Origin of the sequence: Nocardia terrae (assembly GCF_009760405.1) — a bacterium.
GTDB classification, from domain to species: domain Bacteria; phylum Actinomycetota; class Actinomycetes; order Mycobacteriales; family Mycobacteriaceae; genus Nocardia; species Nocardia terrae.
Genome location: NZ_WRPP01000005.1, coordinates 226,651 through 688,023 on the forward strand (window position 1 = coordinate 226,651; position 461,373 = coordinate 688,023).

431 protein-coding genes and 9 pseudogenes (2 of these 440 cut by a window edge) are annotated in these 461,373 nt (G+C 65.8%); 197 read left to right on the top strand and 243 right to left on the bottom strand.

Annotation, left to right across the window (positions count from 1 at the left end):
* The 4 genes from GPX89_RS25090 to GPX89_RS25105 all read left to right on the top strand — a co-directional run.
* Window positions 1–437, top strand: the 3' portion of a protein-coding gene (locus tag GPX89_RS25090) for a threonine/serine exporter family protein (protein WP_157390611.1). It extends 961 nt beyond the left edge of the window; only the last 437 of its 1,398 coding nucleotides appear in the window; its start codon lies beyond the left edge, outside the window; it ends in the stop codon at window positions 435–437.
* A 61-nt stretch (window positions 438–498) separates the two neighbouring features.
* Window positions 499–2,727 carry an MMPL family transporter gene (locus GPX89_RS25095; RefSeq protein WP_157390131.1) on the top strand — a complete coding sequence of 743 codons (2,229 nt, stop codon included), beginning with the start codon at window positions 499–501 and terminating at the stop codon, window positions 2,725–2,727.
* 67 nt (window positions 2,728–2,794) lie between these two features.
* Window positions 2,795–4,180 carry a serine/threonine-protein kinase gene (locus GPX89_RS25100; protein WP_328602295.1) on the top strand — a complete coding sequence of 462 codons (1,386 nt, stop codon included), beginning with the start codon at window positions 2,795–2,797 and terminating at the stop codon, window positions 4,178–4,180.
* A gap of 188 nt (window positions 4,181–4,368) precedes the next feature.
* Window positions 4,369–4,653 carry a protein kinase family protein gene (locus GPX89_RS25105; protein WP_157390133.1) on the top strand — a complete coding sequence of 95 codons (285 nt, stop codon included), beginning with the start codon at window positions 4,369–4,371 and terminating at the stop codon, window positions 4,651–4,653.
* 52 nt (window positions 4,654–4,705) lie between these two features.
* On the opposite strand, the gene GPX89_RS25110 is transcribed toward GPX89_RS25105, so the two are convergent.
* The 4 genes from GPX89_RS25110 to GPX89_RS43930 form a co-directional block, all read right to left on the bottom strand.
* A complete protein-coding gene (locus GPX89_RS25110; protein WP_157390134.1) occupies window positions 4,706–5,434 on the bottom strand; it encodes a TetR/AcrR family transcriptional regulator in 729 nt (242 codons plus the stop codon).
* Window positions 5,431–6,666 carry a cytochrome P450 gene (locus tag GPX89_RS25115; RefSeq protein WP_328602296.1) on the bottom strand — a complete coding sequence of 412 codons (1,236 nt, stop codon included), beginning with the start codon at window positions 6,664–6,666 and terminating at the stop codon, window positions 5,431–5,433. The genes GPX89_RS25110 and GPX89_RS25115 overlap by 4 nt, the downstream gene beginning before the upstream one ends.
* 92 nt (window positions 6,667–6,758) lie before the next feature.
* On the bottom strand, window positions 6,759–11,072 hold the full coding sequence (locus tag GPX89_RS25120) for a caspase, EACC1-associated type (protein WP_198347582.1): 4,314 nt from the start codon (window positions 11,070–11,072) through the stop codon (window positions 6,759–6,761).
* Window positions 11,059–11,430 carry an effector-associated constant component EACC1 gene (locus GPX89_RS43930; RefSeq protein WP_198347583.1) on the bottom strand — a complete coding sequence of 124 codons (372 nt, stop codon included), beginning with the start codon at window positions 11,428–11,430 and terminating at the stop codon, window positions 11,059–11,061. Before GPX89_RS43930 ends, GPX89_RS25120 begins: the two co-directional genes overlap by 14 nt.
* Before the next feature lie 228 nt (window positions 11,431–11,658).
* On the opposite strand from GPX89_RS43930, the gene GPX89_RS25130 reads away from it, so the two are divergent.
* Entirely contained in the window at window positions 11,659–13,137 is a 1,479-nt protein-coding gene (locus GPX89_RS25130) for an HNH endonuclease signature motif containing protein (RefSeq protein WP_157390137.1), read from the top strand.
* Between the two features lie 282 nt (window positions 13,138–13,419).
* On the opposite strand, the gene GPX89_RS25135 is transcribed toward GPX89_RS25130, so the two are convergent.
* Window positions 13,420–14,787, bottom strand: coding sequence for a sugar transferase (locus GPX89_RS25135; protein ID WP_328602297.1), 1,368 nt, complete (start codon window positions 14,785–14,787; stop codon window positions 13,420–13,422).
* 647 nt (window positions 14,788–15,434) lie between these two features.
* On the opposite strand from GPX89_RS25135, the gene GPX89_RS25140 reads away from it, so the two are divergent.
* The 4 genes from GPX89_RS25140 to GPX89_RS25155 are packed head-to-tail and all read left to right on the top strand — an operon-like array spanning window position 15,435 to window position 19,157.
* Window positions 15,435–16,700, top strand: a complete 1,266-nt coding sequence (locus GPX89_RS25140; RefSeq protein ID WP_328602376.1) for a class I SAM-dependent methyltransferase — start codon at window positions 15,435–15,437, stop codon at window positions 16,698–16,700.
* Window positions 16,697–17,479, top strand: coding sequence for a sugar phosphate nucleotidyltransferase (locus GPX89_RS25145; protein ID WP_328602298.1), 783 nt, complete (start codon window positions 16,697–16,699; stop codon window positions 17,477–17,479). Before GPX89_RS25140 ends, GPX89_RS25145 begins: the two co-directional genes overlap by 4 nt.
* Window positions 17,476–18,126, top strand: a complete 651-nt coding sequence (locus GPX89_RS25150) for a PIG-L deacetylase family protein (RefSeq protein ID WP_157390139.1) — start codon at window positions 17,476–17,478, stop codon at window positions 18,124–18,126. Before GPX89_RS25145 ends, GPX89_RS25150 begins: the two co-directional genes overlap by 4 nt.
* A gap of 2 nt (window positions 18,127–18,128) precedes the next feature.
* Entirely contained in the window at window positions 18,129–19,157 is a 1,029-nt protein-coding gene (locus GPX89_RS25155) for an NAD-dependent epimerase/dehydratase family protein (protein ID WP_157390140.1), read from the top strand.
* Here GPX89_RS25155 and rfbC read toward each other — a convergent pair.
* Window positions 19,141–19,704, bottom strand: coding sequence for a dTDP-4-dehydrorhamnose 3,5-epimerase (gene rfbC / locus GPX89_RS25160; RefSeq protein ID WP_328602299.1), 564 nt, complete (start codon window positions 19,702–19,704; stop codon window positions 19,141–19,143). The two genes, GPX89_RS25155 and rfbC, sit on opposite strands and share 17 nt — an antisense overlap.
* A gap of 29 nt (window positions 19,705–19,733) precedes the next feature.
* On the opposite strand from rfbC, the gene GPX89_RS25165 reads away from it, so the two are divergent.
* On the top strand, window positions 19,734–20,816 hold the full coding sequence (locus tag GPX89_RS25165) for a methyltransferase domain-containing protein (RefSeq protein WP_235948158.1): 1,083 nt from the start codon (window positions 19,734–19,736) through the stop codon (window positions 20,814–20,816).
* 133 nt (window positions 20,817–20,949) lie between these two features.
* Window positions 20,950–21,573: an MspA family porin gene (locus GPX89_RS25170; protein ID WP_235947989.1), complete on the top strand. Its 624-nt coding sequence runs from the start codon at window positions 20,950–20,952 to the stop codon at window positions 21,571–21,573.
* Window positions 21,574–21,603: 30 nt separating this feature from the next.
* On the opposite strand, the pseudogene GPX89_RS25175 reads toward GPX89_RS25170, so the two are convergent.
* The 5 genes and pseudogenes from GPX89_RS25175 to GPX89_RS25195 all read right to left on the bottom strand — a co-directional run.
* A pseudogene (locus GPX89_RS25175) lies at window positions 21,604–21,771 on the bottom strand (adenylate/guanylate cyclase domain-containing protein); the annotation flags it as partial.
* Window positions 21,772–21,894: 123 nt separating this feature from the next.
* Window positions 21,895–22,731 carry a glycosyltransferase family 2 protein gene (locus tag GPX89_RS25180; RefSeq protein ID WP_157390143.1) on the bottom strand — a complete coding sequence of 279 codons (837 nt, stop codon included), beginning with the start codon at window positions 22,729–22,731 and terminating at the stop codon, window positions 21,895–21,897.
* Window positions 22,728–24,086: a polysaccharide pyruvyl transferase family protein gene (locus tag GPX89_RS25185; protein WP_328602300.1), complete on the bottom strand. Its 1,359-nt coding sequence runs from the start codon at window positions 24,084–24,086 to the stop codon at window positions 22,728–22,730. Before GPX89_RS25185 ends, GPX89_RS25180 begins: the two co-directional genes overlap by 4 nt.
* Before the next feature lie 134 nt (window positions 24,087–24,220).
* Complete coding sequence (locus GPX89_RS25190; RefSeq protein WP_328602301.1) at window positions 24,221–25,831, bottom strand: serine/threonine-protein kinase; 1,611 nt, start codon at window positions 25,829–25,831, stop codon at window positions 24,221–24,223.
* A 71-nt stretch (window positions 25,832–25,902) separates the two neighbouring features.
* Window positions 25,903–26,442, bottom strand: coding sequence for a dihydrofolate reductase family protein (locus GPX89_RS25195; RefSeq protein WP_157390144.1), 540 nt, complete (start codon window positions 26,440–26,442; stop codon window positions 25,903–25,905).
* Window positions 26,443–26,566: 124 nt separating this feature from the next.
* On the opposite strand from GPX89_RS25195, the gene GPX89_RS25200 reads away from it, so the two are divergent.
* Entirely contained in the window at window positions 26,567–27,313 is a 747-nt protein-coding gene (locus tag GPX89_RS25200) for an SDR family NAD(P)-dependent oxidoreductase (protein ID WP_198347584.1), read from the top strand.
* 13 nt (window positions 27,314–27,326) lie between these two features.
* Window positions 27,327–28,187 carry an amidohydrolase family protein gene (locus GPX89_RS25205; protein ID WP_157390145.1) on the top strand — a complete coding sequence of 287 codons (861 nt, stop codon included), beginning with the start codon at window positions 27,327–27,329 and terminating at the stop codon, window positions 28,185–28,187.
* A 42-nt stretch (window positions 28,188–28,229) separates the two neighbouring features.
* Here GPX89_RS25205 and infA read toward each other — a convergent pair whose 3' ends face one another.
* Both infA and GPX89_RS25215 read right to left on the bottom strand, forming a co-directional pair.
* Complete coding sequence (infA, locus tag GPX89_RS25210) at window positions 28,230–28,463, bottom strand: translation initiation factor IF-1 (protein WP_157390146.1); 234 nt, start codon at window positions 28,461–28,463, stop codon at window positions 28,230–28,232.
* Window positions 28,460–29,257 (bottom strand): GNAT family N-acetyltransferase, encoded by a 798-nt coding sequence (locus tag GPX89_RS25215; protein ID WP_157390147.1) that lies wholly within the window; start codon window positions 29,255–29,257, stop codon window positions 28,460–28,462. The genes infA and GPX89_RS25215 overlap by 4 nt, the downstream gene beginning before the upstream one ends.
* Window positions 29,258–29,456: 199 nt before the next feature.
* On the opposite strand from GPX89_RS25215, the pseudogene GPX89_RS43935 reads away from it, so the two are divergent.
* Window positions 29,457–29,588 (top strand): annotated as a pseudogene (locus GPX89_RS43935) (carboxylesterase family protein); the annotation flags it as partial.
* A gap of 481 nt (window positions 29,589–30,069) precedes the next feature.
* Here the strand turns inward: GPX89_RS43935 and GPX89_RS25225 are convergent.
* Window positions 30,070–30,543, bottom strand: coding sequence for an HAD domain-containing protein (locus GPX89_RS25225; RefSeq protein ID WP_328602302.1), 474 nt, complete (start codon window positions 30,541–30,543; stop codon window positions 30,070–30,072).
* A gap of 182 nt (window positions 30,544–30,725) precedes the next feature.
* Between GPX89_RS25225 and GPX89_RS25230 the strand changes: the two genes are divergently transcribed.
* Window positions 30,726–30,983: a hypothetical protein gene (locus GPX89_RS25230; RefSeq protein ID WP_157390149.1), complete on the top strand. Its 258-nt coding sequence runs from the start codon at window positions 30,726–30,728 to the stop codon at window positions 30,981–30,983.
* 36 nt (window positions 30,984–31,019) lie between these two features.
* On the opposite strand, the gene GPX89_RS25235 is transcribed toward GPX89_RS25230, so the two are convergent.
* Window positions 31,020–31,589 carry a Uma2 family endonuclease gene (locus GPX89_RS25235; RefSeq protein ID WP_157390150.1) on the bottom strand — a complete coding sequence of 190 codons (570 nt, stop codon included), beginning with the start codon at window positions 31,587–31,589 and terminating at the stop codon, window positions 31,020–31,022.
* Window positions 31,590–32,037: 448 nt separating this feature from the next.
* On the opposite strand from GPX89_RS25235, the gene GPX89_RS25240 reads away from it, so the two are divergent.
* Both GPX89_RS25240 and GPX89_RS25245 read left to right on the top strand, forming a co-directional pair.
* Window positions 32,038–34,047: an SDR family oxidoreductase gene (locus GPX89_RS25240; RefSeq protein ID WP_157390151.1), complete on the top strand. Its 2,010-nt coding sequence runs from the start codon at window positions 32,038–32,040 to the stop codon at window positions 34,045–34,047.
* A gap of 78 nt (window positions 34,048–34,125) precedes the next feature.
* Window positions 34,126–34,629, top strand: coding sequence for a GNAT family N-acetyltransferase (locus GPX89_RS25245; protein WP_328602303.1), 504 nt, complete (start codon window positions 34,126–34,128; stop codon window positions 34,627–34,629).
* Window positions 34,630–34,654: 25 nt separating this feature from the next.
* Here the strand turns inward: GPX89_RS25245 and GPX89_RS25250 are convergent, their stop codons facing one another.
* Entirely contained in the window at window positions 34,655–35,110 is a 456-nt protein-coding gene (locus GPX89_RS25250) for a DUF1707 and DUF4190 domain-containing protein (protein ID WP_198347585.1), read from the bottom strand.
* A 398-nt stretch (window positions 35,111–35,508) separates the two neighbouring features.
* Window positions 35,509–35,871, bottom strand: a complete 363-nt coding sequence (locus tag GPX89_RS25255) for a winged helix-turn-helix transcriptional regulator (RefSeq protein WP_328602304.1) — start codon at window positions 35,869–35,871, stop codon at window positions 35,509–35,511.
* Between the two features lie 49 nt (window positions 35,872–35,920).
* Here GPX89_RS25255 and GPX89_RS25260 point away from each other — a divergent pair, with 49 nt between their 5' ends.
* Entirely contained in the window at window positions 35,921–36,277 is a 357-nt protein-coding gene (locus GPX89_RS25260; RefSeq protein WP_157390153.1) for a DoxX family protein, read from the top strand.
* Here GPX89_RS25260 and GPX89_RS25265 read toward each other — a convergent pair.
* Window positions 36,242–36,436: a hypothetical protein gene (locus GPX89_RS25265; RefSeq protein WP_157390154.1), complete on the bottom strand. Its 195-nt coding sequence runs from the start codon at window positions 36,434–36,436 to the stop codon at window positions 36,242–36,244. The genes GPX89_RS25260 and GPX89_RS25265 overlap by 36 nt on opposite strands.
* Window positions 36,437–36,519: 83 nt before the next feature.
* Between GPX89_RS25265 and GPX89_RS25270 the strand changes: the two genes are divergently transcribed.
* Window positions 36,520–37,164: a TIGR03086 family metal-binding protein gene (locus GPX89_RS25270; protein ID WP_157390155.1), complete on the top strand. Its 645-nt coding sequence runs from the start codon at window positions 36,520–36,522 to the stop codon at window positions 37,162–37,164.
* A gap of 168 nt (window positions 37,165–37,332) precedes the next feature.
* Here GPX89_RS25270 and GPX89_RS25275 read toward each other — a convergent pair whose 3' ends face one another.
* The gene (locus tag GPX89_RS25275; RefSeq protein ID WP_157390156.1) at window positions 37,333–37,983 is read right to left on the bottom strand and encodes a cutinase family protein; all 651 of its coding nucleotides are present in this window, start codon (window positions 37,981–37,983) and stop codon (window positions 37,333–37,335) included.
* A 266-nt stretch (window positions 37,984–38,249) separates the two neighbouring features.
* Here GPX89_RS25275 and GPX89_RS25280 point away from each other — a divergent pair, with 266 nt between their 5' ends.
* Window positions 38,250–39,653: a WS/DGAT/MGAT family O-acyltransferase gene (locus GPX89_RS25280; RefSeq protein WP_157390157.1), complete on the top strand. Its 1,404-nt coding sequence runs from the start codon at window positions 38,250–38,252 to the stop codon at window positions 39,651–39,653.
* A gap of 17 nt (window positions 39,654–39,670) precedes the next feature.
* Here GPX89_RS25280 and GPX89_RS25285 read toward each other — a convergent pair whose 3' ends face one another.
* Together GPX89_RS25285 and GPX89_RS25290 are read right to left on the bottom strand one after the other, a co-directional pair.
* Window positions 39,671–40,594 carry an alpha/beta fold hydrolase gene (locus tag GPX89_RS25285; protein ID WP_157390158.1) on the bottom strand — a complete coding sequence of 308 codons (924 nt, stop codon included), beginning with the start codon at window positions 40,592–40,594 and terminating at the stop codon, window positions 39,671–39,673.
* Between the two features lie 84 nt (window positions 40,595–40,678).
* Complete coding sequence (locus GPX89_RS25290) at window positions 40,679–41,512, bottom strand: expansin EXLX1 family cellulose-binding protein (protein WP_157390159.1); 834 nt, start codon at window positions 41,510–41,512, stop codon at window positions 40,679–40,681.
* A gap of 314 nt (window positions 41,513–41,826) precedes the next feature.
* Here GPX89_RS25290 and GPX89_RS25295 point away from each other — a divergent pair, with 314 nt between their 5' ends.
* Entirely contained in the window at window positions 41,827–42,684 is an 858-nt protein-coding gene (locus GPX89_RS25295; RefSeq protein WP_157390160.1) for a cyclopropane mycolic acid synthase family methyltransferase, read from the top strand.
* A 59-nt stretch (window positions 42,685–42,743) separates the two neighbouring features.
* Window positions 42,744–43,100 (top strand): VOC family protein, encoded by a 357-nt coding sequence (locus tag GPX89_RS25300; RefSeq protein ID WP_157390161.1) that lies wholly within the window; start codon window positions 42,744–42,746, stop codon window positions 43,098–43,100.
* Between the two features lie 6 nt (window positions 43,101–43,106).
* Here GPX89_RS25300 and GPX89_RS25305 read toward each other — a convergent pair whose 3' ends face one another.
* The 16 genes and pseudogenes from GPX89_RS25305 to GPX89_RS25375 form a co-directional block, all read right to left on the bottom strand.
* Window positions 43,107–43,727: a TetR/AcrR family transcriptional regulator gene (locus GPX89_RS25305; protein ID WP_198347586.1), complete on the bottom strand. Its 621-nt coding sequence runs from the start codon at window positions 43,725–43,727 to the stop codon at window positions 43,107–43,109.
* Window positions 43,724–44,125 carry a hypothetical protein gene (locus tag GPX89_RS44790; RefSeq protein ID WP_235947992.1) on the bottom strand — a complete coding sequence of 134 codons (402 nt, stop codon included), beginning with the start codon at window positions 44,123–44,125 and terminating at the stop codon, window positions 43,724–43,726. The genes GPX89_RS25305 and GPX89_RS44790 overlap by 4 nt, the downstream gene beginning before the upstream one ends.
* Before the next feature lie 96 nt (window positions 44,126–44,221).
* Window positions 44,222–44,443 (bottom strand): annotated as a pseudogene (locus GPX89_RS46270) (hypothetical protein); the annotation flags it as partial.
* Window positions 44,383–44,982 (bottom strand): hypothetical protein, encoded by a 600-nt coding sequence (locus GPX89_RS25315; protein ID WP_157390163.1) that lies wholly within the window; start codon window positions 44,980–44,982, stop codon window positions 44,383–44,385. The gene GPX89_RS25315 and the pseudogene GPX89_RS46270, both read right to left, overlap by 61 nt.
* Window positions 44,983–44,996: 14 nt before the next feature.
* Window positions 44,997–45,947 (bottom strand): MlaD family protein, encoded by a 951-nt coding sequence (locus GPX89_RS25320; RefSeq protein WP_157390164.1) that lies wholly within the window; start codon window positions 45,945–45,947, stop codon window positions 44,997–44,999.
* Entirely contained in the window at window positions 45,948–46,955 is a 1,008-nt protein-coding gene (locus GPX89_RS25325) for an MlaD family protein (protein ID WP_157390165.1), read from the bottom strand.
* Complete coding sequence (locus GPX89_RS25330) at window positions 46,952–47,878, bottom strand: MCE family protein (protein ID WP_157390166.1); 927 nt, start codon at window positions 47,876–47,878, stop codon at window positions 46,952–46,954. The genes GPX89_RS25325 and GPX89_RS25330 overlap by 4 nt, the downstream gene beginning before the upstream one ends.
* Window positions 47,879–48,892 (bottom strand): MlaD family protein, encoded by a 1,014-nt coding sequence (locus GPX89_RS25335; RefSeq protein WP_157390623.1) that lies wholly within the window; start codon window positions 48,890–48,892, stop codon window positions 47,879–47,881. It lies immediately after the preceding gene.
* Window positions 48,892–49,899, bottom strand: coding sequence for an MlaD family protein (locus tag GPX89_RS25340; RefSeq protein WP_157390167.1), 1,008 nt, complete (start codon window positions 49,897–49,899; stop codon window positions 48,892–48,894). The genes GPX89_RS25335 and GPX89_RS25340 overlap by 1 nt, the downstream gene beginning before the upstream one ends.
* A complete protein-coding gene (locus GPX89_RS25345) occupies window positions 49,896–50,924 on the bottom strand; it encodes an MlaD family protein (RefSeq protein ID WP_157390168.1) in 1,029 nt (342 codons plus the stop codon). Before GPX89_RS25345 ends, GPX89_RS25340 begins: the two co-directional genes overlap by 4 nt.
* Window positions 50,925–50,927: 3 nt before the next feature.
* The gene (locus GPX89_RS25350; RefSeq protein WP_157390169.1) at window positions 50,928–51,797 is read right to left on the bottom strand and encodes an MlaE family ABC transporter permease; all 870 of its coding nucleotides are present in this window, start codon (window positions 51,795–51,797) and stop codon (window positions 50,928–50,930) included.
* A complete protein-coding gene (locus tag GPX89_RS25355; protein WP_328602377.1) occupies window positions 51,797–52,663 on the bottom strand; it encodes an MlaE family ABC transporter permease in 867 nt (288 codons plus the stop codon). The genes GPX89_RS25350 and GPX89_RS25355 overlap by 1 nt, the downstream gene beginning before the upstream one ends.
* Before the next feature lie 265 nt (window positions 52,664–52,928).
* Window positions 52,929–54,200 (bottom strand): NAD(P)/FAD-dependent oxidoreductase, encoded by a 1,272-nt coding sequence (locus tag GPX89_RS25360; RefSeq protein WP_328602305.1) that lies wholly within the window; start codon window positions 54,198–54,200, stop codon window positions 52,929–52,931.
* Window positions 54,197–54,382, bottom strand: coding sequence for a rubredoxin (locus GPX89_RS25365; protein ID WP_328602306.1), 186 nt, complete (start codon window positions 54,380–54,382; stop codon window positions 54,197–54,199). Before GPX89_RS25365 ends, GPX89_RS25360 begins: the two co-directional genes overlap by 4 nt.
* Entirely contained in the window at window positions 54,372–54,563 is a 192-nt protein-coding gene (locus GPX89_RS25370; RefSeq protein ID WP_157390172.1) for a rubredoxin, read from the bottom strand. The genes GPX89_RS25365 and GPX89_RS25370 overlap by 11 nt, the downstream gene beginning before the upstream one ends.
* Window positions 54,563–55,786, bottom strand: coding sequence for an alkane 1-monooxygenase (locus tag GPX89_RS25375; protein WP_157390173.1), 1,224 nt, complete (start codon window positions 55,784–55,786; stop codon window positions 54,563–54,565). The genes GPX89_RS25370 and GPX89_RS25375 overlap by 1 nt, the downstream gene beginning before the upstream one ends.
* Before the next feature lie 108 nt (window positions 55,787–55,894).
* Between GPX89_RS25375 and GPX89_RS25380 the strand changes: the two genes are divergently transcribed.
* The gene (locus GPX89_RS25380; protein ID WP_328602307.1) at window positions 55,895–56,524 is read left to right on the top strand and encodes a TetR family transcriptional regulator; all 630 of its coding nucleotides are present in this window, start codon (window positions 55,895–55,897) and stop codon (window positions 56,522–56,524) included.
* Here the strand turns inward: GPX89_RS25380 and GPX89_RS25385 are convergent, their stop codons facing one another.
* Window positions 56,525–58,477, bottom strand: coding sequence for an FAD-dependent oxidoreductase (locus GPX89_RS25385; protein ID WP_157390174.1), 1,953 nt, complete (start codon window positions 58,475–58,477; stop codon window positions 56,525–56,527). It lies immediately after the preceding gene.
* Window positions 58,478–58,523: 46 nt separating this feature from the next.
* Here GPX89_RS25385 and GPX89_RS25390 point away from each other — a divergent pair, with 46 nt between their 5' ends.
* From GPX89_RS25390 to GPX89_RS25400, 3 genes are all read left to right on the top strand, one after another.
* Window positions 58,524–59,030 (top strand): pyridoxamine 5'-phosphate oxidase family protein, encoded by a 507-nt coding sequence (locus GPX89_RS25390; protein WP_157390175.1) that lies wholly within the window; start codon window positions 58,524–58,526, stop codon window positions 59,028–59,030.
* Window positions 59,031–59,139: 109 nt separating this feature from the next.
* A complete protein-coding gene (locus GPX89_RS25395) occupies window positions 59,140–59,814 on the top strand; it encodes a respiratory nitrate reductase subunit gamma (RefSeq protein WP_198347587.1) in 675 nt (224 codons plus the stop codon).
* Window positions 59,815–59,929: 115 nt separating this feature from the next.
* A complete protein-coding gene (locus tag GPX89_RS25400) occupies window positions 59,930–62,941 on the top strand; it encodes an alpha-mannosidase (RefSeq protein WP_157390176.1) in 3,012 nt (1,003 codons plus the stop codon).
* 6 nt (window positions 62,942–62,947) lie between these two features.
* On the opposite strand, the gene GPX89_RS25405 is transcribed toward GPX89_RS25400, so the two are convergent.
* Window positions 62,948–63,775, bottom strand: a complete 828-nt coding sequence (locus GPX89_RS25405) for an arginase family protein (protein WP_157390177.1) — start codon at window positions 63,773–63,775, stop codon at window positions 62,948–62,950.
* Window positions 63,776–63,853: 78 nt separating this feature from the next.
* Between GPX89_RS25405 and GPX89_RS25410 the strand changes: the two genes are divergently transcribed.
* The 3 genes from GPX89_RS25410 (at window position 63,854) to GPX89_RS25420 (ending at window position 66,341) form a co-directional block, all read left to right on the top strand.
* Window positions 63,854–64,627 (top strand): TIGR03084 family metal-binding protein, encoded by a 774-nt coding sequence (locus tag GPX89_RS25410; RefSeq protein WP_157390178.1) that lies wholly within the window; start codon window positions 63,854–63,856, stop codon window positions 64,625–64,627.
* 63 nt (window positions 64,628–64,690) lie between these two features.
* Window positions 64,691–65,308, top strand: coding sequence for a TetR/AcrR family transcriptional regulator (locus tag GPX89_RS25415; protein ID WP_328602308.1), 618 nt, complete (start codon window positions 64,691–64,693; stop codon window positions 65,306–65,308).
* Between the two features lie 19 nt (window positions 65,309–65,327).
* Entirely contained in the window at window positions 65,328–66,341 is a 1,014-nt protein-coding gene (locus GPX89_RS25420; RefSeq protein WP_157390179.1) for an acyl-ACP desaturase, read from the top strand.
* 22 nt (window positions 66,342–66,363) lie between these two features.
* Here GPX89_RS25420 and GPX89_RS25425 read toward each other — a convergent pair whose 3' ends face one another.
* On the bottom strand, window positions 66,364–67,368 hold the full coding sequence (locus GPX89_RS25425) for a MerR family transcriptional regulator (protein WP_198347588.1): 1,005 nt from the start codon (window positions 67,366–67,368) through the stop codon (window positions 66,364–66,366).
* Between the two features lie 77 nt (window positions 67,369–67,445).
* Here GPX89_RS25425 and acpM point away from each other — a divergent pair, with 77 nt between their 5' ends.
* Together acpM and GPX89_RS25435 are read left to right on the top strand one after the other, a co-directional pair.
* Window positions 67,446–67,751 carry a meromycolate extension acyl carrier protein AcpM gene (gene acpM, locus GPX89_RS25430; protein WP_328602309.1) on the top strand — a complete coding sequence of 102 codons (306 nt, stop codon included), beginning with the start codon at window positions 67,446–67,448 and terminating at the stop codon, window positions 67,749–67,751.
* On the top strand, window positions 67,748–68,191 hold the full coding sequence (locus GPX89_RS25435) for an SRPBCC family protein (protein WP_157390181.1): 444 nt from the start codon (window positions 67,748–67,750) through the stop codon (window positions 68,189–68,191). Before acpM ends, GPX89_RS25435 begins: the two co-directional genes overlap by 4 nt.
* Window position 68,192: 1 nt before the next feature.
* Here the strand turns inward: GPX89_RS25435 and GPX89_RS25440 are convergent, their stop codons facing one another.
* From GPX89_RS25440 to GPX89_RS25490, 11 genes are all read right to left on the bottom strand, one after another.
* The gene (locus GPX89_RS25440) at window positions 68,193–69,338 is read right to left on the bottom strand and encodes an RNA polymerase sigma factor (protein ID WP_328602310.1); all 1,146 of its coding nucleotides are present in this window, start codon (window positions 69,336–69,338) and stop codon (window positions 68,193–68,195) included.
* Window positions 69,335–69,742: a YciI family protein gene (locus GPX89_RS25445; protein WP_157390183.1), complete on the bottom strand. Its 408-nt coding sequence runs from the start codon at window positions 69,740–69,742 to the stop codon at window positions 69,335–69,337. The genes GPX89_RS25440 and GPX89_RS25445 overlap by 4 nt, the downstream gene beginning before the upstream one ends.
* Before the next feature lie 16 nt (window positions 69,743–69,758).
* A complete protein-coding gene (locus GPX89_RS25450; RefSeq protein ID WP_157390184.1) occupies window positions 69,759–70,256 on the bottom strand; it encodes a pyridoxamine 5'-phosphate oxidase family protein in 498 nt (165 codons plus the stop codon).
* Window positions 70,257–70,358: 102 nt separating this feature from the next.
* A complete protein-coding gene (locus tag GPX89_RS25455; protein ID WP_157390185.1) occupies window positions 70,359–70,520 on the bottom strand; it encodes a hypothetical protein in 162 nt (53 codons plus the stop codon).
* A gap of 59 nt (window positions 70,521–70,579) precedes the next feature.
* A complete protein-coding gene (locus tag GPX89_RS25460; RefSeq protein WP_328602311.1) occupies window positions 70,580–71,713 on the bottom strand; it encodes a mandelate racemase/muconate lactonizing enzyme family protein in 1,134 nt (377 codons plus the stop codon).
* On the bottom strand, window positions 71,710–73,089 hold the full coding sequence (locus GPX89_RS25465; protein WP_157390186.1) for an aldehyde dehydrogenase family protein: 1,380 nt from the start codon (window positions 73,087–73,089) through the stop codon (window positions 71,710–71,712). Before GPX89_RS25465 ends, GPX89_RS25460 begins: the two co-directional genes overlap by 4 nt.
* Window positions 73,086–73,682 carry a thiamine pyrophosphate-dependent enzyme gene (locus GPX89_RS25470; RefSeq protein ID WP_328602312.1) on the bottom strand — a complete coding sequence of 199 codons (597 nt, stop codon included), beginning with the start codon at window positions 73,680–73,682 and terminating at the stop codon, window positions 73,086–73,088. Before GPX89_RS25470 ends, GPX89_RS25465 begins: the two co-directional genes overlap by 4 nt.
* Window positions 73,683–73,684: 2 nt before the next feature.
* Window positions 73,685–74,227 carry a thiamine pyrophosphate-binding protein gene (locus GPX89_RS25475; RefSeq protein WP_328602313.1) on the bottom strand — a complete coding sequence of 181 codons (543 nt, stop codon included), beginning with the start codon at window positions 74,225–74,227 and terminating at the stop codon, window positions 73,685–73,687.
* A 125-nt stretch (window positions 74,228–74,352) separates the two neighbouring features.
* On the bottom strand, window positions 74,353–75,075 hold the full coding sequence (locus GPX89_RS45965; protein ID WP_328602314.1) for a GntR family transcriptional regulator: 723 nt from the start codon (window positions 75,073–75,075) through the stop codon (window positions 74,353–74,355).
* An 89-nt stretch (window positions 75,076–75,164) separates the two neighbouring features.
* Window positions 75,165–76,520: an MFS transporter gene (locus tag GPX89_RS25485; protein WP_157390188.1), complete on the bottom strand. Its 1,356-nt coding sequence runs from the start codon at window positions 76,518–76,520 to the stop codon at window positions 75,165–75,167.
* Window positions 76,521–76,639: 119 nt separating this feature from the next.
* Window positions 76,640–77,326: an FCD domain-containing protein gene (locus GPX89_RS25490; RefSeq protein WP_157390189.1), complete on the bottom strand. Its 687-nt coding sequence runs from the start codon at window positions 77,324–77,326 to the stop codon at window positions 76,640–76,642.
* Window positions 77,327–77,449: 123 nt separating this feature from the next.
* Here GPX89_RS25490 and GPX89_RS25495 point away from each other — a divergent pair, with 123 nt between their 5' ends.
* Genes GPX89_RS25495 through GPX89_RS25505 form a run of 3 tightly spaced genes read left to right on the top strand, consistent with a single transcriptional unit; the run spans window position 77,450 to window position 81,228 of the window.
* A complete protein-coding gene (locus GPX89_RS25495; RefSeq protein WP_157390190.1) occupies window positions 77,450–78,565 on the top strand; it encodes a mandelate racemase/muconate lactonizing enzyme family protein in 1,116 nt (371 codons plus the stop codon).
* A gap of 16 nt (window positions 78,566–78,581) precedes the next feature.
* Entirely contained in the window at window positions 78,582–80,045 is a 1,464-nt protein-coding gene (locus GPX89_RS25500; RefSeq protein WP_157390191.1) for a cation:dicarboxylate symporter family transporter, read from the top strand.
* Window positions 80,046–80,055: 10 nt separating this feature from the next.
* Window positions 80,056–81,228 (top strand): enolase C-terminal domain-like protein, encoded by a 1,173-nt coding sequence (locus GPX89_RS25505; protein ID WP_328602315.1) that lies wholly within the window; start codon window positions 80,056–80,058, stop codon window positions 81,226–81,228.
* 62 nt (window positions 81,229–81,290) lie between these two features.
* Here GPX89_RS25505 and GPX89_RS25510 read toward each other — a convergent pair whose 3' ends face one another.
* The 4 genes from GPX89_RS25510 to GPX89_RS25525 form a co-directional block, all read right to left on the bottom strand.
* Window positions 81,291–81,701, bottom strand: coding sequence for a hypothetical protein (locus tag GPX89_RS25510; RefSeq protein ID WP_157390192.1), 411 nt, complete (start codon window positions 81,699–81,701; stop codon window positions 81,291–81,293).
* 569 nt (window positions 81,702–82,270) lie between these two features.
* Entirely contained in the window at window positions 82,271–82,621 is a 351-nt protein-coding gene (locus GPX89_RS25515) for a hypothetical protein (RefSeq protein WP_157390193.1), read from the bottom strand.
* A 91-nt stretch (window positions 82,622–82,712) separates the two neighbouring features.
* Entirely contained in the window at window positions 82,713–82,967 is a 255-nt protein-coding gene (locus tag GPX89_RS25520) for a hypothetical protein (RefSeq protein ID WP_157390194.1), read from the bottom strand.
* 123 nt (window positions 82,968–83,090) lie between these two features.
* Window positions 83,091–84,458: an ABC1 kinase family protein gene (locus GPX89_RS25525; protein WP_157390631.1), complete on the bottom strand. Its 1,368-nt coding sequence runs from the start codon at window positions 84,456–84,458 to the stop codon at window positions 83,091–83,093.
* Between the two features lie 181 nt (window positions 84,459–84,639).
* On the opposite strand from GPX89_RS25525, the gene GPX89_RS25530 reads away from it, so the two are divergent.
* Window positions 84,640–86,190 (top strand): acyl-CoA carboxylase subunit beta, encoded by a 1,551-nt coding sequence (locus tag GPX89_RS25530; protein ID WP_157390195.1) that lies wholly within the window; start codon window positions 84,640–84,642, stop codon window positions 86,188–86,190.
* Window positions 86,191–86,263: 73 nt separating this feature from the next.
* Here the strand turns inward: GPX89_RS25530 and GPX89_RS25535 are convergent, their stop codons facing one another.
* Together GPX89_RS25535 and GPX89_RS25540 are read right to left on the bottom strand one after the other, a co-directional pair.
* The gene (locus tag GPX89_RS25535; RefSeq protein WP_328602316.1) at window positions 86,264–87,667 is read right to left on the bottom strand and encodes a lipase family protein; all 1,404 of its coding nucleotides are present in this window, start codon (window positions 87,665–87,667) and stop codon (window positions 86,264–86,266) included.
* A 146-nt stretch (window positions 87,668–87,813) separates the two neighbouring features.
* Window positions 87,814–88,647 carry an acyl-CoA thioesterase domain-containing protein gene (locus GPX89_RS25540; RefSeq protein WP_328602317.1) on the bottom strand — a complete coding sequence of 278 codons (834 nt, stop codon included), beginning with the start codon at window positions 88,645–88,647 and terminating at the stop codon, window positions 87,814–87,816.
* Window positions 88,648–88,775: 128 nt separating this feature from the next.
* On the opposite strand from GPX89_RS25540, the gene GPX89_RS25545 reads away from it, so the two are divergent.
* The 4 genes from GPX89_RS25545 to GPX89_RS25560 all read left to right on the top strand — a co-directional run bounded on the left by GPX89_RS25545 (window position 88,776) and on the right by GPX89_RS25560 (window position 90,749).
* Window positions 88,776–89,204 (top strand): SRPBCC family protein, encoded by a 429-nt coding sequence (locus tag GPX89_RS25545; protein WP_198347589.1) that lies wholly within the window; start codon window positions 88,776–88,778, stop codon window positions 89,202–89,204.
* A 28-nt stretch (window positions 89,205–89,232) separates the two neighbouring features.
* Window positions 89,233–89,820, top strand: a complete 588-nt coding sequence (locus GPX89_RS25550; protein ID WP_157390196.1) for a hypothetical protein — start codon at window positions 89,233–89,235, stop codon at window positions 89,818–89,820.
* A 70-nt stretch (window positions 89,821–89,890) separates the two neighbouring features.
* Window positions 89,891–90,136 carry a hypothetical protein gene (locus GPX89_RS25555; protein ID WP_157390197.1) on the top strand — a complete coding sequence of 82 codons (246 nt, stop codon included), beginning with the start codon at window positions 89,891–89,893 and terminating at the stop codon, window positions 90,134–90,136.
* 364 nt (window positions 90,137–90,500) lie between these two features.
* Window positions 90,501–90,749, top strand: a complete 249-nt coding sequence (locus GPX89_RS25560) for a hypothetical protein (RefSeq protein ID WP_157390198.1) — start codon at window positions 90,501–90,503, stop codon at window positions 90,747–90,749.
* A gap of 92 nt (window positions 90,750–90,841) precedes the next feature.
* Here GPX89_RS25560 and GPX89_RS25565 read toward each other — a convergent pair.
* Window positions 90,842–91,730, bottom strand: a pseudogene (locus tag GPX89_RS25565) (helix-turn-helix domain-containing protein).
* A gap of 86 nt (window positions 91,731–91,816) precedes the next feature.
* A complete protein-coding gene (locus tag GPX89_RS25570; RefSeq protein WP_157390199.1) occupies window positions 91,817–92,047 on the bottom strand; it encodes a DUF397 domain-containing protein in 231 nt (76 codons plus the stop codon).
* Window positions 92,048–92,442: 395 nt separating this feature from the next.
* Between GPX89_RS25570 and GPX89_RS43940 the strand changes: the two genes are divergently transcribed.
* Together GPX89_RS43940 and GPX89_RS25575 are read left to right on the top strand one after the other, a co-directional pair.
* Window positions 92,443–92,619 carry a hypothetical protein gene (locus tag GPX89_RS43940; protein ID WP_207710602.1) on the top strand — a complete coding sequence of 59 codons (177 nt, stop codon included), beginning with the start codon at window positions 92,443–92,445 and terminating at the stop codon, window positions 92,617–92,619.
* 149 nt (window positions 92,620–92,768) lie between these two features.
* Window positions 92,769–93,062, top strand: coding sequence for a hypothetical protein (locus GPX89_RS25575; protein WP_157390635.1), 294 nt, complete (start codon window positions 92,769–92,771; stop codon window positions 93,060–93,062).
* A 71-nt stretch (window positions 93,063–93,133) separates the two neighbouring features.
* Here the strand turns inward: GPX89_RS25575 and GPX89_RS25580 are convergent, their stop codons facing one another.
* Window positions 93,134–93,916 carry a GntR family transcriptional regulator gene (locus GPX89_RS25580; RefSeq protein ID WP_157390200.1) on the bottom strand — a complete coding sequence of 261 codons (783 nt, stop codon included), beginning with the start codon at window positions 93,914–93,916 and terminating at the stop codon, window positions 93,134–93,136.
* A 174-nt stretch (window positions 93,917–94,090) separates the two neighbouring features.
* Between GPX89_RS25580 and GPX89_RS25585 the strand changes: the two genes are divergently transcribed.
* Window positions 94,091–96,124, top strand: coding sequence for an APC family permease (locus tag GPX89_RS25585; protein WP_328602318.1), 2,034 nt, complete (start codon window positions 94,091–94,093; stop codon window positions 96,122–96,124).
* On the opposite strand, the gene GPX89_RS25590 is transcribed toward GPX89_RS25585, so the two are convergent.
* Window positions 96,096–96,818, bottom strand: a complete 723-nt coding sequence (locus GPX89_RS25590) for a polysaccharide deacetylase family protein (protein WP_157390202.1) — start codon at window positions 96,816–96,818, stop codon at window positions 96,096–96,098. The two genes, GPX89_RS25585 and GPX89_RS25590, sit on opposite strands and share 29 nt — an antisense overlap.
* Window positions 96,819–96,825: 7 nt before the next feature.
* Window positions 96,826–97,185, bottom strand: coding sequence for a winged helix-turn-helix transcriptional regulator (locus GPX89_RS25595; RefSeq protein WP_235947995.1), 360 nt, complete (start codon window positions 97,183–97,185; stop codon window positions 96,826–96,828).
* A gap of 58 nt (window positions 97,186–97,243) precedes the next feature.
* Between GPX89_RS25595 and GPX89_RS25600 the strand changes: the two genes are divergently transcribed.
* The 3 genes from GPX89_RS25600 (at window position 97,244) to GPX89_RS25610 (ending at window position 99,381) form a co-directional block, all read left to right on the top strand.
* Window positions 97,244–98,020: an SDR family oxidoreductase gene (locus tag GPX89_RS25600; protein ID WP_157390203.1), complete on the top strand. Its 777-nt coding sequence runs from the start codon at window positions 97,244–97,246 to the stop codon at window positions 98,018–98,020.
* A 186-nt stretch (window positions 98,021–98,206) separates the two neighbouring features.
* The gene (locus GPX89_RS25605) at window positions 98,207–98,848 is read left to right on the top strand and encodes a LysE family translocator (protein ID WP_157390204.1); all 642 of its coding nucleotides are present in this window, start codon (window positions 98,207–98,209) and stop codon (window positions 98,846–98,848) included.
* Window positions 98,849–99,027: 179 nt separating this feature from the next.
* Complete coding sequence (locus GPX89_RS25610; RefSeq protein WP_157390205.1) at window positions 99,028–99,381, top strand: hypothetical protein; 354 nt, start codon at window positions 99,028–99,030, stop codon at window positions 99,379–99,381.
* 3 nt (window positions 99,382–99,384) lie between these two features.
* Here GPX89_RS25610 and GPX89_RS25615 read toward each other — a convergent pair whose 3' ends face one another.
* Both GPX89_RS25615 and GPX89_RS25620 read right to left on the bottom strand, forming a co-directional pair.
* Window positions 99,385–100,725, bottom strand: a complete 1,341-nt coding sequence (locus tag GPX89_RS25615) for an oxygenase MpaB family protein (protein WP_157390206.1) — start codon at window positions 100,723–100,725, stop codon at window positions 99,385–99,387.
* A gap of 4 nt (window positions 100,726–100,729) precedes the next feature.
* Window positions 100,730–101,749, bottom strand: coding sequence for an oxygenase MpaB family protein (locus tag GPX89_RS25620; protein ID WP_157390207.1), 1,020 nt, complete (start codon window positions 101,747–101,749; stop codon window positions 100,730–100,732).
* A gap of 65 nt (window positions 101,750–101,814) precedes the next feature.
* Here GPX89_RS25620 and GPX89_RS25625 point away from each other — a divergent pair, with 65 nt between their 5' ends.
* The gene (locus GPX89_RS25625; protein WP_235947997.1) at window positions 101,815–102,474 is read left to right on the top strand and encodes a TetR/AcrR family transcriptional regulator; all 660 of its coding nucleotides are present in this window, start codon (window positions 101,815–101,817) and stop codon (window positions 102,472–102,474) included.
* Window positions 102,475–102,499: 25 nt separating this feature from the next.
* Here the strand turns inward: GPX89_RS25625 and hpnE are convergent, their stop codons facing one another.
* The 3 genes from hpnE to GPX89_RS25640 all read right to left on the bottom strand — a co-directional run bounded on the left by hpnE (window position 102,500) and on the right by GPX89_RS25640 (window position 106,905).
* Window positions 102,500–103,888: a hydroxysqualene dehydroxylase HpnE gene (gene hpnE, locus GPX89_RS25630; protein ID WP_157390638.1), complete on the bottom strand. Its 1,389-nt coding sequence runs from the start codon at window positions 103,886–103,888 to the stop codon at window positions 102,500–102,502.
* A gap of 290 nt (window positions 103,889–104,178) precedes the next feature.
* Complete coding sequence (locus tag GPX89_RS25635; protein ID WP_235947999.1) at window positions 104,179–105,735, bottom strand: LCP family protein; 1,557 nt, start codon at window positions 105,733–105,735, stop codon at window positions 104,179–104,181.
* A gap of 174 nt (window positions 105,736–105,909) precedes the next feature.
* The gene (locus tag GPX89_RS25640; protein ID WP_157390209.1) at window positions 105,910–106,905 is read right to left on the bottom strand and encodes a helix-turn-helix domain-containing protein; all 996 of its coding nucleotides are present in this window, start codon (window positions 106,903–106,905) and stop codon (window positions 105,910–105,912) included.
* A gap of 250 nt (window positions 106,906–107,155) precedes the next feature.
* Between GPX89_RS25640 and GPX89_RS25645 the strand changes: the two genes are divergently transcribed.
* Complete coding sequence (locus tag GPX89_RS25645) at window positions 107,156–107,614, top strand: hypothetical protein (protein ID WP_207710603.1); 459 nt, start codon at window positions 107,156–107,158, stop codon at window positions 107,612–107,614.
* A 101-nt stretch (window positions 107,615–107,715) separates the two neighbouring features.
* Here GPX89_RS25645 and GPX89_RS25650 read toward each other — a convergent pair whose 3' ends face one another.
* The 3 genes from GPX89_RS25650 to ligD all read right to left on the bottom strand — a co-directional run bounded on the left by GPX89_RS25650 (window position 107,716) and on the right by ligD (window position 110,720).
* Window positions 107,716–109,122, bottom strand: coding sequence for an amino acid permease (locus tag GPX89_RS25650; RefSeq protein ID WP_157390211.1), 1,407 nt, complete (start codon window positions 109,120–109,122; stop codon window positions 107,716–107,718).
* 174 nt (window positions 109,123–109,296) lie between these two features.
* Window positions 109,297–109,710, bottom strand: coding sequence for a pyridoxamine 5'-phosphate oxidase family protein (locus GPX89_RS25655; RefSeq protein WP_040816457.1), 414 nt, complete (start codon window positions 109,708–109,710; stop codon window positions 109,297–109,299).
* Window positions 109,711–109,781: 71 nt separating this feature from the next.
* The gene (gene ligD / locus GPX89_RS25660; protein WP_157390639.1) at window positions 109,782–110,720 is read right to left on the bottom strand and encodes a non-homologous end-joining DNA ligase; all 939 of its coding nucleotides are present in this window, start codon (window positions 110,718–110,720) and stop codon (window positions 109,782–109,784) included.
* 238 nt (window positions 110,721–110,958) lie between these two features.
* On the opposite strand from ligD, the gene GPX89_RS25665 reads away from it, so the two are divergent.
* The 3 genes from GPX89_RS25665 to GPX89_RS25675 are packed head-to-tail and all read left to right on the top strand — an operon-like array spanning window position 110,959 to window position 112,563.
* Window positions 110,959–111,426 carry a hypothetical protein gene (locus GPX89_RS25665; protein WP_157390212.1) on the top strand — a complete coding sequence of 156 codons (468 nt, stop codon included), beginning with the start codon at window positions 110,959–110,961 and terminating at the stop codon, window positions 111,424–111,426.
* 24 nt (window positions 111,427–111,450) lie between these two features.
* Entirely contained in the window at window positions 111,451–111,603 is a 153-nt protein-coding gene (locus GPX89_RS25670) for a hypothetical protein (protein ID WP_157390213.1), read from the top strand.
* A 42-nt stretch (window positions 111,604–111,645) separates the two neighbouring features.
* On the top strand, window positions 111,646–112,563 hold the full coding sequence (locus GPX89_RS25675) for a 2-hydroxyacid dehydrogenase (RefSeq protein WP_157390214.1): 918 nt from the start codon (window positions 111,646–111,648) through the stop codon (window positions 112,561–112,563).
* Window positions 112,564–112,577: 14 nt separating this feature from the next.
* On the opposite strand, the gene GPX89_RS25680 is transcribed toward GPX89_RS25675, so the two are convergent.
* On the bottom strand, window positions 112,578–113,168 hold the full coding sequence (locus tag GPX89_RS25680) for an Rv1733c family protein (RefSeq protein ID WP_456237940.1): 591 nt from the start codon (window positions 113,166–113,168) through the stop codon (window positions 112,578–112,580).
* Between the two features lie 114 nt (window positions 113,169–113,282).
* The gene (locus GPX89_RS25685) at window positions 113,283–114,401 is read right to left on the bottom strand and encodes a site-specific integrase (RefSeq protein ID WP_157390216.1); all 1,119 of its coding nucleotides are present in this window, start codon (window positions 114,399–114,401) and stop codon (window positions 113,283–113,285) included.
* An 814-nt stretch (window positions 114,402–115,215) separates the two neighbouring features.
* Here GPX89_RS25685 and GPX89_RS25690 point away from each other — a divergent pair.
* The 14 genes from GPX89_RS25690 (at window position 115,216) to GPX89_RS25755 (ending at window position 131,838) form a co-directional block, all read left to right on the top strand.
* The gene (locus tag GPX89_RS25690; protein ID WP_157390217.1) at window positions 115,216–116,328 is read left to right on the top strand and encodes a DUF4192 domain-containing protein; all 1,113 of its coding nucleotides are present in this window, start codon (window positions 115,216–115,218) and stop codon (window positions 116,326–116,328) included.
* 143 nt (window positions 116,329–116,471) lie between these two features.
* Complete coding sequence (dprA, locus tag GPX89_RS25695; RefSeq protein ID WP_328602378.1) at window positions 116,472–117,293, top strand: DNA-processing protein DprA; 822 nt, start codon at window positions 116,472–116,474, stop codon at window positions 117,291–117,293.
* Entirely contained in the window at window positions 117,290–117,670 is a 381-nt protein-coding gene (locus GPX89_RS25700) for an Rv3235 family protein (protein WP_157390219.1), read from the top strand. Before dprA ends, GPX89_RS25700 begins: the two co-directional genes overlap by 4 nt.
* Before the next feature lie 346 nt (window positions 117,671–118,016).
* Window positions 118,017–118,388, top strand: coding sequence for a hypothetical protein (locus GPX89_RS25705; protein WP_157390220.1), 372 nt, complete (start codon window positions 118,017–118,019; stop codon window positions 118,386–118,388).
* Between the two features lie 110 nt (window positions 118,389–118,498).
* Window positions 118,499–119,080, top strand: coding sequence for a hypothetical protein (locus GPX89_RS25710; protein WP_157390221.1), 582 nt, complete (start codon window positions 118,499–118,501; stop codon window positions 119,078–119,080).
* A 74-nt stretch (window positions 119,081–119,154) separates the two neighbouring features.
* Window positions 119,155–120,387 (top strand): hypothetical protein, encoded by a 1,233-nt coding sequence (locus GPX89_RS25715; RefSeq protein ID WP_328602319.1) that lies wholly within the window; start codon window positions 119,155–119,157, stop codon window positions 120,385–120,387.
* A 140-nt stretch (window positions 120,388–120,527) separates the two neighbouring features.
* Window positions 120,528–120,752 carry a hypothetical protein gene (locus GPX89_RS25720; RefSeq protein WP_157390222.1) on the top strand — a complete coding sequence of 75 codons (225 nt, stop codon included), beginning with the start codon at window positions 120,528–120,530 and terminating at the stop codon, window positions 120,750–120,752.
* A gap of 101 nt (window positions 120,753–120,853) precedes the next feature.
* Window positions 120,854–122,626, top strand: a complete 1,773-nt coding sequence (locus GPX89_RS25725; RefSeq protein ID WP_157390223.1) for a ParB/RepB/Spo0J family partition protein — start codon at window positions 120,854–120,856, stop codon at window positions 122,624–122,626.
* A 102-nt stretch (window positions 122,627–122,728) separates the two neighbouring features.
* Entirely contained in the window at window positions 122,729–123,577 is an 849-nt protein-coding gene (locus tag GPX89_RS25730; RefSeq protein WP_157390224.1) for a bifunctional DNA primase/polymerase, read from the top strand.
* A gap of 672 nt (window positions 123,578–124,249) precedes the next feature.
* Window positions 124,250–124,759 carry a single-stranded DNA-binding protein gene (ssb, locus tag GPX89_RS25735; RefSeq protein WP_157390225.1) on the top strand — a complete coding sequence of 170 codons (510 nt, stop codon included), beginning with the start codon at window positions 124,250–124,252 and terminating at the stop codon, window positions 124,757–124,759.
* Window positions 124,760–124,871: 112 nt separating this feature from the next.
* Window positions 124,872–125,171, top strand: a complete 300-nt coding sequence (locus tag GPX89_RS25740) for a hypothetical protein (RefSeq protein ID WP_157390226.1) — start codon at window positions 124,872–124,874, stop codon at window positions 125,169–125,171.
* Window positions 125,172–125,276: 105 nt separating this feature from the next.
* Window positions 125,277–125,594, top strand: a complete 318-nt coding sequence (locus GPX89_RS25745) for a hypothetical protein (RefSeq protein ID WP_157390227.1) — start codon at window positions 125,277–125,279, stop codon at window positions 125,592–125,594.
* A gap of 618 nt (window positions 125,595–126,212) precedes the next feature.
* Complete coding sequence (gene mobF, locus GPX89_RS25750) at window positions 126,213–130,847, top strand: MobF family relaxase (RefSeq protein ID WP_157390228.1); 4,635 nt, start codon at window positions 126,213–126,215, stop codon at window positions 130,845–130,847.
* Window positions 130,848–131,004: 157 nt separating this feature from the next.
* Window positions 131,005–131,838, top strand: a complete 834-nt coding sequence (locus GPX89_RS25755) for a hypothetical protein (protein ID WP_157390229.1) — start codon at window positions 131,005–131,007, stop codon at window positions 131,836–131,838.
* Between the two features lie 79 nt (window positions 131,839–131,917).
* Here GPX89_RS25755 and GPX89_RS45550 read toward each other — a convergent pair whose 3' ends face one another.
* The 4 genes from GPX89_RS45550 to GPX89_RS25775 all read right to left on the bottom strand — a co-directional run bounded on the left by GPX89_RS45550 (window position 131,918) and on the right by GPX89_RS25775 (window position 133,877).
* Window positions 131,918–132,331: an NUDIX hydrolase gene (locus tag GPX89_RS45550; RefSeq protein WP_328602320.1), complete on the bottom strand. Its 414-nt coding sequence runs from the start codon at window positions 132,329–132,331 to the stop codon at window positions 131,918–131,920.
* A gap of 413 nt (window positions 132,332–132,744) precedes the next feature.
* Window positions 132,745–133,050 (bottom strand): pyridoxamine 5'-phosphate oxidase family protein, encoded by a 306-nt coding sequence (locus tag GPX89_RS25765; protein ID WP_328602379.1) that lies wholly within the window; start codon window positions 133,048–133,050, stop codon window positions 132,745–132,747.
* Between the two features lie 21 nt (window positions 133,051–133,071).
* Window positions 133,072–133,221 carry a hypothetical protein gene (locus GPX89_RS25770; RefSeq protein ID WP_157390232.1) on the bottom strand — a complete coding sequence of 50 codons (150 nt, stop codon included), beginning with the start codon at window positions 133,219–133,221 and terminating at the stop codon, window positions 133,072–133,074.
* Between the two features lie 143 nt (window positions 133,222–133,364).
* Entirely contained in the window at window positions 133,365–133,877 is a 513-nt protein-coding gene (locus GPX89_RS25775; RefSeq protein ID WP_198347590.1) for a hypothetical protein, read from the bottom strand.
* A gap of 206 nt (window positions 133,878–134,083) precedes the next feature.
* On the opposite strand from GPX89_RS25775, the gene GPX89_RS25780 reads away from it, so the two are divergent.
* The 9 genes from GPX89_RS25780 to GPX89_RS25820 all read left to right on the top strand — a co-directional run bounded on the left by GPX89_RS25780 (window position 134,084) and on the right by GPX89_RS25820 (window position 143,261).
* A complete protein-coding gene (locus GPX89_RS25780; RefSeq protein ID WP_328602321.1) occupies window positions 134,084–134,740 on the top strand; it encodes a GntR family transcriptional regulator in 657 nt (218 codons plus the stop codon).
* 161 nt (window positions 134,741–134,901) lie between these two features.
* Complete coding sequence (locus GPX89_RS25785; protein WP_157390234.1) at window positions 134,902–135,639, top strand: PIG-L deacetylase family protein; 738 nt, start codon at window positions 134,902–134,904, stop codon at window positions 135,637–135,639.
* A complete protein-coding gene (locus tag GPX89_RS25790; RefSeq protein WP_328602322.1) occupies window positions 135,636–136,445 on the top strand; it encodes an NAD(P)-dependent oxidoreductase in 810 nt (269 codons plus the stop codon). The genes GPX89_RS25785 and GPX89_RS25790 overlap by 4 nt, the downstream gene beginning before the upstream one ends.
* 6 nt (window positions 136,446–136,451) lie before the next feature.
* On the top strand, window positions 136,452–137,159 hold the full coding sequence (locus GPX89_RS25795) for a 4-carboxy-4-hydroxy-2-oxoadipate aldolase/oxaloacetate decarboxylase (protein WP_157390235.1): 708 nt from the start codon (window positions 136,452–136,454) through the stop codon (window positions 137,157–137,159).
* Complete coding sequence (locus GPX89_RS25800) at window positions 137,156–138,259, top strand: 4-oxalomesaconate tautomerase (RefSeq protein WP_157390236.1); 1,104 nt, start codon at window positions 137,156–137,158, stop codon at window positions 138,257–138,259. The genes GPX89_RS25795 and GPX89_RS25800 overlap by 4 nt, the downstream gene beginning before the upstream one ends.
* 30 nt (window positions 138,260–138,289) lie before the next feature.
* Window positions 138,290–139,255, top strand: a complete 966-nt coding sequence (locus GPX89_RS25805; RefSeq protein WP_157390237.1) for a VOC family protein — start codon at window positions 138,290–138,292, stop codon at window positions 139,253–139,255.
* A 168-nt stretch (window positions 139,256–139,423) separates the two neighbouring features.
* Entirely contained in the window at window positions 139,424–140,770 is a 1,347-nt protein-coding gene (locus tag GPX89_RS25810; protein ID WP_157390238.1) for an MFS transporter, read from the top strand.
* A 74-nt stretch (window positions 140,771–140,844) separates the two neighbouring features.
* Window positions 140,845–141,546, top strand: coding sequence for a hypothetical protein (locus GPX89_RS25815; RefSeq protein ID WP_157390239.1), 702 nt, complete (start codon window positions 140,845–140,847; stop codon window positions 141,544–141,546).
* Between the two features lie 176 nt (window positions 141,547–141,722).
* Window positions 141,723–143,261 carry a subtype B tannase gene (locus tag GPX89_RS25820; RefSeq protein WP_198347591.1) on the top strand — a complete coding sequence of 513 codons (1,539 nt, stop codon included), beginning with the start codon at window positions 141,723–141,725 and terminating at the stop codon, window positions 143,259–143,261.
* Between the two features lie 367 nt (window positions 143,262–143,628).
* Here the strand turns inward: GPX89_RS25820 and GPX89_RS25825 are convergent, their stop codons facing one another.
* Both GPX89_RS25825 and GPX89_RS25830 read right to left on the bottom strand, forming a co-directional pair.
* Window positions 143,629–145,011: an MFS transporter gene (locus GPX89_RS25825; protein ID WP_328602323.1), complete on the bottom strand. Its 1,383-nt coding sequence runs from the start codon at window positions 145,009–145,011 to the stop codon at window positions 143,629–143,631.
* Between the two features lie 32 nt (window positions 145,012–145,043).
* Window positions 145,044–146,909: a bifunctional sugar phosphate isomerase/epimerase/4-hydroxyphenylpyruvate dioxygenase family protein gene (locus tag GPX89_RS25830; protein ID WP_328602324.1), complete on the bottom strand. Its 1,866-nt coding sequence runs from the start codon at window positions 146,907–146,909 to the stop codon at window positions 145,044–145,046.
* Between the two features lie 237 nt (window positions 146,910–147,146).
* On the opposite strand from GPX89_RS25830, the gene GPX89_RS25835 reads away from it, so the two are divergent.
* The 11 genes from GPX89_RS25835 to GPX89_RS25885 all read left to right on the top strand — a co-directional run bounded on the left by GPX89_RS25835 (window position 147,147) and on the right by GPX89_RS25885 (window position 156,083).
* Window positions 147,147–148,115, top strand: a complete 969-nt coding sequence (locus GPX89_RS25835; protein ID WP_157390241.1) for a zinc-dependent alcohol dehydrogenase — start codon at window positions 147,147–147,149, stop codon at window positions 148,113–148,115.
* A 73-nt stretch (window positions 148,116–148,188) separates the two neighbouring features.
* The gene (locus tag GPX89_RS25840) at window positions 148,189–149,013 is read left to right on the top strand and encodes a CoA transferase subunit A (protein ID WP_328602325.1); all 825 of its coding nucleotides are present in this window, start codon (window positions 148,189–148,191) and stop codon (window positions 149,011–149,013) included.
* A complete protein-coding gene (locus GPX89_RS25845; RefSeq protein WP_157390242.1) occupies window positions 149,010–149,792 on the top strand; it encodes a CoA-transferase subunit beta in 783 nt (260 codons plus the stop codon). The genes GPX89_RS25840 and GPX89_RS25845 overlap by 4 nt, the downstream gene beginning before the upstream one ends.
* On the top strand, window positions 149,789–150,970 hold the full coding sequence (locus tag GPX89_RS25850) for a thiolase family protein (protein ID WP_157390243.1): 1,182 nt from the start codon (window positions 149,789–149,791) through the stop codon (window positions 150,968–150,970). Before GPX89_RS25845 ends, GPX89_RS25850 begins: the two co-directional genes overlap by 4 nt.
* Window positions 150,967–151,695: a protocatechuate 3,4-dioxygenase subunit beta gene (pcaH, locus tag GPX89_RS25855; protein WP_157390244.1), complete on the top strand. Its 729-nt coding sequence runs from the start codon at window positions 150,967–150,969 to the stop codon at window positions 151,693–151,695. The genes GPX89_RS25850 and pcaH overlap by 4 nt, the downstream gene beginning before the upstream one ends.
* On the top strand, window positions 151,685–152,230 hold the full coding sequence (gene pcaG, locus GPX89_RS25860) for a protocatechuate 3,4-dioxygenase subunit alpha (RefSeq protein WP_157390245.1): 546 nt from the start codon (window positions 151,685–151,687) through the stop codon (window positions 152,228–152,230). The genes pcaH and pcaG overlap by 11 nt, the downstream gene beginning before the upstream one ends.
* On the top strand, window positions 152,223–153,578 hold the full coding sequence (gene pcaB, locus GPX89_RS44805) for a 3-carboxy-cis,cis-muconate cycloisomerase (RefSeq protein WP_157390246.1): 1,356 nt from the start codon (window positions 152,223–152,225) through the stop codon (window positions 153,576–153,578). Before pcaG ends, pcaB begins: the two co-directional genes overlap by 8 nt.
* Window positions 153,575–154,345, top strand: a complete 771-nt coding sequence (gene pcaD / locus GPX89_RS25870) for a 3-oxoadipate enol-lactonase (RefSeq protein WP_328602326.1) — start codon at window positions 153,575–153,577, stop codon at window positions 154,343–154,345. The genes pcaB and pcaD overlap by 4 nt, the downstream gene beginning before the upstream one ends.
* The gene (gene pcaC, locus GPX89_RS25875; protein WP_328602327.1) at window positions 154,342–154,752 is read left to right on the top strand and encodes a 4-carboxymuconolactone decarboxylase; all 411 of its coding nucleotides are present in this window, start codon (window positions 154,342–154,344) and stop codon (window positions 154,750–154,752) included. The genes pcaD and pcaC overlap by 4 nt, the downstream gene beginning before the upstream one ends.
* 2 nt (window positions 154,753–154,754) lie before the next feature.
* A complete protein-coding gene (locus GPX89_RS25880) occupies window positions 154,755–155,570 on the top strand; it encodes an IclR family transcriptional regulator (RefSeq protein ID WP_157390248.1) in 816 nt (271 codons plus the stop codon).
* Between the two features lie 309 nt (window positions 155,571–155,879).
* Window positions 155,880–156,083, top strand: coding sequence for a three-helix bundle dimerization domain-containing protein (locus GPX89_RS25885; protein WP_157390249.1), 204 nt, complete (start codon window positions 155,880–155,882; stop codon window positions 156,081–156,083).
* A 49-nt stretch (window positions 156,084–156,132) separates the two neighbouring features.
* Here the strand turns inward: GPX89_RS25885 and GPX89_RS25890 are convergent, their stop codons facing one another.
* Window positions 156,133–157,095, bottom strand: coding sequence for an amidohydrolase family protein (locus tag GPX89_RS25890; RefSeq protein WP_157390250.1), 963 nt, complete (start codon window positions 157,093–157,095; stop codon window positions 156,133–156,135).
* Between the two features lie 46 nt (window positions 157,096–157,141).
* The gene (locus GPX89_RS25895; protein WP_235948001.1) at window positions 157,142–158,290 is read right to left on the bottom strand and encodes an amidohydrolase family protein; all 1,149 of its coding nucleotides are present in this window, start codon (window positions 158,288–158,290) and stop codon (window positions 157,142–157,144) included.
* 99 nt (window positions 158,291–158,389) lie between these two features.
* Here GPX89_RS25895 and GPX89_RS25900 point away from each other — a divergent pair, with 99 nt between their 5' ends.
* On the top strand, window positions 158,390–159,037 hold the full coding sequence (locus tag GPX89_RS25900) for a TetR/AcrR family transcriptional regulator (RefSeq protein WP_198347592.1): 648 nt from the start codon (window positions 158,390–158,392) through the stop codon (window positions 159,035–159,037).
* Between the two features lie 2 nt (window positions 159,038–159,039).
* Here the strand turns inward: GPX89_RS25900 and dmpG are convergent, their stop codons facing one another.
* The 7 genes from dmpG to GPX89_RS25935 all read right to left on the bottom strand — a co-directional run bounded on the left by dmpG (window position 159,040) and on the right by GPX89_RS25935 (window position 166,397).
* On the bottom strand, window positions 159,040–160,053 hold the full coding sequence (dmpG, locus tag GPX89_RS25905; protein WP_157390251.1) for a 4-hydroxy-2-oxovalerate aldolase: 1,014 nt from the start codon (window positions 160,051–160,053) through the stop codon (window positions 159,040–159,042).
* Window positions 160,050–160,994 (bottom strand): acetaldehyde dehydrogenase (acetylating), encoded by a 945-nt coding sequence (locus GPX89_RS25910; protein WP_157390252.1) that lies wholly within the window; start codon window positions 160,992–160,994, stop codon window positions 160,050–160,052. Before GPX89_RS25910 ends, dmpG begins: the two co-directional genes overlap by 4 nt.
* Entirely contained in the window at window positions 160,991–161,806 is an 816-nt protein-coding gene (locus tag GPX89_RS25915; RefSeq protein WP_328602328.1) for a 2-keto-4-pentenoate hydratase, read from the bottom strand. Before GPX89_RS25915 ends, GPX89_RS25910 begins: the two co-directional genes overlap by 4 nt.
* The gene (mhpA, locus tag GPX89_RS25920; protein WP_157390253.1) at window positions 161,803–163,566 is read right to left on the bottom strand and encodes a bifunctional 3-(3-hydroxy-phenyl)propionate/3-hydroxycinnamic acid hydroxylase MhpA; all 1,764 of its coding nucleotides are present in this window, start codon (window positions 163,564–163,566) and stop codon (window positions 161,803–161,805) included. The genes GPX89_RS25915 and mhpA overlap by 4 nt, the downstream gene beginning before the upstream one ends.
* Window positions 163,563–164,591, bottom strand: coding sequence for a VOC family protein (locus GPX89_RS25925; protein ID WP_328602329.1), 1,029 nt, complete (start codon window positions 164,589–164,591; stop codon window positions 163,563–163,565). The genes mhpA and GPX89_RS25925 overlap by 4 nt, the downstream gene beginning before the upstream one ends.
* Window positions 164,588–165,457: an alpha/beta fold hydrolase gene (locus GPX89_RS25930; protein ID WP_157390254.1), complete on the bottom strand. Its 870-nt coding sequence runs from the start codon at window positions 165,455–165,457 to the stop codon at window positions 164,588–164,590. Before GPX89_RS25930 ends, GPX89_RS25925 begins: the two co-directional genes overlap by 4 nt.
* A 289-nt stretch (window positions 165,458–165,746) precedes the next feature.
* Window positions 165,747–166,397, bottom strand: a complete 651-nt coding sequence (locus GPX89_RS25935) for a TetR/AcrR family transcriptional regulator (RefSeq protein WP_157390255.1) — start codon at window positions 166,395–166,397, stop codon at window positions 165,747–165,749.
* A gap of 104 nt (window positions 166,398–166,501) precedes the next feature.
* Here GPX89_RS25935 and GPX89_RS25940 point away from each other — a divergent pair, with 104 nt between their 5' ends.
* Together GPX89_RS25940 and GPX89_RS25945 are read left to right on the top strand one after the other, a co-directional pair.
* Window positions 166,502–168,160, top strand: a complete 1,659-nt coding sequence (locus tag GPX89_RS25940) for an FAD-dependent monooxygenase (protein WP_157390256.1) — start codon at window positions 166,502–166,504, stop codon at window positions 168,158–168,160.
* A 45-nt stretch (window positions 168,161–168,205) separates the two neighbouring features.
* A complete protein-coding gene (locus GPX89_RS25945) occupies window positions 168,206–168,583 on the top strand; it encodes a DoxX family protein (RefSeq protein ID WP_157390257.1) in 378 nt (125 codons plus the stop codon).
* A gap of 62 nt (window positions 168,584–168,645) precedes the next feature.
* On the opposite strand, the gene GPX89_RS25950 is transcribed toward GPX89_RS25945, so the two are convergent.
* On the bottom strand, window positions 168,646–170,136 hold the full coding sequence (locus GPX89_RS25950) for a WS/DGAT/MGAT family O-acyltransferase (RefSeq protein ID WP_157390258.1): 1,491 nt from the start codon (window positions 170,134–170,136) through the stop codon (window positions 168,646–168,648).
* A 296-nt stretch (window positions 170,137–170,432) separates the two neighbouring features.
* Between GPX89_RS25950 and GPX89_RS25955 the strand changes: the two genes are divergently transcribed.
* From GPX89_RS25955 to GPX89_RS25970, 4 genes are all read left to right on the top strand, one after another.
* Complete coding sequence (locus tag GPX89_RS25955) at window positions 170,433–170,825, top strand: nuclear transport factor 2 family protein (RefSeq protein ID WP_157390259.1); 393 nt, start codon at window positions 170,433–170,435, stop codon at window positions 170,823–170,825.
* A gap of 194 nt (window positions 170,826–171,019) precedes the next feature.
* Window positions 171,020–172,789: a multicopper oxidase family protein gene (locus GPX89_RS25960; RefSeq protein WP_157390260.1), complete on the top strand. Its 1,770-nt coding sequence runs from the start codon at window positions 171,020–171,022 to the stop codon at window positions 172,787–172,789.
* Between the two features lie 234 nt (window positions 172,790–173,023).
* Window positions 173,024–174,397, top strand: coding sequence for a cytochrome P450 (locus tag GPX89_RS25965; protein ID WP_157390261.1), 1,374 nt, complete (start codon window positions 173,024–173,026; stop codon window positions 174,395–174,397).
* A 5-nt stretch (window positions 174,398–174,402) separates the two neighbouring features.
* Complete coding sequence (locus GPX89_RS25970; RefSeq protein ID WP_157390262.1) at window positions 174,403–175,059, top strand: TetR/AcrR family transcriptional regulator; 657 nt, start codon at window positions 174,403–174,405, stop codon at window positions 175,057–175,059.
* Window positions 175,060–175,143: 84 nt separating this feature from the next.
* On the opposite strand, the gene GPX89_RS25975 is transcribed toward GPX89_RS25970, so the two are convergent.
* The 5 genes from GPX89_RS25975 to GPX89_RS25995 form a co-directional block, all read right to left on the bottom strand.
* A complete protein-coding gene (locus tag GPX89_RS25975; RefSeq protein ID WP_157390263.1) occupies window positions 175,144–175,872 on the bottom strand; it encodes a 1-acyl-sn-glycerol-3-phosphate acyltransferase in 729 nt (242 codons plus the stop codon).
* 324 nt (window positions 175,873–176,196) lie between these two features.
* Window positions 176,197–176,556, bottom strand: a complete 360-nt coding sequence (locus tag GPX89_RS25980; RefSeq protein ID WP_157390264.1) for a DoxX family protein — start codon at window positions 176,554–176,556, stop codon at window positions 176,197–176,199.
* Window positions 176,556–178,472, bottom strand: coding sequence for an acyl-CoA synthetase (locus tag GPX89_RS25985; RefSeq protein WP_157390265.1), 1,917 nt, complete (start codon window positions 178,470–178,472; stop codon window positions 176,556–176,558). Before GPX89_RS25985 ends, GPX89_RS25980 begins: the two co-directional genes overlap by 1 nt.
* On the bottom strand, window positions 178,469–179,407 hold the full coding sequence (locus GPX89_RS25990; protein ID WP_157390266.1) for a fumarylacetoacetate hydrolase family protein: 939 nt from the start codon (window positions 179,405–179,407) through the stop codon (window positions 178,469–178,471). The genes GPX89_RS25985 and GPX89_RS25990 overlap by 4 nt, the downstream gene beginning before the upstream one ends.
* A complete protein-coding gene (locus GPX89_RS25995) occupies window positions 179,404–180,537 on the bottom strand; it encodes a VOC family protein (RefSeq protein ID WP_157390651.1) in 1,134 nt (377 codons plus the stop codon). Before GPX89_RS25995 ends, GPX89_RS25990 begins: the two co-directional genes overlap by 4 nt.
* 136 nt (window positions 180,538–180,673) lie before the next feature.
* Between GPX89_RS25995 and GPX89_RS26000 the strand changes: the two genes are divergently transcribed.
* Complete coding sequence (locus GPX89_RS26000; RefSeq protein ID WP_157390267.1) at window positions 180,674–181,336, top strand: TetR/AcrR family transcriptional regulator; 663 nt, start codon at window positions 180,674–180,676, stop codon at window positions 181,334–181,336.
* A gap of 4 nt (window positions 181,337–181,340) precedes the next feature.
* On the opposite strand, the gene GPX89_RS26005 is transcribed toward GPX89_RS26000, so the two are convergent.
* The 5 genes from GPX89_RS26005 to GPX89_RS26025 all read right to left on the bottom strand — a co-directional run bounded on the left by GPX89_RS26005 (window position 181,341) and on the right by GPX89_RS26025 (window position 186,632).
* Window positions 181,341–181,913 carry an NADPH-dependent FMN reductase gene (locus tag GPX89_RS26005; RefSeq protein WP_328602330.1) on the bottom strand — a complete coding sequence of 191 codons (573 nt, stop codon included), beginning with the start codon at window positions 181,911–181,913 and terminating at the stop codon, window positions 181,341–181,343.
* Between the two features lie 132 nt (window positions 181,914–182,045).
* Window positions 182,046–182,795 carry a CE1759 family FMN reductase gene (locus GPX89_RS26010; RefSeq protein ID WP_407939490.1) on the bottom strand — a complete coding sequence of 250 codons (750 nt, stop codon included), beginning with the start codon at window positions 182,793–182,795 and terminating at the stop codon, window positions 182,046–182,048.
* 78 nt (window positions 182,796–182,873) lie between these two features.
* Window positions 182,874–184,064: a CE1758 family FMN-dependent luciferase-like monooxygenase gene (locus tag GPX89_RS26015; protein WP_157390269.1), complete on the bottom strand. Its 1,191-nt coding sequence runs from the start codon at window positions 184,062–184,064 to the stop codon at window positions 182,874–182,876.
* A 43-nt stretch (window positions 184,065–184,107) separates the two neighbouring features.
* Window positions 184,108–185,745, bottom strand: coding sequence for a CocE/NonD family hydrolase (locus tag GPX89_RS26020; protein ID WP_157390270.1), 1,638 nt, complete (start codon window positions 185,743–185,745; stop codon window positions 184,108–184,110).
* A 14-nt stretch (window positions 185,746–185,759) separates the two neighbouring features.
* Window positions 185,760–186,632, bottom strand: a complete 873-nt coding sequence (locus GPX89_RS26025; RefSeq protein WP_157390271.1) for an SDR family NAD(P)-dependent oxidoreductase — start codon at window positions 186,630–186,632, stop codon at window positions 185,760–185,762.
* Between the two features lie 185 nt (window positions 186,633–186,817).
* On the opposite strand from GPX89_RS26025, the gene GPX89_RS26030 reads away from it, so the two are divergent.
* From GPX89_RS26030 to GPX89_RS26045, 4 genes are all read left to right on the top strand, one after another.
* On the top strand, window positions 186,818–189,490 hold the full coding sequence (locus GPX89_RS26030; protein WP_198347593.1) for a LuxR C-terminal-related transcriptional regulator: 2,673 nt from the start codon (window positions 186,818–186,820) through the stop codon (window positions 189,488–189,490).
* Between the two features lie 62 nt (window positions 189,491–189,552).
* The gene (locus GPX89_RS26035; protein WP_157390273.1) at window positions 189,553–189,786 is read left to right on the top strand and encodes a hypothetical protein; all 234 of its coding nucleotides are present in this window, start codon (window positions 189,553–189,555) and stop codon (window positions 189,784–189,786) included.
* 288 nt (window positions 189,787–190,074) lie between these two features.
* Window positions 190,075–190,578 (top strand): nuclear transport factor 2 family protein, encoded by a 504-nt coding sequence (locus tag GPX89_RS26040; RefSeq protein WP_157390274.1) that lies wholly within the window; start codon window positions 190,075–190,077, stop codon window positions 190,576–190,578.
* A 269-nt stretch (window positions 190,579–190,847) separates the two neighbouring features.
* On the top strand, window positions 190,848–191,591 hold the full coding sequence (locus tag GPX89_RS26045) for a hypothetical protein (protein ID WP_157390275.1): 744 nt from the start codon (window positions 190,848–190,850) through the stop codon (window positions 191,589–191,591).
* A gap of 6 nt (window positions 191,592–191,597) precedes the next feature.
* Here GPX89_RS26045 and GPX89_RS45970 read toward each other — a convergent pair whose 3' ends face one another.
* From GPX89_RS45970 to GPX89_RS26060, 3 genes are all read right to left on the bottom strand, one after another.
* On the bottom strand, window positions 191,598–192,275 hold the full coding sequence (locus GPX89_RS45970; RefSeq protein WP_157390276.1) for a TetR/AcrR family transcriptional regulator: 678 nt from the start codon (window positions 192,273–192,275) through the stop codon (window positions 191,598–191,600).
* A gap of 73 nt (window positions 192,276–192,348) precedes the next feature.
* Window positions 192,349–193,155, bottom strand: coding sequence for an MHYT domain-containing protein (locus GPX89_RS26055; RefSeq protein WP_157390277.1), 807 nt, complete (start codon window positions 193,153–193,155; stop codon window positions 192,349–192,351).
* Window positions 193,156–193,177: 22 nt separating this feature from the next.
* On the bottom strand, window positions 193,178–194,713 hold the full coding sequence (locus GPX89_RS26060; protein WP_235948005.1) for an enoyl-CoA hydratase-related protein: 1,536 nt from the start codon (window positions 194,711–194,713) through the stop codon (window positions 193,178–193,180).
* Window positions 194,714–195,430: 717 nt separating this feature from the next.
* Between GPX89_RS26060 and GPX89_RS26065 the strand changes: the two genes are divergently transcribed.
* Window positions 195,431–196,483, top strand: a complete 1,053-nt coding sequence (locus GPX89_RS26065) for a phosphotransferase (RefSeq protein WP_157390279.1) — start codon at window positions 195,431–195,433, stop codon at window positions 196,481–196,483.
* A 172-nt stretch (window positions 196,484–196,655) separates the two neighbouring features.
* Window positions 196,656–198,104, top strand: coding sequence for a WS/DGAT/MGAT family O-acyltransferase (locus GPX89_RS26070; protein ID WP_157390280.1), 1,449 nt, complete (start codon window positions 196,656–196,658; stop codon window positions 198,102–198,104).
* A gap of 63 nt (window positions 198,105–198,167) precedes the next feature.
* Here the strand turns inward: GPX89_RS26070 and GPX89_RS26075 are convergent, their stop codons facing one another.
* Together GPX89_RS26075 and GPX89_RS26080 are read right to left on the bottom strand one after the other, a co-directional pair.
* On the bottom strand, window positions 198,168–199,388 hold the full coding sequence (locus GPX89_RS26075) for an NAD(P)/FAD-dependent oxidoreductase (protein ID WP_157390281.1): 1,221 nt from the start codon (window positions 199,386–199,388) through the stop codon (window positions 198,168–198,170).
* Window positions 199,385–199,576, bottom strand: a complete 192-nt coding sequence (locus GPX89_RS26080) for a ferredoxin (protein ID WP_157390282.1) — start codon at window positions 199,574–199,576, stop codon at window positions 199,385–199,387. The genes GPX89_RS26075 and GPX89_RS26080 overlap by 4 nt, the downstream gene beginning before the upstream one ends.
* 66 nt (window positions 199,577–199,642) lie before the next feature.
* Between GPX89_RS26080 and GPX89_RS26085 the strand changes: the two genes are divergently transcribed.
* From GPX89_RS26085 to GPX89_RS26120, 8 genes are all read left to right on the top strand, one after another.
* The gene (locus GPX89_RS26085; protein WP_157390652.1) at window positions 199,643–200,803 is read left to right on the top strand and encodes a thiolase family protein; all 1,161 of its coding nucleotides are present in this window, start codon (window positions 199,643–199,645) and stop codon (window positions 200,801–200,803) included.
* A 6-nt stretch (window positions 200,804–200,809) separates the two neighbouring features.
* A complete protein-coding gene (locus tag GPX89_RS26090; RefSeq protein ID WP_157390283.1) occupies window positions 200,810–201,223 on the top strand; it encodes a Zn-ribbon domain-containing OB-fold protein in 414 nt (137 codons plus the stop codon).
* Window positions 201,224–201,233: 10 nt separating this feature from the next.
* On the top strand, window positions 201,234–202,403 hold the full coding sequence (locus GPX89_RS26095) for a thiolase family protein (protein WP_157390284.1): 1,170 nt from the start codon (window positions 201,234–201,236) through the stop codon (window positions 202,401–202,403).
* Window positions 202,400–203,596 (top strand): acyl-CoA dehydrogenase family protein, encoded by a 1,197-nt coding sequence (locus GPX89_RS26100; RefSeq protein WP_157390285.1) that lies wholly within the window; start codon window positions 202,400–202,402, stop codon window positions 203,594–203,596. The genes GPX89_RS26095 and GPX89_RS26100 overlap by 4 nt, the downstream gene beginning before the upstream one ends.
* Entirely contained in the window at window positions 203,593–204,612 is a 1,020-nt protein-coding gene (locus GPX89_RS26105; protein ID WP_157390286.1) for a phosphotransferase family protein, read from the top strand. Before GPX89_RS26100 ends, GPX89_RS26105 begins: the two co-directional genes overlap by 4 nt.
* Window positions 204,609–205,349 carry an SDR family NAD(P)-dependent oxidoreductase gene (locus GPX89_RS26110; RefSeq protein ID WP_157390287.1) on the top strand — a complete coding sequence of 247 codons (741 nt, stop codon included), beginning with the start codon at window positions 204,609–204,611 and terminating at the stop codon, window positions 205,347–205,349. The genes GPX89_RS26105 and GPX89_RS26110 overlap by 4 nt, the downstream gene beginning before the upstream one ends.
* An 11-nt stretch (window positions 205,350–205,360) precedes the next feature.
* On the top strand, window positions 205,361–206,128 hold the full coding sequence (locus tag GPX89_RS26115) for a hypothetical protein (protein ID WP_157390288.1): 768 nt from the start codon (window positions 205,361–205,363) through the stop codon (window positions 206,126–206,128).
* A 78-nt stretch (window positions 206,129–206,206) separates the two neighbouring features.
* Window positions 206,207–207,223, top strand: coding sequence for an alpha/beta hydrolase (locus GPX89_RS26120; protein ID WP_235948010.1), 1,017 nt, complete (start codon window positions 206,207–206,209; stop codon window positions 207,221–207,223).
* A 114-nt stretch (window positions 207,224–207,337) separates the two neighbouring features.
* Here the strand turns inward: GPX89_RS26120 and GPX89_RS26125 are convergent, their stop codons facing one another.
* Together GPX89_RS26125 and GPX89_RS26130 are read right to left on the bottom strand one after the other, a co-directional pair.
* Window positions 207,338–208,423: an NAD(P)-dependent alcohol dehydrogenase gene (locus GPX89_RS26125; RefSeq protein WP_157390290.1), complete on the bottom strand. Its 1,086-nt coding sequence runs from the start codon at window positions 208,421–208,423 to the stop codon at window positions 207,338–207,340.
* The gene (locus tag GPX89_RS26130; RefSeq protein WP_157390291.1) at window positions 208,423–209,634 is read right to left on the bottom strand and encodes a CoA transferase; all 1,212 of its coding nucleotides are present in this window, start codon (window positions 209,632–209,634) and stop codon (window positions 208,423–208,425) included. The genes GPX89_RS26125 and GPX89_RS26130 overlap by 1 nt, the downstream gene beginning before the upstream one ends.
* Before the next feature lie 92 nt (window positions 209,635–209,726).
* Here GPX89_RS26130 and GPX89_RS26135 point away from each other — a divergent pair, with 92 nt between their 5' ends.
* Window positions 209,727–210,518, top strand: coding sequence for a crotonase/enoyl-CoA hydratase family protein (locus tag GPX89_RS26135; protein ID WP_157390292.1), 792 nt, complete (start codon window positions 209,727–209,729; stop codon window positions 210,516–210,518).
* A 36-nt stretch (window positions 210,519–210,554) separates the two neighbouring features.
* The gene (locus tag GPX89_RS26140) at window positions 210,555–211,700 is read left to right on the top strand and encodes an acyl-CoA dehydrogenase family protein (RefSeq protein WP_328602331.1); all 1,146 of its coding nucleotides are present in this window, start codon (window positions 210,555–210,557) and stop codon (window positions 211,698–211,700) included.
* 24 nt (window positions 211,701–211,724) lie between these two features.
* Here the strand turns inward: GPX89_RS26140 and GPX89_RS26145 are convergent, their stop codons facing one another.
* Entirely contained in the window at window positions 211,725–212,273 is a 549-nt protein-coding gene (locus tag GPX89_RS26145) for a TetR/AcrR family transcriptional regulator (protein WP_328602332.1), read from the bottom strand.
* A gap of 80 nt (window positions 212,274–212,353) precedes the next feature.
* Between GPX89_RS26145 and GPX89_RS26150 the strand changes: the two genes are divergently transcribed.
* The 5 genes from GPX89_RS26150 to GPX89_RS26170 are packed head-to-tail and all read left to right on the top strand — an operon-like array spanning window position 212,354 to window position 220,122.
* Entirely contained in the window at window positions 212,354–213,799 is a 1,446-nt protein-coding gene (locus GPX89_RS26150; protein WP_157390294.1) for an aldehyde dehydrogenase, read from the top strand.
* A gap of 20 nt (window positions 213,800–213,819) precedes the next feature.
* Window positions 213,820–215,082: a cytochrome P450 gene (locus GPX89_RS26155; protein ID WP_157390295.1), complete on the top strand. Its 1,263-nt coding sequence runs from the start codon at window positions 213,820–213,822 to the stop codon at window positions 215,080–215,082.
* A 13-nt stretch (window positions 215,083–215,095) separates the two neighbouring features.
* The gene (locus GPX89_RS26160; protein ID WP_157390296.1) at window positions 215,096–216,634 is read left to right on the top strand and encodes a succinic semialdehyde dehydrogenase; all 1,539 of its coding nucleotides are present in this window, start codon (window positions 215,096–215,098) and stop codon (window positions 216,632–216,634) included.
* Window positions 216,631–218,343: a GMC oxidoreductase gene (locus tag GPX89_RS26165; protein ID WP_157390297.1), complete on the top strand. Its 1,713-nt coding sequence runs from the start codon at window positions 216,631–216,633 to the stop codon at window positions 218,341–218,343. The genes GPX89_RS26160 and GPX89_RS26165 overlap by 4 nt, the downstream gene beginning before the upstream one ends.
* Window positions 218,344–218,346: 3 nt before the next feature.
* Entirely contained in the window at window positions 218,347–220,122 is a 1,776-nt protein-coding gene (locus GPX89_RS26170; RefSeq protein WP_157390298.1) for an AMP-dependent synthetase/ligase, read from the top strand.
* Between the two features lie 59 nt (window positions 220,123–220,181).
* Here the strand turns inward: GPX89_RS26170 and GPX89_RS26175 are convergent, their stop codons facing one another.
* From GPX89_RS26175 to GPX89_RS26235, 13 genes are all read right to left on the bottom strand, one after another.
* Window positions 220,182–220,793, bottom strand: a complete 612-nt coding sequence (locus tag GPX89_RS26175; RefSeq protein WP_157390299.1) for a TetR family transcriptional regulator — start codon at window positions 220,791–220,793, stop codon at window positions 220,182–220,184.
* A 154-nt stretch (window positions 220,794–220,947) separates the two neighbouring features.
* Entirely contained in the window at window positions 220,948–221,217 is a 270-nt protein-coding gene (locus GPX89_RS26180) for a cytochrome C oxidase subunit IV family protein (RefSeq protein WP_157390300.1), read from the bottom strand.
* A 4-nt stretch (window positions 221,218–221,221) separates the two neighbouring features.
* Complete coding sequence (locus tag GPX89_RS26185) at window positions 221,222–221,863, bottom strand: cytochrome c oxidase subunit 3 (protein ID WP_157390301.1); 642 nt, start codon at window positions 221,861–221,863, stop codon at window positions 221,222–221,224.
* Window positions 221,864–221,872: 9 nt separating this feature from the next.
* Window positions 221,873–222,667: a hypothetical protein gene (locus GPX89_RS26190; protein ID WP_157390302.1), complete on the bottom strand. Its 795-nt coding sequence runs from the start codon at window positions 222,665–222,667 to the stop codon at window positions 221,873–221,875.
* A 167-nt stretch (window positions 222,668–222,834) separates the two neighbouring features.
* Entirely contained in the window at window positions 222,835–223,506 is a 672-nt protein-coding gene (locus tag GPX89_RS26195) for a hypothetical protein (RefSeq protein ID WP_235948013.1), read from the bottom strand.
* Between the two features lie 71 nt (window positions 223,507–223,577).
* On the bottom strand, window positions 223,578–224,537 hold the full coding sequence (locus GPX89_RS26200; RefSeq protein WP_157390303.1) for an MlaD family protein: 960 nt from the start codon (window positions 224,535–224,537) through the stop codon (window positions 223,578–223,580).
* Window positions 224,534–225,541, bottom strand: a complete 1,008-nt coding sequence (locus GPX89_RS26205; protein WP_157390304.1) for an MlaD family protein — start codon at window positions 225,539–225,541, stop codon at window positions 224,534–224,536. Before GPX89_RS26205 ends, GPX89_RS26200 begins: the two co-directional genes overlap by 4 nt.
* Window positions 225,542–226,564, bottom strand: a complete 1,023-nt coding sequence (locus GPX89_RS26210) for an MlaD family protein (protein ID WP_157390305.1) — start codon at window positions 226,562–226,564, stop codon at window positions 225,542–225,544.
* 1 nt (window position 226,565) lies between these two features.
* Window positions 226,566–227,549, bottom strand: coding sequence for an MlaD family protein (locus tag GPX89_RS26215; RefSeq protein ID WP_157390306.1), 984 nt, complete (start codon window positions 227,547–227,549; stop codon window positions 226,566–226,568).
* Window positions 227,534–228,550 carry an MlaD family protein gene (locus GPX89_RS26220; RefSeq protein WP_328602333.1) on the bottom strand — a complete coding sequence of 339 codons (1,017 nt, stop codon included), beginning with the start codon at window positions 228,548–228,550 and terminating at the stop codon, window positions 227,534–227,536. Before GPX89_RS26220 ends, GPX89_RS26215 begins: the two co-directional genes overlap by 16 nt.
* The gene (locus GPX89_RS26225) at window positions 228,547–229,635 is read right to left on the bottom strand and encodes an MlaD family protein (protein ID WP_157390307.1); all 1,089 of its coding nucleotides are present in this window, start codon (window positions 229,633–229,635) and stop codon (window positions 228,547–228,549) included. The genes GPX89_RS26220 and GPX89_RS26225 overlap by 4 nt, the downstream gene beginning before the upstream one ends.
* Before the next feature lie 19 nt (window positions 229,636–229,654).
* Entirely contained in the window at window positions 229,655–230,443 is a 789-nt protein-coding gene (locus GPX89_RS26230; protein WP_235948213.1) for an MlaE family ABC transporter permease, read from the bottom strand.
* Window positions 230,444–230,528: 85 nt separating this feature from the next.
* Window positions 230,529–231,347, bottom strand: a complete 819-nt coding sequence (locus GPX89_RS26235; RefSeq protein WP_157390309.1) for an ABC transporter permease — start codon at window positions 231,345–231,347, stop codon at window positions 230,529–230,531.
* A 581-nt stretch (window positions 231,348–231,928) separates the two neighbouring features.
* On the opposite strand from GPX89_RS26235, the gene GPX89_RS26240 reads away from it, so the two are divergent.
* Both GPX89_RS26240 and GPX89_RS26245 read left to right on the top strand, forming a co-directional pair.
* Window positions 231,929–232,801 carry a lytic transglycosylase domain-containing protein gene (locus GPX89_RS26240; protein ID WP_328602334.1) on the top strand — a complete coding sequence of 291 codons (873 nt, stop codon included), beginning with the start codon at window positions 231,929–231,931 and terminating at the stop codon, window positions 232,799–232,801.
* A gap of 87 nt (window positions 232,802–232,888) precedes the next feature.
* Complete coding sequence (locus tag GPX89_RS26245; RefSeq protein WP_157390310.1) at window positions 232,889–236,221, top strand: serine/threonine-protein kinase; 3,333 nt, start codon at window positions 232,889–232,891, stop codon at window positions 236,219–236,221.
* Here the strand turns inward: GPX89_RS26245 and GPX89_RS26250 are convergent, their stop codons facing one another.
* Window positions 236,222–237,262, bottom strand: a complete 1,041-nt coding sequence (locus tag GPX89_RS26250; RefSeq protein ID WP_157390311.1) for an ABC transporter ATP-binding protein — start codon at window positions 237,260–237,262, stop codon at window positions 236,222–236,224.
* Between the two features lie 210 nt (window positions 237,263–237,472).
* Between GPX89_RS26250 and GPX89_RS26255 the strand changes: the two genes are divergently transcribed.
* Entirely contained in the window at window positions 237,473–238,789 is a 1,317-nt protein-coding gene (locus GPX89_RS26255) for a TetR/AcrR family transcriptional regulator (protein ID WP_157390312.1), read from the top strand.
* Between the two features lie 232 nt (window positions 238,790–239,021).
* Here the strand turns inward: GPX89_RS26255 and GPX89_RS26260 are convergent, their stop codons facing one another.
* On the bottom strand, window positions 239,022–239,600 hold the full coding sequence (locus GPX89_RS26260; RefSeq protein ID WP_328602335.1) for a TetR/AcrR family transcriptional regulator: 579 nt from the start codon (window positions 239,598–239,600) through the stop codon (window positions 239,022–239,024).
* A gap of 240 nt (window positions 239,601–239,840) precedes the next feature.
* Between GPX89_RS26260 and GPX89_RS26265 the strand changes: the two genes are divergently transcribed.
* Window positions 239,841–242,099, top strand: coding sequence for an MMPL family transporter (locus GPX89_RS26265; protein ID WP_235948017.1), 2,259 nt, complete (start codon window positions 239,841–239,843; stop codon window positions 242,097–242,099).
* Between the two features lie 56 nt (window positions 242,100–242,155).
* On the opposite strand, the gene GPX89_RS26270 is transcribed toward GPX89_RS26265, so the two are convergent.
* From GPX89_RS26270 to mftR, 6 genes are all read right to left on the bottom strand, one after another.
* Entirely contained in the window at window positions 242,156–242,863 is a 708-nt protein-coding gene (locus GPX89_RS26270; RefSeq protein WP_157390314.1) for a hypothetical protein, read from the bottom strand.
* A 100-nt stretch (window positions 242,864–242,963) separates the two neighbouring features.
* Window positions 242,964–243,548: a TetR/AcrR family transcriptional regulator gene (locus GPX89_RS26275; RefSeq protein ID WP_157390315.1), complete on the bottom strand. Its 585-nt coding sequence runs from the start codon at window positions 243,546–243,548 to the stop codon at window positions 242,964–242,966.
* Window positions 243,548–245,059, bottom strand: a complete 1,512-nt coding sequence (locus tag GPX89_RS26280) for a flavin-containing monooxygenase (protein WP_157390316.1) — start codon at window positions 245,057–245,059, stop codon at window positions 243,548–243,550. The genes GPX89_RS26275 and GPX89_RS26280 overlap by 1 nt, the downstream gene beginning before the upstream one ends.
* 29 nt (window positions 245,060–245,088) lie before the next feature.
* Window positions 245,089–245,580 carry a DUF4254 domain-containing protein gene (locus GPX89_RS26285; RefSeq protein ID WP_235948019.1) on the bottom strand — a complete coding sequence of 164 codons (492 nt, stop codon included), beginning with the start codon at window positions 245,578–245,580 and terminating at the stop codon, window positions 245,089–245,091.
* A gap of 7 nt (window positions 245,581–245,587) precedes the next feature.
* On the bottom strand, window positions 245,588–246,259 hold the full coding sequence (locus GPX89_RS26290; protein ID WP_157390317.1) for a TetR/AcrR family transcriptional regulator: 672 nt from the start codon (window positions 246,257–246,259) through the stop codon (window positions 245,588–245,590).
* A 120-nt stretch (window positions 246,260–246,379) separates the two neighbouring features.
* On the bottom strand, window positions 246,380–246,988 hold the full coding sequence (gene mftR, locus GPX89_RS26295; RefSeq protein WP_328602380.1) for a mycofactocin system transcriptional regulator: 609 nt from the start codon (window positions 246,986–246,988) through the stop codon (window positions 246,380–246,382).
* Window positions 246,989–247,106: 118 nt separating this feature from the next.
* Here mftR and mftA point away from each other — a divergent pair, with 118 nt between their 5' ends.
* The 8 genes from mftA to GPX89_RS26335 all read left to right on the top strand — a co-directional run bounded on the left by mftA (window position 247,107) and on the right by GPX89_RS26335 (window position 254,664).
* Window positions 247,107–247,220, top strand: coding sequence for a mycofactocin precursor MftA (gene mftA / locus GPX89_RS26300; protein WP_157390318.1), 114 nt, complete (start codon window positions 247,107–247,109; stop codon window positions 247,218–247,220).
* Complete coding sequence (gene mftB / locus GPX89_RS26305; RefSeq protein ID WP_157390319.1) at window positions 247,186–247,497, top strand: mycofactocin biosynthesis chaperone MftB; 312 nt, start codon at window positions 247,186–247,188, stop codon at window positions 247,495–247,497. Before mftA ends, mftB begins: the two co-directional genes overlap by 35 nt.
* 20 nt (window positions 247,498–247,517) lie before the next feature.
* Entirely contained in the window at window positions 247,518–248,744 is a 1,227-nt protein-coding gene (mftC, locus tag GPX89_RS26310; RefSeq protein WP_157390320.1) for a mycofactocin radical SAM maturase, read from the top strand.
* Window positions 248,745–248,758: 14 nt separating this feature from the next.
* Window positions 248,759–249,433 carry a mycofactocin biosynthesis peptidyl-dipeptidase MftE gene (gene mftE, locus GPX89_RS26315; protein WP_235948023.1) on the top strand — a complete coding sequence of 225 codons (675 nt, stop codon included), beginning with the start codon at window positions 248,759–248,761 and terminating at the stop codon, window positions 249,431–249,433.
* Window positions 249,430–250,233, top strand: a complete 804-nt coding sequence (locus GPX89_RS26320; protein ID WP_157390322.1) for a mycofactocin-coupled SDR family oxidoreductase — start codon at window positions 249,430–249,432, stop codon at window positions 250,231–250,233. The genes mftE and GPX89_RS26320 overlap by 4 nt, the downstream gene beginning before the upstream one ends.
* The gene (gene mftF / locus GPX89_RS26325) at window positions 250,230–251,690 is read left to right on the top strand and encodes a mycofactocin biosynthesis glycosyltransferase MftF (protein WP_328602336.1); all 1,461 of its coding nucleotides are present in this window, start codon (window positions 250,230–250,232) and stop codon (window positions 251,688–251,690) included. Before GPX89_RS26320 ends, mftF begins: the two co-directional genes overlap by 4 nt.
* Complete coding sequence (gene mftD, locus GPX89_RS26330) at window positions 251,683–252,873, top strand: pre-mycofactocin synthase MftD (RefSeq protein ID WP_157390323.1); 1,191 nt, start codon at window positions 251,683–251,685, stop codon at window positions 252,871–252,873. The genes mftF and mftD overlap by 8 nt, the downstream gene beginning before the upstream one ends.
* A 378-nt stretch (window positions 252,874–253,251) precedes the next feature.
* Complete coding sequence (locus GPX89_RS26335) at window positions 253,252–254,664, top strand: wax ester/triacylglycerol synthase domain-containing protein (protein WP_157390324.1); 1,413 nt, start codon at window positions 253,252–253,254, stop codon at window positions 254,662–254,664.
* 86 nt (window positions 254,665–254,750) lie between these two features.
* Here GPX89_RS26335 and fdhD read toward each other — a convergent pair whose 3' ends face one another.
* The 4 genes from fdhD to GPX89_RS26355 all read right to left on the bottom strand — a co-directional run bounded on the left by fdhD (window position 254,751) and on the right by GPX89_RS26355 (window position 260,585).
* Window positions 254,751–255,569, bottom strand: a complete 819-nt coding sequence (fdhD, locus tag GPX89_RS26340; RefSeq protein WP_157390325.1) for a formate dehydrogenase accessory sulfurtransferase FdhD — start codon at window positions 255,567–255,569, stop codon at window positions 254,751–254,753.
* The gene (locus tag GPX89_RS26345; protein WP_157390326.1) at window positions 255,569–257,866 is read right to left on the bottom strand and encodes an FdhF/YdeP family oxidoreductase; all 2,298 of its coding nucleotides are present in this window, start codon (window positions 257,864–257,866) and stop codon (window positions 255,569–255,571) included. Before GPX89_RS26345 ends, fdhD begins: the two co-directional genes overlap by 1 nt.
* A gap of 41 nt (window positions 257,867–257,907) precedes the next feature.
* A complete protein-coding gene (locus GPX89_RS26350) occupies window positions 257,908–259,125 on the bottom strand; it encodes an alpha/beta fold hydrolase (protein ID WP_157390327.1) in 1,218 nt (405 codons plus the stop codon).
* Window positions 259,126–259,742: 617 nt separating this feature from the next.
* The gene (locus GPX89_RS26355) at window positions 259,743–260,585 is read right to left on the bottom strand and encodes an esterase/lipase family protein (RefSeq protein WP_157390328.1); all 843 of its coding nucleotides are present in this window, start codon (window positions 260,583–260,585) and stop codon (window positions 259,743–259,745) included.
* A gap of 692 nt (window positions 260,586–261,277) precedes the next feature.
* Here GPX89_RS26355 and GPX89_RS26360 point away from each other — a divergent pair.
* The 4 genes from GPX89_RS26360 (at window position 261,278) to GPX89_RS43945 (ending at window position 263,550) form a co-directional block, all read left to right on the top strand.
* Window positions 261,278–261,994, top strand: a complete 717-nt coding sequence (locus tag GPX89_RS26360) for a lytic transglycosylase domain-containing protein (protein ID WP_235948025.1) — start codon at window positions 261,278–261,280, stop codon at window positions 261,992–261,994.
* 99 nt (window positions 261,995–262,093) lie between these two features.
* Entirely contained in the window at window positions 262,094–262,861 is a 768-nt protein-coding gene (locus tag GPX89_RS26365) for a hypothetical protein (RefSeq protein WP_157390329.1), read from the top strand.
* A gap of 222 nt (window positions 262,862–263,083) precedes the next feature.
* Window positions 263,084–263,242 carry a hypothetical protein gene (locus GPX89_RS26370; protein ID WP_157390330.1) on the top strand — a complete coding sequence of 53 codons (159 nt, stop codon included), beginning with the start codon at window positions 263,084–263,086 and terminating at the stop codon, window positions 263,240–263,242.
* Window positions 263,239–263,550, top strand: coding sequence for a hypothetical protein (locus tag GPX89_RS43945; protein WP_198347594.1), 312 nt, complete (start codon window positions 263,239–263,241; stop codon window positions 263,548–263,550). The genes GPX89_RS26370 and GPX89_RS43945 overlap by 4 nt, the downstream gene beginning before the upstream one ends.
* Before the next feature lie 237 nt (window positions 263,551–263,787).
* On the opposite strand, the gene GPX89_RS26380 is transcribed toward GPX89_RS43945, so the two are convergent.
* Window positions 263,788–264,519 (bottom strand): TetR/AcrR family transcriptional regulator, encoded by a 732-nt coding sequence (locus tag GPX89_RS26380; protein WP_157390331.1) that lies wholly within the window; start codon window positions 264,517–264,519, stop codon window positions 263,788–263,790.
* A 228-nt stretch (window positions 264,520–264,747) separates the two neighbouring features.
* Between GPX89_RS26380 and GPX89_RS26385 the strand changes: the two genes are divergently transcribed.
* The 8 genes from GPX89_RS26385 to GPX89_RS26420 all read left to right on the top strand — a co-directional run bounded on the left by GPX89_RS26385 (window position 264,748) and on the right by GPX89_RS26420 (window position 274,159).
* Window positions 264,748–266,007: a Rieske (2Fe-2S) protein gene (locus tag GPX89_RS26385; RefSeq protein ID WP_157390332.1), complete on the top strand. Its 1,260-nt coding sequence runs from the start codon at window positions 264,748–264,750 to the stop codon at window positions 266,005–266,007.
* Window positions 266,007–266,186: a hypothetical protein gene (locus tag GPX89_RS26390; RefSeq protein ID WP_157390333.1), complete on the top strand. Its 180-nt coding sequence runs from the start codon at window positions 266,007–266,009 to the stop codon at window positions 266,184–266,186. Before GPX89_RS26385 ends, GPX89_RS26390 begins: the two co-directional genes overlap by 1 nt.
* A gap of 78 nt (window positions 266,187–266,264) precedes the next feature.
* Window positions 266,265–267,518, top strand: a complete 1,254-nt coding sequence (locus GPX89_RS26395; RefSeq protein ID WP_157390334.1) for a cytochrome P450 — start codon at window positions 266,265–266,267, stop codon at window positions 267,516–267,518.
* 32 nt (window positions 267,519–267,550) lie between these two features.
* The gene (locus GPX89_RS26400) at window positions 267,551–268,501 is read left to right on the top strand and encodes a PDR/VanB family oxidoreductase (RefSeq protein ID WP_157390335.1); all 951 of its coding nucleotides are present in this window, start codon (window positions 267,551–267,553) and stop codon (window positions 268,499–268,501) included.
* A gap of 80 nt (window positions 268,502–268,581) precedes the next feature.
* A complete protein-coding gene (locus tag GPX89_RS26405; protein ID WP_157390336.1) occupies window positions 268,582–270,147 on the top strand; it encodes an aldehyde dehydrogenase family protein in 1,566 nt (521 codons plus the stop codon).
* A 67-nt stretch (window positions 270,148–270,214) separates the two neighbouring features.
* On the top strand, window positions 270,215–272,032 hold the full coding sequence (locus tag GPX89_RS26410; protein WP_157390337.1) for an AMP-dependent synthetase/ligase: 1,818 nt from the start codon (window positions 270,215–270,217) through the stop codon (window positions 272,030–272,032).
* A 169-nt stretch (window positions 272,033–272,201) separates the two neighbouring features.
* Window positions 272,202–273,374, top strand: a complete 1,173-nt coding sequence (locus GPX89_RS26415) for an acyl-CoA dehydrogenase family protein (RefSeq protein WP_157390338.1) — start codon at window positions 272,202–272,204, stop codon at window positions 273,372–273,374.
* Window positions 273,375–273,523: 149 nt separating this feature from the next.
* Window positions 273,524–274,159, top strand: a complete 636-nt coding sequence (locus tag GPX89_RS26420) for a TetR/AcrR family transcriptional regulator (protein ID WP_157390339.1) — start codon at window positions 273,524–273,526, stop codon at window positions 274,157–274,159.
* A gap of 468 nt (window positions 274,160–274,627) precedes the next feature.
* Here the strand turns inward: GPX89_RS26420 and GPX89_RS26425 are convergent, their stop codons facing one another.
* A complete protein-coding gene (locus GPX89_RS26425) occupies window positions 274,628–275,206 on the bottom strand; it encodes a TetR/AcrR family transcriptional regulator (protein ID WP_328602337.1) in 579 nt (192 codons plus the stop codon).
* A gap of 157 nt (window positions 275,207–275,363) precedes the next feature.
* On the opposite strand from GPX89_RS26425, the gene GPX89_RS26430 reads away from it, so the two are divergent.
* On the top strand, window positions 275,364–277,892 hold the full coding sequence (locus GPX89_RS26430; protein WP_157390340.1) for an MMPL family transporter: 2,529 nt from the start codon (window positions 275,364–275,366) through the stop codon (window positions 277,890–277,892).
* Here the strand turns inward: GPX89_RS26430 and GPX89_RS26435 are convergent.
* The 13 genes from GPX89_RS26435 to GPX89_RS26495 all read right to left on the bottom strand — a co-directional run bounded on the left by GPX89_RS26435 (window position 277,835) and on the right by GPX89_RS26495 (window position 291,917).
* Window positions 277,835–278,536: a hypothetical protein gene (locus GPX89_RS26435; RefSeq protein WP_157390341.1), complete on the bottom strand. Its 702-nt coding sequence runs from the start codon at window positions 278,534–278,536 to the stop codon at window positions 277,835–277,837. The genes GPX89_RS26430 and GPX89_RS26435 overlap by 58 nt on opposite strands.
* Window positions 278,537–278,558: 22 nt before the next feature.
* Window positions 278,559–279,548 (bottom strand): ABC transporter ATP-binding protein, encoded by a 990-nt coding sequence (locus GPX89_RS26440; RefSeq protein ID WP_157390342.1) that lies wholly within the window; start codon window positions 279,546–279,548, stop codon window positions 278,559–278,561.
* A gap of 36 nt (window positions 279,549–279,584) precedes the next feature.
* Window positions 279,585–280,292, bottom strand: coding sequence for a hypothetical protein (locus GPX89_RS26445; RefSeq protein ID WP_235948030.1), 708 nt, complete (start codon window positions 280,290–280,292; stop codon window positions 279,585–279,587).
* A gap of 63 nt (window positions 280,293–280,355) precedes the next feature.
* Window positions 280,356–281,318 carry an MlaD family protein gene (locus GPX89_RS26450; protein WP_157390343.1) on the bottom strand — a complete coding sequence of 321 codons (963 nt, stop codon included), beginning with the start codon at window positions 281,316–281,318 and terminating at the stop codon, window positions 280,356–280,358.
* Window positions 281,315–282,334, bottom strand: a complete 1,020-nt coding sequence (locus GPX89_RS26455) for an MlaD family protein (protein ID WP_157390344.1) — start codon at window positions 282,332–282,334, stop codon at window positions 281,315–281,317. Before GPX89_RS26455 ends, GPX89_RS26450 begins: the two co-directional genes overlap by 4 nt.
* Complete coding sequence (locus GPX89_RS26460; protein ID WP_157390345.1) at window positions 282,331–283,365, bottom strand: MlaD family protein; 1,035 nt, start codon at window positions 283,363–283,365, stop codon at window positions 282,331–282,333. The genes GPX89_RS26455 and GPX89_RS26460 overlap by 4 nt, the downstream gene beginning before the upstream one ends.
* Window position 283,366: 1 nt before the next feature.
* Window positions 283,367–284,380, bottom strand: coding sequence for an MlaD family protein (locus tag GPX89_RS26465; RefSeq protein WP_157390346.1), 1,014 nt, complete (start codon window positions 284,378–284,380; stop codon window positions 283,367–283,369).
* Complete coding sequence (locus GPX89_RS26470) at window positions 284,365–285,378, bottom strand: MlaD family protein (RefSeq protein ID WP_157390347.1); 1,014 nt, start codon at window positions 285,376–285,378, stop codon at window positions 284,365–284,367. Before GPX89_RS26470 ends, GPX89_RS26465 begins: the two co-directional genes overlap by 16 nt.
* Complete coding sequence (locus GPX89_RS26475; protein ID WP_157390348.1) at window positions 285,375–286,463, bottom strand: MlaD family protein; 1,089 nt, start codon at window positions 286,461–286,463, stop codon at window positions 285,375–285,377. Before GPX89_RS26475 ends, GPX89_RS26470 begins: the two co-directional genes overlap by 4 nt.
* 4 nt (window positions 286,464–286,467) lie before the next feature.
* Window positions 286,468–287,295 (bottom strand): MlaE family ABC transporter permease, encoded by an 828-nt coding sequence (locus tag GPX89_RS26480; protein ID WP_235948226.1) that lies wholly within the window; start codon window positions 287,293–287,295, stop codon window positions 286,468–286,470.
* Window positions 287,296–287,341: 46 nt separating this feature from the next.
* Window positions 287,342–288,082 carry an ABC transporter permease gene (locus GPX89_RS26485; protein WP_235948229.1) on the bottom strand — a complete coding sequence of 247 codons (741 nt, stop codon included), beginning with the start codon at window positions 288,080–288,082 and terminating at the stop codon, window positions 287,342–287,344.
* Window positions 288,083–288,477: 395 nt separating this feature from the next.
* Window positions 288,478–290,307 carry an AMP-dependent synthetase/ligase gene (locus GPX89_RS26490; protein WP_157390351.1) on the bottom strand — a complete coding sequence of 610 codons (1,830 nt, stop codon included), beginning with the start codon at window positions 290,305–290,307 and terminating at the stop codon, window positions 288,478–288,480.
* A gap of 32 nt (window positions 290,308–290,339) precedes the next feature.
* On the bottom strand, window positions 290,340–291,917 hold the full coding sequence (locus GPX89_RS26495) for an aldehyde dehydrogenase family protein (protein ID WP_456237936.1): 1,578 nt from the start codon (window positions 291,915–291,917) through the stop codon (window positions 290,340–290,342).
* A 565-nt stretch (window positions 291,918–292,482) separates the two neighbouring features.
* Here GPX89_RS26495 and GPX89_RS44825 point away from each other — a divergent pair.
* The gene (locus tag GPX89_RS44825; RefSeq protein WP_328602338.1) at window positions 292,483–293,040 is read left to right on the top strand and encodes a TetR/AcrR family transcriptional regulator; all 558 of its coding nucleotides are present in this window, start codon (window positions 292,483–292,485) and stop codon (window positions 293,038–293,040) included.
* A 2-nt stretch (window positions 293,041–293,042) separates the two neighbouring features.
* On the opposite strand, the gene GPX89_RS26505 is transcribed toward GPX89_RS44825, so the two are convergent.
* The 5 genes from GPX89_RS26505 to GPX89_RS26525 all read right to left on the bottom strand — a co-directional run bounded on the left by GPX89_RS26505 (window position 293,043) and on the right by GPX89_RS26525 (window position 297,120).
* Window positions 293,043–294,209 (bottom strand): NAD(P)/FAD-dependent oxidoreductase, encoded by a 1,167-nt coding sequence (locus GPX89_RS26505; RefSeq protein WP_198347595.1) that lies wholly within the window; start codon window positions 294,207–294,209, stop codon window positions 293,043–293,045.
* Between the two features lie 2 nt (window positions 294,210–294,211).
* The gene (locus tag GPX89_RS26510) at window positions 294,212–294,406 is read right to left on the bottom strand and encodes a ferredoxin (protein ID WP_157390353.1); all 195 of its coding nucleotides are present in this window, start codon (window positions 294,404–294,406) and stop codon (window positions 294,212–294,214) included.
* Window positions 294,407–294,435: 29 nt separating this feature from the next.
* Complete coding sequence (locus tag GPX89_RS26515) at window positions 294,436–295,677, bottom strand: cytochrome P450 (RefSeq protein ID WP_157390354.1); 1,242 nt, start codon at window positions 295,675–295,677, stop codon at window positions 294,436–294,438.
* 44 nt (window positions 295,678–295,721) lie between these two features.
* Complete coding sequence (locus GPX89_RS26520) at window positions 295,722–296,549, bottom strand: mycofactocin-coupled SDR family oxidoreductase (RefSeq protein ID WP_328602339.1); 828 nt, start codon at window positions 296,547–296,549, stop codon at window positions 295,722–295,724.
* A gap of 160 nt (window positions 296,550–296,709) precedes the next feature.
* The gene (locus tag GPX89_RS26525; RefSeq protein ID WP_157390356.1) at window positions 296,710–297,120 is read right to left on the bottom strand and encodes an SCP2 sterol-binding domain-containing protein; all 411 of its coding nucleotides are present in this window, start codon (window positions 297,118–297,120) and stop codon (window positions 296,710–296,712) included.
* A gap of 369 nt (window positions 297,121–297,489) precedes the next feature.
* On the opposite strand from GPX89_RS26525, the gene GPX89_RS26530 reads away from it, so the two are divergent.
* The 3 genes from GPX89_RS26530 (at window position 297,490) to GPX89_RS26540 (ending at window position 300,150) form a co-directional block, all read left to right on the top strand.
* A complete protein-coding gene (locus tag GPX89_RS26530; RefSeq protein WP_157390357.1) occupies window positions 297,490–298,986 on the top strand; it encodes a carotenoid oxygenase family protein in 1,497 nt (498 codons plus the stop codon).
* Between the two features lie 186 nt (window positions 298,987–299,172).
* Window positions 299,173–299,871, top strand: a complete 699-nt coding sequence (locus tag GPX89_RS26535) for a cytochrome c oxidase subunit 3 (protein WP_235948033.1) — start codon at window positions 299,173–299,175, stop codon at window positions 299,869–299,871.
* A gap of 3 nt (window positions 299,872–299,874) precedes the next feature.
* Window positions 299,875–300,150 carry a cytochrome C oxidase subunit IV family protein gene (locus GPX89_RS26540; RefSeq protein ID WP_157390358.1) on the top strand — a complete coding sequence of 92 codons (276 nt, stop codon included), beginning with the start codon at window positions 299,875–299,877 and terminating at the stop codon, window positions 300,148–300,150.
* 145 nt (window positions 300,151–300,295) lie between these two features.
* On the opposite strand, the gene GPX89_RS26545 is transcribed toward GPX89_RS26540, so the two are convergent.
* From GPX89_RS26545 to GPX89_RS26570, 6 genes are all read right to left on the bottom strand, one after another.
* Entirely contained in the window at window positions 300,296–301,318 is a 1,023-nt protein-coding gene (locus tag GPX89_RS26545) for an acyl-CoA dehydrogenase family protein (protein ID WP_157390359.1), read from the bottom strand.
* Window positions 301,315–302,514, bottom strand: a complete 1,200-nt coding sequence (locus tag GPX89_RS26550; RefSeq protein WP_328602340.1) for an acyl-CoA dehydrogenase family protein — start codon at window positions 302,512–302,514, stop codon at window positions 301,315–301,317. The genes GPX89_RS26545 and GPX89_RS26550 overlap by 4 nt, the downstream gene beginning before the upstream one ends.
* Complete coding sequence (locus GPX89_RS26555) at window positions 302,489–303,271, bottom strand: enoyl-CoA hydratase/isomerase family protein (protein ID WP_328602341.1); 783 nt, start codon at window positions 303,269–303,271, stop codon at window positions 302,489–302,491. The genes GPX89_RS26550 and GPX89_RS26555 overlap by 26 nt, the downstream gene beginning before the upstream one ends.
* The gene (locus tag GPX89_RS26560; RefSeq protein ID WP_157390361.1) at window positions 303,268–303,699 is read right to left on the bottom strand and encodes a nuclear transport factor 2 family protein; all 432 of its coding nucleotides are present in this window, start codon (window positions 303,697–303,699) and stop codon (window positions 303,268–303,270) included. The genes GPX89_RS26555 and GPX89_RS26560 overlap by 4 nt, the downstream gene beginning before the upstream one ends.
* Entirely contained in the window at window positions 303,696–305,642 is a 1,947-nt protein-coding gene (locus GPX89_RS26565; RefSeq protein ID WP_157390362.1) for a flavin-containing monooxygenase, read from the bottom strand. The genes GPX89_RS26560 and GPX89_RS26565 overlap by 4 nt, the downstream gene beginning before the upstream one ends.
* Window positions 305,643–305,815: 173 nt before the next feature.
* Window positions 305,816–306,604: an enoyl-CoA hydratase/isomerase family protein gene (locus GPX89_RS26570; RefSeq protein WP_157390363.1), complete on the bottom strand. Its 789-nt coding sequence runs from the start codon at window positions 306,602–306,604 to the stop codon at window positions 305,816–305,818.
* Between the two features lie 111 nt (window positions 306,605–306,715).
* Between GPX89_RS26570 and GPX89_RS26575 the strand changes: the two genes are divergently transcribed.
* The 3 genes from GPX89_RS26575 to GPX89_RS45975 are packed head-to-tail and all read left to right on the top strand — an operon-like array spanning window position 306,716 to window position 309,681.
* Complete coding sequence (locus tag GPX89_RS26575) at window positions 306,716–307,837, top strand: acyl-CoA dehydrogenase family protein (RefSeq protein WP_157390364.1); 1,122 nt, start codon at window positions 306,716–306,718, stop codon at window positions 307,835–307,837.
* Window positions 307,838–307,872: 35 nt separating this feature from the next.
* The gene (locus GPX89_RS26580; RefSeq protein ID WP_157390365.1) at window positions 307,873–309,054 is read left to right on the top strand and encodes an acyl-CoA dehydrogenase family protein; all 1,182 of its coding nucleotides are present in this window, start codon (window positions 307,873–307,875) and stop codon (window positions 309,052–309,054) included.
* Between the two features lie 54 nt (window positions 309,055–309,108).
* A complete protein-coding gene (locus GPX89_RS45975; RefSeq protein ID WP_328602342.1) occupies window positions 309,109–309,681 on the top strand; it encodes a TetR/AcrR family transcriptional regulator in 573 nt (190 codons plus the stop codon).
* On the opposite strand, the gene GPX89_RS26590 is transcribed toward GPX89_RS45975, so the two are convergent.
* Window positions 309,654–310,406, bottom strand: coding sequence for an alpha/beta fold hydrolase (locus GPX89_RS26590; RefSeq protein ID WP_328602343.1), 753 nt, complete (start codon window positions 310,404–310,406; stop codon window positions 309,654–309,656). The two genes, GPX89_RS45975 and GPX89_RS26590, sit on opposite strands and share 28 nt — an antisense overlap.
* Window positions 310,407–310,585: 179 nt before the next feature.
* Between GPX89_RS26590 and GPX89_RS26595 the strand changes: the two genes are divergently transcribed.
* Both GPX89_RS26595 and GPX89_RS26600 read left to right on the top strand, forming a co-directional pair.
* Complete coding sequence (locus GPX89_RS26595) at window positions 310,586–311,749, top strand: acyl-CoA dehydrogenase family protein (protein ID WP_157390366.1); 1,164 nt, start codon at window positions 310,586–310,588, stop codon at window positions 311,747–311,749.
* A 94-nt stretch (window positions 311,750–311,843) separates the two neighbouring features.
* Window positions 311,844–312,491, top strand: coding sequence for a TetR/AcrR family transcriptional regulator (locus GPX89_RS26600; protein ID WP_328602344.1), 648 nt, complete (start codon window positions 311,844–311,846; stop codon window positions 312,489–312,491).
* A 72-nt stretch (window positions 312,492–312,563) separates the two neighbouring features.
* Here GPX89_RS26600 and GPX89_RS46275 read toward each other — a convergent pair whose 3' ends face one another.
* The 5 genes from GPX89_RS46275 to GPX89_RS26625 all read right to left on the bottom strand — a co-directional run bounded on the left by GPX89_RS46275 (window position 312,564) and on the right by GPX89_RS26625 (window position 316,871).
* Window positions 312,564–312,941: a PaaI family thioesterase gene (locus tag GPX89_RS46275; RefSeq protein WP_157390368.1), complete on the bottom strand. Its 378-nt coding sequence runs from the start codon at window positions 312,939–312,941 to the stop codon at window positions 312,564–312,566.
* A 107-nt stretch (window positions 312,942–313,048) separates the two neighbouring features.
* Window positions 313,049–314,131: an acyl-CoA dehydrogenase family protein gene (locus GPX89_RS26610; RefSeq protein WP_157390369.1), complete on the bottom strand. Its 1,083-nt coding sequence runs from the start codon at window positions 314,129–314,131 to the stop codon at window positions 313,049–313,051.
* Window positions 314,128–314,892: a crotonase/enoyl-CoA hydratase family protein gene (locus GPX89_RS26615; RefSeq protein ID WP_157390370.1), complete on the bottom strand. Its 765-nt coding sequence runs from the start codon at window positions 314,890–314,892 to the stop codon at window positions 314,128–314,130. Before GPX89_RS26615 ends, GPX89_RS26610 begins: the two co-directional genes overlap by 4 nt.
* Window positions 314,889–315,656, bottom strand: coding sequence for an SDR family NAD(P)-dependent oxidoreductase (locus GPX89_RS26620; protein WP_157390371.1), 768 nt, complete (start codon window positions 315,654–315,656; stop codon window positions 314,889–314,891). Before GPX89_RS26620 ends, GPX89_RS26615 begins: the two co-directional genes overlap by 4 nt.
* A gap of 24 nt (window positions 315,657–315,680) precedes the next feature.
* On the bottom strand, window positions 315,681–316,871 hold the full coding sequence (locus GPX89_RS26625; protein ID WP_157390372.1) for a thiolase family protein: 1,191 nt from the start codon (window positions 316,869–316,871) through the stop codon (window positions 315,681–315,683).
* A 185-nt stretch (window positions 316,872–317,056) separates the two neighbouring features.
* On the opposite strand from GPX89_RS26625, the gene GPX89_RS26630 reads away from it, so the two are divergent.
* The 4 genes from GPX89_RS26630 (at window position 317,057) to GPX89_RS26645 (ending at window position 321,884) form a co-directional block, all read left to right on the top strand.
* Window positions 317,057–318,208, top strand: coding sequence for a CaiB/BaiF CoA transferase family protein (locus GPX89_RS26630; protein WP_198347596.1), 1,152 nt, complete (start codon window positions 317,057–317,059; stop codon window positions 318,206–318,208).
* Entirely contained in the window at window positions 318,205–318,996 is a 792-nt protein-coding gene (locus GPX89_RS26635) for an enoyl-CoA hydratase/isomerase family protein (protein ID WP_157390373.1), read from the top strand. Before GPX89_RS26630 ends, GPX89_RS26635 begins: the two co-directional genes overlap by 4 nt.
* A 21-nt stretch (window positions 318,997–319,017) precedes the next feature.
* Window positions 319,018–320,556 carry a class I adenylate-forming enzyme family protein gene (locus tag GPX89_RS26640; RefSeq protein WP_157390374.1) on the top strand — a complete coding sequence of 513 codons (1,539 nt, stop codon included), beginning with the start codon at window positions 319,018–319,020 and terminating at the stop codon, window positions 320,554–320,556.
* Between the two features lie 116 nt (window positions 320,557–320,672).
* Window positions 320,673–321,884, top strand: a complete 1,212-nt coding sequence (locus GPX89_RS26645; protein WP_157390375.1) for a hypothetical protein — start codon at window positions 320,673–320,675, stop codon at window positions 321,882–321,884.
* Window positions 321,885–321,906: 22 nt separating this feature from the next.
* Here GPX89_RS26645 and GPX89_RS26650 read toward each other — a convergent pair whose 3' ends face one another.
* From GPX89_RS26650 to GPX89_RS26665, 5 genes are all read right to left on the bottom strand, one after another.
* The gene (locus GPX89_RS26650; RefSeq protein WP_198347597.1) at window positions 321,907–322,629 is read right to left on the bottom strand and encodes a TetR/AcrR family transcriptional regulator; all 723 of its coding nucleotides are present in this window, start codon (window positions 322,627–322,629) and stop codon (window positions 321,907–321,909) included.
* Window positions 322,626–323,888, bottom strand: coding sequence for an aminoglycoside phosphotransferase family protein (locus GPX89_RS26655; RefSeq protein ID WP_157390377.1), 1,263 nt, complete (start codon window positions 323,886–323,888; stop codon window positions 322,626–322,628). Before GPX89_RS26655 ends, GPX89_RS26650 begins: the two co-directional genes overlap by 4 nt.
* On the bottom strand, window positions 323,827–324,654 hold the full coding sequence (locus GPX89_RS26660; protein WP_328602345.1) for a CbbQ/NirQ/NorQ/GpvN family protein: 828 nt from the start codon (window positions 324,652–324,654) through the stop codon (window positions 323,827–323,829). Before GPX89_RS26660 ends, GPX89_RS26655 begins: the two co-directional genes overlap by 62 nt.
* Window positions 324,651–325,469 carry a hypothetical protein gene (locus GPX89_RS44830; protein ID WP_235948036.1) on the bottom strand — a complete coding sequence of 273 codons (819 nt, stop codon included), beginning with the start codon at window positions 325,467–325,469 and terminating at the stop codon, window positions 324,651–324,653. The genes GPX89_RS26660 and GPX89_RS44830 overlap by 4 nt, the downstream gene beginning before the upstream one ends.
* Before the next feature lie 907 nt (window positions 325,470–326,376).
* Window positions 326,377–327,630: a spirocyclase AveC family protein gene (locus GPX89_RS26665; protein ID WP_157390379.1), complete on the bottom strand. Its 1,254-nt coding sequence runs from the start codon at window positions 327,628–327,630 to the stop codon at window positions 326,377–326,379.
* 450 nt (window positions 327,631–328,080) lie between these two features.
* Here GPX89_RS26665 and GPX89_RS26670 point away from each other — a divergent pair, with 450 nt between their 5' ends.
* A complete protein-coding gene (locus tag GPX89_RS26670) occupies window positions 328,081–329,151 on the top strand; it encodes an adenylate/guanylate cyclase domain-containing protein (RefSeq protein ID WP_268893359.1) in 1,071 nt (356 codons plus the stop codon).
* Here the strand turns inward: GPX89_RS26670 and GPX89_RS26675 are convergent.
* Complete coding sequence (locus tag GPX89_RS26675) at window positions 329,137–330,417, bottom strand: DUF445 domain-containing protein (RefSeq protein WP_198347598.1); 1,281 nt, start codon at window positions 330,415–330,417, stop codon at window positions 329,137–329,139. The two genes, GPX89_RS26670 and GPX89_RS26675, sit on opposite strands and share 15 nt — an antisense overlap.
* Before the next feature lie 240 nt (window positions 330,418–330,657).
* Here GPX89_RS26675 and GPX89_RS26680 point away from each other — a divergent pair, with 240 nt between their 5' ends.
* The gene (locus GPX89_RS26680) at window positions 330,658–334,104 is read left to right on the top strand and encodes a serine/threonine-protein kinase (protein WP_157390381.1); all 3,447 of its coding nucleotides are present in this window, start codon (window positions 330,658–330,660) and stop codon (window positions 334,102–334,104) included.
* Here the strand turns inward: GPX89_RS26680 and GPX89_RS26685 are convergent, their stop codons facing one another.
* The 7 genes from GPX89_RS26685 to GPX89_RS26715 form a co-directional block, all read right to left on the bottom strand.
* Entirely contained in the window at window positions 334,105–334,716 is a 612-nt protein-coding gene (locus GPX89_RS26685; protein WP_157390382.1) for a GTP-binding protein, read from the bottom strand.
* Window positions 334,697–334,981, bottom strand: a complete 285-nt coding sequence (locus GPX89_RS26690) for a DUF742 domain-containing protein (protein ID WP_235948040.1) — start codon at window positions 334,979–334,981, stop codon at window positions 334,697–334,699. The genes GPX89_RS26685 and GPX89_RS26690 overlap by 20 nt, the downstream gene beginning before the upstream one ends.
* 86 nt (window positions 334,982–335,067) lie before the next feature.
* Entirely contained in the window at window positions 335,068–335,508 is a 441-nt protein-coding gene (locus GPX89_RS26695; RefSeq protein ID WP_157390384.1) for a roadblock/LC7 domain-containing protein, read from the bottom strand.
* Between the two features lie 21 nt (window positions 335,509–335,529).
* Window positions 335,530–337,866, bottom strand: a complete 2,337-nt coding sequence (locus GPX89_RS26700; protein WP_157390385.1) for a sensor histidine kinase — start codon at window positions 337,864–337,866, stop codon at window positions 335,530–335,532.
* A gap of 472 nt (window positions 337,867–338,338) precedes the next feature.
* Window positions 338,339–339,079, bottom strand: a complete 741-nt coding sequence (locus GPX89_RS26705; RefSeq protein WP_157390386.1) for a hypothetical protein — start codon at window positions 339,077–339,079, stop codon at window positions 338,339–338,341.
* Window position 339,080: 1 nt separating this feature from the next.
* The gene (locus GPX89_RS26710) at window positions 339,081–339,896 is read right to left on the bottom strand and encodes a hypothetical protein (RefSeq protein ID WP_157390387.1); all 816 of its coding nucleotides are present in this window, start codon (window positions 339,894–339,896) and stop codon (window positions 339,081–339,083) included.
* Between the two features lie 100 nt (window positions 339,897–339,996).
* Window positions 339,997–340,530 (bottom strand): TetR/AcrR family transcriptional regulator, encoded by a 534-nt coding sequence (locus tag GPX89_RS26715; protein ID WP_157390388.1) that lies wholly within the window; start codon window positions 340,528–340,530, stop codon window positions 339,997–339,999.
* 597 nt (window positions 340,531–341,127) lie between these two features.
* Here GPX89_RS26715 and GPX89_RS26720 point away from each other — a divergent pair.
* Window positions 341,128–341,687 (top strand): annotated as a pseudogene (locus GPX89_RS26720) (enoyl-CoA hydratase-related protein); the annotation flags it as partial.
* Between the two features lie 132 nt (window positions 341,688–341,819).
* Here the strand turns inward: GPX89_RS26720 and GPX89_RS26725 are convergent.
* Window positions 341,820–342,392: a helix-turn-helix domain-containing protein gene (locus GPX89_RS26725; RefSeq protein ID WP_157390389.1), complete on the bottom strand. Its 573-nt coding sequence runs from the start codon at window positions 342,390–342,392 to the stop codon at window positions 341,820–341,822.
* Between the two features lie 130 nt (window positions 342,393–342,522).
* On the opposite strand from GPX89_RS26725, the gene GPX89_RS26730 reads away from it, so the two are divergent.
* Window positions 342,523–344,001 carry an MFS transporter gene (locus GPX89_RS26730; protein WP_157390390.1) on the top strand — a complete coding sequence of 493 codons (1,479 nt, stop codon included), beginning with the start codon at window positions 342,523–342,525 and terminating at the stop codon, window positions 343,999–344,001.
* Window positions 344,002–344,032: 31 nt separating this feature from the next.
* Window positions 344,033–344,665 (top strand): class I SAM-dependent methyltransferase, encoded by a 633-nt coding sequence (locus GPX89_RS26735; RefSeq protein WP_157390391.1) that lies wholly within the window; start codon window positions 344,033–344,035, stop codon window positions 344,663–344,665.
* Window positions 344,666–345,117: 452 nt separating this feature from the next.
* On the opposite strand, the gene GPX89_RS26740 is transcribed toward GPX89_RS26735, so the two are convergent.
* From GPX89_RS26740 to GPX89_RS26805, 14 genes are all read right to left on the bottom strand, one after another.
* On the bottom strand, window positions 345,118–346,413 hold the full coding sequence (locus GPX89_RS26740) for a hypothetical protein (protein ID WP_157390392.1): 1,296 nt from the start codon (window positions 346,411–346,413) through the stop codon (window positions 345,118–345,120).
* A gap of 1,522 nt (window positions 346,414–347,935) precedes the next feature.
* On the bottom strand, window positions 347,936–349,312 hold the full coding sequence (locus tag GPX89_RS26745; protein WP_157390393.1) for a DUF1173 family protein: 1,377 nt from the start codon (window positions 349,310–349,312) through the stop codon (window positions 347,936–347,938).
* Window positions 349,313–349,318: 6 nt separating this feature from the next.
* Window positions 349,319–349,807: a hypothetical protein gene (locus tag GPX89_RS26750; RefSeq protein WP_157390394.1), complete on the bottom strand. Its 489-nt coding sequence runs from the start codon at window positions 349,805–349,807 to the stop codon at window positions 349,319–349,321.
* Window positions 349,800–351,203 (bottom strand): type IV secretory system conjugative DNA transfer family protein, encoded by a 1,404-nt coding sequence (locus GPX89_RS26755; protein WP_235948245.1) that lies wholly within the window; start codon window positions 351,201–351,203, stop codon window positions 349,800–349,802. Before GPX89_RS26755 ends, GPX89_RS26750 begins: the two co-directional genes overlap by 8 nt.
* Window positions 351,204–351,693: 490 nt before the next feature.
* A complete protein-coding gene (locus tag GPX89_RS26760) occupies window positions 351,694–353,241 on the bottom strand; it encodes an ATP/GTP-binding protein (protein ID WP_157390396.1) in 1,548 nt (515 codons plus the stop codon).
* Between the two features lie 13 nt (window positions 353,242–353,254).
* Entirely contained in the window at window positions 353,255–354,817 is a 1,563-nt protein-coding gene (locus GPX89_RS26765) for an SCO6880 family protein (RefSeq protein ID WP_235948041.1), read from the bottom strand.
* Between the two features lie 8 nt (window positions 354,818–354,825).
* A complete protein-coding gene (locus GPX89_RS26770; protein ID WP_157390398.1) occupies window positions 354,826–356,955 on the bottom strand; it encodes a hypothetical protein in 2,130 nt (709 codons plus the stop codon).
* A gap of 17 nt (window positions 356,956–356,972) precedes the next feature.
* On the bottom strand, window positions 356,973–357,470 hold the full coding sequence (locus tag GPX89_RS26775) for a hypothetical protein (protein WP_157390399.1): 498 nt from the start codon (window positions 357,468–357,470) through the stop codon (window positions 356,973–356,975).
* Window positions 357,471–357,747: 277 nt separating this feature from the next.
* A complete protein-coding gene (locus tag GPX89_RS26780; protein WP_157390400.1) occupies window positions 357,748–358,080 on the bottom strand; it encodes a hypothetical protein in 333 nt (110 codons plus the stop codon).
* Window positions 358,081–358,174: 94 nt separating this feature from the next.
* A complete protein-coding gene (locus GPX89_RS26785) occupies window positions 358,175–359,542 on the bottom strand; it encodes a MinD/ParA family ATP-binding protein (protein WP_157390401.1) in 1,368 nt (455 codons plus the stop codon).
* A 153-nt stretch (window positions 359,543–359,695) separates the two neighbouring features.
* Window positions 359,696–360,907: a peptidoglycan DD-metalloendopeptidase family protein gene (locus GPX89_RS26790; protein ID WP_157390402.1), complete on the bottom strand. Its 1,212-nt coding sequence runs from the start codon at window positions 360,905–360,907 to the stop codon at window positions 359,696–359,698.
* Window positions 360,907–362,718, bottom strand: a complete 1,812-nt coding sequence (locus GPX89_RS26795) for a cutinase family protein (protein ID WP_157390403.1) — start codon at window positions 362,716–362,718, stop codon at window positions 360,907–360,909. The genes GPX89_RS26790 and GPX89_RS26795 overlap by 1 nt, the downstream gene beginning before the upstream one ends.
* A gap of 1,171 nt (window positions 362,719–363,889) precedes the next feature.
* The gene (locus GPX89_RS26800; protein WP_198347599.1) at window positions 363,890–365,026 is read right to left on the bottom strand and encodes a GAF domain-containing protein; all 1,137 of its coding nucleotides are present in this window, start codon (window positions 365,024–365,026) and stop codon (window positions 363,890–363,892) included.
* A gap of 144 nt (window positions 365,027–365,170) precedes the next feature.
* Window positions 365,171–366,202, bottom strand: a complete 1,032-nt coding sequence (locus tag GPX89_RS26805) for a GAF domain-containing protein (protein WP_157390405.1) — start codon at window positions 366,200–366,202, stop codon at window positions 365,171–365,173.
* Between the two features lie 50 nt (window positions 366,203–366,252).
* Between GPX89_RS26805 and GPX89_RS26810 the strand changes: the two genes are divergently transcribed.
* Window positions 366,253–367,467 carry a cytochrome P450 gene (locus GPX89_RS26810; RefSeq protein ID WP_157390406.1) on the top strand — a complete coding sequence of 405 codons (1,215 nt, stop codon included), beginning with the start codon at window positions 366,253–366,255 and terminating at the stop codon, window positions 367,465–367,467.
* Between the two features lie 87 nt (window positions 367,468–367,554).
* On the opposite strand, the gene GPX89_RS44835 is transcribed toward GPX89_RS26810, so the two are convergent.
* Together GPX89_RS44835 and GPX89_RS44840 are read right to left on the bottom strand one after the other, a co-directional pair.
* Complete coding sequence (locus GPX89_RS44835; RefSeq protein WP_328602346.1) at window positions 367,555–367,746, bottom strand: DUF397 domain-containing protein; 192 nt, start codon at window positions 367,744–367,746, stop codon at window positions 367,555–367,557.
* Entirely contained in the window at window positions 367,743–368,636 is an 894-nt protein-coding gene (locus tag GPX89_RS44840; RefSeq protein WP_235948045.1) for a DUF5753 domain-containing protein, read from the bottom strand. Before GPX89_RS44840 ends, GPX89_RS44835 begins: the two co-directional genes overlap by 4 nt.
* A gap of 1,039 nt (window positions 368,637–369,675) precedes the next feature.
* On the opposite strand from GPX89_RS44840, the gene GPX89_RS46280 reads away from it, so the two are divergent.
* Window positions 369,676–369,921 carry a MarR family transcriptional regulator gene (locus GPX89_RS46280; RefSeq protein ID WP_407939491.1) on the top strand — a complete coding sequence of 82 codons (246 nt, stop codon included), beginning with the start codon at window positions 369,676–369,678 and terminating at the stop codon, window positions 369,919–369,921.
* 202 nt (window positions 369,922–370,123) lie between these two features.
* On the opposite strand, the gene GPX89_RS26825 is transcribed toward GPX89_RS46280, so the two are convergent.
* The 3 genes from GPX89_RS26825 to GPX89_RS26835 all read right to left on the bottom strand — a co-directional run bounded on the left by GPX89_RS26825 (window position 370,124) and on the right by GPX89_RS26835 (window position 371,977).
* Complete coding sequence (locus GPX89_RS26825) at window positions 370,124–370,624, bottom strand: SLATT domain-containing protein (RefSeq protein ID WP_157390409.1); 501 nt, start codon at window positions 370,622–370,624, stop codon at window positions 370,124–370,126.
* A gap of 4 nt (window positions 370,625–370,628) precedes the next feature.
* Window positions 370,629–371,486 (bottom strand): nucleotidyltransferase domain-containing protein, encoded by an 858-nt coding sequence (locus GPX89_RS26830; RefSeq protein WP_157390410.1) that lies wholly within the window; start codon window positions 371,484–371,486, stop codon window positions 370,629–370,631.
* A 242-nt stretch (window positions 371,487–371,728) separates the two neighbouring features.
* The gene (locus tag GPX89_RS26835) at window positions 371,729–371,977 is read right to left on the bottom strand and encodes a hypothetical protein (RefSeq protein WP_157390411.1); all 249 of its coding nucleotides are present in this window, start codon (window positions 371,975–371,977) and stop codon (window positions 371,729–371,731) included.
* Between the two features lie 1,099 nt (window positions 371,978–373,076).
* Here GPX89_RS26835 and GPX89_RS44845 point away from each other — a divergent pair.
* Window positions 373,077–373,397: a hypothetical protein gene (locus GPX89_RS44845; protein ID WP_235948047.1), complete on the top strand. Its 321-nt coding sequence runs from the start codon at window positions 373,077–373,079 to the stop codon at window positions 373,395–373,397.
* A gap of 81 nt (window positions 373,398–373,478) precedes the next feature.
* On the opposite strand, the pseudogene GPX89_RS46285 reads toward GPX89_RS44845, so the two are convergent.
* The 3 genes and pseudogenes from GPX89_RS46285 to GPX89_RS26850 form a co-directional block, all read right to left on the bottom strand.
* Window positions 373,479–373,775: pseudogene (locus GPX89_RS46285) on the bottom strand (hypothetical protein); the annotation flags it as partial.
* A 20-nt stretch (window positions 373,776–373,795) separates the two neighbouring features.
* Window positions 373,796–374,185, bottom strand: coding sequence for a VOC family protein (locus GPX89_RS26845; RefSeq protein ID WP_198347601.1), 390 nt, complete (start codon window positions 374,183–374,185; stop codon window positions 373,796–373,798).
* Between the two features lie 175 nt (window positions 374,186–374,360).
* Entirely contained in the window at window positions 374,361–374,702 is a 342-nt protein-coding gene (locus tag GPX89_RS26850) for an aldo/keto reductase (RefSeq protein ID WP_198347602.1), read from the bottom strand.
* A gap of 244 nt (window positions 374,703–374,946) precedes the next feature.
* Between GPX89_RS26850 and GPX89_RS26855 the strand changes: the two genes are divergently transcribed.
* Window positions 374,947–375,582 carry a hypothetical protein gene (locus GPX89_RS26855; RefSeq protein WP_157390412.1) on the top strand — a complete coding sequence of 212 codons (636 nt, stop codon included), beginning with the start codon at window positions 374,947–374,949 and terminating at the stop codon, window positions 375,580–375,582.
* A gap of 225 nt (window positions 375,583–375,807) precedes the next feature.
* Here GPX89_RS26855 and GPX89_RS26860 read toward each other — a convergent pair whose 3' ends face one another.
* Complete coding sequence (locus GPX89_RS26860) at window positions 375,808–375,954, bottom strand: hypothetical protein (RefSeq protein ID WP_157390413.1); 147 nt, start codon at window positions 375,952–375,954, stop codon at window positions 375,808–375,810.
* Window positions 375,955–376,393: 439 nt separating this feature from the next.
* Between GPX89_RS26860 and GPX89_RS26865 the strand changes: the two genes are divergently transcribed.
* Window positions 376,394–376,615, top strand: a complete 222-nt coding sequence (locus tag GPX89_RS26865) for a hypothetical protein (RefSeq protein ID WP_157390414.1) — start codon at window positions 376,394–376,396, stop codon at window positions 376,613–376,615.
* Window positions 376,616–377,160: 545 nt separating this feature from the next.
* Window positions 377,161–377,691, top strand: coding sequence for a pyridoxamine 5'-phosphate oxidase family protein (locus GPX89_RS26870; protein WP_157390415.1), 531 nt, complete (start codon window positions 377,161–377,163; stop codon window positions 377,689–377,691).
* A gap of 227 nt (window positions 377,692–377,918) precedes the next feature.
* Here GPX89_RS26870 and GPX89_RS26875 read toward each other — a convergent pair whose 3' ends face one another.
* The 5 genes and pseudogenes from GPX89_RS26875 to rpoD form a co-directional block, all read right to left on the bottom strand.
* Complete coding sequence (locus GPX89_RS26875) at window positions 377,919–378,329, bottom strand: hypothetical protein (RefSeq protein ID WP_157390416.1); 411 nt, start codon at window positions 378,327–378,329, stop codon at window positions 377,919–377,921.
* 391 nt (window positions 378,330–378,720) lie between these two features.
* Window positions 378,721–379,023: pseudogene (locus GPX89_RS26880) on the bottom strand (DUF6228 family protein); the annotation flags it as partial.
* A 278-nt stretch (window positions 379,024–379,301) separates the two neighbouring features.
* Window positions 379,302–379,670, bottom strand: coding sequence for a VOC family protein (locus GPX89_RS26885; RefSeq protein ID WP_157390418.1), 369 nt, complete (start codon window positions 379,668–379,670; stop codon window positions 379,302–379,304).
* A gap of 153 nt (window positions 379,671–379,823) precedes the next feature.
* Window positions 379,824–380,195: a GPI anchored serine-threonine rich family protein gene (locus tag GPX89_RS46290; protein WP_407939492.1), complete on the bottom strand. Its 372-nt coding sequence runs from the start codon at window positions 380,193–380,195 to the stop codon at window positions 379,824–379,826.
* A 120-nt stretch (window positions 380,196–380,315) separates the two neighbouring features.
* Window positions 380,316–381,383 (bottom strand): annotated as a pseudogene (rpoD, locus tag GPX89_RS26895) (RNA polymerase sigma factor RpoD); the annotation flags it as partial.
* A gap of 220 nt (window positions 381,384–381,603) precedes the next feature.
* On the opposite strand from rpoD, the gene GPX89_RS26900 reads away from it, so the two are divergent.
* Window positions 381,604–381,807 (top strand): cold-shock protein, encoded by a 204-nt coding sequence (locus tag GPX89_RS26900; RefSeq protein ID WP_157390421.1) that lies wholly within the window; start codon window positions 381,604–381,606, stop codon window positions 381,805–381,807.
* A gap of 158 nt (window positions 381,808–381,965) precedes the next feature.
* Here the strand turns inward: GPX89_RS26900 and GPX89_RS26905 are convergent, their stop codons facing one another.
* Entirely contained in the window at window positions 381,966–382,382 is a 417-nt protein-coding gene (locus GPX89_RS26905) for a hypothetical protein (RefSeq protein WP_235948050.1), read from the bottom strand.
* 226 nt (window positions 382,383–382,608) lie between these two features.
* On the opposite strand from GPX89_RS26905, the gene GPX89_RS26910 reads away from it, so the two are divergent.
* The gene (locus GPX89_RS26910) at window positions 382,609–382,812 is read left to right on the top strand and encodes a hypothetical protein (protein ID WP_157390422.1); all 204 of its coding nucleotides are present in this window, start codon (window positions 382,609–382,611) and stop codon (window positions 382,810–382,812) included.
* Here GPX89_RS26910 and GPX89_RS26915 read toward each other — a convergent pair.
* Window positions 382,803–383,288 (bottom strand): MarR family winged helix-turn-helix transcriptional regulator, encoded by a 486-nt coding sequence (locus tag GPX89_RS26915; protein WP_157390038.1) that lies wholly within the window; start codon window positions 383,286–383,288, stop codon window positions 382,803–382,805. The two genes, GPX89_RS26910 and GPX89_RS26915, sit on opposite strands and share 10 nt — an antisense overlap.
* Before the next feature lie 181 nt (window positions 383,289–383,469).
* Here GPX89_RS26915 and GPX89_RS26920 point away from each other — a divergent pair, with 181 nt between their 5' ends.
* On the top strand, window positions 383,470–383,811 hold the full coding sequence (locus tag GPX89_RS26920; protein ID WP_157390423.1) for a hypothetical protein: 342 nt from the start codon (window positions 383,470–383,472) through the stop codon (window positions 383,809–383,811).
* Between the two features lie 60 nt (window positions 383,812–383,871).
* Here the strand turns inward: GPX89_RS26920 and GPX89_RS26925 are convergent, their stop codons facing one another.
* The 3 genes from GPX89_RS26925 to GPX89_RS26935 all read right to left on the bottom strand — a co-directional run bounded on the left by GPX89_RS26925 (window position 383,872) and on the right by GPX89_RS26935 (window position 387,257).
* Window positions 383,872–384,411, bottom strand: coding sequence for a DUF779 domain-containing protein (locus GPX89_RS26925; protein WP_198347603.1), 540 nt, complete (start codon window positions 384,409–384,411; stop codon window positions 383,872–383,874).
* Window positions 384,411–385,934: an aldehyde dehydrogenase gene (gene adh, locus GPX89_RS26930; protein ID WP_157390424.1), complete on the bottom strand. Its 1,524-nt coding sequence runs from the start codon at window positions 385,932–385,934 to the stop codon at window positions 384,411–384,413. The genes GPX89_RS26925 and adh overlap by 1 nt, the downstream gene beginning before the upstream one ends.
* 93 nt (window positions 385,935–386,027) lie before the next feature.
* Window positions 386,028–387,257, bottom strand: a complete 1,230-nt coding sequence (locus GPX89_RS26935; RefSeq protein WP_157390673.1) for a sigma-54-dependent transcriptional regulator family protein — start codon at window positions 387,255–387,257, stop codon at window positions 386,028–386,030.
* Between the two features lie 477 nt (window positions 387,258–387,734).
* On the opposite strand from GPX89_RS26935, the gene GPX89_RS26940 reads away from it, so the two are divergent.
* The gene (locus GPX89_RS26940) at window positions 387,735–388,778 is read left to right on the top strand and encodes a helix-turn-helix domain-containing protein (protein WP_198347604.1); all 1,044 of its coding nucleotides are present in this window, start codon (window positions 387,735–387,737) and stop codon (window positions 388,776–388,778) included.
* Between the two features lie 86 nt (window positions 388,779–388,864).
* Here the strand turns inward: GPX89_RS26940 and GPX89_RS26945 are convergent, their stop codons facing one another.
* From GPX89_RS26945 to GPX89_RS26955, 3 genes are all read right to left on the bottom strand, one after another.
* Window positions 388,865–389,470: a dihydrofolate reductase family protein gene (locus tag GPX89_RS26945; protein WP_157390426.1), complete on the bottom strand. Its 606-nt coding sequence runs from the start codon at window positions 389,468–389,470 to the stop codon at window positions 388,865–388,867.
* 1,061 nt (window positions 389,471–390,531) lie between these two features.
* Entirely contained in the window at window positions 390,532–390,942 is a 411-nt protein-coding gene (locus GPX89_RS26950; protein WP_157390427.1) for a nuclear transport factor 2 family protein, read from the bottom strand.
* Window positions 390,933–391,739 carry an MBL fold metallo-hydrolase gene (locus tag GPX89_RS26955; RefSeq protein WP_157390428.1) on the bottom strand — a complete coding sequence of 269 codons (807 nt, stop codon included), beginning with the start codon at window positions 391,737–391,739 and terminating at the stop codon, window positions 390,933–390,935. The genes GPX89_RS26950 and GPX89_RS26955 overlap by 10 nt, the downstream gene beginning before the upstream one ends.
* 99 nt (window positions 391,740–391,838) lie before the next feature.
* On the opposite strand from GPX89_RS26955, the gene GPX89_RS26960 reads away from it, so the two are divergent.
* Window positions 391,839–392,732, top strand: a complete 894-nt coding sequence (locus tag GPX89_RS26960) for a helix-turn-helix domain-containing protein (RefSeq protein ID WP_157390429.1) — start codon at window positions 391,839–391,841, stop codon at window positions 392,730–392,732.
* Window positions 392,733–392,955: 223 nt separating this feature from the next.
* Here GPX89_RS26960 and GPX89_RS26965 read toward each other — a convergent pair whose 3' ends face one another.
* On the bottom strand, window positions 392,956–393,357 hold the full coding sequence (locus tag GPX89_RS26965; RefSeq protein WP_157390430.1) for a winged helix-turn-helix transcriptional regulator: 402 nt from the start codon (window positions 393,355–393,357) through the stop codon (window positions 392,956–392,958).
* Between the two features lie 105 nt (window positions 393,358–393,462).
* On the opposite strand from GPX89_RS26965, the gene GPX89_RS43955 reads away from it, so the two are divergent.
* On the top strand, window positions 393,463–394,704 hold the full coding sequence (locus GPX89_RS43955) for an SDR family NAD(P)-dependent oxidoreductase (protein ID WP_198347605.1): 1,242 nt from the start codon (window positions 393,463–393,465) through the stop codon (window positions 394,702–394,704).
* Window positions 394,705–394,890: 186 nt separating this feature from the next.
* Here the strand turns inward: GPX89_RS43955 and GPX89_RS26980 are convergent, their stop codons facing one another.
* The gene (locus GPX89_RS26980) at window positions 394,891–395,889 is read right to left on the bottom strand and encodes a methyltransferase (RefSeq protein WP_157390431.1); all 999 of its coding nucleotides are present in this window, start codon (window positions 395,887–395,889) and stop codon (window positions 394,891–394,893) included.
* A gap of 403 nt (window positions 395,890–396,292) precedes the next feature.
* On the opposite strand from GPX89_RS26980, the gene GPX89_RS26985 reads away from it, so the two are divergent.
* The gene (locus GPX89_RS26985; RefSeq protein ID WP_198347606.1) at window positions 396,293–396,676 is read left to right on the top strand and encodes a hypothetical protein; all 384 of its coding nucleotides are present in this window, start codon (window positions 396,293–396,295) and stop codon (window positions 396,674–396,676) included.
* A 64-nt stretch (window positions 396,677–396,740) separates the two neighbouring features.
* Here the strand turns inward: GPX89_RS26985 and GPX89_RS26990 are convergent, their stop codons facing one another.
* Both GPX89_RS26990 and GPX89_RS26995 read right to left on the bottom strand, forming a co-directional pair.
* Window positions 396,741–397,580, bottom strand: coding sequence for an SDR family oxidoreductase (locus tag GPX89_RS26990; RefSeq protein ID WP_157390432.1), 840 nt, complete (start codon window positions 397,578–397,580; stop codon window positions 396,741–396,743).
* Window positions 397,581–397,592: 12 nt separating this feature from the next.
* Window positions 397,593–398,096: a nuclear transport factor 2 family protein gene (locus GPX89_RS26995; protein WP_198347607.1), complete on the bottom strand. Its 504-nt coding sequence runs from the start codon at window positions 398,094–398,096 to the stop codon at window positions 397,593–397,595.
* 123 nt (window positions 398,097–398,219) lie between these two features.
* Between GPX89_RS26995 and GPX89_RS27000 the strand changes: the two genes are divergently transcribed.
* The 3 genes from GPX89_RS27000 to GPX89_RS27010 all read left to right on the top strand — a co-directional run bounded on the left by GPX89_RS27000 (window position 398,220) and on the right by GPX89_RS27010 (window position 400,923).
* Window positions 398,220–399,077, top strand: a complete 858-nt coding sequence (locus GPX89_RS27000; RefSeq protein WP_198347608.1) for a LysR family transcriptional regulator — start codon at window positions 398,220–398,222, stop codon at window positions 399,075–399,077.
* Window positions 399,078–399,326: 249 nt separating this feature from the next.
* Complete coding sequence (locus GPX89_RS27005; RefSeq protein WP_157390435.1) at window positions 399,327–399,752, top strand: SRPBCC family protein; 426 nt, start codon at window positions 399,327–399,329, stop codon at window positions 399,750–399,752.
* A 190-nt stretch (window positions 399,753–399,942) separates the two neighbouring features.
* Complete coding sequence (locus tag GPX89_RS27010) at window positions 399,943–400,923, top strand: nitrogen regulation protein NR(II) (RefSeq protein WP_157390436.1); 981 nt, start codon at window positions 399,943–399,945, stop codon at window positions 400,921–400,923.
* Window positions 400,924–401,458: 535 nt separating this feature from the next.
* Here the strand turns inward: GPX89_RS27010 and GPX89_RS27015 are convergent.
* The 4 genes from GPX89_RS27015 to GPX89_RS44850 all read right to left on the bottom strand — a co-directional run bounded on the left by GPX89_RS27015 (window position 401,459) and on the right by GPX89_RS44850 (window position 405,386).
* Window positions 401,459–402,310: a hypothetical protein gene (locus GPX89_RS27015; RefSeq protein WP_157390437.1), complete on the bottom strand. Its 852-nt coding sequence runs from the start codon at window positions 402,308–402,310 to the stop codon at window positions 401,459–401,461.
* A gap of 281 nt (window positions 402,311–402,591) precedes the next feature.
* Entirely contained in the window at window positions 402,592–402,792 is a 201-nt protein-coding gene (locus GPX89_RS27020) for a hypothetical protein (protein WP_157390438.1), read from the bottom strand.
* Between the two features lie 168 nt (window positions 402,793–402,960).
* The gene (locus GPX89_RS27025; RefSeq protein ID WP_328602347.1) at window positions 402,961–404,652 is read right to left on the bottom strand and encodes a flavin monoamine oxidase family protein; all 1,692 of its coding nucleotides are present in this window, start codon (window positions 404,650–404,652) and stop codon (window positions 402,961–402,963) included.
* A 254-nt stretch (window positions 404,653–404,906) separates the two neighbouring features.
* Window positions 404,907–405,386 (bottom strand): DinB family protein, encoded by a 480-nt coding sequence (locus tag GPX89_RS44850; RefSeq protein WP_328602348.1) that lies wholly within the window; start codon window positions 405,384–405,386, stop codon window positions 404,907–404,909.
* A 97-nt stretch (window positions 405,387–405,483) separates the two neighbouring features.
* Between GPX89_RS44850 and GPX89_RS27035 the strand changes: the two genes are divergently transcribed.
* Complete coding sequence (locus GPX89_RS27035; RefSeq protein ID WP_157390441.1) at window positions 405,484–406,065, top strand: helix-turn-helix domain-containing protein; 582 nt, start codon at window positions 405,484–405,486, stop codon at window positions 406,063–406,065.
* Between the two features lie 13 nt (window positions 406,066–406,078).
* Here the strand turns inward: GPX89_RS27035 and GPX89_RS27040 are convergent, their stop codons facing one another.
* Entirely contained in the window at window positions 406,079–406,453 is a 375-nt protein-coding gene (locus GPX89_RS27040; protein ID WP_198347609.1) for a hypothetical protein, read from the bottom strand.
* A gap of 195 nt (window positions 406,454–406,648) precedes the next feature.
* On the opposite strand from GPX89_RS27040, the gene GPX89_RS27045 reads away from it, so the two are divergent.
* A complete protein-coding gene (locus GPX89_RS27045) occupies window positions 406,649–408,211 on the top strand; it encodes an AMP-binding protein (RefSeq protein WP_157390442.1) in 1,563 nt (520 codons plus the stop codon).
* A 22-nt stretch (window positions 408,212–408,233) separates the two neighbouring features.
* On the opposite strand, the gene GPX89_RS27050 is transcribed toward GPX89_RS27045, so the two are convergent.
* Complete coding sequence (locus GPX89_RS27050; protein WP_157390443.1) at window positions 408,234–408,632, bottom strand: PPOX class F420-dependent oxidoreductase; 399 nt, start codon at window positions 408,630–408,632, stop codon at window positions 408,234–408,236.
* Between the two features lie 277 nt (window positions 408,633–408,909).
* Between GPX89_RS27050 and GPX89_RS27055 the strand changes: the two genes are divergently transcribed.
* The 9 genes and pseudogenes from GPX89_RS27055 to GPX89_RS27090 all read left to right on the top strand — a co-directional run bounded on the left by GPX89_RS27055 (window position 408,910) and on the right by GPX89_RS27090 (window position 415,933).
* Window positions 408,910–409,383 (top strand): hypothetical protein, encoded by a 474-nt coding sequence (locus GPX89_RS27055; protein WP_198347610.1) that lies wholly within the window; start codon window positions 408,910–408,912, stop codon window positions 409,381–409,383.
* Window positions 409,384–409,506: 123 nt separating this feature from the next.
* Window positions 409,507–410,742, top strand: coding sequence for a sialidase family protein (locus GPX89_RS27060; protein WP_157390445.1), 1,236 nt, complete (start codon window positions 409,507–409,509; stop codon window positions 410,740–410,742).
* A 100-nt stretch (window positions 410,743–410,842) separates the two neighbouring features.
* A complete protein-coding gene (locus GPX89_RS27065) occupies window positions 410,843–411,253 on the top strand; it encodes a hypothetical protein (protein ID WP_157390446.1) in 411 nt (136 codons plus the stop codon).
* 183 nt (window positions 411,254–411,436) lie between these two features.
* Window positions 411,437–412,297 carry an SAM-dependent methyltransferase gene (locus GPX89_RS27070; RefSeq protein ID WP_157390447.1) on the top strand — a complete coding sequence of 287 codons (861 nt, stop codon included), beginning with the start codon at window positions 411,437–411,439 and terminating at the stop codon, window positions 412,295–412,297.
* A gap of 33 nt (window positions 412,298–412,330) precedes the next feature.
* Window positions 412,331–413,362, top strand: a complete 1,032-nt coding sequence (locus tag GPX89_RS27075; protein ID WP_157390448.1) for a polyprenyl synthetase family protein — start codon at window positions 412,331–412,333, stop codon at window positions 413,360–413,362.
* A gap of 132 nt (window positions 413,363–413,494) precedes the next feature.
* Entirely contained in the window at window positions 413,495–414,697 is a 1,203-nt protein-coding gene (locus GPX89_RS27080) for a cytochrome P450 (protein ID WP_328602349.1), read from the top strand.
* 4 nt (window positions 414,698–414,701) lie between these two features.
* A complete protein-coding gene (locus tag GPX89_RS45980) occupies window positions 414,702–415,040 on the top strand; it encodes a DJ-1/PfpI family protein (protein ID WP_328602350.1) in 339 nt (112 codons plus the stop codon).
* A 74-nt stretch (window positions 415,041–415,114) separates the two neighbouring features.
* Entirely contained in the window at window positions 415,115–415,369 is a 255-nt protein-coding gene (locus tag GPX89_RS45985; RefSeq protein WP_328602351.1) for a helix-turn-helix domain-containing protein, read from the top strand.
* 30 nt (window positions 415,370–415,399) lie between these two features.
* Window positions 415,400–415,933 (top strand): annotated as a pseudogene (locus tag GPX89_RS27090) (HD domain-containing protein).
* A 47-nt stretch (window positions 415,934–415,980) separates the two neighbouring features.
* On the opposite strand, the gene arsM reads toward GPX89_RS27090, so the two are convergent.
* Window positions 415,981–416,790 (bottom strand): arsenite methyltransferase, encoded by an 810-nt coding sequence (gene arsM, locus GPX89_RS27095; protein ID WP_157390451.1) that lies wholly within the window; start codon window positions 416,788–416,790, stop codon window positions 415,981–415,983.
* Between the two features lie 118 nt (window positions 416,791–416,908).
* Between arsM and GPX89_RS27100 the strand changes: the two genes are divergently transcribed.
* From GPX89_RS27100 to GPX89_RS27110, 3 genes are read left to right on the top strand one after another with little or no spacing between them, the layout of a single operon-like run.
* Window positions 416,909–417,283, top strand: a complete 375-nt coding sequence (locus tag GPX89_RS27100) for an ArsR/SmtB family transcription factor (protein WP_407939487.1) — start codon at window positions 416,909–416,911, stop codon at window positions 417,281–417,283.
* A complete protein-coding gene (locus tag GPX89_RS27105; protein ID WP_328602352.1) occupies window positions 417,280–418,017 on the top strand; it encodes an MIP/aquaporin family protein in 738 nt (245 codons plus the stop codon). Before GPX89_RS27100 ends, GPX89_RS27105 begins: the two co-directional genes overlap by 4 nt.
* A 16-nt stretch (window positions 418,018–418,033) precedes the next feature.
* On the top strand, window positions 418,034–418,450 hold the full coding sequence (locus GPX89_RS27110) for an arsenate reductase ArsC (RefSeq protein ID WP_157390452.1): 417 nt from the start codon (window positions 418,034–418,036) through the stop codon (window positions 418,448–418,450).
* A 7-nt stretch (window positions 418,451–418,457) separates the two neighbouring features.
* Here GPX89_RS27110 and GPX89_RS27115 read toward each other — a convergent pair whose 3' ends face one another.
* A complete protein-coding gene (locus GPX89_RS27115) occupies window positions 418,458–419,000 on the bottom strand; it encodes a DinB family protein (protein WP_157390453.1) in 543 nt (180 codons plus the stop codon).
* Between the two features lie 667 nt (window positions 419,001–419,667).
* On the opposite strand from GPX89_RS27115, the gene GPX89_RS27120 reads away from it, so the two are divergent.
* Window positions 419,668–420,447, top strand: a complete 780-nt coding sequence (locus tag GPX89_RS27120) for a class I SAM-dependent methyltransferase (protein WP_157390454.1) — start codon at window positions 419,668–419,670, stop codon at window positions 420,445–420,447.
* Window positions 420,448–420,518: 71 nt separating this feature from the next.
* Here the strand turns inward: GPX89_RS27120 and GPX89_RS27125 are convergent, their stop codons facing one another.
* The 8 genes from GPX89_RS27125 to GPX89_RS27160 all read right to left on the bottom strand — a co-directional run bounded on the left by GPX89_RS27125 (window position 420,519) and on the right by GPX89_RS27160 (window position 437,246).
* Complete coding sequence (locus tag GPX89_RS27125) at window positions 420,519–421,121, bottom strand: hypothetical protein (RefSeq protein WP_157390455.1); 603 nt, start codon at window positions 421,119–421,121, stop codon at window positions 420,519–420,521.
* A 34-nt stretch (window positions 421,122–421,155) separates the two neighbouring features.
* The gene (locus tag GPX89_RS27130) at window positions 421,156–422,847 is read right to left on the bottom strand and encodes an SMI1/KNR4 family protein (protein WP_157390456.1); all 1,692 of its coding nucleotides are present in this window, start codon (window positions 422,845–422,847) and stop codon (window positions 421,156–421,158) included.
* A 108-nt stretch (window positions 422,848–422,955) separates the two neighbouring features.
* Entirely contained in the window at window positions 422,956–423,567 is a 612-nt protein-coding gene (locus GPX89_RS27135) for a TenA family protein (protein ID WP_157390457.1), read from the bottom strand.
* 12 nt (window positions 423,568–423,579) lie between these two features.
* Entirely contained in the window at window positions 423,580–424,347 is a 768-nt protein-coding gene (locus GPX89_RS27140; protein WP_157390458.1) for an ABC transporter permease, read from the bottom strand.
* Complete coding sequence (locus GPX89_RS27145) at window positions 424,344–425,165, bottom strand: ABC transporter permease (RefSeq protein ID WP_328602353.1); 822 nt, start codon at window positions 425,163–425,165, stop codon at window positions 424,344–424,346. Before GPX89_RS27145 ends, GPX89_RS27140 begins: the two co-directional genes overlap by 4 nt.
* Window positions 425,162–426,166, bottom strand: coding sequence for an ATP-binding cassette domain-containing protein (locus GPX89_RS27150; protein ID WP_157390459.1), 1,005 nt, complete (start codon window positions 426,164–426,166; stop codon window positions 425,162–425,164). The genes GPX89_RS27145 and GPX89_RS27150 overlap by 4 nt, the downstream gene beginning before the upstream one ends.
* A complete protein-coding gene (locus GPX89_RS27155; RefSeq protein ID WP_157390460.1) occupies window positions 426,163–436,752 on the bottom strand; it encodes a non-ribosomal peptide synthetase in 10,590 nt (3,529 codons plus the stop codon). Before GPX89_RS27155 ends, GPX89_RS27150 begins: the two co-directional genes overlap by 4 nt.
* A gap of 44 nt (window positions 436,753–436,796) precedes the next feature.
* Window positions 436,797–437,246, bottom strand: a complete 450-nt coding sequence (locus GPX89_RS27160; protein WP_157390461.1) for an AMP-binding protein — start codon at window positions 437,244–437,246, stop codon at window positions 436,797–436,799.
* Window positions 437,247–437,903: 657 nt separating this feature from the next.
* On the opposite strand from GPX89_RS27160, the gene GPX89_RS27165 reads away from it, so the two are divergent.
* The 3 genes from GPX89_RS27165 (at window position 437,904) to GPX89_RS27175 (ending at window position 440,988) form a co-directional block, all read left to right on the top strand.
* Entirely contained in the window at window positions 437,904–438,683 is a 780-nt protein-coding gene (locus tag GPX89_RS27165) for a M50 family metallopeptidase (protein ID WP_328602354.1), read from the top strand.
* A 181-nt stretch (window positions 438,684–438,864) separates the two neighbouring features.
* Complete coding sequence (locus tag GPX89_RS27170; protein WP_157390462.1) at window positions 438,865–439,674, top strand: SAM-dependent methyltransferase; 810 nt, start codon at window positions 438,865–438,867, stop codon at window positions 439,672–439,674.
* 42 nt (window positions 439,675–439,716) lie between these two features.
* Window positions 439,717–440,988, top strand: coding sequence for a sensor domain-containing diguanylate cyclase (locus tag GPX89_RS27175; protein ID WP_328602355.1), 1,272 nt, complete (start codon window positions 439,717–439,719; stop codon window positions 440,986–440,988).
* A gap of 19 nt (window positions 440,989–441,007) precedes the next feature.
* Here GPX89_RS27175 and GPX89_RS27180 read toward each other — a convergent pair whose 3' ends face one another.
* Window positions 441,008–441,799, bottom strand: a complete 792-nt coding sequence (locus tag GPX89_RS27180; protein WP_157390463.1) for a phosphatidylethanolamine N-methyltransferase family domain-containing protein — start codon at window positions 441,797–441,799, stop codon at window positions 441,008–441,010.
* Window positions 441,800–441,959: 160 nt separating this feature from the next.
* On the opposite strand from GPX89_RS27180, the gene GPX89_RS27185 reads away from it, so the two are divergent.
* Complete coding sequence (locus GPX89_RS27185) at window positions 441,960–442,928, top strand: TY-Chap domain-containing protein (protein WP_157390464.1); 969 nt, start codon at window positions 441,960–441,962, stop codon at window positions 442,926–442,928.
* A 156-nt stretch (window positions 442,929–443,084) separates the two neighbouring features.
* On the opposite strand, the gene GPX89_RS27190 is transcribed toward GPX89_RS27185, so the two are convergent.
* Window positions 443,085–444,503 (bottom strand): cytochrome P450, encoded by a 1,419-nt coding sequence (locus GPX89_RS27190; protein WP_235948056.1) that lies wholly within the window; start codon window positions 444,501–444,503, stop codon window positions 443,085–443,087.
* Window positions 444,504–444,573: 70 nt separating this feature from the next.
* Between GPX89_RS27190 and GPX89_RS27195 the strand changes: the two genes are divergently transcribed.
* A complete protein-coding gene (locus GPX89_RS27195; protein WP_328602356.1) occupies window positions 444,574–445,221 on the top strand; it encodes a TetR/AcrR family transcriptional regulator in 648 nt (215 codons plus the stop codon).
* Here GPX89_RS27195 and GPX89_RS27200 read toward each other — a convergent pair.
* Window positions 445,192–446,508, bottom strand: coding sequence for a phytoene desaturase family protein (locus GPX89_RS27200; RefSeq protein ID WP_157390465.1), 1,317 nt, complete (start codon window positions 446,506–446,508; stop codon window positions 445,192–445,194). The genes GPX89_RS27195 and GPX89_RS27200 overlap by 30 nt on opposite strands.
* Before the next feature lie 21 nt (window positions 446,509–446,529).
* Window positions 446,530–447,393: an SDR family oxidoreductase gene (locus GPX89_RS27205; protein WP_157390466.1), complete on the bottom strand. Its 864-nt coding sequence runs from the start codon at window positions 447,391–447,393 to the stop codon at window positions 446,530–446,532.
* Window positions 447,394–447,508: 115 nt separating this feature from the next.
* On the opposite strand from GPX89_RS27205, the gene GPX89_RS27210 reads away from it, so the two are divergent.
* Window positions 447,509–448,507, top strand: a complete 999-nt coding sequence (locus GPX89_RS27210; RefSeq protein WP_157390467.1) for a 1-aminocyclopropane-1-carboxylate deaminase/D-cysteine desulfhydrase — start codon at window positions 447,509–447,511, stop codon at window positions 448,505–448,507.
* 24 nt (window positions 448,508–448,531) lie between these two features.
* On the opposite strand, the gene GPX89_RS27215 is transcribed toward GPX89_RS27210, so the two are convergent.
* Complete coding sequence (locus tag GPX89_RS27215; protein ID WP_157390468.1) at window positions 448,532–449,323, bottom strand: SDR family oxidoreductase; 792 nt, start codon at window positions 449,321–449,323, stop codon at window positions 448,532–448,534.
* A gap of 129 nt (window positions 449,324–449,452) precedes the next feature.
* Between GPX89_RS27215 and GPX89_RS27220 the strand changes: the two genes are divergently transcribed.
* Together GPX89_RS27220 and GPX89_RS27225 are read left to right on the top strand one after the other, a co-directional pair.
* On the top strand, window positions 449,453–450,295 hold the full coding sequence (locus tag GPX89_RS27220; protein ID WP_157390469.1) for an NAD-dependent protein deacetylase: 843 nt from the start codon (window positions 449,453–449,455) through the stop codon (window positions 450,293–450,295).
* A 143-nt stretch (window positions 450,296–450,438) separates the two neighbouring features.
* On the top strand, window positions 450,439–450,732 hold the full coding sequence (locus GPX89_RS27225; protein WP_157390470.1) for a hypothetical protein: 294 nt from the start codon (window positions 450,439–450,441) through the stop codon (window positions 450,730–450,732).
* Between the two features lie 293 nt (window positions 450,733–451,025).
* Here GPX89_RS27225 and GPX89_RS43960 read toward each other — a convergent pair whose 3' ends face one another.
* Window positions 451,026–454,340: a BTAD domain-containing putative transcriptional regulator gene (locus tag GPX89_RS43960; RefSeq protein ID WP_198347611.1), complete on the bottom strand. Its 3,315-nt coding sequence runs from the start codon at window positions 454,338–454,340 to the stop codon at window positions 451,026–451,028.
* Window positions 454,341–454,476: 136 nt separating this feature from the next.
* Between GPX89_RS43960 and GPX89_RS27235 the strand changes: the two genes are divergently transcribed.
* Complete coding sequence (locus tag GPX89_RS27235; RefSeq protein ID WP_157390471.1) at window positions 454,477–455,367, top strand: alpha/beta fold hydrolase; 891 nt, start codon at window positions 454,477–454,479, stop codon at window positions 455,365–455,367.
* On the opposite strand, the gene GPX89_RS27240 is transcribed toward GPX89_RS27235, so the two are convergent.
* Window positions 455,364–455,909, bottom strand: coding sequence for a hypothetical protein (locus GPX89_RS27240; protein ID WP_157390472.1), 546 nt, complete (start codon window positions 455,907–455,909; stop codon window positions 455,364–455,366). The two genes, GPX89_RS27235 and GPX89_RS27240, sit on opposite strands and share 4 nt — an antisense overlap.
* Window positions 455,910–455,996: 87 nt before the next feature.
* Window positions 455,997–456,644, bottom strand: coding sequence for a TetR/AcrR family transcriptional regulator (locus tag GPX89_RS27245; RefSeq protein ID WP_157390473.1), 648 nt, complete (start codon window positions 456,642–456,644; stop codon window positions 455,997–455,999).
* Between the two features lie 110 nt (window positions 456,645–456,754).
* Between GPX89_RS27245 and ilvD the strand changes: the two genes are divergently transcribed.
* Window positions 456,755–458,608, top strand: coding sequence for a dihydroxy-acid dehydratase (ilvD, locus tag GPX89_RS27250; RefSeq protein WP_157390474.1), 1,854 nt, complete (start codon window positions 456,755–456,757; stop codon window positions 458,606–458,608).
* Window positions 458,609–458,805: 197 nt separating this feature from the next.
* Here ilvD and GPX89_RS27255 read toward each other — a convergent pair whose 3' ends face one another.
* Both GPX89_RS27255 and GPX89_RS27260 read right to left on the bottom strand, forming a co-directional pair.
* The gene (locus GPX89_RS27255; RefSeq protein WP_328602382.1) at window positions 458,806–460,017 is read right to left on the bottom strand and encodes an acetyl-CoA acetyltransferase; all 1,212 of its coding nucleotides are present in this window, start codon (window positions 460,015–460,017) and stop codon (window positions 458,806–458,808) included.
* Between the two features lie 33 nt (window positions 460,018–460,050).
* Window positions 460,051–461,373 carry the 3' portion of a class I adenylate-forming enzyme family protein gene (locus GPX89_RS27260; protein ID WP_157390475.1) on the bottom strand. 447 nt of this gene lie beyond the right edge of the window, so 1,323 of the gene's 1,770 nt are visible here — the last part of the coding sequence; its start codon lies off the right edge, out of view; the stop codon is at window positions 460,051–460,053.

Sequence of the window (461,373 nt, forward strand, 5' to 3'; positions counted from 1 at the left end):
GGGCCTTCGCCCTCGCCTGCTACGCGGAGCGACGCGCCCTCACCGCCGCCGCGTTCAGCGGCGCGGCCGCGACGGTCGCCTATCTCCTGGTGCAGCACTTCGGCTTCGGCCCGATCGTCTCCTCGGGCGTGGCGGCGACGGTCGTCGGCCTGGCCGGTGGCCTGGCCGCGCGCCGTGCCCTTACGCCGCCCTTGGTCATCGCGGTCGCCGGGATCACTCCCCTGCTGCCCGGCCTGCGGGTCTACCGCGGCCTCTATGCCCTGCTCAACGACGAACTCCTGGTCGGCTTCAACCAGCTCTTCAGTGCCTTCACCGTCGGGCTGGCCCTGGCGGCCGGTGTCACGCTCGGCGAATGGATGGCTCGCGACCTGCGCCGGCCTCGCATCGTGCGGCGCATAGGCAGTCTCCGCCGCCCCCGATTCGCGACCGAGCAATAGCCGATACGCATAGTGATACAACGTTTTTCACTTCACATGATCTTCGCTGCTACCGTGCAGTATGCAGTTGCGGCGCCCGCGTGATCGAGATGTTTTCGCGCTATGGGGAAACCTCGTCACCCGGCACCGATTCGTCGTACTGGGCCTGGTCGCGACCGCGATGCTGGCGCTCGGCGGATATTCGTGGGGCTTCCAGGACCGTTTGAGTTCGGGCGGGCTCGACGATCCGAATTCGGATTCGGTGCGGGCAGCGCAGGTGGTCGCGGCGTCGTTCGACGCCAGCCACGAGGTGGATGTCGCGGTGCTGTACACCTTTCCGGCCGGCACCACCGTCGACGATCCCGACGTCAATCAGGCTGTGATCGACAATCTCAACAGCCTGACCCAGCGGTACCCGAACGACTTCGCCAGTGTGAACGCCGCGTACTGGCCCGCCGTGACCTCGCTGCACGGTGCCACCACCAAGCTCGCGACCCCGGATCGGATGCAGGCACTGGCCACCATCGGCCTGAAGAACCTGAACATCGACTACGCGAAGCTGAAGGACGCGCTCTCGGTGTCGAGCGGGGTCGAGGTGAAGGTCGGCGGCCTGCAACCGGTGGCGATGGCGTTGAACAACACCATCGCCACCGATACCCATCGCATGGAAGTGCTGGCCATCCCAGCGGTGGCGGTGCTGTTGTTCTTCATCTTCGGCGGGGTGGTGGCCGCGTCGCTGCCGCTGCTGATGGGTGTGCTCACGGTGCTGGGCGCGAACGGCATCGTCCGGTGGATCACGAACTTCACCGAGGTCAATTCGTATGTGGCTCCGGTCGTCTCGATGATCGGGCTGGGATTGGCCATCGACTATTCGCTGTTCATCGTGAGCCGGTTCCGCGAGGAAGTCGCGGCCGGGTACGACACTCCCACGGCGGTGCGGCGCTCGCTGATGACCGCGGGCCGCACGATCCTGTTCTCGGCCACCATGATCGTGGCCAGCCTCGCCGGGATGCTGATCTTCCCGCAGGGCTTCCTGAAGTCCATCGCCTACGGCGCGATCGCCACGGTGACCCTGGCCGCGCTGACCGCCGTCACGATTCTGCCCGCGATGCTGGCGATTCTGGGGCGGTGGGTGAATGCGCTGGGTATCAAGAGATTCCGCCGGATCCGTCCAGCGCACGAGGTGGAGCAGAGCTTCTGGGGTCGATCCACCGGATGGGTGATGCGGCATCCGTGGAAGATCACCGCGGTCCTCATCCTCGGGCTGCTCGTGCTCATCGTGCCGGTCCGCAACATCGCCTTCGGCGGCTTCAGCGAGAAGTATCTGCCGCCGGACAATACGGTGCGCATGGCCCAGCACGAGATCGATACAGCCTTCCCGTACCGCAAGTCCGACCCGATCGAGCTGATCATCCGCACCGACGACAGCACCGAGGTCGGCCCGCTGATCGCGCAGGCGGGTGACGCGCCCGGCCTGCTGCCCGGCGGGTTCGGGGTCCCGACGCGCTCGCAGATCAACCGGGACGTCTACAGCACCACCGCGTATCTGGTCGATTCCACCGACTACGACAAGACGATCGACTATCTGCGGGCGCTCGACGTCCCCGATGGCGTGACGATGCTGGTCGGCGGCGTCCCGGCGCAGCAGCACGATTCCATTGCGGCACTGCTGAATCGGCTGCCCCTGATGATCGCGCTGGTCCTGACCGTCACCACGATCCTGATGTTCCTCACCTTCGGTTCGCTGGTCCTGCCGCTGAAGGCCGCCTTCATGAGCGTGCTGGGTCTCGGCTCCACCCTCGGCATCCTGACCTGGATCTTCACCGAGGGCCACGGCGCGACCCTGCTGAACTTCACGCCCCAGCCGATCCAGGCCAACATCCTGTTCCTGATCATCGCCATCATCTACGGGTTGTCCACCGACTACGAGGTATTCCTGGTCTCCCGTATGGTCGAAGCCCGGGCGGCGGGCGCGACCACCGAGCAGGCGATCCGTTCCGGCACCGCCCACACCGGCCGCATCATCACCGCCGCGGCCCTCATCCTCCTGGTCGTGACCGGCGCCTTCGCCTTCTCCGAACTGGTTCTCATGCAGTACATCGCCTACGGCATGATCGCCGCGTTGATCATCGACGCGACCGTCCTGCGCATGCTCCTGGTCCCCGCCACCATGAAGCTTCTCGGTGACCGAGTCTGGTGGGCCCCACGCTGGATGAAGCGCGTCCAGCGCCGCATCGGCCTCACCGAACCGGTCCTGCACGCCGAACCCGACAACCTCCGCCCGCGCGAATTGGCCGACGCCCGAACCTGATCCGTGGCCTGCCCATTTTTCGTTCCAGTAGTGTCTTTCCCAGCGAAGGATGTTGGAGGGCGTGGCGGTGGGGCAGAGGCTCCTGGCCGGTGAGGTTTTCGCCGGGTACCGGATCGAGCGGCTGCTCGGGGTGGGCGGGATGGGTGAGGTGTATCTTGCCCGGGACCGGAGTCTGCCGCGGCCGGTGGCGTTGAAGCTGCTCGGGGTGACCGTAGCTCGAGATCCCGGGGTGCGGGCGCGGTTCCAGCGGGAGGCCGATCTGGCCGCGCGGCTGTCGCATCCGAATATCGTCACCATCCACGACCGAGGCGAGACCGAGGAACGTCTCTGGATCGCCATGGAATTCATCGACGGTTCCGACGCCGGTCGGCTGGTGCGGTCCGGTCCCGTGGCGCCGGACGTGGCCGTGGACATCATCGGGACCGTCGCACAGGCACTGGACTTCGCGCACGAGGCCGGGGTGCTGCATCGGGATGTGAAGCCCGCCAACATCTTGCTGACCAATGCTCGGCCGAGCCGGGTGCTGCTCACCGATTTCGGGATCGCGAAGGCACTCGACGAGACCATGGGGGCGACACAGACCGGGGAGGTGTACGCCAGTCTGCAGTACGCGGCGCCCGAACAATTGGATCCGGACATCCGGGTGGATCAGCGCGTGGACGTGTATTCCCTGGGCTGCACACTGTTTCACCTGCTGACCGGCCAGTTGCCTTACCGTGCGACCAATACCGCACAGCTGATCCACGCTCACCTGCATCGACCGATACCCGCGCCCAGCACGGTGAATCCCACGGTGCCGAAGGGATTCGACAAGGTCATCGCCACCGCGCTCGCCAAGGATCCGGCTGATCGGTATTCCACGTGCGGGGAATTGGCCGACGCCGCGGCGCGGGTGCTCGCCCCGGCAACCCCGGCACCGATCGTGCACCCGCCCCGCCGGTGGCCCCGGATCATCGCACTCGCGGCCACGGTACTGGCAGCCGCGGCGACAACAGGTGTGTACCTGTACAACTCGTCCTCCCCCGACAATTTCACCGAGGCCGCCCGAGACGCGGCCTGCGCCTACGCCCGAACCATCTCGACCTTCGATATCAAGACCCCCGCCGACGCCGCCGCCTTCGATCGACAGGTGGACGCCGGAGCCACCAGCAGATGGATTTCGTACATCCAAGGCGCCAGAACCACCCTGGACAACTCCATGATCGCCGTCCAAGCCCGCTCCGAGGTCCACGACCTGCAGTGCACGGTCAACAACAGCACAGCCGACCACGCCCAGATCACCGCCTTCGTGACCGCGACAGTCTCGAACGCCAACGACCACACCGGCAAAACCAAGGTGACCGGCCTGGTCATGACCATGAAAAAGGTCGACGGCCGCTGGCTCTGCGACGACATGTCCAACACGGAGATCAACGCCCTCACCACCGCTCCCACGCCGCCTCCGACGAAATAGGCGCGAGAAGGCCACCTCTCGGAGCTTGCCCCGGTCGGTGGCATTGAAGGTGCTCAGGCGAGAATCCACCGGCGATCCGTCGGTGCGGGCCAGGTTCCGGCAGGAGGCGAATCTCGGTGCGCGGCTGTGGCATCCCAATATCGTCACGGTGTACGACCGCGGCGAGAGAGGAGCACGAGTGGATCGCCATGGAGTTCGTCGACGGAACCGATGCGGCCCGGTTGCTGCTATCCGGAGCCGTGTCGCCCGAACTCGCGGTCGACATCGTGTGGGCCGGTGGCGCAGGCACTGCTGACCGATTCCGGAATCGCCACGGCCCCGGACGAGGCCACCGGGTGGACCGGCGCGCCGACGTGCACTCGCTGGGCTGCACCCTGTTCCATTTGCTGACCGGTGAAATCCCTTATCCGGTCCGGAATTCCGCCCAGCTGATCCACGGTCACGCGCATCTGCCGGTCCCCGTCCCGATCTGACCTCCCAATCCGCGACGCACCGGTGTCTTTGCCGCTGCTCCCGGAGAAGTAGTCAGTTCGGGACCAGGCCGATTCCCCGCCCGATGTCGGCGAGTGTCGAGTCGAACAGGACGTCCGGGTGGCTGATCTGGATCGGGTAGTTGCCGAAGACCTCGAGGGTGACGTGGCCGTAGAGGCGGGCCCAGAACTGGATCATGACGTAGCTGACGCCCAGGTCGAGTTTTTCCGCGGGGAAGTTCTGGCCTGAATCCGCCAGGACGGCAAGGAGTTCCATTTGGAACTTGATGAGGTCGTCGCGGAGTTCGGGCGGGATGAGCTCCAGCGGCGGGGTCACCACCTGGTACTCGGTGAGCAGCCGACCTGCCGCACCGAGGAAGATGCGGCCGACCGGTTCGCCGAATTGCTGCATGGCGCTGGTGATTCCGGCGGTCACCGGGGAGGCGAAGACCAGAGTGAATTCGCGGGAGTGGGTCAGGGCCCAGTGGCGGAAGCCGCGGCAGATGGCGAAGAAGCGGATGCCCGCGTCGTCGGGGAGATCCGCGATGGCGGCTTCCAGATCCTTGGCGAGGTCGCCGCAGACGTCGGTGCGGACGGCCGCGACCAGGTCGTCGCGGGACTCGTAGTACCGGTAGAGCGCCGGGGCGGTGACGCCCAGCTCGCGGGCGATGGCCCGCAGCGTGATGGCGTCGGGCCCCTGCTCGACCAGCAGTGAGCGCGCGACGCGCCGGATGTCCGCGTCGCTTACCGCGGGTATCCGGCCGCGTCGGCGCGTGTCACTCATTCGTACTTGACCTGCCAGCTCTTGATGCCGTTCAGCCAGCCCGAGCGCAGGCGGACGGGGTCGGACACCTGGCTCAGGTTCGGCATCACGTCGGCGATGGCGTTGAACATGAGGTCGATCTCCAGTCGGGCCAGGTTGGCGCCCACACAGAAGTGGGTACCGGTGCCGCCGAAGCCTACATGGGGATTCGGGTTCCGGAGGACATTGAAGTCGAACGGATTCTCGAAGACGGTTTCGTCGAAGTTGGCGGCGGAGTAGAACATTCCGACGCGCTGGCCCTTCTTCAGCTCCTGGCCGCCGAGGACGGTGTCCTGCAGCACGGTGCGCTGGAAGGCGATGACGGGGGTGGCCCAGCGGACGATCTCGTCCGGCGCGGTGCGCGGACGCTGCTCGCGGTAGAGCTCCCACTGCTCGGGGTGGTCGACGAACGCCTTCATGCCGTGGGTGATGGCGTTACGGGTGGTCTCGTTGCCGGCGACGGCCAGCAGGATCACGAACCAGGCGAATTCGTCCGAGGCCAGCGCCTCGCCGTCGACGTCGGCGTTGAGCAGGGTGTTGATGATCTGCTCGTGGCCGTCCAGGTCGACCGGGCACTTGCGCTTCTCCTCGGCCAGGTTCCAGGAGTAGCCCATGACCTCGGCGGTGGCGACCTTGTGGTCACCCTCGAAGTCGGGGTCGTCGTAGGAGATCATCTGGTTGGTCCAGTCGAAGATCTTGCCGCGATCTTCCTGCGGGATGCCGATGAGCTCGGCGATGGCCTGCAGCGGCAGCTCGCAGGCGACCTCCTTGACGAAGTCACCCGAGCCGTTCTTCTTGGCCTCGTGCACGATTCGCTCGGCCCGCTCGCGCAGCGCGTTGCGCAGGCTCTCCACCGCGCGCGGGGTGAAGCCCTTGGACACGATGCGGCGCAGCTTGGTGTGGCGCGGCGGATCCTGGTTCAGCAGCAGAAAGCGCTGCACCTCGATCTCTTCGCGCATGATGTCGTCGTAGAAGCGGATGACCGCGGTGTTCTCCTCCGAGGAGTACACCTCCGGAGTCTTGGAGATCTCCTTGATGTCATCCATCTGGGTGACGGCCCAGTAGCCGTCGTCCTTGAAGCCGCTGCCGGCCTGCGGGATCCAAGCGACTGGGCTGGTGCGACGGAGCTCGGCGAACTCTTCGACGGGCAGGCGGGTGGCGAGCAGATCGGGATCGGTGAAGTCGATCCGATTGGGAATGGACGGCGCGGACACGGAACCTCCTTTGGAACACGTTCGAAGTCGAGTGTTCCACACCACACCCTGGTTTGTGAACACCTATTACTAAATAGCGTTCATTTGAGGTGTCACCGTCCGCCGGCCTCGAACCGTACCGCCTCGTCGGCGATCGCGATGAGCAACTCCGGGTCGAAGCGGGCCACGGTGTCCAGGGCCGAGTACCACCGGCCCACGCTCCACACCTGCGCGAGGATTCGCCGGATGCGCGCCCGCGCGGCCGCCTGCCCCGTAGTCGGCACGTCCGCGAGCGCGCGCACGAGTTCAGCCACGATCCGCGACAACAAGATCGGATGGAGATCGGATTCGACGCCGTCGGCCAGTTCGAGCGCGTGCTCGACCTCGCCGATGGCGAGGGCCGCGTCGACCAGCGCCGCCGTCGCGCGATCCCGGTGATCGGTGCGCTCGACGGTCCCGAGCAGGTGGGTCGCCTCGATCAGGACGGTGTATCCGCCTGCCGGGCCGAGCTTGGCCGCCAATGCCGGAATCACCTGGGCCGTCAAGCGAATTCGCTCACCGGTCTCGCGAACGCGAGTCGCGGTGTGCAGCGCGGCGGTCTCGCGGCCCGCGCGGATCTGCGCGGCGACGACCTGGCCGTACGCGCGGATGCGTTCGCCGCGGTCAGAGATGGTCCCCGCGATCGCCCCGGCCTCGTCGATGGCCCCGGCCCGGGCCCGAGCCGTCGCGAGCGCCGACACGACGCGCTGCGCGCCGGGCCCGACATCGGTCAATCCGTCCATCAGCCGCGCCACCCGGTCGGCATCCCCGAGGGCGGCCGAAAGCTGTGCGAGGCGTACGCGATGCAGCGGTTGCTCGGCGATCCGGCCCGCCAGCACCTCGTCCTCGAGGTCGTCGAGCATCGGCTTCACGATCGGCGCGGCCGCGTCACCGTCGAGGCGATCGACGAGCAGTTGCATCACCGTCAACCGTCGCAGGGTCCCCGAGATCGTCGGAATCAGGCGGGCCGCGAGCTCGATCCGCCCCGATTCGACGAAGACCGCCGCGAGCTCGCCCAACCCGCGGTCCAGGCTGTCGGCGGACTCGAACCAGATCGAGTACAGCGGCGCGAGCCGTTCGGCCAGCCCGGTGGCGCGGTCGATCGCACCCCGTGCGATCAGGCTGCGCACCAGTTCGGCCAGCGGTGTCGGCGAGGTCTCGGCGTGTTCGCGGCCGAGCCAGTCGGTGCCGAGGACCGTGCGCGCGAAAGCGTCGGTCGCCTGCTCGTCCCAGGTCTCGACCTGGTCGAGCAGGGCGTGCACCGTGCCGAGGGCGCGGTCGAGGAAATCGGCTGCGCGCGTGTCGGACTCGGCGGCGCGGGTGCCGAGGTAGGTGAAAACCAGGAATTGGCAGCCCATGTCGTCGATGCGATCGACCACGGCATGCGCGCGCGGCAGGTCCCCGGCCTCGACCAGCGCCCGCACCACGGTGTGCAGCGCGAATCCACGCCGATACGCGTCCGGCGGTGTCCGGTAGGACTCGATTTCGATCTCCGCGGCGAGCTGACGGGCCGCCGCGCGGTCGGTCGTCTCCAGCGCGGGAAGCGCCTCGGTCAGCAGATCGAGTTGCTCGGTCCCCGACGCGAATTTGCGACTCAGCGTGATCGCGCGCTCCGCGTCCCCGAGTTCGACCAGGCACGCCACGAGTCCTTCCAGCACCGCGACCGCCGCGCGTGGTGTGCATCCGGCCAGCTGAGCCACGAGGTCGTCGACCTGTTCCCGGAGCTCGTCGTCGAATCCGGCCGCGACCAGATCCGCGGCGATCCTGCCGAGCACCTGTGATCGCCCGATCGGGTCGGCCGCGGTCGCCTTCGCGGCGGTGGCCAGGATCGAATGCACCCAGCCCCGAGCCGATTCCGACTCACCCCGGGTCGCCATCGCCCGCGCGATACGACATCTGGCCGCGATCAGATCCTCGAAGGTGAGCAGCGCGTCCGCCAGCGACATCGCGCGCTCGACATCCCCGATGTCGGCGAACGCACCCACCGCGTACCCCAGGATCTCGTCCCGGCGGTCGGCCGCCTTGACCAGCAGCACATGCCGGTTGATCTCGGTCATGGCCGTCTCGACGGCGGACCGACGTCCCTCCGGCCACCACACCGAAACCAGTTGCGCCAGTATCCGGACCCGCTCCCACGGCGTGGTGATCTCGTGCGCGAGCTCCTCCGCGCTCTCGACATCACCGGCATCGACCAGGGCGCAGGCGATCGAGCAGAGTTCGCCGTCGTCGAGCGTCCGGTCCCCGGGTCCGCGCAGCGAGTCGACGAGCGTGCGATTCGCCCGCCGGTCCGTCGCGCCGAATTGCACCGAGATCACCGCGATCCGCGCCTGGACGCGACGGCGCCGCAACGGGATCCCGTCGGCCAGGCTTTGCGCTCGGGCCAGTTCGCCCAGCAGCGCGAACCCGGCGGGCAGCCACATCGGGATATCGCGGCCGCGCTGGGTCAGATGCCGGCGTCGCATGGCGAGTTCGCATACCGTGAGCAGGTCCGGATCCGGGTGGGCCAGCCACAGTCCCGAGACCGTGGCGATCTCGGTCCGTGCGATCCCGTCACCCCCGGTGAGGACCAGCATCCGATCATGCCGCGCGGTGTCCAGCGCCAGATCGGTCATGCGCGCGATGTCGCCTCGTCCGCGCAGCATCGAAAAGTACCGCGTGAGCAGGTATGTCGGTGTTTCGGCGGGCCAGCCCTGGTCGCGGTAGCGGGCGGCCCAGTCGTGGAGGCGGTGGCGGTACCCGTCCATCAGGGCTCGGCCGAGGGCGTTCTCGGACTCGCGCTGCAGGGTTTCGTGGGCGAGCAGAATGATCTGATCGGTTGCGAACCGGCTGGTCTGCGCGCGGAAGGTGCGTCCGGTGGGACCGGACAGGATGCGGGCGATCCGGAAGGGCGGCAGCCCGGTGAGGTCCTCGAGTTCGGTGCCGGTGAGACCGTGGGCCGCGGTGATCAGCCCGAGAATCTCCTGATCGACGTCGGAGCGCTCGAGAATACCGAGCAGCTCGAGGCTCGCGGCCTGGATGACGTCGAAGGCCGCGCGCGACCGGTCGACCTCGCGGCGGCGGCAGTGGTGCAGCGGATGGTTGCCCGGAACATCCAGTGGCAGTCCGGGATTCGGGCGCCCGGCGACAATGACGCGCAGCCCCGGACCGGGATTCTTCGGCAGCAGCGACGCGATGCTCGGATGACCGCGGTCCTCGTCGAGCCCGTCCACCAGCAGCACGATCCGGCCGCCGGTGTTCGCCGCCCGCTGCGCGGCGATATCGAGCAGGTGCCGGCGCAGCGCGTCACCATTGGTGTTCACCCGCGCGACGGCGGCGGCCTCGTCCGGCAGCAGGGCCGAGAGCTGTTCCACGACAGCGTCGGTGAACGCGTTGTGGTCGTCCTGGGCGGCCAGCCGCGAAGTGACGAAGAACGAGACCACGCGCACGTTCGGCGGCGGATGCAGGGCGAACCAGGTCATGATCGCGGTCTTGCCCGCCCACGGACCGGCCTGCCACCACACGTACGGCTCGTCGCCCCAGCAGAATTCGGCGAGCTCAGCCAGTTCCGGCTCACGATCGAGGAGACCGTCCGCGGGGGTGAGGTCGCGGACCTGCGCGGTGTACGGGGTCGCGGTGACGCGCGGCAGGCTGGGCGGGTCCGGGTGGCCGGTCCAGCCGGGGTTCACCGCGAGCGCCACCCGTCCGGCTGTACCTCGTTCCAGCGCTTTGGGTTTCGGCATGCTCGCGGCGGGCAGGCGGTCGCGGAGTTCGCGGTACAGCAGCGACATCGTCAGGTAGCGATCGGTGGTGGGCACGCCGGTGCGCAGGATATCGAGCATCATGCCGGTGAAGGCGGTGCGGCCGCCGTCGCCCTTGGCGAGGGCGAACTTGGTCTTCTCGTCGGTGGCGGTCAACACGAACGCGCCGTCGATATCGGTGGCCGCGCGCAGGATTTCGCCGTCCGCGGCGAGGACGTCGCGGCCGAACGCCTTGCCGCTGTGACAGCAGTCGAGGATCACGACGACGGCTCCGCGCGCGCCAGCCTTGATTCGCGCTCGGATGATGGCGTAGCCCAGCGCGGTCACGTCGGCCTCGTCGGCGCGGGACGCGGTGTGGGTCAGGTGCAGCTGGTTGTCGACAACGGCCCCGTGGCCGACGTAGTAGACGAGCAACAGACCGGTCGCGTCACGGGCGGCGGCGGTGATTCGCGCCGCGATGGTCGGTCCGTCGGAGGGGTCGAGCACCACATCGATGTGCTGCTCGGGGATTCCTGTTTCGGCGCGCAGGAACTCGGCGAAATCCGACAGGCTGCGGGCGATCTCGGGGAATGACTCGAAGCCCGAATCCGGAGCGTAGTTCGCGGTTCCGATGAGAACCGCGCGAGTCGCTTCCGGATCAGGAAGCGTCATCCACTGTCCCGCGCACCCGCTCGATGATGTCCAGGATCTGCACCTGCTCCACGGCCTGCGCACCCGTCGCATCGACCTGCGCGTGCGCGCCGTCCGGGCCGGTGAAGGTCAATCGCAGTTTCGGTCGCCGCATGCGCAGCCAGGCGACGACACACGTCGACAGCGCGGTGCACAGCGCGGCCGAGTCCACGACAACCCGGATGGTCTCCTCGGCACCGAGAGTGCCCGCCCGTCCCGCCGACCGCTCGACACCCTTACGCGCGCCCCGCAGTTCGTCATCCTCGACCAGCGCCTCGAACAGCGAATGCAACTCCTCGACATCATCGTCCGAGCCCTCGACCGCGAGCACCAGTTCCATGTCATCCTTCCCCCGCACGGCGTGTGCGGGAAAGTCTGCCACGTCGAATGTGGTTCTTGCGCAATGACCAGGGCCAGACACCGAAATCGATACGTGGCAGCGCTCTTCGAGCCGACGCAGGATCGCCGGGGAACGGATTCTCGAATCACGCTATTTGCCAATAGTTTTCCAGGCGTGTTGGTTCGATCATGCTTTCGTGTCGCGAGATTCGAAACTATGATCGAATGTATGACCGAAACCGCAGCTGACCTCTTCGCCGCATACGCGGTGATCGAGGAGCTGCGTGTCGTGCACTCGGAAATAGCTGCCATGGAAGCCAGGCAGGTCGCGTTGATGACCGCGCTGTATACCCTGCGCCGCGAGGAACAGCTCGATCTCGGTGTCGCCTACTTGCACGCTGGGGAGGACGCCGCCACCGAGATCGGGATCGCCCTCAAGATGTCGCAGCGCTCGGTGGATCTGCTCATCAACCTCGGTCTGGATTTGAACAACCGTTGCCCGGCCACCCGTGAAGCCTTCGCAGCGGGGCGCATCGATCTGGCCCAGGCACGAGCGATCAGCCAGACCCTGATCAACGTCCCGGACGAGGTGCGCGCGGACCTGGAACCCAAGATCGCCGCCTACGCCGAGAATCACGCCCCGGCTCGCGTTCGCCACACCGCCCGCCGCTGGCTGCTCGAGGTCGACCCTGAGGGACAAGCGTTGCGCCGCAAGACCGCCGAAGCCGACCGCTACGTCAATATCACCGCCGCCGACAACGGCACCGCCGTCTTGGACGCTGTCCTGCCTGCTCCGGGCGGACAAGCGTTGTATGAACGCCTGCGGGAAATGGCTTCCAGCCAGGTATGCCGCCACGATCCCCGCACCACCGCCCAGCGTCGCGCCGACGCCTTGGTCGCCCTGGCCGATGGCACCGGGCGTTTGGTGTGCCAGTGCGGACACCCCGACTGCCCCTGCACCGAATCCCCGGATTCGATGCCGGTGGCCCGCAAGGCCCTCGTCCACGTCGGTGTCTCCGCCGAAACCCTCGCCGGCCTGCGGGACAACCCGGCCCTGCTCGCCGGGCTCGGCGCGATCGATGCCGACCTCGCCCGGCAGGTGGCCCGCCACGCCCGCTTCCACCTCATCGACAGCCAACCCGCCACCGACACCAACGGCACTGACATCGCCGCGACGGCCGCCGAAACCTTCACTGCGGAAAGGGAATTGCGGTATCGGCCGGGAGCTCGGGTCGCTGCGCGCGTGCGGGCGCTCGATGGGACCTGCCGTGCGCCGGGGTGCCACATTCCTGCCGCTGCCGCTGACCTCGATCACCAAGATCGGTTCGACCACGCCGACCCGGCCAGCGGGGGTCCTACCACCGAAGACAATCTCGGTGCGCGGTGTCGTCGGCATCATCGGCTAAAGACCCATGCCGAGAATCACCGCAACCAGTGGCAGGTTATTCACCGCCCGGGGCGGGAGGTCGAATGGGTCACGCCCACTGGTGAATCGGTCACGACCGAACCCGAAGGCGTGAAGTTCCTGTTTCCCACCGAGTTCGTGCCGCCGGTCACCGCTGCCGGAGTGCCCGACGCTCCTGCACCGGAATCGTTCTACGATCCCGGGGACGCGGTCAACGAGTTGACCGAGGTGCTGCACGTCTACACCACACCTGCGCAACGGCGCGCACATCGTGGTGCTCGGCGGGCTCGGCACAACATGTGATTCAGATGCTCGAGGCCAGGTAACCCGGGGGAAGACTTCCAGGGTGCATGAACTGGCATCGGGATTGCGCATCGATCGGAGGTACCTGAAGTGTGGTCGCCTCGCCTGCCCTACCGGACTTGGGCTGACGCCGGGTTGGGAGCCGTCACCTCGCCTACCGGCCCACGGACTGCACGGATCACCTTCTCGAGACAAAGACCAAAGATAAAAGACCCAAAACACCCTCCCCGCCCGGATCTCTCGTCTGACTTCCGAGGTCGGCAGCCAATGCGTCGCAGGACACTAGTGGCGGGTCGCGGTGCCGATGGTCTTGGCGATCAGCAGGACGTCCAGGACCATCGACCAGTTCTCGACGTACGAAAGGTCCAGTCGGAGGGCGTCTTCCGGAGTCAGAGCGGTGCGTCCGCTTATCTGCCACAGGCCGGTTAGGCCGGGTTTCACCAGGAGGCGGCGGCGCATGACGCCGTCGTAGGAGTCGACCTCTCGTTGGTGTTGGGGGCGGGGGCCGACGATGCTCATTTCGCCGCGGAGGACGTTGAGGAATTGGGGCAGGTCGTCGAGGGAGTATTTGCGGATCACTCTGCCGATGGGGGTGATTCGGGGGTCGGTGGGGGCGTCGATGAAGAGGGCGCCGTTGGATTCGAGGAGGGCGTCGAGGTGGGGGGTGGCGTCGGCGTACATGCTGCGGAACTTGATCATTCGGAACGGGTGGCCGTCGCGGCCGATGCGTTCGGAGAGGTAGAAGACCGGGCCGCGGCTGGTGAGTTTGACGGCGGCGGCGATGAGGAGGAGGGAGGGGGCTATCGCGAGGAGGGCAGCGGAGGCGAAGCAGAAGTCGAAGACGTCCTTGCGGATCGATTTCGCGCGGTCGTATTGGGGCTTTTCGACGTGCAACATCGGCATGTCGGCGACCACTCGGTGGGTCAGGCGGGTGCCTGCGATGTCGACCAGGCCGGGGGTGACGATGAGTTCGGCGCCCAGCTCGTCGAGTTCCCATGCCATGCGGCGGAAGTCGGCGGGGCCGAGGTTGTCGGTGGCGGTGACGGCCACGGTGTCGGCGCCGGTGCGGCGGACGGCGTCGATGACGTCGTGATCGCTTGCGAGTACCGGGATTTCGTGGCAGCCGACTTCGAGGACGCGGTCGGCAAGGGTGCCCTCGTCGCGGGTGCAGACGCCGATGACCTGATAGCCGGAGTCGGTGTCGCGGGAGAACGCCGCCACCATGGCGCGGGCGGCTTCGGGGCTGCCGACCACCAGCATGGCGGTGCGGTAGTCGCCTTGGGCGCGGCGTTTGGCCACCCAGTGACGCCAGGCTCGGCGTTCGGCCATCAGTCCGAGCATGCCGAGTGGGAGGGCGATGGCCAGATAACCGCGGGCGATGTCTATGCGGAGCAGTAGCGACAGGATGGCTATCCCGCCGAAGAGCTTCAGCGAAGCCGAGACCACGCATCTGTATTCATCTGTGCCACTGCCGATTACGCGCGGCGACCGGGTTCCGCCGAGGGTCAGCATGGCCGACCAGGCCAGCACCAGCACCGTCGACACCATGAAATAGCCGACTTCGAGGGGTAGCTTGGCGGTCAGCGGCGGTTCGATGCCCGCGCCGCCGAAACGAATCAATTGGGCAAATCCGACGATTAACACCAGCACGAATAAGTCGCTGACAAATAGCCGACGAGCGTAATCCGCTTGCCAGCGTTCACGATCCGAGCGCGGCTCGGGGCGCGGAGGCCGGTGGGCACGCACGGCGCGACCGGCTGAAATCTCGTAACTCATGAAACGAACGCACCTCCCCCACGGGAGAACTCGGTTCCGATCCCCACTGATCGGTGCCGCGAACAGGCTGACGCCGGCTTCCCAAGGGCTTTCCGGACCATGAACAACCGATGTGGCCGTCGAGTAGTTCGGCGACCAGAAGCCGAATGTTACACACCCCGGGCGACGCAGACCTTCAAACGCACACCGGCGCAACGTTTCCAGAAAGTAACAGGTTTGAAGACGACTGGGAGCCCGCACCCCTCCCCTAATTTCCCCTATTCGCAAAGTCGCAGGTTGAACTACGCACGATACACCGTGTGAGCTGATGGAAAGCCTTGGCGTGCAAGGCTCGAAAGTTTGCCGACCGAGCGCCCGGTTCTGCGAGTCGCAGAAATCCAGTTGTTTTTGGCACCATCCGTCACCTGCTCAGCCCGGTGGCACCACGGAAAGCTGTTGTAACGTAAGGCCGGACCGGGCCGACCTCAGGTCATCCGGTGCTGCGCGGGCAGCCCTGGCTCGGCGAAAGGTGGGGAATTTTCGTGCAATGTCGTCTTTGCGACTCCAAGAGTTTGATCAGCATTCTCGATCTAGGTGCCACACCGCCCTGCGAGAAGTTTCTGCCGGCCGACGAGCTGGACCTGCCCGAACCGACATATCCACTGCATCTGCGGCTCTGTGAGAACTGCTTGTTGCTGCAGATTCCGGCGCTCATCACTCCGGAAGAGACTTTCACGGAATATGCTTACTTTTCGTCTTTTTCGGACAGCTGGGTTCGCCATGCAAAACTCTTTGTGGACCAAGCAATCACTCGGTTAAATCTGAGCAACGAAAGCTTCGTAGTCGAGGTGGCGAGCAACGACGGCTACCTGTTGCAGCACGCGGTCGCCGCCGGAATCCCGTGCCTGGGCATCGAGCCCTCGGTGAATGTCGGTGCGGCAGCGCGGGACCGGGGCGTCCCGACCGAAACCGCCTTCCTCGACGAGGAGCTGGCGGCGCGCGTGCGCGCCGAGCATCGGCCCGCGAATCTGGTGGTGGCCAACAATGTTTACGCCCACATCCCCGATCTGCTGGGGTTCACCCGCTCGCTGCGGGCGCTCATGGCCGATGACGGCTGGCTGTCCATCGAGGTGCACCACGCACTGAATCTGGTGGCGCTGGCGCAGTTCGACACGATCTATCACGAGCACTTCCAGTACTACACGCTGCTCTCGGCCCAGCGGGCGCTGGCGACGGCCGGGCTCGAGGTCGTGGACTGCGAATTGATTGGCACACATGGCGGTTCGCTTCGGGTCTGGGCGCGGCCGCAGGGTGTGGGGACACCGACCGAACGGGTCGCCGAGGTGTTGCGGCTCGAGGCCGACGCGGGGCTGCACGACGTCGCCGGATACCTCGAACTGCGACCGGACACCGAGCGGGTCCGGCAGGATCTGCTGCGATTCCTCTTGGAGGCCAAGGCATCCGGGAAGCGGGTCGTGGGCTATGGGGCGCCCGGCAAGGGCAACACCCTGCTCAACTACTGCGGTATTCGCACCGACCTGCTCGAGTACACCGTGGACCGAAACCCTTACAAGCACGGACGGTTCACGCCGGGCACCCGGATTCCGATATACGGGGCCGAGCAGATCGACGCCGATCGTCCGGACGTGGTGCTGGTGCTGCCCTGGAACCTGGAGCGCGAGATCACCTCGCAGCTGCGCCATGTCACCGAATGGGGCGGGGAAATCGTGTACCCGCTCCCCCATCTCCATCATGCGACGTTCGACGATGCCGCCGCACCCAGCCTCACGGAAAGGCAAGCGAAGTGAAGGTCGTACTGTTCTGCGGCGGCTACGGCATGAGGATGCGCAACGACACCGGCGATGCCATCCCCAAACCCATGCAGATGGTGGGCCCGCGCCCGCTCATCTGGCACGTCATGCGCTACTACGCCCACTACGGGCACAAGGACTTCGTGCTGTGCCTGGGTTACGGCGCGGCGCACATCAAGAACTTCTTCCTCACCTACCAGGAGTCGGTGTCCAACGACTTCGTCATCCACGGCGGCAAGGTCGAACTGCTGCAGTCCGATATCAGCGACTGGACCATCACCTTCGTCGACACCGGGGTGGAGTCGCCCATCGGTGAGCGGCTGCGCCGGGTGCGCGGGCACCTAGAAGGTGAGCGCTACTTCCTGGCCAACTACTCCGACGTGCTCACCGACGCCCCGCTGGACGAGATGATCGAGAAGGTCCAGGCTTCCGGCGCCGCGGCGTCGATGATGATCGTGCCGCCGAACTCCTCGTTCCACTGCGTGGACGTGAACTCGGCCGGGGAGGTCAAGAACATCACTCCCGCGACGAAACTGCCCATCTGGCTCAACGGCGGGTACTTCGTGCTGACCCAGGAGATCTTCGAGCACCTGACACCCGGCGCGGATCTGGTGGACGACGCGTGCGGTGCGCTCGCCGAGCAGGGCAAGCTGTTCGGCTATCAGCATCACGGCTTCTGGAAGCCCGCCGACACCTTCAAGGAGCGCGCCGAGCTCGATTCCGGGTATCAGAAGGGCGACCGCCCGTGGGCCGTGTGGGAGTCGCGCTCCGCATGATTCGACTCGACACCGGCGCGGTCTCCGAGATCGCGTTGCTGGCCGCCCATTGCGATGACCTGGCCATCGGGATGGGGGGCACGTTGCTGACGTTGTGCGAAGCCAGGCCGGGGCTGCGGGTTCGGGCGTTGATCCTCACCGGGGCGGGGACCGAAAGGGAAACCGAGGAGCAGCGTGCGCTCGAAGCCTTCTGTCCCGGTGCGGATTTGGATCTGACGATTCTGGACATCCCGGATGGGCGGACGCCCGCGCACTGGGAGCGGGCCAAGGATGCGGTGGCCGCGCTGGCCCGGGGTGGCTCTGCCCAGGTGGTGTTCGCGCCGCAGCGGCACGATGCCCACCAGGATCACCGGCTGCTGGCCGAGCTGGCGCCCACCGAGTTTCGCGATCACCTGATCCTCGGCTACGAGATCCTCAAGTGGGAGAACGATACGCCGCAGCCGACGGTGTTCGTGCCATTGCTCGCCGATCGCGCGGAGCGCAAGGCCGAGCTGTTGATGAAACATTATCCCTCGCAACGTAATCGGGACTGGTACGACGAACAGTCCTTCCTGGCCCTGTCCCGGCTGCGCGGGGTGCAGTGCCGCGCCCGCCACGCCGAGGCGTTCCTGCTCGACAAGGCCACCATCACTTTCGGAGGTGCATAGTCATGCGCGTTCTCGTCACCGGACATCAGGGCTATCTGGGGACCGTCATGGTGCCGGCGCTACAGGCGGCCGGTCACGACGTGACCGGTCTGGACAGCGGGTATTTCGCCGAATGCGTGCTGGGCGAGGCGCCGCCCGCGCCGCCGACGCTCAGTGTGGATCTGCGCGATGTGACGGTCGAGCAGCTGGCCGGGTTCGACGCGGTGGTGCATCTGGCGGCGCTGTCCAATGACCCGCTGGGCGCGCTGGCTCCGCAGATCACCTACGACATCAACCATCACGCCTCGGTGCGGCTGGCCCGGCTCGCGAAAGAGGCCGGGGTGCGCCGGTTCCTCTACGCCTCCACATGTTCGGTGTACGGGGCGGCCGGGGACGGTCTGGTGGCCGAGGACGCGCCGCTGCGGCCGTTGACGCCGTACGCCGAATCCAAGGTGCGCGTCGAGGACGATGTGGCCGCCATCGCCGATTCCGGCTTCTCGCCGGTCTTCCTGCGCAATGCCACCGCGTTCGGCTTCTCGCCGCGGCTGCGCGCGGACATCGTGCTCAACAATCTCGTCGGGTACGCGGTGCTCACCGGCGAGGTGAAGGTGCTCTCCGACGGCACGCCGTGGCGGCCGCTGGTGCACGCGCAGGACATCGCGCAGGCGTTCGCCGTGTGCCTGGAAGCGCCGATCGAGGCCATTCACTGCCGGGCCTACAACGTCGGCACCGAGGCCAATAATCTGACCGTCGCGGAGATCGCGCGGGCGGTGGTCGACGTGGTCCCGGGATCCACGCTGGTCATCACCGGCGAGAGCGGGGCGGATCCGCGGTCCTACCGGGTCGATTTCGGTTATGCCCGAAAGGAACTCGGCTTCGAGGGGCAGTGGAGCATTCCCGACGGCGCGGCCGAGCTGTACCGGGAGTACACCGCGCGCGGGCTGACCTCGGAGGCGTTCTTCGAGCGGTTCACCCGTCTGGCACACCTGAAGTCGCTCAAGGCCGCGGGTGTGCTCGACGACGAACTGCGCCGGATCAGGACCGGGGTGTGAGGTGATCGAGGAGCTCACGCCAGGAGCCCGCGGCCGCGTCGCGCGGCGACACCACCGTCACCGGCTGCGGCCAGGCGATGGCCAGGTCCGGGTCGTGGTAGGCCACGCCCAGGTCCTCGGCCGGGTCGTGCGGTCGGTCGATGCGGTAGCAGACGTCGGCCACCTCGGTCAGCGCCTGGAAGCCGTGCAGGAACCCCGGCGGGACGTACAGGTGGCGGAAGTCGGTGTCGTCCAGCAGGAATGCCTGCTGCCGGCCGAAGGTCTCCGAGCCGGGGCGGATGTCGACCAGGACGTCGTGGACCGCCCCGTGGGCACAGCGGACGAGCTTGGCCTCGCCGCGGCCGGAGCGGCCGTGCATGCCGCGAATGACGCCGCGCACGGACCGGGATTGCGAGTCCTGGACGAAGCCCGACGCGATGCCTGGTTTGCCCAGGTGCGTATCGAATTCTTCGGCGTCGAAGGTTCTGGTGAACAGGCCGCGGTCGTCACGGAAGGGATCCGGGGTCAGCAGCAGGACGTCGGCGAGGTCGGTCGATTCGATGCGCACCGGGTCATCGTGCCATGAGCGGCGAACCGCTGTACGGGTGTCGCGGCTGCGGGCTCGGGCCGCTGGTGCGGGTGCTGGATCTCGGGAAAATGCCTGCGGCGGACCACTTTCCGAGTATGACGTCGGTGGATACCGGATCCGAGGCCACCCATCCACTGGCCATGGACCTGTGTGCCATGTGCGGGCTGGCGCAGCTGGCCGAGGACGATACGGTCACCGCGGAACCGCGGGGCGTGGAGCCGCAGGCGCTGCGGGATCAGGCCGTCGACGCGGTGTCGCGGGTGGCCGCGGGTGGCTGGCTGCCCGGCGGCGGCACGGTGCGGGAGTTCGGCAGCCCGCACGGCGGGAGCTGGCTACCGTTGCTGACCGAGCGCGATTACGTGCTGACCGGCGGGCCCGCGGATGTGGTGATCGACTGCTTCGGGATCATGCACGAACCTCATCAGCGGGTGGCGTTCGCGCAGCGGGCGGCGGCCACCGCGCCGGGCGGAGTGCTGCTGCTGCAGTTCCATTCGCTGCACACCATCGTGCGGCAGGGGCAGTGGAATGCGTTGCGGCACGGGCATTTCGCGTACTACTCGATGGCGGCGCTGCAGAAGTTGCTGCGGTCGGCGGGGATGGTCGCGGTGACGGCGTGGGAGTTCTCGCTCTACGGCGGGTCGGTGCTGGTGGCGGCGGTGCACGCGCCGGCCGAGGCCGATCCGTGGATCGCCCGGGTCTGCGCCCAGGAGGCCGCGGTGGCGGATCCGGCCGTGGTGCGAGGGCTGCAGCAGGAGGCGGACCGGCAGGCCGGGGCCTTGCGGCGGTGGGTGGAATCCGAATCCGCCTCCGGCCGTGTCGTTTACGCGTACGGCGCGGCCTCGCGCGCGGTGGCGCTGTTCCATCTCGCGGGCCTGCATCGCGGTCTGCTGGCCGGTGTGGCGGATGCTTCGCCGGGCAAGCAGGGCCGTCGCATGCCCGGTACCGACATCCCGATCATGTCTCCGGCGGAACTGCTTGCCGCGCAGCCGGATCGGGTGCTGTTGACACTGCCCGATCTGCTGCCGGAGGTTTCCGAACGGTGGCCCGAACTCGAGGGAAGGTGGGTGATCGACGTGCCCGAAACACTATGAATGCCTTAATATTTCTAGCTGGGGGCTGATCTTCGGCCTAGGGGGACGTTCACCCACGTTCCAGTGTTCTGGGGAATCATCACGCACGCGTACGCTCAACGCCGTTAGACCTGATGAGGGAATGGGAATAATCATGCGCAACAACACGACTGCGCTCTCTCGTACCGCCACCGTGGCGGTCGCCGGCACCATCGGACTTGCACTGAGCGGGGGCACCGGTGCCGCCGCGGTGGATGCCACCAACTCCATTGTCGACCAGCAAGGCCGCACGGTCGAGGCCATCTCGGCCGATACCCGCATCGACTGGGTGCCGCCGCTGGACGGCAATCCGCTCACCCGCGAGTGGTTCCACAACGGCAAGGCCTGCTTCAAGGTGGACCTGCCGGCGGGCGATCCGTGGACCGGCCACATCACCATGGGCTACCAGGTGGGCTATCCGGCCACGCTCTCGGGCAAGATCTCCTTCCAGTACCAGACTCCGGGCCTGGAGCTGGAACTCGGCACCGACGCCAAAGCCGATGTCTTCAACCTGATTCCGACGCTGGGCGTGCAGCTCGATGTCGGTTTCGGTCCCGGTATCCAGTCGGTGGACGTCGCCGGCGGCGACGTGTCCGGTGCGGGAGGCTGCATCAGCATCGCGGGCTTCCACGGGACCGTCACCGGCGTCCTGGGCACCACCACCATCCGGCCGTTCGTGCGGCTGGTGAGCGGCTCGGGTGACACCGTGGTCGCGTACGGCCCGCTGTCCACGAACTGAGGTGCCGGGTCCGGGTGGGGACAGCCACCCGGACCCGCTACACCGGAATCGCGAGAAGCGTTGGGGCGGAACGGCCTCGGAGGGCAACCGGGCGGACTGGTTCACGGCATCCCCGATCACCGTGTACTCGTAGCGATTCTCCGCACCGATATTGCCCGCGAAGACCGTGCCGTAAGCGACGCCGATACCGAAATCCAGCATTCCCGGGGGCCGGATTCGAGGGCCGTGTGGAAGCAGCGCCAACGGCGGAGCGGGCCCGAGGTTGACAGGTCGATGTCGACGGTCTCGGAAATCCTGCGCGGCGATTGTTCTTGCCGTTGCTCAGTGGAGCTGTTCGGTGCGGCGGAGGGCGGTGGCGAGGGTGCGGACTCGGACGTGGTGGGCGGCGGCGCGGGCCAGGCGCCAGTCGCCGCCGAGGACCGCGGCGCGGCTGACGTATTGGGGGTATTCCGCGCCGAGGCGGTGGTGGAAGCGGAGGGTTTCGGTGAGTTTGCTGACCGGGGAGGTGTCGTCGGGTTGTTCGACGCCGGAAGTGCGCCAGCCTGCGAGGGTTTCGGGCATGCCGTGGAAGTCGCCGAAGGCGCAGACGCGGGCGTAGAGGTCCACCGCCATCAGGACATCCAGCTCGCCGCGGAAGCCGCCGACGCGGTCGAAGTCCTGGCGGCGGAACATCGCCGCGGCGGTGGGGCCGAAGTCGGCGGGGCCGCGTTGCACGATGGTGCGCATCAGGGCGCGGACGGCGCGGCGGCCCAGCAGGTGGGGCAGCCCGCGGTCGGTCGCCTCGACGGCGCCGGACTCGTCGATGACCTGGAATCTGGACGAGCACAGGGCAATGCCGTTGTCGCCCATGACTTCCAGCTGGCGGTCGAGTGCGCCGGGGAGCAGGAGGTCGCCGGCTCGGACCACCTTCACGAAGCGGCCGCTGGTCAGTGAGACCGCTTTGTTCCAGGTCTCGCCGATGGGCAGGGTTTCGTCATTGCGATGCACATGCAGTCGCTGGTCGTCGAAGGACGCGGCGATGGCGGCGGTGTCGTCGGTGCTGACATTGTCGAGCACCACCACCTCGGCATCGGTGTCCTGGGCCAGGATCGAGCGGAGCGTTGTCTCCAAGGCGGGCCCGGCATTGTGGGCCGGGACGCACACCGAGAGGTTCTTCATCGTTCCCCCTGAAGTGATTCGGCTGGTTCACCGGGCAGGCCATCACCTCCCGACACCAGCCCGTACACCCGATCCAGACCCGCGCGGCCGGCGTCGATCTGCTCAACTGCCCTCTGCTGCAGGGTATCCCGCACCTCGGGCGCGGACTCCCACAACAGCCGAATGGCACGTGTCAATTCGGCATCGAGGTTGTCCATGTCGAGGTGGACGATCCGCAATCCGGCTGTCTCGGAGTCGGCGTCGAACATGTCGGCCAGCCCATAGAACTTGTCGTCGTAGTACTGCGAGGCCGTTACAGCCACGGCCGGAATGCCCTGGGAGAGCGCGAAAACCGCGAGGTGGTAGGCGCTGGTCACCACTACCCGGCAGCGCGAGACCTGACGCGCGACATCCTGGGCGGTACCGGTGCAGCCGATGGCGGGCCGGGTGCGGGTCGCGCCGGCCAGCAGGGGCAGGGTGTGGCGGCGGTCGTCGTCGTATTCGGAGACGATGAGCGGGGCCAGGGCGCTGTCCAGGGCGGCGGCCTCGCGGCGCACGACCGCGCCGAGGGTGTCGCGGGCCGAGTCGCTCACCTTGTCGTAGTCCGAAATGCGCAGGCACAGGCCCAGATCGGTGCCGATGCCGGGGCGGCGCAGCCGGTAGGCGAATTCGACGGCGTCGTCGCCGGTGATCATGATCTTGTCCGCGGGCACGCCGAGGTCGGCCAGCAGGCGAGGTCCGCGCAGGCCCTCGCGCACGGCGATGAGGTCGGTGCCGGGCAGCACCTCGGCGGCGCGGCGCAGCAGGTGGGCGTCGCGCATGGGGCCCAGGCCCTGGCCGAGCAGCACATTCGGAATGCCGTGGCGCTGGGCGGCTTCGAGCAGGTTGAGCGTGCGGTGCGCCTGGTGGCCCGCGACATCGGTCAGGTAGCCGCCGCCCAGCGCGATCACCAGGTCCGCTTCGGTGAGCGCGGCGGGCACCGGCGGCAGGTCGGGTGCGACGGCGGGCTTGCGGCGCGCCCGGTTCTTCACATCGCGCAGGTAGTGCTTCGGTGTCTCGGTCGCCGAGCGCCAGCGCAGGGCGGCCGGGCCGAGCAGGTGGATGCCGGCCTGTTCGTCGAGCAGGCCCGCGAGTCCGCCTCTGCCCCAGTGCCCGCCGCTGTGCGCGACCACCGGTTCGGCGCTCGGCAGGACGCCACGCAGGACGTGTGGTTCATCGGTGAGCATGCCGATGCGGGCCTGCGGCCAGTGTTCCCGCAGACGCTCGACGGTCATCGCCATCATGGCGATGTCGCCGCGATTGCGTAAGCGGTACTCGCCGTTGTCGACGAGGATCCGCAGTTTCCCGGCACCGTCCCCCGCGCCAGAGTTCCCCACGCTCGAATTCCTTCCGACGCCGGTCCGAGCAGTCCGGAGGGAATCTATCGCACGTCCAGTCGCTTGCGCTATACGAGAAATGAACTGCTCATCCCCGAATTCGGTTTGTTTGCAAGATCATCCGGGTGTCCGGGTCAGCTGCCCAGCCCGGGGATCTCCATCTTGCTGCACAGCCAGCGGCCGCCGACGTAGTCCATGGCCATGGGAATCGTCTGGGTGCGCTGGTTGGCGTCCTTGCCGTTCACGGTGTCCACCAGGTCGAACACGCCGGTCAATTCGTAGTGGGCGGCGCTGCCGGAGGTGACGGTGCACTTTCCGCCGGTGGCGCGGGTGTGGGTACCGGATTCCAGGAGCAACCGGACGGGCGGTAGCAGGGTTTGCAGCTGGCTCTTCCAGCTTCCGGTGGCGTCGTCCTCGACCTTGGTCTGCCAGGCGTCGCCGTTGCTGTAGTCGTAGGTGTTCATCAGCTGGCCGTAGTCGCAGGCGGCCTTCGTGGCGGCGGCCTTGGAGGCGTCACCGGCCACCGGGGGTTGGGCGATCGAGGTGTCGCCGATCGTGGCGCCGAAGTGGATTGCGCCGGTGCCGAATCCGATGCCGAGGCCGCCGGCCAGGGCGAGCGCCACGACGAAGGCCGCGATCAGGCGCTTGCGGCCGCGGCGGGGCGGGGCGGGCTGCGGAGGCTGAGTCGGGATCGCGTCGACCGGGTGCGGGCCGCTGGCCGGATGGATCGGGTACTGCTGAGGCGGGCGCTGGGTATTCACCTGGGTCGGCAGCGCACCGGACTGCGTCGGGATGCTCGGTCGCGTGGTGTCGCCGGTGAACCCGCTCCGATCCAGGCCCGGCGCACCGGCATTCAGCGGCTGGGCCGGTGCGGGACTCTGGTGCCAGGGGCTCGAGGACCCCGTCGTGGCCGTCAGCGCCTCCGCGGCCGTGGCCGCCAGCTCGCCGCAGCTGGCGAACCGCTGGTCCCGGTTCTTGGCCAGGGCGCGCTCGATGACGTGATCGAAAGCGGGTGGCACGGCCGGGTTCACCTGGCTCGGCCGCGGAATCTCGCCGGCCAGGTGCGCGGCCACCAGCTGCGCCGTGCTCTCGCCCGGGTACGGGAGTTGCCCGGTGAGCATGTGAAACAGCGTGCAGCCCAACGCGTAGACATCCGCGCGGTGGTCGGTGTCGGTGCGCAGCTCGAACTGTTCGGGCGCGGCGTACTGGAAGCTGGCGTACATCTCCCCGGTCCGGGTCAGCGCGCTGGTGTGGTCCACCGCCTTCGCGATTCCGAAGTCCGCCAGATAGACCCGCTGATCCGGCCCCCAGGCCAGCAGGATGTTGGCCGGTTTCACATCCCGGTGCAGCACCCCGGCGCGATGCGCGAAATCCAGCGCCCGCGCGGTCTCGCCAATGATCCGTACCGCGTGGTCCGGGCGGAGCGGCCCGTCCCGCAGCACCGCCGACACGTCGGTGCCCTCGACATACTGCATGGCCATCCACAGCCGATGCTCGTCATTGCCCCGCGTGTACACCGCGACGATGTTCGGATGCGACAGCCGCGCCGCGGTATCCGCCTCCCGCAGGAACCGTGCCCGCACCTCCGGATCATCGGCCTTCCCCGGGGCCAGCAGCTTCAACGCGACCGGACGCGGCAGATCCCGGTCCCGGGCGAGATAGACCTCCCCCATCCCGCCCACCCCGAGCAGCCGGTCCACGGTGTACCCCGCGAAAACCTGGCCCTGCGCGAGTGTCCGCCCCACAGCCTGCCTACCTCCGACCACGTCGTGCTCGCCGATCACCGTAACGCAGATCCGGTACGGCGGCTCAGGCGTTAACCACGCACCACCTCGAACACCAAATCGGTGATCTGCCCAGCGTCATCGCACCGCACCTTGCGCAACGGCACCGCCGCCGCGCCCTCGAAAAGCCGCACCCCGCCGCCGAGCAAGACCGGCACCACATGCAGCACGATCTGGTCCACGAGTCCGGCCTCGAGACATTGCCGAGCCAGATTCGCGCCCAGCACACCCACCTCCCGGTCACCGGCCGCGGCCCGCGCGGTGGCGACCGCGTCCTCGATTCCGTCGGACAGGAAGGTGACCGCGGGGTCGTCGGGCGCGTCGTCGGGGCGATGGGTCAACACGAACACCGGACCGGACCACATGCCGCCGTAGAGCTTTCGATCTCCCGTATCGGGGCGATTGCCCAGATCGTAGCCACGCCGCCCGGACAGCACCGCCCCGAGCCGTTTCATCGTCTCGCTCCCCAGCGATCCGCCCGGGCCGTATCCGAACATCCACTCGGTGGAGTCATCCTCGGGCGCGATGAATCCATCCAACGACATGGTCGTATGCCACAGAACCTTCGTCATGACGGTGTAGACGGATCGGGGCGCGCGAACTCATCGACCGGCTAATGGGAAATGAATAGCGGACAATGTGTCGCGCAATTCACGCCGAAGGACTATTGATTGAATCCGAAGGGATTCGGTGACAGTGGAACAGGGTGAGGCAGTGGGTGGTGGCGGCGCGCTGGTGACCGGTGGTGCGGGGGACGTCGGGCGGGCGGTAGTGCGGCGACTGGCCGAGGCGGGGCGGGTTGTCTGGGTAGCGGACGTCGATGCGGAGGCGGCACGGGAGTGCGCGGCCGACGTGGGGGCGGAAGCCTTTGCGCTGGAATTGGATCTGACTCGCGAGGAAAGCATAAAAGCGACTGCTCGGGCTGTTTCAGGGAAAGTCTCGACGGTGGTGCATTGTGCCGGGGTGGCGGTGGTGGAACCGTTTGTGGATTGCGGCACCATGGCGTGGGATCTCATGTTCCAGGTGAATCTGCGCGGGCCCATGCGCCTGACCCAGTTGCTCTTGCCGGGCATGCTCGACGCCGAGTCCGCGCGGATCGTGTTCGTTTCCTCGGATGGCGCGCGGGCGGGGGCCTCGGGGGAAACCGTGTACGCCGCATCGAAATCCGGACTGTTCGGTTTCGCCAAGTCTCTCGCGCGCGAGGTGGCCCGGAATCAGGTCACCGTCAACGTGGTCTGCCCCGGGCCGCTGGCGGGCCGGATGGTCGCCCACGCCATGGCCGATCACCACGACGCCCTCTCCGCCCTCGAGAAAGCCATCCCCCTCAAACGCTTGGGCCGACCGGACGAAGTAGCCTCCCTCATCGCATGGCTGGCGAGCCCGGAAGCCAGCTACGTCACCGGCCAGCTGATCAGCGTCAGCGGCGGCATCACCATGCAATAAGGAGTTGCCAACTATGCCCACCACACCCATCGTCGATGCCCACATGCACCTGTGGGACACCAGCGCCCACACCTGGTATCCGGGTCTGGCGAAATTCGTCGATGCCGGAAAACCCGAGATCGCGGGCAATTTCCTGCTGCCGGACTTCGATCGGGGGCTCGGCGGGATCGAGGTGTCGGGGCTGGTGCACGTGTCGGCCACCACCGAACCGCGGGCCTATCTGGCCGAAACCCGGTGGGTGGACGCCATCGCCGAGGCCGATCCCCGCCCGTTCGCGATCGTCGGCGCGGTCGACCCGGCCCTGCCCGCGGCCGAGCTGATCGCCGACCTCGACGAGCAGGCCCGCACCGACCGCTTCCGCGGTGTCCGCGTCTTCGAGGGCCTGGCCCCCAATACGCCTGCGGCAGAGACGATCGCGGGCTGGCTGCAGGAGCACGACGCGGTCCTGGATCTGGTGGCCAAGCCCGCCGAGATTCTCGACTGGATCGACTTCCTGGCCGGTTACCCGCAGCTGCGCGTCGTCCTCGAGCATCTCGGGTTTCCCCAGGGCCATTCCGCCGAGGCCCGGTCTGCCTGGTACAATGCGATCTCCTTGGCTGCCAAGGAAACCCAGTGGCTGTGCAAGCTGTCGGGCTTCGCCCTGATCTGCCGTGATTTGACCTGGCCGAGCCTGGAGTACTGGCTGGAATCCAGTGTGTCGCTGTGGGGTTGGCGGCGGCTGATGTTCGCCTCCAACATGCCGGTGGACTCCATGGCGGGCACCTATACCGACCTGGTCTCCGCCATCGACCGCGTTGTCGCCACCGATGCCACCGAGCAGGAGGCGGAGTTCTTCTACCGCACCAACGCGACCGACACCTACGGCCTGAAGTAGGGGCCGGGGCGACCGGCGCGAAAGCCGGTCGCCCACGGGCGGTTACGTCCGATACCGGAACAGGATTCGGCCTCGGGTGAGGTCGTAGGGGCTCAGTTCCACCAGTACCCGGTCCTGCGGGACGATCTTGATGTAGTTCTTTCGGATCTTGCCGCTGATGTGGGCCAGGACGTGGTGGCCGTTGGGCAGTTCGACGGTGAAGGTGGCGTTGCGGAGGCAGTCCACGACGGTGCCTTCGACTTCGATTCCCTTGCCTTTCTTGCTCGTTGTGGTCATCGCAGCACCAGTTCCAGGTTGCTGTTGACGCGGCGCGCGCCGACGCCCTCGAACAGAGCGGTGGCGGGTGTGTTGGATTCCTTGACTTCGGCTGCGGCCGTGGTGATTCCGCGCTCGTGCAGGCCGCCGAGGATATGGGACAGCATGGCTGTCGCTGTCCCGCGTCGGCGATGATCGGCGCGGACCGCGATCAGGCCGATGCGGGGCAGCCGGGTCACCCGGACCACGCGCGCCAGGCCCACGTAGCGCTGGGAGTCCGCCGCTACCACGTATTTCGACGGGTCCACGACGGTGTCCGCACCGCCGCCCAGGATTTCGACGGGCATCTCCTGCCAGCCGACCGAGGCCCCGACCTCGTCGCGAATCGCACGGTCGACCTCGCGCAGCGGGTGTTCCGCCGCACGACCGGCGGACACGATGGTGATGCCGGAGGGTGGACGCACGGCGTGCAGGCCGGTGAGCTTCGGGTCGGTGGGCACGAGGTATTCCCACTCGCGGCGTGCGACGGTGAAACCCGCACGCTCCCAACAGGACAGCAGGTGGGTGTCGCCCTCGTCGACCACGGTGTGCAGCGGCCGCCGGACCTTGGCGAGGATCGCTTCGGCGATCCGGTCGAAGACCGCGTCGCGGTCCCACGCGTCGATGCTGACGAACAGTCGCCCGTCGGGCCGGGTCGAGAGATCGCCGTGCCCGACCACCAGGTCATCGGCTACGGCTTGCCATTGGGTCAGTGCGACCCGGGTGACCCGCACGGCGGATTCGCCCGCACGCGAGGTGATATCTGAAGTGTTCATTGGTCGTCGCCTTTCGGGATGCCTTGTCAGGCAGGGGCTCCCGGCGACGGTCAGATCGTACGCACGTCCGTGACAACGAGAGGGAGCACCCACATCGGTGTAAGGAACATGGGTCTCACCTCCTCGCTGTACGTCACGGTTCGGCACGAGGCTAGCAGCCCGGCCAGGACCCCGCACCTTCCTTTTCGCGCCCCGCCGGCTCTCGCCCACGCGGGCGCCCGATAATCGCGGACTGCTCGACCAGATAGCCGCCCTGGAATGGGTACGGGAGAATATCGCCGCGTTCGGTGGGGAGCCCGGCAATGTGACCGTCTTCGGGCAGTCCGCCGGCACCGACTACCGCGCCGCCTACCCCGACCTGTCCCCCGCACAGCTCTACGAACTCCTCCACGCCGACTGGCTGTTCCGCATGCCCTGCCTCCACCTGGCCGACGCTCATCACGCCGGTGGCGGCCGCCCGTGGACCTACGAGCTGCGCTGGTCCTTCAACCGCGACGAAGCGGCCTCCCACAGCCTCGATTTCCTCCTCGTCTTCGGCACCCTCACCCCCACCGACATCCGCAACCACCCCTCCGCCCGCCCCACCGCGGTCGAGGATTTCGAGCGCCTCTCCCACCAAATGCGCACGGACTGGGTGAATTTCGCAACCACCGGCCTCCCCTCCTGGCCCCACTACACCCCCTCCGCCCGCCTTGACACGCCTCTACTCCACGACCACGACCACCGCCGCTTACCCCGAGGAACGTTCCCGCCAGATCTGGCGCACCCACACCTTCGACACCCTCGATCTCCCTCCGACCTGATCTCCGCTCCTATGTCCAGGAGTCCGCAGGCTGGGCGAGCCAGCGGGCGATCTCATCGAAATCTGTGCGGTGCAGACCTATTCGCGGATCGATCCAATGCAGGAGTGCGGGTCCGGCGTGGTTCGCCGCGACCCACTCCCGGTCGCGGTCGGTGAGCTCGTCATCGATCCACACGAAAGGGCGTCCTGCCGCGCGGTCGACCAATCCTCTTGTCTTCCAGTGGAGTCCGAACCAGTTGTCGACGTGGTGGTCGGTATCGTCCCATTCCATTACTTCGAGCTCCGGGAAGCCGAGCAGCGGGCTCACGGATCGATTCGCTTCCTGGGCCCAGGTCGTCGCCCACACCAATTCACAGCGGAGGGCGGTCAGCAGGGGGCCGAGGGCGTGATCGAGGCGGGTCAGGGGCGGGTTTGGGCCGACGAATGGGATCAGGGGGCCGTCGATGTCGAGAAACAGCATGGGGCACTGCGGAATATCCACCACGGGAGGAGGTTCTCACAGCGGGCGCGAGGGGCCTGGCGGTTCGATGCGGGTGCGGGTGTGAATGTGACGTTCGTCCGGTTCATTCGGGGGTAAACCAATTGGTATATTGAGGGGGTTTGCTGGGCGGGCTCGGGTTGCCCGTCGTACCACGATCGGTCCTGGCAGGACTAGGTGGAGGGACGATGAATCTACTTCGAACGACGGTTGCTGGAGTGCTGGCCGGTGCGGCGTTGAGCGTGCCGGTGGGCGTAATGGGCGCAGGGTCGGCGGTGGCGGCGCCGAGCGAGGTAGCGTGCCGGGCCGGGGATCGGGTTCCCACCGGCGATCCGCACGAGTACGACTCGTGCATTCAGGGTGAGTGGGGAAACTTGCGGCGGTGCCCGCCGTTCACGGTCGTCGTCCAGGCGCCCGACGGGGACGTTCGCTGCGTGCCCGAGTAGCGAATCACCAAGCGCACCAAAGCGTTCGGCGAGGGGTCAGTTCGGGCTGAGTTCGGAGACCAGGCGGCTGCCGGTGAGTTTGTACTCCTCGCCGACGAGTTCGTACATGCTGACGAAGCCGTCGAGGTCGTCGCTGTCGTGGTCGCCGCGCACGATCCAGAAGTGCGGGATGCCCAGCATCGAGTAGACGCGCAGTTTGTCGATGGCCTCGCGGACCTGGTCGGGCTGCCAGACCGCTTCGACTACGGCGAACAGGTGGGCCGGGGCGTGGACGGTGCTGTGTTTGTCCGGGCGGTGGCCGGGCTGGAAGACCACGCCGTCGGCGACGAAATTGTGCCGCCCGATTTCGCCGCGCGCGAATCCGCTGTCGGCCACGTATTGATCGCCCGCGATTTCGTAGCCGTGCTCGCGCCAGAAGTCGAGCACCTGGAACACGATCCGGGAATACCAGAACGTGACGGGCATGAGGCTGAGCTCCAATCGGCCGGATCGCAATTCCCAGGCCCAGCCGCGCGGGACCGTCGGCAGGGTGTCGAATTCGGCCCGGGTGCGCACGCCGGTACTGGGCAGATCGAGCTGGCGAATGACCGACTCCTTTCGCCTCACGGGCCGATAAGACTGGAACACCTTAACGTCACATCTATGCAGAATGGGCGTTCACCAGCACCTTTACCGCTCAGCCGGGCGATTCGGACAGAAAGGACATCACCGATATGCCGGCTAACGGCCAGTGATCAAACAAGTGAGCGCACGCTCAGGACATTTGACCAGTAGCCAGTGAATTGCCAAGTGCGGCCATGGGTTACACCAAACCCCTTGTTACACATATCAACTCGGATAGCTCCGAGGTGACCATTCCCACATCGCCGAAACGACCGTTCAGGTTGAACAGCCAACCGGGCGTCCGTAAAGTTACTCACTAGTTAGGCACGATGGTGTTCCTACCTCGGCCCGACATTCTGCTAGGGGGCCAATCACTTACCGTCCGCATCCACCGACGCATGTCGGACGAACGCCGTTGGATACCAACAAGTTCGTACTTAAGGAGGGGACGATGGTTTCCTACATCGTCACGGGCGGAACCGGATTCCTGGGCCGGCGCGTCGTCGCCGCGCTGCTGGAGCGCGACCCGGAGGCCGTGGTCCACGCACTGACACGTGAGGCGTCGGTCGCCAAGCTGCGCGAGATGGCCGACGGCTGGGGCGCCGGCGACCGCGTATTCCCGCTGGTCGGCGACCTCACCGCACCGGGACTGGGGCTGGCCGACGAGGCGCCGCGCGCCGATCACGTCATCCACCTGGGCGCGGTTTACGACATGACCGCTCCGGAAGAGGTCACCTACGCCGCCAATGTGGCGGGTACCCGGTCGGTCATCGGCCTGGCGCGCGAGCTCGGCGCGATGCTGCACCACGTGTCGTCGGTCGCGGTCGCGGGCGATCACAAGGGCAAGTTCTTCGAGGACGACTTCGACCTGGGCCAGGGCCTGCACTCGCCCTACCACCGCACCAAGTTCGAGGCCGAGAAGATGGTCCGCGAGGCCGATGGCCTGCGCTGGCGGGTGTACCGCCCGGCCATCGTGGTCGGCGACTCCCGCACCGGCGAGATGGACAAGATCGACGGGCCGTACTACTTCTTCCCGGCCATCGCGGGGCTGGCGGCGCTGCCCTCGGAGCTGCCCATGCCGATCCCGGATCTGGGTTCCACCAATATCGTTCCGGTCGACTACGTGGTCGAGGCCATGGTCGAGCTGATCAACAAGCCGGGACTGGCCGGGCGGACCTTCCACCTGACCAATCCGGAGCCGCAGCCGTTCACCGAGATCTACAACGCGCTGGCCCGCGCGGCCGGTGCGCCGCACGCCATCGGCACGGTGCCGGGCTCGCACACCGCGCTCAACGCGCTGGGCGGGCTGCCGGGCGTGCCCGCGGTGCGCGATTTCCTGTTGGAGCGCTTCGGGATTCCGGCCGAGGTCGCCCCGCACACCTCCTTCGAGTCGACCTTCGTCTCGGAGTCGACGCGGGCGCAGCTGCGCGGCATCGAGGTGCCGGCGTTCGAGGACTACGCCGAGACGCTGTGGAAGTACTGGCGCGCCAACCTCGACCCCGATCGCGCCCGCCGCAGCGAGGGCGATCGGCTCGAGGGCCGCATCGTGCTGATCACCGGCGCGTCCACCGGCATCGGGCTGGCCACCGCGCACGCCGTGGCCAAGCGCGGCGCGACCGTGCTCATGGTGGCCCGCACCGAAGAGGATCTGGAGGCCGCGGCCGCCCAGGTGCGGGCGGAAAGCGGTGCGGCGCAGGCGTACACGTGCGACATCACCGACGAGAAGTCGGTGGAGCTGCTGGTCAAGCAGGTGCTGGCCGACCACGACCACGTCGACTACGTGGTCAACAACGCGGGCCGCTCGATCCGACGTTCGGTGCTCAACTCCACCGACCGCATGCACGACTTCGAACGGACCATGGCGGTCAACTACTTCGGTGCGGTGCGGCTGATCCTGGCGCTGCTGCCGTCCATGCGCGAGCGCCGCTTCGGCCACTTCGTGAACATCTCCTCCATCGCCGTGCAGACCAAGGTGCCGCGTTTCGCGGCCTATGTGGCCAGCAAGTCGGCGCTGGACAACTTCAGCGAGATCGCCGCGGTCGAGAACGCCGATGCCGGAATCACGTTCACCTCGGTGCGCATGCCGCTGGTCCGCACGGCCATGATCGCCCCGACCGACCTGTACAAGTCGATCCCGGTGCACAGCACCGAGCAGGCCGCCGACATCGTGGTGCGCGCGCTCGAGCACCGGCCGAGCCGCATCGACACCCCGATCGGCACCTTCGCCCAGTTCGTCGATACGGTCATGCCGTCGGTGAAACGCGCCATCCTGCACCAGGGCTTCCGGATGTTCGGTGAGTCCAAGGCCGCCCGCAACGAGCAGCCGGTGATCGCGGGCGACGCCGACAAGCCGGAGACCCGCAGCCCGCTGCTGGCCCTGGCTCCGATCGTCCAGCCCCTCATGGGGCTGCCCGCACCGGCGGCGCGATTCACCAACCGGATTCCCGGACTGCACTGGTAATCGACTGCGCTGCAACAGAGTTCGGCCCGGTGTGGAACCCTCCGCACCGGGCCTCGCTCTACTCGCTATGGTTGCTGGGTGCTCGATCTGATCGTGCCCACCACACGTCTGTACACGTCCTGGCTCGAGGCCCACGCCGAGTGGGGGCCGGGACTGCACGAGGACGGCTTCGGGCTGCGACCCACCGACGAGGTCGCTACGGCCGCGGGATTCACGGCCTGGGTAGCGCGACTCACCGATGATCCGGACGGCGCAGCACTTTGCCGGTATCGATGGATCGTCGAGGGAGACACGGTGCTCGGTGGAATCGCACTCCGCCAGGGACCGGACGAGCTGGTGCGCCGTATCGGGCACATCGGTTTCGGCATCCGGCCGTCGGCTCGCGAACGCGGCGTGGCGACCTGGGCGTTGGGCCGGATCCTCGACGACGCCCGCGCCCTCGGACTCGGCCGGGTACTGCTGGTCTGCGCGGTCGACAATGCCGCCTCGGCCAGGACCATCGAACGCCACGGCGGCATGCTCGAGGAAATCCTCACCACCGAACTCGGGCCGGCGCGCCGCTACCGGATCACCCTCGGGTGAGCGCTCCCCGCCCTCGCATCGTGCTTCAGCGGAAGAACACCCACGCGAAGATCGTCATCCACATCACGCCGACCGCCAACCCGGCGATGGCGAAGCCCCTGTCCTCCCGCCGCTCCCCATCGGTCAGTGCGACCAGTCCGAGAATCACGGCCGGGACCGCGGTCAGCCCGCACAGGAATCCGAACACCCCCAGGACGAACGAAGTAATCCCCATCCCCTTGGAGCGAGGCGCGGTCATCCCGTACGGCGAATACCGCGGCACGGCCGGATACGCCGGGAAAACGGCCCGTTGCCAAGGCAATCCGGTCATGATCAGATCGAGCTCCGAGCAGGTCCGCGCATTGAGCGCCCGCCCTATCCGCTCCGACAACTCCTCGACCGTGAGCCGCCCGGCCTGAAAGTTCTCTTTCAACGCCGCGATCGCCCGCTCCCGATCGGCATCACTCGCCAGGAAATACCCTGCCGCCCACTGAGGTTCCATCTGGTTCTCCATCGAACCCGAAGCCGAATAACTCCTCCCCCGAGCCTATTCCTCCCCTACGGCACCAAGCCCGAATGGAGACGGGCAACACAGAATTCGCCCCGACCTAACGCCGCCCGAGAATAATCCCACCGAGCGGACTCTCCGCCGACCTCACAGTCCGCTGGTCCTCGACAACGAACCCAGCCTCCTCGAGCCACACACGCATCCGGGACGGAAGGCAGACGAGCCGATAAACGCGAGATGGGCCTATTCGTGCATTGTTCGGGGCCGGTTGACGGATTTCATCCAAACTCTCTGCCGCAGTGCACGTTCAGGCCCATTCTCGGAGGCATTCGGTTCTTCAGGCTTCGGCGCTGGACTCTTCGAAGCTGTGAGGCTGCTGGCCCCTGGTGCGCCTAGTTCGCGGTTGCCGATTCCTGGAAGTCGACTAGCTCTTCACCGTGCGCCTGCGCCCATCGGGTCAGCATCGCTATCGGTTCTTGGAGGGTGCGGCCGAGCGGGGTCAGGGTGTATTCCACTCGTGGGGGCGCTTCGGCGTAGACCTGTCGGTCGATGAGGCCGTTGCTCTGAAGGCGGCGGAGGGTCTGGGTCAGCACTTTTCGCGAGATGCCGCCGGACAGGGCGACCAATTCGCTGTGTCGCTTGGGTCCGTCTTGGAGCGCGTACAAGGTGACTACCGACCACTTGTTCGCGATGACTTCGATGGCTGTGCGCGCAGGACAGTCGGACATGAACATGATTCCTGCGGGGGTACTCACGATCCGAAGGTTACCAAAGGGTACCTATCGGATTTCTAGCGTTGCCGGCATGCACATCGCAGCTCTGATCCTGTCCGTCCTGCTCGCCGTGGCGATGCTCCAGTCCGGGGTGATGAAGTTCGTTCGCCCGACGTGGATCCGTGAATTCGCCGAAGCGGTCCACCTGACGACACCCCAGCTCACCGCGCTCGGGAGCCTCCAGGTCGCCGCGACCGTCGGTCTCGTGTGGGGCATCTGGTTCCCGCCCTTCGCGATCGCCGCGGCGATCGGGCTGATGCTCTACTTCGGTGGCGCGATCATCGCCCACCTCCGCAGCGGGGACCGGAACATGCTGGGAGCCATGATCTTCCTCGCGCTCTCGATCGCGACGTCAGTCGTGCTCGTTCTCGACGTCCGCCCCGCCTGACACCGCGGCATCCTGGATCGCGTCGATCTGGTCCTGCACCACTTCGGCGCGCGCCACCAACTCGACCCGATCGGGCTCGGTGAGGCTCTCGGCACCGAGCTTCTCGAATACGCACGAGAGCACCGACCGCAAATCCTCGAGCTCGCTATCCGCCTCCACGAGACCTCACCTTACCGAGCGCCAGGAACGCGACGTCTGTTATCCGCCGGTGCTCGCGATCGCTGAAGTGCAAGCTGGGCCGCATGACCAACTGTTTCGAGGGAATCGTCGATCGGTTCGTGCTGTCCAGCAACGAGTTCGAACGAAACCTGCGAGCGGTTCGACCCGCCCAGTGGACCTGGCCGACCCCCTGCACCGAATGGAACGTGCGTCAGCTGGTCAACCACGTCACCCGTGGAAATCTCAGCTACGCGCGCCTAACCGAGGGCGGCACCGGCGCGGAGTTCCTGCGCCTGCGCGACGTAGACGCACTGGGCACGGACCCGGTGAATGCCTTCGTCCGATCCGTACAGCAGTGCGCCACGGCGTTCACCCGCCCCGGCGTACTGCACCGAGAACTGGACTACCCCTTGGGCCCAGTGACCGGACAGCAGGCACTAGCGGTACGAACAACCGACACGACCATCCACACCTGGGATCTCGCCCGCGCCATCGGTATCGACGACACCCTCGACCCCACCCTGCTCACCTGGATCGACCACCACCTCGAACAGATCTACGCCACCCTGCCCGAAACCCCCACCGCACCCGACACAACCCACCGATTCTTCGCCGCTCCCCCGCAAGATCCCACCGACCGCACATCGCAACAGAATCAGCTACTGCGCCGTATGGGCAGAAGATCAGACTGGCTGCCAGCCGGACCCGACCACCGACGTCCTGGTTAGGGTTGTGAGGTCGACAAAGAGTTCGGTGCCCGCGGCCGGGGTGGGACAGAGACCCTAAGTGCCTTGACACCTAACGTCCCCTCCGGCCGCGGGTACCCGGACCCGTCCCTGGGGTTTCGTATGTGTCCGCCGAAACCGCCCGAGGGTTGGGCCCTTTCCCCTCCCGGGTCAGAGGTGGGCGGCGGCGAAGTTCACCGCGTCCACCAGGTCGCCGCCGTAGGCGACGTGGGCGTTGGCGTTGGTGCCCGCGCCGCAGACCGGGTCGCCGCCGACGCACCAGTCGCCGGTGCGCCAGAGGTATTCGCCCGGAACGTTCGAGCCGAGGCCGCGGACCGGGTCGCCGAAGAGGAGGACGGCGGCGATGCGGCCGGTCAGGTAGTCCGGGAGCTGGACTCGGCCGGGGTACCAGCTGACCGCGCCGGTGCCGAGGGCCGCGTGGACGACCGCGGCGCCCTGGGAGTAGCCGACGAGAACGAACTGCTGACCGGGGCAGGCGGCGGCCTGGAAGATCATGTGGTTCACCAGGTCCGCACTGCCCGCGCCGACGTTGAAGCTGTAGTCGGCGGGGTAGTTCACGCTGTACGCATCGGTCGACAGGGGTAACCGGTCCTGCAGCATGCCGTATAGGGGATCGCCGATCTCGTTGCCGAGCCAGCCGGGTTCGCCTGTGCCCCTTGCCACTACGACGTCCACGGCGGCGCATGTGTCCGCGTGGGCCTTCGCCTGTGGGATGAACACCGTCGCCGCGATGGTCACCATCGCCGCGAGACCCCATGCCGTACGCCATTTTCCAGGCAGCAGTACCTTCCGGTCGCCCATTGTCCTCACCTCACGTCGTTGTGAGAAGACCGGTGACTCTTGTCATTGACTAGAGACTGATCACCGGGCTATGTGACCCAAGGTAAGAACGGACCAAAGGGACGGCAACGAATTCTACTGGAGAGTCACCTGATTGGTACCCAACCGTTTCATCATGAAACTTGTTATCTACGTGCTATTTTGGGGCAACGAATCGGCCACGGACGGGATTCGAACCACACCGCGAACGCCGCGCAAAATGGAACTAGTTCTCATAGTGTGTTGGTATGGAACGACTTACCGGGCTCGACGCGAGCTTCCTCTATCTCGAAACAGACACCCAGCTCCTGCACGTCTGCGCAATGCTGATACTCGATCCGGCCGCCGACGGCACCACGTTCGACCACGAGGCCTTCAAGGCCGAGCTCGGACGGCGGCTGCACCTGCTCCCGGCCATGACGCGGCGGCTGCACACGGTCCCGCTCAACCTCGATCATCCGGTGTGGGTGCGGGATTCGAACTTCGACCTCGACTACCACGTCAGACGCCTCGCGCTGCCGAGCGGAGCCGGCGACAAGGGCCTGGCGGAACTGGCCGCCGACATCGCCGGGCGTCCGCTGGACCGCAATCGCCCGCTGTGGGAGATGTGGGTGATCGAGGGCCTGCCGCACGGCAAGGTGGCCGTCGTCTCGAAGTACCACCACGCCATCGTGGACGGCATCACGGGCACCAACATGATGATGCACCTGTGCGATGTCCAGCCGGGCGTGACCTACACCCCGCCCCCGGAAACCGTTGCGGCCGAGCACGAACCCAATGATCTCCAGCTGGCGGGCGAGGCGCTGCTGAAGTTCCCGGGCAAGCTCGGCATGGTCGGCATGGTGCCCAAAACCGTTGGCATCCTGAGCGGTCTGGTTCAGCGTCGGCGCGGCGGCAACGGAGCCCGCGGCATGGCTCTGCCCTTCACCGCGCCGCGCACCCCGTTCAATCGGGCAATCACCCCGCATCGCGCCATCTCCTTCGTGCAGACCGAGCTGTCGGATATCAAGGAGATAAAGTCCGCCTTCGGGGTGAAGGTCAACGACGTGGTGCTCGCCGTCGTCGGCGGGGCCCTGCGCAGCTACCTCGAACTGCACGACGAACTGCCCGAAACCTCGCTGCTGGCCTCGGTTCCGGTGTCCACGCACGAGACCTCGCGCCACGAGGAGGGCACCAACAAGGTGTCCACCATCTTCTCGCGGCTCTACACCGACATCGAGGACCCGGTCGCGCGCGTGCTCGCCATCGCCGAGGACAACCGCGGAGCCAAGGAGGAGCACAACCTCATCGGCGCCGACTTCCTGCAGGACTGGGCGAAGTACGCGCCGCCCAACACCTTCCAACTGGCCGCGCGGGCGTACTCGTCGTTCAAACTGGCCGAGCATCACCCGGTGGTGCACAACCTGGTGGTGTCGAACGTGCCCGGGCCCGACTTCCCCATGTACTTCCTGGGGGTGCGGGTGGCGTCGATGTATCCGTTCGGGCCGGTGTTCCACGGCGCGGGCCTGACCGCCACGGTGATCTCCAACAACGGCCACCTGGACTTCGGCTTCATCGCCTGCAAGGAACTGGTGCCCGATGTCGGCGCCATCGCGGAGGCCATCCCCGAGGTGATCACCGCGATGCTGAAGGCCGCGCGCGAAAAGGGCTGATCCCCATCGGATACGGCTCAGAGCCGCGCCGCCACCGATCGAACGGCCTCGAGGAACACCGGGACAAAGACGTCCGCCTCGAGTGCGCAGGCCGCGTGACCGGCCTTGGCGAGGAAGATCTCCGCCCCCGGAATCGCCTTCGCCATCTCCAGCTGACGGAAGACGGGCAGGGCCCGATCCCGCGTGGTGATGACCACCGCCGTCGGCACTTTCAGAGTCGGCAACCACTCCGACGAATCGAAGCGTCCCAGCACGACGAGCGCTTGAGCGAGCGCCCAGCCGCTGGTAGCACGCAATTCCGTCATGGCCCAGCGATCCATGCGACCCACCGGCCACGAGGATTCCGGCAGGGCCGGCAGCTTGTCGCGGCGCAATTCCGCTCGCCGGAAGGACCATTCGGCGAACATGGTCGCGGTGGCGGCCCAGCTGCGATGGAAGGCGCGCTCGCGGCGCGTCTCCTGGAACCGGTAGGTGGTGGCAGCCAGCACGATGCCGCCCACCCGGTCGGGATGCCGGTGCGCGGCCAACTGCGCGATGACACCGCCCATGGAATAGCCCGCCAGGATGGGCCGTTCCACGCCCACCGCGTCGGCGACCGCCACCACATCGTCGGCGAGATCATCGAGATCGAAACGCTCGGAACGGATTCCGTGCCCGTGCCAGCGCTGGTCGAACAGCACGACCCGGTAGCGCTCGTTGAGTTCGCGCAGGCTCGGGAACCAGTTGAGCATCGCGGTGGTGGCCATGCCGTGCAGCAGCAGCACGGTCGGTGAGTCCGCGGCCGGTCCCGGCAGGTCCACCACGTAGGTGGTGCCGCGGCCGGGCAGCTCCACCATCGTGCCCTGCGGCACCTCGGTCAGCCGGGAGATGCGCGGCGAGAGTCGGCGGCCACGGCCGGGCTGGGCGTTCGGGCTGGTCAGGTCCAAGCTGGGGTTCGTCATCGAAGGCCTCCCGGCACACCGCCTCGGCGGTCGAAATGGAACACGTTCCACTTGATGATGCCATACGGGCGCGGCCGCGGCGGACTACGGCTTGCAGCCCGCCGGGGCGGAGACGACGGTGGTGACGACCACCGGGGCCGAGGGCGGCGGCGGGGTGGTGGGCTGGTCGGCCGGGATCTCGTAGAGGCGAACTCCGGTGTGGCGCAACTGTCCCGGGCTGACGGTGACACCGGAGACGAAGGCGGCGTGGCCGTAGATGTCGGTCACCTCGGCGGTGAACGGCCCCGCGCCCGCGCCGGAAATGCTCCAGTAGTTGTCGTATCCGCGCCGCAGCGGCAGGTAGTCGCCGCCGGAATCCGGCCGCAAGGAGACTTGCGCGATGGGATTGCCGGTGCCGGAGAACAGGATTCCGATCCAGCTGGGCGAGGAGCTCTGCTGAACGCGGTAGACCAGCTCGGGGGCGGGGTTCGGGTCGCGCACCGGGCTGATGCGAACCTGGGCGACGCCGTCGGCGGAGTTGGCGATGGCCTCGAAAGCCGAACGGCTCAAATCGTATTGATTCGCGCCGCAGCCGGGGCAGCGGTCCACGACCTCGGCGCGGACGCTGCCGAGCGGGCCGTCGATGTCGACGTAGGAGCCACAGGGGGCGGAACCGTCGTACCGGGCGGTCGGGACACCGACGTAGTAGCCGTCCAGCGGCAGATCCGGCAACGAGCACGCCACGCCGTCGCTGAAGGCGTAGAAGCGCGCCTCGCCCGGCTCGCGGGCCGGCTGCGGCTCCGAGGCCGGAATCTGCTGAGGAGTAACCGAGGTCGGCGGCGCGGCGGCGGGAAGCGTAATGACGGTTGTGGTGGGTGAGGCGGCCGAGCAGCTCAGTGACTGCGGTCTGATCCACCAGGTGGCCAGCCCAACCACCACCGCTCCCACGATGATCGTCCACAACCATGGCCTGCCAGAGTGGACCTCTTCGTGTCCGGTGCGGTGCATGGCCGGTCCCCAACCCTCCGATTTGTTCCGACGCGGATTGCGTTAGCTGAAGCGATGCTGCACTCCACATCAGGAAAGCAGCCACCGCCGTTACGCAGGGCTCGAATCGGAAACTCGGAGTGAAAAACCCGGCGTGTTGCCGGTGTGTCCCGGATGTAGAACCGGAGGGCGCTCCGCCTCGTATGTCCTGGTGTCCCCCCGTGACCCCGTCCGCGGATGTCGGCCCGCCCCAGGAGAGTTCCGCCATGGCCCAGCTCGCACCCTTCTACCGGCAGGTGCAATCCCACTACGACCTGTCCGACGACTTCTACTCGCTGTTCCTCGACCCCTCCATGACCTACAGTTGCGCGTTCTTCGAGCGCGCCGACATGACCCTGGAGGAGGCGCAGCAGGCCAAGATCGACTTGGCGCTGGGCAAACTGGGGCTCGAGCCCGGCATGACCCTGCTCGACGTCGGCTGCGGGTGGGGGTCGACCATGATCCGGGCGGTGCTCACCTACGGCGTCCAGGTCATCGGACTGACCCTGAGCCGCAATCAATTCGATCATGTCCGCGGCCGCCTGCGCGAGCTCGGCATCACCGAAGCCGAAGTGCGCCTGCAGGGTTGGGAGGAATTCGACGGCCGCGCCGACCGCATCGTCAGCATCGGCGCGTTCGAGCACTTCCGCAAGCAGCGCTATCCGGAGTTCTTCGCCCGCTGCCATCACCTGCTGCCGGCGCGCGGCCGAATGCTGCTGCACACCATCATCGGGCGCACCCTGGCCGAACTGCGCGCCGCCGAGATCCCGGTAACCCGCAAGGACGCCCTGTTCCACATCTTCATGAAGCGCGAGATCTTCCCCGGCGGGCAACTCCCCCAGCCCGACACCGTCACCACCCACGCCGAGGCCGCGGGTTTCCGCACCACGCTGATCCAGTCCCTGCGCCCGCACTACGCCCGCACCCTCGACCTCTGGGCGCAGGCGCTCGAGGCGCACCACGCCGAGGCGGTCCAGCTGACCTCGGAGGAGGTCTACCAGCGCTACCTCGGGTACCTCACCGGCTGCGCCCACTACTTCCGCGCCGGGCACCTGGACGTGATGCAGTTCACCCTGCAGAAGTAGCCGAATCACGTTCCGGCGGAACGAATACCGGTCCGCCTCGGGTTCGGATACTGGATCGTATGACGAACCGATGGGTCGGAGTGACCGTTGACTGCGTCGACGTGCAGCGGATGGCGAAATTCTGGAGCGCGCTGCTGGACCGCCCGCCCGGGCCGTCCGAACCCGGCTGGGTATATCTCGGGGATCCCGCCGATCCGCAGCCGCGCTTGATCTTTCAACCGGTCCCCGAGCCCAAACACGGCAAGGTGCGGCTGCATCTCGACATCGCGGTGGACGAGATCGGGCAGGGCATCGCCGAGGTGCTCGCGCTCGGCGGGCACAGCACCGGCGAGCGGCACGACTACGACGAGGGCGTGGTCGTCGTGATGACAGACCCGGAAGGGCATGAATTCTGCCTGGTCCAGTACTACGAATAGCCACACTCATCCGGAATCTCGGGCGAGCGCGGCGCGGAGGAAGTCGATCAGTTGGGTGCGGACGCGGTCCTGGGTGAGGCCGTCGGAGCCGGTGCGCAGGGCCGAGAGGAGCGCGGAGACCAGGACCGAGAGGAGGACCTCGCCGGCTATGTCGGGGTCCAGGTCGGGGGCGAGGTAGCCGCGGGCCATGCCGCGGCGGATCTTGTCGACCGATTGGGCGCCGTAGACGCGGGCGTTGTGCATGCAGCGGTCGAGGACCTGGTCGTCGATCGAAGAAGCCTCCAGGAGGAAGAAGTTCACCAGGCCGGGTTCGGTGGCGACCAGGTCGTAGCAGCGGTCGATGACTCGGGCGTAGCGGGCGCAGAACGCGTCGATGGTGTCGGGGGTGTCGTCGCCCTCTGGGCCGAGGAGACGGGTGCTGATGAGGGTGAAGCCGTGGTCGATGACGGCGTCGAGGATGTCGAGTTTGCTGGTGAAGTAGTTGTAGAAGGTGCCGTGGCTGACGCCGGCGGCGGTGGCGATGTCGTCGACGCCGATGGCGCGGAAGCCGCGGGTGACGAGCAATTCGTAGGCGGCGGTGATCAATTCGGCGCGGCGGCGTTCGGTGCGGCTGCGGGGGTCGGTCACCGGCGGGGGCGCAGGGTCTTGTCGATGAGGGCGAAGACCACGCTCATGCTGCGGTCGCGGATCGCCGGGTTGCCGGCGCCCAGCAGTTCCCGCATGATCCACGGGCCGACCATGGTGAGGATGGTGTGGCCCAGCACTTCCGGGTCGATGTCGGGACGGATCCAACCTTCCTCCATGCCACGCGTCAGTTCCCCCGCGATCAGTGAGGCGGTCAACGCCTCCAGGCCCAGTAGTCGGTGCGCCAGTTCGGGATCGATGGCCCCCGCCTCCACCACCAGCAGCCGCAGCACCTGCGGTTCGCGCTCGAGCAGGTCGTAGAGCCGCTCGACCGCGGCCCGCACCGCCGCCACCAGCCCGCCGACATCGGCCGCCGCCCCGAGCACCAGGTGCAACTCCATGGCGTCGGTCACCTTCTCGATGCCGAGATCGATGACGTGGTCCAGGATTTCGCGTTTGCTGCCGAAGTAGCGGTAGACGGTGCCCTGGCCGATGCCCGCGCGGGCGGCGACCTGGGAGATGGCGGTGGCCTCGTAGCCGTTGGCGGTGAAGACCTCGAACGCGGCCTCGACGATTTGGCGGCGCCGCCGCGACGGCAGTTCGGTCTGCGGCGGGCGGCCGCGCCGCTTCGCGGCTGTTTCGTTGCTGCGCTGCGAGGCTATTTCGCGGTCCCGCCCTTCACGCCGATGTCCTTGGGGCCGTAGTCGGTGACCACCCAGTCGCCGCCGTTCTTGGCGACGGTGAGCACCAGCAGGTTCGGCACGGTCGCCGGATCCGGCTGCTGCACGTTCTGGGTCTTCTGGGTGGCGTAGACGGTCACCGAGTACTGGTTGTTGCCCTTGGGCTCCACCGAGGTGCCCACCACGTCGCCGGTGGCCACCACCTGGGCGTCGGTCATGATCTTGGCGAGGGTGTCGTGCACCTGGGAGTACCTGTCGCGCAACGCAGCCGAGGTGCCGTGTTGCACGCCGTCGAAGAAGGCGGGCAGGTCCTTGTAGTTGTAGGTCAGCGAGCGCAGGGTGTATTCCTTGGCCACCTCGGCGGCCCGATCACGGTCGGACTGGTTCGATTTCAGGGCGGTGTAGTCGTCGGATGTGTTGTGCCACAGCACCCCGAAGGTCACCGCGATCACCGCGAAGATGGTGACGACCACCGAGAGGATCGGGACGGCGGTGAACTTCGGCCCCTTGATTTCCTTGGCGGACACCGTCTCGTCGGCTTCCGCTGCGGGCTCGGGCGTCTTGTCGGTCTCGGTCATGGAATGCCTTCTCTCTAGCGAGGAGTTTCGATCGTCACGTGCGCTGTGCCGTCGCCCGGGAACACCGTGGCCAGCAGGTCCACGATCGATCCGGCGTCGACCCGCAACGGTTTGATGGCGGTGGTGGCGGGCTTTAGAACGGTCGCGAAGGAGCTCAGGTCCGGCCCGATGAGCTGCAGATAATCGTTGATCTTGCCGACCAGCGGCCCGATCGGATCGTCGAAGATCTTCTCGCCGACGTAGGAGTAGTTCTGGAACGCGGCGATGATGTGCAGCAGCTCCGGCAGCGCGGCGTCCATATCGCCCGCGGCGGCGCTCAGGGTGGGTGCGCGCCCGTCGAACTTGTCGCCCAGGTTCTGCACATTGGCGTACAGCCGTGCGATGGCATCGTGCTTGTCGCGCAACAGGTTCGCGGTATCGGTGAGCGCCTTGGTGAGGTTGGCGACGTCGGCGTCGCGGCCCTCGAATCCGGCCGCCACGGTGGACGCCAGATTCTGCAGCTTGGCCGGATCCAGTTGCGCGGTCAGCGCGTCCAGCTTGGCCAGCGCGTCACCGACCGTGGTCGCGATCTTGACCTGCCGGTTGGGGACGATGCTGCCGTCGTGCAGGAACGGCCCGGCCGTCCCGCTGGGCCGGAAGTCGACGAACTGCTCGCCGGCCGCGGACAGGTTGGCGATTTGCACGACGCTGTCGACGGGGATCTTGTACTTGGAGTCGTATTCGAGGGTGACCGCCAAACCGCGTGTGGTGGTGCCGATATCGCGCACCTTGCCGATCGGCAGACCGCGCAGCGTGACCTCGGAGGTCCTCATCAGACCACCCGAGCTGTCCAGAAGCACGGTCACGGTGTTGTTCTGGCGGCGGGGGTCCAGGTTCAGCACGCCCACGGCCATATAGCTGCCGCAGACGAGGGTGAGCACCATCAGCAGCACCAGCGAAACCGGTCCGGAGAGTGAGAGTTTCATCTAGGGCACCATCCCGATCGAGCGCAGTGTGGTGATCAGCTGGTCGGCCTGCACATCGGCGGAGATCTTCTGCACCTTCACATCCGGCGACTGCAGGAACGGAATGATCTTGTCCCGTAGCAGGGTGTGGAAGGTGTCGAGGTCGGCCGCCAGCGTGAGGTCGGCGTACCCGGCCGTCACCGCGGTCGGCGCGAGAATCGACACGATCGACCGGAAGTCGCCGACGTGCGGCAGCAGCAGGTCCCCGGCGTTCTTGGCCAGCGGGCCGCCGCTGATGATCAGGTTGACCACCGCGAGCAGCACGTCCGACAGGCCCGCGGCCCGGTCGGGACCGAAGGTGAGGATCTTGTCCACCGCGCCGCGCCCGGATTCCAGCTTGGCGGTGATCTGCTGGGCCGAGGTGAGGATGCGGTTGAGATCGTCGGTGTGCGTGGCCATGTCGTGCAGGGCGTCGCGGCCCGCCTTGTTGATCCGGTCCAGCTCGGCCGGATCCGACGGGAACGCCGCGTTCACGTCGGTGACCAGTTTCTGGATGTCGGACCAGCGGCCGCCGGTGATGATGTTCGACAGCGCCCGCAGGATGTCCTCGACATTCGTGGCGGGAATGGTCTGCGACACCGGGATGGTGTCGCCGTTGCGCAGGAACACCGGCTGCGCGTTCTTGGGCGCTTCCAGGGCGATGTGGATATCGCCGAGGATGGTGTCCTGCCGCAGTTCGGCGGTGGTGGACTTGGGCAGTTTGGCGTCGGTGTGCAGTTTCACCGTGGCCACCGCGGTGGTGCCGATCAGATCGATGTGGTCGAGCATGCCGATCTCGACGCCGTCGGCGATCACCTTGGCCCTATCGGGCAGGTTGAGCACCGAGCCGAATTCGATTCGCACCGTGTAGGTGTCACCGCTGGGGTAGGTGCCCGGGATCGGGATGTCGGTAGCCTTCACGCCGCACCCGGTCAGCACCAGCGTGGCCGCGGTGATCAATGGCAGCAGCCGGATTACCGTGCGTCTCATTTCGCACCCGCCTGCGGTAGCTGGGCGGCCAGCGGCGGCAGCGCCGCGAGCAGCGAATTGATGTCGCCCTCGTGCTGCTGGACGAAGGTGTGCACCTGCGGCAGCACCGCGTCGAGCAGGCCGTAGATCTGCTGATCGTATTTGCCCACGTTCCGGGCGATCACCGGCAGGAACTCCACCGCCACGTCGACGGCGGTGGAGAACTGCGCCGAGAAGTCCCCGATCAGTTGCAGCCCGGCGCGCAGATTGTTCAGCACCTCGGCCATATCCGGCCAGTTGGTCACGAACATGGTGGTGAGCTGGTCGAGATTGTCGACCAGCCGCCGGAACACCGCGTCCTTCTGGCTGGGATCCCCGATGACCGCGGACAGCCGCTGCAGCAGCTGATTCCACTGCGGCCCGGTGCCGTCGATGGCACTGTCCGCCGCGGTCAGCGTCTCGTCGAGCAGCGAATCCGGTTTGCCGCCCGTGCCGCCGCCGGTCAGATCGCCGGCCAGCTTGCCCATGGCGTCGAGCGCCTCGCTGATCCCGATCGGCGTCTTGGTGTGGTCGAGCGGAATGCATTTCGACGTGTCGTAGCGCGGCCCGCCCGTATAGGGCTTGGTCAACTCCACGTGCCGATCGGTCACAATGGAACTCGACATGGTGACGGCCTGGATGTCGGCCGGGAGCTGCACCGAATCCTTGACGCTCATGGTGACCCGCATGCGGTCACCCAGCGTCTCGATCTTCGACACGGTGCCGACCTCGACCCCGAGCATGGTCACGCTGTTGCCCTCGTACAGGCCGACGGTGTCGGTGAATTCGGCGCACAGGCTCCGCTTCGGATCACGCGCGGAATTCGCCCACGACACCCCGGCCACACCGGCGGCCACCAGCGCGACGGAGACCGTGGCGGCGAGTGCTGTTCTACCCCAGTTCATTCAGCACGCCTTGCCTTCGTAGGGAATGCAGAGCCGGACGCCGGCGGCCGGTTGATCGACCTTGATCTGATTGCCGAGCAGTCCGCTGAGCTTGTCGATGACATCGCGCATCCCGGTGATGACGGTGTCGATCTGGTCGCCGTTGCCGACGATCTTGGAGAACACCTGCTCCATCTGGGTCACCGCGGGTTCGATGCTGTCGCCGTAGGCCATGATCGGGCGGTGCAGGAAGACCAGTAGCCGCTTGAGCAAATTGAACATGCTCACGATGTCGTCCTTGCGGTTGCCGAGCTGGTCGGCGACCTGGCCCAGCTGTTTCACGAAATCGGCCAGCAGCGCCTTGTCGTCGGCGATGGCGGCGATGTACTCGTCGGAGACGTCGAGCGCGGTGTTGAGCTGATCGGTGCGCTCGGCGAGCAGCCCGGTCAGTTCGTTGGCGTTGCCGATCACTCCGCGCAGCGCGTCCGGCTGTTGCGACAGCGCGGCATTCAGCTGCCCGATGGTGTCACGCATGGTGGAGGCGTCCACCTTGCCGAAGATCGGGGTGCCCTTGTCGAGGATGTCGCTGAGCTCGAACGGGGTGGCCGTGCGCTCGGGGGGAATGTGCTTGGCACCCAGTTCCTTGTCACCGGCCGGTGCCAGCGCGAGGTAGTGGCCACCGATCGGGGTCAGCATCTTCACCTCGACCGCCGACCGATCCCCCACGCGCACATCGTGATTGGTGGTGAACGAGACCTCCACGTGGTCGCCGACCAGGTCGACGCTGCGGACCTTGCCGACATTGATGCCCGCCACCCGCACCTCGTCGCCCGACCGCGCGCCGCCGGAGATCTTGAAATCGGCCACGTAGGTGCGCTGGCCGAACGGGATCACATACAGCGCTCCCGCGATGGTCAGCGCGATCACGCAGACCACGACACCGGCAATGCCCCAGCGCAATTGGGTGTTCTGGTCGCCGCGCCCGGCCAGGACGTCGCGAATCAGCTCGCCCACATAGTTGATCAGTGCCCGCATCAGTTGCACACCACCAGGTTCTGAGTGGACAGGATGACCCCGACCGCCGCGGGGAGCGCCGCCTCACCGTTGGAGCAGGTGATGCGCGGCTTGTAGGACTGCCCCGGGGTCGACTGGTTCAGGCCGGTCACCAATTGCGGCGTGATGGCGAGGATCTGGGTGAGCTGATCCATCTGCGGCACCAGCCGGCGCAGCAGGCCGTCCACCGGGCCGTAGCCCTGGTCATAGGCGCTCTGGCCTTCCTCGAGGATCGGAACCATCGGCGCGAGCACGGCTTTCGCGGTGTCGACCGCGTTGAGCATGGTCTGGGTCTTGGCGGTGAACTGGTGCAGGATGCCCGCCAGCTGCTGCACCAGATCACCGACCGCCTGCGACTTGCCGCCGATGGCCTGCGACACCACGCCCAGGTTCCGGATCAGCAGCACGATCACGGCCTCGCTGTTCTTGGCGTGCTTGGTGAGGGTGTCGACATCGGCCAGCACCGGCCCGATGCCCGACCCGTCGCCCTGGATGACGCGCAACAGGTTGTTGCCGAACTGGTTGAGCGCCGCCGGATCCAGGGTGTCGAACATCGGCTTGAAACCGTTGAAGAGCTTGGAGACGTCGAAGCTGGGAATGGTCCGCTCCACCGGGATCGTCGCTCCGGCAGTCAGTTTCGCGCCGCCCTGGCCTTCGGTGAGCAGCTCGACATAGCGCTGGCCGATGAGGTTCTGGTAGCGGACCGCGGCCTTGGTGTTGTCGTAGATCGGCCGGGTCTTGTCGACGGTGAAGCGCACCCGCGCCCTGGTGCCGTCCAGGGTCACCGATTCCACCTTGCCGACCGCGACGCCGGACATGCGCACCGAGTCATCGGCGAAAAGCCCGGAGACGTCGGTGAACACGGCGTCGTAGGTGACCTTGTCGCCGGGGATCGGGGTGCGCAGCGCCGTCACGATGAAGGTCGTGCAGGCGGCCACGATCACCAGGAAAATGGTGAGCTTGACGGCGGATTTGGTGATGTCGCTCATTTCGCCCCTCCCGCCAGCGAATCCGCCAGGTACGGCATGGTCTTGGCGATGATCTGCAGCTGCAGCTGCACGTGGCCGTCGACCACCGGCAGCGCGCCGTCCATGGCCGCCAGCAGATTCGGCACCCGGTTGTAGGCCGGGGCCACGGTGCCGATCGAGACGCTGATCGGCACCGCCAGATCCAGGATGGAGTCGAGGATCTTCTCCAGGTCGGGGTTGTTCTGCTGCAACAGGTTCGAGATCCCGATCAGCACGGCCTGGTTCACGCCGTTGGTCGACTTGTTGGTGCGGGCCCGGTTGTCCGGGTCACCGAAGTAGGCGCTCTGCTCGAGCACCGACAGGATGGCGTGCCCGGCCGAGGGCGTCAGATCCCGGAATCCACCGGTGACGTCCCCGCCGATGCGCAGGTAGTGCGCGAGGGTGTTCTGCTGTCCATCGGCGAGGGTCTGCGCTGTCTCGAAGAAGGACTTCAGGACCGGGCCCATGCTCGCGGCATTGTCGAGCAGCAGATCGAACAGCCGGTGCACCGACGCCGAGTCCAGCACCTGCGTCAGCCGCGCCGCGCGCCGGAACACACCGGCCACGGTGGCATTGGTGGCGTTCTCACCGATCTGCAGGACGGCGTGCTCCTTCAGCTTGCGGCCGTCCGTGCCCGGAACCAATTCGATTGCGCTGGAACCGAACACGTTCGACGAGGTGAAGCGCGCGGTGATGTCGTCGGTGAGCGCCTCGGCCTGGCGGCGCTCGATCTCGAGATCGATGCGCTGATGGCCGTAGCCGACGGTCGCGACATGCTTGACCGTGCCGATGGCGAAGCCGCGGAACTTCACCTCCGAACCCGGCGCCAGGCCCTCGCCCAGGGTCGCCGCGTCCACGGTGACCTCGAACTTGTCCGCGAAAGAGCCACGGGCGTAGGAACTTACGATAATCGTCACTGTGACGAGGACGACGGCGACCACCAGGCCCCGCGCCCGCAACATCCAGGCTCCGGCGCTACGGCCGGAATGATCCTTGAACACGGCCATGATTCACCCCGAGATCCGGATGCCGACATCCAGGCCCCAGATCACGATCGTCAGGATCATGTCCAGGATGACCACCAGCACCAGGCTGGCGCGAATGGCGCGGCCGGAGGCCCGTCCCACGCCCTCCGGACCGCCCGAGGCGTAGAAGCCCTGGTAGCCGTGGATGAGAATGATTGCGACCACGAAGATCGTCGCCTTGACCAGCGAGGCGAGCACGTCGCCGGGTTGCAGGAAGGCGTCGAAGTAGTGGTAGTAGGTGCCCGAGGACTGCCCGTGCAGCACGTTCACCACGGTCGCGCACGAGAAGTACGACAGGATGAGCGTGAGCAGGTGCAGCGGCACGATGGTGATGACGCCCGCGATCACGCGGGTGGTCACCACGAAGGGCATGGGCCGGATGCCGATGGCCTCGAGCGCGTCGATCTCCTCGGCGATGCGCATGGCCCCGATCTCGGCGGTCATGCGGCAACCCGCCTGTGCCGCAAAGCCGATGGCGGCCACCATGGGCGCCATCTCGCGGGTGTTGGCGTAGGCGGAGACGAACCCGGTGAGCGGGCCCATGCCGACCATGTTCAGCGCGGTGAAACCCTCCACGCCGATGGAGCCGCCCACCGCGATGCCCAGGAAGGCCAGCACCGCCACGGTGCCGCCGCCGACGATGATCGCGCCGGAACCCCAAGTGATGTCGGAGAGGATGAGCATGGTCTGACGCCGGTAGTACCGCAGCGTGTGCGGGATGGCGGCGAGCACCTCGACCACGAAAGTGGCTTGGTGGCCGAGGGATTCGAACACCGTCATCGGGGCTCGAGCGGTCTGGCCGATGACGCGGCCCGCGTGGCCGAGCGGTGTGTATCGGGCGGGTACCTGGGTCATCAGCCCACCTGCGTCGGAATGAACATCGAAACCAGCTGCGTGATAACGAGATTCACGCCGAAGGCCGCGATCACGCCGATCACCACCGCCGCGTTCACGGCATTGGCGACCCCGCGCGGACCGGAGGTGGCTTCGAGGCCGCGCTGGCAGGCCACGATGAGCACGATGATGCCGAAGATGATCGATTTCACGATGGCCACCCACAGGTCGCTCATCTTGGCGAAGGCCGCGAACGCCGACAGGTACGACCCGGGCGTGACGCCCTGGAAGCCGACCGCGATCACGTAGCCGGTGAACACGCCCATGAAGATGATCAGCATGCACAGCAGCGGCGTCAGCGCGAGCATGGCCGCCAGCCGCGGGGCGACCAGCCGGCGCACCGGGTCGATTCCCATGACGCGCAAGGCATCCACCTCGTCGCGGATGGTGCGCGCGCCCAGGTCCGAGGCGATGGCCGAACCGGCCGCGCCGCCGAGCAGCAGCGCGGTCACCATGGGCGCGCCCTGCCGGATCACGCCGAGACCGCCGGCCGCGCCGGAGACCGAGCTCGCGCCGACCTGCTGGGTCAGGCTCCCCACCTGAACCGCCACGATCACGCCGAACGGAACCGATACCAGCACAGCGGGAATCGCCGTCACGCTGACGATGAACCAGCCCTGCTGTAGCGTGTCACGCCACGGATGCCGAAGTTTGACGATGTCGACGACCAGGAACCGGAACGCCGCGATCGCCAGCTGAATGGTGCGTCCGAACGTCCGCAGCCCCGAGAGTACGAATTCGATTGCCGACCGAATCAACGGTTCCGGCCCCCGAACAGCCTTGTCGACCAATTGTTCACCACCCCACAGTCCCCACTGCTGGTCGATGCCGACCGGCCCCTCTGTTGGCCGATTCGAACTGACCGAGACAGTAATACACATTTCGGACTGACGTGTCAGTCTTCACGGAAATATTCGCGGGGTTGACAGGGCGAGATGGACAGGTGAAAAATACGCGCGCCGCGCGGATAGCACTCCCTACCAGCAGATTTCAGCAATGGCCGGGCAAATGCGAAATGCCGCCGGACCATTCGGTCGGTTCGGCGGCATTTCAGATTTTGCGGGCGATTAGCTCAACTGCTGGCGTATGCCCTCACGACTGTCCGGACAGTGCGAGCCCGTCGGTCAGCGGCCGGGATTCGTCGGCGCACGCGATGGCATCCACCCGCGTTCCCGCGCCGAGCAGGTTCCGGGCGGCCCGGAACTCGGCCGCACGCCCGATCGCCACGACACCGGTCGCACGCCCTTCGCGCACGCCGATGACCGTCGCGTCGCCCGCCTCGACGCTGCCCCGGACGACCTGGTCGTCATCGGCCCGAATCCTGCCCGCGAACTGGATGTTCCGGCCATACTGCAGCGACCAGCCCCAGGGGACTTCCTCCGCACCACGCGGCCTTCCGAGCATGGATCGAGCCGCTGCGGCGCCCTGGAACTGTGCGCTGTTCCAATGCTCCTCGCGCCGATATTCACCCGAGTCGGGATCGAATCGACCGGCCGCATCGCCTGCGGCGTAAACCCCCGGTGCCGATGTCCGATAGCACTCGTCCACCCGAATTCCATCGGCTACAGCGAGTCCGGCAGCCTCGGCCAGCGAAGTGTCCGGGACAGATCCGATCGCGACCAGCACGGAACCCGCGGTCCAGCTCCGATCATCGTCGGCCACGGCCACCACCTCGGTGCCGTCGTGCGCCAGATCGGTCAGCCGCACATCGGTGTGCATCGCGACGCCGTTCTGCGCGTGCAAGTTCCGGATGTACTCCCCCACGACGCCGGGCGCGACCCGCTCGACCGGGGCGGACCCCGCGTCCAGCACCGCGACCTCGGCCCCGAGTGCCCGCGCGGTTGCCGCCACCTCGCACCCGATCAGGCCCGCGCCGACGATCAACAACGACCCGGCCCGCTCGATCGCCGCGCGCAGCGCCTCGGCATCCGCCCGGCCACGCAATGTCAGCATCCGGCCGTTGGCACTTACGCCGCCGTAACTGCCACGGATGGTGGCACTTTCGCCGGGCGAGAGGTTCAACGCGCGGGGACGCGCGCCCGTCGCGAGCAGCAGGCTGTCGTAGCCGACGGCGGTGCCGTCGGCCAGCCAGACCAGACCGGGGCCGGGATCGATCGACGTCACCCGGACACCGATGCGCAGCTCGATGTCGTGGCTGTGCCAGAAGTCGGCGGGCTGCAACAGGGTTCGGCGTTCCTCGGCCGTTCCGGCCAGCAGTTCCTTCGACACCATCGGCCTGCGGTACGGCGCCGAATGCTCCGCGCCCAGCAGCACGATCTCACCGGTGTAGCCCTCGGTGCGCAGGGTGCGGGCGGCGGTGGCGCCCGCGACGCCCGCACCCACGATGACGATGCGGCCGGTCACGCGCGACTGACCTCGACCATTTCGAAGTCGGATTTCGCCGCGCCGCAATCCGGGCAGGACCAGTCGTCGGGGATGTCGTCCCAGCGGGTGCCGGGGGCGATGCCGTCCTCGGGCCAGCCGAGGGATTCGTCGTATTCGAAGCCGCACTGCAGGCAGCGGAAGAGTTTGTAGTCAGTGCTCACGACGGTGTCCTGTCGGGATGGTGGTGGGTTCGAAGTCGAGTTTCTCGCGCACGCCGCAGTCGGGGCAGCACCAGTCGTCGGGGACGGCCGACCAGGCGGTGCCGGCCGGGAAGCCCTCGCGCGGTGCGCCTTTCGACTCGTCGTAGACGTAGTCACAGACCGGGCAGCGGTAGGCCGACATCACGCCACCCCGTACTTCGCCAGCACGCGCGCACGCTTGCGGGGCTGGATGTTCACCCGGGTGATGTCACCCGAATAGTGTTCGAGCACACGGTGATCCATCACGCGCCGCCACAGTGGCGGGAAGTAAGCCAATCCGATCATGCTGGCGTATCCGCTGGGCAGGTTCGGGGCGCCGTCCATACTGCGCAGCGTCTGATACCGGCGTGTGGGGTTCGCGTGATGATCGCTGTGCCGCTGCAGGTGGTACAGGAAGATGTTCGTGACGATGTGGTCGGAGTTCCAGCTGTGCTCGGGGGTGCAGCGCTCGTAGCGGCCGGTGGCGGTCTTCTGCCGCAGCAGGCCGTAGTGCTCGAGGTAGTTCACCGTCTCCAGCAGGGTGAAACCGTAGATCGCCTGGATCACCAGCCAGGGCAGCACCGCCGGGCCGAACACCGCGACCAGCGCGCCCCACAGCACGATCGTCATCAGCCACGCGTTGAGCACGTCATTGCGAATCGTCCACGGCCGCTTGCCCAGTCGCTCCAGGCGCTTGGCCTCGAGTTCCCACGAGGAGCGCAGGCTGCCCCACACGCTGCGCGGGAGGAAGGCCCAGAAGGTTTCGGCGAAGCGGGCGCTGGCCGGGTCCTCGGGGGTGGCGACGCGGACGTGGTGACCGCGGTTGTGCTCGATGTAGAAGTGCCCGTAGAAGGTCTGGGCGAGAGTGATCTTCGACAGCCAGCGCTCCAGCTCGTCCTTCTTGTGGCCGAGTTCGTGTGCGGTATTGATGCCGACGCCGCCCATCACGCCCATGCTCAGCGCCAGGCCGAGCTTGGAGACCACGCCCAGGCCGCCCTGGATGCCGAGCCACGACAGGTCGCTCGCGGTCCACAGGTAGCAGGCCACGGTCAGGCTCAGCAGCTGGAACGGGATGTAGGTATAGACGCAGTAGCGGTAGTACTTGTCGTTCTCGAGGTACTCCATCACCTCGTCGGGCGGGTTCTGGCCGTCCGGGCCGAAGAAGCGGTCCAGCACCGGCAGCAGTCCGTAGACCAGCAGCGGGCCGATCCACCAGAACACCGGCGACACCGCGGTCCAGCCGATTTCATTGAGCGCCCAGATCAGGACCAGGGCCACGAACAGCGCGGTCGGCGGCACCAGGCCGAACAACCAGAGGTAGCGCTTGCGGTCACGCCACTGCGGGCGGGCCGAGATCTCCGACTCCCGGCTGCGAGACGTCGTCATTGCCGTACTCCTAGCGTTTACACTTTCCGAAGAACTGTATTCAGTAGATACACAGTGAATCGATTTGTCAACGACGAGACGAAAGACGTGCTCATGTACGATCGGGACGTGGTTGAAGCGCCGAACTTCCAGACCGAGATGCGTCAACTCCTGCGCGAGCGGATCATCGACGCGGGCCGGCGCATAGTCGTGACCGAGGGCTGGGGTGCGGTCAATATGTCGCGGCTGGCCAAAGAGGTGGGCGTGAGCCGGCCGGTGCTCTACAAGGAGTTCGCCAACAAGCACGAGCTGGCCGAGGTCGTGGTCCAGCAGGAGGTCGACACCTTCCTGGTCGGCATCGCCGCGAGCCTGGCCGCGCATCCGGCGGATGTGACAGCGGGCTTTACCGAGGCGGTCGAGTACACGCTGCGGACGGGCGCCGACAACACTTTGCTCAAGGCGGTGCTGGCCGGACGGTCGGCGACCGACACCGCCTTGCTCCCGGTGCTGATGACCGAGACCGAGCCCGTGCTCGGGCGCGCGATCACCGCGCTCACCGCCGCGATCCGCGCACAGTACCGGCTCGACGACATGAGCGACACCGACCTGGGCTCGATGACCGAGGTGCTGGTCCGGCTGGCGCTGAGCCATTTGTTCCAGCCGACCGGGCCGATCGATCGGGCGGTCGCGCAGATCCGGCTGGTGATCGTGAGCGCGTTCGGCACGGCACTGAAATCAGCTGCGCCACACCAGGGTTAGCTACTTCAGCCGGGCTGCCAGGCGGGTGGCGTTCATATAGGCGATGGACTCGATGCTGATCATCGGGTTGACGCCGGAGGCGGTCGGGAAGCAGGAGCCGTCGGCCACGACGATATTGGGGACATCCCAGGTCGCGCCGTCGGGATCGGTCGCCGAGTCGAGGGGTGAGCCGCCCATGCGGGCCGAGCCCATGATGTGCAGCGCACCCATCGCGCAGCGGCCGGGCGCGTAGCCCGCCGCGGCCGCCCGCTCGGCGAACTCCTCGTGCGAGCCGTTCACGCCGGGCTCGTAGCCGACACCGGCCTGATGGCCGGAGAAGATCCGCTCGGCGCCGGCGGCCTCCAGAATGCTCGCGGCATTGACGATTCCGGTGTGCATGTGGGCGGCGTCGCGCGCGGAGAGGCGGTAGCGCACGACCGCCTCGCCCTTGCGGTCGGTCTCGACCGAACCGTGGTCACGGTCGCGGGTGAGCACGCCGACGGGGACCGTGTTCGCCAGTTTCAGCATGCGGTCGCGGTGGACGGCCGCGCCGGTCCAGGCTTGGAAGCCGACCGACATGCCCGGCGTCATCGGGCCCGTCTCGTACATCACGCCATAGCCTTTGCCGTCCAGATCGCGGTCCTGTTTCGAGTAGCGCGTCTGCAGGCCGCCCTCCCAGGGGCGGATCTCCTCGTCGAAGATGCCGAAAACCGCTGTGGCCGGGTGTAATCGGAGGAAGCCGCCGATATTGCGGTTGGTCAGGCCCGAGCGGCGCAGCAGGGCGGGAGTCTGGATCGCGCCCGCCGCGACGACCACGGCGCGGCTGTGCACCCACACCGAACGGCCTTCGGCCGTCACGGCTTCCACGCCGGTGGCGCTGCCGTTGGTGACCACGATGCGCCGCACGTCGGCGCCGACGTAGAGCCGTGCGCCCGCCCGGACCGCGTCGGCGAGCCAGGTCTTGACCACCGACTGCTTGGCTCCGACCCGGCAGCCGAATCCACAGCGGCCGCATTCGATTCCGGCGTCGCAGGCGTCTCCGACATTGCGCGGGAGCGCCTCGACGTGCCAGTCCAGTTTGCGCAGACCGCGTTCGAGGATCTCGTCGCGACGCGAGGCCGGGGAATGGTCGAGGTTCACCCCGAGCCTGGCCACCACCGCGTCGAGGGCGTCGGTGTATTCCCGCTCGGCGAACTGGCGTGCGCCGAGGGCCGCCCATTCCTCGCGGACGTCGTCGGGGGTGCGGAAGGCGGTGGTCCAGTTGACGACCGTGCCGCCGCCGAGCACCGTGCCCGCGACCAGTCCGAGCTGTCCCTCTGCCGTTGCGGCGGGACCGGGGGCGTACAGCTTCAGGAAACCGTCCTTCTCCCCCATGCCGAAGTCCGGGTCGTCGAGGTAGTCGCCGCGTTCCAGCACAACGACATCCAGTCCGGCCTGCGCCAGCACCGCCGCGGCGGTCCCGCCGCCCGCGCCCGAGCCGATGACGGCCACATCGCACACGACGGTGGTGTCGGCGTCCGGACGCTCCGGGCTCAGGCCGCGTTTCGCGCCCTCGACCGGGCCGGACGCGGGCGGAATCCCGATGCGGTCCCAGACCGGGTTGGTGCCCGTCGGGCCCGGCGCCAGGTAGTAGGAGGTGACGGCCGCGCCCTTCAGTGCCTGGAACAGCGCCCGCTTCTTCTCGATTCGGGAATCGGCCATGCCCAGCAGCCATTGCTCGCGCTGCTCGGCCGTCAATCGCGAGAATTTCTGCCAGCCCGCGCCGTTGACGAGTCCGAACAGGCGTGAATCCCACACGCGCAGCAGCAGTTCGAACCGTTTGCGCTCGGCCTCGCGTGGATTGCGGCCCAGGAGTTCGGTCACGGTGTCGACGACACCGAGTTCCGAGGCGGTGGGCAGCTCACCCCCGTCCCCCGGCGTGAAGCTGTCGCAAAGCAATTCGAGTACGGCACGCCGCCTCGCGTGGGAAGCCATGTCGTCATCATGCGCTTCCGGCCCCGGCGGTTAGGCTCGAATCGCTATGTCGTCCGAACCGATCGGTACCGCTTTGACACTCGAACAGCATTGGGATCGCATCCGCGACACCGTTTCCCGCGCCGGGCATTGCGCCATCGCCTCGGTCGATGCCGATGGTTCGCCGAACGTCACGCCGATCGGCACGGTGTTCCTGCGCGACGACGCGAGCGGGTTCTACTTCGACGAGTACACCGAGGCGCTGGCGCGGAATCTGGACTCGGATCCGCGGGTGTGCCTGATGGCCGTGAACAGCAATCCGCTGTTCTGGCTGCGTTCGCTGGTGACCGCTCGCTTCCCGTCCGCGCCGGGCGTGCGGCTCTATGGCACGGTCGGTCCGAAGCGTCCCGCCACGGACGAGGAGATGCGGCAGGTCCGGGCGCGGGTGCGAAACCTCGTGCGCCTCAAAGGCGGCAAACTGCTGTGGTCGGATTTCAGCCAGGTCAGGGACCTGACGTTCACCGATTACCGGCCCGTCCGCTACCCGCACATGATGTCCCATCTGTGGCAGTAACCGACGCGACGCCGGGTTCATAGAGTTGGCACGATTCGACACTTCTCTGCGCATCCGGTCCGTGCGAGAGTGATCCGCACGAACTGCGGATTAGCTGGGGATGGCGGGCATGGTGGTCACGTTGTGGGTGGTGTTGCCCTATGTCGCCGTGGTGTCGTGCGTGATCGGACACGTCTGGCGGTATCGGCTGGACGGATTCCTGGGGTGTCTGTACGGCCCGCACGTGGACCTGGCACAGCGATTCGGGATCCGGGCGCTGCGCGTCGGGATGCCCACGGTCGCCGCGATGCGGGTCGTCGAAATGGTGGTGTCGGGGCCGCATTCGCGCCCGGGGCCCGGGATCCGGATCGTCCTGGAGGCCACCCAGCTCGTCGCCGTCCCGCTCACCATCATCGGGGCGGTCCTCGTCCTGATTCCGCCGCTGATCGCGGCCGACGGGCGCGCCCGGGTCACGCCCTTGGACCGGATGACCATGCCGCTGCTCGTCGCGGCACTCGTCTCGGCCGTGCTGGTCACCTTCGACGCCAACTCCTCCGACGTCCACTACCGCACCGCCGAAACGCTTTTCACCTGGGCGCGTTCCCTGGTCACGCTGCATCCCGACCCGCAGGTCATGCGGCACGCCCCGCTCATCTACCAGGCGCGCGGTCTGGTCCTCGTGCTGATCATCGCCGTCTGGCCGTACACCCGGCTGGCCGGAGTGCTCGCCGTCCCGGCCCTGCGCGTGCTGCGCCAGTTCGAGAACGGCTCGGCCGAGCGGTATCCCTCGGCCCCGATCGTGTAGCCGGACGCGCTGCCGCGCCCGAGCAGTTCCACCAGCGGAAACAGACCGGGCTCCATTAAAGTCGGACACCGAGCGGTTCGTTCAGTACGCCCCACGTCCGATGGGAGCCACCGTCATGCACGATGATCGCCGGTTGATCGAGGATCGGCTCGGACGCGTGCTCGGGGGGCGGATCGTCCCGGCGATCTATCCGGAATCGATACCGATGCGGGCGTCGATGTGGGTGGCGCCGGGTGAACCCGTCAGTGTCGCCGAGGGATTGGGTGCGCCGCGGACGCCGGTCGAGCCGGGGGCGCGGTGGGGCGCGCCGTGGGGTACGAGCTGGCTCACCCTCGAGGGGACGGTGCCCGCCGAGTGGGCGGGCAAGACCGTCGAGGCGATCATCGACCTCGGGTTCGACGGTGGGATGACCGGGTTCCAGTGCGAGGGTCTGGTGTATCGGCCCGACGGGTCGCCGGTGAAGGGGTTGCATCCGCAGAACCGGTGGGTGCGGGTGGCGGGCCCGGCGCTCGGTGGGGAGCGGGTGCTGCTGCATGTCGAGGCGGCGGCGAATCCGGTGATCCCGTTCTTCGGGCCGACCGGGCTCGGCGACCTCACGACAGCCGGGACCGAACCGCAATACCGTTTCGGGCGAATGGATCTCGCGGTATTCGACGAGCAGGTCTGGCAGCTGGTCCAGGATCTCGAAGTGCTCGGCGAGCTCATGCACGAGATGCCCGAGGATCCGGCGCGCCGCTATGACATCGTGCGGGCCATCGAACGCGCGCTGGACGCGATCGATCTGCAGAATGTGAACTCGACCGCCGCGGCGGCGCGCGCATGCCTGGCCGACGTGCTGGCGCGGCCCGCCGTTCCGTCGGCGCATCGCATCTCCGCCGTCGGGCACGCGCACATAGACACCGCCTGGCTGTGGCCGTTGCGCGAGACGGTGCGCAAGGTGGCGCGGACCGCGGCGAACATGACCGCGCTGCTCGACGACGAGCCCGACTTCGTCTACACGATGTCGCAGGCGGCCCAATACGACTTCCTCAAACAGCATCGGCCCGAGGTGTATTCGCGGGTCAAGGAGGCGGTCGCGGCGGGACGGTTCGTGCCGACCGGAGGCATGTGGGTGGAGTCCGACACCAATATGCCCGGCTCCGAGGCGATGGCGCGGCAGTTCGTGCACGGCAAACGGTTCTTCCTCGAGGAGTTCGGGATCGAGAACGAGGAGGCGTGGCTGCCCGACACCTTCGGGTTCGCGGCGGGACTGCCGCAGATCATCAAGGCGGCCGGGTCCAAATGGCTTTTGACGCAGAAGATCTCGTGGAGTCAGACCAATCAGTTCCCGCACCATACGTTTCTGTGGGAGGGGATCGACGGGACGCGGATATTCACGCATTTCCCGCCGGTCGACACCTACAACTGTTCGATGCAGGGGCGTGAGATCGCGCACGCGGCACGCAATTTCAAGGAGAAGGGACGGGCGTCGCGTTCGCTCGCGCCGACCGGCTGGGGCGACGGAGGCGGCGGGACCACACGGGAGATGGTCGCCAAGGCCGCGCGGATGCGCGATCTCGAGGGCTCACCGACAGTGGTGTGGGACAAGCCCGCCGACTTCTTCGCCGCCGCCGAGGCCGAATACGAGCGGCCGGCGGTGTGGGTGGGCGAACTCTACCTGGAACTGCATCGCGCGACCTTGACCAGTCAGGCCAAGACCAAGCAGGGCAATCGGCGCAGCGAGCATCTGCTGCGGGAGGCCGAGCTGTGGGCGGCCACGGCCGCGGTGCGCACGGGGGTCGAATATCCCCACGCGGAGCTGGATCGGATCTGGAAAACGGTGCTGCTGCACCAATTTCACGACATTCTGCCGGGATCGTCGATCGCGTGGGTGCATCGGGAGGCCGCGCAAACCTATGCGACGGTGGCCGCGGAGCTGTCGGCGATCATCGAGCGGGCACAGTGGACGCTGGGCGGCCGGGCGTCCGGGCCGTGTGTGTTCAACCCCGCGCCGCATGCGTGGCGCGGGATCCCCGCCGGTGGCGCCGGGCCGGAAGAATCGGGTCGAGCCTGCTCGGTGCGCGAGCGCGACGGCGGCGGATTCGCGCTGTCCAACAGTCTGCTTCGCGTGGAGGTGGATGCCCGGGGATTGATCGTTTCGCTCCACGATCTCGTGCACGACCGCGAGGCCCTGCCGCCCGACGCACCCGCGAACCTGCTCCAACTGCACCCGGACCTCCCCAACTCCTGGGACGCCTGGGATGTCGACCTCTTCTACCGCAATCGCGTCACCGATCTGGTCGACCTCGATTTCCTGGTGGCGGAACCGGATTCGCCCGCTGCCACGGTACGGCTCGCCCGCGGCTTCGGCTCCTCCACGATCGAGCAGACCCTCACCCTGCGCCCCGACTCCCCCGCCCTCGAGATCGCCACCACCGTCGACTGGCACGAAACCGAGAAATTCCTCAAACTCGCCGTCCCCCTCGATGTTCACGCCGACCGCTACGCCTCCGAAACCCAGTTCGGCCACCTCTACCGACCCACGCACACCAACACCAGCTGGGAATACGCCAAGTTCGAGGCCTGCAATCACCGCTTCATCCATGTGGCCGAACCCGGCTGGGGCACAGCCGTGGTCAACGACTCCACCTACGGCCACGACCTCACCCGCACCGTCCGCCCCGACGGGGGCACCACCATCACGATCCGCGCCTCCCTTCTGCGCGCCCCGCGTTTCCCCGACCCCCACACCGACCACGGCACCCACCACTTCCGACACGCCATCGTCCCGGGCGCCTCCTTGACCGACGCCGTCCGCGAAGGCTACCGAATCAACCTCCCGCCCTTCACTCCCGGCGTCGCGGCACCTGTCGCGCCGCTGTTCAGCGTCGACAACGACGATGTGGTGACCAGCGCCGTCAAACTCGCCGACGACGGTTCCGGCGACGTGGTCATCCGTCTCTACGAGGCCAGCGGGAGCCGTACCTCGGCGCTACTGAGCCCCGATTTCGGATTCTCCGGCTTCCGCCGGTGCGACCTGCTCGAGCGCCCGCTGGCCGAGGATGCCACAGCCACGGCCGAGGACCCGGGAATTCGGCTGCGGCTCCGGCCTTTCCAGCTGATCACCTTACGTTTCACCCGACCCTGACCGCGGTCACGGCAGGCCGAGGATACGGGCGAGAACGCGGTCCTCGGCCGCGCTGAGCACCGTCGGCGCATACTCGGTGATGCCCAGACCAGCCAACCCGAACCTCGCCGTGAGCGCTTCGATTGCCGCTCGAATGTGATCCGGTTCGGCACCGGCAGGCTCGGGAAAGGACAGTCCGCGCAGATACCCGGGATCGATGACGTCCAGATCCAGATGGATGTAGACCATCGAAGCCCCGGTACTCGCCACCGCCTCGACCAATGCCGCCGGATCGGCGAGTTGGGCAACCGACACCCGGCGAATCTTGTTCTCGGCGATGAAGTCCCGCTCCTCGGGATCGAGTGCGCGCACACCGGCGAGAACCACCTGCGCGGGCTCGAGCCGGGTCCGAGGCCCCAACGCCAGCTCCTCCGGCCCGTCGCCGAGCAGGCTGCGCAACACCATGCCGTGGAAGGCCCCGGATGGCGACGAGCGCGGGGTGTTGAGGTCTGCGTGAGCATCCAGCCAGACGACCGCCAGGTTCCGGCCGTGGGCAGCGAGAGCCGTGGCAATCGGCGCGATTTCGATTCCGCAGTCGCCGCCGACGGTGAGCAACGGTGCGTCGTCCCAGGTTTCGAGAGCACGCCGGACCACGGCGAACGATTCGGTCAGCGCGGCCAAATTCCGCACGCCACCACGAGTATCGCTACCCTCGGCCGCGACCTCGGCGACATCCACCCGCGCGCCCGGAAAAAGCCCCGCCAGATGCCTGGCCCCGACCGGCAGCCGCCACGCCCCTTCCGAGGCCGACCCCTGCCACTGCGGAACCACCAGAACTCTTCCGACCGACACCATCCCACCACCATATCCACCGAAGCCCTTGCGCCGGAGTTGGTCTCGGCGGACCGAGATCGATGTCGGTAGCCTGGCCACATGCGAGATTACGGGCTCGATATCTCCGGTATGCGGCGCGACCTCGCCCTACCCGACCTGGTAGCCGAGGGCGAAGCGCTCGACGCACTGGTATCGGCCGAGCCCGACTGGTCCAAACCCACCCCGGCCGAAGGCTGGACGATCGCACACCAGATCGCCCACCTTGCAGCAGCGGACGCCAACGTCCTACTCGCCATCCGCACACCCGAGGCATTCGACACGGTACTGAAACGAGCAGACGCCGAGGGCGCCGAACGCGCCGACATCGAAGCGGCCGCAGGCGCAGCGCAACCCCGCGCAGCTCTACTGAACCAATGGCGCACGGGCCGCACCGAAGTGGCCGCTGCCCTGCGCGACCTCCCCACCGACAAGAGTTTCCCCTGGTTCGGCTCGGACATGACCGCCGACCTCGCGATCCCCCTCCGCCTCATGGAAACCTGGGCCCACGGCCAGGACATCTTCGACACCCTCGGCGTCCCCCACGTCCCGACCACCCGCCTCCGCTTCATCGCCGAGTTGGGCGTGATCGGCCGCGGCCTGTCCTTCTACGCCGCCCAACTCCCCATCCCCACAGCCCCTTTCCGCATCGAACTGACCGCCCCGGACGGCACCCCGTGGGTCTGGGGCCCCACCGACGCCCCCCAGCAGATCCACGGCACCGCCCACGACTTCTGCCTCCTCGTCACCCACCGCAAACCCCTCACCGCCGCCACCCTCACAGCGGTAGGCACCGACGCCCAAACCTGGCTCGAAAACGCCCGCGTCTACCTCTGACCTCGCCGAGCCACATTTCCCATAGGCAAACTTTCCCATAGGAAAGTTTGATACGGTGCCGCGGTGGCCGACGAACATGAACTGGGACTGCGGGACCGCAAGAAGATCGACACCCGGCAGGCGCTCAGCGACGCGGCGTGGACGCTGCTGGCCGAGCGCGGGGTGGAGAACCTACGACGCGATGAGATCGCGGCCCGGGTCGGGGTTTCGGTGCGGACGTTCAACAACTACTTCACCACCAAATACGATGCGCTGGCCTACCGGCAGGTCGAGCGCCTACAGCACAATGTCGCGACACTGCGAGCCAGGCCGGCCGACGAGAGTCTGTGGGACGCAATCACGGTCGCGTTCGTCGAGTCGGCCGATACCGGCACGCAACCGAGTCCGGCGCGGCAGACCGTGCTGCGGGATCTGATGAATCGCCCGGCGATGCGCACCGCCGTGTCGAAGGTGTGCTTCACCAACGACGAGTTGATCGACGTGATCGCCGCCCGGACCGGAACCGACCCGGCCCGCGATGTCTACCCACGGCTGGTGGCGGCCGCCGTCGGCGCGGCCTGGCAATCAACCGCCGAGGTCTTTCTGCAAGCGGATTCGCCGGTCTCCTCGCACTCGTTGCTGCGCTCGGCCTTCCAGCAGATCCGCGCCGGACTTCCCGACCCCTCGGTCCAAAACCGTTAGTCTTCAGAGGAACAGCGATATGACCAGACCACTGACCCAACTGGAAATGCTCGTCGAACTCGAGCCGATCGCCGAGCAGAACCTCAACCGCCATCTCTCCATGGCCAAGGACTGGCACCCCCACGACTACATCCCGTGGGACCACGGCCGTAACTTCGCCGCACTCGGTGGAATCGACTGGGACCCCGAGCAATCCACTCTGTCCGAGGTCGCCAAGGCCGCGATGGTCACCAACCTCCTCACCGAGGACAATCTCCCCTCCTACCACCGCGAAATCGCCGAGAACTTCTCCTCCGACGGCGCTTGGGGCACCTGGGTCGGCCGCTGGACCGCCGAGGAGAACCGCCACGGGATCGTGCTGCGCGACTACCTCGTCGTCACTCGCGGCGTCGACCCGGTCGCCCTCGAACAAGCTCGCATGACCCATATGACGCATGGCTTCTCCGCGATGAACATCGCCCGCGACAAAGTCGGCCCCCTCACCGATATCGCCGACGTCGGTCTCCTGCACTCGCTGGCCTACGTCACCTTCCAAGAACTGGCCACCCGGGTCAGCCATCGCAACACCGGCAGGTCATGCAACGACCCCCTCGCCGACCGCATGCTGGCTCGCATCGCCGCCGACGAAAACCTCCACATGATCTTCTACCGCAACCTCTGCGCCGCTGCCCTCGACCTCGCCCCCGACCAAACCCTCGCCGCGATCACCCTGATGTTGAAGAACTTCCAGATGCCCGGCGTCGGCATGCCCAACTGGCGACGTAACGCCGTCCTCATGGCCAAACACGGCATCTACGACCTCCGCCAGCACCTCGACGAAGTCGTGCTACCCGTCCTGCGCGCATGGAAGATATTCGAGCGCAACGACTTCACTGCCCACGGCGATCACCTACGCAACGACCTCGGCGCCTACCTCGACAATTTGCGAACCGACACCATCCGCTTCGAGGAACAACGAGACCGATCCCTGGCCCGAGCAGCCGCCCGCCGCTCCTCCGCCGGAACTCTCGCACCATCCTCGGATCGAGGCTGAGTTGTTCAAGATCAAGGAGCTCTCATCGTGGGGAATTGTCCGGGTTTCCGCACTGACGGCTCCCTGATCTTGTGGTCGGCGCAGGGTTTGGGGGGTGGGTGGTGGGGTGGTTTACGGAGATGGTTAGAGCGGCGCAGAGCCAGTCGTGGGGTGGGCCGACGGTGATGTCGGTTCCGAGGAGGCGGTGGGTCAGGGTCCAGAAGCGGTGGGTTCGGGGGTCGGGGGTGGGTGAGGCGGTGTGGAGTTGTTTGCGGAAGCGGGGGGAGTCGTTTTCGCCGCGGGCGGTGGCGTGGGCTTGGACGAAGCGGTCGAGTTCGTTGCCGGGGGTTGGGGGTGCGGCGGTCGATACCAGGGGGATCAAGTCGGAGATTACGTCGCCGACTTCGTTGAAGAGGCGGTGGCGGTCGCGGATCGATTCGGGGGCGTGACGCCAATATTGGTTTCGCACAGTGGTTTTCAGGGTTGGGTCGGCGGCGAGGGCGGCTAGTTCGGCGTAGGCGAGGACGTCGGCGGCGGAGGGGTTGGTGGGTGGTTCGGGGACGTTGCCGCAGACCCACCTTTCGACGTCGGATGTGGGTAGTGGGGCGAGGATGCGGCGCCAGTAGCGGATCAGGCAGTCGTGGGCTGCGCCGGGCTCCTGGGCGGCGGCCAGCAGGGCGAGTCGGGCGGATCGGTGTGAGGGGGCGGCGGATTCGATGGCTCGGAGGGAGGCGCGGCGCCAGGCGAGGGATCTGAATTCCAGGTCGAGGCGGGCGCTTTCGGCGGTGATGGCTTCGGGGATCGACAGGGTGCCGTGCAACACCTCGGTGATCGTGCCGAGGCCGAGGCCGAGGGCTCGTAGTCGCTTCACGAGGACGAGGCGTTCGGTGGCGCTGTCCGCGTCGAACAGGCGGTGGCCGCCGGGGCTGCGGTGGGACTCGAGAATGCCCTCGTCGCAGTAGAAACGGATTGTTCGGACCGGTAAACCGCTGGCGCGCGCCAATTCTCCGATGCTCAGCAGCGCATCGGGTTGTGTGTCGTCTGTCACAAGCTGTTGAACCTCCACCCCGCTGGAGCTTTTAGCGTACGGAGACCGACGTTCGTTACATCGAGGAGAGTGAAGCCGTGGCAACCACGCAGGAAGACATCGTCGCCGGGATTGCGGAGATCGTTGAGGAGATAACGGGAATCGAGGCCGCGGAGGTGACGTTCGAGAAACACTTCGTGGATGATCTCGACATCGATTCGCTGTCACTGGTGGAGATCGCGGTGCAGCTCGAGGACAAGTACGGCGTGAAGGTTCCCGATGAGGATCTGTCGAGGTTGCGGACCGTCGGCGATGCGGTCACCTACGTGCAGAAGATGGAGGCGGAGAAGCCGGAGCTCGCCGCGGAGATGGAGGCGAAATACAAGGAGGGGCAGTCGAATTGATCGCCGACCCGCTGTTGAATCCGGCGACGATCGAGCTCGGCAGCTTCTTTCCGCAGCCGCCCGGCACCGTGTGGCGGGCATTGACGGACCCGGATCTGCTGGCGCGGTGGCTGCTTCGGCCGACGGGCTTCGCCGCCGTGGCGGGGACTCGCTTTCGGTTCACCGTCCCTGATTCGACGTCCGACGAGATCCTCTGTGAGGTCCTGGAAGTCCAACCAGCGAGGCGATTGACCCACAGCTGGGCGTATCCCAGAGCCGACTATCCAGCCCGCTGGATTCTCGACTGGACGCTGCATCCGCAGGGGCACGGAACCCGGCTTCTGCTGCTGCAGACCGGGTTCGACCTCGGGGACCGTCGCCAGAAGATGGCGCGCAACGCCATGGAGCGCACCTGGAAACGACGCCTGCTGCCGCGTTTGGGCGAGGTGATCCCGCACTGACTCAGGACCGCAGCGCCTGCCGGATTCGAGCCGCCTCGCGGGTGAGGTGATCACGCTCGGGCACCGTGGTGGCCAGGCGGGCTGCTTCTACGTACAAGGCGGCGGCCTCCTCGAGGTCGCCGCCGCGTTCGTGGAGGTAGGCGCGCGCCGCGCAGTGGCGGGGCAGTTCCGGATCCAGATCGGCGAGCGCGGCCAGTCCGGCGCGAGGTCCGTCCGCCTCGCCGACCGCCACCGCGCGATTGAGCCGCACGATCGGGCTGGGCGTCAGCGTCAGCAGTTCGTCGTACCACTCGACGATCTGCACCCAGTCCGTCTCGGCGGTGCTCGGGGCGTCCGCGTGCAGCGCGGCGATCGCGGCCTGCGCCTGATATTCGCCGAGCCGGTCGCGGGCCAGCGCGGCCTGCAGTATCGCCACACCCTCGGCGATGAGGCCGGTGTCCCAACGGGATCGGTCCTGCTGCGCGAGCGGCACCAGGCGAGCCCCGGGTCCGGTCCGTGAGGCCCGCCGGGCGTGATGCAGCAGCATCAGCGCCAGCAGGCCCGAGACCTCGGGCTCGTCGGTGGCCGCCGCGAGCTGGCGGGTGAGACGGATGGCCTCGGCCGCCAGGTCGATGTCCCCGCCGTAGCCCTCGTTGAACACGAGGTAGAGCACGTGCAGCACGGTCGCGAGGTCGCCCGGCCGATCGAGCGGCAGTCCGGCGATGCGCCGCTTGGCCCGGCTGATCCGCTGGGCCATGGTCGCTTCGGGGACCAGGTAGGCCGCGGCGATCTGCCGCGTGGTCAGGCCGCCGACCGCCCGCAGGGTCAACGCGACGGCCGAGCCGGGCGGCAGGGAGGGATGCGCGCACAGGAAATACAGCCACAACGAGTCGTCCGTGGCGGACACCGGACCCGCCGGCGGATCGAACTCCACGGTGAGTTCCCGTCCCCGCCTGGATGTTTCGGCGCGGGCGGCGTCGAGGAACTTGTGCCACGCGGCCGCGACCAGCCACGCCTTGGCATCGCGGGGCGGATCGTCCGGCCAGGTCTCCAGGGCCCGGATCAGCGCCTCCTGCACCGCGTCCTCGGCCGCCGCGAACTCGGCCCCGCGGCGTACGAGGACACCGATCACCGCGGGTACCAGGTCGCGCAGCAGAGATTCGTTCACTCGCTCACCGTGGGCCACTCGGTGAGGAAGGGCCGCAGTTCGAGCCATTCGTGGATCGGTTTCCCACCCGCGCCCGGAGCCGCGGACAGTTCGGCGGCCAGCTCGAGCGCCCGCTCGTAGCTCTCGACGTCGATGATCGTCCATCCCGCGATCAAGTCCTTGGTCTCCGGGAACGGCCCGTCCGTGACAGGCGGCCTGCCCTCGCCGTCGGAGCGCACGAACGTGCCCTGCGGGGACAGCGCCCGATGGTCGACGAATTCGCCGGTCCCCCGCAGCCGCTCGGCGAAATCCTCCATGTACTGCACGTGGTCGATCAGCTCCTGCGGCGTCCACTGATCCATCGGCACGTTGTTGACCGCGTCCGGCGCACCCCGATAGTGCTTGAGCAAAAGGTATTTGGGCATGGCGATCTCCTCCCGTTCAGGCGTTCTGGCGCTCGGCCCGCTCGCGGATCAGTTCCTCGACCGCGCTCGGCAGCGTGGTGTCGAAGTCGATGAGCTTGACCCAGGTCGGGGTGATGACGATCCGGACCATCCCGTCATAGAGCGAGCGAACCTCCGCCTCCCACTCGACGCGCTGCTCGGCGGTCATCTCGTAGCTGCCGTTCATCTGCAGATACTCCTCGGGAATCCCGTCGACCACGTCCAGCTCCGCCCGCCCCCGGATGAGCAGGATCTTCGGCGGATGCACTTCGGTGTCGATGGTCAGCGCGACCGCGGGATTCGCCCGCAGCGACGCCAGCTTCGGCGCGTTCTTCGTCGTGCAGACCACGATCTGCGACCCGTTCCAGGTGAAGGCGATCGGGATGTTGCGGGGGGTGCCGTCCTTGGCGACGTACGCCATCCGCAGCAGGTCCCTGGCCAGCAGCTCCTGGCTGATCGGGCGGTTCAGGATCTCGGAGATCTCGTTGGTTTCCATCGCGGTAGCTCCTTCGGTGTATTGGGGCCTCCTCGGCCCTTCTTACCCCTGGGACGGAGCCGGGTCAGCGTTCTCGACATCCACCGCGGGAAAACCTCCGAACTAATTTCGGATCCAGCTCCGCACCCAGGTGCGGGACCCGGCCGCGTGGACCTCACTGCGATCCAGCCGCTGCGGCTGCTGCCGACCGGCCGCGACGACCACGCGCCACGCCACCGCCATGAGCACCACGGCCATCACTATGAGCACGACACCGATGATCATTTCTTCTCCCCCTCCGGGCTCGCGTCCGCGGTCCCCGGCCCATAGTAGCGACGCGGGCGTCATCCCATCAGTTCATATTTGCCGACGATCTCGGGGTCGAAGTCGATGCCGAGGCCGGGGCGGGCGGGGAGGTGGACCTTGTTGTCGGCGTAGTGGAGTCGCGATTCGGGGGTCAGGAGGAGTTCGAAGTTGTAGATGCCTTTCTCGAGGGCGAAGTACTCGACCACCAGGGCATTGGGGATCGCGCCGCAGAGGTGGACGTGCAGGTTGTGATGCCAGTGCGGGGCCATGTGAAGCCCGAACGTCGCTGCGGTGGAGGCGATTCGGAGCCATTCGGTGACACCGCCCGCGACACCGGCGTCGCATTGGAGGACGGGGATGCCCGCTTCGATGAGGGGGCGGAATTCCCAGCGGGTCTGGTGGATCTCCCCGGTGGCGACGGGTGTGCGGATGGTGCGGGCGAGTTCGGCGTGGCCCGCGACGGATTCGGGTGAGAGGGGTTCCTCGAACCACCAGAGCGGGCGATCACCGGCGGCGCGTTCGAAAGCTTCGATGGCCGTACGGGCTTCGTGGACCGAGCGGTAGCCGTTGTTGGCGTCCAGGGAGAGTCGCCCGCTCTCACCGATGGCCTCGATCGCGGCGGCGACGCGGCGGGCGTCCTCGGCGACGGACAGGCCGCCGACCTTGATCTTGTGGTCGGTGAAGCCCTGGGAGGCGTTGAATTCGATCTCGCGCACCACCGCCTCGGTCCAGGAACCCTCGTCGGGCCGGTAGTAGCCGCCCGAGGCGTAGGACGGCAGCGGATCGGTGGAACCGCCGAGGAAACTCACCAGCGGCAACCCGGCGCGTTTGGCGCGCAGGTCCCACAGGGCGATATCGAGGGCCGACAGGGCGCGGATCACGGTACCGCGCCGGCCTTCGAGCAGGGTCTCCTGGTAGGCGCGCTCCCACAGGCCCGCCACATCGTTCTCGTCCGCACCCAGATACACCGGCGCGAGCAGATCGTCGACGGCCAGCTTGGCCAGCAGGCCCGCGCCGGTCCCGGCGTAGGTGTATCCGACCCCGCTGTAACCGTCGGCGGTCCCGACCTCGACCAGCAGGTAGTGGCGAACATTCAACTCGCGGTTGGACATTCGGGTCGGCTTGTCGACGGGGACGGCGACCGCGCGGGTACGGATGCTGGTGATGGTCACGGGTTGCTCCTGGAGGTAGCGGCGCTGCGCACCGTCTGGACGTTGGCGAATTCGGTGACCCCGTAATGGCTGAGCTCACGGCCGTAGCCGCTGGCCTTGACGCCGCCCACGGGCAGGCGGGGATCGGATTCGGAGATGCGGTTCACGAACACCGACCCGGTGTGCAGCCGCCGCGCCAGCCGGTCGATGGCGTCGCGGTCGGCGCCCCAGATGGAGCAGCTCAGGCCGTACACCGAATCCTCGGCCGCGGCCAGCGCGGCCTCCTCGGAGGTGACCGCCAGCACCGCGCCCAGCGGCCCGAAGGTCTCCTCACGGAAGGCGGCGGAATAGGTGTCGCGCACCTGTACCAGGGTGGGCGGGAACCAGGCTCCGGTGCGGTTGTCGGCCTTGCCGCCGAACAGGATTCGCGCCCCCGCCGCCACCGTCACCTCGAGCTGGCGGCGCAGCTCGTTGCGCAGATCGACGCGCGCCATCGGCCCCACGTCGGTCCCGGTCTCGGTGGGCGCGCCGTACACCAGCTTGCCCAGTTCGGTCACCATGGCCTCGACGAAGTCACCGAAGATCCCGCGCTGCACGATGATCCGCTTGGCGGCGATGCAGCTCTGCCCGGCATTGAGGAATCGCGACCGCACCGCCGCGGCCGCCGCCGCGGACACGTCGGCGTCGTCGAGCACAATGAACGGATCCGAACCGCCCAGCTCCAGCACCGACTTCTTCACCGCGCGTCCGGCCGTCGCCGCCACCAGCGCGCCCACCTTGTTGCTCCCGGTGAACGCCACCCCCGCGATGATCGGATGCTCGATGAGCGGCGCGACCCGATGCGGCGGCAACACCACGTGGGTGAGCGCCCCGTACCCGAAGGTCTCGTCGAACAGCGACTGCAGCACCTTCGCGCTGCCGGTGACATTGTCGGCGTGCTTGAGCACCACCGAATTGCCGACCGCGATGGCGGGCAGCATCGCCCGGATCACCTGCCAGAACGGGTAATTCCACGGCATGATCGCCAGCAACACGCCCAGCGGACGCAACCGCACCTCCGCGACATCGGGCGCGACGTCCACGCGCTGCGGGGTGAGCACGTCGGCCATATTGTCGGCGTAGAAGTCGCACGCCAGCGCGCACTTGTCGATCTCGGCCCAAGCCTGCGTGATCGGCTTGCCCATCTCGAGGGTGATCAGCAACGCGAGATCCTCACGGCGGGCGCGCAACAGCTCGGCCAGCACCCGGAAGTCGCGGACCCGCTCGGAGATCGGCCGCTCGCCATTGATCCGCACCGCGGATTGCGCACGCCGCAACCGCAATTCGAGTTCACGGTCGGAGGTGAACCGGTAGGTGTCGAGGGTGCGTCCGGTGGTCGGATCGACGGTCCCGATCATGCGAGCACCTCCACCGCTGTCGCGATCCGGGCACCGAGCCAGTCCCGGAAGCGGCGGCCGATGACCACCGGATCCTCCAGCAGCTTGGGCACATCCGTCGCATTGCCCGCCTCGATGTGCACGTGCACCAGCGACGGTCCGGGAATCTCCAGCGAAAGGGCCAGCGCGGCAACGAGTTCCTCGGGTTCGGCCGCCCGATGCACCGCCCAGCCGCTGGCTTCGGCGAGCAGCCCGAGATCGATGTCCTCGGCATAGGTCGGCAGATTCGCGGTCGCACCGTAGACGGCGTTGTCCAGCAGCACCATGACCAGCTTCTCCGGACGCAGGAACCCGCCCGTGGGAAGCACATTGGGGTTCATGAGCAACGAGCCGTCACCTTCGACGGCGATCACCTTCGGCACTCCGGTGTCCGCGAGACCGAGCGCGATCCCGGTCGCCACCGACCCGGCCAGCCCCATGGAATCCAGCAGATACAGGTGATTAGGTCGATCGGCCACCGCGGCCAGCTCCCGGCTCGAGGCCGCGCACGTCACCACCACCGGCAGGTCGGCGGTCTGCCCGGCCAGCACTCGGAGCGCATCGATTCGCCGCACGGTCAGGCCGCCTTTCCGTCGGTGTTCCAGAAGTGGGCGAGCACGACGGCGGGCCGGAAGGTCATGCGCGCGTGCACTCCGGCCTCGGTCACCACCGACTCCCAGTCCGAAGCCGCACTGCGCCGGTCGATTTCGAAGACCTGCATACCCAGGTCGCGAAGGAGCGCGGGCGCGTGCTGGCTGAAGGTGTGGATCATCGAGTTGTACTCGCCGAGCCCGCCGCGGGTGTTCGCCACGATGAGCAGCGGCAGGTGATAGGCGATGTTGAAGGTGGTCAGGGCGGTCAGCGCGTTGCCGAAACCGTTGTCCTGCATGACGATCGCGCCGAACTTGCCGGTCAGCGGCAGCGCGCCGAGCACGCCGGCCGCCTCCTCCTCCCGGGAGAGCGGGAAGACGGTGCGCGAGCGGCCGTCCGTGCCGCCGCTGGTGTTCACGAGCGCGGAGATGACGGGCGCGACACTGACCGAGGGAACGTATCCGACCAGATCGACCTGCGCCGCCCAGATCCCCCGCGCGACCGAGGCCGCATATGAATTGGGGTCCACAGCATGTCCTTTCACAGGGACCAACTGCCGAGTGGCAGTTCAATAACCACTCACAACATACTAATGAAGGTGAGTAGCATGCAACTAGTTGACAGAAGTTTGCCGGATCGACTCCGGCAGGCGGATCAGAAGGTGATCTGCTCGCCCTCGGGCGTCGACACCGACACCCATCGCCGCCACTCGGCCACCAGGCCGCGATCGTTCTCGCTGCTGTGCGCGACCAGCAGATCCCCCGAGCGCACCAGATGCTTGCGCATGGCCCGCTCGGCCCCGACACCGTCGCGCTTGCGCAGCGCGTCGATGATGTCCCAGTGGTCGCGCAGGGCGGTCTCGACCGGCTGGTAGCGCGGCACGCTGTGGCGGCCGTCCAGCGTCAGCGTCTGGCGCAGCTCGCGAACGGTCTTGGCCAGCCGCTGATTTCCGCTGGCCTCGAGAATCAGGTCGTGCAGCCGCTCGTCGGCCGCGAAGTACTCCGCGCCGCCGTCGGCGAGCCGCTCCATGATCCGGTACTCGGCCAGCATGGCCTCGTCGTCACGGGAGGTCATGACCGTGGCCGCACTGCGACACGCGGGCGGTTCCAACAGCACTCGCATGCTGCACAGGTCCACGATGCCGCGCCCGTCCTGCCCGACGACGCGGGCCCCGCGATTGCGTTCGATGCGCACCAGGCCCAGATCGGCCAGCTTCAGCAGCGCCTCCCGCACGGGAGTCCTTGACGCGCCGAACATTTCGCCCAGTTCACGCGAGGAGTAGAGCACGCCGCGTTCCAGCCGCCCCTGCCGGATCGCGTCGCGAATCTCCTCGGCGATCACCTCGGCTTTGCTGTCTGCCGGCACATCCTGCGACACGAGACCTCTTCGGGAACGAGCAACGACGGAACGCCCGCGGCGGAATGCCACGGGCGACTGCCGAGCTTAATCGGTCCGCGGGCGAACCCTTACGCGCCCACGCCGGGAGCCGGTTCCGCCCCGGTGACCGGGACCCGCGCGGTCCGCGCCTTCGACGCCAGCCCGGCCAGGACCAGCAGCGCACCGATATTGGCGAAGATCATGACGCCCATGGACAGGCCGGTATTGCCGTGCGAGGCGTCCTGGATCCAGCCGAACGCATAGGGACTGACGAACCCGGCCGCATTGCCCATGGAGTTGATCAGCGCGATGCCGCTGGCCGCGCCGACACCGGCGAGATAGGACGTGGGCACCGCCCAGAACAGCGGTTTCGCGGTCTGCGCGGCCATGGTCGCGACCGTGATCGCCAGAAACGCCAGGGCCGGAACCGACAGTTCGGCCGCGGTCACCACGAACGCGACCACCGAGATGCCCAGCGCGATCAGCACCGGCTTGGACGAGCGCTCGTTCCGGATCACCCGGCCGGTCAGGTACATGCAGATCGCCGCGGCCAGGAACGGCACCGCCGAGAGCCAGCCGACCTGGAAGCCGCTCAGTCCGTGGCCGACCTGCTTGATCACCGAGGGCATCCAGTAGGTCAGCGGATACGCCCCGCACAGCAGCAGGAAGTAGGCGACGCACAGCGCGATCACGCGCCTGTCCCTGAGCGCGGCCCGGTGCCCGACCGGCGCGGCCACCGCTCGCTCGGCGTCCTCCTGTGCGAGAAGTCCGGTCAGCCAAGCCTTTTCGCTGTCGTTGAGCCAGCGCGCCCGGTCCGGGGAATCGGTGAGGATCAGGAAGAACAACGCGCCCAGCACGATCGCGGGCACCCCGCCGACCACGAACACCCAGCGCCAGCCCGCCAGCCCCAGCGCCCCGTCGAAGGCGTCCAGGATCCAGCCGTTGAGCGGCCCGCCGATCACGCTGGCCAGCGGAATCGCCACCATCACCGTCGAGATCACCTTGGTGCGCTGGGCATTCGGGTACCAGCGCGACACGTAGACGATGATGCCCGGGAAGAAGCCCGCCTCGGCCACGCCGAGCAGGAACCGCAGCACGCACACCGTGGTGAAGTTGGGCGCGAAGGCCGTGGCGGCGGCAATGATGCCCCAGGTCACCAGGATTCGGCTCAGCCACACCCGCGCGCCGACCTTGGTCATGGCGATATTGCTGGGCACCTCGGCCAGGATGTAGCCGACGAAGAAGATGCCCGCCACGAAGCCGTACTGGGTGGCGCTCATGCCGAAGGCCTTGTCCATGCCGAACTTCGCGAAGCCGATATTGATGCGGTCCACGTAGCTGACGATGTACCCGATGACCAGCAGTGGCACCAATCGCACCGTCACCTTGCGCAGGACGCTCGCACCGAACGGCGAATCCTCGGGTTTGAGTACGACTCTGTCCATCTTTCCTCCACATGGACCTCGAACCGGCACACCCGCTCAGATGTGTGGCATGCCTTAAAGAATGAGTAGCATGCTACTCATGGTGTGACGGGGCCCACAAGAGGTTCCTCGAATCGAAATCATCCCCGCGCGGCGGCCAGCATGCGTTCCTTGCCCGCCAGCACGTGAGCCTCCATCAACTCGCCCGCGCGCTCGACGTCACCGGCCGCGAGGCAGTCCAGGATCTCGGCGTGCTGGGTGTTGGAAATATGGCGCGCCGCAGCGGTTTCCAGCCCGTGCCGCCGGAACAGGTGCAGCTCCTTGGAGACCCCGTCGTACAACTCGGCCAGGCGCGGATTGCCCGCCAGCGCAACGAGTTCGCGATGCAAGTCGACATTGCCGGGGTAATAGTCGTCGGTGCTCGACTCGGCCGCGGTCAGGGCTTCCACCTGCTCACGCAGTCGCGTCAGATCCTCCGGCGTCACCCGCGCGGCCGCGAGCTTGCCCGCCAGCCGGAACAGCCCGGCCCGGATGTCGTAGAGCTGGGCCGCCTCCTCGACCGAGATCTCCCGCACGAACATGCCCCGGTTGGTGCGGAATTCGACCAAGCGGCTGCGTTCGAGCTGCCGGCACGCCTCGCGCACCGGACCCCGGCTCACGCCCAGCCGCAAGGCCAGCGACGACTCGTTGATCCGATCGCCGCCGGTCAGCACGCCGCTGATGATCATGCGCTCCAGCTCTTCGACGATGAGCTGGGGCAGCGTGCTCGCCTGCCGCTCGGCCAGCCGCTGTTGCAGGGCCGACATCATCTCCGGGTCGTTGGCCATCGGCGCAGTATCGCCGATCGGATTGTCAATTGCAAATCGTTGACAGTTGACAATCTGGCCGCGCACACTCGGTCCACCGGACGACCGGAGCCACCGGCGGCCGGAGCCGAGGGAGGCATTGCGATGAGGATCAAGGACATTCGCGCCAGCGTGCACACCACCTCGATCGAGGTCCCACTGCTGGACGAACGGGTCCGCGGCTACGGGCGGGAGGAGCAGAAGGACTTCGTGTTCTGCGAGGTCGAGACCGATGAGGGACTCACCGGAGTCGCCGTGACCGGGCACTTCCTGGCCCACGCGGTGGTGGTGGCCCTGGAAAGACACTTCCTACCGGCCGTGCTCGACCTCGACCCACGCGAGATCGAGGCCGTGCACCAGCGGGTCTGGCAGCGGCTCAACCCACGCGCCATGAGCGGGGTGGTGTCGAGCGCGCTGTCGCTGCTCGATATCGCGCTGTGGGACATCAAGGGCAAGGACGCCGGGCGCTCGGTCGCGAGCCTGCTGGGCGGGGCCCGCACCGAGGTGCCGGTGTACGTGACGTTCGGGTTCCCGCAGTACGACCGCGACACCCTCGCCGCGGCGGCCCGCCTGCACGTGGAGCAGGGCTTCACCGCCCTGAAATCCGTTGTGGCCGTGGACCCGAAGGGCTGGCGGGAGGACGCGGCCCGGGTGCACGCCATCCGCGCGGCCGTCGGCGACGACATCGATCTGATGATCGACGCCAACTACCTGTTCACCCCCGCCGAGGCCACCATGCTGTGCCGCGAGATCGAGGACGACCACCTCACCTGGTTCGAGGAACCGTTGCAGCAGAACGATGCCCGCGCCCTGGCCGACCTGCGCGCCCACACCCGTATCCCCCTCGCGGCCGGGCAGATGGAGGGCCACCGCTGGCGACTGCGCGAACTCGTCGAACACCGCGCCGTCGACATCCTGCAGCCCAACGCCTGCTACTGCGGCGGCTTCACCGAGCAGCGCAAGGCCGCCCACCTCGCCCAGATCTACAACCTCCCCCTCGCCCACGGCGGCGGCTGGCCCCTGTTCAACCTGCACGCCCTGGCCGGGCTGATGAACGGCTGGCTACTCGAATGGCACGTCGGCATGGCCCAGGTCGGCCAACTGCTCTTCCCCGACTCCCCGCGCCCGGCGAACGGCCGCCTCGCAGTCCCCGACCGCCCCGGCCTCGGCCTCACCGTGGACCGAGACGCGTTGCGCGACACCCTCGTTCCGCGGCGATGAGAGGACGGCGAGTGACATGGACGCCCACGGGCTCACGGGCCTGCCCGCCACCGAGCCGCCGTCCGGGCGCGCACAGCCGCCCACCGGCGACACCGGGTCACCGGCGAACATCCCGACACCACCCCCGGACATCACCGCAGGCACCTCCGGGGCGGCCGATACCCCCCGGGCGGCCGGTCCGAAGGCGCGTGGGCGTCGGCTGATCGCGAGTACCAGCCTCCAGGTGCTGGTCGCTGCCATCGCCGCGGCCGTATTCGGCATCGCCGCACCGCATTACGCGGCCGGGCTGCAACCGCTGGCCAATATCTTCATCTCGCTGGTGCAGCTGGTCATCGCGCCGATCGTCTTCCTGGTCATCGTCACCGGGATCGTGACCGCCGGGGAACTGAAATCCGTCGGCCGGGTGGCGCTCAAGGCCCTGCTGTACTTCGAGATCGTCACCACCATCGGCATGCTGCTCGGCTTGGCGGCGGTGAACCTGCTGCATCCCGGCAGCGGCGTGCCCAAACCCGGACACGCCTCCGACCAGCTCTCCAGCTATGTCAGCGCCGATCAGCACAACACCTCGCTGACCGCGTTCCTGTCGAAGATGGTGCCCAGCAACGCGGTCGGCGCGTTCGCCACCGGCGGCGTGCTGCAGGTGCTGATCTTCGCGGTGCTGTTCGCCGTCACCCTGCTGATGCTGCCGAAGACCGTCTCGGACCCGATCACCCGCGCCTGCGCCGTGCTGAGCACCGTCTTCTTCAAGATGATCGCGCTCATCATGCTGCTCGCCCCGATCGGCACCTTCGGGGCGGTGGCCGCCACCGTCGGGAAGTACGGGCCCGAAACCCTCACGGCCCTGGTCAAATTGGTGCTGGTCTCGATCCTGGCACTGGTGGTCTTCATCCTGGTGGTGCTCGGCATCGTGGCGCGGCTGGCGGGTTTCCGGCTGCTGCGGCTGATCCGGGTGCTGCGCAAGGAGCTGCTCGTCGTGCTGGGCACCGCGTCCTCGGAAGCGGTACTCCCCCAGCTCATGGAGCGCCTCGAGACCGTCGGCTGCCGGCGCAAGGTCATCGGGCTGGTCGTCCCCGCCGGGTTCTCGTTCAACCTCGACGGCGTCGCCGTGGTGGTGCCGATCTGCGTGATCTTCATCGGGCAGGTCTACGGCGTGCCGCTGACCGGCGGCGATCAGCTCACCCTGTTCGCGATCTTCCTGGTGCTGTCCAAAGGCACGGCGGGCGTCTCGGGTTCGGCGTTCGTGACGCTGGCCAATACCGTCGCCGCCACCAGCCTGGTGCCCATCGCCGGTCTGGCCCTGGTGCTTTCGGTGGATCGCTTCCTGTCCGTGGCCCGCGCGGCCACCAATGTGCTCGGCAATGCCGTGGCCACGGTGGTGGTGGCGCGCTTCGAACCCGACGGGCTCGATCGCGGGATCGCCGCCCGCGAGATCGGCATGCGGCCCGCCAAATCCCCTGTCCCCCAACCCGAACAACTCTGAGGAGAGATCCGTGCCCCGCATTCTCGCCATCCACGAAGGCACCGTCCCCATCAGCTCGTCGATGAGCAACGCGTTCATCGACTTCAGCGCCATGGACTGCTCCGTCGTCGCCGTCGTCAGCGATGTCGTCCACGACGGGGAGCCCGTCGTCGGCTACGGCTTCAACTCCAACGGCCGCTACAGCGCCGGGGAGATCCTGCGCCGGCGGGTCATCCCCCGCCTGCTGGCCGCCGACCCGGACCAGCTGCTCACCGCCGATGGCCGGGCGGTGGATCCGGTCAGGGCCTGGGATGTCATGACACGCAACGAGAAACCGGGCGGCCACGGTGAACGCTCGGTCGCCGTGGGCGTCGTCGACATGGCCCTCTACGATCTGGCCGCCAAACTGGCCGGACTCCCCCTCTACCGATGGCTGTCGCAACAGTACGACCTGGGCGAACCCGACCGGGATGTGTTCGTGTACGCCGCGGGCGGCTACTACGCCCCCGGCAAGGGCCTGACCCAGCTCCAGGACGAAATGCGACGGTTCCTGGATCAGGGTTACGACGTGGTCAAGATGAAGATCGGCGGCGCGGATCTGGCCGAGGACCTCAAACGCGTCGAAGCGGTGCTGGACGTGCTCGGCGGCGACGGCTCCCGGCTGGCCGTGGACGCCAACGGCCGCTTCGACCTCGACACCGCCCTCGACTACGGCCGCGCTCTCGCGCCCTACGAGCTGCGCTGGTACGAGGAGCCGGGCGATCCACTGGATTTCGCGCTGCACGCGACCCTGGCCGAGCGGTACCCGGGACCGCTGGCGACCGGCGAGAACCTCTTCTCCCGCATGGACGCCCGCAATCTGCTGCGCTACGCGGGCATGCGTTCCGATCGCGACATCCTGCAGTTCGATCCGGTACTCGGCTACGGGCTGGTGGAGTACCTCCGGATTCAGGAGATCATGCGACAGCAGGGCTGGTCCTCGCGCCGCTGCATTCCGCACGGCGGACACCAGTTCGCCCTGCACATCGCCGCGGCGCTGCACCTGGGCGGCAACGAATCGTATCCGGGTGAATTCCAGCCCACGGGCGGCTTCGCCGACAATGCCGTCATCGAGCACAGTCGAATTCGATTGTCGGACACGCCCGGTATCGGATTCGAGGACAAGGCCATGCTGTACAACGTCTTCCGCGCCCTGCACGACTGACCAGTACTGCCCACCGTCATTCCACGCGCTGAAAACCCGTGTCACACAGAGGACATGGGTTTTCAGTTGGAACGAACGTAGCTGAAACGCCTACCGTCTTGATCGAGGGAATTGAAACTCGCGACCTGCGTTCCCGGGGCCGGACATGCGAAGGTCACGCTCTTGACCATCGAGGTTCCGGCTCCACCTTCGCGCATACGCAGCGTCGCGGAGAATCCCCCGGTCGGAATGACGGCGTACGTGCCCTCGCCGTTTCCCAGACCGGTACTCCGAAAGGCGATACCGCCCTCTCCGTCGAAACTCAGCACATTCGAGGAGTCCTCGGTGGCAGTGAATTCCCCGCGATAGTCACCGAGTGCCGCACCGCAGGACCCCGCGCTCACGCCGGGCGGCGCCAGGACGGTCACCGCGCCACAAAAGGCCAGCGTGATGGCCGTTTCCAGAGCGATCCTCGCGCCCTGCCCAGCAGTCATACCGCACCCTCCCGGTCGAGTCCTTGCGGGCAAGTTGACCGGACAACCGGGCGAAACAGGCGCAGACACGCCCGTTCGTTATCGAAACGTGTGCTGGCACAGTACATAACACAATGATCTGAAAACGGACTATTCCGACCGATTAGTCTGCTTGCTGCACAAGCGAATTCACACACCTGTACAGATGATCAGCAGGTCGCGACACTCCCGGGAGTGCCGGAATCCCACCAATTGCGTTGAGCTGGTTCTACCGTCGTTGAGCATGACACGAAAGAAAGCCATCGGCCTGCTAGTCGGTGTGTTCGTTTGTGCCACCGTATTCACCTTGAACCCGTCCGCGGCATGGGGCTCCGGCGAAATCGGAGTACCGCCCGCGACCCCGGGAGCTTCCCCTCGCGCCTCCACGCCCGCGGGCGGCGGTGCCGGAGCTCCCCCGGCCCCGGAAAGGATCGTCCCAGTGCCGCCGCCCAGTGGCGGATTCCTCTGCCCGACCCCGTGACGTATTCCGCCGACGAAGCCGGAAACATTAACTCCCAGAACGGAAGAAGTGGCGTTTCGGAACTCGGTGTTCAGGCCGCGATGGCGGACGACAGCCCGCGCAGCGTGGCCTGAACATCCTCGACATCGACGACCAGGCGGGTGATCTCCGAACCCGCCAGATCGATCAGCACACCCCGGCCGTCGAATCGCGTATCCCAGAATTCCTTACGACCCTTGCCCCGGAAGATCCCCGCGGCGATCACGCCCGGAAAGAAGGTCCCCGGCGTCCGCACCCACGGCGGACGCAGATCCACCGGCGCCGGCGCGAGCCGCTTGACCTGCGATAGATCGAAACTCACATGGTCACGCAGCGCCAGGAAGCGGTGAGCCCCGGTGACCCGCACCGTCACGGTGGTTCCGGTGACGTCCAATTCGACCATTTCCGCACCTCACGCGCTCGCCCGACACTGTCTCGCCATCAACAGTGCCGGGCGTTTCTGGTCGTAGCCTGTGGGTTTCCTGGCCGTTCTCTCAGGCTTTCCCACCCAGGTCGGTGACCATGCGTGCGGCCTGCGCCCGCAGATCCTGGCTCAGCTGATCCGCCTGCGCCTTCGCCTCGGCGCGCAGCTGTTCGACCTCGGCCCTGGTCAGCCGCTGCGGCTCGGCCTGCTCCGCGGCCATCGCGTGCGCCTTCACCGAGGCGGCGCGCATGATGCGCTCGGCCCGGGTGCGAGCCTTGTCGGTGTGGCTGGCGATCAGTTCGCTCAGCACGTTGTAGTTCGTCATCGTGGTTCTCCTCGTCCTCGGGCCGGAGCTGGTGTTTCCGGCTACGAGAAGAACAATGGCGGCCCACGCTGACAGGACGCCGACAGTGCGCCGACGACGGAGATCGCCGTCGGCGCGGGGCTGTCAGTCGACGGGCAGCGTGACGCCGTTCTCGGCGGCCTTGGCGGCCACCTCGGCGGGGAAGATATTGCGGAACAGGTACAGGTCGCGGCCGAGCTTCCAGCCGGGAGCCAGGGCCACCGCGTAGCGCTCGAAGTAGCCGAGCTGCTTGCCCATCATCACCAGCTGCTGCGGGCCGGACGCCCCGCGGCGCTTGCCGAACTCGAGCAGCCGGGCCGAGACCACGCCCAGGTCCAGTTTGTCGAGGCTGCCCGAGAGCACCGGGCCCAGCGCGACCGCGAGCTGGCGGCCGATGGTGGCGTCGTCACCGCTGTCGTCGGAGACCAGGTCCAGCTTGCGCAGGGCGCGGGCGACGGGACGGAAGTCGTTGTCGATGGAGCTGGCGAAGAACAGCGCGCGCACGAACTCGCGCCATTCGTTCTCCATACGGCCCACGATGCCGAAATCGAGCATGGCCACCCGGCCGTCGTCGAGCAGCCACAGGTTGCCCGCGTGCACGTCGCCGTGGAAAAGTCCGTGCACCGCAACCGATTCCATCCACGCCTTGACCAGGCGGCGGATCAGCAGCTCGGGTTCGGGATGCGCGGCGCGGATGTCGTCGAAGCGGTCCAGGGGCATGCCGCGCATGCGTTCCATGCACAGCACGCGCGGGGCGCAGTAGTCCCAATACACCTCGGGCACGGCCACATTGGTGTTGTCGCCGAAGGCGGTCAGGTGTTCGCGGGCGCGGCTCTGGTTGTCGGCCTCGATGAGGAAGTTGAGTTCGGCGACGGTCGCCTCGTACAGATCCCGCACCACCGCTTGGGCATTGGCGACGCGGGCGTTCTCCGAGCGCTTCTCGAGCGCGCGCGCCAGCCGCATCGCCGCGCGCAGATCGACGATCATGCGCCGGGCGATCTCTGGCCGCTGCACCTTCACCACCGCGGGCCGGCCGTCGGCCAGCACGCACGCGTGCACCTGAGCGATCGAGGCGGCCGAGAGCGGCTCGTCGTCGAATTCGCGGAACAGCTCCGAGATCGGCTTGCCCAGATCGGCCTCGATGATGGCCCGGGCGTCCGCGGCCGGGAAGGGCGGCACATCGTCGAGGCAGCGCAGGCAGGCGTCGGCCAGTTCGCGCGGGAACGCGCCCGGCGAGGACGCGATGAGCTGGCCCAGTTTCACGAACATCGGGCCCAGCGTCTCGAAGCCGTCGACCATGCCCTCGGCCGCGGCGCGCTTGCGCTTGGACGGGCGTAGCCCGCCGCGCACCACGCTGCTCAGCACCGATCCGCCCAGCACCGCACCCACGGTCGCGGTCCGCCGCCACTCCGAGAACCCGAAGGTGTCGAGGTCGGGGCGGATCACCTCGGGCGTCCCCACTCGCACTGTCATAGGTGAGCTCACGGGGCGCAGTGTATCGCTGACCTTGCTAACAGCGCGGCACAGGTTACCGACACGTTCAGTGGTTCGTAATCGACCATGCACGGTACCGTGGCAGGTCGAGTCGCGATCCGGCTCGACACGGGCACGATCGGGCCCGACCTGATGTTGGCTGAAAGGCAAGACCGAGGTAATGACGGGTACAGCGGAAAAGCTGGCGGAACTGCGCAAGCTCCTGGAGATCGCCGAAGAACCCACAGGCGAGAAGGGCATCCAGAAGCGAATCGCGAAAGGCGTCGCCAGCGCCCGAGAACGGGTGAACATGCTGCTGGACCCGGGCAGCTTCGTCGAAATGGGCGCGCTCATGCGCTCGCCCGGCAACCCCAACGCCCTCTACGGCGATGGTGTGGTCACCGGCCGCGGCATGATCGACGGCCGCCCGGTCGTGGTCATCTCCCACGACTCCGGTGTGCAGGGCGGTTCGGCCGGTGAGACCTTCGGCCGTCGCGTGCGTCTCGTCATGGACTTCGCGTACAAGAACGCGTGCCCGGTCGTGGTGATCAACGACTCCGCGGGCGCGCGCATCCAGGAGGGCGTGACCGCACTGGCCTGGTACGCCACCATGTGCCGCCTGCAGGAGGACCTGTCCGGCTACGTGCCGATGGTCGCGGTCATGTTCGGCAAGTGCGCGGCCGGTTCGGTGTACGGGCCGGTCAACATGGACGTGCTCGTCGCGACCGACAAGTCCTACATGTTCGTGACCGGTCCCGAGGTCATCAAGGGCATCACCGGCGAGGACATCAGCGCCGACGAACTGGGCGGCGCGGCCGTGCAGGCCCGCAACGGCCTGCTGCACCACGTGGCCAAGAGCGAGCGCGACGCCCTGCAGTGGGCCCGTGACTACCTGAGCTACCTGCCCAGCAGCTGCCTCGAACAGCCGCCGATCGTGAACCCGGGCCTCGAGCCCGAGATCACCGACTCCGATCGCGAACTGGACCGGATCATCCCGGACTCCGATCGGCAGGGCTACGACATGCACGAGGTGCTGTTGCGCATCTTCGACGACGGCGAGTTCTTCGAGATCCAAGAGGCGGCGGCGCAGAACCTCATCACCGGGTTCGCCCGCGTGGACGGCCACCCCGTCGGTGTCATCGCCAACCAGCCGATGGTGCTCGGCGGTGCGCTGGACGCGGCGTGCTCGGACAAGGGCGCGTACTTCATCCGCCTGTGCGACGCGTTCAACATCCCGCTCGTCTACGTGGTCGACACCCCCGGCGTGCTGCCGGGTGTCGAGGAGGAGCGCATCGGCGTCATCAAGCGCGGCGGTCGCATGTTCCGCGCGCTCATCGAGGCGACCGTTCCGATCGTCACCATCGTGACCCGCAAGGCGTACGGCGGCGGCTACGCGGTCATGGGCTGCAAGCAACTGGGCGTCGACATCAACTTCGCCTGGCCGACCGCGCGCATCGCGGTCATCGGCGCGGAGGGCATGGTCACCGTCACCGGTAAGAAGCAGCTCGCCGCGACCCCGCCCGAGCAGCGCGAGACCGTGCGCAAGCAGATGGTGGACTTCTACAACGCGCTCATCGACAACCCGTGGGTGGCCGCCGAGCGCGGCTACATCGACGGGGTCATCGAGCCGTCGTCGACCCGCCTCGAGATCCGCAAGGCCCTGCGCCTGCTGCGCGACAAGGGCGCGGTGCGCAAGCACAATCCGCGCAAGCACAACCTGTTCCCGATTTAACCAACTCCCGGGGGCTCGCAGGGGCTTGCCCTGAAACCCCTGTCCGGGACGCGTCCGAAGCGGTTGCCCGCGTTCAACATTCGTTGGGCGCGGGCACGCCTCGTAATCGCTGGTCCAGCCAGGTCAGCGATTCCGGGAAGCCGGTGACCGCGCCGATGAAGTGCTCGCCCAGCACGTGGCGATACACCGCGGGCACGCCCAGCGAGCACTGCTCCTTGTAGAGGTTCTCGGCGCCGATCGCCGGGACCCAGAACTCCTGGTCGCCGTTGTAGATGAACAGCGGCACCGGCGATTTCTTGCCGTCCATGCGAGTCACGGCATAGATGTCCTTGGCCAGATCGCTGTCGAGCGGGTCCGGGATATTGGCGGCCAGGTCTATCGGCAGTTGCAGCAGGCCCGGCACCGCGAAGATCTCGCCGCACTGGCTGTTGAGGAACGACACCGCGGCCCATTGCGCGAGATGGTTCATGCGGGCCAGGATTTCGGGGCGTTCGCGACCGATGCCGAAGACCGCGCCCATGAAGACGCCCGAGGCCAGGTTGGCGTTCATGCTGTGCGCCAGCAGGCTGAAATCGGCGGGCACACCGCCCAGGGCCGCGCCGACCACCGCGTCGGAAAGCTCGGGGGCGTATTCCGACATCAGCTTCACCGCACCGTTGGTGGCGATGGCGCCGCCGGAGTAGCCGATCATGCCGAACTTGCTGTCCCCCAGCTCATCCGGCAGCTGATAGCGCACGGCGCGAATGGCGTCCAGGATGGCGTGCCCGGCCACGACGGGGTCCGCGTAGGCCATGCGCGGACCCTCGTGATCGGTGATCAGCACCGCGTAGCCGCGCAACAGCGCCAGCTGGGTGGTGGGCAGGATGTACCCGGTGAAGTTCGAGGCGCGCGAGAAACCGTGCGCCATGGTGTAACTGGGGTTGCAGTCGCGGCCCAGCGCGTCGATGGGCAGATTGTTCACGACCACCGGGCGCTCCCCCGGCCCGGTCCAATCACCCAGCGGCAGTACCAGAGTGGCGATGCCGTAGGACGGCTCGTCGTGAGAGTCGTTGGTGCGGTATTTCAACTGCAGCACCTGCCGCACCGGCACGATCAGAGGAAGTGCGGCCGTGGCCGATACGTCCCGGACCGAGACGATGCCGCCCGGGTCGTAGCCCTCGAGCCCGTCGGGCCAGTCGTCGACGAAGGAGTCACCGATGGCGGCGGGCATGGCCGCGGCCCGCAGCGCGGCCAGATCCGGTGTCAGCTCGGCGGTGTCGACCAGTCCCGAGTGCTCGGGCGCGGGCGTGAGCGCGGGAGCGGGGATCACCTGGTCGATCCAGCGTTGGATGTCGTAGAGCGAAATGCCCGGCGGGCCGGGCGGAATCGGCGAGCCGGTGTCGGGTGGTTGCGCGAATCCCGGTGCGGCCCCGTAACCGACGATCGCGCAGCATCCGATCATCAAGGCACCGGCGATATTTCGCAGGCGACGCAGCACAACACCCCCACGGATCAGATTGTCGGCGGTTCGGGCAGCTCCTCATCTCTCGCGCGCCCGAGCCTACGGTGACAGACCTGTCCGACACTCCGGACTCGCGCGTTCGAAGCCACATCGAGACCGGTCCGTGCCCAAACGGGCGCAAATCAGCTCCGTCGGCGCATCACCATGTCGAGTTGGGCATTGCTGATCTGGCGTCCCGCGTTGGACAGCGAGGTCACCATGGCGCTGCCGAAGGACCCGCTCCGGTCGAACAGGGTCGCCACGCCGACGGCCATGCCGTGCTCGCTGAAGTGGCTGTCGGCCTCGACGCCGATCTCGGTACCCACCGGCTGCCGCGAAAGGCCCAGCGTCATATCGGTATTGATGAACCCGATGCCCTTGTCGCCCCAGTTGGTCATCATGCTGGTCGCCTCGGCCACCACCGCGACCCGCACGAACGGGGTCAGCTCCTCGCCGCTCACCACGCGAATCGGGTTCTGCCAAGTGCGCTTCCGGCGGTTGTTCTCGTGCTCGGTGGGCACCGAGTTCCATACCGGCGAGTCCTCGCCGCTGTTGAACAGCGGCACCTGCGGCAGCAGGGAGGGCGGCGCGAGCTCGAGCGACGGCGGCTGCGGTTCGCGTTCGCGGTGCCAGAGCTCGCCGGGCGGCTGCTGGTCGGGCTGCAGCAGCACCGCCGAGGCCCGCGCGGCGATCTTCCCGCCCTGCACCACGCTCACGTCCGCGACGCGGATCCGGCGGCCGTCGCGCACCCGCACGGTCGGCGTGGTGGTGTGCTCGAAGCGGGCCGCGCTGAACAGGTCGACGGTCAGGCGCACCGGCACGAAACCGTCGGTGGCGTGTTCGCGTTCGAGCTCGCGGGCCAGCAGGCCCGTCAGGGCCGGGCCGACGACCTGCGCCTTGGACCATTCGCTGGCCGCGTGCGGAGTGGGGAAGAACCCGCCGTCCACCTCGTCGAAATACGCGGGCACTGCTTCCACGGCACCGGCTCCCGTCCACTCTGGTTGATCAATCCACTGTTTCCAGAGCTAACACATTCGTGAAACCCGTTTCAATCCAGGGTCCGCTGGCCGGGTCGTGCCAGGACGCTGAGTCGTATTATGACGAAGTGTTGGAGGTGACCAGCGAAACCACCGCGGACCGCGTCCGCACCTGGACCGCACTCACCGCCGTGACCGACTGGCCGCACTGGACCGCGTCGATGACCACGGTGGAACCCCTGGACTCCGGACCGCTCGGCCCCGGCAGCCGGGTGCGGATAAAACAGCCCGGCATGCCCGCCTTGGTCTGGACGATCACCGACTTCCGCGAGGGCGTCGAATTCACCTGGGCCGCGGCCTCGCCCGGCATTCGCACCGTGGCCGGCCACCGCCTGGATCCGACGCCCGAGGGCGGCACCCGGATCACGCTGGCCATCGACCAGTCCGGCGCGCTCGCGCCGCTGGTGCGCGCGCTCACCGGACGACGCACCGAACGCTACGTCCGCATGGAGGCGGCGGGCCTGGCGGCCGCGGCCGAACGCGCGCTCCCGGATTAGCCCGCCCGATCACGGGTACGCCAGGGGTATGGCCCGCGCCATCGACCGGCTGCTCGACACCGTCACCCGCACCCTGCACGTCCTGCGCGACAACGACATTCCGTGCGCCCTCACCGGCGACTACGCGATGTACGCGCGCGGCGGGCCGGTGACCGAGGTGCACTCGGAGGTGGACGTGCTGGTGCGGCCCGCCGATCTGGCGCGCGGGCTGAGCGCATTGGCCGCGGCCGGGCTGCGGCCGCCGCTGCCGATCGCCGACCCGGAGCGAACCACGCTCTACGACCACGACATTCGAGTCGATCTGGTGTCCCGGCCCAACTACCGTCCGGTCACCGACGAACTGCTGGACCGCGCGGACGCGTTGCTCCTCGGTTCCACGGCCGCACCGGTGGTCACCGTGGCCGACTTCCTGGTGGACGAACTCATCGTGGCCGATCCGCACCGGCTCGATTTCACCCGCCTGCTGCACATCGCCCGGGAATTGCGCGCACAGATCGATTGGGGGCGCGTGCGGGCCGAAACGGGGGCCTCACCCTACGCGCGCGCGTTTCTCGGCCTCCTGGACGATCTGGGCGTCAGTGACGGCCGTTGTGAACAAGGCTCTACAGCCGTGTGATTCGTATGTACCCGCTCGGGTACCCGGCTGTAATCGGTACCCGCATTACCCCGGAGAAAGGACAGCGAGGATGCCTGTCGCTCCGAACGCCTGCGCTGACACCCGCAATCTGCCCGGACCGATTCTGGCCGCTGCCGGAATCGTCGCGATCGCACTGACTTTGACGACCGCCGGCTACGGATCACTGACCTGGTGCGCGCTGTCCGCGCTCGCGAGTGTGCTCTGTCTGCGTTTCGGAATCGGCCTCATGATCATCGAACATCGCCGGGTCAAAGCCGCCAAGCGGCGGGACTCGGCCCGTCAGGACCGGATTTGAGGCGTGTCCCCGCCGGCGGCGAAGAGTGTCACGGCCCAATTTGATCTTCCGCTAATTCCTGGAAAAAGCGGAACAGTCGGGTCCCCCTGGAAGTTTCGATCGGAAATACCAAGACAGCCCCTGACGGCCTCGTCCGTGCCGAATGCAACCTTTTGCCAACCCTTGTTTCGCAAACTCATAGCATCCCGAAAAGTGCTCTGACGCTGCGAATTCGATGTTGCAGATGTACTTGCATCTGCGCAATGCACGGTCATAGACTCGTCGTGCAAGGCACCAATAAGGGGACAACCAGAGAGCCGAGCGGTGAATCACCGGCGATTCTTCGCCCACGGTTAGCCGTCGGCCTGGCGTCAGGGGCGTTCGAATGAATCAGCCAATCAACCTCAGCCGACTCGGGTTTGCCGACAGAAGTCAGCCGGAGCAAACCTATTCACGCGAGACGGCAACCGCTTTCGTCATCCGCCAGGTCGAATCCACTGGAGCGGCCACTCGGTATGATTTCGACATCGAGCGGATCGTCACCACGGCGCATGCCATGGTGAACGATTGGGATCTGCATTCCATGCAACCGGAGGCGTTCTGGCGCATCGCCTCCAGCTTCATCAGGCAGTAACCGAATCCGGCCGTGCCGCAGGCCGACTCGTCCGGTCGGCGGCACGCTGACAGGGGCCCCGCGAGGGGCCCCTTATCCATGTGTGGAGACCTCTAGTCGAGGCTCTCGGCTATCCTCGCTAGTTCTTTGCGGGAACGTTCCGGCGGCTCGGCCTGGACACTCAGCTGATCCATGACCTGGCGGTACAGCTCCAGATCCTGGCGACGATCCAGGTACAGCGCGCTGGTCAACTGCTCCAGATACACGATGTCCGGAAGTTCCGGTTCGGCGAAGCGCAGCATGGTGAACGAACTGCCGGCTGCCGCATGCCCTCCCGCCGCGTACGGCAGCAGCTGGATGGTTACGTTCGGCAGCTTGGACATGTCGATGAGGTGCTCGATCTGACCGCGCAGCACACCCGGACCGCCCACGGGACGGTGCAGCACCGCCTCGTCGAGCACGGCCCAGAAACTCGGCGCGCCGTCGCGGGTGAGTAGCTCCTGGCGGCGCCGGCGCAGCGAGACGCGGCGCTCTCCATCCGCGTCGTGCCCGAGGGCCACGACCGAGCGGGCGTAGTCCGGGGTTTGCAGCAGACCCGGGACGAGTTGCCCCTCATTAGGTGCGAATGGATTTCGCCGCGTGCTCGAGACCTAGATAGGTTTCGAACCAGGGTGGGAGCAGGTCGCTGTAGCGATGCCACCATCCCGGTTGGTTCGCCTTGCGAACCAGATCCAGGAACTGCTCGAACTCGCCGGGATCCGTTACGCCGTACAGCGACAACAGATCCCGGATGTCACGCTCCTTGAATCCGGTTCGCCCGAGTTCGAGGCGACTGATCTTGGCATGGGACCCGCGGATGTGTTCACCCGCGGCTTCCCGCGTAATACCGCTGAGTTCCCTCAGCTTCCGTAGTTGGCTGCCGACCGCGATACGCAGTGCAGTCGGGCCACGTTCGGCGACAGCGGAATCCGCCCGATCGTGGGCAACGGGTTCTGCGATCATGGGGTCCACTCCGATGCTCGGGTTTGCCGTCAGTGGACTCACAACCGTCTGTCGCGAACCACCGCGCCGATTGCCAATGCTACCGCTCAGCGCGCGAGGTCGTCGAATTCTCCGCTCTTCGCGCCTCGCAGGAACGCGTCGATCTCCGGCCGGGTGTAAACGATCAGCGACCCCTCCGGGTCGCGGGAGTTGCGCACCGCCACCTGCCCGTCGGCGAGGGGGGCGAGCTCGACGCAGTTACCACTGGGGTTGCTGAAGGTGCTCTTGCGCCACAACAGATTAGAACGATCGATCGGGGTTGCCGAGATTTCAGTCATTTCCGACTCCTTGCCAGTACCGCCCGCAGACGGTGGTCCCAGTACTTGCAAATGTTCGATCAGGTGTACTTACAGTTGCAACCGCAAGCACGACGATAGCACGCAGATAGCCCGGTATCGATGGCTCGGAGTCGGCATATCCTTTGCAACACAACATATTTGATCTTGGTTTGCGCAAAGGCCGAGCGAAGTTGCGAAGAATTCCAGACAAACCCGGCCCGTCGGTCCCCTTCGCCCGATTAGCCCCGAAGCTGCTGTCCGAAAAGTCACGTGACGCCGGAATCGCCGCTCGACACCGATTGCGAGCGTGCAGATGTGCTTGCATCTGCACGATCCGGAACCCTAAACTCGGTGCACCATCCACCCTCATCGGCCAGAGGCATCCAATGACGCAGATGCTCGTCCGTTCCACCGATTCCGCGGCAGACAGCTCCGCTGACTGCGAGATCGAGCCGCGATCGCTCACCTACCGCCAGGCCCGCGCCATCCTCCGCGCGCACGACCAGCACTTCGCCTGCCGGCAGTACCTGGCGGCCGTAGCGTATCTGTCGGCCGACAACGACGTGGACTGAGGGCGCGCCGTCCGCAACCTTGCGTTCGCGCCTTCCGCGTAAGGCGGCTTGCGCGACATTCGAGTTCCCCTGCGCACCAAGCCCTTGCGTGTCAGCGGGTGGGGCGGGTACTCCGGATGGAGAAGAGCCCACACGTGGAAAGCGCCGAGATGATTCTGACAGCCACCCACGAACTGCTGATCCAGATCCAACACGCACAGATCTTCAACCCCACGCCCGAGCAGCCGCCGGTGGCCGACAAGCTACTCAAGCTGGTCCGCTATTTCACCTGGTTCGTGCTGCTCTCCGGGATACTCGCGATCACCTACGCGGGCGGTCGCTTCGCCTGGGAGAAGTGGAGCGGCGGCGCGGTCACCGCGCCCAAGCAGGTGGCCGGCGCGCTCGTCGGCGGGATCGTGGCGACGAGCGCGGGCACCATCATGAATGCGGTGATCGGACAGTAAATTTCTGTCCAGTGGGGTTGTCTGAGACGAAACCGACCCGTCTGATTTGAAACGGGTGTGACCGGATCAGCTCAGGCGGTCGCCGCGTGCCCGGCGATCTCGTCGGACTCCTGCCCGGCGACGCCCACCAGTTCCTCGAAGCGGGCTACCACCTTGCGGTGGTACATGCCGAACAGATCCTCGAACAACGCCAGCTGCGCCTGACTCGGCCCGCCGTCGGACTCCCACACCGCGACCAGCGCCCGCCACACCAGCACATGCAGATCCGGCGAGACCGCGAAATACGCCTCGACCGCCTCCGGCACCTCCAGGACCATCTCGCCGATGGAGTTGAGCACGGCCCGCTGCACCGTGTGCCCGAGCGCGGTCAGCAGCCGCCGCAACAGTCCCAGTTCGATCGCGAGCATCTTGCCCGGGTCCGGATCCGTGCCGCGCGCAAGGACTTCCAGTTCGTCGATCGCGTCCTTGAGGACGGCCGGATCGAGGCCGCGGTCGCTGCCGGTGTAGGCCAGCAGGGCCTCGAGCGCGATGCCGCGTTCCTCGTCGACGATATTGCCGAACATGTCCGCGGCGATCTCCGGCGCCGGCATGGACAGCCGGAACAGCCGGCGGTACACATCCACGCCGCCTTCGGCACGCACATCCCGGATGACGAATCCCTTGCCGCGGTAGGCGTCCACGAAGCCGTAGGACTCCAGCCGGCCCAGAATCAATTGGGCCGTCGCGCGATTGAGGTCGAATTCGTCGGCGACCTGGCGGACGGACGGCATCAGACCACCGGGCTCGTACTCCCCGGATGCCACGCGGCGCGCCAACTCATCGGCAACGTCGGCGACGACCGTCCGGTCTCCCATCGTGTCACCCTCCATCAATCTTGTTCACGTCCCAGACAGTCTAGGTGGTTGTTGGATCAACTGCACAAGTCTCGACAGTCGCAACAAGAAGCACCGGACTCTTAGGTATCTTTACGAAATCCATACGGCATGGGGTTCCGATTCATACGGTTTTCGCGCATTAGGCTCCCCAGCGTGGTTTCACCGATCGACGTAGCCAAACGACTCGTGCTCGGGCGTCCGTTTCGCAGCGATCGGCTCGGCGAGACGTTACTGCCCAAGCGGCTCGCGCTGCCCATTTTCGCCAGTGACCCATTGTCGTCGGTCGCCTACGCCACGCAGGAGATCCTGCTCATCCTCACCCTCGGCGGGCTGGCGTATCTGCATCTGACGCCCATTGTCGCGGGCGGGGTCGTGGTGCTGCTGGCGGTGGTGGCGCTGTCGTATCGGCAGGTGGTGCAGGCCTATCCGTCCGGCGGCGGGTCCTACGAGGTGGTGGCCGAGAACCTCGGGGCGCTGCCGGGCCTGGTAGTGGCCGCGGCGCTGCTGGTCGACTACGTCATGACCGTCGCGGTGTCGGTGGCCGCGGGAGTGGACAACATCATTTCCGCGATACCGGATCTGAATCCGTATCGGGTGGCCATCAATATCGGATTCATCGTCTTTCTGACCGCCATGAATCTGCGCGGGGTACGGGAATCGGGACGGGCGTTCGCGATTCCCACCTACGGGTTCATCATCGGCGTCTTCGTGCTCGTCGCCGTCGGCCTGGGACAGACGCTGCTCGGGCACACGCCGGTGGCCGAGAGCGCGCACTACCAGATCCACGCCGAACAGGTCGGGCTCTCCACCGCGGGCGTGGCGTTCCTGCTGCTGCGGGCCTTCTCCTCCGGCTGTACGGCGCTCACCGGCGCGGAGGCCATCTCCAACGGGGTGCCGGCGTTCCGCAAGCCCAAGGCGCTCAATGCCGCGCGCACCATGACGGCCATGGGCGTCATCGCCATCGCCATGTTCTCCGGGGTGACGGCGCTGGCCATGATCACCAAGACGCGGGTGGTCGAGAACACCTGCGATCTCATCGGATTCGAGGGCAACTGCCGGACCGACGCGCAGAAGACCGTCATCGCGCAGATCTCGGCGGCGGTGTTCGGCGGGCACAGTCCGGCGTTCTACTACCTGATGGTGACCACGGCGCTGATCCTGATCCTGGCCGCCAACACCGCCTACAACGGCTTCCCGCTGCTGAACTCGATCCTCGCGCAGCGCCGCTACATGCCCCGGCAGCTGCACACCCGCGGCGACCGGCTGGCCTTCTCCAACGGCATCATCCTGCTCGCGGTGGTGGCGGGCGGGCTGATCTACGCCTTCAACGGGTCCACCACGCGGCTCATCCAGCTCTACATCCTGGGTGTGTTCACCTCGTTCACGCTGTGCCAGACGGGCATGGTGCGGCATTGGAACAAGGAACTGCGCAGGGCCGAGGGCACCTCGGAGCGATTGCGAATCCACCGGGCGCGCTTGATCAATGCCTTCGGCGCGTGCTTCACCGGGGTGGTGCTGGTGGTCGTCATGATCACCAAGTTCACCCACGGCGCGTACCTGGTGGTCATCGCCATCCCGATCCTGGTCGCGGTGATGTGGCTGATCCACCGGCACTACTCCTCGGTGCGGGCCGAATTGACCATCGACCCCGACGACCTGGAGACCCTGCCGGGCCGGGTGCACGCCCTGGTGCTGGTCTCGGGCTGGCACAAGGCCACCCAGCGGGCCGTCCAGTTCGCGCGGGCCACCCGGCCCGACACACTGACCGCGGTCACGGTGAACGTGGACGACGCCGACACCCGCCAACTCGCCCAGGACTGGGACAAGTACCACGTCGGTATTCCGCTCAAGGTCATCGAATCGCCGTATCGCGAGATCACCCGGCCGGTGCTGGAAGAGATCAAGCGCCAACGCAAGTCGCGACCGCGTGACGTGGTGAGCGTCTTCATCCCCGAGTACGTGGTCGGGCGCTGGTGGGAGAACCTGCTGCACAACCAGAGTTCGCTGCGGCTGAAGGCGCGGCTGCTGTTCGAGCCGGGTGTGATGGTGACCAGCGTGCCGTGGCAGCTGCACTCCTCGCACGCGCGCGACATGATGCGCGTCGAGCATTCGCCCGGAGAGATCCGGCGCGGCATCACCGGCGGCGACGCCTCTCCGGTCAATGCGAAATCAGCTGGGACACCGTGACGAAGGTGTAGCCCCGATCCTTCAGGGCTCGGGCGATGCGGGGAATGGCGGCCAGCGACGGGGTGCCGGTGGCGTACATGACGTGCAGCAGGATGATCGAGCCGGGGCGGACCTTCGACAGGGTTTCGGCGACGATCTCGTCGGTGGTGGGCGTCTTTCCGGAGTCGGGTTCGACGTCCCAGGTGACCGTGGTGCGGTTGTGGTCGGAAAGGTAGAACGGCAGCGCGAACAGCTTCTTGCCATTGGGCGGGCGAAAGGTGATCGGGCCGCGGTAGCCGGTTTTCGCGATCTCGGCGTCGGTGCGCTCGACCTCGTCGCGCACGAAGCCGGGGGTCACGAAGATCATGCGCTGATGGTGGTACGTGTGGTTGCCGATCTCGTTGCCGGACTCGGCGATCGCGCGGCCCTGCTCCGGGTGGGCGGCCAGTTCGCCGCCGATGAGGTAGAAGGTGGCCGGGATGCCCGCGTCGGCAAGGGTTTTCAGGATCTCGGGGGTGCGTTCGCTCGGACCGTCGTCGAGGGTGAGGGCGACGAGTTTGTCGGCGGTGTCGACGCGCGGCACGAGCCGTCCGGCCACCTGGTAGGTGCGCGAATTCATCAGGACGTACAGGCCGACGCAGGTCAGGGTCAGTAGCACCAGCGTGAGCGCACCGCCGATGAGCAGCTTGCGTTTCCGACCGTTCCTGCGAGTCATACCGTTCCTACGAGTCGTCGGTTTCCCCGGCGCGCTCGAGGTTACCGGCCCAGCGCTCCGACCACCGCCACACCGGTTCCAGGGCTCGGCCCAATTCCGTTCCGGCGGTGGTCAACTCGTAGGACTTGTCGGCTCGTTTGACCACCACGCCCGCCTCGGCGAGGCGTTGCAGGCGCACCGAGAGCATGCTCGAGGAGCAATTGCCCATGCGGCGGCGCAGCTCCAGGAATCCGAGCGCGCCGGGTTCGAGTTCCCAGACGATCCGCAGCATCCAGCGCTGGCCGAGCAGGTCCATGGCGGCGAGCAGGGCGGTCGCCGAGCTGTCGGCGCGGCTGTTCGCGTGCGGGGGCTGACTTGCGCTTCTCATTTCGAACTACCATATTGGTTCTAAATCAGAAGCGTTCGAGCGGGCCGGAGGTATGGGAATGACAGCGACGACGGGCGGTGGCGAGCCGGGCGGACAGCGGCGAATCGTGCTGATCACCGGCTCTTCCCGGGGCATCGGCGCGGAAACCGCGCGGGTGCTGGCGGGGCGCGGCGACCACGTGGTGATCAATTACCGGGAGAAGCGCAAACGCGCGGAAACCCTCGCCGAGGAGATCATCGCGGCGGGCGGCAGCGCCTCGGTGGCCGGCGCCGACATCGCCGACCCGGACAGCGCCCGCGGCTTGATCGATTCCGTCGTCGCCGATTTCGGCCGCCTGGACGTGCTGGTGCTCAACGCCTCCGGCGGCCTGGAACGCGACGCCGCCCCCGACTACGCCATGCTGCTGAACCGCGACGCCCAGACCCGCCTCACCCGTCTGGCCCTCCCTCACTTCCCGGCGGGCGGCCGCCTGGTCTTCGTCACCAGCCACCAGGCCCACTTCAGCGCCACCCGCGAGGTCCCGCCCGGCTACGGCCCGATCGCCGCCAGCAAGCGGGCGGGCGAGGACGCGCTGCGCGCCATGAGCGGCGAATTCGCCGAGCGCGGAATCGGTTTCACCGTCGTCTCCGGCGACATGATCGACGGCACCATCATCGTCCGCCTGCTGGAACGCCGCGACCCCGAGGCCGTCACCGCCCGCCGCGACCACGGCGACCTGCCGACCGTCGAGGAATTCGCCACCGCCGTCGCCGACGCCACGACCTCCGACACCGCGCGAGGCCACACGATCTACGTCGGCGGCCGGGACTACCTCCTCGACACCGCGACCTCCTGAGGCCGCCCGGCGGGCAGCGAGATCAGGGAGCTCTCAGCGCGGGAAATCAGACAAAACTCCGCACCTACAGCTCCTTGATCTTGATCGCTACGAATTCCTGCGCCCGGGCATGCGTCGGGGGTGCGAAGTCGGGGCTGGAATCGAATTACGCTGGCCCGGGCCGTGGTTCGGTGTCAGCATCGATCCATGCCGCACTGGATCGAAGTCCTGCCCGCCTTCACTCTCGCCTGCTTGATCCTGGCCGCCATCCCCGGTCCGGCCACCGCGCTGTTCCTGCAGCGGTCGGTACGCGACGGGCGGGCCGCGGGGCTGGCGGCGGTGGCGGGCAATGAGATCGGGGTGTTCGGCTGGACCCTCGCCGGCGGCGCGGGCCTGTCGGCACTACTGGTCGCCAACCGCGTCCTGAACATCGGCATCCACGTGCTGGGCGCGATCGTGCTGATGTGGCTGGGAATCCAAGCCTGGCGCGGCGCCCGGGGCGAGGACGCGTTCGGCGCGGCCCTGACCAAGGCGCTGCCCGGAGGCAGAACACCCGCCGCGGCCTTCCGTGCCTCCCTGATCTCCATCGCCGCCAACCCCAAGGCCGCCGTCTTCGGGCTGACCATCCTCCCGCAATTCCTACCCGGCACCGGCCCGGTCCTGCCGACGGTCCTGATCCTGGCCGCGATCCAACTGCTCATCGACACCGCCTGGTGCGTCGGCGTCGTCCTGGCCGCCGACCGAGCCGGAACCTGGCTGCGCCGCACCGGCATCCGCCGCCGCATCGAACGCGCCCTCGCCGCCGTCCTCGTCGGCCTGGGCATCGGCCTGGCCACCGACGCCCGCTGACGGAAACGCCGGGATCGCGGCTTCGATCGAACGGTCGGCCACGCGAGATGCATGCGCAGAACCTTTCGGTGGTACCGCGGTCCCTCGGTGCCGGTTCGGCGTGGCGGAGCAGACCGCACGGGATGACCATGGTGGTATCGGGTCCGGCGCGGGTAAGGCTGTGGTGAGGAGGTGTGGACATGGTCAATGACGTGGAGAAACGGTGGAACGATCCGTCGATGTTGCGGCATGCGACCCGTTATGTGCTGGCTGTGCTCGGGCTCGCCACGGTGGGTGCGGTGATCACCATCGTGTGGGCCTCGGCGCGGCCGCGGTGTCTGGATGCCGGGTCGATGTTGTGTGATGGCACCTCACGAGGGGTGGTCGGGCTGGTGCCGGGCGTGATTCTGCTCGCCGGGGGAATCGGAGCGCTGGTGCTGGCCTTCCGGGCGTGGCGGGCCGAACGGGCGTGGCCGATCTGGCAGGGCGTGGGGTGGTTCCTGTTCACGTTGATGGTGATTTACCTGAGCATTGTGGGGACCCAGGGGGCATAAGTCTCAGACCGCGCAGCGAGGCGCTTCGGCAGAAGCGTCGTGGTGGTCGAAAGGCGTGCCGCGAATGCCGACCCGGGCGGCCAGGTAGCGGGCCAAACGGGTGTTCCGGTCCCACATGGGGTCGATCTCGCGGGCGCGGCGGATCATGCGGGCGCGGGCGCCGGGCAGGTGGTCGTCGAGGGTTCGGGCGCGGACTTCGGCGGTGGCGGCCAGGCCGACGAGTCGCGAGAACGGCCGCAGGGGAACCGATTTCAGTGGGGTGTCGGCCAGCAGGGTACGGACCAGAGGTTCGCTGCTGTAGTAGGCCAGCGCGCCGAGCAGCGGTGCGGTGGCGGCCATCCGGACTCGGCCCGCGGGGGTGGAGTCGGTGAATCGGCGGGTCGCGGCACCGGCCATGATCGCGGTCCACTGCGGGGCCACACCCGCGGTGGCGACCATGTAGTCGGCCTGTTCCATGCCCTCGGCGGCCGAGCGCGGGATGAGTTCGTCGGCGACGCCGAAGACGTAGGCGATGTAGGACCAGTAGTGCATGACCGCGTCGAATTGCCGGGTGCTGCGGCGGCGGCCGTGCACGTGGTCGAAGCACATCGGTGACAGGCCGAAGGTGACGGCCGCGCCCATGGTGGTGGCATTCGAGATGGGATTGCCGTGCCGCGCGAAATGCTCGTCGCCCCAGGTGCGGCGGAGCATGGCGCGGACCTGGGCGTGCATGAAGCGGACTCGGACGGTGTCATGGAAGGTCGGGTTGCGGCGTTCGAGCGCACGGGGTGCGGTGACGCTGCGGAACCAGACCGAGGATTCGAGGCCGCGCCGGTAGGGGTCTTTGACGAAGCGGCCCGTCTGACCGACGGCCGAGGCGACCTCCGCACCGACGAAGGTACCCATGAAATCCTGCACGCCCATGGCCATCTTCCCGGCGAGGGAGACGTTGATCCACAGTCGGCGGCCGTATTCCCACAGGTCGGGGTCGTACCAGTCGGGCGGATTGTCCAGCAGGGCGAAGAGATTCACCAGCTCGGGCGGCGGGTCGTCGAGGCTGTCGATGCCGTGGGCGAGGGCCTGGTTCAGCATGCGCCGACCGCCCGCGGAGCCGAGCCGGCCGAAGGCGGCGACGAGCGCGTCCATCGGTTCGTCGCCCTGCCAGAGGTGATCGGCCATGAGCCGGGCGCGCGGGGTGTCGACCGGTTCGGGCCGCACGTCGATCCACGGTCCCAGCATGGCTTTTCGCGGTTCGAACCACAGTTCCGAGGGCACCGCGCGCGGCGGTGGCGGGCGCAGTGGCAGACCGGGACGGTAGTAGTAGTCGTAGGGGTGCGGCCGGGTGGCGGCGAGTTCCTGCGTCATGGCGTCAAAACCCTGTCAGCTGGCGGAATCTGGTGATGGAGTCGGAGCCGCGATCGGCGTGGACCGGGCAGTAGTGCTTGCCCTCGGCGCGGTGTTCGGCTGCGGGCCACAGCATTTCGGGCGCTTCGGGCGGACCGAGTCGGGCGGGGCGCTTTCCGGCCACGCGACGGCGGGCGGCGTGAATGCGGGGGAAGAAGTATTTGATACCGTCGGGCGTCACCCGGTTCATGGCCGACAGCGTCGCGCAGAGGCGGTCGAAGCGGCGCTGGTCGCGGGCGGTCCAGGTGAAGCCCATGGTGCGGCGGATCTCCGGATCACACAGCCCGATCGTGACGAACTTGTAGAAGTGCCCGCCCGCGGGGCGGATCAGATGCTCCCACAGGGGTTTCGGCAGCTGCCGGACCAGCGGGAACGGCGGGACGGGCACGGTGTCGACGAGGTCGAAGACATCGCGGGCCGCCTTGGTCGGTTCCAGGGTGTCGCGGCACATGTCGCGCCAATAGCGCTGGAAGGCGGGCCAACTCGTCGGCACCACCCGCATGCTCATGCCGTACAGCTCGTACCAGCGGTAGTGCTCGCGCCAGAGTTGTTCGCGCTCAGCCTCGCTCAACCCGCCCATGAACAGGTCCGCCGCGCGCAGGTTCTGCACGAAGAACACCGCGTGCGCCCAGTAGAAGGTGCCGGGGTCGAGCGCGTGGTAGCGGCGGCCGCGCGCGTCGACGCCCTTGATGTCGCGGTGGTATCCGACGATCTCGCGGGCGGTGCGCTCGGCGCGCTCGCCGTCGAACACCACCCCGTAGATCGGATACAGCGATCGCAGAATCCGCTGGTAGAACTCGTCGTGGATCTCGGAGTGGAATTCGACGCCCGCGCCCAGTCCGGGATGCATGTTCTGCACCATGCCGACGAACAGCGCGCTGGGCAGGAAATACAGCGATCCGAAGGTCTTCCAGGTCAGCGAGTCCGGTCCCAGCGGCATCGGGTCGTGCTGGGGCTCGCGCGTCATTGCGCTCTGTGACACCATGATCCAACGCTGACACGAATAATTGCTCGCATTCAATTCGCATTCCGAATCTCCCCCGAAACGCCATGACATCGAAACGCCGCACCTCGAAAACCCCTGCTATCCCGACCCGCCGGACTCCGCAGCAGGATCGTTCGCGCGCCATGGTGGCGCGCATCGTCGACGCCGGGCAGCGGGTGCTCATCACCCACGGCTACGACGGCGCCTCCACCAATCGCATTGCCCTGGCGGCGGACATCAGTCCCGGATCGCTGTATCAGTACTTCCCGAACAAGGACGCGGTGGTCGCCGCGGTGATCGAGCGCTACACCCGCGAGGTGGCCGAGCGTGTTCGCGCGCGGGTGCTGTCGAATATCGGGAAGCCGCCGGAAGTGTCGGTGCCGGAGACCATCTCGGATCTCATGGACGCGCTGGGCAATGACCGTGAACTGCTGCGCGCCGTCGTCGAGCAGACGCCGCGGCTGTCGGCGGACGCGCCGGTGGCGGCCTTCGAGCAGCAGATCGGCGAGCTGGCCCGGGTCACCTTGTCCATGGGGTTGTATCCGATTCCCGAGGATGTGGACGCCGACGCCGCGGCCTGGATGCTGGTGCGCGTGGTCGAGCATCTGACCATCCGGTACCTGCTCGACGGGCCGCCGATTCCGCGTGAACGGTTCCTGGCCGATATCACCCGGCTGATCCTGAACTTCTTCCGGGAACCGCCGGTGCGAGCCGAACGCGAGTAATCAGACCGGATGGTCGACTGGCTGGTCAGCGGGTCACGGATCGGTCGGTCGTCCGGTGGGCGGCGGGCAGGGCGAGCAGCAGGTCAACGGCCTTCGCGGCGCTCTGGGCCGCACTCTCCATGGTGGCCGACCAGTCGGTTCGGGTCCAATCTCCGGCCAGCACCAGGGTGGGCACCGAGGTCCGTTGCCCGGGCCGCAGGCCGTCGGTGCCGACCACCTGGGAAAAGGTGGCGCGCGGCATCGGAACCACCTGCGCGTGCAGCACTTTCGCCTCCGCGGCGGCCGGGTAGTAGCGCCGCAGCAGCGCCATCTGCTCGTCGACCACCTCGTGGTGCGGCTTGTGGATCTGCTCGTAGGCGCCGCTGGTGGTCAGGCAGTACAGCCAGCCGTTGAGGGTGCCGCGCCCGTGCATGCGCTGCCGGTCGAACACCTCGTCGATGACGCCCGCGCCGCCGATGAGGGCCTCCATCGCGGCCCGGGTGCCGAGCGGGCGATCCAGGTAGAGGTTGGTGCTGACGATCGGGGTGTAGCCGAGTTTGTCGGCGGCCGAATAGATCTCGTCGTGCTCGGGTAGCTCGTCGAGCAGCCCGCCGATATAGGAGTTGGGGACCGCGCACACCACCGCGTCGGCCGGTTCCACCTCGCCGTCGGCCAGGACCACCCCGGTCACCGCGCCGTCCTCGATCCGGATGCGCCGCGCCACCGCACGGTATTTCACCTCCACCCCCTGCCGGTCGAACACCCGCTTCGCGCCCGAGACGAACAGCGTGTCGAGGTCGGTGGTCGGATAACCGATCGTGACCGGCCGCAAATGCCTGACGCCCAGCCGGATTCCGGTGGCCATCACGTCCGCGAACACCTTGGCCGACTCCTGCCGCACCGGTTCGGCCGCGATGCCCAGCGCCAGCCAATCCCACAGCGCCTCGCGTGCGGTCTCGGGCATGCCGACCCGCCGCAGCCACTGATCGGTGGTCAGATCGGCCAGATCGCCAGGCTGCCGCAGACATTGCCAGCCGAGCCGCAGGGTGGCCGTCGCGGCGCGCAGCCGATCGGCCTTGCTCGCGTCGGGATGCGCCCCGAACAGCGCGCGGACCGCGGGGAATCCCTTGGTGCCCATGGTGACCACGCGCCCGCCGGGCCAGCGCAGCGCACCGCGCTGCGGAAAGGCCACATACTGCCGGGTCCCGACACTGTTCAGATATCGGAACAGATGCTGGTACCCGCTGGCGATCACATGCTGCCCGTTATCGGGCACATCGCGCAGCGGCGCGACCTCGAGCGAATGCGTACGCCCACCCAGCCGCCCGCGCCGCTCCAGCAGGACGACCCGCTTCCCCGCCTCGGCCAGCCACACCGCCGACGCCAGCCCCGCCAATCCCCCGCCGATGACGACATACCGCCGCGGATCGTCCATGAGCGCCCCTCGAACCAGTGCCTGCACCAACGAACCTACGCCCGCCCGGCCGATGCCACCCGCGAATGCGGTTATCCCGCAGTGGATTACCTTGCCCGACACGGGCGCGAGAGCTCCGCTGCACAAACGCCCTCACAATCAGAATTCCGGCGCCGCATCGGGTCCGATCGACCGCGCGGCGGATCTGGAGGGTGACGACCCGGTACCGGGGGTCGGGCTGTACATCCCTGCCGTGTGGCGGCAACCGAGTTGACGCCGCCTTCGCGTTCGCCTGCGCCGAGCCGCCGCACTCACCGGACGCAAGGGATGCCGCCGGTGTCCATTTGGGACAGGTCGGTGGCGGCGGGGGCATTGGTGCCGGGAGCGGTGGCCGAGACGGGGGCGGGTGGGGTGGTCGAGGTCTTGGGTGCGGTGGTCCGAGGGGTGGTTGTGGTCGAATCGGGTTGGTCGGCCACGAGATTCGCGATGGGACCGGTGCGGGCGTCGCCGCCGAGGGTCAGCTGGATGGTTTGGTCCTCGACCTTGGTGGATGGGGTGGCGGTGAGGCCGAGTTGGGTGGCCAGGGCGGTGGCGGCGGATTCGGCGCCGGTGCCGTAGGTGAGCAGGGTGGTGTCTCGGGGTGTGCCGGTGTTCGTGGCGCCGCGGGTGAATCCGCGGGTGGTGAGGACCTCCTGAACCTGGGCGGCCAGGCCGTTCTGCCCGGAACCGTTGGTCACGTTCAGCACGACTCCGGCGGCGTCGGGGATCGCGGTGGTCGTGGTGGGCGCGGGTGTGGTGGTCGTGGTGTCGGAATCGCCTGTGGAGAGCAGGTTCCGCACGATGGCGTGGATCTCGTCGGTGTCGACGATATTGATCGACTCGCCCGCGTCGTCGGTGCCGAAGTCCTTGACCGGCAGGGTGTAGAGGGAGGCTCCGTCGTTGAACAGCGCGGAGGCGCGTTGGGCGAAGGCCAGCGGATCCATGCTCTTGTCGATGGCGGTGTTCTGCTTGGCGATGTCGAGCAGGCTGCGCAGCTTGCTCGGACTGCTCAGGGTGCCGCTGTCGGACAGTTGGCGCAGCAGCGACACGATGAACGCCTGCTGACGGCGGGTGCGGTCGAGATCGGTGAACAGCGGCTGATCCGGGTCGCGGCGCTGGCGGACGAAGGCCATGGCCTGCGAGGCGTCGATCTGCTGCTTGCCCTTCTTGAAATTGGCGCCGGAGTAGCTGTCGGAGGTGTCCTCGTTGAGGCACACCGTGATCGGCTGCACCGCCTGCGCGATCTGGAAGAACGCGGCCAGCGTGACCTCGACGAAATGGTCGACGGGGACATTGCCCAGAAACTTGGTGACGGTGTTGCTTTCGGCCAACCGGCCCGCGTCCCGCGATCGCTGATCGAGTTCCAGCGCGTCCTTGACCCCGGCGGCGGTGAGCTTGTCCTTGGCCCGCGCGTAGGCGAAACCGTAGGCCTGCTTGATCTTTCCCTTGCACGGCGAGGTGGCGCACGACGCGGGATCGAGGGTGACGTAGTCGTCGCGGGGAATGGAGATGGCGGTGGATTTGGAGCCGTCACCCGGAATGTGCACCAGGATCAGCACATTGGAGTTGAACCCGCCCTCGCTGTCGTCCCCCGCGTGCAGCGCGTCGTACATGTCCTGCGGTAGTGGATTGCCGTGCTCGTCGAGCCTGCTGTCGAGCCCCATGATGAGAATGTTCTGCGTCTTACCACTGGATTTGGGCCCCTCCGGGCTGACCCCGGCGAACGTGAGCCCGTTCAGTTCCCGGTGATACTGCCGCCAGGCCGTCCCGGTGGCGACCAGCACCGCCACCGCCACCAGAACCATTGCCGCCCGCCCGGCCAGCAGCATCCGATGCGATCGCCCGAGGCTCTCGCGTGGACGTCGACCGGCGGGCGGGCGGGGTCTGGACCGCCCGGCCGGCGGTAGCGGCACCGTGGCAGGGTCGTACGCCGCCGATTGTCTCCCCCGACGATCACGCGCGTGCGTCATGCCTTCCGAGACTAGCCCGTCACGGCCGGGTGACTACCCCGCAGCGGCCGATGCCGGTAGTTCCGGGATCAACCCGCCCAACGCTCTTTGCGCCAGCCATCGATGACGTTCGTCCATCAGCGAGACCGCGAAATGGTCCGAGGTCGGTGCTTCGGTGTAGCCGATCCGGCCGCCGCTCCCGATGTATTGCTCGATGTAGTTGTACAGAATCGGGCTCTGCGCGCGGAGGCCGGCGACATCCACCTTGAACAGGCAGAAGCCGACGTAGAAGCTTTCGGCGGCGACGCTGAACCGGCACCGTTCGATATCGGCGGGGCTCAACCGTTGCCTCCGGAGCAGGGTCCGGAACTGGCGCACGAGAAGCTCCCGATCCGGCATGTCCGGCGACAGGACGAAATGATAACCGCGCCTTCGGGATAGATTCTCCGCGACGATATCGAAGAAGCGCCCCGCCGCCACACCCTGTTCGATATCGCCCTCGACCGCAACCAGATCTTCCTTGAGATCCATGGCCACGACAATGCTCTCCTCGCTGAATCTCTCCAATTCGAGGGCTTGATAATGGTCGAGCATTCCGGCGAAGGTCGCCGGACGTTTCACCGCGCTCTGCGCGGCTATTGCGATGTGTCCGGCGATTATTTCGCCGATCTTCGCCACGAATGCCGACTGCGCGGCGGCGTCCGCGCGAGCCGTGGCCAGACCGGCTTCCATGTAGCGGGCGATCGGGCCGTAGTCCAGGGTCCCGCTGGAGCCGGCGACGCTGTCCTCGCCGAACATCAAGTAGTCCAACGACACTCCGAAGAGGTCGGCGATGGTCACCAGCTTCTCCACGCTGGGCCTGGTCTGCCCCTTGAGGTACTGGGACAGCGCGGCCGGTGTGATACCGAGATCAGCGCTGACGCGCCGGCGGTTGCCCTGGTAGTCGCCATTGTCGATGAGATGCTTGAGCGTTGCCGCCAACTTGACCTCGCGCATGACCCACCACTCTCGATCCACGGTTGTATCAAGCATAACTTGCCGGTCGAGCAATGACTTTCAAGTGGCACTTTGAATATTAAAGCGTTACTTGACAATTCGGTCACTCGCGACGACCCTCGGATATATTGGGACCTTCGGGCCCCAGCCGCCGAAAACAGAAAATGAACCGAACAAAGAAACCGTCATGCTCTACAACCCGCCACAGAACTACACGAAACTCGACGAACCTCTCGACACACAACCACTTGTTCTGCCGCGGCGCGGTTCGGTTATCGGAACGATCATCGGTCGACCGGACCGCGTGGTAACCGCGGTCCCGCAACCACTCTGGTTCGTGGCGCCGATGCTGGTCCTCCTGGCCGAGCAGGTGTTTCTGCCCGTCGCGGTGCTACCGACCCTGGCGGCGTTCATCATCGCGGCCGGGGCGCAACATCGGCTGGCCCGCGCGAAGAATCGAGACCTCGCCCGATTCTTCGCGCGATTCTCACCGGTGGAGCACCGCTGGGCAATGGTCCTGCGGTTCATCGACACTGAGGGCCGCAAGCGCGAGACCCGTTTCCTCCCGACCCGGTCCATGGAATTGACAATCGACGACCCGATTTTCACCAACGGATGGATCGGCCACCGCGACCGGCTCAGCATCTGGGGTCTGACCAATATCCGCACCGGAGTTCACCGTACGAGCCGCGCCCTGGCCGTCTGGCCCATCGTCCTCACCAGTGTCGCCATCATGGCGCTCACCGCGGCCGCGGTGTTGTGACCTCGGCATCACCGCTGCAACCGGCAAGGTGTCCTGATCGAGAAAGGCCGTAACCACCACGCGGAGTGGCGGTTACGGCCTCGACTTCTTCGGAGGGGCTGTCAGGCAGCGGTTTCCGCGTGTTTGCGGGACAGCAGCGGATAGCCGATGCAGACCAGGGCTCCCCAGACGACGCCGACGATCAGGGCGCTGCGGCCGTCCTCGGTGAAGAACAGCAGCACCACGACCAGGGCCAGGAAGACCAGGGCGAGGGCGGTGGTGAACGGCGCGCCCGGGAGGCGGTAATCGCTGGCGGGCAGCGCACCCTGCTTGACGCGCAGGCGGTAGATCAGGTGGCAGACCAGGATCATGCCCCACACGAAGATGATGCCCATGGTGGACACCGAGGTGATGTAGCCGAAGGCCTTGTCCGGGGAGAAGTAGTTCACGGCCACGCCGATCACCATGACCGCCGCGGAGACCGCGATTCCCGCGGCGGGCACCGAGCGGGGGCTCAGCGAGCCGAGGGCGGCGGGGGCTTCCTCGCGGTGGGCGAGGCTGCGCAGCATGCGGCCGGTCGAATAGATGCCCGAGTTGCACGATGACAGGGCCGCGGTCAGCAGCACGAAGTTGATGATGCCCGCCGCGCCCGGGATGCCGATCTGCTCGAAGACCTCGACGAACGGGCTGCGGCCCGCGTGGAAGGTGCGCCAGCTCGACACCGACATGATCACGATGAGCGCGCCGATGTAGAACAGGCCGATGCGGAAGGGCAGCGTGTTGATGGCCTTGCGCAGGGTGGTCTTCGGGTCGCGGGCCTCACCGGCGGTGACGCCGACCAGTTCCACACCGACATAGGCGAACACGACGATCTGCAATGCCAGCAGCGCCTGGCCGAAGCCGTTGGGGAACACGCCGCCGTCGTTCCACAGGTTGGTGACGGTCGGGTTGGCGGCGTGGCCGAAGTGGAAGATCAGCACGCCGATGCCGATCACGATCATGGCCACGATGGCGGTGACCTTGATGGCGGAGAACCAGAATTCGCCCTCGCCGAACAGTCGCACCGACACCAGGTTGGCGATGAACATGATGCCCAGCACCACCAGCGCGGTCACCCACTGCGGGATGTCGAACCAGTACTGCACGTATTTACCGGCGACGGTGATCTCGGCCATGCAGGTCGCGACCCAGACCGCCCAATACGTCCAACCGGTGGCGAATCCGGCGAAGCGGCCCAGGAACTCGTTCGCGTATTCGGCGAAGCTGCCGGTGACCGGGCGATAGGTGAGCAGCTCGCCCAGCGCCCGCATGATCACGAAGATCGCGAGGCCGGCGGCGAGGTAGCAGAGGATGAGCGCCGGGCCGGCCTTCTGGATCGCGCCGCCCGCGCCGTAGAACAGTCCGGTGCCGATCGCGCCGCCGATGGCGATCATCTGGATGGTGCGCGGGGACAGGCCGCGCGAATATCCCTCGTCCTCGGCGGGTGCGGCGGTACCGGTGCCCGGTAGCTGCCTTTCCGATGCAGTCAAATGCGGTTCCTCTCACGTGCGCGCGACCGGAACTCGCCATTGGTGTCGCGAGGTATCCGGCCGCGCCGAGCTTGCCGGCGGATTGCCGTGCTCGGTCCAACGGCGTGTCACGCTACCGGAGAGGTATTTGGCGTCACAGTCACCGCCGCACGTGGCGTGGTGCGCGGGCGTGGCTCAGCCGGCCTCGTCGATCAGTTCCAGCCCCGTGACGACCTCGGTCTCGATCCGGATGACATGGTCCATCGGCAGGTTTATCCATGGATCGAGCAGAGTCTCGTACCGCTGTACCTGCTCCGGGTCCATCACCACGCGTGCCACCCCGGTGACGATCACGCTCCAGCCCTGCCGGGTGTGCTCGTCGAAGGAGTCGGCCTCGTAGGCCACCACCTGGCCGTCGCCCCGCAACAGGCTTGCGCCCAGATGCGCGCGCACCACCACGACGTCCTCTTCGACGATGTGATTGACAGGCCGGATGATCGGAAGTCCCCGGCGCGAGTAGACAATTCGCCCGTATTGCGCGCTCGCCAGCCGTTTCAGAGAATCGGCAGCCGAGAGCTCGCGCAGCTTTCGTGCCCCAACGCCGCCCATTCCTCCGATTGTGGTCGATCGTGAGGAAATTCGCCAATTGCCTTGCCGCATCTCATGGTTCACTCCCAGCATCAGCGCACCGGCGGCACCTCCACCAGGGCGGGGGGCTTGTCGGTGCGCAGGCCCTTCCAGCTGGGCATGCGCAGGCGTTCGCCGGAGAATTCGCGGTATTCGACGTCGGCGACCAGGATCGGGTCCACCCAGTGCCAGCCGCCCGCAGCGGCTTCCGGCGGGGTGTGTTCGAAAGGGCTTGCCGAGACCGTGATCTCGTCCAGTGCGCGGCGCAGCACACGGCGGGCGGCGTGGGTGAAGCCGGTGCCCACATTGCCGATGAAAACCAACCTCCCCGTATTGTCGTGCGCGCCCATCACCAGCGAGCCGAACGTGGCGCCGAACGCGCCCGCACCCGGCGTCCAGCCCGCCACCACCACCTCGGTGTTCTGCCGCAGCGGCGTCTTGATCCACGCCGGCGATCGCCGGCCGGGCAGATACACCGAATCCGTTCGCTTCGAGACGATCCCCTCGATCCGATGCTCGCGCGCCACCTGCAGCAACTTCTCCGCGTCCACACCGGTCCAGTACGGCGGCACCGAAACCGGTGCGGCGGGGTGCAATTCGGCCAGGCGACCCCGCCGCTCGAGGTACGTCTCCCCCGTCACGTCCAGGCCGTCGACCGTGAGCAGATCGAAGACGAAGAACTGCACGGGCACCTCGGCCACCAACTGCTCCCCCGGCCGCGCCACGTGCATGCGCCGCTGCAGCAGCCCGAACGACGGCGCGCCGTCACGATCCTGGGCGATGATCTCCCCGTCGAGGATCACGGAGGCGTTGCCGGGCAACGCTTTCAACGCCGCGACGACTTCCGGATACGCCGCGCTCACGTCGTTCCCGTTGCGGCTGTACAGGGCGCATCCCCCGCTCTCGCACACCGCGATGATCCGCACCCCGTCCCATTTCATCTCCACCGCCCAGCCCGGCCCGTCCGGCGGTGCGCCCCCGGTCGCCAGCATGGGCGACGGGCCACGACGGAGGGACACGGCCACCGGAGCCGCTACCCGCGCCGACAACCAGGCAATGGGGACATATCCGAAAGTTTGCTACTGAGTTGCCGACTAGGCGCGGCGGCACGCCGAGAACCCCGTACCGCGATCCGGACATAGCCGTCACGGCGTGCGCGAACCGCCGAGACTTGCGGACAACCCGCCGGTCATCGGGTTTGGCCCGGGTAGCAGCGGGCATGTCGACAACATGTTCACAATCATCGGGCTCATCGCTCTGCTGGGTGCTGTGACCGTGGCGGTGGCCGGAATTCAGGCCAACAGCGGTGGCAGCCATACCCTGCCCAACGGGTTCACCGTTTTCGACCACGCCTATGGCGGGTCCTCCGGATTGTTGTTCGCCTACGGAATATTGGTCGGTGCGGTCGGCACGGCGGGATTCATCCTGTTGCTGGCCGGTCTCTGGACCACCTCCCGGCGCGGGGTGGTGGCGCGCCGCGAGCTGCGCCAGTCCCGGCGCGAAATGGCGGCGGCGCGAAAGGAACTCGCAAAACCGGCACCGGCGGCCAAGCCCGCGCGTAGCGTAGATGCGCCCCGGCAGCCGGTGGTTCCCATGACCAAGACCCCGCAACGCCTGTTCGCGCGGCCGACGTGGTCGGTCAACCCGTTCCGCAAGGGCCAGGGCACACCCGCCACCACCGAACCTGCCGCAAAATAGGACTCCGGTCCCAGAGGACATCGCATGCTCGCCGTGCTCGGTCTCGCGTTGATCGACGCCGGCTGGCTCATCGCCACGCCGGCCCTCACCTCCCTCGGAATCATCGTGCTGACCGTCGCACTGATTCGCTGGCTGCTGGGCGCGCCCGCCCGCTATCTCGCTCACCCCCGGTACTGACCGGGACGACCGACTCGCGCCCGGTCGGCTAGCGTCGCAGTCATGACGGTGACGGTGCTGGTTCCGGACGACCATGGTTTCGAGGCGATCTCGCGGCTCGAGGGTGCGCGGCCACTGCGCTATACCCTCGGCGAGCCGCTGCCCGCCGGAGCCGACGAGGCCGAGGTGCTGGTGCCCACCTTCCTCGCCGGTCGCCCCGAGGCGGTCGAGCTGGCGCGCTCGCTGCCGAAACTGCGGCTGGTGCAACTGCTCACCGCCGGGGCCGAGATCTGGGTGGGCAAGCTGCCCGAGGGGGTGATGATCTCCACCGGGCGCGGCGCGCACGGCGCCAGCACGGCGGAGTGGGCGATCACCGGATTGCTCAGCGTGTACCGGGAATTCACCGGTTTCGCGGTGGCCCAGCGCGAGCACCGCTGGACCCAGCACCGCACGGACACCTTGCACGGCAAGCGAATCCTGATCATCGGCGCGGGTGATCTGGCCACCGAGCTGCGGCGCATGCTGGAGCCCTTCGACACCACAGTCGAACTGGTCGGTACGCAAGCGCGCGACGGCGTGCACGGCGTGGACGAGATCCCCGACCTGCTCCCGCATTTCGACGCCGTCGTGCTCATGGTCCCGGTGACCGCGGCCACCATCGGCATGGTCGACGCCGCCTTCCTGGCCCGCATGGCCGACGACGCCATCCTGGTCAATGCCGCGCGCGGCCCGGTGGTGCGCACCGACGATCTGCTGGCCGAACTCCGATCCGGCCGCCTGCGCGCCATTCTCGACGTCACCGACCCCGAGCCGCTGCCCGCCGGCCATCCCCTGTGGGACGCTCCGGGACTGCTGCTGACCCCGCACGTCGGCGGCAGCAGCAACGGCAATCTGCACCGCGGCTGGACCATCGCCGCCGCCGAGATCGCGCGCTACCTGTCGGGCGAGCCGCCCCGCAATCTCATCCACGGCGAATACTGAACCGGCGCAGCGGCTTACAGATCCTTACCGATCGGTCGGTTGATCCCCCGCCACTCGCGCTCCCACCGCGCATACCGTCTGGCATCGAACACGGTGCCGGTGAACCACACCGTCGCCGCTGCGGCACACCAGGTCTCGACCAGCACCGCGAGCCCCGTCCCGATCCCCTCCGCGGCGGCGGCCCCCGGCCGGGCCGGAGCCAGCGTGGGCTGCCCGTTCTTGACCCACAGCGTCACCGTGGACCCCGCGGGCTGCGGCCCGGTCACATCCACGGTGGCCGTCGCGGTCTTCCCGTCGATATTCCATTGCACCGGAGCCTGATACCGATCCTGATGCCCCGCGTAATGATCCGGATCCGGCAGCCGCACCGCATCCGCGGTCTCGGTCGCGCTGACCTTCACCTTCCCCGCGTCCTGCGCCTCGATCCGCGCCTGCGCACCGGTATAACTCACCGACCCGATAGCCCCCGCCACCGGCACCGCCGCGGCCACCACGACCACCGCCACCGCCCGCAACACCACCTCGGCCCGATCCGAGACACGCATGAGCGGACTGGGGTTCCATGGCCGCACGCGCCACAGGCGTGTCGGCAACGAAGGACGCATCGACACCTGGACCGCCTCTCTCCACGCGTCGTCTTACCGGTTACATCGGTAGCTGTACCCAGGTTGATACGCCTTGAACACGTGGAACGTCAAGGTCACAGCGTTGCGAGTACATTACGCGGCCTCCAGACTCACACTTTGCTCACGTTTTGAAGGTCGCAGCGACTCCATCGCCACGACGTTGTCCACTGCTGGACGCGTGTATCCCTCGGGGTCGATGTAGTGCACCGTCGCGATCGTGGACGCCTCCTTGTGCCCCAGTTGGGCACTGGCCCGCAGCGGATCGTTCGTCTTGCCTGCCACGTGTGTCGCGGCAGTGTCTCGGAGGTTGCCGTACTGCACCCATTCCAGGGCCGTGCCCCGAACCACCTTCTGCAGCAGTTGGTCCGCGGCTGCCGTCGACACGAGGCAACCCCGCTTACTCACCAGCACATGGGCCGTCTCCTCGACGTCCCCGGCCAGACGACGCCATTCCCGCAGTTCAACCGTCAGCCACATCGGCAGCGTCAGGTAGTAGAAGCGTCCGTTGTTCTTGCGCTTCTCTTGCCGGAAGGAACCGTGCACACCCTTGACGACTGTGCCGCAGACATGGATGACCGCGCACTCGTCACCCGCCCGCAGATCCACGTCCATCCAACGCAATGCGAGTGCCTCGCCGATTCGCAGGCCTGTACCCAGCAAGAGCAGGAGCAACATCACTCGGTACTTCGTCCACCGAGCGCGAGCGGTGAAAAGGTCATACAGCGCTTCACGTTCCGCCAACCGCAAGGCCCGCTGCTGTCCTCCGCGCGCGGACGGGTTCGAGACGGGAAGCATTGGGCTGTACTTGAAGGGACCATTGAGTACGAGCCGCTTGAAGATGCCCGAGAGGATCGAATAGTGCTGGTGCGCGATACCCGGCGCAACTACCGCGATATCGTCCAGATAGTCGGCGAGATAACCCGAATCGCCGACCTCTCCCAGTGTGAGTCCACCCATCTCGGTTTCCAGCCGTATGGCGTCATCCTTGGACCTCGGCCCCTCGGAGACGTAGATCATTCGCTTGTAGGTGTCCACTGTCTGGCGCTTGATCTCACCTTTGACCACCCGTCGTTCACACACGTCGATGAACCAGTCGAAGACGTCGATCATCTTGTCCTCGGTTGTGAACCTCTTCTGAGCAACACCGTTGCGGCGCTTGCGAACCGATCCCTTGTTACGGTTGACCTCGAATCGTTGCTCCCAGTCCTCCAAGCACTCATCCTGGGTGTAGCCAGACCCGCTCGTGGTCGTGTACGCGCCACTGAAGGTCCTGTGCCGAACACGGTCCAGCCGCCAAATACCGTTAGCATCCTTCACGGGCTGCAGTTGATGCTTCTGCGGACGCCCGCCCGGAACCAACCTTTCCCTCACCAAGCCAGACCCCTTCCCGCCTTACGGATCGAATTCCGTCCGCTCCCACGCGAGGTACTCCTCGCTGGGGTATCGGACGCGCCCACCAGCGAGACGAACGCACCTCGGTCCCTTGCCGATTGATTTCCAGTTCGCGAGCGTCTTCGCGGATAACTTCAACCGGTGCGCGACTTGCGCTCTGGTCAGGTATTCATCGCTGGTAGGCATAGGCGACTCTCCTAATAGTGTCGACGCCAGACAAGAGGCCGGGTGATTGCCTGTCGATTGCTATGGTTTCTCGTTTCGATACTCCTGAGCGGTAATTCCAGGATCGAACGGGCCAGTGAGCCGCTGCAATCAGCTCCTCCACAACCCATATGGGATGTCAGAAAACGACCTTCCGAGCGCCGAGGCGATCGATGCGCCTGTGCCTTCGGGGCGGTGGGCGGGCGCACGCTACACCGGCGGCGCGGGCGGTCAAGCCGCATCGAGTCGGGAGAAGCCGTGCCAACCGGTGCACGGTGTGCTGCGGTGGTGTCTGCTGCGGCTTGACCGCCCTTGTCCGCCGCCGGTGTCAACGCGTTGCGCCCACCGCCCCGAAGGGCGCGGCGCGATCGAAGTGATTCGGTGACGCGTTGCGTCTGTGGGGCTTACTTCGCAACGAAGGAGCCTTGCCATGTCGTCGCAGGTTCACATCGAGGGTCCTGGCGATCTCATTGCCGATATCCCCGCCATGCTCGGATTCGTCCCGGAACGCTCGCTGGTCGTAGTCACGGTCAAACAGCCACCGGGTAACGGTGCGCACGAGGTTCATTCGGCGCTGCGGGTCGACCTCCCACACCGTGCGCGCGGGGCCGATATCCCGCTGGTATCCGAGATCGCGCATGTCTGTTCCGGTCGCGACATCGTGGCCGCGCTGGCTGTTGTGGTTGATGATCGGGTCGCGCCTGCGCTTTGCCCTGGTGCCCGTGCTCATCGCCCGCATCGGGATCTGGTTGATGCGCTGGGTCGGAAATTGGCCGAAATCGGTGTTGTTCTCACCAACGCGTGGGGTGTCACCACGATCGAATACGGTGCGCCCTGGTGGAATTTGGATCACCCGTACGTCCATGGCAGTCTGCCTGATCCGAACGCTTCGATGCTGGCCGTGCGGCGGGTGTTCGAGGACGCTTGCCCGCTCTTCCGCTCTCGTGCAGAGCTTGTGGATCTGGTTGCTGCCGACGAGACCCTGCGGGAGTTGGTGGCCCCAGTTTTGGCGGAGGCGGCCGCGGATGCGCAGAAACGGTTTGTGCGGGCAGTGCGGATCAACAATCCGGATGCGTACAGCCGGATGGCATTGTGGCGGGCGATCGAGGTGATCAAGAGGTCTGCTGACGGGCGAACGCCCGCGCACACGGCGTTGGCCGAAGTTGCGGTCGCCTTACGCGACCTCACCGTGCGGGACACGATGTTCGGCGTCACCGCCGGTGCGTATGCAGTTGCGGCGGAACAGATGTGGCTGACCCTGACCAGGGCGCTCGTGGGGCCGGATCGTGCGGATGCGGCAATGTTGTTGGCGTTCAGCGCCTACCGGCGCGGCGATGGCATCCTGGCGGGGATCGCGCTGGAGTCCGCGCTGGCCGCGAATCCCGAGCATCGGATGGCTCATCTGCTCGACGTGGGTCTGCGGGCCGCGATGGCTCCGGATCGGCTCGAGAAGCTCGTTCGTCACGGTGTCGATTCCGCCGCCGCGTTGCGGGTCGATATCGGTGTCGTGCAGCCGAATACGCCGATGGAGGTCGCGAAGTGAGCACAGCGGATTCCGATCGTCTTGCCTGGGCACTGCTGGCGCGTGCTGCGCGTGGTCCGTCGAGGCCGTTGTTCGAGCTGGTCGGCAGTGTCGGCGTGGTCGAGGCGGCTGCTGTCCTGCTGAGGGGTGGACTACCCGATCCTGTGTTGCGTTCGAGGGTCGAGTTTAGCGGTGGGTTCGAGGCTGCCGCACACGATCTCGAACGGATCGAGCGTTTGGGGGGCAGGTTGGTGACCCCGGACGATGGCGAGTGGCCGAGTGAGTTGCTGTCGTGTCTCCCGTCGGGTTCGCAGAATCCCGGCGATGTGGCGCCGTTGGCGTTGTGGGTGCGTGGTGCGCGTTCGTTGCGGGAGGTCACCGCGCGGGCGATCGCGGTGACCGGCTCGCGTGCCAGTTCCGGATACGGCGATCGGATCGCGACCGAGTTCGCCGAGGATCTGTCCGGCCGGCGGTGGACGGTGGTGTCGGGTGCCGGGTTCGGTATCGATGCGAGGGCGCATGGTGGCGCACTGGCCGCGGGCAGGGCCACGGTGGCGATTCTGCCGTGTGGCCTCGATGTTGCCTATCCGAGCGCGCATCGGCAGTTGCTGGACGAGATCGCGGCATCCGGTGTGGTCGTCAGCGAGTATCCGCCGGGCGCAAGGCCCCATCGGTATGCGCTTCTGGACCGGAACAGGCTGATCGCCGCTTTGTCGGCGGCAGCGGTGACGGTCGAGGCGAGTGTTCGGTCCGGTTCGGCGTCGACCCTGCGATGGGCCCAGCGCTTGGGTCGGCCCGGATTCGCGGTCCCGGGTCCGGTCACCTCGGTTACGTCCGCGGGATGCCATCGGTTCATCGCCGACGGTCTGGCCCAATTGGTCACCTGCGCCGACGATGTCATCGACGGTCTGAGTCAGCCACGAACTGAGAGCGCTTCGCTGCTCGTTCCCGAGTCGGGACCGGCACCCGGCACTGTTGTGCCATGACCGGCTCGTCCAGTTCGGGCACCCTCGAAATGGACACGGTCCGTGCCGATCCCGAGGCTGCCCGTCAGTGGTTGTCGCATTTTCTGGTGATGGTGCTGGAGGTGTTCGATCATCGCCGACCGGCGACTCAGCTGCGCGCCATGGTGTCGGCAAGATTGCTGTCGGCGCTGGTCACACGGTCGCTGCGTGCGCATGGTTGTCATCGGCTGCACTCGGTGCACACATGCTGGTGCGCCGAGGATGTCGTCGAGTTCTGCGCGACGGTCTGGGTCACGCCCCAGAGCGGACCTGCGCGGGCGATGGCCCTCGCGGGCCGGATGGAGCACCAGCGCAAAGGCTGGATCACCACCGAGCTGCGCCCTCCCGGCAACTGGTGATCATCACCTGACAGGTACCTCAGCCCGCCGCGCCGTCGGTATGAACGCGCCGCACAGCGCGGGCTCCGATCGTCGGCTGGCATCGGCATGCCCTCGGGGCCGATGCCAGCCGATCTCCACCGATCACACCAGAAGAAGCGACCAGGTTTGCCGCCTTCTCATCCACTTTCTTTGTCCTACAAGGAGTTCACGCAGGGAGGAGTCCATCAAGGATGCCGATCCAGCATGTCCGCAGACGCGTCGGCGACGGATCGGCAGCGAGACCGAATTCCCAGTTCGAGTGCGGTACGTCGGCAACGAGGCTCGAATCACGGTCACTGCACGTCTTACCGCATGTGATGCAGCGATGCTGGCTTCGCTTCTGCCGCAGGGCTTTTCTGTGAATCGCCGCCATCGTAGCTGGTGGGTTGAACATCCACTGGTGCCGCTGCGGCGGCTATCCGTTGGTGAAACGACCTATCTCACGCTGCCGCCGCGCTGCGAGCTTGGTGAGCACTTCGGTCAAGGCATCATCGCCGACGCCCGGATCATCGTGCACGGGTCCATGTTTCCGTATTCGACGACGGCACACGCGTGCCGAACGCACACGCCGACCCCGGCCTCCATCGTCGCCCATAATGCCGCGCACCACGAAACCGTCGAATCGATCCAGATCACGGACTTGATCTCCGAGCAAGTCATCGCAACCTGGCCCGATCAACCGGCCGACACCAACTGATCGACGCCGTGCTTCGTGCACGCCCAAGTCGCCCGACACCGCCCGTTCCGGCGGTCCCTGAAGTCCCCGTCTGCATCCATATCCCCTGTCTTGGAAAGGATTCCAGTCCGATGTCACTTCCCGATTTCACGCAGCGCGCCAGCGACGGACCGCTCGATCTTCGCAGCGAGTACACCTTGCATCCGACCGACGAGGTCCGGGCCGAGGGGACTGTGCTCGTCGAGCTGTCCGAGCAGATCATGCAGACCGACGATCACCACGAATCGCGGCCGATGGTCGTTTTCCAATTCTGCGGGCTCACGGTGGGCGGCCGATGGATGGCCGCTCCAGCCGCCGCTGTCGCCTTCCGCCCCGCCTGGTCCGGACACGAACCAGGTACCCCCACCCTCGTGCTGGGTGAATCCGGCCGCCTGGTGACCGACCTCGGGCGCCTGCTCGGCAATCAGCCCCAACACATCCAGGACGCCATGGACCGGGTGCTGCAAGCGATCGCGATGCATTTCCTCACCGATATGCGGGTCGCGCACTTCCGGCACGACGCGGCCAATCGCCGTCTGCAGCGCGCCGTCCACACCCATGACCTCGCCGCCATGCGCATGCACGCCGCAACCCTGCGACTGGCCCGCGCACGCACCGAGGTCAACACCGCGGCGGCGCTCGTGCAGGCCGTCCGCGACCACATCGAGTTGTGAGCCGACCGCTCCTGATGCATTTGCGGTCCACACCCAAGTCCGGCTTGAAATCCCTTCCGAGAAAGGACAGTTCGGTGTCGATCTTCTCCAATGTTCGTCATCTGTCGTTGCAGGAGTTGGTGCCGCTGCTCGAGCAGCAGCAGGCCGCCAAAGTCGATGTTGTCGCGTCGGCGGATTCGCTGCGTTCGAACACCGGGATGATGGAGCTGTTCGGTGTCTCCCCCGTGGTCGACGAGCGCGGTGTCACCTCGGTCGATGGTCTCTATCAGCCGACGACCGCGGCCGATGGGCAGATCGCCGACAAGCTCGGTATTCCGATCCGCTATCTGCGCCGGTTGCGGGACCGTGATCGCCTGGATCTGTACGACAGCAACGTCAACGGCTGGCTGCACGGCCCGGTCAGCAATGACCTGCCGGAACCGGATGACCGGTCATTTCTGTTGCGGCTGTTCACTTCTGCGGGGCCGTGTGAGCCCGGGGTGCTGCGGGCGATGGTGTCGGATCGGTACGGGATCATCGACAACCTCGATGTCCTTGCCGCGGTCCTCGACGGCATTCGTGGCGCCGGGGCCGACGTCGAGGTCCGCGACTGCGATCTGACCGAGTCGTCGATGCACTGCAAGGTCTATTCGCCGCAGGTCTCCGCACTCGCACCACGGTTCCTCGAGAACTATCGCAGTCCCTTCGCCAATCCGGAATTGGAAGCCGCGCGCCGAGCGGTCGGAGGCGAGGTGGATCGGTGGCGGCGTGCAGCAGCCTCCGAGGGCAAGGGCTACGAGCCCGGCAGCGAGCCGGTCATGTTCGCAGGGTTCCGGTTCAGCAACGACGAAACCGGTCATCGCGCGGTGCGATTGACGCCCGAGTTGTGGGTGAAGATCTGCGGCAACGGGCTGACGTTGCCGTTGTTCGCCCACACCCACCGGCATATCGGCGAGCGCCTCGACACCGGGACCGTGTCCTGGTCGCAGGACACCTACCGCAAGAAGCTGGCCGTCATCACTGCCGAGACTCGCGACAAGGTTGCCGAATGGTTGTCGCCGGAGTTCTTCGCCGCCCGCGTCGACGAACTCGAACACGCCGCCGGCGCGCCGGTCACTCAGCCCGAACGGACCATGGAGGTACTGGCCAAACGCCTCGGGTTCAGCGACACCGAACGCGGCGGCATCCTGTCGCACTTCATCGCCGGTGGACAGCTCACCGCCGCCGGGATCGCCAACGCGGTCACCAGCTACTCCCAAACCGTGCCCGACCCCGACCGCGCCAGCGCCCTCGACGATCTGGCCGTACATGCGATGACCCTGGTCTGATCGAGACGCTCTCTGCCACATCATGATTCACCAGAAGGTCGACCGAATCCCAACAACTGAACATTTTGTCCCCAACGGGCCAGTCGCCACCAATCACCGGGTGCCTGGCCCATTTTCATCTCTCCAGGAGGTTGAGTTCGATGATCGACACGCTCTCTCGCGAGGAATACGCGCACGCCCAGCACTTCGGGACTGCGGGTTCGGTCTCGCATCTGGATGAACAGACCATCGCCGCATGGCGAGCCGATATCGGCGGCTGGAACGGCAAGCACTGGATCTTCCGCGTCAGCGACACCGGAATCTGGGCGTTGTATCCGCTCAACGTCACCACCCGCACCCAACCACAGGCCGCCGAACACTCATAAACGCTCTCTCCCAGCATCTTTCAATCCAGTCACACAACCGCTACGGGCGGGCATCAGCGATGTCGATGCCCGGCCTTTTCCGTTTCGGAAGGAACTGATCAATGTCCACCACGATCGACACCACCCCGATACCCCCGACACCAACCTCCGGCGAGGACCCCCAACTCAGGATCGATCCGGCCGGTAGAGAGCTTGGCGTTGCCGCTCGAGATGACGGCGACACCGACGCCGTGGAGGCGTTGCTGCTGCCCCCGGCGCAGTTGGTGATCGATGAAAACGTGCGCAAGAACTTCGATCTCGCCGACCATCCCGACGTCGCCGACTCGATCCGCCAGCACGGTGTCCTGATCCCGGTGCTGGGGCATCGCGAAACCGACGGCACCATCACCGTCTGGGAGGGGCAGGTGCGACTGCTGACCGCACTGGCGTTGAAGGTGAAGAAAGTTCCGGTCTGGGTGACCCCCGCGCCGGCCATCGACGCACCCGAACGCGCGATCCGGCGCACGGCGCAGCAGATCACTGCCAACGACTACCGGATCGCGTTGACCGAGGGTGACCGGGCCCGCGGGATGGCACAGATGTACGCCTTCGGTGCCTCACTGGCTCGGATCGGCCGCGAGGTCGGGATCCGCAAGCGGGATCAGGTGAAGCTGGCTGTGGCGGTGGGCGGCAGCGACACCGCCCGCCGGGTCGTGGATTCCGGTCAGCTCGATTTCGAGCAGGCCGCCGTGATCGCCGAGTACGAGGCGGTCGGCGACACCGACGCGGTCGCCAGGCTCATGTCCGTCTCGCGCAGCGCGTTCGGCTACGAAGCCAAACGTATCGGGCTCGACCGCGCCGAATCCCGCTACCAGTTCCTGGAATCGCTGCCGTATGCCGCGCTCGGATTCGGTGTACTCACGACCGAACCCACCGACGAGGACGACCGATTCGTCGCCGACATCGAGTTGCGGACCAGCGACGGCGACCAAGTCACCCCTGCTCATATCCACGCTCATCCCGACTGCTGGGTGGTCTACTGTCTGCCCACCGATGAGCAGGCTCTGCTCGATCGTGACACCGGCGCAACAGTCCATCCCAGCACCGTCGACTGGCACACCAAGGGCCAGCCCGACACCACGCCCGCCGAAGGGATGCGCCACGCCGACAGCGTCGAGCAACGCCAATTGTGGGAGCCCGCCTACTACCTGCGCGCCGAGCGGCTCGCCGACACCGATTTGCGACTGGCCTCCGACTTCACCAACCAGGAGAACGATCCGGCCAGCGTTCCCGATCCGGCCGGTCCCGCCGACTCCGAGCACGCCGATGGCGATTCTGGTGACGTGGATCCGGTTGTCGCTCAGCACCGCCAGGAGGCGGCAGCTGCCGCGGCTGAACGGCGCGCCGAAGCCGAACGTCTCGCCGAGGAAAAGCGGGAACAGGAGAAGCAGGCCGCCCGCCGTGTGCGGGAACTCAACAAGCAGGGCGAGGCGGCCCTGCAGGCAAGGCGGGAATTCGTCACCGCGTTCCTGACCCGCAAGACCCCGCCCGTGCTGGCAGCGATGTTCGTGGCCGAAGCCCTCGCCGACGATCCCGGACTGATCAACGAGTACAACGCCGACAAGACCGCCCACGAGCTTTTGGGGATCACCGGGTGGCGCAGCGAGCTGCTGAAAACGATCAGCGACGCCAAACCCGCACGCTGCCAGGTGATCACCCTCGGCCTGGTCCTCGGCGCCTACGAAAAGCGCACCGGCAAGGACGCATGGCGTCACACCGACCGCGGTGTCCGCCGCTACCTGCACTTCCTCGCCGACAACGGCCACCACCTCACCCCGGTCGAACAAGCCGCCGCAGGCGACCTCGACGCCAACACCATCGATATCGACTCCTGACACCTGATTGCTAGCGGGCGGGCAACCTACCGGTCCGCCCGCCCGCCAGCACCAGGACCAACTCCTCGACACCTTCGAGCGATCTAGTCCCAGGAGTTCCCCATGCCTACCAACCGATTCCGTGCCGCCGCCCACGCCGCCGCGGCCCGTGGCTGGTTCGTCTTTCCACTCCGGCCCGGTTCCAAACGCCCAGCATTGCGCGAGTGGCCCCGCGAAGCCACCACCGACCCCGAACGCATCCGCCGATGGTGGAACACCAACCCGCACTACAACATCGGCATCGCCACCGGCCCCAGCCAACTGCACGTCATCGACCTCGACACCCATCACGGGATCGACGGCCCCGCAGTCCTTCGCCACCTCGCCATCACCACCGCACAGCAAACCTCGCTACTCACCTACACCGTCGCCACACCGTCCGGCACCGGACGCCACCTGTACTACGGGGCCCCACAGGGATTACGACTGCCCAACACCACCGCTCGCCTCGGCCCCGGCATCGACACCCGCGGGCACGGTGGATATGTCGTCGCCGTCGGCTCACACACCATCGACGGCGACTACCGAGTCCTCGCCAACAAACCGGTCGCCGATCTGCCCGAATGGCTGCAGGCACTTCTCACACCGCCACCGACACCACCGGGCAATCCCGGTGCACCGCCACAACATCCCGACGCCTACCTGCAGGCCATCCTCACCGCGGAAACCAGCAAAGTCCGGACCGCAACACCCGGCACACGCAACACCACCCTGTTCCGGGCCGCGCTCACACTCGGACGTCTCATCGCCGGGCAGACACTCGACCCTCACCTCGCCCGCGACGCACTAACCACCGCGGCAGCCATCCACATCGGACATCACGAGTTCACCGCCCGCGAGCTAGAGCGAACCATCACCAGCGGATTCACCATCGGCGCCCGCCACCCACGACACCTCACCACCCGGCGCTAACTTACACCCCCAGACCCACGAAAGGAGGTACAGCATGAGCAGAAAGGGATCCAGTAAGGGCTCCGTGCAGCATTTCCATCGGCTGTCCGACGGAAGCTTGGCTGCTGGCGGTCTGGATGTATGAACGCGGCGACGCGGTGGATCGATATGGAACGCTGGGGAATCCGCCGCTGGCTGTCGACTGCTTACTGCGATGAGCACGGCGACGACGATCTGCGCGATCCGAACCATGTGCATCGTGTCAGGTCGATCTCCTAGACACGATCCATCCCAATCCATACACGCCGCTCCGCCCAAACCCGTTCGCTGCCCTGCTATTCCAGCACCGCAGCAACGAGAGTGAAGGAGGTTGAGCGAGTCATCGGGTATGTCCCGGAGTCCCGGCGATCTGCCCCAAGGGGATCAGGGGTGGGCCGGGTTCCCGCCGATGAACCTGCGCCACGGAATGGGGACGAGCCTCCGCTGCGCTCCGGTCGCCGCAAGCGGCGATCCCCATTCCGCGCCGCAGAACCCCCGACGGCCCTACGGGCCCGGCCCACCCCTGATGGCGGAGCCGCAGATCGCCAGCCCTCCGGGGCACCACCCGATCACGGAATTTTCGGTATCGGGATTCCGGAGGGACGCGGCGGTCTGCCTCTCGCTCTTTCCCTTCGACTCGAGGAGTGCATTGTCATGACTGGAGAAATCATCGTCACGGTGGTCGGCAACCTCACCGCGGACCCTGACTACAAGCAATTGGTCACCGGTCAGGTGGTCGCGAATCTGACTGTCGCGCAGAACTCGCGCGTTTACGATCGCGCCTCGGGCGAATGGCGCGACGGCGCAACGGCGTTCATGCGCTGCGTCGTGTGGGGCGAGATGGCCGACCACGTCGCGGCGAGCCTGTTCAAGGGCGCTCGCGTCATCGTCAACGGTCGACTGCGCCAGCGCAATTACCAGGACCGCAACGATGTCACCCAGTGGATCACCGAGGTCATGGCCGACGACATCGCGGCCTCGCTGCGGTTCACCACCGTCGCGGTCTCCGTCGATGAACCCGAGGGCGCGGGTCAGGTCGAGTTGGACGACGACCCGCACGCGACTGCACCGGTGACGAAGAAGGCACCGGCGAAACAGCCGCCCGCGCGCCGCGGCAAGCCTGCCCTCGTCGGCGCCGGAGTCGGTGACCAGCCCGACTTCTAGTCGCTCACGGCTCCTGCACGGGCCTGTCTGCCCCAACGCCCAGGCCGAACCGCCCCGCGGTCATCGCGGGGCGGGTTCGGGCTGGGCCCAATCCCGTTCGGAGGTGGCCACTATGCCTGCCCACAACACCCCGGGCCGCCGCACGCCAGCCGCTTCGGTCCACGACGAGTTCCCCGTCGACCCGTGCGCATGCAATCTCGATGTCTGCGCGGCGCTGGTCGTGCTGCTGTCGAGGCGGCTGCGAACCGTCGAATCCGAAAACCGCAGGCTCGCATGGCAGGTGCACGAACTCACTCAGGATCGTGACGATCTGCTCGACGCGGTCAACGTCCATGTCTTCTGCGCGCACGAGGAGCGGCTGATCGGCCAGGCCTCCTTCTACGACCGGTCTCCCCACGCCATCCACGGTTGATCGAATCCAGTTCCCCGATCCCGGTATCTGCCAGCAGGTATCGGCGTCCAATCGAGGCACTGCTCCATGCCTGACCATGCTGTCGATCGCAAAGGAGTTGTTCTGATGGGTCTGATCTGGTTGACAGCCGTCATCGTTCTCGTGTCGATGCTGCTGTGGTGGGCGTTCCCTATCCTCGCCCGCATCGTCGGCTTCTTCCTGTTCTTCGACTCACTGCTCACGATCGTGTTCCGCCCAGCGCACGCCATCCCCTCCAGACTGCCCTGGCTGGCGCTCGGCTTGTTCATTTGGCTGCTGGGACATTGGACATGGGCCTTCAAGCACGGACTGTGGGAATCCCGTGTCGCTCTGCGGATCTTCCGCCTGCCCGGCCTGCGCCGCACCATTCCCCGCTCCACCCTCATCGACAACGACCGGTGGTGAGTCTCCCGCCCCGGCCAGCGTGGCCGGGACGGATTCGAGTGGCAGGCGCAGCAGCCGCCGCACACGCACCGCACTGAGCCCGGTGATCTCACACAGCTGGGCTTCACCCATTCCCCGCGCGTGCAGACGACCGAGCGCGGCTCCCGCGCCCGCTTCGGCGTCCGCCTCGGCCTGCTGGTAGCGCGCATTCACTGTCGCGATCGCCGCATCGCGCCGTCGACCGGCCCGTTCCCACCGACCGTGCTGCTTGCGGAATTCGGCAAGATCGGCTTCGTTGGTCTTCAGCACGCATGCCTGCTCGGCCAACATCCGTGCAGTCACCTTCCGCGCCCACGCGCGCGCAGTCACTTTCTCTGCCATCCCGTACCACCTTTCTCGTCGATGGTCCCGTCAGCGCGAGCTCGCCGCGCCGCGCACCGCTTCCTTCCATTCATCACCTTCTATTTTTCATTTCCACAATCCCATCCAGTTCTAGCTGTTTTCAACACCAGATCCAGCGTTCCATCACATCCCATATGGGTACTCTTCCTTACAAAGACACACCTCTTGCATTTTCAATGCACGCCATAGGGCAATGATTTACAGAGCAGTGTTTTCCGGAGCACATTCGATCATGTGATGACCCTTCACCGCTTACATGCCGGAGACGGCTACGAGTACCTCACCAGGCAGGTTGCCTGCGGTGATCGGTTGCGCGACCGGACCAGGGACCTCACCGACTATTACATCGAAAATGGCACTCCACCCGGTATATGGATGGGCGCGGGCGCCGCAGCGCTCGGCTTGTCCGGCCAGGTCACCGAAGCACAAATGCAGGCATTGTTCGGGGAGGGACTGCATCCGAATTCCGACGCCATCATCGCTGCGGCGATCGCGGACGGAAAGACCGCGAAGCAGGCGGTCGAGGCCGCGCAGATCGGTCGAATGTTCTACGAATACACGACCGAGCCCTCCCCTATCCGAGAACTTTTCGATCGTCACGTCGACGCGTTCACCACTCTGCACCGGCGCCGTCCGGACTGGGATGAGCGCACCATCCTGCGCACCGACGCCGCCCGCGAACACCTCAATACCGTGCTGGGGCGAGCTCCGTCCCGCGCCGAAATCAACGATGCGCTCGCCGCGGAGAAGTCCGGCACGCGCAAGGCGGTGGCCGGGTTCGATTGCGTGTTCACCCCGGCCAAATCCATCTCGATCCTGTGGGGCTTGGGCACCGACGCGATCCGCCGGGAGATCTGGCGCTGCCATCTCGAAGCCGTGCAGGAGGTCCTCGCCTTCGCCGAATCCCGGTACGCGGTGACCCGCCGCGGCGCCAACGGCGTCATGCAGATCGACGCAACCGGGCTGATCGTCGCCGCGTTCCATCACTGGGACAACCGCGCCGGTGACATGAACCCGCACACCCACGGTGTGATTTCGGGCAAGGTCCTCGGCTCCGACGGCAAATGGTCCGCCCTCGACGCGCGCGCCCTGTACGCGGCGGCGGTGTCGCTGTCGTGCCGCTACAACGCCATCATCGTCGGAAAACTCAAGCGCTGCATGGGATGGCGGTTCGAAGAACGCTTCCGCGGCCGCGGCAAAGAATCCGTCCTCGAAGTGGTCGGTGTCGGCGAGGACATGATTGCCGAGTTCTCCCGCCGCGACGACATCATTGCCCGCTTCGAACAACTCGCCGCCCAGTATCGCGCCGTGCACGGGCACAACCCGAAGCTCGCCACCCAGTACAAGCTGGCTCAGCAGGCGACGCTGGAAACTCGCATGCAGAAGCCGCTGCCGAAGTCGTTGCGTCAGATGGTCACCGAATGGGATGCCCGCTACCAGTGCCTGTTCGGACACGGCCGTGATGGAGCCCGGTTCGTCGACGAATTGCTGTGGGCGCACACCCATCCCGAGGCACCGCGCCCGTTCGATCCTGACGAGGCCGCGGTCGCGGTCGGTGTCGACCTCGGCGGCATCGCCGGCGTCCTGAGCGCTACACCGGCGAAGCTGGAGCAGGCGATCACCCATCGACTCGACCGGTACCTATTCGACTCGCTCGCCGACCGCACCCAGGCACACATCGTGCTGGCCGCGCGGTTCGCCCCCGAGCCCGATGAGGCCCTGCTGCAACGAATCCAGACCGCCTGCCGAACGGCAGCACGTGCGATGTACGAGCCGGAGCCGATCGCAGTCGAGGTCGCCGAGATCGTGGCCCGCCGCCGTGCGACATGGACCGAAGCCAACATCCGCTCCGCGGTCGAAGACCGCCTCGCCCTCTGCGACTTCGATCACGACGACGCGCAGCGCGCTGCGGTCGAACATGTCACAGCCCTTGTGCGCGATACCCATTCGCTGCAGCTGTCCGTCGACCCTGACCCCATCCCCGCGGCGATGGCCCGCGCCTCCGGGGAGAGCATTTTCACCGTTACAGGTGCCACCCGCTACACCTCCACCGCCGTCCTCGACGCCGAAACCCGCCTCCTCGACGCCGCGCGAACCCCTTTCGGCGAGGTCGTCGCCACCCAGAAGGTCGACGCCGCCATCGCTCGCACCGACAAGACCGAGACCCACCCCCTCAACCCCGGCCAACGCGCCATCACCCGCTACCTGTGCACCGTCGGCACCAGACTCGCCGTCGCGATCGGCCCCGCCGGCAGCGGCAAAACCACCGCCATGAAAGCCGTCGCCGACGCCTGGCAGAGCACCGGGCACACCGTCATCGCGCTCGCCCCCTCAGCCTCAGCGGCACGCGAACTCGGCGCCAGCCTGCACACCCCAGCCCGCACCATCCACAAACTCTTCGCTCAACTCGACTTCGGTGTGGCCACCGGACTGGCGCCCGGGACAATGCTTCTCGTCGACGAGGCCGCCATGGTCGCCACCTTCGACCTCGACGCCCTCCTATCGGTGGCCACCACCCACGGCGCGGTCATCCGCGGTATCGGTGACCCCGAACAGCTTTCGGCGGTCGAGTCCGGCGGCATCATCGCCACCATCGCCCGCGACACCCACGCCCCCGAACTCGACCAGCTGGTGCGATTCAACGACCCCGAAGAAGCCGAAGCCACCCTCGCCGTCCGCGCCGGAAAAGCCAAGGACGCCTGGAAGTTCTACAACAGCCACGGCCGCATCAGCCACGGGATGAGCGACGAATTACGCACCCAGATCCTCACCGAGCACCTCGCCGACACTGCCGCCGACATCTCCTCTGTCATGATCGCCGCCACCCTCGACGACGTCTCCAAACTCAACGCCGCCACCCAAGCCGCCCACCTCGCCAGCGGCCGCGTCCGCGCCGACGGAGGCCGAATCCTGTTGTCCGACGGGCACAGCGGATACCTCGGCGACATCGTCGTCACCCGCCACAACAATCCCCGCCTCAAGATCCTCGGCGGCATCCGCAAAGGCACCGGCGTCGACAACGGCGACCTGTGGCGCATCCATCGCATCCACCACGACGGCTCGATCACCGTCACCGGCACCACTCACCGCGGCACCGTCGTCCTGCCCGCCGACTACATCAGCGAGCACGTCGAACTCGGCTACGCCACCACCACCCACCGCGCCCAAGGCATCACCGTCTGCCGCGCCCGCATGCTGCTCAACGCCACCCTCGGGCGCGGGCTGGCCTACGTCGGGCTCACCCGCGGATCCGAACTCAACCGCCTCTACGTCGCCACCGACGCCCTCGTCGACATCTCCGGCGACCAGCAACCCGACGACCCCCAGGAACCCTTCCACTGCTTCGCCCGCGTCCTGGCCCGCGAAGACGACAACCGCTCCGCCACCGACATCATGCGCGAAGAACAAGCCGCCGCCGACCGTCGCATCGGCACGAACTACCGCCACGCCATCGGACTACTCGCCGACGCCCGCGGCCAATACCTGCTCGGCCGAGCACTGCCCGCCATGTTCTTCCACGAAGCCAAACAGTCCCCGAACTACCGAGAGCTGCTCGACACGCTCGCGCTCGCCGACGCCCACCGGCTCGACACCGACGAGCTCGTAACTGTCATCGCCACCAACAACTTCGAAGACCTCGGGGAATCATTGGTCAACGCCCGAGATACCGCCGCCGTGCTCCGTGCCCGCGCCGACCGCTGGATCCAACAGCGCCTAGCCCCGGTTCCCAACCCGCTCACCGTCGCATCCGTCGAAACCCTCACCACCGCAAGTATTGACGACCTGACGGACCTCATCGCACGCCTCAACACCTTGCCCGTCCTCACCGCCCCCGCCGCGAACGGCTTCCGCGCCTTACGTGATGCCCCCTACTCCGGAGCGTGGGCACCGGTGCCCACGTCGTGGCCAGGCACCGAGACCGATCTCGCCGACTACGCACACGAACTACGCCGACGCCTCGTCGCTCCGAACGTGAACACCGCTGTCCCAATCACGCCATCGCCTGGACCGATCGCCGCTCAGGCCGACCAGGAAGTACTCGCCGAGGTTCCCCCGATCGCGGCGGTTTCGCTGCTAGCGACAAACAGCGCAGGTGCCGAAACGCTCTGCTCTACAGACACATACGACACGTACGCGCTGATCGGTCGGGCCAATGCCACCGAGACGCTTGCGGCAGCGCCATACCGGGGCAGCGAAACCGCGGACGCTTCCGACTGGCCTCCCGCCAGCCCTGAACGGCTGGAAAGAATGCGCGACGACTACCACCACTACGTCAAAGAACTTGCCGACCAGCACACCGAACGCCGCCTCTACATCGCACTCCCGGCCGTGCTCTACCGCACCGCCGGCAGCTCTCGATACTGGCCAATCCTGCTGGAGACCATCGCTCTCGCCGACGCTCACGGCCTCGACACCAATACCTTGATCGCAGCCATCAGCACCGACAACTACAACGACCTCGGCTCATCCCTGCTCCTGGTCACCGACCCCGCCCGCGAACTCCGAGACCGCGCCGACATCTGGATCCTCGCCCACCACCCCAATCCCGGACTCGCCGCCAGCGCAATATCATTCCAAGCCATCACTGACCTGCAATACACCGGGAATCTACGGCCGATCCCGGACTACCTGCACCGCGATCAGCGACTGGCCGAATTCGCGCACGAACTACGCCGCCGCATCGAACGTGCCCAGTCGAAACGTTCCACCGGCACCTCACGCAAACCGACCGCACTGCCTGACAGCCAATCGGTTGCCCGGACCCCCGCCGTCGATCCATCAACGCCTGGGGGCCATGACCAGCCCAAGCCCACCCGGCAGCGCCGCAAGCCGATTCCCCGCCAGACCGTCCGCCGCGGCCGCCGAATGTGAGAAGTCGCGGCCTCGGCCGATGCAAGGTCAATCGAGTTTCGTGCTGCATGCTGTCCCTTACGTGAGATCATCGACATGCGCGCCTGCGACATTCGAGCAGGCTCGGGGGGCCGACAAGACACGAGCTTGCACTGTTCATCGATGACAGGACCGTGCCATGGCAGATGAGGCCGAGACACATCGCGATTGCGTCGGCGGGTGCATGCCGCAGTTGCCGAAATCCGCGCTGGCCAAGCGCGCCAAGCGGCACAAGCTCGGCGAGCACCAGCTCGATCAACTGCTGCAAGCGCTCGACGGCCGCTGCATGATCTGTCAGCGCTGCCACGCGATGTATATCGACACGACGACCAGGGCAGCGACGGTGAGGCTTCGTGGCGTCGTGTGCAGATGGTGCAAGCAGCGAATAGCGGTCCACGAGGGCTCCTACGGCAACGAACGCGGCGTCCTCGGGTGCCGATGCAGGCCACGCGACGATCCCGAGTGGGAACCACGGATGGCCGCTGCCACAGCGCAATACCTCGAGCGAACCGCACGACTCACGTCATACGCAACCGACCAAGAGTGGTTCGAGGCATTGATCGACGACCTGTCCGTTCACGGCCCCGACCCATCCGGCGTCTGGAGTGGTATCCCGCTCTCCGACCTCCCGCAACTCACCGCGCCCGAGAGTCTGCCAACAGCCGAATTCGACAGGTCTTGTTCACCGCTCGCCCGGCAACGATGCGCGGACAACTGCCGGAACCACGACGAACACATCTACATCGCATGCTTCGCCGAGCCAACCAAGCTCCGAGACGCCGACACCTTCGACGCGGTCATGCATTACGTCGGATGGACACGGCAACGACCGCCCGTGCGGCGTGTGAATCAGCACGGGGCGATATGCCGAAAGTCATTGATAGCAATAGTTCCTGGTACCGAAACCGAAGAAGCGCATCTCAAAGACGAGGCACAGTGCCCGCAATGCGGTCGACCACTCCGGTACAACTGACCGCGCCGTATCCGCGACCGCACCGGGTGTCGGGTACCGATGCTCTTCTTCCGAACGACCGTGACCGCGCGCCACACGCTCACCTCGCGGCGTCGGCAGCGAAGAAATCCGCCAGCATGTCGTTTTCCTCGAATCCCAGCGCCATCTCCGCGATTTCGGTAGGTCCGAACCAGGCCAGACCCTGTCCCTCCGTCACCTCGATCAGATCCAGGTCGAGATCCAGGACCGTGGTGAAGGTGTGCTCGATCATGCCCCACGGCCGCCGCCGCGAGCACAACGGTGAAACGGTGTTCGGGTCAAGATCTATGCCAAGCTCCTCGGCGATCTCCCGGAGCAGGCACTGCAATGGTGTCTCCCCTGGCTCGACGTGACCGCCCGGCAGCGCCCAAGTGTTCGGAAACGGGATGTCAGGCTTGTCGTCACGCAGGAAAAGCAGAACCTCTCCGCAGCTGTTGCGCAGGATAACGTTCGCGCCTTCGACACCAGCGGCCACGCAGGCACTCCTCCATGAGTCGGCGGGATCAAACGCAGTTCGGCCCCACCATAGCCGGGCCCCAGCGCAGTGAAGGGAACGGGTGGATCGAGTGAGATCAGTGTTGTCGTGGGTGCTGAGCGGTTCGTGAACTCGTGTCCTTCGGCAGTATCCAGAAAGTAACAGGCGGCAGATAATGCTCATGTGTACCTGCCTGGATTCGGAGTCTTCGTGGCGACACTCGACCACGGAATCCCACTGTCCGCCATACACGTACGGTGGTCACCATCCAGCCACGCCTATGAAGCCTTCTCTGATCGACATCCTGGCCTGATCTATTCCGACAAAGGATCGGCACTCGCCGCTATGGACGGTCTGCTCGACATGATTCGAGAGGCGACCGGCCATCGTCGCGAGACCTCACAGCCGGGTGGCTAGCGGTCGTTTCTCCTCGGCTCCAGGTATTCGATGCCGGTAATGGCCGCGGGGTGAATGCGCAGGATCTTTTCCTGCCCGCCCGGGAGTCGTGAGTGCAGCGACCGGCGATATCGGTCGAGTTCGTCGGGGTCGGTGACCGGTTCGGCAGTACCGGTCACGATCACACACCGGCCCTGCTGTGTGTCCAGGTCGAGGGTGTCGACCTCGTAGGCGACTACATGCTGATACGGCGGGATGCCCACGCCCACACCGGTTCCGACGACGATCACTTCCCCGTCGACCATGTGATTCACGGGCCGGATGGCCGGTAACGCATACCGCGACTACACGATTCGGCCGAATCGAACATCGGCCAGCAACCGCAAGCACTCCGCGTCGGGCAACATGCGCGCCGCCAAGGGATCATGCTCGACCACCCCGATTCTTCGCGCCGTGGATTTGCCGTTCGATGCGGGCTCGGGGCTACCGCTCATCGCGATCGTCCTCCAAAGTCACGGAACATGACATGCGGCTGATTGCGTCGGGATTCCCGACTGACAGTGTCGGCAAACCGCCCCGTCCGAATCCGTCCGCCTGCGCCCTCGACGCCGAGCCTGACATCTTCGGCGCTGCGCCGCTATTTCCGCTGCGCCAGTTGCTGTTTCACCACCAGAGCCAGCGGCACGGCGTAGCAGAAGTGGGACATGAACCCGCCGATCACCACTGCGGAATCCCCGTAATTCGGGTGGGAGTCCGAAACCAGAGCGATCGACAGGTGCATCACGATCCACGCGAGCATCGCATAGGGCAGTGCGACCAGCGTCGCCTCGATCCCGCGGCGACGGAAATACGGCCAGATCGCCGCGAACAGCACACCCCAGCCCAGCGCGAACGCGAAGTGGATCACCGTGCCGAGCACATATGCCCAGGCTCCCAGCGAGGTTTGCACGTGCTGACCGAACGTCAATCCGGTCGCATTGCGCGGTATCCCCTTCATCGGCATCTGATGCTGCACACCGACCCACACGATCGCCTCGTAGATCCAGATGCACACGCCGCCAACCAGTCCCCCGATCAATCCGGCCCGGACCGTCTGCCGGACGTCGGCCCGCGAGAGCCATGCAGCCGTGCTCGTACCAGTGCTACTCATAACCATCCACCACTCTTTGGTGACATAAATGTCAACAATATTGCCGACAGGAGTTTGACAGGGGTCACCGCACAGTTCAAGACCCTCAACCGAATCGGACGGGATCCCGACCCGGCCGCTACGGCACGTTGCCGCCATTGGCCGACCCGGGCAAGTTGTTGGCATAATTTCCGACAATATTGATCACCTACAGTCAGGACAGGCCGGTGTCGCAGTCGGAGGAGCTCGAACGGGGAACGCAGGGCAAGGCCATCGCGCTCGAACGCCTGCGCGGGTCCGTGCGCCGCGGTGAGGTCGCGCCGGGACAGCGGCTGGTCGAGGCGGACCTGGTCGAGCAGTACGGCGTCACGCGGGGCAGCGTGCGCGCCGCGATCGACGAGCTGATCAGCGAGGGGCTGGTGGAGCGGATTCCCAACCGCGGCGCGCGGGTACGGGCGGTCTCCACGCAGCAGGCCGTCGAAATCCTGGAATGCCGAAAGGTTTTGGAGGGCCTGATCGCCGCGAAGGCCGCCGAGCGAGCCACCGATGCCGACCGCGAGCGATTGCGCGGCTACGCCGACCAACTCGCCGCCGCGGTGCGCGACGGCGAGCCGCTGAAGTATTCGAGCCTCAACCACGAGCTGCACGCGGCGATCGCGGAAATGGCCGGGCAGCACACCGCGGCCGATCTCATCGGCCGGCTCAACACGCAGGTAGTGCGCTTCCAGTTCCAGCTGTCGCTGCGCCCGGGCCGCCCGCAAGTCTCCCTCGCCGAGCATCTCGCCGTGGTCGAGGCGATCATCGCGCACGACCCTGCCGCGGCCGAACAGGCCATGCGGGATCACCTGGACAGCGTGATCACCGCTCTCAACGCATCGGATTAACCCAACTACCTGCGCAAACAGAGGTTCAGGGCGGCTTCGCCACTAAGATTGTTGACAATTTCGCCAACAAACACCTACCTTGAATTCAGGACGTGACCCGAGACACGGACGTCCAGAACGCGCCGCGCTGTGCGGCACTCCTGAACTCATGAGGTGAAGCAATGGCCGATAAGGCAACCGAATCGCTACTCGTTGTGAGCGCCCACGCCGGCGATTTCGTCTGGCGCGCGGGCGGAGCCATCGCCCTGGCCGCCACCCGCGGCGAACGGGCCACCGTGGTGTGCCTGAGCTACGGCGAGCGCGGCGAATCGGCCAAGGCGTGGCGGGAAGGCAAGCAACTCGACGAGATCAAGGCGCTGCGTCGGGACGAAGCCCGGGCCGCCGCGGATGTGCTCGGCGCGGACATCCGGTTCCTCGACGCGGGCGACTACCCCTTGCTGGAGTCGGCCGAGCTCGTCGACCGGTTGGTGCGCGTCTACCGGGAGACCTCCCCCACCGTGGTGCTCACCCACACCCTCGCCGACCCCTACAACGGCGATCACCCCGCCGCGGCGCGCATGGCCATGCAGGCGCGCATCCTCGCGCAGGCCGTCGGCTACGACGCTCCTGGCGAACCCCTCGGCGCGCCACCGGTTTTCAGCTTCGAACCGCATCAGTCGGAGATGTCGGAGTTCCGGCCCGACGTGCTGCTCGACATCACCGAGGTCTTCGAGACCAAACGCAAGGCCATGCGCTGCCTGGGCGCCCAGGAACACATGTGGACCTACTACGAGGACCTGGCCGCCCGCCGTGGCGTGCAGCTCGAGCGCAACGCCGGACCGAATCTGGGCCTGCTGAAGAACAGCCGCGCCGAGGCCTTCGTGCGCCATTACCCGCACGTCACCGCCACCCTCTCGTGACCCCGACACCGCCACATCGCCTGCGGGTCGCAGTGCTCGGATTCGGGGAAGCCGGAGGCGAGTTCGCCCGCGATCTGGTCGCCGCCGGCGCATCCGTCCGCGGGTACGACCCCAAAATCTCCGCACCGCATGGCGTGTCCCAACGCGACGACGAAGCCGACGCGATACGCGATGCCGAGCTGGTCTTCTCACTGACCACCGGCACGGAAGCCGAGGCGGCGGTGCTGGCCGCCGTGCCCGCCCTGTGCCCGGGAACCATCTGGGCCGAGGCGAATACGACCAGTCCGGCCCTGAAAGTTCTGCTGGGCGAGCAGATCCATGACCATGGCGGCGATCTGGTCGACGTGGCCATCATGGCACCGGTGCCGGGCAAAGGTCTGTACACCCCGATGGCGGCGTCCGGTCCAGCCGCACCATTGTTCGCCACCATGATGTCCGAGTTCGGTGTCGCCATCGAGCAGGTCGACGGCCCGATCGGCGCGGCAAGTTCTCGAAAACTGCTGCGCAGCATCGTCTACAAGGGGCTGGCCGCCGCCGTCGTCGAGGCCGAGGCTGGCGCGCGGGCCGCGGGCTGCCAAGAGTGGTTCCACCACCATCTGATCACCGAGTTCGTCCGCTTCGACGCGGACATGATCGAACGCCTGATCTCGGGCACCTACGCCCATGCGACGCGGCGCGCCGAGGAAATGGACGCGGCGGCCGTACAGCTGGCCGACCTCGGCATCACCCCCCGCATCGCGGCGGCTACGCGAGACGCCCTGCGCGCCATCGCCGAAGACCGCGCGATCAGCTTCACCAAGGAGTAGAGCGACATGCAGAACATCGTTGTCACCGATCCGCCCCGGGCATCGATCGAGGACGCCGCCCGGCTGGGGGAATACGGCGTGGCCACCGTGCACGAGGCGGCCGGTCGCGTCGGATATCTGGGCCCGCGGCTGCGCCCGGCCTGGCCGGGCGCGCGGATCGGCGGGACCGCGGTCACCGTGGTCTGCTGGCCGGGCGACAACCTGATGATCCATGTCGCGGTCGAGCAGTGCCGTGCCGGGGATGTCCTTGTGGTGGTGACGAATTCGCCGTCCACCGACGGGTTGTTCGGCGAGCTGTTCGCCACCGCCCTGCGACAGCGCGGCGTGCGCGGCGTCGTATTGGGCTGCGGTGTCCGGGATGTCGCCGAATTGCAGGAGATGGGCTTCCCGGCCTGGTCGACCGCGGTGAGCGCGCAGGGCTCGGTCAAGGCGACCGCCGGCGCGATCAACGTGCCGATCGTGCTGGAGGGCCAGGTGGTTCATCCTGGCGACGTGATCGTCGCCGACGACGACGGCGTGACCTGCGTGCCGCGCGGGCGGGTCCCGGAGGTTCTGACGGCCTCGGCAGCGCGACTGACCAAGGAGCAGGACAGCCGGGAGGCGTTCCGGCGGGGCGAACTCGGCCTGGACCGCTACGGATTGCGTTCCCGCCTCGACGAATTCGGCATCACCTATATCTCCTACGAGGACTACATCGCCAAGGAGGATCGATGACCGCGGTGCGACCGGGCAGCTCGAACCCGGAATCCGAAGGCGTTCCGTGCCTCTGGATGCGCGGCGGGACCTCCAAGGGCGGCTACTTCCTCGCCGCCGACCTGCCCGCCGATCCGACGGCCCGCGACGATCTGCTGCTGCGGATCATGGGATCCCCGGATCCCCGCCAGATCGACGGCCTGGGCGCGGCGACATCGTTGACCAGCAAGGTCGCGGTGGTTTCTCCGTCGCGGCGGCCCGGCGTGGACGTGGACTACCTGTTCCTGCAGCTGGGCGTCGACCAGCCGACCGTGTCCGACCGGCAGAACTGCGGCAACATACTCGCCGGAGTCGGGCCCTTCGCCGTCGAAACCGGGCTCGTGACCGCCGGTGGTGACAGCGCGACTGTCCGCATCCATCAGATCAATTCCGGCAGCATCGCCTCCGCCACGTTCCCGGTCCGTGACGGCCTGCCCGTCTACTCCGGCGATACTCGCATCGATGGTGTGCCCGGGACGGCCGCGCCGGTGGTGTTGTCGTTCGAGGACACCGCCGGATCGGCCACCGCGGGCCTGTTCCCGACCGGCCGACTGCGCGACCACATCGACGGCATCGACGTGACCTGCGTGGACAACGGCATGCCCGTGGTGGTCGCGACCGCGGCGAGCTTCGGGCTCACCGGCTACGAGCCGGTCGCGGACCTGGCGACGGACGCCGCACTGCTCGGCCGCGTGGACAACCTGCGCCGCAAGGCCGCTCAGCTGATGGGGCTCGGCGATGTGGCGGAGACCTCGGTGCCCAAGACCGTGCTTCTCACACCCGCCTGCGATGGCGGGACGGTGTGCACGCGCTCGTTCATCCCGGTGCAGCCGCACACGTCCATCGGCGTGTTCGCCGCGATCAGCGCCGCAACCGCGATGATGACTCCCGGAGCGGTCGGGCACGAGCTCGCCGCGGGCCTGCCCCCGGGGCCACGGCGGGTGGACATGGAGCATCCCTCCGGGCACCTGCTGATCGATATCGACATGGACACCACCGTCACCCCGCCGCGGGCGCGCTCCGCAGGCGTGGTGCGCACCGCTCGAAAGCTGTTCGCCGGTAGGGCTTTTCCTCGCGCATGACGCGCCCGACGGTCAAGGAGGACCGCAATCATGGCACCTCGCCACGAGATCGCGCATCTGGCGCATGTGCAACTGCTCACCCCGAAACTCGAGGAGAGCGTTCGGTTCTGCACCGATTTCCTGGGATTGCGGGTGGTCGGGTCCGAGGGTGATCGGGTCTACCTGCACGCCTGGGACGACTACCAGCACCACACCCTCACCCTGCGAGCACACCGGCACGCGGGCATCGCCCGAACCCACCTACGGGCCGCGAGCCCCGAGGCATTGCGAGGGCGGGTGGATGCCATCGAAACGACCGGATACGGAATCGGCTGGGCCGACGGCGAACCCGGCTTCGGACCCACCTACCTGTTCACGGATCCGGACGGGCACGAATTCGGCCTCTACTACGAGGCGGAATGGTTCCAGTGCACCGAGGAGACCCGTCCGGCGCTGAAGAACCAAGCTGCCGCCTACCCCAGTGGCGGTGTTCCCGCCCGCCGCCTCGATCACGTGAATTTCCTCGGGCGCACGCCGGGGGACAATCGTGATTTTCTCGTCGACGTCCTGGGCGCGTTGACGACCGAGCAGATCATGCTCGACGACGGGTCGGTCGCGGCCGCGTGGACCACGTTCACCAACAAGAGCTACGACCTCGTCTACACCCGCGACAACTTGGGGTTGTCGGGGCGGTTGCACCACATCGCCTTCGCCGCCGACAGCCGCGCCGACATTCTGCGCGCCTGCGACGTCGCCCTGGACCAGGGCGTGTTCATCGAGACCGGACCGCACAAACATGCCATCCAGCAGACGTTCTTCCTCTACGTCTACGAACCCGGCGGCAACCGCATCGAGCTGTGCAATCCGGGAGCGCGGCTGATCCTGGCACCGGATTGGCATCGGGTGGATTGGACCGAAGCCGAGCGCGCCAAGGGGCAGGCATGGGGGCTGAAGACCATCGAGTCCTTCCATACCCACGGCACACCGACCGCCGACGACCTGACGCGGGAGACCTGAAACTAGCAGTCGCTGAGGGTATTTCGAACGTTTGACACGGAGGGCTCGGCGTCGTGCCAACCCATTCGAATCAATTGTTAACAATTTTGCCCAAAATATTGTGCACCGGATCTCTGACGTTGTAGCGTGCGTCACCGTGATCCACACCACTGGACGAAAGAGATTCCGTTGTCCGCGATAGCCCAACCCGGCGGTTCCACCGCCATCACCACCCTGGCCACCCGCGTCATCGCGCTGTGTTGGTTCCTCGTTCTCCTCGACGGCCTCGATCTGTTCGTCTACGGCGCTGTGCTGCCGGGTGTGCTGGACGACAAGGCTTTTCACCTCACCAAGGCGGTGGCCGGTGACATCGGCAGCCTCACCAACTTCGGGATGCTGCTGGGCGCGCTGACCGCGGGGCTGCTGACCGACCGGATCGGGCGCCGGCGCCTACTACTGGCCGGGGTGGTCATCTTCTCACTCGCCTCGGGCGGCGCGGCCACCGCGCCCTCGGTCGGCGTCTTCGCCGTCGCCCGCTTCATCTCCGGCTACGGACTGGGCGCACTGCTGCCCACCTGCATCGCGCTGGTCCAGGAATTCGCACCTCCACGCCGCAAGGCCATCGCGGTCACCTTCCTGATGACCGCCCACCAGGCCGGGGGCGCACTTGCGGGCGCACTGGCCATGTCGGTGGTGCACGCTTTGGGCTGGCGTTCGGTGTACTGGCTGGGCATGCTGCCACTGCTGCTGATTCCGGTGGTGTGGGCGCTGCTGCCGGAATCGATCACCTATCTGATCTCCAGCGGCCGTACCGAGCGCGCCACCGCGTTGGCCTCGAAATACGGTGTGCCCCTGGGGTTCTACGCGCCGGAGCCGGGTGCGGAGCGCCGCCGCGGGGATGTCCGGGCGCTGTTCGCGGCACCGGTGCGCACAACCACCCTGCTGTTCTGGGTGGCATCGTTCTTCGGCCTGCTGCTCGTGTACGGCATGAATACCTGGCTGCCGACCATGATGCGTGGCCACGGCTACAACCTGGGTTCGGCCATCAGTTTCCTGCTCGTGATCAACCTCGGCGGCATCGTCGGCATGCTGGTCGCCGGTCCGCTGGCCGACCGCTTCGGACCGCAGCGGGTCGCGATGGCCTGGTTCGCCTGCACCGCGGTCGGCGTCGGACTGCTGGTGAATCACATGCCGCTGGTATGGACCTACGTGGTCGTCTTCGCCACCGGCGGATTCCTGTTCAGCGCACAGACTTTGATCTACGCCTCCACCAGCTCGTACTACCTGCCCAGCGTGCGCGCCACCGCCCTGGGCTGGGTCTCCGCGGTGGGCCGCTGGGGCTCCATCTTCGGCCCCTGGTTCGGCGGCGTGCTGCTCTCACACGGCCTCACCACCAGCGGGTTCGGCATGTTCTCCGCCGCGGCGGTAATCGCGCTGCTCACGCTCGCCTTCGTCCGACGCAATCCGGAGGTCGACGCGATCAACGCGGCAGACGACCTTGCCGCCACCGAAGGCTCCACGACCCAGCCCGTGTAGAGCCACCACAAACTCCGAATTCGTTCGTATCGAACAGAATTCGGGTCTCGAAATACATCCTGATGAGGAAACCTATGCAAATGCGAAGCATCGCCGTCACCGCCGCACTGGCCGCGGCCACACTCGGCATCACCACGGGCACCGCCCAGGCCCGGAGCACCGATGGCGACACGATCAACTACGCCGTGACGAACTCCAACACCGACACCGTCATCAAGACCGATGCCGGGTCGATGGTCGTCGAGGACGGCATCTTCAAGATCAAGGCAGCCAACGGCGCCACCATCGCCGGCACCGAATTGAAGTTCCGCGTCGACGATTTCGAGTTCCCGATCGCCGCGAACATCTCCGATCGCACCGCCACCCTGACCCCGGAAATGGACCTCGACCACGCCGTCTACAAGCCGGTCGCGCTGCCGTACGAGGACCAGGCGCCGTGGAAGAACGCCTACGACCGCGAACAGGCGGCGTGGAACCGCATGAAAGACACCATCTCGCTGGGCGCCACCGTCGGCACCCTGGTCGGCGGCATCGCTGGCGCCGGCGTCGGCTGCATCCTCGGCGGCGTCACCCTGGCCACCGTCACCGGCGCGTTGACCGCCATGTTCGGCGCGCTGCCCGCCGGCGTCTTCGGCTGCATCGTCGGCATGTCCGTGGTCGGCTTCCTGGGCACCCTGATCGGCAATCTCGCCGTGACCGCACCCGTCGCGATTCTCGCCGCGGTGCAGTACTTCACCACGATCAACCAGCCCATGCCGAACACCCCGGCGAAATGAGAACCTGACCGGCACCGGCCTCTTCCGGCCGCCGACGCCCCGCCCGACCGCCTGCCGGGCGGGGCTCCTGTGATGACAGACAGAGTTTTGAGTTATCTCCCAGCTTCCGCGCAGATTCACCGGAGATATATTGTCAACAATATAACCAACAATTGGTGTCGGCGAAGGGAGAGACCGTGCAACGCAGGACCATGCTCAAGGGGATCGCCGCGATGGGGGTGCTACCTTTCGCCGCGATCGCCTGCGGCACCCGCTCTGGCCAGCACAACACGAGCGCCGAAAACGAGCCGGACGCACTGGCCTTCGACCCGAACCGGTACACGACCGCACAGAAGACCGTGACTACGTCCGCCGGTAGCAAATCGGTCACCTATCGCTCCTACACAGGAATCTCCTACGTCTCGAAGCCGGTGGATCAACAGCACCAGACGCTGAATGTCAGCGTGCCGGTGGAAATCGATGGCAAGGCCGTCGACGCGAGCGGCGCGCCGATCCTGCTTAGCAACTCCATCGCCGGGTACATGTCATCGGTCGCCGGGAGCGGCATGGGCGGTGCCATGCCCAGCGGTGCCATGCCCAGCGGCGGGATGCCCGGCGGTGGATTCGCCGATGGCGCGAACCGGGCCAGCAATCCGGATCTGGCCCTCGCTGCCGGATATGTCGTCGTCGAGCCGGGCACGCGCGGCCGGGACCTGGTCAACAGTGCGGGCGAGTACTACGGCGTGGCTCCGGCGGCGATCGTCGACCTCAAGGCGGTCGTGCGGTATGTGCGCCACAATGCGGGGCGCATCCCGGGCAATACCGACTGGATCGTCTCTACCGGCGTCAGCGCCGGCGGCGCGATGTCGGCACTGCTCGGAGCCTCCACCGACGACCCGCTCTACGACCCTTACCTGCGGGAGATCGGCGCGGCGCAGGCCAGCGACGCCGTCTTCGCCAGCGCCGACTACTGCCCGATCGCCGATCTGGAGCATGCCGACATGGCCTACGAATGGAACTGGGGCGCCAATGCGCTCAGCACGGGCGGGCTCGTGGACCAGAGCGTGTCGGGGGAGCTGAAGACCGCCTTCGCGAGCTACCAGGCCGGGTTGAAACTAATGGGCGAGAACAGTTTCGGTCCCCTCACCGCCGACAACTACGGCGACTATCTGACCCGCACCTACTTACAGTCTTCGGCGACCAAATATCTTGCCGCGCTGTCGGATTCGGCGCGTGCCGACTATCTGGGCCAGAACCCGTGGATAACGTGGTCGGCCGCAAAGGCGACCTTCGCCTGGAATGACTACCTGGCCCACGTCGGGGCCCGGAAGAAGAACGTCCCGGCGTTCGACGCGTTCGACCTGTCGGCCGGTGAGAACAACGAGTTCGGTCTGGGCACCACCAAAGCCCGCCACTTCACCCCGTACAGCCTGCGACACGCCACCGGCAACGCCTCCGCCGAACTCGACGCCGATCTGCCGGACAAGCTGAACCTGATGAACCCCATGCACTTCCTGGATCGTCAGAGCCCGAACCGGACCAAGAACTGGTGGATTCGAGTGGGCACCAAGGACTCCGACACCTCGCTTACCATCGTCGGCAATCTCGCAGCCCGGTTGCACAACCTCGGCGACAACGTGAACGCCGCCATGTACTGGGATGCCGGCCACGGCGCCAACGAGGACGCCGAGGACTTCATCACCTGGATCGGCACCACCACCGGCTACCACCGATAGCCTTTCAGCGCGACACTGAAAGCACTGGTCTCGCCCCTGGCGGCGCTCACTGAACTTCCCCACTGACGCACCGAAATTCCCATTCGTCCGCGTGGCTCCGCCGTGCGCGTTCTGGCGGTAACCACGCCTGACCAGCACACATGATTAGAGGAGGCCCCGCTTTTGCATGTCGACATGGAGGAAGGTGTGGAAATCAGTGCCCTGCGGGCACGGGGCTGGACGATCTCGCAGATCGCCCGGGCGGGATGAGCAATCTGGGCAAAATGAGCCAGGCTGGGCCGACTATGGCCGGATCGGCGAAATCGCCGTGGCCATTGAACCCGGATTCGGGCGGCCGGGTTCAATGGCAATGCGTCGCCGTGGTCGCTCAGACGGCGACGACTCCGGCGCGGAGGCGTCGATATTCCTCGTACGGAACGGATTTCGCAGTCGCGGTGCCGAGGTCCTCGAGCGGGACGCGGTAGGTTTCAGGGGCCGTGAAGGCGGCGATGGCCGCGAGTGCCGCGCAACCGAAGGTGAAGGCACCGACGATGAGCGGCACGTTCGCATGTGGCGGTGCGACGAGGGCGTAAACGGTCGGCAGGAACGCGGTGATCATGGTGCCGATATTCTGCGAGACCGCGAAGCCGGTGACACGGGTGCGAGTGGGGAACAGCTCTTGGTAGAAAGCAGGGAAGACGGCGTTGTAGCCCTGATAGACCAAGCCCCACATGAGAATTGCCAGTACGAAGGTCAGGGCCAGATTGTTCTGGCTGATCGCCCAGAGGTAGGCGAAGGACAACGCGCCCGAGCCGAGCGAACCGACGATGATGCACGGACGGCGGCCGATTCGGTCGGACAGATCGCCGACGAACGGAATCAGCAGAACCGCGACGGCATTGCCGACCACGGAGATCCATAGGAAGCCGGTCTTGCTCATGCCGACGCCGTAGCTGGCGTTGGTGGCGTAGGTGGCGCCGAAGACTGTGGCGGCGGTGGGGATGGCGTTCATCAGTGCCATGCACACCACGCGCAGCATGTTGGAGCCGCTGTCGCGTACCGCCTCGACGATCGGGGCCTTCACCGCTTCTGGTTGGTCCTGCTGGGCTTGGAAGGCCGGCGTCTCGTCGACCCCGCGGCGGATCAGGTAGCCGGCGAGCAGCACGAAAAAGCTGAGCAGGAACGGGATTCGCCAGCCCCAGCTTTGGAAGGCGTCGGCCGGGAGCAGCGCCGCCATCGGCAGGAACGCGGCGGCGGCCAGCAGTTGCCCGGCCTGTGTGCCTTGCAGGGTGAAGCTGGCGAAGAATCCGCGCCGACCGAACGGCGCGTGCTCGACGATCATGGCGCTGGCCCCCGACATTTCGCCGCCTACCGCGAAGCCCTGGATGAGCCGCAAGACCACCAGCAGTACCGGGGCCAGATAGCCGACCGAGTGATAGGTGGGCAACAGGGCCACCAGGAACGTGGATAGGCCCATCACTATCATGCAGAGCACGAGCACGTTCTTGCGGCCGCGCCGGTCACCCCAGTGGCCGAGCACGAACGCCCCTACCGGCCGGGCGACGTAGCCTACGCCGAAGGTCGCCAATGAGACCAGAATGCCGATTGTCGGATTCCCCTTGGGAAAGAAGATGTTCGGGAAGACCAGGGCGGCAGCCTGGGCATACACGAAGAAGTCGTAGTACTCGAGGGCGCTGCCGATCCAGCCGCTGGCCGCGGCCTTGCGGGGAGTCTTGGGCGCTGTCGATGAGGGTGGGGTCGAGGTACTCACTGCTGATCTTTCTTTCGGGTCGACGATGACGCTCAGGAATTGGGGTGGAGGGTGAGGCGGCGAGCGCGGTGGGCGCTCATGCGGACCGGTGCGTTGACCGCGCCGAAGCCGCGGTAGCCGCCGACGCGCTGGACGATTTCGAAGAAGACGCGGCTGCCGAGCAGTTCGGTGTAGAGGTGGTAAAACTCGCCGTGGTCATCGCGGTCGTACATGATGCCGAGGGCGGCCATGCAGCCGAGTTCAGGTGCGGGAAATCCGATTCGGGCGTCGAGGTCGGCGTAGTAGTTCGCCGGGATGTCCAGCATCGGCGCGCCGCGGCGCCGCAACTCGGTCGCGGTGGCGAAGATATCACCGGTCTCGAATGCCACGTGCTGTGGATCGGGCACGCCGGGCGCCCAGGAGCCGCGGCGTAGCAGCGTGGAACTCAGCACTATACGTAGAGTTTCGGTGTCATTACGCACGGTGCGGTCGCGCACCAGCCCGTAGGGCGCGGCGTACTGGGTCTCATCCTCGAGGTCCAGGCCGAGGGCGGCGCGATAGAACAGCGCGGCTTCGTCGAAGTAGTCGAAGGGCTGGGCCAGGCCGAGGTGGTCGATGCCGGTGAGCCCTACAGGCGAGTGCGTTTCGGCCGTGAGTTCGAAACCGGTTCGGGTCGGGGTGAAGTCACCGAGCCAGCCGTCGGAACCGGTGCGGCAGAAGAAGATCGAGGACCCGTCCGGTGCACCGATGTGGGCAAGGTCGGCCTCGGCGGGAGCATGTGCACGGGGCAGGATCGGCGCGAGCATGGCGTCGGCACGGGCGGCCGACCGCCCGGGATCGTCGCTTTCCACGGCGAAAGCACCGATCTCCGCGAGGTCGGGGTGGTGGTGGTCGGTGATGGTGCCGTTCAGCAGTATCCGCGCCCGCCCCTGCTGCCACAGCTGTACCGGTTTGGTCCGATGCGTCCCGGTGTGTGTGAAACCCATGGCCGTCAGGGTTTCCGCGATGGTTCCGGCGGCCGCGCCGCCGACGGCGAGTTCGGTGAACGCGTGCCCGAGCAGCTGCGGCGGAGCCGGTGGCCGCGCGATCTCGGCACGCCCCGACCGGAGGGCATGCGCCTCTTCCAGCCACAGCAGTGAGCGCATGGCATCGCGCGCGGCCCGATGCGGATCTGCTTGGCGGAAGACGTCGTTGAAGACTTCGAGCGAGAGCGGCCCGCGGTATCCGGCATCGAGCACATGGCCCAGGAAAGCGGGCAGATCGAACGCGCCCTGGCCCGGGAACAACCGGTAGTGGCGACTCCATTGCAGCACGTCCATGGCCAGTCGCGGGGCATCGGCCAACTGCAGGAAGAAGATCCGGTCACCGGGGAGTTTCGCGATCCCCGACGCGTCATCGGTGCGGGACAGGATGTGGAAGCTGTCCAGGCACAGGCCGAGTGCCGGGTGATCGGCGATGTCGACGATGCGCCAGGAGTGTTCCCAGGTGTTGACGTGCCGTCCCCACGCGAGGGCCTCGTAGGCGACGCGCAGCCCGCGGTCGGCCGCGTGCCCGGCTAGGACTCGCAGCTGTTCCGCGGCGAGTTCGTCATCATCCATGGCCTGTGGGGCGACCGAGGAGCAAACCAGCACGGTGTCGGTTCCGAGCTCGGTCATGAGATCGAACTTGCGTGCTGCCCGGCGCAGATTCGCCTCGAAATCCTGCCGCGGGACGGCCTCGATGTCGCGCATCGGTTGATAGAGGTCGATCGACAGGCCCAGGTCCGCGCAGCGCCGCCGCACCTGCGATGGGCTCAGCGGGCTCGCGATCAGGTCGTTCTCGAACACCTCGATGCCGTCGAAGCCGGCCGCCGCGGCGGCGGACAGCTTGTCCTCGAGAGTGCCGGACAGGCAGACGGTGGCGATGGAGCGTGCAGTCACAAGCGATTCCAAACTTTGACGAATGTTCGCTATGCGAACACTTGTGCGTAATGTAGACACAGGGTAGGGGGTGATCCGAGTCACTGTCAATCAGCCGACCATGCTGGGCAATTCCGGGTCAAAACTGGTCAAGCGATACAGAGGATGCCGAAAAGCGACTTGAGTCACCAGCCCGAGAAGCCTACGATGTGCGTATAGCAACCACATGTTCGCATAGCGCACATATTAGGAGACGGCATGAAGGCAGCGACTCTCATTGCACCGGAGCGGATCTCGGTCATCGACGTGCCCGACCCGACTTGCGGACCACGCGAGGTCCTGGTGCGCATGCGCGGGGTCGGACTATGCGGCTCGGACCTGTCGGTGTACCGCGGCCACCGCGCGGTACCCGACCTGCCGTGGATCCTCGGACACGAAGGCGTCGGCGATATCGTCGCCGTCGGCGCGGAGGTCGACGATCAAAGAATCGGCGAACAGGTCGCGATCGAGCCGAACTACTGCTGCCTGCAGTGCGAGCCGTGCCGTGCCGGGTTCACCTCCGCCTGTCCGAACCGGATCATCCTCGGCATCAACGCACCCGGCGTCCTCGCCGAATTCGTAGCCGTCCCCGCGGATTTCGCCTTTCCGGTGGCCCCGCACGTGGAACTGGCAGACCTCGTCTGCGCCGAACCGCTGACGGTGGCGCGCGCCGCCATCCGCCGCTCGGGCATCACCGCCGGCGACAGCTGCCTCGTGGTCGGCACCGGCTCCCAGGGCTTGTTCCTGTGCGAACTGCTCGTCGACGCGGGCGTCAAACCGCATGTGATCGAGCCGCATGAGGGGCGGCGGATACTCGCCGAGACGCTCGGTGCGACCGCGGCGGCGGAATCTGACAGCGGTTTCCGCTTCCTGTTCGAGACCTCCGGCGTGGCCGCGGCGCTGCCACCCGCTCTGGCCCGCCTCGCCCCAGGCGGTACGGCCATGCTGATCGGGATCAATGCCGAACCGCTGGGAGTGTCGAGCTTCGACATCGTCTACCGCCAGCTGCGCCTGCTCGGCTCGCTCATCTACGACCACCCCACCGACTTCGCCGACACCGCCGCCCTGCTCGACGGCGGCCTCTCCCCCAGTCGGGTCCTGCAGGCCGAATTCCCACTCGCCGAGGCCGCGCGCGCCTTCGAGGCGGTGCGCACCACGCCCGGCAAGTGCTGGATCCGGCTCGACTGATCCACTCTGCCCGATACGAATCCCCTGATTCGAATTCCACACGACAGCAACAGATTTCACCGAAGGAGTGAGTGTGGCCAAGATTTCGCCCTTGGCGCAGGCGGTGGCCGAGCTCGTACATGACGGCGACACGGTCGCCCTCGAAGGGTTCACCCATCTGATCCCGGTAGCCGCCGGACACGAGATCATCCGCCAGCGCCGCCGCGACCTGACCCTGGTGCGCATGACGCCCGACATCGTCTACGACCAGATGATCGGCGCGGGATGCGCCCGCAAGCTCGTGTTCTCCTGGGGCGGCAACCCGGGCGTCGGGTCCCTGCACCGGTTCCGCGACGCCGTACAGCACGCCTGGCCGGTGGCCCTCGAGATCGAGGAGCACAGTCACGCGGGCATGGCCAACCGCTATGTCGCGGGGGCGTCCGGACTGCCGTTCGCGGTGCTGCGCGGCTACATCGGCACCGATCTGCCGACGGTCACCGACAGCATCAAACCCATCACCTGCCCGTTCACCGGCGAGCAGCTCGCCGCGGTGCCCGCGCTCACCCCCGACGTCACCGTCATCCACGCCCAGCGCGCCGACCGGCACGGGAATGTGCAACTGTGGGGACTGCTCGGAGTGCAGAAGGAAGCCGTCCTCGCGGCCCGGCGCAGCCTGGTCACCGTCGAGGAGATCGTCGACGAGCTGACCCCGATGCCGGGCGCGATCGTCCTGCCCGCCTGGGCGGTCACCGCCGTCGCCGAGGTACCCGGCGGCGCGCATCCCTCCTACGCGCAGGGCTACAGCGAACGCGACAACGACTATTACACGGCCTGGGACGCCATCAGCCGTGATCGTGACGCCTTCGCCCGCTGGCTCGCCGACACCGTGTACACCCCGACCGCCGGGAGCCTGGCATGACCCTCACCCAAAGCCTGACCGCCGCAACCGAATCCGAGTACACGGCCGATGAGATGATGGCGGTCGCCGCCGCCCGGACACTGCACGACGGCGCCCGCTGCTTCGTCGGCATCGGGCTGCCCTCCACCGCGGCCAATCTCGCCCGCACCACCCACGCCCCCGGACTGGTGCTCATCTACGAATCGGGCACGCTGGGATCCAAGCCGGACCGGCTGCCCGCCTCCATCGGCGACGGCATCCTCGCCGAAACCGCCGACGCGGTGATCTCCGTGCCGGAGGTCTTCAACTACTGGCTGCAGCCCGGGCGCATCGACATCGGATTCCTCGGCGCGGCACAAATCGACAAGTACGGCAATATCAACACCACCGTCATCGGCGACGACTACGCGCACCCGGCGATCCGGCTGCCCGGCGCCGGCGGCGCGCCGGAGATCGCGGCCTCCTGCGGCGAGGTGTTCGTCGTCGTGCGGCAGTCACGCCGGGCCTTCGTCGACCGGGTCGATTTCATCACCTCGCTCGGCCACGGCCGCGGCAACGGCGAACGCCATGCACTCGGATTGCGTGGCGCGGGACCGACTCTGGTGATCACCGACCTCGGCGTACTGCGGCCGGACGAGACCGGCGAACTGGTCCTGGTCGCGGTGCACCCGGGCATCTCCGTCGAGCAGGTACGCGCGGCGACCGGCTGGAACCTGCACGTGGCACCGGATCTGCAGACCACCGCGCCGCCGACCGACGCGGAACTGTCCGCCCTGCGCCGACTGCGGGCGGCGTCATGACCGGCGCCTTCCTCTACGACGGCATCCGGACCCCCTTCGGCCGCTACGGCGGCGCGCTGAGCGGAGCGCGTCCCGACGATCTCGCCGCGCACGTGCTGCGGGTGCTCGCCGACCGCACCGGGCTGGATCCGGCGACCGTGGACGAGGTGGTGCTGGGCGCCGCCAACCAGGCCGGTGAGGACAATCGCAATGTCGCGCGCATGGCCGCGCTCCTGGCAGGGTGGCCCACCGCCGTGACGGGTAGCACTGTGAACCGACTCTGTGGTTCCAGCCTGGACGCCGCCATGCAAGGCTCGCGTCTGATCGAAACCGGGGACGCCGCAACCGTTGTCGTGGGCGGCGTGGAATCCATGAGCCGCGCACCGTGGGTCGTGCCCAAGCCCGCCAAGGGTTTTCCGGCGGGCAACGAGACACTGCACTCCACGACGCTGGGGTGGCGACTGGCCAATCCCGCCATGCCGACACGGTGGACGGTATCGCTCGGCGAAAGCACCGAGATCCTCGCGACCCGTTACGGAATCGACCGCACAGCACAGGACGAATTCGCCGCGCGCAGCCACCAGCTCACCGCGAAGGCGTGGGACAACGGCTTCTACGACGACCATGTCATCCCCGTGCCCGGGACGCAGCTCACGCGCGACGAACCCCTGCGTCCCGGCACGACCGTCGAAACCCTCGCACGGCTGAAGCCATCGTTCCGTCCCGACGGCTCGGTCACCGCGGGCAACGCCTCACCGCTCAGCGACGGCGCGTCCGCGCTGCTGCTCGGCGACGAAAGACTCGCCGACCGCATCGGTTTCGCGCCACTGGCGCGCATCGCGGGTCGGGGCGCGGCGGGGGTGGATCCGGAGGTGTTCGGGCTCGGTCCGGTCGAGGCGGCGCGAATCGCCCTGCGGCGCGCCGGAATCGGGTGGGACGACCTCGGCGCCGTGGAACTCAACGAAGCCTTCGCCGCGCAATCGCTGGCCTGCCTGGCCGACTGGCCGTATCTGGACCCGGACATCGTCAACGTCAACGGCGGCGCCCTGGCCATCGGGCATCCGCTCGGCGCCTCCGGTGGACGCATCGTCAATCAACTCGCCCGCGAAATGCGGCGCAGCGGCAGCCGCTGGGGGCTGGCCGCACTGTGCATCGGCGTCGGCCAAGGGCTCGCCGTGGTTCTGGAGGCAACAGCATGACAATCCCGATCCTGACCGGCTATCGCCGCGATCCGGAAGGCACACATCCACCGCTGAATTCGCCGGACTACCTGTCCACCGGACTGCGGCATCCAAAGCAGCCACTGGTGTTGCTCCCGCAGCGGCTGACCGAGCTGACCGGACCCGTCCTGGGTGAGGGCCGCCTCGGCAGCAACGACCACGACCTGACCGCCCAGCACCGCGCCGCACCACAGGGGCAGCGCATCGTCGTGCACGGCCGGCTCCTCGACGGCGACGGCCGTCCGATTCCCGATGCCCTCATCGAGATCTGGCAGGCCAATGCGGGCGGCCGCTACCGCCACGACCGCGACCGCTGGGACAGCCCGCTCGACCCGAACTTCGACGGGGTAGGGCGCGTTCTCACCGACAGCGCGGGCCGCTACGAGTTCATCACCATCAAGCCGGGCGCATATCCGTGGCGCAATCACCACAATGCCTGGCGGCCCGCGCACATCCATTTCTCGGTCTTCGGCCGCGCCTTCACCCAGCGACTGGTCACGCAGATGTATTTTCCGGGCGACCCGCTGTTCTTCCAGGACCCCATCTTCAACGCCGTGCCCGAGGCGGGGCGGCAACTGCTGATCAGCCGCTTCGACTACGAACGCACCCGGCCGGGGTGGGCACTGGCCTTCGAGTTCGACATCGTGTTGCGCGGCCACGATGCCACACCTTTCGAGGACGACGAGGACGACGATGACATCTAGCTTGCCCAGCACCCCTTCCCAGACCGTCGGCCCCTATCTGCACATCGGGCTGACCTGGTACGACGGACCGTATGCCGTGCCACTGGGCACACCGGGAGGCTGCTGGATCCGCGGGCGGGTACTCGACGGTCAGGGCGAGGTGATCGACGACGCGATGGTCGAGATCTGGCAGGCCGACCCGGACGGGCATTTCGCGCACCCCGACGACGGCCGCGAGGTGCGCCCCGAGTTCCGCGGCTTCGCCCGCAGTGACACCCGTGGTGGCGAATACTCCGTCTACACGGTTGTTCCCGGGGCGGTGGACGACATCCAGGCGCCACACATCGATGTCTCGGTGTTCGCGCGCGGGCTGTTCCACCGCGTCGTCACCCGCATCTACTTTCCCGAGCACACCGAAACGCATCGCACCGACCCGGTCCTGGCCGCGCTGCCGCAGCAGCGGCGAAACACACTGATAGCCGAGCGATCCGACGACGGCTACACATTCGACGTACGGCTGCAGGGCGACGGCGAGACGGTGTTCTTCGATGTCTGACCGGCTGTTCGACAGCGTGCTCGCCGCCGGTCCGGTCGCCGAGCACCTCGGCGACCGCGCCTGGGTACAGGCCATGCTGGACTTCGAGGGTGCGCTGGCGCGGGCCTCCGCCGAGGCCGGGCTGATTCCCGGCGAAGCCGCCGATGCGATCGAAACCCAATGCGATGCAGCGCATTACGACGTCGCCGCGATCGGCGCGCAGGCGGTCGGAATCGGCAATCCGGCCGGGCCACTGGTCCGCGCGCTCACCGCGCGGGTGACGCCGGAGGCCGCCGGATACGTACACCTGGGCGCGACCAGCCAGGACGTCATCGACACCGCCACCATGCTGGTCACCGCGCACGCCCTGTCCGCGCTGGACGGGGATCTGCGCGCCTGCGCCGAGCAGTTGGCCAGGCTGGCCGAAACCCACACCGGCACGGTCATGGCCGGGCGGAGTCTGCTGCAGCAGGCGCCCCCGGTGACGTTCGGACTGACCGCGGCCGGATGGCTCGACGGCCTGCTCGCGGCCTCGGACCGGCTCGAGCAGTTGCGCCGGGAACGGCTGGCGGTTCAGCTCGGCGGCGCGGTCGGAACACTGGCCGCCCTGGGCGATGACGGTCTCACGATCCTCAGCGGTGTCGCGCGGCGCCTCGGCCTGGCCGAGCCCGTCACGCCCTGGCACACCGAACGCAGCCGTATCACCGAGATCGCCGGGGCGCTCGGCCAGACCTGCGCGGCCGTGGCCAAGATCGCCCGCGATATCACCCTGCTCGCTCAGACCGAGGTCGGCGAGGTCTGGGAACAGGGACCGCCCGGCACCGGCGGCTCCTCCACCATGCCCCACAAACGCAATCCGGTCGCCGCCGTCCTGGCATCCGGATCCGCAAGCCAGGCACCGGGATTGGTGGCGAACCTGCTCACCGCGGCGATCCACGAACACCAGCGGGCCGCCGGCGCCTGGCACGCCGAATGGCGGCCGTACCTCGAACTGCTCCGCACCACCGGCTCCGCCGTGCACTGGCTGCGCACCAGCCTCGAACGCCTGCGAGTGGAACCCGACCGCATGCGCGTCAACCTGGACCTCACCGGCGGCCTGCTGCTCGCGGAAAACGTCGCCATCGAGCTGGTTTCAGCATCCAGCGGCGATCTCGGCCGGCAACAGGCCGGAGCGGTGGTGACGGCATGCTGCCGCGCCGCACTCGCCGGGGGCGGCGAGCTCGCCGATATCCTGGCGGCCGATCCGCAGATCGCGAAGTACCTCTCCCGGGCCCGGATCGACGAACTGCTCACCCCCGACCGGTATACGGGCTCGGCCGCCGAGTTCGTCGAGCGAGCTTTGGCGACGTGGAAAGGCCGGTCGCAGTGAGTATTCCGGTGAATTACACGATCGACGGTCCCGACGATGGTGATCCGGTGCTGCTCAGCGGCTCCATCGGCAGCGACCTGCGCATGTGGGAGCCGCAGCTGGCGGCGCTGACCGCGGCCGGGTATCGCGTGGTGCGCTACGACCATCGCGGCCACGGCGGATCCCCCGTACCGCCGGGCCCGTATACCCTCGCTGACCTGGCCGCCGATGCCCTCGCGCTGCTGGACCGCCTCGATATCCGGCGCGCGCACTGGGTCGGCCTGTCACTGGGCGGCATGGCCGGCATGTGGGTGGGTGAGCATGCGCAGCACCGGCTTCGGACCCTCACCCTGTGCTGCACGTCGGCGGCACTGCCGCCGAACGCTTGGGCCGAGCGCGCCCGCCTCGTGCGAGCCGAAGGCATGCGACCGGTCGCGGAGAGCTCACTGCGGCGCTGGTTCACTCCCCGGTGGCTCGCCGACCAGCCCGAGCGCGCCCGCTTCTTCGCCGACATGATCGCGTCCCAGTCCGGCGAGGGGTACGCATCATGTTGCGCCGCAATCGAAACCATGGACATCGCGGCGGCGCTGCCACGCATCACCGCCCCGACGCTGGTGATCGCCGGTGCCGAGGACCCGGCCAGCCCGCCCGACCACGGCCGGAGCATCGCCGAAGCCGTCACCGGCGCCCGGCTCGAAATCGTCAGCCCCGGTGCTCATCTGGCCAGCGTCGAAGCCTCCGATACCGTCGATGCCCTGATCCTCGCCCACCTGAAGGAGAATCCGTGACCGACCGCGCCGCAGCAGGCATGGCAGTACGCCGCGAGGTCCTCGGCGACGCCCACGTCGACCGGGCCGTCGCACGCACCACCGAGTTCACCCGGCCGTTCCAGGAGTACATCACCGAGTCCGTGTGGGGATCGATCTGGACGCGGCCCGGATTGGATAGGCGCACCCGCAGTTGCGTTACCCTTGCGGTGCTCACCGCCCTCGGGCGGCACGAGGAGATCGCCATGCACGTGCGCGCCGCGCTCGGTAACGGTCTCAGCGCGGCGGAGATCGCCGAGGTGCTGCTGCACACCGGCGCCTACGCCGGAGTGCCGGCCGCCAACGCCGCCTTCGCGATCGGGCAGCAGGTGCTGGCCGACCTCGGGCAGAACGCGGCACGGCAGCCATCGGTCGAGGAGGACGAATAGCCATGGGGGAACTCGACAGTCAGGTCGACGACACCACACGCGGCACCCACTACGTGCAATCGCTCGAACGCGGGCTCGCGGTCATCAAGGCATTCAGCGCCCGCACCCCACAGTTGACGCTGTCCGATGTCGCCCGCGAGACCGGCCTCACCCGCGCCGCGGCCCGCCGCTTCCTGCTCACCCTCACCGACCTCGGCTACGTCCGCACCGACGGCAAGCACTTCTCACTCACCGCCAAGGTGCTCGAACTCGGCTACTCCTACCTGTCCAGCATGACCCTGCCCGAAGTGGCACAACCCCACCTGGAACAGCTCTCCGCGCAGGTACACGAATCCAGCTCCGTCTCGGTCCTGGATGGCCAGGATGTCGTCTACGTCTCCCGCGTCGCGGCCTCCCGCATCATGACCGTCAGCATCAACATCGGCACCCGCTTCCCCGCCTACGCCACCTCCATGGGTCACGTCCTGCTGGCCGGACTCCCCGCCCGCGACCTCGACGCCTACCTGCGCACCACCCCGCTGCAACGATTCACCGCCAACACCATCACCGACCCGGCCGCTCTGCGCGTCGAACTGCAAACCGTACGCGCACAAGGCTATTCCCTCGTCGATCAGGAGCTCGAGGAAGGACTCCGCTCCGTCGCAGTCCCGATCCACGACACCTCCGGAGCCGTGGTCGCGGCAGTCAATGTCTCCACCCATGCTTCCCGCCGCAGCCTCGACGACATCCGCACCAACCTCATCCCCCATCTGCACACCGCAGCCCGCGGCATCGAACGCGACCTGTCCACCGCCAAACCCGTCACCCGCCTCGGCTGAGCCGGTGACCGTAAGCTCTCGCCGAATCCGATGGCATTCTCGTGTCATGGAGGCTGGCGACGCGGATCGCGGTCGTCGAAAGTGATTCCAGCACAGGCCTCCGCGATCTTTGGTTAGCCGACTATTCGCTCACTCTCACGTGTAGCACTCTGCAAATGCTTGGCAGCTCGACACATTAAAGGGATTCGATCGCAAGATTTCTCCGAAATAGCAGCTACAGTACGATATCCGGGAGATGTGGCCGCACCGATTCCACACTGAACTCGATCACAGTATTGACTGCGGGAACATTGCTGCCGAGGATAGGGTATGGATATCGATGAGGCGCAGGAAATCCGGATAGTCAGTCAACTGTTGGCCGATTGCAATCCACGAATCCCGGAGACAGTTGTAGCGATCACCGTCGACGAAGCTCTCCGGAAGTTCGACGGCTGCCCTATCCGAGATTTCGTTCCGCTGCTTGTTCAGCGAATCGCCGCAAGAAAGCTCGCCGAGTATCCGGACGACGACTAGAAGGATTCGGAGCTGTGCGATGCGTGCCGGTTCGCTGCGGACATCGCGCTCAGATCTTCAGGCGCGGGAAGAGCGTCTCACAGTTGCCGCGGTCGACGGCGGCGCGGAGGGAGTCGTCGAGGGGGTAGTTCTCAAACTCGTTGTTGAGGAAAGAGATCGCCGCCGGCGGGGCGAAGGGGAAGTCGCTGCCGTAGGTGATGTGGTCGGGTTCGGCGACCGCCAGCAGGCTCGGCAGGGCCGTCGGGCTGCTCGATAGCGCGATGTCATAGTAGAACTGCTTCAGGAGAGCCATGTGCCCCGCGACCGGGTTCGAGTCCGATTCGACCTGGGGTACAGCTGTATTGGCCGCGAACATGGTCAGGAAGATGCGGTAGGCGATGTAGGGGACGAATCCGCCGGCGTGGGCGAGGATGAATTTGATACCCGGATACTTCGTCATTGCTCCGGAGAGGACGAGGCTGATCGCGGTGCGGGTGGTGTCCAGCAGGAAGTCGGCGGTGAACGTCGGGATGCCGGGTACCGGCTCGGCGGGTAGTTCGCCGGGGTGGATGAACACCACGACCCCGCGCTCGTGCAGGAACTGCAGCAGGGGCTCGAATCCGGGATCGCCCAGGTAGCGGCCGTCATTGTTGGCGAGCAGCACGATTCCGTCGGCGTGCAGCACGTCGAGGGCATATGCGGCTTCGGCGAGCGCGCCCTCCACGTCCGGCAGAGTGAGGGTCGCGAAGAACCCGAAGCGGTCCGGCTGCCGCCGCACCAGATCCGCACTGTATTCGTTGATCTCCCGCGCCCAGCCCCGCGCCTCAGCGATGTCGCCGAAGTAGACACCGGGCGTGGACAGCGACAGGATCCCGGTCTGAATGCCGTGGCCGTCCATGAATTCCAGCGCCGCCGACTCCGACCAGGAGGGCAGGTCGATGCCGCCGGGGCGGATCCCCTTGGCATGCATCCACTCCGCGTAGCGCGGCGGAACGATGTGCTGGTGGGTATCGATGCGGTGTGCGCGGCTCATGCCGATGCCTCTCTCTGGTCTACTTGTCCGGCGAGCGCTCGGCCGGTTATGAGGCGACCGCCGCGGCCAGGCGTGGCAGTTGCCGCAGCGGGTTGATTCGTTCGACTTCCCATCGCTGGTCCGCGTCGAAGATTTCGCTGAGTCCGGGGGCGGGATCAGGGTTTCCGGACTGCGGCAGTGTGAGTGCGCTGAAGGGCCAGTCCGAACCGAACGATATATGGTCGCGGCTCATGACCGCCAGAACACTCGCCATGGCGGCTGCGGATCCGCTCAGCGCGGTGTCGACATAGAAGTTCGAGATCTGATGCTGGATGTCGAGCACCGAAGGCTTCGGCAGGTTCTCGGGCCACAACTGCCCGAGGACCGTCTGAGAGGCCACGCTGATCCGGTGGGACAGGAACGGCAGGGTGCCGCCTGCGTGCGCGAGTTGGAATCTGATGTTCGGGTAACGCTGGGTCACTCCGGTCACCATCATCATGGTGGCGGCCCGGGTGGTGTCGAAGGTGAACTCCTCGAGGAAATCCGGCAGCGGCAGTTGAGGTTTCGCATTGTCCGGGATCGCGGCGGGGTGCACGAAGACGTAGGCCTTGCGCTGGTCCAGTGCGACCATCAGCGGCTCGAAGCGCGGATCGCCCAGGTAGACACCGTTGTAAGCAGACAGCAGAATCACGCCATCCAGACGCAGCACGTCCAGGGCGTAGATTGCCTCCTCGATGGAAGCAAGGATGTCAGGCATCGGCAGTACCGCAAACGCCCCGAACCGGGTCGGGTTCGACTTGAACAGTCCAGCCGCATAGGTATTGCAGTAGCGGGCCATATCGTTGGCTTCCTTGCCGGAGAGAAACGACACACCCGGGTCCGATACGGACAAGGCTTGAGCCTGAATGCCGTAGAAGTCCATGAACCCGATCGCAGCCTCCGGCGACCAATCCGGTGTCGGGTAGCCGCCGATGGTGAGATGTCCATGCTCGAGCAGCGCGGCCCGGTAATCCGGCGGCAGGAAATGCGCGTGGACATCGATGCGATAGGTGCCGGTCGGCGCGGGCTGTTGGGCGTGGGCGGGAACCGCCGGCTCGATCGGCAGGGCGGCAGTGGTGGCCGCAGCACCGAGTGCACCGGCGACAACGCCGCCCAGAACGCGGCGGCGGTTGAACATTGCGGGACGTTGCGGGAAGGATTCGCGCACTTCGTTCATCGCTTTCCGGGTAGGAGGACTGCAGGAGGCAGGTCGAAATCGTGTCTGATGGATTTGTCAGATATGATTCGCATACCGTTTTCGACCGGAAGTGAGACCATGACAGCGGAACCCGCGACTCGGACCCGCATCGACCGACGGCGCGAGCGCACTCGCAACGCACTGCTCGGTGCGGCGCGGAAGTTCCTGTCGGAGGGGCGTTCCGCGGTCAGCATTCAAGAGATCACCGACGCGGCCGATGTCGGCTTCGGGTCCTTCTACAACCACTTCGAATCGAAGGAACAGCTGTTCGACGAGGCTGTGCGCTCGGCGCTGCAGGTCTATGCCGAGATGCGCGACGGCATCGTCCAGCTCTACGATGACCCGGCCGAAGTGTTCGCCGTCAGCTTCCGGATGACCGGGCGACTGCAGCGACGGATGCCGGAACTGGTGCGGGTGATCCTGCATTCCGGCATGTCGATCCTGCTGCGCGAGGAGGGTCTGGCCCCACGTGCCCGACGAGACATCCTCGCGGCTCAGGAAGCGGGACGCTTCGAGCCGATGGACGCGGACATGGCGATCATGGCCGCCGGCGGCGCCCTGCTCGGTCTGCTGCAACTGCTGGACGCACAGCCCGACGCGGACGCCGACGCGCGCACCGACGAGATGACCTTCCACGTGCTGCGCATGTTCGGCATGAACAAGCACGCCGCACAGAAGCTGGTGAGCAATCCGCTGCCGGATCTGCCCCAACTTCCCGAATCCTGATCTCACCCGGCCCTGCCGCCGATCCAGTCGAGCGCGATGTCGACGATCATGTCCTCCTGCCCGCCCACCAACCCGCGGCGACCGGCCTCGGTCAGCAGGTCGCGGACGTCCACTCCGTAAGTGGCGGAGGCCCTTTCGGCGTGGCGCAGGAAGCTCGAATACACCCCGGCGTAGCCGAGGGTCAGCGTCTCGCGGTCGACCTGAACGGGTCGATCCAGTAGCGGACGGATCAGATCGTCGGCGGCATCGGTCAGCCGGTTCAAGTCCGCCCGGTGTTTCCAGCCGCTGAGGTCGGCGACCGCCACGAATGCCTCCAGCGGCGTATTGCCGGCTCCCGCACCGAGACCCGCCAGCGACGCGTCGACCCGGATCGCGCCCTCTTCCACCGCGACCACGCTGTTGGCCACGGACAGTGACAGATTCTGGTGCGCGTGGATCCCGATCTCGGTGGTCGGATGCAAAACGTCGCGATAGGCCCGGACCCGTTCCCGCACGCCGCTCATGGTGAGCCGGCCACCCGAATCGGTGACGTAAACGCAGTGTGCGCCATACGATTCCATGAGCTTCGCCTGGCTCGCGAGACCGGCCGGGGTGTTCATGTGGCTCATCATGAGGAAGCCGGACACATCCATGCCCAGTTCCCGGGCGTGGGCGATGTGCTGGGCGGCGATATCGGCCTCGGTGCAGTGAGTCGCGATCCGCACCGACCGGACACCGAGATCGTAGGCGCGGCCCAGATCATCGATGGTGCCGATACCGGGCAGCAGCAAGGTCGTCAGCCGAGCGTGGGTGAGCGCGCCCGCCGCCGCTTCGATCCACTCCCAGTCGGTGTGGCTGCCCGCGCCGTAGGTCAGGCTGCCGCCGTTCAGGCCGTCGCCGTGGGCGACCTCCACGGCGTCGATTCCGGCGGCATCCAACGCGGCGGCAACGGCGGCAACGGTTTTCGGCGTGATGCGATGACGCAGGGCATGCATCCCGTCCCGCAGCGTCACATCCTGGAGGAAGACTTCGGTCATCGGACACTCTCCGAGGTGGTAGCGGCCATGCGTTCGGCCACCCGCACGGCAGCCGAGGTCATGATGTCGAGGTTCCCGGCGTAGGCGGGCAGATAGTGTGCGGCGCCCTCGACTTCGAGGAACACCGAAACCTGGTGGGTGACAACCGCGCCACCCGCCAGGGTGCGCACAGATTCAGGGTCGATCGGCGCGATCTGCACAGCCTGTTTGAGGCGATAGCCAGGCACGTAGGCCGCGACCTCCGCGATCATCGCCTCGATCGAATCTCGCACTGCGGCATGGGTTACCGGGTCGGGGTCACCGATCAGCGCCAGCACTGTGTCGCGCATGATCAGGGGCGGCTCGGCCGGATTCAGAATGATGATGGCCCGCCCGCTGGTCGCGCCGCCGACGGCTTCGATGGCGTGCGAGGTGGTTTCGGTGAATTCGTCGATATTGGCGCGGGTTCCCGGCCCCGCCGATTTCGAGGCGATGGAGGCGACGATCTCGGCGTAGGGCACGGCGGCGACACGGGCGATGGCGGCGACGATCGGGATGGTGGCCTGTCCCCCGCAGGTCACCATGTTGACGTTGGGCGCGTCCAGGTGCTGGTCGATATTGACGGCGGGCACGACGAACGGGCCGATGGCGGCCGGAGTCAGGTCGATCAGCCGTTTGCCGTACGGTTCGAGCGCGGCGGCGTTGGCGCGATGCGCGCCGGCCGATGTCGCGTCGAATACGATCTCGATCTCGTCGAAGTGTGGCATGGCGATGAGCCCTTCGACCCCCTTCGCGGTCGTCGGCACCCCCATACGGTCGGCGCGGGCCAGGCCATCGGAGGCCGGGTCGATGCCGACCATGGCGGCCATGTCGAGCGTGTCGGAGTGGCGAAGGACCTTGATCATCAGATCGGTGCCGATATTGCCCGAGCCGATGACGGCGACCTTGGTGCGGCGGCTCATTGTTCCTCCAAAGTGAAGTCGACGGTGCCGAGTGTGCTTGCGCCGCTGAATAGTTCGGAACGAACCCGGGCACCGGTGCGCAGCGGTGCCATCGGTCCGAGCGCTCCCGACAGCACGATCTCCCCGGCGCGCAGCGGATCGCCGAAGTCGCGGGCGGTGCGAGCCAGCCAGGACAGGGCCTCGAGCGGATCGCCGAGACAGGCCGAACCTGTTCCCGTGGAGACGATCTCGCCATCGATTGCCATGTTCATGGAGATTTCGCGGGGTTCGAACTCGGTGAGCGACAGCCGCTCGGGGCCGAGCACGAACCATCCGCTGGAAGCGTTGTCGGCGACGGTGTCGGCGAAACTGATGTCCCAGTCGGCGATCCGGCTGTCGACGATCTCCAGCGCGGCCGCTGCCCAAGCGACCGCCCCGCGCACGCTCACCGCGTCCAGCTGATCGCCGTCCAGATCGGCGCTCAGCACGAAGGCCAGTTCGGCCTCTACCTTGGGCTGCAGCAGTCGCGGTCGCTGCGCCACAACGGTTTCGGAGACATTCATATCGCCGAACAGCACACCGAAATCCGGCTGGTTCACGCCGAGTTGTTGCTGCACCGCCGGGGAGGTCAACCCGATCTTGCGGCCTACGATCCGCGCACCCGTGGAAAGGCGATCGTCGATGCCGATGCGCTGCACCGCATAGGCCAAGGCGACGTCATCGGGCCCGATGAGATCGCGGACCGGGGTGGTCGGAAGTCCCGAGCGCACGGCTGCGGACAATCGTTCGGCAGCCGTTCGCACACGCGGCGAGTCGGTCGAGGTCGCGGTCACAGGGCCTCCTCCAGATGGGGTTCGGTACCCACGGCGGGCGGTACCTGATCAGATCCGGCCGGAGCCGATACCGCGATGAGGGTCGGTGCGGAAATCCCTAGCTGCCGGAACAATTCGGCGACCAGCGCGCCGCCGCGGCCCGCGGGCGCGCCGCCGAAGACATATCGGTCCGGACGCACCAGGAGCAGACCACCGTTCCCGATGCCCGCCCGGGCGAACCAGCGGGTCAACGCGCCGGTGTGGTCTTCCACATCGGCGTAGTCGGTACCTGCGTGGCGGCCGTCGCCAGGCTTGCCCTGCGGCCGTCCACCCGACGGATAGACAGTGACGAAACGAGCGCCGAGGGCCCGCAGCGCCGCCACATCGTCGGCGGCCAACGCAACACGCGGGTCGACGCCGGAGCCGATCACCGAGAAACCCAGGCCCAGAACGTCATCGAAGCGGCGGTGGTGACCGTCGTAGGTGCGCACCTGCGGCTGTGGGGTGAGGGTGCCTTCGGCTCCACGCCATCCGCGCCGGGGCAGGCCGACGTAGGCGTTGCGGCGGAAGCGCGGCGCGGGCTTCATTTTCGCGGCGCGGATCCAGCCGCCCAGGCCCGGCAGCCGCAGCGCGGTGGTGAGCGCGAGATCCCGGGCGGCCGCGGCCAGCTTGTTATCGATGGACACCAGCGCCTTGTTGAACACCGAGAAGTCGATCATGGCCTTGGCGTGTGGGCGGCGTTCGGACTCGTAGCTGTCCAGGATCGTCTCGTCGGCGCCGTGTTCGATGATCGCGGTCAGCTTCCACGACAGATTGTCGGCATCGCGCACACCGGAGTTCATACCCTGGCCGACGAACTGCGGGGTCATGTGCGCGGCGTCACCGGCGATGAGGACACGTCCGACCCGCCAGCGGTCGGCGATGACCGCGTTGAAGGTGTAGACGAGTTTGCGCAGCACCTCGACCTCGTCCGGGTCGACGTAGCGAGAGATGTGACGCCGCACCGTCTCCGGATCCTCCATCTCCTCCTTCGACTGCGATTCGTTGAGCATGAACTCGAAGCGGTGATGCCCGTCCGGCTGCGGACACGACACGATCGGCAGCGCGGGATCACACACGAAGTCGAAGTACGGCAGATGACGGAACGCGTCCACGCCGTCGCGGGCCTTCAGATCCACCACCAGCCAGCGTTCCGGGAAACTGATGCCGGTCATATCGATTCCCAGCTGGGTGCGCACCACACTGCGGCCGCCGTCGCAGCCGACCAGGAACTTCGCGCGCACCCGCTCGGCGGTGTCCGGATCGGTGCTGGGCGTGTGCTTCCCATAGCCGGTGCCGCGGCATTCGGCGTGCACCACGGTGACCGCGTCCGCGGTCTGGCTGAAGTCGACGACCTCCCGGCCACGGCGCACTGTCGCGTGCGGGTACCGGTCCAGCGCGCGTTCGAGGGTGCTCTCCAGGTACGGCTGGTACAGGAAGTTCACCACCGGCCAGCCCAGGGGCCGCTCGGTCTGGCGGAACTGGATCAGCACCCGGCCGTCCGCGCGGACCCACTGCACGCTGGAGTCGACGTTCATGTCCGCCGCGAGTTCGTCTGCGGCTCCTGCGGTTTGGAAGACGCGCATGCCCTCGTCGTCGGTGTAGACCGCCCGTGCAAGGCCGTAGTACTCGGGCTCGCGTTCCAGCACGAGCACGCTGATGCCGCGGCGGCCGAGCAGGTTCGCGAGTGTCAATCCGGTCGGGCCGAGGCCCACGACCACCACGTCGTAGTCGGTGTTCATCGGATGCGTCCTCCCGTGAGTTCGGGCACGGTGATCTCCGGCGTCCGGACCGTGCGTAGCGCCTGCCGGAACTGGGCGAATTTGTCCAGCACGGTCTCCCCCACAGGGGTGTGGCCCCAGATGCTGATGCCCTGGTAGGTCGTTGGCTCCCAAGTGGATTCGAGTTCGGGACCGATCACGATGGGATTCCAGCCGACCTCGAGTTCGAAGCCGGACGGCGTGATGCTGTAGTAGGACAGTTCGCGGTCGTTGGTGTGCTGGCCGACCGACCACGCCATCCGGAAGCCCAGCTCCTTCACTCGCTGATAGGACGCGAGCATGTCGTCGAGAGTCGCGGACTGAATGTTGATGTGCTGCACCCGAGTTCGGATCGGATCAATCTTCACGCCGCGCAGATTGGCGATGGCGATCGAATGGTGGCGCTCGTTGACCCGCAGGAACCTGATCTTCATCTTCAGCCCTGAGATGTTCTCGTCGATGTAGTCCGACAATCGGGAGTCGAAGACGGTCTCGTAGTAGCCGCGCAATGCCTCGGGTTCGCGCGAGACGATCGCCACGTGCCCCATGCCGGCCTCGCCGGTCACCCAGCCGGAGCTGCGCATCCGCAACGGCTCGGGTGTGGTGACGGGCGCCGTGAAGATCTCCTGCGTCATACCTTTCGGCCCAGCGAAGCGCCACAACCGCTCCACACCGCGTAGAGCGGCTTCTTCTGCAGCGCCTTCGGCGATCGGCACGCCGCGGTCGGCGACTCGGGCGATGATGCGGTCGAAGATCTCGTGATCATCGATCTGCCAGCCGAGCGCGGTCACGTCCTCGGCGGGACCACGTTGAACCAGGAACCGGCAGGTGTGGTCATCGAGGCGGAAACGCAGGCCGACACCGTCGAGGGTATCGACGTGCATCCCGATCGCGTCGGCACCGAAGCGACGCCACTCGGACTGCCGATTCGATTGCACGACAATGTATCCCAGATGCACGGCACCGAAGACCGAATCGACGGCACGGGGACGGCGAACTTCGCTCACGGCTTCGCCTCGAGAAATGCGGTAGCCAGCGTGTTGAACAGCTCCGCGCGCTCCCACTGCACCCAGTGGCCGGTGTTGGCCGCCAGATACAGATCGCAATTGGGCATGGCCTCGACCAGCATCCGACCACCCTCGGGCCGGTTGACCTTGTCGTCGGTCCCCCAGACCACCAGTGTCGGCTGTTCGACCTTGCGCAGCCGCGAGTCGCGCGTGAAGTCCATGCGCCACAGCGTGCGCAGCGCCAGCGGACCGGACGGCCGCCGCAACGGCGGATTCGCCACCACATCCGGATCGATGCTGGCCTGATAACGGGTCTCGATGAGCTCCTCGGGCACCGAAGCGCCGTCGAATACCAGGTACTCACGAATGAACCGAGTGAGCTTCTCCCGGCTCGGGCCACTGCCCGAGTAGTAGTTCAGCAGCTGCTGAAGTCCCGCAGTGGGCAGTGCACGGGTGGTACCCACCCCACCCGGTCCCATGAGGATCAGCCGATTCACCTTGTCCGGCCGGTCCATCGCCAGCCGCAGCGCAGCCGCGCCACCGTACGAGTTGCCGATCAGATGCGCCGAGGCAATACCGAGCTCGTCCAGCAGCCCGCCCACCGATCCGGCGAGATCACCGAACGGGTCCGCAGGGTCGATCCACTTCGACGACCGCCCATACCCCGGCATATCCGGCACGATGACGTGGAAGCACTGCGCCAGCGCCTCGATATTGCGCGAGTAGTTGGACTCCCCGGATGCTCCGGGCCCGCCACCGTGCAGCAGCACCACCGTGGGCCCGGTACCGGCCTCGATGAAGTAGATCTGCCGCCCGCCGACCCGGACCGTTCGCCCGGTGTCGACGCCCTTGTCGATGCTTGCCATCTCCGCCTCCACAACTGATGTTGATCAAATCATCAGTTACGATGCGGTTCGCTGTCAAGAGAAAATTGATGGAAGTATCAGTATTGCGGAGTCCATTCAGAAGAGGCAGACAGCGTTGCGGAGGCGGAGGCACACCGCGAAAGGGCGTAGCCGCAGCGGTGATCCCGCAGCCGATTACGGCAGCGTGGCGAGTCGAACTCAGGACATGGCAGATCGCGACATCGAGGTACCGGCTGCACCGTCGATGACCCGTCGCCGTTACCCGGCAATAGCACAGTCAGCCCGACTGCTAACGCAACCGCAGGCCCTCGACCACCAGATCGGCGACCAGCCCTGCGTGTTCCTCGACCGCAGCGGGGTCAAGGGGTGAGGTCGCGTCGAATTTCGTCGCGAACGGCAACAGGCTGTAGGGCGCCGTGGCACCGTGCGCGATCAGAAAATGAAAGCTGCGCAACGGAATCGGGCGGATCACCCCCTCGTCGGCGAGGTGCTCCAGCAATCGCGCCACACCCGCGAGCGCGGGCTCGACGTAGGTGTCGTACACGTAGGACAGACGCTCGGTGTCCTGACGGCCCTCGATGTTCATCAACGCCACCAGTTCCGGGTGTTCCGCGGAGAAGATCACGTACCGATGCACGGCCAGACGCAACTGCTCGAGCGGCTCACGCAGCGTTGGATCGAACACCCCCTGGATCAGCTGCAGCATGCGGCCGAACCCGTAGTCCACAGCCGCTCGCCACAGCTCGTCCTTCGTGCCGAATCGCTGATAGATCAGGTTGTGACTGACACCCAGCTCCTTGTTCAGCGTTCGAAGCGACATCCCGTCGTAGCCGACGGTCGCGAACATCGCCAGGGCCTTCTCCAAGATCTCCTCGATCGGCATGGCATCCGACACCTTTGGACGCCCGCGCGGCCGCTCGGGTTTGGTCTGCGTGCTCATGCGTCAAATTATGGCATAGCGCCCATCAATATTTATGTTGACAACTGACAATATATGGCCGTATGGTTCAGCTCACACATTCGGAAGCCACAGGAGTCGTCCCCATGTCACAACCGCTGCATATCCCGGTATTGATCGCAGGCGGTGGGCCTACCGGTCTGGTGCTGGCCGCAGAGCTGTCCCGGCACGGCGTGCCCAGCCTGCTGGCCGAGCGCAACGAGCACACCACCGCGTTCCCCAAGATGGACATCACCAACTCCGCCAGCATGGAACTGCTGCGCCGACTCGGCGTGGATGAGGAGTTACGGTCGGTCGGGGTGGGTCCCCAGTTCTCCTTCGACGTGATCTTCGCGCCCGGTCTCGACGGTCCCGAACTGGGTCGATGGAGCTTGCCGTCGGCAGCCGAACAGCGCGCTGCCTTCGCCGCGGTGGGCGATGGCAGCGTGCCGGGCGAACCGTGGCAGCGCTGCTCGCAGGCGATCTTCGAAGCGATGATGATGGACCGCGCCCACCGCGATCCCCTCGTCGATGTGCGGCAGGGCTGGCGGCTGGAACATTGCGTCGAAGTCGGCGGTCAGGTGGTCGCCGAACTGGCCGATGAGACTGGGCGCACGCTCACCGTTCACGCCGACTACCTCGTCGGCTGCGACGGCGCCTCGAGCCGCGCCCGCAACCAGCTGGGCATCGGAATGGAGGGCCCCAAGGACTTCCTCACCATCGGGCTCGTGCATTTCCGCTCGCGGGATCTCACTAATCTGCATGCGCTGGGCCAGTTCTGGCACCTGTTCACGCCCGGGGGTGCGATCCTCATCGCGCAGAACGAGATCGACACCTGGACCCTGCACCAGGACCTCGGCGCACAAGTCGAGGACCCGGACCCCATCGGTGATCCACATGATTTCGTCGCCCGCTCCCTGGGTCGGCCGATCGCCATCGACGAAGTGCTGGCGTCGAGCGTCTGGCGTCCGAACGCACTGCTGGCCGACTCCTACGGCCGGAACCGAATCCTGCTCGCCGGGGACGCGGTGCACACCGTGATCCCGACCGGCGGCTACGGCATGAACACCGGACTCGGTGACGCGATCAACCTCGGATGGAAACTCGCGGCGGTAGTCAACGGCTGGGGCGGGCCCGAGCTTTTGACGAGCTACGAAATCGAACGACGCCCGATCGGCGAACGCAACCGCAACGCGGCGGTGGAGAACGCTGTCGTGCACCTGCAGTACCGGGCCATGGTCGACCAGCGGTTGATCACCGAGGACAGCGCGGCCGGGCGGACCCATCGCGAAGAGATCGCGCGATTCGTGGCCGACAACGACGCCGAGAACCTCAGTCTCGGTGTGGAATTGGATGTCCGATACGACGACTCGCCCGTCGTCGTCTCCGACGGCAGCGCCGCCCCGAACTGGGACCGTCGCCGGTTCGTCCCCACCGTGCGACCCGGCCACCACGCGCCGAATGTCATTTTCGACGATGGGACAACGTTGTTCGACCGGTTCGGTCCCCAGTTCACCGTTGTCGACGCGCTCGGCGACCCCAACCAAACGGCACTACTGCTGCTCGAGGCCGAGCGAGCGGGTGTGCCCACCCGCTATGTCGCACTGACCGATCCCGCGCTCACCGCCCTCTACGATCACCGGATCGTCCTGGTACGCCCGGATCTGCATATCGCCTGGAGCGGCACCGACACCACGAACGCGGCGGAGATCATCGCCCGCGTCCGCGGGACGAACACAGCCGACGCATTGCCCGTCGATGCGTAATCGATTGCCCGATACCAACTCACCCGAAATCAGGAGCCGGCAACCATGAACGCACTGCTTTGGACCCTACAGATCGTGCTGGCTCTCGGCTTCGCCGCGGCCGGCGCGACCAAGATCATCCTCCCCCGCGACCAACTCGCGACGACCCTGGGCAACTGGGTCGAGGACTTCCCCGCGCTGTTACTCAAACCCCTCGGTGCGGCCGAGGTACTCGGCGCGATCGCACTGGTGATCCCGCCGGCCATCGACGTGGCACCGATCCTGACCCCCATCGCCGCCGTCTGCCTCGTCATCACGATGATCGGCGCATTGGTGACTCATGTCAGGAAGGGCGAGTACTCCAAGCTGGTCGTCAATGTACTGCTGGCGGTTATGGCCATCGTCGTGGCATGGGGACGGTTCGGACCGTATTCGAGTTACTGAGCTCCCGGTTCCAACCGGTGGTGTGGGCGGACCCGGTCCGGGATCCGCCCACACCACCGAATTCACCGGCGATCGTCGGACAACGCGCGAGCGGTTCGAACTCGTCGGTCAGGACCATCGCTGTGACCGCTCTCGACAACCGCCTCCAGCTCGTCGACCGCGTCTTCGAGATAGCGGGCGAGGCGCTGCACATTCGGGAGCGCGCTGCGGCACGCGGTGAAACCGAAGTCCATCCTGCCGGCTTGCGACACCAGCGTGATATTGAGCGCTTCACCCTGAAACAGCAACGACAGCGGGTATAGACCGACCATCCGCGCACCGGCAAGATACAAGGGCTGCTGGGGTCCCGGCACATTCGAGATGATCAGGTTGTGCATGGGCGGAATGCGTTCGACCGCGCCAGGAACGAGCTGCCGGAGGGTGTGCGGCAGCATGGCCAGGATCGAGTAGGCGACCAGCGCGCCGTGCGGCACGGTCGCTTGATGCTCCTTCGCCGCACGCACCGACCGGGATATCGCCTGCAGCCGGTCGACGGGATCCGCTACGTCGGTCGCCAGATTCGCGAGCATCATGCCCACCGAACTATCCGGCGACGCGCCTTGCGGAGCGATCGAGACCGGGCACCCCGCAATCATGGGTCTGTCCGGCAACCCTTCGCTATCGAGCAGATACCGTCGCAGTGCCGCCGAACACGACGCGAGCACGACGTCGTTGACACTCGTTCGGCTGACCTTCGCCAGCCTCTTGATTCTGCTCAGATCGATAGATGCCGTGCACACGCGCCGTTGCGGCCCGACCACCGTGTTCAGCGGCGAGCGTGGCGCCACGAATGGTCCGACCAGTGGTGAATCCGTACGGCGCGCCTTCCGTAATGCGTTGGCGGCCTTCACCGATGCGGCCAGCAGGCGCACCCTGCTCGACCGAGGTACCGGGACGCGGGCGCCGTCTGCGACCGAAGCGATCCGCGACGGCCGACCCATCACCCAAACCGGATCCGGAATCCCGGACTCGCGGTCGGTGGCCAGAGCTCGGCCGAGGAGACGCACCGCGTCGACACCGTTGATGAGTGCGTGATGGACCTTGATGTAGACAGCGAATCGATTGTTCTCCAGCCCCTCGATCACGTGCACTTCCCACATCGGTCGGCGTAGATCGAGCTGGATCGAGTGCAGGCGTGAAATAAGTTGCGCTAGTTCGAGTTCCCCGCCTGGCGCAGGTAATGCCTTGTGCCGCAGGTGGAAATCGATCTCGACGTCATCGGCTCCCAAACGGCGGGCCCGCCGCGGAAATCGCCGCTTCTCGAGCAATGATCGGAACCGAGACGCGATATCGGTTCGATCCCTGAAGGCCATAACGATCCGCTTCGCGACCACCGTGGCCGGCTCACCGTCTGGTTCGAAGATCGCCAATGCCGCAACATGCATCGGCGTTTCCGGCGATTCGAGCCACATCCAGAACGAGTCATCGACCTCGAGGTGGTTACGTTCTTGCGAACGGCTCACAATTTCCCCTTTTACGCGTCCCCCAACGGTGAATTCGTCCGCGACGTCCATGGCGCATGGTCGGTGGCACCCACACATGGGCGACCCCATCGGCTACCAGACCCGACCTGCTGACAACTTCATCACACTTGTATGAAATCGTCAATAATTCGATCGACCGGCGGATTCGACGGCCGACCGAAGGGATGATGCAGCGAAACTGCAATCGCGCGATCCGTATATCTCGACCATAGAGCATCCATGTTGTCAATAGCCAATATATTAATTGACGCATGTCACATTCATCCCTAAGCTGCCTGCAGTGCAGCACCCGATCGAAGGCGCCACCAACCACCGAAGGAGATGCGATGAACGCTGACGAAAACACCGTCTGCGAGCTATTCGCCGCCATTGATGCCGGTCGGATCGAGACCGCAACGGGCCTCCTGACCCAAGACGTTCACTTCCGGTTCGGCAACGCCGAACCGACGATCGGCCGCGATGCCTTCGCCGCCAACGCCGCCGCAATGGGCGGCGTTCTCGCGTCGATCTCCCATGAGATGCTCGCGGTGTGGACGACGAGTGAACCCGACGCCGCCGTCGTCTGCGAGATGGCGGTCACGTATAGCCGCCACGATGGATCTCAGCTGAAGTTGCCGTGCGCCAACGTATTCCGACTCCGGAGCGGACTCATCGCCGATTACCGGATCTACATGGACATCAACCCCGTATTCGCTGCCGCGGCAACGGAACCGGAGTAGCACCGGGCACGACGTCCAGGGATCGGCAACCACGACCCCCGACACCAGCCGGTTGACACAGGTCACCAAGAAATTGACGAGTGTCCATTTAATGTTCTACGGTGGCTCCTCGACGAGCGCTTCACTTACGATCTCGCCGAGGAGGCTTCGTGGCCCGCCAGCCCCGCCGTTTGGGACGCCGACGTTTTCTCTCCATGACAGCCGCACTGGCGGCCGGCGGCTGGGCAGCGACCCGAGCACCCACCACAGGGGCGGATCCGGTTGTCTCACAACCGGATCCGACAGTCGACACCGTCGCGCCGCCGTCCCCGAAAGTGCAGCCGTTCGTCGACGAGCTGCCCGTCCCTCCGGTCATTCGCGGCAGCCGGACCCTGACGGTCGGCGCCGGCACGCATCGCTTCCACCGGGATCTCGGTGTTGCACCGACCTGGTCCTACGGTGGCGCGCCCTACCTGGGGCCAACCATCGAAGCACGCGCGGGTGAACCGATCGAGCTGACGTTCTCCAATGAGCTCGGACCACATCTGTTCGCAGGCGATGTCGACACGACGATCGACGATCACACGACCGATCGGGACCGGGTCGCGCCGCGAGTCTCGGTGCATCTGCACGGCGGAGTCACCCCGCCGGATATGGACGGCCATGCGGAGGACACCTTCCGCCCCGGCGAGACGAAATTCTATCGCCACTTCAACCGCCAGGGCGCGGCCACCCTCTGGTACCACGACCACGCCATGGGTCTGACCCGCCTCAATGTCGTCGCGGGGCTCGCCGGCCTGTACCTGCTACGCGACGATTACGACACCGGTACCGCCGCCAACACTCTCGGCCTGCCCAGCGGCGAGTTCGAAATGCCGCTGGCGATCGCCGATCGCCGCTTCAACGACGACGGCTCGCTGCGCTTTCACACGGTGCGGTGGATTCAGGATGGGCGCTGGGAAGGCGGCATGCTCGGCGACCTGATCACCATCAACGGCGCAGTCCATCCGCGTCTCGACGTGGCGCGCGGGATGTATCGCTTCCGCGTGCTCAACGCGTCCAACTTCCGCGAATACCGGCTGTCCTTCTCGAACCGGACCAGGTTCTGGGTCATCGGCAACGACAGTGGCCTACTCGACCAGCCCGCCTATATCGATGAGATGGAGATCGCGCCCGGCGAACGAGTCGACATCGTCGCCGACTTCACCGGCCTGGGCGCCGGAGACAGCGTTGATTTGATCAACAGCTTTCAGTACGGGCCGGGTTTCGCCCAGATAATCGGCGCCCAGACCATCACGAGCCTGATGCGGTTCGTCGGCACCGGCACCGCCGGCTTCGCCTCTGCACCGCCGATCACGCTGCGCGGCGGGAAACGCCAATCCCCTGCCCTCCCGCCCGCACCGACCGCTGATCGACGTCGCGTCATCACTCTCACCCAGTGGCCCGCGCACTCGTGGCCACCATTCACCAATACCCTGAACAACCTCTGCTACCAAGACGATCCGATTCCCGAACCGCGCCAGGGAACCACCGAGATCTGGGAATTCGTCAACATCTCGCCGGAATCCCATCCGATGCACCTGCACCTCGTCCACGGCCGCATCCTCAACCGCCAAGCCTTCGACCCGATCGGATACCTCGCTTCGAATCCGGTTCCCCCCGTCGGCACCTACTGGGCACCCGAGCCCGACCGCTTCCTCCAGGGCGATCCCCAACCGCCGCACGCATGGGAAACAGGCTTGAAAGACACCATCACCTGTCCGGCCGGCATGGTCACGCGTGTGGCCTTCGCCTTCCCCACCGCCGACGAATTGGGATTCGACCCCGACGCGACGTTCCCCGTCCCCGCCCCACCTCACACCGGCCCGGCCCGTGCCGGTCACGCGCACACCGACCAAGCGACAGCGCAGGGCTACGTGTGGCACTGCCACCTCATCGATCACGAGGACGAATGCATGATGTCGCGCTACCACCTGCGGGCGTAGTCGCAGCACCCGGTCGCCGACGCACAGCAGGGCGGCGGCCCTACCCGGATCTCCTTTCGCGGCAATCGAATCCCAGATCGCTCTTGCGGTTGCCAGCTCCGCAGGAGCAGACTCGTACCGTCGGTATCGCATACCGGCGGTAGCGGTCCGCGGCGCCCGGCCGTGAATCTGCCGCAATCGCAGTGCGATCCGACCGCGTCCGCTCCCCTCGCGGTACCGAAAGGACTGTTTCCGATGAATGCGATCACGACAGGCGACGAGATTGCCGTATTTCCTCCGGGGCCGCCGTTGCCTCGTGCACTGCAAGCGCTGCTGTTCATAGCCGGGCGCCGACGCTGGCTGGCGAGTCTGCGGCATCGGTACGGTTCGGTGTTCAGCGTCGGCCTGCCATTGGTCGGCCGAGCTGTCGTCGTGGCCGACGCGGGGCTGGCCGGCCAAGTGCTCGCCGCGGGCCCGGACGTCGCGGGCATGCCGCAGCCGAACCTCGGCCGGGTACTCGGGCCGGGATCGTTGTTCAACCTCGATCAACAGCCGCACCGTCGCCGCCGGAGATTGCTTTCACCGCCGCTGCACGGCCAACGGATGCGGGTCTACGAGGACGTTGTCGAGGATGAGTTTCTACGCGAAGCCGGCACCTGGTCCGAAGGCGAGGAATTCCCGCTGCAGCCGTCGACGATGCGAATCACGTTGAACGTCATCCTGCGCGCGGTATTCGGTGCCGAAGGCGCGGAATTGGATCGGCTGCGGGAAATCATGCCGAACCTGGTTACCCGGGCATCCCGACTCGCTTTCCTGCCGTCGCTTCCGCTGGGCAGATCCCGGCTCAACCCGGCCGTCCGATTCGCCGCGCTGCGAAGGGAATACGACGAGTTGATCACCTCGCTGATCCGCCGCACCCTCGCCGATTCCCGGATCGACGAGCGCGACGACATCCTGTCGCTGCTGCTACGAGCACGCTACGACGACGGAGAGCCCATGTCGCACAGCGAGATCGCCGACGAGTTGTTCGCACTGCTCGCCGCCGGGCATGAGACCACCGCAACCACCCTGGCCTGGGCGGTGGAACGCCTACGCCGACATCCACACGTCCTCGCGCGGTTGATCGCGGCCGTCGACACCGAGGACCAAACGCTGCTGCAATCGACAATTTGGGAAGTCCAGCGCCAACGTCCGGTGATCGCCGCCGCCGCCCGCCAAGTACGGGCTCCGAGCATGAGACTCGGCCCGTGGGTACTACCGCGCGGGTGCCAGATCGTAGTGGCCACCGACCTGATTCAGACCGACGAGGCGATCTATCCCGATGCACAGAAATTCGATCCGGACCGCTACCACGGCGGTAGGCCGGACTTCACCACCTGGCTGCCCTACGGTGGCGGCTATCGCCGATGCATCGGCGCGGAATTCGCGAACATGGAGATGAAAGTCGTCCTGCGCTGCCTCCTCCGCGATTTCGAACTCGTCCCCACCACCGAGCCCGGCGAGAAGACCCATGACCGCGGGGTAGCATTCGCCCCGCGACGCGGCGGGCGAGTGGTGCTACGTCGGCGCCGACCGGCCCGCTCCGGGCATTCCTCCGCACTGGATCTGACCTCCGAGCCGGTAAGCTGATCACGGTGGGCGACGCACGAACCGACCGCTGGAGCGGGCACCGCGAGGAAATGCGGCGGCAACTGGTAGCCGCCGCAATCCGTGCGATCGAACGCGTCGGCCCGCAAGTGAGCATGAGCGAAATCGCCTCCGAGGCAAGGGTTCCCAAGCCCACAATCTATCGATTCTTCAAAGACAAATCCGCCTTGGCCGGCGCCATCGCCGAACGCGCTCGCGGGGACGTCGGTGCGGCGTTGGCCGACGCGCGGCGTCGGTCTCCAGGAACCGTCGGCGAACTGGTACACACCGCGTTGACGGGATACGCGGCACTGCTCGTCGGGCATCCGAACGTCGCCCGGTTTCTCTTCATGGGCGACAACCCCGGTGTCCAGGCTACCGAGAACTGGCAGTCGGCCGCACAGGATGTCGCGGTCATGATAGCGACGATCATCGAGGAATCCGGTGGAGCGGAGGCGGAGGTGATGCTCCATTCCTCGATGATCGTCGGCGCCGTCACCGGTGCGGCCGTCGGATGGTTCAGCGGAGCCGAATCCGCGGGCACCGCGTCCGCGTTCGTCGCGCGGGTGGAACCCGCCGTGCGAGCCTTGATTCAGCTCGCGGCAGCGGAGGCGAGCACGGTCATCGATTTCGACCTGTCCATTCGAGCCCCCGTCAGCAGGTGACAATGCTGTCCCGCACGGTCACCGGTACCGCCGGATGCCAAGGGGATTGGAGTGCATCCGGCGGTACCGGCCCCCGGCCGATCCTCAACCGAGGATAGGAATGCGTTGCTCGACAAGCGTATCCATGCGGGCCTGCATCGCCGTCTCGATCCGCACCGCGAAGTGCTCCGGCGCCTCGCCAGGTTCCGGCCGCATCGCGGGGAGCACCGCCGTGGTGATCTTCGTGGGCAGCGGAAGGTAGGGCAGCATGCCGACGAGTCCGACATTGAGACCCCACGGGATCGAGATGCTGATAGGCAGCGCTTTGGCCCGCAGTAGCCGCGGCAGGCCGAGTGCCTTGGCGAAGCGCTGTCCATCGGACAGCACGAGCAGCGATTCGCCCGCTCCGACAGTGACGATCGGGACGACGGGAACGTCGTGGTCGATCGCCGACCGGGCGTAACCGATGCGTCCGGCGAAGACGATCCGGTTGCGGTCACGCCACGGTTTGGCCGCCTCGATGTCTCCGCCCGGGAACACCGCGACATGGCGAGCGGCGGTGAACGCTTCCTCGGCCGCGGCCTGGCTCGCCTGCCGACAGCCCAACGCCTCGACGAAGGGCCCGAGCCCGAGGGTCCACGCGATCTCGTGGCTCAGATAGGTGACCTCACGGTCAATGTGGAGTTCATCGAGCGCACTGACCAAGGCGAAGATATTGAGGTCGGCCGCCCCACCGAAACCGTGGTTGCTGACCAGCAGGGACGGTTCCGCTGGGAGCATGGCATCGACCTGCACCTCATGTCGGTGATAGCGGCGAATAAAGTTGACGATCATCCCACGGAACACCTTGGCACCGCCCGATAACCGCGATTGGTCCCCACCTGCGCGCCGATCATCGTGAACGGCATTCGGTCGACTGTCCGTGCTGTGGTCTTCGCTCACGTTCTCCTGCTCTCGGCGATATCCGACGCGACGAATCGCGCTATTGCGGACGTGGATCCTTTCCGGACGGCGGCGTGCAGTCATCGTCCTCACGGCACTCGGTTGCGCTGGTTCCCTTCGCTTTCCGCTTGTCCCGCACGCGCCCGACGATCTCCACACCGGCCGGAATCAGGATCGGTGAGAACCCGAGGGCGAACAGCGGCACCAGTATTCGAATCAGCTCGAGCACCGCGCCCCCAACGCGACCAGATAGGCGCCGACGAGCAGACCGGTACCGACCGCCGGCGCGAGCGCGGCGACATCGTCGTGGTTGCGCCGATGGGCAAGTCCGGCTCCGGTCATCAACGAACCCAGCCCGATACCCGCAGCCGCACCGACCCGGGGCCGGGCGAGGCCGATGAGCGCCCCACTCCCACCGGCGATCTCGAGAACGCCGATACCGCGGTAGAAGGCGGTGGAGAAGCCGAGGTGCCCGGCCCGCTCCCGCATCGCCGGAACGGCCAGCAGTTTGGCCGCCCCGAACGTCAGAAATTCCGCCGCCAGCACTCCCGCGAGCACGGTGACCACATTTCTCATCAACGCACCGCGATCTTCCAACCGATTGCATAGCGGCCGAGGATCGACTCGACAACCTGCCGGTCGGCCGACGCCTCGAGCTCGACCGCCGCCACCACCGCACCATCCTCGACCGCGGCGTCCACACTGCGAATTCCGGTGGTTCCCACCAAGGCGTCGAGCAGTTCGCGGCGGACAGCGTCGGCACGCAGACCCAGCTTGTACGGCTTGCCGACGGCGGTGACCGGCAACGCCTCGAGCACGGTCACGGTCTTGGGAGCAGCGGCACGCTCGGGAACCCGGTCCCCTGCCCATGCCAACAGGTCAGCCTCGGTGACGTCCGCGCCCGCGGCAACGGTCACATAGGCGACGGGAACCTCACCGGAGTGCGCGTCCGGGCGGCCGACCGCGCCGGCGGCAGTGACCTGTGGGTGAGCCAGCAGAGCGTCCTCGATGACCGCGGGGTCGATATTGTGGCCCCCGCGGATGATGAGATCCTTGGCGCGGCCGTGTAGATGAATGAAGCCGTCGGCATCGAGATGGGCCAGATCGCCGGTGCTCACCCAGCCGTCGACCACCGTGCCCATCCCATCGAGCACAGGGCTGTGGCCGGTGTGGCCGCTCACATAGCCGGCGAACACCGTGGGTCCACCGATCACCAGCACACCCGTCTCGCCCGCAGGCAGTACCTCCCAGCCCTCGTCCTCGGCGACGCGAACCACCTTGACCTGCTGGTACGGCATCCGCTGTCCGACCGACCCCGGCCGCACCGCATCCGGGAAGCTGCGCGCGGTCGCGCAGGTCGCCTCGGTGAGGCCGTATCCCTCGACGAGGGTCACACCGGTGTGACTCTGGAAGCTCTCGCGGACCGCGGGCGGTAGCGGGGAGGCACCCACCATCGCGTACCGCAGGCTGGAGATATCGGCGTCGACCGGACATTGCGCCAGTACCGCGTACACCGTCGGCACCGCGCTCATCGCGGCGACCTCGTAGCGGGCCACGATCTTCCAGAACTCTCCGTACAGCGCGGGGTCCCGGTAGCCGAGCGGACCCGCCCACACCACCGACTGCCCACGGAACAAGGGCGCGAGCAGTGTCACGACGAGAGCGTTGACGTGGAACAGCGGCAAGGCGGCGAAGATCACCGCGTCCTCGTCGAGCATCGAATTCGCGGCGATCATCCACGCATTGGCGACTTCGCCGGAGTGGCGGTGCGCGGCCAGCTTCGGCACCCCGGTGGTACCGCCGGTGTGGAAGAGGGCGGCCAGATCACTTGCGGCAGGGGGCTCTCCGGCGAAGGTCGCCCAATCATGTTCGCCCGCAAGAATATCGATATACCCGATCCGCACGCCGTCGATCGGCGGCAACGGTGTAAGCGTATCTTTCGCGGCCGCTGTGGGCCGTAGCACGAGCACCGCGTCCAGCAGGCCCCGAGAGGCGAGTTCGTGTGCGGACTCCCACGCGTCGGGAGCGAGGTCCGGTCCGGCCGTGATCAGCACTCTGGCGCCGGAGCGGCGCAGCAGCTCCGCGATGTGTGCGTGGGTGAGGCCGCCATTGATCGGTGCGGCAACCCCCGCGAGCTGCGCCGCCAGCGTCGCCGGAATCAACTCGGCACAGTTGGGTGCGATCAGCGCGACCGCGTCACCGCGCCGCACCCCGAGCTCGCGCAGCAGGTTCGCATATCGGTGGACGTCGGCGAGCAGCTGAGAGAAGCTGCGCCGCACCGGTTCTCGCCAGCGCGCGGCCTCGGGCAGCACCGTGATGGCGACCCGCTCCGGCCACTTCCGCGCAGCGCGCGCCAACAGCGCATATGTCGATTCGGGCAAACCACGGGCGGCCAGTGGCACCGATTCGATCGCGGCCAGATCGTCCGGATTCCGGTATTCCGGCCACAGCAGACTCTCGGCAGTGTCCTCGAGGGTCGAGTTCTCGGTCATCGGGCATACCTCACGACCGTGCGCTGACGGCCCAGGTCGATGGCACCGTCATCGGTGCCGATCGCGACCTCGACTACGTCGCCGTCCTTCAGGTACTTCGGGTTCTTGGCCTGCCCCTCGAAGAACATCTTCCACTTGACCGCTGGCGGAAGCAGATTCGCGATGAACTGCACCGGCTTGGGCGGGGCGCTGATCGCGGTGCCGATCGGCGTTCCGGTCAGCAGCAGATCACCCGAGTCCATGCGCTGGAAGCGGGTCAGTTCCCGGAGCGTTTCCACCGGCCGATAGATCATGTCGGCGACCGTCATGTTCTGGCGCGCTCGGCCGTTGACCCACAGCCGCAGCCGCAGATCGCTGAATCGCTTCAGCTCATCGGCGTCGAGCAAGACCAGAGCCGGACCGACCGGGGTGAAGGTCGGGTACGACTTCGCCTCGTAGAACTGGGTTTTCGGCAACTGCACATCGCGGGCGGAGACGTCGTTCGTGACGACCAGCCCCGCGACGTAGTCGGCGAGGTTCTCCGCGCCGATGTCGGATCCCACCGGCATCTCGCGCCCGAAGACGAGCCCGATCTCCACCTCGTAGTCCAGCAGTTTCACATGCGCGGGCCGCACCACATCGTCATAGGGACCGCTGATGGACCCGGAGCTCTTGCGGAAGAAGGTCAAAGGCACAGTGTCCGGGTTCATCCCCGAATCCTTGACGTGCGATACGAAGTTCGTCATCTGAGCCACTACACGACACGGTGCGGTGACCGGTGAGATCAGCGAAAGACTCTCGACCGCAACAGTATCCGAGCTCGCAGCGGCCGCGGTGATTGCCGCCCGATCGGCCAGGAGCTCGCGGGTCGTGACGGCGTCGGTATCGATCCGCGCCGCGCCGGCGGGCGTCTGCACCCACCAGTCGTAGGTGGTGCGGAGTACGGAGATGCTCATGAGTTGGCTACTTTCAACAGGCCGCGCAGGCGGCTGAGATCGAATTCGTTGTCCTCACGCAGCGCGCCGACGATCGCGCGCAGCTCCCGAAGCGATTCCCGCCCCGGGGAAATGCCCAGGAAATCCTTGGTGGCGGGCGGGCCCCATTGCGCCAGCCCGGACGCGCTCATCGGCGCCCAGCCCGGCTCGAGGCTGTTGTCGAACATGTCGCCATCGCTGAAATGCTCGACCATGAATCCGTCGGGATCGCGCCAATAGTCGAAGATCTGGCTGCCCTGGATATGGCGGCCGATCCCCCATGACCGGTGATAACCCTGCTCGCGCAGAAACTCTCCGCCCGCGGCCAGCGCGTCCAGATCGGAGACCTGGTACGCCGAGTGCACGTATCGGTTGGACGGCCCCAGCGTCAGCGCGAGCGTGTGGTGATCGGCCGGAGTGCCGCCGCGGTCGCAGCGGATGAAACTCATCACCGGACCGCGCTGCCGCTGGCCCGGGTAGTACAGAAAGTCGCTGACTATCAGGCCGAGATACCGCAGGTACCAGTCCAGCGTCTCGCGGTACTTCGTCGTCTGCACCACCACATGGCCGAGTCGCTGCACGCGCGCGGGAACACGAGGCGGGCGCTGCGTCCCGTTGACCCGCGCCGGCGCGTGTCCGACGTTGAGGATGTGCGGCTCCTGCACTGGTAGGGCGGGCAGGTCGTAGGTGTCCGCCACCACCCGCACGCGCAGGCCACTCGGGTCCGTCAGGTTGACGCTCATCCCGCCGAGCGACTCCGGCAGCGGCATGGGGCGGGGCCCGGTGGCGCCCGCCAGTCGCAGCAGATCGGCGGAATCCGCGGCGCGGAAGGCCGGACCGGCGAATCGCGACCGGGTTCCACGACGAATGAGCACGCACGGCGAACCCGGATCGGTGCCGCGCAGCTGCAGTTCGTCGGCCGTGCGCAGCGCGGTCGTGAAGCCGAAAGCATGCGCGAAAACCTCGGCGCGCTGCAGATCCGGCTTCTCGAATTCCAGCCAGGCCAGGTCGAGCACTTTGACCACCGGATCGCGCATCCGGCCGGGATGTTCCCCCTGAAGCGCGCCTTGCTCGCTGTGCAGGCCGCTGTGCACGTCGTGATGGCCGTTCATCGACCACTCCTTCCACTTACTGACGATATCGTCACTCACGAACCGATTCTCAGTCAAGTGAATCTGAAGAATTCGTCAATACTGACCGAGTGAGCTACGCTGGCTCCCGGACACGTCATGGAAGGGGTGGACAGCGATGGCCGGACACACCGGTTCGGAACCCAACCGCCTGGAACGCCGCAAGGCACGCACCCGGGCCGCGCTCGTGAGCGCGGCCCAAGCCCTTCTGGCGGCCGGCAAGGGCAACGCGCCGATCCTGGAGATCACCCAGGCCGCCGACGTCGGCATGGGCTCGTTCTACAACCACTTCCAGAGTCGCGAGGAACTGTTCGAGGCTGCCGTGGAGGAAGCTCTCGACCGCCACGGCGCGGTCCTCGACCAGCTCTGCGAAGACCTCGAGGACCCCGCCCAGGTGTTCGCCCAGAGCTTCCGCCTGACGGGCCGACTGCACCGCCGAAATCCGACCCTCAGCAAGGTCCTGCTCAACAATGGGTTCGCCCTCGCGGCCTCCGAAAGGGGGCTCGCCCCACGCGCCCGCCGCGATATCGACGCCGCAGCACGCGCGGGCCGATTCCAGGTCGGGGATCCCGAACTTGCGATGGCCGTCGTCACCGGCGCCGCTCTGTGTTTGGGCCAGCTCCTGCACGATCAGCCAGACCGCGACGACGCCGAGGCCAGCGACCAGGTTGCCGAGGACCTGCTGCGCATGTTCGGCCTACCCGCCGGCGAGGCGCACAGGATCTCCCGGCAGCCCCTGCCGGCCCTCGACTCCGTGCCGGAGAACGGCACCGCCGCCTGACCGATCAGCGCTGAGCAGATAGGACCGTGCACACTCGCGCGATGTGGACGGCGAACTCGTCCATGAAGTCACGGAGGAACCGCGCGGTGGTGTCATCGAGCACCTCCCCCTCCTCCGTGAATACCTCAGGGCTGAACTGGATGTAGCCCTCCGGTGCATTCATCTGCGGAGAATTGCAGAAACTGAGCACGCTGCGCAGACTCTGCTGAGCCACCGCGGTCCCGATCTTGCCTGGAGAAGCCCCGATCACCGCCGACGGCTTGTGGGTGAACGAGTTGCTCCCCCACGGCCGACTCGCCCAGTCGATGGCATTCTTCAACGCGCCCGGGATCGAGCGATTGTATTCGGGCGTGACGAACAGAATCGCATCCACCGAGGCGATGGCGTCCTTCAGCGCCCGGCCCTCGGGTGGGTAGTCCAGGTCGAAGTCGTGGTTGTAGAGCGGAAGGTCACCGATGCCGATCTCCACGAACTCCAGTTCCTCGGGCGCCAAGCGAATCAGCGCCTTCGCGAGCGTTCGGTTGATCGATTTCCGCGAGAGGCTGCCGATGATGTATCCGACGCGGTATGTACTCACGATTTCTCCTTTTCATAGGTCGTCTCCCCCGGTGGTCGAGGATCGGTTGATCCCCGCGCTGTGGCGCCTTACGACCAACGGGGTGAGACGTCGTCACACGGTCAGTGCGATCCTGTAACCGGCACGACAGCATCAGGCGGCGGAGTCGTCGGAGTCCACCTCGCCGTCGTACACGGACCGCGGGATGGCTCCTCCGGCAGCGAGTCGCATGAGCGCTGTGTTCACGTCGATGCTCGTCGAGCCCTGGGTGGGCCGGGCGGCGTTACTGTCGAATTCGTGCTGGTAGCTGTTCCACGCCTGCTCGGTGATCAGCGACCCGGCTCCCGAACGGACCAGGGCCGCAAGCTCGTTGGCAGCGCGTTCGATCCGGGTGCCGAGTTCGGCACTTCCCCAATCCTCGGGAGCCGCGAAGACCGCAGTGGGAAGCGTGAGTGTCCGCATGTACGCGAACAGCTGCCGCATCTGGTCGTCGACGACCAGCGCATGCCGGGAAGTCCCGGCAGTGGCGGCCAGCAAGATCGGTTTGGCGACCAGCAAGTCGTTGTCGAGCACATCGACGAAAGATTTGAACAGGCCGCTGGTTCCCGCCTTGTAGACCGGAGTCGCGGCGATCACGGCGTCCGCGTCGGCCAACGAGCGGATCGCCTTCTGGAGCTGTTCATCGGGAAAGCCGGCGGTCGTCGCGTGGGCGATGGAGACGGCGAGCGGGCCGAGCTCGATGGTGTCGACCATCGCTGACACACCCGCTCGATGCAGCTGCTCGACGCTCTTCTGCGCCAGGCGGTCGGCGAGCAGCCGTGTAGAGGACGGATCGCTCACCCCCGCACTCAGGACGACGAGCCTGGCTCGCTTCGGGAGCGTCGTCCAGGTCGCCGGAGGCACGGCCGGGAGGGATCCTGGAATGTTGACTGTCATAGGAGTGGACCTCCGGTCGGTGTTAAGTGGATGGCTCCAGCTGGATCAGAGCGACTGCGGGAAGTTGGGGACCAGATCGGGGCCGCTGTCCTGATACGGCGAAGTGCCCGTCACGTTGTCGCCGCGGTTGGGGTTGGGACGCGGCTGACGCGGCTCACTGTCACCGTATTTGGCCCTGACCAGGCTCGCGTGGGTGGGCGCGTCGCCGACATCTGGTGCGCGTCGGGCTTCCATCTCCTTGCGCAGCACCGGCACGACCTGGGCGCCGAGCAGCTCGACCTGTTCGAGTGCCATCTCCACCGGCAGTCCGGCCGCGTCGATGTTCCAGAGCTGACGGTGGTAGTCGCCGAACCCCTCCTGGAAGGTGAGGGTCTTGTCGATGATCTGCTGCGGGCTGCCGACGCTCATGGGGGTGTCGGCCATGTAGCTCTCGAGCGAGTAGCTGCGGCCGTAGATCGGGGAACCCTCGAAGTAGGGACGATAGGTGGCGATCGCGTCCTGTGAGCGTTCGGCGATGAAGGCGTGCCCGCCGAGACCGACGATCGCCTGTTCCTTCGTACCGTGGCCGTAGTGCTCGAACCGCTCCCGATAGAACTCGACCAGCGGGCGGAAGTGGAAGTTGGGGGCGAGGATGTTGTTGGCGAAGAATCCGTTCCCGTAGAACGCGGCCTGCTCGGCAATTTCGGGGGTGCGGATGGATCCGTGCCACACGAACGGTGGCACGTCGTCGAGTGGGCGTGGAGTAGAGGTGAACCCCTGCAGCGGAGTACGGAAACTGCCCTCCCAATCGACGACATCCTCGCGCCAGAGCCGGTGCAGCAGGTTGTAGTTCTCCAGAGCCAGTGGCAGTCCTTGCCGGATGTCCTTGCCGAACCAGGGGTACACCGGGACCGTGTTGCCGCGACCGATCATGAGATCCATGCGGCCCTTGGAAACGTGCTGGAGCATCGCGTAGTCCTCGGCGATCTTCACCGGATCGTTCGTAGTCATCAGCGTGACCGCCGTGCTGAGAACGATCCGATTCGTCATTGCCGCGATGTTCGCCAGCAGGGTGGTCGGCGACGAGGAGAAGAATGGCGGGTTGTGGTGCTCGCCGATCGCGAACACGTCCAGCCCGACCTCGTCCGTCTTCTGGGCGATCCGGATGATGGCGTCGATCCGTTCTGCCTCGCTCGGGGTGTACCCGGTGACCGGATTCCGGGTGATATCACTGACCGAGAAGATTCCGAATTGCATTAGTTCACCTTCCAAGCGTGTCCCGCGCCCGCGATCCGGACGCTCAGTCGATCACCGGAACCAGCAGATGCGAGTCGTGCCGGCCGCCGAAGTGAATATGGTGTCTGCCCTTGTTCACGAGCATCGTGTGCCCCACGGAGGGATTGCCGGAGATATCGCTGCCCTGGATGATCAACCGCAGTGTTTCGCCCGTTCTGAACAGCGTGCTGGAGGGCAGGATCTCGATCTCCACCGGAACGATGTCTCCCGGCCGGATCTTGGCTGCCCGACGATGGCTCAGATACGGCTTCCACGGCTTCGACCGCGCCGGATCCAATTCTCGCTGCGATACGCGCAACCAGCCTGTCGCCGCCATGTCCTTTTCAAAACCGGCGACTCCACCCTCGAAATAGACCTCATTGCCATCGACGTCGAGCTTCTTGACGCCGACAAATAGATCCATATCCCTGCCCGACGCAGCGGAGACCCAGAGTTTCAGTTTCATGTAGCCGGTGAGTTCGGTGTCCTCGTCGAACCGGAGATCGAAATGCACACCGGTACCGGAGCGGGAATCATAGCCGACAGAAGCCGAGTCCAACTGTTTCGTAGCGACCAAGGAATTCGGATGTGCCAGATACCGCTCCCTGTATCGAGTGCCGACCGGAGGCCATTCGTTCTCGTATCTGACATCGTATTTCTCGCGGGTCTCCCGCACCTCGACGCGCACCCTCGGCACGTCCATCATGCCGTTCGGTATGTCCTTGAGAAAGTAATCGAAGAATTGCTTCTGAGCCTGAAGGCCCTCGTCACTGTAGTAGACTTCCCATTTCTTACGACCATGCGTGTACAGCCACTTGTGCTGTGACCGGATGCGGGAGAATCCCTCGAAGCTCCCCCTGGTGTGCAGGCCCTGATCGGACCACGTCCCGCAGATGAGCGCAGGCACCTCGATGTTGTCGACTTCGGGCGCCGGAAAGAGTCGTTGGACCACCCCGAAGAGATATTTCTGCCCGACCCACAGTACCTGCGGATAGAGCATCGGAGTGGGGTACCGCGCGCCCACTCGCATGACCTTCATCCAGTCACGGGTGAATCGAGTTTCCGGAATTCCGCCGTGAAAGAGCACGTCACGGACCAGATCGGAGACGCCTTGCCAGGTGATCATCGCCTTGAGATGGGGTGGCCGTTGCGCAGCGGTGTACCACTGGGATATGGCCAGATACGAGACTCCATTGAGTCCGACGTCTCCACTGCTCCACGGCTGCAGCGCTCCCCATTCGACCAGGTCATAGCAATCCGCGGCATCTTTCTTGCTGAATATTCCCGGGACGCCGCGAGATTTGAAGTAGCCGCGGACGTCGGCGATGACGACGACATATCCCGCAGGCACCCAGAAGGCAGGATCGGGTGCCTCGAAGGAGGTCGCCTCCGATACTCGAATATGGCCCGGTTCCGAACCGAGTTCGGGCAAATTCTCCAATCTCGTCAGATCACCGGCCGCAACCAGCCAGCCTTCCTTCGGGCCCACGTCCTTCCCGTAGGGAGTGAAGGAGAAGATGACCGGATACTTCCCGGCAGCTTCGGGCCTGAAGACATTGACAGATAGGACGCGTCCGTCTCGCATTTCCACCGGGACATCGCGTTCGGCCACGATTCCGGCCGGGAGCGCAAAGGATTCGAGCGCAGGCTTGTTGTTTGTCATCGTCTGTTTTATTCCTACAGTCCGGCCGAAGCGTTGGCGATCATGCCGCGGCGAACCTCGTCGAGTTGCTCATCGCTGCTGCGCGACACCAACTCCAACAGGGCTTCGGCATCGGCGCCGACGGGCGCCCGGGTCGGGGCAGGCTCTCGCTCGGCGATTTCGATCATCTTGGCGGCGGCGTCAGCCGAGGAGGTACCGCTGGCCTGGGCCGCGTTGAACATCGTCGTGAACCGGTCGAAGATCCCGCCGTACAATTCCGCCTCGGCCGGTGTCATCTCTTGACGAGCGCGAGCCATCGCCGCGGCGGTCTTCGCCGGACCACCCGTGGACATGTTGCCGGGCTGAACGATCACGACGTCGACCCCGAACGAATGCAGTTCGGTGCGGTAGATGTCGGCGAACGACTCGAGCGCCGCCTTCGACGCGCTCGAGGGACCGTTGAACGGAACAGGGAACGCCGCGGTGACCGAACTGGTGAAGACCACGCGGCCCCGCGCCTGACGCAGTGCGGGCAGGAAGGAGTTCACCGTGGCCAGCGCGCCGAAGACGTTGACTTCGAACTCGTGGCGAATCTTGTCCAGGGCGATGACTTCGAGCGGTCCGGGCGTGAGAATCCCGGCGTTGACGAACAAGAGGTCGAGGCCGGATTCCAACTCGTTGCCGACCGACGCCGCGAATGCCCGCACTGCCTTCTCGTCGGTGACATCGACGATGCTCAACGTGACTCGACCCGACGAAGCGTCTGCCAGGTCACTGATCTCCGCGTCGGAAATCGCTGTGCCCCATACTCGGTAGCCTTTGCCCGCCAGACCCAGCGCAATGTCCTTGCCCAGCCCGGAACCCGCGCCGGTGATCACCGCAGTCCGTTCGATGGTTGACCTGGTCATCACATCTCCTATCGCTGCAAGGGGACCTGATCTGGTCTCCGGTATCGAGCCTGGTGTCGAGCCGGGTGATATGCCGTCGCACCGTCCGGGTGATTCACCGCCGAGGCCGACTGCCACCTCGATCCGCGACGCACTTGTCCGGCACTTGGGTTGCCAGTGCTTCGCGGAGGGATACTGTGTGTACCGTGTCCAAGCCGGTCCCCCCTGCGGCTGTTTCCCGGACCTCCGCCGCGCACGTTCCGTCAGTCGTCGCCCGTCGTGCGCTGTTCGACCGGCTCTCGGTCGGCCTCAGCGGTGGTGTCACGCTGATCTCCGCGCCGGCCGGGAGCGGTAAGACCGTCCTGCTTCGCACCTGGATAGCGGAGACAGGACTCGCCGACCGGGCCGCATGGGTGTCGGTCGAGCGCGGCGAACGAGACGCTCAGCGCTTCTGGCTCGCGGTGATCACCCGATTGCGCGCGGCCGTCGGTACCGACGCTTTCGTCGAGAAGCTCACGCCGACACCGGCATTCGAGGGCGATGAGATAATCGAGCGGCTGGTGAGCGAACTCGCCTCGCTCGAAGAGCCGGTCGTGCTCGCCATCGATGATCTGCACGAGCTGGCCGCTCCCGACGCTCTCGCGCAGCTCGAGCTGCTGCTCGACCGGCGGCCGAGATTGCTGCATCTGATCCTCGCGACCCGTCGAGACCCCCAATTGGGCCTGCACCGTTTGCGCCTTCGGGGCGAACTCACCGAGGTGCGGGCGGCTGACCTGCGTTTCACCCTCGACGAGACACGCGAGTTGCTGGCCGCGTCGAAGATCGCGCTCTCGGAGCGGAGCATCCGACTCCTCCACGCGCGCACCGAGGGCTGGGCTGCGGGCCTGCGGCTGGCGGCGCTCTCCCTCGTCGGCCACTCGGAGCCGGAACGGTTCGTGGCCGAGTTCTCGGGCAGTGAGCGCACCATCGCCGACTATCTACTCGCCGAGGTCCTCGAGCAGCAGCCCAGCCACGTGCGCCGACTACTGCTCCGGACCTCGGTACTCGAACGAGTGAACGGCGCCCTCGCCGATTTCCTCGTCGAAGGCTCGGGCTCGGAACGCATCCTGCACTCGCTCGCCGACGCGAACGCATTCGTCACACCGATCGACCTCGAACGCGCCTGGTTCCGATACCACCACCTCCTGGCCGACCTGCTGCGTTTGGAACTACGCAGAACCGAACCGGACGCCGTCGTCCCACTGCACACGGCCGCTGCTCGGTGGTACGCCGAGCACGGGTACGTCGTCGACGCGGTTCAGCATGCACTGATCGCACAAGACTGGGACTATGCGGCCGGCCTGCTCGCCGACCAAGCGTTCAGCCTCGCCCTCGACGGCCAAGAGGCGACCCTCAGCGCGCTGCTCGCAGCGTTCCCCACGGACAAGGTCTCGGATCCGGAGCTGACGGCCGTGATAGCGGTTGATCAGATCGCCCGCGGCTCACTCGACGAAGCCACCGAATATCTGACTCTGGCCGAGCACAACATCTCCGCGGTTCCCGAACAGCGCAGGCGCCGTCTCGCGGCCGCACTGGCCGTCGCGCGCATGTCACTCGCCCGCCGACGAGGTGATTTCGGCTCAGTACTCGGCGAAGTGGATGAATTACTCGGCCCGGCCGACGCCGAAACCCTCACCGATGTCGCGCTCGCGGCCGACGTCAAAGCACTGACGCTGATGAATCTCGGCATCGTCGAATTCTGGTCCGGTCGCGACGCTGATACGGACGAACATCTGACTCGTGGACTCATGCTGGCGCGCCGGATCAACCGACCGTACATCGAAATCGGTTGCCTGGCGCACTCGGCAATGGTTGCGGGCTCGTTCGCCGTGGGGCGGGACCGTTGCGCGGAGGCGATCGCCGTCGCGGAAGCCCACGGCTGGGGCTCGGAGCCGATCGTCGGTGTCGCATTGGCACGGATGGGCGGTTACGAGGTATGGCAGGGCCGGTTCGACGAGGCCGAGCATTGGCTCGACCGGGCCGGAGGAGCCCTGCGCCCAGAACTCGAACCTGCCCCGGGACTGCTCCTGCACCTGGCTCGCGGCGCCGTTCACGTCGGCCGGGGCCGGCTCGACGAAGCTCTGCTCGCGTTCCGGGCCGCCGAACAGCTCCAGCGGTTTCTCGTCACGCCACACGTTTTGGCTGTCCAGGTGTATCAAGCTCTGGTACACGTTCAGTTGCGCCTAGGGGATGTGGCGGGCGCGCGGGCCACACTGGCAGGTATGCCAGAGGCGCTGAGGGATCGGGGCGAAGCATGCGCGGCGCAGGCATCGCTCTTGCTGGCCGACGGTCAGCCACAGGCGGCCATCGATGCGCTCGCCCCGGCCGTCGCGGGCAAGGTCCCCGTGATCCGCGATTTCACGCTGATCATGGTCTTGCTGCTGGACGCAATCGCGAACGACCAGCTCGGCGAAACGCAGGCCGCCGCGACCGACATCGAACGCGCCCTGGCTCTGGCCGAGCCCGACGCACTGGTGTTTCCCTTCGTGATCATCCCGTCACACGAACTGCTCGAGCGGCACCCACGGCATCGGACGGCCCATGCCGCCCTGCTTCAGAGCATCATCGACGTGCTGGGCGGGACGCCGTTGCCCACGCGTACCGATACTCCGCAGGGTCCGTTCGAGACACTCAGCGACAGCGAACTGCGGGTGCTCGGCTATCTGCCGAGCAATCTGTCCGCACCCGAGATCGGAAACGAGCTCTTCCTCTCCCTCAATACGGTGAAAACCCACATGCGCCATATCTACGCCAAGCTCGGCGTGCACCGTCGCACCGAGGCGGTCGAACGTGCACGCGAGCTGGGCCTGCTCGGCCCCGGGGCAAGACTTCGCCGTTGAACGTTTCGCTCACCTCATCAGGGTGATGCAGGCTCACCCGGGCGCGCGCCACACTCACAAACATGAACGACGCGGAGACAACGGAAAGCCACGCACCCGTTGACTACGAGATTCGCGTCCGCGGACACCTGAGCGACACCTTGCTCGTCGCCTTTCCCGACCTGCAGGTGCGGCCGCAGGGCGGCGAGACGGTTCTCATCGGGGGGCTTGCCGATCAGTCAGCGCTCTACGGGGTACTGGCCCGAATCGAAGCACTGGGCATCGACCTGCTCGAAGTCCGCAGGAAAAGCGCGTAACTCGTGTCAAACACCGGGATGTCGCCGTCCCCTATTCCAACGGCGACCTTCGAACCGAACCGATCGGCGCCCTGCCCGGCACATGCCGATCCGGTAAGGGCCGATTGCCGCGGCAGGTCATCGGCGACCTCCGCGGCAATCGTCGTATGCGCTGACCACGAATTCCGGCTGCTTCCCCGAGCACCGAAATCGAATCGCCTGCATCGTGTGACGCCAGTTCACCCTCTACAGCGCGAAGCTTTGCTTGTTCAATCAATCCAACTGCCTACCGAGTACCAAGGAGCTGTCATGATCGAGATCGTTGATGTCGACGACGCCCGCGCCGTTCGCAACAAAGAGAACGTCCTCGCCTGGGTCGACATGATGATCAACCAAAAGCGTCCGAAGGAGGCCGTGGCGAAGTATGTGAGCCCGACATACATTCAGCACAACCCCTTGATCGTCACCGGCCCGGACGGCCTGGTCGACTACTTCGCGAAACTCACCTCGGAGCGGAAGAACGCCCGTGCCGAGATGTACCGCATCATCGCGTTCGGCGATTGGGTTTGGACGCACGGCAGGTTCCTGAACTTCGTCGATGACGATCCGAACGACACCGGGATCGCCGTCGTCGACATCTACCGGATGGATGAGGATGGGAAAGCAGCCGAGCATTGGGATGTGCTGCAATTGGTCGGCGATCCGGAGACCAACGCAGCTCCGTTCGCCGCCCCGTCTCTGAAGTTCGCATTGAAGAACATGTCCAGAATGCGTCTGCGGACTCCCGCTCTGAACTCCAACGGAGTGGTCTGAAGGCAACGATTCGACCGGCACACCGGAAACTCGAACGACCTTCACGGCCGAAACGCAATTCTCAACTCTCCGTGAGCGGCTGAATCGGACGGGACCGGCGCTGCCGCTCACGGGAGTCGTGAGTGTCCAATCGAGCCGACGACCGGCCCTCGGGATCTGCCCAGCCCCACATGGTCGCCGATATCGCGCGGGGATGCATATGAAGCGTGGCCTTGTCCGCCGCCCTCAATGCTCGCTCGATGCCGGAACTGACACTCTAGCGAGGACCCATGTACTACGAACAGCTCATCGATGTTTACACATTCGGCAATGTGTCATTATTGGTTGCATCGGCGATCACCTTCGGATTCGGATTCTGGGAATACATCTACAGCTTCCGGCTCGTTCGCAGGGAGGGCATGGCACCGTTCCCGGTCTGGATGCACACCTTCTATTTCGCACATGACAGCTCGTGGGCTTTCATGCTGTTCGTGGCGGCGGCCCGACATAATTGGAACTGGTTCCTACTCGCGGCATCGATCTCACTACTGGCGTGGACGATGTTCGAAGTATTCAATCTGACGATGGCCGTCCGAGTAGAACGGCAGGAAATCTTCGGCGCCTACTTCGGCGAGGAAGTTACCGCACGTCAGGCGGTCGCCGCTATCGTCGCACAGGTCGCGGCCTTCTACGGACTAGTGAATCTACTGGTCGTTTTCATGGGCCCGGGAAGCTTCTTCCAGTGGGCGGCAATGACGAACATGGTGATGGCGGCCGCACCGGGACTGCTCTGGATGCGACGACACTCCCGGGCCGGCAACGGACTCGGGCTGGCACTGGTCATCCTCGCGGGCACCATCAATACCTTCCTGCCGATCGGAATGTTCGCACAGGCCCTCCCCCATGTCTTCGACAAGCCTTGGTTCTACATCACCGGGGTGATCTTCACCTTGATTGCCGCCGCATACGTCTGGATGGTCGCCCGGTTCCCCGCCAAGCCGCTCGTCGCCGGGCAGAAAAGACCGATCTGGTAACCACGACTACGACAGACGCGGTTCGGTTTCGGCGGACGGGCCCTCGAACAGCCTCCCCGCCAGCAGTTCGACGAACTGATCCACTACGGATTCAAGCTGATCGTTGGTGCCAACGAATCCCGCGTACATGCTCATCCCCCACATGACCGCTACGAGCATTTCCGTGATTGCGGTGAGGTCGGCGTCGCTCCGCAAAGTCCCTCGAACCACATCACTTTCGAGCGTGCTCAGAAAGAACGCTCGTACTTCGTCGAGCTGCCCCAGAGCACGGCTGCCGAACTCCGGGTTGCGGAAGGAATCGAACAGCGACGCCACGATGAACTTCGCTACCGACCTGTCTGCCGAGTCGATGTTGACAGCCGCGTGGAGGAACGTCGAAATTCTTTCTACGACGCCATTTTCGGCATCGGCCTTGCGCAGTCCGGTACGAACGACACTGTCGATGCGCTCCCGTGTGGAGTCGAACAGCGTCTCATAGAGCTCTTCTTTGCTGTGGAAGTAGTGATTCACGCTGGTCCGTGTGATGTCGGCACGGGCGGCGATGTCTTTGAAGGTCGCGGCGTCGTAGCCGACCTCGCTGAACACCTCACGCGCCGCTCGAAGGATCTTGTTTCGAGTATCCGATCCGTTCGATCCCGACGGACGGCCGCGCCCGCGGCGTTGGACACCCGCTGTATCGACCACAGTTCACCTCTCACCGCACAGGTCGGCTCGCCGTCATCCCGGCTTTTCACCTTTGTGCTCTCGAGGTGACAGCCTAGTAGCGCTGCTCAGCCTGTTCGGCGGGCGGTCGCGTAGGCCAGGACACCGTGGGACCGTCCTTCAGAGCGAACGCTTCGCGCCGGGTCGGCGCTTCGACCTCGGCGAGGCCCACCGTCAGCATCAGGGCGACCGTGACCAGTGTGACCGTGAGGATGAGCGGCAGGAGAAGGTCCATCGGTTGGGCACCAGCGAGATTCGTGACGAGCTGGGCCTTTTGGGCGCTCATGGACGCCATGCCCGTGTAGTGCATTCCGCAGACTGCCACTCCCATGATCATGCCGGAACTGACAGTGGCGAAAACACCGCGAACGTGGAGGATGAACCAGAGTGCCGCTGTCGCGGCAACCACCCCGATGGCGATCGACCAGCCGACGAGAGTCTGGTTGTACTCGATACGCGCACTGGTGTGCATCGCCGCCATGCCCAGGTAGTGCATGGCGGCGACACCGAGCCCGGTGACGCATCCGCCCAACGGGAGTGCGAAGAGTTCCTTCTTCCCGCGCACGACGATCGACAATCCCAACCACACCACGACAACCGCGATCAGCGCGCTGAGCAGTGTCATCGGAACATCGAATCGAATGATCGCGCCTCGAATGGCGAAGTCCAGCATGGCGGTGAAATGCATGACCCAGATCCCGCACCCACCGAGCGCCACGGCGGCAGCAATGAGCCAACCACCCTGGCGCCGAGCGTACCTCGCATGCGATACACATCGTAGGGCGAGTACCGATCCGGTGACCGACATGATGTAGGCGACCGCGGGAATGCCCCAACCGTGCACGAAATGATCGATGATCATCAGCTCTGCTCCCTCTCGCGGATCAGCCGAGAAGATGGGCCGGCGTGGCCGTGGGGCGGACGTTGGTCACGAACTCGTGTCGCAGGCGGTGATACAACTCGCCGGAACCATAGAAGTGCTGCCGCATTCGTCCGAGTTCCTCGGATCGATACGCCGCCAATGGTTTTGCCGCCTCATCCAGCGCCCGGCGCCGCTTCTTGTCGAGAAGCCGCTCCGCTAACGCCGATCCGTCCGCCGCCAGCGCGGCAGCTTCCTTGCGCACCCACGCCCGGAACTCGGCAGCTCCTTCACCGACGACACGATCCACCAGGCCGAGGCTCTCTGCATCGCGGGCACCGACCGGTCGCGCTTCGCTCATCAAGCGATCCGCCTGCTCGGTACCGACCCGACGCGGCAAGGTATAGGTCCAGTACTCCGAGCCGCACAGTCCCATCAGCCGATAGTGCGGATTGAGTACCACCGATTCCCTGCACCAGATCTCATCCGCTGCCAGTGCCAGCATTACTCCACCAGCGGCCGCGTTTCCGGACAGAGCCGAGATGACCAACTTGTCGGTCGTCGTCAGGATCGCCTCCGCCACATCGTCGATCGCATTGATGTTGCGCCAGGATTCCTCCGCCGGATCCGGGGCCGCCTCGATCACGTTGAGGTGTATGCCGTTGGAGAAGAAGTCCCTCGCGGGCCCGAGCACCAGCACCGTCACCGGACGGGCGCATGCTTGCCGATAGGCGTCGAGCAGTCGCCGACACTGGTCGGTGCTCATTGCGCCACCGGCATAAGAGAATTCGAGATAGCCGACGCTGTCGTACTCGTAGTAGCGCAACTCGGACCAGGTCTCGCGGATCGCCGCCTCGGCGGGTGTCACTGACACTTCCGGCACATCGACCAGCAGTTCACGATCCATCACGGCCGTTGCGGGTTGTTTGAAGGTTGCTGGGCCGCCCGGGATTCGGCGTGGGCGGAGTTGCGGGAGCCAGACGGCCCCGTCCACGGTTGCCCGGCAGATCGCACCATCACGGGTTGCGACGACGGTGCCCGGATCCCCTCGCAGCTGGTCTTCTTGATGCCCGCCGTGCAAGAAATACTCGCGTCCGTACAGCTCATCCAGCACACCCGGTTGAGAGTCGGCCGCGCGCAGCTTCCGTAGCACCGTCGCCGAGGTGTCGCTCGACCAATCGATGCGCCGGATCGCCTGCGAATGATATGGCCGCTCCTGCCCCATCACTTCGGGATTGCTGTAATCGAGCGGCTCGGGCTCGAACCCACCCTTCTCGAAATAGTGAACGGCGGTCATTACGGCCCGGACGGCCGCATCAGAGACGTCGGTGCGGTACAACTCGCTCTTTCCGCACAATCGCATCGGAAACGCTTCCGAGGCCCAGATCGGGCCGGCATCCATTTCTGCGACCGCCTGCAATACCGTGACACCCCACTCCTCGGCGCCGGTGCTGATGGCCCAATCGAGCGACGACGGGCCACGATCGCCCTTCGGTCCCGGATGCACGATCAGCACGAGGTACTGCGACCAAATATCCTCTGGCACAGCCGTTGTCAGCATGGGTGCGAGGATCAAGTCAGGCCGGAAGCGTGCCACCCCCACCCTGAGCGATTCGTCACCGAGCGCCAACTCGACTCCGACTTGATGGCCCCGCTGCCGCAATTCTGTATGAATACGCTGACTGAGACTATTGAATGCGCTTGCGACAAGCAGGATTCGCATTGGATTCCTAAACAACCGAACTGAAGTCGGCGCGAGCCTATGCCCACCGACGTGGATCGACGACTAAACAATGAACGTGTCTCAGTTGACTGCACTCCATAGGGCAGCCGAGCTGGAAAACCGCGACAGATCCACGGAAACGCACGCCACCGATCAGAAACTCAGCAACGAACGCGGGTGTTCAACACCCTCATGCGAGCGGACGGTCGACTCCGACGGCGCACCCACCACTCGCAAACCTCGGATACCGCTAGCACCTCCAGCCTCAGATCAACTGGCTGCCACCATAAGAGTTAATCCACACTAGTGTCAATATTTTCCGAGGGCTCACCCGGAGAAACTCGGCGACCGACAGAAGCGCGCAGGTCAGGCGATATCCAGGCAACGAGGGTCACCCCTGAGGCCCGCCCAGCACCACGCAACCGTTGCATCGATGGCGTCGGATCGAGTTGCCTCAAAGCGCCCCGAAAATAGATGCCCGCTTGTTAACCTAAAGCCTGTAGGTACATTTCAGCAGGTCAAACTAGCTCTTTGACCTGGATACGGAGGGCTGCCATGGCTTCCTTGCCCACTCACTTGGCCGAGATCACACCTGACTGGCTCACCGACGCGCTGAGTCAGCGTTCACCTGGCACCAAAGTGCGGGGTGTGGAGATCGACGAGACGATCGGAGGAACAGCCAGCAAGGTCTTCCTGCGGGTCGACTATGAGCACCGTTCCGAGAACAGCCCACCTGAAATGCTGTGCCTCAAGGGAGGTTTCGATGACAAGATGAGGGAGATGGCAGGTTTGGGCTATCGTGTCGAGTCGCTCTTCTATCGCGATATCGCGCCGGACCTCGGTCAGGTGGTGCCACGTTGCTGGTATGCCGCCGAGCACGAGGCCGAAAACCAGGGACTGCTTCTCATCGACGATCTGCGCTCGAGTGCGCGATTCGGGCAACCGGAGGATCAGTACGACGTGGATCAGGTGGCCGCCGCTCTCGAAATTATGGCCGGCTGGCATGGTCGCAGCTGGAACCGCAGCGGCATCGGCAGCGCCAAGTGGCTCTCGGTCGGTTCGCCGCTCTTCCGTCCCGTGGCCGAATGGTTCACCAGCTCCGACCACTGGCAGAACTTCATTACGTTGGAACAGACCCGAAGCTTCGACGACTCCCTCCGGGACAGGGAGCGGCTCGTGACAGCACTACACAAACTCTGGGCGTTGGACGATGCCGATGCGTTGTCGGTGTCGCATGGCGATCCGCATCCGAGAAACACCTACGCCCTGGAAGATGGTGCACTTCGGTTCCTCGATTGGCAGACCACATGCCTGGCGCCCTGGGCTGACGACGTCGCCTACTTCCTCGTCGGCATTCTCGATGCCGAAGAGCGCCGCAAGCACGAGAGTGATCTTCTGCGCCACTACATGTCAGCACTCGCTGCCGCGGGTGGCCCCGCATTGGAGTTCGACGACGCATTCCTGGCGTACCGGCGACATCATTTGCACGGCTTGATGTTCGCCCTCTGCCCACCCGAGATGCAGCCGGCGGAGGTCTGCACGCTCATGGGCGACCGCTACGCGACCGCCGCAATCGAACACGACACACTCCGGGCGATCGAGGAGTAGACACCCAGCCGCAGAGTATCCGGCGGCGTGCCCGAAGGGTGTGATCTCGTCGACACCCACGAACCATACAATAGAGTGTGTTATGGTGTTCACGCCGCTGGACGCCGCAGCGTCGCGTCACCCAGCCTGATCGAAAAACCCTTCCTACCAAGAACGTTCAGGTGATTCGCTGATGAGGATTCGTAAGCGCCGTAGCACGACCAGCCCGATCAACCTGCCGCCACTCGATGCCGGCTGGCTATGGCTGGAGTCGGAATCCAATTTGATGCACGGCTCGATCCTCGCCGTCTTCCGCAGGCCACCCGGAACCTCGCCAGAGTTCGTCTACGACTTGGTCGAGCGGATGCGCTCTGCTGTCGTGGCGACCAAGCCGTTCGATCTGCGGCTGCGGCGCAAGGGATTCGGCCGTGTATGGCCGCAATGGGAACAAGTCGACCACGTCGATACGAACTATCACGTTCGACATTCCGCACTGCCGTGGCCGGGAACCGAACGCGAGCTCGGACGCCTCGTTTCCCACATTCACAGTGTTCCGCTCGACAAGGCGCATCCGCTATGGACCTTCGATGTCATCGAGGGGCTCAGCGATGACCGCTTCGCCGTGCTCGGGAAGATGCATCACGCACTTGCCGATGGAGTCGCCGGTATCCGGTTGTTCCAGCACTGGCTTTCCGATGATCCGACCGACTTCGGGGTGGCGCCGATGTGGGTCAAAGGCATGCCGCCGCGCTCCTTCCGTCCCGCCGAAGTGCCCCGCGCCCTGATGGATACGACAACCTACCGCCGCACCCTGGCAGGCTGGGCGAGGGGACTCACTCAGCCGCTCAGAGCGGTGGCCGACGGCCTGCCCGCATTGCGGCTCGCCGCAACCGGGACCGCGGCACATCCATGGGGAGCGCCTCGCACGGTCCTCAATACCCCGATCACCGGTCATCGCCGGGTCGCCACTCAGAGCTACAGCCTGTCCACCTTCCGCGCGCTGGCGGACGCTATCGACGGAACGATCAACGATGTAGTGCTGACCGTCTGCGCCGGAGGGCTCCGACGTTATCTCTCGGAGATCGATGCTCTGCCCTCCAGAGCACTGACAACCAACATCCCCGTATCAACCCGTGCGCGGGATAGCACCCGGCAGGTTGGAAATTCGATCAGCTGGGCCATGGTGCCGCTCCCCACCCATCTGTCCGATCCGTGCGCCCGAACTGAAGTCGTGCGCGCATCGACACGGAAGGCCAAGGAGCGTCTCGACCGCATCCGCGGCGCGGCCATCAACACCTATACCCTCGCAGTCACCACGCCGATTCTCCTCGAGCAGGTGTGCAAACTCGGTGGGCGCACCCGGCCGTACTTCAACGTGCCGATCTCCAATGTTCCGGGGCCACGGACGCCGATGTTCCTCGACGGTGCAGAACTGGTAGATATCCACGCCAGCACCGTGATCTATCACGGACAAGCGCTCAATATCGTGTGCCTGTCCTACGGGGACAAGCTCGAATTCAGCTTCACGGCATGCTCGACCGCCCTTCCCCAGGTCCAGCGCCTGGCCGTGCACTGCGGCGAAGAGCTCGCTCTACTCGAATCGCTCTACGCCGATCAACCGGCCGCGGCAGTCGAAGCCTGAAAACCAGTGCGGGGAATGGCTCCTGTCAGACACTCGACCGGAGCCATTCCCCGCGAACACCATTCATGCTTGGACGGGCGAACCCAGCCAGGACGTAGCACGCTTCGCAGCGAACGCGACGGCCTCGCGCCAGTCCGTCTGTCGATCGATCAGAGCGCGCAGTTTCATGATGTCGGGCTGGCGGTTGAGGGCGAGAGCGCCGGTGACGTGATCGCCGTTGCCGTAGAGGGCGAGCATCCGGCCCTCCCTTACCGATCCGAAAATTTCGAAGTCTTCACCTTCGGGCACACCGACGAACTGGATCCGAGAGCCGTACCAATCCGACCAGAAGTAGGGCACGGTGCTGTACGGCTCGGCATTCGTGGGGTCCACCGCATTGCGGCCCGCCACAGCGCCCTGTTCTTGCGCGCTCGTCCAGTGTTCGAGACGCATCAGTCGGGCGAACGTCGAGTTGTACCAACGCGCGACATCGCCAGCCGCGTACACCCCGGGAGCCGAGGTACACAAATACGAATCGCAGACGACGCCATTGTTGACCAGGATTCCCGAACCTTCGAGCCAGTCCGTCGCAGGAGCCGCGCCTACGCCGATCACCACGAGATCAGCCTCGATCACCGAGCCATCCGACAGCCGAACCCGTTCGACGGAACCGGTGCCCTCGATCGCAGAAACCGCGACGCCGCAACGCAAGTCGGCGCCGTTCGCTACATGCAAGGAAGAACAGGCAGATCCCATGACCGGACCAACCGCGCGCACCAACGGCGTGGGCAATGCCTCCACGAGGGTCACGGGCAGGCCTCGCTTACGCGCGCTGGAGGCGACCTCGGAGCCGATGAACCCGGCACCGATGACGACAGTCCGCGCACCGGCATCGAGCGCAGCTCGCACAGCCCTCGCGTCGTCGAGGGTGCGCAGGGTGTGCACACCGCCGAGCCCATCCGCGCCCGGCACCATCGATGCTCGGGCACCGGTGGCGATGATCAGCGAGTCGTATTCGACGACATCACGCCCCACGCGGACGGTTCGGTCATCGGTGTCGAGCCCGGTAGCCGGTGTACCCAACCTCAGGGTCACGCCAAGGTCCGCCATCTCATGCCGGAGCCGGTAGTACGGCACGACCGGCTCCGCATTATCGAGGAAGTCCTTCGACAACGGCGGCCGATCGTAGGGCAGATGAGGCTCAGCGCCGATCAAAGTGACCGAACCTTCGAACCCCGCCTTGCGGGCGCTCTCCACCGCCTTCAATCCAGCCAATGAGGCACCGACGACGACGAGGCTGTTCATCGATCCAACTTCAAAGCCGCTGTGGGGCAACCTTCGATCGCCTTCTCAACCCTGGCGAGCTGCTCCTCGGTGATGTCCTCCTGGAGAAGCACGAGCTCGCCGTTGTCATCGACCTCGAAAACCTCGGGTGCGATGGCTTCGCAGATACCGAGACCAGTGCATCTGCTTCGATCCACTACAATTTTCATGACCGAACCATAACACAGTCTATGGTATGGTTCCAGAAGTTATCTCCAGCGAAGGAGCCGGGCTTGATGACAACAAGTCGAGCGTCCATCGCCGGCCTCGGAATTACCGATGTCGGCAAGGTTTATGGGCGCAGCGCAACAGATTTCGCCGCCGACGCGGTCAGGCGCGCTGCCGCCGACGCCGGATTGGCAGTGTCGGATCTGGATGGATTGCTGGTCTCCGGCGGACTCAAACGCGATGTGACCATCACCCTCGCCAATGTCCTGGGCCTACGAGACCTTCATCTACTGACCGAGATGAACGCATTCGGGGCCACGGCCGGCGCCATGGTGTCCTACGCCGCGGCGGCGGTGACCAGTGGCATGGCCACTGCGGTCGCCTGCGTCTTCGCCGACGCACCGCTCAAGCCGAAAGAATCCGCGGGGAAGGCATACACCGGTCGGAGCCGGAAGCCGATCACCGGATTGGCCAGCTACTCCATCGCCAGCGGGATCACCAACGCGAACGCCAAGTACGCGCTCGCCACTCGCCGCCATATGGAGACCTACGGCACCACCAGCGAGCAGCTGGCCCACATCGCCGTCGCCCAGCGCTCTTGGGCAGCGATGAATCCTCTTGCCCAGCTCCGTGATCCGATCACCATCGCGGATCACCAGAACTCGCGCTGGATTGCCGAACCACTCCACCTGCTCGACTGCTGCCTGGTATCGAATGGCGGAGCCGCCGTCATCGTGACCACAGCCGACCGGGCACGCGACCTCGCGCAGCCGCCCGTGGACATCCTCGGGTGGGGGCAGGGGCATCCCGGACAGGTCGCCGAACGAGGCTCTGCGTTCGGTTTGCGCACCGGCGCAGCGATTTCCGGGCCGATCGCTATGAAGATGGCGGGCATTATCCCGGCCGATGTGGACGTCGTTCAGCTCTACGACTGCTACACGTTCACTGTTCTTATCACCTTGGAAGACTACGGTTTCTGCGCGAAGGGTGAGGGCGGTGCCTTCGTCTCCGACGGAAAGCTCGGTCCCGCCGGCAATTTCCCGCTCAACACCGGCGGAGGCCAATTGTCCTCCTATTACTTGTGGGGCATGACGCCGCTCAGCGAGGCCGTCATCCAGGCGCGCGGGCAGGCCGGCGACCGGCAGGTCACCGACCGCGGTATCACCCTTGTCAGCGGCAACGGCGGGGTTCTCGATCACCACTCCACTCTTGTTCTCGGGGGAGCGTAAGAAATCATGACCACCGAAATCTCCGGCCCGCCTGTCGTTCGCGACGAACGCAGCGCCGAGTTCTTCGAGGCCGCGGCACGGGAACGACTCGCGATTCGTTCCTGTATCGCGTGCGGCCACATGCTGGGTTTGGAAGCCCGAACCTGCACCGCCTGCGGCAGTTCCGACCTGGTCTGGACCGAGGTGTCCGGACAGGGAGAACTGGTTACCTGGTCGATCGTGCACCACCCGCCGCATCCGGCGTTCGCGAACCAGGTTCCATTCCCGGTCGGCGCCGTCGAGCTCGCCGAGGGCCCCTGGATCGACGCTCGGATCATCGGCGTCCCGATCGATCGACTGCGCGTGGGCATGCCCGTGCACGTCGAATTCATCTACCCCGAAGAAGGCGACTCGTATCCCGCGTTCGCCGCAGACAACTAGGAGCAGTTTCATGACCTCGGCTGTCATCGTCGACATCGTCCGGACACCGTCCGGTAAGGGGAAGGCCGGAGGTGGGCTTTCCTGTGTACATCCCGCGACCCTCCTGGCGGATGTGCTGTCGGAGCTGATGTCCCGCAACGACCTCGACCCTCGGGTCGTCGACGACGTGATCACCGGTTGCGTCACGCAGAGCGGCGAACAAGCCTTCAATATCGGCCGCACCGCGGTGCTCGCGGCGGGCTTCCCGGAATCCGTGCCCGCGACCACCGTCGATCGGCAGTGCGGTTCCAGCCAGCAGGCCGCCCACTTCGCGGCGCAGGGCGTAATCGCCGGCGCATACGACATCGCGATCGCCTGCGGCGTCGAATCGATGAGCCGGGTGCCGATGTTCTCCAATGGCCAGGGACAGGACGCCAACCGCGGCCCGATCGCCTACCGCTATCCAGAAGGCCTTATCCAACAGGGCATTTCGGCCGAAATCATCGCGGCCCGCTGGAAGCTCGATCGCAGCACCCTGGATGAATTCGCCGCCCGTTCACACCGACTCGCGGCCCGGACCGCCGCGCTCGGTGGGTTCGACGGAGAGCTCGTTGCCGCCGGCACCTTGACGTCCGACGAAACCATCCGACCCACGACGACGACCGAGGGGCTTGCCGCTCTGCGACCGGCATTCGTGGACGACGCCATGGCGGCACGGTTCCCGGAAATCGACTGGTCCATCACTCCCGGCAACTCGTCCCCGCTCACCGATGGCGCGTCGGCCGCGCTGATCATGAGTGAGGAAACCGCAAACAAGCTCGGGCTTCGGCCCCGCGCCCGATTCCATCAGTTCGCGGTGGTCGGCGACGACCCGCTGTTGATGCTCACCGCGGTGGTTCCCGCCACCCGCAAGGTCCTCGAGCGGGCCCACCTGACCATCGACGACATAGACGCTTACGAGGTGAACGAGGCGTTCGCGCCGGTTCCGCTGGTCTGGCAGCACGAACTCCGAGCCGACCCTGATCGGCTCAACCCGCGCGGCGGTGCCATCGCGCTCGGACATCCGCTGGGCGCTTCCGGCATCCGGATCCTGTCGACGCTGGTCAATCACCTCGAGCAAACCGGTGGACGGTACGGGCTGATGACCATGTGCGAGGCCGGTGGCCTGGCCAACGCGACCATCATCGAGCGGCTGTCATGACGATCTCTTTCGGCCACTCCCCCGAGGTCCTCGAGATCGTCCGGCGCACTATCTCGTTCGTCGAGGATGTCGCCCTGCCGGTCGAAGAATTCTACGCCGGCTCGGCCCATCATCTGCCCGAGGAAATGCGCCTCGAGATCCAGAGTGAGGCCAAGGTGGCGGGCATCTTCGCACCCCATGTCGGAGTGGAGTATGGCGGGCTCGGACTCGGAATGTGCGATCGTGCACCGGTTTTCGAAGCGGCGGGCTACTCGCTGTTCGGCCCGCTCGCATTGAACTGCGCTGCCCCGGACGAAGGCAATATGCACCTGCTGGAGCAGGTTGCCTCCGACCAGCAGAAGGAAGAGTTCCTGGGCCCGCTGGCGTCCGGAACCAGTCGGTCCTGCTTCGCCATGACCGAGCCCGCACCGGGTGCGGGATCTGACCCGACCGCCTTGCTCACCAGGGCCGAACGGGGCGATGACGGCTGGGTTATCAACGGGCACAAGTGGTTCATCACCGGTGCGCACGACGCCGACTTCGCGATCGTCATGGCCCGAACCAGCGGCGAGCCCGGATCACGCGGTGGCGCGACGATGTTCCTGGTCCCCACCGATACCGTCGGATTCGTCCACCGTCGTGACATCGACACCCTCGACGAGTCCATGTACGGCGGGCACTCCGAACTCATCTTCGACAATCTCGAGGTCCCCGACAATGCCGTGCTCGGCGAAGTCGACAAGGGATTCGACTATGCGCAGGTCCGTTTGGGGCCCGCGCGCATGACCCATTGCATGCGTTGGCTCGGCACCGCCCGCCGCGCCGCCGACTTGGCCGCCGACCGCGCCGCGACCCGGAAAGCCTTCGGCGGCAGGCTCGGTGATCTGGGCATGATCCAGCACCTCATCGCGGACAATGAGATCGATATCGAAGCCGCACGGGCCCTGACATTGAAGGCCTGCTGGGACCTCGACAATGGTCTCCCCTCCGCACAGAGCACCTCCATCGCGAAAACCTTTGTCGCCGAGGCTGTCAACCGGGTGGTGGACCGGTCGCTGCAGATCTGTGGCGCACTGGGCGTATCCGGGGACATCGCCCTGTCTCGGCTCTATCGCGAGGTCCGCCCGTTCCGGATCTACGACGGCCCCTCCGAAACCCACCGGTGGGCCATCGCCCGCAGGGTGATTCGCACGATCGACAAGGCAAGGCAATGACCACTACGCTGCCGGGACTCGACCTGCCCGCGCTGCAGCGGTATTTCGAGGCGTACGTCCCCGAGACCGCTGGTGAACTGAGCGCCAGCTTGATCCAGGGCGGTAAGTCGAATCTCACCTACCGGCTTTCTGACGGCGTGCACGATTGGGTACTGCGCCGCCCACCTCTGGGGCCGCTCACCCCGACCGCACACGACATGGCACGCGAATACCGTGTCGTGGCCGCCCTGGGTTCCACCGATGTCCCAGTGGCGCAGGCTGTCTCGCTGTGCCAGGACACCGAGGTGATCGGGGTTCCATTCGCCGTCGTGTCCTACGTCGAGGGCCGTAGCCTGCGCAGCGGTGACGATGCCGCAGAGCTGACCGAGCAGGAAGCCCAGGACTGCTCGCGCGCCTTGGTCGATGGGCTCGCGGCGCTGCACAACGTCGAATTCACCGACGTCGGTCTTGCTGACTTCGGCCGCCCCGCTGGCTATCTGGGGCGGCAGATCAGCCGCTGGCGTAGCCAGTGGGACCGAGTAGCCACCCGCGAATTGCCAGCCCTGCAGCAGCTGGCCACGATCCTCGGCATGACATTGCCGGAGCAGGCGGGCGAGACGATCGTGCACGGCGATTACCGTCTGGACAACACCATCGTCGACAAACAGGACTGGGGGCGAATCGCCGCCATTGTCGATTGGGAAATGGCGACGCTGGGTGATCCACTGGCCGATCTCGGCCTGCTGCAGGTCTATTGGGATCCACGCAGCGAGCCCGTTCTCGGTGTCCGGCACGCTCCAAGTGCCAATCCGGGATTCCTGTCCGTCGACGGGGTCGCCGAAAGGTACTCGGCCATCACGGGATGTGACCTGGAGAACCTGGCGTTCTACCGAGCTCTCGGGTACTTCAAGCTCGCGGTGATCGCGGAGGGAATTCATCAGCGGTATCTGGCCGGTGACACAGTCGGTGAGGGATTCACCGCTGTCGGGTCCGCGGTTCCGGTGCTCCTCGACGCCGGATTGGAGGCCATCGGATGAATTGCCGCAGCGCGTTGATCACCGGCGGATCCCGCGGAATCGGCGCCGAGATCGCGCGCCGACTCGCCTGCGAGGGCTATCACCTGACGCTGACCGCACGAACTCGATCCGACCTCGACACGACTGCGCGGCAGTTGCGCGAGGTCTCGGGAATCGACGTCAATCCCGTTGCCGCCCAGATGAACGACCCCGCCCAACTGCAACAGCTGGTGGACAGTCACAACGATCGTTTCGGCGGAATGGACGTCCTCGTGCTCAGCGCGGGAACAGGCACTGCCGGGACGGTCGCGGACATGAGCGACAAGACCCGCGAGCGCATGATCGACGTCAACTTCCGAGCGCCGATCACGCTGATCCAAAAGGCCTTGCCCTTGCTGCGCCGCACGGCCGAGCGCAACGCCGAGCGAGGCGCGAAGATCATCGCGCTCGCGTCCATCACCGGCGTCGCAGGCGAAGCCGGACTGGCCGCGTACGGCGCTTCCAAGGCAGCCTTGATCTCGCTGTGCGAAACCGTCTCGCTGGAGGAATCGCCGCGGGGCGTGAGCGCGACGGCCATCTCCCCCGGGTACGTCGACACCGCGATGACCGCGTGGAAACACGACGTTCTCGAGCCCACCGCGATGCTGACCACCGGTGACATCGCCGAGCTCGCGCTGTCGGTAACCCGGCTGTCGCGCAACGCTGTCGTACCGAACATTGTCATCACCCGCGCCGGTGACCAGATTTGGCGTGCTTGAAAGGATTTGCCGTGTCGATCGAACCACTCATGGCGTTGCATCAGGAACGAGCGGCTCTTCTCGACTTCTGCCACACACTCACGGCTGAGGAGTGGACCAGGGTTGGGCCTTCCGGTCAGAGCGTGCAAGATGTCGTCGCCGAACTCGTTGCCTCGTTGCGAGCTTTGCTCACTCCGCAGCAAATTACTGTGACGACGTCCTCTCTTCTCCACGACCGCGACGCGCACTCAAAACCGGCGGAAAATCCCCACGAGACTCTCCAAGAGTTCAAACTGCTCAGTTTGTCAGCGATCGCCGGGATGGCACTCTACGTCGGCCCGCGAGCCGAGCAGATCGTGGTATCGGTAAACGGGCTTGGCCGCTACCCAGCCACTGCCCTGCCGTCGATGTACTTGTTCGACTGGCATACCCGGCTGTACCACGACATCGCGCCGGCCGTCGGACGCCCGGTCCCGGGCGGTGAGTTCTACATGGATGTGATCTTGGATTGGCTGATGGCCGTGTTGGCTCAGTCGCCAGCGGCTTGCCTTGCCCATGAGCCGATTTCGATCACCTTGGCAGGCGAGGGCGCGGGCCGATGGTTGCTCGAGCCCGGCGCGGACGGGCAGCCGACCGTGACCCGGAATCGGGTCGGACACGCCGCCACCCGAATCTTCGGCGACAGCGACGACTTTCTCCGGTGGTCGACCGGGCGGGCCGATTGGCGGCAGTGTGATATCGGGATCGACGGCAATCACGAGCTGGCCGTGCGCGTCCTGGACTTGATCCAGCTCGGCTGACTGCGGTGACACACGGCAGGGTATGAACAAACCATAGAGCATGGTATTGTTCTCATTTCGGGCACCGAAAGGATCGCAATGTCGCGAATACCCTTCCGTCACACGCATGTCTCGGCCGTTCAGCTACGCGGACCGGGAGCAGCCTGGGCAGACCCCTCCCCACCCACGCCATCGCCTCGATCGGCCCGCATCTCAGCCGTGCTGACGCAGACGGTCCGGCGAACCGCGGATCGGCTGGGCACGAGCGCGCCGGAAGCGTGGTTCGCGCGGCGGCTGTTCGACACCATCGGCAGCGGCGCCAAGGCACACGGAACCACCTCGACCACCGAGGTTCTCGGCGGAGTACTCACTCATCGGGTCACGACACCCGCGGCCACATCGAGCAGATCCATTGTGTTGTACGTGCACGGAGGCGGATTCGTATTCGGCTCGTACCGCTCACACGGCGCGCTCGCCAGTTGGCTTTCCCACCACTCGCGGATGCCCGTTCTGTTTCCCGAGTACCGCAGGGCGCCGGAACACCACCACCCAGCCGCCCGAGACGACGTGATCACCGTGTACCGGCGCATCCTCGAACTGGGAATTCCTGCCGAAAACATCGCCATTGCAGGCGATTCCGCGGGCTGTTACCTCATCCTCGAGACTCTCGCCGAGCTGGCGCGAACTCAGACCCCTACACCGGGAGCCGCGGCACTCTTGTCACCGTGGCTGGACCTGTCGTGTGATTCCATGCTCGCTGCCGACTCGGTCGAGCGAGACCCCATGGCCTCGCCTCACTACGGAAGACGTGCCGCGACAGCCTATCTGGGCGAAAGCGCGCTGGAACGGCCGCAGGCACATACCCGCGATCTCTCAGCATGGCCGCCCACCCTCATGCAGGTGGGAGGTACCGAGTGCATGCTCCCCGCAGCACAGCAGTTCGCCCAGCAGCTGTCCAGCTCCGGTGTATCGACCGACTTTCAGGTGTGGCCGGGGCAAGTACACGTCTTCCACGCCATGTCCGGATTTCTGCCCGAGGGTCGACAAGCAATCAAGCATGTGGGGACATTCCTGTCCTCGCACGTTGATTCAGGTGGCGCGACGGCAGCTTCCTGAGTTCCTGTGCGGCTGAAACGAGAAGAGCCCGCCCGGATCACGGGCGGGCTCTTCTGCCATGCGGGCACGCCGGCGAAGAGGTGACCGGCTGCTGCCTCGTGCGCCCGCAAGGTCTCAGGGGATGAGCACAGGTTTCACAACGCTGCCTCGAAGGACGGCCTTTTCCGCTTCACCGATCTCCCCTAGTGAATAGGTCTTGATGAAATCGGTGAACGGGAATTCGCCGCGCTGCCATAGATCGATCAGTCTCGGGATGAAGAGGTGCGGGACGGCGTCACCTTCCACGATTCCCTTGACCGTACGGCCCATTGCCAGCTGCACCGGGTTGATGCTGAGGTCACCTCGCTGCACACCGAGCAATCCGCACACGCCCAGCGGACTGAGAGCATCGATCGCGGTACCGATCACCGCAGGAATACCGGTGGTGTCGAGGGCGTAGTCAGCTCCCGCGGTGGCTTGGCGAAGCTGCTTGGGGAGACTGTCGATAATGCCGTCGAACGTATGCGTCGCACCGTATTTCGCCGCGAGCTCGAGGCGGTCGGGATTGAGATCGACAGCGACGATGGTGCTGGCACCGGCGACGCGGGCCGCCATGATTGCGGCCAATCCGACCGCACCCGCACCAAAGATCATGATGCTCGATCCGGCCTGGACATCCAGCGAGTTCAGAACCGCACCGGCTCCGGTCTGGAAGCCGCACCCGAGCGGGCCCAGCAGCTCGAGGGGAAGCGCGCTGTCGACTTTCACCGCATTGGCAGCGGTGACGACCGCATGCGTGGCGAACGCCGATTGTCCGAACCACCGGGTCGAAACCTGTTCCCCCGCAATATCCCTCGCATTCGTGGAGCCATCGACGCGGCGGCCGGACAGGTTGCGCGCGAAGAACGTCGTGCAATAGGAGGGACGCCCCGCTCCGCAGCTGCGGCATTCTCCGCACGAGTCGAACGACAACACCACATGGTCCCCGATCGCCAGGTCGGTGACACCGGGCCCGACGGCTTCGACTACGCCCGAACCCTCATGACCGCAGACGATCGGCAACGGAATGTCTTTCGCCGCCCGCGGCAGCAGATCGGTGTGGCACAACCCCGCGCCCGCGATCCGGACGCACACCTCGCCGACGTCGGGTTCGTCGAGTGTCAGCTCCTCGATCGTGTAGCCACCGCGCCGATCTCGCAGTACTGCCGCCAGTGCCCGCATCAGTGCGCCGCCGCTCGGACGAGGAATTCTTCGTTGTGCTCGCCGACCTCGGGCGGAGGTGTGGCACCGGCCGCCTCGAAGCTGGAATACCGTGCGGGAGTGCGGATCACCTTTACCTCACGCTCCCCATCTCCCACTGTCACAGCGAGCTCGTTCTCGTCGAACAACGGCGTCGCCACGACCTGTTTCCAGTTGTAGGCCAAGGTCGCCATGAGTCCGGCGTCGTGGAGCAGGCCGACCCACTCCGCGGCGGTGCGCTTCGCCAGTGCGACTTCGAGTTCGGTCTTCAACTCCTCGAAATTGATCGAGCGCAGCCGCTGATCGGCGAATCGTTCATCGCCGGCCAGATCGGGCCGATCGATCACCTCGCACAGTTTGGTCCAGTGCTTGGGGATGTAGGCGCTCAGCACCAGGAAGCCATCCGCGGCGCGGAAGGCCTCCGACGGCTGCGTGGCGAAAGCTACTTGCTTACGCGGTTTTCCATCCGTATCGGGGCGCGGCCGGGGCGGCAGCGCCGCGGCGTCGGCAGCCGCAGGCTGCTTGTTCAGGTGCAAGGTCAGCTGGTTGGCCTGCAGACTGATGGCAACGTCGTACATCGCCACCTTCACCACGTCCGCGACACCGTGACGCTCCCGGTTCAACAGCGCAGCCAAGACCGCCTGGGCGAGCACATGCCCACTGGCTCCGTCCACGAGTTGGAACGGCACGATCTGCGGGCCGCCATCAGGCCGCCGCAGTCCGGTGGTCATCCCGGATTCGGCCTGCACCATGAGATCCAGACCGGGCCTGGCACTGTGCTGCCCATTGCCGCCATAGGCCGACAGGCGCGCGTACACCAGACCGCGGTTTCGTGACTGCAGCTCGTCGGGACCCAGTCCCAGCTTCTCCATCACCCCCGGCCGAAATGCCTCGAGCACCACGTCGGCGGTGTCGGCGAGCGCCAGGACGGCCTGTTTGCCTTCGTCGGTGCCGAGGTCGACCATGATCGACTTCTTGCCGCGGTTATTGGGCAGAAAGTAGGTTGCCAGCGGCTTGCGTCCGGGCAGTAGCGAGGTGATCCGGCGCGCCGCCTCGCCGCCCGGCGCTTCGATCTTGATCACCTCGGCGCCCAGGTCCACCAGCACCTGCCCCGCGAGCGGTCCGGCAACGTTCTGGGTGAAATCGAGAACCCGGAAGCCGTCGAGAGGGCGGGGGGAATCGGTGCTCGCCATTGGGCCACCTTTCAATAACATAGTCTATGGTGTTGTACGACCATAACCCTCACTATGGTCTGAAGTCCAGGGCCCACGAAAGGACCGCTCCCATGACGGCAGCAGCACCGGCCGCAGTGATCGAACGCCGCGGCGCCATCGCCCTCATCACCCTCAACCGCCCGGATGTCCTCAACGCTGTGAACAGCGAGCTGTCCATGGCCGTGGGCACGGCACTTCAGGAGTTCAACAACGATCCCGACCTCCGTGTCGCGGTGATCACCGGGGCTGGACGCGCCTTCTGCGCGGGAGCAGACCTACGGGCATTAGCGGCCGGCGAGCGAATCCACGCGGAGGGCCACGACGAGTGGGGATTCGCCGGGCTCGTCAAACATTTCGTCGACAAGCCGGTTATCGCCGCCGTCAACGGCTTCGCACTCGGCGGCGGTACCGAGATCCTGCTCGCCTGCGATCTCGCGGTGATTGCCGAGGACACGAAACTGGGCTTGCCGGAAGTAAAGCGTGGCCTGGCCGCAGCCGCGGGAGGTCTGCTGCGCCTGCCTCGCCAGATCCCGCTCAAGTTGGCGCTCGAGGTCGCGCTCACCGGAGAACCGATCGACGCAGCGACGGCCGCACGATGGGGACTGGTCAACCGTGTCGCACCCGCCGATCAGGTGGTCGAGGTCGCATTGGAGCTCGCACGAAAGATTGCCGCCAACGCCCCGCTCGCGGTACATGCCAGCAAACGCGTCGTGCATCGCGCCTCCAATTTCGGCAGCGACTGGAGCGATGAGCTCTGGGAAATGAATGCCGACGAGCTTCGAACCGTGTTCCGCAGCGAGGACGCCAAGGAAGGCCCGCGCGCCTTCGCCGAGAAGCGCGCGCCCCGCTGGCAGGGCAGATAAGCCACCGAACAATCAGCAAAGAAAGTTGGAATTACCGTGCAGCGCACACTTTTCGAGCCGGAGCACGACTTGTTTCGGGAATCCTTCCGCGGCTTCCTCGCCCAGCATGTCGCTCCACATCACGACCGCTGGGAGCAGCAGCACATCGTCGACCGCGACGTCTGGATCGAGGCCGGCAAACAGGGGTTCCTCGGAACGGCGGTTCCCGAAACCTATGGCGGCGGTGGCGTAAAGGACTTTCGCTACAACGCGATCATCGCCGAAGAGCTGGCCAATGGCGGATACAGCGGCCTGTCGTTCCCGCTGCACAACGACATCGTCGCCCCCTATCTGATGGAACTCGCCAATGACGAGCAGAAGCGGCGATGGCTGCCCGGCTTCTGCAGCGGTGAGATCATCACCGCCATCGCGATGACCGAGCCCGGCACCGGTTCGGACCTGCAGGGCATCAAGACTCGTGCCGTGCTCGACGGCGACCACTGGATACTCAACGGCGCCAAGACATTCATCACCAGCGGCATCAACTCCGACCTGATTCTGGTTGTCGCGCAAACCGATCCGGGCAAGGGATCGCGGAGCTTCAGCATCCTCGTCGTCGAACGAGATATGCCGGGATTCGAACGCGGCCGTCACCTCGACAAGATCGGCATGCCCGCGCAGGACACCGCCGAGCTGGTCTTCACCGACGTCCGCGTTCCCGCCGCCAACCTGCTCGGCGAGCGCGGCAAGGGCTTCCACTACCTGATGCAGAACCTGCCACAGGAGCGACTGTCGATCGCAGTCACGGCCGCGGCGTCGATGGAATCCTGCCTGGCCACCACGGTGGAGTACGTGCGCAACCGGCACGCCTTCGGGCAACCCATCGGAGCATTGCAGAACAGCCGCTTCGTCCTGGCCGACCTCGCGACCGAGACGATGGCGGTACGGGTGCTCGTCGATCGATTCATCGCCGAACTCAACGCGGGTCACCTGACCGCCGAGGAAGCCGCGATGGCCAAGTTGTATGCCACCGAGGCCCAGGTTCGGCTGATCGATCGTTGCCTGCAGCTGCACGGCGGCTACGGCTACATGCGTGAGTACAGCGTCGCCAAGGCGTTCCTGGACTCACGCATCCAGACCATCTATGGCGGCACGAGCGAAATCATGCGCGAAATCATCGGCCGCTCAATGCGATTGGGATAGCAGTCGCGTGCGCGAGCGGCGCCGTCAGGCCCGTTCGCGCACGACGATGTGCGAATTGACCAGCCGGATATATTCGTCGAGCAGCACACTGAGATCGTCGTGATGCCCGGCGGCCGAAAGCTGCTGGTAGCCAACCAGCATCGCCATGCCCAGCGAAGTCAGCGACTTCGCGAGCTCGGCATCGTCGACGACGCCCGCGATTGCCTTCTGGACCGTTTTCCGGCGGGCGTCGTCGACACGCCGCTGCACGTCACGGACGTAGTCGTCATTGGCACCCCAAGCCCGGATAGCCGCTTCCGCCTCGTGATGCAGGCCGAGAGTCAGGTCGCGCAGCTTCTGCAGATCGGCTTCGGGCGTCGACTTCCCGAATTCCATGTCCCGTAACAGCACCACCTGCCGGTTCGCCCAGAACTCGAGCAGCGCGTTGACAAAGCCCTGGTAGCTCCCGAAGTGGTGATAGAACGAGCCGCTGGTTACCCCGAACTCCTTCACCAGCACGCCGATGTTGAGTCCCTTGAAACCCGTCCTGGCCAGGATCTCGAGCCCGAGCTCGAAGTACTGGTCCTTGTTCACTACTCGTGACATGTACACACCGTAGCCCATCTTATTGTTCCCCCTTTCCACGGACCATAACATGGTCTATGGTGTGTTGCATGGAATACGTCTACGGCAGACTGTTCATTGACGGAGAGTGGGTGACACCGGCATCCGACCGGGTCATCGACGTCATTTCGGCGCACTCCGAGCAACAGATCGGCCAAGTGCCCGCCGGTACACCCGACGACATCGATGCCGCTGTCACCGCCGCTCGCAACGCCTTCGAGGATCCGGCGGGCTGGGCACATTGGACAGCACCACAGCGCGCCGTCATCCTCAATCGTTTCGCCGACGAAATCGAAAGCCGCCGTGATGAATTCGCGCGGCGGGTCAGCCTTCAGAACGGGATGCCCATCACCATCGCGCGGCGCACCGAGGCTGCGGCACCGGCCGCCCTGCTGCGCTACTACGCCGAGCTGATCACGCAACACTCCACCGAGGAGCGGCGGCCATCGCTGCTGTCGGGAACCACGGTCGTTCGCCGGGAACCGATCGGTGTCGTCGCCGCGATCGTGCCGTGGAACTTCCCGCAATGCCTGACCTTCTTCAAGCTCGCCCCCGCGCTGGCCGCAGGATGCGCGGTCGTGGTCAAGCCGGCACCCGAGACCGTCCTCGACGCGTTCCTCGTTGCCGAAGCTGCTGCGGCAGCAGGTCTCCCCGCGGGCATCCTCAACATCGTCACCGGTGGGGGCGAGGTCGGTGCGCACCTGGTGACACACCCTGGCGTCGACAAGGTCGCTTTCACCGGGTCGACCGCGGCAGGGAAGGCGATCGCCGAACAGTGCGCACGCCTGATGCGGCCGGCCACCCTCGAACTCGGCGGCAAGTCCGCTGGCATCATCCTCGAGGATTTCGACCTTTCCCGCGCGACGCAGGCGCTTTTCGGTGCGACGCTGCTCAACCAGGGACAGACCTGCTATCTGAGTACGCGAATCTTCGCTCCTCACAACAGGTACGACGAGGTCGTCGATGCGTTCACCGCGTTGGCCGCCAACCTGCCGATCGGTGACCCGCTCGACCGTTCCACGGTGATCGGCCCCCTTGCGACCCGGCGCCAACGCGACACCGTGGAGAGCTATATCGCCAAGGGCGTTGCCGAGGGCGGCCGCATCACCACTGGCGGTGGACGCCCTGCGGGACTGCCGCACGGCTGGTACGTCGAGCCGACGATCTTCGCCGACGTCGACAACTCCGCCACGATCGCCCAGGAGGAGATCTTCGGCCCGGTGCTCAGCATCATTCGTTACCGCGACATCGACGACGCGATCACGCAGGCAAACGATTCGGCATACGGACTCGGCGGAACGGTATGGACCGCCGACGCCGACCGCGGACTCGAGGTCGCACGGCGAATCCATTCCGGCAGCGTCGGAATCAACGGGTTCGCGCTCGACCACGGGGCGCCCTTCGGCGGCGTCAAGAACAGCGGCATAGGACGCGAACTCGGCCCGGAGGGCCTGGCCGCCTACCAGCAGCTGAAGTCCATCTATCTACCCGCGTAATCGCAGTCTCGGAGACGCACATGACCACCACCGAATGCAAACGTCCCTTCCATCCCATCGAGCTGTCCTCGAAATCGTTCTGGGCCAAGACCGCTCAGGAACGCGAACTGTCCTTCGCGGTCCTGCGTGAACACTCGCCGGTCAGCTGGCAACCCCAGGTCGAAGATCCGTGGATGCCGGAGGATATCCCCGGCTACTGGGCCATCGTGCGCCACCGCGACATCGTCGAGGTCAGTCGCCGCAACGATGTCTTCATCTCGGGCGAAGGCGTCACTTTCGAAAATCTGCCGCCCGACGTGCTGCGCGGCTCTCAGTCCATCCTGGCCATGGATCCGCCCGATCACACGAAGATCCGCAAGCTGATCAGCGCCGCGTTCACCCCCAAGCAGGTGCAGCGGATCGAAGACCAGATCAAAGCGAATGCTCGCGCCATCGTCGATGGAATCGCCAAGACGGGTGAGGCCGAGGTTGTTTCACAGATCTCGGCGATCCTGCCCATGCTGACCGTCTGCGACATGATCGGCATCGACCGCAGCGAGCAGCCCCAGGTCGCTCACGCCGCCGAGATCATCACCGGGTGGAACGACCCCGAGGTCCGCGGCGGCCGTGATCGTGCCGAGGCGCTGGCCGAGGTCGGCTGGTACCTGACCAAACTCGGCCGTCGTATCGCCAAGGAACGCCGTCAGGAGCCGACCGGCGACCTGATGTCGGCGCTGGTCAACGCCGAGGTCGACGGGCAGCGACTCAACGATGTCGAGCTGTCGTCGTTCTTCACGCTGCTCTGCGTCGCGGGCACCGACACCACCCGGCAAACGGCGACCCACACGATCAAGGCTCTCACCGATTTTCCCGAGCAGCGCGCCTGGCTGCTCGAGGACTTCGACGGCCGGATCAAGACCGCCACCGAGGAGATGGTGCGCTGGGCATCCCCCGTCATGACCTTCAAACGGACCTGCGTGCAGGACTACGAACTGGCCGGCCAGCGCATCCGGGCGGGCGAGAAGGTCGTCATGTTCTACCCGTCGGGCAACTGGGACACGACCGTCTTCACCGATCCTCACGTGTTCGACCTGTCTCGTGACCCGAATCCGCACGTCGGATTCGGCGGCGGCGGAACGCATTTCTGCCTCGGCAATCAGGTGGCCAAGAGCCAGCTGCGGGCACTGTTCCGTGAACTGCTCACCCGCATATCGGATTTCCGGGCGGGTGAACCACAGATGCTCGCGGGCAACCTCATTCACGGCATCAAGTCGATGCCGATCACCTTCACCCCCGAGCAGTGAGACGAGGGACGACATGAGCCCGCTGGCACGGACCCTGACCGATAGACTCACCGGATACCTCTGGGGTACCGGCCCGGAGACCACGACCACCCATCCCGTCACCGGCGGACCCCTGGCGACCCTGCGTCAATCGACCGGCGCGGATGTCGTCGTCGCCTTCGAACGCGCCGCCAAAGCACAACTGGCCTGGGCGAATCTGAGCCCACGCGAGCGCGCGAAACCGTTCCTCGCGCTGCACGATCTGGTCCTGGGAAATCCGGAGCTGATCGACGTCATCCAGGCCGAGACCGGGAAATCGCGGAACAGCGCCCTCGAAGAGACCCTCGACATCGCCGGTGTCGCGTTGTATTACGGTCGGCACGCCCCGAAGTTTCTCGCACCGCGCCGACGCGCCGGTGCCATCCCGGTCGCCACTCAGACGCGGGAGCTGCGCCAGCCCAAGGGCGTCGTCGGGATCATCTCGCCCTGGAATTACCCGCTGTCGCTGGGCGCCGGTGACGCTATTCCGGCACTGATGGCGGGCAATGCCGTTGTCCACAAACCGGATACCCAGACGACGCTCACCGCGCTCTACGCCCGTGAGCTCCTGATCCGGGCTGGGCTACCCGAGGACCTGTGGCAGATTGTCGTGGGCGAACCCGACGCGGTCGGCGACCAGATGATCGCGAGTGCGGACCACATCTGCTTCACCGGGTCGACCGGCGCGGGTCGGGCCATCGCGCAGGCGGCGGCCGCCCGCCTGATCGGCTGCACCCTCGAGCTCGGCGGCAAGAACCCGATGCTCATCCTCGGCGATGCGGACATCACCAAGGCCGTCAAAGGTGCTGTGCGCGCGTGCTTCTCGACGACCGGGCAGCTGTGTCTGTCGACCGAGCGCCTCTATGTCGCCGACAGCATCTACGACGCCTTCATGGCCGAGTTCGTCCAGAACACCCGCAAGCTCGTCGCCGGGAGCGGACCGGCGTTCGATTACGACATCGGAACTCTCTCCCTGCCAAGGCAATTCGATCGTGTCGTGGAGCATGTCTCGGATGCCCGCGCCAAAGGCGCTCAGGTTCTGTCCGGCGGGCAACCGCGCCCCGATCTCGGCCCCTGGTTCTACGAGCCGACGGTGTTGACAGACGTCACCCCGGAGATGACGGTCTACCGCACCGAGACCTTCGGCCCGGTGGTGTCGGTCTATCGATTCCGTGACGAGGACGAGGCCGTCTCGATGGCCAATGACTCCGAGTACGGCCTCAATGCCAGCATCTGGACCCGCGATGTGGGCCGCGGCCGCCGCCTGGCGTCGCGAATCCGTTGTGGCACAGTCAATATCAACGAGGGCTACGGTTCCGCGTATGCCTCCAACGATGCCCCCATGGGCGGCATGAAGGCGTCCGGACAGGGCCGTCGACACGGTGAGCACGGCCTCCTCGAGTACACCGAACTGCAAACCGTCGGCAGCCAGCACCTCATCGGTTTCGATCCGCCGCCGGGCCTGAGCGTCGAACGCAACGCCCACCTGCTCATCGCCATGTACAAGCTCATGAAAATGCTGCGGATCAAATGAACGACTACGACTACGACGTCATCGTCATCGGCTCAGGGTTCGGCGGCTCGGTGTCGGCCCTGCGGCTCGCCGAGAAGGGGTACCGGGTCGGCGTCCTCGAGCAGGGGGCGCGCTGGCGGCCGGAGGATTTTCCCCCGAACAGCTGGCACCTGCGCAAGTGGGCATGGCGGCCGAAGCTCGGATGCTATGGCCCGCAACAGCTCACGGTATTGCGGAACTCCTTCATCATGTCGGCAGTCGGCGTCGGCGGTGGCTCGCTGATCTACGGGAACACCCTCTACGACCCGCTCGACAGCTTCTACGACGACCCTCAGTGGGCGTCGATCACCGATTGGCGTGACGAACTCGCTCCGTACTACGACCAGGCCAAACGCATGCTCGGCGTCGCAACCAACCCGCGATTGGTCGTGGGCGACCATCTGTTGCACGATGTCGCTTCCGACCTCGGTGTAGAGGCAACGTTCCACCCCACCAACGTCGGCGTCTTCTTCGGCGAGCCCGGCAAGACGGTGCCGGACCCCTACTTCGGCGGCGTCGGTCCCGCGCGGAGCGGCTGCGTGTACTGCGCCCAATGCATGACCGGGTGCCCACACAATGCGAAGAACACCACCGAGACGAACTACCTCTATCTCGCCGAACAAGCCGGAGTGCACATCCATCCGCTGACCACGGTGGTCGATGTCCAGCCGCTCACATCAGGCGGATATCAGGTGGTGACGGTGCGAACAGGACGCTGGATTCGCAAGCAGCGCAGGGTGTTCACCGCCGAGCAGGTCGTCTTCGCCGCCGCGGCACTCGGTACTCAACGGCTGCTGCATCAACTGCGGGATACCGGCTCGCTGCCCTCGATTTCCCCGCGGCTCGGCGAACTCACCCGAACCAACTCCGAGGCCATCCTGGTCTCGACCACGCGCGGACGAACAGACATGGCCGAGGGCATCGCCATCTCGTCTTCCATCCACCCGGAGCCTCATACCCATATCGAGGCCGTGCGCTACGGCAAGGGCTCCAATGTGATGTTCGGTTTGACGACCCCGCTGATCGACGGCAACGACGGGCGAACGACACGATGGCTGCGCTACATCGCGAGCCACCCCATGGTGTACCTGCGATCGCTCAATATCCGTCGGGCATCGGAACGTTCGGTGATCCTGCTGGTGATGCAGAGCCTCGACAACTCGCTCACCACCTATCGCACACGCGGGCTCTTCGGCGCCAAGATCACCACCAAGCAGGGCAAGGGCGAACCGAATCCGAACTGGATCCCGGCCGGAAACGACGTCACCCGTAGGCTGGCGGCGAAAATGGACGGCGACGCGCTGGGCACCCTCGCCGATGTCGTCAATGTTCCGATGACAGGTCATTTCATCGGCGGCTGCGCGATCGGTGAATCCGCGGAGACCGGTGTCGTCGATCCTTACCAGCGGTTGCACGACTACCCGGGCCTGCACGTCATCGACGGATCGACCATCTCCGCCAACCTCGGCGTCAATCCGTCACTGACCATCACCGCCCAGGCCGAGCGCGCGCTGGCGTTCTGGCCGAACAAGGGTGATCCGGACCCGCGGCCTCCACTCGGTCGGCGCTATCTGCGAATCGCACCGGTGGAGCCGAAACATCCGGTGGTACCGCACACCGCGATCGGGGCCCTGCGCTTGCCGATCGTCGAGATCCATCACGAAACTCAGAACGAATCCAGGAGCAATTGACCGATGGCATCCCCGTTCGCCGCTGCTTCCCGCACCATGTGCGAAGCATTTCAGTCCACTCTCACCAGAAATCCGGACGCCATCGCCGTCCGCACCGTGGGCGAAACCGAGTCCCTCACTTTCGCGGAATGGGGCGACCGCGTCCGCGCGATCGCGGCCGGACTTGCCGGCCTCGGTGTGCAGCGCGGGGATACCGTCGCACTGTTGATGACCAACCGCCCGGAGTTCTATCCGATCGATGTGGCCGTCCAGCATCTCGGCGCGACCGCGTTCTCGATCTACAACACGTCCTCCCCCGAGCAGATCACCTACTTGCTCAACGACTCTCACGCCCGCGTGGTCGTCTGCGAGCAGCAATACCTGCAGAACCTGACGGTCGGACGCGTCGGTACGGACCTCGAGTACCTGGTGTGCATCGATGCAACCCCCGACGGCACCGTCGGTCTCGAGGACATGGTGTCCGATGCCGACCCGACCTTCGACTTCGAAAAGTCTTGGCGCGCAGTAGAACCGGATGACGTACTGACCCTGATCTACACCTCGGGCACCACCGGAGACCCCAAGGGTGTGCAGGTCACCCACGCCAACATGATCGCGATGGTCGCCGGTGCCGAACAGCTCTGGCGATCCGACCCCGACGACCGGATCATCTCGTTCCTGCCGTCCGCGCACATCGCAGATCGGCTCTCGGCGCTCTATCACCTGATGGTCGTCGGGAATCAGCTGACCACCGTTGCCGATCGCAAGGACTTTGCCCGAGCGCTGGTCGATGTGCGTCCCACGATCTTCGGTGCCGTGCCGCAGATCTGGCAGAAGCTCAAGGCGGCGATCGAAGCCCAGGTGCGTGACACCGACAGCGCCAACGCCGAGTTGGCTCAATGGGCTCTCGACTGCGGGCGACAGGTCTCCGACCTGGATCTCGATGGGAAGTCTGTTTCACCGGTGCTCCGCGCGCAGCACTTCGCCGCCGACCACCTTGTCTTGTCCAAGCTCCGTGCCGCCGTCGGACTGGACGCGCCCAAACTGGCTATCTCGGCGGCGGCTCCGCTCTCGGAGGAGGTCCTGCGCTTCTTCAACGGCATCGGGATTCCACTCTCGGACGCGTGGGGTATGTCGGAGCTCTCGGGTGTCGTCACGATGAGCGCCAAAGGCCAGGTCCGTCCGGGCACCGTCGGCAAGCCCCTCGACGGTGTAGAGATCAAGATCGCCGAGGACGGAGAGATCCTGGTACGCGGCCCGATGGTCATGAAGGGCTACCTCAACAAGCCGGCACACACCGCGGACACCGTGGGCGTCGACGGTTGGGTGCAGACCGGCGACATCGGTGAGCTCGACGCGGACGGATACCTCAAGATCGTGGACCGTAAGAAGGAACTCATTATCAACGCGGGCGGCAAGAACATGTCCCCGTCGAACATCGAGAACTGGATCAAGGCCTTCTCCCCCTTGATCGGCCAGGCTGTAGCGATCGGTGACAACCGCAAATACAACGTCGCGCTGATCTCTCTCGACCCCGAGACGAGCGCGGCGTACGCCGCCAAGTACGACCTCCCGTCGACCCCGGATGCGCTGTCTTCCAACCAGAACGTCGTCGCCGCGATCGAGGCGGCCATCGATCAGGCCAATGCCAAGCTCTCGAGGGTCGAGCAGATCAAGAAGTTCCGAATCGTTCCCGACTTCTGGGAGCCCGGCAGCGACGTCCTGACCCCGACCATGAAGCTGCGTCGCAAGCCGATCAACGAGCGCTACGCGGCGTTGATCGAAGAACTCTACGCCTGAAACGAACCGCGACTGCCCCCCAACGGTTAACCCGTTGGGGGGCAGTCGCTTTTATCGCGTTAAGCCGCGCCTCGAAGGAAACTGCGCACAGCTTCGGCGAACAGCCGCTCCGAGGTGTCCCACGGGTTGGCGCCGACGGCGGCTGCGAGCGCCGGCTCGGTGGCGGGATTGAGGTTGGGGAAGATACGCTTGCGGGCGGTAGGGTCCTTCATCGCCTGCACGAGACCCGCACCGAGGGTGAGATGTTCGATGCCGTCGAGAATGAGGACGTGCTTCTCCACGGGAACACCGGCCTCGACGAGAAAGGCAGCCGCGGCTTCGTAGCGTCCGTTGAAGACTTCGCGGGGAACGTGCTCCAGCAGGATCGGGGCCGCGTTCGGGTGGCGGAGAACCGCACGACGGAAACTGACGGCCTGGACCACGAACCACTCGATCCAGTCGTTGGCGTCCCGCTTACGCGGCATCACGGTCTCGGCGACGATCGCCCGAGATACCTCGGCCATAATGTCGGCGCGGTCATCGAAGTGGTAGTACAGAGACGGCGCCTTGACGCCGAGCACCCGCGCGAGGCGAGGCATACTGCACGCCGCCAGCCCTTCGGAATCGATGATCTCGATGGCAGCCTTGATGACGAGGCTCCGGTCGAGGAGCGGGCGTGCGGGACGTGGCATGGTCTCGATTATTACCTAACGGCCTATGGTTGAAGTGCCCCGGACAGAACGTAACCCCGGGAGCCGGTAGAGGTGGCGGGACCCGGCGCCCGGGGTTACGTAACCTTGCCGCGGAGGGTAGTTGGGTTCCACGACAAGGGGATTCGAGGAGTCGTCAGCTCGCCAGGTAGATCCCCACGACGGCTGCGCAGGCCACGCCCGACCAGCCCAGGAAGATCCATCGCAATAACGCGGGCGCGTGTCGTAACTCCATGAAGTACAGGCCGATCAATGTCACCTTGGCGAAGGCCACGACGAGGATGACGGTCGACGCGGTAACAGGGCTTCCCGATCCGTGGTCGACACCCAGGTACCACGAGATCCCGGTCGCCACCACGAGCACCAGCCACACCGGTATCAGAGCGCTGCGGACCAGCTTTGTCATCGACTCACCTCACCAAATAGAGCAGCGCGAAGAGGATCATCCAGAGCAGGTCGACCGCGTGCCAGAACGAGGCACCGCTCTCTATCGCCGTCGTCGGTGCGGGATTTCGCTTCGCAGCGCGATACATGTACGCCAGCACACACATTCCCGCGATCAAATGCGTGAGGTGAATACCGGTGAGCATGAAGTAATAGCTGTAGAAGATGTTCGTGGTCGGTGTGATACCAGCCCGCACCAGACTGCTGTACTCGAAATACTTGTTGAGGACGAATCCCGCACCGCAAACGAAGGCACCGGCGAACATCCACTCGCCGTATTTCGGGATATTCCTGCGGACCGCTTGGACACCCAGTGCGACCAGCAGAGAACTGATCAGCAGTAGCACCGCGTTGATCGCACCGAAGTCGATATGCAGGTGGTTGGCCGAGCTGGTGAATGCCTCGACCTGCTTCCTCCGGTCGGCCATGAAGCTCACCGCGAGTGCGATGTAGAGCGACATGTCACCGAAGATGAAGATCCAGATGCCGGCTTCGCCGGGGATATGGGGAACCGTCGGGCGGGACCGGGCGGCCCCGGCCGCGTCACTCGCCGAAGCGGGTGACGCAGCCGACGCCTGATCCAGCGCAGTGACGGAATCGCTGGGCATCGTCATGACCTAGTGCAGCGCGTGAGCGGGCTTGCCGTCGTTCGGCAAGGCGACCGGAACCGTGCCCGGCCCCGCGGGATACAGGGACTGATCGGCACCGGGAGTGACACCGTCTTCCCGCCGCACGCCCTGGATGATCAAGGCGCTCATGACGCAGATCCACACGAAGAACACGAAGGCGGGCCAATACAGGGCCAGCGGGCCGTTCCAGGCGATCGGGCCGGTGTGGAAGAAGATCATGAACTGGCCCGTCATGACCAGACCGGCGAACCAGAAGTTCACCCAGGCCGACCACCGCGGGAACACGGGACGCGCGCTCTTGTCGGACAGGATGGCCAGACCGATCGCGATGGCCCACAGGCTCAGCGGGAACACTTCGAACTCGAGCAGGATGAACTGGAAGTCGTTCAGCGTGCGCAGCAACTCCGGCGCCATGTCCTCGGGACGGAAGGCACAGAAGGCCATCCAGAAGAAGTACAGGACGGAGTTGAACACCGCGACGCCGACCGCACCCAGCTGGGTGTAGGTCAGAATCGGCGGGCGGCCGTTCTCGATTCGGCGCGTCATCGCCGCGATAGCGGAGCCCCACGGGTAGTAGAAGGCGCTCGCGAGCATGCCGATCCACGCTCCAGCACGGATCTGGATCAGATGATTGACGTAGAAGTCATGAACCTCCTGCGGAGTCGACATGGGACTCAGCTTCGGAGGGATCGTCCACGCCAGCGGCGGAATACAGGCGAGCAGAAAGCCGAAGGTGAAGATCCACCCGGTCCATCCCACCCACACGTGTGCTTTCTTCAGCATTTCGTTTCTTCCAATCTAGCCGAGACCCAAGGGCCTCATTACGGTGTCGTTAAATCTAAAGCCTTTAGATACGTATGGCAAGGCTCACAGCGATAACAGCTCGAGATCTGCCCGACGGCGGACCGCGGCCCCGAGCCTCGCGGCGCCGGCCCGCCGTCACGGTCCGGTCAGCGAGGTCCAGCCTTGCCTCCGAGGGCCGAGTCGATCCCGCCGATGTCGGTGATCGACCAGTTGTTGTGGGAGTCGATGGTCAACTGGTAGGTCGCGGTCGACTGGATCCCGTCCGGAGCTTGACTGTTCTTCGTCATGACGCTCACGAAGCAGTCGACGGAGTAGGCGCCGTTCGACTCCGAATGCACCTTCGCCGCAATCGGTTTGGCGGTGGCCACCCATTGCAGAGGTGTGATGATCTGTTCCATCGATGCCGCGGCCTGGTTGAGCCGGTTGGACAGTTCGGGTGTGGTGCCCTTGGTCAGCCGTCCCTTCCACGCGGCGAGGTCGTGGAAGTCCATATTGGCTGCGGCGGTGGCGTAGTCCAGTGCGACCTGTTCGGCGTGGGCCTGGTCGGTCGAAGCGCGGTGGATCCGGTCGAGCTCACCGGACTTCGAATGCCACTGCCAGCCGAGGCCGCCCGCGGCGACGACGACCGCTACGGCGAGGCCGCCGGTCACCAGAGTCTTGAGCGAGACACTCGAGTTGCCGGCGCTGCGGCCCTTGCGGACCACCGAGCCCACCACCGATTGCCGAGTGTGTCCGATGTTCCGATCCTCGACGGCCAGTTCGACGTTGTCGGCGTCGGTGTCGGGCGGGTTCTCCAGGATCGCTGAGTTCTTGGTCATTTTTTGTTGCCTTTCCTGAGTCTGCTTGTCCCCCACGTGATGTCCGAGTCGTGGTTCAGTCCCGTCGATCGCTACCTCCCCGGTGTGTGGACGTGAATGGTGAGCGCATCGCCGGTTTCCGTTGCCGCGAGCGCGTTGTCGAGGAATCGGCCGACGTCGACGGTCTGCAGTGCGGCCGCCCCGGCCCGGACACCGGGCAGCAGATCCACCCCGAGCACCTGGAGATCGCCGGAGCTCTTGTCCAGGAATTGCTGCAGTTGGCCGATCAGTGGACCGGCGCCGTACTTGATTCCGTCCCTCAGGGGACCGAACTCGGTGGCGAAGTGGATCGAGTCGAGGATCCCGGAGAACTGGCCGCCGAAGTCCGCCACGATGGGGGTCGTCGCCGCGAGATCACCCGGCACCGAGGACGATTGCAGCAACAACGGCTGTATCGCACGCAACAGCGTCGTCAGGTTGTCCGATTGGCTGGTGAGAGCGGATGCGAGCAGCTCACCGGCGTGGTTCAGATCGCCGACCACGCGCGTGTCATCGGGCAGTGCGATGTCCATCGTGTGGAAGATGTCCTGAATCCGTTGCGGATCCACCTGTTCCAGAAGTCTGGTCAACCGCGCGGAGAGTTCCTTGAAGGTCGTCGGGACCACGACCTTCTCGGAGGGGACGCTGGCCTCGTCGGCCAGGAATGGCCCAGAGGTCGTGGCCGGCGCTATCGCGAGATAGGCTTCCCCCAGTGCGGACAGATTGTCCACCCGGAAGCGGCTGTCGACCGGAATCCTGTAGTCGCTGTTGTAGTTCCAGTTCACTTCGATGTGATCCGCGGCTGCGGTGATCCCGGTGACGTGACCGACCGCCACGCCGCGGATGAGCACTCGCGAGCCGACGACGAGGCCATTGGTGTCGGTCACCGACATGCTCGCCGTCCGCACGTGCTCGAAGGCCGTCATGTGCAGACCCAGCCGGTCCATGTAGAGGAAGGAGGCGGCCGCGATGACGGCCATCCCGACAACGGATGCGGTTGTCCTGGCGATCATTTCACTGCTCCCAGCATGCGTAGCACGTTGCTGACATCGGCGATCAGCTGATCGCCCTGTGGCGACTCGACCGAGGTGATGTTCACCGAAGGATTGGCCGCGAATGGCAGGATCGTTTGCCGCAGGAATCCCGACAGCTTCTCCGCGTCGGTCGGCGCCTCGTCCCAGAGCTGACGGATCATCCCGCCCGAGTCCGCGAGCGAGTCGAACATCGGAACCATCCAGAGTCCCCCCTCGTACACGCTGCCGACCGACGGCAGGATCTGCCCGATGTAGGACACGATGTCCACCGCCACGCGGCGCCAATAGTGCGCGGTCGGCTGGGAGAACAGTGTCGCCAGCGTCGAGGAGTTGTCGTTCACCGAGGTCGCGGTGGCATCGAATCCGTTGAGCGCACGGTCGATTTCGCCGGTGTTCTGGGCCAGGTCGTGCAGATCGACAGAGACCACCGAAGCCAGATGCTGGACATCGGGCACCGCGGGCATGACGCGGTTGATCCGGGTCATCGCGTCTTCGACCTTCTGAATGCTGCCGCCGTTGACGAAGTAGGCCAGCACGGCCATCGTGTCCTCGAGCTGCGGCGGCGACGATGTGCGAGCCACCGGCACCACACCGTCGGCCGTCAGGTACCCCTTCGACGCATCGGTCGCATCGTGGTCGAGTGCGATGTAGGTGTCGCCGAGCAGGGTGTTCTGCCGGATGACGGCTCGGACCTCGGCCGGGACGTGCGTCCCCGACTTCATCTTGGCGGTCACGACCACGGCCTGATCGGTGACCTTGACGCTGCCGACCTCGCCGAAGCGCAGCCCGTCCATCATGATGTCGGCGCCGGTCGGCAGGTTCATGACGCTGGCGAATTGCAGGGTGACGTCATAGCCGTCGCCGATCCCACCGGTCACCGAAGGCAGATCGTTCGGGCCGAGGGAGCATGATGTCGTGCCGAATACGGTGCAGCACAGGGCAACCGCGCCCACGCTCGTTTTGATTCCTGTCGAGAACTTCATCTACTGCCCCTTCGCAAGAGTCAGCCCGAGCAAGCCGGCCGCGGGTATCTCGGCACCGCCGACATTGACGGTCGGCGGTGCGTACGTGATGGCAAGTCCGCCGTTGTTGTCGGCCTGTTGGCGCAGCATCGCCGCCACTGGCGGAATTGACTCCAGCAGTGCCGCAATGTCTTTCGACCTCGTAGCGGCCAGGTGGATGACGTCGGCGACACCGCCCTTCAGCAGCGGCCAGAGCACGTCGCCGTAGCTGCGCTGGATGTCGTAGAGGGTCGCGACCAGCCAGCCGGTGCCATTGGTGACGTTGAGAACGCCGGGCCACAGCTTGTTGCCCGCATCGACGACCTGCGGCATCTGATCGAGGATGGAGCGCAGCGAGGACCAGCGTTGCAGCGCTTCGTCGGTCAGCGGCGCCATGTTCAGAATGCTGGATCCGATATCGGAGATCAGCTGATCCGGATTGGCCGAGGCGGAGGCAGCGTGCTGCATCATGGCGCGCGCGAGCTCGCCGTTGCCGTGCAGCGCCGCGTCGAATCCGGCCACCGCGTTCTGGAAGCTGTCCTTTCCGTTGTCCGGAGCCATAGCGTCGATGAAATCGGCTGCGGATCCGGCGATCTCGGAGATGCTCTTGGGCGTGAAACTGTGGTCGAGTGCGATGCATTGACCGGATTTCAGCTGGGGCCCCGTCTGGTAATTGCCCACCAATTCCAGGCTGCGGTCGGCGAGAAGGGATTTCGAACGAGTCACCGCCTTCACCCCGGCGGGATAATGTCGGCCGGCGTCGAGGGAGAAGCTGACCTCGACGTGGTCGCCCTTGGACCGGATGTGATCGACGCGGCCGATCTGGAGCCCCATTTGGGTGACCGGGTTGCCCTCGTAGAGCCCGACCGCATCGGGCATGATCGCGCAGTACCCCGAGGAGCTGGTCGTGGTATCGCCTGTGACCATGGCGAATCCGACGCCTGCGGCTGCTACGACACCGGCGACCACCGCTGTGCTGATCACCAGCTTGCGATTCTTGATCATGTCAGCACGTCCGACCTGGGATAGGGACACAGATTTGGTTCGCCGACAGGGTTCCTCCGGCGATCGTCGCCAGACCCTGTGGTGTGAGCCAGGCTTCGAGCTGCGAGCGCAAGCCCTGCAGGTTGTCGATGGCGGGGCCCATGGAGGTCTGGAAATCGGCGATCGCGCCCTTCAGCTTGTTGACCGCGGCCAGCACCTGATCCTTGTGGTCGAGATAGAACTTCTCTTCCGGCTGGATGCTGACCAGGACGGCACCGAGCAGGCGATATGCCTCGTTGAATCCGACGTGCGTGTTGTTGTAGGTCGTCAACACGATGTCGATCTGCCGGATCAGGTCGAAGACGAAGTCCCGGCTGCCGTTGAACGTCTGGAGGTATTCCGTCGCCAGATCCATGATGGTGCGCACCTGCCCGCGCTGGTGATCCATCACCGTCGCGATGCTGTTCATCCCGGCGATCAACGATCCCACCGATGTCGAATTGTGTTGCAGCGCCTGGGCGACCTGGTCGATATTGGCCTCGATGGTCGTGCCGTTGACCTTGTCGGTCACGTGCGGCGCGGCCTGCAGCACGTCACCGATCGAATACGGAACACTGACATGGTCCGCAGCGATCGAACCCTGTTTCAACGACGCGTTGCCCAGCGGGATGAGGGTCACCGCGTAACCACCGACTGGCGTCAGCATCCTGATCTCCACGCGCGAGTCGGAGCCGACGAAGGTGTCGTCCTTGATCTCCGCTTCGACCCGCACGGCCGCCGGCTGCATGACGATCTTGGTGATCTTGCCGACGCTGATCCCCGCCACCCGGACGTCCTCGCCGGTGCTCAGCGCGGACGCGTCGGTGGTCTCGAAGGAAATCGTCTTGCGCCCCAGGGGATGCACGTACAACAGGGTGGTGGCCGCCAGGGCGACGACGGCGATGAATACGACCGACGAGCCGAGCAGTACCTCGTTCTCGCGGATGCGCTTCAGTGCTGATTGCATACCACGACCTCACTGCCATTGAGCAGAACGTTGACTTCGGTAGGCAGCTGCGCGACGCCATTGCTGCACGTCATCGCGCCGGACTGTGCCGAGCTGAGTTGCGGCACCTGCATGCCGGCGAACGCCACCGGCAACAGGCGCAGCGCATCCGCGGCGGCCGGAACCGACGCGAACGCCTGGCTCAGCAGCTTGTCGATGTCCAAGTCCGGCGACAGGCCGAGTTCGGTGATCAGCCGGTACACCGGGGTCAGGAATTCGGGACCGAACGTGGCCGTCTTCTGGAACTCGTTCAGTACCGTCATGGCCTTGGCGATCGGAAAGCTCACCGATTTCAGGAAGTCCATGACCTGCGGTGACTTGCCACCCATCGAATCGGAGATGCGCGAGAGGTTCGCGGTCAGCGTCGATATCACCTGTTCGCGGTCGTGGGCGAGATCCGCGAGTTTCTGGACGCTGTCGAGCATCGGTGTGAGGCCGGTGCCGTCGCCCTGCAACAGTGAAATGGCGTTCTGCGTAAAGGCATTGATCTCGTCGGTGCTCATGGTGTTGAGCACCGGCTGCAGACCGTTGAACAGCTGGGTGATATCGAAGGACGGACGTGTCATAGCGGTGTCCAGGTGATCGGTGGGATGGCCGCCTTCCGACGGCTGCTGCAGGTCCATGTACCGAATGCCGGTCAGGCTCTGGTACTTCACGGCCAGCACGGTGTTGTCGGTCAGCCGGTACGGCTTCTCGAGCGAGAAGCCGACGTCGGCGATGCTCTTGCCGTCGCGGCGGACCAGGGCAATGGATTGGATCTTGCCGACTCGAACGCCCTTGATGCGCACGTCACCGTTGACGTGCAAGCCCGATACGTCCGTGAATTCGGCTCTGTAGCCATGCGTTTCGCCATTGACCGGATTCTTGATGGCGCTGATGACGATTTGGAAGAGCGCCACGGCGACCATGGCTGCGACGCCCAGTTTGGTCAGGGTCAGGAGGAATTTCGTTCTCGGGCTCACCGGGGTGTCTCCTCGTGAGGGGGTTGCGGCAGTCCCGTGATCGCCAAGGGCGCGGCCAGCATCGGCAGATCGTCGAGCACGATTCGCAGATTGAGGGTCTTGGCGTTGTCGGGGCCGTGGAAAGCGTTGTTGTAGCGGTCGATCAGCGCGGACAGCTTCCCGGTTGCCGCACCGCCCGCGGTCAGCGCGGGCAGCGCATCCGACATCGCCTGCACCAGCTGCGTGACGGGAGTCAATTCGGTGCCATGGGATTTCAGCAACGCTCCCGCGGAACCGAAGAGGTCATTCGCCGCGAGGTTCAGTCCTTCGCCGGTCTCGTCCATGAAGGTGTCGTCGACGCCGATCGAGCCGTCGGGGCGACGGTTGTATTTCGTGTCGTAGACCCGGGCCAGCGCATCGATCGCCTGGCGATCGAACGCGGGCAGCACATCGAGGATCCCGTTCATGTAGCCGAACAGCTCACTCGGCAGTGCCTGCTGCGTATCGGCGACGCGATCGGCGAAGATGATCCCGGACTGGATCAGCGGGGTAAGTCCGTCGGTGTAGCGGATGACCTTGTCGAGGGTCTGGATCATCGAATCGGTCAGCGTCCCATCGATGGCGAGGGAGCCCTTCTCCAGCATCGTCGACATCGTGAAGTCGCCGGCCGGTACGCGGTTGAGCACCGTTCCCGCAGCGAGATGACCCCCTCCTGCCTGACCTACGAGGTTGACCGCGGTGATGCCGAAGTAGTTCTGCGGGCGGAAGTCGACCTCGAAGGCGTCGGTCAGGCCGTGGATCTGGCTCGGCTGCAGTACCAAGGCCATCCGGACCGATCCCGCCGCGGTCTTCTCCAGTCCGGTCACTTCGCCCACTTCGGCACCACGGAGGATGACCTTCGTTCCGGTCCCGACGCCCGGACCGACGTACGGCACATCGACGCTCAGCTTCAGCCCTTCCGGCTGGTTGGCGCGTGGGTAGATCCACACCGCGGCCAGGATCGCCGCAGCCGCCACGGCGATCACCACGATTGCGGTGGTATTCACGATGCGGGCCTGATGCTCGTCCGTGCCGCGGAGGAAGTCCTGATTTCTGGTCTTGCTCATCGTTCTGTCCCCTCGTGCCCTATCCCTTGAAGACCAGCAGCGGGCTCAAGCCCCAAATCGCCACGGTCATAACGAAATTCAGTACGACGATGGCGACCAGACTTGCCCGGATGGCACGGCCCGACGCGGCGCCGACCCCGGCCGGGCCACCGCTGGCGAAGTAGCCGTAGTAGCAGTGGATCAGCGTCACAACCGCGCAGAAGGTGATGGCCTTGAGGACCGACGCACCCAGGTCCGGGAGGCTCAGGAACTGACTGAAGTAGTGGTCATAGGTGCCCGCCGCCTGGCCGTCGAACGTCTTGACGATGATGCCGCCGGTGATGAAGCTGATCACCAGCGCCATCAGGTAACCGGGCAGCACCACCAGCATCCCCCCGATGAGCCGCGTTCCCACGACGAACGGAATCGCCTGCAGTCCCATGGATTCGGTGGCATCGATTTCCTCCGAGATCCGCATCGCACCGATCTCCGCCGTCATGCGGCAGCCCGCTTGGGCTGCGAAGCCGATGCCGGTGATGATGGGGGCGATCACGCGAATGTTGCCGAACGAGCCGATGATTCCGGTCAGCGCGCCGAATCCGAGTAGGTCCAGCGCCATGAAGGCTTCGATGGCCACGACCGCGCCGACGGCGACGCCCAGGAAGAACATCAGACTGACGACACCGCCGTCGACGACCAGCGAGCCGCTCCCCCAGGCCATGTTGTTCATCGTCTTGAAGGTCGCTTGACGATAGTGGCGAACGGTTTTCGGCAGCAGGTAGATGACCTTGGCGACGAAGATCACGACCTGCCCGATCTCGCCCGCCATGCCCTCCAGGCCGCGTCTCGCCGAGCGAACGGGGCGTACCAGAGCAGACGACAGGGGCGTGTACTTCGATGGAGTAGTCATCCGATCACGCCAATCTCGCCGGGAAGAACATCATCTGCAGCTGGCTGACAAGCAGGTTCGTCATGAAGATGCAGAAGACGCTGAGTACGACCGAGGCGTTCACCGCGTTGGCGACCCCCTTGGGTCCGCCCTTGGCCTCGAGCCCGCGCAGGCTCGCTATGAACACCACGATGGCCGCGAACAGTAGCGCTTTCAGCACCGAGAAGACCAAGTCGGTAGGCGTCGCGAAGGCGCCGAAGGACTGCCAGAAGCTACCCGGCACAACGTGATTCACGTTGGCCGAGATGATCAGGCCCGCGAAGACGCCCGCCGAAACGATGATGATGCACAGGATCGGCGCGATGGCGATCATGGCGAGGAATCGGGGCATCACCAGCCGCTCGACCGGATCGACACCCATCACGCGCATGGCGTCGATCTCCTCGCGAATAGCGCGTGCGCCGAGGTCGGAGGCGATCGCCGATGCCGCCGCGCCACTCATCAGCAGGCCGGCCGCCATCGGCGCACCCTGCCCCACAACCCCGAGTCCGCTGGCGGCGCCCGCCAACGAGTTGGCCCCGACCTGGTTCATGATGCCGCCGACCTGAACCGAGACCTCCGCACCGATCGGAACGGCCATCAGCAGCGCCGGGAGCGCGGTCACTTTGAGCAGCAACCACATCTGGTCGACAACCTCGTAGATCGGCATCCGCAGGCGGATGGCGTCGACCACCGAGTACCGCAACACCGCGGCACTCAGTTCCGCCGCCCTGCCCAGGGTTCCCAGCGATCGCCGCGGCCGATCGACCAATTGATACGCAATTTTCGAGGCTGCGACCGTCATCCGAGACCTGCCAGAACGAGGCGTGCCGAGCACTGCGATGGCTCGGAAACGTATCTATAAGCATTAGGTTTAAAATCTATAACCATTAGATTTAGCATCTAGCCTTACGACCTTCCGAATCCTCGCCTGACACCCGTATGGCACGATTGCGCCTCGACCATCTCCAATGAAACCGCAGGTAGTGGCCATGGGATGGGTTCAGATCTCCGGAGAATGTGCTCCGGGTCACTTGCGGTAGGGAGCATAGCACGCACCGTTAGGTGCGCAATAGATCACACTTCTGATCAATTGTCCAATATTTGTGAATCGCATCGAAATACTCCAGAAAACCGCTGCACAAAGCAAACCCTTGCTACTGAACACCGTGTTCAGATATGGTGTCCGTCACACAGTCTGAACAGACTGTATGGTCACTGAGTACGACATCTGGAGTCGGTGTTATGAGATTCAAGCCCATCAGTGTCTCGGCCCTCGCAATCGCCGGCATGGCCATCGCGGGCTCCTCCGCAGTAGGAGCGCCGGTCGATCTACCACCCCCGTTGGCCGGAGTGCCGAAAGCGGCTCTACAGCAATCGCTTTCGGTGGAGAAACTCGATCGCTCATCGGGTTCCGCAACCCAGCCTGCACGGAGCCCGCTGCACGCGCCGTCCGCCGAGGCGGCGGCGCCGACCGACCTACCGGCTGTGACGCCCGAGCCGGCTGCCGCGACTGCCGGGCCGCCTGTGAGCGGGATCCCGGACCTGGTGCTCGCCGCCTACCGCAATGCCGAACGCATGCTGGCGCAATCGGATCCGAGCTGCGGCCTGCCCTGGAATCTGCTTGCCGGCATCGGGCGGATCGAGTCCGGCCATGCCGACGGCGGCAACGTCGACTCCTCCGGTACGACGCTGTCGCCCATCTTCGGCCCAGCACTGGACGGATCCCTGCCGGGCAACGAAGTCATCAAAGATGGCGCCGGAGGGTACATCCGTGCCGTCGGTCCCATGCAGTTCCTGCCCAGCACCTGGAATGCCTACGCGAGTGACGGTAAGGGCGACGGCAAGCCGGACCCGAACAACGTCTTCGACGCCGCCCTGGCCGCGGGCAAATACCTGTGTTCCGGCGGGATGGATCTGCACGACCCTCAACAGCGCGTTCGTGCCGTCTTGCGCTACAACAATTCGGCCTCCTACGCGGCCGACGTCCTGCACTGGTCGGCCGTCTACGGCGGCGAACAACCCGGCGATCAAGCCGCCCTGGCCGACGTTCCCCAGAGCCCGCAAGCGCCTGCCGCGCAGCAGCCCTCGTCGCCGGTACAGGATGCGGCACCAGCGGATCCGGCGACACCGACCGATCCTGATTCGACACCGGATCCCGCAGCCGCCCCGACACCTGCGCCTGCGCCTGCGCCGATGATCCAGATACCGGGTCTGCCCCCGATCCCCTGTGGCATTTTCTGCCCACCTGCGTCCTGAGCAAACTCGATCATCCGTACGCGGCCTATCGCGTAGTGCCCGTCGTATGCTGGATCCACCAACGGCGCACTCGTCAAGGGCGATGGCATGAACGATGCGACTCAGCGCCAACAGGTCCTCGGTATCGAGGCGGAGTTGGAGGCCGAGGGGTTCGAGGGTGCCGAACTGATCGGTCGGGGTGGTTTCGGCGCGGTCTATCGATGCCGTGAGCGCGCCCTCGATCGCGATGTCGCGGTCAAGATCGTCGATACCAAGACGAGCGATGCAGATCTGCAGCGGTTCCTGCGTGAGCAACGTGCGCTGGGACGATTGTCAGGGCACCCGAACATCGTGACGGTGCTGCACGTCGACGTGACTGCGACGGGACGTCCCTATCTGGTGATGCCCTACCATCCCGCTGGTTCTCTGCACGACCGCATCACCAGGGATGGCCCGCTCGACTACCCCGACGTCCTGAGGCTCGGGATAAAACTCTCCGCGGCGATGGAGACCGCACACCGCAACGGCATTCTCCATCGGGACGTCAAACCCGCGAACATCCTGATCACCGACTACGGCGAACCTCAATTGTGCGATTTCGGCATCGCACACGGGATCGACGGCTTTCAGACGGCTACCGGCGAGATCACCGGATCGCCGGCTTTCACCGCGCCCGAAGTGCTCGCCGGCCGGTCATCCAGCGTGCAGTCCGACATCTACGGTCTCGGCGCGACCCTGTTCAGTGCGCTGACCGGCCACGCCGCTTTCGAGCGCATGGAGGGGGAAGATCTCGTCGCGCAGTTCATTCGGATCAGCCGGCAAACTGCCGTGTTGCCGCTCGACCTGCCCGAGGGGATCGCGGGCCTGGTAGAGACGGCAATGGCGAGAAACCCGGGCAACCGGCCCAGGTCGGCATACGAGTTCGGCACTGCCATCCGCGATCTGCAACAGCATCTCGGACTGCCGCAGGACGATTTGAGCGTCATGGGCACGGCCGATCCGGCAGCATCCGTCTCCGACAACCACGGTAAGGCAGTGCCGAGGCGCGCCAGTACCCCTCCCCCGACACCGAATACGCGCTTTCGCCCACCCCACCCCACCCGTGCGCTGGTAGCCCGGGCGAGAGTCATGGCCCCGCTGAAACAACAGGAACGCAAGCGACTGGTCGTGATTCACGCACCTGCCGGATTCGGTAAGAGCAGTCTCGCGGCACAGTGGGCCGAATACATCAGTGGCACAGGGGTTCTCGTTGTCTGGCTGACGCTCGATGCCGAGGACAACAATGCGATCACCTTCTGCACGCATCTGGTCGAAGCGGTGCATCGCGTGGAGCCCGCACTCGCCCATGATCTGCGCAACGCCCTGGAAGAGGCCGGTGGTCAGGCAGAACGATTCGTCCTGACCACTCTGATCAACAAGATTCACGACCTGGATCGTCGGCTCGCCATCGTCGTCGACGACTGGCACCAGGTGACCAGCGAGTCGACCCGCAACGCTCTCAGATTCCTGCTGGAGAAGGGCTGTCACCATCTGCAGTTGATCATCACAACCCGGACGAGATCGGGTCTGCCGCTCGCCGGTATGCGGGTCCGAAACGAACTGGTCGAAATCGACGCGGCCGCATTGCGTTTCACCGACGACGAGGCAGCTGCGCTCTTGTCCGGATATGACGGGCTTCGGGTAACGCCGACACAGGTGTCCGAGCTGACCCACTCGACCGAAGGCTGGGTGGCGGCACTGCAACTGGCGTCGCTGTCCTTGCAGCACAGGACGGACTCCACGAGCCTGCTCACGAATATCTCCGGTCGTCACCAAGCCATCGGAGACTTCCTCGCCGAGAACGTCCTGGATTCACTGGAACCCGCGTTGGTCGACTTCATGATGGCGACCTCACTCACTCGCCGGATAAGCGGTGACCTCGCGAACACACTGACTCAGGAAACCACCGGACAGGCGCGGCTGGATGAGGTCGAGGAGCGAAATCTGTTCCTGCAGCGCCTCGACGACAACGGCGAGTGGTTCCGCTACCACCACCTGTTCGCCGAGTACCTGCAACGACGCCTCGAACGAGATCAACCGGACCGGTTGCCGGAGCTGCACAGGCGCGCTGCGCAATGGTTCATCGATCATGGGCATATCGCGGACGCTGTCCGGCACACCCTCGCGACCGGCGATCAACTGCGCGCTGCCCAGCTGGTCGAACAGGCCGGATTCACCTTGCTCGAGGACGGACAACCCGCGAGATTGCTCGGGCTGGTCGAGGCACTGCCCGATGATGTCGCGGAAACGCTCCCGCACCTGCAGACAGCCGTCGCGCTGGCCAATATCGCGCTCCGGCACGACCTCGAAGCAAAAGAGGCGCTGAAACGCGTGTACGTCATCCTCGATCGGTCGCACGCCGACGCCGATAGCGAGCACCTGCGCAACCAATGCGGAGTCATCGAGGCCGTGACGGCAATGCTCTCGGATCACACTGTCGGCGTGGAGGACCTGATCGCGGCACCGCTGTCCGCGCCGGAGTCGTTCGACCCCTGGTTCGTATCCACTGCTGGCGTGGTCTCGGCCTACCTCGCGCTCATGCGCTTCGATTTCGAGGGCGCGAAGCAGTGGCGCGATCGCGTCTCCAGCCTGTCCGACACCACCAGCGGCCAACTGACCCGAACGTACCTCTACTGCTTCAGCGGCATCGCCGCGCACGAGCAGCTGGATATTCCGGCCGCCGAGTACTACTTCCGTAAGGCCCAGCGCGTGGCGCAGGTCGCCCGCGGTAGTTCCGGCATCGCCGCCCGGTTGGCCGGGGCCCTGCTCGGCGCGCTGCTCTATGAGCGGGACGAGCTGGACGAAGCCGAAAGCTTGCTCGATGCCAGCTTCGAGCTCGGCGCCACCGCTGGCACAGTCGATTTCATGATCGCCGGCTACGCGATCGGGGCCCGGGTGAAAGCCGTCCGGGGTAACCGCGACGAAGCTCTCCACCGACTGGAGGAAGGGGCACGCACCGCCAAAGAGCTCGCGCTGCCGCGGCTCGCCGCGGCGGTCGAGTGCGAGAGGATTCGGCTCGGTCTCGCGACTGATTCCGAATCACTCTCCATCCCAGTCGATTTCGCCCGAGGATCAAAGGCCGGCACGGACGCAGACGAGCTGATCGGCGATATCCTGCTGTCCAACCGGATTCGCACGATCTTGAATTCCGGGTCCTCCGAACGCATCACCGCCATAGTCGGAGATGCTGCGGCATTGGTCGCCAAGCTGACGACCCAGCAACGGCGACGCGCCCGGTTGAACGCCGAAATCCTGCTGGCACAGTGCCTGTCGATCGCCGGGGAGGACGATCAGGCAATGCGCCTCGCGACCGGAATCGAAAATCAATGCCGCGAGCTCGGCATCACCCGGCTCCTCCTCGACGCGGGCCCCGTGTTCGGTGACCTGATCGACCGTCGGTGATCAGTCGGTGTACGTGCCCGCCAGAACGGGTTCGAAACTGTCCATGATCGCGGACTGCGCGGCGTCCGGGAGTGTGTGCAGGATTTCGCGTACCCGCGCTTGCCGCCGTGCGACCGCTTGACGAGTCGGCATGCCTGGAGTGGCCTGCATCTGCGGGATGATCCCTTCGATCTCCTCGGCGCCGCCCTGGTGATGCCCGGCTTCGACCAGCGCCCGCTCGCGCGCCATCTGCGCCTCGTCCTTCTCCTCGCTCATGCCGATCGGGCCGACCATCCGGCCGTTCAAGAATTGCTTGACGACCGGCTGGTCGGAAGTCAGCAAGACCTCCCGTGGGCCGAACATCACCAGCTCGCGGCGAAACAGCATGCCGATGTTGTCGGGAACCGTCCGCGCGAGGTTGATGTTGTGGGTCACGATCAGGAACGTCGCGTCGATCTGGGAGTTGATGTCCAGGAACAGCTGACTGATGTAGGTCGTGCGGACCGGGTCCAGACCGGAGTCCGGCTCGTCGACGAGGATGATCTCCGGGTCGAGTACCAGGGCCCGAGCCAGGCCGGCGCGCTTGCGCATCCCGCCGGAGATCTCGCCGGGAAGCTTGTCCTCGGCCCCGGTGAGACCGACGAGATCGAGCTTCTCCATCACGATCCGCTTGATCTCCGACTCTCCCTTGCGGGTGTGCTCGCGCAGCGGGAAGGCGACGTTGTCGAACAGGTCCATCGAGCCGAACAGCGCGCCGTCCTGGAACAGCACCCCGAAGAGTTTGCGGATCTCGTAGAGCTCCTTGGTCGAGCAGGTGGTGATATCGGTTCCGTCGATGTAGATCTGCCCCTGTTCCGGACGCAACAGTCCGATCAGCGACTTCAGGAACACCGACTTGCCCGTACCCGACGGGCCGAGCAGGACGCTGACCTCCCCGGCGGGCAGTGTCAGCGATACATCCTGCCAAATGGTCTGCGAACCAAAGCGTTTGGTTACGCCAACGGTGCTCACTTCGACACCCACGGTGCCCTCCTGATGGATAGAGATCTGCTGCGAGTTCATCGCCCATCCGCCGATCAACTACCCCAGAAAGCAGATCACCCCGCCAGACGCGATCCGTACGCTTTCTCCACCCACACCCGCACGCCGAGCCGGTCCAGCCGACCCACGCACGGGATATGTGATGTGCGATACAAAGGACTGTAGGTGTCACTGAACACTTTGTCCATACTCCGCGTATGATCGACGGAAAGTTCCAGGGAGAGGCATAAATTGAACGCCAAATCGATTGCGCGCCAACGCCCCCGCAAACATGACGGGCGTGGCAGCACCGAGCTTGCGGTGTTCTCCGCGACGACGCACCTGCTGCGAGAAACCCCGCTCCAGGACCTCACCGTGGCCCAAATTCTGGCCCGTGCCCGGGTGTCACGAGCGAACTTTTATCACTACTTCGCGTCGAAGTACGACGTCATCACCGCCATGGTCGAGCGACTGGTCGAGGACACTCACAGCACCGAGGGTCCCTGGCACGCCGAGCTCGGCGAGTCACACCGGCAGGCGATGGAGGACAACCTCCGGCACACGATCGACCTATGGTCGTCCCAGAGCGAGTTGATCTGCGCCGTCGTCGAACATATGCACGTCGTCCCACAACTCGCCAGCGCATGGAACCTCATGCTCGACCGCTTCATCTCCGAGATGACCACACAGCTCGACCAAGCCCGCGCCGGAGGCGACGCACCCGATGGCGCACCCGCAGCGATGATCGCCGCCATCCTTGTCAGCGGCTACGAACGATGCTTCTACGTGGGCGCCCGGGCATACGACAGCCACCTCCCCAACCCAGAGGCGGCGGTCGACTCAATTGTCGAGTTGACTCTCGCAGCGCTTTACGGCAATCGCCGAACACTTCAGCATCAGCGGAAGAAGCGTCGCACGAGCGGCAAGCTGCCTGACACCGTGCTGTCGGCCGCCGCTGCTGTCGGTTCCTCGCCCGACGCGAGTGAAGCGCCGGAATTCGAAACGGCAGCAACAATTATCGAGGCGACGAACTCGCTCCTTCAGGAGATGCCGTTCGAGCAGGTGAGTGTAGCCAAGATCCTCGAGCGCGCGAAGCTCTCACGAGCGACGTTCTACTTCTATTTCGCGAACAAAGACGACGTCTTCCTCGCCCTCTTCGACCGCGTCGCCGGCCAAATCGTCAGCCGATTCAGCACGCTCGCCCAGGTCGACCGCTCCAACCCCGACCGAGTCCGCTCGGCGATCATCCATTGGCTCGACCTGGACCCCAACAGCCTCGGGGTCCTCCGTGCGGCCATCCACGAATGGACTCGACGCCCAGACCTCCGAGAACGCTACCTCGCCATCATGACGAGTCTGATCGCATCGCTTGCAACAGCTATCGAGTCCGACCGAGCCGCCGGACTAGCACTCGACGGCCCGCCCGCTCCCCAGTTCGCCGCGGTACTCCTCTGGACCGTCGAGCGGAGTATCGCGGGATCCCTTGCCGGCGAGAGAAATCTGGAGCAGACGCCAGCCGTGGCCACCTACCTCGGCGAGCTCCTGACTTCCACAATCTACGGCAAGTAGGGGTTCAAGACCTGGGCTGGACGTTCACCCGTCTGCGCACTGCTTCACTCCTTCCAGATCACCGGCTGCAATCAACGGGACCCAGCGCGTCGAAGTCGATGTCGGGAACCAGGTGCTCGAGACACTCACGCAACTCATCGAACATACGTTGACGGCGGTCGCATGAAGACGCTCGCCGACAACATCCGGCTCGAGATCGTCGCCGGCCAGCGAGCACAACGACGCACCGTACTCACATGGGCGGAAGAGGCGCGGCCTGAGCGGGGTTGAGCGCGTCCAATAAGAAGCTGAGGTACCTGCGTCGCGCGGAAGGGTTGAGCTCGACGGCACTCAACGCGGTGATCACCATCGCGAAAACATAAGGCACATCGCGTGGTTCGAGGTCGGGCCGCAGGTTTCCCGCCGCCTGAGCACGCTGTACCGCAGGGCCGAAGACCTCATCGCTTTGGGTCAGGAACTCTGCGGTGACCTCGGTCAGGTTTCCGATCGAAGTGGCGAGCGTCCGTTCACTCTGAACGATGTCGGCCACACGTTCGGCGACATCGAGGAGGATGGATCGGGGCAAAGCGTCTTTGTCGAGCTCGGCCAGCATGGGCAGGACCTCGGTAGTGAGGATCCGTTCGTAGACGGCGCGCGCCAGGGCTTCTCGATTGGGAAAGTGCCGGTACAGGGTGGCCACGCCAACCCCCGCTTCGCGCGCGATGTGCGCGAGGGTCGCCGAACCGCCCTCGGTGGCGAACAGTCGCCGAGCCGCCTCGACGATGCGGGAGATGCTCGTGAAAGCATCCGCCCGAAGCGGTTTCGTCGCCACGCGGGCTGTGCTCCTTCTGTCGATTCACCAGTGCCAGGGCTGTGACCGAGCGTACCTTGCCGCATATATGATAGTTGACTACCGTTTTGATAGCTGACTATCAGTTACTTCCGAGGCGGGGTCACTTTGCCGCCGGGGAGTTGCGCCGAGAGGAATCACGCAATGTCGACCCTGCTATACCGAATCGGGATAGTCGCCTACCGGCGACCTTGGTATTTCATCGCTCCCTGGGCTGTAGTCTTGGCGACCATCGTCGGCCTGCTGGCCGTCTACCCTCCACATCTCAGCAGTGAAGTTCGCATCGACGGCACGCCTGCCCAGAACCTCATCGACGACCTGGCCGAGAAGATGCCTCAGATGGCGGGCGGCCAGGGAATCATCGCCTTCGAGACCGAGAACGGTTCCCGCATCGACTCCGGCGAGAACCTGAACGCGCTGCTCGCGGCCATCGACAGGGTTTACACCAGCGATCACGTGATCGACGCCCGCGCGGTACTGCGGCAGGAAGCCGCGAAAGGAATGGACAGCCCAACCGTCCGCGCTGCGGCGGCAACCACACCGCCGGATTACAGCTCTGGTGCGACGCCACTCGAGCTCAACGGACAAGCCGTGCCGGGTGTGCTCATCTCACCGGACAAGACGAGCGCCGTTCTCCAATTCCAGTTCGACAAGCAAACGTTCGAGTTGCCGCCCGATACGATCGACAACACGGTGGCCGCGGCGAAGTTCGCCACCGCCGGGCACGACATCGCGGTTCTGCCGTCGGCCACAATGGTTCGGATGCCCGACATCGTGGGCGTCGGCGAAGTTGTAGGTGTCGGAATCGCCGCACTCGTGTTGCTGGTAACCCTGGGCTCTGTGGTCGCGGCCGGATTGCCGCTGGTTACTGCGCTCACCGGCGTCGGTGTGGGTGTCGGCGGTGCCCTGGTGGTTTCACATCTGGTGTCGCTGCATTCCCTCAGTGCCGTCCTCGGGCTCATGATCGGTTTGGCTGTAGGGATCGATTACGCGTTGTTCATCGTCAACAGGCAACGCCGCTACATTCTCGACAACAACATGAGCGCGGCGCAGGCAACCGGCCGCGCGCTCGGAACCTCCGGTACTGCAGTGGTTTTCGCCGGCAGCACCGTCGCCATCGCGCTCACCGCCCTCGCCGTCGTGCGGATCCACCTGATCACAACCATGGGAATCGCCGCCATGGTCACGGTGGTTATCGCCGTGCTGGCCGCGCTGACGCTGTTGCCCGCCTCACTCGGTCTCGCAGGCGAGCGGATCTGCTCACCCAAGGCCCGCCAGAAGGCCGCGTTCGCCCGAGCCGTTGCGCCCTCGCGTCCGACACGAAGGGTCGCGACGGCCTGGGCACGCATGGTGACCAGGCACCGGTTCCTCGCTGCGACCGCAGCGTTGATCGTGACCGGGCTGCTCGCTTTCCCGGCCGCGCAAATGAATCTCGGGCTCCCCTCCGGGGCGAGTTACAGCCAGGGAACCACACAGCGCGAGAGTTACGAGGTCATCAAGGACCGCTTCGGCGCCGGCTACAACGGGGCCCTCATCGTTGTGGCCGACGCGGGCAACCGACCGGACCCCATCGCCCCAACCGATATCGCGGGCCTTGACCACGATCTGCAGCAGCTGCCCGGTGTCACGGCGGTGACGCTCGGCGCAGTGAGTAGCGATGGCCGGACGGTCGTCTTCTCCGTCGTGCCGAGCACCGGGCCCACCGACACAGCCACCGAACAGCTGGTTCATCGAATCCGTAGCCAAGCAACAACTTTCGCGGGCGAACGACATGTCGAGCTCGGCGTGACCGGCTTCACCGCCCTCGGCATCGACGTCTCTGCGCGCCTCGCCCGCGCACTGCCCGTATATCTGTCGATAGTGGCCGTGCTGTCGATCATCTTGCTGTCGTTGGTGTTTCGCTCCATCGTCGTACCGATCAAGGCGACCGTCGGCTTCATCCTGAGCATTCTCGCCGCATTCGGCGCTACCACCGCAGTCTTCCAACAGGGCTTGGGTCAACAGCTACTCGGGTTCCATGCCACCTCACCAGTTCTGGCAGTGCTGCCGATCGTCGCCACCGGTCTGCTTTACGGGCTCGCCATGGACTACGAGGTCTTCCTCGTCTCGGCCATGAAGGAGGCCCACGCGCATGGTCAGCGTGGCGACGATGCGATCATCCACGGTTTCGAACAAGCCGCGCGCGTCGTGGTCGCGGCCGCGGCCATCATGACGGCTGTCTTCGCGGGATTCGTTTTCAACGACGATCCGATGATTCGGCAGTTCGGCTTCGCGCTTGCAGTCGGCATCGTCGTAGACGCGTTCGTGGTGCGCATGCTACTGGTTCCCGCCGTGATGTCGATCTTCGGCGATTCCGTCTGGTGGATGCCACGCGTTCTCCAGCGGCTGTTGCCGAATATCGACATAGAAGGACGGAGATTCGACCTCGAATCGACTGAAGCCCCGTACGCGCAGCACGATCTGGTTGCGGCGAAGTCGTAGGCAATGGCTCCCCGTCCGTCTCTCGCGAACGACGTCCACGAGAGACGGACAGGTCCCTACGCCGGCACCGGCCGCACGCTGGAAGCCTCGCTCTCGGATTTGCGTCGCATGCGGAGATACTTGTCCAGTTTTCGCGATGAGCTGAAAGCTGCTGAGGTACGCCAGATTTGCACAAGATGAACTGAGCTCCACACGATCGACACAAGGCAGATGAGCACATACCAGAGGGAGTGGAAGAAGCCACCGCCGAAAAGGAAGATCGATGCGATCGAGTACATCACCGCCATCACGGTGAAGGCGACCCATTCGAGTACGGACTGTCCCTTGCCGTCGGGATGGCGCATCAGCAAGGCGCTGCCCGACGGACCGCCCCACATCAGCGTCCCCATGAACGAGATCAGGTACAGGTCATCGGCGAATGCCCCCTTGAGCAGCGACCAGCTGATCACTCCACAAGCCAGTGCCCCACCGACCCGCAGGGCATGCACCGGCATCGACCGCCCGGGCGACAGCTCATCACGCCCATACAGGACGGTCTGGACCGCGAAAGTGGACTCCGCCAAGAACGTCACCACGATCGCGAACCAGAACAGCTCCATGAACCAGTGGTGATAGCCATGGAACCACTTGTCGAATCGCAGCAAGTAGGAGCCATCGTGTGGCCACCACAACGCGGTCATCCACAACGCCATCGGATACACGCGGTCTCGCCGGCCCATTCGGGCTGCCTCGATGAAGAAGACGAACATCGCGATGATCGACACCCCGCCGATCAGTACAACTGCCGGTGCGTGGTCGGATATCGCCCGCAATGTCGGCTCGGGCTGATACGTATTCACAACTGGTCCCTCCCTTTTCGTACGATCAGTCGTCGATCCATGCCTCTAGCTGCGCAAGACCGAGGTCGATGTTCCTCAGACAGGTTTCCAAGTCCGTTTCGCCACAATCGATGGCATCTGCGAGGGCCGAGAGCATTACCCCACCCGCTGCGCTCGCTATGGTGCGGACATGGACGTCGCGAGCCGGGCGGCCACTACGGGCAGCTATCGCTGCGCCGACCAGATTCACGTATCCTTCGACCACCTCGATCAACCCGTTCCGCAGACCCGGCGTTTTGATGATCAACGCGAATCGCGAGCGTTGGAGTTCGGGAGGGTTTCGGTACAGATTTCTCATACCGGCACGAATTGCCGCGAGGTCTCCCAGCTCACGGGGCGCGTTCCGAATCGCGTCCTTCAGCACCGGATCCACCATGCCTCCGACGACAAGCTGCTCCTTCGTAGCGAAGTATCGGTTAACGGTTCGATTCGATACTTCTGCAGCGTCCGCTATCTGATCGAGTGTCGTTTCAATGAACCCCTGCGCCACGAAAAGGTGCAGTGCGCACCCTTCGATCAGCGCGCGTGTCCTCTGCTTCTTCTTCTCCCGCAGACCTGGTTTGCCGTCCATCACCGGCCCTGCGAATCCAGGGCTCGGTTGCGCGGTGCAGGTGATTTCACCGGCCCGTGAAACTGCAATGCGCCGTTATCGATGCGGCCGAGGCGCAACGCGCGCATGTCACTGAGGTAGTTCAGCTTCGACCGCCATGTCTTGCTGTCACCCTGACTGGGGAACTGCGCACCGCCACGCATCATGTAGCCCGGTGTGAAGTCCGGGATGAAGGGCGCCCGGCCGAGAGCGCGATGGCTGATCGGGGTCACACTGATGTAATCATGCTTGTCCAGGTGGCGCAGCACGCGAACCACGTACTCGCACACCAACTCCGACTTGAGGGTCCACGAGGCGTTGACGTAACCGATGATGTAGGCGAAGTTCGGCACGCCCGACAACATCATCGTCTTGTAAGCCAGCCTTTTCCGCACCTGCACCGGTTCACCATCCACGGCCAGCTCGATCCCACCGAGCATCAGAAGCTCCAAACCCGTTGCCGTGACGATGATGTCGGCCGCCAACTCCTGCCCGGACGCCAACCGCAGACCTGCCTCTGTGACCTCGTCCACCCTGTCAGTAACCATTTCCAGCGAACCGTCACTGATGGCCTGGAACAAATCGCCGTCGGGTACCCGGCACATTCGTTGATCCCACGGGTCGTACCGGGGGGCGAAGTGCGTGTCGATGTCGTAACCGACCGGGAGACAGCGCATCTGGCGACGGCGAATCCAGGCCCGCATTCGACCCGGATTACGTTGGGACAGTTGATAGATCACCATCTCGGCCGTGATCTTCTTCGCCCGGATCACAGCGTTGCCCAACCGGACAGGCAGTACCCTGCGCAGCAGCTCCACCAGACCGTCACGAGTGGGCTCGGGAAGGATGTAGGAGGGTGAGCGCTGCAGAATGCAAACTCGTGCACCAAGTTTCGCCAGTGCCGGGCCGAGGGTCACCGCCGTCGCGCCCGAACCGATGATCACCACTCGCTTCCCCGCTACCGCTAGATCCTGCGGCCACTGCTGTGGGTGGATCACCGGCCCCGTGAAGCGCTCACGTCCAGGAAGTGCGGGGATATACCCGCGGTCATAGCGGTAATAGCCCGAGCAGCAGAAAAGAAAATCCGCGGTCAGCGTGGCAGGCTCCCCCGTGCCGCCCCGTTCCACCGTCACAGTCCAGCGCTGTTCTCCGGACGACCAATCAGCACCGACAACCCTGTGCCCGAACCGTATATCGCGGTCGATGCCCGCTTCGGCGGCAGTTTCGCGCAGGTAGGTCAGAATCGAATCTCCATCGGCGACAGCCTGTTTCCCGGCCCAAGGCCGGAATCGATATCCCAGGGTGTGCATATCCGAATCCGAGCGAACCCCTGGATACCGGAACAGATCCCAGGTTCCACCGATCGACTCGCGAGCCTCCAGAATCACACACTTGCGCGATGGATATGCCCGCCGTAGTCGGCACGCGGCACCGATACCGGACAACCCGGCCCCAACAATCAGCACATCAACATGTTCAGGCGCGCTAGCCATATTTGATCGAAACTTTCGGTATCTGCCGGTCAGGCACTCAATGGCGCCGGGAGACGCCGGCGGCCCAGCACGACCTCGACGGCCAGGTCGCCGTAGCCGCCAACCAATTCGGCGAGCCGCTGCCAGGCGGAGTGAACCTGCGGATCGCGGCTGATGTCAAGCGTCATCAATGTGTGAAGGGCACGAACGTGACAAGCCGCGATACGGTCGATGACACTCCCTATCGTTTCGGTGTGCATCGCAGCTCCGTATCGATGTTGCGGCACGCACCGCTCGGTCCACAGGTCGATCGCGTGAACGAGATCGGCACGACGGCTGTCGATTTCGGATATCTCGCCAGGATCGGCGTTGACGAGTTGCTCATGCACTTCGACGAGGTCCGTGGCCCAGCGAGCCAAAGGATGGTCTACATCCTGTTGACCTCGGATGGCACGAAGCAGCCTCTTCGGTCCGAGCAACGGCGCGACCATGGTGTCCTCGGATCCAGCCTTTGAATACTTATTCGAGGCGTGTTCGGGCATCGTGATCTCACCTCGACCGATCCGGCGGCTGCAGAGGCACTCCCGCGAGGCCGTCCCAGCACAGGGCGACCGTCGCTTCGACCGCCTCATATTTCGAGACGGGCCGGTTACTGTCCAGCCAGTAACGGGCCGTGACCTGACTGACCCCCACCAATCCGACCGCGAAGACCCGCGCCCGGAACGGATCGAGTTGAGAGTCTTTGGCAACCGCATCGAATACCGCCTCCACACAGGCGGCAGTGGCCCGATCCACCATCCCTTGCACGGATGGCTCGTTCACGACATCCGACTCGAAAACCAACCGAAAGCCCTGGGACGCATCGTCGACGAAGTCGAAGTATGCCTGCACCGCCGCCCGCACACGCTGACGGTTACCTTCGATCGAACCGAGCGCCCGCACCACCTCCGATACGAGCGCGTCGGTGTGGCTGTACAACACCGCCAGATAAAGCTCCAGCTTTCCCGAGAAGTGTTGGTAAAGAACAGGTTTGCTCACTCCTGCACGCCCCGCGATCTCATCCATGCTCGCCGCGTGATAGCCACGTAGCACGAATATCTCGCTGGCCATTCCCAGCAATTGTGTGCGTCGTGCCGCCCTTGCCACTCGTGCAGCTCGGCCGCGCCGCGCAATGTAGTCGGACACCTGATGGGACTCGATCTCGTCAACGAGGTCAGTCATTTCGGCCCTCCAATCACTCCGGCGAATGACCGCAACCAGCACCCCATTAACGAGATACTTGGTCTCAATATTAGAGCCTCCAAGCGCCGCCGTCGAGATCTAGCTCAAATGGCCGCCCGATCAGGCGAATCCGCGCGCCAGCCCGGACAGCGCCAGATCGAGATAGCTGGTGAGATCCCCGTCCGCACAGGCCACCCAGCGATCGAACGCCGCCCGGCACACAGCCAGCGTCGCACGCCCGATCGCCAGCGGATACAAGGAGTCCGCCGGAAGACCCAGCCGGGCTGCGGCGAAATCACCGACGGCCCGCTCCCAGGAGTCGTAGTGCGGCGCCGCACTGGCCTGCAGCGCGGGCACCGTCGATATGAGGTGCATCCGGATACGCAACTCCCCCACATCCTCGGCTCCGTATCGGTTGACGCCGACGACCACCTGCCGAATGCCGTCCATCAGACCAACATCGGCGGCCACCGCACCGAAGGCCGATCGCAAACGTCCCACCTCGGCGTCGAACTGATGCCACAGCACCTCGGCCTTGGAATCGAAGTAACGAAAGAAGGTCCGACGACTGACCCCCGCCTCGGCCGCGATCTGCTCCACCGTCGTCCCGTCGAAGCCCTGATCGGCAAACAGGCGCAGCGCGATCACCTCGACCTCACGAGCACTTGTACCCGGTGGCCGCCCCCGGCGCATCGGGGCCGCAGATCGGTCGAGCGAAGCCATTGACATCCCCGTTCCCGATCCGGCCTTGATTCCGGCACCCCGTGACGATAATCTACAACCAATTAAAGAGACACTTGGTTTCAAAAACAACCGGTGTTGTCCCCTCATCCCCTCAGGAGCAGCCATGTTCAGCCCTACCAACGTTCAGACCACCGCCGTTGAACAGACGGTCGACGTGATCATCGAGGACGTCCTGGTCGAGGATGTCTCTATCGACGGCATGTGCGGTGTCTACTGAAACGACCGCGCCGACCTTCGATCTGGACACTGCCTGGGGGCTGCACCCCCAGGTATCCATCCGGCCGGAGCGGTTCGGCGCGCTGATGTACCACTTCGGCACCCGCCGCCTGTCGTTCCTGAAGAACCCGACGCTTCTGAAAGTCGTCGACTCGCTCGATTCCCACCCGAGTGCCCGCGCCGCTTGCTTCGAAGCCGGCATACCCGCTGATCAGTTGCCCTCCTACATCGCCGCGCTGGCCATGCTGGCCAGTACGACGATGATCCGTCCCCGCTGATGTGAAAGGCGCGACCAACGATGTCCGCAGTCGCCCCCACCGGATCTCTTGTCGATCAATTCCAATTCGGCCTGGCCGCGCCCATCTGCCTCACCTGGGAGCTGACCTACGCCTGCAATCTGGCATGCGTGCACTGCCTCTCGAGTTCGGGCCGACGCGATCCGCGCGAGCTCACCACCGCCGAGTGCAAGGCGGTGATCGACGAGCTCGAACGCATGCAGGTCTTCTATGTCAATATCGGCGGTGGAGAGCCGACCGTACGCTCCGATTTCTGGGAACTGGTCGACTACGCCACGGCGCACCACGTCGGCGTGAAGTTCTCCACCAACGGAATCAAGATCACTCCTGAAGTGGCCGAACGTCTCGCGAACAGCGACTACGTCGACGTTCAGATCTCGCTCGACGGCGCGACAGCCGAGGTGAACGACGCGGTGCGCGGGCCCGGTTCCTACGCAACGGCGTTGCGCGCCATGCGCAATCTCAAGGACGCGGGCTTCGCCGACTTCAAGATTTCCGTCGTGATGACACGGCACAACATCGCTCAGCTCGACGCGTTCAAGGCGATCGCCGACGAGTACGGCGCCCAACTCCGCATCACCAGACTACGACCGTCCGGGCGCGGAGCTGATGTGTGGAATGACTTGCACCCCACCGCAGACCAGCAGCGGGAGTTGTACGAATGGCTGCTCGCGCACGGTGAACGGGTGCTGACCGGAGACTCCTTCTTCCACCTCGCAGCCTACGGCGAATCCCTGCCCGGATTGAACCTGTGCGGCGCCGGCCGCGTGGTGTGCCTGATCGACCCCATCGGCGATGTCTATGCCTGCCCGTTCGCGATTCACGAGAACTTCCTGGCCGGAAACATTCGTGAGCCAGGCGGCTTCGAGCATGTCTGGCAGCATTCCGACCTGTTCACCGACCTGCGTCGTCCGCAAACGGGCGGTGCGTGCACGTCGTGTTCGGCCTTCGACGCGTGCCGCGGCGGATGCATGGCGGCGAAGTTCTTCACCGGACTGCCGCTGGACGGCCCGGATCCCGAGTGTGTCAAGGGATTCGGTGCCGCCGCGTTGTCCACCGACCGCACCGAACTACCGCGTCCCTCGCAAGATCACTCACGCTGCGGACGCCGCCCCGTCCCGCTGACCTTGACCTTGAAGCGGCCAGATCAAACGGTGCCGGACCGCGCATGCGACGAGAACCCCCTCGCCGGGTTCCGCCCACCCACACCACAGGCCGGGCCCCGATGACTCGCCTGGCCGATATGACCTGGACCGGCGTCGACGAAAGTCGCACTACGGCAACAGTGCTCGCGATTCCGATCGGATCTACCGAACAGCACGGTCCGCATCTGCCTCTTTCCACCGACACCGATATCGCTGTCGCCTTGTGTGAGTGGCTCGCCGCGGCCAATGAGAATGTGGTCGTCGCCCCCGCCGTGGCCTATGGCTCGGCAGGTGAGCACGCAGGCTTTCCCGGCACGCTGTCGATCGGGCAAGAAGCGCTCGAGCTACTCGTCGTCGAGTTGGTCCGCTCGGCCACCGACACCTACGACCGCGTACTACTGGTTTCGGCCCATGGCGGAAACTCCGAACCGATCGGCCGGGCCTTGCGGCGCCTGCAATCCGAGTCCCGCGATGTCTATCTGTTCTCGCCATGCTGGTACGACGACCCGCATGCCGGCCACGACGAAACATCGATGATGCTGGCATTGCATCCGTCGCAGGTGCGAATGGCCGAGGCCGTGCCCGGCGATACCAGGCCGCTGGCCCAGATCCTGTCCGCGCTACGAAGCTCAGGTGTCCGCGCACTCAGCGCCAACGGTGTGCTCGGCGACCCCACCCGAGCCAGCGTCGAAGCCGGAATAGCATTGCTGGACAACATATTCGCAGAGTTGCGGGACGCAGTCGCGGCCTGGACCAAGCCGGTAGAACCATGAGCGGGCGCGTTGCGTTGGTAACCGGTGCGGGACGTGGCATCGGCGCCGCCACTGTTCACGCCCTCGTGGCCGAGGGATGGTCGGTTCTGGCCGTCGACCGTGCCTGCGACGATCCGGCCCTCCCCTACCCCTTGTCCTCCCGCGCCGACCTCGATCGGGTGGTTTCCGAGAGCCGCTTGTGCGCAGCAGACTCCGGCTCTGTTCACGGCTACGTCGCCGATGTTCGCGACACGGAGGCACTTGCCGAGGCGGTGGGTGAGGCGGAACGACGCTGGGGCGGCCTCGACGCCGCGATAGCCTGCGCGGGCGTCATCGCCGGCGGCGTCCCGCTGTGGCAGATGCCCGACCGGCAACAGCAGGCGGTGTTGGATATCAATCTGGGCGGAGTGATCTCTCTTGCCACAGCGGCGATTCCGGCTATGCTCCGTCGGCCCGAACCCCGCTCGGGCCGGTTCCTTGCCGTCGCGTCAGCTGCGGCAGCACGCGGCATGCCGATGCTCGCCGCCTACTGTGCGGCCAAAGCCGGTGTGGCGGGACTGATTCGCGCGCTGGGCGCGGAACTCGGCAGCACGGGTGTCACCGCGAATGCCGTCAGCCCGGGTTCTACCGACACACCGATCCTGGCCGAGAGTGCGCGACTCTACGATCTGGAAACCGCGCAAAGCTTCGCACCCCAGCAACCGATCGGCCGGCTACTCCATCCCGACGAGATAGCCGCTGCCCTGGTCTTTCTTGCCGGTTCCAGGAGCAGCGCGATCACAGGCTCGGTGCTACCCGTGGACGGTGGGCTGACACTGTGAATACGCCTGTCCCGCATGGTTTTCGGATCGCCCTCGAACCTGGTACCCGGCAACTCGACGGATACACCCTCCGAGGTGGGTCGCCCGCGCGCGTACTGCGGCTGTCGCGGAACGGAAGGGCGGCCTGGGACGAGCTACGCACGGGCCCGATCGCTTCCACGGCGAGCGGGATTCTGGCACGGCATCTCACCGATGCCGGACTCGCCCACCCGCGCCCACCGGCATCGCACATTCCGCCGACCGTTACCGTCATCGTTCCGGTGAGAGACAGAGCCCAGGAGCTCGCCCGGTGCCTGGCAGCACTCGACGGTGCCTACCCCGCTGTGGTCGTAGACGACGGTTCCCACGACCCGGATGCAATTTCCCGTGTGGCCGAAAAGTATTCAGCGACACTGGTGCGCAGACTTCACTGTGGCGGACCTGCCGCGGCCCGCAACAGCGGCCTGGTATCGGCGAAGACAGACCTGATCGCATTTCTCGACAGCGACTGTGTGGCAGACCCTCGGTGGATCGAACGGCTCGTCGACCATTTCAGCGACCCGCTCGTAGCTGCGGTCGCGCCGCGCATACTCGCCTTGCCATCAGCTACCACGGCCGGGCGATACGCCGCGACAGCGGGCAGCTTGGATATGGGACCTCACGAAGGCAGGGTGGCCCCGGGCGCTCGGGTCAGCTTCGTCCCGACTGCTGCGTTGGTGGTGCGCCGCGACACCTTGTCCGCCGTCGGATCATTCGATGAGCGACTGCGGTACGGCGAGGATGTCGACCTGATCTGGCGGCTGCACGGGGCAGGCTTTCGGATCCGATACGAGCCGGCTGTCAGCGTGCGGCACCAGGAACCGCGCACCTGGTCCGCGCTGCTGACCCGGCGGTTCCACTACGGGACGTCCGCGGGTCCACTGGCGCTGCGTCATCCGGACGCCCTCGCTCCTCTGGTTGTGGCGCCGATCCCGGCCGCGACGGTCGCGGCCGCTCTCGCCGGCTATCCGGTTGTGGCCGGAATAGGACTCGCCGCGACCATCGCAAGGGCGAAAGACACTCTGCGCGAGACGAACCTGTCGACGGAGGAAGCACCGGAAATCGCGGTTCGCACCTGCTGGCGGACGCTGCTGGGCCTGGGCCGCTACGCGAACCAATTCGCCTGGCCTTTGCTGATTTCCGCGCTGGTCCGTCCCTGTGGTGCGACACCAGCCACCCGAACACGACTCAGGACGATGGCCGCGGCCCTCGTTCTCGTCGAGCCCGTGACCGCCTACGTTCGCGACCGACCGCGCCTCGACCTCGTCCGCTACACGCTCGGCCGACTAGCGGACGACGCCGCCTACGGAGCCGGGGTTTGGGCCGGGGCCCTACGTCACCGCACCACGATCCCCTTACGACCAGTCCTCGCCCGGCGCTCGGGTCGAGACACCACAACATCGAAGTTGCACCGAAAGGACCCGACGCACAATGAGTAGTACCTGGTTCGAGACTGTCGCGGTGGCACAGCGCCGCGCGAAGAAGCGCCTGCCGAAATCCGTCTACGGCGCGTTGATCGCCGGTTCGGAGAAGGGGCTGACCCTGCAGGACAACCAGACCGCGTTCGGGGAGCTCGGATTCGCGCCCCACGTGGCCGGACAAGCCGCGGTGCGGGACCTCTCCACCACGGTGATGGGGCAGGATCTGGCTCTGCCGGTAATGATCTCTCCGGTCGGTGCACAGGCCGTTCACCCTGACGGCGAAGTGGCCGTCGCACGTGCCAGCGCAGCGCGCGGAACCATCATGGGACTCAGCTCGTTCGCCACCAAGCCCCTGGAGGAGGTCATCGCCGAAAATCCGCGGACCCTGCTTCAGATCTACTGGTGCGGAGACAAGGACCGGCTCGTCCAGCGCATCGAGCGCGCCCGCGCCGCCGGCGCGGTGGGGTTGATCCTTACTCTGGATTGGTCGTTCTCCCACGGCCGCGACTGGGGCAGCCCCAGCATTCCCGAGCGCATGGACCTCAAGGCCATGCTTCGCTTCGCTCCCGAAGCCATCACCCATCCGCGCTGGCTGATGGGCTTCGCGAAGACTCGGCGCATCCCCGACCTCACCGTTCCGAACATGGTCGATCCCGGAGAGCCCGCGCCGACCTTCTTCGGTGCGTACGGCGAATGGATGCAGACTCCCCCGCCGTCGTGGGCCGACGTGCAGTGGCTCGCAGAACAGTGGGGCGGCCCCATCATGCTCAAGGGCGTCATGCGGGTCGACGATGCCAAACGCGCCGTCGATGCCGGGATCACCGCCATCTCGGTCTCCAACCATGGTGGCAACAATCTCGACAGCACTCCCGCTTCCATCCGCGCATTGCCCGCCATTGCCGAAGCGGTCGGCGATCAGATCGACGTTGTTCTCGATGGAGGCGTGCGCCGCGGCAGCGACGTGGTCAAAGCTGTGGCACTCGGCGCCAGGGCGGTCATGCTCGGTCGGGCCTACCTCTGGGGCCTCGCCGTGAACGGCCAGGCCGGCGTCGAGAATGTTCTCGATGTCCTGCGCGGAGGGATCGACTCTGCCGTGCTGGGTCTCGGCCGCTCGAGCGTCCGCGAACTCAGTCCCGATGATTTGGTCATCCCGGCCGGATTCACTCGCGCGCTCGGCACTTCGGGCAAGTCCCGGCCTTGACCATCGAGTAACGAATTCCCTTCTCCGAGAAGGGACTCCACGCGCGACTTGGCTTCGCGACGTTATGACTGTGGCGTAGGCGGCAGAGGCCGCCTACGCCACAGTCATGTCTGATGCCATGACATCCCAACTTGAGAACGATCGTTCCCATCATCTAGCCAATCAAGCGACGCGCCAAGTCCAGCAAGGGAGATGCAAAACCAATGCTTCTGAGCGCCTGTGAGATATGTAATCCCTCGGTCCAAACACCAACGACGTGAACGACCGTGTACTACGATTTTCTACATCGGCTCCGCCCGATTTCATAAGCCCCAGACACCGTCGTCGATCGGGCGATGCCGATTCGCCACACCAGGACAGTTCAGTAAGGGGAAGTGTGTGAGCAAGAAGGACGATCGTGTCGAGGACCTCGGGCAGCTGAAGAGCTGGGGCACCAACACCGAACTCAATGCGCTGGAAGCGCTTATGTGGCGCACGGAGCACCCGCCCGCCTACTCATGGTCCGGCATTGTGCTCGCCGTGCTCGAATCGACTCCGGACTGGGATCGCTTCATCGGCTTGCACGAGTGGGGAACCCGACTCGTTCCGCGTTTCACCGAACGTGTCGTCGAGCCGTTGGTGCCGGCCGGCCCACCGATGTGGAGCCGAGATCCCGAATTCGACCTGAGCAACCACTTGCGCAGGGTAATCCTCCCCGCGCCGGCTTCGATGGAACAGCTCCTCGAGTATGCGCAGTCTCAGGGGGTCATTCCACTCGACCGGAACCGGCCCCCGTGGATCGCGACGCTGATCGAGGGGCTCCCGGGCGGCCGTTCCGCGTACATGCTGCAGGCTCACCATGTGCTGATGGATGGAGGCTCGGCCACGCAGCTGTTCTCGCGCATCCTCGGGCGCCACCATCGTCCGAAGTCGATGCCGAATCTGCCTGCTATCCAGAAGCGGCCCCGGTTCTCCAAAATCGACGCCACGCTACGGGGATTGGGCGGCCTGGCCCGCACGGTTCCCTCCGCCGTGGTGCGCGGCGGGGAGATCATCACCTATACGGCGCAGCATCCGGATCGCGTACGAGCGTATCTGGAGTCCACGATGCGAGTCGCACAGCCGGACCTGGTCCCGCCACCGAAGCGCTTGGAACCCGGACCTCGCACCAAATGGCGCTTCGGTATGTTGGAATGCGGTCTCGCGGAGTTGAAGAAGGCAGGATACAAAGCCGAGGGTACGGTGAACGACGCCTTCGTCGCCGCCATGCTCGGCGGGCTGCGTTTCTATCTGGAATCCCACGGCGACCTACCCGAGGACCTCCCGATGACCTTGCCGGTGTCGGTCCGGAAGCCGGACGAGGCACTCGGCGGCAACCGGTTCACCGGCGCCTTCCTGTCCGCACCCTCGAGCGTCACCGACCCGGTCGAACGCATCAAAGAAATCCACCGGCGGGTCGGGGCCGCCCGGAATGAGCCCGCCCTGGACTTCCTCAATGTGCTGACACCCGCGTTGAACTTCGCGCCATCCGCAGCCGTGAGCTCGGCACTGCAGTCGCTCACGTCCAACGCCGTCTTGATGGCGAGCAGTTGGGCCGGACCGGTCGAACCCGTGTACGTCGCAGGCTCGCGTATCCAGGGCATGTATGTCTTCGCGCCGCTGCCCAGCACGTCGATGTGCGCGGCGATGTCCTCGCAGATGGGGACCTGCTACATCGGCCTCAATGCCGACGGTGATGTGTTCCCCGATATCGAGAACCTCTGGGAGTGCATGCAAAAGGGCCTCGACGAGGTCGTCGAGCTCGCGGACTGAGCGAGCTGTACCCCACCGTGGGAGCCGCCGGGCGACTCGATGAGGAGCCTCCTGGCGGACCATCCCACAGACCGGTCCCGGCTGGATCAACAGACGCGTTCGCCGTGAGCATAAACGTTCATGGTCTCCCCACGGAGAAATCCGATCAGTGTCAGGCCGGCTTCCCGGGCGAGCTCGATCGCCAGCGAGGACGGCGCCGAAACCGCTGCGAGCATGGGAATCCCGCTCATCACCGCCTTCTGCACCAGTTCGAACGATGCACGTCCGCTCACCAGCAGCACGGTTTCCGACAGCGGTAGCCGGTCGCGCTGCAGGGCCCACCCGACGACCTTGTCGACCGCGTTGTGTCGTCCGACATCCTCTCGCACGACGAGCGGGGCTCCGTCGAGGTCGAACAATCCCGCGGCGTGCAGACCTCCGGTGCTGTCGAAGCATTTCTGCTGGGAGCGCAGCAGATCGGGCAATTGCGCGAGAGTTGTCGCGGAGATTCCGAGAACGTCACCGACCAGCGGGAATCGCGTGCGCAGACGGACCGCGTCCATCGATGCCTTGCCGCAGACTCCACACGAGGACGACATATAGAAGTTCCTGTCCAGACTCAGGTCCGGCACTGGAACGTGCTGCGCCAGTGCGACATCGACGACGTTGTAGGAGTTCACTCCATCGCTTGCGCCACCGCAGTATCGAACGGTACGGACATCATCACGGCCGCCGATGACGCCCTCGGTGAGTAGAAAGCCTTGGGCGAGTTCGAAATCCGCACCCGGAGTGCGCATGGTGACGGCGATCGGCTCACCGTTGAGTCTCAGCTCCATCGGCTGCTCGACGACGACGTTGTCGAGGTTTCGCCGCCGCCCCGCACCACGGATGTGGTTGACCGACACCCTGGTCGTGATCCGCCCCATCAGCGTGCGCGTCCGACAAGTTTGATCGGAATCGCCTTGGAGACAGGTGTATTCGAGCGTTCCGCGACATGGTCGAGCGGAACCAGCGGATTGGTTTCCGGGTAGTACGCCGCCGCGTTGCCGGGCGGTGTGGGATAGGCCACCAAGCGGAAGTTCTCCGCGATGCGTTGTTCCGCGTGCCCGTCTGGCGCGGTCCATTCAGACACGAGGTCGACTCTGTCGCCCTCTCCGAAACCCAGCCGGACCAAGTCTTCGCGGTTGACGAACAGCACTCGCCGGCCACCCTTCACACCGCGATAGCGATCATCGAGGCCGTATATGGTGGTGTTGTATTGATCGTGGCTGCGCAGGGTCTGCAGGATCAGCCCATCGGCGGGAACCGGCACCCAGTGCAGCGGATTCGTCGCGAAATTCGCCTTCCCGGTATCGGTTTCGAACCTGCGCAGGTCGCGCGGAGGATGCGGCAGAACGAATCCGTCGGGCTGCCGGACCCGCGTATTGAATTCGGCGAATCCGGGGATCACTCGGGCGATCGCGTCGCGGATGGTGTCGTAGTCCGACGCGAACCGGGCCCACGGCACCGAGTGCTCGTGGCCGAACAGTGTCGCAGCGAGTTCGCAGACGATGGCAACCTCGCTGCGCAGGTGCGGACTCGCCGGTCGCAGGCTCCCCCGAGACAGGTGGACCACCGACATCGAATCCTCGACTGTCACAGCCTGCTTGCCTCCGGGCCGCACATCGCGGTCCGTACGTCCCAACGAGGGCAGAATCAGTGCGGTACGGCCATGGACGAGATGGCTGCGGTTCAGTTTCGTGGACACCTGCACGGTCAGGGCGCATCGGCGCAGTGCGGCTTCGGTGGTGGGCGAGTCCGGCGTCGCCGCGGCGAAGTTGCCGCCCATGGCGATGAATACGCGGGCCCGGCCGTCGCGCATGGCGCGAATCGCGTCCACGGTGTCGTAGCCGTGTTCGCGGGGGGACGCGATTCCGAACTCCGCATCGAGTGCGGCCAGAAAGGACTCGGGCATCTTCTCCCAGATGCCCATGGTGCGATCGCCTTGGACGTTGGAATGCCCGCGTACCGGGCAGACACCGGCTCCGGGTTTGCCGATCATGCCGCGCAGCAGCAGCAAGTTGACCGCATCGGTGATGGTCGCGACGCCGTGGGTCTGCTGAGTCAGGCCCATGGCCCAGCAGATGATGGTGCGCCGCGAATTCACCAACTGCGCGGCGGTGTCGGAGATCTGATCCATGGTGAGGCCGGTCGCGGCGATCACCGTGTCGAAGTCGATCTTGCGGAGGTGCTCGGCATACTCGTCGAATCCGGCGCAGTGGTTTTCGATGAATTCATGGTCCAGGACCCGGCCGGGTTCGCGATCCTCCGCCTCGAGGATGAGCCGGCCCAGAGCCTGGAACAGCGCCTGGTCTCCGCCGATCCGTATCTGCAGGAACGTGTCCGCGATGGGGATGCCCGATCCGACGACGCCGTGCGCCTTCTGCGGATCCTTGAACCGGAGCAGTCCCGCCTCGGGCAACGGATTCACCGCAATGACCTTGGCTCCGTTGGCTTTCGCCTGCTCCAGGGTGGACAGCATCCGCGGATGATTGGTGCCGGGATTCTGGCCCGCCACGATGATGAGGTCGGCCCCTTCGAGATCGGGAATCGACACCGATCCCTTCCCGATCCCGATGGAATCGGTCAGCGCGGTGCCCGAGGACTCGTGGCACATGTTCGAGCAGTCGGGCATATTGTTCGTGCCGAACGCGCGGATCATCAACTGATAGACGAAAGCGGCCTCGTTCGAGGTGCGCCCGGAGGTGTAGAACACCGCCTCATGCGGGCTGTCCAGCCCGTGCAACTCCTCCGCGATCAGCCGATACGCTTGGTCCCAGTCGATCGGCGTGTAATGCGAGGCATCCGGGTACAGCACCATCGGGTGGGTGAGGCGGCCCTGCTGTCCGAGCCAATAATCGGTGCGTCCCAGCAGATCCCGTACCGAGTGCGTGCTGAAGAATTCCGGGGTGACGGTCCTCCGGGTCGCCTCGTCGGCGACGGCCTTGGCGCCGTTCTCACAGAACTCGGCGTATTTGCGATGACCCGGCGTCTCCGGCCACGCGCAACCGGGGCAGTCGAACCCGTCGCGCTGATTCAATGCTGACAGCGTTCGCGCCGTGCGCACCGCACCCATCTGCTCGATGCCCCGGCGCAACGAGACGACGACCGCCGGCACACCCGCCGCGTGGGTCTTTTCGCGCGTGACCACGACATCATTTTCGTCATACGCGAAAGGATCCATCGCGTCGGCAACTCCTCGTTCGATATTGATGGCAGCGGCCCTCAGCTCGCGTTCTGCCGCTGTGCGGCCGATGGGGCGTCGCGCGCCTGGTGTGCGGCACTATGAGTTCGGCGGGTGAGATTTCGGCGTACCCTACGGGCCACCGAATCTTGGGCAGCGGGAGCAAGGTCGCTGCGAACCGGTCGGCCGGCCGAGTCCGGTGCACCGATCTCGAGATAGCGATACTCCGAGGTCGAATACGACCGAGCCGGATCGGCCACGAAATTCTGCAGGAGTGCGTTGAACGTGGCCGGATCCTCGAGCATCGCGCAGTGACCGACGCCGTCCACCACCGCCAGACGCGCGTCGGGGAGATCGGCCGCCAGCTGTTTGGCCGCCGCGACCGGGATGATGCGATCTCGCGCTCCCCAGATCAGCAGCGTGGGACAACGGACCGCGGCGGGATCGACCTCGGCAAGCCCGCGAACCGCGGCGAGTAACGTCCGCACGAGACCTTCCGAATGCATGCCCGGAAGTACCTCAGCGGCAAGTTCCGGCGACAACGACGCCGGATTCACCACCATGCTGCGCAAGATCGCATTCCGCAGCAAACCCCAACGCACCAGCACGTCCGGAACCTTCGGGATCCCCATGGCGAGGTCGAATGCGGTGAAACCCCGAGTCACCAGCGCCAGCCGAGTCGCGCTGAATGCAACGCCACCGCCCGACAGCAAGACCAGGCCGCCCACCCGCGCCGGACGGTCGGCGGCGAATCGCAGGGCGATCAAACCACCCATCGAGTGCCCGACGACCACGACGGACGACAACCGGAGCTGAGTCAGTACCGCGTCAACACTCTCGATATGAGCGTCGATATCGGCTTCGGGCGGTAGGGAATCCGAACAGCCGAAGCCTGGCAGATCAATCGCGATCACCCGGTGACCGCGGCTGAGGGCCGGCAGATTCTCCAGCCAGGACTGCCAGGACGCGCCCAGCCCGTGCAGCAGGACGATCGGCCGTCCCTTCCCGATGTCGACGTACCTGATTCGACGCCCGTCATGGTGCAGGTCGCGAACATGCTTCGACCAGTCGATCGTCGTCCACTCGGCTTCACCCGATCGCGTCCGTACGGAACCCATAGCCGGTGCCACCTCCTCGTAGCCTGGCCCCACTCGATTACCGCACAAGAACGAACGTTCCAATGTCCGACGGATCCCTCCAAAACTGCCTACCACCATCAAATATCCAGGTAGAGAAGAGATATGCGCCGTTGAGGCCACTTTGTCCAGTCTACAGATGGAACGATCGCTTGCAACCATCACGACCCCAACGGGCCGGACCGGAGCAACCGAGCAGGCCCAACGCCACTCTGGCGCGAGTTGATGTGCGCCGCTCAAGCTGCGGCACTGTCACCAAAAGTCAACGGTCGTTAACTATCAACCACCGCAGGGTGACATCTGTGACGTCAGTCATATTATTGGGACACGTCAGTCCAAAATATAGGTCCTGTCGGGTGGCCTACTTCGCACTACCCCGCACCCCGATCACCGAAGCCGATCCACACCCAGGCCGCACAACCCATCCGCGCCGATACAAATGAACGATCGCTCCCGCCTGGCGCGCCAAGATCTCAAGTTTCGACGATTCTTCGATCACGGAGGGGTGCGACGAGTACCAGAGTCCAGTTGTGGTGCATGTGGACCCAGCGACCCGGCCCCGGTGATCTTCGAACCCGACGAACGACCCCGGGCACTGCAGACCATGCTCGAAGTCTGTGCCCGGCTCGAGGGCGCCGACAGTCGCACCACCTGAACAAGCGCTTCGCGCCCGCCGAGACCGAGGGCTGGTCGAACGACAGCCCTCGGTCTCGCCGCCTACCGGCGGTTCAGGGAACGGATCAGTTGACCAGCGGGAGCACCAGGCGACACTGCAGCGGAACCGCGTTCGCGAGGTCGAGGGAATTGCGCACGAGACGGAGTGCGATTTCGTTGTAGATGTAGGTCGTGTGGTCGCCGTAGTAATCAGCGCACTGATCCTGGATCGCCATGTTCGTCACATTCGGGCCATCAGGCAGGTGCGCGTCGCCGAGTTGCACTACAGAGTCCGTTCTCGAAACTATCGTCACGTAGCGGACATTCGGTCGCGCCAGTCCACCGGACGCGGTCTCACGCACGAAATCCGAACCCGCCGTGACATCTTGCACCGCGGGGATAGCCGAGTCGAAGGCTGCGGACACACCCTGATTGCTCGCGATCCACGGCAGAATTCCGTAGACAGCAATTCCGTTGGACGGCGGCGCCACCCCGATCATGGTGTCGACCTCGTCGGCCCCGCCCAATTGATTGATGTAGTACAGCGGCACCAGCCCGCCTTGCGAATAGCCGACCAGGTCGACCTTCGCCGCGCCGGTCGCACCACGGACGACCTCGATGAAGTCGCCCAGCTCCCGGGCCGATGACCGCATGCTCCCGACCTGATGCCAGAACGGCGAGCTGATCGGACCCGATCCGGATCCGTAGTCCAGCCCGAAAACGCAGTATCCGTCGGCGGCGAGCTGCGGGGAGTACATCGACCAATTCATATACATGTTCCCGAAGGTGCCGTTCACCAGGACCACCGGATACGGGTGCGCCGCAGCGGGTTTGCAGGAGAAGTCGTTCATCCCGGACGGAATGGCCTTCGGGTTTTCCAACGCATATCGAACGGCGCTCAGCACATCCCGTTGCGGAGGACCTTGCATAACCGTATTCGGATCGGCATTCGCCGTGGACAAGTTCGTGAGGCCCGATACAAATGCGCACACCGCCGTCGCGCAGACCTTCAACCGCAGCATCCTCTACCCCCATAGGGTCGACAAGATTTACGAGTCATGAAGTCTCAATATTGAGTTCGAATCGTAGCCCGAGAGTCGGGAATGTGTCAACGATCACTCACAGCCCGCGCAATGTGAGTGATAGCCAGATGTTGACTTCTGTGATGCAAGCCATATTATGAGATGCGTTGAATCAAAATTAATACGCAGGTGAGGCTGGGTCGCCGGACGGTGCGTCCGACCCACCACCCATCGCGGTCGCGCGACCCTGCGATAGCCCGGTTGCTCTGCGATTCGTGAACGATCGTTCGCCGAACGCGCGCCCGTTTGAAAGGATGAATGCGATGGCATTCAACTCGTCAGCCATCTCTGCCGTCGCTCTCGCCGGTATGTTGATCGCCGGGTCCTCCGCCAGCGGGGCGCAACCACCCCCCGCGCACCCTGCGCAAACACCCTTCGTGCCGCCGCGAGCCACCACCGACATCGCAACTGTCGGGCTCGTCCCGGCCGCCCCCTCACCCGTACAGGTCCACTCGATACCGGCGGAAACCCTTGCGCCGGTACGACTCCCCGCTGCCGAGTTGGTCCACGAAGACAGTCAGCCGACCACCCCGGGCGCGATGGACATACCCGAAATCGTCCTCGCGGCATACCGGAACGCGGAGCTCACACTCGCACAACTTCAGCCGCGATGCGGACTCGATTGGACCCTGCTGGCGGGCATCGGCCGGATCGAATCCGGTCACGCGAGCAACGGCAATGTGGACGCCGTCGGCACGACATTGTCACCGATCCTCGGACCAGCCTTGGATGGCTCGCTGCCCGGGAACGAAGTCATCCGGGATGCCCGTGGCGATGCGGTTCGCGCCATCGGGCCGATGCAGTTCCTGCCCAGTACCTGGGCCGCGTACGCCAGCGATGGCGACGGTGACGGTGTCACCGATCCCAACAATGTCTTCGACGCGGCACTGGCCGCCGGTCGGTACCTCTGCGCCACCGGATCGGACCTGCGCGACCCGGACCAGCGCCTGCGAGCCGTGCTGCGCTACAACAACTCGGCATCCTACGCGTCCGATGTATTGAGCTGGTCCGCCGTCTACGGCGGTAAAGCGGTACCGAGCGCCACCTTGGACTGGCCGCCGGCCACACCCCAGAAGACCCCCGACACACCCGAAAAGGACACTCCCCCACCGGCTTCCGCGGACCCGTCAGCAGACAGCGCTGCCGCCCAGCCGCCCCGGCAACCTGTGGAGACCATGATCCTGATCCCCGGCCTGCCGCCGATCCCCTGCGGAATCTTCTGCCCGCCAGAGGTTGCGCCGAGCGCGGGCCAGTGACGTCCAGCTCATCGCAGGCCGGGTGTGATTGACACAACACACGCCGAACCTTATATTCGAGACGCGAGATCTCAAATTTCGAGAGGAACAACGAGAACCATGCCCGAGCGTCGAAACCTGTTCTCGGTGCGCAGCCAGCGAGCCATCCTGTGGTGGGGAATCGGCCTGGCAGTCGTCTACACCGTCGCCCTCATATTCCTGCTGCAGCAGGTGCCCACCAAGAACCCGGAGTGGAGCGCCGAGCAGGTGAACGCCTGGTATGCGAGCAACCAGGGCAAGATCAAGTGGGGCGCCGTCATCGGCGGGTGGACCGGTGCGTTCATGATGCCGATCCTGGCGGTCGTCGCGGTCCAGATGGCCCGAGTCGAGAAGGGCGGATTCAAGATCTGGAGCGCCCTGTCGCTGGTCAGCGGCGCACTCATGTCGCTGTTCCTGATGCTTCCGCCCTTGTTCTGGGGAGTCGCGGCATACTCCGCGCCCCGGAAGGACTCGGAGGTCACCACGATCATGCACGAGCTGGGGTCGCTGACGCTGACGACGACCGACCAGTTCTACGTGTTCCTGTGGGTCGGCATCACCGTCATCGCGCTGCGCCCGGCAACGCAGTTGGTTAAGCACAACCCGTTCCCGCGCTGGTTCGGCTACGTGTCGCTGTGGATCACGATCATGTTCGAAGCAGGAGCGTTCGCGTTCGTCCCGCGGACCGGTCCGTTCGCGTGGAACGGCCTGCTGGTGTACTGGTCCCCGCTGTCCCTGTTCGGCGTCTGGATCACGCTCCAGTGCTGGCTGATCTTCCGCGCACTGCGCGGGCAGGAGGCCGAGGACTCCGAGCACACCCCTGCCGATGAGTTCGCGACAATCTTCTGAGCGATCTGCGCAATCAATTCGGCCGTCCTGGTTCGCGAGGGCGGCCGAATTCTATTGTCTGGCCAGGTGGTACTCAAGGCTGCCCGGGCTGTTGCAGCTCGAATCGGTCAGCACAAGGGACGCCGCCCGGCGAATCCCCGCCGCGAATGCCATATCCCGGAATCGTCGGCAAGCCGGCCCAAAGGGAACCGTTGGAACTGCGCGGATGCCTAACCTGAGGATATGCGCACGGGTGGCGGGTTCACCGCCGCCGGACAGGCCCGGCGTGAGGCGGCACGCATGAACGCCATCGACGGCTTCGATGCGGGGATGGCCTATCAGCAGGTGGCCCGCAGGTATCAGGTGGCGACCATGACCAGGGGGAACTGGTGGGACAAGTGAAAAGCCGCAGGGCGGCAGGACTTGCCTCGACCGGCCCGCCGTCGGAGTGCCGGTTACCGACGAGCAGTGGGCGAGATTGGGGGTACTGCGCGACGAGGGCTGCCGCCCTCTACACCCCGGACCTCAACCCGGGCGAGGGCGTGTGGTCGGCACTCAAACGCAGCATCGGCAACCTGCTCACCGACAGCATCGACCACCTCGCCACCATCATCAGATCCCACCTCGCCACCCTGCGACGCCACACCGACAGTGTTCTCGACGGATTCCTCGCCGAAACCGGACCCACCCTCGATCCAATAACATCATGAGTTCAACCCCGGTAGTGGTTGGGTTGTACGTATTGGGTTCCAATGATACGCCGAGACATCATCTGCATGACCGCTGAGTTTCGTCGTGCGCGGACGATCTGCCGCTGATGGACGCGGTCTGCGATGATGAAATCATCTCGCCCAGCGGCCTGATAGTTTCCATTCGATTGCAGGGCAGCTCTTTCGGTTCCCAACGTTTGATAATTGAGGCGTCTCCGCGCATCGACCGAAGTTTGATTAAGTACGATCGGCAGGTCTCTGTTCATCGGCGACTTTCTGCACGCCATAAAGAATTAGATTTGACATATGCTCAATTAGAGTGTGGCGGTCCAGTGCGCGGTCGCCGTGCGGAAGAAGCCAGTCGCCGAATGCTACGAGTCCAGCGGTCATCGCGACAACCAACCGGGTGTTCACTCCTATAGATGAAACATCGACCCCGCGAATCTGCCCTTCACGCCCGGCGATCACCGTGATCTCATCGAGGACCTCGTCGAGCTTGCACCATAGCTCGCTGTTATCTACCGGCGATAGTCCCGACAGGACCATTGTCAGAAAGTCACGGTGCGCCGTCAAATCATTTAGTAGGTTGTCCAAGAAGCCGTATAGGAAATCCCGCAGAGGTATCGGATTGTCGGGACCGGAGCTGTCGGCTATCGACTGAAACATTGATAGGAATTCGCTGAAAGGCCTGAGTGTCGCCACCTGAACAATTTCTTCCACGCTGGCGAAATGCCGATAAAGGACCGAACGATGCACTCCTGCCTCGCGCGCGATTTCCTGTGCGTTGGCTGACATACCCTTGCGGATTACCACTTGTTCGGCGGCCTCGAGCAGGAGCCGGCGCACCTCTGCGGGCCGACGGCGCGAGGCTGCGCCGCCCGCCTGGGCGGGCGGTGGCTCGTTGATAGATGCCCGCGTGGCTGGATCGCTATCGGACTGGCAAGTCGCGCCATCATCTCCGTTGGTCACGGCCGCAATGATGCCACCAGGCCGAGGCTTGGGCCCCGTAGAACAGGGCCGACCCATCTACCAGCGGGTATTCGCCAACCACAGCAGAGATTCAGCAAGAGACACATGTGTCTCTTGACGTACAGCTGATGCAAGTGTTTCACTCGTCACAACGGAGTGAGCAATTAGCTGAATGAAGGGCATCACATGACAAGGGGCGTTGGTCCGGTCGCGAACGATGAGCCGGCAATGGATGTTTCCCCGACGGCGATCCGACCCCGAAAGAGGTTGGGTACCAAGGGAGTTCTGAACCCTCAGTACCCGACATCGTATTGGCAGATTGCCTTCTCTCGTGACCTCGAGCCGGAGTCGGTTATACCCCTGCGGGTACTCGAACGCGATGTCGTACTGTGGCGGGATTCACAAGGGGTTGCGCATTGCACGGCAGCACATTGCGCCCATCTCGGTGCCAACCTCGGCTACGGCGGCGAGGTCGTCGGTGACACCATCCGCTGCCCGTTTCACGCATGGCGCTACGACGCCGAAGGAAATGTCGCCCATGTCCCTGGGGTAGCGGGGACTCCGAAGGTGCGGCAATGCCTGCCGACCTATCTCGTCATCGAGCGCTATGGTGCCATCTTTTTGTGGAACGGCCCCGGGGTGCCCGACCATGAACTGCCCGATTTTCTCGCCGATGAGGGCATCGCCGAAGCGGACATCGTCTTCGAGCACGTTCGTTACAAGCTTCCCTTCGCCGCCAAGTGGTTCGTCGAGAATCTGCCCGACGCAGCGCATTTCGCCGGGCTGCATCGGCTCGGCTCCTGGGGGGATACTGAGATCATTTCCGAGTCGGACACGCGACTCGAGTACGTCGCCCGCTTCTACGGCCGTGCACCGTATGTGAGCTGGGAGGATCTCAAGCGCAGCTACCGCCGAGGCGAGATGTGGGGGGTGTCGGATGCGGCCGGCGGCGACTTTCACGCCACGACGTATGGCGGTGGATTGCACTTGATTCACCTCACCGCCTCACCGCCGGAATTGATCGAAAGCCGCGCCAAAGTGACTGCGCCGGTACCTCGGGCGATGATCGCTCTCACCGAGAAGGTCAACGACATGAGCGACGGCGCCCGGCTGATCTTGAGTTTTACTCCCGTCGACGTCGACAGCCACATCGTCTATCTCACGATGATCGTGCCGAAGATCAACAACCCGGTGCTGCGCTTGATCGGAAGACCGGTCGTGAGGTCACTGCTGGTGCGGCGCAACTGGTTTGCCATCATGCAGGACAACTCTTTGATGATGTTCCGCCAGGAGCCCGAGCATCCCGCCTACAACCGGTTCGACCGCGGCCTGGTGCGATTCCGCAAGTTCTGGGACAGCCGACTGATCGACCGCAGCCTATGGGCTGGTGACAACGTGCACAGCGCCGGGGCCAGAGCCGGCTGCACATGGCCCGACGATCCGACTACAGCCGCAGTTTCCGGCGGATCGACCGAGGGTGAGGCGTGATGGCGCGGTTCATTCCCTCAGTCGCCATACCATTTGCCGCGATCCTGGTGGCCGCCGAGGCATATCGCAGGTACCGGCGCACGCAGTTGGTGCTTATGCCCACGGGAATCAACGATGCGCGTGGAGTCACGATGCGCAGCAGCATCAAAGCGGCGGATCCGACCTATGTGAATCGTTGACCTCTGACCTCCCATCCGATGTCCGGGTAGGTCCTTGACCGACAACCTGATGAGTTACACGAAACGGAGATTCATTTCATGCCCCCTCTCGCTAACCGGCGCCTCGACATCGGTGTTCTGGACCCGGATGTGTACGCCAACGGCAATCCTGCGACCTACGGGTTGCCGTTGGATCAGTACGCCTACCTGAGGGAGAACGAGCCCGTCTACCTCCAGGAATTCAATGATCCGCTGCTGATCGACAGGGTGCGGGTGATCTCACGCTACGAAGACATCTCCGCCATCGATCGGGATCCGGACACGTTCGCCTTCGATCGCGGTCACCTGAACATCTGGGCCATCAACCCGATCGACCCCAGATCCGGCGGGCAGCCCGCGATGCTGACCGCCGACATCGAGAATCACAAGCGTCAGCGTCGGGTGATCAGCCGCGGCTTCACGCCCAATGTGGTTCGGCGACTCGAGGAGAAGTTTCGCGACTATGCGCGCACGGTTGTCGACGAGGCGCTGACGAAGGGCACGTTCAACTTCGTGACCGATGTTGCGCATGCGATGCCGATGGAGGCGTTGGGTGACGTGCTCGGGGTACCTCCGGCCGAGCGGGCCCAATTCTTCAACTGGGTCGACCGGTTCGCCGCACCGTTCGACACGCGAATCACGCCATCATTCGAAGCGGTCCTGGAGGCGATCGGCAACCTGATCGACTACTCCACCGATCTCGCCGCACGCAAGCGAGTGTCGCCCGAGAACGATGTGATCTCCAAAATGGTGCAGGCCGACGCGGACGATCCGCTGTCCGAGGAGGAGATGCTGGGCAATATCGTTCTCCTTGCCAGTGGAGCGGCCGAAAGCACCCGCACGGCGTTGAGCCACGGTATGCACCAGTTGATGCGTGATCCGGATCAGATGGCTTGGCTGCGGGCACATGCGGACGATATCCCTGTTACCGCGCTGCAGGAGATCGTCCGTATCTCCACCCCGTTTCTGCACTTTGTGCGCACTGTCACGAAGGATATCGAGGTCCACGGCCAGCCCATCTCCGCGGGTGAGCGAGTGTGCATCCTCTTGGGTGCGGGCAACTTCGACCCCGAGGTGTTCCGCGACGCCGACGTCTTCGATCTTTCTCGGGATACCGACCCCCCGCACCTGAGTTTCGGTCGTGGTCCGCACACCTGCCTGGGCAAGCACGTGGCAGTTTTGGAGATGAAGATCCTGCTCGAAGAACTTCTCCAGCGCACCAGGGACATTCGCCCCGCTGGTGAGATCAGTTACGTGCGTGACGTTTTCGCTCGTGGAGTATACGAGCTCCCCATCACCATCACACCTGTCTGACAGGGATGGGTTCTCGTAGGGAGTTCAGTAGCATGACCGATAGCCCCTTCAACCTGGTCGTCTCTGGCCGTCACGTGACGGCAGATGACGTCGTCTCCCTGGAGCTGAGGGATCCTTCAGGCTCTCCGTTGCCGGTCTGGCTACCCGGCGCCCATCTCGACTTGGAGCTGGGTGATGGGTTGATCCGGCAGTACTCCCTGTGCGGGGACCCTGCTGACCGCGACACATACCGCATCGGCGTGTTGTGGGAGGCGGAGAGCCGGGGTGGCTCGCATTACGTGCACGAGAAGCTCTTCCCCGGCGCGGCGGTCATCGCCCGCGGCCTGCGCAATCACTTCGAATTCCTCGAGGCGGAACGCTATCTGTTCATCGCTGGCGGCATCGGCATCACGCCCCTGCTGCCGATGATCGCTGTTGCGTCTTCCCGGAAAGCGCAGTGGCGCCTCGTGTACTGCGGTCGGAGTCGCGCCAGCATGGGTTTCCGTGCCGATCTCGACGCCTACCCGGCCGAGAACGTGACGCTGTATCCGAGGGATGAAACCGGGCGTGCCGATATGGCTGACGTCGTAGCGTGGTGGGAGCCGGGCACGCTGGTCTACTGCTGCGGACCCGAACGCTTCCTATCTGCGGTCGAAAAGGCTTGCGCAGCAATGCCGTTGGAAACACTGAGGGTGGAGCGGTTCACACCGAGGGAAATGACGGCGCCGACACTGACTGGTTCGTTCGAGCTGGTCCTCGCGCGGACCGGCGCGACGGTCGCCGTCCCGCCCAATAGATCCATCCTCGAAGTCCTCTTAGACCACGGCGTGGATGTGGACTATGCCTGCGAGGAGGGCACCTGCGGGTCGTGCGAGACGAGCGTGCTCGCCGGGAAGGTCGACCATCGCTGCTCGGTGCTCAGTGCTGAGGAGCGCGCCGCGCAGGACTTGATGATGGTCTGTGTCTCCCGCTCGGCGGAAGAGATATTGACCCTTGATATTTAGAGACAGCGTGTCTCATAATTATTTGAGGCGCGGGCTCCTAGAGATCTACCGAGTTTCGTTGTCAGAAGAGGAAAATGGCCATGGCCGAAAGCCAACTGCCCAGTCGTGCGGTTGTCCCCCCTATCTCCGGCGAGTTGACCGTGACAAGCCCGGTCGATGGCACGGTGATAGCAGCGGTTCCGAATATGACCGATGCCGAGGTCGCGACCTTGGCGGCGCGGCTGCGCGCGGCCCAGCCGGAGTGGGAGGCCCTCGGCACCCGGGGCCGGGGTAAGTGGCTCGGTCAGCTCCGGGATTGGATCCTCGACAACGAGACCCACCTGATGTCGCTGATCCAGCAGGAGACCGGCAAGGTGTATGGCGACGCGTCGATCGAGCCATCATACGGATTGATGGTCCTCAACTATTGGATCAAGAACGCAGGAGAGTTTCTGCGCGACGGCCGTCCCAAACCTGCCAGCCCGACTCAGCTGACCAAGCAGCTCACCGTCAGCTACCGGCCGTTCCCACTGGTGGGAGTTATCTCGCCGTGGAACTGGCCGCTCGTGATGCCGCTGCTGGACATCCCCGCCGCGCTCATGGCGGGCTGTGCGGTGCTCTCCAAACCGTCCGAGCTGACTCCGCTGACCTGGCTCGAGGTTGTTCGCGGCTGGCGGGAGGACATCGGAGCACCCGATGTGCTCGGGTGCGCGACCGGGGCAGGTACGACCGGCCGAGCGGTTGTCGACGCGGTCGACATGGTCCAGTTCACCGGTTCGGTGCGCACCGGCCGGGCGGTGGCCGCCCGCGCTGGCGAGCGGCTCATCCCCTGCAGCCTGGAACTCGGTGGTAAAGATCCGATGATCGTATTGAACGACGCCGACATCGAGAGGACGAGCGGCGGCGCGGTCTGGGGGGCATTCGTCAATGCCGGCCAAGGCTGTATCGCCATCGAGCGGGCCTACGTCGAGGCGGGTATCTACGACGACTTCGTACGCGAGGTCGTCTCGAGGACCAACGCACTGCGAGTCGGCACAGACATCGATGCGCCGTTTACAGCGGACATCGGCGCCATGTCCAGCGAAGCGCAACTGGCCATCGTGGAACGCCACGTCGACGACGCGGTCGCCAAGGGCGCCAAGGTACTGGCCGGTGGGAAACGTAAGCCCGGCCCTGGTTTCTACTACTTGCCGACGGTGCTGGTGGATGTGGACCACACGATGGACATCATGCGCGAGGAGACCTTCGGCCCTGTCCTTCCCATCATGAAAGTTCCCGATGCCGAGAGCGCGCTGGCGTTGGCGAACGACAGCGCTTTCGGGCTCTCGGGGAGCGTCTGGACCAAGGACCGCCGCAAGGGTGAGGCACTCGCCGAACGCCTCGAGGTCGGGGGGGGTTGCGTCAACAACGTGTGCATGACGAATTTTCAGCTTCCGCTGCCGTCGGGAGGCTGGAAGGACTCCGGTATCGGCGCGCGTTTCGGAGCCGCGGGCGGCATCCGCAAGTACACCCGCGCCCAGGCTCGGGTGTCGGAGCGTGTCGAGGCCAAGTCCGAGGCGCACTGGTACCCCTTCACCCCTTTCAAGGGTGGTCTCATCGCCAAAGGCTCACGTTTCATCGAGGCTCGAGATTGGCGGCGTCGTCTCGGCAGGTCGGCCGGGCGCTGAAAACCGTGGACACGCCGACTTTTTCGCGTGTCATCCACCCGATACCAGTCCAGGTAGGAGAAATTTCGTGACGACCGTTTCCGAAAGGAAAACCCCCCAGGCCGACCCTCTCGGCCTCGCTACCATCCCAGCCGCTTTCCAGGCGACCGTTACCAGGGTTGCTGACCGAGTCGCTCTGCGTACCTTGGGCGGCGAGAGCGAGGTCACTTGGGGCCAGTACGGCGAGGAGGTGCGCAAACATGCCGCCGCCCTGTACGGGTTCGGCGTCGGCAGCGGCAACACGGTTGCGCTGATGACCCGCAATGTGCCCACGTTCCACTATCTCGATACCGCGCTGACCCATCTGGGCGCGATTCCGATCTCGATCTACAACACGCTGCCCGCCGCTGACATCGCATGGATCCTGGACAACGCGAAGGTGCGGCTCGCTATCGTCGAGCCGGAGTCCGTCGAGGTGATGCGGGAGGTCCAGCGACACTACCCGGAACTGGCGAGCATCATCTCCATCAGCGGCGAGGCCGACTGCACTGTCCCGCTGGCACGGTTGATCAAGGATGCGCCCGCAGGGTTCGATTTCGAGGCGACCTGGCGCGCGGTCGACCCCACCTCGGCTGCCACGGTGAGCTACACCTCGGGCACCACTGGACATCCCAAGGGTGTCGTGTTGAGCCACCGTGCCATCCTGGGCAGTCTGTCGGCCCTCGACGAGGTGATGGGCACTGTCGACGGTGGCCGTACGGTGTCCTTTCTTCCGATGGCGCATGTGGCCGAGCGGATGTTCTCCCATTACCGAGGCATCAGATTCGGCCTGACCGTAACCACATGTCCCGATCCTCGCCTGATCGCGCAGCATCTCGCCGATTCGCATCCGCATTATGTCTTCTCACCACCGCGGCTGTTCGAAAAGCTGCGAGCGGCGATTGAGGCCCAGATCGAGCGCAACGCCGACTCCAACGGTCCGGCCCAGCGTGAGGCTATCGACCTTGGGCTTCGTGTCGTCGACGCACAGCAGGCCGGTGGGCCGGTTCCCGACGACCTCGCCGAGCAGTATGCCCAGGCCAAGCGGGATGTGCTGAATCCGCTGTTGGCGGCCCTCGGATTGGACCAGGTGGTTGTGGCGCTCACCGGGTCTGCGCCCGTGCCGCCCGGTCTTGTGCGTTATTTCCTGGCGCTGGGCGTGAACGCGCTCGAAGCATGGGGTATGTCCGAGTGCACCGCGTTCGGGTCCATCAACCGTCTCGACGACATACAGCTCGGCACGGTCGGGCGAGCCCTTCCCGGTCTGGAACTCGAACTCCTCGACGATGGCGAGATCATTCTGCGCAGCCCTTGGCTGATGACCGAGTACCTGAATCGCCCGGAGTTGACGGCCGAAACCATCGACGCGCGGGGCTGGCTGCACACCGGCGATATCGGCGAGTATGACCCTGACGGCCGGCTGAAGATCATCGACCGGAAGAAAGAGCTGATCATCAGCGCTTTTGGCAAGAACATGTCACCGGCCAATATCGAAGCCAAGATCAAGGAAGCCGATCCGATCATCGGCTCGGTCATCGCTGTCGGCGATGCCCGACCCTACAACGTGGCCCTGATCGTGATCGATGCCGAAGTCGCCTCGGCGCTGTCGGGCAACGTCGGCGATACCGAGACGCTGTCCACCCATCCGAGAGTGCGGGCAGCGGTCGAGTCGGCCGTCGTAGCGGCCAACGGGCGGCTGTCACGTGTCGAGCAGATCAAGAAATTCAGTGTGCTCCCCGACGAGTGGTTGCCTGGCGGCGACGAGCTCAGCCCGACGATGAAGCTCAAGCGCAAGCCCATCCTTCAGAAGTATTCCGATGTCATCGAGGCCCTGTATGGGACCGATGCGTGTGGCCGCGGTCAGTAGCTGGAGCGATCGATTCCACGATCCGGCGCTTGGTAGTGAATGGCGGCTGCCCGCGTGGGCGGCCGCTGCAACGTTGCAGAATTCTTATGCTGCACTCTAAAATTAGAGAGCTATATAAATTACAGTCCGGTGCTTGCGTGGCGACCCGGCTGGGACGGAAAGAGAGTTGATGGCAGTCCAAACCGGCACCACCGTCGTGATGTCCGACGAGGAACGTGCGATTCGTGACGCGGTCGGTGGTATCGCGCGCTCGTTCGGACCCGACTACTACCAACAGCAGGTCGACGAAGGCGGCAACTGCGCGGAGCTGTGGAAGACGTTGGGCGCCAAGGGATATCTCGGTGTCCACCTACCCGAACAGTACGGTGGGGGCGGCCTCGGGCTGGCCGAGCTCGCCATTGTTGTTGAGGAAACCGCGATCGCCGGAACTCCACTGCAGTCGATGTTGTTCTCCTCAGGTGTGACCGGCACGGTCCTCGACCGCAGCGCCAGTAAGGAGCAAAAGGCGCGATGGTTGCCGGGCGTTGCCTCCGGTGAGACGCGGCTGTCGTTCGCCATAACCGAGCCCGACGCTGGATCCAATGCCCACCGCATTGCCACCACCGCGCGGCGCGTTGGCGACAACTGGGTTCTCAGTGGCCAGAAGGTGTTCATCACCGGGATGGAGTCGGCCGAGTGGGTGATGGTTGTCGCACGCACCGGTACCAGCGAGCGCAGTGGTCGTTCCAGGCTGTCGGTGTTCATGGTGAAGGCCGATTCTCCGGGGTTGACCTGGACGCCTATCCGCACCGTCATGAACCAGCCCGATAAGAGCCACCAGGTGTTCTTCGACAACGTGGAGATGCCGGCCGACAATATGATCGGCGCGGAAGGTCACGGACTTGCGGTCGCCTTCACGGGCCTGAACACCGAACGCATTCTGACGAGCTCACTCTGCACCGGGATCGGGCAATACGCATTGCGTAAAGCCGTCGACTACGCGAAGCAGCGGCAGGTGTGGGACCGGCCCATCGGTGCCCATCAGGGTGTGGCGCATCCACTGGCGGCTGCCCACATCCATTTGCAGTCCGCCATTCTGCTGACCCAGCGAGCATGCCAGCTGTACGACACCGGCATCGAGGTCGGCGAGCTGGCGAACATGGCGAAATTTCTCGGTGCGTCGGCAGGGCTGGAGGCACTCGACAGCGCTGTTGCGATCCACGGCGGCAACGGCGTGACCTACGAGTATCAGCTGGCGCCCTACTTCTGGGTAGTGCGCATGCTCAATATGGGACCCGTCTCGAAAGAGATGATCCTGAACTTCGTTGCGGAGCATTCTCTCGGGTTGCCGCGGTCCTACTGACCTGCCCGGCGTGTCCGGGTGAACCGATTCGCGGCCGCTGTCCGGCCAACCGCCGGCACCGGGGCCGTCCGTTTCGTGGATTACCATCGGGGCGGGCATGCGGAGATTGTCGCGACAGTGGCGCACGAACGATCGAGAGGAGGGCGACCATGGCGCGCTCCGTCTCGTCGGATGAGGTAACCGGTGGCACAGCGGCGTTGGGCCTGCGGGAGCTGGGGAAGAGACATCGTGTGGAGCGGATTCTCGACAGCGCCCTGGAATTACTCCGGGAGGATCCTGACAAGGGCCTCACCATCGAGCGCATCGCAGCGCGTGCGGCGGTGGCGCCGATGACCGTCTTCAACCTCATCGGCAACCGCGATCAATTGTGGAGCGCGCTTGCCGACCGAGCGCTCGTCGGCCTGGACGTTCAATCCATTACTGCCGCTGAACCGCAGGAGCGCGCGCATCGAATCGTCGATGCGGTGGTGCGCATCCTGTGCGCCGACGGCCGGGTTTTCCGTGCGTTGCTGTCCGGGTGGAGCATGAGCGGGCGTGTCCTCGACCATGATCCGACCCATGCCCTCATCGGCTGCCTCGAGGATGCGGTCGAAGCCGGCTTCATCGGCCCCGAGGTGAACGTCCGACGATATGGCGATGTCATCGCAGCGGGCCTGATCGGCGCCATCCACCAGTGGCTTGCTGGTCTGCTCAGCGACGACGCCTTCAGGATCCGCGCAATGGCGGTGGTCGACACCGTGTTTGCGGCGGCACGGTACGAGACCGAGGCAGAAAGCCGGGGCTGAGCAGGCGATGACCGGCGATCGTCGCGATCAGCCATGCTTCGTGCCTGTTGTGGGCGCCTAGATCGAGCTCGAGCACGGCCAACGACCAACATTGGCCAACGAGTTCACGGGCGATGGCGACGTCGGCGATCACCGGCGTTTATGGGGGCGGTGAACTGTTCCCATCGAATGGCGCAGGCGGGTGGTTGCCGGCGCATACCCGCAATCTGCGGTGGAGGTGTGTGGTCCTGCGAAAACCTCGCCCGCATCACGGCAGGGGTGCCGTCGCCTCGGCCTCATGCTCGGCGACGGTGCCTGGGAGAGACCTTGCCGGACGCACCGTCGGGCCTTGCCATGGCTCCTGAGCTGGAGAGCAATTTTGCGACGGACTCACTCAGAAGGTAATGTGGCCTGTGCCACACGTCAATCGGCACTTTCGGAATGGCCGTCGATCAAGCGGCGAGCCGGTGGTTCCCGGGCGCACGGCGCTCACATGGGCGGCAGCGGCGTCGCCTGGTCCGGATTGAGCGCGTCCAGCAGAAAACTCAAATACCGGCGGCGTGCCGATTCTCCGAGCTCCACCCCGCTCAAGGCGGTGATCACCAGGGCGAAAACATAAGGCACGTCCCGTGGTTCGAGGTCCGGCCGCAGATTGCCCGCGACTTGAGCGCGCTGTACCGCAGGGCCGAAAATCTCGTCGCTCTGGGCCAGGAAGTCCGCCGTCACCTCCGTCAGGTTGCCCACCGACGTCGCGAGTGCTCGTTCGCTCTGAATAATGTCGGCGATCCGTTCGGCGACGTCGAGGAGGATCGGCCGGGGCAGCCCGTCGTTGTCGAGCTCGGCGAGCATGGGCAGGACCTCGGCGGTGAGGATCCGTTCGTAGACGGCACGGGCCAGCGCTTCACGGTTGGGAAAGTGCCGGTACAGCGTCGCAACGCCGACCCCCGCTTCGCTTGCGATGTGCGCGAGCGTGGCAGAGCCACCCTCGGCGGCGAACAGGCGTCGAGCCGCCTCGGTGATTCGGGAGATGCTGGCGAAAGCATCCGTCCGAAGCGGTTTCGTGGCCACGCAGACTTCGCTCCTCGATCAATTCACCGGGTACCTGGGCTGTGATCGAGCGTACCTTGTAAGCCAAAGCGATAGTTAATTATCGTTTTGATAGCTGACTATCAGTTCCCTTCATGGCAGGCATCCATGGCCGCCAGTGCCGAGAGGAATCCCCGCAATGTCGACCCTGCTGTACCGCATCGGAAGAACCGCCTATCGGCGACCTTGGCTTTTCATCGCGCCCTGGGTCGTGATCCTGCACGTGATCATCACTCTGCTCGCCGTCTACCCACCCCAGCTCAGCAGCGAGGTGCGGATCGACGGCACTCCCGCTCAGCACCTCATCGACGACTTGGGTCAGAAGATGCCACTGATGTCGGGCGGACAGGGCATCATCGCCTTCGAGACCGAAAACGGTTCGCGCATCGACCAAGGCGAGAACCTGGGCGCGCTGCTCGCGGCCGTCGACCAGGTCTACGCCAGCGACCATGTCATCGACACCCGCGAGGTACTGAAGCAGGAAGCCGCGAAGGGGATGAACAGTCCCGCCCTCCGCGCCGCCGCAGCGGTCACGCCGTCCGGAGCGGCGGATCACGGCGCCGCCGCGACTCCGCTGGCGATCGACGGGCAGCCTGTGCCGGGAGTGCTCGTCTCCCCGGACAGAACCAGCGCCGTCCTCCAATTCCAGTTCGACAAGCAGACTTTCGAACTGCCGGCCGACACGATCGACAACACCGTGGCCGCGGCGAAACACGCCACTGCCGGGCACGGCATCGCCGTCCTGCCCTCTGCTTCGATGGTCCAGCTCCCCGAGATCGTGGGCGCGGGCGAGGTGGTGGGTGTCGGGATCGCCGCGCTCGTGCTGCTGGTGACCCTGGGGTCGCTGGTCGCGGCCGGGCTACCGCTGGTCACGGCGCTGAGCGGGGTAGGCGTGGGTGTGGGTGGCACCCTGGTGATTTCGCATCTGATCTCGCTGCATTCGCTCAGCGCGGTACTCGGACTCATGATCGGCTTGGCCGTCGGCATCGATTACGCGCTCTTCATCGTCAACAGACAGCGTCGCTATATTCTCGACCAAGGCATGAGCGCCGAAGAAGCCACCGGCCGCGCTCTCGGGACCTCCGGCACCGCAGTGGTTTTCGCCGGTAGCACGGTCGCCATCGCGCTCACCGCGCTCGCCATCGTCCGAATCCACCTGATCACGACCATGGGTATCGCCGCCACGGCCACGGTCTTGATCGCCGTGCTGACCGCAGTGACGCTGCTCCCCGCCCTGCTCGGTCTCGCCGGCGAGCGGATCTGCTCGCCCAAGGCGCGCTTGCGGGCCGCTTCCCCGCGAGCCACCGCCACACCCGCACGGCCGCCGCTCGCGGTCGCCACCGCCTGGGTGGGCCTCGTGACCAGGCACCGGTTCCTAGCCGCGACGGCGGCATTGCTCATTACCGGGCTGCTCGCGTTCCCAGCCACACAGATGAGTCTCGGACTGCCTTCCGGCGCGAGCTACAGCGGGGGAACTACCCAACGCGAGAGCTACGAGGTCGTGAAGGACCATTTCGGCCCTGGTTACAACGGGCCACTCGTCGTCGTCGCCGATGCCGGGAACCGGGAGGCTCCGATCGCCACCACCGACATCGCGGGCCTCTACCGCGATCTGACACAGTTGCCAGGCGTGACCGCGGTGACCCTCGGCGGTGTGAGCGACAACGGCCGGACGGTCGTCCTCTCGGTCGTGCCGAGCAGCGGGCCCACGGACGCGGCCACCGAACAGCTGGTCCACGAGATCCGCGGCCAGGCGGCGACTTTCGCGAGCGACCGCAACGTGGACGTCGGCGTCACCGGATTCACGGCATTGGGAATCGATGTGTCCGCGCGCCTCGCCCACGCCCTGCCCGTCTATCTGGCGGTGGTGGCGGTACTGTCGATCTTCCTGTTGGCCTTGGTGTTCCGTTCCATCGTGATCCCGATCAAGGCCACTCTCGGATTCGTACTCAGCATTCTCGCGGCATTCGGCGCGACCACCGCAGTCTTCCAGCACGGCTGGGGCCAGTCGCTGCTGGGCTTCCACGCCACCTCGCCGATCCTGGCCGTTCTGCCCATCGTAGCGACCGGCCTGCTGTACGGGCTCGCCATGGACTACGAGGTCTTCCTGGTCTCCGCGATGAAAGAAGCCCACGCCGACGGACGCCACGGTGACGAGGCCATCGCCCACGGCTTCGAACACGCCGCGCGTGTCGTAGTCGCCGCCGCGGCCATCATGGCCGCCGTCTTCGCGGGGTTCATCTTCACCGACGACCCGATGATCCGGCAATTCGGCTTCGCCTTGGCGGTCGGCGTCATTGTCGATGCATTCGTGGTGCGCATGCTGCTGGTACCCGCCGTGATGTCGATCTGCGGCGACGCCGTGTGGTGGATGCCGCAGGCTCTACAGCGCGTGCTGCCGAACATCGACATCGAAGGCCGGAGTCTCAACGCCGAACGCTCCGGCCCGGCCATCGGCAACCGGCAACCCGCGCACACGTGTGAATTCGCCTCACCCGCAATGAATGTGGTGCCGCACCCGATCGGGTGCGGCACCACACCGTTACCGCCGCCCAGGTGTCGTCGTCGGTTTCGAACACCACCGCTCCGGCAATCAGCGGATGACATGGCTCACCGCACATCGCAGAGCGTGGGCCGGGGAACTGGCTCTGTCGATCGGAGCCGGTGAATCCACCACGTCAATGTGGTTAGGGTGGTGAAGGCGACGATGCCTGAGGCTAGGTACTGCCAGGAGCGGAACGGGCCGCCGTACGCGCCGACGGTGACAGCCCACCAGAGGGGGACCATGGCGGCGAAACTTCCGTAGATCACGGGTGATTGGGCGATCGGCGAACGACGGCGGAGTATCAGCGGAACCACGAAGAGCGGGATGACATACAGGGTTGTCGATGCGAGTGCCTGATAGAGAGGGTCGGCCCAGATCGTCTTCTGGTACTCCCAGCACAGGATGGCGATGGCGGCGCCGCCGAACAGCAGTGCGTTCCATTGCGCTTGCGTGCCGCGCGGAAGGTATTCCGCGCGGCCGACGCGTGACGCCTGCGCGAGAAAGACCAGCTCGATGAGGAACGCGATCAGCAGGCCGAGCCAGAAGAGTTTGAGAAACCAGTGATGGTATCGGTGGAACCAGGTGTGGAAGCGAACGACGACGCCGAAGTCGTGCGCGAGCCATAAATAGGTGCAGGGCAGCGGGATCGATATCCACCCCTCGCGCCTTGTCATCACGACGGCCTTCACCATCGCGATGTTCTGCAACACCATCGCCAGCCCGAATCCGATCAGGATCGGTACCGTGTGGTTGTCGATCGCGTCCAAGATGAGTTGGGGGTCGTACATCTCAAACTCGGGATCCGGTGTCCAGACTGTCCTCGATTGCCTTCTGCGCCGCGGGCGGGAGCGTATGCATCATTTCGCGGACGCGTATATGCCGGCGATGCTCAGCCTCGCGCGGGGGCATACCGGGGGTGGCCCGCATCTGCGGGATGATGCCCTCGACCTCTTCCGCACCGCCGGCGTGGTGACCGGCGTCGAACATGGCCTGTTCCCGGGCCATCTGCGACTCGTCCTTTTCTTCCGACATACCGATCGGGCCCTGCATACGGCCGTTGAGGAACTGCTTGACCACCGGCTCCTCCGAGGTCAACAGAACCTCCCTCGGACCGAACATCACCAACTGACGGCGGAACAGCATGCCGATGTTGTCCGGCACGGTCCGCGCCAGATTGATGTTGTGGGTGACGATCAGGATCGTCGCGTCGATCTGCGCGTTGATATCGATCAACAACTGGGCCAAGTACGACGTGCGCACCGGATCCAGACCCGAGTCCGGTTCGTCGACCAGGATGATCTGCGGGTCCAGCACCAGCGCGCGGGCCAGACCGGCGCGCTTGCGCATACCACCGGAGATCTCACCTGGCAGCTTCCCCTCAGCGCCCAGCAGACCGGTCAATTCGAGCTTCTCCATGACGATCTTCTTGATCTCGGATTCGCTCTTCTTGGTGTGCTCGCGCAACGGGAAGGCCGTGTTGTCGAACAGATTCATGGACCCGAACAGCGCGCCGTCCTGAAAGAGGACGCCGAACAGCTTGCGGATCTCGTAGAGCTGTTTGCTCGAGCAGGTCATGATGTCGGTGCCGTCGATGAAGATCGAGCCCTGTTCCGGGCGCAGCAGACCGATCAACGACTTCAGAAACACCGACTTACCGGTACCGGACGGGCCAAGCAGAGCGCTCACCTCACCCCGCGGCAGCGTGAGACTGACGTCCTGCCAAATACGTTGCGAACCAAATGACTTCGTGATGCCCTCGGTCCTGACCTCGACGCCCATATCTTTGTCTCCCTCGGTGTTCGATGGCTAGGCGCGTCACTTCGACGCGGGGGCCGCAGCCGGGGCGGGGGCCGACTTCGGGGACAGAGCCGAGTCGATCCCGCCGATGTTCGTGATGGACCAGTTGTTCCGGCTATCGACCGTCAACTGGTAGGTGGCGGTCGAATTGATGCCGTCGGCGGCCTGCGTGTTCTTGGTCAGCACGCTCACGAAGCAGTCGATGGAGTAGGCGCCGTTGGACTCCGAAAGCACTTTCGCTGCAATCGGTTTCGCGGTAGACACCCACTGCAGCGGCGTGATGATCTGCTCCATCGAGGCAGCTGCCTGAGTCAGCCGGTTGGACAGCTCCGGGCTGGTGCCCTTGGTCAGGCGCCCGCGCCAGGAAGCCAAATCGTGGAAGTCCATCTCGGCCGCGCCGGTCGCGTAGTCGAGGGCGATCTGTTCGGCGTGGGCGCGACCGGCCGCGTCGGCGTGCAGGTTGTTCAGATCGGTCGACTTCGCGTGTAGTTGCCACCCGAGCGCACCGACCGCCGCTGTCACCGCGACCGCGGCGACAGCGGCGACGATCGTCTTCAGCTTGATCGTGGACTCCCCCGCGTTCCGGCCACGACTGAGCACGCCGCCGACGATCGAGGCCCGGCCACGCACCGCGCGTGCCGGAATTTCGGGCGCGGATTCCGTCTCGGTTTCCGTCGCGATATCTGCGTCCTGCGGTACTTCGAGAACTTCGGATTTACTGGACATTGTTCTTCGCTTTCATCGAGAGAGATGGACTGACTTTCCGAAATTGCATGTGTGGAAGCAGATTCACCTCCCCGGAGTCCGGACGTGGACGGTGACCGAGTCACCCGAGTCCGTCGCCGCGAGCGCGCTGTCGAGCAGTTGTGGGATCGGGACGGTCTGCATCGCTGCGGCGCCGGCCCGCACACCGGGCAGCAGATCGACGCCCAGTATGTTGAGATCCTTCGCGGTCTTGTCGAGGAACGCCTGCAATTGATCGAGCAGCGGCCCTGCGCCGTCCTGGATGCCCACTGGCAGTGGGCCGAAGTTGACCCCCCAATAGAAGTGATTGAACAAATCGCCGAACTCGGTCCCGAACGGAAGAATGGTCGGTGTGGTGCCTGCCAGATCTCCCGGTACCGAGGAGCTCATCAGCAGTAGCGGCTGCATGGCGTTGAAGAATTTGGTCAGGTTGTCGGCTTGGTTGGTGACCGCGGATGCCAGCAGTTCCCCTGCGTGGTTGAGGTTTCCGAGCACTTGCGCATCGTCGGGAAGCGCGATGTTCATCGTTTCGAAGATCTCCCGCACACGGTCCGGATCGACCTGTCGCAGCATGAGGGTGAATCGCTTCGATAGTTCCTGGAAGGAGGTCGGCACGCTCACCTGAGCCTGCTCGATCGCGGCATGATCCCCGAGGTACGGGCCGGACTCCGTTGTCGGCAGGATCGCCAGGTAGGACTCGCCGAGCGCCGAGAGATTGTCCAGGCGAAAAGTGCTGGTCGCCGGGATCTGGTACGACTTGTCGTAATCCCAGGAAACCTTGACCCCGTCGGCCGAGGAACCGACGCCGGTGATGTGACCTATCGGGATACCACGCATCAATACCCTGGAGCCGACAACCAATCCGTTGGTGTCGGGGACGTTCAGGCTGGCGGTCTTCACATGCTCGAGGGGCGCGGTCTGCAGGCCGAGCCGATCCATGTAGAAGAACGACGCCGCGGCCATTCCGGCCATCGCGAGCACGGAGATCTTCGTCCGGCTGATGATCATTTCACCGCTCCCAGCATGCGCAGGATGTTCTCGACATCGCCGATGACCTGATCTCCGTTCGCCGCTTGCACCGAGCGGACATTCACACCCGGATGCTGAATGAACGGCAGCACCGTATTACGCAGGAAGGCCGACAATTTCTCCGTCGTCCCCGCCCCGGCATCCCAACTGGACCGGATAGTCTGGCCCGCGTCGGCCAGTGAGTTCAGCATGGGAACCATCCAGAGACCACCCTCGAAGATGCTGCCGATCGAAGGCAGCACGACGGCGATGTAGCCGACGAAATCGTGCGACCACTCCCGCCAGTACAAGGTCCCGGTGTGTGTCGAGTCGTCGCCGAACATCAGCGCCAGGGCGTCTGTCCGGCGGTCCACCGAGACAGCGGTGTCGCCGATGCCGTTCAGCATCCGATCGATCTCGCCTTTGTGCTGGGACAGATCTCGCAGATCGGTAGAGACGACCGAGGCCAGGTTCCGGACATCCGGCACGGCGGGCATCACCTTGTTGATGCGGCTCATCGTGTCCTCGACCTTCTGGATGCTGCCGCCGTTGACGAAGTAGGCGAGCACCGCCATGGTGTCTTCCAGCTGCGGTGGCGCGGTCGTCTGGGTGACGGGCACCGTGCTGCCGGGTTTCAGATATCCCGCCGGAGCCGCGGTCGAGTCCTCCTCGAGCGCGATGTAGGGATCGCCGAGCAGGGTGTCCTGGCGGATCACACCGCGGACATCGACGGGGATGTTCGCGTCGGACTTCACGTTCACCGTCACCTCGACCGCGTCACCCCCGACCGCGACGTCCCCGACCTGGCCCACCCGCAGCCCGTTCAACATGACATCTGCCCCGGCGGGCAGGTTCAGGGCACTGGCGAATCGCATGGTGATGTCGTAACCCCCACGGACACCGCCGTTCACCGAAGGCAGATCGTTCGGTCCCAGCGAGCAGGATGTCGTTGCCATGACGGCGCAGCACAGCGTGATCGCGCTGGCTCCGGTCTTGAGCCTGGTCGAGAGTTTCATCGGTTGCCTTTCGCCACGACCATGTCCAGAATCCCGGTGACCGGCACGGGCGCCCCGGTGCCGACATCCACGGTGGGCGGCTGGTAGGTCAAGGTCGGACCGTCCGGGCCCGCGGACTGCTGCCGCAGCATCGCGGCGACCGGTGGTATCGAATCCAGGAGGCTCGCAAGATCTTTCGATCGTGTCGCGGCGAGGTGGATCACGTCGGCGACACCGCCTTGCATCAGTGGCCACAGCATGTCGCCGTAGTTGCGCTGCACGTTGTAGAGCACGGCGATCAAGGTGGCTACGCCGTCGAGAAGCTTGATGGTGCCCGGCCATAGGTTGACTCCGGCGGCGACCACATCGGGCAATTGGTCGAGGATGGAGCTGATAGTCGACCAGCGCTGCAGAGCCTCATCGGTGAGCGGCGCCATATCGAGGATGCTCGAGCCGATGTCGGAGATCAGTTGGTCCGGACTCGTCGCCGCACTCGCGGCGTGCCGCATCATGGCGCTGGCGTTCTCGCCTTGTCCCCGCAGCGCGTTGTCGAAACCACTGATGGCCTGCTGGAGACTCTGGGAGCCCTTCTCCGGTGCCATCGCGTCGATGAAATCGGCGGCGGATCCGGCGATTTGCGAAATGCTCTTCGGAGTGAAGCTGTGCGCCACCGGAATACAGCCGCCGGGCTTCAGTTCCGGCCCCGATTCGTAATTTCCGACCAACTCGACGGTCCGGTCCGCCAGCAGGGACTTGGAACGGGTGACCGCCTTCACATCGGCCGGGTAGCGGCGGCCGGAATCGAGTGAGAACGTGACCTCCACATGGTCACCAGCGGGCCGGACCTTCGATACGCTGCCCACTCGATATCCCATCTGAGTGACAGGGTTGCCGGGGTAGACGCCGATAGCGTCGGGCATATCCGCGCAATAGCCGGTCGAGCTGTCCGGCGAGACGTCGCTGGCGACCACCACGCCGGCGCCGCCGACGATGACCGCTGTGACGGTGGCGGTGGCAGCGATGCCGATCAGTTTCTTTCGGTTCTTGGTCATGTCAGCACGTCCGCCCTGGAATGGGAATGCAGATTCCCGAAGCCAATATCGTTCCGGACCCGATCTCCGCCATCCCGTCCGGTGTCAACCACGCCGCGAGCCGGTCGCGCAGTTGCTGCAACTGGTCGATGGCCGGACCCATGTGCTGCTGGAAGTCGGCGATCCCGGCGCGCAGCTGCTCGATCAGCGGCCGCACCTGTGGTTCGTGTTCGAGATAGAAATTCTCGATGGGGATGATCCGGTACACGGTGTCGCCGAGCAGCTCGTATGCCTCGTTGAAACCGGCATGCGTGTTGTTGTAGGTGGACAGCACGATCTCGACCTGCCGGATCAGTTCGAAGACGAAGTCTCGGCTGGTGTTGAACGTCTGCAGGTACTGTGCGGCCATGTCCATGACATTCCGGACTTGTTCACGCTGTTCATCCATCACCGTCGCGATGCTGTTCATACCAGCGATCAGCGAACCGACCGAACCCGAATTATGTTGCAGGGCATCGGCTATCTGGTCGATGTTCGCGTCGATCGGGCCGCCGTTGACCTTGTCGGTGACGTTCGGCGCGGCCTGCAGCACATCACCGATCGAGTATGGGACGCTCACCCGATCGGCAGGAATCACCGCACTGCCCAGCGACGCGTTGCCGAGCGGGACGAGGGTGACGGCATACCCGCCGACGGGGGTCAGCATCCGCACGTCGACCCGGGTGTCCGAGCCGACGAAGGTGCCGTTGTCGATCTCCGCGTCCACGCGCACCGTCTTCGGTTGAATGGACAGCTTGGTGACCTTGCCGACAGTGATCCCGGCGACCCGGACCTCCGCGCCGATTCCCACCGACGACGCGTCGGTGGTCTCGAACGCGATGGTCTTGCGCCCGAGCGGGTGCATGTACAGCATCGTTGTCGCCGCCAGCGACACGACCGCGACGAGCACGACACCCGCGCCGAGCACAATCTGTGTCCGTCGGCCGTCGGCCGTCAACCCCCAACGGGCCGCGAATTTCCTCAGTGCGCGTTGCATACCACGACCTCACTGCCGTTGAGAAGAACCTTGACCGCGGTGGGCAGCGTCGCAACACCGTTGCTGCACTGCATCGCTCCGGCGGCCGCCGACAGCTGTGGCAACTGCAGGCCCGCAAACGCTCCCGGCAGCAGCCGCAACGCCTCCGCCGCGGCGGGCATCGATGAAAACGCCTGCGCCAGTAGTTGATCGATATTCATGTCGTGGGACAGCCCCAGCTCCAGGATCAATCGGTGCACCGGTGCGGTGAACTCGGGGCCGAACACCGCCGTCTTCTGGAACTGATCGAGCACTGTCATCGCCTGCCCGACGGAATAGCTCAGTGATTGCAAGAAGTCCATGACCTGTGGCGATCGACCGCCCATGGTGTCGGCGATACGGGACAGGTTCGTCGCCAGGGTCGAGAGGACCTGCTGCCGATCTCGCGCGAGGTCCGCCAGCTGCTGTGCGCTGTCCATCATTGGAGCCAGCCCACTGCCGTCGCCTTGCAGCAGCGAGATGGCGTTCTGGGTAAAGTTGTTGATCTCGTCGGTGCTCATGGTGCTCAGCACCGGCTGCAGACCGTTGAACAGTTGCGTGATATCGAACGACGGCTTGGTCACCGCGGTTGTCAAGTGAGTGACCGGTTTTCCCGGCTGCGCGGGCGGCTCCAGATCGATGTACCGGACACCGGTCAAGTTCTGATATTTGACCGCCAGCACGGTGTTCTCGCTGAGCTGGTACCGCTTCTGCAGTGAGAAACCGACCTCGGCGATGCTGCGGCCGCCTTGGCGGATCAGCTCGATGGATTCGACCTTGCCGACCCGCACCCCTTTGATCCGTATGTCGCCATTGATGTGCAGACCCGACGCATCGGTGAAGTCGGCTGTGTAGCTATGAGTTTCGCCGTCCACCGGACTCTTGATCGCGTTGACGACGATCACGAGCAACAGCATCGACAACGCAGCGGCGATACCCAGCTTGACCAGGGTCACGGCCATTTTCACGCGCGGGCTCATCGGGGCACCTCCTGCTGCGGAGCGGTCGGGAGACCGGTCGCCGCCAGCGGCGCGGCCAGGGCGGGCAGCTCGTCCAGGATGACCCGGAGATTGAGCGTCTTTCCGTCGTCGGTCCCGGAAAACGCGCTGTTGTACCGGTCGGCCAGCATGCCGAGCTTGCCGACCGCGGCGCCTCCGTCGAGCAGATGCGGCAGCGCGTCCGTCATGGCCTGCACCAGCGCGGTCACCGGCGGCAATTCCGTTCCGTGTGAGGCCAAGAGATGCCCCGCTTTTCCGAACAGACTGTTCGCCGCCTGGTCCAGACCTTCGCCCGACCTTTTCATCATCTCGTCGTCGACACCCCAGCTGCCGTCGGGCCGGTGATTGAACTTGGTGTCGAACAGCGCGTACAACGCCTGAATGGCCTGGTCGCTGAAGCCCGGCAACACCGCCAGGATGTCATCCGCGCGGCCAAGCAGTTCGCTCGGAAAAGCCTGTTGTGCCTTCGCAACCCGATCAGCGAAGACGATGCCGGTCTGGATCAGCGGGGTCAGCCCGTCGGTGTAGCGGATGACCTTGTTCAGGGCCGTGATCATCGACTCCGTGAGGGTGCCGTCGATGGTGTGCGACCCCTGCTCCAGCATGGTCGACATGGTGTAGTCGCCCACCGAAGTACGGTCGAGCACCCGGTCGGCGACCAAGGCGCCGCCTCCGGGATTGCCCACCAGATTCACCGCCGCAATTCCGAAATAGTTCAGCGGCCGGAAGTCCACGTCGAACGAGTCGGTCAATCCACGAATTTCGCTCGGCCGCAGGGACAAACGCATACGCACCGACCGATTTCCGGTCTTGTCCAGACCGACGATCTCGCCGACCTCGACGCCCCGCAGAATCACCTTGGAGCCGACGCCGACGCCCGGACCCACGAATGGCACGTCGACGCTGAGCGGCAACCCGTCCGGCTTCTCGTATCGGGGACGAACCCACACCACCGCGATGATCGCGACGATCACCACCACGATCACTACGGCCGCGGTCAGATTCACGACTTTCGCCTGACGCCCGTCGGTACCGCGGAGGAAGTCTTGATTTCTCGTCTTGCTCATGGCCTCATCCTTTGAAGGTCAGAACCGGGCTCAGGCCCCAGATCGCCACGGTCATACAGAAATTCAGCACCACGATCGCGACCAGGCTCGCCCGGATCGCCCGGCCCGAGGCCTGTCCGACGCCCGCCGGGCCGCCGCTGGCGAAATATCCGTAATAGCAATGGATGAGCGTCACCACCGCGCAGAACGTGAGGGTCTTCAGCACCGAGGCGCCCAGGTCCGGCCAATTCAGGAACTGCGCGAAATAGTGGTCGTAGGTACCGTGGGGCTGCCGGTCGAAGACCTTCACGATGAGACCGCCGGTGAAGAAGCTGACCACCAGCGCCATCAGATATCCGGGCAGCACCACCAGCATCCCGCCGATCAGCCTGGTGCCGACCACGAACGGAATCGCTTGCAGGCCCATGGATTCGGTGGCGTCGATCTCCTCGGAGATGCGCATGGCGCCGATCTCCGCGGTCATGCGGCAGCCGGCTTGGGCGGCGAAGCCGATGCCGGTGATGATCGGCGCGATCACCCGGATGTTTCCGAACGATCCGATGATGCCGGTCAGCGGGCCGAAGCCGAGCAGATCCAGCGCCATGAACGCCTCGATCGCGACGACGGCGCCGACGGCGACGCCCAGGAAGAACATCAGGCTCACCACGCCGCCGTCGACGACCAGCGACCCGCTGCCCCACGCCATGCTGTTCATCGTTTTCCAGGTGGCCTGGCGGTAATGGCGGACCGTCTTGGGTAGCAAGTACAGTGTCTTGCCGACGAATAGGGTCACCTGACCGATTTCGCCGGCCATTTCGGAAACGCCGCGGCCGATCGCGCGCACCGGCGTCATCAGCATCGACGGTACGGGCGAATGCTTCGAGGGAATACTCATGCCATCACGCCAATCGGGTCGGGAAGAACATCATCTGCAACTGGCTCACCAGCAAATTCGTGAGGAAGATGCAGAAGACGCTGAGGACCACGGATGCATTCACGGCATTGGCGACGCCCTTGGGCCCGCCCTTCGCCTCGAGGCCGCGCAGGCTGGCGATCGAGACCACGATCGCCGCGAAGATGAACGCCTTCAGCACCGAGAACGCCAGGTCGGTCGGCGAGGTGAACGCGCCGAAGGACTGCCAGAAGCTCCCCGGGACAACATGATTGACGTTCGCGGAGATGATGAGTCCGGCCGCGACACCGGCTGCCACGATGATGATGCACAGCATCGGCGCGATCAAGAGCATCGCCAGGAACCGCGGCATCACGAGTCGTTCGACCGGGTCTACGCCCATGACGCGCATGGCGTCGATTTCCTCCCGGATGGCCCGGGCGCCCAGATCCGAGGCGATGGCCGAAGCCGCCGCGCCACTCATCAGCAGGCCCGCCGCCATGGGCGCGCCCTGGCCGACCACACCGAGGCCGCTCGCCGCGCCGGCCAGGGAGTTCGCCCCGACCTGATTCATGATGCCGCCGACTTCCACCGCCACCTCAGCACCGATAGGGACCGCCATCAGCAGGGCCGGCAATGCGGTGACCTTGAGCAGCAACCACATCTGGTCCACGACCTCGTGCATCGGCATCCGCAGCTTCACGATGTCGACCACGGAGTAGCGCACCACGGCCGCGATGAGCTGCATCGAGCGGCCCAGCGTGGCCAGGCTGCGCAGGGGCGCTTCCTTCAGGTGAGTTGTGACCCGGCGGGCGGCGGAGGGACGCCTATCCGCAGAGCCCTGCTGGTTCCCCTCCGGCCGGAACTGAACTTCGGTATTCTGGAGACCGTGTTCGGTGACCGGGGTCTGAATGGCAGTCATTGAGGAGAACCTCCCTCGCAATAATCGAGCGCGACGATTCGGAACGCCATCGCAAAATCCCTTCGCAGTGCTTGTACGGTCGTGACTCGTCATCGAGTTGTGTCACTTTTTGAGCGAATTACAGCCGTGCATACAATGCGCGATGGCTGCTATTTCGAATGCGGCCGGGCTAGCGGCCACTCACCGCATTCGAACGACGCGGCGCGAAACAGAGAATACTCTCAGTTCGCGTAAAGATCCTCGATTTGCTGAGAATACTTGGCGTGAATCGATCTTCTCTTCAGCTTCGCGGTGGGTGTGAGCTCATCACTGTCCGAAACCCACGCCGATGGGATCAGGAAGAATTTCTTGATCTGCTCGTTGCGATTGAGCCGATCGTTTCCGGTGTCCACCGCCCGCTGAATCTCGGCCCGGATTTCCGGCGCGGCCGCCAGTTCTTCGAGCGGCTTGTCGCTGAGACCGAGGCGCTTCGCGTAGACCGGCACGGCCTCGGGGTCGAGCGTGATCAGGGCCGTGACATACGGACGCCGGTCACCAACCGCGACCACTTGACCGATCAGCGAGCTCTCCCCCTTGATAGCCGACTCGATCACCGCGGGCGACATATTCTTCCCGGCCGAATTTATGATGATCTCTTTCTTGCGATCGACGATGCTAAGAAAGCCGTTCTCATCGATCGTGGCGATATCGCCGGTATGCAACCAGCCCTCGGCATCCAATGCCGCAGCGGTCTGCTCCGGTTCCTTGCGGTAGCCGACGAAATTCAATTCGGCTTTGACCAGGATTTCGCCGTCGTCGGCGAGCCGCAATTCGACGCCTGGCAACGGCCGTCCGGCCGTTCCACAGCGAAAATCGTCGACCCGATTGAAGACGTTCAGCGAGCCCTCGGTCAACCCGTACGCCTCCAGCAAAGGGATGCCGACCGCGCGGAAGAATTGCGCCAATTCCGGCGCCGAGGGCGCGCCGCCGACGAATGCGGCCTTGAGATTGTCCAAACCGAGTTTCGCGAGAACGGGGTGCAAGAATTCGAGTCCGCGTGTGTGCTCCTCGGCCAGCTGGGCTGCCTCGGCCTCGCTCACCGAGGAGCTGTCACCTGAGTCTTCGGCCCGCACCCAGCGCAAGCCCACGTCGACCGCGCGCCGGGCCGCGAAGCGCTGCTCTGGGTCCGGCATGCCCTCGATCAGGCCTTCGATGCCGACCTGCAGCTTCTCCCACACCCGTGGAACGGAGAAGATCGCGTCGGGACGAGCATCGACCAGATACGCCGGCAGAGCCCGCATATCCGCGCACGTGGTGATAGTCGCCCCGTGCACCAGCGCCATGTAGTGGGCCGTGATCCGCCCACCGGCGTGCGCCATCGGCAGGAACGAGATCACGCCATCGGTCGGCATAGGCAGCGCCGCGGTCAGCGCGCGTTGTTCCGCCATCACCGTTCGGTGCGACCACTGCGCACCCTTGGGCGGTCCCGTGGTCCCTGAGGTGTAGATGAGTGTGACGAGGTCATCGGCATCGACCTGCTGCCATGCAGTGGCGAAGTCGAACGACGGATCCGCGGTGGACTCGATGGTGTCCAGACTCGTCGCGGGCGCTCCGTCGTCGATGGCGATCAGGTGCTCGACTTGGGTGCCAAGCGCGTCGACGGCCTGCTGCACCTTGGGCAGAAAGCCCGGCAGGGTGATCACGATCCTGGCGTCGGCGATCCGGAGCTGGTGTTCGATCTGCTCCGCACTCGAGCTGTTGAAGATCGTGAAAGGTACCGCGCCGAGGTGCACGGCGGCATAGTCGAGGATATGGCACTCGGGGATATTGGGCAGGAGCACCGCGACCGTATCCCCGTGTGCCACACCGAGACCCGCGAGTCCGGCCGCGACCTTGCCGACCTTCTCGTTCAGCTGGGACCACGTCAGGCTGAATTCGCCCCCGAGTGTTCGCAGCGCGGTCTTGTCCGGGTATTGCGCGACAACACGCTGGAACGCCGCACACACGGTAGCTGCCTGAATGGGCGGACCCTCGGCGTCCGCCGTACCCGGCACCGCTTCCGTACTCGTCATTGCTCTCTCCTCAATCGAACCCACGCGACCGGTCAACGCCGGCCGCCATCGGGGAAACGGCGCCCGAACCTGCGACGCCAGTCGTGCATGCCGAGCAGCCGGATCATCTGATCGGTCAGCCGGGCCTTACTCGGGGAATACGGGTACCAGTGCAGTTCGCCGCCCATCTGCACCCGCTCACTGACGAATGCCTGTTTGCGGCAGTATTTGAGAATTCCGTCCCGGCCGCCGAATCGGCTGCCCAGGCCGGAGCTCTTCCAACCGCCGTGCGGCAGCGGGAACTGGAAGACATTGACCATGGCGTTGTTGACACAGATGCCGCCGGCCTCCAGGGCACGCCCGACGCGGCGGCCACGGGCCGCGGACCCCGTCCACACGCTGCCGCCGAGTCCGTATTCGGAGTCGTTGGCCAGGCGCACCGCCTCCTTCTCGTCCGCGACCTTCATGATCGGCAGGGTGGGACCGAAGGTCTCCTCCCGCATGCAGGCCATCGTGTGGTCGACGTCGACGAGAATGGTTGGCGGATAGAACAATCCGGTGTCGGCCCGCTTGCCGCCGGTCAGGATCCGGGCGCCCTTGTCGACCGCGTCCTGCACCTGTCGCTCGACGAGCTCGAGTTGCGTCGCGGTCGCCATCGCACCGAACTCGGTGGTGAACGATCCCTGCGGGTCCATGCCCTGTCGCAGTTCACCCACTCGATCGACGAGCTTGGATACGAAGGCGTCGTACACAGGCGCCTCGACGTAGACGCGCTCGACTGCCACACAGGACTGGCCCGCGTTGAACAACCCGCCCCAAATGGCGCCGCCGACCGCGCGGTCGAGATCGGCGTCCGACAGGACGATCATCGGATCCTTACCGCCCAGTTCCAGGCTCGCCGGTATCAGCCGCTCGGCCGCCCGGATACCCACGGCCCGACCGGTTCTGACCGATCCGGTGAACTGGATCATGTCGACGCTGTCGACCACCGCGGCGCCGGTCGCGCCCAAGCCGGTCGCGCAGCCCAGGACCGGTGGCGCACCGATCTCTTCGTTCCATCCCCGCACCATTTCGGCCCACGCGAGCGGAGTCACTTCGGACGGCTTGGTCAGCACCGCGGCACCGGACATCAGAGCGGGCGGAACGTCCATCATCGGCATGGCCAACGGGTAGTTCCACGGGGTGATCACCCCGACAAGCTGATACGGGCGGTACAGCACCTCGAGCTTCTTGGTCAGCGAGGCCGGTCCATGCGGACGGCGGGTCTGATCCGCCAGGAATTCCGGGGCGTGTTTGGCGTAGTAGTTGATCACCTCGACGGCCACCATGGTCTCGATCGAGGTGTCTCCCCAGGATTTGCCGGATTCCTGCTGAACCAGGCCCAGAATGCGCTGGTCGTTGTCCATCAGCCAGTCGAGCCAGTTCAGCAGGTGACGCGCCCGGCCGCGCGGGCCCAGTTGTTCCCATTCCGGTTGCGCCGACCGCAGTCGCTGCGCCAGTTCGGCCACCTCGGCAGGCGTCATATCCGGCAGGCGGCCCGCGATCGAACCGTCCGCAGGATTGCGCACCTCGAACTCTGCGGCCGCACTGCCGTCGTGCGGGGGATGTTCAACTCCGGCTGCCATAGCCATATCCAGCTCTCCTCGACTCTCAGCGTGTCCGCTGATGACCTTGTCGCGTACCCCCGAAACGCCGCGCAGGGCAAGAACGATCGTTCACACTGCTGACAATCAGGCGGTCACCGCCGTACGGATTATTTATGGGCCTTGCCGTCTCAGAATAGAGGTGTCAGTGTGTGCTGTCAATCACAAACCAGCAGGGCCGGGCTATCACATCACTACGGGCGCATTTGGCTAATAAGCCGGAAAATACTACTTTGAACTGCACGTTCTTCAAATCGCCATCGCTGCCGACCTTCGCTCCGACGCGTCGCTCGATCGACCGGAAGGCGGGCCACCACACGCAAGGAACGGTTCGAGCCACGTACGAGCACACGAGCGCGACGAAACGACCAGCATCGAGAACGATCGATTACTAGATGAGATAACGCCGCCGAGCGGGACAAACCTTTGCATATGGTAATTTCGCAACGTGTCGGCAACGAAAAAAGCCCAGGCAGAGCAGCATTCGCTCACAAGCCAAGTAGGTGGTGCGCGCGGGCGCGGACGACCCCGTCACGATATCGATCTCGGCGCGGTGGCCGACGCTGTCGCGCAACTCTTCGCAGAGGGCGGATTCGAGGCGGTCACCATCCCGTCGACCGCGGAACGGCTCTCCGTGTCACGCGCGACGCTCTACCGGACGGTACCGACCAAGGAGGATCTACTCGGAATTCTCTTCGAACGCAGCATGACCGAACTCGTCCAGCATGCGCGAGCGGTGGTCGAAGAGCACGAGGGCATCCGGGAGCAGCTCTACGGGTTGATTCGGGTACACATCGACGCCGCTATCCGCATGCGCCATTACATGCCGGTGTTCTTCGGCGGGGCCGGCCTACCACCCGAGGTATTCGATCGTTGGCACGGCCTGAGCCGGGCGTACGAGAAGATCTGGTGTGACACAGTGGAATTCGCCATGACGGACGGAGTCCTCGAACGGTCCGATCCGGTGGTGACCACCAGGCTCTTGCTCGGCATGTGTATCTGGGTGTCGCGCTGGTACCGACCAGAGGAGAAGCACAGCGCCGAGGAAATCGCGGAGGCAGCCATACGACTCCTGCATTTCCACGGCGGCACCAGCGCAGAGCACCGATAGCGTTACGCGACCGGGACAGTCGCCAGTCGCCGCTGATAATTGATGATGGACCGGTTCCGGTTGAACACGATCGCACCCACCAACTCTTCGTCCCGGTATGCCTCGACCACCAGCGCCGGGCGTTCGGGGTCGTCTTCGACCACGACGTACCGGTTCGCCGCGCGCAGGAACCCGGCCGTTTTGATCTTCACGTCGTACTGATCGGACCAGCACGCCGGTACGCTCGACAACGGCTTGCGCTCCTCCACGCTGGCAAGCAGATTCGCCGCTGCTGTGGCAGCCATGTCGCGGGCATTCGTCCAGTGCTCGACCGAGGCGCCTGTATCCGCGTGCGGATGTGGCCAGGCAGCAACGTCTCCGACTACGACAATGTCTTCGGCCCCTGTGGCGAAACAGTATTCGTCACAGACGACCGCCCCCTCGGCGAGTAGCAGACCCGAGCCCGCCAGCCATTCGGAGTTGGGCATCGAACCGACCGCCACCAGCACCTGATCGGCGGCGATTCGCTCACCACCGGTGAGGCGAACCGCCTCTACCCGGTCGACACCCTCCAGCGCTTCGACACCGCAGTTCATTCGCAACGTCACGCCGTTGCTCTCATGCAGCGCCGCCGCACGAGCCCCGGCCTCGGGGCCGAGCACCGGCATCGGATACGGCGCGACGTTTACCAGGGTGACATTCTCGACGCCCTGCTTGCGCAAGGTCGCCGCGACTTCACAGCCGATGAAGCCCGCCCCGACGATGACGACCCGACTGGACGGAGTCACCGCAGCACGGAAGCCCAGCGCATCTTCGAGTGAACGCAATGTGTGCACACCCGAAAGGCCACGGCTCAAATTCCACTCACGCGCACGCCGTCCGGTCGCGATGACGAGACCGTCGTAGTCCAGGCTCGTGCCGTCGGACAGAGCCACCGTCCGGAGGCGCGGATCCAGCCCGACCGCGGACGTACCGAGCCGCCAGTCCACGTCGAGGTCACCCACGGGGAAGAAGCACTGTTCGGTCGAGTATTCACCGCCCAGCAACTGCTTCGACAGCGGCGGACGGTCGTACGGGTGGTGGAGCTCGTCACCGAGCACGGTCAGGTGACCGTCGAATCCGTTCTCGCGCAAGGCAATCGCGGCCCGATGACCAGCCAGCCCAGCACCGGCGATAATGATCCGGCGCATACTCATCCTTCGACCCGAATCGCGGCGACCGGGCACAACCGGACCGCCATATCGACCTTGGCGCGCAGGGCCTCCGCCGGCTCGGCGTCGAGGACGCGCACCACCTCGTCCTCCTCGCCGAGATCGAACAGCTCGGGTGCCGCGATCACGCAGTCACCGTGCGCCTCGCACAGGTTGGTATCCACGGAAATCTTCATAACTTCACCTCCTATTCGTATTTGCCCGGTCACGCCGGGGTGATGGTGACCGGCAACTCGTACACACCACGCGAATACGCGTCGCGCACATAGTTGATCTCGCCCGCCGGCTCGATGGACTTGGTCCGCTTCAGCAGCTCCTCGAGCAGGATCTTCATCTCGAGTGCGGCCACATGCTTGCCCAGGCAGGTGTGCGGGCCACGGCCGAAGCTCAGGTGCAGGTTCGGATCGCGAGCCAGATCGAAGCGCCGGGGCTCTTCGAAGGCGCGCGGATCGAAGTTGCCTGCCGCGAACAGCATCAGCACCTTGTCGCCCTCCGCGATCTGCTTGCCGTGCAGCTCATGGTCGGCCGTCGCCGTGCGCACCAGATGGGTGAAGGGTGAGGCGACGCGGACCATCTCCTGGATCGCGGTGGACGGGATGTCGTCGGCGTGCGCGCGCAGCCAGGCCATCTGCTCGGGATTGCGCATCAACTCATGCATGCCGTGACTCAGCGCGGTGCGGGTGCTCTCGGCCGCGCCACTGGCCAGCAACGCGACATTGCCCATGATCTCGTCTTCGCTCATCTCGCCCGAGTCGTGAGCCTGAACAAGTTTGGTGATTACGTTGTCACCCGGCTCTTGCCGGCGCAGCTCACAGAGCTCGGTCGAGTAGACCATCAGGTTGCCGATGGCTTCGAGCACGTACTCGAACGACGGCGTCACACGGGTATCGAAGGGGGCGGCGAAGGTGTCGACCCAAGCGAAGAACTGCGGCCGATCGGCTTCGGGCACACCGAGCACATCTCCGAGCGCCTCCATCGGCATGGCATGACCGATGTCGTGAACGAAGTTGAACGTGCCCTTCTCCAGCGCCTTGTCCACGATCGTGACCGCGTAGTGGCGGAACTTGTCCGCGAGCTTGTGCACGACGTTCGGTGTGAAACCGCGGCTCATGATGCCGCGGTTTCGCTTGTGGTCGGCACCGTCGAGCGTGAGCATGGCGGGCATTCCGCCGTAGACGGGGTCGATCGGGGTGACCTTCCACATGTTCACCGAACCGCGGTCGGCCGCGTACAACTCGGTATTGCGGTCGACGTCCCAGATATCGGCGTGCCGACTGATCACCCACGCGCGCTCGATGAGCAGCGGGTCGGAGAACTCCTGCAGGTAGCAGGGCTCCTCGTTCTGAAGGTATTCGTACTGATCCAGCGGCAGCCCGAAGGTCGTCGGGTCGCCGTTGGCGTAGGTATCGACCTCCAGGATCCGCAGATCCGGATCGGAACGCGTCATGCCTTTTACCTCTTCCGCAATGCTCGAGTTGATGGCGGCCGTGATCAGCGAGCGGTGAAGCCCGCGTCGACGACGACCGTGGTGCCGGTGATGTATCGGCCGGTGTCGGAGACCAGATGCAGGATCGTGTTGGAAACGTCGACCGGCTCGATCAGGCCGTTGGGCACCGGCAACGGGTTCTGCAGGTTCTCCGCGATCTTCGGGAATTCCTGCACGTAGTTGCCGAACGCCTCGTTGAGGATCATCGGCGTCGCGACACCCGTCGGATGGACGGTGTTGACCCGAATGCTTTCGGCCGCATGGGCATTCGCCCAGGAGCGCATGAGGCCGACCACCGCGTGCTTCGACGCGATGTACCCCAGGACGCCCGGATTACCGTCCGCCAGCCCACCTTTCAGGCCCGCGGTGGAACTGGTGATGACGACCGAGCCGCCACGGCCACCGGCCTGGATGTGCGGCAGACCCGCTCGCACGGTGTTGTAGACGCCGTTGAGCATCACGTCGATGCCGTCGAAGAACGCCTGCTCGCGCAGCCGCTGCTCGCCGGTGATGGCCATGATTCCCGCATTCGCGAGAATGATGTCGAGGCGGCCGAACTCAGCGACGCCTTCGTCGACGACCTGCTGGACCGCCGAGCGGTCCCGTGCGTCGGCGACCTTCGCGAAGATCCGGCCGCCGGCCTTCTCGACGAGCGCGATGGTTTCGTCGAGGTCTTCCTGCGTCGCCATCGGGTACTCGACGGAGTCGATCTGCGCGCAGATGTCGAACCCGATGATGTCGGCACCCTCCTCGGCGAGCTTCACCGCATGCGAGCGGCCCTGCCCACGAGCGATACCGGAAATCAGGGCGACCTTGCCTTCGACGCGACCCATGATCATCACTTCCTTGTGCTTTGTTCCGATTCGATGACTGCCCCGGAAGCTGGTGCGTCACGGGGGCTCGGCCATTTATTAGCCTAGGTGTCTCAAAAAGAGTACGGCGGCGGCGGCGACTGTGTCAACGGTCACTTCGCCCGCCGCCACGCGAGTCTCGCTACGCGGCCTCGACCGGGTTCTCCTGCACGTACTCGCGATATTTGCCGTACGCCGGGGCAATGGCGGGGAGCATCCCGAGCAGCTTGGTGACCGGCCCCTGGATCTTCACCTTTCGACGGGCGAGGGCGACGGGCAGATTGAGCTCGCCCAACCAGAACTTGTGGCCGTCGTCGGCGGACATCGACAGTTCGACCTCGACCACGGCAACCTTCGCCCCCTCCCCCACCGTGTTGACGGCCGGATCGTTCGTGGCGTCGAGCACCATCACCGCTTCGGGATCGGTGTAGTTCACGCGGAACGAGGTATTCGCCGCCACGAACTTCGGCCCCACAACAGGGTCTTTCACCAGCGCCTCCAGAAAAGGCACGAAATGCTCGTACATCCCCTCGGCCGATTTGAAGATAGCCATGATCGAGTCCTTCGCTCTCGTTGGATCGCCCCGCCGCCGGCGACGGGCGACTGCGCGCACCGGGTCCGCCGGAACTTGTCGCCACGGATACGCTCGGTGGAAATTTTAGCCACCACGTCTCAAAATACGCAACGGGTGGGCTCGGAACTCTGGCACCACATCCAGCCATCCCTCCATCGAGTGAACGTCTACTCACATCTATAGACGTCAGGCACTACCAAATCTTCAGAGCAGATGGAAACGATCGTTTACAGGTTGTGCACGATGGGGCTATGCTGACGATGCGAACCGGCCATCGATGCAGCTGCGACGGCGTCCTATGCGCAGCATCGCCGCAGGCCGCAGTCGCGACATCGACAAGGAGGCATGATGGGATACCCACTCCCCACGACCAATTCGCTGAAGGGCCCCTTCCAGCCGATGCGTTTCGAGGCGACGGTCGAGGAGTGCATCGTCAGCGAGGGTGAGATTCCGAAGGACCTGGCGGGCGGTTTCTACCGGACCGGACCGACCTGGAAGCGCCCGACCAAGCAGGGGCCCAACCCCCTGCTGGGCATGGATGGCATGGTCCAGGGGCTGGTGTTCCGCGATGGCCGCGCCGACTTCCGTAACCGCTGGATCCGCACGCCGAAGTACCTGCTCGAAGAGCGCCACGGTCGGGGCATGTTCGAGTGGGCCGACGGCGGTTTCGGCGACTGGCGCGACAACGCCTACTGCGACGTGGTCCGCGACCAGTACACCCAGGGCGTTCCGCAAGGAACCAGCAACATCAACATCTTCCCGTTCGCTGGCGAGATGGTGGCATCCAGCGAGCAGGGCGGTCCGCCCATCGCCATCGATCCGATCACCCTCGAGACCCGGGGCATCGTTCCGTGGTCACCGAAGCTTTCGCAGGGGCTGACCGAGCCCGCGGCGTACGGCGCCACGTGTTTCGCCGCCCACCCGAAGTGGGACGCGGACACCGGCATCCTGTACGGCTGGAACTATCGCGATACCGCGCCATACGTCACGATGCACTTCGTGCATCCGGATGGCACCGTCGAATCCCGCGACGTCACCGATGCCCCTTACAACACGGTGGCACACGACATCTGGCTGACACCGGAGTGGGTCGTCATGCCCTTCCAGCCCTTTACGGTCGACCGCAAGAAGGTCACCGAGAAGCAGCTCGGCATCTGGGGTTGGGAGTCCGAGCTGCCGATCGTCATCGGGCTCATTCCCCGGCACGACATCCACGGCGAAATCCGTTGGATCACAACCGATCTTCCTCCGCAGTACATCATGCACACGATGTCCGCCAATGTGGAGGGCGATCTGCTGACCCTGGATGGCCCCATCTTCAACCGGCCGCCGTTCCCGTTCGAGCAGGACTTCGCCGCCGGTGACGACGTGGCGCTGTTCTTCTCCGTCGCCAAGAGTCACCTCGGGCGCTGGAGCATCGACCTGAAAACGGGCGCGGCGAAGTCGGAGCAACTGTCCGATCGACCCTCCGAGCTGCCCAAGGTCGACGAGCGGTTCTACGGCAAGGGCTACGAGTGGGGCTACCAGGTCGGCGGGGTGGTCAAACGCCAGGGCATGTCAATGAACAGCCTGGTCATGACCAACATGAAAACTCTCGCCGAGCAGGCCTACCAAATCCGCACCGACCAGCCCGCAGCTGTGCTCGAAGCGACGTTCGCGCCGCGCAACATCGATTCGCCGGAGGGCGACGGCTACATCATCGTTCCCGTCTCCTGGTGGGCCGATCGCCGTGGCGAATTCCAGATCTTCGACACCCACGACATCACCAAGGGCCCGATCTGCCGAATCGACATCCCCTTCTTCATGGGCTGGACGCCGCACGGCCACTGGATGGACTTCCGCTGAGCTGCTCCGCGAATCCACCCTTCGAGCCCGCATCACCCGCGTCGGTGGTGCGGGCTCGCTGCGTTGGCGGCCCCCACCGGCAGGCTCAACCGGTTTCACTTCCCCCGAGCCGCGGCCCTGCGGCAATGCGACAGTGAACCCCTACCGCATTTATGAGACACAGGTTATCTTTAATAGACCGCAGTGATGCGCGGCACAATCGACCTTCCTGAAGTTGAGGTATTCCATGGCTCGTCGCACCAAAGTTCCTTCGATCCGCTGGTTGCAGGTATGACGACCTTGGCCGACGCCAGCCTCTCGGATGAGCAGAGCACGCAAACCTCGCCGCGCGGCCACGTGCCCGGCGAGGCGGGGTTGTGGGTGCTCCTGTTCGGCGACATGTTGGTCTTCACCATGCTTTTCGGCGTCTACCTGTACCAGCGTCGGCAACAGCCGAGACTGTTCGAGGAGTTCCAGGCCACCGTCGATCGGAATCTGGGAACACTCAACACCCTATTGCTGCTCGTCAGCTCCCTCTTGGTCGTACTCGCCACCAGGGCCGTTCGGCGCAGTGCGCAGCGGCACCTCGCTCCCCGCCTGTTACTGGGCGCGATCACGTGTGGAATCGGGTTCGTCGCGGTCAAAGCGTTCGAGTACCACGAGGAGCTGACCGGCTCATCGACCACGGCAACCAACACATTCCGTCTGTACTACTTCGCCCTGACCGGACTGCATCTGGCGCATTTGGTCTTCGGCCTGCTGGTATTGATCGGCCTCTGGACGTTGTCGCGCAAGCGTGACCTCACCCGAACCCATCACATGTTCTTCGAGGGCGGCGCGTGCTTCTGGCACATGGTCGACCTGCTGTGGATGATGATCTTCCCGCTCGTCTACCTGGTGAGGTGAACGATGATCGCTCTCGCACGGACTCGCGCCACGATGGTGTGGTTGATCCTCATCGCCGCCACGAGTATCTCGTGGGCGTTGGGCGTGGAGCACGCCCTTGGGCGCGACGGCCAGACAACCGCAAGCGTGATAATCCTGCTCGTCGCCGTGGTCAAACTCCGGCTCGTGGGGCTCTACTTCATGGAATTGCGTGATGCCCCAACGATATTGCGTGGACTGTTCGAGGCATATTGCGTCGTCGTCGGCGCGGTGACACTGGGTATGTACTTCCTCGCATGAATTGACCGAGGCCGGCCAGGCGCTCCGTTGGGCACCCGCCGACCTCGGTCCAGCGTTTGGCGCGGGTCTGCCGTAACGACAGCAATCGACCGCGTCGACCATGCTCCTGGTCGACGCGGTCGTCTCGATTTGCCTACCCCGGCCGTTACGCCGTCGCGGTCAGCTCATCCCACAGGGCCCGCTCGCCCCGCTCCAGAGTGATGTCGCCGATGAGTTTCGCCCACTCGGATTCGCTCGACGCCGCATCACGCCATGCCCACAGCTTGGTCGTGAACCGATGCAGCGGATATTCGGCCGTGATGCCCATCGCACCGTGCAACTGATGAGTCAGTCGCGCGGTTTCGGTCGCAGCGGTCGCGCAGACCGTTCTCGCGATCGCCGCCGCAGGCAGCGCCGCATGCTCCGACGGCCCGATCGAATAGATCTCGACCGCCCGATACACGGAGGCTTCCGCCTGTAGCAATTGAGTACGGATGCTCGCCAGACCCGCCGCGACAGCCGGGATCTTGACCAGCGGCGCCCCGAATTGCTCACGCGTGCGTACATAGTTGCGAGTGAGTTCGTAAGCGCCGCGGATGGCACCGAGCAGAGCCGCGGACCACAACACGCCGAGGCGGGCGAGCACGGCACCGGCTGTCGGGGCATGCGCGAGAACTTGACCGGCCGCGGCTGTGAAAACTACCGCATCGCTCTGTTCACCAGCGAGATTCACTCCGGGCTCCACAGATACGCCGGGGTCACCGATCCTGTAGCAGATCGGCGACCCGCTCGCCGTATAGACGATCACGTTCTCAGCGCTGCGCGCCCACGGGACCGGGCCCACACGGGCCGACAACCTGCCCTCGATGTTCAACGTCGAGTCCGTGAAGGCGACCGCCGCGAGGACACCCGCGTTCACCTGTTCACCGGCCTCCGACAACACCCAGTTGGCGGTCGATGCCTGGATCAGGGGGACCCCGATCCCGTTCTGTCCCAACGCTTCCGATAGCTGTGCCAGATCCTCTATGCTGCCATCCGCGCCGCCGCTGGCCTCAGGGACACCGACGACATCCAGCCCCAGCTTCACCATTTCCAGCCAGAGCTCCGGAACCTCACCGGCTCCGGCCACAGCACCCACCGTCGCCACGAGGTTGGAAATCAATTCCCGCAGTGCGGATTCCGCGCTCATATCCGAGACTCCTGTTTCGCGATGATCGAGAGCAGTACATCCGCGGCACCGCCCCGGATGCTGAAGCCGGGCGCGGCGAGCAGTGCCTGATTCAAAAGGCTGTCGGGCGCATTGTCATTGCCTCCCAGCGCTTCCCGAGCAAATTCGATCACATCACGCTCGAAGGTATTGCCCAGCAGCTTGAGCGTGGCGGCTTCCTGGATGGGAGCCTGCCCGGCATCCAGTTGCCGCGCGACGTCCCAGCACATTCTCCGCAGGGCGGTCAGCCGGGCGACGAGCGCGCCCAGTCGACCGTGCAGATTGCGGTCGTGAACCTCATCGGCTCGTTCCACGATCGAGGCCAGCAGCGGATACGTCGACAGCAACCGTTCGGGGCCGCCTCTCTCGAAAGACAGTTGCTCGACGACCTGCTTCCAGCCCTCCCCCTCCGTGCCGATCAGATGGTGATCGGGCACGAAGACCCCATCGAACATGGTTTCGTTGAAATGGTGTTCTCCGGACATGTCGACGATCGGCGTCACCTCGACGCCGACAGCGTGCATATCGACGACGAACTCACTCAGGCCCAGGTGCTTGCGGTCCGCCTTCGCCGTCCGCGCCAGCACATAGGCATGTGTCGCGTGATGGGCGCCGGTCGTCCAGATCTTCCGGCCGGTGATACGCCAACCACCCGGAACTCGTTCGGCCGCGGTGCGCACGGCCGCGAGATCCGAGCCGGCCTCCGGCTCACTCATTCCGAGACAGAACAGAATTTCGGCCCGGGTAATCCCCGGCAAAATTTCCGCACGCAGCCGGTCGGAGCCATGGCGCAAGATCGCGGGCCCGATCTGCCGGTCGGCGATCCAGTGCGCCGCGACCGGCGCACCCGCACGCAACAGTTCCTCGGTGACCGCCAACCGATCCACGTTGCGGTATTCACCACCGCCGTAGCTCCGGGGCCAGGTCATTCCGATAAACCCGCGGGCGGCCAACTCCCGGCTGAAGTCCAGGTCGAACGATCGCATCCACGAATCGCACTGCGGCACATAGCGTCCGTCGCGGCACCATGTGGTCGCCAGCTCTCGGACTGTGCTGCGCAGTTCGTCTTGATTCAGCCGCGCCGAATCCTCTGCTAACACGGTTGACATCTTCCTCGCCTCTACGCCGTTCTCCTGGACCATCGCTCGTTCGTCATCGCCGCCGGAACAGCGGCTCACGCTTCTCCTTGAAGGCCGTGAATGCCTCCGCGGAGTCCTCTGTCGAAGTGACCACCGCCATATGCGAGGAGATCAAATCCAGCGCGGCACGCAGGTCCTGATCCAGCCCTTGGTAAACCGACCTTTTGATCAACTGGACGGCCAGCGGCGCCTTCCCGGCCAACGAGCCGGCCAACGCGTATGCCGCATCGAGCACCGCGTCGTCGTCGTGAACCTCCGAGACCAGCCCGATCCGGAGCGCCTCATCCGCGCCGACGAAGTCGCCGGTCCACAACAACCGCAACGCGTTTGCGACACCGACGATTCGGGGCAGGTAGTAGCAACCGCCATCGCCAGGCACCAGCCCTACCCGGATGTATCCCTCCGAGAAGCGCGCGGATCGCCCGGCAATGCGAATGTCGCACATCAGCGACATATCCATGCCCGCTCCCACGGCGACACCCCGGACTGCGGCGATCGCGGGCTTGGACAGCTCTTGCATCGCATAGGCAACCTGATGGACTCGCCGACCGAGATATTCCTTCTCGGCCAACGGCGAACGCTTCTCGCCCTTGAATCGGTCCAGATCCACCCCGGAGCAAAACGCTTCGCCCGCACCGGTCAAGACGACGACACGGACCTCGTCGTCCGCCTCGGCCTCACGCAGCACGCGAGCCCACTCATCGATCATCTCGAGGGTGAAGGCATTCTTCCGCTCGGGCCGGTTCAACAGGATGGTGGCCACTCCGTCCTTGACGGAGTACTCCAAATCGCTCACTGCTGTCTCCCCGCAAACATCGCGGCCTTGCATGCCGCGGTATCCCAGTAGTACGCCCGGATTTCCAGCACGGAGCCGTCGTCGGAGAAGCGCCACAGCTCGAGGGCGCCGGTATGGATGGCTTTCTCCGAACCTGGTGCATACCAATCGAATTTCAGCTCTGCGGCTACCTGATTGCCGCCGTCGACCAACCCGAGTATCTCGATACGGTCCGCCCCGATAGGGTCGGGAGCCGCCAGCATGCGACCGAACAGGGCAGACAACGCTGTCGCACCCTTGATCGTCCCGCCGTATGGCAGAGATTCCGGCCAAGTCACGACGACATCCGAAGCGAACCTGTCCAAGAGGAGCTGGCCCAGCGCCGGGGCGTCTTTCGATGCGATCGCCCGATAGAACTCACGAACCACATCGGCAGGATTGTTCGTCATGCCGTGGCCTCCTGTTCGAGCGCAGGAGCCGCGACGTCGTACTCGTCCGCCTCGAAGGTGAGCGTGCGCTGCCAATAGTCGATGTACTTCCACGGGCTGCTGATCACCACGCGCCCGGCGTCATTGCGGTAGTAGGTGGTCATGCCCGGGTGGACCCAGATGCACCGCGACAGCGCTTCATCGAGTTCCTTGTTGTAATCCCAGAAGACCTTTTCCAGGATTTCGACACTGGCCGAGTCGCTCTCGAAAAGGTGACCGATCGCCTGCATGACATAGCGCATCTGGAACTCGGTCGGATGCACCGCACTGCCGCCGTGGCCGGCATTGGTGTTGGGTCCGTTGAGGATGAAGAAGTTCGGGAAGTCGGGGACGGTGATTCCCAGATAGGCGCGGGCGTCGTCGGTGCCCCACTGCTCGCGCAGCACGCGTCCGGACTTGCCCCGAATCTCCATGGGCCACAGGAATTGCAGCGTCTTGAAGCCGGTGGCCAGCACGATCACGTCGGCCTCGTACTCGGCGCCCGAAGTGGTGACAATCGTGGACTCCCGCACTTCCGCGACCCCCTCGGTGACCAGGTCGACGTCCTCACGACGGACCGCGGCGAACCAGCCGTTGTCGATCAGTGGCCGCTTGCCGTACGGCGGGTATTCCGGTACACAGGCGTCGATGAGATCGGTCCGGTCGCCGAGCTGCTTCTTGATGTAGTCGGTCAGGAAGACACGGTGACGCTCGTTCGCCGCGTTGATCGAGCGGTCCGGGTGCGGCCAGTCGGGGTCGATCTGCAGGGACGGGTGCAACCGGTCGCTGAAGTTCCAGAAGGCCCGCAGGCGGTACCAGCCAGCGTAGTACGGCACCGCGTCCATCAGATAACGGATGCCTTCGCTGACGTTGCGGTGATAGTTGGGGTGCGGCAGCGCCCACTGCTTGGAGCGCTGGAAGATCAGCACCCGTTCGGCCTCATCGACAATGGTCGGCACCACCTGCATCGCGCTGGCGCCGGTGCCGATGACCGCCACCCGCTTGCCCGCGAGGCTGACATCCCGTTGCCATTCGGCGGTGTGCATGACAGGGCCGTTGAAACCGTCCAGTCCGGGAATGGCAGGGAGCGAGGGCCGGTTCACCTGGCCGACAGCCGAGATCAGCACATTGCCGACGAGAGTCTGCGCGCCGGCCGGGCCGGACACGTGCACGCTCCAGGTAGCCGTCGCCTCGTCGTACTCCGCCCGCGAAACTTCGGTTTCGAACAGGATGTTCTCGCGCACGTCGTAGGCCTCGGCCAAGCGCACCAGATAGTCCTCAACCTCGTCACGCTTGGCGAAGTATCGCGACCATTTCGTGTTCGGTGCGAAAGCGAAGGAATACAAATGGCTCGGAGTGTCCACGCCACAGCCGGGATAGACGTTCTCCCACCAGGTTCCGCCGACTTCGGCGTCCTTTTCGATCAGCGTGTAGTCGATACCTGCGGCGCGCAGCTTGATGGCCGCGCACAACCCGGACAGGCCGGCACCGATGATCAGCACCCGGAAGCCGGCGGGCGGCTCACCGACAGCGACGTCGCGGGAAGTAAGCCCCAGCTCTTCGGAGAGCAGCGGCCCGTACTCGCGCGGCACGTCTTCCACCATCGCCACCTCGAGCATTTCGGCGACCTGCGTGGGCGTGAGATCGACCGGGGTCAGCCGACCCGCGCGATAGTCGACGACGGCATCGAATGCCGCCAACCGGATCTCCTGCTGCAGCTCCTCCGGCAATCCACCGGAGTCGTTGTCGTCCAACGGAAGTCCCCGGCGAGGCCGGTACGGTTCCCGCAGCCAGCGTTCGTCACCGGTCAGCTGAGCGAGCACCATGAGCAGTGTGGGGATGTTCGCCTCGTCGAGTGCGGTGCGCAACTGCTCGGTGGCAGAAGCTTGGCCATCCAGGCCGGGTGCCGCAACCGTGTCGGACATAGTCTTCCCTTCATGTTCATCCGCCGTGGAACCTCCACTGTGGTGAACGATCGTTTCCAATAGGACAGGATTTTCCCGACCGCGACCGAGGACCACGCGAAATCGAGCATCGATTTTTGAGCTCTAGTGTCTCAAATATATGCCGCAGGAGTCCCCGGGTCAATCGGCTTCGGTCACGCGCCCGTGAACTTCGGCTTCCGGCGTTCGGTGAATGCCTCGACGCCTTCCCGCAGGTCAGCACTACCGAGCGTCATTTCCTCATACGACAGCGCCAGATCGACCACTTCTCCCGCCCGCTGCCGCGACAATTGATTGAGCACCCGCTTCGTGCCCTGAACCGCGAGTGGCGCGAGCTGCGCGATGCGCAGCGCGAGCTTCAGCGCCTCCGCGCGCACCTGGTCCGCTTCGTCGACGAGATCGGTGACAAGTCCCAGCTGGAAAGCGGTTTCCGCGGTCAACGGATCGCCCGTAAGCAGATGCCGGCGCGCACGCAACATCCCCGCCGAGGCGGGCCACACCAGGCAGCCACCGTCACCGGCCACCAGGCCGATGGCGACGTGAGTGTCGGCGAGCGTTGCCGAACGCACCGCCACCACGGCGTCACAGGCGAGCACCACGGTCGCGCCGAGACCGATCGCAGGCCCCTGAACAGCAGCGATAATCGGCTGCGGCACAGCCAGAAACGCGTCCAGCAGAGCGCCCGCGTCATCGATGATGGTGCGGCGCACGGCGGCATCCTCGTTCGCGGCACGCATGAGCGCGAAGTCGCCACCCGCGGAGAACGCCGAGCCTGTCGATGCGAGCACAATCGCCCGCACCGACTCATCGGCCCGCAGCGCACGGAGGGTCTCAGTGAGATCGTGATGCAACTCGCGATCGAATCGGTTCAGCAACTCCGGCCGACTGAGCACGATCTCGGCCACCCCGTCCGCCCAAGTGGTGAGTTCCAGTGTTGCGCCCATCGTGACTCCTTCAGCGTCTGTCAACTGTCGATCAGTTAACGATCGTTTCCATTGTAGCGGGATCGCTGGTACCGTCAGGTCAGGTTGCGAGGTCGAAAGTAGGAGCCATCGATGCTGCGTACGGTGTTCACCGACGAACACGAGGACTTCCGCCGAATCGTGCGGGCGTTCGTCACCGAGGAGATCGAACCCGAGTACCCCAGTTGGGAACAGACCGGACGCCCCAGCCGCCACTTCTGGCGACGAGCCGGTGAACTCGGCATCCTCGGCATCGGAGTGCCGGCCGAGTACGGCGGACTTCCCGACTCGACCTTCCTGCACAGCGTGGTGGTTACCGAGGAGATCCAGAAGCGGTTCCTCGCGCTCGGCGGGCTACGAGTACAGACCGATATCTGCATGCCGTACTTCCTGCATTACGCCACCGACGAGCAGAAACGACGCTGGCTGCCCGCCCTCACCGACGGCAGTGCCATCGCCGCACTCGGGCTCTCCGAGCCGGGTGCCGGATCCGATCTCAAAGCCATGAGCACGCGCGCGGTGCGCGACGGCGATCATTACGTGGTCAACGGCGCGAAGACCTTCATCTCCAACGGCGCGGCGGCAGATCTGATCATTCTCGCTGTGAAGACCGACCCGCAGGCCGGACGCCAAGGCATCAGCTTGCTCGTCGTGGAGGGCGGCACCCCCGGCTTCGAACGCGGTCGTAGCCTGGACAAGCTCGGCCTGAAAGCCCAAGATCTCGCGGAATTGTCGTTCACCGATGTCCGCGTTCCGGTCTCGAACCTGCTCGGCGAGGAGAACCGCGGCTTCGAATACCTGACGGCGAACCTGGCCCAGGAGCGGCTGTCCATCGCGGTGAATTCCCAAGCCGCCGCCAGCGCGATCCTTGCACACACCGTCGCATCGCTCGCCGGTTCCGAGCCCGGCCAGCACGCCCGATTCGAGCTGGCCGCTTGCGCCACCGAGATCGAGGCCGGCCAATCCCTCATCGACCGGGCGCTGACCGAGCTGGCCGGTGGCACGTTGTCACCCGCCGATGCCGCGATGGCCAAGCTGTTCTGCACCGAGCTACAGAGTCGTATCGCCGACCGCTGCCTGCAGCTGCACGGCACGGCCGGCTACGCAAAGAAGGGCCTGATCGGACGCGCTTATCTCGATGGCCGCGTCAGTCGTATCTACGGCGGATCGAGCGAGATCATGAAGGTCATCATCGGTCAAACTCTCGGGCTCTAGCTTCGCGTCGTCGAGAATTTCGAGGAAGCCTCCAGATGTCCACGCCCGCCGAAACACCCACTCTCCCACTGCTGCCCACGCCGGAGGAGAAGCTTCTCCGCACCGCGGTCGCCAAACTCTCGCACCGCTACGGACCGGCTTACTTCCACCGTGTCACCAGTGCCGGGCAACCGGCGGCCGAAATATGGAACGATCTGGCGGCCGCCGGATACGTGGGAGTCCACCTTCCCGAGGAGTACGGAGGCGGAGGTGGCGGATTGGCCGACCTCGCCGCCGTGGTCGAGGAGACGGCGGCAGCGGGGGTTCCCACTCTGGCCGCCGTGTTCTCGTCCGGAGTGAACGGCACCATCCTCGCGAAGCACGGCACGGCCGAACAGCGCGCCCGATGGCTGCCTGGATTGATCGACGGCACAACGATGAGTTCCTTCGCGATCACAGAGCCCGGCGCCGGTACCAATTCGTTCAATATCGCCACCGCGGCCCGCCGCACCGAGACCGGTTGGTCGATCACCGGACAGAAGCACTACATCTCCGGCATGGACCAAGCGGGCTGGGTACTGGTGGTCGTTAGAACGGGCACCGACCGACAAACCGGCCGAGCGCGACTGTCGCTGTTCAACCTCGACGCCGATACCCCTGGGCTGACCTTCCAGCCGCTGCCGACCGAACTACAGATTCCTGAGCGGCAGTCGACGGTGTTCTTCGACGATGTCCACGTGACACCGGATCGCCTGATCGGCCCCGAGCACGAAGGCCTACGCGTTGCCTTCGCCGGTATGAATGCCGAACGTCTGCTGGTCAGCTCGATCTGCACCGGCGTCGGCCGTTACGCGTTGGACAAAGCTGTCGAGTACGCCAAACAGCGCACCGTGTGGCGTGACCCGATCGGATCCCACCAGGCGATCGCGCACCCGCTCGCCGCGGCGCGGATCGAACTGGAAGCCGCGAAACTGATGACCGAGAAGGCTCTACGACTCTACGACCTCGGCCGCGACGACGGGCAATACAGCAACATGGCCAAGCTGACGGGTGTCGACGCGGGTCTGGCCTGCCTCGACGCTGCGATTCAAACTCACGGCGGCAACGGCGTCGCCGTCGAATATCACCTGTCCAACTACTGGTTCCTCTTGCGCATGCTCAAGATCGGTCCGGTCTCGAAGGAGATGATCCTCAATTTCATCGCCGAGCGAACGCTGGGTCTGCCGCGTTCGTACTGAGCCCGTCCGGCATGCCAATCCGACACGTGAACGATCGGTCCGTACACTGTAGTGGTGAATCGCGAACAACGAATTCTTGAAGCAGCCGAGAAACTGTTCTCCGAACGCAGTTTCGACGGGATCGGAGTCGACGCGATCGGCAAGGAGGCGGGCGTCACCGGATCCGCGATCTATCGCCACTTCTCCAACAAGGACGAGATCCTTTCAGTGCTGTTCGATCAGGCCACCGACGCGCTACTGGTTCGCATCAGTGAACCGTTGGAGGATCCGCGCGCGGAGCTGGAGCGCTTGATTACCGCGCACGTCGAGTTCGCGGTCAGCCACAGCCGTCTCGCCGGCATCTGGGCTCGCGAGCAACGAGCCCTCACCGAGACGCACCAGCGCAACCTCGCGCGGCGTCAGCGGCGTTATACCGACCGGTGGATCGACGCACTCGACCGCTGCTATCCCGGACATCCCCGCGAGGACCTGGTCTCCACCGTCCGAGCCCTGCACTCCCTGATCACATCGGACGCCACTCGTCCGTCCGGCGGCAAGCGCGCCCCGCAACTGCAGGCCCTTCTCACAAATCTGGCGCTCGCCGCCGTCGAAGGATTGGCTCAGCCCGCGATCGAAGCGGTCGGCTGAGCCGCGAAACGCACCAGCGCAGCATCGAATTCGTCCGGGCACTCGATCATCGGATAGTGCCCGCATCGATCGATTTCGATGAGTTCCGCATCAGCCAGCCGCTCCGCCAGCCAGCGCGCACCTTTGCTGGAATGCACCGGGTCGGCAGCACCGATGATCTGGAGGACCGGAAGAGTCACCCGCGGTATGTCGCCGACAAGGTCGGTGCGGAACATCGTCCGATAGCACTCGACCGCGGCCCATGAAGGCATCGACAGGAAGATCTGCACGAGCCAATCGACAACTCGATCGCTGGGGGCCTGCGGGAATCCCGCAAGGATCGCCCCCCGGCGAGAGGTGATCCGATCTTCGCATTCGGCGGCGACCGCAGGCTGTTCGAGCTGGTCCGGCAGTCGGCCGAACGGGAATTCGGCGCTGCGACTTGCCCGTACGCCGTTCGAGCCCACCAGAGCCAACCGCGCGATGCGGCGCGAATCTCGCGCGGCGGCACGGAAGGCAACCTGCCCTCCGAACGACCAGCCGACGAGAGTGCAGGCTTGGACGTCCAGCTGTTCCAGAACTGCCAAGAGATCGCCCGCAAGGGTGTCCATGTCGTATCCGTCGATCGGCTTGTCCGACGAGCCGTGGCCTCGCTGGTCGACGCACAATACGCGATGCCGCTGGGCGAGGACCCGCACCTGCCGGTCCCAGACACGGTGGTCCAGGCCGAAGCCGGGAACCAGCACGACGGGACTCCCCTGGCCTATGTCCTGGACGTAGAGTCGAACCCCGTCCGCGACCTCGACGTAAGGCATTGCACCCCCATTTATCGGAAGTAAACGATCGTTCTCGTCATGATTGACGACCCACGGATCGTACCATAATATTGAGACGTAAAGGTTCATAAATAGACGAGGAGAGTGGCATGGGCGCCGCGACATCGAGCAGGTTCACGACGGAACAGCGCGATTTCGCCGAGGCGGTGCGAGAGTTCTGCCGACGTGAATGCGGCACCCGTGAGCAGCTGGACACGCTGACACAGGGCGGTACCGAGGCGCACAGCCCCGAGCTGTACGCGAAACTCGCCGCCACCGGCTATGTCGGAGTGTCGATGCCCGAGGAATACGGCGGCAGCGGCGGCGGGCCCATCGAGCAGGTCATCCTCTTCGAAGAGCTGTACTACGGCCTTGCCCCGGTTCACGGCGCAGGCACCACTCACACCGTCGCAGGGGTCTTCAAGCGATTCGGTTCCGAGGAACAGAAGAAGGCGATCCTGGCCGCGGCCGCCTCGGGAACAGTCCTGTCCATCAGCGTGTCCGAGCCGCAGGCCGGGTCGGATGCGGCGAACATCGGGTGCCGAGCACAACGGGTGCCGGGTGGATATCGCATCTCCGGGCAGAAGACCTGGTGCTCCGACGCACAGTTCGCCGAGTACATCCTGGTGGTTGTCCGAACGGACCGCGGGGACACTCGGCACGAGGGCCTGACCATGCTGCTGGTGCCTTCGAACGCCGAGGGCCTGACCATCCGGCCCATCAACACCATGGGCGGACGCGAGGTGAACGATCTCTATTTCACCGATGTCTTCGTTCCCGAATCCGACATGGTCGGCGTCGAGGGCGGCGCGTGGCGCCAGCTCATGGCAGGGCTCAATGGCGAGCGGCTGGTCTGCGCAGCACAGGGCCTGGGCATGGCCCAGCGCACGTTCGACGACCTGCTCCGCTACGTGACCGAACGCGAGCAGTTCGGCACCCGCATCGGCTCGTTTCAGGCACTGCGCCATCGCATCGCCGATCTCGCCATCGAGATCGAGGCCGCACGGGCGCTCACGTATGACACCGCACTCCGCATCGCCGACGGCGGCGGTGACCCGCAGGAGCTGGTCCGGCTCACCTCGATGGCGAAAGTCAAAGTCACCACCACGGCCAAAGCCGTAGCGCTCGAAGGCGTTCAAATGATGGGTGGCTACGGATATGCCGTCGAGTACGGCATGGAAGCCCACCTCCGGCGCGCGATCGCGCCCACGATCTACGCCGGCACCAACGAGATCCAGCGGGAGATCATCTCAGGCACCTACGGCCTGCGTTGACCGGAACCGCCACCGAGGGTGGTGTCGAAACTGACATCGAGCGCCCCAGCCACTATTATTGAGACACCATTCCTCTAAAATGAAGGAGAGTCTCGTGGGAAGCGCCGTCGGCGGTGAAGACGCCACAGGCAGTCGGCAAACCGCTCGTCGGCGCCCGCCTGGTCGTCCTCGCCGCGAAATCGATCTTGAAGCAGTCGCGGACGCGGCCGCAAAGCTATTCGCACAGGGTGGATACGAAGCCGTATCGATCGAAGCCACTGCCGAGATGCTGTCGGTGTCACGCGCAACCCTGTATCGAACCGTTCCCACCAAGGATCACCTGCTGGGGATTCTGTTCGAGCGCGCCACCCAGGATCTCCATCAATCGGCACTCGAACTGTTGGACCGAACAGCTGATCCGGGCGAACAGTTGTTCGGCCTCGTCCGACTGCAGATCGCCGCAGCAGTGGCGATGCGCCGGTACCTCATGGTGTTCTTCGGCGGGATCGGACTGCCCGACGACGTCGTCGACCGGTGGCGCCAATGGTCGCGGGCGTACGAGGAAGTCTGGGTCGGCGCCGTGAACCAGGCGATGAGTGCCGGCGTCCTGGAACCCTCCGAGGACCCAGTGCTCACCACACGACTGCTCTTGGGGATGTGCATCTGGGTTTCGCGATGGTACCGGCCCGCCGAGAAATACTCCGACGAAGACATCACGAACGCCGCAGTCCAATTGATCGCTCAATACACCCGTCGCACATGATGATCGCCGCCGGAACGTTTCCGGCGGCGATCATTTGTAGAGGCGATCATTGATAGAACAGCAGTACCGAACTCAGTCCCCGCGGGCTGGCCGCAGAGCCGCGCCCGCCACCATTGTTCCTTGACACGAGGCACAACGTCCACCGTCTCGGTCCTCCACTATGACCTCCACGAAGGTGAGCCGCCGTCCGAACCGAACTACGTTGCCGCGCACTGTAAGTGGCGCCAGGGCAGGACTGTGGAACTGGGCGTTCAAGGTGCCCGTCGCGGCCAGATGCCCGGGGGACGCGATTCTGGACGCCAGCAAGCCCATCATCTGGTCGGCGATCGCGACCACTATGCCGCCGTTCACCGAACCGTTCGGGTTGGGCACCATCGGTGTCGACGGAACTACGAATGTCGCTGTGTCGTCGGAGACCTGCGTGCAAATGGCGCCCAGCTCGCTCATCATCGGCAGATTGTTCGCCCATCGAACCCAGTCCGCCGGGTCTCGATTCGTCGGAGGAAGCCATTGAACCTCTGCGGCGGACTGGGCCGATGGTTCCTGCGGAGCCGCAGTCACAGCCCCAACTCCGCCGCGAGGATCGCTGTCACCGACTCGCTGGAACAGCTGGCAAGGCGAAAATAGCGGGCATCGGCGAAAGCCTGAGAGATCGGGTACTCGCGCATGTAACCGTAGCCGCCGTGCAACTGCAGTGCCTGGTCGGCCGCCCGGCACAGCAATTCACCGGCGCTCAGTGCCAAGGCCGCAGCGCGATACGGTGCCAGCCGGCCCGCACAGTGGTCACGGACACAGGAATCCACCAGGGATTCGGTGCGGACGATCTCGGCCAGCAGTGCGGCAAGTGCGTACCGGGTGTTCTCGAAGCTCGCCACAGTACGACCGAAAACCTTTCGGCCCCTGACATAGTCGAGTGCCCAATCGAGCGCGGTGCGCGCCCCCGCGACCGCGAGCACTGCCGACCACAGCCGCTGATCGCGCTGTATCCGCATGAGGTTGCCGTGCACGAGATCCTGCTCGTCTACTTCGACGCCATCCAGATGGATATCGAAGAGGCCAGCGTCCGACAGACCCATCGGCTCGATCTCATTACAGATCCGCACGCCGGGTGCGCGGGGATCCAGCACTGCGACCCTCGGATCGCCATCCGGACCGGCGACCGGAATCAGCAGGAGGCCAGCCGAAGCCGCGTTCACCACGCCGAGGACGACACCGTCGAGTCGGCCGCCGCCGGGCTGTGCGGAAAAGCGCACCGTATTGCCACCTACGGCGGCAATACGCTCCCCAGAAACCAGGTCGGGAAGCCATCGGGCCTGCTGTTCATCGGTCGAATCGTCCAACAGCGCCGGAATCGCCACACCCACATGGGTTGCGAAGGACAAACCCAGCCCCAGCAACCCATTTCGTGCAAGCTCCTCGGCGCCGACCAGGCCGAAACGTGGATCGGGTACGGCAGCGCCGCCCAGTTCCTCCGGGACTTGTATGCCAAGGAATCCGTTACGGCCCGCGGCGGCGAACATCGCCGCCGCGGACGGTGCGGGCACCACCTCGCGCTTGACAAACACGGCGAAGGAATCCCGGAACGCCTCGTGTTCGTCGTCGAATACCCGACGCGCGGTAGCCAATTCAGTCTCGCTCATGAGTTGGTCCACACCGGTGCACGCTTCTCCACGAACGCACGCGCCCCTTCCGAGGCATCGTGGGAGGAACGAACGATATCCGTGTGTGGCGCTTGGCGGGTGAACGCCTCGGCGAACGGCCAGTCGACGGACTGATCGACGAGCAGTTTCGCGGTGCGCACGGCCATCGGTGCGTTGGCGGCGATGACGGCCGCCAACGCCCGGGCCTCCTTCGCAGCGGTCCCCGCCAGCACCACCCGATTCACCAGACCGATTTCGGCCGCCCGCCCGACACCGATCGGTTCGCCGGTCAGCACGATCTCCATCGCAAGCGCGCGAGAGATTCGCCGTGGCAGCCGCAACACTCCGCCGGCTGCGGCGACCAGTCCGCGTTTGACCTCAGGAAGCCCGAACTCGGCATTCTCGGCCGCCACGATCAGGTCGCAGGCCAGTGCGATCTCCAATCCGCCACCGAGCGCCTTGCCTTCCACGGCGGCAATCAGCGGTTTGGTGGGTGGACGCTCCACGATGCCGAAGCCGCCGCGGGTCGCGGATATCGGCCGCTCCCGAGTCTTGCTGAACGCCTTGAGGTCCATGCCCGCGCTGAACACCGGACCGGTGGCGGTGAGAATCCCTACACGCGCATCCTCGCGAGCCTCGAATTCGTCCAAGGCCGCCGAAATCGCTTCCGCGGTCGGCCGATCGATCGCGTTGCGAACCTCCGGCCGATTCAGCGTGATGGTCGCGATCCCGTCGGCGACGTCGAACAGAACCGCGCTCATCGCGGAGCCATCCGGATCGCACCGTCGAGCCGGATGGTCTCGCCGTTCAGCATTCCGTTGTCGATGATGGCCAGCGCCAGCTTGGCGTACTCGTCCGGGTCGCCGAGTCGACTGGGATGCGGAACGGTCTTCGCCAGGGAGTCGCGCACATCGTCCGACAGCCGCGCCAGCAGCGGAGTGTCGAAGGTGCCGGGCGCGATCGTGCAAACTCGGATGTTCTTGCCGGCCAGGTCGCGTGCCGCGACGATCGTCATGCCGTGGATGCCCGCTTTCGCCGAGGCATACGGAATCTGACCGATCTGTCCTTCGAAGGCAGCCACCGATGCGGTCAGCACGCAGACACCTCGATCGCCGTCGAGCGGCTCGTTTCCGGCCATCCGCGCGGCGGCCAGGCGCAGCACGTTGAAGGTGCCGATCAGGTTGATCCCGACGACTTCCGAATAGAGTTCGAGCGAGCCCGGGGTGCCGTCCCTGTTCACCAGGCGCACCGCGCCGCCACGGCCCGCACAATGGACGACCGCCCGCAGCGCACCGCGTTCCTCGGCAGCGTCGAACACGGCATTCATGGCCTCCGGATCGCGCACATCGGCAGCGCGGAACTGCACCCGGTCGCCGAGTTCCTTGGCGACCGCCTCACCGTTGGAGCTCTCCAGGTCGGCGATTACCACACTCGCGGCTCCGCCATCGAGGAGTCGGCGCACTGTCGCGAGTCCGAGCCCCGAAGCACCGCCGGTGACGACAGCCGAGATTCCCTTGATATCCATGTGTCTTCTCCAGTGTCCAGGCGCTCAGATGCGCTCGATGATGGTGGCGTTCGCCATGCCGCCGGCCTCGCACATGGTCTGCAGCCCGTAGCGGCCGCCCGTGGCTTCGAGTGCGCCGAGCATGGTCGTCATGAGGCGGGAACCGGAGGCGCCGAGCGGGTGGCCCAGGGCGATCGCACCGCCGCGGGGGTTGAGCTTCTTCGGGTCGGCGTCGAAGTGGTCACGCCAGGCCAGTGGCACGGGCGCGAAAGCCTCGTTGACCTCATAGTGATCGATCTGATCGATGGTCAAACCGCTTCGCCGAAGCACCTTTTCGGTAGCCGGAATGGGACCGGTGAGCATGGTGATCGGGTCGTCGCCGGCCACCGCGAACGAGTGGAACCGGGCCCGGGGGCGCAGACCCAGTTGCGCGGCGCGCTCCTCGCTCATGATCAGCATCGCGGAGGCGCCGTCGGTGAGCTGTGAGGAGTTACCCGCTGTGATGTGCCAGCCGATCTCGGGGAAACGCGCGCTCATCTCGGAGGACTCGAACGACGGCCGCAACCGGCCCAACTGTTCGACGGTAGTCCCGGGCCGGGGCGTCTCGTCCTGGGTGACCAGAGTGCCGTCCGGAGCGATGATCGGGACGATCTCCCCGGAGAAGTCAGCAGCCACGGCGAGTTCATGCGAACGTGCGGAGAATTCGTCGAGCACGGCGCGGCTGTATCCGCGGCGAGCCGCAATCAGCTCCGCCGAGACTCCTTGCGACACCAGGCCGGGGGCATACCGTGCCGCAACCGAAGGGCCGTACGGATCCTGTCCGATTCGCGCTGTCAGCATGGGGATTCGACTCATCGACTCCACGCCGGACGCGATCACGATGTCGTACGCGCCGGCGATCACGCCCTGTGCCGCGAAGTCTGCGGCCTGCTGACTGGAACCACACGCCCGATGCACCGCCGTGGAGGGGACGTGTTCGGGCAATCCGGCCGCGAGCCACGCCCAGCGGCCGACCGGACCGGACTGTTCCCCAACCTGGCTGACGCATCCGGTGATGACGTCGTCGACCTCACCCGGATCGACGTCATTGCGTTCGAACATCTGCCGCAGGACCTGCCCCAGCAGGTCGACCGGATGAACCGACGAGAGCGCGCCGCCCGGCTTGCCCTCCCGCGGTGCTCGCCCCTTGCCCATGGGTGAGCGAATGGCGTCGACGATGACAGCCGTGCGCGTCATGTACCGCTCCTTGTCGCTAGATAATTTTGAGCCTGACTGTCTCAAAGATAACCTGACCCAACCAGGTAGTCAAAGGTCGTTCACTGCCCACACTTTTGGCGAATTGGCAAATTATCAGCTTCTGTCGCTGGATATGACCCAATCCGCGTGCCATGATGTGAGCGATCGTTCTCATTGGAGGAGAGATGCAGAGTCGCACCAGAACCGGGCCACTGACCGGACTTCGAGTAGTCGAACTCGCCGGGATAGGCCCGGGCCCGTTCGCCGCCATGCTCCTGGCCGATCTGGGCGCCGATGTAGTCCGCATCGAGCGCCCGGACGGCTCCGGCAGCAGCCTTCCCCCGGAATCCGACATTCTCCGGCGCAACCGACGTTCGGTCGTTATCGATCTACGCGCGCCGGAGGGAGTACGGGCCGCACTCGGTCTCGTCGAACACGCCGACGTGCTGATCGAGGGCTACCGCCCCGGCGTCACCGAACGCCTCGGCCTCGGCCCGGACGAATGCTGGGAGCGCAACCCACGGCTCGTCTACGGCCGGATGACCGGCTGGGGGCAGGAAGGTCCTCTGGCTGCCGCGGCCGGACACGATATCTCCTACATCGCCATTACCGGCGCTCTGGGCGCGATAGGTCGGCAGGGCGAACGCCCAGCGGTGCCACTGAACCTGGTCGGCGACTTCGGCGGCGGTTCCCTGTACCTGGCATTGGGGATACTCAGCGCGGTGTTCGAGGCCGGTCGATCCGGGCGCGGCCAGGTGGTCGACGCGGCGATCGTCGATGGCGCGGCTTCGTTGACCACACTCATGCACTCGATGCTCGGCGCGGGACTGTGGCGTGATGAACGTGGCGTCAACATGCTCGACACCGGGATGCCTTGGTATGACGTCTACGAGACGTCCGATGGCGGATGGATGGCAGTCGGCGCCCTGGAGCCGAAGTTCTATGCCGAGTTCGTCGCACTTCTCGGTATCGAGACAACCGAGCACGATCGTAAGAATCCGGCGACGTGGGCCGAGCTCCGCGAGAAGATCGCGGCGGCATTTGCTGAGCGCACACGCGAGGAATGGTCGAAAATCTTCGAAGGCACGGACGCATGCGTTGCGCCTGCCCTAGGTTTCAGCGAGGCCACGCGGCATCCACATCTGCGAGCGCGCAACACATTCCTCGAGGTCGACGGGATCACCCAGCCCGCACCTGCGCCCCGGTTCAGCCGGACTCCGGCGGCCATCCCCCAGCCGCCGGTGCGGCCCGGCGCACACACTCGACAGACACTTCTCGAATGGGGCGTGTCCGACGCGGATGCCCTGATCGAATCCGGCGTGGCGGTGCAATCATGACCGATATCTCGACTCCTCAGCACTCCTCAGAACACGACGAGGTGCTCGTCGAACGATGCGGCGCGGTCGCGGTGATAATCCTCAACCGCCCCCACCGCCTGAACGCGCTGACGCATGGGCAGATGGTCGAGCTGCGGCGCTTCCTGCTGCGGCTCGACAATGACCAGAGAGTGCGAGCGATCGTTCTCACCGGACAAGGCAGGGCCTTCTCCTCCGGCGCGGACCTGAGTGCGGGTCCCAGCAACGCCAAGTCCGTACTTCGCGACTATTACAACCCGCTCATTCGTGACATGGTCGGTATGGCCACACCGATCATCGCGGCCGTCAACGGAGTCGCGGCCGGAGCCGGCGTGTCCCTCACGCTCGCGTGCGATTTGCGCGTCGCGGCGGAAAGCGCCTCCTTCCGGATGTCGTTCGTCAATGTCGGGCTGGTGCCCGATGCCGGTGCGACCTGGCTGCTTCCCCGCGCAGTCGGCTCAACGAGAGCCGCCGAGATGGTGCTGCTCGGCAAGTCGGTCGATGCAGTCGCCGCGGAGCGTTTCGGGCTCGTGAACGAGGTCGTGCCGGACGACGAAGTACGCTCCCGGGCAGTGGAACTCGCCACCACCATCGCCTCACTCTCTTCGTCGGTGCGCTCCATCCGCAGATTGCTGCATCTGTCCTTCACATCCGACCTGTATGACCAGCTCGACGCCGAAGCGACCGCTCAAGGCATCGCGCAGCAAGGTCCCGATTTCGCCGAGGCGAAACGAGCCTTCGCTGAAAAGCGCCAACCGAAGTTCATCTGATCGTCCGAAAGGAGCGGAATTTTGCCGACCATCGGCGGCAGCGTGATCCAGAACGCCCGGCGCGTTCCGAACCGCGAAGCAATCGTCGCCGGGGATCAACGCTGGACCTGGCGGGAGGTCGATCTGTCGGCCGCCCGGATGGCGGGTGCACTGCACGCCGCAGGCCTGGGCAAAGGCGATCGTTTCGGCATCGTCTCGGGCAATACGCCCGGATTCCTGATCGCATCGTTCGCCGCTTCCCGGCTCGGCGCGATCGTCGTGCCTATCAACACCCGACTGGCCGTGCCGGAGATCGAGCACATCCTGGCCGATTCCGGATGCGGGATCGTCGTCGCGTCGGCCGAACATCTGCCTCGGGTCGAGGCCGCGAGCAGATTCTCGGAGCACCTGAAGGTCGCCACCCTCGGGCCGAGCGGGGAGCTGCCCGACTTGCTCGATGCAGTCGTTCCGCCTCCACCTGTCGACGAAGACCGAGCATCCGAAAGCGATGACGCGTTCATCGTCTACACATCCGGTACGACCGGCAGCCCCAAGGGCGTACTGCTGGATCACCATCGCGCAGTCTGGGCGGCCATGGCCCAGATCGTCTCGCTCGGTCTCCGCGACGGTGATCGTTACCTGCATCTACCACCGCTGTATCACTCCGGCGGGGTGGTCTTCCTCAACGCGATCACTCTGCTCGGCGGGACCAACATTCTGATCCCCGAATTCGACGCCGGGGCAGTACTCGAAGTGGTGGAACGAGAACGGGTCGCGGCCCTCCTGGGCGTTCCCACCATGTACCAGTTCCTACTTCGCCACCCCGACATCGACAACCGTGATCTCTCGTCGTGGCGGGTAGGCGCCTTCGGTGCCGCACCGATGCCGAGCACAGCCATCGAAGCGATGCTGTCGAAACTCCCTCAGGTGCGGTTCTTTCAGCAATGCGGCCAGACCGAGGCCGGTCCGACCGGCCTGTATTCGACCGTGGAACAAGTACGGGCCGAACCGGACTCGTCCGGCCATCTCGCTCAGCCTTTCGTCGAGGCGCGCATCGTCGATTCGGATGGCAGGGAGGTCGGACCTGGATCCATCGGTGAACTCGAACTTCGCGGAGAGCCGATCATGAAGGGGTACTGGGGCAATCCCGAAGCCACAGCGGCGACGCTGCACGACGGCTGGCTGCGCACCGGCGACCTCTTCCATGTCTCCGCCAACGGCAGCATGAAGCTCGTCGACCGGCTCAAGGACGTCATCATCACCGGTGGCCGCAATGTCTACTCGGCGGAGGTAGAACAAGCTCTGAGTCGGCACCCCGACATCATCGACTGCGCCGTCATCGGCCGACCGCATCCGGACTGGGGTGCCACCGTGCTCGCGGTGATCACCCCACGAGCAGGCGCAGGCATCACCGCCGATCTGGTGCGCGAACATTGCCGCGCGCTGCTCGCCGATTACAAGATTCCCCGCGAGATCGTGCTCGGCCCGATCCCTCGCAACGCGGCAGGGAAGGTACGGAAGAGCGTTCTTCGCGAACAGTTCGAGCGTGCCACGGATCCAACGAATACGCCGGGCTCATAACCGGCCGGTGCCGCACCAACTCCCCAGCCATTTCTCGATTCTGATCCACTTCGCCGATAGTGATAGTAGTGTCATTTTTGACAAAACTGTCAGCTACCTGTTCGTCGTCGGCACTGGTGGAGGCGCCGCGCCGATCACTGGAACCGCAGGAGGATGCCACCGTGGGCAGTTGGTTGGATCGCGAGATATCACGCAGATCCCTGATGCGATCGTCAGCATTGGCTACCGGGGCTGTCGTCGCCGCTGGGGCATTGTCTGCACAGCAGACTCCGACCGCCCGCGCCCTGGGCGGGGAGGCAGGGGCGGGGCCCACCCGCCTCGGGCAATTCGCGGGTATGGCCGAGGCCCTTCAGGACTCCGGGACGACGGTCGAAGCGGTCGAGCTCAACTGGGACGACATGGGTCCGGCCCCGCAACGGTGGACCGCACAGGGCATCGCGGCGCCACTCGAGCTGTTCTTCTGGTGGGGTTACGTCCGGCTCCCCGACAGGCGCCCTATTCTGCTGGTCCGGCTGATGACACCCGCCGGCTCGCTCGAGGTGGCGCACGGCGAGACCGGCGACGGGATGTTCGGACGGCAAACACCCTTGCAGCCGACCGGTTTCGGAGGAGCAGCGCTCTATCGAGCCGTCGACGGCGATCCGGAGGGATTCACCACCGATCCGACCACGTGGGAGATGACGGGCGAATCACCTCGCATGCTGTACCGCACCTCCTCCAAACGTGCGCACGTCATCGAGGGCGATTTCTTCGATACCACGTGGGATTACATGCCCCGGACCATGTGTGTCACCCCGCCGGGCCCGATGGGACCGTATTTCAGCGGCGCCGCCACGGTCTCTGGAACCTACCTCGGTCAAAGCGTCAGCTATAACGGCGGATTCGATCGCATGTACGGCGCCGGAGCGGTCGACTTCGTGACCAGTTCCCCGTTCATCTACCTCGCCTTCTCGGGTGTAGGACCCGACGGCAGGCGGGAATGGGGCGCGGTCTTCGTCGCTGGCGACAAGGGTGCCGCGATGTACTGCCGCGACGGCGACGAACCCGTCACCTCGACCGAGGTGCGGCTGGAGGCACGATACGCTCGCGATCCGGGCAATCCGTCCCGCATCTCGCCGTCACATGCGATCTTTCGGTTCGCCGACAAGGAGATCCAGTACGTTGCCAAGCACGGCGCCGCGGTGTCCACGTATTACGACCTGCTGACATCGATCTACCCCATTGTGAATACCGAGGGAAATTGGCGCGAGCGCAACTCACCCCCTCAGTTCACGCAGTGGCTGGGTTCGATCGAATCCCATATCCCGGAGGGCTCTGTACAGCTGTGATCGGGTGACAGCAATTTCATCCTCAGACCGACGATGGGAGCTCGGGCTTGCCTTGGAGCCCCCATACGGTGAGCGTGGTCAGCACGGGAACCAGCGCGTCTTGCGGAAGCCGCGACGTTCCGAACAACCAATCCGAATGGATAGTCACACCCAACGCCATACCAATGATGACTCGGATCGCGGTCGAGGCGTCGATGTGCCAGGCCCGTTGATCAGCTTCGAGAGCGAATATCGCCTCCAATTCCTCGAACAACGGGCGGAGCGTGAACTGCAGCTCCGGAAACACCACACCGTCCGGATCCTCGAAGGCGAGGGCCGCTACCAGCGCGATCAGCAGTCGACGTTCGCGATCGAGCACGGCGACGAGATTGGCGTAGAACTCGGCGACCTCGGTCTCGGTATCCCGCGAGCCTCTGGGCCGCTCACCCCATTCGGTGGCGAACTCCTGTATGAACTGCTGCACCGGCGCGATGACCGATTCTCGAAAGAGCGCGGCCTTGCTCGGGAAGTGGCGGAACAGAGTTCTCTCGGCGAGCCCGGAAGCCTCCGCGATATCCCGCGTCGCGGTGCCGCGGTAGCCGCGCTCGGCGAACAGCGCACGTGCCGCGTCGATGATGCGCTGCCGGTTCCGATAGCGGGGCGAGCTGCGCCCGTCACTGCTACTTGCCGCTGGATCGTCCACCGCACCACGGTAGTCGGCGCTCCAGGCCGACGCATGCGGCCACGCGGGATCGGCCGCATTCATCCGAAACTGTCCAGTGCTTCGAGGTCGACCACCGCGTTCGTCATGCGCTCGAGGTTGGCCAGTGATACCTCAGGTGGCTGCATCGTCGGCTCCAACAGTCCCGCGCCGAGGGTGAACAGCCAGAAGAACAGGCCGTGGAAGATCTGCTGCCGGTACCCGATCATCAACTCGCCCTGCGACAGAGCCGGACCGCCGGCCGCCTCGAGGTGCGCCGCGTATTGCCGCAGCAGGTCACCTTCCCACGCCCGCCGGTCTTCGACGGTCAGCGAGGAGGTCAATGCGTAGGCCAAGTCCAGACCCCAGTGCCCCTTGGTGATGCACTGCCAGTCGTACAGACCCATGCGACCGGCGCTGTCCACGTACCAGTTGCGCGAGTGCACGTCGGAGTGGAGCAGAGTCATCGGCCCCTGGCGATGCCGAGCGAGCGACCCCAGAAACGCCGGCCACAGGTCGTCACGGCGCCGCAGAAATTCGGCGGGGCTCAGATGTGCGGCACGATCGATTCCGATCATGCTGCGGCTGCGGAATCGGATCAGTTTGTTGACCTCGAGCTGCCACGTCTCCGCATTCTTGATACCCCGCAGATCGGACTCGAATCGTGCACTGTTCCAGAAGGTTCCGTGCAGTGTGCCGAGCACCCGAACGATGTCCTCGGCCCGGGACCTGTCGATGTAGACCTTCGTCGAGTCTCCGAATGTGCAACCTCGGGTTTTCGAGACGTCCTCCAACAGAAACATCGAGCGGCCTGACCGCCGGTCGCAGGCAGCGTAGTAACCCAGCGGCGCTGCGATACGGAGGCCGGGTCGAATCGTGTTGTAGAACAAGGCTTCCATGGAGGCGACACCGGTCGGAACCGTCAGCAGTCGATGGGCGATGGTCGGCGTTGCCTTCGTGAACAGATCGGTCGGCAGACCCGCAAGCTGTCCGGTCTCGTTGTAGGTAACCGTAATTGCTCGACGCGAGGTCGTCCCGTCACTGCCGTCACCCAACTCGAAGTCCACGACATGAGCACGACTGGTAGCGCCACACAGAGCGCTGGTGAGCCATGAGGTGGTGAGCTGCTCGACCGAACGCGGAATATCGTGCGCGACTCGTGGACGACCAGGCCGGAAACGTTCACAGACGGCGCGGAACACGATGCTTCCCGCGTGGCCGAGCACATGCTTTCTCGTCAATTCGGATGCCACAGAACCCTCCTCATCCCGTGGTGCTGTAGGCGTCGAGTAGCGATACCAAGCCCCCACGGAGACCGGGGTCATCGGTGAGGGGCCCGGCGATCGCCGCAATGGTGGCCGTACGAAAACTCAGGCCCTGCTGCATCAACGCGGCGGCGGCGATCAACGTGCGGGTCGAAGCGACCTCGCACAGTCCGGCGTCGTCGAGCCGGCGGATCGCCTGGCCGAGCCGGATCAGGTTGTCGGCTTCGACATCACTGATGCCCGATTCCTCGATCAAGATCTTGCGCTCGATCTCGGCAGGCGGGAACCCGAGTTCGATCGCCACCATCCGCTGTCGCGTCGATGCCTTGAGATCCTTCAAGACACTCTGATAGCCCGGGTTGTAGGACACCACCAGCTGGAATCCCGGCGCTGCGGACAGCAGGGTGCCGCCGAGGCGTTCGAGGCTGAGTTGGCGCCGGTGGTCGGTCAGCGAGTGAATGGCGACAATGGCGTCCTGGCGTGCTTCCACCACCTCGTCCAGATAGCAGATACCGCCCTCACGGACCGCACGCGTCAACGGCCCGTCGACCCATCGGGTGTCGCCGCCGACGAGCAAATAGCGACCGAGCAGGTCCGATGCGGTCATGTCCTCGTGACAGGACACTGTGAACAGCGGTACTCCAAAACGGTGGACCATATGCTCGACGAGCCTGGTTTTACCGCAACCGGTGGGCCCCTTCAGCAGGATAGGCAACCCGCTTCGCCACGCGGCGGCAAACACCTCGGTTTCGTCACCCACCGGGAGATAGAGCGGAGCCTCAGCGCCCCCCACAGTCGAGCTCACCGATGAAATCGCTTCTGTCACAACGCCTTCCTTCTGTTCGATCGGCCGCCACCGGCGTGCCGAGCGCGTGCCTCCGCCGTACGCAGTGCCGAGCCGAGCACCGCGGGAACCACCCGGGCGAGCTGATGCGAGTCTCGAACCACGCAACGCATTGCCTCGGCCCAAACCCATTGCGCGGCTTCGCCATCAACCCCCGATGTCCCGATTGCGATACCGACACAAGCGATCCCCCGGTCAGCGGCCTCGGACAGTGCGCGACGGCTGTCCTCGCGGGCATAGCGATCCGCGTAGCCCTCGTCGTAGGGCAGTCCGTCCCCGATGACGATCATGAGCAGGTTCGAGGTTCCGGCCCGTGTGCTCAATAGTTGCGCGCCGTGCCTGAAAACCGCTCCGAGCCGGGTGAAACCGGTCGGTTCGAGTGCGTGCAGCCGCGCGCGTGCGCGGTTGTCGAAGCGGTCGCCGAAATCCTTGACTCGCAGCATCCGTATGCTCTCCCGGCCGCGCGCGTAAAAGGCGTGGGTGGCGACTCGTACACCGAGCTGATCGAACGCCGCCGTCAACTGCCCTGCGAGTCGGCGCTGCTCATCGAACAACGCCCCATGGCCCGAGCGCTCCGCCGCCGAGCCGGTCGCGTCCAACAGGACCAGCACACCCAGATCACGCCCCGTGCGCCGGGAGTCCTCGTAGATCTTGGGTTCGCCGCTACCTCCGGCGGCTATCGCGGATCGATAGTCGACCACCGCGGTCAGGTCGAGCAGGGCGCCCTCGTCCTGCCTGCGGTGGCGTTCCCAGCCGAGACCTAGCCGAGCCAGCGCGGCGCGGAGTTCGGTATCCACGGCCAGATCCGGCGTTGGTCCCGATTCGCGCCGAGCCGGGTCGAGTTCGGCGACGGTACACCAGTCGGTGCGGTATGCCTTCCGAACCCAATCCCATTCCGGATATCGCACGCCCAGAACCGGTGTGCCCGATATGGATACAGTGACTGGCGGAGGACGCCGCGCCACCGCTGCTCGCGAGCCGACCGGGCCACTTCGATGCGCGCCGATCGGCAATTCCGCACCCGTGCCACCGGCGCCTGCGGCGCGCCCCATTCCGAGCATCCGCTGCAGTGCTGCGCCCAGCGGGTTTCCGACGATAGGCGCCGACAGCAGGTCCATGATTCTGCTGCGGTCCGCAGTCTCGGCCTCGTCCTCGGACAACTCGGGTAACGACGGCTGTAGCGAAAGGGCCAACCTGTCTTGGTCCGAGGGCGGCGAGCCCCCTGCGTCGGACGTCGTGAGGATGATCTTCAGAGGCTTGATCGCACCGTACCAATTCGGCGGGTCCGGAAGCCGCTCACCGCTGAGAGCCCGGTTCAGCGACTCCTCCGCACTCTGCGGCATCGGCCCCGAGTAGGTCTCTTGCACCGCGGCTGCTATCGACCGCGGGATCAAGTCCCGCAACCGGTCTCCGGCTCGCGCCACTTCCAGCACAAGGTACCTCCGCGACGTGTGGCCCCGAGCCCGGGCGAGGCGGCGCATGACCGGCCGGTCGAAAGCGCCGACCGCGATCAGCGCTGCCTGGACGACCGCCGTCCGACGTCGCCGGCCGGGAGAATCATCGCCACGAAGGTAGATGGTCCTACCGTCCGAATATGCGAGCTCTGTTCCTCCATCACCCAGTCCGACTCGACGGCCCGCGACAGCCCGCACCAGCAGTAGTTCGGCGTCCAGCGCGGGGCCCGCTGCCTTCACCGTCACCGTGCTATTTCCGTTCGAACGGAACGGTGCTCGGAAGATGGGTGTCCGGCGGAACCACAAGCTTTCCGTCCGAGCCGAGGTAAGGCGCGCCTCCGCGCTCCGGGTTGGAATTGTCGTTGCGGTTCAACGGAACCGCGGGCCCGGGACATGCCCGGCCGGTGCCTTCGCCGCAGATTCCGCTGGTGAAATACGACCTCTTCTGCAGATCGACCGGCCACGCCGTGGAATGCATGCCCACCCAGAAATTCGGCACGTTGTAGGTGATGAAGAACAAGCCCTGAACGGCAGCGATCGTCGCCAGAGCGCGCACCACGGTCCGCTTGACGTTTCCGCCCCGGATCTCCTCAGCACCGCGCTCGACGAGCATCTGCCCCTTGTCATTGGTGAAGTAGCGCAAGCACGCGACCCCCGCGAATGTCGCACCGATGGTGAGACCCTCATGAAGCGGATATTTGTGGTAGGTGTCGGCGAAGATTCCCCAGTGCCCGCCTTGGTAGGCGAAAATGCCCATGGGCAGCCACAAAAGTCCTTCGAGCACCACGTCGACGAAGAACATGACGACGTAGCAGACACCCATCAGGCCCAGCTTGCTCATCTGCGGAAACCTCGCCTGCACCTTCCGCATGAGCCAGGATCCGAAGAACATGACGATCACGAAGATGTAGCAGTACGCGAAGGGCGTGAAGAGGATCGGCTCACTCAGCATCGCTCCCGGTCGGCCGAACGAGTTCCACCCCGGGATGCTGTTCACCCAGGAGCCGCGGTTGAACATCCACGTGTTGTAGGTGAACCAGTGGCCGCCGTAGGACGAGATCGGATCCTGGAACCACATGGTCAGGAATGCGATCACGAGCAGCCCGTCGATCCCGATGTGTCGTTCCCGCCACCACGGGCGAATCACGAACCAGTACAGCAGGCTCAACGTCGCCGGGATCGAGGCCACCTGCCAGGCGGTGAGGATCACCTTCATCCAGGTCGGCGGGTCGGACGGTCCCGCAGGCACCCGGACAAAGAACGGACCGCTGACCCAACGGATCAGCACGAACACCTCGAACGCGACGATCAGCGCGCCGAAGAACGCCCAGATGTTGACAGGCAGATTCGGGCGCTGTGTTACGGCGTCATCAGTAGACCGTTCACCAGGCAATGCGTGCCTGCCTGGGCTAGCTTCCGTAGCCACTGCAATCACTCTCCTCAACTGATCGGTGCAAGACGCGGCACCTGGGGCGTCGATGTCTCGAATCCGATGTGACGCCAACCACTTGCAGTCACTTTAGTGTCAGCACCCACTGACGTCAACGGTCGTTCACTGACCCGGGCGCATCGTTGACATGAGTGAGCTTTCCCATAATATTGAGACGATGTCTGCCAAAACACAATGTCCTTGGTTAGCGCGATACAACCAGAGGCATGAGAGGGCCCTGCAGCCCAGTCCGATCACGCCAGGGTCGGGGTTCCGCGAGCAGACAACGATCGTTACCGAATCAGGCACAAAGTTCGGCTCGAATACGTCCCGCACAGCCGCGTCGGGTTGCGCGCACGGAACAGACTCACTTACCGCCGACCGACCAGGCATCCAATGAAACGTCTCGGTGCACAGCGCCTTTGGCCATCACAGTCGAGTCGGCCTCTCCCCGCACTACTCCGATCACTGCCGTACTGGCCGAGCCGACGCCGACTGCTGCGTACGTTCGCATCGGCCGGGCTTATGGACGGAATGTCGTCATCGGAGGCACGCAACCGGGAGTCCGTGCTGTTGCAGCTGGTCGAGTGCGGCGCGCATCCGACTCAGATCATCGACGCCGCCCGGGATCGTCGACTGGGACATCTGCTACTCGAGAGGTCCCTGACCGAAACCGGAACGACGTACACCTTGTCGGAGATCGCGCACGCAACGGGGCTCGAGCAGAATGACATCTCGCGGTGGTTTCGCGCTACCGGTCGCGCCGCGTCGAACATCGATACCGCAGCTGCATACGGACAGGACGACCTGCGTCTCGCCTCCGTTCTGGCCGAATACCGCGAACTGGGCCTCGACGAAGCGACCATGTTCACCGCCGCGCGGGTAATGGGTCGCAACACCTGGGCGGTCGCCGACGTCGCCGAACAGCTGATCGTCGAACGATTAGGAGACAGCCACGACGACCCAAAGATCGCATTGCGGCTCGCCCATGAGCTGAACCGATTCGCCGAGTTCCAGACTCGCATTCTCGCGCATGCGGTGGCGACCAATATCAGGACAATACTGCGCGCCGATGCGACCGATTCGACGGCCGCGGGGGCGGAACCCATCTCAGTCTGTTTTGCCGATCTGGTGGGCTTCACCAGCCTCGGCGAACACATGCCACCGGCCGACCTCGGACAACTCGCCGATCAGCTGGACACCCTGACCACAGATATCATCAAGCCGCCGGTTCGCTTCATCAAAACTCTCGGCGACGCGGTCATGCTGGTGTCTCCCGACACCGACGCTCTCGCCGCCGTGACCCTCGACCTGATCCGGGCCGCCGCACGGGACGCATTGCCACCCATTCACGCAGGCATAGCTCACGGCTACGCCGTGCCCAGCGGCGGTGACTGGATCGGCCGGCCGGTCAATCGTGCCGCCCGCATCGCGGCGGTCGCGTCGCCCCACACGGTTCTCATCGATGATTCGTCACGTCAGCAGATGAGCGGCAACTCGATCAGGACGACGCCTGCGGGACAGTTCGGGCTGAAAGGTCTCGCCGATCCGGTAGAACTGTTCCGGCTATCGACAGCGATCTCACACGAGCAGTAGATGCAATTGCAGTTCGCCGACAAGGAAGCCCAGGATCGCACCGACGGTGACGACCTTCCATTCATCCTGCTTGAACGCCGGCCGCAGCAACCCCTCGAATTCACCGTTGGTCATGAGTTGCATTTTTTCTTGCAGCAGTTCGGTCAGGTCAATGGCGCCCGCAGCGAAGCTACCCAACTCGTCCTTGCGCTCGAGCATCCCGGACACCAGCATCGTGGAGATATCCCCTCGCGCATGCTGGTAACGCTCACTGCCGACAGCTAATTTCATGATGGATTTGATCGGGCCGGTGCGCTCGTCGATGATATTCTCTATCTCTCGATGGATCAGCGCGAGAAACCGATCGGATGACGGACCGGTCAGCATGGTTTCCAGAATATTGGCCGGAGTGAGAATTTCTTCCGAGATGAGCTTGGCATAATCGCGGGTAACCTCGTCACGCCGCTTGATGAACATGCCCTGCCAAGTGACGATGCCGAGGTACTTCTTCGGTTGCAGGGGGCGGAAGATCATCTGCAGGGCCAGCCAGTCGGTAGTCAGCCCGGTCACAGCGCCAAAGGCGGGCATGATCCATGCAGAGTGTGTCGCCGCCCAGACCATCGCTTGAACCACGCCGAGCGCGGCGCCGAACGGGACTCCCATCCTGACGATGAATTTCATCTCGGCACTCCCGATGGTTCTCACCATCTTGACCGTCAAAGCCTTGTCCCGCGTCAGAGCGTTGGTAGCCATCATCCGTATGTCGAGAACGCTGGTTACATTTTCCCTGATGTCGACGATGAGCCGATCCAAGGTAGGCCGAACCGACGATTCCACCTGCCCGATGATGATGCGCTGAACGGCTTCGGGCAATGCTAACCATAACGCCGGCTGCAGGGCCTCCATGACGTCCCGAGTCAATTGACCGACAATTTCGTGCATCGGGATTTCCATTTTTGCCATCAGCTCGTCCAGGTCAATTCTCGAGATGATTTCCTGCGGATCCAGCAGCCGCTTCATCATGAGATCGACAGCTGTGGCCGCCATGCGGGGCGTGTACCGAGGAATGACACCTTGCCACCCGAAATACGGCCTGATCCCCACGAATTCGAGTGGACGAAACATCATTTCGACCGCGACCAGCTTCGTCAGGTATCCAATGAATGCCGCGATGACCGGCATCAGCACGTAGATCGCCCAGTGGTCGCGGAGATCGTCTATGACAGCAGACATCATCGGGTCGACTTCCCCTTCAGGCCGGGCATGTGAACGATAGTTCACGCTCAACCTACCAGCGTCGCCCTCAGTGTGCAGCGGGTCCGAATCCCCTCTGATCACCTGCGGTGCTGCGGATTTGAGGAGGCGACCTGCGCAGTACGGACGTCCACTTGAAAACGTTCACTAACTCGATGGCGCGCAGTCGACCAGGCCCCGGCAAGACCGGTGCGTCGATACTGGTCATCCGAGCATTCGCCAGGCATAAACTGGGAGACCAGCGCGGAATGCACCCTTGGACAGAGCAAGACCATGGCAGCCTCGGACCCGATGGCAACACAACGTGACCGCCCAGCGGACATCGAGAATGATCTGGAGGGCACCGGCTTCGACGACCCGCACGTGGTTGGCCGAGGCGGATTCGGCGTGGTCTACCGGTGCAGGCAACAGGCATTGAATCGCCACGTGGCAATCAAGGTACTGACTGCGACCGCAGACCTGGAACCCGAGAACTTCGAGCGCTTCGTGCGCGAGCAGCAAGCGATGGGCGCATTGGGCGGTCATCCGAACATCGTGCAGATCCTCCAGGTCGGCACCACCGCGAGCGGGTTTCCATACCTGGTAATGCCTTACCACGGCCACGGTTCTCTGGAGGACCGTATCCGTACGAAGGGTCGGCTCCCGGTGGACGAGGCGGTGAGGATCGCGATCAAGCTGGCCGGGGCGCTCGAGACTGCACATCGGGCCGCGATTCTGCACCGCGACATCAAGCCGGGCAACGTGCTGTTGACCGACTATGACGAGCCGCAGCTGACGGATTTCGGGATTGCCCGGATCGAAGGCGGTTTCGAGACAACCGCGGGCGTGGTGACCGGCTCTCCGGCGTTCACGGCACCGGAGGTCCTGCGGGCTGGTAACCCGTCGATAGCCTCCGACGTTTACGGCCTCGGTGCGACGCTGTTCTGCATGATCACCGGCCATGCCGCGTTCGAGCGCCGCTCCGGTGAGCAACTGGTAGCGCAGTTCCTGCGGATCAGTGCCGAACCGCTGCCAGATCTGCGGCCAGAGGGCATTCCCGCCGACGTCTGTGCAGTCATCGAGGCGAGCATGGCCCATGACCCGACAGCGCGCCCGCAATCCGCCGGAGAGTTCGGTGAGCGGCTTCGCGATATCCTGCGCGCTCATGGAGCGCCGGTAGAAGAGATGACGCTACCGACCACAGACGGCGGTGATCCCGACTCGGTGCGGCCACAAGAGTCCGTCAACACATCGGGGTCGATGCCGGTCAACTGGTCTGCATCGGGCCGGCATTCGACCACACCCCCGACACCCGATACCAAGTACCGGCCAGCGGTCTCCGCCAGATCGCTGGTGCACCGTGAGAGGCTGATCGAGGCGCTGCGAGCCAGCGACCGGCCGCGGCTGACCGTCATCCACGCACCGGCCGGATTCGGTAAGAGCACGCTGGCCCTGCAGTGGGCCAAATATCTTGTGGAGGAACAGGATGTCGCCGTCGCGTGGCTGAATGCGGATCGAGACGACAACAACCTCGTCTGGTTTCTCACGCATCTGGTCGAGGCGGTCCACCGTGCATGCCCCGCTCTGGCCCCTTCCCTGCAACAAGTCCTGGAAGAGCAAGGCGAGTCCGCCGCACGGTTCGTGCTCACCACCCTGGTCAACACCATTCATGAACACCGCCAACGCGTCGCAGTGGTCATCGACGATTGGCATCGGGTCACCGATCCCGCCGCTGTCGGCGCTCTGCGGTTCCTGCTGGAGAACGGCTGCCATCACCTCCAGATCATCGTCACCAGCCGGTCCTCTGACGGACTTCCGCTGGCCACCATGCGGGTTCGCAACGAGCTGGTCGAAATCGACTCCACCGCTCTGCGTTTCGATATACCCGAGGCGAGCTCGTTCCTGGTCGACGTGAGTGGTCTTCCGCTCGCGAACAACGAAGTCGCCGAACTGCGCGCCAGCACCGAAGGATGGGTTGCCGCACTGCAACTGGCATCACTTTCACTGCGCGGGCACCATTCCCCCGCCGAGCTGATCAACCACATGTCGGGACGACACCACACCATCGCCGAGTACCTGGCCGAGAACGTCCTGGACGCGGTCGAGCCGGACCTGCTCGACGCACTGCTGGAAACGGCACTGCCCGAACGCCTCAGCGGTGATCTGGCGAGCGCGCTCACCGGCAGGCGCCGCGGACAGGCACTGCTGGAGGAAATCGAGCGACGTGATCTGTTCCTCCGCCGTATCGACGAGGACGGGGAGTGGTTTCGCTACCACCACCTCTTCGTGCAGTTCCTACGGCAACGCCTCGAACGCGACTACCCGGAGCGAGTTCAGACACTGCACCGAGCCGCGGCCGATTGGTTCGCCGAACACGGGATGCTCAGCGAGGCAATCGATCACGCGCTCACAATCGGTGATGACGAGTTCGCCGTGGAGCTCGTCGAAGCTCACGCCATGGATCGTGTGCAACACGCCCAATTCTCCACGCTGCTCGGACTGGTCGCGAAACTCCCATCGGCCAAGACCGCAACCCGTCCTCGACTACAGATCGCACTGGCCTGGGCATACATGCTGCTGCGCAAGCCCGGGGAAATGACCGCGACGCTGCGGCTCGTGGAATCATCGATGACTGCTTCGACGCAAGTCCCTGATTCCGACCTCGCCTCCGAAGCTTCACTTATCGGTGCTCTCGCCAGAGCCCTGGGCGACAACCTGGTTGGTGTGGACGAAGTCGTCACCGATTGCCTGGGCCGCACCGACACCCTCAACCCCTGGACGCTGAGCGCAGCGGCCAGCGCAGCGGGGTTTCTGGCGATCTACCGCTTCGAATTCGACCGAGCCCGGGCATGGCACCACTGGGCCACCCCCTATCACCAGCAGATCAGCGGCAGCTTCAGCCTCATGTACAGCCACTGTTTGGCCGGTCTCGCCGCACGGGAACAACTCGACGTCGGTGCGGCCGAACAGCATTTCCGGACTGCTCTCCAAATCGCGACAACCACATCCGGCACGCAGTCCTACGCAGCGCGGCTTGCCGGCGCGCTGCTCGGTGACCTCCTCTACGAAAGAGACGAGCTCACCGCGGGCGAGCAGTTGCTCGACGAGGTTCACGAGCTCGGAATCGAAGGCGGCATAGTCGAATTCATGATGGCCGCCTACGGGACCGGCGCACGCATCAAAGCACTGCACGGAGATCTGGATGCCGCGCGACAACGCCTGGACGAGGGCGCTCGGGCGGCGCGGACGCTCGCTCTTCCTCGATTGTCGGCCCGCGTCACCAATGAACAGGTCCGGCTCGGACTCCGCACAACTGTTGCCGAAGCTGAGACTGACGGAGACAACGGAATCGCGAAGCTGACCGCCGAACTCAACGAGGATTCAGCAATCCGGTTGTTACGCAACGGCGGGAGCCCCGACCAGCTCGTCGCGGCATGCGAACGCGCAGCGAAACTGAGAGCCTCCATCGACGGCGTGCAGCGGCCGCGAGCCGCGCTGTACGCACAGCTGTTACTGGCGGCCTGTCTCGCGGCCGCGGGGCGGATCGATGAAGGCAAGGACGCACTCGTGCCAGCTCTTGCGACGTGTGCCGATGTCGGCCTCATACGCCCGCTCCGCGACGAGGGCGCCCCTATCAGCTCGCTGATCCGTGTCCTGGAACTCGATCTCTCCGAAGGCAATTGGAAGGATTTGTGGCCACCGGTCCCCTGGACCTTCCTGACTGTTGTCTTGGATAGCTGATCATGACCACGATGACTCGCGGTCATCCGCGGCCAGGCTCATCAGGTGTTCCAGAAGTCGAATCAGAACCATCTTGGCCGATTCGCGATTCCGAACATCGCAGAGATGTATCGGTATGTGAGCATCGATGTCCAGGGCAGCGCGTACTTCATCCTCCTGGTAGATATCCGCCCCGTCGAAACAGTTGACCGCGACGATGAAGGGGATGCCGCGAGACTCGAAGAAGTCGACCGCCGCGAAGCAGTCTTCGAGTCGCCTCGTGTCCGCCAGCACGACCGCGCCGTAAACACCCACCGACAGTTCTCGCCACATGAACCAGAACCGGTCCTGTCCCGGCGTCCCGAACAAGTAGAGGACCGCATGTGGGGCGATCGTGATCCTGCCGAAGTCGAGCGCGACGGTCGTGGTCGTCTTCGATTCGACTCCGGTCAGATCATCTACTGTCGCACCGATATCCGTGAGCAACTCCTCGGTGCGTAGCGGCGGAATCTCGCTGACCGAGTTCACCAACGTCGTCTTACCGACTCCGAACCCGCCGGCGATCAGGAACTTGACGGCCTGCAGTTCATGCAGTGACGGCACGCCGGCACCGTCAGATGTTGCGAACGCCATCGAGCACCGCCTCGAGCAGTCGTATGCCGGGACGGCCGGTAGTAGGCATCGGAGACCGATGGAGCAGATAGCCTGCGCTGATCAGATCACTGACGAGCACCTTCACCGATGCCAACAACAGATTCAATTCAGCGGCAATCTCTGCGATGGACAGCGGCCGTGCTTGGCACATGCGCAAGATATCTCCGTATTCACGGTCCAATGTCGAAACCTCGGCGACGTGCCCGACGGCGACGACCAGGGTGATGAGGTCGAGTTCGTGCATTCCTCGTCCTGCCCGGCCCCGGGTCACCACAAAGGGGCGGACCAGAGGGCCGGGATCCTCGTCGAACCACGAGGTACCGTCGCGGCTCATGTCGTGTAATACGCAGACGAATTGCCGGGCAGCACACGCGGGCTCGCCGACAGACTCTCACCGACCTGCTGCACGATCACGTTCATCTCGTACGCCACCATGCCGAGATCGGCATGTTCCGACGCAAGCAAGGCCAAGCAGGCGCCCGTACCAGCTTCCGTCACGACCAAATAGCCGTATTCCAGCTCCACGACCGTTTGCTGTACCTGCCCTTTGCCGAACTGATTCCCAACCCCGCGAGCAAGACTGCCCAGAGCCGATGCCATCGCCGCGAGATGTTCGGAGTGCTCTCTGAGCAGGGCCCTCGAATGCGCGACGACGAGGCCGTCCGCCGAGAGCACAACCGCGTTCTCGGCCCCCGGCAAACGATCGAGGAGATCGTCCAGTAGCCAGTTCAGTCCGCTCCCGCTGGACGTGTTCATCGCATTGTCAGTCATATTTCGACCATCCGTATTCGCTCATTGCGTTGCACCGAATCCACGCCCCTGCCGCGTGCCGCGCTGCAAGGACTGCATTTTGTTCCGGGCCTCGTCAGGGCTGCGTTCGCGGCGAGGCCCACCGCGAACCACTCCAACGGAAACCGATTCGGCAGCCTCGTCGCGCAACTGCGGCGCGAGGTGGGCTTGACGCTGCCTACGCGGCAGGGGTGCCTTCGAGCGCCCAGGTATGGGACGCGCAATCCCTTCCACCGGAGGTGGATTCGGTTCGCCCCGGCCTACCGGAAGCTCCACTTGCCACGATGCGACGAAGCCAGGCGCGTCCGTTCTCGCACCCGCGTCCGCGGCGGGGACCGACGGCGAGCTCGACCGATAGTGGCGTCCTACCGGCTGAATCGCCTCTCCCCCAATCGGATCGGCGGCCACCGGTTCAGAGCCGCAGTTCCCGTCGAGCACGTCGGTCGGGATCAGCACGATCGCTTTGACGCCACCATAGGCGGACTCCAACAGATTCACGGTGACGTTGTGGCGCTGGGCCAGCTGGCCGACCACGAAGAGACCGAGGTGACGATGCCCGTCCAACGCCATCTCTTGGAAGTCGGGCGGATCCCGAAGCAAATCGTTCAGCCGTTCTCGTTCTTCGAAACGAATACCGAGACCTTGATCCTCGACCTCGACTACCAGACCTTTCCCGACGACGTGGCCCCCGACCGAGACAGCGGAATCCGGCGGCGAGAACGAGGCGGCGTTGTCGATGAGTTCGGCGAGCAGATGGATCAGGTCTGCCACAGCCCTGCCGTGCACTCGTACCTCGGGTAAGCGCACAGCGCTCACCCTTGAGAAGTCACGCGTTTCGGAAATACCGCTACGCACCACCTCCTCCAACGAGACCGATTGCCGCCATTTCCTGCCAGGCGGCTCTCCACCGAGAATCAGGAGGTTCTCGGCATTGCGGCGAGCACGCGTCGCGAGATGATCGAGCTGGAACAGCAGCTCTAGATGCTCAGGATCGTCCTGCTTGGCCTCCGCCACGTCGAGCACCTTGAGCTGCTGGTGAACGACCACCTGACTACGACGCGCGATATCCAAGTAGACCCTGCTGGTTCCGCCGCGGGTCCTCGCCTCGGCCGCCGCAGCGGCGACCGCGGTTCTCTGAGCAGCGTGGAATGCGGCCGCGACCTGCCCGATCTCGTCAACCCCGGTGTCGGCCAACACGAGTTCGGAGTCGACGTCGACAGGTTGCCCGTCACGCAGCCGCTGCACCATCGAGGGCAACGTCCGTTCCGCAAGCTCCAATGTCTCATCCCGAAGCGACCGCAATCGCCCGATCAGTGCACGAGCGAGGTGGATCGCGATCGCGAATGCCCCGGCAGCGAGCCCGAGAATGACGACACCGGCCACAATCGCCCAGATCAACATCCGTTCGGCGGCTGACACGGCCGCGCGTTCGGCGTACCGGAAGTGATCGCCCCACAGGCCACCCAACTCCGCGTCGACCTTGCTCTGGGCGGCCGACCACCCCGTCGGGAGTCGACCCGTCTCGGCGACATCAGATTCGCCGTCGACCAGCAACCGCCATTCATCACTGCCGACCAGACTCCGATACCGGGCCAGTTCGTTGTCGGTCAACTGTTCTGACACCGCGTCGAGCTGGCTACGGAAACTCGCCGCCAACCTGACATAACTGAGCCGGTCCGATGGACTCAAGATATTCCCCACCGCCGCCGCACCGATGCCACCCGCACGCGCTTCGAGATCGGTAACCCGAAGCAGGCTGGCCGCTACAGTCTCCTCGGCTACCGACTCCGGAAATGGCGATGTCCGAGCCGCACCATCGAGTCCGATCGCCACTACACCGACGAGCTTTGTGTAGTAGTCGTCCACATCAGCGGCGTCGAGCTGCCGAGCATCGATGCCGTCCCGCGTCGCGAGAAGTTGCGCGACCAGCGCCCGAAATGCCGGCGAAGACTTGGCCAGAGCGCCAGGGTTGAGGCGCTCCAACCCTGGCGCGATGTCCGACATCTTCTGCACCGCCGCGTCGGTGCCCTTCCGCGCCGCCTGAAGATCAGTCGGTGCCCGCCCCTCACCGCTGACTGCCGCGAGACTGCGCGCCCGCTCGTTCTGTACCGCACCGACGAAGCCGATCACCGGGCCAATCTGAATAGTCAGGCTGTTCGACCACTCTCGTGCATCGATTCCGTCGCGGATCCGAAGCCCAGCGATGACGCCGCCGGTGATGACCAGGGCAAGACACGGGACGAGGACGATCGGGAGCACCCGCATCCGAATCGATCGCGACTGCCCGAAGATTCGCCCGAAACCCCGTACTCGATCGCCCGAACCTGACTTGATTCTCATGACCGCTTACGGTCGGACGTCCGAGCCTCACGGCTCTCCGCCGCTCGTTTCGCCTCGTGGTACCGATGCCCAGCGACTGATGTTCGACCACCTGATGCACCCGGCCGGGTCTGGAAAATCAATGTCCCTCAATCCTCTTCAGTTTTTGATACAAGGACTCTCAGATGTTAGATATCAACCTTGTTGGAGTCAACGATCGTTCACCGAACGAACCATAAGAACAGTTCATTCTGCTGAAACCTGAGACATGATGAGGAAATAGATCCTCCGGTGTCCGTTGCCCCTGCCCCAGGCCGCACCGGTAAGCTCACCCGCTCCGTTCTGCCACCAGACGAACGACGGATCGGCCGCTGACGGCCGAGCGCGGAGGGGGCTCGACCCCGAACGGTGCACAACACCCACGATCCCGATACGAGTCAGGACCATGGGTGCCGATGCGCAATGGTGTACCGGCGGGCCAAGTCTCGGCCGGCTACAGCGGAGTCACACCCGCCATGGACGCCACCGCGCCGTCACGCTCAATCGCGGCATACTCGGGTGCGCGCCACACGAGCCAGGTCATCACCAATGCCATAGCGAGCGAGGTGAATCCGACCAGAATGTACGTCCAGGTCTGAAAGTCGCGCCCGAAGAACAACGTTGACGCGGCGAAGTAGCAGACCGTCATCATCAGGAACCCGCCGCACATGCTGAGCGACATACCCCGCCGGTTACCGCGGCGCAGCACCGACATGATGGCGATCCCCGGATAACTGAGGACCGTCAGCGCGAAGATGCCCAAGTAGATCGGGTCGTCCATCGACTGCTTCAACCAGGTCCACGCCACGAACATCGCCGCACACCCACCCAATAGGCCGACACGGTACTGCCATACCGACAAGGTCGGAGCCAGCTCGTCCTTCGCGTACTTCAGCGTCTGGACGATGAAGGCGATCTCGAAAGCGACCGTGACAATGAGCAAAACCCAGAAGAGCTTGGGGAACCAGTGGTCGAAGTGGTTGAACCAGGTGTCGTAGCGGGCGACGAAGGAGGAGTCGTGCGCGAACCAGAAGAAGGTCAGGAATACCGGGATCGGATAGGTGCGGTGCGCCTTGGCCACTTTGAGGGCTGCGAAGAACCAAATGTAGTTGCCCAGCATTGCCAGGCCGCTGAGAGCGAAGACCGGGACGATATGGGCGTCGAGCGCATCGAAGATCGGCTGAGGATTGCTCATATCAGATGCTCCCCGTCGTAATGGCGCCCACCTGTCGACCGGCCGCCGTCTCGTTCGTCCTTGCCCAGGGCTTGCGCACCGCAAGGCTGACGATCCACGCCAAGCCGACAGCGAACGCACCGCTGCCCAGCGCACCCAACGCCAGATAGACGTGGTTGGTCGTCCCGCTGTGCAGCGAGACGGCCAGCGGTAGCGAGGTCATGCCCTGTGTCGCGAACATGAGCATGGGTATGGCGGGGATGAGCAGCCACTGCTGACGCTTGGGCAGCAGCCGCTCGAGCCCGGCGACACCGGCGGCGATACCGAGACAGAAGGAGACATACGTGAACGGCGTGAAGAACGGGACATCGCCCACCATGAAGGCCTGCGGTCCGTAGTAGATCCAGGTCGGTCCGGCGGTCTCGGTCACCAGGATCTCGAATCCGAGGCAGAACGACAGCGTCGCTAGCCAGGCGGTCCAGAACTGTTGGGCGGTAACACCTTTGGCCGCTCTGCGCAGCAAGGCATATGCCCCGAAGGGGAGATACCAGAAATAGAGGATGCCGATGAAGGCTGGGATGTCGCGCCCGAACGTGTGAATCCACGTGAGCTGGCCGTGCTCGGTGTAGTACACGTGGACGAGCCCATCACCCAGAGCTTCGTAGGGTATGGCCAATCCTGAGCCGATCACGAGGAAGACCAGCAGTAGGTCGCCTCGACGCCGGGACTCGACGACCGCGTAGCCGATGGACAGCAACGCGAGCGCCGACATGCCCACGATCAGCACCAGCTGACCGGTCTGCGGCATCGGGACGTCGGAAGGGACGGGAAACTCCATGGTGAGCTCCTAAACACTCCATGCTCTAGCGAGCAAACACTCGCTAGAGGATAGTGCGCTGGATCACTTTTTTGCAAGACTGTGTCTCAAAATCTCGGGGTCAACGTCGAGAGTCTGGATGAAGCGTCGCGCCGACCAGCATCCGCGTCATTTCGGCCAGCAGACGTTCACCACCGAGTGGACCAGGGAACAGCGTGTCCTCGAACACGGTGGCCGCCACCACCGTGGCGGTGGCGATCCGCACAGCCACCGGCACGTCGAAGTCCAGGCCGTAGGTCCGGGCGATGGCTTGTCCAACGGATTCCAAGCGGGTGAGGGCCGGCTGCGCGCCCGCGGTGAGCGCGTCGGCCGACGCAAGAGCGGTGATCAAGCTCCGGTTCCGGGCGACCAACCCGTGCAACTCGACGACAAACTGCCGCAGGACGATCTCAGGCTCGCCGCCGGGAATCTCCGCCGCCATCCACCTTGCCGTGAAGTCCTCGAGGAAGCGATCGAAGGGGCCGAGTACAGCGGCTTCGTAAAGCTTCTCCTTGGTTGGGTAGATGCGGAACATCGTCGGCTCGGCAACTTGCGCGCGGCGCGCGATCTCCTTGGTCGTCGCACCGTCAAAACCCTTGTCGGCAAAGGTCTCCACGGCCGCAGCGAGCACCAGGGACCGGACCTCTTCGGATGTGCGCCGGGGTCGGCGGGCGCGGCTCGCGGCACGAGGTTCGGGAGTCACGTCATGCGACCTTAGTCGCCGCCCGGAATCCGGCTGAACGCCCAGCCCGAACAGGCGTCGGCTCACCGGCTGCGCACCGGCTGTCCCGTACCGTCGATCTTCGGTCAGCCCGTGATGGTCGCCGAAGATGGTGCAGATCTCGTCGAAGCATGCGACTCATCGCGCGCGTCGGCGCTCCTGCGCAGCGGCGCACCTTCTCGACCAACCCTTTTCGATGCTCGGCCACGGTTGCCTCCGCGTCCGACCGGATTGCCGAGGGCCACGCTATCCTCCGAAGCTTCCCGCCATCGGCGAATTGCGGTGATGGCAAACCGAACTCATTCGACTCTGGTAGCGGAGGCAGATTCGCTTCGCCGTCGCAGGTGGGAGAAGCCGTCAGAAACCTGGGCGCAGCGACTCACCCACGGCCGCCAGGTTGTCCTCCACTCGGCGCAGCAGATACAGGAAGTCACCGCGCTGGCGTTGCGATATTCCTTGCGTACGAATAACCGAGCCTTGCCTTACAACCGCGACACTCGAGTCCGTGGTGACACCGGCTACCTGACCGAGCCGCGCGACGCCCGCAGCGTGGGCCGCTTCCATGTCACCGACCTTCAGATCCAGATCCGGCGCCTGCCCAAGCCGGTCGTCGCCATGGTCGCCGGCTACGCGATCGGTGGCGGGCACGTCCTCCACCTCGTATGCGATCTCACCATCGCCGCCGACAACGCCCGCTGCGGCAGGTGGGACCCAAGGTCGGTTCCTTCGACGGTGGTTTCGGCGCGGGGCTGCTCGCCGAACTCGTCGGAGTGAAGAAGGCCAAGGAGATCTGGTTCATGTGCCGCCAGTACGACGCACAACGGGCACTAGACATGGGATTGGTCAATACCGTTGTGCCACTTGCAGATTTGGAGCGCGAGACTGTCTCCTGGTGTCGTGAAATGCTGGAGATGTCACCATTCGCCCTGCGCCTGATGAAGGCAAGCTTCAACGCCGCCGAGGACGGCCTGTCCGGAATCCAGCAACTGGCCCACGACGCCAACCTGTTGTTCTATGCCACCGAAGAAGCGAAAGAAGGCCGGGAGGCGTAGAAGGAGAAGCGCCGCCCCGAGTTCGAGCGATTCCCGAGACGCGCATAACGCGCAACTCCCGATCAAAACGCAGGTTGCGGCCACTGCGGTTGGATGGCCGCGGTGGCCTTAGCCGCTATTCAAGGGGATAGCTCAGGGCGTACGGGCCTTGAGGTGGGTGCGCTCGCCTTGACGGCCGAACAGAACGAGAAGCTCCACTGTGTGGTCGCCGTCGGGACCGAGCCAATGCGGCATGTGGGTGTCGAATTCAGCGGCCTCGCCCGGCTCGAGCAGCAAGCTCTGCTCACCCAGCAGGAGGCGTAGCCGTCCGGCGAGCACGTATATCCATTCGAATCCGCCATGGGTTTTCAACTCCGGCTCGGTGGCCGGTTTGGGTGGGATAAGCAGCTTGTATGCCTGGACGCCACCGGGGTGAGTCAGCGGAATGTAGGTCATGCCGTCGCGGGCTACCGGGTGTAAATGAATGCGTGGGTCACCGATGCGTGGCGCGCCGACAAGATGGTCGAGAGGGACCGAATAGACCTCGGCGAGTGGTAGCAGCAGTTCCAGCGTTGGTTTTCGAGTGCCGCTTTCCAAACGGGACAGAGTGCTTTCGTTGATCGCTGTTCGTTCTGACAGCGCTGCCAGGGTAATCCCGTTCCGGCGTCGCAACTCGCGAAGCCGGGGACCGACCGCATCCAGTACGTCCTTGTTCGCGCTGGCCATACCTCATCTTGCCGAAACGGCATGAAGCTTTGCAATTTTGCCGCGCGACGGCGCACCGTGATCACAGCGAGTCGATCGCCACGTTGGCTAAGCCTCTGACCTGCCCGTTTCCCATGTGAGGAGTGGTTGCATGACGATGACGAAGTCCGGTGCCACGCCCCAGAGCATTCTGGCGGCGGATCCGCGGCGCTGGCTGGCGTTGGCGGTTGTCTCGGTGGCGACATTGATGGTGGTACTCGACGCATCGATCATCAACATCGCCCTCCCACACGCACAGGCAGATCTGCACATCACCGACGCCAACCGGCAATGGGCGGTAACCGCGTACGCTCTCACCTTCGGCGGCCTGCTGTTGTTGGGCGGTCGCATTGTCGACTTCGCCGGCCGCAAGCGTGTCTTCCTCATCGGACTGATCGGCTTCGCTGCGGCCTCCATGCTGGCAGGACTCGCACCCGATGGCGGGACCCTGTTCGCGGGGCGGGCCTTGCAGGGCGCGTTCGCCGCGTTGCTGGCACCAGCGGCATTGTCGCTGATCGCGGTCACCTTCGTTGATTCTCGAGAACGGGCCAAGGCGTTCGGTGTCTACGGAGCTCTGCAGGGGGCCGGTGGCACGGTCGGGTTGATCGCCGGTGGCGTGCTCACCGAGTACGCGAACTGGCGGTGGTGCCTGTTCGTGAACGCCCCGATCGCCGTGGTGGTCGCCGTGGCCGCGCTGCCGGTCCTTCGGGAAAGCCGCGCCGAGGGCGCACGCCGCTACGACATACCCGGCGCTGTCCTGGTCACCTCCGGTTTGGTCGCAGTCGTATGGGGTTTCACGCACGCTGCCGAATCCGGATGGAACACCATGGAGACCTGGGTCCTCTTGGCGGCAGGCCTCGTACTGCTGGCGACGTTCGTGATCGTCGAGCATCGAAGCGCGCATCCGCTGCTTCCGCTGCGCATCATCTGGGACCGTGATCGTGGTGGCGCCTTCCTGGCCTCATTGTTCACCGGTGCGGGCATGTTCGGGCTGATGCTGTTTCTGACCTACTACCTCCAGATCAATCTCGGCTACCAACCACTGCGGGCGGGGCTGGCGTTCCTGCCCTTCAGCATCGGCATCATCGCCGCCGCCACCTTCGGCGCCCGTCTGGTTAACACGCTAGGCCCTAAACGGCTCATGGCCGGCGGCGTCGCGGTGGCCGTGGTCGGAACTCTGTGGCTGCTCCGGGTCAGCGCCACCAGCGGCTATATTCCGGCCGTGCTGCCTGCGATGGTGCTGACCGGTCTGGGGCTCGGAATCTTCTTCGTCGCTTTGCCTAACACCGCACTGTCGGGCATCCGCCCTTCCGACACCGGCGTGGCCAGCGCGATGATCAGCACCACTCAGCAGATCGGCGGTGCCATCGGCCCAGCCCTGCTCAACACCCTCTACATCGCGGCATTCACCGCTCTTCTGAGCACTCACGGTGGCGCGATGTCGCGAGCGGGGCAACTGGACGGATATGTCCATGGCTATCGCATCGCCTTTCTCGCCAGCGCTGTGTTGTTCAGTCTCGCACTCACGGCCGTCGGCCTACTCATCCGCGACAATCAAGACAGCACGATGTCGACACCACCCACGATCTGACCAATCACCTTCTGACAGAAAGGATTTGACCATGAGCAATGCCACTGATTCCGCGACCTTCTGGGAGAGCCACTACTCCGGCCTCGATCCACAGTGGGGAACCAATCCGAACGCTGTGCTGGCCGAGATCGTCACAGCCCTCACGACCGCCCCTGGCACGGCTCTGGATCTGGGCTGCGGACACGGCGGCGATGCGATCTGGCTCGCCACCCTCGGCTGGGACGTCACCGCCACCGACATCTCGGCCAAAGCCCTGGAACGCGTCGCCGCGGGGGCCGAGGCCGCTGGCGTGGCCGACCGGGTCCACACGGCCCGCCACGACATTGCCCGAACCTTCCCCACCGGCGAGTTCGACCTCGTCTGCGCCATCTACTTCCACACCCCCATCGAAATCCCCCGTGCACAGGTGCTACGCCGTGCTACCGAATCGGTCGCACCGGGTGGGCTGTTCGTCGTGGTGGAACACGCCTCGGTCGCACCCTGGTCCTGGCATGCCGACCAGCACGTTGATTTCCCTCCCCCCGAACAAGTCCTGACCGAACTCAACCTCACCGATAGCTGGCACGTCGAGCGATGCCACGCCCCCCAACGCACCGCCGTCGGTCCTCAGGGGCAAACCGCAACCGTCACCGACAACGTCCTCGCAATACGCCGAACCCGCTGAAAGCCGAATGTGGCCGACGCTGGTGGCTGGTTCGACACCGGCGACAGCCGTAGCGCGACTACATGGCAGAGGAAAACTAGGCCCCGCCGAGTTAGGTGCGCTTATTCGGCCGGGGTCAAATAGTCCAGCCGGGAGCGCAGACAGGAATAGCGCTGGCCGACATGTGCCCCTTTGCCCGCACAGCGATTGATCTGACGATTAGACGGCTCCGACTCGACGCACTGCGGCGGCCTACCGAATCGACTCCATCGAGACGAGCTCTTCGCCAAGGGTCCCCGCTGGACGACGCCTCGTTACCGCCGATGCCACTGATGTCGAAGCCTCCGATCAACAGCTCGACCTCCTCCAGAAATCAGCCGGTTCACTATTGCCGATCACCTCGAAAACGGGTGTCACGCCGCCTGAATGGCACAGGCGTTACGCCAGCACAGCGGTCAACTTCACTTCCAACGTTAGCGCCGAACCGAGCGTGTTCGCGACACGCCAGTCGACTGACGCCCCATCGCGCGTCGGCGTTCCTGCGCAGCGGCCCTGGCCTTCTCGCGGGCGCTCTCGACCATTCTCTTGCGATACTCTGCCGCAGGATCACTGACGCCCTGCCCCCCGATCGAGGGTAGCAAGGCACTCTGCCGTGACTCCTCTTGATTGCCAGCTACTTTCGCCGACATTGGGTTAGATATGCCTGCCAGGGAGCGCTGGGTTTCACGCGCCGGTCCTGCGGCGTACATTGAGTGTCGGGCTTCGATGTTGATGCCGGAGCGGTAGCGCGGTTCACAGTCGAAGCACAGCTTCTTGCCACGGTCGGAGCTGGCGTGGGTTGGCACGAGTTGGCGATAGTCGCCGCAGTTTTCGCACCAGCCGTTGAGATCCGTTGACTCGTTCCTCTGACGGATGACTTCGGGCTCAGGTGCAGGATTTGTGTGGGCCTTTACCCAGGCACTGACGATGGGGCGTACGTGCCGATCGGCGTAGCGCCACTCCTGCCGAAAGATTCCGCGCCCTTGGGTGGGAAAGTGTTCGGCAAGGAATTCAAGGCGTGCATGGGTTTGGTCGGCGAGGCTGTGGCCTGGTGGAAGTTCAGGCAGGCCAAGGCGTCCCAAGCTTCGACACTCTCCACAAAGGCCGTCGTCGCCGCGGCCCGCCTGGACGCGGTCGGTGTGCCGGTCGATGGCGGCGCGTTCCAATCGGCAGGACACACACAGAGTGGTGGCGACATGGGTCAGGGCGTCGAAGTCGTAGTCATGTCGGTCGGTGATCGGTTTGGGGCGCGGTGTGCCTGGGTCGTCGCGTTCGTCCCGAGCCAGGGTCTTCTCGTAATCGTCGATGACCTTGGTGTTCGGGGTCCGGACTCGTTGGCTCGGGTCGACGCGTTTGTTCGGATCGACTCGTTGGTCGACCTTTCCACTCCGATTACCGGGAGCTTCGTCCGCAATCCCAGGGTACGGGTGTGCCGGCTCCGGAATATGTTGGTGTTCTCCGGCTTTGGGGACGCATGCTTCGATAAGGGGACGGTATTGTTCGTTGTCGCGCCAGAGTTTCCGAAGTTTCGTGACCGCGATCGGGTGGGTCTTGAATCGTAGGGTGTTCGCGATTTCCACGATCATGGCCCAGGTCGCGTCATCGGCGCTCGTTTGCAGTTGGCGCAGTTGTTGTTTGGCGGCACGGAGGTCCTGAGCCTGCACCAAGGTCCGGATGGCGTCGATGGAATCGCCCCATGACGGGCCGGGCTGAGGTATGGGGTGGTTCATGAGGACCCGCCTTCCCGCGGTCACAGCCGCCGACGGTGCTGGCGGTCAGTCGACCTGGGTGACTGTCTTCGCCTGGTCTGAGGCGCTTTTCCGGGTTGTTGTGGTGGAGCCGGATGTTCGGATTCCGGGGTTTCGGTCAAGGTGATCCGGTTCGCGTCTCGGCTGACTGCGGTGCGCTGCGCGGCCCGGGACGGGGCATGGGTGTGTACTTGGTCGGGCCGCATCAGATAGGGCGTGTTCGCACGGACGGCATCACGGAGGTGCGTCGCGATGGCCAGGTCGCTGCGGAGTGCGACGAGATCGCTATCGAATTCCCGCAGCTGGGTCGCGACGACATCGGGCACATCTACTGCTATTGGTTCGAACATCGATGGTCCCGATGCCTTGTGCGCGGCGAGGAGGTCGTCGCAGGTGGAAAAGGTGCGAGCCGGTGCGTCACAAGTGGTCGTTTTATCGTCGGTCGCGATGAGCGTGGGCTGGAGGTACCACCGGCCATCATCGAATCCCACGATGGTGGCCGAACGAGGTTGCACCGGATCGATGTAGGTGAGTCGCAGGCCCTCGGTGACCAACTCTTCGAGTCGGCGACGGGCGTCGTCGACAGCGTCATCTAGCCAGGTGCTCGTGCGCGGTGGCGTCAACCAGTCGGCATCGACTTCGCCGACGCTGCGCCTGATCTCATCCAGGCGGCTTCCAATGACGCCGGCTCGCTGGTCGGGTTCTTCGTGCACGGTGGCGTGGAGGTCGGCGCGGTCGGCGAAGTAGATGATGTCCGCGCGGAGGTCGTCAGCACGGACGTAGTGCTCGTATCGGCGTCCGACCGCCCAAGGGTTGACCTGCTCGCGCACGGTGTCCCGGTACGCGTCGCACAGCACATCGAAGCGCAGCTCGTCGAGCCAGGCTTGTGCGCCCGGATCGACGGGGATCGGCGCTGTACCCAGAACGGAATCGATGTGGCTGAGATGTTCTCGGAGTTCACGGGCGGTCAGGCCCGTGCCGGTCATGAGTGGTCGTGTGGCGGCGCCGGAGAGCGGGTCCGGCCCCGTGATGGTGACGTCGACGCGGGCTCGAGGGTCTGTGGCCGCGGCTTCGGTGATCAACCATCGGCGGGCACTCGACCAGCTCGGCAGCGATTTCCAGACTGTGGCGGTGCCCACGGTCCGGTAGCTGGTGAGGTAGCCGAAGGCGGGGTCGATGTGGTCGGGAGTTCGTGGGTCGTAGGCGACGCCGAGGTCGGTGGGACAGGATCGAACGAGTTCGCCTGCCATCAGCAGGTTTCGGACTCCGATCGGGCTGGCGATCTCAGTGGCGCCGGTACGCGCGTAGTCGACTGCAATGGCGTCGAGCATCTGTTGCATACGGTCGGGGCTTGTCACCCATTCGTCCGCGGCGGCTATCAGGTGCTTCCAGTGTTCGCCCCATGGGGAAGGTGCCTCACGCCACCGTCCGGTGATGATGTCGATCGCGCCGATAAGCTGCTGATGCTGGGTTTCGGAGACGATCGCCCACTGTTGCATCACCGTCATCTGGAAGAGGTGTCGGAAGTCTTCGCGCAGTCGGCTTTCGGTGAATTCATCTGGGCTGTCGTGTGTTTCGTCCATGACTGGGCCTCCTTCGCAAAGGTTGGGTCGTACGCCTCCTCGGCGGCGGGATTCGTGGTCGATACTCGGCGCGGACCGGCTGCGCTCACAGCGGTGATCGGTGCTGGAATTTGAGGCATTGCCTGTATGGATGTGTTCCAAATCCACTGCGCCAGTGGCAGGTTCGGGTCGTTGGGTGCCGGGGCACCGTTTGTGGCCGCTGAGATGAGGTAACACGCGGTGGGCGGATCGGTGTCGGTGAGGATCAGCGCCGCGAGCGCGTGGGTGGCAGGCTGGTTGTAGCGCATGGCTTTTCGGAATCGACGGCTGCGGGCGACCAGGCCGGTGACCAGCGTGTGTTCGAAGACGGATTCGAAGGGAATCCAGTCGGCGGTCACGTTCATCAACGCGACCCGGTCGGCGACGGCAACTCCGGCGTCTGTGATGCCGAAGGTGAACAGTGCAATCAGCTTGGTGTCCGGCAGCGCCTGCCGCAGGCCGAGTTCGGTTGCGAAGTTCCGATGCAGGATGGCCAGCGTCTCGGGGTTGAGGATGAACGGACAGTCCGGGGCGTGTTTGACGATCAGCTTGTGTCGTCCGAAACGGGCGGCACCGATGTCTTTGACTTCGCCGAGCCCGAGTAGCAGTCGCTTATGTCTGCCCGACGCGGCGTAGGGAGCGAACATTGTGGCGCGCCGCGCGGCGATGTCGATCTTCTCTGCCACGGTGAATGGTTCTGGTAGCCACAGGAGTTCAGCAAGCGTGCGACTCTTGGTCGCCTTCGCATCGGCGGCCAGGAGGACGTATCGGCGGATGGCAGGCCAGCGGCGCCGACCGGCCATCGCGGGTACCCATCGGACGAATTCGGCTTCGTCCCACAGTAAGTGCAGCAATCCACGCAGGCTGAGCTTGGCATTGTCGCATTCGTTCTCTGCTGCGGCATCACATTGACCGGTGGTGGCGGTGGATGCCCGTGCCGGGTGACGGGTCAATGGGAATCCGAGGGTGAGGCGGGTCAGCCCAGTCCCGGGTTGTTCGCGGATGGCGGTGCCGATCAGCGGTGCGAGGCCGGTCAGTTCGACGGGCGGGGTGAATGACGGGCATGCCGGCGCGTGGTGGGGTCCCGTACCGGGCATTCGTTTGAGCACGTAGCGTCCGCCGATGCGAGCGACGTACATGTCGACGCCCCCGGTTTCGGTTGCGCTGCACAAGCATCGGGGTCGCCGTCCTGGGCTGCGGTGCACGGCCGCCAGCAGTGGCTGCAGGTAGTCGTCGCAGATGTGGAACCGGTCGATGAGCTGATCGTCGATGGCGTACATCCGCACTCACCGCCCACCGATGGTGGGCTCCGCGGTGCGCGGGACGTGGGTGGCGATGTCCTCGGCAACAAATCCCTCGAGGTCAGCATGCACAGGTTGTGGATGATTCTGTGAGCGGCAGTGATGTGGGCGGCAGGCAGAGAAGTCGCTGTTGCGCGTGAGGCGCTCCATGACCGGCCACAGCCATTGGGTGTGCCAGGCAGTCAGGTCCTCGCGCGGCAGGTCGATAGCGTCGCGGTCGCACCGGTACGCGGCGCTGTGCGCGGCCATCAGGGCAGTGAGTTCTTCGACCACCGAGTCGTGGCGGTACCAGCAGGCCGGGACTCTGGAGCCGAGTTGGTAGCGGTGGCGCAACCAGTCGACCCAGTCGATCAGTTCCGTCCACAGTTGTGCCGCGCCTTGCTGATCCAGGTCCCGCCAGCTGTAGCGGCACGGCCACAGCCGTGACGAAGAACCGTCGGCCTCGCGATCGGGTTGCGCTAGTGGGCTATTCATCACCTGGTCCTCCTTCCCTGCGACGCTGAGGGTCTGAGTGCTCGGGTCGTGGCGGTGGTCGCCGCCCCGCAACGATGTCGTCGAAGACACGGGTGGACGCGGTCACGGTGTGCCGCCAGGGCGCGTACTCCCAGACGCTGGGCAAACTCAGCAGCATGGCGGGTGCGTTGCGGTAGATCAGCAACGCGTGATCGCTGGCCAGTTCCCGGATTTCATCGGCGCGCAGCACGGTGTCGTCATGCAGGGAGTAGGTGCGCGACCCTTCGTGCAGGCTGGCTTCCCAACGACGCCGCTCCCCGATCAACCGCGACAATGCCGAGAGCTCCTCGACGCCACGCAAGCCGGGCAGCACGAGCATGGCGGGCGCGGACTGGGCCAAGACCCTGCCCCCTTCGGCACCCCACCGGAGTTCGTTCTGATCCTGGTTGTGCGCGAAGGCCCAGACCATGATTCCTTTGCCACCGGAGTCGGTCATGATCTGGGGCAGATCGGGAATCGGTGCGACATTGTTCATTTCGTCCAGCACGAGCCGCACCGGCGGATCCAGCCGCTTACTCGGCGCACGCTGCGAGGCGCGGTCCGCGACGTGATGGACCTCCGTGGCGAGTGCGGCAACAAACGGTGCCATCGACCGTGACGTGCCTTTGGAGACCAGGTACAGCGTGTTCACGCCGGACAGAACGAATTCGGCCACGTCGAAGGACTGCTCCACCGGGATATCCACCGCGGCCAGCAGCGTCGGCGACGCCAATGGTTCCAGCAGCCGCGACGCCGCGGCGAGCACATCGTCACTGGATTCGCTTGCCGAAGACAAGATTTGGTCGAGTTCGCTGGCCCAATCGGGCAGCGTGTCGGCGAGGATGTCGACAGGCGTGTGGTTGGTGCGTGCGGAGACCCAAACGCGGACTTCGCGAATCGAGAGCTCGCGCAGCGCTGCCGCGTGCAGGCAGCAGCGCAACATGGTGGCGGCCTTCTGCTCGAAATACGCGCCATTGCGGGTGCCTTCCAAGGGCATCGCCCGCGCAAGGGCATCGGCGCGGCGAATGGCGGTATCGGGGTCGGTGCAGCCGGCCAGGATCGACCAGGCGATACCGGCCGGCCATCCGGTGAGGCGTTCGGGGTCGAACACCGCAACCCGCCCCCGTGCGGCGCGCTCGGTGAGAGTGGCGGCGACGAGGTCGGCTTTGGTCGTGGTGGCGAGCACGAATCCGGGTGCGTCGATGACCCGCTGCCACGCCACCCGCCAGGTCTTGCCCGCTCCGGTGGGGCCGTGCACGATCACGCCGTCGCGATGCTGCAGCCACACGTGTCGACGCGGCTGCTCGACGAGGCAACCGACATCCACAGCGAGGGGCGGACGATTCGTTTTGCCCTGCCTGGCAAATGCTTTCATCATCGCCGCCAACGCAAACCTGCCCTCCTCCGGTCCGGCCGTTGTCCGGCCAGTCGCGGAAACTCACGTGCCGCCTTATGGGCAGCAGCGTGCTCGTCGAGACCGAGGTGATGCAGGTCGGCCGAACCGGCAAGACCGTCGCGGTGGCGGCGACGGACTCGCGCGTCGATTTCGCTGCCTGCCAGGCCGATCACCGTGCACCACAGCCCTGCGGTGACGAAAATGCACAGCCAGCACAGCCAAGCCGGGCCAGGCCGCGGGTCGTGTGGCCACGCAGCGGCAGGGTCGTCAGGCTGTGCCAGGAGCTGAATCAGTGTCGCTGACATGCCGTCTGGCGCAACGATTCCGAATCCGTGGCCAGCGATTGCGCCAGACAGTGCGCCGCCGCCGAACACCCCGGCTATCACCGTGGTGATGAGATAGCCAGCCAGCGTCAGCCCGGCCGGGAGAAGGGGCTCACGTCGTATCGGGTGCGGGATTCGGCGTCGGCTGCTCATGACGGCTTACCCTCTGCCGGAGCAGGGTCGGTGTTCGCTCGGGACAGGTCTCGCAGCGCGAGGACGTCAGTATCCGCGAACCCGCTGACTTGCCCGGTGATCGCCGCGTCTGTGTCGGTGAGTTCAGCCTCGAACGGCGAACGGATGTGGGTGACCAGGATCGGATCGCGGGACCCGATCTTGACCAGCGCCTGGCCTCGGCCCAGCCGCATCAGGGTGTCCTCGGTCCCGGGCGGGAGTCGGTACAGGCGGGCGGTTTCGGCGGCGTCGTCGGCGCGGGCTTGCCCGAACAAGACCACGATCGACGCTTCGGCCATCAGCGACCGTGCCGCGGAATCCGCGGGCGTGTCGGCAGGGTGATGGAAAGCGCTGACCGTCGAAAGCGCAAGGCCGCGCGAGAGTTTCAGATTCGATCGGAAGACCTCACCGGTAGAGCCGACCGCGACATGCCAGCCTTCCTCGACAACGAGAATGGTCTGTTCGTGCGCGGCCGAGCGCGCGGCCAGCTTGTTGGCCAACCACGTGTTCGCCGTGGTCATCACCACCCGCAGTGCGGGCCCGTCGGTCGGCAACGCGGACAGGTCCAGATGGACCAGTGGATGGGTGTCGAGGGCGTCACGGACCGCGGGGCTGGTGGGTGCGTCCACCAGGCCGCGCAGGTCGCGGTCCGCAAGGCGCAGCAGCGCCAGTCCGGGCTCGAGGCCCCATTCCAGGGCGCGGTCACTCCAGCGTCCGCCGAAGCCGTGCCCGTCATCAGGTACGGGATCCAGCAGGCGCATCGCCAGTTCCCGGATCACCGGATCACGACCTCGAGCACGGGCGTCGGCGTTGACCAGACCGAGTCCAGCACCGACTGCCGCTTTCTCCTTCTCGTCGAGTTCGCGTCCCATAGCGTCGGTGAGCACGGCCAGCACGAGCGCTTCCTGCCCGGCGGGCACCACACCGTCGAGGCCGCCGCTATGCAGACCACCGGCACTGATGGCGGGGTCCAGCAAGTTGAGGCGGGCACCGGATCCTCCGACTTTGAACCGGATGCTCTCCGCGCCAAGAGCTTCCGCGAGCGGGGTATATTCGCCGCGGCCGGCTTGGGGCTTTTTGTCCAGCACGACGACTTGGCGGCCCGCGACGAGTTGCCGCAGTACACATACGGTTTTGATCCAGGACGATTTGCCGCGACCGATGTCACCGATCACGCACACGTTGATGCCGGAGGTCTCATCACCATAGGCGGCGAACGCGTCGACGATCTCGAGCTCCTGCGAGATGGTGTTGAGCCCCGCCAGCACTCCGTCTTGGCGGACACGGCGGCGGCTGGTGGCTAGATTCCATGCCTCTGCCTGGCGGGTGGTTGTCCATGCGCCTTCACTGCGTGGCTCGTACCAGCCGTAGCGGTCCAGCCATCGAGCGCGGCGCGGCGCTGGTCGCCGCGGCAGGTCCGCGACGTCGCCATGAGCGGATCCGGTGGTCGCTGTCCGGCCGCGCCGGGCGCGACTGCCTTGTTCGTCGGGCTGGCTCGATGCGCCGGCTCGGTGGTATCGCAGCATGGGGCACCTCCAATCAGCGGGTGTGCGGGGTGGCGGCCAATCCGCCGGCCAACGGGAGAGTGGTGAACATCGCGACGTCGTGATCGCCGGTGCACCAGTCGATTTCGGTGATCGCGGAGTCGTTGGCGGCTTCGGTGACGCGCAGGCAGGCGCGGTCGAGATCGTCGGGGTCGCGCCCGGTGACCGCGATGGAGGCGGTGTAAATGGCGCCGTGGTGGCCGGAGCCCGGCATGAGGTCGTGGCGGCGGCGCTCGGAGGCGCTGGCCAGCACTTCGGTGGAGCCGTCGTCGAGCTTGCCCTTCTCCTGCTCTTTGGCCTTGCGAGCCTGGTCGGCCGTGACGTCGCCCTTCGTGGCGGCACGCGCACGATGGGCGGGCACGAAATCCAGGCGCACGCTCAGGGTGCGGATGGTCGGCATCGGGGGCAGATCGTCGTCGCCAGGGTCGGCGTCGACACCGGTGAGCAACGGCGCCAGCCACAACGGCCCCAACGTGACGGGCTCGATGGCACGGGGCCGAATGTGCCCGACGCGGGTGCGCCACTGCTGGTTCGGGCCGATCGCGACGCAGTCGCGGCCGCCGATGTAGCTGGGCCAACATGTCCCCCAGGCGGCGTCACGGTGCCGGTCGATCTTGCGGCTCGGGTCGAGTAGAGCGCGGATGACCGCACACGCCCTGCGTTCGCCGAGAACATCGACACGTCCCATGCCCGCCATCGCCAATAGTCGTGCGGCACGTTCGGTTTCGTCGCGCACGACCTGAGCGATACCACCGGCGATCGGCGCTGATTTAGCCCGAGCCAACCGCGCGGTGTCTGCCATGAACGCCTCGGTCTGAGGAAAGCGCAACACCAGGAAGGACCGATGTTCTTCCGCGAGGGGGGACACGGTATCGATCAAGGTGCCGTAGGACTCCACGGCCGGTAGCAGTCGTGCATCCTGAAGTCGCGCGACCCGCCCGTGCGCCCATCGAGTATGGCGGGTCATATCATGCGGGACGCTGCGGTGCAGCAACTGCAGACCGCGCACGTGGGAGCTGGTGCGCGCCATCTGCGCCAGGAACGTCCCGAACGCCATCGACATGGCGGCGTAGGCGGTGTCGCCACGCAGCCCGTCGGCGATGCCGTCGACAGCGATGACCACCGAATAGTAGTGGCGCTCCCCCGGATTCGCGTGGCGCAGGATGAACATGTCATCCAAGCCGGTGCCGGTCACCGGCAGCGGTGCGGTATTGCCCAACGGCGGCGGCAACTCCCAGCCCGGATCCAGGTCGGGGTCCCCGTGAGCGGGGTCGCCGGGATTGCGGTAGACGTGTTCGCCACGGCGATACCTGCTCCAGGTGCGCAGCTCGTGGGCTCGCCGTGACGCGTAGGAAGGTTTGTCCCGCCATTCCATCGTGGTCGCGAACACCGTGATCAAGAGACCCAATGCGGTGGCGATGGCCCACGCTTGCCCACCCCCGAGGATGTAGATGGCCAGCGCGGCAACAATATTGAGCGCCCAGGCGGTCAAGACCGGCCGCGATAACCCCAGCCAGCTGCGGCGGGCGATCTCCCCGCCGAGAATCGACGTGCGCATGCCCGCACTCATTGGTCGCTCCCCGGCTCAGCTTCACCGGGCGCGGCTTCGGCGGTGCTGCGCGCCTTGTTCAACGCCCCCGACGCCGCTTGCGCTGCGATGGGTGAGGCGATCATCGCCGTCTTGCCGAGACCACGAGCGACGGAGCCGATCCCACCCAGCGCTGTCCGCGCCGCTTCCCTGCCCCGATGAGACTTCGCTGCGGTGTTCGCGCTCAACGTGCCGGAAAACCGTGCGGCCGTTGGCGATGCCCCAGTGTTTCCTCCGTCCTTCGTGTGCTCGGCGCTGCCTTCCTCACGCCCAGTCCCTTCGGACCGGCCGCCTCCTGCGCTTCCTCGGCCGGAGCGTCCACTGCCACGCCCGCCGCGACCGCGACCGGTCCACCACATCGCTGTGCCGGCACCACCGACCGCGCCGGCCATCAGCGAACCGGACTGTCCGAAGCCGGCGGCATCCGACCGTGAGGGCAACAGCGGCGCGTACCGCAACAACGTCCACGGCGCCAACCCGACCACAAGGAACGCGACGACCACCAAACACAATTGCCCCAGGACGCCGAGCTGCTCCTGGCCTGTGCCACCCTCGGTCAAAGCGGAGTTCAGTAGCCCGGTCATGGTCGCCAGCAACAGGAACAGCAGCGGCTTGGAAAACACGATCGCGACGAACAACAGCACCGGCCGCAGTGCCTTGCGCCGCCAATGCGGATGCACCCACATCCCGAATCCGATGCCCGACGCCACCGCCAACATGGGCAATGCGACCTGATGCATGAGCAGGCCGAAGAACACCGCCAGCGCTCCGGCGATCAAGAGTAGAAACAGCAGCAGTCCGACCAGGGTGCCCCCAACCAGGTCCTTGGAAGTGAGCTTGCCGGTGAACATCTGCAGATTGGTGATCATGTGTCCCATATCCGGGCCGGCCGCACGAGTAATCGCATCGGAGGCGTCGTTGGCGAGCGTCACCAGCAAGGTCGCGAACATCGGCGCGAACAGCATCAGCAGCACCCCGGCGGGCATATAGCCGAACAGGTCGGCGCTGATCGTTTTGATGGTTTCGCCCTTTGCGGCGGCGCGCCACAGCGCGAGCAACGTCATCGCACCCATGACGATCACACCGATACCTGTGCTCAGGGCATACCAGTGCAAGAACCACTCCGCTGTCGGATCGAATCGGCCGACACTGGCCAGCCCGTCCAGCACCCGCGAGCTCAGTTCGACCGCACTGTCTTTCGACGAATTTGCCCAGTCATCGATGACGCTCTCCGGGTTGTCGACGAAACGCGCCACCGACGAGCCGACCTTCCACAGCCAACCGAATCCCGACGCGATCGCCGCCCCACCGGCGAATTGCGATCCGACCGCCGCATCGACGACCTTCTCGATCCGGTCGGACAGAGTCGTGTTCTGGTCGAGCCAGTTGGCGGTGCCACCGAACAGCTTGCCCACCGCGCGATTCCATACGAGACAATGGGTTTGATCACCGTTGGCGGGGTCCGAGCCCGCGCAGTCGACGAAGAAGGCGTGGCTGCAATAGGCGAAGCCGACGTGGCACGGATCGGTCCAGACCTGGTCGGGGACCTTCTGCCCGCCGAGTTGCGCACGGATCGCGGTCATCGATTGGTCGTCGGGGTGGGTGGCCCAGTCGAAGCCCCACACCTTCCAGGCCGGACGGCCCGTCCACCGTTTCAGATCATCAGCGCAGGCCGGTGCAGGCATCCGATACTCGGGGTCGCCGGCCGGAAAAACCCTCGGCAACATGTCCTTCGGTGGTTCACCATGCTGGCTGATCAAGGTTTGTACCGCAGTCTGCCTATCGGGCAGGTCGCCGCCCAGCAACTGAGCTTTCTGTTTGTCGTCAGCGGTCCAATACAGCAGCCGATCCTCCACCGGCATCACCGCATTCACGTAGGCACCGACGTCACCGCCCCGGTCAGCACAGACGCCCGAGAACCAGGCCGCCCGGAATTCGTCTGTGTCAGAGACGAATTGACGCAGATCAGCCGGGAATCCATCCGGCAGCGTTCCCGTCGACACCGGTGTGGTCACAGGAGCCGCGGCGGCGATCCCCACCGAATACATCAAAGCGGCGAATACCGCTGCCGCAGCAAAGAGTACGCCGATGAATCGTCGTGCGCGCATGGCCTGATCACCGCCTTTCAGTTGATGTAGAAGCTGTAGTAGCCCGATTCGAGCGCCCCGCTCAGCGGCGACTGCGCACCCGGAGCCACGGCCTGCTCGGGCGTCGGTCCGGTCGCGGAGCCAAGCTCCTTGACCTTCCAGTCGTCTTTTTCCCACACCAGCGACACGGTGTGAGTCGCCCACGCGGTGATCACCGATGCCGGGTCCCCGTCGCCGATCGATGACCGGGACACCGCGACCGTCCATACGCTCACCCGCGCGGCCGACCGCGAGAGCTCCAGGACCGATACGGCCGCCGGAACAAGGTTGACCACATCGCGGTCGGCAGCTCGGTCCGCGCCGATTCCCAGCGAACGCCGCAGCCCCGGTCCGGGATCGCGAGCAACGACCGCGCGCTCCACCGTCTCCATCCGGATGCGTCCTTCACCGGCTTGGGTCAATGCCTGCACAGCATTCACCGCCGCGGTCTCCGCACCCGCCCGATCGCGGGCGTATCCGACCGGAACACCGTCCACGGTTGCGGTCGGCCCGTGCGCGACCCGCACCGTACCCGTCAGCCCATGGCCATCTCCTGCCCGCGAGCCACAGGAACCGATGACGAAAAGACCTGCAGCACTTACAGAGACCGTCGCCAGGGCGACCATCAGCCACCGGCGCACAGACCTCCGAGGATGTCTTCTGATCGAGTCCGATTTGCCGAACGCGGCCGAGGTTGCGGACGCGGATTCCGGGGATAGTTGCGCGAATCGTTTGCCGTATGTGCGCATCACGGTTCCTCCTCACTCGAGAGGTTCAGCCGCCGACCACGAACAGAACGGTGGCCACGAGCGGGGATGCGAGCCCGACCAGGCCCAGGGAGATCAGGGCATCCTGAAGTTCCTCGCTACCTTCGGCGAGATCGTTCGTGTAACCGCGGGCCTTGGCGCGTTTGACCTTGAACGCGCCGACGATCACCCGCACCGCCGCACCGATCACGACCAGCGCCCACAGGAACGCCACGATCCGTTTCCACGACGAGTCCAACGCACCATCGAAGAGCCCGAAGTCCGGACGGATACCACCCAGCGGGTTCGTGATCTGCGCCGAGGCCGTAGGCGCCACACAGACGATCAGGCCAGCACCCATCCCGATAGTGATTGCGGCACGGATTGCCTGAATCCTCTGCGGGTCTGCATCTTTCTTAGTCATCCTGGTTCACCTCCTGAATTCGGGTGCGTATTCACCAGCCCGGATCGAGTTCGTCGAAGGGGCCGCGCGCAGTGGTAGTGCCGGCATTCCGGCCGCGTGAGAGCTGGCCTTCATGCAGGGCGTATGCCAGCAGTCGCTGGTGGGTGGCGTCGTCTGCTCCTGCCGCCCAGCGGGCATCGGGGACGAACCGGGTTTCCATCGGAAGGTGCCGGGTGGCAAGGGTTTCAGCGACGGTGTCGGCCACCGTGGCGGCGACTTCGGTCCAGGCGCGCACCGAGGCGCGGCCCATCCGCGTGAGCACGATGCGTTCACCGCCCGCCAGGACCGGGTCGAACGGCACCGCGACGATGCGGGTGATCCCCGCCGCCACCAAGGTGGCGACGATCTTGGCATGCTTGGGGCCGACGCCGCACAGCGCGATCACCGTGCGGGCGGCCAGGTCTTCGTGCCCGTCCTCGGCGATGCCGTCGAGTAGCCGCAATGCCGACACGATCACATCGCGGCGCTCGATGATCGGCACGACCAGCTGGGTGGCGTTGGCGACAGCCCACCGGAATGCCTCGGCGCGGTCATTGGTACCGGTATCGACCACCACCATTTCGCGGTGGCGCCGCAAGACTGCCAGGATCGCCGCGCACTCGTCTCGGCCGATGCAGATGCTGCCACCGGGTGTCTGGTCCGAGGCCAGGATTTCGTCGAGGGTGGGTTGGCGTTGCAGGAATCGAGCCAAACCGGAGGCATCGGCGTTGGCCGTGCACAGTTCACGGGCATGTCCCAGGACGTCCCAAACCGTATGCTGGCTCGCACAACTGGCAGCCCGCGCGGCGAGGCTCCCGCAGGCTTCGTGCGCGTCCCAGGCCACCACCCGGCCACCGCGGTGTCGCCCGAACAACGCCGACAGCAGCACTGTCGCCGGGGTCTTTCCGCTACCGCCTTTCGGATTCGCGACGACGACCACGGGCGTACCCGGCAGCGGCTGGCGGATACGTTCCACCGCTTGGCGATACACCACTTCATCGCCCCGACGTCGGGGCCGAATCCGGAGGCCGAAGGCGTTGACTCGACCGCGCCACCCCCACCGCGCGGGATCGGTGTGGACTCCTGCCGCGGGTTTCAACAGCATCGCCAGCCGGGCCTCACGCACCGCAGCGACCTCGTCCGCGGATGGCTCGGAGGATCCGGCCAGATTCTCCTCGCCGACGCCGTAGGGATCCCGATCCTGTTGCATCGGATCGCTTTCGGCCTGACACGAGCCGAGATGGTCTGTCTCGCCGACGATACTGGTGCCGCCGTCGTCGCTGCCGACGCGTAGCCGTTGCCGACGCAGATCGACGGGCTGCTCAGCGCTGTAGTCATCGCGTTCAGCGGCGTCGGCGTTCGTCTCGACTTCGTTGTTCATGGTGGCCCTCCTCTCCCAATTCCGCTGCTAGCTCGCGACTTTCGCCGCTTATGGTGAAACCTCGACGTAGTCGACGAACCAGGCGCTGGCATGCCATCGGGGACCGCATCTCGGTCCAGCAGGTATCCCGCGTCCATTCCTCGTTCTCGCCCTTCATGACGCGCCACCGTTCGCAAGGACGTAGGTGGCCGCCAGAGCTGGGATCGCTTTGACGTAATGCAGGGTCTGGGAGTTCTGGCACACGCCGCCTGCAGCCAATGTCCCCTCGGGGCCGCAGTTGTACATGCTCAGCCACAACTCGGTCAGGTCGCCGCGCAAACTGCCCTGTGCTAAACCGGTTTTCGCGCTCCGCACCAGGTCGCAGTCATATCGCGCCTGCGACATCACGGCATCCGGGATCGACCACACATCGATCCGGCCGTCACCGTCACCGTCGATGCCATACGCCGCCCACGTCGCGGGCATAAATTGTGCGGGTCCCTGTGCGCCCGCGTCTGGCGACACCGCGTCGGCACGGAATCCGGACTCCTGCCGTAGCTGCGCCGCGAGCAACGGCCCCGTCACATCCGGGCAGGTCCTCGCCGCCTTCCGGATCCACGGCTCATATTCCGCCGGAACCGATCCCGAACGAAGCTCATCCCGGCCTACCGCCGACGGGGGTTCACATCCGAGAGCCAATCCCGCCATGCGTGCGGCGAACGCCGTCGACCGGGAACTCCTCGGCCTGACGCTGTCTCCGTTGAGCGGCGTGCTGCCCGCTGGCTGGGCGGTGGTGCTGTCGCCGTCAACGGGCGCGCCGTGTGCGGCCAGCCAGGGCACCGGGTCGATCTGATGTCCGCCCTGCTGGCGGCCGCCCGGCACGACTTCGAAGTGCAGGTGCGGCCCGGTGGCTTCGCCATTACTTCCGACCGCTCCGATCGGCTGGCCGGCCTGGACTTGTTCTCCGACAGTGACGTTGACCCCGTCGTCGAACATGTGCCCGTACACGGTCGACAGGAGTCCACCGTCGATCAGGGTGTCGATAATGATCCAGTTGCCGAATCCCGACGCTGGTCCCGCGGCGACGACCGTGCCGTCCGTGGCCGCGAGGATCGGCGTGCCCTGCGCAGCAGCGAGATCCACACCCAAATGGACTCCGCCGTCTCGAGGACCGAATCCCGAGGACACTGTGAACGTTCCCTCGGGTAGCGGCGTCTCCACGCGCAGGCTCGCGCTTTGCACACTGATGTGCGGTTGCGAACGTGGAATGTCCGGCAGACATCCATGCTGAACCGGAGTGCGATCACCCGACCCGAACAACAGCGCGGCGCCTACGATCGCCAACGCCGCGACCGGCACGAGCAGGACCGGTAACGCGCCGCCCATCACACGACTCCAACTACGTGGCGGATGCGGTTGCCGAACCAGTCGGTCAGCCACTGCACCGTGGTTCGGCCGTCGGAGTCCACGACATAGTGGTCGTAGCCTTGGTGCACACCGGAGAGCAGGAACGACGCCACGTCCGAACCCTCGGACAGCAATTTCGAGATCGCATCGGCGCCGCTGCTGCTGTTGGTGTCGCTCTTGGTGGTGAGCGATTTCGACAACCCGGCCAAGTCGCTGGTACCTGAGCCGCCTGGCTGTGTCGTTTTTCCGGTCAGGGTGTCCAGCGCCAGGGTCGCGAAACCGAGAGCGGTTGGGATGAAGTCGAGCAGGCGGGCACCGACGGCGAGGAGATCGCCTCCGCTGCTGATGGTTTGGGCCAGTGCCCACACCTTGTCCTGCAGCTGACCGACTTGTTGCGCCAACTGCATCACGTCCAGGTTCGCCAGCACAGCCACGATGGCCGAAACAACCTGGGCGGTACCGGTGGTATCGGGGATCATGGCGATCAGCCGTGATGCTGTGTGCAGGTCGACTCCGGCAGCCATTTTCACCAGCGGCTCGAACAGGCCGTTCAGTTGCCCGAACAAGTCGTGCAGACCGCTCACCTTGCCGGCGGTGTCGATCCCAGAGTCCCCCAGGAGCCCGATCATCCGTCCCAACACATCGGACAGACTGGGCACATTCTCGGCGAAGGACAGTCCGTTGCTCACGACGTTGACCAACTGGTTGATCACCACGGACGGCTTGAGCACCGCGAGCACCCGCGCGGCTTGGGAAATCGAGTCGGAGGTCGTCGTTGACAGCGAATCCGTCAGCGGTGTCAGAGCATTCGCCGCCGTCTGCGCGTCCTGCGCCGATCCGATTCGGTCATGATCCTCTCCGCTCTGCGACACAATGTCGGACAACACAGTCAACGCGGTGTTCACATCCGAGCGGCGCAACGCGTCGAGGACCGAACCAGCGGTCTTGTCCGCCGAGCCGTCCGAAGCTTCCGACAGCCGCTTCTGCGCGTCCGGTGTGTTGAAAACCCATGTGCTCAGATCGGCCAATGGTTGAAGGGTTTTCGACACATCGGAAGCGCTCTCGGCCAAGGCGATCGGATCCGCCCCGGACGCCGCCTGCGTGCCCAGGCGAGCCACGGTCGCGGGCAGATCCGTGATCTTGTCGGCCGACAGGTCGCTCGACAGCGCATGCCCAAGATCATCCGTTTGGGTTGGGTCAGGGTCGATTTTGGTCGAGTCGTCGGATTGGGTCAGAGCGTGCCCGATCCCCGCGGTGATCGGGTCTTCGCTGGCGTTCGTGGCGCAGTATTTGTCTTTGGTAGCACAGATTTCCGCGGTCACCGCCGAGAGTCCGCAGAACCCTCCCGCCCGCGTGCCGGCGATGCCCTGCCCGTCCACTGAAGGGCCTACCAACTTGCCGCCGGCCGTACCTTGCTTCGGGTCGGCCACCAGGCCCACAGCCAGTACCCGGTCCGCGGCTACAGGATCTCCGCTACACCCGATCGATGCTGCGACATCACCCACAGCGTCCGCGCCCTGGCTGTAGCCGGCCAGCACGAACTTCGTTGCCGGACAACGGTCCGCGAAGTCGCCGACCACACGCCGCACTGCGGCGACTCCGGTGGCCTTGCTGTCGCTATAGGCCATCCCGTCGAATGCTTCGGCCGCATATGCCGGGAACCGGAACCCAAAATTCTCTCCGAACTGCTGCGCCAGAGCTGTCGCGACGGGCCCGAGCAGTCCCACAGGCTGGGTTTCATCCGCGTCGGCGTGGGTTTCCCAGGTACCGGGCAGGAACACACCAGCCACTGCCGGGCAGCCCGATACGTTCGTAATCGGCAACGCGGGGTCGGCCAACGCTGGGCCAGGAGTGACGGCAGCGAAAGCAGTTACGCCAGCAGCCAACAGAACCAACCCGGCTGTCGATCGTGATGCACCTGCGCTGCAGCGTTGAGGGATTCGATCGCTCCGCCGCGCGCCGTTCATGACCGTTGTCCTTGGCGCTGCTTGCGGGATTGGACCCATTCATCGACCACGGATGCCTCAAGGAGCAGTGGCGAGTTCGCCGAGTCGCCGTTCTTCCACGCTTGGGAATACAGCGGGTGTCCTTGCGACCGCAGGTGTCTGATTCTGTCCGGGGAATGGCCTGTCCGTTCACTTATTTGGTGAATATTCAACACGCGGTCCCGCCACATATGCCCGCAGCGTTCGCACACTTTTTCCGCCACAGCGCACCTCCCTATCCTCGCCATTGATCAACGCAATTCGCGGGACCACATTTTATGAATCCGAAGTGCGTCGACCAGGAATTCGACATGTTTGAACCCAGCCGTGACCAGCACCTGTCGAAATGACATGAACACATCGACCAGCAGGTATCAGGGCGGTGAAATCCGCAACAGATCACCGAGGCAAATCGAGATCTAAGGATCATGGATCAGATCCGTTCGATGCAATATTCGGTGGTGTGCAGATTTAAAAAATCATTTCGGCCGTTCCGCTACTCGTCGTCAACTACCCAACGGTGTCGCACGCGTCGACGGGATCGCAACTCACCGTCGATCATCTCGTCGTAGAGACGCTCGAAACGTTCGTTCAAAGCCGTGTCCCACACGAGTACCGACCGAGTTTCGCCGGGCCGACGAGAACGTCGGCAACCATGCTCGAGGATCTTCATCGCACCCTCTCCCATCCGGCCCCGTACCTGACGAAGCGCACCAGCATTGCGCTCAGGCCCAGAAGCCATCGGGCTGATCCAGGTAGGCAACGACGCACAAGGCAGCAAAATCGCCTGAAGCCTGCCTGGAATTCATCCGGTTCCGCACGGCGGGTGCCGGGAATATCCTCGCGAGAGGAATATATATCGAATGTAACCCATGTCACACAGCTGCACAAGATATCTCCGAAGATAAATTGCAGCGATCCATACTAAAGCAGTGGCAGGTACCGGTAAATTATGGTCACTTGAATCCCAGAAGACCTATGCGGCGCTGTCGCCAGCCCGCCTGCATCGAGGGCAGCTGTCCACTACGGACGTCGGCAGCGGCGGAATCACCGCGACATCAACTAGCGCTTGGGGCTGGTCACCGGCGATGATTCGCGTCCATGTGGACTCCAATTGGATCCATTCATCGACCGGATCGAATCGAATCCTACCGAGCACCGTCGCGGTCATTGTCGTTCCAGCCAGCAGCGCTTCGCAGGTCGCGAGTATCCGCGCCTGATCGTCGGGGTGTAGCAGCGGCCTGTGATGACACCAGCCGGCCATCGGATCGTCGTCGTTGGCGATCCAGTCGTGGACCACCTTCGCATTGAGATCGACCATCGCCAGTGCATGTCCGGGCAGGATCGGGACGTGTCGCATTGCCTTCAAATACATTTCGGGCGTCAGCGGGGTGCTGGCGTCGTCGGCCACCTCGCACACGACGGCTCGCATGCGGCGGCCGGCGCCAGCGCCCTCGGCGCGGGCCGCGATCTGCAGCTGGTGGAGTGTTCCATCCCCGAAAGTCCTTGTTGCGCTACCGATCCATTCGTCGATCGGGTCTTCGAGACTGAGCAAGGCAAGGAAGTCGGATCGGTTCTCGAATCGGTCGAGCTTCGACAACACATCCGGAAGCAGTGATGCTTCAACGGATTCGTCGCCGAGCAGGAGTGCGCGCGCGGTGAGCGATGCCGACACCACTACCGCCGCGTCCCACTCCACCACCCCCACCTCAGGGAGTGGCGGCAGAGCAGCCTCGGCTTCGCCGACCCAGATACAGACCGCGCGAACGTGCCCGTACGGGCCGAGGATCGGAGCTCCTACGATCTTGATCAACGCTCCACACGCCAGTGTCATCGGCTCCATGACAAATCGACGCCTCGCCACGCACTGTGCGATTACAGGCTGAAGGCGACGAACGACGCCGATAGTCGGGGCAACCGATACTCGGTTGAGCCTGGCGAACCGTCGAGGGTGGGGACCATCCGCAATCACCGTGCCCTCGCGGGCCTCGTCAAGGGTCTCCACGACTGCCCAATGGCGGGGAACGTGGGCGCCTGCAGCGTGCTGGCACCGGGAAACTCGGGCGGGCATGTTCATCGGCGACGGCGATACGGCATCATTCGGCTCGGTCATTGGTCTACCCCTTCCAGACAGCGCAAACCATCGTCAGCCGGGTCTTACCCGACGACCACTGCCTGGCGTGGTCCACATTGGACCGACCACAGCCGGATCCCCGCAGGAGCGGGAGCGTAACTCTGTATCGTACCCCGCAAACCTCTAGCGATCTATCGTGAACTTCACGAGCGCAGCCGTGGTTTCCTGGTCGATCGCGACCAAACTGGCGCGAGCACTGATGGGAATCCAACTGCCGTCCACGCCACGCACCCGCAAACGACCACTGGTGCCGGCCTTTGCGAGCCCTTGTGCCATCCCGATCATTTCCCGGCGATCGTCCGGATGCACCTCCGGATCCGGCTCTCCGCGGTTCCTGCGCCAGGCGATCTCATCAGGTACAGGTGAGCCATGCACCCACCGAATCAGGCGGAGGTTCCGGAGATTGATCAACGCCCGGTACTCGCCCGGAGGCGTGTCGGCTTCGAGCAACCGATGTTCCAGCAAAACCAGCGGCTCCGGCTCGCTGGCGGCTCCCGTGGCGGCGATCTCCTGGCTGATCCCTCGGGCGATACGGTGATGGTGCCCATCAGAGTTGGCTTCGTCGTAAATGCGGCAGGAGAAGTGCGACCGGAAGCTACCACCATCGCGGCGGAATACGGTCCAGACTCCCTGATGTGTGGTGCCCGGCAGGGCGGCGATGATGCGTTTCATCGCCAGCAACTCCTTCTCGTCGGTCTGGACCTGAGCAAACATGTTCGCCAACGATCGTTCGGCGCCACGCTGCTCCTCCGGGATGTCAGCGAGCTCCGCCCACTCATCGCTCCCCAGCGCCGTCAGCGTCGTGAGATTGATATCCCACGCACCGGCTCGTGGGCGTGGGGGCAGCGACTCTTCTTCCAATCCCGACCACACCTGTACACCGTGCAATCTGTTACCCACGAAGTGCGGATACACCTCGACATGCCGTCCGGCCCCGATCGCGGTCAGCGGCTCACGCGACCGCCCTACCGCCGCCACGGCTTGCCTGATCTTCGCGGCCGCCCCCTTCACGGCCTTGTCCAGTGACAAGAACTCCTTCGGGTGCCCGCCCCAGTCAACGATCGTGTAGTTACCGTCCAGTTCACCGAATGTCTCGACAAGCAGCCATTGCGGCGACCGTGTGCGCTCCTCCTGCCGTACGATCTTGTCAGCCATGCTGCAATAGTGCGCTTTTCGTGTTCCAAGATCACGGAAACCGGGGAACCATGTCGCTCACCAGCGTCACCTTCGACGAGGCATACTTTCGAGATCCCCACGACTTCTATCGGCAAATCCACGACGACGGGCCGGTGCACCGGTTCGAGACGCCGTCCGGAGTTCACGGATGGCTTATTACCGGCGATCCGATGGCGCGCAAAGTACTCACCGATCCTCGCATCGGCAAGGGGCGCGACACCATGCTCGGAGTATCCAGCGATGACGCCAGTGCCGGATTTCGCCAACGGCTTCTACGCTATGGCACCGAGTGGATGGTCACTCACATGCTCGGATCCGATCCGCCGGACCACACAAGGCTGCGCAGGGCAGTAGCCGACTTCTTCACGCCCCGAGCCGTCGCCGCTATGGAACCTCGAATCCATGCTCTGGCAACGGGATTGATCGATTCGATGGATTCGGCCGAGCCCGTCGACCTGGTTGCTGCACTGGCGTGTCCGCTTCCAGTGGCGGTGATCTGTGAGATCACCGGCATCGACAGCCGACATCAACAGCGAATCGAACGTTCTTCGGCGATTCTCTCCGACGTCACCGTTGCCGAGGCACGTCAATTGCGGGGCGCGAGCATCGATTTCGCGCGCCTGATACTGCCTTACTTTGCCGCGCGACGAGTTCGCCCCAAGAGTGATCTGATCACCGCACTCACACAACAGATCTCGACCGGCGAGGTCAATCTGAAGGAAGCATTATCAACCGTAGCGCTGCTTCTGATCGCCGGACATGAGACCACGTCGAATCTCATTCTCGGTACCGTGCTCTCGTTGCTACGCAGCCCAGAGGAGACCGATCGCGTGCTCACGGAGCCCGATCGGCTGGACGCCATTCTCGACGAAGCGCTGCGCGCTGATCCGCCGCTCCCTGTTGCGACCCTACGTCAGGCGCATACCGACCTCATTATCGCCGGCCAACGGATTCGCCGCGGGGAACTGCTCATGGTCTCGCTCCTCGCAGCCAACCAAGATCCCGAATCCACCACCGACCCAGATAGATTCGACCCCGACCGCCCGGCCCGCCACCTCTCGTTCGGGACCGGTATCCACTATTGCCTCGGTGCACGCCTGGCTCGCGCCGAGGCAACGGCGGCGATCTCAACCCTGCTTCACCGATACCCCCACATGCAGTTGGCCACCGCTCCCACCGAGCTGCGCTGGCGACGAAGCCTCTTCTTCCGTCGTCTCGAAGCGCTTCCCGTCCGACTCACGTAGCATTCATCGACTGGCCGGTAACCCGAATACTCGGCAACCACAAAGCGATTCGCGAGCGCCTCCACTGGAATCGATCGGAGATCGGGCTCAGCTCTCCCATACGCGGCTGTCGATGAACCTCGCCCATGAATCCGCCGGGAACTCGAGGACGGGACCGCGGCCGACATCCTTGGTGTCCCGGACCCTCGTCACGGCGTCACCGTGGAACACCTCCACGCATTGATTGCCGCTGTTCGACCGGCTCGACTTGTACCACTCGCCTTTGACCGGCTTCTTCACGCCGCAAACTCCTTCGCGATCTTCACCACCAGGTCCCTGGTGTCTTGCTTCCCCAACGCTACCGTTCGGATGGCTTCGATCGCCTGTCGATATCGGTCGACTTCCTCGTCGTGCTCGTGGAAGACACTGCCTATAGCACCCTCCGCATAGACGACCGTCGGCAAGGTGAGGCCGCTTGTCCCAGGGGGAAACTCCAGCCAGTCGAATGTTTGCATGGTGAGTCCAGGATTCGCACCGGCCGAGAACGGAATTATCCGAATCGCCACGTTCTCGCGCTCCCCCACCTTCGCCAGCCATTCAAGTTGAACCTGCATCACGCGGGGCTCCCCAACACGGTTCCGCACCACGGCCTCGCTCAACAGCGCCTCGTACTGGAATCCGGAATCGTCGAGCCGCGTTTGACGCTTTGCGCTCAGCTCGATCCGGCGCTCGAGGTCCACCAGGGTCGGACTCGGATTCCCCGCAAGATCGAGTGCACGGCGATAGTCGGGGATCTGGAGCAGCGCCGGAAGGATCACCGGGTTGTGCGAGATGATCTGGCTCGCAACACCTTCCAAGCGCAGGAACTTGCCTGTATTGGGTGCGACCTGGTCCTTGTACGCCTTCCAAACGGCCCCTTGTCCCCTGGCCGCTTTCTCCTCGGTCTTCACCTCGGCCCACAGCTCCAGGGCCTTCGCGCGCGCATCGTCATCAGTCTCGTAGAAGGCGAGCAGGGCGTTGATGTGCAGTTCGCCGAGCCTAGTCGGAGAACCATCCTCCATGCGATCGATGGCTTGCCTCGAAGCACCGATGTGAGTTGCCGCCGCGAGCACAGCCGTCCGTGGCGCACGCATCCTCAGCTCCCGCATGAAGTTGCCGAAATCCAGGCGAGAGACCGTCAATCCGGTCATTTCATTAGCCTCGCTATCTGAGGGATGCCCGGAACGGGCATTGCCCGCGAAGGGCATGTCCGCCACGGGCACTGCCCGTTACGGGCAATCCAGGATATTCCATGAACTGCCCGCTACGGGCAGTAATCCAACGACGAACTGGTGTCTACTTACAGATAGCACCGAGGACGACCACCGACGAGCCGCCACTCGGCAAATCAACCGGATTCCTCTAGGAGACGTAATGTCCTGGGATGCTTGGGTTTTGATAGTGTTCGTTGGAACATGCTCATCCATCGTCATCTTCTGCTTGATCGAAGACATCAGAAACGCGGGCCGGTACGACAGGTCGAACGCTCCCGTGCGCATCCGACTCGAAGACGGCAGCTGGATTGAAGCGCCCAGTCTCGCCCGCAATGGCGGACGCCACCGCGAAAAGTACGTCAGATCATGAGCTCTGGACCGATTTCTCCGACACCCCACCAGCGAGGTACATGGCACCCGGTTCTGGAGTTCCCGCAGACCGTGTGCGCGCAGCTACTTCTCCATCTCAGCTGCACGGCGGGTTACGGGAATGACAAGCGCTCATGCGGGCGCAAGCAGTACCTCCTGGAGATTGTGGAATCGAATCGAGGGAAGCCTGGATGGGACTTCGAACTGTGACTGGAACCATCTCCCGCGTCAGTCATGGCAGATTGCCGCATTCGGAATACCTGGAAACCGAGAACGGTGTAAAGATCCTGCTACGGCGGCATCACACATGTACAGCAGGGGACGCTGCGACACCGCAATCATGCAGTGCCAGAAATCAACTCATAGAGATCGCCAGGATGCGCGGATGGGCATGGACGCCCACAGGCTCGGCGCTGAACGTCTAGGCAAAGTCCGACAACACCGACCACGAAGACAGACTCCATTGTCGCACTGCGACTTACCGCCTCCCATCGTCCTGGCTGTCTGTGTCACCAAACCGTAGAGCCGGGATTGATAGACATGCCTGGATTTGGATGCCGCACTGTGGAATGGCTTCGGACAGAGCGAAGGGGTACCGGCGATGGCGATGAGCGTAACCGAGGCGATATTACTGGGCGCGCTGAGCACCTCGGAACCAGGGATGTCCCGCACCGTGCGGCAGCTCTCCGACGAGCTCGGCCTCGCCTCCGGGACCGTCCGACGCGTACTTCACAGACTCGCCCTTGCAGGCCTCGTCGTCAGCACCGTTCACAACCCGGCCAGATGGACAGCGACAGACCGCGGCCGCCGCGTCGCGAATGAGCCTGTCTATCGGCCCTTCCTGCGGCCCTGAGGCCCGAACCGTCGCTGTAACTATGCGCGTTGAGCCGGTTACCCCTAGCCGTCCATCCTTGCCTCAGTACGCGGACCAATCGGCTACTACCGAAAGCTGAGTTCATCCGCTACCTCCACACCAAGAGGCGCCAGGAGCACGGCGACCATGGCCGCGGAGGGCTGGCGGTCAGGTCGCCTCCCCAGCGCACCACCCAAGTCGACTACGGCGCGAAGTTGCCCTGGTCAATCTTCGTGCTCGCCTTGCGGAACGATCGCTCCCCGAGTCCTGGTGCTGCTCGGTCGATTTCGCTCTTCCGGTTCGCGAACTCCCCCAGGTTCCGTCGCACGTCAGCGAGATCAAGAGTCGAATCGGCGGCGAGATCGAGGTTTCGGACCTGACGGAGCTCGACCTTCAACGCCGCAAGATCCCGTCCGGCGTCGAGGTGCTTTTGCGCGCTCTCCTGCGGATTCACCAGCGTAAGAACGGCCGACAACGCACTGGCGACCAGTGCCGCCACCGCAGCAACCACAGGTGACCACTGTCCGATCACCGACGCTGCGGCGATCGCCGCGGAAACCGCCGCAATACCACCAAAAACCAGATGACTTCGTTGACCACGTTCGGCAGCCGCGAAGTGAGACTTCTCGGTGTACAGCAGATCGCTGAGCATATGGTCGGCTTCGGCCTGGAGGCTCTGACGTAGATCATCCACAGCAGACATCCTTTCACCACGAGGGGTACGGGAAGGCAGCGCCGAAGAGCGTATACATGGACTTCCAGTACTCAGATGCGTCCCTGGTCTTCTTAGCCACATAGGCACGTTCAAGAGCAGCGTGTGCACGACGGATCGCGGCAAGGGCGGTGAGACGGTTCTGTTCCGACGAACACGGTCGGATGCGAGTCACGATCCCGATCGGATCATTCATGGCGGCCAAGTTCGACGAGATCATCTTCAGCAACACAACACGCATGTCGATGTCGTAGTAGATGCTCGATTCCCCGGCAGCGTGTTGCGCAGCACGTAGCTCAAGGTAGGTCGACGAAATCGGCACGCCGTTGTGGTACTTCCATGCTTTGAGAAGCCGCACCAGAGGTTTCACCTTCTTCCCAAGGCGGTCGTTCTGCGCACTCACATATCGGTTGTGCGCAGCCGGCACCGACTCGACCCACTCCTCGTTCGGTCCCGGGATCACGAAGACGTCGTCACTGCCCTTCCGGCTTGAGTAGTACGCGGGCGCCACTTCGAAGTGGGGGCCTGTCGAGAACTGGATCTTCACTGCAGGGCTGCCGACCTTCAGCTCTCTGAAGCGCCAAGACTCGACGGCCAGCGCATTCTTAGCCTTGGTGAGCGCCCAACTCGGACTGACCGGACGTTCAGCCGCACTGATGCGGCCCATCAAGTCGACATCACTGTGGCCGGGAATCGCAGTCCCATGTGTGAACGAGCCGCTTTCGAATGTCATCCACACGCCCGCCGACTTGAGAAGCCGGTCTATCAGCGCTCGACGATCCGCAACCAGTTGCCGATCCGGGCTCGGCGTGACGAGCGTATCGACGAACGCTCCCAACGGATCTTCCGGCATCCAACCTCCATCAGCGCGAAGCGATTTCCTCGCAGTCCCGAGGACATCCAGACCTTAATCCTCGAAGCCGACACCTCACGGAGCCCCGATGACCAATCGAGCCCCGGACCGGTCTGCGTCGGTTCGGGGCTCGTTCGGGGGTAATCGCCCATGATGATCGCTCAGCATGTTTGACGGATCAGGACACTACAGGTCTGAGCACTCGTCGTTGCGCCCGTTATGACCCGCGACATGCACACTGGCTAGTGGTGGTCACGCGCCACAGGGGCTACTCCGCGCCGTCGGCGCCGGGCGAGTAGATACGAGATGTTTTGCTGGGACATATCCGACAGCTCGGCCAAACGGTCCTGCGTGTAGTACTCAGGATCCGCAGTACGAAGCCTCCGCAGCAGGCTCAGCCGAGCCTCCTTCGCCTTCTCCGCCGTGCCGATGATGAGGTTGTACTCCCGGAAGTGTTGCCGGATCAGCGAGTCCCGATCGTCGTCATTCATCGCGCCTCCGATCACCAGCAGCCTGTACAAGACCCGTGCGCCGTCGGCACGCGGCGAACCTGTGTCTCGAACTCGTACCGAACCCATTTACAAGCACCTTGTACCTCACCTCCATCCGGGAAAGCGCATCGGAATGTGCTCGACAGCGACCACCACACGAAGCAGACCAGTGCGCTACGGAGACCACACGGCCGACATCTTGTTCAGCGGTGACGAACTCGGAAAGACGGACGAAACTGATCGTCGTCGACCTCCTAGCGACAGCAAAGAGAAAGATTCGCCAGCCGTTTGCTAGCCTCGAAAACTCGCCGGAGTGTCGCCGAATGACACGCCGAGCGGCTCGTACAGGTGGGTGGCCACCGTTGATCCACATGGGAGGCGTTTCATCTACCCGCATGACTCCGGATCCCTTACGCTCGAAACTAACGTCCCCACGCCGATACCGATGGTTGACCGCATGGGAACTAGCGGGAATCGGACTCCATTTTTGGCTCCACGTTTGAGAGCCCGAAGGCGGGAAACCCGAGGAAACAGCGGGAACTGCAAGGCAGTCCCCGAACGGCGAAAACTGCTGGTGCGGAACCGATTCCAGCCTCTGACGGGCCTTCTCGGAACAGCTTCGTCGTACCCAGGTTGATACGCCTTGAACCGGTTGAACGTCAAGGTCACAGCGTTGCGAGTACATTACGCGGCCTCCAGATTCCAACTTTGCTCCGACTTTGAGGTTTCAACGACTCCATCGCCTCGGCGTTGTCCACCGCCGGACGGACATATCCATCGTGGTCGATGTAGTGCAACGGTGGCGATCGTCTGCGCCTCCGCATGCCCGAGTTGAGCACTCGCCCGAGGCGAATCCGCGGTCTTGCCGGTGACGTGCGACGCGGCGGTATCTCGAAAGTTGCCGTACCGCACCCAGTCCAGGGGCGTTTCGCGAAGTACTTCCGCAGCAGCTGATCAGCGGCACCGAGCGAGACGAAAGCGAAATCGTCTGCGACGTTGAAGGTTTGCTGCGATGATGGTGGGAGCTTCGGTAGTGGTGGACCAGGTGTCGACGATAGGCCCGGGGGGGTATTGCATGCTCGGCGATAAGGAGTTCCAGATGGCCGCGGAAGACACTACGACCCCTCAGCCGTACTCGTCATCGCGTCTCGACGGATCAGTTGCCACGGGGACGTACCGGGTCACCTCGATGGAACTCATCAGCGGCGTGTTGAAGTTGCAGTTCGAGGGGGCATTCGAGGGCGAGGCCGAAGCCACGGTCATGTCCACCCTGATCAGCGGCACACTGGTGTTCAGGACGCTGTCGTTTCCTGGCGGGGAATACCCGGCAGCCGACATCGAGGCGCTGCGGCAGTCGATCAACGAAACCGTCTCGAAGATGACACTCCAGGAATTCCTCGACGCGTCTTTCACCAACTAAAACCCCATCCGGGCGGCAATCAGCGTTGGTCGCCATGACCCTGCTCGCCACTGAAACCAAAGTAAATCCAACGGCGAGTGCGGTTTTGATCAAGCCGGCCGGTCCCGTGGCGGCTTCGGGGTGACCGATGGTGGATTCGATCGAGCCGGTCAGGCACGGTTGCCCAGCGGGGCGGCGGGTGCCGATGGCTTGCAGCCCGCTGATGTCCCCGGCCGGAGCGGCGTTGCCGTGGGCTTCGGCGCACCCGATCGCGGACGGTCGATTCCCGCTGTGCGGCAGTCCCTTTCGATGACCTGCCGATCGCCCTCGACCGAGGGCGATGGTGGCCTTGGCGGTGCGGTGCCCAGCGGCACGACAGGGCGTTCGAGCACTGCCGATGCGGCCTCACGGTGTCATGATCAGCGCACTACCTCGGCGATGCCGAGCATGTTGCCCTCGCTGTCGCGGAACCAGGCGGCTCGTTCTCCGCGGCCCTTGCTCGGATAGTTGCCTTCGATGTCCATGATCCCGTTCACGGCACCGTCGTACTGCTCGAATACCACCCCGCGAGCACGCAATTCGGCGACGGCCACATCGATATCATCGACATAGAAGCCCATCTGAGTGAACGAGCCGTCCGACGCACCGGCGGAGGCGAACAAACAGAACACGCCCGCTGCGCCCTCGTACCGCAGACCACCCTCGCGTTCCTCCACCGGTTCGAGGCCGAGTTTCTCGGCATACCAGCGACGAGCACGGGCGAGATCCCGAGTGGGGATACGGGCTTCGATTCGCGCATTGTTCAGCACCCTCGCATGCTAACCAGGTTCGACCGATGCACACCGGCGGACTGCGCCAACCCCACTTGGCGTGGTTACTCGGCATTCGGCTACTTCAGCTCACCATCGTCGGCGATTGCCAGACTGTCGACGCGCCGTAGTCCCAGCGGTGGATCTGGTGCAGGTCGATGTAGTCGGTCCCCAGTCACTTCAGCGAGGCGTCGAGCTCGGCGAGGATCGCCTTGCCCGCGCCGTTCGGGCCGGGACGCGTCCGCATCCAGACCTTGGTGGCGAGAACGACCTCCTCACGCCGGGCGAAGTCCTTGACCGCTCGACCGACGATCTCCTCGCTGCTTCCGGCGCTGTATCCATTGGCCGTGTCGAGGAAGTTGACGCCGCTCTCGAGGGCCTTCTCGACGATGTCCCGGCTGGCGTCCACGCTCAGCGACCAGGGCTCACCGCCCCGGTCCGGCTCGCCGAAGCTCATGCAGCCCAACGTGATTGCGGAGACTTCCAGTCCGGTCGATCCGAGCTTGATGTATCGCATGCGTCCGAACCTAGGAGTCGGAGTGCGCTCCATCGCAAATGCCGCCCCCGGGGTGGCGGCGCCGGTCTCCGTGTTTGTCGAGCACCCTTCCGCGGTCGACCACGAAGTCGTTTGAGCGGCAGCGGGAATCGGTTCGACCCGGACCCGCTCCGGCGTGCCGGAGTGTGTGAAACAACCGTACGTAATATCGGTGGTGGATTTCCCGCCGGAGCAGTAGCGGCGGGTTGTGGATGAAAGGATCCCGATGACCACCGAGACCACCGAAGACACCCGCCAGGCGGAGACCCCGCAGGCGCCGATGACACGGGCCGATCAGTTACGCGCGGTGGCGACTCTGGTCAAATCTGGTGGCTTGAAGCCGCTGGCGATCTACCTGTACGGCGAGCGGAAGAAGGCCGCCAAGAACACCATGTACCAGTACGTCGGCAAGGGGGTCATGGCGGGAACGGCCGCCCTGCACCGCACTCTGCTGCCGGTGGCGACCGCACCCGATGCGGGGCCGGTGCGTGACCGCCTGATCGAGCTGCTCGACCGCCAGGCCGAGGTCATCCACGCGGCACCGGTGCGCAAGGTGGCCCTGACCTGGCTCGCCGCCGGTACCCCGGTTGATATGGGCACGCAGCTGAGCAAGGCCGACATGTTCCGGCTGGCGTTGAACTACCACTACCGCCAGCCGTTCGAGGAGTTGTTCGCGACCGAGGAAGGCCGTGCGGTGCTCGGCACGGACAACGTGCCCGCGGTCGTCGCGCAACTGGTCGGCCCCATCGCCTATGGCCGACTGGTCGGGGCCGCCCGCACCACCCACAGCGACCATGTTCGCATCGTCGACGAGTTCCTGGCCGCGCATCGCCAGCCGGAGACCGAGGCCGAGTCCAGCTAGAACCACCGGAAGCGGCCGGTCATCGCAGGCGTTGCGATGACCGGCCGTTTTCGCGTGCGCGGAAAGAAGGTCGACCTCACCGATAAGCCGAAAGTCATTGTCGCGTAAAGGTATTTGATTGACCCCGCGCGCCTGGAACCCGCCACACCGTATCGCTCCACTGCCCCGACTGGTCAGAGTTGCACCGACGGTGATCCGGTTTCGTCGGCGCGCACAGGGTTTCGATTATTCCTCGGTCGGGGCCGCCGCCCGGAAGACTGCGTAGTCGTGCGCTATCGGCAACCGGGGGTTCTCGACCGCCAAGGCAGGATTGTCGATCACCGGGTCCGACCACACAGGCATGTACTGCCGATGATCCAAATCTTCGCTCATGTTTTCGATCATGCCCGATTAGTCCCCCGCCATGGGCACGCCACGCCAGACCAACCCGCCCCGTAGGACAATGGCGTCGGGGTCACACCTCCGCGCGGTGCCGGCCAACGAGCCGGAAACCGCTGACCGACAGCATCCCTCGATCGATTGCGACCGGTCCATCACGACCAGCCGACCCCCGCTCGCCGGCACACGAGCCCTCGCCGACCCAGCCTGTGGCCCGTTCCGAACACCCGGGTCGCGGCAATGAGCGAATGACGGCGATTGGTGGTCAGCATTCTGCGCTTCGGCTTCGAGGGACCCTCGCCTCGGAAAGCTTGTGCAGCTTCCAGTAGCGGATATTCGACTTGCGGCTCGGTGACCGTATCGACGGTGCCGTAATCGCAAGCGGCGAACGCGCTCGCGATTCGGCGCAGACTGATGCATCTAGCCTCAGGACATGGCAGACACTTCCGGCGCACGAATGACCGACACCGACATCCGGCAGTTCTTCGAGCTACTTCAACGCTGGTGCGACACCGAGCTCGACCAGTTCGCCGGCCTGATCATCCCTACTCGATACGGCGACGTGTACGCAACTTTCGGCCGCGAGCGCTTCACAGAAACTCCCATGGACCTATACGAGCGCCCGCGCGCAGAGTGGTTGGGCGACAACGGATAAGAGTTCCGCGCCAACTCGACCACCCACCGCGGCCTGGCGGTCCGCAACATCCTTGTCAACGACGTGAGGGCGCCTTGCCGCGGAGAGCCGCACGAGTTGATCGTGGGCCTAAACGTGCACTGAGGCACCGGAATTGGTGGTGAACTGCCTTCCGGCAGCGAATTGTGCACGAATAGGCCCACTGCACCGGATTCGGCAGTAGCGCGTATTCGAGCTCACTAGAGCTAGCGACGGGAAGCTGCAGAGAAGACAGGGGTCGGGCGCGATCGGATCGGCGGAGGGCTGAGCGCTCCTGAGCGTTCCGTCGGCACACCGCCAAGCGTGGTCAACCCCCGGGTGGTGAGCCGCAACGTCGCGGTTCTCGCTCCCCCGCCGGCAGGTGCGAACACGACGGCGGCCCCGAGATAACCCGGGGCCTTTGGTCTTCAGCTAGGTCGCGCCGTTGCGCGCGCACCGCGATCAGGGGTCCAAAGTGAGGCCGAGTCCGGCGATGAGTTAGGGCGGTGGGAGTCGTCTACCCGTGTGAACCTCGGAAAGGATGAGCGATGAAGGCCAAGAACCTCGACGACTCCAACGGTATGCAGATCCAGGACTGGGAAAGCGTCGCGGCCGTACTCGACCGCGACATCGATCAAGGACCGGAAAGCGGTGGACCTTCCCGGCATACGACCTGGCTCACGACCATCAATGCGGACGGAGCGCCGCATGTCACCGCCGTGGGCGCGGTGTGGGTCGACGGCACGTACTGGTTCCAAACAGGAGACAACACGCAAAAAGGTAAGAACGTCGCGCGAGATCCGCGCTGCTCCCTGAGTGTCTCCGCGAACGAATTCGATCTCGTCATCAACGGGACGGCCGAGAAGATCACCGACCCGAGCACAGTCGGCCGCATCGCGGCCACCTGGGCCGCAGGTGGATGGCCGTGCGAAGTGGACGAATCCGGAATAGGACTCACGGCTCCGTTCAATGCGCCCGCGACCGGCCCGGCACCGTGGTACGTCTATCGGATAACGCCCCGCTCGGCGGTGTCGGTGTCCACCGTTGCGCCGGGCGGCACCACGCGGTGGACATTCTGAGCTGGTCCACAGCAGCGGCGACACTACTAGAACCCGCCAAGGCGGTGCGCCGGCTCAAATATGCACAAAGGCAACAGAATTCGTGGAACGCCGCCTTCAGCTCGGCCCTTCGATCTTCACCCGCCCGCGCTGGCCAGTTCGGTCAGCGCGACCAGCGGCAATAGTGCGTTCAGGATGCGACAAAGGGCCGAACGGGATCCGACCGGCCTGGCAGCTCGTCAGGGAAGTCAGCTGAACGGGTCCTGCTCGGGAACTTCCTTGAACCGCCAAAACTGTCGGGTGTCTCCTGCGGACAAATCGCTCGAGACCTGTAGCGAACCGTCATCGGCGACGAACATTTTGCCCCCACCGCGGGTCTCGATTGCGTATTCGCCGTCACCGCATTCTGTAATGATCCACTCGTCATAGCCCAGCGAATACTTTACGCGGTGACTGTTTGAATCTTCCTTTATATCCGCACCGGCCTCGCCACTGATCGGGGTCACGGTCATCACGGGAAATGTGTCCGAGCCGAGTCGTTTGGACAGCGTCCATTCACTCGCCGTGCGCCCGAGGGTGATGATCGTGTCCTCATCGGGTTCCTTGGTGTCGACAAGGAAGGTCTCAGTTTTGGCGGAGCTGATCTTGTAGCGCGGCATCGTGGCACCTCTCCGAATCCCTCGAGATCTGAGCCCGATCGCCCCCTTCGAACAGGCGTACCCAGTGTATCGGCCACATCAGGCGAATTAGATTGATTTGCAGCATGTTTGAGACCCAACGACCACAGAAGGCACACGCGGCACCCATGCCACACGACAGGCAACCCCCGGCCCGACCGCACGCCAGTATCGCACCGCACTCGGCAGATCGGTGCGTTCGCCGGTGGCGCCTCGGGCGTCTCGGGTCGCAGCCCGGTGACCGGTGATCGGTCACCGCTGAAGCCTCGACCCCTATCGCGGGCAATCGATTACGCTTTGGTCCGCCTTCACTGCGGATGTTCCTCCGACGACGGTGCCCGGACGCGCCATCGGCGGCGACAACTGACACGCCTTACGGCCGATGCTCGGCGTCATCGGGTAGTACGAATCGATGGATGGCCGCTGCGAACTGCCGCAACTGCTCACCGGCTTCCAGGTAGGTCACGACCGTCGCGGCCCAGGAAAGGGATTCGCTCGGCTGACGGTTCAGGCTCCAGTCCAGGCGAACATGTCCCAAGGTCAAATGTCGCGCGTCGATACGCAATTCGTGGTCCATGCTCTTCCACGTCCGGATCCCTTGCCAGCCAGCGAAATCCCGCTCCAACGTGTTGAGGAACCGGGCGGCGAGCGACCGTCGACGCAATCGAGGATGAGTCCATGCATCGACGCGACCATTCCGTCCCCCGACAACTCAACGCACACCGCTACGAAATCGTCGCTGTATGGGACGGTGCGGTGCCACAGCCGCACCCCCGTGTCGGCTGAATGGTCCATGACCTCGATCGCCTCATCTCGATCGACCATCTCGCTCTCGAATTCGCAGGTCACCGGTCGAGGCTAACGGCTGAACGACAGTCCGCATCGAAGGTCTCGAACACGGGGACGTCGATGCGGCATTCGTCGTTTTACATCCGATATGCCCAGAACCGTCAACTAGCCCCAATTGGCAGCGAGGGTCAGGCAGAACGGGTGGCCGCTCGGATCGAGCAGGACCCGCCAGCTTTCGCCCGGTTGGAACTCCGGCACCGTAGCACCCAACTCGACCATTTGCTTACTGGCGATCTCGAGGTCTTCGACCGCCAAATCCAGATGGAACTGCTTGGTTCCATTCTCGTTCGGCCAGGTGGGCGGCCGATAATCCGCGACCGTGCCGAACCCGAGCGCGTGGCCTGGACCGGTGAGCATGGCGTACTCGTCCTGCACGTGGGCGATCTCCCACCCGAGCGCGGCCGCCCAGAACTCCGCGTCTCGCCGCGCGTCGGCACTGTCCAGGGTGAGCATCTTCAGCGTGGCAACCGCCATGGGTCTTCCTCTCCGCAACAACATTGCTGTCCGCCCAGTCTGCAACGCCGACGCCGCCCGCGATTGTAAGAACGCGACACCGGCCGGCGACCTCAGCCCCGGGTTCGCCGAACGTCAGCTGAGCGGACTGCTGATGACCTCAGCCCGACTTGGTCAGTTCGAGATCGAGAACCGCCTACTACGAATCTCGGTTGGGTCGGACGAAACGAGTGCGACTGCATACTCCTGACCTGCCGGTACCTCTGGCACGATGACCCGTACGGATAGATCGCGGGCCGGAATCCGGGCAGCGAGAACCGCGACGTCCTCGATCTTTCGGCCTCGTCCGTGCACCAATGTCACATCCAACGGGTGACCTGTCACGCCGATGACACGCCAGGACACCTCGACGGTGTCCCCTACCCGCCAGACGTCGCCTTCCTCGGGGGCGGTGAGCAGAATCGAGTCAGGGCTCAGGGTCGTAGCAACGTTCGGTTTGCGGAGCAGGGCGTCGACTCGGCGCAGCAAACTCTGAAGCCTCTCCATCACTTTCCGCACCCTTCCACTCGGTGAACGCGTACAAGGGTGCACGGTACGCCGACGACGGGTGCCCACCGCACCACGGCACGCGACCTCAGGTCGACAGCCGGCCCGCGCTCGACCGCCCTATTCGAGGTAGTCCTGGAGCATTTGCGAGCGGGAGGGGTGGCGGAGCTTCGACATCGTCTTCGACTCGATCTGCCGGATCCGTTCGCGGGTGACGCCGTAGATCGTCCCGATGTCGTCGAGGGTTCGGGGCTGCCCGTCGTCCAGGCCGTAGCGCAGGCGCATGATGCTGGATTCGCGGTCGGTGAGGGTGCCGAGTACCGCCCGCAACTGCTCCGCGAGCAGGATGAACGCCACTGCCTCGTCGGCGACGACGGCCTCGGAGTCTTCGATGAGATCACCGAACTGGGTGGTGCCCTCCTCACCGAGAGTCTGGTCCAAGGAGATCGGTTCCCTTGCGATACGCCGAATTTCGAGAACCCGCGCGGGGGTAATGTTCAATTCGGCGGCCAGCTCGTCGACGGTCGCCTCGCGACCCAGCTGCTGAAACAATTCACGTTCCACGCGCCCGAGCTTGTTGATGATCTCCACCATGTGCACGGGTATCCGAATGGTGCGGGACTGGTCGGCCATGGCGCGAGAAATCGCCTGGCGAATCCACCAGGTGGCATAGGTCGAGAACTTGAATCCTTTGCTGTAGTCGAACTTTTCGACCGCGCGCACCAGACCCAGATTGCCCTCCTGGATCAGGTCGAGAAAGGCCATCCCGCGCCCGCTGTAGCGCTTGGCGATCGACACCACCAGGCGCAGGTTCGCCTCGAGCAGATGGTCTTTGGCCGCGATGCCGTCCCGCACGACCCAGGTCAGGTCCCGGCGGCGGGCCACCGTGAGACCCGACGGATCGCAGGACTCGGCGCGCAGCTTCTCCGCCGCGTACAGCCCGACCTCGATGCGGATCGCGAGATCGACCTCTTCGGCCGCGGAGAGCAAGGGAACTCGCCCGATCTGCTTCAGATACGCTCGCGTCGAATCCCCGGAGGTGGTGAGCTCGGCCTCCTTGCGCGCCCGGCGCAGCGCCGCCGAGTCGTCCTCATCCCAGATATCGTCCGCGGCGTCTTCTTGCCCGGCCGCAGCGGCAGCGGGGTGTGGGTCGTTCGTTTCGCCTGCGGACGTTGCCACATTCGCCTCTCCGAGAGATTCGGGCGGCATCGCGATTCGAGAAACAGGACCGCAGAGAGGCCTCGAGCGGCTCGGCGATCACCGGAACCACTGCCCAGCGTACTGCCAATCAGACGAATCACCGCGCGATGCGAGAGATCACGGACCCTCGTGGCATAGTTGGCGATCGAGAACGGGCTACTCACCAAGAATTTGCCCGGCTCACTACAGAAAAGAAGTTGCTTACACCATGGCTCAAGGCAGTGTGAAATGGTTCAACGCTGAAAAAGGCTTCGGCTTCATCGCCCAAGACGGCGGCGGCCCGGATGTCTTCGTGCACTACTCGGCCCTGAGCGGCGCGGGTTACAAGTCCCTCGACGAGGGTCAGCGTGTCGAGTTCTCGGTGGAGCAGGGCCAGAAGGGCCCCCAGGCCACGGACGTCCGCGCCATCTGATTCCGCGCGATCGATTCGCAGGAGCTTCGCACCGAGGTCGGTGCGAAGCTCTTTTCGTTGAGCGGGCGGCTCAGTCGGTCGGAGCGGCCGCTGTCAGCCTCGAGCCGCGCCGGCCGGCCAGACAATGTCTACGGGAAGGTTCTCGTTCCTGGCGAGTTCTACGACCGTGCCGGTCCCGCCTTCTCGCCCGGTTGGCCGTCCCACACCGCGATCAGCCGGTCACACGTTGCCACTACGACATCGTTGGCTGCCTCGTAGGCTTCCCGGCAGGCGTCGTCGAACTCCATCACGCGCACGGTGTCCGCGCGAGACAGCAGTGCGTCGAACTGCTCGGCATGGTCCGGCTCGACCTTGTGCCGGCGGTAATCGCGTGATGGCAGAACAACTTCCAATCGCCCGCCCGCATCGAGCACCGCTTGCGCGAACACGCTGTCGGCTCCGCGCGCGAGGCAGCTGACCCCGATCAGTTCGGCGGGATCTCCCGCGGCGGCGAGCAGGCGGGAGATCTCCGCGTCGATCAAGGGAATCGAGTCCGCGGTGATGTTCATATGCCCGGTGACACCGATACGAGTCATGCGACTTTCTATACCGGGTCGGCAATCAGCGTGCAGCGCACGGTCTTCTGACCGCGGGGTGACGGTCGGGTTCGATCCGATGCCAAATTGAAGCATAGAGCAACTATTGCGTACTGCATGCTTTTGCTGATCTCGGGATACGCCTCAGGGTGCGGCGACGGGGCACGGCGAACGCACCAAGGGCTCGGGCGGACAGAGAGATTCGCTACCGAGGAGCCGAGAGCCCATGACGCTGGACATCATTGCCTTCACGTTGGCCGCGTTCTATCTGGCCACCGCTTTCGTCATGCTCATGGTCGGTTTGATCGACTCCATGAGCCCGCCGCTCTCCACGCGCTGCCGACGCTGCTCGCACTGGATGACGGATCTCCGTCGCGAACCCGCGCCGACCTGTCTGCGGTGCCGCCTTCACCTCTGGGGTCAGAGTTGATAGCTGTCGATGTCGAGGTCGCCGTGCGGTTCGCCGCCCGCGGCGGTGAACGCGGTCAGCGCGCGCACAAGGCCGGAGCGATCCTTCTCCGGCATCTGCTCCACCACGGCCGCGATCTCGCGCCGCCGGTGGGCGGTCACCTGATCGACCACACGATGACCGAGCGTCGTCAACTCGATGATCAGCTCACGACGGGAGTCGGGATTCGGTTTGCGATTCACCAAACCGGCCGCGACAAGACGGTCGACCATGCGGGCCGCCGTGGAGGGTTGGACGTTCAACGCGTTCGACAGCGTGACGACCTTCGACGGTCCACGCGTGGACAGGATCACCAGGGTGCGGAACTGCGCAATGGTGATGGACTCGTCGACCAGCGCGATCGACCGCGCCGAGAGAGCGACCAGCAGACGAGAAGCGGCCAGCAGCGCATCGGTGATCTCGTCGGCAGACTCACCGACCAACACTTCTTTCGCCATCGCGACCACCTCCGCAAACTGTGCATTCACCTACCCCCTCTATCCTGCCGTGTCCGCCCCGATTCCGCGTAACCGCATCGCGGATCGCCCGACAAATTCAACTCGGGCACACAGAAACTGTTGCATAATGCTTTGATCGGGTAAGGTCTCCGACTCCACCAGCCCCCTCGACCGCGACAGCGTGACCAGCCACATTCACGTCACCTCGGCAGACGGCGGGCAGATCGTGTTCGCCCGCCTGGCCTGGCCCGGCTACCGGGTCACCCTCGACGGGCACGACATCGGCTTCCACACCATCGACGGAACCTTCGTCGCCGTCGACATTCCGGCAGGGACCGACAACGGTGAACTCATCGTGTCCTGGCGACCACCAGGCTGGAAGATCGGAATCGCCACCGCCCTGCTCGGGCTCATCGGCCTGGGATGGCTGCAATGGACCCACCGCCGCAGGCCCGAGGAAGAACATGACCACTCGGACCCGTTCGAACCGATCACCGAAGAGTTGACACCCGCCTTCGTCTGATCGACCAAGGCCGGAGGCCGATCAGACGAAGGCGGCGGATGCGCTCGAACGCCGATGCGGTCAGGGGGACGGCCGCGTCGCCGGGACGGGGCAGGCGTCGGCGGCCGCGTCGACGACCTGTGGCTCGTCGGAGGGGACGGGCAGCTCGCCCTGTTCGAAGCCCGCACCGGTGACGATCGCGACCGCGCCCAGGGCGGCGAGCTCGGCAGGGTCGAAAACCCTTCCACGGCTGAGGAATCGGTAACCCTCCGGCGACTCCAGACTGAATCCGGAACCCCGGCCGGGAACCATGTCGAGGACCAGCTGGGTGTGCTCCCAGGCGTCGAACTGCGGGCCCGAGATCCACACCGGCACAACATCCTCCGGTGCGGGCTCGGACTCCGCCCGCTCACCGGCTCGCAGGCGCAGGTCGAGCAGACCGAGCAGGACGTCGCGGTCACCGATCACGAATTCCCCTGCGGGATAACACATCGGGGCCGAGCCGTCGCAGCAGCCGCCCGACTGGTGCAGCATGAGCGGGCCGTGGGCGGCGCGGAGGCGACGGAGCAGCTCCATCGCCGCCGCGGTGGCGCGAACCCGCCGGGGAGCGGGGACCGGCATCAGAAGAAGCCCTGGGCCTTGCCCGCGTAGCTGACCAGCAGGTTCTTGGTCTGCTGGTAGTGGTCGAGCATCATGCGGTGGTTCTCGCGGCCGATGCCGGACTGCTTGTAGCCGCCGAACGCGGCGTGCGCGGGGTACTGGTGGTAGGTGTTGGTCCACACCCGCCCGGCCTGGATGTCACGTCCGGCGCGGTAGGCGACCGAGCCGTCGCGCGACCAGACGCCCGCGCCGAGCCCGTAGAGGGTGTCGTTGGCGATCTTGACAGCGTCGTCGTAGTCCGCGAACGAGGTCACCGAGACGACGGGGCCGAAGATCTCCTCCTGGAAGATGCGCATGGAGTTGTCGCCGGTGAACACGGTCGGCTGCACGTAGTAGCCGCCGGACAGGTCGCCGCCCAGATCCACCCGCTCGCCGCCGGTGAGCAGCGTCGCGCCCTCCGCCTTGCCGATCTCGATGTAGGACAGGATCTTTTCGAGCTGATCGTTGCTGGCCTGCGCACCGATCATGGTCTCGGTGTCGAGCGGATCGCCTTGGCGCACCGCTTTGGTGCGCACCACCGCCGCGCCGAGGAACTCGTCGTAGATGTCGGCCTGGATGAGCGCGCGCGAGGGGCAGGTGCAGACCTCGCCCTGGTTGAGCGCGAACATGGTGAAGCCCTCGAGCGCGCTGTCCTGGAAGTCGTCGTTGGCGGCCAGTACATCGGAGAAGAAGATGTTGGGGCTCTTGCCGCCCAGCTCCAGGGTCACCGGGATCAGGTTCTGCGAGGCGTACTGCATGATCAGCCGGCCGGTGGTGGTCTCACCGGTGAACGCGATCTTCTTGATGCGCGGGCTGGAGGCCAGCGGCTTGCCCGCCTCGACGCCGAAGCCGTTGACGATATTGACCACACCGGGCGGCAGCAGATCACCGATGATGCTCATCAGGTACAGGATCGAGGCCGGGGTCTGCTCGGCGGGCTTGAGCACCACCGCGTTTCCGGCCGCCAGCGCGGGCGCGAGCTTCCAGATGGCCATCAGGATCGGGAAGTTCCACGGAATGATCTGTCCGACAACGCCGAGCGGCTCGTGGAAGTGGTAGGCGACGGTGTTCGAGTCGATCTCCGAGAGCGAACCCTCCTGTGCGCGAACGGCGCCGGCGAAGTAGCGCAGGTGGTCGATGGCCAGCGGGATGTCGGCGGCCATGGTCTCGCGGATCGGCTTGCCGTTGTCCCAGGTCTCGGCCAGCGCGATGGATTCGAGGTTCGCCTCGATCCGGTCGGCGATCTTGTTGATCAGGTTCGCGCGCTCGGTCACCGAGGTCTTGCCCCACGCGGGGGCGGCCGCGTGGGCGGCGTCCAGGGCGAGCTCGATGTCTTCGGCTGTGCCGCGGGCGATCTCGCAGAACGTCTGCCCCGTGACCGGGGTCGGGTTCTCGAAGTACTGACCCTTGACCGGTGCCACCCATTCGCCGCCGATCCAGTTGTCGTAGCGGGAGGAATAGGACATCAGGGCATCGGGTGCGCCGGGGCGGGCGAAGACGGTCATCGAAGGCTCCTCGATCTGCTGACAGACATGACGGTCAGGTGTGATCCAGGACACTAGGAGTCGGCGGGTTGCACCGGGGTTGCAAAAATCTGGTCAGATGCCCAACTTGCGATCGAGCAGCGACAGCTGCGTCTCCACCTGGGCGTACATCGACGAATTTCGGTCCAGCGAGCCGAGATACGCCCGCCACGCGGCAACGTCCTCCCGCCCGTCCACGCAACTGGTCCAGCGCGCCAGCAGGCGCGGATCACCGGCCGCCAGCAGACGCGCACGAACCCGTCCGTGCAGTTCCGCGCGCAGCTCGGCGACGCCCGGCGCGAGCGAGCGCGGCAGCAGCGGACCGGGATACGCGCGCAGGGCCGCGGCGGCGTCGCCCCGCGCCAGCGCCCGCCGCACGTCACCGAGATCGGAGTCCAGGTCCATCAGCAGCCGATACGGCCGCGACCCGATACCGCTCTCCCCCAAGATCTTTCGCACCCGCGACAATTCCGCCCGCACCGTCACCGGATCCAGCTCGGATTCGTCGAGCAGCATGCCGAGTTGGTCGGCGCTCATCCCCTCCGGATGGTCGGCCAGCAGCACCAGAATCTCGGCGTGCCTGGGCGACAGGCGAATTCGTTCGCCGTCGAGGAGGAGTGTGGGCCGCCCCGCACCCAGCACCTGCAAGCGCGCCGTCGCAGGGTCGGGGACCGCGGGCGAACCGAGCAGATGCAACCGCAGCTCGGATTCCGCCGCCACCACCGTCGCCCGGATCAGTGACAGCACCTCGGGCGCGGCGACCCGCGGCCCGCCGGTGATGTCGATCGCGCCGATCACCTTGCCGCTCAACGGATCATGCACCGGAGCGGCGGTGCAGCTGAACTCGTGCACGGCCCGGCTGAAATGCTCGGCCCCGAAGATCTGCACCGGATGGTCGAGGGCCAGCGCGGTCCCCGGTGCGTTGGTGCCCGCCCGGTCCTCACTCCAGTCCGCACCCTCGACGAAGTTCATTCCCGCGACCCGGTCCTTGACCGCCGCATCGCCCTCCACCCACAGCAGCCGCCCCCGCGCATCGCTGATCGCGACCAGCAGCCCGGCCTCCGAGGCATCCTCGACCAGCAGTTTCCGCACCACAGGCCGAATCCGCCCGATCGGATGCGTGGCCCGGTAACGCCGCAACTCCGGCTCGGTCAACTCCAGCATGCCGCCGAACCCGTCCGGGTCCACCCCGCTGCTGCGGCTGCGCCGCCACGAGTCCAGCACCACCGACCGCACCGAATCCCCGCCCGGCCGCACCGGCGGCAGCCCGCCTCCTTCGAGGAAAGAACTGTGCGCGAACGACATCCGCACCGCCAGCTGGGCGACGTCGTCCCCCGGACGGACGGCAACCCACGGGCTGCCCTGCGCGACTGTGCTCACTGGACTTCCTCCGCATTTCCTCCCACTGTAACGCCGGTCACTCCCCCGGCGTACCGGGCTTCCGGTTCGCATGCCGCCGCCGGCGCGACCCACTCCCGGCTCGCGCCGGCACAGTCGGCAAACGCGATTTCAATCTCGGCGCGGCACCGCCCACCGGTAGTGCCACCTGTTCTCACCCGGCCACGTCAGCCATTGCTCGAGGGTGCCGTGTCGCTCGAGTACCGCCTTCAACGCGGCATCGGCGCGGATGCTGAAGAACCCATGCGACAACGACCCTCGGATGTGTGGTTCAGTCGAGCTTTCCCAGCACACATTCGTCCAGGTCGGCGGCGAGTCGATACGGCAAACCAACCAGTAGGTACATTGGTTCGATTGGGCAACCGGCTGCATATACTTCGCCGAATGTTCGAAGGCACTGTCCCGGCTCGCACCGCCGCGCCCATCTATTCCACCGCGGTGCGGATCGGGGTTCCTCGTGATCTCCTCCACGGCATCCCCGGATTGAACGTGGGCCTGTTCGGCGAGGAACTCATCCGGATCCCCTCCGGGGCGGTGTGGCAGGCATGGCAATTGATCGATGAGATCGGCGGGGCCGGAGTCGGTCCGGCGATATCCGTCGCGACCGAGCGCGGATGCTTCGGGGTGTGGGACTACCTGTTCTCCAACGGGCCGACCCTCGCCGAGAGCCTGCGCACCGTGCACGAATTCCGCCCCCTGGTAGCCAGCCCGGCCGCGGGCGCGGCGATCATCGTGGACGGCGGACTGTTCACCATTCGTGAGACCGTAGCCCTACTGCCCGAGGCCATCATTCCGGCTCGCGAGGAGTTCACGCTCGCACTCATGCTGCGCCGCGTCCGGGAAGCCACCGGCGTGCATCTGGTCCCCATTCGCGTCAGACTCACCCAGGCCGCGCCACGCACCCACGAACACCTGGTCGACGTATTCGGCACCCGCAGAATCGAGTTCGGCGCCCCCTACGCGGAGATGTCCTTCCTCGACGCCGCGAATCTTCCGACCGACTGCAACCCGCACCAGGCTCGCATTCACCGCCACTACGCCGAGATGCTCATGTCCTCGTTCCGAGTCGCCGAGGATTGGAGCAGCACACTGCGCATCGCGATTCACGAGTCGATGCTCCACGGCGACACAGACCTGCGAACGGTCGCCGACCGTCTCGCAGTCGCCCCGCGCACAATTCAGCGCCGTCTGCAGGAACAGGGCACCACCTGGCGAGACGAACTCGAAACAGTTCGATACGAACACGCCGTAAATCTCCTGCGCAACACCGACCTCCCGATCAGTTCGGTCGCAGCACGCCTCGGCTACAGCGACGTCAGAACCCTCCGCCGCGCATTTATCCGCTGGAAAGGCCTGCCACCGAGCGTCTTCCGCCAAGCCGATGCGAGCACCGGCCCAACCCGTCAACCCAAACCCCCAGTGCGTTGATCCGCCCCAGATCTGCACGGCCGACTGGTCTTCGGCGACCCCGTGAGGCGTGGCACCCCGACTACGGCCGGCGGGCGGGCAGGAGGTCAGGCCGGAGTGCCGAGCGGCGGGTGCTCGAGCACCCGCGGCCGGTACTCGACCAGCTGGATGCGACCGTCGAAGGTGCGGTGGTCGATCATTTCGAGGGCGACGTCCGGATAGCCGTCGTAGATGCGTTCAGCGCCCGTGGCACCGGTGATCACCGGGAACATCACGACCCGGAATCGGTCCACGAGTCCGGCTCGGAGCAGGGACCTGCACAAGCTCAGACTGCCGATCGTGGCAAGCAGCCCAGACCCACTCGACTTCATCGCGCGGACCGCTTCGACGGCATCCTCCCGCACCAGCGTGGAGTTGGCCCACGTCAGCGGGCCCTCGAGCGAGGAGGAGAACACCACCTTGGACGCTTTCGTGAGTCCATCGACCGACGCCTCTTCTTCGGGCCTGAACTCGTCTTGGCCGGCGGGGACCTCGCCGGCCGCGAAGCCCGACATCAATCGGTAGGTGTTCGCTCCCATCAGATGGGTGGCCTCGGGCTGTTCGCCGAGCCACGCGAGATACTCCGGACCCTCGAGGCCCCAAAACCCTGGCCACCCCTCACCTGACGCATAGCCGTCGAGCGAGGTGATGAAGTCGACGAGAAGCTCCGACATGGCGATGTCCTTTCCTCGGATGTCACACGCTTTGACCGACCGAGAGCCACAAACTCATCGGTCACGCCACCGATCAGCCCACACAATTGCTCCGCTTCCGAAAAGGCCGGGCAATCCAGGGAGTACGGCAGTCAGGAGCACGAAACCGATGCCGATGTCCGCGGCGTCACGTCCAATTCTTCCGATCAAGAACCACACCAGACACAGCAGCCCGAGAGCCAGCATCGCTGGATAACAGATCCTGGACGCTCGACTGCCACGCCCGTTCAGTCCGACGGCGAGTGCGATACCACCGAGGCCGCCCATGACTGCCGGATGCGCCACTGCGGCCAATCCAGATACTTGTCGGCGGCCTTTTCCCGGTAGCGCCGATACTGGTTCCGCTTTGTCCGCGCCGGGGACTTCTGCGCCTGGCGGGCTGCTTTCCGGGCTGCTCGCTCGCCTCGCTTACGTTCGGCGTCTGTGAGTTCCATTGGCGGGTCAGCGAAGATTCCCGATCGTATCCAGCGCACAGTGGGCCATCCTCGGAGGGACATGCTGGGTGTCCTCCCCTGCTACGCACTCGACAGTAGGGGTCCAGGACATCAGCTGCTATCGGGCGATTGTCCTAATCGGTTGTGGAGCAACGCGGTACGACGAAAGCCTCTGACCGTCGGCCAACGGCGGAAATCCCCCACACCCTCATCGGCCATGTCAGTGCGTTCGGAGGGCCGAGACGATCTCAGCTCGTTGATCTTCCAGACCTGCCGCGTGGTCGCTTCGAACCGCGCGCCTCGCGGCAGTTTCGTGCGTTCAGCTAGGGCAGTGGCGACGAGCGTTCGGTCTCGCCGACGATGACGTCACCGGACTCGAAGTCCAGCCTTCGAAGCTCGCGGAAGATGAGACCGATGGGCGCTGCCGGGTATTCGATTGTCTCGCTGCCGTCTCCGGCGTTCGGCGCGATCGGGTAGTAGGTTGGTGGCGTCGGGATGGAGGTCGAGCCGGAAGGCGAGGTCGCCGAACTCGGCCCGGTAGCTGTGCACTGGTGCGGGGAAAGTGGTTTCGGTCGTGGGATTCTCCGATTACGCGGTAGCCGCGTCGCGGACCAGCGCGGTGTCGACGAACTGCTCGAAGCGCACGATCAGGCCGCCGCGGACCGTGAAGTGGTGTGCCACACGGACGTTCAGCGGTTTTCCGGTGGTCTTGTGGGTGGCGGTGTAGCGGGCCAGCACGACGACGTTCTCACCGTCGACCACGTAAGTGTCGTCGTGGGCGGTCCAGCCGTCCCACTGCTGTCCGAGTCGTTCCATGACCGCGGAGGTCACGCCCTCGGGGGTGCGGTAGGTGCCGGCGAGCGGGAACCCCGCCATCTCGGTCCATTCCACGTCCGGGGCAAGGGTTTCCCGCAGCGCGGCCAGGTCACCCGCTGCCGAGGCGAGGTACTGGCGACGGACGACCGCGGCCGGGGATTCGTCGATCTGGTTCAGCCCCATGACATTTCTCCCTTCGCGACCTTGGTGCCCAGGTTCGCGGCGATCAGTAGACCGGCGTCCGGGTAGGCGGCCAGCAGGGTGGCTTCGGCGGTGGCGGCATCCGGGGAATCGGCGACCGTCTTCTCGAAGAACTGCAAGTACTCGCGGGTGTGGCGGATGGCGGTGAGGTCGGTCGGAGTCCCAGCGGCGCGGTGCCCGGCGACCACGAAGGCCGGATCGAGAGCCTCGAGGTCGTCGAGGGCGCGAATCCAGGCCGTGCGCTGTTCGGGCGTCGAGCTGTCGGCGGTCCATACGTGCAGACCCTCGAACAGCAGCACCCCACCGAGCAGGGCGCGTCCGGCCGGTTCGTAGACGTACCAGGCCCGATCGCCGAGCGCGCCGCTGCCCCGGCGGATCTCCAGGGGCGTGCCGTCCACCGTGACCGTGTCCGAGGTCAGGGCCGCGATCTCGACCAGCCGGGTCGGCAGGTTCGCGCCGAGCTGTGCCCACGCCTGCAGCTTGCCCTCGTAGCTGTCCTTGATGTGGTCGAGCACGTCGGCGGGCGCGAGGAATCTCACCTCGGGGAAGGCGTCGGCGATGACCTCCGCGCCGAAGTAGAAGTCCGGGTCACCGGCGGTGATCAGGACGGTGGTGAGGCGTTTACCTGCGTCGAGGACCTCGGCCACAATGCGGTGCCCGTCGGCGCGGGTGAAGCCCGCGTCCACCACCAGCGCCTCGGTCGGGCCGGTCACCAGCACGCTGGTCTTGTTCAACGAGGAATCGGCGGCGTCGAAGATCCGGTAGTCGAGAGCTGTCATCGCAATCCTCCTGTTCAGTCATCGTCACTTGCTATGACACAGAGGCTATTCTTCTGAACTGCGCTTTTCATGGTTCATCCGGGTCATAACATGGTGAAAATGGGACACATAGTCGATCCGGCCATCCGGCCCGTGCGCTACTCGCCACCCGCGGGCGTGGTCGGCAGGATCGAGATCAACTCGCTGGCGGGGATCCGTGAACGCGGGGGCCCGCAGGAATTCCTGACGCCGCAGCGACTGGATTTCGATCTGCTCATGCGCATCGAGACGGGCCGGACGCGCCACCGCATCGACTTCGCTGACTACTCGCTCGCGCGCGGTGACGTCGTGTGGATCCGGGCGGGCCAGGTGCATCAGTGGGGCGCGATCGCCGATATCGAGGGCCCGGTGGCCATGTTCACCCCGGCGGTGGTGGATTCCGATGCCCGCGACTGGATCCGCGCCGCCGAGGTGCGCACACCCGGCCACTGGCCCGCCGCCACACTCGACGGGCATCCCGCCGGATCGGCGCTGGGCGCACTGTTCGCGGTTGATGAAGCCTCGAATGATCCATCCGGCAAGGAGATTCGGGCCGAGGCGCGTGCTCGGCTGCTGACTGCCGCGCTGTTACTGCTCATGCTGGCCTCACCCGCCGATGCTCGTCACCGTCCGCCGACCCGAGAGGCGTTCGTCTGGTTCCGCGAGGAGCTGGAGACCGGGTTCGCAAGTCGGCATCAGGTAGCCGATTATGCCGCGCGGCTGGGCTACTCGCCCCGAACGCTGAACCGCCTGGCCCGGGAGAACACCGGCCTGAGCGCCAAGCAGCTCATCGACGAACGCATCATCCTCGAGGCCAAGCGACTGCTGGTCCACAGCCGGAACCCGGTGGCACGCATAGCCGCAGACCTCGGATTCGACGACGCATCCAATTTCTCCAAATACTTCCAGCAGCGCGTCGGCACCACACCACTCGCATTCCGCACCCGCTCGTCTACCCAGGCAGTCGATGGTTAGACAGAGAACAGGCTCGCAGGACCAAACGCCGGCGGTATTCGGGGCAACGTGTGAGCGTGAACGTGCCACCGCTCGCCCGAGCGCGGGTCTCATGAGTGCGAAACTGGGCACCGCTCAAGGGGTTTCGCCGACCCGATGGGCTGGCTTACCACTTGGGGCGGTCGGCTCTGACGGACGGTCCTGGACAGGGGAACACCTGTTGCAGAGGGTTCCAGGTTGGCGCTCAGGGTGCGGCGATGGCTCTTGCGCGGTGGTCGCGGATTTCGTCGTGATGGTCGGCGGCCCAGCCGATCAGTGAGGTGACGATCTCGTGGAGCCCGTGGCCGAGTGAGGTGAGGGCGTATTCCACTCGTGGGGGGACTTCGGCGTAGGCGGTGCGGGCGATCAGGCCGTCCTGCTGGAGCTGGCGCAGGGTGAGGGTGAGCATGCGCTGGGATATACCGGGGACTTGGTGTTGCAGGTCTTTGTAACGCAGGGGGCCGGCGTCGAGTACCGCGATGACGAGCAGGCTCCATTTGTCGCCGACACGGTCGAGGACCTGTCGGATGAAGTCCATGTGTTCGGCGGGGATGTTCGCGCACGGGCCTGCTGTCGCTGCCGCTCCCGGGCCGTCGGTGACCTCCATGACGCACATTCCTCTCCGTCACGCACACCGGTGTGCCTTTTGTACCGCCTCCGATACTGGCCCATTATGGCGTTACGAACAAAAGGTAGGAATTGGAGGTGTGTGATGAAGGTCGAGATCTGGTCCGAGGTGACCTGCCCGTGGTGCGGGCTGGGCAACTACCGCTTGGAACGGGCCGTCGAGAGGTTCGAGCACCGCGACGAGGTAGAGGTGGTCCACCATTCGTTTCCACTGAGCAGCAGCTTCCCCGCGGGACGCACCTACTCCGTCCGCGAGGCCCTGCTGCGTCAGCACGGAGTGAGCGGCAGCCAGGCCGAGGCCTCGACCCGGCGGATCGAGGAATTGGCCGCCGGTGAGGGTCTGAGCCCGTACCGGGTTCTGGACAACATGGTGGGCAACACCGACCTGGCGCACGAGTTCCTCGCCCATGCCTCCGCGCAGGGCCGGAACCACGAGGCCTGGGCGGCGATCTTCCGGACTTACTTCGGCAAGGCAGAACCGGTTTTCTCCCTGGGGGATCTCCTGGGCCTTTCCGACCCGAGCGCGGCTGACGCGGCCCCATGCCGTCCCCGCGCGCCACCCGAACCTCTGTACCACCTACCCGCAATCCGAACAATTCAGAGGAGACCATCCATGTCCAAGGTGATCGCCATCTTCGGCGCCGGCAAGGGCCTGGGCGCCTCGGTCGCGCGCCGCTTCGCCCGCGAAGGCTTCAGTGTGGCGCTGGTCGCCCGCGGCAAAGAGCGCCTCGACGCACTCGTCGGGCAACTGAAGGCCGAGGGCATCGACGCGGCCGGTTTCACCGCCGATCTGTCCGAGCCCGAGCAGGTCCCCGCTACGGTCCAGGCCATCCGCGACCGCTTCGGGCGCATCGATGTGATCGAGTACGGGCCGATCAGCGGCGAGCAAGCATTCAGCCCAGCGACCCGAGTCGACGCGGCCACCCTGCGCAAGGACAGCCCACTGCTGCTGCTCACCCCGGTCGAGGTTCTCCGCTCCGTGCTGGCGGAGTGGACCGAACGCGGCGACGGCGCGTTCCTCATGACCACCGGCTACACCGCTGTCGAGCCGCGTCCCTATATGAGCGGCGTGGGTCCGCTGATGGCGGCCGCCCGTAACTGGCTGTATTCGCTCAACGGTGAGCTTTCCGCGATCGGCGCCTACGCCGGAACTCTCTCCGTGGCTGCCTTCATCGCCGGCAGCGACATGGGCGAGATCGCCGCCGCGGCCATGCCCGACACGGCCGGGCCCCTCATGGACCCCGACGACCTCGCCGACCACTACTGGGACATGTACACCAAGCGCGACCGCATCGAGCAGCTCCACCCCGAACCCTCGGTCCGGTGACGCCCGCTCGTTCACCTCACCCGCGGTTGACAAGCCCGCCGCACACCGCGTTCGGCAATGGCGGACGTCCGGGACGGGTCAGTTCGGCACGGCCGGTTGATCTTCCGCCGCGCCGCGCTGGCCGCTTCGGTCAGCGCGCCTTGCGGCATGATGGTGCGTTCCGTCGACAGCGTCTTCCCGATCCACTCAGTGAGCTGCGACCTCGAGCAGGGTGCGGTTGTCGGCGATGTTCGACACCGATTTCAGGTGCAGTCCGTTCGCAGCGATCAGTGCAGCGAACTCGTCGAGGGTGCGGTCACGGCCGCCGAAGAACACGAGCATGGTCAGATCGATGGCGGTGTGGGAGCCGCGACCGTGCAGAGCCTCGACGATGAGGATGGTTCCTGTCGTGCCCGCGGCTTGGGCACAGCGGGACAGGATTTGGCTGCCATGGTCGTCGTCCCAGTCGTGCAGGATGTCACTGAGCAGATAGGCATCCGCCTCTGCGGGCAGCGGATCGAAGAAGCTGCCCGGTGTGACGGTCGCGCGGTCGCCTAGACCAGCCGCCGCGAATTCCTCGACAGCGCGGGCCGCGGTATCAGGCAAGTCCACCAGGTGCCCACGCACGCTCGGATGCGCTCGCAGGATCGCGCTCAACACCGTGCCCTGACCGCCGCCGACATCGACGACGGTGGCGAACCGGCTCCAGTCGTAGCGCTGGGCGATCTGCGGTGCGATCGCCTGGAATCGACGAGTCATCTTGGCATCGAACGATTCTCGCAGCGCTGGTGTCTCGGCGAGATCGGACCAGAAGTCGCGGCCGTAGCGGCGAGGATAACCAGCCTCGCCGGTACGCACCACATGTTCGAGTTCCACATACGCCAACTCCGCGCGCCCGATCGCGGAATTGATGTCGAGTTCCAGCAGCAGTTCGTTGTCGGCATCGGAACGCAACTGCCGACCCAGCTCGGTGAGGCGATAGATGGCGCCGTCAGCGGTGAGGACGTCGAGAGTGACCAGGTGTGCGAGCACCCGGGCCAGTGCCGGTGCCGCGGTGGCGGTTCGCTCGGCCAGTGCAGTGACCGAAGCTCCGGTGTCGCCGATGTGGTCGGCCAGCCGCAGCGTCGCGGCGACCCGCAAGGCCATCGGGGTCGCCAACCACGCCATATCCCGCAACGACTGAACCAACACCTCGTCATCTGCCATGCGACCAACCCTAATGATCGTTCGCTATGACGCCTTCGAACGGGCTCGCATCGGCAGTTCAGGACGTTCGGACGACCTCGGACCGACACCGCCACTTGATCTTCCGCGCTGGCCGATTCGATCAGCGCGGCTCGCGGCTACTGAGAGAATGGTGGGTAGGGCCGGGTCCTGGCCAGGGGCTGGCCCAGGTGTCCGGTGGGAGACTCGGCTCGCGGCTGCCTGCCATCTGGCCTGGTGTGGCTCTCTTTGGCTTGCCTCCCACCGGGTGCCGCGCGGGAGTGGCTCGAAAGGGGAATGCCCCAGCTCGAAGTAGCGGTGCGTCAGGCGATAACGCGACGCTATCGAAGGCTGCAACGGCATCGGCCGCCATCTGGCGCACCGGTTGATCCACGACGGGGAAACCGTGATCGGCGTGCCCTCCAAACTCTCGGCACAAGTGCGGGTGTTCGCCACCGGCAACGGCCGAAAGACCGACCGCGTTCTACACATCATGGCCGCGGTCCAGCTCCGCCACCCCACCGCCGGACGCGCCTACTACGACGGCAAGAAAGCCGCCGGGAAAACCTCGATGGAAGCGATCCACGCGCTCAAACGCAGGCTCTCCAACGTCGTCTACGCCCAACTGCTCGCCGACCAGCAACGTCGCGAATCAGCAGGCCCGGGAGGGCAATCGGGAACGACTACTGACTCCAGCGCGATCGGTCTGACCCCGAATACCGATCCTTCGGACAAGCCACATCCCGGACCCGCCCAACAGACTATCCCCACACACCTGCCCACGCCTTGACTGAAGGGGCAGCCAGAATAGTGCGTTGACGATAGCTCTCGTCTGGCTTGGTTCGGTGGTGGTATCAGGCGTCGACGCTCAGGTCCGAGGCGGGTGCGGCCTGGTGGGTGGGCAGGGTCGTTGTTGCGCGCGTGGCAAGCCAGTCGCGGTAACGGGTGGTGGCCAGGCGGGCGGCCGGGTCGGCGGTGAGGGCGTTGTGGGGTGCCAGGGCGAAGGGACCGGCGGTGGGGTCGGGGTTGATCGTGCGGTGGTCGCCGATGGCGTCGAGGGTGATTCGGCCGAGCTGGTCGAGGCCGAACGCCTCGGGGCCGGCGATATCGATGGTGCGGTCGAGCGGACGCCCGGTGGCGACCTCGGCGACGAACCGGGCGGCGTCGGTGGCGGCGATCGGCTGCACCCTGGTGGCGGGTAGCCGGACGATGCTGTTATCGGTTGTCCAGGAGATGATTTCGTCGAGGTATTCGAAAAATTGAGTGGCTCGCACGATCGAGTACGGGATCGAGCCGGCCTCGAACAGCTTCTCCTGCACGGTTTTCGCCCGGTAGTAGCCGAGATCGGGAGCCCGATCGACACCGACGATCGACAGCAGCACCAAGTGTCGTACTCCGGCCTTGTGTGCGGCGGCGTGCAGATTGCCGACCGTGGCGCGGAAGAAGTCGGCCGCGGTGTCGTCGGGTGTCGGGGCCTGGGTGGCGTCGATCGCGACGTCGATTCCGGTGAGTGCGTCGGCCAGGCCGTCGCCGGTGAACAGGTCCACACCGGTCGAGCGCGACAGTGCCGACGCGTCGTGCCCGGCAGCCGACAATGCCGCCACGATGCGCGTGCCGATCAGTCCGGTCCCACCCAGAACCGCAATCCGTAGCTGTCGATTATGTTGTGCTGCAGCATGATTCGTTGAATTCATCGGGGTGTCCTTTCAGGCGAAGATGGCGGTGGGGTCGCCGGTGAACCAGGTGTTGTCGATGCGCATCCGCGAGATGAGCCACCGGTCGCCGTCGCGGCGCAGTTCTACCTCGTAGGGGTTCTTCAGCAGTGCGTGCACGGCCGGGTCGGCGACGAGCAGATGCTGGGCCTCGACCAGGGCGGTCATCGTGGCGGTGTCGCCGTCGATGCTGATGCGGGGATTGGCGATCTGGTGGGTGGTGCTCACGCGGCCGGTGAACATGGCCAGGATGGTGGTGACGATGGTGTCGCGGCCGGTCATGACCGGCGGGGCGCCGCCCCAGCGGGCAGCGGCGGGACGGAAGTCCAACTCGGCGTCTTCGGTGAACGCCGAGGCGAACAGGTCCCGATCCTTGGTGTCCTGACCGAGGCCGAATCGGTACAGCGCGTCGGTGATCTCGGCGCGGTCACGGATCTCCGCGACGACTGCGGCGAGGTCGGCCGACGATGCGCTCAACGCTTGATGGGTGGTGCTCACTTCGAACTCTCCTCGAATCGACCGGCGTGGTTGCCGTGGTCTCAACTCTGCTGCCGGGGCGAGTGGTGAACAACGCGCTCTTCCGCCACGATCGTTACGCGAGACTTAACGATGGGAGGGCCGGTGATCGAACGGCACGAGGTGGAGACGCTGCTGACCCTGGCCGAGGAACTGCACTTCGGCCGCACGGCCGAGCGATTGGGCGTGTCGACAGCGCGAGTCAGCCAGACCGTGCGCAAGCTGGAGCGCCGCGTCGGGGCAGCGTTGTTCGAGCGCACCAGCCGCCACGTCGCGCTCACCCCGGTCGGGACGCAACTGACCGAGGAACTGCGACCCGCGTGGACAGAACTGGGCGCCGCGCTGCAGCGAGCCGTCGATGCCGGGCGCGGTGTGACCGGTGAACTACGGGTGGGATTCGTCGGCCCGGCCGCCGCGCAGCTGCTGATCGGCGCGACCGAAGAATTCCGCCGCCGGACTCCGGGCTGCGAAGTCCGCATCCGCGAAGCGCAGCCCGCCGACATCCCGGACTGGCTGCATTCCGGCGACATCGACGTGGGCCTGTGCCCCTTCACCGGCACCCAACCCGGCCTCGCTCACAGTCCGGTACTGGTCCGAGAGGCTTACGTGCTCGCGGTCGCCGCCGGACACCGATTGGCGCGCCGACGCGAGGTGCCCGTCGCCGAACTTGCGCAACTGCCCGTGATCCATCTCGCCGCTGCCGCCACCCCGACCGCCGATATGCCGACCGGACCAGCCGCCGCCACCCTGCACGAGGCTCTGACCCTGGTCGGAATCGGCCGGGGCGTCCTGCCCATCGGCGCGCACGCCCAGCGCTACCACGTCCGCCCCGACATCACCTACCTGCCGCTGCGCGATACTCCACTGCTGGAATGGGGATTGGTCTGGCCCGCCGACCGCACCAACGCCCGAATTCGCGCCTTCACCACCGCCGCACTCACCGCCACCGGGGATGGACGCTGAACCGACCCCACCCCGCAGGCGGACGCCACCGGTAAACAACCGAAATTGCCCCCGACATCGTGCCATCGGCAATATGGTGCGTTCGGCCGGCTCCAGATCGGCTCGGCCCGTGGATCTTCGCCCCGCCCGCGCTCGCCGGTTCGGTCAGCGCGACACGCGGCAATGCAGGATCTTCGGGCGATGGCTGAGGTGTCCGGCGGAGGTTGTCGGGATAGGTTGAGTGTTGTTCTGTCGGGAGATCAGGGAGTTATGGCCACCATTCGTCATGAAGTCGCGATAAAGGCTGCACCGCAACATATCTGGGATGTCATTCGCGATATCGGGGCCGTCCATGAACGTCTGCTTCCCGGACGGGTGGCCGACACCAGGATCGAAGGCGCGGAACGGTTTCTGACCTTCCCTGACGGGCACATCGTTCGTGAACTCATAGTCGCGATCGACGAGGATTCGCGGCGGCTGGCGTACTCCGTTGTCGAAGGGGCCCGGCCCGCGCTGGACTACCATCACGCATCGTTCGAGGTCCGCGCGGACGGCGAGCACGGCCGACTGGTCTGGATCACCGACGTCCTGCCCGACACTGTCGCGCCGGAGATCCACATCCGCACACAGTTCGGAATCGTCGAGATGAAGCAGGCGATCGAAGCCGCCTTCTCGAATGGCACAGAGCCCAGCTGATCGCACGCTCGTCGGCAATGGCGGACGTCCGGGACGGGTCAGTTCGGCACGGCCGGTTGATCTTCCGCCGCGCCGCGCTGGCCCCTTCGGTCAGCGCGCCTCGCGGCAGAAGCGGACGTTCTTCCAACGGGTCGTCGAGGCAGTCGAGCGGGCGCATACTGGCGCCAACGATGGAGGAAAGGATCCTCGGGTGTCTGTCGATCTCATTCGCGTCCGGGCCATGCTGGCCCACGCCAAGTCAGAGGCCGCCCGTGCTCGCGTAGTCAGTGAGGCCGCTCGCAGCCATGTCGAGGAGGTACTGACACGGCTGACTTTCGCGCGGGAAGCCACGTCCGAAGCGCTGGCCCGCCTCGATCGATATTTCGTGCACTGTTCCCGCGACACACCGGTTGGTTACGAAGGGACTTTGGTGTATCGCGAGGGGACCAATCACCTCTGGTCGCGATGGGAACGGTCGAGCGATGATGGCGGCATTCCCGCCACGCGGTGTGGCGAAAGTGCGACTCGCCGGGAGGTGGCCATGCTGACGGCGGAGATGACCGAGGCGATCGATACCTCGTCCTGGTTCCACACCCGGAACAAGCCGTACCTGTTGCTGGACACCGACTTCCGCATCCGCGCGGTCAATCGCGCGTACGAGCAGGTGACCGCCCAGCCGAAACTGGTCGGTGAGCGTATATTCGACGCCTTCCCTGACAACCCCGCCGATGCCACCGCCGACGGCGTGGCGAACCTGTCGTGGTCGCTGGAATCGGTATTCAGCCGCGGTACCTCGGACTGGATGGGCATTCAGCGTTACGACGTGCCGAACCCGCACGAGCGCGGCGCGTTCCGCTACAAGGTCTGGGCACCGGTGAACACCGCGATCCGATTCGATGGGGCCACCGTGGCGGTCCTGCACCACGTCCAGGACATCACCGATGTGCTCGCCTTCACCGATACCCGCTCCGCCGCGGACGTTCTCACCGAACTGCGGGCCGCCGCGACCGACCTCGGTCAGGAATTCCCCGACCTGAGCAGGCAGACAGTGCTGGGGGTGCTGGCCGACTCCGAGCGCGTGGTGCTGGAAACCCTCGGGCATCCTGATCGCGGCCACGCCCGCATGCTGGCCCGGCTGCGGCTGGAAGCCCAGGCCGGGCGTCTCGCTAGGGGGGAAAACATCATCGCGTAATCGGCAACATGGCGCGTTCGGTCGGCCCCGGATCGGCTCGGCCCGTGGATCTTCGCCCTGCCCGCGCTCGCCGGTTCGGTGAGCGCGACGCGCGGCATGAGGGTGTGTTGCCGCTGAGGGCCGCACGAGTTGATCATGGGCCTAAACGTGCGCTGAGGCACCGGAATTGGCGGTAAACTGCCGCCTGACAGCGAATTGTGCACGAATAGGCCCACTGCACCGAACTTCGGCAATAGCGCGCATGTCAGTCGACTACGGCCAGCTGAGTGGGTGGCCGGCCGTGCCGGAGGCTGCGGTTACCCGGGATCGCCCGGGTGTGATCACGGGTTGGAAGTTGACGCCGTCAATTTGAGGGATCGCAATGCGCCACCCTCGGCATTCTCCCAGGTCACGATAAGGCCGGTGTGGCCCAGTACTTCACCACCATCAACTCCCCCTTCACCCCAGCCAAGTTGGCGACCGCTCGCCCCGGGGACACCGACCCCGCCTGGATTCCCTTCCGGGCGGGGTCTTTTCGCCTGCGCCGGGATTCCCCTCAGAGCGCCGCCTGCACCGCCGCGAGCAGATCGTTGGCGGGTTGGGTGAGCATGCCGAGCGCACTGGGTGCCAGCGGAGGCATCGTGGCGATCGCAGAGCGCAGTGAGGTGACCGCCGCATCAGCGTCGGGACTGATCGCGGTGGCGGCCTCGGCCATCTCCGCAGCGGGCTCGAGCGCGGGTGGATCGGCTTGGGGCGCTGGGGCATTGACGAGGGAGGGGTCGGTATCGGGCAGCGACACGTCGCCGCCGGTGCTCAAGGCTCCACCGGCGGCTCCACCGATGACGGCTCCGCCGACGAGGCCGATCACATCCACGGGGATCGCCACCGCCAAACCGCCGAGCAGACAGCCCGCCACGCCACCGACTGCCGCGCCGACCGGCGCCCCCGCGCCCACGGTCGGAAGACCACCGATGACGCCACCGGCGACCGCACCGACCACCGCGCCCACTCCGCATCCGACGATTTCGAGCGGAAAGACGGCGACCTTGCCCACAGCGGCCCCGATGACCGCTCCGCCGACGGTCGCGGCGATGCGGCGGTCGGCTTCTCCGCGCGGAATGCCGGCACCATCAAGGGCGGTGGTGATCTGCTGTTGTACCCCGTCCGCATAGACCTGTGCCTGGTCGCGCAACAGCGGGTCGATGCCTTCCGGCAACGGGACCGTAGCGGTTCCCAATCGCAGCGAATGCGGATCCGGATCCGCTATCGCGCCAGGGGTTTCCGTCGGCGAGAGTCGATCCGCGGCGGGTTGACCGAACTCGGCGGGTTGCGCTCCCGCCGTCCCGGATCCGAACGCGAAGATCACCGGCACCGCGGCCAACACCGCATAACCACGTAAGTCGGACATCGGCACGTCCCCCGATCCGGCGATCCACCGTCGAGCCTCTCGGCAACGGACCCGCGATGGCCCCGCCGATCTTACTCCGAGCCCGCCCCGAACCGCCTCCCCAACGGACGCCGGCTGAGTCCTCGCCCACCCCGAAACCACCAAACCGACCTGACCGGCCGCTTCCCCGACGCCAGCAGGCTGATCCGCGCCTCGCCGAGAACCAACCAATACCGTTGCAGCGGTATTGTTTCAGTCAATCCGCCAGGGCATGTTCGACCACTCCATGCCGTCGGGGAACTTCAACTCCCAGGCGTCGAACCGGTGAAGTTGAACACCTCCCGCCTCGTTTCACCCTCAAACGTGAAGCTCAAATCCGCCGTGGTCTGGTCCATCTCGGCAGCCAGCAGCCCTTGGCCGACAAGCTCGTCACGCAGAACGGCCAACGCGTCGATCGGCGCGGGCAACCCGCACCGGAGGCCATGGTCGAAGATGCTGCGCACCGGGCTGTCCTTCTTCCCGACGATTCGTCGCTGATCCGCCGCGAGGTCTTGGGCCGCAGCCGATCTCCTGCGAAGAACAGCATCACCGCGGCGCAACAGGCGACGAGCAACTCTTGAGCCATTCCGACTCCGTTCCGGTCTACGTCGATGGAACCCGGTACCCGCGACTCAACGGCGGGCGTGCACCTCCAGCGCGGCGCGGACCGCGCTTTCCAGCGCACCCGCTATCCAGGCCGGTTTGAGGGTGGTGTGATCGCCCGCGAAATGCACACGGCCCTCGACGGTGCGAGTAGCGCGATGCAGTTCGGTCAGCTGGTTCGGCATGGGGATGGCCGCTTCGCCGAGCGCATAGTGGGCTTGCATCCAGCTCTGTGAGAGTCCGACGCCGGTGAATTCGCGCAGCACGGTGTCGGTGCCCAAGACGTCCGCCATGCCGCGCAGCGCGTGGTCGAGGCGTTCGTCCTGGGTCAGCGAGTCCCAGCGCATGGCGTCGTCGGACCAGGTGTAGCTGGCCAGCACCACGCCGCCCGGCGGCTGCTCGGCCGAGTCGGGCGCGTCGACATGGGAGGGGAAGTAGGTGAATCGGTTGGGGTTGTCGGTGACGCATCCGCCGCCGCGGAAGCCCCGCTCGCCCTGCTCCCAGAATCGGGTCTTGAACTCCAGCAGCACTTTTGTCGCCGCGTCCTGGTGTGTCGCGGTGACCGCGCGCCGTTTCGCGTACGACAGGGGCGGGTCGAAGTCGCAGAATCGGATGGCGCTGAGGGGAATAGCGACCACCGCGTAGTCAGTGTCGATGGTCTGGGTGGAGTCGGGGACCGCGTTGGGCACGTCGTCCTGGTCGTACTCGCCGACGGTGGTGATCCGGACTCCCGTGTCGGTCTGTTCCAGCCGGGTCATCTGCCGGCCCATCTGGATCGCCGGCCCCAACGCCGTGGTCAGTGCGTCGGTCAGCGTGGCGGTGCCGCCCTCGAGTTCCCAGTAGGTCGCGTCGGGCCGGATCAGGGCGTGGTCGACGAGCATCGGGATGACGCCGTAGTGCAGCCGGGAGGTCAGGTTCTCCAGGGTGCCGACGGCCTGGATCTGCGGCAGTTCCCAGCCCTGGCGGTGCAGGAACTCGAGCGTCGACAGCGGTTCGTACTCGCTGAACATCGCTGTCCAGCCGGTGATCTGCTTGTCGATCGGCTGATCGGCGGGCACGGCGAACTTGCCGACCGCCGCGTCCAGGGCCGCCCGGGTCGTGGTGGTGAACGACGCGCCGCCGAAGCCCTTGTTGATCCGGGCCGGATCGGCGGCGTACTCACCGCGGGTCACCCGGTCCCCGTTGACGCGGATCAGGGTGCGCCCCGCCGCCGACGGGAGCCGGTATGCCGGCCCGCCGGTGTTATTGGTCCACGTCTCGCCGGTGAACGACTTGTACGAAACCGGCGGCGCGACAACGGGAGACGGTGTGTCGGGCAGCACGTAGGCGTTGTAGAACGGCCTGCGCTTGACTCCGAGCTTGTCGCACAGCGCCAGCACCAGCGGATGACTGTCCGACAATCGCATGGCCCCGGCCTCGGCGTACAACCGCTTGTCGGCGAACCGCTCCCGGAATGTCTTGACCCGCCCGCCGGTGCGATTGCTGTTGGCCTCCAACACGGTCACCTCGTGCCCGGCGTTCTTCAACAGCCAGGCGGTCGCCATCCCCGCTGGGCCGGCACCGACCACGACGATCCGCTTCGGGCCGGTGGTCTTCGGCAGCCCCTGATCGATGAGGATCCTCAGGTAGTCCAGGGTCAGATCGGAGTTGTTGTCACCGATCTGCAGCATCTCGCGCGCCAATTCCTCACAGGCGTCCCGCGCGCCACCGGTACTCGACACCGGCAACGCGTATGCGCTCGGGCCGCGAAGGCCACCAACAGCGGCCGAGGCCGCGAGCACACCGGCAGCCGAGAGGAACCCACGCCGCCCGATAGTCCTATCCGACATACCGCTGCGAGTCCTTCCAGTCCGAATACCAGCTAGACGAGAATGAGGCAGGCGCGCAGCAGATTTATAGCAAATATTTCGCAAACGACCTCGATGCCGCCACCGCAACTCGGGACAGCAGATATGGCAGTCGGTTCGGGAGGAAGTCAGCGGCCGGTCGAGCCGTCGGCCAGTTCACGGAGGATGTCCGCGTGGCCCGCGTGGCGGCCGGTCTCCTCGATCAGGTGTGTGAGCGCCCAGCGCAGACTGGGCGCGGACCGGCCCGGCACCGGTGCGCCGAGATCGGTGCAGCCGTCGAGTATTTCGTCGGCCCGCGCGACGGCCTCGCGATAGCCGGCGACGACGGCCGCGACGGTGTCGGCCTGGGTGACCCGGAATGTCTTCTGCCAGTCGGTGACCCGCTCACCGAGGAACGTCGCGCGCTCGACGAAGGTGAGATGGCGCAGCAGGCCGAGCAGGGTCGTACCCGAGGGCACCGCGGCGGTGCGCACCCAGGGTTCGGGGGCGTCCTCGACCTTCGCCGCGATCGAGGCGCGCAAATAGGCGAGGAAGCCGCGCAGCACCTCGGCCTCGGTGTTTCCGGTCCGGGGCGGTGGGGTGTCATTGCGGCGCTCGGTGGTCGGCACGGTGGTCTCCTTCGGGCCGGGACGTCGGGCACGGCCCAGTCTCGGTCGATGCGCCACGATCCGGCACGCGATCTTGCGGTTCCGGCAAGATGGGCGGATGGACCCCGAAACCGATGGCGTACTCGACGCGGTGGGCCCGCGCCTGCGCGCGCTACGGCGCGAGCGCGGCATCACCCTCGCCGACCTCGCGTCGACGACCGGTGTCTCCGAGAGCACGCTGTCGCGGCTGGAGAGCGGGCAGCGCCGGGCGACTCTCGAATTGCTGCTGCCGCTCGCCCGGACCTACGACGTGCCGCTGGACGATCTCGTCGGCGCGCCCCGCACCGGTGATCCCCGCATCCACCTGAAACCGATCGAGCGAGCCGGGATGATCTTCGTGCCGCTGTCCCGGCGCCCGGGCGGGGTGCACGCGTTCAAGATGATCATTCCCGCGCGCCCGGCGCCGCTGGAGCCGACGCCGCAGGCGCACAACGGCTTCGAGTGGCTGTATGTGCTCAACGGCCGCCTCCGACTGGTGGTCGGCGCGCGCGACCTGACCTTGCCGCCCGGCGAGGCCGCGGAATTCGACACCTCCGTACCGCACTGGCTGGGCAGCGCCGACGGCGACGCGGTCGAGCTGCTCATCCTGTTCGGCCTGCAGGGCCTGCGCTCACACGTGTACGCCGATACGCATCGGTGAGTACGTCGGCGGGTCAGCGGGTGAGGAGGTAGCCGTCGTGGGGCCGGTGGTCGCGGGAGCGGCGTAGGTCGGTGACCGCGAAGGTGCGTCGCAGCCAGCGGTCCGCGCCGTCGTAGCGGGGGTGGAAGGCGGTGCGGCCGTGGACGGTCACGCGGCGGAAGGTCAGCAGGACCGATCCGGCATTGCCGGAGAAGGTTTCCTTGCCGCGCACCGGGACGACGTCCTGGACCAGGGCGCCGGATTTCTCGGCGAGGTAGGCGATGGGGTCACCGAGCACGCACGCGACCATGGCCGGCACCGCCGCCGCGACCGTGGCCTCGCGCTGCACCGAATCCGGCATCGGCGAGCTCCGGATCACGGGGTACGGGCGTTCCACCGAGGTAGCCATGCGAGAAAGCGCATCTGTCGACACCGCCGCTCGCAGGAGCTTCGGCTGCTCCGTCGCCGATGAAATTCACTGCCCCATAAGCTAACTCGCACTCGGAACCCGAAGCACCCGACCCGACAGCGACCGATCGTTCCGCCCGGCAGATCGGGAAGGTCACGATCGGAACCGCCGAGTGAACGTGACAGACTCTCGGCCATGAGCGAGAGCGTGACGGCAGCCCCAACCATCTCCTGCGGGTCCCGCCGACGGCTCCACAGCGATTCTCACGAGCGCGCCGGGCGGCTCGCCGCCGCGCTGGCCGGGGCCGGGATCCGCGCCGGGGACCGCGTTGCCGTCATGGCCCGCAATGACATCGAGTTCCTCGAGACGTCGCTGGCCGCGGCGACGTGCGGAGCCAATCCGGTTCCGATCAATACCCGCTGGCTGGCGGACGAGGTCGCACATCTGCTCGCCGATGCCGGGGTGCGGCTCGCGATCGCACACACCGAATTCGTGCCGGTCATCGAAAAGGCCGCGGCGGCAGTCGGTCTCGAACTCCCCATTCTCGAGATCGCCATGCCCGGCGAACTCGTGCGCGGCGCACGGCTCGATCCGGCACTCGGCAGCCCGACGGGGCGGCATCCACTGTTCGAGGACTGGATCGACGCCTACCCGGATCCACTCGGACATGTCGAGGGCGCGATCGCCGACTCCATGGGACTCATCTACACCTCGGGTACCACCGGGCGTCCCAAAGGCGTTCTCCGGCAAAAGATGAACCCGCAGCAGCTGCTGTCGATCGCGGGGGCGACGGCGCAACGCATGGGGCTGCGCCCGGGTGGGCGGATGCTCGTCGCGGGACCGCTCTATCACACCAGCCCGAATGCCGTCGCCGTCCTCGCCCTGCGCATGGGTACCAGCATCACGATCATGCCGCGCTGGGATGCCGAGCAGTTCCTCCGTCTCGTCGACACCCACCGCATCGAGCACGCCAAGATCGTCCCCACCATGCTGTCCCGGCTGCTCTCCTTGCCGCCGGAAACAAGAGCCCGCTACGACATGTCCAGCCTGACCCACCTCATCCACTCCGCCGCGCCGTGCCCGCCCGCCGTCAAACAGGCCGCACTCGAGTGGTTCGGCGATGCGCTGTGGGAGTTCTACGGGTGCAGCGAGGCCGGGGCCATCACCTGGCTCAGCGCCGAGGAAGCACGGGCGAAACCCGGCAGTGTCGGCCGCCCGAGCGATGGGTCCGCGGTCGAGATCACCGACGACGCCGGTACCGCGCTGCCGCCGGGACAGGTGGGCCGCGTCTTCATCAAGGGGGCCGACTACTGGCCCGACTTCACCTACCTGAACCGTCCCGCGGACCGATCCGCCGCGACGCCCGGCATGATCGCCGTGGGCGATCTCGGCTACCTCGATGCCGACGGCTACCTCTACCTCACCGGCCGCAGCAGCGAAGTCGTCATCTCCGGCGGGGTCAACATCTACCCCGCCGAAATCGAAACGGCCATCGCCGAACTCCCCGCCGTCGAGGACGTCGCCGTGTTCGGCATCCCCGACACCGGCGGAGACCTCGGCGAACGCGTTGCCGCCCACGTGATCCCACGTCCGGGAGCCGCTCTCACCGAGACCGATATCCGCACCGCGCTCAGCGCACGACTGGCGAACTACAAGGTCCCCACCCTGATCCGGATCGTCGAAGAACTCCCCCGCGACGACTCCGGCAAGATCTACAAACGCAGTCTCCGCGACCAGTACGGCCCGCGGCGAGCATGAGGCTCGCCGGGCCGATGACCGGCTAGTTCGCGCCGCGGGCGGTGAAATCGAAGGAGCCGCCGTCGATGCCCCAGGAGATGATGCGGTCGGGGCGGATTCGGATGATGGCGCGTTCCTGGGAGGGGAACGGCGGCTCTTCGTTCTCGAGCGCTTCGGCCGTGCCGCGCACCTCGATGCCGCGAATCACGTACGGGTCCAGGGAAACCTGCTGGTCGATGACGAAGGACACCCGGCTGCCCGCTTCGACGTTGCGGTACTTGCGGCTGCCGCGCATCCGCTGGCCGCCGATATCGATGGTGCCGTCGGCGTTCACCCGGTAGCCGGTCGGGTTGTTCTGCACCACGCCGTCCGACGACACCGTGGCCAGCCGGCCGATTCCGGCCTCCGCGAGGAACTTCTGCTCATTGCTGGTGAAGGTCATGTCGTTCACTCCTCAGTTCTCATTTCTAGCGCCGCTAGAAGCTAGAGCAACGGTAACACCACGCCGACCGGTTGTCTAGCGCTGCTAGTTTTCAACTCGACGCCGGAGGGCGGTCATATCGCGTCCATCGATGTGTCGTCGGGACAATCTAACGTTCCGCGCCATGCGAACTCGACTATCCGTCATCGGAATATTCTGTAGCGCAATCGTTCTGGCGACATCCGGGACCTCGTCCGCCGCGGTTCCCGTCGGATCCGGCCCCCAGAGCGTCTATACCGTGCAGGACCAGCCCGCTCCCGGCAGCTGCGCCTATCGCTTCGCCGCCGGGGGCGACTACTTGCCCGATCCGAACTGCACGCCCGGGGCCACCAACCCCGATGTCTCCCAGGCGACTCTGGATTCGACGATCTGCAGGTCCGGCTACGCGGGCACGATTCGGCCGCCCGCGTCGGTGACTCGCCGCGAGAAGCAAGCCAACGCACGGTCCTACGGCTACACCGACTCCCTCGCCACGGCCGAATACGATCACCTGATCTCCCTCGAACTGGGTGGTGATCCCAACGACCCGCGCAATCTCTGGGTCGAGCCGGGCTCCTCCCCCAATGCCAAGGACTCGGTGGAGAACCAGCTGAAGTCGATGGTCTGCAGCCGCCAGGTGGCACTGGCCGATGCCCAGGAGGCGATCGCGACGGACTGGACCACGGCACTGGATCGAGTCGGCACCTCTCCGGCAGCCCATCCGCCCGCCTGAGCCCGCCCGACACTCCGGGGCGTGCGATGGACACGCTGAGCGGAGGCGAGTGGGCTGGTAAAGGTAGGTATGTTCCGGATCTGGAATCACCGTTCAGCTGTTGGGAATTCCTGGACGAGGACCATGCCGGTCCTCCTCGCCTCGGCGCTGGCCGTCGTCAGCGGTCTGGCGAACCTACCGCACGCACGCGCCGAGGGATCGTTTCTCGATCCGATCGTGGTCGGCCAGAAGGCCTTCGAGCCGGGCATGCATGTCGCGCCCGACGGCACGCTCTACATCGAGGGACCGACCGGGATTCTTTCCGGTGGGATCTCCTCCCCCAGCAGCCTTTTCCGCTCCCGCGACGACGGCGCGACCTGGGTGGCGACCGCCCCGGGTCTGCGCGGGGTGATGCCGGGCGGAGGCGATGCCACCCTCGCCATCGCGCCGAACGGCGATCTGGCCTTCGCGGATCTGTGGGCCGGGAGCTCGACGGTGGCCAGGTCCTCGGATCAGGGCGATTCGTGGATTCCCCTGCCCGCCGCGGGGCTGCCGATCCAGGATCGGCCGTGGCTGGCGAACACCGGCGCCGCCGTGTACCTCGCCTACCATCAGCTGCCCAGCGGGATCGGGGTGTCGAAGTCGTTCGGCGACGGGCTGTTCTACCCGCTGACCACCGTCGCCGCGACGATCCTCGACCAGGAGGGGTGTCTGACCTGCGCGTCGGGCACGATCATCGCCGCGCCCGGCGCCACGACGTTCACCGACCGCGTCGGGGTCGTCCTCACCACCGAGAACGGCGGAGTCAAGTTCAGCCGCTCCCTCGACGGCGGGCTCACCTGGTCGGTGAAATCCATTGCACCCTCGGGCAATGCCAATACCACGCTGGTGTTCCCGACGGTCGCCGACGGCGGGGGCGGCAACCTCGCCGCCGCGTGGCTGGATGTCACCGATACCCGCAGTGTCGTGCGCCTGGCCACCTCCGCCGACTGGGGTGAGACCTGGTCCGCGCCGCGAACTCTCACGACCGCGGGCACGTCGGTCTACCCGTGGGTGTCCGCGAAGGGTGCGAAGATCGCCGTCTCGCTGTATTGGAACGGTGGTGAAACCACCGCCGACTCCACCGCCCCCGACACCCCGTGGTACGAGACCTATACGGAGAGCGATGATTTCGGCCTTTCCTTCACTCCCCTCGCCACCGTCGATCCCGCACCGGTGAAGATCGGCCCGATCTGCACCAGCGGATCCACCTGCGGCGGTGACCGGGAGCTCGGCGACTTCCAGTCGGTCGCCATCGACAATCAGGGCCGATCGGACCTGGCCTACAACCGGTTGACGGCCGACGGCACCGTGGAAGTCCGTTTCACTCGCCAGTACTGACCGACCGGTCTGGACACACCCAACGGGGTTGCGGCGTAAGCGGATCTCGATGTGCTGAAATGCGGCGGTGTCCGATACCGCTACGTCGTATCTTCGGCCCGTGCTCTTCGAGCTCGTGGGCGCCCACCTGCAGGGTGACGCGGCGGGGGTGAGCGCGGTCGCGGGGCAGATCGAGCGGTTCGGGCGACTACGAGAGGTGCTGACCGAGGCCAACTTCTACGGCGAATACCTCGCGGGCTGCCACGATCGGTCCGGGGACCCGGTGTCGGCGGAGTTCATCGGCGCGGGGATCCGGGCGCGGTTGGCGTCGGTGCTGCCGCCGGACGAGGAGCTGGCCGCCCTGGACGCGCTCGAACACTGGACCGTCCACGGAAGCGGCCGCGCCGCTGAGGCATTTGGCAACGAGGCGCTGCTGTTGCAGGTGATGGCGGCGGGCATCGCCGAGCTGGGCACCCGCGTCTTCGGCGGCGACTTCACCTCCGACCAGCTCGTATCGATACCGCGCGGATGAGCCGCCGGCCGCGAGCAGGTGTCTGCGCCACGCCCGACATTGTCCGGAGGTCGAAGCCAGCGGGTCGCCACGCCCTGTTCCCGGTGGTCGAGGGGCTAAAATGGTGCGACGACGCCGAAGTCGCCATCTTCAAGTCCGTGGCCACTTTCGGTGGGCAGACTCCATCGTGATGAGGGATACGAGATGGCGCTTGTCTCCAAGGTCGTTCGCACCGAGTACGAACGGCGTTGTCAAACCGATTGGGACGAGAAGACGGACGACCCGATCAATCTGCTACTCGGTCGCAATGACGGTCTCTACCACCACCATTTCGCGGTCGGCGATTACGACCGGTCGGTACTCGACAGGCCGCCGGACCGCAGAGAGATGGCGATCCTCGACGAGTTGCACCGTATGGAAACGGCGCAGGTCGGATTGATCCTGGACGCGCTGACGCCACTACCGCCGCGGGCCCGCGTCATGGACGGCGGATCCGGCCGGGGCGGAACCAGTTTCATGATCCGGCAGCGCCTCGGAGCCGAGGTGGTCGGTATCAACTTCTGCCGCCATCACATCGAGTTCGCCGAGCGGCTGGCGAGCGAACGCGGGTGGGACGATCTGGTGAGCTTCCGATTCGCGAACATGGCCGATACCGGGTTGCCGGACAACTGTTTCGACGCCATCGTCACCAATGAGACCACCATGTACGTGGATCTGGACGAGACGTTCAGCGAGTTCGCCCGGCTGCTGCGGCCCGGGGGCCGCTACGTCTGTGTGACGTGGTGCGGCAACGATATCGCCGGCGCCGACCGCTCCGATATCGACGCGATCGACGCCCATTACGTCTGCCACATTCACGACCGCTCGCACTATTTCGCCATGCTGGCCGCGCACGGGCTGGTCCCGTCGCTCGTCCACGACTACACGCGCGAGGCGATTCCCTACTGGGAGCTGCGATCCCAGGCGACGCACGCGACCGGGGTCGAGCCGTACTACCTGCGCGCCCATCGCGCCAACCGGCTGAACTACCTGGTGATCCGGGCCGAGGCGCGCAAAGACCGGTGATCCGGTCCGCTCGCGCGAAAACCGAGGCACGACATGACGAATCCTGCCGGGAGGCCACCGGTCGCACCCTCGGCCGCCGAATTGCTCGCCGGGGCGCGCGCGGCGGTCGTGCCGGTCATGCGGGAGGCCGTCGACGCCCTGCCGGAACCGATGCGGCGCATGGCCGGATACCACCTGGGGTGGTGGAACACCGAGGGCGGCCCGGAAACGGGCGCGGCCGGAAAGATGTTGCGCCCCGCGCTGGTGCTGGCCGCCGCGGCCGCGTGCGGCGACGCGACACACGCCGCCGCGCCCGGTGCGGCGGTGGAGCTGATCCACAACTTCACGCTGCTGCACGACGATGTGATCGACGGTGATCGATTACGGCGCGGCCGCGAGACCGTCTGGAGCCGGTGGGGTGTTCCGGCCGCGATCACGCTCGGGGACGCCATGCACGCCTGCGCGGTGGCGCAACTGGTTTCGCGGCTTCCGGCGCAGCTGGCGATCGGCGCGGCGGTGCGGGTGGAGGCGACGGTGATCGACATCTCGGTCGGGCAGCATCAGGATTGCGACTTCGAGCGCCGCACCGGTGTGGATGTCGCCGAGTACGCGGCGATGGCGGTCGCCAAGACCGGTTCGCTGTTCGGAACCTCGTGCGCGCTGGGCGCATTGGCCGCGCGCGCCGATCCCACGACCGTGGCGGCGATGGACACCTTCGGCCGGGAACTGGGCATCGCCTGTCAGCTCGCCGACGACCTGCTCGGCATCTGGGGCGATCCCGCGATCACGGGCAAGCCGGTCGGCAATGACCTCGCCCGCCGCAAGCAGTCGATGCCGGTGGTCGCGGCGATGAGCTCGAAGACCGCTGCGGGACAGGAGCTGTCGGCCCTGTATCGCCGCGGGAGACCGCTCACCGCCGCCGATGTCGAACGCGCCACCCGCCTGATCGAGGCCACCGGCGCACGAACCGAGGTGCTGCGCATCGCCGACGATCGCGTCTCGGCCGCACTCGCCGCCCTGCCCGATCGTGCGGCGGCCGGTGATCTGCTGGTGCTGGTGGACGCGATCGTGCACCGTGACCGGTAGCCCGCCCTCAGGCGCGCGCCGCCGGAAGCCGATGCACGAATTGCCGTTCCCGGTAAGGGAAATCGATCTTTTGACGAGAACGTGTTGCACTTCTACTCTGCAACGGTCACTTCCGGGGAGAAGGAGTACCGCGTGGCCACGCATACCGAAGTCCGCCGCTATCCGTTCGGCGATCCGGTTCGGCTGGATCCGTATCCGCAGCTGGCGCAGCTGCAACGCGAGGAGCCGATTTCGCGGGTGCGATTGCCCTTCGGCGGCGAGGCGTGGCTGGTCACCCGCTATGCCGATGTGCGGTCGGTGCTCAGTGATCCGCGGTTCAGCCGGGGCGCGACCGTGGGCCGGGAGGATGTGCCGCGCGTCCGCGAGACTCCGGCGCTGCCGAACGTGCTGACCAGTATGGATCCGCCGGAGTTGACCCGGGTCCGCAAGCTGACGATGACCGCCTTCACCGCGCGCCGCGTGCAGGAGTTGCGGCCGCGGGCCGAGGAGATCGTCGAAGAGCTGGTGACGGCCATGGCCGAATCCGGTTCATCCGCCGATCTGGTGACGGCCCTGGCGCTTCCGGTCCCCGTGACCGTGATCTGCGAAATGCTCGGGGTGCCCGCGCGGGATCAGCATCGCTTCCGGGATTTCTCCGACGCGGTCATGTCCACCACCGCGGTCAGCGACGAGGAGCGGATGGCCGCCTACGGCGCGATCATCGGTTATCTCACCGAGCAGGTCGCGGCCCGGCGCGCCGAGCCGACCGACGATCTGCTGGGCGCGCTGGTGGCGGCCCGCGACAACGAGGACCGGCTGACCGAGGACGAACTGGTCACCCTCGGCCTGACCCTGCTGGTCGCCGGGCACGAGACCACGGCCAACCAGATCTCCAATTTCACCTACGCCCTGCTCACCAATCCCGGTGCGTGGGAACGCCTGCGCGAGGATCCGGAACAGGTCCCGGCGGCCATCGAGGAACTGCTGCGCTACATCCAGCTCGGCAACGGCGGCGCGTTCCCGCGCATCGCGACCGAGGACGTCGAACTCTCCGGCACCCTCATCCGTGCGGGCGAGGCCGTCTTCGTCGACCTCCAGGCCGCCAACCGCGACGAATCGGCCTTCCCCGACCCGCACACCCTGGACCTGGACCGGCATCACAACTCGCACTTGGCCTTCGGTCACGGCTTCCACCACTGCATCGGCGCCCAACTCGCCCGCCTCGAACTCCAGGTCGCCCTCACCGCCCTGCTCCGCCGCTTCCCGACCCTGCGCCTGGCGGTCCCCGCCGAGCAGATCGAATGGAAGACCGGCATGCTGCTGCGCGGCCCGAAGAGCCTGCCGGTGGCATGGTAGATCGGTGACCGATGCCCGACGTGTCGTATTCGTGGTCTTCGACGGCGTGACGATGCTCGACGCCGCGGGACCCGCCGAGGTGTTCGCGGAGGCCGGGAAGTTCGGGGCCGACTACGCGCTCGAGTACGTATCGCCTTCCGGTGCGCCGGTTCTCACCTCGGTGGGTATCCGGCTGCCGGTGGACGGCGCGGCGGCCGACGTGCGCGAGCCGGACACCGTCATCGTCACCGGTGGCGATGTCCTGGTCGGCGCGCCGGTGCCGGGGGCGGGCAATCCCAGTTCTCCGCGCCCCTGGATATCCGGCCGCCGCGCGCACCGATCATCCGGACCGTCGTCGACCTGATCTCGGCGCAGCTCGCGCTCGACCACAGCACCCGATCGCTGGCGGCCCGCGTCGATATGAGCCCGCGCCGTCTCGTGCGCTTGTTCACCGACGAACTGCACACCACGCCAACAAAATTCGTCGAACAGGTGCGGCTCGATCACGCGAAGGCGCTGCTCGACGCGGGGCACGGCGTCGCCAAGGCGGCGCGCCGGGCCGGGTTCGGCAGCTCGGAGACCATGCGCCGCACCTTCGTCGCCCGCTTCGGCGTCTCGCCGAGCCAGTATCGAGCCCGGTTCGGCACCACCGCGTCCACATCTGTGGGGCAGTCGTCGGTTTACGCGGTATGACCGCAGCGCTCGCCGCACAACGGTGGAGTCATGTCCGAAACCATCGCCGGAATCACTATCCCCGAGACAGCCCTCGTCCGCGACGCCACCGACTTCGTCCGACAGGCGGCCGACGGCACGCTCTTCCATCACTCGCGGCGCGTATTCCTCTGGGGTGCTTTGAAAGCCGCGGCGCGCGGCCTGGAGGTCGACCTGGAGCTGGCCTATGTGGGAGCGCTCTTCCACAACCTCGGCCTGACCGCGTCCCATGCCACAGTGGACCGCCGCTTCGAACTGGACGGGGCCGAAGCCGCCCGCACCTTCCTCCGCGAGCACGGCCGTCCCCGAGAGCCAGGCCCGCGATGTGTGGCTCGCCATCGCCCTACACAGCGCGCCGAAGTCGTTGCCGCCCAACCGCGTCCCGACTTCAAGAACCGCATCCTGCACGCCTTCCACCAGGGTATGGTCGACCGCCCCGACACCACCTTCGGCACCATGGACGACGATGTCCTGGCCCACTTCGACCCAGCCTTCGTCCGCAGAGATTTCGTCGAAATCATCCGCTCCAGCGCCTGGCCGGAATAGCCCGCTCGGTCACCGGGTCGTGCGCCGGGTGCGACGACCCTTCGCGGTTACGAGCAGCAGTCGCTGCCGCAACAGGCACGATCGGCTTCCGGCCGGGTGGCCTTGATGATCGCGGAGTGCATGCCGTCGGCGACGGAATGGGTTGGGGTGATGTCGATCTCGACGAATCCGGCCGCTTCCAGATGGTTGCGGTATTCGGCGAACGACAGCGCTCCCGCGATGCAGCCGACGTAGTCGCCGCGCTCTGCGCGCTCGGCGACGGTCAGAGTGTCGTCGGCGACGACATCGGCGATTCCGATGCGGCCGCCCGGCGCCAGCACCCGCGCCATTTCCGCGAACACCGCCGGCTTGTCGGTGGACAGGTTGATCACGCAGTTGGAGATGACGACGTCGATGCTGTTGTCGGGCAGCGGGATCGCCTCGATGCCGCCTTTGATGAACTCGACATTGGTGACGGCGGCCTTGGCCGCGTTCTCGCGGGCGAGGGTCAGCATTTCGTCGGTCATGTCCAGGCCGTAGGCCTTGCCCGTAGGGCCGACTCGGCGGGCGGAGAGCAGGACGTCGATGCCGCCGCCCGAACCGAGGTCGAGGACGGTTTCCCCTTCGCGCAGGTCGGCGACGGCGGTCGGGTTGCCGCAGCCGAGGGAGGCCGCGACGGCCTGGATCGGGAGTTGGTCGCGGTCTCCGGTGCCGTAGAGGCTCGCGCCGAAGTTCTCGTCGAGGTCGATCGCCCCGGTGGCACAGCAGTCGGTGCCGCCGCAGCAGTCCTCGGCGGTTCCGCCGGAAGCCACCGCGACGGCGGCCGCCGCGTACCGTTCGCGCACGGTCTCACGCAGTTCGTTGGTCTGATCCGACATGGAATCCACTTCCTCTCGAGCACCGGAGGCAGAGGCTTACAGCCCGCCGACCGGGTTGTATCGATAACTGTCGATGCACAGTGTGGCGCGTTGATTCGATATCTGTCAATATTGACCGGTGTCGAAACAGGAACTACCGGTGATCGCCTCCACCACCGGATGCTGCGCTACCACGGTGACCTCAGCGCTGGAACCCGAGGCGGCGGCCGCGCTGGCGGCCACGTTCAAGGCGCTGGGCGACCCGGTCCGGCTGCGGTTGCTCTCGCTGATCGCCGCCGCCGGAGGGGAAGAGGTGTGCGTGTGTGAACTCACGCCCGCCTTCGATCTGTCCCAGCCGACCATCTCCCACCATCTCAAGGTGCTGCGCGAGGCCGGACTGCTCACCTCCGAGCGGCGTGGCACGTGGGTGTACTACCGGGTCGTTCCCGAAGCACTGCAACGGCTTTCCGACGTGCTGACCCCCACGGGCCTGACCGCCGCGGCCACCGCGTGAACGCCGCGACCACACAGCTGGCGCGGCGGCTGACGGCCGAGGCGGTCGGGACCGCCCTCCTGGTCGCGGTCGTCGTCGGCTCCGGTATCGCCGCTCAGCGGCTCTCCCCCGACGACATCGGCATCCAGTTGCTGGAGAACTCCACCGCGACCGTGTTCGGCCTCGCCACACTCATCCTGCTTTTCGGGCCGGTGTCCGGCGCGCACTTCAATCCGGCTGTCTCCCTGGCCGATTGGCTCGCCGGACGCCGCACCGGCACGGGATTGTCCGGCGTCGAAGCGGCCGCCTACAGCGCGGCGCAGACGTTCGGGGCGATCGCCGGAGCGGTCCTGGCCAACGTCATGTTCGATCAGGCCGCCGCTCAGATCTCGACACACCACCGCGTCGACAGCGGACACCTCATCGGCGAAATCGTCGCCACCGCAGGGCTTATCGCCCTCATCTTCACCTTGGCCCGCACCGGCCGGGCCGCCCTCGCCCCACTGGCGGTCGCCGCCTGGATCGGGGCCGCGTACTGGTTCACCAGCTCCACCAGCTTCGCCAATCCCGCGGTCACCGTCGGCCGCATCTTCACCGACAGCTTCGCCGGGATCGCACCGGCTTCCGCGCCCGGATTCATTGCCGCACAGCTCCTCGGAGCACTGCTCGGGCTGGGGCTCGTCGCCATCTGCTACCCCACCGCACCCGCGGCCGCCGACGAGGTGGTCGTCCCGCATCCCGGCACCGCCGACTGAAAGGCCGACGCCCACAATGCCTTCCCCCAAGCCCAGCGTGTTGTTCGTCTGCGTCCACAATGCCGGGCGCTCTCAAATGGCTCAGGGCTTTCTCGCGGCTCTCGCCGGGGACCGGATCGAAGTCCGTTCCGCCGGGACCGCGCCCGCCGACACCATCAACGCGGCGGCGGTGGCGGCGATGGCCGAGCTCGGCATCGACATCACGGCTCAGACGCCCAAGATCCTCACCCCCGACAGCGTGGAGAGCTCCACGGTCGTCATCACCATGGGGTGCGGCGACACCTGCCCCTACTTCCCCGGCGTCGACTACCGGGACTGGAAACTGGACGATCCGGCGGGCAAGGACGTCGCCGCCGTGCGACCTATTCGCGATGAAATCCGCACGCGGGTAACACAACTCATCGCCGAACTACTGCCCGTCGATCACCCGTAGGTCCAGCTCACGCTTCGCGAATACCGCTGATGGTCAACTGTTTCCGGTGATGGTCGTAATGCCGCCCCGGATATCGGTACAGGTCCGCGAAAGTCATGTAGTTCCGGAAGTACGGATCCCAGCGCGACGGGTAGGCCATGCCCCGAGCGAGTTCCGCGTCGGACTTCCTCTCGAGCGAGCGTTGCAGGGAGGCGACGACCCGGTCCATCTTCCGGCCCATCCGACGTCGGTTGTACACGCGCGCAGCCGCTCTCGAACCGTAGAAGTTGATCACGTCGAACGGTCGGGTCGCCGCATTGAGCGCCCTCGCGTGCGCGGTGCCGATCCCCGCCGGCAACCGGCCGAACAGCCACATGAGCGGCAGCAGCCGCTGCACGATCATGTACCCGAACACCATATGGAACAGCAGCTCCTCGTTGGTCCAGCGCGTGCCGTTCGTCGGCGCACCCCACTCCTCCGCGCCGGTGGCGGCCAGCAGATGGTGAAAATCCGCCCGCGCCCGCTCCAGATCGGCCGCCAGCTCTTCCCGCTCGCCGTTGACCCCTGACATCGCCGCACCTCGATTCCAGTATCGATCGCGTCCTGCGAGAGTGACTTCACTCTCTCCGGCTGTTGATCGGATTCTCTGCGGGCCAATCGAATTCTAGGATCAACACTGCGGTCCCAAGGGAGGAACCCATGACGGAATCAGCGATTACCGTGGAGTCGGCCAGTCGGCCACTTGTCATAATTGGCTGCGCACCGAGTTATCCATCGCCGGAACCGAAATCGGAGACGGCGATCCCATCAAATGGCTGCACCAGAGAGGATGACATGACCTTCAAGACCGTCTACCACACCGCTACCAGCCTGGACGGCTTCCTGGCCAACCCCGACCACAACCTGGATTGGCTGCTGTCTCGGCAGGTCGACTGAGACGGCCCACTGGGGCTGAACCGGTTCGCGGCCGGTGCGGGCGCGCCTCTGCTCCCCCGCCGTCTCGAACATGCCATCGGGTACCTGGACCGAATCCGGGCCGGGACCCGGCGCTGCCACCAAGTGTCCAAGTAGCCGAGTTCGGTGCGATGGGTTTATTCGTGCACAATTCGGTTCCGGAAGGCGGATTTCCACCAATTCCGGTGCCTCAGTGTACGTTCAGGCCCATTGTCGACTTGCGAATGCTTCGCCTTGCCGGTGATCGGACGATTCCTTACGTGGACCGAAGCTAAGGTGAACGCATGGAACGGGGTGTGCGGCAACGGCACTCTTCGTCGTTCGGCACAGCGGCGGCGGCCTACGCGGAGCATCGGCCCGATTACGCGCCGACCGCGGCACGCTGGGTGTTGGGATCTGCGCCTGGCCCGCGAGTGCTGGACCTCGGCGCCGGCACGGGCAAACTCACCGGCACGCTACTCGGGTTGGGCGTCGATGTCGTCGCCGTCGAGCCGGACCCCGCGATGCTGGCCGAGCTGCGCCGCGCGCTACCAGCGGTTCGAAGTTTCTCGGGGAGCGCCGAGTCGATACCGTTGCCGGACGCCTCTGTCGATGCGGTGGTCGCCGGAAACGCTATGCACTGGTTCGACATGGCTGTCGCCGGACCGGAGATCGCCAGGGTCCTCGCATCAGGCGGGGTTCTGGCAGGTTTGTGGAATGTGATGGATGACCGGATCGGCTGGGTTGCCGCGCTCGAACGGGTCAGCGGGAGAGCGGCTATCGGTCCGCGGGATACGCTCAGCAGTTGGCGGACCGCAACAGTTGGGATGCACTTGCCTGGCTCGAGTGCCGTTGCTCGGTTCGGTTCGCCCGAACAGAGGGAGTTCGCCCACTCGCAGCGTCGCACCGCCGACACCCTTGTCGCGACAATTGCCACACGCGCAGGCATATTGGTCATGCCCGAGCGGGAACGAGAGGCCACGCTCAGCCGTATCCGCGAATTTCTTTCGAGCAGGCCGGAAACCTCCCGCGGCGAATTCTCACTCCCAATGCTGACCGGCGTGCTGCGCACCCGTCGGCTGTAACCGCCGTCGCCGTCCGACCAATGGCTCGCGCCGGCTCGCTCTCGGCCAGCGCCCACGGGTGGCGTGTGATTTCAGAGGTTCTGCGTGGGCTCCCAGATATATGCCTCGGGCGCCGGCTCGACGTACTGCAACAGGCCGTGATCGAAGTGCGCCCAATAGATTCGATCAGCCCCCGAGTCGGGGTCGAGTTCCCGGACAGCAGCGAGATACCCGACCCCGCCGAATCCATCGACAGCGGTGGTCGGCCCGAGAGTCCCGTCATGGAACTCGCCGACAGTGCAGGACCAGGGAGTCAGATCGGCGACCGATGCCCGAACCTGTGGGGCGTCGTGTCTGCGAACAAGACTCTTGAACGGACGTAGGTGATTCGAGAATTCCATGAACTCGAGCTGCAGGCCGGGCCAGAACGGCAGGTCCCATCCCGCATATCGGGTCTCGTGATCGCCATTGCGGACGACTCGGCTCGAATCCGGTGCACCCCAGGCTGTTACGTATTCGGCTATCGAGCAGAACCGGTTGATGGCGTGACCGTAGAACCATCGATTCTCGGAAATCGCGGTGTCGCTACGCGTCGCGCCGATTCGATCGAGCAGCTCGGCGGCTTGCGCCGGTGCGCTTGTACACATCGGGTGCAGCATGGCGAGTTGGTAGTCGTACAGCGTCGTTACAGGCATGCCGGTCATCGTCCCTCCAAGGATGGTATTGGAATCAGTCGTCGGTCAACTGCTGACGAAACTCCTTGCGCCAATGGGGGTTCTGGCGCAGTCCTACGACCAAGCCCAGGGCTTCCCTGGCCGGGAGGTTGAGCGCGTCGGCCAGGGCGCGGGCGGCCATGGCGCGGTCCTGCCAGAGGGACCGGTCTTTCCAGTCGGCGAATATCACCAGGGACTCGGCCTGCACTCGGCGGAGGCGCAGGTCGAGAGCGGAATCGTCGGTGACGCCGGGGTGGTCCTGCTCGCTCAGCAGGGACAGTGCGGCGGTGACCTCGGCATAGGTGTCGAGTCCGGTCTCGGCCGCCAGTGAGGACATCTGTGCGGCGATGACGCGACGTAGGCGCTCGGGCGTCGCGGCGTCGACCAGGGAGGCGAACCGGTCGGGCACGGGGGTCTTGAAGTTGTCCTCCGGGTAGCCGAAGTTGTTGTCCGGCAATAGGGGAAGGATCCGCGCGCTGTCGAGTTCCCCGTCCAGGCCGGGCGGTGGCAGGGGGATGCCGCAGCGGCGAACGACCGCGTCACATACCGCCGGCAACTGTTCCCGACGCTGCTCGGGTGTGGGTTCCGGAACGGGCGTCGGCAGGCCGGGGAAGACCTCGAACGGGTCGCGCGGGCCATGGGGAACGTGCGGTCGGGTGTCGTACCTCGTCACCAGTTCGCCGTCATCGAAAAGGGACACAGAGGTTGTGCCATTGGCCCAATAGCTCAGGGACACCGCGCGGGTGCCACCGGACACACGGCGCAGCACCTCGTCGCGTGTGCCCTCGAGCAGATGGAGACCTTCCTCGATGCCGAATGCCCAACCGCCGTGGGTTCCCACGCGGACCACCGGCAGCAGCACGCGAGGCTGCTGCCGCTGATCCGGACTTGCCGCTTCCTCCCTCCACCGTGGCCGCCGGGTCTCGGGCAACGCGCCGAACCGGCGCAGGAGTTCGGTCTCGTCCAAGTCCTGCGCGAAGGTCAGGCAGAAATTCTCGTAACCGCTGGGCCAGGTCTCGTTCAGTGCGGCGTGCGGACTTGTCCGGCCTCGCGTGGCGATGACCGGGTCGGCGAGCCCGAGATCGAACAGGGACCGAGGCTCGCCCAGCCGTTCGGGAACGTACTCCCACAGCAGCATTCCGTCGTCGACGACAGGCATGTAGGACAGCCCCACCGTAATGACCGTTCCGCCCTCCAAGGAGTCGGCGACCTGTTCCAGGAGGGCCGCGAGGCTTTCCCAGTGCCCGAAGCGCACGCCCTCGGACTCCTCGTATTGGCCTACCGCGCCGAACGACGCACCCCGGCGGCAGTCCACGACGAGTGCGTCCGGGCTGGAAGTCCGGGCGAAGGTGACGAAATCCTGGTGCCAGTAGCCCTCGAATGGCAGGTTCTCGCCGTGCCGGCCCCACAGGTCGTGGTGCATCCGACCCGAGGAGAGGATCTCGGCGAGGGTGTAGGGCTGATAGCCGGGCAAGCTGAACCCGCCTTCCTCGGGAGAGACGACGCCCCGCTCTCCGGGCGAAACTCCGTCGTGGTGGCGCAGATACGCGACCAGATCCGCAGGGAACTCCACCCCCAATTCGGTAGCCGCGGCGTTGATGGCCTCCTGCGAGGCGGGTGGGCGCAGAGACGAGAAGGTACGCGGCGCATGCGCGGCGAGCCATGAGTCGATCCGTCGCCAGGACTCTTCGATGGGGCTAACGTGCATCGCCCGATCATCACATCCACCTCTGACACCATTGCCCGCTCGGTAATGCGGGCATGGCACGCTCGGAATATGAACGACGCGATCGCATTCGAGCGCGAGCGGACTGGTTCAGTTGGGGGTGAGGGGGACGTCCCAGAAGGCGAGTTCGTGGTGCATGCCGGTCAGGAATAGGTTCTCCGCGTTGTTGTTTGCTGCTTCGTCGAGCATCTGGGCGCAGCGGGCGGTCAGGGCGGCGAAGGCGGGGTCGGCGTAGGTGGAGATCCAGCGTTGGTAGCGCGGGTCGGGGGGTGGGGTCGAGGCGAGGTGGGCGCCGAGGGTGGAGTAGCCCCACATGCAGGGGTAGAGCGCGGCTAGGCCGTCGGCGTAGTTGGCGGCCGAATCCAGGAGGAAGGCGGTGTAGTTGGTGCAGGGTTCGCCCTTGGTGGCGGTGTCGAGGTGGGCGCCGAATTCCGCGGCGAGGCTGCGGTGGAGCGCGATTTCGTCGTGGAAGGTGGCGTGGGCGAGGTCGACCAGGTCGCCGAGGTGGGCGGCGGGGGCCTGCCAGGCCAGGCGGGAGAAGACGCGGACGAAGTCGAGCAGGAACAGGTAGTCCTGTTCGAGCCAGGAGCGGAATATCGGCTCGGGGAGGTCGCCTTTCGCGATACCCATCACGGTCGGGTGCGCGAGTTGCTCCTCGATCAAGGGACGGCCGAGCCGCTCCAGATGTGCTGCGAGACTCATGGGAGAAGTCTCTCAGCGGCGGCTCGCACGGCGGTAGGCGAGGGCCGCGGGGACGGTGAAGACGCACAGGGCGCCGAGGGACCAGGCGAGGGTCAGGAGCAGGGGGCGGGTCAGGGGGCCGCCCTCGGCGAGGGCGCGCATGGTGTCGATGGTGACCGAGATCGGCTGGTACTCGACGACGGGGCGGATCCAGGAGGGGTACGCGGGGGCGGGGACGAAGCCGGTGCTGAAGAACATCAGCAGCGAGGTCAGGATCGTCATCGATTCCACCAGTGTGGCTTTGGGCGCGGTGGCCGCGACGGCGGTGACGATCGTAGCGAAGGCCAGGCCGAGGAGTACCGGGATCGACAGGAACGCCAGAGCGGCGGGAAGGCCCTGGCGGAAGCGGAAGCCGAGCAGGTAGCCGAAGGCGACGATCACGACGGTGCCGGCGAGGATTCGGGTGGCTTCGGCGAGGATGCGGGCGGCGGGTCCGGAGGCGCGGTGAACGGGGAGGACCCAGAAGCGGGACAGGAGACCGGATTCGCGTTCTCGCCAGAGCATGGCGCCACCGGCCACCGCGCCGGAGAGGGCGCCGATGACGGCGACCATGGGGACCGAGCCGTAGAGGGCGTCGTGGCCGGAGAAGGCGGTCACCTGGGTCCCGATGACCGTGTTGAGCACGAACAGCAGCAGGCACGGGATGAGCAGGGTTTCGAGAAGGGTGACGGGGTGGCGGGTCCAGCGCAGCAGCAGCCGCTGGGTTTGGATCATGGTGTCGCGCAACAGGACCGCGGTCATCGGTGGCTCCGGGTGTTGAGTCGCCAGGCGACGGGGACGCAGACCGCGAAGATCGCCGCGATCCAGTAGAGGGAGGGGGCGAGCAGCGCCGGGGTCAGCGCCGGGCAATGTCCGCCGGTGTCGCCGGCGAAGGCGCGCAGGGCGGTGGCGAATTGGGAGACCGGCTGGTTACGGACGAAAGGCTGGATCCAGTGCGGGAATTGGCGGACGGGGGCCAGCCCGGTGGACAGCATGCCGAGGATGACCGGCGGCAGACCGAGGATCTGGGTGATCGATTCGGGGCTGCGAAAGGCGGTGCCCACCACGTCGGCGGCGAGGGTGAACGCCAGGCCGATGCACAGCGACAGGGCCAGGAAGCCGAGGGTGTGGGCGGCGTCGAGCCGGAAGCGGAATCCGATGACATGCCCGCAGAGAACGGCCGTGGCCAGCGAGATGACCAGTCGCACAGCAGATCCCGACATGCGCGCCGCCACCGGCACCAGGGGTCGGATGGGCATGGCGGTGAAGCGGCGGTCCAGGCCGGAGGCCGCGTCGGTGGCGGCGCGCAGGGCCGCGGAGATGGCGGTGAACGCGCACGCCTGCAGAATCACCAGCGGCATCATGAACTGGGCGTAACTGCTGAAACCCGTTCCGGCGAAGGACATCACGCGATTGAGCGGAATGTAGAAGCCCGCGGTGAAGACGATGGGGGCGAGCACGCAGGTCAGCAGTTCCCCGGAGAGCAGAGCGGGCACGATGGTGCGGCCGCCGAGCACCCACCATTGCCGCACCGCGGCGGGCGTGGCGCGCACCGGGTCGAAGCGCAGCGTGGCGGTCACGGGTGCACCTTCTTCCGAGGCTCGCGCGATTCCAGCGCGTGTTTGCCGGGAGGTGCGGTGAGCGCGAGGAACACCTCGTCGAGGGAGGGCCGCCGCAGCGCGATATCGGTGAGTTCGATTCCGGCGCTGTCGAGCAGCCGCAGCACCTCCGCGACCGTCTTCGCGCCGTCCGGGGCCGCGATGACGAGCCTTTCGGTCAGCCCCGGCACGGTGCTCTCCCGCTGCGGGGCCAGTGATTCCAGGACGGCCTCCATGATCTCGAGCTCGCCCGGATGCAGCGGCACGATCTCGCAGTAGCTGGCCCCGGTGCGCGCCTTGAGTTCGTCGGCGGTGCCCTCGGCGACCACCGTGCCGTGGTCGATCACCACGATGCGATCGCAGAGCGCGTCGGCCTCCTCCAGGTACTGGGTGGTGAGCAGGGTCGTGATGCCCTCGTCGCGGAAGGTGCCCACCAGTTCCCAGATGCCTTGGCGGCTGCGCGGATCCAGTCCGGTGGTGGGTTCGTCGAGGAACACCACCTCGGGCCGCACGACCAGCCCGCAGGCGATGTCGATACGCCGGCGCATACCGCCGGAGTAGGTGCCGACCCGCCGCGATCCGGCGTCGGTGAGCTCGACGAGTTCGAGCAGTTCGTCCGCGCGCGCCTTGGCGGCGCGTTTACGCAACCCCTGCAGGCGGCCGAACATCACCAGATTCTCGTAGCCGGACAGCATGTCGTCGAGCGCGGCGAACTGTCCGGTGAGCATGATGACGCGCCGCACCGCGGCCGCCTGGCTCACCACGTCGTGCCCGGCCACCGAGGCGTACCCACGGTCGGGGGTGAGCAGCGTGGACAGGATGTCGACGGTCGTGGTCTTCCCCGCCCCGTTGGGGCCGAGCAGGCCCAGCACCTGACCGGGCGCGGCCACGAAATCGATACCGCGCAAGGCCGATACGCCGCCGAACGATTTCTGGATGCCTTCGACGATCACGCCGCTGGGTTTCACGGGCGCACCTTTCATGCCGTGGTGTCGTCGGGCGCGGACGTCGCCGACAGGGTGGACAGATGACGGTCGAGCAGGATCGCGATGCGCGCCAAGGCATCCGGCGTGGCCATCCGGCTGTGCTCGGCGGCGATGTCGTAGACGGTGATCGCGCCGCCGACATAGGGCCGCCAGGCTTCGGGCTCGGCGATCCGCGAAACCCCTTCGGCGGCACGGAAGAACAGGATGTCGCCGTCGAACTCGGGCCGCTGATACCCGTCCATGTGCCGCAGGGCGGCGTTGTAGGAGTTGGTGAGCCGTTCCAGCAGTGACGCGGTCACCAGCGACGTACTGCCCAGTTGCGCGCCGATCAGTTCCGCGGCCTGTTCGGCGGTGACGTCGGCGGGAATGCCGGTGAGCCCGAACACGTCACCGAACTCGTTGAGCAGCGCCCCGATCCCGAGTTCACCGAGCCGCTCGGCGTCCGCGCCGGTGAGATCGGCGTGCGCGCCATTGGTGGCGTCGGCGTCGAGCAGCGCGACCACCCCGACCCGCGCGCCCTCGGCCCGCAGCCGGGCGGCCACGGCGTGCGCGATGATCCCGCCGAACGACCAGCCCAGCAGGTGGTAGGGCCCATCCGGTTGGGCGGCACGAATCTCGCGGGTGTAGCGCTCGGCGAACTCGGCGATGGACGCGGTCGCCGCCTCCCCCGACAGTTCGGGCGCCTGCAGACCGTAGACCGGCCGCCCGGGCCGCAACGTCTCGGCGAATCCGAGGAAAGGCCAGGCGATTCCGGAGGCGGGATGGATGCAGAACAGCGCCGGTTCCTCGCCTTCGCGGCGGATGGGCAGCAGCACGTCCAGCCCGAGCGCCGAGGTCTCGGGCACGCCCTGCTCGCCGCCGGAGCGGGCGGCCAGCGCCGCCACGGTCCGATGCTGGAACACCTGGGCGGGTGTCAGCGCGATACCGCGGGTGCGGGCGCGCGAGACGAGCTGCAGCGCGATGATGCTGTCGCCGCCGAGCGCGAAGAACGAATCGTCCACACCGACCCGGTCCCGGTCCAGCAGCTCGGCGAACAACTCCGCAAGCTGTCGTTCCGCCGGTGTGCCCGGCGCCCGGTATTCGGCGGTGTCGTCGGCGAATACGGGATCGGGCAGCGCCTTGCGGTCCAGCTTGCCGACCGGTGTCAGCGGAATCGCGTCGAGGATGACGAAGGCCGAGGGCACCATGAACGCGGGTAGCCGCCGACTCAGATAGTCACGCAGTTCCCCGATTTCGGGTGCCGGACCCGTTCCGGTCGGCACCACGTACGCGGCCAGCGCGGGCGTCCCGGCGGGACCGCGCACGCCCGTGGTCACGGCGAATTCCACGCCCGGCGCACCAGCGAGCACCGCGTCGATCTCCCCCAGTTCGATCCGCTGCCCGCGAATCTTGACCTGGAAATCCGATCGCCCCTGATACTCCAGCCGCGGTTCGGAGTCCCCGCTCCAGCGCACCAGGTCACCGGTCCGATACATCCGATCACCCGGCATGCCAAAGGGATTCGCCACGAAGCGCGACGCCGTCAGACCGAACCGGTTGAAGTACCCGCGGGCCAGGGCCGGGCCGGTGACATAGAGTTCGCCGACCACCCCGGGCGGAACGGGCCGCAGCCACGAATCCAGCACGAGCAGTTCGAATCCCCGGACCGGCCCGCCGAGGGTGATCGGCGCATCCGGTGCGAGTTCGGTGGATCTCGTTGCCACAATGGTGGTTTCGGTCGGCCCGTACAGGTTCACCATGCGGCGGCCGGGAGCCCACTGCGCGACCAGATCCGCGCCCACGGGCTCACCGCCGACGGCCAGGGTCCGCAAGCGCGGCAGATCGTGCGGCCGCATGGTGGCCAGCACCGACGGTGTCACGAACGCGTGGGTTACCCGCTGCTCGCGCAGCACGTCCTCGAGGTCGGGGCCGCTGTAGGACTCCGGTGGCGCGACCACCAGGGCCGCGCCGGATCCGAACGCGTGCAGCGCCTCCAGGATCGAGGCGTCGAAGCTGGGCGAGGCCACGTGCAACACCCGCGAATCCCGGTCCAGCCGCATGGTTTCGATCTCTTCGGCGACGAAGTTCGACAACCCGTGGTGATCGAGCAGGACGGCCTTCGGTTTGCCGGTGGACCCGGAGGTGTAGATCAGATAGGCGATCTGATCGAGGGTGATCGGCCCGCCCCGTTCGAGATCGCTGACCGGCGTCTCGGGCACGGTCATGGCGTGCCGCAGCGAGTGCAGGTCGTCGAGGACCAGCCAGTCGACGGTATCGGGCAGCTGTTCGCCGATCTCGCGCACGGTGATGCCGATCGGAGCCCGGGAATCCGACAGTACGTGTTCGATGCGGTCGATGGGATGGTCGGGGTCCACCGGCAGGAACGCCGCGCCGGTCTTGGCCACCGCCCACAGCGCCACCAGCGATTCCAGCGACCGCGTCAGCGCAAGCACCACGAACACCTCCCGGCCCACGCCCTGCCGCAGCAGGACGCGGGCGAAGCGGTTGGACCAGGCATCGAGTTCGGCGTAGGTCATGGTCTGCGGCCCGGCCACGATCGCCGTCGAGTCGGCCCCGGAAACCGCTCCGGCGGCGAGGATTTCGTGCAGTGTGCGCGGAATCGTCGGATCGGCTCCCCGGCGCGGGGTGAGGGCGCGTCGTTCCGCGCCGGTGGCCGCGGGCAGGTGCGCGACACGGCGGTGCGGATGCCGGGCCGTCGCGGTGAGCAGTTCGACGTAGCGCTCCAGCAGCGCCCGGGCCGCCTCGGCGTCGAGGTGGCCGGTCCAGTAATTGAGGGTGACCCGCAACCCGGTGCGGCCCTGCTCGTCGGGGCGCGGAGTGACCTTGAGGCTCAATGGATAGGGCGCGGTCTCGATGTCGGTGACCGCCGCGACCCCCATACCGGCCATCTCCAGCGCGGTGTTCAACCCGGTGCGATCGATGGGCACCGATTCGTAGACGGTCATGGTGTCGAACAGTTCCGTCATGCCGACGGCCCGGTGGATCTGTGCGAGCCCGACATGGTGATGCTCGAGCAGCCGCGCCTGCTCGGCCCCGACTCGCGTCAGCAGCGCGGTGATCGTCTCGCGGGGATCGAGTCGCACCCGCACGGGCACGGTGTTGATGAACAGTCCGATCATCTCCTCGGCCCCGGCCAGTTGCGGTGGGCGTCCCGACACGGTCGCGCCGAACACCACATCGGTGCGGCCGGTCAGGGTCGAGAGCAGCAGGGACCAGGCCACTTGAACCGCGGTGTTCGCGGTGACGCCCACGCTCGCGACGACACCGTTCAGCTCGGCGGTCAACGCGGCGGGCAGCTCCACCGTCACGGTGCCGGACACGGTCGAGGCCGAGCCGGCGGCCGCCGGGAAGGCCAGGGTCGGCGCGTCGAGACCGTGCAGGGTATCGGTCCAGGCGTCGATCGCGGTGTCGTCGCGGTCGGCGAGCCAGGACAGGAACCGCGCGTAGGAGTGCTCGGGTGCGGTGTCGAGACCGGTTGTGCCGGTGAGGTATCCGGCGAGCAGCTCCCTGATCAGCAGGGGCATGGACCAGCCGTCGAGCACGAGGTGATGGCTGGTGATCAGCAGGGTCCAGGTGTCGGCGGCGGTGCGCAGCAGCGTCAACCGCAGCAGTGGGGGGCGGGTGAGATCGAAGCGGGTGTGAGCATCCTGTTCGACCAGCCGCTCCAGTTCACGCTCCGGGTCGGCGTGTCCGGCGAGATCCACTTCCCGCCAGTCGATTTCGGCGTCGGCGAGAACGATATGACGCGGGCCGCCCTCGGACTCGACGAACGCGGCGCGGAGAATGTCGTGCCGATCCACCAAACCCTGTGCGGCCACCCGCAATCGGGCCCGGTCCAGGGCCCCGGTCAGCTCGGCGCGGGTCTGGAGCAGGTACTGATCGAGAGCGGCGGGATCGAACTGCGTGTGGAAGTACATGCCCTGTTGCAGCGGCGACAGCGGCCATACGTCGATCAGCCCCGGATAGTCCAGATTCCAGCGTGTGGAGTCGATTTCGGCCACTGGTACCAGGCTGAACGGCGCGATCGGGGTGATCGGCGAGTCCGCCACCGTGGCCGTGGCGACGGCCGCCAGCCCCGCGACGGTCTTGTGGTCGAACACATCCCGCGCCGAGAACGACAATCCGCCCCCGCGGGCACGGGAGACCAGTCGCAGCGCGATGATGCTGTCGCCGCCGAGCGCGAAGAACGAATCGTCCACACCGACCCGATCGCGGCCCAGCAGTTCGCCGAACAGCCCGGCCAACGCGGCCTCGACCGCATTGCCCGGCGCACGGTATTCGGTGGTGTCATCGGCGAATACGGGCTCGGGCAGCGCCTTGCGGTCGAGCTTGCCGACCGGCGTCAACGGAATGGCGTCCACCAGGACGAAGGCCGCGGGCACCATGGCCGCGGGCAATCGGTCGCTCAGATAGGCGCGCAGTTCACCCGGCTCGGGCGTCGGCCCGGACGCGGCGGGCACCACGTAGGCCGCGAGCGCGGTCGCACCGGCCGGTCCGCGCACCCCGAGTGTGACCGCGTACTCCACCCCGGGCGCGCCGACGAGCACTGCGTCGATCTCCCCGAGTTCGATGCGCTGGCCGCGGATCTTGACCTGGAAGTCGGAGCGGCCCTGGTATTCGATCCGGGGCCGGGCCTCCTCGGTCCAACGCACCAGGTCTCCGGTGCGGTACATGCGGTCACCGGGTGCGCCGAAGGGGTTGGCGACGAATCGCGCAGAGGTGCGGCCGAACTGCCGGAAATAGCCGCGCGCCAGGGCGGGACCGGCGAGGTACAGCTCCCCCGTCACTCCCATCGGAACCGGCCGCAGCCACGAATCCAGGACCAGTGCCTCGAATCCCCGGATCGGCTCCCCCAGCGTGACCGGCGCTCCCGCGACGAGCTCGGCGGGCCCGGTGGCCCAGATGGTGGTCTCGGTCGGACCGTAGAGGTTGACCATCCGCCGCCCCGGCGACCACTGCGCCACCAGGTCCGCGCTCACCGCCTCACCGGCGACCGCGAGGAACCGCAGCTCCGGCAGGTCCCGCGCGCTCATGGTGGCGACCACCGAGGGCGTGATGATCGCGTGCGTAACCCGCTGCGCGCGTAGCACTTCGGCCAGCTGGTCACCGCTGTGCGCGTCCGGCGGCGCGATCACCGCGGTGGCGCCGCGCGCGAAGGCCAGCACCTGCTCGGACACGAACGAGTCGAAGCTGGGCGAGGCGACCTGCAGTACCCGGGCACGTTCGTCCATCCCGAACGAATCCTGCTGGGAAGCAACCAGATCCGCGACGCCACGATGAGTGATGAGCACACCCTTGGGCATGCCGGTCGACCCCGACGTGTAGATCATCCACGCGGCGTTGTCCAACCGCGGTCGCCGGAAGAACATGGATGCCTGGCCGGAATCGACCTCGCTGACGGTCGACCTCGATCGGCCGAGTGCCGCACGAGTATTGGACCCGCCTTCCCCGGCCTGCTCGCGGCCGTGCGGGCGCCGGTGCTCGTCGGGGACTTGCGGCTGCCCCGCATGCACTTGGATCTCGGCCGTTGCCGCGAGGCCCGCGTGACCGGGCGATAGGCGGGCCGCAGGGCCATCGGAAGCATCGGAAGCATCGGAAGCATCGGAAGCATCGGAAGCATCGAGCGTGGACCACCGCACCCGCCCGGGCAGCTCGGAGCGATGCGCGGCGGTGGTGAGCCCCAGGGTCGCGCCGGAGTCGGTCAGCATCATCTCGATGCGCTCGGCGGGCTGGGCGGGATCGATCGGCAAGAACGCGGCTCCCGTCGCCGCCACCGCCCACACTCCGACGATCAACTCCACCGAGCGCGGGAATGCGAGTGCGACAATCGTTTCCGGTCCTGCTCCGGCCGCGGCCAACTGCTGTGCGATGCGATCCGACGCGGCGCGCAACTCCCGGTAGGTCATGACCCGGGTCCCGGCCACGATCGCGGTCGCGGACGGATCCAGATCGGCTCCCGCGCTGAGGATCTCGTGCAGGGTGAGCGTCGGCGCGGATTCCGCGCCCCGCACGGGCGCCAGAGCGAGCCGCTCGTGCTCGGTGAGTGCGGACAGTTCCGAAACCCGTCGACCGGGGTTTGTGGCGAGTTCGCCGAGCAATCCCACGAATCGGTCCAGCAGTGTCGCGGCCCGCTCAGCATCCAGATGTGAGGCCCAGTAGTTGATCGCGACCCGCAACCGCTGGTCGCCCTCCGCATCCGGTTCGGGAACGACTTTGAGACTCAACGGATATGGCGCGGTCTCGATATCGGACACGTCGAGCACCCGCATTCCGGCCCGTGCCAGCGCCGCATTCAAGCCCGCCCGATCGATCGGCACCGATTCGTAGACGGTGATGGTGTCGAACAGCTCCGGCATGCCCACGGCCCGATGGAGCTCGGCCAGCCCGATGTGCTGGTGGTCGAGCATGCGGGCCTGCTCCGCCCGCATGCGGGCCAGCACCTCGGTGACCGGCTCGGCGGGGTCGAGGGTGACCCGGACCGGCAGGGTGTTGATGAACAGGCCGATCATCTCCTCGACCCCGGGCAGATGCGGGGGCCGACCCGAAACGGTCGCGCCGAACACCACATCGGTGCGTCCGGTCAGGGTCGAGAGCAGCAGGGACCACGCGAGCTGCAAGGCCGTGTTCACGGTGGCACCCGCGCCCCGCGCCACCGAGTCCAGCCGGGCCGCGATATCGGCGGGCAGGTCGGCCGAGACGGTGCCCGCGATGATCGGACCCGCCGCGGCGGGCGCGGGCAGCGCCAGGGTGGCGGCGTCCAGACCGCGCAAAACCTGTGTCCAGGCGTCGATTCCGGCCTGATCGGTCCCCGCGAGCCAGGCCAGGAATTCGGCGTAGGAGTGCGCGGGCGGCCGGTGCGCGTCGAGATCCGCTGCACCGGTGAGATATCCGGTGAGCAGTTCCTGGATGAGCAGCGGCATGGACCAGCCGTCGAGGACGAGGTGATGGCTGGTGATCAGCAGCGTCCAGGTGTCGGGGGTGGTGTGGATGAGCGTCAGGCGCAGCAGCGGCGGGCAGCTCAGATCGAAACGGGTGTGCGCGTCCGCCTCGGCCAGCCGGTGCAGTTCCTCGTCACGGACCTGCCCATCCTCGATCTCGGTGAGATCCACTTCGCGCCAGGACACTTCGGTGTGCGCCAGGACCAGTTGGCGCGGCCCGTCGGACGAGTCGCGGAACGCCACCCGCAGGCTGTCGTGGCGATCGAGCACCGCCTGGGCGGCCGCCCGCAGCCGCGCGGCGTCGACGGCGCCGGCCAGGGCGGCGCGGGTCTGGATCAGGTAGCGGTCGATGGCGTCGGGGTCGAACTGGGTGTGGAAGTACATGCCCTGCTGCAGCGGCGAGAGCGGCCATACGTCGATCAGGCCGGGCTGCTCCTGTTTCCAGCGCCGCAGATCGGGTTCCGGCACCGAGACCAGGGTGAAGGGTTCGACGGGTTCGGCCACGGTGTGCGGCGCCGCCGTGGTCGCGACCGCCGCCAGTGCCGCGACGGTCTTGTGGTCGAACACATCCCGCGCCGAGAACACCAGCCCACCCGCCCGGGCCCGGGCCACGAGCTGCAGCGCGACGATGCTGTCACCGCCGAGCGCGAAGAACGAGTCGTCCACACCGACCCGATCGCGGCCCAGCAGACCGGCGAACAGCTCGGCCAGCCGCTGTTCGGACGGGTTGCCCGGGGCCCGGTAGGCGGTGCTGTCGTCGGCGAAAACCGGAGCGGGCAAAGCCTTTCGATCCAGTTTACCGACCGGGGTCAGCGGGATGGCGTCCAGGATCACCAGCGCCGAGGGCACCATGTAGGCGGGCAGACGCTGGGCGAGGTAGGCGCGCAACTCCACGACGTCGGGCACCGGACCCGCGGCGGCGGGCACCACGTAGGCGGCCAGCGCGGGCGTCCCGGCGGGCCCGCGCACGCCGAGGGTGACCGCGAACTCCACGCCCGGCGCCCCCGCCAGCACCGCGTCGATCTCACCGAGTTCGATGCGCTGCCCGCGAATCTTGACCTGGAAATCGGAGCGACCCTGATATTCCGGCCTCGGCGTGGACTCGGCGCTCCAGCGCACCAGATCACCCGTCCGATACATCCGATCACCGGGCGCGCCATAGGGATTGGCGACGAATCGATCCGCGGTCAGCCCGAATCTGTGCAGATACCCGCGCGCCAACCCCGGCCCGGCCAGATACAGCTCCCCTGTCGCGCCCGGCGGCACCGGCCGCAACCAGCTGTCGAGGACGAGCAGCGAGAATCCGCGCACGGGACCGCCGAGGGTGATCGGCTGATCGGGCAGCAATCCGGCCGATCTCGTTGCCACGATGGTGGTTTCGGTCGGGCCGTACAGGTTCACCAGCCGCCGCCCCGGCGCCCACTGTGCCACCAGGTCCGGGCCCACGGCCTCACCGCCGACCGCCAGCGTCCGCAACTCGCGCAGGCCGTGCGGCCGCAACGAAGCCAGCACCGACGGCGTGATCAGTGCGTGGGTGACCCGCTGCTCGCGCAGCAGCTCCTCGAGCGCCGCGCCGCTGTAGGCGTCCGGGGGCGCGATGACGAGGGTGCCGCCCCGGCCGAACGCGAACAGCGCCTCCAGCACCGAGGCGTCGAAACTCGGCGAGGCCACGTGCAGCACCCGCGAATCCCGGTTCAGCCGCATGGTTTCCACGTGCTCGGCCACGAAGTTCGCCAGACCGCGGTGATCGACGAGCACGGCCTTGGGTTTCCCGGTCGACCCGGAGGTGTAGATCAGGTAGGCGAGCTGTTCCGGCCGGAGCGGAGCGCCCCGCTCACGGTCGGTCACGGCCGAATCCGGCTCGGACATCGCGTCGCGCACGGTGGCGGGATCGTCGAGCAGCAGCCATTCGACGAGGTCGGGCAGGCGAGAGCCGGTGTCGTGCACCGTGATTCCCAGCATCGCCCCGGAATCGCTCAGCACGTGCTCGAGCCGGTCGCGGGGATGGTTGGGGTCCACCGGCAGGAACGCCGCACCGGTCTTGGCCACCGCCCACAGCGCCACCAGCGATTCGATCGAACGCGGCATCGCCAGCACGACGACGCTCTCGCGGCCGACCCCGCGCCGCAACAGCACTCGCGCCAACCGGTTCGACCAGCTGTCGAGCCGCGCGTAGCTCAGCGTCTGGTCACCGTCGACCAGCGCGGTCGACTCGGGATCCGAAGCCGCTGCCGCGGCGAGGATTTCGGGCAGCGTGCGCGCGGGCACCGACTCCGCGCCCCGCATCGGAGCCAGCGTCGCGCGCTCGGCGCCGGAGGTGACCGGCACCCGCGACAGCGCCGTGTCCACGCCCGCGACCAGGAAACGGTGCAGGAAGGCCAGGAACCGGCGATGCTGGCCGACCAGTTCGGCCTCGGTGTAGAGATTCGGATTGGCCTGCAGATCGAGCTGCGTGCTCTGCCCGCCCACTCCCGGATACACGTTCACGAACAGGTCGTCGATCAGTCCCGAGGTGAGCACGCGCAGCCGCCCGACCACCGGGCCGAGGTGAATCCGGTTGTCGAACATCATGAGATTGACCGTCGGCCCGAACGAGGTGGCGATGTCCATGGTGTGGCCCAGATCCCGGAAGATGTCCTCCTGCCGGTACCGCTGCCGCCGCAGCGCGCCGGTGAGCTCGCGCTGGGTGGCGGCGACCAGCTCACCGACGGTCATCCGGGGATCGCGGACCAGGCGCAGCGGCACCACATTGGCGACCATGCCGCCCGAACGCCGCAGCGCCGCGGTGGTGCGGCCCGAAACCGGCAGGCCCAGTGTCACTTCCGGGGCATCGGTCATGGCGCCGAGATAGGCCGCGAAGGCGGCGACCATGATCGGCGCGATGCTGGTCGACTCCGCGGCCGCCATCGCCGTCAGCAATCCCGCGGTGTCCGAGGGCAATTCGGCCGAGACCAGCCGCGGCTGCGCGGCCGTCCCGCCGCTGCGCCCGGCCAGCGTCACCGGTTCGGCCAGCCCCGCCAGATGCTCGCTCCAGTACTCCCGGTCCGCCCGCATCCGATCCGAATCCCGGTAGGCGCGATCGTCATCGACGATCTCGCGCAGCGTGGCGGCGCGGGCGGGCGGAGCCTCGAGACCGGCGCACAGCGCGTCGTAGATCTCGCTGGTCCGCTGCATCATGGTCATCGCGCCCGACCCGTCGGCGATGATGTGGTGCATCCGGGAGTACAGGTACCAGGTCTCGCCGCCCAGCCGCAGCAGCGCCACCTTGCCCAGCTGGTCCGCGTACAGGTCCACCGGCGTGGCGTATTCGGCCCGCATCCAGTCCCGCGCGGCGGCCGCCGGATCGGGCTCCCCACGCAGATCCACCATCTCGACCTCGGTGTCGAGTCCCGGATCGATCACCTGGCATGGCACACCGCCGGTTTCGAGCAGCCGCAGCCCGCCGCTGCCGAACTCCCGCCCGGCCTGCCGCACGGCCCGCGCCAGCGCCTCGACCTCGATCGCGCCGCGGAACTCGGCGTATTGCGCGATCGAGATCGGGGTCTGCCCCGCGACCTGCTGGGCGAACCAGATGCCGCGCTGCGCGGCGGACAATTCGAACGCATCGGTGGCCTGGCCGTTTTCACCTACGGCGGGCTGGGGCATGGCTGTCCTGTCTGCGAAGGTGGCGCGGGAATCGGGTGCGGGAGTCAGCTCGCGTGGCTGCGGCCACCGACCTCGGCGGCGGTCAACACCGCACCGGAGGTGCTCAGGTACTGCCGCAGGGTCGCCCGGTCGTCGAGCACGAGCCAGTGGACGTCATCGGTGAGGCCGGCACGCCGCGCGTGCACGGTCACCCCCACCCGCGTCGTGGGCGTGAACACCCCGGCATTGATCCGGACCGCCGCCGCCCCGATCTTGGCCAGCGCGTGCCGGACCGCGACCCCCTCGAAGTCGGGCACCGCCGCCAGTCCCACCAGGCAGCCCGGGCCGGCCCCCAGCCGCAGCAGCATGCGCGCCAGCCGATTCGACCAGCTGTCGAGTTCGGCCGCGCGCAGATCGAATCGGCCGTCGGAGGCGACCACGCCGTCCGTATAAGAAGGAACGGCCGCGATTCCATCGGTGAGCGCACTGGTCCGAGCGGACAATATCGCTGTCATCTGGATCTATCCTCCCGAGTCGTGGAACGCATTTCCGCACGCGTGCTGCGGCAGGGCAGCGGAATTACCGCTGTGCTATTCGGAGATCCGGCAGGCGATTTCGCACGACGTCGGGCGATAATCGCGCCAAGACAATGAAATACCCAGCGTTTGGGTCTCCAACTGGGGTTTTGCCGCGAACGGGGGTCTGAGGGTGGGACCCCGCCGCGAAATGCAAGGCCACTGAATCCGTTTCGAGGCGCCTTACCCAACTCACCCTAACCGCGCGCAAACATTCTCGGCAGACCCGGATCCGTGGGCACACTGGCCAGTACCACCACTCCCTCATTCCCGGTACCCGCTCGGGGATATGAACACTTTCCAATCGAGAAGCGCAGCTCCGTATTTCGATTGCCGAGGCGACAACTGATTTCGCGCCGTTCGGGGTAACTCCCCGGGTACGCCCGAAATAGTTTCGGCTCGCAACGCAGGCACGGATGCGAGACCGGCCACGGCACTCATCCATCCGCTAAAGATCCGGGGAGGCGGGGGAGCTGCGAGACGGCGACGGCACTCATCCGTCCGCTAAAGATCCGGGGAGGCGGGGGAGCTGCGAGACGGCGACGGCACTCATCCGTCCGCTAGAGGCCCGGGGAGGCGGAGGGTTAGGGTGCGGCGGTGGATACAGCGGAGTTCGTTCAGCGGGGCAGCACGATCGTGGATCGGCTGTCGACCACGCAGGCCGCGCCGCCCTGGCAATTGGTGGTGGGAACCGGTGTGGTGGCGCTGGTGCTGGTGGTGTTCCATCCGACGTGGCGGGTGCTGCGCAACGCGGTCACCATCGCCCATGAGGGCGGCCACGCGTTCACGGCGCTGCTCACCGGCAGACGGCTCAACAGCATCCGATTGCATTCCGACACTTCCGGGCTCACGGTGTCGAGCGGGAAACCCTATGGCCTGGGCATGATTCTGACCATGGCGGCGGGATATCCCGCGCCCGCGCTGGTCGGGCTCGGGTACGCGGCACTGCTGGGCGCGCATCGGATCACCCTCATGCTGTGGCTGACCATCGCGCTGCTGCTGGTGCTGCTGATCAAGGTGCGCAACTTCTACGGTCTGCTGTCACTGCTGGTCACCGGCGGCGTGATCTTCGCGGTGTCCTGGTTCGGCACCGACACCACCCAGGCGGGGCTGGCGTATCTGGCGGCCTGGTTCCTGCTGCTGGCCGCGGTGCGGCCGGTGATCGAACTGCAGCGGAATCGGGCGTACGAGCCCAATTCCGACGCCGATCAGCTGGCCCGCTTGACCCGGATTCCGGGGCTGCTGTGGGTACTGGCCTTCGGCGCGATCGCGCTGTGCTCGCTGGTCCTCGGCGGTCGGCTGCTGCTGGCCGATGTGTCGGGGGTGTGTGTGCCGCCGCTCACCCACAGCACCTGCGCCGCCTCCACCGCTCGGTGACCATCACCGTACTTCAGGGCGAGAGTGATATCGCTGCAATGGTTCTGGTGAATGCCGACTAACATTCGGTATGCACCGTCCGGGTGATCGGGAACACCACTCATTCAAAGGATCCAGCGCCCGGATCTTGGTCTGCCGTCACACGGCGGGCCGTCGATCGTTGTGGCAGGAGGGTTTCGGGATGGAAAGACCGGCGTGGGCCCCGGAGGGGGTAGACATGAACCGGGCGAGCCCCGCGCGCATGTACGACGCGCTGCTGGGCGGCTCGCACAACTTCGAGGTCGACCGGCAGGCCGCCGAGGGAGCCAAGAAGCTCGTTCCTGATCTGCCCCGGCTGGCGCTGAGCAATCGCGCCTTCCTGCGTCGCGCGGTGCGGTTCCTGGTGGATTCGGGTGTGCGGCAGTTCCTCGACATCGGGTCGGGCGTGCCGACCGCGGGCAATGTGCACGAGGTGGCCCAGGCCATCGATCCGGAATGCCGGGTGCTCTACGCCGACATCGATCCGGTCGCCGTGGCCCACGCCCGCGCGATTCTCGCGGGCAACGAGCGCGCCGCGGCCATCGAGGCCGATCTGCGCGAACCGGCCGCGCTGCTGGAGCAGGCGCGGGCCACAGGCATCATTGACTTCGACCAACCAGTCGGTGTTCTCTTGATCGCCGTTCTCCACCTCGCCAGCGACGAGGACGCACCCGTCGAGAAGGTGAACGCGCTCCACGCCGCCGTGCCCGTCGGCAGCTACGTGGCCATCTCCCACCTCACCACCGCCACCCGCCCCGACGATGCCGCCAAGCTGCAGAACAACTCGACCAACGTCAGCCGCGTCGGCCTGCATTTCCGGTCCCGCGACGAGATCACCGCCCTGTTCGGCAAGTGGGAGACCATCGAACCCGGTGTGGTGGAATTGCCCTTGTGGCGGCCGGAATCCGACCGCGATCAGCACGAGGAGCCGGGCCGTTCACTCGGATTGGCGGGCGTGGGCCGCAAAGCCTGAGCGCCACAAGGTCAGGAGCAGGTCGAGGGGTAGGGGGCAGCGGTGGGCGTATCCGAGCTGGCGGTCCGATGGGCCGCCATGCTGGACGGCGCGGTCGCGCCGACGCTCACCCGCACCCAGGTCGAGGAGCTGCTCGACGGTTTCACCGCTCGCCTGACCGCGGCGGTGCGCGGCACCGAGGACATGTCGGTGGCCCGCGAGGCCGCCGCCGCGCTCGTCGCCGCCAACTACCGCGATTCCCTGGCCGTGCACCGCTCGGTGCTGGTGCTCTGCAAGGACCTGGTCGAGACCGTCTGCCCCGAGCGCGACTGCGTCGACTACTGGCCGGTCCGCGATCGCGCCATCGAACTGGCCGCCGAGTTCGCGGCCGAGTTCACCACCGGACTGCGCAATGTGGCGCTGGCCGAACAGGAGACGACGCTGAGCGCCGCGCTCACCGCCGCGCGCGAGGCCGAGGCGCGCCGGCATCTGTCGGAGGCGCGCTTCCAGGCCATCTTCGAGGGCGCGTCGGTGGGCATCGGAACGGTCGACGTCACCACCGGGCAAGTGGTCGACGTCAACAACGCCATGGCCGAAACCCTCGGCGTGCCCGCGGCGGCCATGCCGGGCCGATCGGTGGCCGACATTCTCGGCCCGGCCAATATCGGCGACGCGTTCTCGCTGTTCCAGAAACTGCTCTCCGGGGAGATCGACCGCTTCCGGTTCGAGACTGAGCACACCAAGCCCGACGGCCAGCACACGGTCATCGATCTCTCCATGACGATCGTGCGCGACAGCGAGGGCAGGCCGCGCTTCCTGATCGGGGTCACCGTCGATGTCACCGACCGCAAGCAGCTGGCCGATCGGCTCTGGTACGACGCGCACCACGATTCGCTGACCGGACTGCCGAATCGGCTGCTGTTCTTCGACCGTCTCGCCGCGGCCACCGGCCAGGTCGGGGTCTGCTATCTGGATCTGGACGGCTTCAAGGAGATCAACGACAGCCGCGGCCACACCGCCGGCGATCAGGTCCTCTGCGATGTGGGCCGGCGACTGCGCCTGGCCCTGCCCCCGAACGGGGTGGCGGCGCGGCTGGGTGGCGACGAGTTCATCGTCCTGGTCGAAAACTGCTCGGGCCAGGAGGAATTGGACACTGTCGCGGACGGCCTGCTGGCCGCGCTGCGCGATCCGTTCGACGTGGCGGGACTGTCGGTGCGGGTGGGCGCGAGCATCGGCACCGCACTGGTGGACACCGACGCCACCGCCATCGACGAACTCATGCACGCCGTGGACACCGCCATGTACCGGGACAAGGCCCTGCGACACGGCCGCTAGATCGACGCCGGCACAGCCGCTAGATCACGAACGGCACCAGGGCCTTTCGCTCGGCCGGGTAGTCGCTGAACTTCTCGCGATACCAGGCGTGGGTGGCGAAGGCGCGCGGCACCAGATTGCCGAAGGTGATGAGGAAGATGACCACGCCCGGCAGCGCCCAGGTCAGCATGGCGAATCCCGCCCAAGCGACCAACTCGCCCAGATACGTGGGGCTGGTGACGAATCGGAATCCCAGACCGTACGGAATCTTGTATTCGCTTGCGCCCGGGTTGTTCTTGTCGCGCAGATTCCGCACGATCCGCTCGGAGCTCACCAGCAGCGCGAAACCGCTGAGGTAGACGATCGATCCGATGATGAAGCGCGGGTCGCTCAACCAGCCGGTGCCGTACTGACCCAGGTAGTCGTGACTGAACAGCGCGCCGTTGAGATAGCCGTGCAGCGTGGTCACCAGCATCCCCATGCCGAGCACCGAAACGTTGAAACTGCTGGTCTTGCCGGGCACTTGGCGGATGTTGAGGGGGAAGAACCAGCCCCGATTGCCGTAGTGCAGAATCCAGATGGCCGCCAGCACCAGCGAAGTCGGCTCGAAGCGGCGTGGACCCGACAGGTACGCGACCGCGAAGACCACGGTGGCCGGGATCTCCATCAACCACCAGCCCAGTTTCGGATTCAGGTTGAGTCCGAGCTTGGTGGTGGCGAAGCGACCGTACGGGCTCTGCCCGAAGAGGCCGCCGATGAGAACGAAAGCGGCGAACGCGAACGCGATCGTCAGCACGGTGTCGTAGACGGTATTGCCGGTATACCAGTTCATTCGTGGTCCTTCAGGTGGAAAAACTAGAACAGGTTCTACCACAGCGAGCGCGCCGACCGGTACCCACCGGCGGGCACGGGCGGTGACCGGCGGGTAGGTTGGCGAGAACCCGGAGGGAGGCACAGTGGGTTCGCAGGGATGGGATGTACTACTCAAATGGATGCCGTTTTTTCTCGAGGAGGACGAGGACGCGGATGAATCCGGACTCGGGTGGAATCCGCGATTCGTCCAGATCCGTGACGAACTCACCGGCCGCCGAGTGCATTTCGCACAGCAGGGCACCGAGATCGAGGTGATCGTGGCCGTCCCCGACGACGCCGCCGACGCCGAACGACTATTGGAGGCGCTGCGCGCCCAGCCCGACGGCACCTGGGACCCGGTGCCGCTGCCGTCCGAATCCGATGCCACCGCACCGGATCCGCAGTGGCGGGCCATGCAGCGCGTGCACCAGCAGCCGCGACTGGCCCGCGAATGGAGCACCGGCTGGCAGCGCGGGGAGGCCGTCGAGTCGCGGCGCGGAATCGCCGAATCGGTGGTGACCGTGCTGCGCGAGGGCCTCGACATGGACGGCGACCGGCTGCGCTTCGCCACCTGGAGCATGGACGCGCCCGGCACCGGCAGCTACGAGCTGCCCGCCGACCGCCCCAGCGAGCGCGAGGCGCCCGTGGTCTGTTCGGACTGGGCCGATTTCGAGGCGCGGCTGAGCTGGGCGCTGACCACCCTGCCCTGGGACGGGGTCATCAACCTGAGCACCCCGCACCCCGGCCCCGATCCGTGCTTCGTCCAATTCCTGCACGGCAGACAGCTTTTCAACGAGGCCAGCGGCTGGGACGTGGCCGGGCTGGGCGCGGGCGAATTCGACCGGCGCATGCGCGAACTGGGCTGGAGCTTCGCCCCGCACAGCGTCCCCGGCGGCGCGGCTCTCATCTGGGAGGGCCCGCTGGCCAAGGCCGGGTTCAACCCGAGCCTGCGCGGCGCGCCCCGGCGCACGGTGGCGACCTTCACCGAGGTCTTCACCGTCGGCCATCCCCAGGACCTGGTCTTCCGCGCCTTCCGCAACGGCCAGCGCCGCGATCCGGAATTGCGTTATCTGGACATCGAACTGGGGATCCCGCGCGACGTCCGGTGAGCTCCCGACCCCGTGCGGTGACCCCAGCCACGTACGGTGAGCCCCCACCTCGTCATTCCGGCGCGCTTTTGGCCGGAATCCACTTCCAGCGCGGTGGATTCCGGCCAAAAGCATGCCGGAATGACGAGGGTCGATGACCAGGGTTGATGACGAGGGTCAGAGTCGCCGCAGATGGATGGGCAGCCCGTCCGCGGGGGTAGGCCCGGTACCGGCGACCAGCGGCACCTCGTAGCCGGACGGGACAGACCAGCGGTAGTTCAGCAGCATGCGGTGCATGGTGGCCTTGACGGTCATGCTGCCGAAGTAGCGGCCGATGCACTTGTGCGCGCCGCCGCCGAAGGGCGGCCAGGCGTAGCGGTGCGATTTGTCCTCGGCGCGGGCGGGATCGAAGCGTTCGGGGTCGAAGACGTCGGGGTCGTGCCAGTACGCCTCGTTGCGCATCATGGAGTACGAGCCGACCATCACCAGTGCGCCCTTGGGGATGAAGTAGCCCGCGATCTCGGTGTCCGCCAGGGCTTCTCGCACCATCTGGCCGACGGGGGCGTACATGCGCAGCGTCTCGCGGAAGGCCATCTCCAAGCTCGGGAGCCGGTCCAGATCGGCGTAGTCGAGGGTGGGTTTACCCAGCGCCCGCGACTCCTCGCGCAGCCGGTCCTGCCACTGCGGGTGGCGGGCCAGCTCGTAGGCGAGCATGGAGATGGCCAGGGTGCTGGTGTCGTGGGCGGCCATCATCACGAAGATCATGTGGTCGACGATGTCGGCGTCGGTGAAGGATTCGCCGTCCTCGGTCTCGGCGTGGCAGAGCACACTGAACAGGTCGTCGCCCTCGCCCGCACGCTTGGCGGGCAGTTCGCGGCGGAAGTAGCCCTCGAGCAGTCTGCGCCCGCGCAGACCCCGATTCCACACGCCGCCGGGCATATTCGTGCGGATGATGGCCTTGCCGCCGTGCACCGCGTCCTCGAAGGCGCGCGAGAGCCGGGTGGCCTCGGGGCCGAGTTCCGCGCCCGCGAACACGACGGTGGCCTGCTCCAGCAGCATCCGCTTGACGTGGTCGTAGAGCGGGAAATCGGGGGCGGGCCGCCAGGAGTCGACGCCGCGCACGATGCGCGGGGTGGTGAGGTTGAGGTAGCCGACGAGCCGGGGCCGGGTGAACGCCTGCTGCAGGATGCGCCGATGGAACGAGTGATCCTCGAAGTCGCGCAACAGGATTCCGCCGCGGAAGAACGGCCCGATGAGGAACTCCCAGCCCTGTCGCGCGGAGAGCACGTGCTTGCGGTCGAGCAGCACGTCCTCGACGGCCTCCGGTGAGCCGATGCCGACGACCTGCCGTCCGAACACGCCCATCCACTGCACCGGGCCGTAGAGCTTCATCCGCTCCCGGCTGAAGGTGAGCGGATCGGCGAGGGTGGCCACCACGTGGCCGACACCGGGCGGGCCGTAGTCGCCCATCACGGGTTTGAGCCCGCTACCCGGCGGCGGGGTCGCCAGCGCGCGCGGCACGGACGGATAGCGCTCCAGCACTCCGGCGGCCCGGCACTGAATTCGGTGATTCACCACGGCTTTTCGCACAGCCATGCACCAACGGTAGCGGAAACGGGCATATCCGTAAACGGTCGTTTCCCGATTTCTGTGCCAAGCTGTCAAGGTGACGCGAGCTTTCAACGGGACCTATCGCGGCACCTCGACCGATGAGCGCCGCGAGCAGCGCCGACGGCGGTTGCTGGACGCGGCGCTGGAAATCGTCGGGACGCAGGGGCTGGCCGCGCTGACCGTGCGCGGGGTGTGCGAGCAGGCGAAGGTGGGGCCGCGCTTCTTCTACGAATCGTTCACCGACCTCGACGCCTTGGCCGCGGCACTGCTGGACGAGGTACAGGGCGAGGCGCTGGAGCGAGCGCGCACCGCCATCGTCGACACCCCCGGCGGGCCGGAGGAGAAGCTGCGGGCCGGGGTGGCCGCGCTCATCATCGGCGTGACCGACGATCCCCGGCGGGCGAACATCGCCTTCGCGCAGGCGTACGGCAGCGAGGCGCTCATGCGCCGCCGGTTCGAAGGCATGCGTCAAGTGGCGCAACTGCTCATGGAGCAGACCCGGGTGCTGCTCAACCGGCCCGAGGGCGACGACACGGCCCTGACCGCACTGGCGCAACTGATCACCGGCGGCGCGGCCGAACTGATCCTGGTGTGGCTCGACGGCGGCCTGAAGGTCGAGCGGCCGGTGCTCATCGACATCGTCGCGGATTACGTTGTGGCCATGGTGGATCGGCTACCCGGGATGACCGAGAAACTCACCTGAGCCGGCGACTATCTCGTCCACCACGATCTTGGCGGTTTCCGCGCAGGCCGTGATGCCCCCGTTGGCGTACTCTTTGACCGCGTCGCCGACGTTCCACAGATTCGCCAGCGGGGTGTCGTGGGGCAGGTCGTAGCCCGCGACGGCGCGCTGGGGCGGCCAGTCGTCGCGGGTGACGGCGATCGACAGGAGGCGGGCGTGTTCGAAGCCGCGGATCTCCTCGCGCAGATCCTGGAGCACCAGTGCGGTTTCGGCCTCGGAGTCGAAGTCGCCGACCGAGGGTTTGGGCACGCCCGTGCCGACGTAGAGGTGCCAGCCCGGCGGGGCCAGCTCCGGGCAGGTGGCGGTGAGGTTGGCGACGAAGCACAGCCGCCGGGTGCGCGCGAAGCTGAGCAGACCGGGGGCGGTGATCAGAGGTTCCCGGCTGGCGAAGTTGACCGAGATCATGGCGCAGGGCAGGTCGCGCTGCAACACGGTGCCGACGTAGTCGGAGGGAAAGTGTTGCGGGCCGACCAGATCCATGGTCGCCGACGGGCCGATGTCGCTGATCGCGAGATCGCAAGCGACATCGAGGGTTTCGCCGCCGCGACGAATGCGTGCCCCGGTGACGCGGTCCCCCTCGACCAGCAGCCGCCGCACCTCGCTGTCCAACCAGATCTCTCCCCCACCGTGTTCCACGACTTCGGCGAGGGATTTCCAGAGGCCGATGGTGCCCTCGGGACAGAAGCCGAACTTCTTGAACGCGGACTTGCGGGTGAAATAGGTGAGGAACACCCGTGCGGGCAGCTCCTCCGAGTCGACGGCGAAGATGGAGCCGCACATATTGCGGAAGATCCCTTGTACCGCATCATTTTTGGTGTACCGGCGCACCCACTCGGCGGTCGAGAGCTCCCGGTCGGGCAGCCCGGCGTCCTCGCGGGCCGCGCCGATTCCGGTGAGCAGCCGCGCGCCGTGGCGGGTCAGCTGTGAGATGAGCAGTCCCCAGCCGCCGCTGGAGACGTCCACGTCGCGGCCGTTGATGCGGTACAGGATCGGCGGATCCACCGGGCGCACTTCGAATTTGGCGCCGACCTCCTGGAAGGTCTGTTCGGTGACGCCGCCGATCTCGACCACGACCGCGCCGGTATTGATGGTGAAACCGTCGAGCTCATCGGTGGAGGCGCGGCCACCGACCCGGTCCAGGCGTTCGACCACCAGGGTGTGGTAGCCGTGGTGGGAGAGCCGGGCGGCCGCGCACAGCCCGCCCACCCCGGCTCCGACAACCAGTGCGTCCCACGTGTTCTCGCTCATGGCGAGGCTCCTCGCGCAGGCTCAGCCCGCTGGATTGACCCCCGGCTGAGCGTCGGACATATCGGTAATACGACTCCAATTCTCTCGCACCTCGTCCAGCGTCGGGACCGCACTGAACAAGACGGGCTTGTTCGCGAACAACTGGACCCGATGCACCGCGCCGCCGCCGACCACGAAGGTCATGCCGGAATCCTGGTTGTCCTCGCTGACCAGGTAGCCCACGATCGGGGCGACCTGGGCGGGCGGCAGCTTCTCGAGGAACTCGGCCGAGGCGATGTCGGCGGTCATGCGGGTGGCGGCGATGGGGGCCACGGCGTTGACCTTGATGTCGTACTTGCGGCCCTCGATGGCGAGGGTGTTCATCATGCCGACCAGTCCGAGTTTGGCTGCGCCGTAATTGGCTTGGCCGAAGTTGCCGTACAGGCCGGAGGTGGAGGTGATCATGACGATGCGGCCGAAGCCCTGCTCGCGGAAGTGGCCCCACGCGGCGTGGGTGACATTGAACGAGCCGAACAGGTGCACGCGCTGCACGGCCTCGAACGCCTCGGGGGTCATCTTGCCGAAGCTGGTGTCGCGCAGGATGCCGGCATTGTTGACCACGCCGTGCACCGCGCCGAAGCTGTCGAGCGCGGTCTGGATGAGCGACTGCGCGCCCTCGACGGTGGCGACGCTGTCGTAGTTGGCGACCGCGGTGCCGCCCGCGGCCTTGATCTCCTCGACCACCGCGTCGGCCATGCTGTGCCCGGACCCACTGCCGTCACGGGCGCCGCCGAGGTCGTTGACCACGACCTGCGCACCCTCGCGGGCCAGCAGCAGCGCGTACTCGCGACCCAGGCCACCACCGGCTCCGGTGACGATGACGACGCGATCGGTTACACCAGGCATTTGTCTCTCCTTGCCGAATACTGTGTTCCTTTCGGAAACTAGCAGCCGCGATCCGAGCGGTTTGTGCTGGCCGCCACACTCGTCGCGGAACTGGTCAGTCGATAGGGTTGGTGTGATGACTCCGCATCTGCACCAGCTCCACCCCGAACTCGCGCGGACGCTGCCCCATGTCCGGCTGGGCACGACCCCGACACCGGTGCGGCGGCTCGCGGCGCTCGACACGGTCGGCGCGGATATCTGGCTCAAGGACGACAGCATGTTCGGCGACGGCGGCTGGGGCGGCAACAAGGTGCGCAAGCTGGAATGGCTGCTGCCCGACGCCCTGCGCCAGGGGCGGACCACCATCGTGACCGTGGGCGGGCTGGGCACCAACTGGGGGCTGGCGACCGCGCTCTACGGGCGCGAGCACGGAGTGAAAACCGTTCTGGCACTGATCGATCAGCCGGTCGACGAGCATGTGCGGGCACAGCTGGAGCGGTTGCGGGACTCCGGGGCGGAACTGCACTTCACCCATTCCAAGGCCCGCACCATCGCGAGTGCGCCCTGGCTGCTGGCCCGGCATTTCTCCGGCTTGCGGCCGCCGTACTTCCTGCCCGCGGGCGGGTCGTCGGCGGTGGGGGCGCTCGGATACGTGGAGGCGGCACTGGAATTGGCCGAGCAGGTGCGGGCCGGGGAGCTGCCGGAACCGAGCCACATCGTCATTCCCGTGGGTTCGGGCGGGACCGCGGCCGGGCTGTCACTGGGGCTGCGGCTGGCCGGGCTCGCGACGCGAGTGGTGGGCGTGATCGTGAACGACACCCTGCGACTGGACTCGACGACACTGTCCAAGCTGGCGGGCCGATGTGAACGGCTGCTGCGCAAGCGCGGGGCCCGCCCTCCCGAAAACCTCTCCCCCACCGCCAATCTCGACATCGTGACCGAATACCTCGGCCCGGGATACGGCCATCCGATGCCGGAAGCCGCTACCGCGCAGGCCCTCTCGGCCGATCGGGAGAACATGACCCTGGAGCCGGTCTACACCGCCAAGGCCATGGCCGCGCTGCTGGATATGAACGCGCACGGCCGGTTCGGCGACGGTCCGGTGGTGTATCTCAACACCAACGGACCGCGCTGACAGCGGACACCGCATCTCGGGCGCTCAGGCCGCGGCGAGCTTGGCGGCCAGGAATTCCTCCCAGGTCCGTTCGCCCACAGCGTGATCCGGGGTCAGGTTGGCACCCGCCGCGTAGACGCGCGACGCCTTGCCCGGAGCCTTCAGCGTGAACACCGCGCGGCGACGGCCCGTGGCGTCGAGGTAGCTGCGCTCGAGCTCCTTCATGGTGTAGATCTTCGGCCCGCCGATCTCGGCGACGTAGCCCGCAGGCTCGCCCAGCGTCAGTTCCACCAGACGCGCTGCCACCTCGGCGGTCTCGATGGGCTGGAACCGGAAGTCGAAGGCGGGCACCAGCGGCAGCTTGCCCATGGCCGAGACCATGGTGAACAGCAGATCGTGGAACTGGGTGGCGCGCAACGTGGTCCACGGCAGGCCCGAATTCTCCACCACCAGTTCGGCATCGCGCTTGGAGGCCATGTAGGCCATGGTCTGGCGGTCGATGGCGCTCTCCACCGGGACCCGCTCGGCGCCGACGACCGAGATGAAGACCAGGTGCGGGAACTCCCCCGCCGCCTCGATCGCGTCGACCAGGGTCCGTGCCTTCTCGCCGTCGCCCTTCTGGGTGCCCGCCAGGTGCAGCACGGTGTCCGCGCCCGCCACCGCCGCGGCGATACCCTCGCCGGTCTGCAGGTTCCCGGCCACGTATTCGATCCCGTCGCTCGCCTCCCGCGCGGTCCGGCTCAGCACCCGCACGGTGACTCCGGCCTCGCGCAGCAGCGGGGTGACCAGCTTGCCCAGCGTCCCGGTTCCACCGGTAACCAGCACCGTCTTCGCCATGATGACCATCTCCTTCGTCGATGTCGCGACGCCGTCTCGAGGGCGTCCTGCCAGGTTGACGAGGCACCGCCACCGGGTGTGACACGACGTGACCCACAGCACATCCCGGCCCCGTCGTACGCTGGCCGCATGCCCGATCTCCGTTCCGCGCCGCAGCTCGACCGCCTGCTGGAACTGGTCGCGGGGCGTCGCCTGGCCGTGCTCACGGGGGCGGGCATCTCCACCGACAGCGGCATTCCCGACTACCGCAGCCCCGAATCGCCGCAGCGCACGCCGATGACCTATCAGCAGTTCGTCGGCGATCCCGTTTTCCGCCAACGGTATTGGGCTCGCAACCACGTGGGCTGGCGTCACATGGACGCCGCCCGGCCCAATCCCGCCCATCGCGCCCTGGCCAGGCTCGAACGCGCTGGCATCGTGACCGGGCTCATCACCCAGAACGTGGACCTGCCGCACACCAAGGCCCGTCAGCGGCGGGTCATCGACCTGCACGGCGTCTACGCGCGCGTCCGCTGCCTGACCTGCGACGCGCTGACCTCACGAATGTCACTGGCCGAGCGCCTGGAAACGGCCAATCCCGGATTCGCCGACTCCCACCGGGTCGACGGGCTGGAGGTGGCCCCCGACGCCGACGCCGTGGTCACCGACACCGACCGCTTCCGCATGGTCGACTGCCTCGAATGCGGCGGACTCCTGAAGCCCGACATCGTCTACTTCGGCGAATCCGTGCCCAAACCTCGCGTCGCCGCGGCCTTCGACCTGGTGGATTCGGCCGACGCCCTGCTCGTGGTCGGGTCCTCCCTCACGGTGATGTCCGGTCTGCGATTCGCCCGCCGCATCGCCAGATCCGGTCGTCCGGTCGCGATCCTGAACCGCGGTCGCACCCGGGCCGACGAGCTGGCGACCCTCACCCTCGATACCGGATGCGCCCCGGTCCTCACCGCCCTCGCGGATGCCCTCGCCCCCGATTGATTCCGGCAATCCGGGTATCCGGTGCCGTGTGGCAGGTTTCAAAGGACGTTCTGCCCTTGGACCGATCGGTCGCGGTGACGAGTCTGGATGGTGACCGACGACCGAATCCACACGCGGATAATGTCATTCGAGAGGACCACACCATGAAGCCACTGTCGGAATCCCTGACCGAGCTCGCCGCCAAGGTGAAGCACTTCGAGGAATCCTCCGCCGCCACGCGGCAGCGCGAAGGCCACGAGTTCGAGAAGACCACGGCCGAACTGCGCGAGACCGCACAGAAGTGGTGGGCCGACACCCGAGAGGCCGTCGAACACCAGATCAGCGTGATGCGCACCGACTTCGAGAAGTGGCAGGCCGACCTGAAAGCGCAGCGCGCGAACGAAGCCGCCCAGCTGACCGACAAGTCCAAGACCACCGAACCGTCCACCAAGAACTGATCACCCGACCGCCCGAAACCGACAAGGGGTTTCGGGCCCGGAAGTTCAGGAAGCCGGGCGGCACGATGCCGTCCGGCCAGCCCGGCTGGGCACCGGTCTCGTACTGACCCGTCAGGTGGTGGTAGCCGGTCGTCGCCGGCGGCCATTTCAGCGTGACGGCATTGCCGTTGATCGGCGTGTGGGTGGTGCGTGGATTTCAGTTTGCGAATGGCACTGTTCACCGATCGGCGATCGGTCGCATGCCCCCCGGTTTTGGGGACGACTGTTCCCGCCCGCGAACCCCATTGCGCGGGTTATGAATCGGAGTCGAGCAGCGCCAGATAGTGGGAGACCGGTTCGAGGGTGAGCAGACCCGTGCCCGCTCCGGCCAACTCGCCTGCGGCCGGGGCCAATTGGTCGCGCAGCCGCGCCATCGTCGGGCGCTCCCGCAGGGCGGCGGCTGCGCGCGCCAGCAGGCACAGGCGCAGTTCCAGGAGTATGTCGCCGGGCGGCTCGGGCAGATCCAGCAGAGCCGTTCTCGCCTCGGCGTGCCTGTGCTGTTCGACGAGGATGAGCGGAATCGCCCAGGGGGCGTGGGGACCCAGGTCGGCCGGGCGTACCGCGGCGACGGATTTGTCGTGGCGCAGGCGCAGGCAGAACAGGGCCAGCGCGAGCAGGCCGCGGTGCAGGCCGGGCATGGCGGTGCCGGGGTGGGCGGCCGAGGCCGAGCGGTAGGCGGCCTCGGATTCCTGGTAGGAGGCCGAGATCGAGGTGCGCAGGGCGGTGTACCAGCGGGTGAAGAAGGGAGCCAGGGGCAGATCGTAGCGTTCGGCCAACTCGTCGACCGCGCGGGCGTGATGGTCGGCGGCATCGAAATCGGCTGTGGCGCTGAGGGCTTGGACGCGGATGAGATGGCCCAGGACTTCGAAGGTGATCAGGTCGTGGGCGCGGGACACGGCGATCAGGTCCGCGCCGATGGCGGCGCGCCGCGGGGCCAGACCGGCGCGGTGGAAGGTCTGCAGGAAGCGGGCGTTCAGGGTGAGCGCCCGCAGAGCCGGGTTGTCGAGTTGGGCGGCAAGGGATTCGGCCGCGTCCACGGCGGCTCGGGCGCGGCCGGGGTCGGTGGCGCGCAGTTCGAGGGCGATGGCGGCGAGCAGGCGGCAGCGGAGTTCCGGGTCCGCGGTGGGTATTTCACGAAGAGCGCGTTCGGCGGCGTCCACGACCGTTCGGGCCAGGTCCGGGTCGTCGGTCTCGGTCCAGACGGTGGGGATGTCGAAGGCGACGATCACGCGGGCGGTCACGTCCGGGTCGCCGAGGGCCTCGGCGGTCCGAATGGCTTCGGCGCGCAGGGTTCCGGCCTGCGGCAGGCGTCCGGTGATGGCGAGGGCGCGCACCAGGCCCATGGCCGCTTCGAGCTGGGCGCGGATGTCACCGGCACGCTCGTAGGCGGTCACCGCATCGGCCCACAGGCGGGCGGCCTCGTGCACGGCGAAAACCCGTTCGGCCGCCAATGCGGCCGCCCGCGCGTACTTTCCGGCTCTCGGCGCGGTACCCCGCGTCCCCGCGCGCACGAAGTGATGGGCCAGCACGGCAGGATCGGCGTTTCCGGCAGCTTCGAGCAGAGTTCCGATCTTCGCGTGCCACGAGGACCGGCGGGGTGCGGGAATGTCCCCGTAGACGACGTCCCGCACCACGGCGTGTACGAAAACCACATCCGCCGAGCCGGATTCGTCGAGAAACCCGGCACGCGACGCCGCCGACACCGCCGCGATCACGAGTTCCTCGTCCCCGGCCAACTCGACGAGCAACTCGACATCGACCTCCGCCCCGATCACCGCGGCCTGCGCAAGCACAGCTCGTTCGTCCTTGGACAGCCGCTCCAGCCGATGCCGCACCACATCCCGCACCCCGGCCGGAACCGAGTCCAGCGCCGTCTCCCCCTCGTCCCACCACAGCCGCGCCAGCTCTCGCGTATAGAACGGATTCCCTTGCCCGCGAGCATGAATCCGCCGCACCGACGCACCGTCGATCCCGACCCCGACGACGCCGCGAACCAGCTCCCCCGTCGCCTCCACATCGAGTCCACCCAACTGGATGCGGACCGGCTCGACCCGTGCCAGGCGAGCCAGCGCCGCTGCCAGTCCGGCCTCGACATCGGTGCCGCGATAGGTGCCGACCAGCAGCACCGGCCCCTCGACCGGTGTCGTCGCCAAAGCGGCGAACAGCTCGAGGGTCTCCGCCCCGGCCCAGTGCAGATCATCGAAGACGACCAGCACCGGCCCACGCCCCGCGGCGGCACCCAGACGGTCCACGGCCGCCTGTCGCGCCCGGAACCTCCCCAGTGCAGGATCGGCTCCCCCGCTTCTGTTGTCCGCGAACAGGTCGACGCCGCCGAGGGCCTCGCCCGCAGCCCCCTCCACCGAGATCGGGTGCGGCAATGCGCCGGCCTCGCGATCATCGACCGCCGCTGGTCTCCCTCGCCCCGCGGCAGCCAAGGCCGAGACGATCCGTGTCCACGGCCAGTCTGCCGGTGCACCGCTGTCGGCCGGGCTGGCTCCCCACCCGACGATCCATCCACGCTCACGCAGTGCCACCGACATCGCCCGGGCCAGTGCGGTCTTCCCCGCTCCTTCGATGCCCGAGATCAAGACCGTGCGCGCCCGCCCCGACCGAATCGACTGCTCCGCAACCTCTTTCACAGTTGCCATCTCATCGGCGCGACCCACGAATTGCTCAGACGCGTCGACGCCTCCGCCAGCGGCCGATACGAAACCATCCCGGCCGACGGCCGACCGTCCACCCGACGATTCGAGTGCAGCCGGGGCCATCAGGTGCGACGCCTGGGCCAGAACGTCGGCTTCCAGCTGGCGTAAGCCCTGGCCCGGGTCGACGCCGAGTTCTTCGCGGAGGTTGCGGCGGACCTCGCGGAGGGCGGCGAGGGCGTCGGCTTGGCGGCCGGCGCGGTAGCGGGCCAAGGCCAGTGTGTGCCAAGCGGGTTCGCGGAGGGGGTGGTCGTGCAGGTGGGATTCCAGGGCGGCGAGCGCGTCGGTGTGGCGGCCCAGGTCGGTGAGGGTGCGGGCGCGGAGTTCGACGGCGAGGGAACGTAGTTCGTCCAGTCGGGCGATCTCGGCGCGCGCCCAGTGCCGGTCGGTGAACTCCGCATATGCGGGGCCCTGCCAGAGTGACAGGGCGGCATCGAGATCCAGCAGGGCCGCATCCGGATCGAGCGGGGCCGAGGGGAAGGCTTGCGGCGCATCGAGCGCCGCCTGGCCGGGGGAACCCTCGACCGCCGAGCGGACCAGCGCCTCGAACCGACCCGCGTCCACCCGGTCGGCGGCGAGCCGGAGCGCGTAGCCGGGTGCGGCGGTGACGAGCAGGCGGGCGGGCTCGCGCGGGCGACGGGCGGGCTCGAGGATGCGGCGCAGGTCGGAGACGAAGGTCTGGATGGTGCCGTTCGGGTCGCGGGGTGGTTGCTCCCACAGGTCGCCGATGAGCTGGGCGAGCGGGACCACGCGGCCGTGCGCGATGAGCAGCCGAGCCAGCAGCGCGCGGTGCCGCGGGCCTTTGAGGGCCAGCGGTCCGCGCTCGTCCCGGGCCCGCAGCGGGCCCAGGACCTCGAAAGTCACCACGTCGGCCGACTCTATCGGCTGCGGCGGACAAGCCCGGCGAACCGCCGCCGACCGTCACTGAGTCGCTGCTGACCGATTGCTGCGCGCCCCGGGCGAACCTCGTCCGGTACCCCCGCCAACCCCGGAAGGAACACCCATGAGCCCCCGCATCCCCGGATTCGACTATCAGCGCGTCACCGTCGCTGACGGCGTCACCCTCGAGACCGCGGTGGCCGGTTCCGGTAGCCCGATCGTGCTGCTGCACGGCTTCCCGCAGACCCACCTCATGTGGCGGCATGTCGCGGCCGATCTGGCGGCGGACCACACCGTGATCTGCCCGGATCTGCGCGGCTACGGCAGCAGCGACAAGCCGGCGGACATCGACGGGCAGACCTACGCCAAGCGCACCATGGGAAACGATATCGTCGCGCTCGCAAAGGCTTTCGGCCATGAGACCTTCGCGCTGGCCGGGCACGACCGCGGCGCGCTGGTCGCCGTCCGCACCGCCCTCGACCATCCCGAGCACGTCACCCACCTGGCGTCGCTGGACGTACTGCCCACCCTCGACATGTGGGAGGTGATGCACGGCCTGACCGGCGCCATCGGCTTCCACCTCTATCTGATGGCCCAACCGGTCGGCCTTCCCGAGCAACTCATCGGTGCGAGTCCCGACGCCTTCTTCGGCCACTTCCTCGACACCTGGACCCGGAACCCGGACGCCATCCCGGCCGATATCCGCAACGCCTACCTCACGGCCTGCCGCAATGCCGTCCCCTCGATCGTCGCCGACTACCGCGCCTCGGCGAACATCGACGTCGAGCACGACCGCGCCGACCGCGCAGCGGGCAACACCCTGCGCATGCCGGTCACCGTCCTGCAGCAGGACTGGGGTTCATTCCTCGGTTTCGATGCCGTGAAGCTGTGGAGCACATGGGCCCCGGACCTGAAACACGACACCGTCACCTGCGGTCACTTCATGGCCGAGGAGTCCCCCGCCGAAATCATCAGCGCCCTGAGGGAATTGATGAACCGCCAGCGGGGTTTCTAACACGCCCGCGTGGGGGTACCGCTGCCGGTCGGGAGCCCTCGGAGAATATTCGCGATCGAAGTGAAGGCGGAGCTTCCGGTGGAGATCAGGTTGGAGCTTCCCGTGAGGGCCGTGATGCCCGAGCTCCCGGTGTTGTTGCCGTGGGCTGCCGCATAGCTGTAGTCGAACGTCATCTGGCTGGTGGTGCCGTCCGCGTCCTTCTGGGTGGCCACGATGTGCAGGTCGCCACTCGCATCGGTGACGTTGATGTCGGCGCCGTAAGTGCCCCCGCCCTCATTGAGACCGCAGGTCGGGGACGGGACGAAGGGGCTGCCCGCCAGGGTGACCCCGTTGACCATGATCGCCACCGGAGCCTGCGTGGTCGACTCCACGAGGATGCCCACCTGCGAACCGCACGTGCCGCCGTCGTCTCCGCCGCACACCCCGACGAGGTAGGTGATCTTCGCGGAGGCCGGGGCCGCGTTCATCACGAGCCCGGCGGTGGCCGCGGTCATGATCACGATCGTTCCGAAGCTCTTGCGGGACAGTGCCATTGCTCTCATCGGCGGTGAATCTCCTTGCCTGCTCCCGGGAGTGTCACGGGATTCCGGCAGCCTATCCAGCCTCAGGATATCTGAAATGACAATCCTTCAAATAGCTGTGCCCCCACTTTCCGGGGATCCAGCTCCGAGCGGAGGTTGGATCTCGCGCTGGTCACGCACCTCGAGCCGCCGCACCAGCGCGACCAGCGCCGCCCGCAGGGCCTCGGGGTTGTCGGTGTCCGCGCCCAGGATCATGCGGACCACCTGCGGCGCGGCGAACCACCAGGCCGCCAGTGCCGCGACCGCGTAGAGCAGATAGCCGGGGGCGACGTCGTCGGTCAGCGTTCCGGCCCGCTGGGCGGTGGCCAGCGCGGCCACCTTGTCCGCGTAGTGGGAGGCGCGCGCGGATTCGGCGGGCAGTTCACCGTCCTGCGGCTGCAGCCCTTCCCAATACATCAGCCGCAGGAACTGCGGGTGCGTGCGATGGAAGTCGAAGACATGCCCGGCGTACTCGGCCAGGTCCCCGGCCTTGTCGGCCGAGAGCGGGCTGGCGGCGGCCAGTTGTTCGAGCTGGTCGGTGAGCACGGCCTCGAACAGGCCGCGCTTATCGCCGAAGTACTGGTAGATCCGCTCCTTGTTGATACCGGCGCGGGCCGCGATGGCGTTCACCCGGGCACCGTCGGGTCCGCGTTCGGCGAACTCGTGCACCGCCGCCTCGAGCAGCAGCCTTCTGGTCCTCTCGGTATCCCACGCCATGCCCCCATCCAACCATCTCCAACCGCACGGTTGCGGTTGGGCTCGCGGCTGTGACAAACTCCAACCATACGGTTGCAACCATCTGGTTGCGGATTGAACGAGGAGGCGTCATGCCCGAATTGCGCTCCCGCACGGTCACCCACGGACGGAACATGGCCGGGGCCCGCGCCCTCATGCGGGCCAGCGGCGTGCCGTCGGCGGATATCGGACGCAAGCCGGTGGTCGCCATCGCGAACAGCTTCACCGAGTTCGTGCCGGGTCACACCCACCTGCAGCCGGTCGGCCGCATGGTCTCCGAGGCGGTGCGCGAGGCGGGCGGCATCGCGCGCGAGTTCAACACCATCGCCGTGGACGACGGAATCGCCATGGGGCACGGCGGAATGCTGTACTCGCTGCCCTCGCGCGACCTGATCGCCGATTCCATCGAGTACATGGTGAACGCGCACTGCGCCGACGCCCTGGTGTGCATCTCCAACTGCGACAAGATCACTCCCGGCATGCTCATGGCCGCCATGCGCCTGAACATCCCGACCGTGTTCGTCTCCGGCGGCCCGATGGAGGGCGGCACCGCGGTGCTGGTCGACGGCACCGTGCGCAGCCGCCTCGATCTCATCGTCACCATGTCCGAGGCGGTGTCCCCCGACGTCTCCGACGAGGACCTGGCGCTCATCGAGGAGAACGCCTGCCCCACCTGCGGTTCCTGCGCGGGCATGTTCACCGCCAACTCCATGAACTGCCTGACCGAGGCGCTGGGCCTGGCGCTGCCCGGCAATGGCACGACCCTGGCCACCCACACCGCCCGCGCCGAGCTGTACCGGGCGGCTGGGCACACGGTGATGGACATCGCGCGGCGCTACTACGACGCGGACGACGCGTCGGTGCTGCCTCGGAACATCGCCTCCCGCAAGGCTTTCGACAACGCGATGGCTCTCGATCTGGCCATGGGCGGTTCCACCAATACGGTGCTGCACCTGCTGGCCGCTGCCCAGGAGGCCGGGCTCGACTACAACCTCACCGACATCGAGAAGATGTCACTGCAGGTGCCCTGCCTGTGCAAGGTCGCACCCAATGGCGACTACCTGATCGAGGACGTGCACCGCGCGGGCGGCATCCCCGCGCTGCTGGGCGAGCTGAACCGCGCCGGCCTGCTGCACCGCGATGTCCGTGCGGTGCACGCGGATTCACTCGACGGCTGGCTGGCCGAATGGGACGTCCGCGCCGCCCGCCCCGCCACGACCGCCCTCGAACTGTTCCACGCGGCACCCGGCGGCAAGCGCTCCGCCACCGCCTTCTCCCAGTCCGAACACTGGCACACCCTCGACCTGGACGCCGCCGAGGGCTGCATTCGCGATGTCGCCCACGCGCATTCGCGCGACGGCGGCCTGGCGGTGTTGCGCGGCAACCTGTCCGTCGACGGCGCGGTCGTGAAATCCGCGGGCGTCGCCGCGCACATGCACACGTTCACCGGCCCGGCCGTGGTGGTGGAGTCACAGGAGGAGGCGGTCGAGGCGATCCTGTCCAAGCGCATCACGGCGGGCGATGTCCTGGTGATCCGCTACGAGGGCCCGCGCGGCGGGCCGGGCATGCAGGAAATGCTCTACCCCACTTCGTATCTGAAGGGTCTCGGCCTGGCCGGAGAATGCGCCCTGATCACCGACGGCCGCTTCTCCGGCGGCTCCTCCGGCTGCTCCATCGGCCACATCTCCCCCGAAGCGGCCGCCGGCGGCACGCTCGCCCTGGTCCACGACGGCGATTCGATCACCATCGACATCCCGTCGCGCACTCTCACCCTGCACGTCGACGACACCGAGCTGGCCACCCGCCGGGCGGAGTTGGAAGCCAACGGCGGATACCGCCCGCGCAACCGCGACCGGCAGGTCTCGCTGGCTCTGAAAACCTATGCCCTGCTGGCCACTTCGGCCGACAAGGGCGCGGTGCGCGATCCCGCCAAGCTCGCCGATTGAGCCCCGACGCCGCCGATGCCGAACGCGTCCCGCCGCTGTGACGGTCACCGACCACGGCGTCGGCCGGCTCGGCACTCGGCGGCGCGGTCCGGGTGAGGACGCGCCATCACGACTCCCGCGCCGCCACAGTTCATTGCACCACCCGGCCGATGCCCGTATGCCGCGACCTGCGGTAAGACCGGCAGTTCCGGACCTGGTCAGCCGGTGACACTCGCCACGACGAAGCTGGCGACCGTCGTTGTGCTGCCGCCGATATTGACCGTGCCGTAGCGGTGGACGTCGGGGAGTTGGAAGTCCCCCGCCTGCCCGGTGACCTGCTTGTAGGCGTCGAGCAGCATGCGCACGCCGGTCGCGCCGACCGGGTGGCCGATGCCGATGAGGCCGCCGCCCGGGTTGATCGGGAGGCTGCCGTCGCGGGCGATGGCGCCGGACTCCACCGCCTTCCAGCTTTCGCCGGGGGTGGTGAGGCCGAGGTGGTCGATGGCGACGTACTCGGACACGGAGAAGCAGTCGTGCACCTCGATGCCGTCGAGCTGGTGGATATCGGCCAGACCTGCCCGGGACAGGGCATCGAGGACCGCGGTGCGGACGTGGGGGAAGACGTAGGGTTCCGAGGCCGAGACGCGGAACTTCTCGGCCAGCGGGAGACCGACGGTGCGGTGTCCCCAGCCGGAGATGACGGCGACGGGCCGGATATCGCTGTGCTGCAGGAGGAATCGGTCCGAGACCAGGATGACGGCGGCCGCGCCGTCGGTCATCTGGCTGCAGTCCTGGCGGCGCAGCATCCCGGTGACCGGCGGATTGGCGGTGTCGTCGGCGGTGAAGCTGGCTTCGGCGTATGTCCAATCACGGGTTTGCGCAGCGGGATTCCGCCGTGCGTTGGCGATATTGAGTTCGCTGATCGCACGCAGGTGAGCGGGGTCCAGGCCGTAGCGGCGGTCGTATTCCTCGGCGATGGCGGCGAATTGGGTCGGCCAGACCAGGTCGGTGTCCCGGGCCTCGTGACCGGCCCAGGCCGCCGCACCCATGTAGGCAGCCGCCTGCCCGCCGGGCACGGTCTTCTCCAGTTCGGCGCCGAGTACCAGCGCGCAGTCGTAGCGCCCGGATTCGAGGTCGGCCATGGCGGCCAGCGCGGCCATGCTGCCGGAGGCGCAGGCGGCCTCGTGGCGGGAGGCCGGGACACCCCACAGATCCGGGTGCACGGTGGCGGGCATGCCGCCGAGATGGCCTTGGCCGGTGAACAATTGGCCGAAGGCATTGCCGACGTGAACGACCTCGATCGAGGTGGCGTCGAGCCGCGCGTCGGTCAACGCGGCCTCGAGCACCTCGCGAACGAGTGCGTCGAATCCCAGACCGGCGCGATGCCAGTTGACGGCGAAATCGGTTTGAGCGCCGCCGAGAATATGCACGGACACAGGGTCCTCCTGCCATCGATGAAGGGGTCAGAGTTTGTCGCGCAGTTCGCGGCGCAGTATCTTGCCGACCGGATTGCGCGGGAGCGCGTCGGTGATCTCCAGGCGCTCGGGCAGTTTGAAGGAGGCGACCTCGCGTGATCTCAGGTGCGCGACGAGATCGGCGAGGGTGACGCTCGCACCGGGCGCGGGAACCACGACGGCGCAGCACTTCTCGCCGAGGACGGGGTCCGGGTAGCCGACCACCGCCACGTCCGCGACGCCCGGATGGTCGCTGAGCAGGCCCTCGATCTCGGCGGGCGCGATGTTCATCCCGCCGCGGATGATGATCTCCTTCACCCGGTCCACGAACCGCAGATAGCGTCCGTCCTCGCTCAGCTCGAAAATGTCTCCGCTGCACAGGTATCCCTCCTCGTCGAAGGGCTCGGTGCTCGCGGTCCCCGGCAGGTATCCGCCGAACACGGCCGGGCCGCGCAGCCGCAGCTCCCCGCGACCGCCGACCTCGGTCACCGTCTCGCCGGTGGTGACGTCGACCAGTTTCACCGCGGTCCGCGCGGCCAGCCGGGTGGACCAGCGCGTCCCGGCCGCCGCGTAGTACGGCAGATGCTGGGCCCGCAGCATCGGATCCGGGATGTCGGCGGGTGCGCCGAGCAGGCTCACGCCTTCGTTGGAGCCGAAGAAGTTGATCACCTGAATACCCAGCTCCTGCTGCCATTGCCGCACCACCGGCGGCGACAGCGGCGCGCCGCCCGACCCGACCGTGCGCAGCGACGACAGATCCGCCTGCGCGCGCAGAGCCTCATTGCGTACCAGCATGGTCAACAGGGCGGGCGGCATGGCGGTGTGGGTGACCCGGTGTTCGGCGATCTGCCCGAAGAACACCGGCAGGTCCAGCGGCTGATGCTGCACCAGATGCCCACCCGCCAGCAGCCACGGCAGGAACGACCCCGCGAACCCGGCCATGTTCACCATCGGAAACGGATTGAGCACCACCGACTCCGGCGAGACCGCGAGCCCGTCCTGTACCCCGCCCGCCACGGCCAGCCAATCCCCATGGCAGCGCGGCACACCCTTGGGCCCGGCCTCGGTGCCGCTGGTCCAGCAGATAGTGACGCGATCGTTCACCGTGACGGTGAGCTCGGATGCATACGCCCGCACCCGCTCCCGCGCCTCGGCGTCGACCTCGTCGCCGATGGCAGCCCTCGACCCGCTCGGACCGTCCGACATCGCCACGCCATCACCGGTGTCGGCAACCGAGTCCGGACGCTGTGGCCCGAAAGCAAAGACGAGGCGCTTGCCTCCGGCCACGGTCAGGGCTTCGGCTGCCAGGTCCCGATCTCCCAGCCGCCCAAC

Coding starts and splice junctions, on each gene's coding strand:
- GPX89_RS25095 (WP_157390131.1), top strand. CDS start 499: ATGCAGTTGCGGCGCCCGCGTGATCGAGATGTTTTCGCGCTATGGGGA.
- GPX89_RS25105 (WP_157390133.1), top strand. CDS start 4,369: ATGGAGTTCGTCGACGGAACCGATGCGGCCCGGTTGCTGCTATCCGGA.
- GPX89_RS25110 (WP_157390134.1), bottom strand. CDS start 5,434: ATGAGTGACACGCGCCGACGCGGCCGGATACCCGCGGTAAGCGACGCG.
- GPX89_RS25120 (WP_198347582.1), bottom strand. CDS start 11,072: ATGACGCTTCCTGATCCGGAAGCGACTCGCGCGGTTCTCATCGGAACC.
- GPX89_RS43930 (WP_198347583.1), bottom strand. CDS start 11,430: ATGGAACTGGTGCTCGCGGTCGAGGGCTCGGACGATGATGTCGAGGAG.
- GPX89_RS25130 (WP_157390137.1), top strand. CDS start 11,659: ATGACCGAAACCGCAGCTGACCTCTTCGCCGCATACGCGGTGATCGAG.
- GPX89_RS25150 (WP_157390139.1), top strand. CDS start 17,476: ATGATTCGACTCGACACCGGCGCGGTCTCCGAGATCGCGTTGCTGGCC.
- GPX89_RS25155 (WP_157390140.1), top strand. CDS start 18,129: ATGCGCGTTCTCGTCACCGGACATCAGGGCTATCTGGGGACCGTCATG.
- GPX89_RS25170 (WP_235947989.1), top strand. CDS start 20,950: ATGCGCAACAACACGACTGCGCTCTCTCGTACCGCCACCGTGGCGGTC.
- GPX89_RS25180 (WP_157390143.1), bottom strand. CDS start 22,731: ATGAAGAACCTCTCGGTGTGCGTCCCGGCCCACAATGCCGGGCCCGCC.
- GPX89_RS25195 (WP_157390144.1), bottom strand. CDS start 26,442: ATGACGAAGGTTCTGTGGCATACGACCATGTCGTTGGATGGATTCATC.
- GPX89_RS25205 (WP_157390145.1), top strand. CDS start 27,327: ATGCCCACCACACCCATCGTCGATGCCCACATGCACCTGTGGGACACC.
- infA (WP_157390146.1), bottom strand. CDS start 28,463: ATGACCACAACGAGCAAGAAAGGCAAGGGAATCGAAGTCGAAGGCACC.
- GPX89_RS25215 (WP_157390147.1), bottom strand. CDS start 29,257: ATGAACACTTCAGATATCACCTCGCGTGCGGGCGAATCCGCCGTGCGG.
- GPX89_RS25230 (WP_157390149.1), top strand. CDS start 30,726: ATGAATCTACTTCGAACGACGGTTGCTGGAGTGCTGGCCGGTGCGGCG.
- GPX89_RS25240 (WP_157390151.1), top strand. CDS start 32,038: ATGGTTTCCTACATCGTCACGGGCGGAACCGGATTCCTGGGCCGGCGC.
- GPX89_RS25250 (WP_198347585.1), bottom strand. CDS start 35,110: ATGGAACCTCAGTGGGCGGCAGGGTATTTCCTGGCGAGTGATGCCGAT.
- GPX89_RS25260 (WP_157390153.1), top strand. CDS start 35,921: ATGCACATCGCAGCTCTGATCCTGTCCGTCCTGCTCGCCGTGGCGATG.
- GPX89_RS25270 (WP_157390155.1), top strand. CDS start 36,520: ATGACCAACTGTTTCGAGGGAATCGTCGATCGGTTCGTGCTGTCCAGC.
- GPX89_RS25275 (WP_157390156.1), bottom strand. CDS start 37,983: ATGGGCGACCGGAAGGTACTGCTGCCTGGAAAATGGCGTACGGCATGG.
- GPX89_RS25280 (WP_157390157.1), top strand. CDS start 38,250: ATGGAACGACTTACCGGGCTCGACGCGAGCTTCCTCTATCTCGAAACA.
- GPX89_RS25285 (WP_157390158.1), bottom strand. CDS start 40,594: ATGACGAACCCCAGCTTGGACCTGACCAGCCCGAACGCCCAGCCCGGC.
- GPX89_RS25295 (WP_157390160.1), top strand. CDS start 41,827: ATGGCCCAGCTCGCACCCTTCTACCGGCAGGTGCAATCCCACTACGAC.
- GPX89_RS25300 (WP_157390161.1), top strand. CDS start 42,744: ATGACGAACCGATGGGTCGGAGTGACCGTTGACTGCGTCGACGTGCAG.
- GPX89_RS44790 (WP_235947992.1), bottom strand. CDS start 44,125: ATGGAGTTGCACCTGGTGCTCGGGGCGGCGGCCGATGTCGGCGGGCTG.
- GPX89_RS25315 (WP_157390163.1), bottom strand. CDS start 44,982: ATGACCGAGACCGACAAGACGCCCGAGCCCGCAGCGGAAGCCGACGAG.
- GPX89_RS25320 (WP_157390164.1), bottom strand. CDS start 45,947: ATGAAACTCTCACTCTCCGGACCGGTTTCGCTGGTGCTGCTGATGGTG.
- GPX89_RS25325 (WP_157390165.1), bottom strand. CDS start 46,955: ATGAGACGCACGGTAATCCGGCTGCTGCCATTGATCACCGCGGCCACG.
- GPX89_RS25330 (WP_157390166.1), bottom strand. CDS start 47,878: ATGAACTGGGGTAGAACAGCACTCGCCGCCACGGTCTCCGTCGCGCTG.
- GPX89_RS25335 (WP_157390623.1), bottom strand. CDS start 48,892: ATGCGGGCACTGATCAACTATGTGGGCGAGCTGATTCGCGACGTCCTG.
- GPX89_RS25340 (WP_157390167.1), bottom strand. CDS start 49,899: ATGAGCGACATCACCAAATCCGCCGTCAAGCTCACCATTTTCCTGGTG.
- GPX89_RS25345 (WP_157390168.1), bottom strand. CDS start 50,924: ATGGCCGTGTTCAAGGATCATTCCGGCCGTAGCGCCGGAGCCTGGATG.
- GPX89_RS25350 (WP_157390169.1), bottom strand. CDS start 51,797: ATGACCCAGGTACCCGCCCGATACACACCGCTCGGCCACGCGGGCCGC.
- GPX89_RS25370 (WP_157390172.1), bottom strand. CDS start 54,563: ATGTCGGCCTACCGCTGCCCGGTCTGTGACTACGTCTACGACGAGTCG.
- GPX89_RS25375 (WP_157390173.1), bottom strand. CDS start 55,786: ATGACGACGTCTCGCAGCCGGGAGTCGGAGATCTCGGCCCGCCCGCAG.
- GPX89_RS25385 (WP_157390174.1), bottom strand. CDS start 58,477: ATGGCTTCCCACGCGAGGCGGCGTGCCGTACTCGAATTGCTTTGCGAC.
- GPX89_RS25390 (WP_157390175.1), top strand. CDS start 58,524: ATGTCGTCCGAACCGATCGGTACCGCTTTGACACTCGAACAGCATTGG.
- GPX89_RS25395 (WP_198347587.1), top strand. CDS start 59,140: ATGGTGGTCACGTTGTGGGTGGTGTTGCCCTATGTCGCCGTGGTGTCG.
- GPX89_RS25400 (WP_157390176.1), top strand. CDS start 59,930: ATGCACGATGATCGCCGGTTGATCGAGGATCGGCTCGGACGCGTGCTC.
- GPX89_RS25405 (WP_157390177.1), bottom strand. CDS start 63,775: ATGGTGTCGGTCGGAAGAGTTCTGGTGGTTCCGCAGTGGCAGGGGTCG.
- GPX89_RS25410 (WP_157390178.1), top strand. CDS start 63,854: ATGCGAGATTACGGGCTCGATATCTCCGGTATGCGGCGCGACCTCGCC.
- GPX89_RS25420 (WP_157390179.1), top strand. CDS start 65,328: ATGACCAGACCACTGACCCAACTGGAAATGCTCGTCGAACTCGAGCCG.
- GPX89_RS25445 (WP_157390183.1), bottom strand. CDS start 69,742: ATGCCCAAATACCTTTTGCTCAAGCACTATCGGGGTGCGCCGGACGCG.
- GPX89_RS25450 (WP_157390184.1), bottom strand. CDS start 70,256: ATGGAAACCAACGAGATCTCCGAGATCCTGAACCGCCCGATCAGCCAG.
- GPX89_RS25455 (WP_157390185.1), bottom strand. CDS start 70,520: ATGATCATCGGTGTCGTGCTCATAGTGATGGCCGTGGTGCTCATGGCG.
- GPX89_RS25465 (WP_157390186.1), bottom strand. CDS start 73,089: ATGATCGGGACCGTCGATCCGACCACCGGACGCACCCTCGACACCTAC.
- GPX89_RS25485 (WP_157390188.1), bottom strand. CDS start 76,520: ATGGACAGAGTCGTACTCAAACCCGAGGATTCGCCGTTCGGTGCGAGC.
- GPX89_RS25490 (WP_157390189.1), bottom strand. CDS start 77,326: ATGGCCAACGACCCGGAGATGATGTCGGCCCTGCAACAGCGGCTGGCC.
- GPX89_RS25495 (WP_157390190.1), top strand. CDS start 77,450: ATGAGGATCAAGGACATTCGCGCCAGCGTGCACACCACCTCGATCGAG.
- GPX89_RS25500 (WP_157390191.1), top strand. CDS start 78,582: ATGGACGCCCACGGGCTCACGGGCCTGCCCGCCACCGAGCCGCCGTCC.
- GPX89_RS25510 (WP_157390192.1), bottom strand. CDS start 81,701: ATGACTGCTGGGCAGGGCGCGAGGATCGCTCTGGAAACGGCCATCACG.
- GPX89_RS25515 (WP_157390193.1), bottom strand. CDS start 82,621: ATGGTCGAATTGGACGTCACCGGAACCACCGTGACGGTGCGGGTCACC.
- GPX89_RS25520 (WP_157390194.1), bottom strand. CDS start 82,967: ATGACGAACTACAACGTGCTGAGCGAACTGATCGCCAGCCACACCGAC.
- GPX89_RS25525 (WP_157390631.1), bottom strand. CDS start 84,458: ATGACAGTGCGAGTGGGGACGCCCGAGGTGATCCGCCCCGACCTCGAC.
- GPX89_RS25530 (WP_157390195.1), top strand. CDS start 84,640: ATGACGGGTACAGCGGAAAAGCTGGCGGAACTGCGCAAGCTCCTGGAG.
- GPX89_RS25550 (WP_157390196.1), top strand. CDS start 89,233: ATGGCCCGCGCCATCGACCGGCTGCTCGACACCGTCACCCGCACCCTG.
- GPX89_RS25555 (WP_157390197.1), top strand. CDS start 89,891: ATGCCTGTCGCTCCGAACGCCTGCGCTGACACCCGCAATCTGCCCGGA.
- GPX89_RS25560 (WP_157390198.1), top strand. CDS start 90,501: ATGAATCAGCCAATCAACCTCAGCCGACTCGGGTTTGCCGACAGAAGT.
- GPX89_RS25570 (WP_157390199.1), bottom strand. CDS start 92,047: ATGACTGAAATCTCGGCAACCCCGATCGATCGTTCTAATCTGTTGTGG.
- GPX89_RS43940 (WP_207710602.1), top strand. CDS start 92,443: ATGCTCGTCCGTTCCACCGATTCCGCGGCAGACAGCTCCGCTGACTGC.
- GPX89_RS25575 (WP_157390635.1), top strand. CDS start 92,769: ATGATTCTGACAGCCACCCACGAACTGCTGATCCAGATCCAACACGCA.
- GPX89_RS25580 (WP_157390200.1), bottom strand. CDS start 93,916: ATGGGAGACCGGACGGTCGTCGCCGACGTTGCCGATGAGTTGGCGCGC.
- GPX89_RS25590 (WP_157390202.1), bottom strand. CDS start 96,818: ATGACTCGCAGGAACGGTCGGAAACGCAAGCTGCTCATCGGCGGTGCG.
- GPX89_RS25595 (WP_235947995.1), bottom strand. CDS start 97,185: ATGAGAAGCGCAAGTCAGCCCCCGCACGCGAACAGCCGCGCCGACAGC.
- GPX89_RS25600 (WP_157390203.1), top strand. CDS start 97,244: ATGACAGCGACGACGGGCGGTGGCGAGCCGGGCGGACAGCGGCGAATC.
- GPX89_RS25605 (WP_157390204.1), top strand. CDS start 98,207: ATGCCGCACTGGATCGAAGTCCTGCCCGCCTTCACTCTCGCCTGCTTG.
- GPX89_RS25610 (WP_157390205.1), top strand. CDS start 99,028: ATGGTCAATGACGTGGAGAAACGGTGGAACGATCCGTCGATGTTGCGG.
- GPX89_RS25615 (WP_157390206.1), bottom strand. CDS start 100,725: ATGACGCAGGAACTCGCCGCCACCCGGCCGCACCCCTACGACTACTAC.
- GPX89_RS25620 (WP_157390207.1), bottom strand. CDS start 101,749: ATGGTGTCACAGAGCGCAATGACGCGCGAGCCCCAGCACGACCCGATG.
- GPX89_RS25625 (WP_235947997.1), top strand. CDS start 101,815: ATGACATCGAAACGCCGCACCTCGAAAACCCCTGCTATCCCGACCCGC.
- hpnE (WP_157390638.1), bottom strand. CDS start 103,888: ATGGACGATCCGCGGCGGTATGTCGTCATCGGCGGGGGATTGGCGGGG.
- GPX89_RS25635 (WP_235947999.1), bottom strand. CDS start 105,735: ATGCTGCTGGCCGGGCGGGCGGCAATGGTTCTGGTGGCGGTGGCGGTG.
- GPX89_RS25655 (WP_040816457.1), bottom strand. CDS start 109,710: ATGGGCGGCGTTGGGGCACGAAAGCTGCGCGAGCTCTCGGCTGCCGAT.
- ligD (WP_157390639.1), bottom strand. CDS start 110,720: ATGCTGGCGACCGGGGGCGCACCGCCGGACGGGCCGGGCTGGGCGGTG.
- GPX89_RS25665 (WP_157390212.1), top strand. CDS start 110,959: ATGTTCACAATCATCGGGCTCATCGCTCTGCTGGGTGCTGTGACCGTG.
- GPX89_RS25670 (WP_157390213.1), top strand. CDS start 111,451: ATGCTCGCCGTGCTCGGTCTCGCGTTGATCGACGCCGGCTGGCTCATC.
- GPX89_RS25675 (WP_157390214.1), top strand. CDS start 111,646: ATGACGGTGACGGTGCTGGTTCCGGACGACCATGGTTTCGAGGCGATC.
- GPX89_RS25680 (WP_456237940.1), bottom strand. CDS start 113,168: ATGCGTCCTTCGTTGCCGACACGCCTGTGGCGCGTGCGGCCATGGAAC.
- GPX89_RS25690 (WP_157390217.1), top strand. CDS start 115,216: ATGTCGTCGCAGGTTCACATCGAGGGTCCTGGCGATCTCATTGCCGAT.
- GPX89_RS25700 (WP_157390219.1), top strand. CDS start 117,290: ATGACCGGCTCGTCCAGTTCGGGCACCCTCGAAATGGACACGGTCCGT.
- GPX89_RS25705 (WP_157390220.1), top strand. CDS start 118,017: ATGCTGGCTTCGCTTCTGCCGCAGGGCTTTTCTGTGAATCGCCGCCAT.
- GPX89_RS25710 (WP_157390221.1), top strand. CDS start 118,499: ATGTCACTTCCCGATTTCACGCAGCGCGCCAGCGACGGACCGCTCGAT.
- GPX89_RS25720 (WP_157390222.1), top strand. CDS start 120,528: ATGATCGACACGCTCTCTCGCGAGGAATACGCGCACGCCCAGCACTTC.
- GPX89_RS25725 (WP_157390223.1), top strand. CDS start 120,854: ATGTCCACCACGATCGACACCACCCCGATACCCCCGACACCAACCTCC.
- GPX89_RS25730 (WP_157390224.1), top strand. CDS start 122,729: ATGCCTACCAACCGATTCCGTGCCGCCGCCCACGCCGCCGCGGCCCGT.
- ssb (WP_157390225.1), top strand. CDS start 124,250: ATGACTGGAGAAATCATCGTCACGGTGGTCGGCAACCTCACCGCGGAC.
- GPX89_RS25740 (WP_157390226.1), top strand. CDS start 124,872: ATGCCTGCCCACAACACCCCGGGCCGCCGCACGCCAGCCGCTTCGGTC.
- GPX89_RS25745 (WP_157390227.1), top strand. CDS start 125,277: ATGGGTCTGATCTGGTTGACAGCCGTCATCGTTCTCGTGTCGATGCTG.
- mobF (WP_157390228.1), top strand. CDS start 126,213: ATGACCCTTCACCGCTTACATGCCGGAGACGGCTACGAGTACCTCACC.
- GPX89_RS25755 (WP_157390229.1), top strand. CDS start 131,005: ATGGCAGATGAGGCCGAGACACATCGCGATTGCGTCGGCGGGTGCATG.
- GPX89_RS25770 (WP_157390232.1), bottom strand. CDS start 133,221: ATGAGCGGTAGCCCCGAGCCCGCATCGAACGGCAAATCCACGGCGCGA.
- GPX89_RS25775 (WP_198347590.1), bottom strand. CDS start 133,877: ATGAGTAGCACTGGTACGAGCACGGCTGCATGGCTCTCGCGGGCCGAC.
- GPX89_RS25785 (WP_157390234.1), top strand. CDS start 134,902: ATGGCCGATAAGGCAACCGAATCGCTACTCGTTGTGAGCGCCCACGCC.
- GPX89_RS25795 (WP_157390235.1), top strand. CDS start 136,452: ATGCAGAACATCGTTGTCACCGATCCGCCCCGGGCATCGATCGAGGAC.
- GPX89_RS25800 (WP_157390236.1), top strand. CDS start 137,156: ATGACCGCGGTGCGACCGGGCAGCTCGAACCCGGAATCCGAAGGCGTT.
- GPX89_RS25805 (WP_157390237.1), top strand. CDS start 138,290: ATGGCACCTCGCCACGAGATCGCGCATCTGGCGCATGTGCAACTGCTC.
- GPX89_RS25815 (WP_157390239.1), top strand. CDS start 140,845: ATGCAAATGCGAAGCATCGCCGTCACCGCCGCACTGGCCGCGGCCACA.
- GPX89_RS25835 (WP_157390241.1), top strand. CDS start 147,147: ATGAAGGCAGCGACTCTCATTGCACCGGAGCGGATCTCGGTCATCGAC.
- GPX89_RS25845 (WP_157390242.1), top strand. CDS start 149,010: ATGACCCTCACCCAAAGCCTGACCGCCGCAACCGAATCCGAGTACACG.
- GPX89_RS25850 (WP_157390243.1), top strand. CDS start 149,789: ATGACCGGCGCCTTCCTCTACGACGGCATCCGGACCCCCTTCGGCCGC.
- pcaH (WP_157390244.1), top strand. CDS start 150,967: ATGACAATCCCGATCCTGACCGGCTATCGCCGCGATCCGGAAGGCACA.
- pcaG (WP_157390245.1), top strand. CDS start 151,685: ATGACATCTAGCTTGCCCAGCACCCCTTCCCAGACCGTCGGCCCCTAT.
- pcaB (WP_157390246.1), top strand. CDS start 152,223: ATGTCTGACCGGCTGTTCGACAGCGTGCTCGCCGCCGGTCCGGTCGCC.
- GPX89_RS25880 (WP_157390248.1), top strand. CDS start 154,755: ATGGGGGAACTCGACAGTCAGGTCGACGACACCACACGCGGCACCCAC.
- GPX89_RS25885 (WP_157390249.1), top strand. CDS start 155,880: ATGGATATCGATGAGGCGCAGGAAATCCGGATAGTCAGTCAACTGTTG.
- GPX89_RS25890 (WP_157390250.1), bottom strand. CDS start 157,095: ATGAGCCGCGCACACCGCATCGATACCCACCAGCACATCGTTCCGCCG.
- GPX89_RS25895 (WP_235948001.1), bottom strand. CDS start 158,290: ATGAACGAAGTGCGCGAATCCTTCCCGCAACGTCCCGCAATGTTCAAC.
- GPX89_RS25900 (WP_198347592.1), top strand. CDS start 158,390: ATGACAGCGGAACCCGCGACTCGGACCCGCATCGACCGACGGCGCGAG.
- dmpG (WP_157390251.1), bottom strand. CDS start 160,053: ATGACCGAAGTCTTCCTCCAGGATGTGACGCTGCGGGACGGGATGCAT.
- GPX89_RS25910 (WP_157390252.1), bottom strand. CDS start 160,994: ATGAGCCGCCGCACCAAGGTCGCCGTCATCGGCTCGGGCAATATCGGC.
- mhpA (WP_157390253.1), bottom strand. CDS start 163,566: ATGAACACCGACTACGACGTGGTGGTCGTGGGCCTCGGCCCGACCGGA.
- GPX89_RS25930 (WP_157390254.1), bottom strand. CDS start 165,457: ATGGCAAGCATCGACAAGGGCGTCGACACCGGGCGAACGGTCCGGGTC.
- GPX89_RS25935 (WP_157390255.1), bottom strand. CDS start 166,397: ATGAGCACGCAGACCAAACCCGAGCGGCCGCGCGGGCGTCCAAAGGTG.
- GPX89_RS25940 (WP_157390256.1), top strand. CDS start 166,502: ATGTCACAACCGCTGCATATCCCGGTATTGATCGCAGGCGGTGGGCCT.
- GPX89_RS25945 (WP_157390257.1), top strand. CDS start 168,206: ATGAACGCACTGCTTTGGACCCTACAGATCGTGCTGGCTCTCGGCTTC.
- GPX89_RS25950 (WP_157390258.1), bottom strand. CDS start 170,136: ATGGACGTCGCGGACGAATTCACCGTTGGGGGACGCGTAAAAGGGGAA.
- GPX89_RS25955 (WP_157390259.1), top strand. CDS start 170,433: ATGAACGCTGACGAAAACACCGTCTGCGAGCTATTCGCCGCCATTGAT.
- GPX89_RS25960 (WP_157390260.1), top strand. CDS start 171,020: ATGACAGCCGCACTGGCGGCCGGCGGCTGGGCAGCGACCCGAGCACCC.
- GPX89_RS25965 (WP_157390261.1), top strand. CDS start 173,024: ATGAATGCGATCACGACAGGCGACGAGATTGCCGTATTTCCTCCGGGG.
- GPX89_RS25975 (WP_157390263.1), bottom strand. CDS start 175,872: ATGATCGTCAACTTTATTCGCCGCTATCACCGACATGAGGTGCAGGTC.
- GPX89_RS25980 (WP_157390264.1), bottom strand. CDS start 176,556: ATGAGAAATGTGGTCACCGTGCTCGCGGGAGTGCTGGCGGCGGAATTT.
- GPX89_RS25985 (WP_157390265.1), bottom strand. CDS start 178,472: ATGACCGAGAACTCGACCCTCGAGGACACTGCCGAGAGTCTGCTGTGG.
- GPX89_RS25990 (WP_157390266.1), bottom strand. CDS start 179,407: ATGAGCATCTCCGTACTCCGCACCACCTACGACTGGTGGGTGCAGACG.
- GPX89_RS25995 (WP_157390651.1), bottom strand. CDS start 180,537: ATGAACGGCCATCACGACGTGCACAGCGGCCTGCACAGCGAGCAAGGC.
- GPX89_RS26000 (WP_157390267.1), top strand. CDS start 180,674: ATGGCCGGACACACCGGTTCGGAACCCAACCGCCTGGAACGCCGCAAG.
- GPX89_RS26015 (WP_157390269.1), bottom strand. CDS start 184,064: ATGCAATTCGGAATCTTCTCGGTCAGTGATATCACCCGGAATCCGGTC.
- GPX89_RS26020 (WP_157390270.1), bottom strand. CDS start 185,745: ATGACAAACAACAAGCCTGCGCTCGAATCCTTTGCGCTCCCGGCCGGA.
- GPX89_RS26025 (WP_157390271.1), bottom strand. CDS start 186,632: ATGACCAGGTCAACCATCGAACGGACTGCGGTGATCACCGGCGCGGGT.
- GPX89_RS26035 (WP_157390273.1), top strand. CDS start 189,553: ATGAACGACGCGGAGACAACGGAAAGCCACGCACCCGTTGACTACGAG.
- GPX89_RS26040 (WP_157390274.1), top strand. CDS start 190,075: ATGATCGAGATCGTTGATGTCGACGACGCCCGCGCCGTTCGCAACAAA.
- GPX89_RS26045 (WP_157390275.1), top strand. CDS start 190,848: ATGTACTACGAACAGCTCATCGATGTTTACACATTCGGCAATGTGTCA.
- GPX89_RS26055 (WP_157390277.1), bottom strand. CDS start 193,155: ATGATCATCGATCATTTCGTGCACGGTTGGGGCATTCCCGCGGTCGCC.
- GPX89_RS26060 (WP_235948005.1), bottom strand. CDS start 194,713: ATGCTGACAACGGCTGTGCCAGAGGATATTTGGTCGCAGTACCTCGTG.
- GPX89_RS26065 (WP_157390279.1), top strand. CDS start 195,431: ATGGCTTCCTTGCCCACTCACTTGGCCGAGATCACACCTGACTGGCTC.
- GPX89_RS26070 (WP_157390280.1), top strand. CDS start 196,656: ATGAGGATTCGTAAGCGCCGTAGCACGACCAGCCCGATCAACCTGCCG.
- GPX89_RS26075 (WP_157390281.1), bottom strand. CDS start 199,388: ATGAACAGCCTCGTCGTCGTCGGTGCCTCATTGGCTGGATTGAAGGCG.
- GPX89_RS26080 (WP_157390282.1), bottom strand. CDS start 199,576: ATGAAAATTGTAGTGGATCGAAGCAGATGCACTGGTCTCGGTATCTGC.
- GPX89_RS26085 (WP_157390652.1), top strand. CDS start 199,643: ATGACAACAAGTCGAGCGTCCATCGCCGGCCTCGGAATTACCGATGTC.
- GPX89_RS26090 (WP_157390283.1), top strand. CDS start 200,810: ATGACCACCGAAATCTCCGGCCCGCCTGTCGTTCGCGACGAACGCAGC.
- GPX89_RS26095 (WP_157390284.1), top strand. CDS start 201,234: ATGACCTCGGCTGTCATCGTCGACATCGTCCGGACACCGTCCGGTAAG.
- GPX89_RS26100 (WP_157390285.1), top strand. CDS start 202,400: ATGACGATCTCTTTCGGCCACTCCCCCGAGGTCCTCGAGATCGTCCGG.
- GPX89_RS26105 (WP_157390286.1), top strand. CDS start 203,593: ATGACCACTACGCTGCCGGGACTCGACCTGCCCGCGCTGCAGCGGTAT.
- GPX89_RS26110 (WP_157390287.1), top strand. CDS start 204,609: ATGAATTGCCGCAGCGCGTTGATCACCGGCGGATCCCGCGGAATCGGC.
- GPX89_RS26120 (WP_235948010.1), top strand. CDS start 206,207: ATGTCGCGAATACCCTTCCGTCACACGCATGTCTCGGCCGTTCAGCTA.
- GPX89_RS26125 (WP_157390290.1), bottom strand. CDS start 208,423: ATGCGGGCACTGGCGGCAGTACTGCGAGATCGGCGCGGTGGCTACACG.
- GPX89_RS26130 (WP_157390291.1), bottom strand. CDS start 209,634: ATGGCGAGCACCGATTCCCCCCGCCCTCTCGACGGCTTCCGGGTTCTC.
- GPX89_RS26135 (WP_157390292.1), top strand. CDS start 209,727: ATGACGGCAGCAGCACCGGCCGCAGTGATCGAACGCCGCGGCGCCATC.
- GPX89_RS26150 (WP_157390294.1), top strand. CDS start 212,354: ATGGAATACGTCTACGGCAGACTGTTCATTGACGGAGAGTGGGTGACA.
- GPX89_RS26155 (WP_157390295.1), top strand. CDS start 213,820: ATGACCACCACCGAATGCAAACGTCCCTTCCATCCCATCGAGCTGTCC.
- GPX89_RS26160 (WP_157390296.1), top strand. CDS start 215,096: ATGAGCCCGCTGGCACGGACCCTGACCGATAGACTCACCGGATACCTC.
- GPX89_RS26165 (WP_157390297.1), top strand. CDS start 216,631: ATGAACGACTACGACTACGACGTCATCGTCATCGGCTCAGGGTTCGGC.
- GPX89_RS26170 (WP_157390298.1), top strand. CDS start 218,347: ATGGCATCCCCGTTCGCCGCTGCTTCCCGCACCATGTGCGAAGCATTT.
- GPX89_RS26175 (WP_157390299.1), bottom strand. CDS start 220,793: ATGCCACGTCCCGCACGCCCGCTCCTCGACCGGAGCCTCGTCATCAAG.
- GPX89_RS26180 (WP_157390300.1), bottom strand. CDS start 221,217: ATGACAAAGCTGGTCCGCAGCGCTCTGATACCGGTGTGGCTGGTGCTC.
- GPX89_RS26185 (WP_157390301.1), bottom strand. CDS start 221,863: ATGCCCAGCGATTCCGTCACTGCGCTGGATCAGGCGTCGGCTGCGTCA.
- GPX89_RS26190 (WP_157390302.1), bottom strand. CDS start 222,667: ATGCTGAAGAAAGCACACGTGTGGGTGGGATGGACCGGGTGGATCTTC.
- GPX89_RS26195 (WP_235948013.1), bottom strand. CDS start 223,506: ATGACCAAGAACTCAGCGATCCTGGAGAACCCGCCCGACACCGACGCC.
- GPX89_RS26200 (WP_157390303.1), bottom strand. CDS start 224,537: ATGATCGCCAGGACAACCGCATCCGTTGTCGGGATGGCCGTCATCGCG.
- GPX89_RS26205 (WP_157390304.1), bottom strand. CDS start 225,541: ATGAAGTTCTCGACAGGAATCAAAACGAGCGTGGGCGCGGTTGCCCTG.
- GPX89_RS26210 (WP_157390305.1), bottom strand. CDS start 226,564: ATGATCAAGAATCGCAAGCTGGTGATCAGCACAGCGGTGGTCGCCGGT.
- GPX89_RS26215 (WP_157390306.1), bottom strand. CDS start 227,549: ATGCAATCAGCACTGAAGCGCATCCGCGAGAACGAGGTACTGCTCGGC.
- GPX89_RS26225 (WP_157390307.1), bottom strand. CDS start 229,635: ATGAGCAAGACCAGAAATCAGGACTTCCTCCGCGGCACGGACGAGCAT.
- GPX89_RS26230 (WP_235948213.1), bottom strand. CDS start 230,443: ATGGCGGGCGAGATCGGGCAGGTCGTGATCTTCGTCGCCAAGGTCATC.
- GPX89_RS26235 (WP_157390309.1), bottom strand. CDS start 231,347: ATGACGGTCGCAGCCTCGAAAATTGCGTATCAATTGGTCGATCGGCCG.
- GPX89_RS26245 (WP_157390310.1), top strand. CDS start 232,889: ATGAACGATGCGACTCAGCGCCAACAGGTCCTCGGTATCGAGGCGGAG.
- GPX89_RS26250 (WP_157390311.1), bottom strand. CDS start 237,262: ATGAACTCGCAGCAGATCTCTATCCATCAGGAGGGCACCGTGGGTGTC.
- GPX89_RS26275 (WP_157390315.1), bottom strand. CDS start 243,548: ATGGACGGCAAACCAGGTCTGCGGGAGAAGAAGAAGCAGAGGACACGC.
- GPX89_RS26280 (WP_157390316.1), bottom strand. CDS start 245,059: ATGGCTAGCGCGCCTGAACATGTTGATGTGCTGATTGTTGGGGCCGGG.
- GPX89_RS26285 (WP_235948019.1), bottom strand. CDS start 245,580: ATGCCCGAACACGCCTCGAATAAGTATTCAAAGGCTGGATCCGAGGAC.
- GPX89_RS26290 (WP_157390317.1), bottom strand. CDS start 246,259: ATGACTGACCTCGTTGACGAGATCGAGTCCCATCAGGTGTCCGACTAC.
- mftR (WP_328602380.1), bottom strand. CDS start 246,988: ATGTCAATGGCTTCGCTCGACCGATCTGCGGCCCCGATGCGCCGGGGG.
- mftA (WP_157390318.1), top strand. CDS start 247,107: ATGTTCAGCCCTACCAACGTTCAGACCACCGCCGTTGAACAGACGGTC.
- mftB (WP_157390319.1), top strand. CDS start 247,186: ATGTCTCTATCGACGGCATGTGCGGTGTCTACTGAAACGACCGCGCCG.
- mftC (WP_157390320.1), top strand. CDS start 247,518: ATGTCCGCAGTCGCCCCCACCGGATCTCTTGTCGATCAATTCCAATTC.
- mftE (WP_235948023.1), top strand. CDS start 248,759: ATGACCTGGACCGGCGTCGACGAAAGTCGCACTACGGCAACAGTGCTC.
- GPX89_RS26320 (WP_157390322.1), top strand. CDS start 249,430: ATGAGCGGGCGCGTTGCGTTGGTAACCGGTGCGGGACGTGGCATCGGC.
- mftD (WP_157390323.1), top strand. CDS start 251,683: ATGAGTAGTACCTGGTTCGAGACTGTCGCGGTGGCACAGCGCCGCGCG.
- fdhD (WP_157390325.1), bottom strand. CDS start 255,569: ATGGGGCGGATCACGACCAGGGTGTCGGTCAACCACATCCGTGGTGCG.
- GPX89_RS26345 (WP_157390326.1), bottom strand. CDS start 257,866: ATGGATCCTTTCGCGTATGACGAAAATGATGTCGTGGTCACGCGCGAA.
- GPX89_RS26355 (WP_157390328.1), bottom strand. CDS start 260,585: ATGCAAGGTCCTCCGCAACGGGATGTGCTGAGCGCCGTTCGATATGCG.
- GPX89_RS26360 (WP_235948025.1), top strand. CDS start 261,278: ATGGACATACCCGAAATCGTCCTCGCGGCATACCGGAACGCGGAGCTC.
- GPX89_RS26365 (WP_157390329.1), top strand. CDS start 262,094: ATGCCCGAGCGTCGAAACCTGTTCTCGGTGCGCAGCCAGCGAGCCATC.
- GPX89_RS26370 (WP_157390330.1), top strand. CDS start 263,084: ATGCGCACGGGTGGCGGGTTCACCGCCGCCGGACAGGCCCGGCGTGAG.
- GPX89_RS26385 (WP_157390332.1), top strand. CDS start 264,748: ATGGATGTTTCCCCGACGGCGATCCGACCCCGAAAGAGGTTGGGTACC.
- GPX89_RS26390 (WP_157390333.1), top strand. CDS start 266,007: ATGGCGCGGTTCATTCCCTCAGTCGCCATACCATTTGCCGCGATCCTG.
- GPX89_RS26395 (WP_157390334.1), top strand. CDS start 266,265: ATGCCCCCTCTCGCTAACCGGCGCCTCGACATCGGTGTTCTGGACCCG.
- GPX89_RS26400 (WP_157390335.1), top strand. CDS start 267,551: ATGACCGATAGCCCCTTCAACCTGGTCGTCTCTGGCCGTCACGTGACG.
- GPX89_RS26405 (WP_157390336.1), top strand. CDS start 268,582: ATGGCCGAAAGCCAACTGCCCAGTCGTGCGGTTGTCCCCCCTATCTCC.
- GPX89_RS26415 (WP_157390338.1), top strand. CDS start 272,202: ATGGCAGTCCAAACCGGCACCACCGTCGTGATGTCCGACGAGGAACGT.
- GPX89_RS26420 (WP_157390339.1), top strand. CDS start 273,524: ATGGCGCGCTCCGTCTCGTCGGATGAGGTAACCGGTGGCACAGCGGCG.
- GPX89_RS26430 (WP_157390340.1), top strand. CDS start 275,364: ATGTCGACCCTGCTGTACCGCATCGGAAGAACCGCCTATCGGCGACCT.
- GPX89_RS26440 (WP_157390342.1), bottom strand. CDS start 279,548: ATGGGCGTCGAGGTCAGGACCGAGGGCATCACGAAGTCATTTGGTTCG.
- GPX89_RS26445 (WP_235948030.1), bottom strand. CDS start 280,292: ATGTCCAGTAAATCCGAAGTTCTCGAAGTACCGCAGGACGCAGATATC.
- GPX89_RS26450 (WP_157390343.1), bottom strand. CDS start 281,318: ATGATCATCAGCCGGACGAAGATCTCCGTGCTCGCGATGGCCGGAATG.
- GPX89_RS26455 (WP_157390344.1), bottom strand. CDS start 282,334: ATGAAACTCTCGACCAGGCTCAAGACCGGAGCCAGCGCGATCACGCTG.
- GPX89_RS26460 (WP_157390345.1), bottom strand. CDS start 283,365: ATGACCAAGAACCGAAAGAAACTGATCGGCATCGCTGCCACCGCCACC.
- GPX89_RS26465 (WP_157390346.1), bottom strand. CDS start 284,380: ATGCAACGCGCACTGAGGAAATTCGCGGCCCGTTGGGGGTTGACGGCC.
- GPX89_RS26470 (WP_157390347.1), bottom strand. CDS start 285,378: ATGAGCCCGCGCGTGAAAATGGCCGTGACCCTGGTCAAGCTGGGTATC.
- GPX89_RS26475 (WP_157390348.1), bottom strand. CDS start 286,463: ATGAGCAAGACGAGAAATCAAGACTTCCTCCGCGGTACCGACGGGCGT.
- GPX89_RS26480 (WP_235948226.1), bottom strand. CDS start 287,295: ATGACGCCGGTGCGCGCGATCGGCCGCGGCGTTTCCGAAATGGCCGGC.
- GPX89_RS26485 (WP_235948229.1), bottom strand. CDS start 288,082: ATGCAGCTCATCGCGGCCGTGGTGCGCTACTCCGTGGTCGACATCGTG.
- GPX89_RS26490 (WP_157390351.1), bottom strand. CDS start 290,307: ATGACGAGTACGGAAGCGGTGCCGGGTACGGCGGACGCCGAGGGTCCG.
- GPX89_RS26495 (WP_456237936.1), bottom strand. CDS start 291,917: ATGGCTATGGCAGCCGGAGTTGAACATCCCCCGCACGACGGCAGTGCG.
- GPX89_RS26505 (WP_198347595.1), bottom strand. CDS start 294,209: ATGCGCCGGATCATTATCGCCGGTGCTGGGCTGGCTGGTCATCGGGCC.
- GPX89_RS26510 (WP_157390353.1), bottom strand. CDS start 294,406: ATGAAGATTTCCGTGGATACCAACCTGTGCGAGGCGCACGGTGACTGC.
- GPX89_RS26515 (WP_157390354.1), bottom strand. CDS start 295,677: ATGACGCGTTCCGATCCGGATCTGCGGATCCTGGAGGTCGATACCTAC.
- GPX89_RS26520 (WP_328602339.1), bottom strand. CDS start 296,549: ATGGGTCGCGTCGAAGGCAAGGTCGCCCTGATTTCCGGTATCGCTCGT.
- GPX89_RS26525 (WP_157390356.1), bottom strand. CDS start 297,120: ATGGCTATCTTCAAATCGGCCGAGGGGATGTACGAGCATTTCGTGCCT.
- GPX89_RS26530 (WP_157390357.1), top strand. CDS start 297,490: ATGGGATACCCACTCCCCACGACCAATTCGCTGAAGGGCCCCTTCCAG.
- GPX89_RS26535 (WP_235948033.1), top strand. CDS start 299,173: ATGCGCGGCACAATCGACCTTCCTGAAGTTGAGGTATTCCATGGCTCG.
- GPX89_RS26540 (WP_157390358.1), top strand. CDS start 299,875: ATGATCGCTCTCGCACGGACTCGCGCCACGATGGTGTGGTTGATCCTC.
- GPX89_RS26545 (WP_157390359.1), bottom strand. CDS start 301,318: ATGAGCGCGGAATCCGCACTGCGGGAATTGATTTCCAACCTCGTGGCG.
- GPX89_RS26560 (WP_157390361.1), bottom strand. CDS start 303,699: ATGACGAACAATCCTGCCGATGTGGTTCGTGAGTTCTATCGGGCGATC.
- GPX89_RS26565 (WP_157390362.1), bottom strand. CDS start 305,642: ATGTCCGACACGGTTGCGGCACCCGGCCTGGATGGCCAAGCTTCTGCC.
- GPX89_RS26570 (WP_157390363.1), bottom strand. CDS start 306,604: ATGGGCGCAACACTGGAACTCACCACTTGGGCGGACGGGGTGGCCGAG.
- GPX89_RS26575 (WP_157390364.1), top strand. CDS start 306,716: ATGCTGCGTACGGTGTTCACCGACGAACACGAGGACTTCCGCCGAATC.
- GPX89_RS26580 (WP_157390365.1), top strand. CDS start 307,873: ATGTCCACGCCCGCCGAAACACCCACTCTCCCACTGCTGCCCACGCCG.
- GPX89_RS26595 (WP_157390366.1), top strand. CDS start 310,586: ATGGGCGCCGCGACATCGAGCAGGTTCACGACGGAACAGCGCGATTTC.
- GPX89_RS46275 (WP_157390368.1), bottom strand. CDS start 312,941: ATGATGAGCGAGCTGGGCGCCATTTGCACGCAGGTCTCCGACGACACA.
- GPX89_RS26610 (WP_157390369.1), bottom strand. CDS start 314,131: ATGAGCGAGACTGAATTGGCTACCGCGCGTCGGGTATTCGACGACGAA.
- GPX89_RS26615 (WP_157390370.1), bottom strand. CDS start 314,892: ATGAGCGCGGTTCTGTTCGACGTCGCCGACGGGATCGCGACCATCACG.
- GPX89_RS26620 (WP_157390371.1), bottom strand. CDS start 315,656: ATGGATATCAAGGGAATCTCGGCTGTCGTCACCGGCGGTGCTTCGGGG.
- GPX89_RS26625 (WP_157390372.1), bottom strand. CDS start 316,871: ATGACGCGCACGGCTGTCATCGTCGACGCCATTCGCTCACCCATGGGC.
- GPX89_RS26630 (WP_198347596.1), top strand. CDS start 317,057: ATGCAGAGTCGCACCAGAACCGGGCCACTGACCGGACTTCGAGTAGTC.
- GPX89_RS26635 (WP_157390373.1), top strand. CDS start 318,205: ATGACCGATATCTCGACTCCTCAGCACTCCTCAGAACACGACGAGGTG.
- GPX89_RS26650 (WP_198347597.1), bottom strand. CDS start 322,629: ATGAATGCGGCCGATCCCGCGTGGCCGCATGCGTCGGCCTGGAGCGCC.
- GPX89_RS26655 (WP_157390377.1), bottom strand. CDS start 323,888: ATGACCCCGGTCTCCGTGGGGGCTTGGTATCGCTACTCGACGCCTACA.
- GPX89_RS26670 (WP_268893359.1), top strand. CDS start 328,081: ATGGACGGAATGTCGTCATCGGAGGCACGCAACCGGGAGTCCGTGCTG.
- GPX89_RS26680 (WP_157390381.1), top strand. CDS start 330,658: ATGGCAGCCTCGGACCCGATGGCAACACAACGTGACCGCCCAGCGGAC.
- GPX89_RS26685 (WP_157390382.1), bottom strand. CDS start 334,716: ATGGCGTTCGCAACATCTGACGGTGCCGGCGTGCCGTCACTGCATGAA.
- GPX89_RS26690 (WP_235948040.1), bottom strand. CDS start 334,981: ATGCACGAACTCGACCTCATCACCCTGGTCGTCGCCGTCGGGCACGTC.
- GPX89_RS26695 (WP_157390384.1), bottom strand. CDS start 335,508: ATGACTGACAATGCGATGAACACGTCCAGCGGGAGCGGACTGAACTGG.
- GPX89_RS26700 (WP_157390385.1), bottom strand. CDS start 337,866: ATGAGAATCAAGTCAGGTTCGGGCGATCGAGTACGGGGTTTCGGGCGA.
- GPX89_RS26705 (WP_157390386.1), bottom strand. CDS start 339,079: ATGAGCAATCCTCAGCCGATCTTCGATGCGCTCGACGCCCATATCGTC.
- GPX89_RS26710 (WP_157390387.1), bottom strand. CDS start 339,896: ATGGAGTTTCCCGTCCCTTCCGACGTCCCGATGCCGCAGACCGGTCAG.
- GPX89_RS26725 (WP_157390389.1), bottom strand. CDS start 342,392: ATGGCCAGCGCGAACAAGGACGTACTGGATGCGGTCGGTCCCCGGCTT.
- GPX89_RS26730 (WP_157390390.1), top strand. CDS start 342,523: ATGACGATGACGAAGTCCGGTGCCACGCCCCAGAGCATTCTGGCGGCG.
- GPX89_RS26735 (WP_157390391.1), top strand. CDS start 344,033: ATGAGCAATGCCACTGATTCCGCGACCTTCTGGGAGAGCCACTACTCC.
- GPX89_RS26740 (WP_157390392.1), bottom strand. CDS start 346,413: ATGAACCACCCCATACCTCAGCCCGGCCCGTCATGGGGCGATTCCATC.
- GPX89_RS26745 (WP_157390393.1), bottom strand. CDS start 349,312: ATGTACGCCATCGACGATCAGCTCATCGACCGGTTCCACATCTGCGAC.
- GPX89_RS26750 (WP_157390394.1), bottom strand. CDS start 349,807: ATGAATAGCCCACTAGCGCAACCCGATCGCGAGGCCGACGGTTCTTCG.
- GPX89_RS26755 (WP_235948245.1), bottom strand. CDS start 351,203: ATGATGAAAGCATTTGCCAGGCAGGGCAAAACGAATCGTCCGCCCCTC.
- GPX89_RS26760 (WP_157390396.1), bottom strand. CDS start 353,241: ATGCTGCGATACCACCGAGCCGGCGCATCGAGCCAGCCCGACGAACAA.
- GPX89_RS26765 (WP_235948041.1), bottom strand. CDS start 354,817: ATGCGCACGTCGATTCTCGGCGGGGAGATCGCCCGCCGCAGCTGGCTG.
- GPX89_RS26770 (WP_157390398.1), bottom strand. CDS start 356,955: ATGCGCGCACGACGATTCATCGGCGTACTCTTTGCTGCGGCAGCGGTA.
- GPX89_RS26780 (WP_157390400.1), bottom strand. CDS start 358,080: ATGGGTGCTGGCCTGATCGTCTGTGTGGCGCCTACGGCCTCGGCGCAG.
- GPX89_RS26785 (WP_157390401.1), bottom strand. CDS start 359,542: ATGAACAACGAAGTCGAGACGAACGCCGACGCCGCTGAACGCGATGAC.
- GPX89_RS26790 (WP_157390402.1), bottom strand. CDS start 360,907: ATGGGCGGCGCGTTACCGGTCCTGCTCGTGCCGGTCGCGGCGTTGGCG.
- GPX89_RS26800 (WP_198347599.1), bottom strand. CDS start 365,026: ATGACCGAGCCGAATGATGCCGTATCGCCGTCGCCGATGAACATGCCC.
- GPX89_RS26805 (WP_157390405.1), bottom strand. CDS start 366,202: ATGGCTGACAAGATCGTACGGCAGGAGGAGCGCACACGGTCGCCGCAA.
- GPX89_RS26810 (WP_157390406.1), top strand. CDS start 366,253: ATGTCGCTCACCAGCGTCACCTTCGACGAGGCATACTTTCGAGATCCC.
- GPX89_RS44840 (WP_235948045.1), bottom strand. CDS start 368,636: ATGACCGGATTGACGGTCTCTCGCCTGGATTTCGGCAACTTCATGCGG.
- GPX89_RS46280 (WP_407939491.1), top strand. CDS start 369,676: ATGAGCGTAACCGAGGCGATATTACTGGGCGCGCTGAGCACCTCGGAA.
- GPX89_RS26825 (WP_157390409.1), bottom strand. CDS start 370,624: ATGTCTGCTGTGGATGATCTACGTCAGAGCCTCCAGGCCGAAGCCGAC.
- GPX89_RS26830 (WP_157390410.1), bottom strand. CDS start 371,486: ATGCCGGAAGATCCGTTGGGAGCGTTCGTCGATACGCTCGTCACGCCG.
- GPX89_RS26835 (WP_157390411.1), bottom strand. CDS start 371,977: ATGAATGACGACGATCGGGACTCGCTGATCCGGCAACACTTCCGGGAG.
- GPX89_RS44845 (WP_235948047.1), top strand. CDS start 373,077: ATGGCCGCGGAAGACACTACGACCCCTCAGCCGTACTCGTCATCGCGT.
- GPX89_RS26850 (WP_198347602.1), bottom strand. CDS start 374,702: ATGCGATACATCAAGCTCGGATCGACCGGACTGGAAGTCTCCGCAATC.
- GPX89_RS26855 (WP_157390412.1), top strand. CDS start 374,947: ATGACCACCGAGACCACCGAAGACACCCGCCAGGCGGAGACCCCGCAG.
- GPX89_RS26860 (WP_157390413.1), bottom strand. CDS start 375,954: ATGAGCGAAGATTTGGATCATCGGCAGTACATGCCTGTGTGGTCGGAC.
- GPX89_RS26865 (WP_157390414.1), top strand. CDS start 376,394: ATGGCAGACACTTCCGGCGCACGAATGACCGACACCGACATCCGGCAG.
- GPX89_RS26870 (WP_157390415.1), top strand. CDS start 377,161: ATGAAGGCCAAGAACCTCGACGACTCCAACGGTATGCAGATCCAGGAC.
- GPX89_RS26875 (WP_157390416.1), bottom strand. CDS start 378,329: ATGCCGCGCTACAAGATCAGCTCCGCCAAAACTGAGACCTTCCTTGTC.
- GPX89_RS26885 (WP_157390418.1), bottom strand. CDS start 379,670: ATGGCGGTTGCCACGCTGAAGATGCTCACCCTGGACAGTGCCGACGCG.
- GPX89_RS46290 (WP_407939492.1), bottom strand. CDS start 380,195: ATGGAGAGGCTTCAGAGTTTGCTGCGCCGAGTCGACGCCCTGCTCCGC.
- GPX89_RS26900 (WP_157390421.1), top strand. CDS start 381,604: ATGGCTCAAGGCAGTGTGAAATGGTTCAACGCTGAAAAAGGCTTCGGC.
- GPX89_RS26905 (WP_235948050.1), bottom strand. CDS start 382,382: ATGACTCGTATCGGTGTCACCGGGCATATGAACATCACCGCGGACTCG.
- GPX89_RS26910 (WP_157390422.1), top strand. CDS start 382,609: ATGACGCTGGACATCATTGCCTTCACGTTGGCCGCGTTCTATCTGGCC.
- GPX89_RS26915 (WP_157390038.1), bottom strand. CDS start 383,288: ATGGCGAAAGAAGTGTTGGTCGGTGAGTCTGCCGACGAGATCACCGAT.
- GPX89_RS26925 (WP_198347603.1), bottom strand. CDS start 384,411: ATGCCGGTCCCCGCTCCCCGGCGGGTTCGCGCCACCGCGGCGGCGATG.
- adh (WP_157390424.1), bottom strand. CDS start 385,934: ATGACCGTCTTCGCCCGCCCCGGCGCACCCGATGCCCTGATGTCCTAT.
- GPX89_RS26935 (WP_157390673.1), bottom strand. CDS start 387,257: ATGTCGTTCGCGCACAGTTCTTTCCTCGAAGGAGGCGGGCTGCCGCCG.
- GPX89_RS26940 (WP_198347604.1), top strand. CDS start 387,735: ATGTTCGAAGGCACTGTCCCGGCTCGCACCGCCGCGCCCATCTATTCC.
- GPX89_RS26945 (WP_157390426.1), bottom strand. CDS start 389,470: ATGTCGGAGCTTCTCGTCGACTTCATCACCTCGCTCGACGGCTATGCG.
- GPX89_RS26950 (WP_157390427.1), bottom strand. CDS start 390,942: ATGGGGCTGAACCAGATCGACGAATCCCCGGCCGCGGTCGTCCGTCGC.
- GPX89_RS26955 (WP_157390428.1), bottom strand. CDS start 391,739: ATGACAGCTCTCGACTACCGGATCTTCGACGCCGCCGATTCCTCGTTG.
- GPX89_RS26960 (WP_157390429.1), top strand. CDS start 391,839: ATGGGACACATAGTCGATCCGGCCATCCGGCCCGTGCGCTACTCGCCA.
- GPX89_RS26965 (WP_157390430.1), bottom strand. CDS start 393,357: ATGGAGGTCACCGACGGCCCGGGAGCGGCAGCGACAGCAGGCCCGTGC.
- GPX89_RS43955 (WP_198347605.1), top strand. CDS start 393,463: ATGAAGGTCGAGATCTGGTCCGAGGTGACCTGCCCGTGGTGCGGGCTG.
- GPX89_RS26980 (WP_157390431.1), bottom strand. CDS start 395,889: ATGGCAGATGACGAGGTGTTGGTTCAGTCGTTGCGGGATATGGCGTGG.
- GPX89_RS26990 (WP_157390432.1), bottom strand. CDS start 397,580: ATGAATTCAACGAATCATGCTGCAGCACAACATAATCGACAGCTACGG.
- GPX89_RS27005 (WP_157390435.1), top strand. CDS start 399,327: ATGGCCACCATTCGTCATGAAGTCGCGATAAAGGCTGCACCGCAACAT.
- GPX89_RS27015 (WP_157390437.1), bottom strand. CDS start 402,310: ATGTCCGACTTACGTGGTTATGCGGTGTTGGCCGCGGTGCCGGTGATC.
- GPX89_RS27035 (WP_157390441.1), top strand. CDS start 405,484: ATGGACCCCGAAACCGATGGCGTACTCGACGCGGTGGGCCCGCGCCTG.
- GPX89_RS27040 (WP_198347609.1), bottom strand. CDS start 406,453: ATGGCTACCTCGGTGGAACGCCCGTACCCCGTGATCCGGAGCTCGCCG.
- GPX89_RS27045 (WP_157390442.1), top strand. CDS start 406,649: ATGAGCGAGAGCGTGACGGCAGCCCCAACCATCTCCTGCGGGTCCCGC.
- GPX89_RS27050 (WP_157390443.1), bottom strand. CDS start 408,632: ATGACCTTCACCAGCAATGAGCAGAAGTTCCTCGCGGAGGCCGGAATC.
- GPX89_RS27060 (WP_157390445.1), top strand. CDS start 409,507: ATGCCGGTCCTCCTCGCCTCGGCGCTGGCCGTCGTCAGCGGTCTGGCG.
- GPX89_RS27070 (WP_157390447.1), top strand. CDS start 411,437: ATGGCGCTTGTCTCCAAGGTCGTTCGCACCGAGTACGAACGGCGTTGT.
- GPX89_RS27075 (WP_157390448.1), top strand. CDS start 412,331: ATGACGAATCCTGCCGGGAGGCCACCGGTCGCACCCTCGGCCGCCGAA.
- arsM (WP_157390451.1), bottom strand. CDS start 416,790: ATGTCGGATCAGACCAACGAACTGCGTGAGACCGTGCGCGAACGGTAC.
- GPX89_RS27110 (WP_157390452.1), top strand. CDS start 418,034: ATGCCTTCCCCCAAGCCCAGCGTGTTGTTCGTCTGCGTCCACAATGCC.
- GPX89_RS27115 (WP_157390453.1), bottom strand. CDS start 419,000: ATGTCAGGGGTCAACGGCGAGCGGGAAGAGCTGGCGGCCGATCTGGAG.
- GPX89_RS27120 (WP_157390454.1), top strand. CDS start 419,668: ATGGAACGGGGTGTGCGGCAACGGCACTCTTCGTCGTTCGGCACAGCG.
- GPX89_RS27125 (WP_157390455.1), bottom strand. CDS start 421,121: ATGCCTGTAACGACGCTGTACGACTACCAACTCGCCATGCTGCACCCG.
- GPX89_RS27130 (WP_157390456.1), bottom strand. CDS start 422,847: ATGCACGTTAGCCCCATCGAAGAGTCCTGGCGACGGATCGACTCATGG.
- GPX89_RS27135 (WP_157390457.1), bottom strand. CDS start 423,567: ATGAGTCTCGCAGCACATCTGGAGCGGCTCGGCCGTCCCTTGATCGAG.
- GPX89_RS27140 (WP_157390458.1), bottom strand. CDS start 424,347: ATGACCGCGGTCCTGTTGCGCGACACCATGATCCAAACCCAGCGGCTG.
- GPX89_RS27150 (WP_157390459.1), bottom strand. CDS start 426,166: ATGAAAGGTGCGCCCGTGAAACCCAGCGGCGTGATCGTCGAAGGCATC.
- GPX89_RS27155 (WP_157390460.1), bottom strand. CDS start 436,752: ATGCCCCAGCCCGCCGTAGGTGAAAACGGCCAGGCCACCGATGCGTTC.
- GPX89_RS27160 (WP_157390461.1), bottom strand. CDS start 437,246: ATGACAGCGATATTGTCCGCTCGGACCAGTGCGCTCACCGATGGAATC.
- GPX89_RS27170 (WP_157390462.1), top strand. CDS start 438,865: ATGGAAAGACCGGCGTGGGCCCCGGAGGGGGTAGACATGAACCGGGCG.
- GPX89_RS27180 (WP_157390463.1), bottom strand. CDS start 441,799: ATGAACTGGTATACCGGCAATACCGTCTACGACACCGTGCTGACGATC.
- GPX89_RS27185 (WP_157390464.1), top strand. CDS start 441,960: ATGCCGTTTTTTCTCGAGGAGGACGAGGACGCGGATGAATCCGGACTC.
- GPX89_RS27190 (WP_235948056.1), bottom strand. CDS start 444,503: ATGGCTGTGCGAAAAGCCGTGGTGAATCACCGAATTCAGTGCCGGGCC.
- GPX89_RS27200 (WP_157390465.1), bottom strand. CDS start 446,508: ATGAGCGAGAACACGTGGGACGCACTGGTTGTCGGAGCCGGGGTGGGC.
- GPX89_RS27205 (WP_157390466.1), bottom strand. CDS start 447,393: ATGCCTGGTGTAACCGATCGCGTCGTCATCGTCACCGGAGCCGGTGGT.
- GPX89_RS27210 (WP_157390467.1), top strand. CDS start 447,509: ATGACTCCGCATCTGCACCAGCTCCACCCCGAACTCGCGCGGACGCTG.
- GPX89_RS27215 (WP_157390468.1), bottom strand. CDS start 449,323: ATGGCGAAGACGGTGCTGGTTACCGGTGGAACCGGGACGCTGGGCAAG.
- GPX89_RS27220 (WP_157390469.1), top strand. CDS start 449,453: ATGCCCGATCTCCGTTCCGCGCCGCAGCTCGACCGCCTGCTGGAACTG.
- GPX89_RS27225 (WP_157390470.1), top strand. CDS start 450,439: ATGAAGCCACTGTCGGAATCCCTGACCGAGCTCGCCGCCAAGGTGAAG.
- GPX89_RS27235 (WP_157390471.1), top strand. CDS start 454,477: ATGAGCCCCCGCATCCCCGGATTCGACTATCAGCGCGTCACCGTCGCT.
- GPX89_RS27240 (WP_157390472.1), bottom strand. CDS start 455,909: ATGAGAGCAATGGCACTGTCCCGCAAGAGCTTCGGAACGATCGTGATC.
- GPX89_RS27245 (WP_157390473.1), bottom strand. CDS start 456,644: ATGGCGTGGGATACCGAGAGGACCAGAAGGCTGCTGCTCGAGGCGGCG.
- ilvD (WP_157390474.1), top strand. CDS start 456,755: ATGCCCGAATTGCGCTCCCGCACGGTCACCCACGGACGGAACATGGCC.